General features: G+C 64.7%; 412 protein-coding genes, 3 tRNA genes, 10 pseudogenes and 2 riboswitches. Of the genes and pseudogenes, 234 read left to right on the top strand and 191 right to left on the bottom strand.

The features are described 5' to 3' along the window. Positions 1–337 precede the first annotated feature (337 nt). Positions 338–1,825: a lipopolysaccharide biosynthesis protein gene (locus JQK15_RS09445; RefSeq protein ID WP_010335727.1), complete on the top strand. Its 1,488-nt coding sequence runs from the start codon at positions 338–340 to the stop codon at positions 1,823–1,825. A 38-nt stretch (positions 1,826–1,863) separates the two neighbouring features. Here the strand turns inward: JQK15_RS09445 and JQK15_RS09440 are convergent, their stop codons facing one another. Then, positions 1,864–2,292, bottom strand: a complete 429-nt coding sequence (locus JQK15_RS09440) for a CBS domain-containing protein (RefSeq protein WP_004209125.1) — start codon at positions 2,290–2,292, stop codon at positions 1,864–1,866. Between the two features lie 85 nt (positions 2,293–2,377). Here JQK15_RS09440 and JQK15_RS09435 point away from each other — a divergent pair, with 85 nt between their 5' ends. Next, positions 2,378–2,677, top strand: coding sequence for a hypothetical protein (locus tag JQK15_RS09435; RefSeq protein ID WP_004209126.1), 300 nt, complete (start codon positions 2,378–2,380; stop codon positions 2,675–2,677). Next, positions 2,667–3,047, top strand: a complete 381-nt coding sequence (locus tag JQK15_RS09430) for an acyl-CoA thioesterase (protein WP_214865105.1) — start codon at positions 2,667–2,669, stop codon at positions 3,045–3,047. Before JQK15_RS09435 ends, JQK15_RS09430 begins: the two co-directional genes overlap by 11 nt. Positions 3,048–3,052: 5 nt before the next feature. Here the strand turns inward: JQK15_RS09430 and JQK15_RS09425 are convergent, their stop codons facing one another. The 6 genes from JQK15_RS09425 to hisS form a co-directional block, all read right to left on the bottom strand. Beyond that, positions 3,053–4,603: a DUF4139 domain-containing protein gene (locus JQK15_RS09425; protein WP_214865103.1), complete on the bottom strand. Its 1,551-nt coding sequence runs from the start codon at positions 4,601–4,603 to the stop codon at positions 3,053–3,055. Between the two features lie 13 nt (positions 4,604–4,616). After that, positions 4,617–6,020, bottom strand: coding sequence for a DUF4139 domain-containing protein (locus tag JQK15_RS09420; protein WP_214865101.1), 1,404 nt, complete (start codon positions 6,018–6,020; stop codon positions 4,617–4,619). 119 nt (positions 6,021–6,139) lie between these two features. Continuing rightward, entirely contained in the window at positions 6,140–6,898 is a 759-nt protein-coding gene (locus JQK15_RS09415; RefSeq protein ID WP_214865099.1) for a DUF4167 domain-containing protein, read from the bottom strand. A gap of 311 nt (positions 6,899–7,209) precedes the next feature. Then, a complete protein-coding gene (gene prmC, locus JQK15_RS09410) occupies positions 7,210–8,031 on the bottom strand; it encodes a peptide chain release factor N(5)-glutamine methyltransferase (protein ID WP_214865097.1) in 822 nt (273 codons plus the stop codon). Next, positions 8,028–9,119: a peptide chain release factor 1 gene (prfA, locus tag JQK15_RS09405; RefSeq protein WP_017499489.1), complete on the bottom strand. Its 1,092-nt coding sequence runs from the start codon at positions 9,117–9,119 to the stop codon at positions 8,028–8,030. Before prfA ends, prmC begins: the two co-directional genes overlap by 4 nt. Then, entirely contained in the window at positions 9,119–10,381 is a 1,263-nt protein-coding gene (gene hisS, locus JQK15_RS09400) for a histidine--tRNA ligase (RefSeq protein ID WP_136185891.1), read from the bottom strand. Before hisS ends, prfA begins: the two co-directional genes overlap by 1 nt. Positions 10,382–10,521: 140 nt before the next feature. Here hisS and JQK15_RS09395 point away from each other — a divergent pair, with 140 nt between their 5' ends. Continuing rightward, positions 10,522–12,453 (top strand): M61 family metallopeptidase, encoded by a 1,932-nt coding sequence (locus tag JQK15_RS09395; RefSeq protein ID WP_214865095.1) that lies wholly within the window; start codon positions 10,522–10,524, stop codon positions 12,451–12,453. Between the two features lie 37 nt (positions 12,454–12,490). Beyond that, positions 12,491–13,033 carry an inorganic diphosphatase gene (ppa, locus tag JQK15_RS09390; protein WP_169862178.1) on the top strand — a complete coding sequence of 181 codons (543 nt, stop codon included), beginning with the start codon at positions 12,491–12,493 and terminating at the stop codon, positions 13,031–13,033. A gap of 68 nt (positions 13,034–13,101) precedes the next feature. Here the strand turns inward: ppa and yczR are convergent, their stop codons facing one another. Continuing rightward, positions 13,102–14,565, bottom strand: coding sequence for a MocR-like transcription factor YczR (gene yczR, locus JQK15_RS09385; protein ID WP_214865093.1), 1,464 nt, complete (start codon positions 14,563–14,565; stop codon positions 13,102–13,104). 88 nt (positions 14,566–14,653) lie between these two features. Between yczR and yczE the strand changes: the two genes are divergently transcribed. The 3 genes from yczE to JQK15_RS09370 all read left to right on the top strand — a co-directional run bounded on the left by yczE (position 14,654) and on the right by JQK15_RS09370 (position 17,144). Beyond that, complete coding sequence (yczE, locus tag JQK15_RS09380) at positions 14,654–15,259, top strand: membrane protein YczE (protein ID WP_214865091.1); 606 nt, start codon at positions 14,654–14,656, stop codon at positions 15,257–15,259. Positions 15,260–15,412: 153 nt separating this feature from the next. Beyond that, positions 15,413–16,621 (top strand): NHL repeat-containing protein, encoded by a 1,209-nt coding sequence (locus JQK15_RS09375; protein WP_214865089.1) that lies wholly within the window; start codon positions 15,413–15,415, stop codon positions 16,619–16,621. A 16-nt stretch (positions 16,622–16,637) separates the two neighbouring features. Next, positions 16,638–17,144 (top strand): DUF1993 domain-containing protein, encoded by a 507-nt coding sequence (locus tag JQK15_RS09370; protein ID WP_214865087.1) that lies wholly within the window; start codon positions 16,638–16,640, stop codon positions 17,142–17,144. Here the strand turns inward: JQK15_RS09370 and JQK15_RS09365 are convergent, their stop codons facing one another. Beyond that, complete coding sequence (locus JQK15_RS09365; protein ID WP_048938048.1) at positions 17,145–17,624, bottom strand: hypothetical protein; 480 nt, start codon at positions 17,622–17,624, stop codon at positions 17,145–17,147. It lies immediately after the preceding gene. A gap of 85 nt (positions 17,625–17,709) precedes the next feature. Here JQK15_RS09365 and gyrB point away from each other — a divergent pair, with 85 nt between their 5' ends. The 4 genes from gyrB to JQK15_RS09345 all read left to right on the top strand — a co-directional run bounded on the left by gyrB (position 17,710) and on the right by JQK15_RS09345 (position 22,222). Then, entirely contained in the window at positions 17,710–20,217 is a 2,508-nt protein-coding gene (gene gyrB / locus JQK15_RS09360) for a DNA topoisomerase (ATP-hydrolyzing) subunit B (RefSeq protein ID WP_214865163.1), read from the top strand. Between the two features lie 130 nt (positions 20,218–20,347). Then, a complete protein-coding gene (locus JQK15_RS09355; protein ID WP_214865085.1) occupies positions 20,348–20,911 on the top strand; it encodes a DNA-3-methyladenine glycosylase I in 564 nt (187 codons plus the stop codon). Further along, positions 20,887–21,426, top strand: a complete 540-nt coding sequence (locus JQK15_RS09350; protein ID WP_214865083.1) for a COG3650 family protein — start codon at positions 20,887–20,889, stop codon at positions 21,424–21,426. Before JQK15_RS09355 ends, JQK15_RS09350 begins: the two co-directional genes overlap by 25 nt. Positions 21,427–21,478: 52 nt before the next feature. Further along, positions 21,479–22,222 (top strand): DJ-1/PfpI family protein, encoded by a 744-nt coding sequence (locus JQK15_RS09345; RefSeq protein ID WP_214865080.1) that lies wholly within the window; start codon positions 21,479–21,481, stop codon positions 22,220–22,222. A gap of 133 nt (positions 22,223–22,355) precedes the next feature. Here JQK15_RS09345 and JQK15_RS09340 read toward each other — a convergent pair whose 3' ends face one another. Then, positions 22,356–24,767 carry a ligase-associated DNA damage response DEXH box helicase gene (locus tag JQK15_RS09340; RefSeq protein WP_214865078.1) on the bottom strand — a complete coding sequence of 804 codons (2,412 nt, stop codon included), beginning with the start codon at positions 24,765–24,767 and terminating at the stop codon, positions 22,356–22,358. A gap of 178 nt (positions 24,768–24,945) precedes the next feature. Between JQK15_RS09340 and JQK15_RS09335 the strand changes: the two genes are divergently transcribed. The 4 genes from JQK15_RS09335 to JQK15_RS09320 all read left to right on the top strand — a co-directional run bounded on the left by JQK15_RS09335 (position 24,946) and on the right by JQK15_RS09320 (position 31,699). Next, complete coding sequence (locus JQK15_RS09335; RefSeq protein WP_214865076.1) at positions 24,946–27,303, top strand: arylsulfatase; 2,358 nt, start codon at positions 24,946–24,948, stop codon at positions 27,301–27,303. Between the two features lie 202 nt (positions 27,304–27,505). After that, positions 27,506–28,846, top strand: a complete 1,341-nt coding sequence (locus JQK15_RS09330) for a cystathionine gamma-synthase family protein (RefSeq protein ID WP_029547417.1) — start codon at positions 27,506–27,508, stop codon at positions 28,844–28,846. Then, on the top strand, positions 28,846–29,778 hold the full coding sequence (locus JQK15_RS09325) for a 2-hydroxyacid dehydrogenase (RefSeq protein ID WP_214865074.1): 933 nt from the start codon (positions 28,846–28,848) through the stop codon (positions 29,776–29,778). Before JQK15_RS09330 ends, JQK15_RS09325 begins: the two co-directional genes overlap by 1 nt. A gap of 67 nt (positions 29,779–29,845) precedes the next feature. After that, on the top strand, positions 29,846–31,699 hold the full coding sequence (locus JQK15_RS09320) for an AsmA family protein (protein ID WP_214865072.1): 1,854 nt from the start codon (positions 29,846–29,848) through the stop codon (positions 31,697–31,699). Between the two features lie 2 nt (positions 31,700–31,701). Here the strand turns inward: JQK15_RS09320 and JQK15_RS09315 are convergent, their stop codons facing one another. Next, positions 31,702–32,376 (bottom strand): HAD family hydrolase, encoded by a 675-nt coding sequence (locus JQK15_RS09315; RefSeq protein ID WP_048938038.1) that lies wholly within the window; start codon positions 32,374–32,376, stop codon positions 31,702–31,704. Between the two features lie 98 nt (positions 32,377–32,474). Between JQK15_RS09315 and JQK15_RS09310 the strand changes: the two genes are divergently transcribed. From JQK15_RS09310 to JQK15_RS09295, 4 genes are read left to right on the top strand one after another with little or no spacing between them, the layout of a single operon-like run. Continuing rightward, on the top strand, positions 32,475–33,587 hold the full coding sequence (locus JQK15_RS09310) for an MlaE family ABC transporter permease (RefSeq protein WP_010335752.1): 1,113 nt from the start codon (positions 32,475–32,477) through the stop codon (positions 33,585–33,587). Next, complete coding sequence (locus tag JQK15_RS09305) at positions 33,587–34,462, top strand: ABC transporter ATP-binding protein (RefSeq protein WP_004209157.1); 876 nt, start codon at positions 33,587–33,589, stop codon at positions 34,460–34,462. The genes JQK15_RS09310 and JQK15_RS09305 overlap by 1 nt, the downstream gene beginning before the upstream one ends. A gap of 3 nt (positions 34,463–34,465) precedes the next feature. Then, positions 34,466–35,428: an MlaD family protein gene (locus tag JQK15_RS09300; RefSeq protein ID WP_004209158.1), complete on the top strand. Its 963-nt coding sequence runs from the start codon at positions 34,466–34,468 to the stop codon at positions 35,426–35,428. Positions 35,429–35,439: 11 nt separating this feature from the next. Then, positions 35,440–36,054: an ABC-type transport auxiliary lipoprotein family protein gene (locus tag JQK15_RS09295; RefSeq protein WP_214865070.1), complete on the top strand. Its 615-nt coding sequence runs from the start codon at positions 35,440–35,442 to the stop codon at positions 36,052–36,054. A gap of 42 nt (positions 36,055–36,096) precedes the next feature. Here JQK15_RS09295 and pepN read toward each other — a convergent pair whose 3' ends face one another. From pepN to JQK15_RS09260, 7 genes are all read right to left on the bottom strand, one after another. Further along, entirely contained in the window at positions 36,097–38,700 is a 2,604-nt protein-coding gene (gene pepN / locus JQK15_RS09290; RefSeq protein ID WP_214865068.1) for an aminopeptidase N, read from the bottom strand. An 82-nt stretch (positions 38,701–38,782) separates the two neighbouring features. Beyond that, a complete protein-coding gene (locus tag JQK15_RS09285) occupies positions 38,783–39,712 on the bottom strand; it encodes a ParB/RepB/Spo0J family partition protein (protein WP_010335757.1) in 930 nt (309 codons plus the stop codon). Then, positions 39,709–40,491, bottom strand: coding sequence for a ParA family protein (locus JQK15_RS09280; protein WP_004209162.1), 783 nt, complete (start codon positions 40,489–40,491; stop codon positions 39,709–39,711). Before JQK15_RS09280 ends, JQK15_RS09285 begins: the two co-directional genes overlap by 4 nt. Next, positions 40,488–41,129 (bottom strand): 16S rRNA (guanine(527)-N(7))-methyltransferase RsmG, encoded by a 642-nt coding sequence (gene rsmG, locus JQK15_RS09275; protein WP_214865066.1) that lies wholly within the window; start codon positions 41,127–41,129, stop codon positions 40,488–40,490. Before rsmG ends, JQK15_RS09280 begins: the two co-directional genes overlap by 4 nt. Further along, positions 41,126–42,976 (bottom strand): tRNA uridine-5-carboxymethylaminomethyl(34) synthesis enzyme MnmG, encoded by a 1,851-nt coding sequence (gene mnmG, locus JQK15_RS09270; protein ID WP_214865064.1) that lies wholly within the window; start codon positions 42,974–42,976, stop codon positions 41,126–41,128. The genes rsmG and mnmG overlap by 4 nt, the downstream gene beginning before the upstream one ends. A gap of 59 nt (positions 42,977–43,035) precedes the next feature. Next, positions 43,036–44,322, bottom strand: a complete 1,287-nt coding sequence (gene mnmE / locus JQK15_RS09265; RefSeq protein WP_214865062.1) for a tRNA uridine-5-carboxymethylaminomethyl(34) synthesis GTPase MnmE — start codon at positions 44,320–44,322, stop codon at positions 43,036–43,038. Further along, positions 44,323–44,580: a DUF6489 family protein gene (locus JQK15_RS09260; protein WP_004209166.1), complete on the bottom strand. Its 258-nt coding sequence runs from the start codon at positions 44,578–44,580 to the stop codon at positions 44,323–44,325. 164 nt (positions 44,581–44,744) lie between these two features. Between JQK15_RS09260 and JQK15_RS09255 the strand changes: the two genes are divergently transcribed. From JQK15_RS09255 to JQK15_RS09245, 3 genes are all read left to right on the top strand, one after another. Further along, a complete protein-coding gene (locus tag JQK15_RS09255; RefSeq protein WP_214865060.1) occupies positions 44,745–45,446 on the top strand; it encodes a dienelactone hydrolase family protein in 702 nt (233 codons plus the stop codon). Continuing rightward, complete coding sequence (locus JQK15_RS09250) at positions 45,446–46,417, top strand: quinone oxidoreductase family protein (RefSeq protein WP_251007663.1); 972 nt, start codon at positions 45,446–45,448, stop codon at positions 46,415–46,417. Before JQK15_RS09255 ends, JQK15_RS09250 begins: the two co-directional genes overlap by 1 nt. Before the next feature lie 147 nt (positions 46,418–46,564). Next, positions 46,565–47,587 (top strand): phytanoyl-CoA dioxygenase family protein, encoded by a 1,023-nt coding sequence (locus tag JQK15_RS09245; RefSeq protein ID WP_214865058.1) that lies wholly within the window; start codon positions 46,565–46,567, stop codon positions 47,585–47,587. Positions 47,588–47,626: 39 nt separating this feature from the next. Here JQK15_RS09245 and JQK15_RS09240 read toward each other — a convergent pair whose 3' ends face one another. Together JQK15_RS09240 and rho are read right to left on the bottom strand one after the other, a co-directional pair. Further along, complete coding sequence (locus JQK15_RS09240; RefSeq protein ID WP_004209170.1) at positions 47,627–48,346, bottom strand: YjbE family putative metal transport protein; 720 nt, start codon at positions 48,344–48,346, stop codon at positions 47,627–47,629. A 116-nt stretch (positions 48,347–48,462) separates the two neighbouring features. Next, on the bottom strand, positions 48,463–49,719 hold the full coding sequence (gene rho / locus JQK15_RS09235) for a transcription termination factor Rho (RefSeq protein ID WP_004209171.1): 1,257 nt from the start codon (positions 49,717–49,719) through the stop codon (positions 48,463–48,465). A 278-nt stretch (positions 49,720–49,997) separates the two neighbouring features. On the opposite strand from rho, the gene JQK15_RS09230 reads away from it, so the two are divergent. Next, on the top strand, positions 49,998–50,963 hold the full coding sequence (locus JQK15_RS09230) for a retroviral-like aspartic protease family protein (RefSeq protein ID WP_214865056.1): 966 nt from the start codon (positions 49,998–50,000) through the stop codon (positions 50,961–50,963). Positions 50,964–50,972: 9 nt separating this feature from the next. Here JQK15_RS09230 and JQK15_RS09225 read toward each other — a convergent pair whose 3' ends face one another. The 6 genes from JQK15_RS09225 to JQK15_RS09200 all read right to left on the bottom strand — a co-directional run bounded on the left by JQK15_RS09225 (position 50,973) and on the right by JQK15_RS09200 (position 58,404). Further along, positions 50,973–53,066, bottom strand: coding sequence for a transglycosylase domain-containing protein (locus tag JQK15_RS09225; RefSeq protein ID WP_214865054.1), 2,094 nt, complete (start codon positions 53,064–53,066; stop codon positions 50,973–50,975). 191 nt (positions 53,067–53,257) lie between these two features. Then, positions 53,258–53,662, bottom strand: a complete 405-nt coding sequence (gene msrB, locus JQK15_RS09220) for a peptide-methionine (R)-S-oxide reductase MsrB (RefSeq protein ID WP_214865052.1) — start codon at positions 53,660–53,662, stop codon at positions 53,258–53,260. A gap of 43 nt (positions 53,663–53,705) precedes the next feature. Continuing rightward, on the bottom strand, positions 53,706–54,734 hold the full coding sequence (gene holA, locus JQK15_RS09215; RefSeq protein WP_004209175.1) for a DNA polymerase III subunit delta: 1,029 nt from the start codon (positions 54,732–54,734) through the stop codon (positions 53,706–53,708). After that, entirely contained in the window at positions 54,731–55,276 is a 546-nt protein-coding gene (lptE, locus tag JQK15_RS09210; RefSeq protein ID WP_099231167.1) for an LPS assembly lipoprotein LptE, read from the bottom strand. Before lptE ends, holA begins: the two co-directional genes overlap by 4 nt. 64 nt (positions 55,277–55,340) lie before the next feature. After that, on the bottom strand, positions 55,341–57,854 hold the full coding sequence (leuS, locus tag JQK15_RS09205; protein WP_214865050.1) for a leucine--tRNA ligase: 2,514 nt from the start codon (positions 57,852–57,854) through the stop codon (positions 55,341–55,343). Between the two features lie 103 nt (positions 57,855–57,957). Then, positions 57,958–58,404 (bottom strand): DUF3576 domain-containing protein, encoded by a 447-nt coding sequence (locus JQK15_RS09200; protein ID WP_004209178.1) that lies wholly within the window; start codon positions 58,402–58,404, stop codon positions 57,958–57,960. A gap of 234 nt (positions 58,405–58,638) precedes the next feature. Between JQK15_RS09200 and JQK15_RS09195 the strand changes: the two genes are divergently transcribed. Next, the gene (locus tag JQK15_RS09195; protein ID WP_004209179.1) at positions 58,639–59,367 is read left to right on the top strand and encodes a hypothetical protein; all 729 of its coding nucleotides are present in this window, start codon (positions 58,639–58,641) and stop codon (positions 59,365–59,367) included. Positions 59,368–59,428: 61 nt separating this feature from the next. Here the strand turns inward: JQK15_RS09195 and JQK15_RS09190 are convergent, their stop codons facing one another. The 3 genes from JQK15_RS09190 to JQK15_RS09180 all read right to left on the bottom strand — a co-directional run bounded on the left by JQK15_RS09190 (position 59,429) and on the right by JQK15_RS09180 (position 60,808). Further along, positions 59,429–59,848 carry a putative quinol monooxygenase gene (locus JQK15_RS09190; protein WP_235681931.1) on the bottom strand — a complete coding sequence of 140 codons (420 nt, stop codon included), beginning with the start codon at positions 59,846–59,848 and terminating at the stop codon, positions 59,429–59,431. Then, positions 59,835–60,158: a carboxymuconolactone decarboxylase family protein gene (locus JQK15_RS09185; RefSeq protein WP_010335771.1), complete on the bottom strand. Its 324-nt coding sequence runs from the start codon at positions 60,156–60,158 to the stop codon at positions 59,835–59,837. Before JQK15_RS09185 ends, JQK15_RS09190 begins: the two co-directional genes overlap by 14 nt. 95 nt (positions 60,159–60,253) lie before the next feature. Next, positions 60,254–60,808 (bottom strand): thiamine phosphate synthase, encoded by a 555-nt coding sequence (locus tag JQK15_RS09180; protein WP_214865048.1) that lies wholly within the window; start codon positions 60,806–60,808, stop codon positions 60,254–60,256. A gap of 23 nt (positions 60,809–60,831) precedes the next feature. On the opposite strand from JQK15_RS09180, the gene JQK15_RS09175 reads away from it, so the two are divergent. Next, a complete protein-coding gene (locus JQK15_RS09175) occupies positions 60,832–61,566 on the top strand; it encodes a YggS family pyridoxal phosphate-dependent enzyme (protein ID WP_214865046.1) in 735 nt (244 codons plus the stop codon). Here JQK15_RS09175 and JQK15_RS09170 read toward each other — a convergent pair. Together JQK15_RS09170 and pdeM are read right to left on the bottom strand one after the other, a co-directional pair. Further along, positions 61,544–64,339: a TonB-dependent receptor gene (locus JQK15_RS09170; RefSeq protein WP_214865158.1), complete on the bottom strand. Its 2,796-nt coding sequence runs from the start codon at positions 64,337–64,339 to the stop codon at positions 61,544–61,546. The genes JQK15_RS09175 and JQK15_RS09170 overlap by 23 nt on opposite strands. A 190-nt stretch (positions 64,340–64,529) precedes the next feature. Next, positions 64,530–65,189, bottom strand: coding sequence for a ligase-associated DNA damage response endonuclease PdeM (gene pdeM / locus JQK15_RS09165; protein WP_214865045.1), 660 nt, complete (start codon positions 65,187–65,189; stop codon positions 64,530–64,532). A 65-nt stretch (positions 65,190–65,254) separates the two neighbouring features. On the opposite strand from pdeM, the gene trhO reads away from it, so the two are divergent. Next, positions 65,255–66,079 (top strand): oxygen-dependent tRNA uridine(34) hydroxylase TrhO, encoded by an 825-nt coding sequence (trhO, locus tag JQK15_RS09160; RefSeq protein ID WP_214865043.1) that lies wholly within the window; start codon positions 65,255–65,257, stop codon positions 66,077–66,079. Here trhO and JQK15_RS09155 read toward each other — a convergent pair. The 4 genes from JQK15_RS09155 to JQK15_RS09140 are packed head-to-tail and all read right to left on the bottom strand — an operon-like array spanning position 66,076 to position 68,114. Then, positions 66,076–66,336: a hypothetical protein gene (locus JQK15_RS09155; RefSeq protein WP_214865041.1), complete on the bottom strand. Its 261-nt coding sequence runs from the start codon at positions 66,334–66,336 to the stop codon at positions 66,076–66,078. The two genes, trhO and JQK15_RS09155, sit on opposite strands and share 4 nt — an antisense overlap. 4 nt (positions 66,337–66,340) lie before the next feature. Then, positions 66,341–67,075, bottom strand: a complete 735-nt coding sequence (locus JQK15_RS09150; RefSeq protein ID WP_375178286.1) for a M48 family metallopeptidase — start codon at positions 67,073–67,075, stop codon at positions 66,341–66,343. After that, positions 67,032–67,457, bottom strand: coding sequence for a YcgN family cysteine cluster protein (locus JQK15_RS09145; protein ID WP_214865039.1), 426 nt, complete (start codon positions 67,455–67,457; stop codon positions 67,032–67,034). Before JQK15_RS09145 ends, JQK15_RS09150 begins: the two co-directional genes overlap by 44 nt. 3 nt (positions 67,458–67,460) lie before the next feature. Continuing rightward, positions 67,461–68,114, bottom strand: a complete 654-nt coding sequence (locus JQK15_RS09140) for an SCO family protein (protein ID WP_037508898.1) — start codon at positions 68,112–68,114, stop codon at positions 67,461–67,463. Positions 68,115–68,158: 44 nt separating this feature from the next. Here JQK15_RS09140 and JQK15_RS09135 point away from each other — a divergent pair, with 44 nt between their 5' ends. Next, complete coding sequence (locus tag JQK15_RS09135) at positions 68,159–68,797, top strand: ankyrin repeat domain-containing protein (RefSeq protein WP_214865037.1); 639 nt, start codon at positions 68,159–68,161, stop codon at positions 68,795–68,797. 39 nt (positions 68,798–68,836) lie between these two features. Here JQK15_RS09135 and JQK15_RS09130 read toward each other — a convergent pair whose 3' ends face one another. The 11 genes from JQK15_RS09130 to JQK15_RS09080 form a co-directional block, all read right to left on the bottom strand. Beyond that, a complete protein-coding gene (locus JQK15_RS09130) occupies positions 68,837–69,343 on the bottom strand; it encodes an MmcB family DNA repair protein (protein ID WP_214865035.1) in 507 nt (168 codons plus the stop codon). A 103-nt stretch (positions 69,344–69,446) separates the two neighbouring features. Then, positions 69,447–70,118 carry a cell wall hydrolase gene (locus JQK15_RS09125; RefSeq protein ID WP_214865033.1) on the bottom strand — a complete coding sequence of 224 codons (672 nt, stop codon included), beginning with the start codon at positions 70,116–70,118 and terminating at the stop codon, positions 69,447–69,449. A 175-nt stretch (positions 70,119–70,293) separates the two neighbouring features. After that, positions 70,294–70,644, bottom strand: a complete 351-nt coding sequence (locus JQK15_RS09120; RefSeq protein WP_004209195.1) for a DUF1491 family protein — start codon at positions 70,642–70,644, stop codon at positions 70,294–70,296. After that, a complete protein-coding gene (locus JQK15_RS09115) occupies positions 70,637–71,107 on the bottom strand; it encodes a PaaI family thioesterase (protein ID WP_017499440.1) in 471 nt (156 codons plus the stop codon). Before JQK15_RS09115 ends, JQK15_RS09120 begins: the two co-directional genes overlap by 8 nt. Continuing rightward, the gene (locus JQK15_RS09110) at positions 71,094–71,561 is read right to left on the bottom strand and encodes a PTS sugar transporter subunit IIA (RefSeq protein ID WP_010335784.1); all 468 of its coding nucleotides are present in this window, start codon (positions 71,559–71,561) and stop codon (positions 71,094–71,096) included. The genes JQK15_RS09115 and JQK15_RS09110 overlap by 14 nt, the downstream gene beginning before the upstream one ends. 130 nt (positions 71,562–71,691) lie before the next feature. Then, the gene (hpf, locus tag JQK15_RS09105) at positions 71,692–72,288 is read right to left on the bottom strand and encodes a ribosome hibernation-promoting factor, HPF/YfiA family (RefSeq protein WP_010335785.1); all 597 of its coding nucleotides are present in this window, start codon (positions 72,286–72,288) and stop codon (positions 71,692–71,694) included. A gap of 71 nt (positions 72,289–72,359) precedes the next feature. Continuing rightward, the gene (gene dnaQ / locus JQK15_RS09100) at positions 72,360–73,061 is read right to left on the bottom strand and encodes a DNA polymerase III subunit epsilon (RefSeq protein ID WP_004209199.1); all 702 of its coding nucleotides are present in this window, start codon (positions 73,059–73,061) and stop codon (positions 72,360–72,362) included. Positions 73,062–73,093: 32 nt separating this feature from the next. Next, entirely contained in the window at positions 73,094–73,687 is a 594-nt protein-coding gene (gene coaE / locus JQK15_RS09095) for a dephospho-CoA kinase (RefSeq protein WP_125998884.1), read from the bottom strand. An 11-nt stretch (positions 73,688–73,698) separates the two neighbouring features. Next, on the bottom strand, positions 73,699–74,523 hold the full coding sequence (gene aroE / locus JQK15_RS09090) for a shikimate dehydrogenase (RefSeq protein WP_214865031.1): 825 nt from the start codon (positions 74,521–74,523) through the stop codon (positions 73,699–73,701). Further along, a complete protein-coding gene (locus JQK15_RS09085; RefSeq protein WP_017499436.1) occupies positions 74,520–75,113 on the bottom strand; it encodes a Maf family protein in 594 nt (197 codons plus the stop codon). The genes aroE and JQK15_RS09085 overlap by 4 nt, the downstream gene beginning before the upstream one ends. Then, positions 75,110–75,937, bottom strand: coding sequence for a pyruvate, water dikinase regulatory protein (locus JQK15_RS09080; RefSeq protein ID WP_026108809.1), 828 nt, complete (start codon positions 75,935–75,937; stop codon positions 75,110–75,112). The genes JQK15_RS09085 and JQK15_RS09080 overlap by 4 nt, the downstream gene beginning before the upstream one ends. Positions 75,938–76,228: 291 nt before the next feature. Between JQK15_RS09080 and hemE the strand changes: the two genes are divergently transcribed. The 3 genes from hemE (at position 76,229) to JQK15_RS27265 (ending at position 77,981) form a co-directional block, all read left to right on the top strand. After that, complete coding sequence (hemE, locus tag JQK15_RS09075) at positions 76,229–77,290, top strand: uroporphyrinogen decarboxylase (protein WP_214865028.1); 1,062 nt, start codon at positions 76,229–76,231, stop codon at positions 77,288–77,290. Then, the gene (locus JQK15_RS09070) at positions 77,290–77,730 is read left to right on the top strand and encodes a CopD family protein (protein WP_010335790.1); all 441 of its coding nucleotides are present in this window, start codon (positions 77,290–77,292) and stop codon (positions 77,728–77,730) included. Before hemE ends, JQK15_RS09070 begins: the two co-directional genes overlap by 1 nt. A gap of 122 nt (positions 77,731–77,852) precedes the next feature. Beyond that, positions 77,853–77,981, top strand: a complete 129-nt coding sequence (locus JQK15_RS27265; protein ID WP_268746425.1) for a hypothetical protein — start codon at positions 77,853–77,855, stop codon at positions 77,979–77,981. Positions 77,982–77,996: 15 nt separating this feature from the next. Here the strand turns inward: JQK15_RS27265 and panC are convergent, their stop codons facing one another. Further along, entirely contained in the window at positions 77,997–78,842 is an 846-nt protein-coding gene (gene panC / locus JQK15_RS09065) for a pantoate--beta-alanine ligase (RefSeq protein ID WP_214865026.1), read from the bottom strand. A 108-nt stretch (positions 78,843–78,950) separates the two neighbouring features. Here panC and JQK15_RS09060 point away from each other — a divergent pair, with 108 nt between their 5' ends. The 13 genes from JQK15_RS09060 (at position 78,951) to JQK15_RS09000 (ending at position 92,482) form a co-directional block, all read left to right on the top strand. Next, positions 78,951–79,757, top strand: a complete 807-nt coding sequence (locus JQK15_RS09060) for a division plane positioning ATPase MipZ (RefSeq protein ID WP_004209209.1) — start codon at positions 78,951–78,953, stop codon at positions 79,755–79,757. Continuing rightward, positions 79,757–80,215 carry a J domain-containing protein gene (locus JQK15_RS09055; protein ID WP_004209210.1) on the top strand — a complete coding sequence of 153 codons (459 nt, stop codon included), beginning with the start codon at positions 79,757–79,759 and terminating at the stop codon, positions 80,213–80,215. The genes JQK15_RS09060 and JQK15_RS09055 overlap by 1 nt, the downstream gene beginning before the upstream one ends. A gap of 19 nt (positions 80,216–80,234) precedes the next feature. After that, positions 80,235–81,617 (top strand): phosphoglucomutase/phosphomannomutase PgmG, encoded by a 1,383-nt coding sequence (gene pgmG, locus JQK15_RS09050; protein WP_214865024.1) that lies wholly within the window; start codon positions 80,235–80,237, stop codon positions 81,615–81,617. A gap of 422 nt (positions 81,618–82,039) precedes the next feature. After that, complete coding sequence (locus JQK15_RS09045; RefSeq protein WP_214865022.1) at positions 82,040–83,341, top strand: OmpP1/FadL family transporter; 1,302 nt, start codon at positions 82,040–82,042, stop codon at positions 83,339–83,341. A gap of 51 nt (positions 83,342–83,392) precedes the next feature. Further along, on the top strand, positions 83,393–84,538 hold the full coding sequence (gene ispG, locus JQK15_RS09040) for a flavodoxin-dependent (E)-4-hydroxy-3-methylbut-2-enyl-diphosphate synthase (protein ID WP_004209214.1): 1,146 nt from the start codon (positions 83,393–83,395) through the stop codon (positions 84,536–84,538). Between the two features lie 5 nt (positions 84,539–84,543). After that, complete coding sequence (locus tag JQK15_RS27655) at positions 84,544–84,885, top strand: hypothetical protein (RefSeq protein ID WP_214865020.1); 342 nt, start codon at positions 84,544–84,546, stop codon at positions 84,883–84,885. Then, positions 84,860–85,789, top strand: a complete 930-nt coding sequence (locus tag JQK15_RS09030) for a DMT family transporter (protein ID WP_251007662.1) — start codon at positions 84,860–84,862, stop codon at positions 85,787–85,789. The genes JQK15_RS27655 and JQK15_RS09030 overlap by 26 nt, the downstream gene beginning before the upstream one ends. Then, on the top strand, positions 85,786–86,277 hold the full coding sequence (locus tag JQK15_RS09025; protein ID WP_214865018.1) for a GNAT family N-acetyltransferase: 492 nt from the start codon (positions 85,786–85,788) through the stop codon (positions 86,275–86,277). The genes JQK15_RS09030 and JQK15_RS09025 overlap by 4 nt, the downstream gene beginning before the upstream one ends. Positions 86,278–86,508: 231 nt before the next feature. Next, positions 86,509–88,833, top strand: coding sequence for an FtsK/SpoIIIE family DNA translocase (locus JQK15_RS09020; protein WP_037519264.1), 2,325 nt, complete (start codon positions 86,509–86,511; stop codon positions 88,831–88,833). Between the two features lie 407 nt (positions 88,834–89,240). Next, a complete protein-coding gene (locus tag JQK15_RS09015) occupies positions 89,241–89,879 on the top strand; it encodes a LolA family protein (RefSeq protein WP_004209221.1) in 639 nt (212 codons plus the stop codon). A gap of 247 nt (positions 89,880–90,126) precedes the next feature. After that, positions 90,127–90,924 (top strand): exodeoxyribonuclease III, encoded by a 798-nt coding sequence (xth, locus tag JQK15_RS09010; protein ID WP_097384944.1) that lies wholly within the window; start codon positions 90,127–90,129, stop codon positions 90,922–90,924. Beyond that, the gene (ribA, locus tag JQK15_RS09005) at positions 90,924–91,985 is read left to right on the top strand and encodes a GTP cyclohydrolase II (protein ID WP_214865016.1); all 1,062 of its coding nucleotides are present in this window, start codon (positions 90,924–90,926) and stop codon (positions 91,983–91,985) included. The genes xth and ribA overlap by 1 nt, the downstream gene beginning before the upstream one ends. Then, positions 91,982–92,482 carry a L,D-transpeptidase family protein gene (locus JQK15_RS09000; RefSeq protein ID WP_214865014.1) on the top strand — a complete coding sequence of 167 codons (501 nt, stop codon included), beginning with the start codon at positions 91,982–91,984 and terminating at the stop codon, positions 92,480–92,482. Before ribA ends, JQK15_RS09000 begins: the two co-directional genes overlap by 4 nt. 23 nt (positions 92,483–92,505) lie before the next feature. Here JQK15_RS09000 and JQK15_RS08995 read toward each other — a convergent pair whose 3' ends face one another. Both JQK15_RS08995 and mutS read right to left on the bottom strand, forming a co-directional pair. Continuing rightward, the gene (locus JQK15_RS08995; RefSeq protein WP_037490690.1) at positions 92,506–95,268 is read right to left on the bottom strand and encodes a [protein-PII] uridylyltransferase; all 2,763 of its coding nucleotides are present in this window, start codon (positions 95,266–95,268) and stop codon (positions 92,506–92,508) included. Between the two features lie 9 nt (positions 95,269–95,277). Then, positions 95,278–97,920 carry a DNA mismatch repair protein MutS gene (gene mutS / locus JQK15_RS08990; RefSeq protein ID WP_214865012.1) on the bottom strand — a complete coding sequence of 881 codons (2,643 nt, stop codon included), beginning with the start codon at positions 97,918–97,920 and terminating at the stop codon, positions 95,278–95,280. A 137-nt stretch (positions 97,921–98,057) separates the two neighbouring features. Here mutS and JQK15_RS08985 point away from each other — a divergent pair, with 137 nt between their 5' ends. The 4 genes from JQK15_RS08985 (at position 98,058) to JQK15_RS08970 (ending at position 103,261) form a co-directional block, all read left to right on the top strand. Further along, complete coding sequence (locus tag JQK15_RS08985; RefSeq protein WP_037509024.1) at positions 98,058–100,319, top strand: NADP-dependent malic enzyme; 2,262 nt, start codon at positions 98,058–98,060, stop codon at positions 100,317–100,319. A 101-nt stretch (positions 100,320–100,420) separates the two neighbouring features. Next, the gene (locus JQK15_RS08980; protein ID WP_037509026.1) at positions 100,421–100,918 is read left to right on the top strand and encodes a flavin reductase family protein; all 498 of its coding nucleotides are present in this window, start codon (positions 100,421–100,423) and stop codon (positions 100,916–100,918) included. Between the two features lie 157 nt (positions 100,919–101,075). Continuing rightward, entirely contained in the window at positions 101,076–102,056 is a 981-nt protein-coding gene (locus tag JQK15_RS08975; RefSeq protein WP_214865010.1) for a polysaccharide deacetylase family protein, read from the top strand. Then, positions 102,053–103,261 carry a carboxylate--amine ligase gene (locus tag JQK15_RS08970; protein WP_214865008.1) on the top strand — a complete coding sequence of 403 codons (1,209 nt, stop codon included), beginning with the start codon at positions 102,053–102,055 and terminating at the stop codon, positions 103,259–103,261. Before JQK15_RS08975 ends, JQK15_RS08970 begins: the two co-directional genes overlap by 4 nt. Here the strand turns inward: JQK15_RS08970 and JQK15_RS08965 are convergent. Further along, on the bottom strand, positions 103,230–103,781 hold the full coding sequence (locus tag JQK15_RS08965; protein WP_214865006.1) for an arsenate reductase/protein-tyrosine-phosphatase family protein: 552 nt from the start codon (positions 103,779–103,781) through the stop codon (positions 103,230–103,232). The genes JQK15_RS08970 and JQK15_RS08965 overlap by 32 nt on opposite strands. 91 nt (positions 103,782–103,872) lie before the next feature. Here JQK15_RS08965 and JQK15_RS08960 point away from each other — a divergent pair, with 91 nt between their 5' ends. Next, a complete protein-coding gene (locus tag JQK15_RS08960; RefSeq protein WP_010335809.1) occupies positions 103,873–104,907 on the top strand; it encodes a LacI family DNA-binding transcriptional regulator in 1,035 nt (344 codons plus the stop codon). Positions 104,908–104,911: 4 nt separating this feature from the next. Here JQK15_RS08960 and uxaC read toward each other — a convergent pair whose 3' ends face one another. Beyond that, positions 104,912–106,321, bottom strand: a complete 1,410-nt coding sequence (uxaC, locus tag JQK15_RS08955) for a glucuronate isomerase (protein ID WP_214865004.1) — start codon at positions 106,319–106,321, stop codon at positions 104,912–104,914. Positions 106,322–106,367: 46 nt separating this feature from the next. Here uxaC and JQK15_RS08950 point away from each other — a divergent pair, with 46 nt between their 5' ends. Next, positions 106,368–107,897: a UxaA family hydrolase gene (locus tag JQK15_RS08950; protein WP_081260936.1), complete on the top strand. Its 1,530-nt coding sequence runs from the start codon at positions 106,368–106,370 to the stop codon at positions 107,895–107,897. Positions 107,898–108,008: 111 nt separating this feature from the next. Here the strand turns inward: JQK15_RS08950 and JQK15_RS08945 are convergent, their stop codons facing one another. Continuing rightward, complete coding sequence (locus JQK15_RS08945; RefSeq protein ID WP_004209236.1) at positions 108,009–108,284, bottom strand: HU family DNA-binding protein; 276 nt, start codon at positions 108,282–108,284, stop codon at positions 108,009–108,011. 199 nt (positions 108,285–108,483) lie between these two features. After that, a tRNA-Ser gene (locus JQK15_RS08940) sits at positions 108,484–108,575 on the bottom strand. A 231-nt stretch (positions 108,576–108,806) separates the two neighbouring features. Here JQK15_RS08940 and JQK15_RS08935 point away from each other — a divergent pair. Then, positions 108,807–109,610: a DUF1134 domain-containing protein gene (locus JQK15_RS08935; protein WP_010335812.1), complete on the top strand. Its 804-nt coding sequence runs from the start codon at positions 108,807–108,809 to the stop codon at positions 109,608–109,610. A 3-nt stretch (positions 109,611–109,613) separates the two neighbouring features. Here the strand turns inward: JQK15_RS08935 and dinB are convergent, their stop codons facing one another. From dinB to JQK15_RS08920, 3 genes are read right to left on the bottom strand one after another with little or no spacing between them, the layout of a single operon-like run. Beyond that, entirely contained in the window at positions 109,614–110,711 is a 1,098-nt protein-coding gene (gene dinB, locus JQK15_RS08930; RefSeq protein WP_125998801.1) for a DNA polymerase IV, read from the bottom strand. A gap of 48 nt (positions 110,712–110,759) precedes the next feature. After that, complete coding sequence (locus JQK15_RS08925) at positions 110,760–111,305, bottom strand: YceD family protein (RefSeq protein ID WP_004209271.1); 546 nt, start codon at positions 111,303–111,305, stop codon at positions 110,760–110,762. Then, complete coding sequence (locus JQK15_RS08920) at positions 111,302–111,829, bottom strand: ubiquinol-cytochrome C chaperone family protein (protein WP_214865002.1); 528 nt, start codon at positions 111,827–111,829, stop codon at positions 111,302–111,304. The genes JQK15_RS08925 and JQK15_RS08920 overlap by 4 nt, the downstream gene beginning before the upstream one ends. A gap of 162 nt (positions 111,830–111,991) precedes the next feature. On the opposite strand from JQK15_RS08920, the gene JQK15_RS08915 reads away from it, so the two are divergent. Continuing rightward, positions 111,992–112,504: an outer membrane protein assembly factor BamE gene (locus tag JQK15_RS08915; RefSeq protein ID WP_004209273.1), complete on the top strand. Its 513-nt coding sequence runs from the start codon at positions 111,992–111,994 to the stop codon at positions 112,502–112,504. 648 nt (positions 112,505–113,152) lie between these two features. Continuing rightward, positions 113,153–113,808: pseudogene (locus JQK15_RS26835) on the top strand (IS5 family transposase); the annotation flags it as partial. A 33-nt stretch (positions 113,809–113,841) separates the two neighbouring features. On the opposite strand, the gene JQK15_RS08910 reads toward JQK15_RS26835, so the two are convergent. Then, on the bottom strand, positions 113,842–114,660 hold the full coding sequence (locus JQK15_RS08910; protein ID WP_214865155.1) for a class I mannose-6-phosphate isomerase: 819 nt from the start codon (positions 114,658–114,660) through the stop codon (positions 113,842–113,844). Positions 114,661–114,797: 137 nt separating this feature from the next. Beyond that, positions 114,798–115,031 (bottom strand): sugar phosphate nucleotidyltransferase, encoded by a 234-nt coding sequence (locus JQK15_RS26830; RefSeq protein WP_353047193.1) that lies wholly within the window; start codon positions 115,029–115,031, stop codon positions 114,798–114,800. A gap of 553 nt (positions 115,032–115,584) precedes the next feature. On the opposite strand from JQK15_RS26830, the gene JQK15_RS08900 reads away from it, so the two are divergent. The 5 genes from JQK15_RS08900 (at position 115,585) to JQK15_RS08880 (ending at position 120,730) form a co-directional block, all read left to right on the top strand. Continuing rightward, positions 115,585–116,667: a mannose-1-phosphate guanylyltransferase/mannose-6-phosphate isomerase gene (locus JQK15_RS08900; protein ID WP_214865000.1), complete on the top strand. Its 1,083-nt coding sequence runs from the start codon at positions 115,585–115,587 to the stop codon at positions 116,665–116,667. A 42-nt stretch (positions 116,668–116,709) separates the two neighbouring features. After that, positions 116,710–118,203: a phosphomannomutase gene (locus JQK15_RS08895; protein WP_214864998.1), complete on the top strand. Its 1,494-nt coding sequence runs from the start codon at positions 116,710–116,712 to the stop codon at positions 118,201–118,203. Between the two features lie 74 nt (positions 118,204–118,277). Then, the gene (locus JQK15_RS08890; RefSeq protein WP_214864996.1) at positions 118,278–119,279 is read left to right on the top strand and encodes a KpsF/GutQ family sugar-phosphate isomerase; all 1,002 of its coding nucleotides are present in this window, start codon (positions 118,278–118,280) and stop codon (positions 119,277–119,279) included. A gap of 12 nt (positions 119,280–119,291) precedes the next feature. Continuing rightward, positions 119,292–120,104, top strand: a complete 813-nt coding sequence (locus JQK15_RS08885) for a 3-deoxy-manno-octulosonate cytidylyltransferase (protein ID WP_214864994.1) — start codon at positions 119,292–119,294, stop codon at positions 120,102–120,104. Continuing rightward, a complete protein-coding gene (locus tag JQK15_RS08880) occupies positions 120,101–120,730 on the top strand; it encodes a histidine phosphatase family protein (RefSeq protein WP_214864992.1) in 630 nt (209 codons plus the stop codon). Before JQK15_RS08885 ends, JQK15_RS08880 begins: the two co-directional genes overlap by 4 nt. A 23-nt stretch (positions 120,731–120,753) precedes the next feature. Here JQK15_RS08880 and JQK15_RS08875 read toward each other — a convergent pair whose 3' ends face one another. Continuing rightward, complete coding sequence (locus JQK15_RS08875; RefSeq protein WP_214864990.1) at positions 120,754–121,758, bottom strand: right-handed parallel beta-helix repeat-containing protein; 1,005 nt, start codon at positions 121,756–121,758, stop codon at positions 120,754–120,756. 511 nt (positions 121,759–122,269) lie between these two features. Between JQK15_RS08875 and JQK15_RS08870 the strand changes: the two genes are divergently transcribed. The 5 genes from JQK15_RS08870 to JQK15_RS08850 all read left to right on the top strand — a co-directional run bounded on the left by JQK15_RS08870 (position 122,270) and on the right by JQK15_RS08850 (position 127,737). Then, complete coding sequence (locus tag JQK15_RS08870) at positions 122,270–123,130, top strand: sulfotransferase family 2 domain-containing protein (RefSeq protein ID WP_214864988.1); 861 nt, start codon at positions 122,270–122,272, stop codon at positions 123,128–123,130. 541 nt (positions 123,131–123,671) lie between these two features. Then, positions 123,672–124,517: a 3-deoxy-8-phosphooctulonate synthase gene (kdsA, locus tag JQK15_RS08865; protein WP_214865153.1), complete on the top strand. Its 846-nt coding sequence runs from the start codon at positions 123,672–123,674 to the stop codon at positions 124,515–124,517. Between the two features lie 21 nt (positions 124,518–124,538). After that, positions 124,539–125,471, top strand: a complete 933-nt coding sequence (locus JQK15_RS08860) for a hypothetical protein (protein WP_214864986.1) — start codon at positions 124,539–124,541, stop codon at positions 125,469–125,471. Continuing rightward, a complete protein-coding gene (locus tag JQK15_RS27420; RefSeq protein WP_214864984.1) occupies positions 125,468–126,619 on the top strand; it encodes a glycosyltransferase in 1,152 nt (383 codons plus the stop codon). The genes JQK15_RS08860 and JQK15_RS27420 overlap by 4 nt, the downstream gene beginning before the upstream one ends. Further along, the gene (locus JQK15_RS08850) at positions 126,616–127,737 is read left to right on the top strand and encodes a hypothetical protein (RefSeq protein ID WP_214864982.1); all 1,122 of its coding nucleotides are present in this window, start codon (positions 126,616–126,618) and stop codon (positions 127,735–127,737) included. Before JQK15_RS27420 ends, JQK15_RS08850 begins: the two co-directional genes overlap by 4 nt. 320 nt (positions 127,738–128,057) lie before the next feature. Here the strand turns inward: JQK15_RS08850 and JQK15_RS08845 are convergent. The 3 genes and pseudogenes from JQK15_RS08845 to JQK15_RS08835 all read right to left on the bottom strand — a co-directional run bounded on the left by JQK15_RS08845 (position 128,058) and on the right by JQK15_RS08835 (position 133,584). Beyond that, positions 128,058–129,153: pseudogene (locus JQK15_RS08845) on the bottom strand (IS5 family transposase). 133 nt (positions 129,154–129,286) lie between these two features. Then, the gene (locus JQK15_RS08840; RefSeq protein WP_214864980.1) at positions 129,287–132,316 is read right to left on the bottom strand and encodes a capsular polysaccharide export protein, LipB/KpsS family; all 3,030 of its coding nucleotides are present in this window, start codon (positions 132,314–132,316) and stop codon (positions 129,287–129,289) included. Positions 132,317–132,345: 29 nt separating this feature from the next. Continuing rightward, the gene (locus JQK15_RS08835) at positions 132,346–133,584 is read right to left on the bottom strand and encodes a polysaccharide pyruvyl transferase family protein (protein ID WP_214864979.1); all 1,239 of its coding nucleotides are present in this window, start codon (positions 133,582–133,584) and stop codon (positions 132,346–132,348) included. Positions 133,585–134,231: 647 nt separating this feature from the next. On the opposite strand from JQK15_RS08835, the gene JQK15_RS27415 reads away from it, so the two are divergent. Beyond that, positions 134,232–136,367: a glycosyltransferase gene (locus JQK15_RS27415; RefSeq protein WP_214864977.1), complete on the top strand. Its 2,136-nt coding sequence runs from the start codon at positions 134,232–134,234 to the stop codon at positions 136,365–136,367. Positions 136,368–136,374: 7 nt separating this feature from the next. On the opposite strand, the gene JQK15_RS08825 is transcribed toward JQK15_RS27415, so the two are convergent. Continuing rightward, complete coding sequence (locus JQK15_RS08825) at positions 136,375–137,286, bottom strand: FkbM family methyltransferase (RefSeq protein WP_214864975.1); 912 nt, start codon at positions 137,284–137,286, stop codon at positions 136,375–136,377. A 161-nt stretch (positions 137,287–137,447) separates the two neighbouring features. On the opposite strand from JQK15_RS08825, the gene JQK15_RS08820 reads away from it, so the two are divergent. Both JQK15_RS08820 and JQK15_RS08815 read left to right on the top strand, forming a co-directional pair. Next, on the top strand, positions 137,448–138,263 hold the full coding sequence (locus JQK15_RS08820) for an ABC transporter permease (protein WP_251007659.1): 816 nt from the start codon (positions 137,448–137,450) through the stop codon (positions 138,261–138,263). 217 nt (positions 138,264–138,480) lie between these two features. Next, positions 138,481–139,404, top strand: a complete 924-nt coding sequence (locus JQK15_RS08815) for a KpsE/RkpR family capsule polysaccharide export protein (RefSeq protein ID WP_214864973.1) — start codon at positions 138,481–138,483, stop codon at positions 139,402–139,404. Positions 139,405–139,448: 44 nt separating this feature from the next. Here the strand turns inward: JQK15_RS08815 and JQK15_RS08810 are convergent, their stop codons facing one another. The 4 genes from JQK15_RS08810 to JQK15_RS08795 all read right to left on the bottom strand — a co-directional run bounded on the left by JQK15_RS08810 (position 139,449) and on the right by JQK15_RS08795 (position 145,346). Next, positions 139,449–140,657 carry a polysaccharide biosynthesis/export family protein gene (locus JQK15_RS08810; protein WP_214864971.1) on the bottom strand — a complete coding sequence of 403 codons (1,209 nt, stop codon included), beginning with the start codon at positions 140,655–140,657 and terminating at the stop codon, positions 139,449–139,451. A 59-nt stretch (positions 140,658–140,716) separates the two neighbouring features. Beyond that, positions 140,717–142,027, bottom strand: coding sequence for a glycosyltransferase family 4 protein (locus JQK15_RS08805; RefSeq protein WP_251007658.1), 1,311 nt, complete (start codon positions 142,025–142,027; stop codon positions 140,717–140,719). Continuing rightward, entirely contained in the window at positions 142,024–142,974 is a 951-nt protein-coding gene (locus JQK15_RS08800; protein WP_214864969.1) for a glycosyltransferase family 4 protein, read from the bottom strand. The genes JQK15_RS08805 and JQK15_RS08800 overlap by 4 nt, the downstream gene beginning before the upstream one ends. Before the next feature lie 215 nt (positions 142,975–143,189). Continuing rightward, positions 143,190–145,346: a glycosyltransferase gene (locus JQK15_RS08795; RefSeq protein ID WP_214864967.1), complete on the bottom strand. Its 2,157-nt coding sequence runs from the start codon at positions 145,344–145,346 to the stop codon at positions 143,190–143,192. A gap of 460 nt (positions 145,347–145,806) precedes the next feature. On the opposite strand from JQK15_RS08795, the gene JQK15_RS08790 reads away from it, so the two are divergent. The 5 genes and pseudogenes from JQK15_RS08790 to istB all read left to right on the top strand — a co-directional run bounded on the left by JQK15_RS08790 (position 145,807) and on the right by istB (position 150,140). Further along, complete coding sequence (locus tag JQK15_RS08790; protein WP_214864965.1) at positions 145,807–146,658, top strand: right-handed parallel beta-helix repeat-containing protein; 852 nt, start codon at positions 145,807–145,809, stop codon at positions 146,656–146,658. Between the two features lie 82 nt (positions 146,659–146,740). After that, positions 146,741–148,069 (top strand): DUF6492 family protein, encoded by a 1,329-nt coding sequence (locus tag JQK15_RS08785; protein ID WP_214864963.1) that lies wholly within the window; start codon positions 146,741–146,743, stop codon positions 148,067–148,069. A 394-nt stretch (positions 148,070–148,463) separates the two neighbouring features. Beyond that, positions 148,464–148,874, top strand: a pseudogene (locus JQK15_RS08780) (transposase); the annotation flags it as partial. 61 nt (positions 148,875–148,935) lie between these two features. Beyond that, a pseudogene (locus JQK15_RS08775) lies at positions 148,936–149,280 on the top strand (IS21 family transposase); the annotation flags it as partial. Further along, on the top strand, positions 149,277–150,140 hold the full coding sequence (istB, locus tag JQK15_RS08770; RefSeq protein ID WP_214864961.1) for an IS21-like element helper ATPase IstB: 864 nt from the start codon (positions 149,277–149,279) through the stop codon (positions 150,138–150,140). The pseudogene JQK15_RS08775 and the gene istB, both read left to right, overlap by 4 nt. Positions 150,141–150,214: 74 nt before the next feature. Here the strand turns inward: istB and tnpA are convergent, their stop codons facing one another. The 3 genes from tnpA to JQK15_RS08755 form a co-directional block, all read right to left on the bottom strand. After that, on the bottom strand, positions 150,215–150,601 hold the full coding sequence (gene tnpA / locus JQK15_RS08765) for an IS66-like element accessory protein TnpA (protein WP_214864959.1): 387 nt from the start codon (positions 150,599–150,601) through the stop codon (positions 150,215–150,217). 144 nt (positions 150,602–150,745) lie between these two features. Then, the gene (locus JQK15_RS08760) at positions 150,746–152,023 is read right to left on the bottom strand and encodes a hypothetical protein (protein WP_214864957.1); all 1,278 of its coding nucleotides are present in this window, start codon (positions 152,021–152,023) and stop codon (positions 150,746–150,748) included. Between the two features lie 128 nt (positions 152,024–152,151). Beyond that, a complete protein-coding gene (locus JQK15_RS08755; protein ID WP_214864955.1) occupies positions 152,152–152,322 on the bottom strand; it encodes a hypothetical protein in 171 nt (56 codons plus the stop codon). A gap of 733 nt (positions 152,323–153,055) precedes the next feature. Here JQK15_RS08755 and JQK15_RS26810 point away from each other — a divergent pair. Next, positions 153,056–153,602, top strand: a pseudogene (locus JQK15_RS26810) (transposase); the annotation flags it as partial. Between the two features lie 32 nt (positions 153,603–153,634). Here the strand turns inward: JQK15_RS26810 and JQK15_RS08745 are convergent. The 3 genes from JQK15_RS08745 to gmd all read right to left on the bottom strand — a co-directional run bounded on the left by JQK15_RS08745 (position 153,635) and on the right by gmd (position 156,315). Further along, entirely contained in the window at positions 153,635–154,294 is a 660-nt protein-coding gene (locus JQK15_RS08745) for an ABC transporter ATP-binding protein (RefSeq protein ID WP_214864951.1), read from the bottom strand. A gap of 135 nt (positions 154,295–154,429) precedes the next feature. Beyond that, positions 154,430–155,278, bottom strand: a complete 849-nt coding sequence (locus JQK15_RS08740; RefSeq protein ID WP_214864949.1) for a GDP-mannose 4,6-dehydratase — start codon at positions 155,276–155,278, stop codon at positions 154,430–154,432. Then, on the bottom strand, positions 155,278–156,315 hold the full coding sequence (gene gmd, locus JQK15_RS08735; RefSeq protein WP_214864947.1) for a GDP-mannose 4,6-dehydratase: 1,038 nt from the start codon (positions 156,313–156,315) through the stop codon (positions 155,278–155,280). The genes JQK15_RS08740 and gmd overlap by 1 nt, the downstream gene beginning before the upstream one ends. A 117-nt stretch (positions 156,316–156,432) precedes the next feature. On the opposite strand from gmd, the pseudogene JQK15_RS08730 reads away from it, so the two are divergent. After that, positions 156,433–156,562: pseudogene (locus tag JQK15_RS08730) on the top strand (IS110 family transposase); the annotation flags it as partial. Continuing rightward, a pseudogene (locus JQK15_RS08725) lies at positions 156,541–156,729 on the top strand (UDP-glucose 6-dehydrogenase); the annotation flags it as partial. The pseudogenes JQK15_RS08730 and JQK15_RS08725, both read left to right, overlap by 22 nt. An 18-nt stretch (positions 156,730–156,747) precedes the next feature. Here the strand turns inward: JQK15_RS08725 and JQK15_RS08720 are convergent. The 13 genes and pseudogenes from JQK15_RS08720 to JQK15_RS27410 all read right to left on the bottom strand — a co-directional run. Next, entirely contained in the window at positions 156,748–157,563 is an 816-nt protein-coding gene (locus tag JQK15_RS08720) for an aminoglycoside phosphotransferase family protein (RefSeq protein WP_214864945.1), read from the bottom strand. A gap of 447 nt (positions 157,564–158,010) precedes the next feature. Continuing rightward, positions 158,011–160,029, bottom strand: a complete 2,019-nt coding sequence (rlxS, locus tag JQK15_RS08715) for a relaxase/mobilization nuclease RlxS (protein WP_214864943.1) — start codon at positions 160,027–160,029, stop codon at positions 158,011–158,013. 197 nt (positions 160,030–160,226) lie between these two features. Further along, positions 160,227–160,598: a hypothetical protein gene (locus JQK15_RS08710; protein WP_214864941.1), complete on the bottom strand. Its 372-nt coding sequence runs from the start codon at positions 160,596–160,598 to the stop codon at positions 160,227–160,229. Positions 160,599–160,830: 232 nt separating this feature from the next. Then, positions 160,831–161,478 carry a lytic transglycosylase domain-containing protein gene (locus JQK15_RS08705; RefSeq protein ID WP_214864939.1) on the bottom strand — a complete coding sequence of 216 codons (648 nt, stop codon included), beginning with the start codon at positions 161,476–161,478 and terminating at the stop codon, positions 160,831–160,833. Next, entirely contained in the window at positions 161,466–162,047 is a 582-nt protein-coding gene (locus tag JQK15_RS08700; protein WP_214864937.1) for a S26 family signal peptidase, read from the bottom strand. Before JQK15_RS08700 ends, JQK15_RS08705 begins: the two co-directional genes overlap by 13 nt. After that, positions 162,044–162,274 carry a DNA-binding protein gene (locus JQK15_RS08695; protein ID WP_214864935.1) on the bottom strand — a complete coding sequence of 77 codons (231 nt, stop codon included), beginning with the start codon at positions 162,272–162,274 and terminating at the stop codon, positions 162,044–162,046. Before JQK15_RS08695 ends, JQK15_RS08700 begins: the two co-directional genes overlap by 4 nt. A gap of 158 nt (positions 162,275–162,432) precedes the next feature. Next, positions 162,433–162,732, bottom strand: a complete 300-nt coding sequence (locus tag JQK15_RS08690) for a DUF736 domain-containing protein (protein ID WP_214864933.1) — start codon at positions 162,730–162,732, stop codon at positions 162,433–162,435. Between the two features lie 353 nt (positions 162,733–163,085). Further along, positions 163,086–163,514 (bottom strand): DUF5990 family protein, encoded by a 429-nt coding sequence (locus tag JQK15_RS08685; protein ID WP_214865147.1) that lies wholly within the window; start codon positions 163,512–163,514, stop codon positions 163,086–163,088. 189 nt (positions 163,515–163,703) lie between these two features. Next, positions 163,704–165,500 carry a ParB/RepB/Spo0J family partition protein gene (locus JQK15_RS08680; RefSeq protein WP_214864932.1) on the bottom strand — a complete coding sequence of 599 codons (1,797 nt, stop codon included), beginning with the start codon at positions 165,498–165,500 and terminating at the stop codon, positions 163,704–163,706. Positions 165,501–165,608: 108 nt separating this feature from the next. After that, entirely contained in the window at positions 165,609–166,037 is a 429-nt protein-coding gene (locus tag JQK15_RS08675) for a DUF2958 domain-containing protein (RefSeq protein ID WP_214864930.1), read from the bottom strand. Beyond that, entirely contained in the window at positions 166,034–167,011 is a 978-nt protein-coding gene (locus JQK15_RS08670; protein ID WP_214864928.1) for an ArdC family protein, read from the bottom strand. The genes JQK15_RS08675 and JQK15_RS08670 overlap by 4 nt, the downstream gene beginning before the upstream one ends. A 504-nt stretch (positions 167,012–167,515) precedes the next feature. Next, positions 167,516–168,049: a DNA -binding domain-containing protein gene (locus JQK15_RS08665; protein WP_017502566.1), complete on the bottom strand. Its 534-nt coding sequence runs from the start codon at positions 168,047–168,049 to the stop codon at positions 167,516–167,518. A gap of 37 nt (positions 168,050–168,086) precedes the next feature. Beyond that, positions 168,087–168,281: pseudogene (locus tag JQK15_RS27410) on the bottom strand (transcriptional regulator domain-containing protein); the annotation flags it as partial. 875 nt (positions 168,282–169,156) lie between these two features. On the opposite strand from JQK15_RS27410, the gene JQK15_RS08660 reads away from it, so the two are divergent. From JQK15_RS08660 to JQK15_RS08625, 8 genes are all read left to right on the top strand, one after another. Continuing rightward, on the top strand, positions 169,157–169,627 hold the full coding sequence (locus tag JQK15_RS08660) for a sigma factor-like helix-turn-helix DNA-binding protein (protein WP_214864926.1): 471 nt from the start codon (positions 169,157–169,159) through the stop codon (positions 169,625–169,627). A 148-nt stretch (positions 169,628–169,775) separates the two neighbouring features. After that, complete coding sequence (locus tag JQK15_RS08655) at positions 169,776–169,973, top strand: hypothetical protein (RefSeq protein ID WP_038293004.1); 198 nt, start codon at positions 169,776–169,778, stop codon at positions 169,971–169,973. Between the two features lie 34 nt (positions 169,974–170,007). Continuing rightward, positions 170,008–170,457, top strand: coding sequence for a hypothetical protein (locus JQK15_RS08650; RefSeq protein WP_214864924.1), 450 nt, complete (start codon positions 170,008–170,010; stop codon positions 170,455–170,457). A gap of 193 nt (positions 170,458–170,650) precedes the next feature. Then, positions 170,651–171,079: a helix-turn-helix domain-containing protein gene (locus JQK15_RS08645; protein ID WP_214864922.1), complete on the top strand. Its 429-nt coding sequence runs from the start codon at positions 170,651–170,653 to the stop codon at positions 171,077–171,079. A gap of 215 nt (positions 171,080–171,294) precedes the next feature. Further along, on the top strand, positions 171,295–171,912 hold the full coding sequence (locus JQK15_RS08640) for a GntR family transcriptional regulator (RefSeq protein ID WP_214864920.1): 618 nt from the start codon (positions 171,295–171,297) through the stop codon (positions 171,910–171,912). A gap of 162 nt (positions 171,913–172,074) precedes the next feature. Beyond that, positions 172,075–172,209, top strand: a complete 135-nt coding sequence (locus JQK15_RS08635) for a benenodin family lasso peptide (RefSeq protein ID WP_136185973.1) — start codon at positions 172,075–172,077, stop codon at positions 172,207–172,209. A 105-nt stretch (positions 172,210–172,314) separates the two neighbouring features. Continuing rightward, entirely contained in the window at positions 172,315–172,968 is a 654-nt protein-coding gene (locus JQK15_RS08630; protein WP_214864918.1) for a lasso peptide biosynthesis B2 protein, read from the top strand. Beyond that, positions 172,941–174,710 carry an asparagine synthase-related protein gene (locus JQK15_RS08625; RefSeq protein WP_353047192.1) on the top strand — a complete coding sequence of 590 codons (1,770 nt, stop codon included), beginning with the start codon at positions 172,941–172,943 and terminating at the stop codon, positions 174,708–174,710. Before JQK15_RS08630 ends, JQK15_RS08625 begins: the two co-directional genes overlap by 28 nt. Before the next feature lie 12 nt (positions 174,711–174,722). On the opposite strand, the gene JQK15_RS08620 is transcribed toward JQK15_RS08625, so the two are convergent. The 5 genes from JQK15_RS08620 to JQK15_RS08600 all read right to left on the bottom strand — a co-directional run bounded on the left by JQK15_RS08620 (position 174,723) and on the right by JQK15_RS08600 (position 182,298). After that, positions 174,723–176,861 carry an Atxe2 family lasso peptide isopeptidase gene (locus tag JQK15_RS08620; protein WP_251007657.1) on the bottom strand — a complete coding sequence of 713 codons (2,139 nt, stop codon included), beginning with the start codon at positions 176,859–176,861 and terminating at the stop codon, positions 174,723–174,725. Between the two features lie 3 nt (positions 176,862–176,864). After that, the gene (locus JQK15_RS08615; protein ID WP_214864916.1) at positions 176,865–179,417 is read right to left on the bottom strand and encodes a TonB-dependent receptor; all 2,553 of its coding nucleotides are present in this window, start codon (positions 179,415–179,417) and stop codon (positions 176,865–176,867) included. 59 nt (positions 179,418–179,476) lie between these two features. Further along, positions 179,477–180,508 (bottom strand): FecR family protein, encoded by a 1,032-nt coding sequence (locus tag JQK15_RS08610; RefSeq protein WP_251007656.1) that lies wholly within the window; start codon positions 180,506–180,508, stop codon positions 179,477–179,479. A 47-nt stretch (positions 180,509–180,555) separates the two neighbouring features. After that, entirely contained in the window at positions 180,556–181,152 is a 597-nt protein-coding gene (locus JQK15_RS08605) for an RNA polymerase sigma factor (protein ID WP_251007655.1), read from the bottom strand. Positions 181,153–181,371: 219 nt separating this feature from the next. Continuing rightward, entirely contained in the window at positions 181,372–182,298 is a 927-nt protein-coding gene (locus JQK15_RS08600) for a HEPN domain-containing protein (protein ID WP_214864914.1), read from the bottom strand. A gap of 626 nt (positions 182,299–182,924) precedes the next feature. Between JQK15_RS08600 and JQK15_RS08595 the strand changes: the two genes are divergently transcribed. The 15 genes and pseudogenes from JQK15_RS08595 (at position 182,925) to JQK15_RS08525 (ending at position 196,651) form a co-directional block, all read left to right on the top strand. Then, positions 182,925–183,176 (top strand): hypothetical protein, encoded by a 252-nt coding sequence (locus JQK15_RS08595; protein ID WP_214864912.1) that lies wholly within the window; start codon positions 182,925–182,927, stop codon positions 183,174–183,176. 243 nt (positions 183,177–183,419) lie between these two features. Then, positions 183,420–183,752 carry a hypothetical protein gene (locus JQK15_RS08590; RefSeq protein WP_214864910.1) on the top strand — a complete coding sequence of 111 codons (333 nt, stop codon included), beginning with the start codon at positions 183,420–183,422 and terminating at the stop codon, positions 183,750–183,752. Between the two features lie 849 nt (positions 183,753–184,601). Further along, positions 184,602–186,643 (top strand): annotated as a pseudogene (locus JQK15_RS08585) (conjugal transfer protein TraG). Positions 186,644–186,645: 2 nt separating this feature from the next. After that, a complete protein-coding gene (locus tag JQK15_RS08580) occupies positions 186,646–187,047 on the top strand; it encodes a CopG family transcriptional regulator (protein WP_214864908.1) in 402 nt (133 codons plus the stop codon). Beyond that, a complete protein-coding gene (gene trbB / locus JQK15_RS08575; protein ID WP_214864905.1) occupies positions 187,044–188,078 on the top strand; it encodes a P-type conjugative transfer ATPase TrbB in 1,035 nt (344 codons plus the stop codon). Before JQK15_RS08580 ends, trbB begins: the two co-directional genes overlap by 4 nt. 3 nt (positions 188,079–188,081) lie before the next feature. After that, positions 188,082–188,423, top strand: a complete 342-nt coding sequence (locus JQK15_RS08570; RefSeq protein ID WP_214864903.1) for a TrbC/VirB2 family type IV secretion system protein — start codon at positions 188,082–188,084, stop codon at positions 188,421–188,423. 8 nt (positions 188,424–188,431) lie between these two features. Further along, positions 188,432–188,704 (top strand): VirB3 family type IV secretion system protein, encoded by a 273-nt coding sequence (locus JQK15_RS08565; RefSeq protein WP_026109541.1) that lies wholly within the window; start codon positions 188,432–188,434, stop codon positions 188,702–188,704. A 10-nt stretch (positions 188,705–188,714) separates the two neighbouring features. Then, on the top strand, positions 188,715–191,171 hold the full coding sequence (trbE, locus tag JQK15_RS08560; protein WP_214864901.1) for a conjugal transfer protein TrbE: 2,457 nt from the start codon (positions 188,715–188,717) through the stop codon (positions 191,169–191,171). Beyond that, positions 191,171–191,926 (top strand): P-type conjugative transfer protein TrbJ, encoded by a 756-nt coding sequence (trbJ, locus tag JQK15_RS08555; RefSeq protein ID WP_214864899.1) that lies wholly within the window; start codon positions 191,171–191,173, stop codon positions 191,924–191,926. The genes trbE and trbJ overlap by 1 nt, the downstream gene beginning before the upstream one ends. A gap of 136 nt (positions 191,927–192,062) precedes the next feature. After that, complete coding sequence (gene trbL, locus JQK15_RS08550) at positions 192,063–193,361, top strand: P-type conjugative transfer protein TrbL (protein WP_214864897.1); 1,299 nt, start codon at positions 192,063–192,065, stop codon at positions 193,359–193,361. Positions 193,362–193,363: 2 nt separating this feature from the next. Continuing rightward, positions 193,364–194,185: a conjugal transfer protein TrbF gene (trbF, locus tag JQK15_RS08545; RefSeq protein ID WP_214864895.1), complete on the top strand. Its 822-nt coding sequence runs from the start codon at positions 193,364–193,366 to the stop codon at positions 194,183–194,185. After that, entirely contained in the window at positions 194,182–195,033 is an 852-nt protein-coding gene (gene trbG / locus JQK15_RS08540) for a P-type conjugative transfer protein TrbG (protein ID WP_214864878.1), read from the top strand. Before trbF ends, trbG begins: the two co-directional genes overlap by 4 nt. Next, entirely contained in the window at positions 195,030–196,214 is a 1,185-nt protein-coding gene (locus JQK15_RS08535) for a TraB/TrbI/VirB10 family type IV secretion system protein (protein ID WP_214864876.1), read from the top strand. The genes trbG and JQK15_RS08535 overlap by 4 nt, the downstream gene beginning before the upstream one ends. A gap of 3 nt (positions 196,215–196,217) precedes the next feature. Beyond that, complete coding sequence (locus JQK15_RS08530) at positions 196,218–196,448, top strand: DUF2274 domain-containing protein (RefSeq protein ID WP_017502865.1); 231 nt, start codon at positions 196,218–196,220, stop codon at positions 196,446–196,448. Next, a complete protein-coding gene (locus tag JQK15_RS08525; RefSeq protein ID WP_017502864.1) occupies positions 196,445–196,651 on the top strand; it encodes a helix-turn-helix domain-containing protein in 207 nt (68 codons plus the stop codon). The genes JQK15_RS08530 and JQK15_RS08525 overlap by 4 nt, the downstream gene beginning before the upstream one ends. 214 nt (positions 196,652–196,865) lie before the next feature. On the opposite strand, the gene JQK15_RS08520 is transcribed toward JQK15_RS08525, so the two are convergent. Together JQK15_RS08520 and JQK15_RS08515 are read right to left on the bottom strand one after the other, a co-directional pair. After that, complete coding sequence (locus JQK15_RS08520; protein ID WP_017502863.1) at positions 196,866–198,095, bottom strand: tyrosine-type recombinase/integrase; 1,230 nt, start codon at positions 198,093–198,095, stop codon at positions 196,866–196,868. Positions 198,096–198,271: 176 nt separating this feature from the next. Then, positions 198,272–198,358, bottom strand: a tRNA-Leu gene (locus JQK15_RS08515). A gap of 158 nt (positions 198,359–198,516) precedes the next feature. Between JQK15_RS08515 and JQK15_RS08510 the strand changes: the two genes are divergently transcribed. The 3 genes from JQK15_RS08510 (at position 198,517) to JQK15_RS08500 (ending at position 200,497) form a co-directional block, all read left to right on the top strand. After that, on the top strand, positions 198,517–199,269 hold the full coding sequence (locus JQK15_RS08510) for an alpha/beta fold hydrolase (RefSeq protein ID WP_214864874.1): 753 nt from the start codon (positions 198,517–198,519) through the stop codon (positions 199,267–199,269). Beyond that, positions 199,269–200,168: a tetratricopeptide repeat protein gene (locus JQK15_RS08505; RefSeq protein WP_214864872.1), complete on the top strand. Its 900-nt coding sequence runs from the start codon at positions 199,269–199,271 to the stop codon at positions 200,166–200,168. Before JQK15_RS08510 ends, JQK15_RS08505 begins: the two co-directional genes overlap by 1 nt. A gap of 86 nt (positions 200,169–200,254) precedes the next feature. Then, positions 200,255–200,497 (top strand): YMGG-like glycine zipper-containing protein, encoded by a 243-nt coding sequence (locus tag JQK15_RS08500; RefSeq protein WP_010337538.1) that lies wholly within the window; start codon positions 200,255–200,257, stop codon positions 200,495–200,497. A 2-nt stretch (positions 200,498–200,499) separates the two neighbouring features. Here the strand turns inward: JQK15_RS08500 and JQK15_RS08495 are convergent, their stop codons facing one another. Then, a complete protein-coding gene (locus JQK15_RS08495; RefSeq protein ID WP_004209277.1) occupies positions 200,500–201,207 on the bottom strand; it encodes an SIMPL domain-containing protein in 708 nt (235 codons plus the stop codon). A 102-nt stretch (positions 201,208–201,309) separates the two neighbouring features. Here JQK15_RS08495 and JQK15_RS08490 point away from each other — a divergent pair, with 102 nt between their 5' ends. From JQK15_RS08490 to JQK15_RS08480, 3 genes are all read left to right on the top strand, one after another. Further along, positions 201,310–201,744 (top strand): VOC family protein, encoded by a 435-nt coding sequence (locus tag JQK15_RS08490; RefSeq protein WP_125987900.1) that lies wholly within the window; start codon positions 201,310–201,312, stop codon positions 201,742–201,744. A gap of 4 nt (positions 201,745–201,748) precedes the next feature. Further along, a complete protein-coding gene (gene gloB / locus JQK15_RS08485; protein WP_214864870.1) occupies positions 201,749–202,471 on the top strand; it encodes a hydroxyacylglutathione hydrolase in 723 nt (240 codons plus the stop codon). A gap of 68 nt (positions 202,472–202,539) precedes the next feature. Further along, positions 202,540–202,941: a hypothetical protein gene (locus tag JQK15_RS08480; RefSeq protein WP_214864868.1), complete on the top strand. Its 402-nt coding sequence runs from the start codon at positions 202,540–202,542 to the stop codon at positions 202,939–202,941. Between the two features lie 16 nt (positions 202,942–202,957). Here JQK15_RS08480 and JQK15_RS08475 read toward each other — a convergent pair whose 3' ends face one another. The 3 genes from JQK15_RS08475 to ruvA form a co-directional block, all read right to left on the bottom strand. Further along, positions 202,958–204,736 carry an AMP-dependent synthetase/ligase gene (locus JQK15_RS08475; RefSeq protein WP_010337533.1) on the bottom strand — a complete coding sequence of 593 codons (1,779 nt, stop codon included), beginning with the start codon at positions 204,734–204,736 and terminating at the stop codon, positions 202,958–202,960. 177 nt (positions 204,737–204,913) lie between these two features. Continuing rightward, positions 204,914–205,936, bottom strand: a complete 1,023-nt coding sequence (ruvB, locus tag JQK15_RS08470) for a Holliday junction branch migration DNA helicase RuvB (RefSeq protein WP_037519314.1) — start codon at positions 205,934–205,936, stop codon at positions 204,914–204,916. Further along, a complete protein-coding gene (gene ruvA, locus JQK15_RS08465) occupies positions 205,933–206,538 on the bottom strand; it encodes a Holliday junction branch migration protein RuvA (RefSeq protein ID WP_214864866.1) in 606 nt (201 codons plus the stop codon). Before ruvA ends, ruvB begins: the two co-directional genes overlap by 4 nt. Before the next feature lie 141 nt (positions 206,539–206,679). Here ruvA and JQK15_RS08460 point away from each other — a divergent pair, with 141 nt between their 5' ends. The 3 genes from JQK15_RS08460 to JQK15_RS08450 are packed head-to-tail and all read left to right on the top strand — an operon-like array spanning position 206,680 to position 209,281. After that, complete coding sequence (locus JQK15_RS08460) at positions 206,680–207,255, top strand: hypothetical protein (protein ID WP_004209285.1); 576 nt, start codon at positions 206,680–206,682, stop codon at positions 207,253–207,255. A gap of 38 nt (positions 207,256–207,293) precedes the next feature. Further along, positions 207,294–207,929, top strand: a complete 636-nt coding sequence (locus tag JQK15_RS08455) for a DUF1345 domain-containing protein (protein WP_214864864.1) — start codon at positions 207,294–207,296, stop codon at positions 207,927–207,929. A 50-nt stretch (positions 207,930–207,979) separates the two neighbouring features. After that, the gene (locus JQK15_RS08450; RefSeq protein WP_214864862.1) at positions 207,980–209,281 is read left to right on the top strand and encodes a methyltransferase family protein; all 1,302 of its coding nucleotides are present in this window, start codon (positions 207,980–207,982) and stop codon (positions 209,279–209,281) included. A gap of 18 nt (positions 209,282–209,299) precedes the next feature. Here JQK15_RS08450 and JQK15_RS08445 read toward each other — a convergent pair whose 3' ends face one another. Next, on the bottom strand, positions 209,300–210,673 hold the full coding sequence (locus tag JQK15_RS08445) for a glutamate--cysteine ligase (RefSeq protein WP_214864860.1): 1,374 nt from the start codon (positions 210,671–210,673) through the stop codon (positions 209,300–209,302). Positions 210,674–210,774: 101 nt separating this feature from the next. Beyond that, the gene (locus JQK15_RS08440) at positions 210,775–211,521 is read right to left on the bottom strand and encodes a 16S rRNA (uracil(1498)-N(3))-methyltransferase (RefSeq protein ID WP_214864858.1); all 747 of its coding nucleotides are present in this window, start codon (positions 211,519–211,521) and stop codon (positions 210,775–210,777) included. Between the two features lie 95 nt (positions 211,522–211,616). Here JQK15_RS08440 and ubiA point away from each other — a divergent pair, with 95 nt between their 5' ends. Then, entirely contained in the window at positions 211,617–212,525 is a 909-nt protein-coding gene (ubiA, locus tag JQK15_RS08435; RefSeq protein WP_214864856.1) for a 4-hydroxybenzoate octaprenyltransferase, read from the top strand. After that, positions 212,522–213,988, top strand: coding sequence for a phospholipase D-like domain-containing protein (locus JQK15_RS08430; RefSeq protein WP_214864854.1), 1,467 nt, complete (start codon positions 212,522–212,524; stop codon positions 213,986–213,988). The genes ubiA and JQK15_RS08430 overlap by 4 nt, the downstream gene beginning before the upstream one ends. Here JQK15_RS08430 and JQK15_RS08425 read toward each other — a convergent pair. From JQK15_RS08425 to JQK15_RS08405, 5 genes are all read right to left on the bottom strand, one after another. After that, complete coding sequence (locus JQK15_RS08425) at positions 213,985–215,091, bottom strand: pyridoxal phosphate-dependent aminotransferase (RefSeq protein ID WP_214864852.1); 1,107 nt, start codon at positions 215,089–215,091, stop codon at positions 213,985–213,987. The genes JQK15_RS08430 and JQK15_RS08425 overlap by 4 nt on opposite strands. Before the next feature lie 76 nt (positions 215,092–215,167). Then, positions 215,168–218,611, bottom strand: coding sequence for a chromosome segregation protein SMC (gene smc, locus JQK15_RS08420; RefSeq protein ID WP_214864850.1), 3,444 nt, complete (start codon positions 218,609–218,611; stop codon positions 215,168–215,170). A 77-nt stretch (positions 218,612–218,688) separates the two neighbouring features. Continuing rightward, on the bottom strand, positions 218,689–219,423 hold the full coding sequence (locus tag JQK15_RS08415) for a thioredoxin domain-containing protein (RefSeq protein WP_017501742.1): 735 nt from the start codon (positions 219,421–219,423) through the stop codon (positions 218,689–218,691). A gap of 44 nt (positions 219,424–219,467) precedes the next feature. After that, entirely contained in the window at positions 219,468–220,136 is a 669-nt protein-coding gene (locus JQK15_RS08410; protein ID WP_214864848.1) for a DsbA family protein, read from the bottom strand. Between the two features lie 41 nt (positions 220,137–220,177). Next, complete coding sequence (locus JQK15_RS08405; protein WP_214864846.1) at positions 220,178–220,720, bottom strand: DUF721 domain-containing protein; 543 nt, start codon at positions 220,718–220,720, stop codon at positions 220,178–220,180. Positions 220,721–220,746: 26 nt separating this feature from the next. On the opposite strand from JQK15_RS08405, the gene JQK15_RS08400 reads away from it, so the two are divergent. The 4 genes from JQK15_RS08400 to JQK15_RS08385 are packed head-to-tail and all read left to right on the top strand — an operon-like array spanning position 220,747 to position 224,894. After that, positions 220,747–221,817, top strand: a complete 1,071-nt coding sequence (locus JQK15_RS08400) for an A/G-specific adenine glycosylase (protein WP_214864844.1) — start codon at positions 220,747–220,749, stop codon at positions 221,815–221,817. Further along, on the top strand, positions 221,804–222,724 hold the full coding sequence (gene nudC / locus JQK15_RS08395; RefSeq protein ID WP_214864842.1) for an NAD(+) diphosphatase: 921 nt from the start codon (positions 221,804–221,806) through the stop codon (positions 222,722–222,724). Before JQK15_RS08400 ends, nudC begins: the two co-directional genes overlap by 14 nt. Positions 222,725–222,763: 39 nt before the next feature. Then, the gene (locus tag JQK15_RS08390) at positions 222,764–224,110 is read left to right on the top strand and encodes a TldD/PmbA family protein (RefSeq protein WP_214864840.1); all 1,347 of its coding nucleotides are present in this window, start codon (positions 222,764–222,766) and stop codon (positions 224,108–224,110) included. Then, positions 224,097–224,894: a 3'(2'),5'-bisphosphate nucleotidase CysQ gene (locus JQK15_RS08385; RefSeq protein ID WP_026109305.1), complete on the top strand. Its 798-nt coding sequence runs from the start codon at positions 224,097–224,099 to the stop codon at positions 224,892–224,894. Before JQK15_RS08390 ends, JQK15_RS08385 begins: the two co-directional genes overlap by 14 nt. Here JQK15_RS08385 and JQK15_RS08380 read toward each other — a convergent pair whose 3' ends face one another. Continuing rightward, positions 224,895–225,536: a GDSL-type esterase/lipase family protein gene (locus JQK15_RS08380; RefSeq protein WP_353047191.1), complete on the bottom strand. Its 642-nt coding sequence runs from the start codon at positions 225,534–225,536 to the stop codon at positions 224,895–224,897. A 207-nt stretch (positions 225,537–225,743) separates the two neighbouring features. Here JQK15_RS08380 and JQK15_RS08375 point away from each other — a divergent pair, with 207 nt between their 5' ends. Next, a complete protein-coding gene (locus JQK15_RS08375; RefSeq protein ID WP_214864838.1) occupies positions 225,744–226,700 on the top strand; it encodes an acyltransferase family protein in 957 nt (318 codons plus the stop codon). Here JQK15_RS08375 and JQK15_RS08370 read toward each other — a convergent pair. Further along, positions 226,697–227,266: a helix-hairpin-helix domain-containing protein gene (locus JQK15_RS08370; RefSeq protein ID WP_214864836.1), complete on the bottom strand. Its 570-nt coding sequence runs from the start codon at positions 227,264–227,266 to the stop codon at positions 226,697–226,699. The genes JQK15_RS08375 and JQK15_RS08370 overlap by 4 nt on opposite strands. A 98-nt stretch (positions 227,267–227,364) precedes the next feature. Continuing rightward, positions 227,365–228,642, bottom strand: coding sequence for a phosphoribosylamine--glycine ligase (gene purD, locus JQK15_RS08365; protein ID WP_214864834.1), 1,278 nt, complete (start codon positions 228,640–228,642; stop codon positions 227,365–227,367). Between the two features lie 7 nt (positions 228,643–228,649). Here purD and xseA point away from each other — a divergent pair, with 7 nt between their 5' ends. From xseA to JQK15_RS08350, 3 genes are read left to right on the top strand one after another with little or no spacing between them, the layout of a single operon-like run. Then, a complete protein-coding gene (xseA, locus tag JQK15_RS08360) occupies positions 228,650–230,143 on the top strand; it encodes an exodeoxyribonuclease VII large subunit (protein ID WP_214864832.1) in 1,494 nt (497 codons plus the stop codon). 23 nt (positions 230,144–230,166) lie between these two features. Next, positions 230,167–230,379 carry a DUF2093 domain-containing protein gene (locus JQK15_RS08355; protein ID WP_007705759.1) on the top strand — a complete coding sequence of 71 codons (213 nt, stop codon included), beginning with the start codon at positions 230,167–230,169 and terminating at the stop codon, positions 230,377–230,379. Next, a complete protein-coding gene (locus tag JQK15_RS08350) occupies positions 230,376–231,230 on the top strand; it encodes a M23 family metallopeptidase (RefSeq protein ID WP_214864830.1) in 855 nt (284 codons plus the stop codon). The genes JQK15_RS08355 and JQK15_RS08350 overlap by 4 nt, the downstream gene beginning before the upstream one ends. 3 nt (positions 231,231–231,233) lie before the next feature. Here the strand turns inward: JQK15_RS08350 and JQK15_RS08345 are convergent, their stop codons facing one another. Further along, the gene (locus tag JQK15_RS08345; RefSeq protein WP_125998823.1) at positions 231,234–231,782 is read right to left on the bottom strand and encodes a hypothetical protein; all 549 of its coding nucleotides are present in this window, start codon (positions 231,780–231,782) and stop codon (positions 231,234–231,236) included. Positions 231,783–232,170: 388 nt separating this feature from the next. Here JQK15_RS08345 and JQK15_RS08340 point away from each other — a divergent pair, with 388 nt between their 5' ends. Beyond that, positions 232,171–235,128 carry a TonB-dependent receptor gene (locus JQK15_RS08340; protein WP_214864828.1) on the top strand — a complete coding sequence of 986 codons (2,958 nt, stop codon included), beginning with the start codon at positions 232,171–232,173 and terminating at the stop codon, positions 235,126–235,128. A 104-nt stretch (positions 235,129–235,232) separates the two neighbouring features. On the opposite strand, the gene JQK15_RS08335 is transcribed toward JQK15_RS08340, so the two are convergent. Continuing rightward, positions 235,233–236,264, bottom strand: coding sequence for a hypothetical protein (locus JQK15_RS08335; protein WP_251007653.1), 1,032 nt, complete (start codon positions 236,262–236,264; stop codon positions 235,233–235,235). Positions 236,265–236,367: 103 nt separating this feature from the next. On the opposite strand from JQK15_RS08335, the gene JQK15_RS08330 reads away from it, so the two are divergent. After that, positions 236,368–237,642: an aspartyl/asparaginyl beta-hydroxylase domain-containing protein gene (locus tag JQK15_RS08330; RefSeq protein ID WP_214865133.1), complete on the top strand. Its 1,275-nt coding sequence runs from the start codon at positions 236,368–236,370 to the stop codon at positions 237,640–237,642. A 98-nt stretch (positions 237,643–237,740) separates the two neighbouring features. Continuing rightward, on the top strand, positions 237,741–238,013 hold the full coding sequence (locus tag JQK15_RS08325) for a hypothetical protein (RefSeq protein WP_004209319.1): 273 nt from the start codon (positions 237,741–237,743) through the stop codon (positions 238,011–238,013). A gap of 97 nt (positions 238,014–238,110) precedes the next feature. On the opposite strand, the gene clpB is transcribed toward JQK15_RS08325, so the two are convergent. After that, a complete protein-coding gene (gene clpB, locus JQK15_RS08320; protein WP_214864824.1) occupies positions 238,111–240,690 on the bottom strand; it encodes an ATP-dependent chaperone ClpB in 2,580 nt (859 codons plus the stop codon). Positions 240,691–240,785: 95 nt separating this feature from the next. Next, on the bottom strand, positions 240,786–242,453 hold the full coding sequence (locus JQK15_RS08315) for a M28 family metallopeptidase (RefSeq protein ID WP_214864822.1): 1,668 nt from the start codon (positions 242,451–242,453) through the stop codon (positions 240,786–240,788). 186 nt (positions 242,454–242,639) lie between these two features. Here JQK15_RS08315 and JQK15_RS08310 point away from each other — a divergent pair, with 186 nt between their 5' ends. The 7 genes from JQK15_RS08310 to JQK15_RS08280 all read left to right on the top strand — a co-directional run bounded on the left by JQK15_RS08310 (position 242,640) and on the right by JQK15_RS08280 (position 251,056). Beyond that, positions 242,640–245,525, top strand: a complete 2,886-nt coding sequence (locus tag JQK15_RS08310; protein ID WP_214864820.1) for a M16 family metallopeptidase — start codon at positions 242,640–242,642, stop codon at positions 245,523–245,525. A gap of 23 nt (positions 245,526–245,548) precedes the next feature. Then, positions 245,549–245,851, top strand: a complete 303-nt coding sequence (locus JQK15_RS08305; RefSeq protein ID WP_125987930.1) for a hypothetical protein — start codon at positions 245,549–245,551, stop codon at positions 245,849–245,851. A gap of 104 nt (positions 245,852–245,955) precedes the next feature. Next, positions 245,956–246,405, top strand: a complete 450-nt coding sequence (locus tag JQK15_RS08300; RefSeq protein WP_004209326.1) for a MarR family winged helix-turn-helix transcriptional regulator — start codon at positions 245,956–245,958, stop codon at positions 246,403–246,405. After that, complete coding sequence (locus JQK15_RS08295) at positions 246,402–248,510, top strand: FUSC family protein (RefSeq protein WP_214864818.1); 2,109 nt, start codon at positions 246,402–246,404, stop codon at positions 248,508–248,510. Before JQK15_RS08300 ends, JQK15_RS08295 begins: the two co-directional genes overlap by 4 nt. Next, positions 248,507–248,722: a DUF1656 domain-containing protein gene (locus tag JQK15_RS08290; RefSeq protein ID WP_004209328.1), complete on the top strand. Its 216-nt coding sequence runs from the start codon at positions 248,507–248,509 to the stop codon at positions 248,720–248,722. The genes JQK15_RS08295 and JQK15_RS08290 overlap by 4 nt, the downstream gene beginning before the upstream one ends. Then, entirely contained in the window at positions 248,719–249,621 is a 903-nt protein-coding gene (locus tag JQK15_RS08285; protein ID WP_017501722.1) for an efflux RND transporter periplasmic adaptor subunit, read from the top strand. The genes JQK15_RS08290 and JQK15_RS08285 overlap by 4 nt, the downstream gene beginning before the upstream one ends. Continuing rightward, a complete protein-coding gene (locus JQK15_RS08280; protein WP_214864816.1) occupies positions 249,614–251,056 on the top strand; it encodes an efflux transporter outer membrane subunit in 1,443 nt (480 codons plus the stop codon). Before JQK15_RS08285 ends, JQK15_RS08280 begins: the two co-directional genes overlap by 8 nt. Here the strand turns inward: JQK15_RS08280 and JQK15_RS08275 are convergent. The 12 genes from JQK15_RS08275 to JQK15_RS08220 form a co-directional block, all read right to left on the bottom strand. Next, a complete protein-coding gene (locus tag JQK15_RS08275; RefSeq protein ID WP_214864814.1) occupies positions 251,012–251,953 on the bottom strand; it encodes a glycoside hydrolase family 43 protein in 942 nt (313 codons plus the stop codon). The genes JQK15_RS08280 and JQK15_RS08275 overlap by 45 nt on opposite strands. Beyond that, complete coding sequence (locus JQK15_RS08270; RefSeq protein WP_214864812.1) at positions 251,953–253,164, bottom strand: glycosyl hydrolase 53 family protein; 1,212 nt, start codon at positions 253,162–253,164, stop codon at positions 251,953–251,955. Before JQK15_RS08270 ends, JQK15_RS08275 begins: the two co-directional genes overlap by 1 nt. After that, entirely contained in the window at positions 253,161–255,557 is a 2,397-nt protein-coding gene (locus tag JQK15_RS08265) for a beta-galactosidase (RefSeq protein ID WP_214864810.1), read from the bottom strand. Before JQK15_RS08265 ends, JQK15_RS08270 begins: the two co-directional genes overlap by 4 nt. An 86-nt stretch (positions 255,558–255,643) precedes the next feature. Further along, positions 255,644–256,399: a 2-dehydro-3-deoxy-D-gluconate 5-dehydrogenase KduD gene (gene kduD / locus JQK15_RS08260; protein ID WP_214864808.1), complete on the bottom strand. Its 756-nt coding sequence runs from the start codon at positions 256,397–256,399 to the stop codon at positions 255,644–255,646. A gap of 87 nt (positions 256,400–256,486) precedes the next feature. Then, on the bottom strand, positions 256,487–257,326 hold the full coding sequence (kduI, locus tag JQK15_RS08255; protein WP_063976701.1) for a 5-dehydro-4-deoxy-D-glucuronate isomerase: 840 nt from the start codon (positions 257,324–257,326) through the stop codon (positions 256,487–256,489). A gap of 79 nt (positions 257,327–257,405) precedes the next feature. Continuing rightward, complete coding sequence (locus JQK15_RS08250; RefSeq protein WP_214864806.1) at positions 257,406–258,044, bottom strand: LutC/YkgG family protein; 639 nt, start codon at positions 258,042–258,044, stop codon at positions 257,406–257,408. Beyond that, positions 258,041–259,456 (bottom strand): lactate utilization protein B, encoded by a 1,416-nt coding sequence (locus JQK15_RS08245; RefSeq protein ID WP_214864805.1) that lies wholly within the window; start codon positions 259,454–259,456, stop codon positions 258,041–258,043. The genes JQK15_RS08250 and JQK15_RS08245 overlap by 4 nt, the downstream gene beginning before the upstream one ends. Beyond that, positions 259,453–260,211 (bottom strand): (Fe-S)-binding protein, encoded by a 759-nt coding sequence (locus JQK15_RS08240; RefSeq protein WP_214864803.1) that lies wholly within the window; start codon positions 260,209–260,211, stop codon positions 259,453–259,455. Before JQK15_RS08240 ends, JQK15_RS08245 begins: the two co-directional genes overlap by 4 nt. Beyond that, entirely contained in the window at positions 260,208–261,179 is a 972-nt protein-coding gene (locus tag JQK15_RS08235; RefSeq protein WP_214864801.1) for an alpha/beta hydrolase, read from the bottom strand. Before JQK15_RS08235 ends, JQK15_RS08240 begins: the two co-directional genes overlap by 4 nt. Next, positions 261,176–261,982 (bottom strand): rhamnogalacturonan acetylesterase, encoded by an 807-nt coding sequence (locus JQK15_RS08230; protein WP_169863393.1) that lies wholly within the window; start codon positions 261,980–261,982, stop codon positions 261,176–261,178. Before JQK15_RS08230 ends, JQK15_RS08235 begins: the two co-directional genes overlap by 4 nt. Before the next feature lie 65 nt (positions 261,983–262,047). Continuing rightward, positions 262,048–262,812: an L-rhamnose 1-dehydrogenase Lra1 gene (gene lra1, locus JQK15_RS08225; protein WP_004209342.1), complete on the bottom strand. Its 765-nt coding sequence runs from the start codon at positions 262,810–262,812 to the stop codon at positions 262,048–262,050. A 194-nt stretch (positions 262,813–263,006) separates the two neighbouring features. Next, a complete protein-coding gene (locus tag JQK15_RS08220) occupies positions 263,007–263,834 on the bottom strand; it encodes an IclR family transcriptional regulator (protein ID WP_004209343.1) in 828 nt (275 codons plus the stop codon). 134 nt (positions 263,835–263,968) lie between these two features. On the opposite strand from JQK15_RS08220, the gene rhmD reads away from it, so the two are divergent. The 7 genes from rhmD to JQK15_RS08185 all read left to right on the top strand — a co-directional run bounded on the left by rhmD (position 263,969) and on the right by JQK15_RS08185 (position 270,807). After that, positions 263,969–265,189 (top strand): L-rhamnonate dehydratase, encoded by a 1,221-nt coding sequence (gene rhmD, locus JQK15_RS08215; RefSeq protein WP_214864799.1) that lies wholly within the window; start codon positions 263,969–263,971, stop codon positions 265,187–265,189. 27 nt (positions 265,190–265,216) lie between these two features. Then, positions 265,217–266,074 (top strand): 2,4-didehydro-3-deoxy-L-rhamnonate hydrolase, encoded by an 858-nt coding sequence (locus tag JQK15_RS08210; protein WP_214864797.1) that lies wholly within the window; start codon positions 265,217–265,219, stop codon positions 266,072–266,074. Continuing rightward, complete coding sequence (locus tag JQK15_RS08205; protein WP_214864795.1) at positions 266,071–266,823, top strand: SDR family NAD(P)-dependent oxidoreductase; 753 nt, start codon at positions 266,071–266,073, stop codon at positions 266,821–266,823. Before JQK15_RS08210 ends, JQK15_RS08205 begins: the two co-directional genes overlap by 4 nt. Before the next feature lie 175 nt (positions 266,824–266,998). After that, positions 266,999–267,901, top strand: a complete 903-nt coding sequence (locus tag JQK15_RS08200; protein ID WP_214864793.1) for an amidohydrolase family protein — start codon at positions 266,999–267,001, stop codon at positions 267,899–267,901. Then, complete coding sequence (gene rhaT / locus JQK15_RS08195; RefSeq protein ID WP_010339259.1) at positions 267,898–268,962, top strand: L-rhamnose/proton symporter RhaT; 1,065 nt, start codon at positions 267,898–267,900, stop codon at positions 268,960–268,962. The genes JQK15_RS08200 and rhaT overlap by 4 nt, the downstream gene beginning before the upstream one ends. After that, complete coding sequence (locus tag JQK15_RS08190; protein WP_214864791.1) at positions 268,962–270,002, top strand: glycoside hydrolase family 43 protein; 1,041 nt, start codon at positions 268,962–268,964, stop codon at positions 270,000–270,002. Before rhaT ends, JQK15_RS08190 begins: the two co-directional genes overlap by 1 nt. After that, entirely contained in the window at positions 269,989–270,807 is an 819-nt protein-coding gene (locus JQK15_RS08185; RefSeq protein ID WP_214864789.1) for an alpha/beta hydrolase, read from the top strand. Before JQK15_RS08190 ends, JQK15_RS08185 begins: the two co-directional genes overlap by 14 nt. Before the next feature lie 25 nt (positions 270,808–270,832). On the opposite strand, the gene JQK15_RS08180 is transcribed toward JQK15_RS08185, so the two are convergent. From JQK15_RS08180 to JQK15_RS08130, 11 genes are all read right to left on the bottom strand, one after another. Continuing rightward, positions 270,833–271,882 carry a LacI family DNA-binding transcriptional regulator gene (locus tag JQK15_RS08180; RefSeq protein ID WP_004209352.1) on the bottom strand — a complete coding sequence of 350 codons (1,050 nt, stop codon included), beginning with the start codon at positions 271,880–271,882 and terminating at the stop codon, positions 270,833–270,835. A 46-nt stretch (positions 271,883–271,928) separates the two neighbouring features. Continuing rightward, the gene (locus tag JQK15_RS08175; RefSeq protein ID WP_214864786.1) at positions 271,929–272,894 is read right to left on the bottom strand and encodes a glycoside hydrolase family protein; all 966 of its coding nucleotides are present in this window, start codon (positions 272,892–272,894) and stop codon (positions 271,929–271,931) included. Next, a complete protein-coding gene (locus JQK15_RS08170; protein WP_214864784.1) occupies positions 272,891–274,081 on the bottom strand; it encodes an SGNH/GDSL hydrolase family protein in 1,191 nt (396 codons plus the stop codon). Before JQK15_RS08170 ends, JQK15_RS08175 begins: the two co-directional genes overlap by 4 nt. Before the next feature lie 29 nt (positions 274,082–274,110). After that, positions 274,111–275,625, bottom strand: coding sequence for an MFS transporter (locus JQK15_RS08165; RefSeq protein WP_004209355.1), 1,515 nt, complete (start codon positions 275,623–275,625; stop codon positions 274,111–274,113). A 108-nt stretch (positions 275,626–275,733) separates the two neighbouring features. Beyond that, entirely contained in the window at positions 275,734–278,166 is a 2,433-nt protein-coding gene (locus JQK15_RS08160; protein ID WP_214864782.1) for a glycosyl hydrolase 115 family protein, read from the bottom strand. Continuing rightward, on the bottom strand, positions 278,166–279,746 hold the full coding sequence (locus JQK15_RS08155) for a rhamnogalacturonidase (RefSeq protein WP_214864780.1): 1,581 nt from the start codon (positions 279,744–279,746) through the stop codon (positions 278,166–278,168). The genes JQK15_RS08160 and JQK15_RS08155 overlap by 1 nt, the downstream gene beginning before the upstream one ends. A 28-nt stretch (positions 279,747–279,774) precedes the next feature. Beyond that, entirely contained in the window at positions 279,775–280,890 is a 1,116-nt protein-coding gene (gene bglB, locus JQK15_RS08150) for a beta-galactosidase BglB (RefSeq protein WP_214864778.1), read from the bottom strand. After that, a complete protein-coding gene (locus JQK15_RS08145; protein WP_214864776.1) occupies positions 280,891–283,899 on the bottom strand; it encodes a glycoside hydrolase family 35 protein in 3,009 nt (1,002 codons plus the stop codon). A gap of 22 nt (positions 283,900–283,921) precedes the next feature. Continuing rightward, positions 283,922–284,236, bottom strand: coding sequence for an L-rhamnose mutarotase (locus tag JQK15_RS08140; RefSeq protein WP_037508075.1), 315 nt, complete (start codon positions 284,234–284,236; stop codon positions 283,922–283,924). A gap of 103 nt (positions 284,237–284,339) precedes the next feature. Then, entirely contained in the window at positions 284,340–285,875 is a 1,536-nt protein-coding gene (locus tag JQK15_RS08135; RefSeq protein ID WP_214865131.1) for a rhamnogalacturonidase, read from the bottom strand. Positions 285,876–285,887: 12 nt separating this feature from the next. Then, the gene (locus JQK15_RS08130) at positions 285,888–287,102 is read right to left on the bottom strand and encodes a rhamnogalacturonan acetylesterase (RefSeq protein WP_214864773.1); all 1,215 of its coding nucleotides are present in this window, start codon (positions 287,100–287,102) and stop codon (positions 285,888–285,890) included. Between the two features lie 338 nt (positions 287,103–287,440). On the opposite strand from JQK15_RS08130, the gene JQK15_RS08125 reads away from it, so the two are divergent. Then, positions 287,441–290,395, top strand: coding sequence for a TonB-dependent receptor (locus tag JQK15_RS08125; protein WP_214864771.1), 2,955 nt, complete (start codon positions 287,441–287,443; stop codon positions 290,393–290,395). A 153-nt stretch (positions 290,396–290,548) separates the two neighbouring features. Here the strand turns inward: JQK15_RS08125 and JQK15_RS08120 are convergent, their stop codons facing one another. The 7 genes from JQK15_RS08120 to JQK15_RS08090 form a co-directional block, all read right to left on the bottom strand. Then, entirely contained in the window at positions 290,549–291,325 is a 777-nt protein-coding gene (locus tag JQK15_RS08120) for an IclR family transcriptional regulator (RefSeq protein ID WP_125987977.1), read from the bottom strand. A gap of 162 nt (positions 291,326–291,487) precedes the next feature. Then, positions 291,488–292,000, bottom strand: a complete 513-nt coding sequence (pal, locus tag JQK15_RS08115; protein ID WP_214864769.1) for a peptidoglycan-associated lipoprotein Pal — start codon at positions 291,998–292,000, stop codon at positions 291,488–291,490. Positions 292,001–292,119: 119 nt separating this feature from the next. Continuing rightward, on the bottom strand, positions 292,120–293,454 hold the full coding sequence (gene tolB, locus JQK15_RS08110) for a Tol-Pal system beta propeller repeat protein TolB (RefSeq protein ID WP_214864767.1): 1,335 nt from the start codon (positions 293,452–293,454) through the stop codon (positions 292,120–292,122). Further along, positions 293,451–294,422: a cell envelope integrity protein TolA gene (gene tolA / locus JQK15_RS08105; protein WP_214864765.1), complete on the bottom strand. Its 972-nt coding sequence runs from the start codon at positions 294,420–294,422 to the stop codon at positions 293,451–293,453. Before tolA ends, tolB begins: the two co-directional genes overlap by 4 nt. Positions 294,423–294,440: 18 nt before the next feature. Continuing rightward, positions 294,441–294,911 carry a protein TolR gene (gene tolR, locus JQK15_RS08100; RefSeq protein WP_004209369.1) on the bottom strand — a complete coding sequence of 157 codons (471 nt, stop codon included), beginning with the start codon at positions 294,909–294,911 and terminating at the stop codon, positions 294,441–294,443. After that, complete coding sequence (gene tolQ, locus JQK15_RS08095) at positions 294,911–295,630, bottom strand: protein TolQ (RefSeq protein WP_214864763.1); 720 nt, start codon at positions 295,628–295,630, stop codon at positions 294,911–294,913. The genes tolR and tolQ overlap by 1 nt, the downstream gene beginning before the upstream one ends. After that, a complete protein-coding gene (locus JQK15_RS08090) occupies positions 295,627–296,097 on the bottom strand; it encodes a YbgC/FadM family acyl-CoA thioesterase (RefSeq protein ID WP_004209371.1) in 471 nt (156 codons plus the stop codon). Before JQK15_RS08090 ends, tolQ begins: the two co-directional genes overlap by 4 nt. 168 nt (positions 296,098–296,265) lie before the next feature. Here JQK15_RS08090 and JQK15_RS08085 point away from each other — a divergent pair, with 168 nt between their 5' ends. Further along, positions 296,266–297,144 (top strand): 3-hydroxybutyryl-CoA dehydrogenase, encoded by an 879-nt coding sequence (locus JQK15_RS08085; RefSeq protein WP_214864761.1) that lies wholly within the window; start codon positions 296,266–296,268, stop codon positions 297,142–297,144. Positions 297,145–297,177: 33 nt separating this feature from the next. On the opposite strand, the gene pspF is transcribed toward JQK15_RS08085, so the two are convergent. Further along, positions 297,178–298,209, bottom strand: a complete 1,032-nt coding sequence (gene pspF / locus JQK15_RS08080; RefSeq protein WP_214864759.1) for a phage shock protein operon transcriptional activator — start codon at positions 298,207–298,209, stop codon at positions 297,178–297,180. A gap of 187 nt (positions 298,210–298,396) precedes the next feature. Between pspF and JQK15_RS08075 the strand changes: the two genes are divergently transcribed. The 10 genes from JQK15_RS08075 (at position 298,397) to JQK15_RS08030 (ending at position 302,325) form a co-directional block, all read left to right on the top strand. Next, entirely contained in the window at positions 298,397–298,570 is a 174-nt protein-coding gene (locus JQK15_RS08075; protein ID WP_007708701.1) for a hypothetical protein, read from the top strand. Positions 298,571–298,654: 84 nt separating this feature from the next. Further along, positions 298,655–299,323: a phage shock protein PspA gene (gene pspA / locus JQK15_RS08070; RefSeq protein WP_004209375.1), complete on the top strand. Its 669-nt coding sequence runs from the start codon at positions 298,655–298,657 to the stop codon at positions 299,321–299,323. A 4-nt stretch (positions 299,324–299,327) separates the two neighbouring features. Next, on the top strand, positions 299,328–299,594 hold the full coding sequence (gene pspB, locus JQK15_RS08065) for an envelope stress response membrane protein PspB (protein ID WP_004209376.1): 267 nt from the start codon (positions 299,328–299,330) through the stop codon (positions 299,592–299,594). 1 nt (position 299,595) lies between these two features. After that, on the top strand, positions 299,596–299,976 hold the full coding sequence (gene pspC, locus JQK15_RS08060) for an envelope stress response membrane protein PspC (RefSeq protein ID WP_004209378.1): 381 nt from the start codon (positions 299,596–299,598) through the stop codon (positions 299,974–299,976). A 42-nt stretch (positions 299,977–300,018) separates the two neighbouring features. Beyond that, on the top strand, positions 300,019–300,309 hold the full coding sequence (locus JQK15_RS08055) for a hypothetical protein (RefSeq protein WP_004209379.1): 291 nt from the start codon (positions 300,019–300,021) through the stop codon (positions 300,307–300,309). A gap of 27 nt (positions 300,310–300,336) precedes the next feature. Beyond that, positions 300,337–300,681 carry a hypothetical protein gene (locus JQK15_RS08050; protein WP_004209381.1) on the top strand — a complete coding sequence of 115 codons (345 nt, stop codon included), beginning with the start codon at positions 300,337–300,339 and terminating at the stop codon, positions 300,679–300,681. Between the two features lie 29 nt (positions 300,682–300,710). Continuing rightward, entirely contained in the window at positions 300,711–300,962 is a 252-nt protein-coding gene (locus JQK15_RS08045; RefSeq protein WP_007708693.1) for a hypothetical protein, read from the top strand. A 28-nt stretch (positions 300,963–300,990) separates the two neighbouring features. After that, entirely contained in the window at positions 300,991–301,224 is a 234-nt protein-coding gene (locus tag JQK15_RS08040) for a hypothetical protein (RefSeq protein WP_010339237.1), read from the top strand. 117 nt (positions 301,225–301,341) lie between these two features. Beyond that, a complete protein-coding gene (locus JQK15_RS08035; RefSeq protein WP_037519416.1) occupies positions 301,342–301,776 on the top strand; it encodes a SufE family protein in 435 nt (144 codons plus the stop codon). Positions 301,777–301,827: 51 nt separating this feature from the next. Further along, positions 301,828–302,325 (top strand): hypothetical protein, encoded by a 498-nt coding sequence (locus tag JQK15_RS08030; RefSeq protein WP_214864758.1) that lies wholly within the window; start codon positions 301,828–301,830, stop codon positions 302,323–302,325. A 46-nt stretch (positions 302,326–302,371) separates the two neighbouring features. Here the strand turns inward: JQK15_RS08030 and ggt are convergent, their stop codons facing one another. Both ggt and JQK15_RS08020 read right to left on the bottom strand, forming a co-directional pair. Then, positions 302,372–304,081, bottom strand: coding sequence for a gamma-glutamyltransferase (gene ggt, locus JQK15_RS08025; RefSeq protein WP_214864755.1), 1,710 nt, complete (start codon positions 304,079–304,081; stop codon positions 302,372–302,374). A 70-nt stretch (positions 304,082–304,151) separates the two neighbouring features. After that, entirely contained in the window at positions 304,152–305,204 is a 1,053-nt protein-coding gene (locus JQK15_RS08020; protein ID WP_214864753.1) for a quinone-dependent dihydroorotate dehydrogenase, read from the bottom strand. 345 nt (positions 305,205–305,549) lie between these two features. Between JQK15_RS08020 and JQK15_RS08015 the strand changes: the two genes are divergently transcribed. The 11 genes from JQK15_RS08015 (at position 305,550) to JQK15_RS07965 (ending at position 314,009) form a co-directional block, all read left to right on the top strand. After that, a complete protein-coding gene (locus tag JQK15_RS08015) occupies positions 305,550–306,494 on the top strand; it encodes a helix-turn-helix domain-containing protein (RefSeq protein ID WP_214864751.1) in 945 nt (314 codons plus the stop codon). 269 nt (positions 306,495–306,763) lie between these two features. After that, complete coding sequence (locus tag JQK15_RS08010; RefSeq protein ID WP_004209390.1) at positions 306,764–307,174, top strand: RrF2 family transcriptional regulator; 411 nt, start codon at positions 306,764–306,766, stop codon at positions 307,172–307,174. Then, entirely contained in the window at positions 307,171–308,655 is a 1,485-nt protein-coding gene (gene sufB / locus JQK15_RS08005) for a Fe-S cluster assembly protein SufB (protein WP_214864749.1), read from the top strand. Before JQK15_RS08010 ends, sufB begins: the two co-directional genes overlap by 4 nt. Positions 308,656–308,787: 132 nt before the next feature. Next, positions 308,788–309,243 carry a hypothetical protein gene (locus JQK15_RS08000; protein ID WP_214864747.1) on the top strand — a complete coding sequence of 152 codons (456 nt, stop codon included), beginning with the start codon at positions 308,788–308,790 and terminating at the stop codon, positions 309,241–309,243. 171 nt (positions 309,244–309,414) lie between these two features. After that, positions 309,415–310,161: a Fe-S cluster assembly ATPase SufC gene (sufC, locus tag JQK15_RS07995; protein WP_037508099.1), complete on the top strand. Its 747-nt coding sequence runs from the start codon at positions 309,415–309,417 to the stop codon at positions 310,159–310,161. After that, a complete protein-coding gene (locus tag JQK15_RS07990) occupies positions 310,158–310,910 on the top strand; it encodes a SufD family Fe-S cluster assembly protein (RefSeq protein WP_214864745.1) in 753 nt (250 codons plus the stop codon). Before sufC ends, JQK15_RS07990 begins: the two co-directional genes overlap by 4 nt. After that, positions 310,907–312,112, top strand: coding sequence for an aminotransferase class V-fold PLP-dependent enzyme (locus JQK15_RS07985; RefSeq protein ID WP_214864743.1), 1,206 nt, complete (start codon positions 310,907–310,909; stop codon positions 312,110–312,112). Before JQK15_RS07990 ends, JQK15_RS07985 begins: the two co-directional genes overlap by 4 nt. After that, positions 312,109–312,570: an SUF system Fe-S cluster assembly protein gene (locus JQK15_RS07980; protein WP_010335502.1), complete on the top strand. Its 462-nt coding sequence runs from the start codon at positions 312,109–312,111 to the stop codon at positions 312,568–312,570. Before JQK15_RS07985 ends, JQK15_RS07980 begins: the two co-directional genes overlap by 4 nt. After that, on the top strand, positions 312,570–312,932 hold the full coding sequence (locus JQK15_RS07975; RefSeq protein WP_017503694.1) for a HesB/IscA family protein: 363 nt from the start codon (positions 312,570–312,572) through the stop codon (positions 312,930–312,932). Before JQK15_RS07980 ends, JQK15_RS07975 begins: the two co-directional genes overlap by 1 nt. 25 nt (positions 312,933–312,957) lie before the next feature. Further along, a complete protein-coding gene (locus tag JQK15_RS07970) occupies positions 312,958–313,773 on the top strand; it encodes a Rossmann-fold NAD(P)-binding domain-containing protein (RefSeq protein WP_214864741.1) in 816 nt (271 codons plus the stop codon). Between the two features lie 77 nt (positions 313,774–313,850). Further along, positions 313,851–314,009 carry a hypothetical protein gene (locus JQK15_RS07965; protein WP_004209402.1) on the top strand — a complete coding sequence of 53 codons (159 nt, stop codon included), beginning with the start codon at positions 313,851–313,853 and terminating at the stop codon, positions 314,007–314,009. 64 nt (positions 314,010–314,073) lie between these two features. Here the strand turns inward: JQK15_RS07965 and JQK15_RS07960 are convergent, their stop codons facing one another. Beyond that, positions 314,074–314,994 carry a DMT family transporter gene (locus tag JQK15_RS07960; RefSeq protein WP_251007651.1) on the bottom strand — a complete coding sequence of 307 codons (921 nt, stop codon included), beginning with the start codon at positions 314,992–314,994 and terminating at the stop codon, positions 314,074–314,076. After that, the gene (locus JQK15_RS07955) at positions 314,984–316,009 is read right to left on the bottom strand and encodes a threonine aldolase family protein (protein WP_214864739.1); all 1,026 of its coding nucleotides are present in this window, start codon (positions 316,007–316,009) and stop codon (positions 314,984–314,986) included. The genes JQK15_RS07960 and JQK15_RS07955 overlap by 11 nt, the downstream gene beginning before the upstream one ends. 154 nt (positions 316,010–316,163) lie before the next feature. Here JQK15_RS07955 and JQK15_RS07950 point away from each other — a divergent pair, with 154 nt between their 5' ends. After that, positions 316,164–317,255, top strand: coding sequence for a branched-chain amino acid aminotransferase (locus tag JQK15_RS07950; RefSeq protein ID WP_010335497.1), 1,092 nt, complete (start codon positions 316,164–316,166; stop codon positions 317,253–317,255). Between the two features lie 203 nt (positions 317,256–317,458). Continuing rightward, the gene (locus tag JQK15_RS07945) at positions 317,459–318,667 is read left to right on the top strand and encodes a UbiH/UbiF/VisC/COQ6 family ubiquinone biosynthesis hydroxylase (RefSeq protein ID WP_214865127.1); all 1,209 of its coding nucleotides are present in this window, start codon (positions 317,459–317,461) and stop codon (positions 318,665–318,667) included. Between the two features lie 141 nt (positions 318,668–318,808). Here the strand turns inward: JQK15_RS07945 and JQK15_RS07940 are convergent, their stop codons facing one another. Then, positions 318,809–319,321, bottom strand: coding sequence for a cytochrome b (locus JQK15_RS07940; RefSeq protein WP_214864737.1), 513 nt, complete (start codon positions 319,319–319,321; stop codon positions 318,809–318,811). Positions 319,322–319,439: 118 nt separating this feature from the next. Next, entirely contained in the window at positions 319,440–321,383 is a 1,944-nt protein-coding gene (gene acs / locus JQK15_RS07935) for an acetate--CoA ligase (RefSeq protein ID WP_214864735.1), read from the bottom strand. A gap of 152 nt (positions 321,384–321,535) precedes the next feature. On the opposite strand from acs, the gene JQK15_RS07930 reads away from it, so the two are divergent. Then, complete coding sequence (locus JQK15_RS07930; protein ID WP_004209410.1) at positions 321,536–322,207, top strand: glutathione S-transferase family protein; 672 nt, start codon at positions 321,536–321,538, stop codon at positions 322,205–322,207. Positions 322,208–322,228: 21 nt separating this feature from the next. Here the strand turns inward: JQK15_RS07930 and JQK15_RS07925 are convergent, their stop codons facing one another. Then, positions 322,229–323,386: a GGDEF domain-containing protein gene (locus JQK15_RS07925; protein ID WP_214864733.1), complete on the bottom strand. Its 1,158-nt coding sequence runs from the start codon at positions 323,384–323,386 to the stop codon at positions 322,229–322,231. A gap of 92 nt (positions 323,387–323,478) precedes the next feature. After that, positions 323,479–324,363 carry a LysR substrate-binding domain-containing protein gene (locus JQK15_RS07920; protein ID WP_004209412.1) on the bottom strand — a complete coding sequence of 295 codons (885 nt, stop codon included), beginning with the start codon at positions 324,361–324,363 and terminating at the stop codon, positions 323,479–323,481. Between the two features lie 337 nt (positions 324,364–324,700). Here JQK15_RS07920 and JQK15_RS07915 point away from each other — a divergent pair, with 337 nt between their 5' ends. The 4 genes from JQK15_RS07915 (at position 324,701) to JQK15_RS07900 (ending at position 330,491) form a co-directional block, all read left to right on the top strand. Beyond that, a complete protein-coding gene (locus JQK15_RS07915; protein WP_214865125.1) occupies positions 324,701–326,989 on the top strand; it encodes a CDC48 family AAA ATPase in 2,289 nt (762 codons plus the stop codon). 140 nt (positions 326,990–327,129) lie between these two features. Next, entirely contained in the window at positions 327,130–327,777 is a 648-nt protein-coding gene (locus JQK15_RS07910; protein WP_214864731.1) for a class I SAM-dependent methyltransferase, read from the top strand. 110 nt (positions 327,778–327,887) lie between these two features. Continuing rightward, positions 327,888–328,988, top strand: coding sequence for a helix-turn-helix transcriptional regulator (locus JQK15_RS07905; protein WP_214864729.1), 1,101 nt, complete (start codon positions 327,888–327,890; stop codon positions 328,986–328,988). A gap of 237 nt (positions 328,989–329,225) precedes the next feature. After that, complete coding sequence (locus JQK15_RS07900) at positions 329,226–330,491, top strand: glutamate-5-semialdehyde dehydrogenase (RefSeq protein ID WP_214864727.1); 1,266 nt, start codon at positions 329,226–329,228, stop codon at positions 330,489–330,491. Positions 330,492–330,517: 26 nt separating this feature from the next. Here JQK15_RS07900 and kdsA (JQK15_RS07895) read toward each other — a convergent pair whose 3' ends face one another. Both kdsA (JQK15_RS07895) and JQK15_RS07890 read right to left on the bottom strand, forming a co-directional pair. Continuing rightward, entirely contained in the window at positions 330,518–331,345 is an 828-nt protein-coding gene (gene kdsA, locus JQK15_RS07895) for a 3-deoxy-8-phosphooctulonate synthase (protein WP_214864725.1), read from the bottom strand. Positions 331,346–331,350: 5 nt separating this feature from the next. Continuing rightward, a complete protein-coding gene (locus tag JQK15_RS07890) occupies positions 331,351–331,644 on the bottom strand; it encodes a hypothetical protein (RefSeq protein ID WP_029547382.1) in 294 nt (97 codons plus the stop codon). A 21-nt stretch (positions 331,645–331,665) separates the two neighbouring features. Here JQK15_RS07890 and JQK15_RS07885 point away from each other — a divergent pair, with 21 nt between their 5' ends. Next, entirely contained in the window at positions 331,666–332,793 is a 1,128-nt protein-coding gene (locus tag JQK15_RS07885) for a hypothetical protein (protein WP_214864723.1), read from the top strand. Next, positions 332,790–334,160 (top strand): cytochrome P450, encoded by a 1,371-nt coding sequence (locus JQK15_RS07880; RefSeq protein ID WP_214864721.1) that lies wholly within the window; start codon positions 332,790–332,792, stop codon positions 334,158–334,160. The genes JQK15_RS07885 and JQK15_RS07880 overlap by 4 nt, the downstream gene beginning before the upstream one ends. Before the next feature lie 154 nt (positions 334,161–334,314). Here JQK15_RS07880 and JQK15_RS07875 read toward each other — a convergent pair whose 3' ends face one another. The 4 genes from JQK15_RS07875 to JQK15_RS07860 are packed head-to-tail and all read right to left on the bottom strand — an operon-like array spanning position 334,315 to position 341,224. Beyond that, complete coding sequence (locus JQK15_RS07875; RefSeq protein WP_125985443.1) at positions 334,315–334,494, bottom strand: hypothetical protein; 180 nt, start codon at positions 334,492–334,494, stop codon at positions 334,315–334,317. Continuing rightward, a complete protein-coding gene (locus JQK15_RS07870) occupies positions 334,491–335,396 on the bottom strand; it encodes a transglutaminase family protein (protein WP_214864719.1) in 906 nt (301 codons plus the stop codon). The genes JQK15_RS07875 and JQK15_RS07870 overlap by 4 nt, the downstream gene beginning before the upstream one ends. After that, positions 335,393–337,876 carry a circularly permuted type 2 ATP-grasp protein gene (locus JQK15_RS07865; RefSeq protein WP_214864717.1) on the bottom strand — a complete coding sequence of 828 codons (2,484 nt, stop codon included), beginning with the start codon at positions 337,874–337,876 and terminating at the stop codon, positions 335,393–335,395. The genes JQK15_RS07870 and JQK15_RS07865 overlap by 4 nt, the downstream gene beginning before the upstream one ends. A 3-nt stretch (positions 337,877–337,879) precedes the next feature. Further along, positions 337,880–341,224 carry a transglutaminase family protein gene (locus JQK15_RS07860; protein WP_214865123.1) on the bottom strand — a complete coding sequence of 1,115 codons (3,345 nt, stop codon included), beginning with the start codon at positions 341,222–341,224 and terminating at the stop codon, positions 337,880–337,882. 430 nt (positions 341,225–341,654) lie between these two features. On the opposite strand from JQK15_RS07860, the gene JQK15_RS07855 reads away from it, so the two are divergent. Next, on the top strand, positions 341,655–342,047 hold the full coding sequence (locus JQK15_RS07855) for a hypothetical protein (RefSeq protein ID WP_214864716.1): 393 nt from the start codon (positions 341,655–341,657) through the stop codon (positions 342,045–342,047). A 63-nt stretch (positions 342,048–342,110) separates the two neighbouring features. Here the strand turns inward: JQK15_RS07855 and JQK15_RS07850 are convergent, their stop codons facing one another. Continuing rightward, positions 342,111–344,207, bottom strand: coding sequence for a prolyl oligopeptidase family serine peptidase (locus tag JQK15_RS07850; protein ID WP_214864714.1), 2,097 nt, complete (start codon positions 344,205–344,207; stop codon positions 342,111–342,113). Between the two features lie 21 nt (positions 344,208–344,228). After that, positions 344,229–344,513 carry a hypothetical protein gene (locus JQK15_RS07845; protein ID WP_353047190.1) on the bottom strand — a complete coding sequence of 95 codons (285 nt, stop codon included), beginning with the start codon at positions 344,511–344,513 and terminating at the stop codon, positions 344,229–344,231. A 108-nt stretch (positions 344,514–344,621) separates the two neighbouring features. Then, positions 344,622–344,731, top strand: a riboswitch (TPP riboswitch). A 54-nt stretch (positions 344,732–344,785) separates the two neighbouring features. Between JQK15_RS07845 and thiC the strand changes: the two genes are divergently transcribed. From thiC to JQK15_RS07805, 8 genes are all read left to right on the top strand, one after another. After that, positions 344,786–346,681, top strand: a complete 1,896-nt coding sequence (thiC, locus tag JQK15_RS07840) for a phosphomethylpyrimidine synthase ThiC (protein ID WP_214864712.1) — start codon at positions 344,786–344,788, stop codon at positions 346,679–346,681. 94 nt (positions 346,682–346,775) lie between these two features. After that, entirely contained in the window at positions 346,776–347,009 is a 234-nt protein-coding gene (locus JQK15_RS07835) for a DUF4160 domain-containing protein (protein ID WP_097385050.1), read from the top strand. Further along, positions 346,993–347,268: a DUF2442 domain-containing protein gene (locus JQK15_RS07830; protein WP_214864710.1), complete on the top strand. Its 276-nt coding sequence runs from the start codon at positions 346,993–346,995 to the stop codon at positions 347,266–347,268. Before JQK15_RS07835 ends, JQK15_RS07830 begins: the two co-directional genes overlap by 17 nt. Next, positions 347,265–347,861, top strand: a complete 597-nt coding sequence (locus JQK15_RS07825) for a hypothetical protein (RefSeq protein ID WP_214864708.1) — start codon at positions 347,265–347,267, stop codon at positions 347,859–347,861. The genes JQK15_RS07830 and JQK15_RS07825 overlap by 4 nt, the downstream gene beginning before the upstream one ends. A gap of 156 nt (positions 347,862–348,017) precedes the next feature. Further along, positions 348,018–348,245: an AbrB/MazE/SpoVT family DNA-binding domain-containing protein gene (locus JQK15_RS07820; RefSeq protein ID WP_017500002.1), complete on the top strand. Its 228-nt coding sequence runs from the start codon at positions 348,018–348,020 to the stop codon at positions 348,243–348,245. Continuing rightward, positions 348,245–348,637: a type II toxin-antitoxin system death-on-curing family toxin gene (locus JQK15_RS07815; RefSeq protein WP_214864706.1), complete on the top strand. Its 393-nt coding sequence runs from the start codon at positions 348,245–348,247 to the stop codon at positions 348,635–348,637. Before JQK15_RS07820 ends, JQK15_RS07815 begins: the two co-directional genes overlap by 1 nt. Before the next feature lie 57 nt (positions 348,638–348,694). Continuing rightward, positions 348,695–348,991: a LysR family transcriptional regulator gene (locus tag JQK15_RS07810; RefSeq protein ID WP_214864704.1), complete on the top strand. Its 297-nt coding sequence runs from the start codon at positions 348,695–348,697 to the stop codon at positions 348,989–348,991. 268 nt (positions 348,992–349,259) lie between these two features. Then, complete coding sequence (locus JQK15_RS07805; RefSeq protein ID WP_214864702.1) at positions 349,260–349,661, top strand: hypothetical protein; 402 nt, start codon at positions 349,260–349,262, stop codon at positions 349,659–349,661. Between the two features lie 28 nt (positions 349,662–349,689). On the opposite strand, the gene JQK15_RS07800 is transcribed toward JQK15_RS07805, so the two are convergent. Beyond that, positions 349,690–350,349: a DUF6891 domain-containing protein gene (locus JQK15_RS07800; protein WP_214864700.1), complete on the bottom strand. Its 660-nt coding sequence runs from the start codon at positions 350,347–350,349 to the stop codon at positions 349,690–349,692. Positions 350,350–350,491: 142 nt separating this feature from the next. Further along, positions 350,492–350,935: a hypothetical protein gene (locus JQK15_RS07795; RefSeq protein ID WP_161733700.1), complete on the bottom strand. Its 444-nt coding sequence runs from the start codon at positions 350,933–350,935 to the stop codon at positions 350,492–350,494. A 146-nt stretch (positions 350,936–351,081) separates the two neighbouring features. On the opposite strand from JQK15_RS07795, the gene JQK15_RS07790 reads away from it, so the two are divergent. Then, a complete protein-coding gene (locus tag JQK15_RS07790) occupies positions 351,082–351,624 on the top strand; it encodes an Ivy family c-type lysozyme inhibitor (protein WP_214864698.1) in 543 nt (180 codons plus the stop codon). A 40-nt stretch (positions 351,625–351,664) separates the two neighbouring features. On the opposite strand, the gene JQK15_RS07785 is transcribed toward JQK15_RS07790, so the two are convergent. From JQK15_RS07785 to JQK15_RS07770, 4 genes are all read right to left on the bottom strand, one after another. Further along, on the bottom strand, positions 351,665–353,797 hold the full coding sequence (locus tag JQK15_RS07785) for a PKD domain-containing protein (protein ID WP_214864696.1): 2,133 nt from the start codon (positions 353,795–353,797) through the stop codon (positions 351,665–351,667). A 23-nt stretch (positions 353,798–353,820) separates the two neighbouring features. Further along, a complete protein-coding gene (locus JQK15_RS07780) occupies positions 353,821–354,801 on the bottom strand; it encodes an acyl-CoA dehydrogenase family protein (protein WP_214864694.1) in 981 nt (326 codons plus the stop codon). Next, a complete protein-coding gene (locus JQK15_RS07775; RefSeq protein ID WP_214864692.1) occupies positions 354,798–356,006 on the bottom strand; it encodes an acyl-CoA dehydrogenase family protein in 1,209 nt (402 codons plus the stop codon). The genes JQK15_RS07780 and JQK15_RS07775 overlap by 4 nt, the downstream gene beginning before the upstream one ends. Before the next feature lie 90 nt (positions 356,007–356,096). After that, entirely contained in the window at positions 356,097–356,411 is a 315-nt protein-coding gene (locus JQK15_RS07770) for a Rieske (2Fe-2S) protein (RefSeq protein WP_051886917.1), read from the bottom strand. Positions 356,412–356,551: 140 nt separating this feature from the next. Here JQK15_RS07770 and JQK15_RS07765 point away from each other — a divergent pair, with 140 nt between their 5' ends. Continuing rightward, positions 356,552–357,697 carry an acyl-CoA dehydrogenase family protein gene (locus JQK15_RS07765; protein WP_214864690.1) on the top strand — a complete coding sequence of 382 codons (1,146 nt, stop codon included), beginning with the start codon at positions 356,552–356,554 and terminating at the stop codon, positions 357,695–357,697. Continuing rightward, positions 357,697–358,611, top strand: coding sequence for an acyl-CoA dehydrogenase family protein (locus JQK15_RS07760; RefSeq protein ID WP_214864688.1), 915 nt, complete (start codon positions 357,697–357,699; stop codon positions 358,609–358,611). The genes JQK15_RS07765 and JQK15_RS07760 overlap by 1 nt, the downstream gene beginning before the upstream one ends. A gap of 70 nt (positions 358,612–358,681) precedes the next feature. On the opposite strand, the gene JQK15_RS07755 is transcribed toward JQK15_RS07760, so the two are convergent. The 3 genes from JQK15_RS07755 to JQK15_RS07745 form a co-directional block, all read right to left on the bottom strand. After that, on the bottom strand, positions 358,682–359,602 hold the full coding sequence (locus tag JQK15_RS07755; protein WP_214864686.1) for a TIGR03619 family F420-dependent LLM class oxidoreductase: 921 nt from the start codon (positions 359,600–359,602) through the stop codon (positions 358,682–358,684). A gap of 19 nt (positions 359,603–359,621) precedes the next feature. Next, on the bottom strand, positions 359,622–361,004 hold the full coding sequence (locus tag JQK15_RS07750) for an aromatic ring-hydroxylating oxygenase subunit alpha (RefSeq protein WP_214864684.1): 1,383 nt from the start codon (positions 361,002–361,004) through the stop codon (positions 359,622–359,624). A gap of 103 nt (positions 361,005–361,107) precedes the next feature. Continuing rightward, a complete protein-coding gene (locus JQK15_RS07745; RefSeq protein ID WP_214865121.1) occupies positions 361,108–362,271 on the bottom strand; it encodes a CaiB/BaiF CoA transferase family protein in 1,164 nt (387 codons plus the stop codon). A 164-nt stretch (positions 362,272–362,435) separates the two neighbouring features. On the opposite strand from JQK15_RS07745, the gene JQK15_RS07740 reads away from it, so the two are divergent. The 5 genes from JQK15_RS07740 (at position 362,436) to JQK15_RS07720 (ending at position 367,954) form a co-directional block, all read left to right on the top strand. Next, entirely contained in the window at positions 362,436–363,602 is a 1,167-nt protein-coding gene (locus JQK15_RS07740; RefSeq protein WP_214864682.1) for an acyl-CoA dehydrogenase family protein, read from the top strand. 11 nt (positions 363,603–363,613) lie between these two features. Continuing rightward, positions 363,614–364,495: an HpcH/HpaI aldolase/citrate lyase family protein gene (locus JQK15_RS07735; RefSeq protein WP_159367537.1), complete on the top strand. Its 882-nt coding sequence runs from the start codon at positions 363,614–363,616 to the stop codon at positions 364,493–364,495. After that, a complete protein-coding gene (locus JQK15_RS07730; RefSeq protein ID WP_214864679.1) occupies positions 364,492–365,739 on the top strand; it encodes an acetyl-CoA hydrolase/transferase family protein in 1,248 nt (415 codons plus the stop codon). The genes JQK15_RS07735 and JQK15_RS07730 overlap by 4 nt, the downstream gene beginning before the upstream one ends. After that, positions 365,739–366,518 (top strand): enoyl-CoA hydratase/isomerase family protein, encoded by a 780-nt coding sequence (locus JQK15_RS07725; protein ID WP_214864678.1) that lies wholly within the window; start codon positions 365,739–365,741, stop codon positions 366,516–366,518. Before JQK15_RS07730 ends, JQK15_RS07725 begins: the two co-directional genes overlap by 1 nt. A 74-nt stretch (positions 366,519–366,592) precedes the next feature. Beyond that, positions 366,593–367,954, top strand: coding sequence for an aromatic ring-hydroxylating oxygenase subunit alpha (locus JQK15_RS07720; RefSeq protein WP_214864676.1), 1,362 nt, complete (start codon positions 366,593–366,595; stop codon positions 367,952–367,954). Between the two features lie 166 nt (positions 367,955–368,120). Here the strand turns inward: JQK15_RS07720 and JQK15_RS07715 are convergent, their stop codons facing one another. The 3 genes from JQK15_RS07715 to JQK15_RS07705 form a co-directional block, all read right to left on the bottom strand. After that, positions 368,121–369,395, bottom strand: a complete 1,275-nt coding sequence (locus tag JQK15_RS07715) for an amidohydrolase family protein (protein WP_214864674.1) — start codon at positions 369,393–369,395, stop codon at positions 368,121–368,123. Further along, on the bottom strand, positions 369,388–370,254 hold the full coding sequence (locus tag JQK15_RS07710) for a helix-turn-helix domain-containing protein (RefSeq protein ID WP_004209457.1): 867 nt from the start codon (positions 370,252–370,254) through the stop codon (positions 369,388–369,390). The genes JQK15_RS07715 and JQK15_RS07710 overlap by 8 nt, the downstream gene beginning before the upstream one ends. Positions 370,255–370,331: 77 nt before the next feature. Beyond that, positions 370,332–371,903, bottom strand: a complete 1,572-nt coding sequence (locus tag JQK15_RS07705; RefSeq protein WP_214864672.1) for a class I adenylate-forming enzyme family protein — start codon at positions 371,901–371,903, stop codon at positions 370,332–370,334. Positions 371,904–371,976: 73 nt separating this feature from the next. On the opposite strand from JQK15_RS07705, the gene JQK15_RS07700 reads away from it, so the two are divergent. Further along, on the top strand, positions 371,977–372,924 hold the full coding sequence (locus JQK15_RS07700) for an enoyl-CoA hydratase/isomerase family protein (protein ID WP_214864670.1): 948 nt from the start codon (positions 371,977–371,979) through the stop codon (positions 372,922–372,924). Here the strand turns inward: JQK15_RS07700 and JQK15_RS07695 are convergent. The 5 genes from JQK15_RS07695 to JQK15_RS07675 are packed head-to-tail and all read right to left on the bottom strand — an operon-like array spanning position 372,886 to position 378,490. Further along, entirely contained in the window at positions 372,886–374,280 is a 1,395-nt protein-coding gene (locus tag JQK15_RS07695; protein ID WP_214864668.1) for an amidohydrolase family protein, read from the bottom strand. The genes JQK15_RS07700 and JQK15_RS07695 overlap by 39 nt on opposite strands. Then, a complete protein-coding gene (locus tag JQK15_RS07690) occupies positions 374,274–375,428 on the bottom strand; it encodes a CoA transferase (RefSeq protein WP_251007648.1) in 1,155 nt (384 codons plus the stop codon). The genes JQK15_RS07695 and JQK15_RS07690 overlap by 7 nt, the downstream gene beginning before the upstream one ends. A 1-nt stretch (position 375,429) precedes the next feature. Next, complete coding sequence (locus tag JQK15_RS07685; RefSeq protein WP_214864664.1) at positions 375,430–376,926, bottom strand: class I adenylate-forming enzyme family protein; 1,497 nt, start codon at positions 376,924–376,926, stop codon at positions 375,430–375,432. 10 nt (positions 376,927–376,936) lie between these two features. Next, a complete protein-coding gene (locus JQK15_RS07680; RefSeq protein WP_069335474.1) occupies positions 376,937–377,227 on the bottom strand; it encodes a hypothetical protein in 291 nt (96 codons plus the stop codon). 36 nt (positions 377,228–377,263) lie between these two features. Continuing rightward, entirely contained in the window at positions 377,264–378,490 is a 1,227-nt protein-coding gene (locus JQK15_RS07675; RefSeq protein WP_214865119.1) for a CaiB/BaiF CoA transferase family protein, read from the bottom strand. 219 nt (positions 378,491–378,709) lie between these two features. On the opposite strand from JQK15_RS07675, the gene JQK15_RS07670 reads away from it, so the two are divergent. Then, positions 378,710–379,501, top strand: coding sequence for an SDR family oxidoreductase (locus JQK15_RS07670; RefSeq protein ID WP_214864662.1), 792 nt, complete (start codon positions 378,710–378,712; stop codon positions 379,499–379,501). A gap of 199 nt (positions 379,502–379,700) precedes the next feature. Continuing rightward, on the top strand, positions 379,701–380,003 hold the full coding sequence (locus JQK15_RS07665; RefSeq protein ID WP_004209466.1) for a hypothetical protein: 303 nt from the start codon (positions 379,701–379,703) through the stop codon (positions 380,001–380,003). 114 nt (positions 380,004–380,117) lie between these two features. On the opposite strand, the gene JQK15_RS07660 is transcribed toward JQK15_RS07665, so the two are convergent. Continuing rightward, a complete protein-coding gene (locus tag JQK15_RS07660) occupies positions 380,118–380,582 on the bottom strand; it encodes a MarR family winged helix-turn-helix transcriptional regulator (protein WP_004209468.1) in 465 nt (154 codons plus the stop codon). A gap of 82 nt (positions 380,583–380,664) precedes the next feature. Further along, complete coding sequence (locus tag JQK15_RS07655) at positions 380,665–381,921, bottom strand: acetyl-CoA C-acetyltransferase (RefSeq protein WP_214864660.1); 1,257 nt, start codon at positions 381,919–381,921, stop codon at positions 380,665–380,667. A gap of 160 nt (positions 381,922–382,081) precedes the next feature. Here JQK15_RS07655 and JQK15_RS07650 point away from each other — a divergent pair, with 160 nt between their 5' ends. From JQK15_RS07650 to JQK15_RS07635, 4 genes are all read left to right on the top strand, one after another. Beyond that, complete coding sequence (locus JQK15_RS07650; protein ID WP_214864658.1) at positions 382,082–383,746, top strand: MFS transporter; 1,665 nt, start codon at positions 382,082–382,084, stop codon at positions 383,744–383,746. A 132-nt stretch (positions 383,747–383,878) separates the two neighbouring features. Continuing rightward, positions 383,879–386,068 (top strand): TonB-dependent receptor, encoded by a 2,190-nt coding sequence (locus tag JQK15_RS07645; RefSeq protein ID WP_214864656.1) that lies wholly within the window; start codon positions 383,879–383,881, stop codon positions 386,066–386,068. 26 nt (positions 386,069–386,094) lie between these two features. Beyond that, positions 386,095–387,132 (top strand): NAD(P)H-dependent amine dehydrogenase family protein, encoded by a 1,038-nt coding sequence (locus JQK15_RS07640; RefSeq protein ID WP_214864654.1) that lies wholly within the window; start codon positions 386,095–386,097, stop codon positions 387,130–387,132. Positions 387,133–387,134: 2 nt separating this feature from the next. Further along, positions 387,135–388,070 carry an SDR family NAD(P)-dependent oxidoreductase gene (locus tag JQK15_RS07635; protein WP_214864652.1) on the top strand — a complete coding sequence of 312 codons (936 nt, stop codon included), beginning with the start codon at positions 387,135–387,137 and terminating at the stop codon, positions 388,068–388,070. A 98-nt stretch (positions 388,071–388,168) separates the two neighbouring features. Here JQK15_RS07635 and JQK15_RS07630 read toward each other — a convergent pair whose 3' ends face one another. The 3 genes from JQK15_RS07630 to JQK15_RS07620 are packed head-to-tail and all read right to left on the bottom strand — an operon-like array spanning position 388,169 to position 390,961. Then, complete coding sequence (locus JQK15_RS07630; RefSeq protein WP_214864650.1) at positions 388,169–389,032, bottom strand: SDR family NAD(P)-dependent oxidoreductase; 864 nt, start codon at positions 389,030–389,032, stop codon at positions 388,169–388,171. Continuing rightward, positions 389,029–390,255: an MFS transporter gene (locus JQK15_RS07625; protein WP_214864648.1), complete on the bottom strand. Its 1,227-nt coding sequence runs from the start codon at positions 390,253–390,255 to the stop codon at positions 389,029–389,031. The genes JQK15_RS07630 and JQK15_RS07625 overlap by 4 nt, the downstream gene beginning before the upstream one ends. Positions 390,256–390,307: 52 nt before the next feature. After that, entirely contained in the window at positions 390,308–390,961 is a 654-nt protein-coding gene (locus JQK15_RS07620; protein WP_251007647.1) for a TetR/AcrR family transcriptional regulator, read from the bottom strand. Between the two features lie 69 nt (positions 390,962–391,030). Here JQK15_RS07620 and JQK15_RS07615 point away from each other — a divergent pair, with 69 nt between their 5' ends. The 7 genes from JQK15_RS07615 (at position 391,031) to JQK15_RS07585 (ending at position 397,789) form a co-directional block, all read left to right on the top strand. After that, positions 391,031–392,416 carry a hypothetical protein gene (locus tag JQK15_RS07615; RefSeq protein WP_251007646.1) on the top strand — a complete coding sequence of 462 codons (1,386 nt, stop codon included), beginning with the start codon at positions 391,031–391,033 and terminating at the stop codon, positions 392,414–392,416. Further along, positions 392,413–393,831 carry an acyl-CoA reductase gene (locus JQK15_RS07610; protein ID WP_214864644.1) on the top strand — a complete coding sequence of 473 codons (1,419 nt, stop codon included), beginning with the start codon at positions 392,413–392,415 and terminating at the stop codon, positions 393,829–393,831. The genes JQK15_RS07615 and JQK15_RS07610 overlap by 4 nt, the downstream gene beginning before the upstream one ends. 161 nt (positions 393,832–393,992) lie before the next feature. Then, positions 393,993–395,342 (top strand): MFS transporter, encoded by a 1,350-nt coding sequence (locus JQK15_RS07605; RefSeq protein WP_029547376.1) that lies wholly within the window; start codon positions 393,993–393,995, stop codon positions 395,340–395,342. Between the two features lie 17 nt (positions 395,343–395,359). Then, on the top strand, positions 395,360–395,662 hold the full coding sequence (locus JQK15_RS07600; protein WP_214864642.1) for a DUF1330 domain-containing protein: 303 nt from the start codon (positions 395,360–395,362) through the stop codon (positions 395,660–395,662). Between the two features lie 19 nt (positions 395,663–395,681). Next, complete coding sequence (locus tag JQK15_RS07595; RefSeq protein ID WP_214864640.1) at positions 395,682–396,335, top strand: carboxymuconolactone decarboxylase family protein; 654 nt, start codon at positions 395,682–395,684, stop codon at positions 396,333–396,335. 118 nt (positions 396,336–396,453) lie between these two features. Then, complete coding sequence (locus JQK15_RS07590) at positions 396,454–396,684, top strand: biotin/lipoyl-containing protein (RefSeq protein ID WP_004209482.1); 231 nt, start codon at positions 396,454–396,456, stop codon at positions 396,682–396,684. Position 396,685: 1 nt separating this feature from the next. Next, on the top strand, positions 396,686–397,789 hold the full coding sequence (locus JQK15_RS07585) for a Gfo/Idh/MocA family protein (protein WP_214864639.1): 1,104 nt from the start codon (positions 396,686–396,688) through the stop codon (positions 397,787–397,789). Positions 397,790–397,931: 142 nt separating this feature from the next. On the opposite strand, the gene JQK15_RS07580 is transcribed toward JQK15_RS07585, so the two are convergent. Then, positions 397,932–398,732: an enoyl-CoA hydratase/isomerase family protein gene (locus tag JQK15_RS07580; RefSeq protein ID WP_214864637.1), complete on the bottom strand. Its 801-nt coding sequence runs from the start codon at positions 398,730–398,732 to the stop codon at positions 397,932–397,934. A gap of 134 nt (positions 398,733–398,866) precedes the next feature. On the opposite strand from JQK15_RS07580, the gene JQK15_RS07575 reads away from it, so the two are divergent. After that, positions 398,867–400,558, top strand: coding sequence for an FAD-dependent oxidoreductase (locus JQK15_RS07575; protein ID WP_214864635.1), 1,692 nt, complete (start codon positions 398,867–398,869; stop codon positions 400,556–400,558). A gap of 375 nt (positions 400,559–400,933) precedes the next feature. Here JQK15_RS07575 and JQK15_RS07570 read toward each other — a convergent pair whose 3' ends face one another. Continuing rightward, complete coding sequence (locus tag JQK15_RS07570; protein WP_004209488.1) at positions 400,934–401,233, bottom strand: hypothetical protein; 300 nt, start codon at positions 401,231–401,233, stop codon at positions 400,934–400,936. Between the two features lie 16 nt (positions 401,234–401,249). After that, on the bottom strand, positions 401,250–402,257 hold the full coding sequence (locus JQK15_RS07565) for a zinc-dependent alcohol dehydrogenase family protein (protein ID WP_214864633.1): 1,008 nt from the start codon (positions 402,255–402,257) through the stop codon (positions 401,250–401,252). Between the two features lie 204 nt (positions 402,258–402,461). Between JQK15_RS07565 and JQK15_RS07560 the strand changes: the two genes are divergently transcribed. After that, positions 402,462–403,457 (top strand): thiamine pyrophosphate-dependent dehydrogenase E1 component subunit alpha, encoded by a 996-nt coding sequence (locus JQK15_RS07560; protein WP_214864631.1) that lies wholly within the window; start codon positions 402,462–402,464, stop codon positions 403,455–403,457. Beyond that, on the top strand, positions 403,454–404,440 hold the full coding sequence (locus JQK15_RS07555) for an alpha-ketoacid dehydrogenase subunit beta (protein ID WP_214864629.1): 987 nt from the start codon (positions 403,454–403,456) through the stop codon (positions 404,438–404,440). Before JQK15_RS07560 ends, JQK15_RS07555 begins: the two co-directional genes overlap by 4 nt. A 46-nt stretch (positions 404,441–404,486) precedes the next feature. Here JQK15_RS07555 and JQK15_RS07550 read toward each other — a convergent pair whose 3' ends face one another. Continuing rightward, positions 404,487–404,972, bottom strand: coding sequence for an Lrp/AsnC family transcriptional regulator (locus JQK15_RS07550; RefSeq protein WP_004209492.1), 486 nt, complete (start codon positions 404,970–404,972; stop codon positions 404,487–404,489). Positions 404,973–405,066: 94 nt separating this feature from the next. On the opposite strand from JQK15_RS07550, the gene phhA reads away from it, so the two are divergent. The 11 genes from phhA (at position 405,067) to bluB (ending at position 418,267) form a co-directional block, all read left to right on the top strand. Continuing rightward, positions 405,067–405,933 carry a phenylalanine 4-monooxygenase gene (gene phhA, locus JQK15_RS07545; RefSeq protein WP_214864627.1) on the top strand — a complete coding sequence of 289 codons (867 nt, stop codon included), beginning with the start codon at positions 405,067–405,069 and terminating at the stop codon, positions 405,931–405,933. Next, positions 405,930–407,141, top strand: a complete 1,212-nt coding sequence (locus JQK15_RS07540) for an amino acid aminotransferase (protein ID WP_285236544.1) — start codon at positions 405,930–405,932, stop codon at positions 407,139–407,141. Before phhA ends, JQK15_RS07540 begins: the two co-directional genes overlap by 4 nt. A gap of 10 nt (positions 407,142–407,151) precedes the next feature. After that, positions 407,152–408,192 carry a 4-hydroxyphenylpyruvate dioxygenase gene (gene hppD, locus JQK15_RS07535; RefSeq protein WP_214864625.1) on the top strand — a complete coding sequence of 347 codons (1,041 nt, stop codon included), beginning with the start codon at positions 407,152–407,154 and terminating at the stop codon, positions 408,190–408,192. Beyond that, a complete protein-coding gene (gene hmgA / locus JQK15_RS07530; RefSeq protein ID WP_214864623.1) occupies positions 408,185–409,501 on the top strand; it encodes a homogentisate 1,2-dioxygenase in 1,317 nt (438 codons plus the stop codon). Before hppD ends, hmgA begins: the two co-directional genes overlap by 8 nt. Further along, on the top strand, positions 409,498–410,790 hold the full coding sequence (gene fahA, locus JQK15_RS07525; protein WP_214864621.1) for a fumarylacetoacetase: 1,293 nt from the start codon (positions 409,498–409,500) through the stop codon (positions 410,788–410,790). The genes hmgA and fahA overlap by 4 nt, the downstream gene beginning before the upstream one ends. Beyond that, the gene (gene maiA / locus JQK15_RS07520; RefSeq protein WP_214864619.1) at positions 410,787–411,431 is read left to right on the top strand and encodes a maleylacetoacetate isomerase; all 645 of its coding nucleotides are present in this window, start codon (positions 410,787–410,789) and stop codon (positions 411,429–411,431) included. The genes fahA and maiA overlap by 4 nt, the downstream gene beginning before the upstream one ends. Further along, on the top strand, positions 411,428–411,805 hold the full coding sequence (locus tag JQK15_RS07515; RefSeq protein WP_214864617.1) for a Rieske (2Fe-2S) protein: 378 nt from the start codon (positions 411,428–411,430) through the stop codon (positions 411,803–411,805). Before maiA ends, JQK15_RS07515 begins: the two co-directional genes overlap by 4 nt. A gap of 30 nt (positions 411,806–411,835) precedes the next feature. Continuing rightward, positions 411,836–412,075, top strand: a riboswitch (cobalamin riboswitch). A gap of 177 nt (positions 412,076–412,252) precedes the next feature. Then, the gene (gene cobW, locus JQK15_RS07510; RefSeq protein WP_214864615.1) at positions 412,253–413,305 is read left to right on the top strand and encodes a cobalamin biosynthesis protein CobW; all 1,053 of its coding nucleotides are present in this window, start codon (positions 412,253–412,255) and stop codon (positions 413,303–413,305) included. Then, positions 413,305–417,024 carry a cobaltochelatase subunit CobN gene (cobN, locus tag JQK15_RS07505; RefSeq protein WP_214864613.1) on the top strand — a complete coding sequence of 1,240 codons (3,720 nt, stop codon included), beginning with the start codon at positions 413,305–413,307 and terminating at the stop codon, positions 417,022–417,024. The genes cobW and cobN overlap by 1 nt, the downstream gene beginning before the upstream one ends. A 2-nt stretch (positions 417,025–417,026) precedes the next feature. Continuing rightward, positions 417,027–417,632 (top strand): cob(I)yrinic acid a,c-diamide adenosyltransferase, encoded by a 606-nt coding sequence (cobO, locus tag JQK15_RS07500; RefSeq protein ID WP_214865113.1) that lies wholly within the window; start codon positions 417,027–417,029, stop codon positions 417,630–417,632. Next, positions 417,632–418,267 (top strand): 5,6-dimethylbenzimidazole synthase, encoded by a 636-nt coding sequence (bluB, locus tag JQK15_RS07495; protein ID WP_214864610.1) that lies wholly within the window; start codon positions 417,632–417,634, stop codon positions 418,265–418,267. Before cobO ends, bluB begins: the two co-directional genes overlap by 1 nt. Positions 418,268–418,271: 4 nt before the next feature. Here the strand turns inward: bluB and JQK15_RS07490 are convergent, their stop codons facing one another. Further along, positions 418,272–420,116 (bottom strand): ABCB family ABC transporter ATP-binding protein/permease, encoded by a 1,845-nt coding sequence (locus JQK15_RS07490; RefSeq protein ID WP_214864608.1) that lies wholly within the window; start codon positions 420,114–420,116, stop codon positions 418,272–418,274. A 271-nt stretch (positions 420,117–420,387) separates the two neighbouring features. On the opposite strand from JQK15_RS07490, the gene JQK15_RS07485 reads away from it, so the two are divergent. Then, a complete protein-coding gene (locus JQK15_RS07485; protein WP_004209508.1) occupies positions 420,388–420,723 on the top strand; it encodes a hypothetical protein in 336 nt (111 codons plus the stop codon). 670 nt (positions 420,724–421,393) lie between these two features. Here the strand turns inward: JQK15_RS07485 and JQK15_RS07480 are convergent. Then, positions 421,394–421,960: a pseudouridine synthase gene (locus JQK15_RS07480; protein WP_010336407.1), complete on the bottom strand. Its 567-nt coding sequence runs from the start codon at positions 421,958–421,960 to the stop codon at positions 421,394–421,396. Next, complete coding sequence (locus JQK15_RS07475; RefSeq protein WP_214864606.1) at positions 421,948–423,174, bottom strand: cupin domain-containing protein; 1,227 nt, start codon at positions 423,172–423,174, stop codon at positions 421,948–421,950. Before JQK15_RS07475 ends, JQK15_RS07480 begins: the two co-directional genes overlap by 13 nt. Before the next feature lie 71 nt (positions 423,175–423,245). Between JQK15_RS07475 and mobA the strand changes: the two genes are divergently transcribed. The 7 genes from mobA (at position 423,246) to JQK15_RS07440 (ending at position 433,184) form a co-directional block, all read left to right on the top strand. Then, positions 423,246–423,785, top strand: a complete 540-nt coding sequence (mobA, locus tag JQK15_RS07470) for a molybdenum cofactor guanylyltransferase (RefSeq protein WP_125985501.1) — start codon at positions 423,246–423,248, stop codon at positions 423,783–423,785. 125 nt (positions 423,786–423,910) lie between these two features. Next, complete coding sequence (locus JQK15_RS07465) at positions 423,911–425,212, top strand: cation:proton antiporter (protein WP_214864604.1); 1,302 nt, start codon at positions 423,911–423,913, stop codon at positions 425,210–425,212. 47 nt (positions 425,213–425,259) lie between these two features. Further along, positions 425,260–426,771 carry a tryptophan halogenase family protein gene (locus JQK15_RS07460; RefSeq protein WP_214864602.1) on the top strand — a complete coding sequence of 504 codons (1,512 nt, stop codon included), beginning with the start codon at positions 425,260–425,262 and terminating at the stop codon, positions 426,769–426,771. A gap of 278 nt (positions 426,772–427,049) precedes the next feature. Continuing rightward, positions 427,050–430,091 (top strand): TonB-dependent receptor, encoded by a 3,042-nt coding sequence (locus JQK15_RS07455; RefSeq protein ID WP_353047189.1) that lies wholly within the window; start codon positions 427,050–427,052, stop codon positions 430,089–430,091. Between the two features lie 149 nt (positions 430,092–430,240). Next, positions 430,241–430,951 (top strand): SapC family protein, encoded by a 711-nt coding sequence (locus JQK15_RS07450; RefSeq protein ID WP_214864600.1) that lies wholly within the window; start codon positions 430,241–430,243, stop codon positions 430,949–430,951. Next, a complete protein-coding gene (locus JQK15_RS07445) occupies positions 430,948–431,961 on the top strand; it encodes a cupin-like domain-containing protein (protein WP_214864598.1) in 1,014 nt (337 codons plus the stop codon). The genes JQK15_RS07450 and JQK15_RS07445 overlap by 4 nt, the downstream gene beginning before the upstream one ends. 77 nt (positions 431,962–432,038) lie before the next feature. Beyond that, on the top strand, positions 432,039–433,184 hold the full coding sequence (locus tag JQK15_RS07440) for a glycoside hydrolase family 43 protein (protein WP_214864596.1): 1,146 nt from the start codon (positions 432,039–432,041) through the stop codon (positions 433,182–433,184). Between the two features lie 45 nt (positions 433,185–433,229). On the opposite strand, the gene JQK15_RS07435 is transcribed toward JQK15_RS07440, so the two are convergent. Beyond that, on the bottom strand, positions 433,230–434,366 hold the full coding sequence (locus tag JQK15_RS07435; RefSeq protein ID WP_214864594.1) for a Gfo/Idh/MocA family protein: 1,137 nt from the start codon (positions 434,364–434,366) through the stop codon (positions 433,230–433,232). A 126-nt stretch (positions 434,367–434,492) separates the two neighbouring features. Here JQK15_RS07435 and JQK15_RS07430 point away from each other — a divergent pair, with 126 nt between their 5' ends. The 11 genes from JQK15_RS07430 (at position 434,493) to JQK15_RS07380 (ending at position 444,572) form a co-directional block, all read left to right on the top strand. Further along, positions 434,493–434,861 carry a c-type cytochrome gene (locus tag JQK15_RS07430; RefSeq protein WP_097385111.1) on the top strand — a complete coding sequence of 123 codons (369 nt, stop codon included), beginning with the start codon at positions 434,493–434,495 and terminating at the stop codon, positions 434,859–434,861. Continuing rightward, on the top strand, positions 434,858–435,922 hold the full coding sequence (locus tag JQK15_RS07425; RefSeq protein ID WP_214864592.1) for a sugar phosphate isomerase/epimerase family protein: 1,065 nt from the start codon (positions 434,858–434,860) through the stop codon (positions 435,920–435,922). Before JQK15_RS07430 ends, JQK15_RS07425 begins: the two co-directional genes overlap by 4 nt. Positions 435,923–435,990: 68 nt before the next feature. Next, complete coding sequence (locus JQK15_RS07420; RefSeq protein ID WP_214864590.1) at positions 435,991–437,283, top strand: MFS transporter; 1,293 nt, start codon at positions 435,991–435,993, stop codon at positions 437,281–437,283. Further along, a complete protein-coding gene (locus JQK15_RS07415; RefSeq protein WP_214864588.1) occupies positions 437,280–438,194 on the top strand; it encodes a hydroxypyruvate isomerase family protein in 915 nt (304 codons plus the stop codon). Before JQK15_RS07420 ends, JQK15_RS07415 begins: the two co-directional genes overlap by 4 nt. A gap of 18 nt (positions 438,195–438,212) precedes the next feature. Further along, a complete protein-coding gene (locus tag JQK15_RS07410; RefSeq protein WP_214864586.1) occupies positions 438,213–439,079 on the top strand; it encodes a 3-keto-disaccharide hydrolase in 867 nt (288 codons plus the stop codon). Further along, positions 439,076–439,639 (top strand): gluconate 2-dehydrogenase subunit 3 family protein, encoded by a 564-nt coding sequence (locus JQK15_RS07405; RefSeq protein ID WP_004209525.1) that lies wholly within the window; start codon positions 439,076–439,078, stop codon positions 439,637–439,639. The genes JQK15_RS07410 and JQK15_RS07405 overlap by 4 nt, the downstream gene beginning before the upstream one ends. Further along, entirely contained in the window at positions 439,636–440,484 is an 849-nt protein-coding gene (locus JQK15_RS07400) for a sugar phosphate isomerase/epimerase family protein (RefSeq protein WP_214864584.1), read from the top strand. Before JQK15_RS07405 ends, JQK15_RS07400 begins: the two co-directional genes overlap by 4 nt. Positions 440,485–440,527: 43 nt before the next feature. Continuing rightward, the gene (locus tag JQK15_RS07395; protein ID WP_214864582.1) at positions 440,528–442,210 is read left to right on the top strand and encodes a GMC oxidoreductase; all 1,683 of its coding nucleotides are present in this window, start codon (positions 440,528–440,530) and stop codon (positions 442,208–442,210) included. Between the two features lie 73 nt (positions 442,211–442,283). Beyond that, a complete protein-coding gene (locus JQK15_RS07390; RefSeq protein WP_214864580.1) occupies positions 442,284–443,318 on the top strand; it encodes a LacI family DNA-binding transcriptional regulator in 1,035 nt (344 codons plus the stop codon). Positions 443,319–443,373: 55 nt separating this feature from the next. Further along, on the top strand, positions 443,374–443,796 hold the full coding sequence (locus tag JQK15_RS07385; RefSeq protein WP_251007644.1) for a Dabb family protein: 423 nt from the start codon (positions 443,374–443,376) through the stop codon (positions 443,794–443,796). Positions 443,797–444,005: 209 nt separating this feature from the next. Continuing rightward, positions 444,006–444,572 (top strand): DUF1993 domain-containing protein, encoded by a 567-nt coding sequence (locus tag JQK15_RS07380; RefSeq protein ID WP_214864578.1) that lies wholly within the window; start codon positions 444,006–444,008, stop codon positions 444,570–444,572. 100 nt (positions 444,573–444,672) lie between these two features. On the opposite strand, the gene JQK15_RS07375 is transcribed toward JQK15_RS07380, so the two are convergent. Next, the gene (locus JQK15_RS07375) at positions 444,673–445,785 is read right to left on the bottom strand and encodes an ROK family transcriptional regulator (protein ID WP_004209531.1); all 1,113 of its coding nucleotides are present in this window, start codon (positions 445,783–445,785) and stop codon (positions 444,673–444,675) included. A 125-nt stretch (positions 445,786–445,910) separates the two neighbouring features. On the opposite strand from JQK15_RS07375, the gene JQK15_RS07370 reads away from it, so the two are divergent. The 3 genes from JQK15_RS07370 to JQK15_RS27405 are packed head-to-tail and all read left to right on the top strand — an operon-like array spanning position 445,911 to position 450,585. Continuing rightward, positions 445,911–448,406: a TonB-dependent receptor gene (locus JQK15_RS07370; RefSeq protein ID WP_214864576.1), complete on the top strand. Its 2,496-nt coding sequence runs from the start codon at positions 445,911–445,913 to the stop codon at positions 448,404–448,406. Next, entirely contained in the window at positions 448,406–449,584 is a 1,179-nt protein-coding gene (locus JQK15_RS07365) for a YdcF family protein (RefSeq protein WP_214864574.1), read from the top strand. The genes JQK15_RS07370 and JQK15_RS07365 overlap by 1 nt, the downstream gene beginning before the upstream one ends. Positions 449,585–449,595: 11 nt before the next feature. Further along, positions 449,596–450,585 (top strand): phospholipase C/P1 nuclease family protein, encoded by a 990-nt coding sequence (locus tag JQK15_RS27405; protein ID WP_353047188.1) that lies wholly within the window; start codon positions 449,596–449,598, stop codon positions 450,583–450,585. A gap of 68 nt (positions 450,586–450,653) precedes the next feature. On the opposite strand, the pseudogene JQK15_RS07360 reads toward JQK15_RS27405, so the two are convergent. Then, positions 450,654–451,901 (bottom strand): annotated as a pseudogene (locus JQK15_RS07360) (MFS transporter); the annotation flags it as partial. 280 nt (positions 451,902–452,181) lie between these two features. Further along, positions 452,182–452,256, bottom strand: a tRNA-Gly gene (locus JQK15_RS07355). A gap of 80 nt (positions 452,257–452,336) precedes the next feature. Here JQK15_RS07355 and JQK15_RS07350 point away from each other — a divergent pair. Continuing rightward, positions 452,337–452,570, top strand: a complete 234-nt coding sequence (locus JQK15_RS07350; RefSeq protein WP_214864572.1) for a hypothetical protein — start codon at positions 452,337–452,339, stop codon at positions 452,568–452,570. A gap of 36 nt (positions 452,571–452,606) precedes the next feature. Then, positions 452,607–453,237 (top strand): TonB-dependent receptor (locus JQK15_RS07345; RefSeq protein ID WP_214864570.1); only part of this gene is annotated, 631 nt, incomplete at its 3' end.

Below are 453,237 nucleotides of genomic sequence, written 5' to 3'. Positions count from 1 at the left end.
CCTAAATTTATCTGAATCCCTACGCCTGAAAGCCGTAAGAACCCAGGGCCGCCGCCCACATGTCCCTTCATCTAAATCACAATGTCAAAGAGCCGCACCGACATCAAAACCGGACAACCAGCGTTCCCTAAACTTTCGTTCAGAGGACCAGTGTCCGTCTATGTGGGCGACCGGGTCAGTCAAGCGCCTCAGCAGCGCCGCCCCGTCCGGTGAAAAGCCCTCTAGGCGGGGCAGCCGGAACCGTCAAACGCTTTTTGCAATTTTGTTTCACATTTTTTTGGCGGTTCCGGTCTAAACCCCGAAACACGGGCATTTCGCCACGGGATACAGGATGACTATGGGGTTACAGGAAGCCGATGCCGCCGACGCAGGGTTTGGCGCACGGGTGAAGAAAGCGATATTCTGGCGCTCGGGCAGCCAGATCATCTCGCAGATTCTGAGCTGGGTGGTGACGCTGGCGGTGATCCGCCTGCTCGACCCCAAAGATTATGGCCTGTTCGCCATGACCCAGGTGATCCTGAACTTCGCCACCTTCCTCAATGGCTATGGCCTGGTCGCCGCGCTGGTTCAGTCGGAGGATCTCGAATCCCACCGGCTGCGTCAGGCCTTCACCATCATGCTGCTGCTGAACGGCAGCCTGGCGCTGCTGCAACTGGCGATCGCGCCGCTGGCCGCCGACTATTATGACCAGCCGATGGTGGCGCAGCTGCTGCGGGTGCAGGCACTGCTCTATCTCTCCACCCCCTTCATCGCGATTCCCGAGGCGATCACCGCCCGTGCCCTGGATTTCCGGCGCCCCGCTTTCATCAACCTGATCGCCGCGATCGCGTCGGCCGCGATGGCGCTGGTCGGTGCCCTGTCGGGCTGGGGCGTGTGGACATTGGTGTTCGCGCCGATGACCGGATTCTGGGTGAAGGCACTGGGCTATATGCTGGTCACCGGCTTTCGCCCGATTCCCAGTTTCGATTTCTCCGGCACGCGGGCGATGATCCTCTATGGCGCGTCGCTGCTGGGCAGCCAGCTCTTCTGGATCATCCAGAGCCAGAGCGACATCTTCATCGGCGGCCGCGTGCTCACGCCGCATCAGCTGGGCCTTTATGCCGAAGCGCTGTTCCTGACCCAGATCTTCGTCAGCAAGTTCATCCCGCCGCTGAACGAGGTCGCCTTCCCGGCCTATGCCCGCATGCAGAAGGATGTGTCGCGGGTGGCCTGGTCCTTCTGCAAGGCGGTGCGGCTGCTGATGCTGATCTCCTGCCCCATCTATCTGGGCATGGCCGTCACCGCAGAACCGCTGGTCGAGACCTTGTTCGGCCAGAAATGGCTGGAGATGGCGCCGTTCGTAGCGATCCTGGCGCTCGCCATGCCGTTCATGACGCTGCAGGTGATGTTTGCGCCGGTCAGCAATGCATTGGGCCGCCCCGGCACCACCGCCCGGATCGCCGCGATCGGGGCGATATTGATGGCCACCGCCTTCCTGATCGGAATCCAGTGGGGGGCGATCGGCCTGGCCTGGGCATGGCTGGGCGCCTTCCCGATCCTGACCATCGTCACGGCGCGCCTGGCCGGCGGGCCGATGGGGCTGCGCGCGATCGACCTGATCCGTGCCGCCGCGCCGGGGCTGGGCTGTGCCATCCTGATGGCTGGCGTGGTGCTGGTGATCGACCGCCTGCTGCCGCCGCTCGCCGCGCCGATCCGGCTGGCCATCCTGGTGCCGGCTGGCGGCATCGCCTTCCTGGCGGCACTGATGCTGTGTGCGCGCGGCACGTTGATGGAGCTGGTGCGCCTGATCGTGCGCCGCGCGCCGCCGGTGCAGGCGCCCGCCTGACGGATCGGCGGGCGCCCACTATTGATAAAAGCGGTTCGTCAGGCGGTCTGGATATAGTCGCGCAGGGCGGCGGCTTCCGATTCGATATTGTCGATGCGGAACTTCACCAGATCGCCGATCGAGACCAGGCCGATCAGGTCGCTGCCCTTCACCACCGGCAGATGGCGGATGCGCCGCTTGGTCATCAGCGACAAAGCGTGGATCACCGGCATCTGGTCGTCGATGGTGATCGCGGGCCGGGTCATCACATCGGCGACCGTGTGGTTCAGGGCCTCTGCCCCTTGCTGGGCCAGACGATAGACGACATCGCGTTCGGAAAAGATGCCGACCACCTGGCCGCCATCGACCACGGGCACGCAGCCGATTCGCCGATCCGCCAGCAAGGTCACCACCGACAATACGCTGTCGGTCGACTGGACCTGGACGACGTCGCGCCCCTTGCCCTGCAAGATTGCCGCGATGGTCATGGCCGCTCTCCTTTTGTGGACTTACTGTCTCTGCGCTTGATGATCCCACTTTCGCGGCGCAAAGAAAAGGGAGGAGAGCAAGAGAATGACAGAGAAAAAGGGCCTGGACGATCCCCGGATCGCGGCAATCGCCTGGTCGCGATTCCGCCGGATCATGCTCTGGATGGCGCTGATCGGCGCATTATGCGTTGGCGCTGCCCTGCTGTTCCTGCGGCTATGGACCGGGCCGATGCCGGTTCACATGATCATCGCCACCATATTGGGCGTCTGGTTGACCTTCATGCTGGGAACGGGCTTGATGGCGCTCGTCTTCCTCTCCGCCGGGACGGGGCATGACGACCAGGTAATGGACCGGCTGAAGGACGAGGTGCCGCTTGACGATTGATCCCCATCGCGAAGTGATATTGCGGGTCGTACCGCGCCCGGCCGACATCAACAGCAATGGCCATATCTTCGGCGGCTGGGTGCTGAGCCAGATGGATATCGCCGGCGGCATCGTCGCGGGCCGAATCGCGCAGGGCGCGGTGGCCACGGTCGCGATCGAGAGCATGAAGTTCATCTCGCCGATCCTGATGGGCGACCTGGTGTCGGTCTATGCCCAGGAAGAGAAGCGCGGTCGCACGTCGGTGGCGATCCGAATCGACGTGGTGGCGACGCGCGGCGGCGGCGTGGAAACGGTCGCGCTGACCAGCGGGGTCTTCACCTTCGTCGCGCTGGACGAGACCCACCGCCCCCGCCCCATTCCCGGCAATTGAGGATTTCAGCGCAGCTTCTGGTCGTAGCTATAGCTGACCTGCCCATTGGCGGGGATGATGGCGCGCCAGACCCAGCTATTGCCGCGGCGCTCCATCTGCATCGGACGCGGCGCGATGTCGTGGGGAATGAGGATTTCCGCCGTCGCGTCGAACGGCCGTGCATTGGTGAGGGTCAGCGTCCAGCGCCGCGCCTTGGCCGACTGGCCGCCGATGACCGCCATGATGCGCACATCGGCGCTTTGGGCGATGTCATAATCGATCCGCTCGCCTTCCGCCTTGTCGCCAATGTCGGTTTCGCCCGCGAGCAGGCGCTGGCCATCGATCGTCTCGAACAGGGCGACCCGGCCCGAAGGCATGGCGAGCCCCAGACCGTCGGCCTTGCGATTCTGCAATCGCAACCGCAGCGTCATCGGGCGTGACCGGCCATTGCCGTCGCGATAGTCGATGGTCGCGGCATAGAGGCGCTCGACCAGCACGTCAGGCTGGCGCAGCAGGGCGACCTGTTTCTGGCCTTTCGCCGCGACATCCACCGTCACCGGGACGCGATAGAGTTTGAGGTCGCCGACATCCTCCGGTGGCGACGGGGGTGGCGGCGGCGGAGGGGGTGGCGGCGCGGCCATCATAGGCGCGGGAACGCGACGCGCGGTCAGCACGATCTCCTGCGCCGAATCCATCATCGCCTCGGCCTGCGGCATGTCGATCGGAAACAGTTCCCACTGCGGATGGGTACTGGTGATGTCCATCGGCCAGCAGCGCAGCGACAACGGACCGCCGGTCGGACGAGGTTGCATCTTGCGCACCTGTTTGTTGGGCTGTCCGGCGATGACGCTGAGCCGAGCGTCGGCAAAGCCGGTGACGCCGCCATTGGCCACGGTCAGCCAGGCCATGAGATCGAGATGGCGGCCATCATCCTGCATGTCGGCGACATAATTAGCGGCCCAGTCGAAGCCCTCGGCCAGATAGGTGAGTTGCAGCGTGACGCGGGCGGACCGGGCGCTGGTGGCGATCACCGATAGCGTCGGACGCGGCGACAGGTCGGTCGGCACGCGCGGATAGAGCATGCGTTCGGGCAGGCCGCTGCAACCCAGCGCCTCATAGCCCTGCGCCGTCTGGACGATGACGCCGCCCATCGGCCCGGCGCTGATGATCGCATCCTGCTCGCTGACCTTGCCGGTCTTGCGATCGGTGCGGCGCAGGGTGACGCTGCGCTTGAGATAGGCGTCGACCAGACCGGCGGGCGAGAGCAGCCGGGCATCGCGATTCTTTTCCCGCACCCCCTGCGGCATGCCGGAGAGGATCGCGGTTTCGGGCATCAGACCCTCTGCCACGCCCTCGAACCGCACCACCGAGTCGCCCTTCGGCAGGTCGATGATGCGAGTCTCATTGATCAGCGCATAGCCGCCGGGCCATTTGGGATCGATCGCGCCCTTGGCGCGCTCGGGCTGGCGATAGACGGTGACCGAGACCGAATCCGCCTTGGCCGAAACCACCGTCCCCGCCCGCGCCGGCGCGATGCCGAGGCAGAGCATAAGAAGAACAAGGACGCGCAGCAGCACGGCGCCGACCCGGTCAGTAGCGCGAATCGAAGGTGACGCTGAGATCGACCGAGCCATTGGCCGGCACCGGCACGCTCCATTCCATCCGGTCGGCGGAAACGCGCCTGCCTTCCAGGCTTTGTGCGGTAACGCGGGTGTCGCCCCACAGCCCCTGCTGGGCCAGGTCGACCGTCACCGCTTCGGGCCGGGCGTTGGTGAGCGTGTAGCGCATCCGCGTTTCCCAGCGCTGGCTGCCCTTTTTCGTGCGCTGCTCGACGGTCGGGCGCACCTTGACGTCGAACGCCTCGCCGGTGCGCAGCGCCATGGAGGAACCCATCGGCGTATGGTCGATGCTGTTCTCGCCGATGAACTGCGGATCGCCCCGCGCGTCGCGCATGTAGACGCGGATCGTGCCGGCCGGCAGCTGATCGCCAAGGCCGCCCTGTTTCGAGGTCGAGAATTTGAGCACGCTCGACGCGCTCATCGGCTCGGTCGAACTGCCCATCCAGCTATTGAGATATTCATAGGTGGCGCGCGCTGGCGCGCCCTTCACGTCGAGGAAGCTGACCTGCTTTTGCTGGGCATTGGCGATGGTCGTGCGATCGGCCAGCGGATAGAGGTAATAGTCGCCCAGCCGCTCGCGCGGGCCGCTTTCGGTGCCGGCCTGGTCGATCGTCCCACTCGACGACTGCCACCAGTTATGCCTTCCGCAGCCATTGGCCGGATTGCCGGCGACCAGGATCGTCTTCGCATTGATGAAGCTCGTGCCGGTATTGTTGGTGAGCGTCACCCAGCCCTGCATGTCCATCGCGCCCTTGGCCGCGTCGAACAGCGCGACATAATCGGCGGTCCAGCCCAGATTGGGGGTCAGATAGGACAGTCGGGCCGGCACGGTGCCGCCGCGCGCGGCCTCGATCGTCACCGACAGGGTCGGGCGGGCGCGCAGATTGGGCGGCACCCGGTCGAAGATCACCCGCACCGGCAGACCATCGTCGCGCAGCACCTCGATCCGCGAACCGATCTGCATGACGATGCCGCCATTGGCCGCCAATATCTTGGCGCGCTCGCGCGTCTCGGTGCCGGTCGCGGGATTGGTGCGGACCAGGGTCACTTCCTGCCCCACCGCCTTGTCCATCAGCTTGTCGGGCGAGAGCAGGTCGAAATCGAAATTCTGCTCGACGATCGAGAAGCCGGGGCCGGACAGGTTCACTGTTTCGGGCCGGATGCGAGCGGACACGTCGGGAAATTCGATGCGGTTGCGGCCGGCATTGACGCTCAATTGCCGGTCATCCTGCACCAGCGACGAACCGCCATTATAGATGGTGACGGCGACATCGCCCTGCGCGGTGGCACCGGTGGGATCGACAGCAGCGGTCTGGGCAAAGGCGGCGGCCGGCAGCATCAGGGCCAGACCGGTCAACAGGCGGACAGTCGTCATCAAGTCGCACTCCCCTTATGCAACGATCTTCTGCCCCAAGCGGCTATATTTGCAAACAAAAAGGGCGGCGCCGGGATGGCACCGCCCTTTTTGTTTTTGGGGTTGCTCGAAAGCCGCGCTTATTCGGCGGCTTCGGTCGCCGGACGGGCGCGACGGGTGCGCTTGCGGGGAGCTTCCTCGGTCACGTCGGTGTCGCTGTCATTATCGGCGCGGGCGATCGAGGGCGGCAGGATGCTGACATCCAGGCCTTCATTCGCGTCGGTCGGCGCGGCATCGGCCTTGCGCGGGCGACCGCGACGCGGCTTGGGCGCTTCGGCGGCCGGTTCGGCTGCGAGTTCTGCGGGCTGTTCGGCTGCCACCGGCTGCTGCTCGGTCGCGTCCTCGGCCACCGGGCGGTCACGGCGATTGCGATCGCGACGGTTGCGGTCGCCCCGATCGCCACGATCATTGCGGTCACCGCGATCCTGACGCTCGCCGCGCGGTTCGCGACGGTCATAATCGCGCTCGGGCTGTTCGGTGCGGCCCTCTTCGGCGCCGTCCTCATTGCCCTCGAACTCTTCGCTCTCATCGTCGAAATTCTCGTCATTCCGGCGGAAGCGCTGCTGCTGCTCCTCCTGGCGCGAACGATTGTCGGCCAGCACGCGGAAATAATGATCGGCGAACTGCAGATAATATTCGGCGTTCACACGGTCGCCGGCCATCTGAGCATCGCGCGCCATATTCTTGTATTTCTCAAGAAGCTGGGCCGCATTGCCGCGGGCGCGGTTGTCGATACGGTTACCGTTGTCGCCACCACCCCGGTTACCGCCATTGGGACGACCGTTGTTGTTATTATTCCGGCCGCGATTGCGGCGACCGGCCTGCCGGTTGTTGATCAAGACATGATCCTTGCGTTCGCTATGATAATATTCACTGAAAACACTGTTCAGCTGCTATCCCCAAGCACCGCCCCTTCCGTGGGGCCGGATGTGGCTCCGCCAGACATGATCCGAACCGGACCACGCCCTCAGCCACCAGAGGCGCTTGCGCAGCAGCGCCATCTTGACTTTCAGGAGCAGGAAAATGCCTTATCCATCAATGGCCTGATAAGGCCATGTCGCCGGAATGGCGGTTTTCCTGATCCCGATGTAATGGCATTCACGCGATAAACCAAGCAATTTTCGCTGTGGTGGCGTGAAATCCCGCCTTCTTATTCGCCCGGCGTGGCGACGAGGCAGCGATCATGCCCCGCAAGGTCACGGCGCAGCGACACGCCCAGCCCCTGTGCCCGCAGCAGCGCCGACACGCTTTGCCCCTGATCATAGCCGATCTCGATCGCGGCCATGCCGCCCGGCGCGATCAGCGCGGGCAGTTGCGGCACGATGCGGCGATAATCGTCCAGCCCGTCGACCCCGGCGAACAGGGCGCTGGCCGGATCATGCAGTACATCGCCGGCGAGCGGCGCGTCGGTCGCGATATAGGGCGGGTTGATCAGCAGCAGGTCGAACGGTCCGGTCACGCCGGCCGCCCAATCGCCAAGCTGGAAGCGCGCGCGCGTCCCCATGCCCAGCCGGTCGGCATTGCCCTGCGCCACCGCCAGCGCGGTGACCGAGGCGTCGATGCCCAGCCCCGTCGCATCGGGCCACTGGTCGAGCGCGGCGAGCAGCAGCGCACCCGATCCGGTGCCTAGGTCCAGCATAGTCGCGGGCGCGCGATCGCGGAAATGATCGACCGCCGCCTCGATCAGCGTCTCGCTGTCCGGGCGCGGGATCAATACGTCGGGGGTGACGGCCAGGCTGATCGTCCAGAAATCGCGGCTGCCCAGGATATGGGCGATCGGTGCGCCGGCCAGCCTCTGCTGCAGATGGACAGCGAAAGTGACAGGGACAGACAGATCGCGCTGACGCATCAACAGGTCGTTGCGGCCGATGCCCAATGCATGGGCCATCAGCAGTTCGGCGTCGAGCCGGGGGGTGTCGCTGATCGCGGCTAAGCTGACAGAGGCGTCGCGCAGCGCATCGGCGACGCTCACGCCACCCCGTCCAGTTGGGCGAGGCGCGCGGCCTCATCCTCGGCCACCAGCGCGTCGATCACTTCGGCAAGGCCCGGCCCTTCCAGAATTTCGGGCAGGCGGTGCAGGGTCAGGTTGATGCGGTGGTCGGTCACGCGGCCCTGCGGGAAATTATAGGTGCGAATGCGCTCCGACCGGTCGCCCGATCCGACCATCGCCTTGCGCGCGCCGGCCTGTTCGCTCTGGGTGCGCTCCCGCTCCGCTTCATAGATGCGGGCGCGCAGCACCTGCATCGCCTTGGCCTTGTTCTTGTGCTGCGAACGCTCATCCTGCTGCGTCACGACGATGCCGGTCGGCAAATGGGTGATGCGCACGGCGGAATCGGTGGTGTTGACGTGCTGGCCGCCGGCGCCCGACGCGCGATAGATGTCGATCTTCAGGTCGCTATCGGCGATCTGGACATCAACTTCTTCCGGCTCGGGCAGGATGGCGACAGTCGCCGCGGACGTGTGGATGCGGCCGCCGCTTTCGGTGACCGGCACGCGCTGGACGCGATGCACGCCGCTCTCGAACTTCAGCTTGGCGAAGACGCCGGTGCCGTTGATGCTGGCCACCACTTCCTTGAAACCGCCCTGTTCCGAGGCGTTGGCGGAGATCATCTCCATCTTCCACCCCTGGGTATCGGCATAGCGCTGATACATGCGGAACAGGTCGCCGGCGAACAAGGCCGCCTCATCCCCGCCGGTGCCGGCGCGGATTTCCAGCATCGCCGGGCGGGCATCGGCCGAATCCTTGGGCAGCAGCTGCAACGCCAGCGCGCGCTCGGCATCGGGCAACTGCCCCTTGAGCAGCTGCATTTCCTCCTGCGCCATTTCGCGCATCAGCGGATCGGCATCGCTGTCCTCGCCGCCGGCCATCTGTTCAAGCGCGCGCAGCTCCTGGCGCAGCCGGCGCACTTCATGCGCGGCCCGCGCCACCGGCTCGATCTCGGCATATTCCTTGGACAGTTTCACGAACGCATCGGGCGCAAGGTCGGCGCGCGTCATCGACGCCTGCACCTCGTCCCGGCGCGCCTCGATCTGCGCGATGCGTTCGGCGGAAATGTGCATCAGAGCGCCGTCACCGTGCCGATCAGCGCATCCAGTGCGACCGCCTGCTGCTCGCCCGTGCCCAGGTTGCGGACCGCCGCCTCGCCCCGTGTCAGTTCGTCGTCACCCAGGATGATCGCCCAAGAGGCACCCGATGCGTTGGCGCGCTGCATCCGCTTCTTCATATTGCCGCGATAGCCCATGTCGCAGGCGATGCCGGCGCGGCGCAGATCGGCGATGATGCCGGTCGCTTTCGCCTCGGCCGCCTCGCCCATCGGGATCAGCACGATCTGCGGCTTGTCGATCGCCGGCTGGTCGATCAGCATCGCCAACCGCTCGATCCCCGCTGCCCAGCCGACCGCCGGGGTCGACGGACCGCCCAGATTTTCGATCAGGCCGTCATAGCGGCCGCCGCCCAGCACCGTGCCCTGCGCGCCGAGGCGATCGGTGATGAACTCGAACGCGGTGTGGCGATAATAGTCCAGCCCGCGCACCAGCCGTGAATTGCGTTCCCAGGCGACACCGGCGGCGTCGAGGCCGCTGGTCACCTTGTCGAAGAAGCTGCGCGCTTCGTCGGTCAGATAGGCGTCGATGTCCGGCGCGCTGTCGGCAATCGGGCGATCGCGCGGATCCTTGCTGTCGAGGATGCGCAACGGATTCTTCGCCAGCCGGTCGATGCTTTCTTCCGACAGCTCGCCCCGATGCGCCTCGAAATGGGCGATCAGCGCGGCGCGCCAGGCTTCACGGCTTTCCGCGTCGCCCAGCGTGTTGAGGTTCAGGGTCACGCCTTCCGACACGCCCAGTTCGCGCAGCAGCTGATCGGCCAGCACCAGCAGCTCGACATCGGCCGCCGGCTCGCCCGCGCCCAGGATTTCGGCATCGAGCTGGTGGAACTGGCGGAAGCGGCCCTTCTGCGGGCGTTCATAGCGGAACAGCGGACCATGGGTCGCGACCTTGAGCGGCGCATATTGCTGCCAACCCTCGGTAATATAGGCGCGCGAAATGCCGGCGGTGAATTCGGGGCGCAGGGTGATGCTGTCACCACCGCGATCCTCGAACGTGTACATTTCCTTCGACACGACGTCGGTGCTTTCGCCCAGCGAACGGGCGAACACCGCGGTCGATTCAAAGACGGGCACTTCAACCCGCTGGAATCCATAGAGTTTGCGCACCCGGTCAAAGGTGGCGACGACATGGGCGAAGCGTTCCTGAAACGCCTCCGCCGTGCCGCCCAACATGTCCTGCGTTCCGCGCACCGGGCGCGGCGTTTCGATCTTCGCCATGGGGCAGCGCCTTTAACGATAATCGCGGCCCAAGGAAACGCGCTTTTTATGGCGGCATAGGGGGTGGACGCGGGCGATTCGCCCCGCCATGCTTGGGACAGACGGGCCGTCCGGCCCCCGTTCCTTTTCTGGAGACCGTCATGATCCGCAGCCTTGCTGCCGCCCTTTGCCTTTCGACCGCGATTGCCAGCCCGTTGCTGGCGCAGGATGTCATCCGTTCCAAGCCGACCGCCCTGCCCGTCGACAGCGCCAAGCCGATGCCCAAGGATGTCCCCTATCCGGGCGGCACGATCCGCCTTGACGTCGACGCCACCGACACGATGCAGCGCATCTTCCGCGTGAAGGAAACCATTCCCGTCGCGTCGAGCGGCCCGATGACCCTGTTGATGCCCGAATGGCTGCCCGGCAACCATGCTCCGCGCGGTCCGATCGAGAAGCTGACCGGCCTGACCTTCACCGCCGACGGCAAGCCGATCAGCTGGAAGCGCAATCCGCTCAACGTCTATGCGTTCGAGATCGACGTGCCGGCCGGCACCAAGCAGGTCGTGGCGCAGTTCCAGTTCCTGTCGGCGACCGCGACCAACCAGGGCCGCGTCGTCGTGACCCCCAAGATGCAGAATATCCAGTGGGAAGATGTCTCGCTCTACCCGGCCGGCTATTATACCCGCCAGATCCCGGTGCAGGCCAATGTCACCTATCCCGCCGGCTGGCAGGCGGCGACCGCGCTGCGCGGCAAGCGCACCGGCGACACCATCGCCTATGACGTGATCGACTATGAGGCGCTGCAGGACTCGCCGGTCTTTGCCGGCACCCATTTCAAGGCGGTGGACCTGGGCCATAACGTCACGCTGAACATCGTTGCCGACGATGCCGACGAACTGGTGTTCAACACCGACCAGATCGCCAAGCACAAGAAGCTGGTGGCCGAAGCCGGCGCCGCGTTCGGCACCTATCATTTCGACCATTATGATTTCCTGCTGTCGATCACCGACGAAATGGGCGGCATTGGCCTGGAACATCATCGCTCGTCCGAGAATCAGGTCGAGCCGGGCTATTTCAAGAAGTGGGATTCGGGCGAGGCGCTGCTCGACCGCAACCTGCTGCCGCATGAATTCACCCATAGCTGGGACGGCAAGTTCCGCCGCCCCGACCTGTTGTGGACGCCCAATTTCGACGTGCCGATGCAGGACAGCCTGCTGTGGGTCTATGAAGGCCAGACCCAGTTCTGGGGCTATGTGCTGGGCGCCCGTTCGGGCATGTTCTCCAAGCAGGAGACGCTGGACGCCTATGCCCAGATCGCAGCGAAGCTGGACACCACGCGCGGCCGCGAATGGCGCCCGATGGTGGACACGACCAATGATCCGATCATCTCCGCCCGCCGTCCCAAGGGCTGGGCCAACTGGCAGCGGTCGGAGGATTATTATAATGAAGGCCTGATGATCTGGCTGGAGGTCGACGGCATCCTGCGCCAGCAGACCAAAGGCGCCAAGGGCATCGACGATTTCGCCAAGGCCTTTTTCGGCATCAAGCCGGGCGACTGGGGCCAGGTCGTCTATAATCGCCAGGACGTGATCGACACGCTGAACGGCGTCGCCCCCTATGACTGGGCCGGCCTGTTCCACAAATATGTCGACAGCCCCACCACGGAAACGCCCAAGGGCGGCTTCACCCTGGGCGGCTACAAGCTGGTCTATACCGATACGCCCAATGCCATCACCAAGGCGGCCGAAGGCGCGCAGAAGACGGTCGACCAGAGCTTTGGCGTGGGCCTGACGGTCAAGAATGACGGCGATATCGCGGCGGTGATCTGGAACAGCGCAGCATTCAAGGCCGGTCTTGCGGTAGGATCGAAGATTATTGCGGTGAACGGCAATGAATATTCGAGCGACGCATTCAAGACGGCGCTGACCGAGGCTAAGGACGCGAAGAAGCCGATCCAGCTTATCCTAAAGCAGGACAAATATTATCGCACCCTGACCCTCGCTTATTCGGATGGCCTGCGCTATCCGCACCTCGAAAAGACCGGCACCGGCGAAGGCAGCCTCGACAAGCTGCTGCAGCCGCGCACCTGAAGATTTCCAAGCAACCGCATGTAAAAGGCGAAGATGCATGAATATTGACCTGATCCCCGTCGGCGAAGATCCGCCAAACAGCCTGAACGTCATCATCGAGGTGCCGGTTGGCGGCGAACCCGTGAAGTACGAGTTCGACAAGGCCTCGGGCGCGCTGTTCGTCGATCGCATCCTGCACACTCCGATGCGCTATCCGGCGAATTACGGCTTCGTGCCGCACACCCTGTCGCCCGATGGCGATCCGCTCGACGCGCTGGTCATCGCCCGCTCGCCGTTCGTGCCCGGCTCGGTCGTGCGCGCGCGCCCGATCGCCGTGCTGAACCTGGAAGACGAAGCCGGCGGCGACGAGAAGCTGGTCTGCGTGCCGGACAACAAGACCTTCCCCTATTATAACAATGTCGGCGAGAAGGACGATCTGCCCACCATCGTGATGGAGCAGATCGAGCATTTCTTCACCCACTATAAGGATCTGGAAAAGACCAAGTGGGTGCGCATCGGCACCTGGGGTGGCGCAGAAGATGCCCGCCAGATCACGCTGGAAGCGATCGAACGCTATCAGGCCGAGAAGAAGAAGGGCTGAGCCGTTCTCGGTATAGCCGATTGAAGAGGGCCGCGCGGAACATCTCCGCGCGGCCCTTTTTCTATGGGTCAGATCAATCGGTCGGCCTCCAGGGCGAGGGCCAGCGGATCGCGGCCGCGCGGGGTGCGGGCGTGGAGCCGTGCATCCGCCTCCACCAGCCGCGCGACGCCCATGTCGAGCTGGGCCTCCGGCAGGGTGAAGGGCAGGCGCAGGAACCGCTCGAACGCGCCATTGACGCCGAAGCGCGGGCCTGCCGCAATGCGCACGCCATGATTGCCGGCGAGCGCCGCGAGCGCGCTCGCCTCCGCGCGGGGCAGCTCCGCCCAGAGCGACAGGCCGCCGGCCGGCGATTCCACCCGCCAGTGCGGCAGATGCTGTTCCAGCTGCGCCAGCAGATGGTCGCGCCGGTCGCGCAGCATCGCCGCGCGCGGACCCAGCCCCTCGTCCGCGTCCATCAGCTGGGCGACGGCGAGTTGCTCGACCACAGGGCTGGCCATGTCCATCGTCGTGCGGATGCGGCCGAGCGCAGCCACGGTCTGCGGATCGGCACGGATCCAGCCGACGCGCAGCCCGCCCCAGAAAATCTTGCTGGCCGATCCCAGGGTGATGACATGGCGGCCGGACGGGTCATGGCAGGCGACCGGCGGCGGCGGCGATCCGTCCAGCCCCATCGCCACCATCGTCTCGTCGATCACCAGCGGCGTGTGGGTGCGCATCGCCACCGAAACCAGCGCGCGGCGGGTCGCTGGGTCCATGCTGCGTCCGGTGGGATTGTGGAAATCGGCGATGATATAGGCAAAGCGCGGCGCGGTCTGGCGGAAGGCCGCGTCCATGGCGTCGATGTCCCAGCCATGGACCGGCAGGCCGACCGGCACCGGCACGACATTGGCCCGCTGCAGCGCCTGGATCGCATTATGATAGGTGGGATGGTCGATCACCGCCCGATCACCCGGCCCCGCCAGCCATTGCAGCAGCAACGAAAAGCCCTGCTGCGCGCCATTGGTGATCATGATCTGGTCGGGATCGGTCGGGCAGCCGCGCCGCTCATAATGGGCGGCGATCGCCCGGCGTAGCACCGGCAGGCCGAGCGGATCATAGCCCAGATCGCCCAGATAGGCCGGCAGCGCCTCGACCGCATGGGAATAAGCCAGGCCCACGCCGGGCGCAGCCGGCAGCGCGGCATGGGTCCAGTTGAGCAGATTGTCGCCGGTGACCCCGTCGATATCGGGCGTCGGGGTCTCGACCCGGCCGGGCGGCAGGCGCGTGGCGCTGCCCGACCCCTGCCGGCTTTCCAGATAGCCCTCGTCGCGCAGCCGGTCGAAGGCGGCGGCGATGGTGGTGCGGCTGAGCCCCAGCGCGGCGGCCAGCTCGCGTTCGCCCGGCAACCGGACATTGAGGCCGATCCGTCCGTCCAGCACCAGCATCCGCAGCGCCTGCGCCAATTGGCGATAGGCCGGCTCGGCACTGTCCTGCGCGCGCCAGGCGCCCAGCAGCCGCAACAGCGAGGGAGGCCGAAGGAAGGAAGTGGACATGGCGATCAATCCAATCAGAGATATTTGAAGGCCACTTACGCGCCATTGGTCCTTTTGTAAAAGGCCAATTCGACTAGGCCTGATGCCCATGATGATGACCCGCCGCCTCTTCCAGCTCTTCTGGGGCCTTGTGCTCTACGGCTTTGCCATGGCGCTGATGCTGCGCGCCAATCTGGGGCTCGATCCCTGGGACGTGCTGCATCAGGGACTGGCGCCCAAGCTCGGCCTCAGCTTCGGCATGACGGTCAACCTGGTCGGCGCGATCGTGCTGCTGCTCTGGTGGCCATTGCGGCAGCGACCGGGGATCGGCACGGTCTGCAACATCCTGGTGATCGGCACGGCGGTGGACATCAGCCTCCATTATCTGCCGACGCCGGACGGCTATGCGATGCGCGCGGCCTGGCTGGGCGCGGGGATCGTGCTGAATGGCATTGCCGGTGGCGCCTATATCGGTGCCGGGCTTGGGCCGGGCCCGCGCGATGGATTGATGACCGGCCTGTGCCGCCGCAATGGCTGGCCGGTCAAATGGGTGCGCACCGGCATCGAGATCGCGGTGCTGGCGACCGGCTGGATGCTGGGCGGCACGGTCGGCATCGGCACCATTGTCTATGCGGCGACGATCGGCTGGATCGTCCACCATGCCTTGCCCTTCTTCACGATCACGCCGCCCGAACGGCCGGCGATCGCGACATAAGTTGCCCCCTGACCGGCCGACAGAAACCCGTCGGCCGGTCCTTTTCCCGTTGAAAATGCGACGCACCTTCCTTGACCGGACCGGCCTTGACCGGACCGGGCAGTCGGGCATGATCCCGCCTCCGCCATTCCCGACGATCAAGGAGTCCCCGCCATGCGCGCCTTCCTCGCCGCTGCCCTCACCTTGCCCTTTACCGCCCTGCCCTTCGCCGTTGCCGCATCCGCCGCGCCACCGGAACAGGCGCTCGCCCCCCTCGCCTTCGAACAGATCGCACCCGCCGGCACCAAGATGCCGCGCTTCAAGGTCGATGCCGCCTGGCCGGCCATGCCCGATGACCTGCTGCTGGGCCAGGTCAGCGGCGTCGCCGTCGGCCCGGACGATTCGGTCTGGGTCGTGCATCGGCCGCACAGCCTGACCGCGACCGACACCGGCCTTGCCGAATCGCCCGCCACCGCCGTCTGCTGCAAGCCGGCCCCGCCGGTGGTGCGCTTCGCCAAGGATGGCCGCTATCTGGGCGGCTGGGGCGGCGCCGACAGTGCCCCCACGGTCGACGGCGTCAACCAATGGCCCGCCAGCCTGCACGGCATCTTCGTCGACAAGGCCGGCAGCGTCTGGTTCGGCGGCAATGGCAAGGGCGACCATGTCGTCATGAACTATACGCCGGAGGGCAAATATATCCGCAGCTTCGGCCGGCGCGACAAGACCGGCGGCAATGATGCGACCGATCAGCTCGGCAACCCGTCCGACGTCAATCACAGCGATGGCATGGTGCTGATATCCGACGGCTATGTGAACCGCCGGGTGATCGGCTTCGACGACCGGAGCAACAGCTACAAGGGCCGCTGGGGCGCCTATGGCAAACCGCCGAGCGGACCGGTGCTGCAGGGCACGTTCGACCAGAGCCATGCCGTCGATCCCAGCCGGGTCGCCGATCCCAAGTCCCCCATCTTCAACAGCATCGTCCATTGCGTGGTGCCGACGAATGACGGCCACCTCTATGTCTGCGACCGCAACAACAATCGCGCGCAACTGTTCAAGCGCGAGAAGGATGGCGGCCTCACCTTCGTGCGCGACCTGGCGATCGCGCCGGAAACCGGCGGCACCCACACGGTCACCGACATCGCCTTCTCGCCCGATCCGGAACAGACCTATCTCTATGTCGCCGACATGATGAACGGCCGCATCTGGGTGCTGGAGCGCAAGACCCATACCGTCCTTGGCGCCTTTGGCCGGATCGGGCGGCAGGCCGGACAATTCACCTGGCTGCACAGCATTGATACCGACAGCGCCGGCAATATCTATGCGACCGAGGTGAACACCGGCCGCCGCGTGCAGAAGCTGGTCTTCACCGGCATCGAATGAAGGGAATCCTCGCAACGTGGCGACCGAACTCTACGACCTGACCGTCCCGGCCTTCCTGCGCGGCCTGCGCGTCCTCTCCACCCTGCTGGACAAGGGCGCCGCCTTTGCCGCCGAACAGGGGATCGATCCCGCCACGCTGACCGGCGCCCGCCTGATCGAGGATATGCGCCCGCTGACCGCGCAGGTGCAGCTCGCCACCGACAGCGCCAAGGGCGCGGTCATCCGCGTCGGCGAACTGGAGCCCTTCCCCCTGCCCGACACGGAGGAGACGTTCGCCGACCTGCAGGATCGCATCGCCCGCACCATCGCCTTCCTGGAATCGGTGCCGCGTGACAGGATCGACGGGCGCGAGGAGGCGACCGTCATCCTCAAGACCTCGCGCGGCGAATTTTCCTCCACCGGGCGCAGCCATGTGCTGACCTTCTCGCTGCCCAATTTCTATTTCCACCTGACGACCGCCTATGCCTTGCTGCGCCAGGCTGGCGTGCCGCTGGGCAAGCTGGACTATCTGGGCGGGCTGTAATCAGCCCGCCACCAGCCGGACATAGGCGCTGGAGACCCAGCCGCTGGTGCAGGGGCCGGCATAGGCCTGTTTGCGGTCGACCGGTTCGCGCACGCCGCAATCGGTCGGTGCCGCGCCTTCAGTCACTGGCGGCGGGATCACCACGCCCAGCCATTTCTGGTCGATGCTGCGGGTGCAGACATGCACCCGTGCGCCTTCGGCGAGCTGCGCCAGCGCCTTCGCCTCGGCAAAGGGGGCGGACCGGACGCTCAATCCCTGCGGCCCGACACGGGTCGCCTGCCCCATCGCACCGCAGGCATCGAGCCGGGGGCCATCCTCGCCGATCGTCACCGGCCGGGCCAGGGTCGCCTCGATCCGGGTTTCGGGCATCGCCTCGCGCGGGGCGCCGGCCAGCGAGCTGTTGGGCAATTCGTCGGCGACTTCGCTGCTGCGCGAGCAGGCGGAAAGCAGCATCAGGGCAAGGATCGGGACAACACGCATGAGCGCCTGATAAACCGCCCCAAAGCCGGGTGGAAGCCGCCATGTTTCGCTTTAGTTTCGAGGCGCCATTCCCTATATGCTGGGTATGAGCGACGAACAGCAGAACAGCCCCAACAGCAATGAATATGGCGCCGACAGCATCAAGGTGCTGAAAGGCCTCGACGCCGTGCGCAAGCGGCCCGGCATGTATATCGGCGACACCGACGACGGGTCGGGCCTGCACCATATGGTGTTCGAGGTCAGCGACAATGCGATCGACGAGGCGCTGGCCGGCCATTGCGACCGGATCGTCATCACGCTCAACCCCGACAACAGCGTCAGCGTCGAGGATAATGGCCGCGGCATCCCGACCGGCATCCACAAGGAAGAAGGCGTGTCGGCGGCCGAGGTCATCATGACCCAGCTGCACGCAGGCGGCAAGTTCGAGAACACGTCGGACGACAATGCCTATAAGGTATCGGGCGGCCTGCACGGCGTGGGCGTCTCGGTGGTGAATGCCCTGTCCGAATGGCTGGACCTCAACATCTGGCGCGACGGCAAGGAACATTGGATGCGCTTCGCCTATGGCGATGCTACCGCGCCGCTCAAGATCATCGGCGACGCGCCGGAGGGCAAGAAGGGCACGCGCGTGACCTTCCTCGCCTCGACCGAGAAGGTGCCGGGCGATGGCGGCACGTTCAAGAACCAGACCGAATATGATTTCGACAAGCTGGAGCATCGCTATCGCGAGCTGGCTTTCCTCAACAGCGGCGTGCGCCTGTTCCTGGTCGATGCGCGCCATGAGGAGAAGAAGGAAGTCGAGCTTTATTATGAGGGCGGCATCGCGGCCTTCGTCAAATATCTCGACCGCAACAAGAATGCGCTGATGCCCGATCCGATCGCGATCGCCGGCACCCGCGACGACGTGACCATCGACGTCGCGCTGGAGTGGAACGATTCCTATTATGAGAACGTCCTCTGCTTCACCAACAACATCCCGCAGCGCGACGGTGGCACCCACCTCGCCGCGTTCCGCGCGGCGCTGACCCGGACCCTCAACAGCTATGCCGAAAAGACCGGCCTGCTGAAGAAGGAGAAGGTGAGCCTCACCGGTGAGGATATGCGCGAAGGCCTGACCGCGATCGTCTCGGTCAAGCTGCCCGATCCCAAATTCTCGTCGCAGACCAAGGACAAGCTGGTCAGCTCCGAAGTGCGCCAGCCGCTCGAAAGCCTGATGGCCGACAAGATGGCCGAATGGCTGGAAGAAAATCCCGGCCATGGCAGGATGATCGTCCAGAAGGTGATCGACGCCGCCGCCGCCCGTGAGGCGGCCAAGCGTGCGCGTGAACTGACCCGCCGCAAGGGCGCGATGGACATCGCCTCGCTGCCCGGCAAGCTGGCCGACTGTCAGGAGCGCGACCCCGCCAAGTCCGAACTCTTCCTGGTCGAGGGTGACTCGGCCGGTGGTTCGGCCAAGCAGGGGCGCAACCGCCACAATCAGGCGATCCTGCCGCTCAAGGGCAAGATCCTGAACGTCGAGCGCGCGCGCTTCGACAAGATGCTCTCGTCCAAGGAAGTCGGCACGCTGATCCAGGCGATGGGCACGGGCATCCGCGACGATTTCAACCTGGACAAGCTGCGCTACCACAAGATCGTCATCATGACCGACGCCGACGTCGACGGCGCGCATATCCGCACGCTGCTGCTGACCTTCTTCTATCGCCAGATGCCGCAGATCATCGAGGCGGGCCATCTCTTCATCGCCCAGCCGCCGCTCTACAAGGCGAGCCGCGGCCGATCCGAAGTCTATCTGAAGGACGAAGCCGCGCTGGAGCAATATCTGGTCGACAATGGCGTCGACACGATGGCGCTGGAAACCACCGGCGGCGCCCGCACCGGCGACGATCTGCGCAGCCTGATCGACCATGCCCGCCGCATGCGCGCGGTGATGCGCTATGTGCCGCGTCGCTACGACCCGGCCATCATCGAGGCGCTGGGCCTGACCGGCGCGCTCGATCCCGAACTGTCCGAAGCACAGCTGGCCGAACGGCTGGCCATGGCGGTCGCCTGGATCGCCTCGCATGATCCCGAGGGCAAGTGGACCGGCCGCATCGCCGAGGGCGGCGGCTTCCATTTCGAACGGCTGTGGCGCGGCGTGACCGACCATCATGTCATCGAAAATGGCTTCCTGGGTTCGGCCGAGGCGCGCAAGCTGCACGGCACCGCCAGCGAAGAGGCGGAAAGCTATGCCAAAGGCAGCCGCCTGGTCTCGGCCAAGGCCGTCGCCGCGCAGGACGAACTGGGCGAGGACGAATTGCCGGCGGTTTCGGCCAAGGGCGTCAACATCTCGCGGCCCAGCGAATTGCTGGAAGCGATCCTGTCCGCCGGCCGCAAGGGCCTGTCGATCCAGCGCTACAAGGGTCTGGGCGAAATGAACGCGGAACAGCTGTGGGAAACCACGCTGGACCCGGACAATCGCTCGATGCTGCGCGTCGAGGTGGAACAGGCCGACGTCGCCGACGAAATCTTCACCAAGCTGATGGGCGACGTGGTCGAACCGCGCCGCGAATTCATCCAGGACAATGCGCTGAACGTCGCCAACCTGGACGTTTGATCTTTCTTTCTCCCTCGTCATCCCAGCGCAGGCTGGGATCTCTTTTCTTTTTGGGACGAAGGAAAAAAGGGATGATGAAGTGAGTCACGTGCCTCACTTCATCCTTCGCTGGCATGACGTTGGGTGAGAAATGAATAACATCGTATTGCCACGCTGCAGCTGGGTAGGGCCGGACCCGCTCTACCGGGATTATCACGACGCGGAATGGGGCGTGCCCCAGCATGATTCGCGCATGCTGTGGGAAATGCTGATGCTGGAGGGGTTCCAGGCGGGGCTCAGCTGGATCACCATATTGCGCAAGCGCGAGGGGTTTCGCGCCGCCTTTGCCGGCTTCGATCCGGACAAGGTCGCCGCCTTCGGCCCCGACGATGTCGAACGGCTGATGACCGATCCCGGCATCGTCCGCGCCCGCGCCAAGATCGAGGCGACGATCAAGGGCGCGCAGATCTATTGCGCGATGCGCGACGCCGGCGAGGATTTCGCCACCTATGTCTGGTCCTTTGCCCCCGACGGGCCGATCATCGGCGACGGCAAGAGCTTCCCGACCCAGACGCCGCTGTCAGAGGCGATCTCCAAGGATCTCAAGAAGCGCGGCTTCAAATTCGTCGGACCGACCATCGTCTATGCCTGGATGCAGGCGATCGGCATGGTTGACGATCATGCCGTCCATTGTTTCCGGCGGGCCGGCGCGTGAAAGTGACGGCGATGGTGACAGGGCTGCTGGCCCTCACCGCCTGCTCAGGCGATCCTGTGCCGCCGAACAGGGTCGACAATCGCGCCGACAATGTCATCGCCAACGCCGCCCCGGCGCTCAACCAGGCGATCGTCGCCAATGAAAGTGCCACGCCCGAACCGGCCCCTGCCCCGGCTGCGCAACCGGCGCCCGCCGCTGTTTCCCGTGAAACACCGCCTCCCCCTCCTCCCCCTGAGGAGTATCGCGCGATCGGCACCGAGCCTTTCTGGGCGGTGATCGTCACCGGATCGGTCGCGACCTTGCAGCGGCCCGATCATCGTCCGCTGCGCTATCCCGTCACCCGCACCGATGATCCCCGCGCCATCCGCTTCATGGGCGATGGCTTTGCTATGACCGTCACCGAAGGCCCGTGCAGCGACGGGATGAGCGACGCCATCTGGTCCGACCGGGTGCAGCTTTCCTTCGGCGAAGGCGTGCTGAAGGGCTGTGGCGGCATCAAGGACGGCGGCGAATAGGCGGGATCGCCGCCATCGCTCGTCTAACCCGGCAAATAGGGAGCATGTGACGATGAGCGACCAGCCCAAAGCCGATGTTGCGCGGCGCAACTTTCTCCTGACCGCCGGAATCGCGCTCGCCGCGACCGGCACGACGGTCTCCGCGCAACTTTCCGTGCAGCCGCCGGTGCCGCCAAGCGGGCCAAAGAAGAAGCTCGGCATGGTCCTGTTCGACGGGTTCGAACTGCTCGACGTGTTCGGCCCGCTGGAAATGTTCGGCATGCTGAAAGACCGGGTCGAGATTGTCATGATCGCCGACAAGGCCGGGCCGGTGCGCAGCGGTGCCGGACCGCAGACGATCGCCGATCATGGCTTTGCCGATGCGCCCAAGCTCGACATCGTGATGATCCCCGGCGGCCTTGGCACCCGGCGGGAAGTCAATAATCCCGATTTCCTCGCCGCAGTCCGCACGCTGGCACAGGATACGCCGCAGGTGGCAACCATCTGCACCGGATCGGGCCTGCTGGCGAAGACCGGGCTGATCGACGGGGTGAAGGCGACCAGCAACAAGATGGCCTGGGCCTGGGCGACGGCGCAGGGGGCCAAGGTCGCCTGGATTCCCCATGCGCGCTGGGTGGAGGATGGCAAATATATCTCCTCCTCCGGCATTTCGGCGGGGACGGACATGGCGTTGGGCCTGATCGCCAAACTCTATGGCAAGGACATGGCCCGCTGGGTCGCCAACCGGACCGAATATCGCTGGCAGGAAGATGCGAGCGACGATCCCTTTGCCAAGCTGAACGGGTTGCCGGGGTAAGCCCAAAACCTCCCCCATTCCGTCATGCCAGCGCAGGCTGGCATCTCTCTTTTTTGGCATCAGTGGAAGAAAGAAGCGGGATCCCAGCCTTCGCTGGGATGACGGTAGTGGAGAGTGGTGGTTCCTACCCCCCTCAATCCGTGCGCATGGCTTCGGCCACCAGCGCCTCGGCCTCGATCAGCAGCGCGTCCTCGGCATCGCGCTGCGCCACCTGTTCGCGGCCGATCAGGATCAGCAGCGGCACGGCAAGCGGGCTGACCCGGTCGAGCGGCACATGCAGCATGGTCGACGCCGCCCGGTCGATCAGGTCGCCCAGCCGCCCGACATCGGTCATCCGTGCCCGCGCATCCGCCCAGGCGGCCTTCAGCAGCAGATGGTCGGGCTGATATTTGCGCAGCACGTCATAGATGAGATCGGTGGAAAAGGTCACCTGTCGCCCGGTCTTGCGCTTGCCGGGATGCTGGCGCTCGATCAGGCCGGAGATCACGGCGACATCGCGGAAGGCGCGCTTCAATAGGCTCGACTGCTCGACCCATTCGACAAATTCATGGTCGAGGATATCGGCGGAAAACAGGCTCTGCGGATCGGTGACGGGCTTGAGGCCATAGACGGCCAGCGCATAATCGTTCGACACGAAGCCCAGCGGCATCAGTCCCTGTGCGTCCATCCGCCGGGTCAGCAACATGCCGAGCGACTGGTGCGCGTTCCAGCCCTCGAAACTGTAGCAGACCATATAATGGCGCCCCTCATGCGGGAAGGTCTCGACCAGCAGCTGCCCCGGTTGCGGCAGGGCGGAACGGGTCCGCTGCACCTCCAGCCATTCGCGCACATCGTCGGGGAAACGGTGCCAGGCGTCGGGTTCGGCCAGGAAATGGCGCACCCGGTCGGCCAGCCGCGTCGACATCGCCATGCGGGTGCCGCCCCAGCTGGGGATGCGCGCGCTCTTGCTCGTGGCGCGGACGACCAGGTCGCTGCTGTCCATCCGCACCACCTCCAGCGCCATTCCGGAGAAGAAGAAGCTGTCACCCGGCCGCAAGGTGGCGGCAAAGCCCTCCTCCACCGTGCCGAGCTTTCGCCCATTGGCGAAGCGCACCGCCAGCGCGGGCTGATCGACGATGATGCCGGCATTCATTCGGTGCTGCTGGATGAACTTGGGATGCGACACCCGCCATGTGCCGTCGCCCTCGCGCACCAGCCGCTTGAACCGGTCATAGGCGCGCAGCGCATAGCCGCCCCCCTCGATGAAATGCAGCACATGGGCAAAGCCCTCTTCGGTCAGCGCGCTATAGGGGGTGGCGGAGCGGACCTCCGCCAGCAATTCCTCCTCGCGGAACGGCCCGGCACAGGCGATCGCCATCACATGCTGGGCCAGTACGTCGAGCGCGCCGGGGCGGAAATCATCGGCGTCCCGTTCCCCCGCCTCGACCGCGTCCAGTGCCGCGCGCGCCTCCAGATATTCGAAGCGATTGCCGGGGATCAATATCGCCTCCGACGCCATGTCGAGCCGGTGATTGGCGCGGCCGATGCGCTGGAGCAGGCGCGAGCTGCCCTTGGGCGCGCCCATCTGGATCACGCAGTCGACATTGCCCCAGTCGACGCCGAGGTCCAGCGACGCGGTTGCTACCAGCGCGCGCAGCTTGCCCGCTGCCATCGCCGATTCGACCTTGCGCCGCGCCTCGATCGACAGGCTGCCATGATGGATGGCGATCGGCAGGTTCGCGTCATTGACCGACCACAGCTCCTGGAAGATCAGCTCAGCCAGGCCGCGCGTGTTGCAGAAGACGAGCGTGGTCTGCCGCGCGGCGATCTCCGCCATCACCTGGCGCGCGGCATATTTGCCCGAATGACCCGACCAGGGTACCCGCCCCTCCGGGATCAGGATGGTGACGTCGGGCTCCGCCCCCGCCTCCCCCAGCACCGGCGTCACCGCATCGATATCGCCATCGGGCGCCAGCCAGGCGCGATAGGCATCGACATCGGCCACCGTCGCCGACAGCGCCACCCGGCGCAGGTCCGGGTTGATCGCCTGCAACCGCGCCATCGACAGGTTGAGCAGGTCGCCGCGCTTCTGCGTGGCAAAGGCATGGACCTCATCGACGATGACGGTGCGCAGATGCTCGAACAGCAGCGCCGCGTCGGGATAGCTTAGCAGCAGCGACAGGGATTCGGGCGTGGTCAGCAGGATGTGCGGCGGCCGCACCCGCTGCCGCGCCTTGCGATCCGACGGCGTGTCGCCGGTGCGGGTCTCCACCCGGATCGATAGTCCCATCTCCTCGATCGGCGTCAGCAGGTTGCGCCGCACATCGACCGCCAGCGCCTTCAAGGGCGAGACATAGAGGGTGTGCAGCCCATCGGCGGGATTGGCGATCAGGTCGGCAAGCGTCGGCAGGAAGCCGGCCAGCGTCTTCCCCGCCCCGGTCGGCGCGACCAGCAGCGCATGCTCCCCCCGCTGCGCCGCCATGAGCATGTCACTTTGATGCCGCCGCACCCGCCAGCCGCGCGATGCGAACCAGTCGGTGAGGATGGGAGGAAGAACAGGCGGCATCGAGGAAGGATGTAGGGGCTGTGGCGGATGGGGGGAAGTGGTGCATGCGTTCACCCCGCGCACCGGGCATCGGGCATCGGGCATCGGGCATCGGGCATCGGGGGAAACCCCAATAGCCAATATGGCCGCCCCGACTAGGCTTCGTTCCGTCACGTCCATCGCGAACGAGGATAGCAGCATGTCGACCCGCAAGAGCCCGCCCGAACTCAATCGCTATGTCCTGCCGATCCCGGAGCGCGTGCCGCCGCACGACACGCCGATGAACGCCAAGGAGGCGCAGAGCCCGCCGGCCAAGGAGTTTCTGCGCCCGCCGGCCGGCGCCCCCAATGTGCTGATCGTGCTGATCGACGATATGGGTTTTGGCGCCAGCAGCGCCTTTGGCGGCCCCTGCCTCATGCCGACGGCCGAACGAGTCGGGAAGGAAGGGATCCGCTTCACCCGTTTCCATACGACCGCCCTCTGCTCGCCCTCGCGCCAGGCGCTGCTGTGCGGGCGCAATCATCATACGGTGAACATGGGCGGCGTCACCGAAGTGGCGACCGCCATGCCGGGCAATACCGGCCTGCGCCCGGATACCTGCGCGACCGTCGCCCAGATTCTCAAATATAATGGCTACAGCACCGGCGCCTTTGGCAAGATGCACCAGACGCCGACCTGGGAAACCAGCCCGTCCGGCCCGTTCGACCATTGGCCGATCGGCGACGGGTTCGAGAAATTCTATGGCTTCCTGGGCGGCGACACCAATCAATATGCCCCGCCACTGGTCGATGGCGTGACCCCGATCGAGCCGCCCAAGACCATCGAGGAGGGCTATCACCTGACCGAGGATCTGGTCGATCAGGTGCTCAACTGGACCGGATCGTTGCAGACCTTCACGCCCGACAAGCCCTGGTTCGCCTATCTCTCCTTCGGCGCCACCCATGCCCCGCACCATGTGCCCAAGGAATGGGTCGACAAGTATAAGGGCAAGTTCGACCATGGCTATAACAAGCAGCGCGAGATTACCTTCGCAAAGCAGAAGGAACTGGGCGTCATCCCCAAGGATGCGGAACTGACCGCGCCGACCGAATGGCTGCCCGAATGGGACGAACTGACCGACGATGATCGCAAGGTGTCCTGCCGCCTGGCCGAAACCTATGCGGCCTTCGCCACCCATACCGACCATCATGTCGGCCGCCTGCTCGACACGCTGGAGGCACGCGGCGTGCTGGAAGACACGCTGGTCATCTATATCCTGGGCGACAATGGCGCGTCCGCGGAGGCGGGGCCTTACGGCACCTTCAACGAACTGGCCTACCAGAACAGCATCGGCATGACGACGGCGGACATCCTGCCGCGGCTCGACGAGATTGGCGGGCCCAATTCCTTCAACCACATGCCCTCGGGCTGGGCCCATGCGATGAACGCCCCCTATCAGTGGAGCAAGATCGTCGCGTCCCACTGGGGCGGCACCCGCGTCGGCATGACGATGCGCTGGCCCGAGAAGATCAAGGCCAAGGGCGAATTGCGCCACCAGTTCCACCATCTGATCGACGTGGCGCCGACCATCCTCGAACTGGCCGGGGTGCCCGAACCCGATTTCGTCAACGGCATCCAGCAAAAGCCGCTGGAAGGCGTCAGCATGGCCTATCTGTTCGACGAGGCCGAGGCGGATGACCGGCACACGACCCAATATTTCGAGATCGGCTGCAACCGCGGCATCTATCATGACGGCTGGACCGCCATGACGATGCACCGCCTGCCCTGGCCCGACAAGCGCGAGACGGTGGGGGAGATCGAGGATGATACCTGGGAACTTTATGGCCCCGACGACTGGACCCAGGCGCATAATATCGCCGACCAGAATCCCGACATGCTGCGCAAGCTGCAGGACCGCTTCCTGATCGAGGCGGCCAAATATAATGTCCTGCCGCTCGACCCGCGCCAGCGCGAACGCTTCGACGCCCGCGTCGCCGGCCGGCCGGACCTGCTCAACGGCCGCACCTCCATGACCTTCCTGCCGGGGATGACCCGGATGAACGAGAATACGGTCCCGAACGTCAAGAACACCAATTTCACCGTCACCGCGAAGGTGGAGTTGGGCGCGGAGCCGACCAATGGCGCGATCATCGCCCAGGGCGGCAAGTTTGGCGGCTGGAGCTTCTACATGAAGGACGGCGTGCTCGCCTATGCCCATAACTGGGTGGGGCTGGAAACCTTCATCGTGCGCGCGGACGAACCCCTGGGCAAGGGCAGCCACGACCTGCTGCTCGACTTCGCCTATGATGGCGGCGGCGCCGGCAAGGGCGGCACGGTGACCTTCACCGCGAACGGCAAGGCGATCGGCACGGGGCACATCGAAAAAACCGTGCCGGCCATCTTCTCCTTCGACGACTTCATGGACATCGGCCACGACAATGGCGAGCCGGTGGTGGAAGATTATGGCCCGACCGGCGGCACCTTCACCGGCGCGATCGAAATGGTCCGGATCGACCTCAATGGCGAATCCCACCATGACCATGATCTGTCGCTGAAGGCGAAATACGCCAAGCAATAAGGGACGATGCCGGCGCACGGGGACATGCGGCCCCGTGCGCCGATGCCTTTGTCGACCGAGATTCCGTCAATCTCGTTCGAAACAATCATACCCCGACAAGAAAGATTATATCACTCTCCACTGGCCCCCTGCCCTGCTCCTGCGTTACACTCCCTCCATCCATGAGCGGCACAGCAGAGGCCGCCAGATGCAGGAGAATGACATGACCGGCGAAACCCCGCCCCCCGTCACCGAAGCCGACCTGACCGGCGTCGAGCCGCCCCATAATCGCCGCCGCCCCAAGGCCCCGATCCTGGAGATTGACGGCCGCAAGCTGAAGCCCGCCACCCTGATGATGGGCCATGGCTATGACCCGACCCTGTCGGAAGGGTCATTGAAACCCCCGATCTTCCTCACCTCCACCTTCGCCTTCGAAAGCGCGGCCGCGGGCAAGCGCCATTTCGAGGGGGTGACCGGCATCCGCCCCGGCGGCGCCGAGGGGCTGGTCTATTCGCGCTTCAACGGACCCAATCAGGAGATTGCCGAGGATCGGCTGTCGGTGTGGGAGGAGGCGGAGGACGCGCTGCTCTTTTCCAGCGGCATGTCGGCGATCGCCACCACCCTGCTCGCCTTGGTGCAGCCGGGCGACGTGATCGTCCATTCAGCCCCCCTCTATGCCGCGACCGAATCGCTGATCGGCCGCATCCTCGGCCGATTCGGAGTGCAATGGCTCGATTTCCCCGCCGGCGCGACCGAGGCGGAGATTGGCGCGGTGATCGAGAAGGCCAAGGGGCTGGGCCGGGTCGCCATGCTCTATCTGGAAAGCCCGGCCAATCCGACCAATGTGCTGGTCGATCTGGAGGCGGTGGTCGCGCGGCGCGATGCGCTGTTCGCCGGCGAGGATCATGTCCCGCCGATCGCGATCGACAACACCTTCCTGGGGCCGCTGTGGCACCGGCCGATCAACCATGGCGCCGACCTGGTCATCTACAGCCTGACCAAATATGCCGGCGGGCATAGCGATCTGGTCGCGGGCGGCGTGCTCGGCTCCAACGCGCTCATCAACAGCATCCGCCTGATGCGCAACACGATCGGCACGATCCTCGATCCGCACAGCGCCTGGATGCTGTTGCGCAGCCTGGAGACGCTGGAATTGCGGATGAGCCGTGCGGGCGAGAATGCGGAGAAGGTCTGCACCTGGCTGAAGGACCAGCCGCAGGTGGAGAAGGTCGTCTATCTCGGCTTTCCGGAGACCGAGCGGCAGGCCGACATCTATCGCCGCCATTGCACCGGCGCCGGCTCCACCTTCTCGCTCTATCTGAAGGGTGGCGAGGCGGAGGCCTTCGCCTTTCTTGACGCGCTCAAGATCGCCAAGCTGGCGGTGAGTCTCGGCGGCACCGAGACGCTGGCCAGCCATCCCGCCGCGATGACTCATTTGTCGGTGCCGGCCGAGCGCAAGAAGGCGCTGGCGATCGGCGACAATATGGTGCGCATCTCGATCGGCTGCGAGGATGCCGACGATCTGATCGCCGACTTCGCCCAGGCGTTGAAGGCGATAGGATAATGGAACGCCTGCGCCCGGTCATCCTGATCGCCCAGCCCCATCTGGCGCCGCTGCTGCCGATCCTGGCGATGCAATATGACGTCATGGGGCTATGGGAGGAGGCCGGGCGCGCCCGCCTTGCCGAGGCGGAGATACTCGTCACCGCTGGCGAGTTCCGGCTCGATTCTGCCATGCTGGCGGCGATGGACCGGCTGCGGCTGATTGCCTGCTTCACCGTCGGCTATGACGGGGTGGACCTCGACTGGGCGCGGGCGAACGGCATCGCCGTCAGCCATGCGGGCGACGCCAATGCGGAGGATGTCGCCGACCATGCGATCGGCCTGATTCTCGCCTATCGGCGCCAGATCGTCAGCGGCGACCGGGCGCTGCGCGCGGGCGAATGGCTGCCGGGCGGCAAGACCATCACCCGATCGGTGGCCGGCGCCCGGCTGGGCATCGTCGGCATGGGCAGCATCGGCATAGGCGTCGCCACCCGCGCCGACGCCATGCGCATGACGACCCGCTGGTGGGGGCCGCGCGCCAAGCCCGACCTCGCCTGGCCGCGCAGCGAGAGCCTGGCGGCACTGGCGGCCGAAAGCGACATGTTGGTCGTCGCCGCACGCGCGACCGACGACAATCGCGGCATGATCTCCGCCACCATCCTCGATGCGCTTGGCCCCAATGGCCTGCTGGTCAATGTCGCACGCGGGCAGCTGGTGGACGAGGACGCGCTGATCGATGCCCTGCGCGCCGGCCGGCTGGGCGGCGCCGCGCTCGACGTCTATGCGCAGGAACCAACCGATCCGGCGCGCTGGGCCGATGTGCCAAACTGCATCCTCACCCCCCACACCGGCGGCGCGACCGACGCGGCGGTGGCCCAGATGGCGCAGATGCTGCTCGCCAATATCCGCGCCTTCGTGGCGGAAGAACCGCTGCCCAATCGCGTGCTCTGAACCAAGCCGCAACGCCGCGCGTTGAGCGCCGACACGGCCGACCGGGCCGGACGGGAGAGCGACAGGGATGGCCAGCGGGGCAAAACGATGGGTGGCGCATGGGCTGGTCGGCCTGATCCTGCTTTGTGCGATCCTGCTGCTGGTCCTCGCCGCCTTTCCCTGGGGCTGGATGAAGGGGCCGATCGAGCGCCGCCTGTCCGACCGTATCGGCAAACCGGTGACGATCGGCGCGATGACGCGGGAGGACAGCCTGTCCTTCCACCCCGTCGTCACCCTGCGCGACCTGCGCGTGCCGCAACCCGGCTGGGTCAGGCCCGCTTTGCCCGACCTGGCCCGGATCGGCGAGATCCGCGCGGGCTTTTCGGTGTGGGGCCTGCTGACCGGGGGGCCGGTGCTGGAGCGGCTGGAAGCGCGGCGCGCCCGGCTCCATTTCTATCGCGACGCGCAGGGCCGCGAAAATTGGAGCGGCGAGCGCAGCAAGGGCAGCGACAGGCGCGGCGGCCGTCCGGCGCTGCGCAGCCTGATCGTTACCAACAGCCGCATCGCCTATCGCGATGACAAGCGCGGGCGATCGGTCGATGCCGCGCTGACCGTCGATCCGCGCGGCCTGCGCCTGTCGGGCAGCGGCGATGTGCGTGGCCATGCCGTGATCGTCACCGCGACCGGCGGCCCGATCCTCGACAGCCGGCCGGGCCAGCGCTGGCCGTTCGACGCGGCGATCAGTGGCGATGCGGTCGGCTTCACCCTGAAAGGCACGATGGATGGCCCGCTCGACATCGGCCATCTGCGCGGCGAGGCAACCGCCCATGGCACCGACCTCGCCTTGCTCGACGCCATCATCGAGGCCGGCCTGCCCGGCACCCAACCGGTCCGCCTGACCGCGCGGGTCACGCGCGACCGGCCGGACTGGATCGTCGAAGGGCTGAAAGGCACGATCGGCCGGTCCGACATTGCCGGCCATGCCACCATCCGCAAGCGTGACGGCCGCACCCGGATCGACGGCGCGCTCAGCGCCGACCGCTTCGATTTCGACGATCTGTCGAGCAATGCCGGCAAGGCGAAGGCGGCGGCCAAGCGCGCAAGGCTCGGGCCGCGCCTGATCCCCGATACGGCGATCGACCTCGCCACCGTCGATCGCACCGACGGCAAACTGGACCTCAACGTCCGGCAATTGCTGTGGCCCGGCCCCAGCCCGTTCCGCTCGCTCACTGGCACGATCAGCCTGGAGCGCAGCCGGCTGTCGGTCGAGCCGCTGACGCTGGGCCTCACACGCGGCACGCTGTCGGGCCGGATCGGCGTCGACCAGCGCGACGGCGGCCCCTTGCTCGACATCGCCATGGCGATGCGCGACGCACGGCTGCTCGATTTCTTCCCCGACGCCCGGATCGACGGCGCTCTGATCGGACGGGTCGCGATCAAGGGACGGGGCAGAACCATCCGTCAGGCGCTGGGCACATCGACCGGCACGATCGCGCTGGTCGCCCGCGACGGCCGCATCCCGGACCGCACCGCCGCGCTGATGGGGCAGGATGTCGGCCGCGGCCTGACCCTGTCGAAGCGCAAGGAGGCCGTCCTGCGCTGCATCATCACCCGACTGGATGTGCGCGACGGTATCGCCCGGCCGGGGCCGGTGCTGATCGACACCTCGCGCGCCCAGACCCATGCCACGGGCACGATACGCCTGTCGGACGAACGGCTGGCGCTGGCGCTGAGCGGCGTGCCCAAGCAGGACAGCCTGTTGCGGCTGAAGGGCAGCGTGCCGGTCGGCGGCACGATCAAGACGCCCGATATTCAGCTGCCCAGGGACGCCCGATCGGCCAAGGGCATCATCAGGATGATCGGCGATGCGATCGGCGGCGAGAAGCAGCCGACCGTGGGCGATGCCGATTGCGACGCGCTCGCCCGCACAGCGATGCGGTGAACCTAGCTCCAGTCCACCCGCGTCCAGCCGCGCTCGGCCGCCAGCCTGGCGAGCGGCGGGTGCGGGTTGGACGCGAAGGCCTCGTCAGCAAATTCCAGCATCGGCGCGTCCGACACATGGTCGGAATAGGCGCGGATATGCGCCTGGCTGCGGTCGATCGCTTCGGCCGCCATCCACGCCTTGATCATCCGCAGCTTGCCGGTGTCATAGCAATTCTCGCCGGAAATCTTGGCACGGACATAGGGCAGATCCTGCCCGACATGGTCGGTCGCGATCACCGTGTCAAAGCCCAGCCGCCGCGCGATCGCCTCGACATAGAGGCGGTAGGAGGCGGTGGCGAGCACCAGCCGATAGCCCGCCGCGCGGTCCTTGGCGATCTGCTCCAGCGCGCCGGCGCGCACATTCTTCGCCATCACCTTGTCGGCATAGCTTTCGATATGCGGCTGCAACTTCGCCCGGTCGGCGCGGCCGCCGATCATCAGCCACTGGTTGGTTTCCTTGAGCGTCTGGCGGCTGATCAGCTTCACCACATAGGCCAGCATGACGAAGGGAATGAGCGGCAGGAATATCAATCGCCAGGGCGCCATATGGGCGGCCACATGGATGAGGAAGCCGGTATAGGTGCCCGAAAAGGTCACCGTGCGGTCCATGTCGTAAATCGCCAGCCTGTATGTCATGCCGTGTCCGAAACTTTTGCCCTTGCCCGTCGTTCTGTCTGGCGGATGGGCCGTTTCGGCTTGCCGCGCAACCGATAATGGACCACTAATCCCTCCACATGAACAAAGCCGCTGATCTCGTTGAGGAAAGCCGCGACGACGGCGGCAAGGTCATACGCCTGTCCGGCACCTGGTCGATCGCCTGTTTGCACGACATGCCGAACCGGCTGGACGCCATTTCCGGCCCCATCGCCTGCATCGACGTCGCCGATATCGACCATATGGACACGATCGGCGCCTGGACCATCCATCGCACCGCCAAGCGGCTGGAGACAGAGGTCTGCGGCGGCAGCACGGACTGCAAGCGGCTGATCGGCGCGGTCGGCAAGATCGACGAGCCGGTCGATATCCGCCCGACCTATGTCTCTCCCTTGAATCGGGTTTTGGGCCAGATCGGCGAGGCGGTGATCAATTCCGTCAACACGCTGGTCGGCCTGCTCGGCTTCTTCGGCGGCGTGCTGGTCACGGTCTGGGGCCTGATCCGTCACCCCAGCCGCTTCCGCATCAACGCCGTGGTCCAGCGGTTCGAGGTAGTCGGCGTATCGGCGCTGGGCATCATCGGCCTGATGAGCTTCCTGATCGGCATCGTCATCGCCCAGCAGGGCGCGGTCCAGCTGCGCCAGTTCGGCATGGAGATGCTGACCATCAACCTGGTCGGCCGCCTCACCTTCCGCGAACTGGGCGTGCTGATGACCGCGATCATGGTCGCGGGTCGGTCCGGCTCCGCCTTCGCCGCCCAGCTCGGCACGATGAAGCTGACCGAGGAGGTCGACGCGATGCGCACCATCGGCGTGTCGCCGATGGAGGCGCTGGTGCTGCCACGCACGCTGGCGGTCGTCGTGATGATGCCGCTGCTCGGCTTCTATTCCTCGATCATTGCGATCATCGGCGGCGGCTTCCTGTGCGCCGTGTCGCTCGACATTCCGCCGATCACTTTCGTCCAGCGGCTGCGCGAGGTGGTGCCGATCCACGACCTATGGGTGGGCCTGATCAAGGCGCCCGTCTTCGGCCTGATCATCGGCATCAGCGGCTGTTTCCAGGGCATGCAGGTCAAGGCCAATGCCGAGGAAGTCGGCCTGCGCACCACGGCGGCCGTGGTCCAGGCGATCTTCCTGGTGATCGTGCTCGACGCCTTCTTCGCCGTCTTCTTCACCTGGGTGGGCTGGAACTGATGACCACCGATGAACGCCAGGCCAAGGAAGAGCGGATCGAACGCGCGGTCGCGTCCGACGACATCGCCATTTCGGTGCGCGGCCTGAAAAACAGCTTCGGCGACCAGACCGTCCACGAAAATCTCGACCTCGACGTGCGCAAGGGCGAGATATTGGGCGTGGTCGGCGGATCGGGCACCGGCAAGTCGGTGCTGATGCGGTCGATCATCGGCCTTCAGGTGCCCGACGAGGGCGAAGTCCATGTCTTTGGCGAGGATATGGTCGGCCGCCTCGACGATGACGAGGCGCTGGCGATCCGCAAGCGCTGGGGCGTGCTGTTCCAGGGTGGCGCCCTCTTCTCGACCCTGACCGTGGCCGAGAATGTCGAAGTGCCGATCCGCGAATATTATCCCAATATCGGCCCGGTGCTGCGCGACGAGATCGCCGCCTACAAGATCCGCATGACGGGTCTCCCGGCCGAAGCCGGCCCCAAATATCCGGCCGAACTGTCGGGCGGCATGAAGAAGCGCGCCGGCCTGGCCCGCGCGCTGGCGCTGGACCCGGACCTCCTGTTCCTCGACGAACCGACCGCCGGCCTCGACCCGATCGGCGCAGCCGCGTTCGACGACCAGACGCGCAAGTTGCAGGAGACGCTGGGCCTCACCGTCTTCCTCATCACCCATGATCTCGACACCCTCTATTCGATCTGCGACCGTGTCGCGGTGCTGGCCGACAAGAAGGTGATCGCGGTCGGGACGATCGACGAATTGCTGGCGCTCGATCACCCCTGGATCCAGGAATATTTCAACGGTCCGCGTGGCCGCGCCGCAACCGCGGCGGTCACGCGCGAACGCGGCAAGGCCGCTGCCGAAAAACAAGCGGACGGAAGGCAATAGGATATGGAAACCCGGTCCAATCATGTGCTGGTCGGCGCGGTCACGCTGCTGCTGCTGGCCGCCATCATGGCGGCGGCCTTCTGGTTCTCGCGCCTGTCGCAGGGCGACAACAAGGAATATGACATCTTCTTCAAGCAGTCGGTGAACGGCCTCGCCAAGGGATCGGGCGTCAATTATTCCGGCGTCCCTTCCGGCCAGGTCGAGAAGATCGAACTGTGGAAGCGCGACCCCAGCTTCGTGAAGGTGCGCATTTCGGTGAAGGACGGCACCCCGGTGCTGCAGGGTACGACCGCGACCATCGCCGGCGTCGGCTTCACCGGCGTCAGCGAGATCGTGCTGGACGGCGCGGTCAAGGGCGCGCCGCCGATCCTGTGCCCGGCCGAGAATATCACTTCAGCCTGCCCCGACGGCGTGCCGGTGATCCCGACCAAGCCGGGTGCGCTGGGCGAACTGCTCAACAATGCGCCGCAGCTGCTGGAGCGACTGTCGACCCTGACCGAGAAGCTGACCGAGCTGCTCAACGACAAGAATCAGCAGTCGATTGCCGGCATCCTCGCCAATCTCGACCGGGTGACCGGGTCGCTGGCCGATCGCAGCCCGGAAATCGCCGCTACCCTGGCCGAAGCGCGCATCGCCGTGCAGCGCACCGGCGTCGCCGCGCAGCAGATCGGCGAGCTGGCCGCGACCACCAATGGCCTGATCAATGACGAAGGCCGCCCGCTGATGGCCGACCTGCGCAAGAGCGTGGCCTCCGCCAGCCGCAGCATCGACACGCTCGACAAGACGATCGCTGAAGCGCAGCCGGGCGTGCATGCCTTCAGCAACCAGACCATGCCGGAAGTGAATCGCCTGGTTCGCGACCTGCGTGAAATGTCGCGCGCCTTCCGCGGCGTCGCCGAAAAACTCGACCAGCAGGGCGCGGGCTCGATCGTCGGATCGCCCCAGCTGCCCGACTATAAGCCATGAAAGGGAGCCGGATGATGGTCCACAAGAAACTGGGTGGCGCATCGCTGGCGCTGGCCGCTGCAATCGCCCTGTCCGGTTGCGTCTCGATCGGCAGCAAGCCGCCGCAGCAACTGCTGACGCTCGACGCCGCGCACAAGGTGCCGACCGGCGCGCAGAGCAATGCCGGCGGCGGCCGCAGCCTGATCATCGTCGATCCCGAAGCCGCGCGCGTCATCGACACGGTGCGCGTGCCGGTGCAGGTGACGTCGACCTCCGTCGCCTATGTCGCCAAGGTGCAGTGGGCCGAAACGCCCCGCCATCTGTTCCGCCGCCTGCTGGCTGAAACCGTATCGGCCACCACCGACCGGATCGTGCTTGATCCCGGCCAGTTTTCCGGTGACGGCGGCCAACGCCTGAGCGGCGAACTGATCAGCTTCACCATCGACCAGGCCAGCAACAATGCGATCGTCACCTTCGACGCGGCGCTGATGACGCCGGCCGGCGTCGCCATCGCGCGCCAGCGCTTCACCGCCAGCGCGCCGGTCGGCGGCAAGATCGACGCCGGCAGCGTCGGCGCGCCGCTCAACAGCGCCGCCAACAAGGTGGCTACTGATGTCGCCGCCTGGGTCGCGGCGCAAAAGGACTGATCGGCCGGCCGGGGTTTGAACGCCCCGGCCGCCGCCTTTCCCTTATCCCTCCAGGCTCTTGCTCGCCTGCTCGGTCACGTCCTTGGACAGGCCGGGCTCGTTCAGGATGCGCTGCAGTTCCGCCCGCATCAGTGCGGCGCGGCCTTCATCGAACCGCTTCCAGCGACCGAGCGGCGGCACCAGCCGGGCGGCGGTCTGCGGATTGAGCTTGTCGAGCGCGATGATGCAGTCGGCGACCAGCCGATAGCCCTTGCCCGACTTGTGGTGGAACGCCCACTGGTTGCCGGCAAAGGCGCCATAGAGCGACCGCACCCGGTTCGGATTATTGAGCGTGAACGCCTTGTGCTGGCCCAGCTGTGCGACCAGTTCCACCGTATCGGGATGGAAGGCGAAGGCCTGGGTCTGGAACCATTTGTCCAGGGTCAGCGCATCGTCGCTGTAGCGATTATAGAAAATGTCGAGCGCCGCCTCCCGTTCCGGGCTGGTGCCGCTTGCCAGCGTCGCCAGCGCCGACTGGCGCTCGGTCATGTTGTCGGCCTCGCTATACTGGGCATAGGCGATCGCCGGCCCGTCCTCCGCGCCCGAGGCGACCAGATAGAGCAGCGCGACATTGCGCAGCTTGCGCGCGCCCTTGGCGGCCGGAGAGACCGCGAAGGCGTTCGCCTTGGTTCTGGCATGAATATCGCGCCACAGCGGCTCCAGATCGGCGCCCAAACGCGTCTGGAGGGCATCGCGGGCGGCATGGATCGCATCCGGGTCGACCTGCTTCATCTGGTCGCCCAGATAGGCTTCGCTCGGCAGGCGCACCGCCTCCGCAACGAAGGCGGGGTCGAGCAGCGGATCGGTGATGGTATTGCGCACCGCGTCGACCACCGCCGTCACATCGACACTCTGGCCCGCCACCTGGCCGACCAGCACATTGACCATCAGCTGCTGCATCGCCTCATAACGGGCGAAGGGATCGTCATCATGCGCCGACAGGAAGGCGAGATCGGCCTGGCTGCGATTGGTCTCGACGATCACCGGCGCGGAAAAGCCGCGGTTGATCGACAGGATCGGCAGGCTGGCGAAATTGTCGAACGTGAAACGCTGCTGCGCCTCCGTCAGCATCAGCAGCTCATCACCATGATGACTGCCGGTCGCCGGATCATAGAGCGCGACGCGCAGCGGGATCGCCATCGGCCGCTTGTCGGGCTGGCCCGGCGTCGGCGGCACGCTCTGTTCCAGCATCAGTTCGGCGGTGCGGCTGACCTGATCATGGCTCAGCAGCGCGCGGACATGGGGCGTGCCCGCCTGTTCATACCAGCGGCGGAACTGGCCAAGGTCGATCTCGCCGCCCTCCTCCATCGCGCGGACGAAATCCTCGCAGGTCGCCGCCTCGCCATCATGCCGGTCGAAATAGAGGTCGGTGCCGGCGCGGAACCGCTCCGCCCCCAACATCAACGCCATCATGCGGATCAGCTCGGCGCCCTTGTTATAGATGGTCGCGGTGTAGAAGTTGCTGATTTCCATATAGGATTCAGGCCGCACCGGATGCGCCAAGGGCCCCGAATCCTCCTGGAACTGGGCCGCGCGCAGGATCCGCACATCCTCGATCCGCTTGACCGCATGGCTGCCCATGTCGGCCGAGAAATTCTGGTCGCGAAAGACGGTGAAGCCTTCCTTCAGCGACAACTGGAACCAGTCGCGACAGGTGACGCGATTGCCCGACCAGTTGTGAAAATATTCATGCGCCACCACACCCTCGACGCCATCATAATCGATGTCGGTCGCGGTCTCGGGATCGGCCAATATGTAGCGCGAATTGAAAATGTTGAGGCCTTTATTCTCCATCGCGCCGAAATTGAAGTCGGCCACGGCGACGATGTTGAACACGTCCAGATCATATTCGCGGCCATAGACGCGCTCGTCCCAGGCCATGCTGTTCTTGAGCGCCTGCATCGCATGATCGGTGCGCGGCAAATCGGCCTCGCACACCCAGATGCCCAGAGCCACTTCGCGCCCGCTCATCGTCACGAAACGGTCGGCATTGCAGGCTAGGTCGCCGGCGACCAGCGCGAAGAGATAGCAAGGCTTGGGGAAAGGATCATTCCACAGCGCCCAGTGGCGACCGCCCTCCAGATCGCCCTGCTCGACCGGATCGCCATTGGCGAGCAGGATCGGGTAGCGCGCCTTGTCGGCGGTCAGCTTCACGCTGTAGCGCGACAGGATATCCGGCCGGTCGGGGAAGAAGGTGATGCGGCGGAAGCCCTCCGCCTCGCACTGGGTGCAGAGCAGGCCGCCGCTGGCATAAAGGCCCATCAGCTTGCTGTTGCTCTCGGGCGCCAGTTCGACCAGCACCTCCACCTTGTGCGTCACACCGCCGAGCGGGACGACCAGCGCGCCGGCCTCCAGCGTCCATTCCGTTTCGTTGAGGGTGCGGCCGTCGACCTTCACCGCCAGCGGCACCAGCCCGTCGCCGTCGAGCCGCAGCGGCCGGTCATGGTCGCCATTGCGCGCCACCGACATGTCCGACCAGACCCGCGTCCGCGCGGCATCCAGGTCGAAGTCGAGGGCGATGTCGGGGATCAGCCAGTCGGGCACGCGATAATCGGCGCGGCGGATGATGGCGGGAGCGGCGGCTTGGGTGGATTGGATATCGGCCATGGCACCAGCCTAGTGCCTGATTCTGTGAGGGGGAAGCGCTTTGCACGTCCCCCTCATCCAGAACCCAACCGACGCGGCTCTTTTAGATCCGCTCGCCCGACAGGCGCTGACACAGCATGTCGAGCTGGTCGAGCGTCGAATAGCGCAGCGACAATGTGCCCGGCCCGTCACCGCTGTCGGCAATTTCGACCTTCAGGCCCAATATATCGGCGAGATGCTGTTCCAGCGCGGCGATATCGGCATCCTTGCCACCGGGAGTTGCGCCGCGCGACTTGGGCTCGGCATCCTCGCCCTTCTTGGTCTTGCGCACCAGTTGCTCGGTCTCGCGGACCGAAAGCCCCTTCTGCTCGACCATCAGCGCCATCGATTCGCAGCCCGGCACGCCGATCAGCGCGCGGGCATGACCCATGCTGATCCGCCCGTGCGATACCGCCTGCTGCACCGGATCGGGCAGGTCGAGCAGGCGCATCAGATTAGCGATATGGCTGCGCGACTTGCCGACGATGCGGCCCAGCGCTTCCTGGCTATGATGGAATTCGCCGATCAGCTTGCGATAGGCCTCGGCCTCTTCGATCGGGTTGAGATCCTCGCGCTGGATATTCTCGACCAGCGCGATTTCCAGCGTTTCCTGCTCGTCGAAGTCGCGCACGATCGCCGGAATGCGATGCAGCTGCGCCTTCTGCGCCGCGCGCCAGCGCCGCTCGCCCGCAACGATCTGGAAACCGCCGCCATGCGGACGCACGATGATCGGCTGGATCACACCGCGCTTGGCGATGCTGTCGGCCAGTTCCTGCAGCGCGTCCTGGTCGAAATGGCGGCGCGGCTGTTCCGGGTGCGGCTGGATCAGCGCCACCTCGATATTCTGCACCGCCTTGCTCGACGGCGCGGCGCTGTTGGCGCTCGCTGCCACCGGCTCTTCCCGGCTGACATCGCCCAGCAGCGCCGACAGGCCACGGCCCAGACCGTGCGGCCGCTTTACCGGCTTCTGCTTTTCCCCAATCTCGTCGCTCAAGCCGCTACCTCCTGTCGGGGAAGACGCGCGATCAGTTCGCGCGCCAGACGCATATAGGCTTCCGACCCCGAACAGCGGAAATCATAGATGAGCGCCGGCACGCCATGGCTCGGCGCCTCGGACAGGCGCACATTGCGCGGAATGACGGTGGTGAAGACGAGGTCGCCCAACACGGCGCGCACATCGTCGGCGACCTGATCGGTCAGCCGGTTGCGGCGATCATACATGGTCAGCGCCACGCCCAGGATCGACAGGCCGGTGTTGAACCGGCTGCGGATGCGCTCGACCGTCTGCAACAGCTGCGATAGCCCTTCCAGCGCGAAGAATTCGCACTGCAACGGCACCAGCAGCGATTGCGCCGCAACCATCGCATTGACCGTCAACAGGCCAAGCGAAGGCGGACAGTCGATCAGGCAGATGTCCCAGCGCCCGGCGGGCGCCTCGGCCAACACCCGTTCCAGCCGGTGGGTGCGCTGCTCATAATCGATCAGTTCGATCTCCGCCCCTGACAAATCCTGCGTCGCCGGGATCAGGTCCAGCTTGGGCACGCGGGTGGTGACGACCGCCTCGTCCAGTTCGCAATTGCCGACCAGCAGGTCATAGCTCGACCGTTCGCGATCGGCATGATTGACGCCCAGCCCGGTCGAGGCATTGCCCTGCGGATCGAGATCGACCAGCAGCACGCGCAGCCCCGTTGCGGCCAGGCCGGTCGCCAGATTGATAGCCGTGGTGGTCTTGCCGACTCCGCCCTTCTGATTGGCGATGGCGATACAAATCATCCTCGACCCTTCTTTTTGACAGGTTTGACGGATCGCGCGACGATGATGGCGCTGTCGGCGTCGGTCACGCTGCGTTCCACATGAAACGCACCTTGCCATGCCGGACGCGCGGTCTCCAGTTCATTCTGCGCATTTCGTCCCTTGGGCAGCACCCAAATCGTCTTTTCATCGGACAGATGCTGGGCCGACTGGAGCAATTTGGGCAGCGGCGCATAGGCACGGGCACTGATGACCGCAGACCGGGTCGCCGGCGCGACCTCGACCCGCCCGCCAAAGACGGAGGCGTTGGTCAGACCCAGCTCTGCGATCACATCATTGAGGAAATCGATCCGCTTGCGGCGCGATTCGACCATGATCAGCGGCCGGTCGGACATGCTGGCGACGACAATGCCGGGCAAGCCGGCGCCCGAGCCGAGGTCCATCCAAGGCCCCTCCCCAGCATCCCCGGCATGCAGAAGCAGCTGGGCCGAGTCGACGATATGCCGCGCCCAGACATGGGGCCGGGTCGATTCGGCGATCAGATTCTGCTCGTCCATGGCGGACAGCAAAAGCGACACATAGCACTCCAGCCGATCCCATGTTTCACGTGGAACATCAAAATGCGCGTCGAGCCAGGCCCGCGCTTCGTCTTCGGTCATGCTGCCTTCCGCCGCACATGGACAAGGATAGCGGCTAGCGCCGCCGGGGTGATGCCGCGGATACGGCCCGCAGCGGCCAGCGTGTCAGGACGGGCGCCGTCCAGCCGCTCGATCATTTCGGTCGACAGGCCGCCGACGCTGGCAAAGTCGAAGTCCGCCGGAATGGCCACGCGCTCGTCCCGACGCAAGGCGGCGATCTCCGCATCCTGTCGTTCGAGATAGGGCGCATAATGGGCGTCTTCCAAAATCTCGGCCCGCAGGTCCGCCGGCGCCTCTGCCAGGCTCGGCGCCAGCGTCACCAGCAGGCCGGCCTGCACCTCTGGGAAGCGTGCCCACTCGAACAGGCTGCGCCGCGCGCCATCCTGCCGCACACTCGCCCCTGCCCGCGCCATCTCCGTCGCGGTATAGGGTCGCGCCAGTTCCGCTTCGATCGCGGCGCGCGCAGTGGCCCGTGCGGCGAAGCGCGCCGCCCGATCCGGACCAATGATGCCATGGGCCAGGCCGATATCCCCCAGCCGCGTCTCGGCATTGTCCGCGCGCAGTCGCAGCCGATATTCCGCGCGCGCGGTCAGCATGCGATAGGGTTCGGTCACGCCCTGCAGCACCAGATCATCGATCATCACGCCGATATAGGAGCTGGCCCGGTCGAGGATCATCGGCGCCTCGCTTCGTGCTCGCGCCGCGGCATTGGTGCCGGCGACCAGCCCTTGGGCGGCCGCCTCCTCATAGCCGGTCGTGCCATTGATCTGCCCCGCGCAGAAGAGGCCGGGCAGCGCCCGCACTTCCAGGCTGGCATCCAGCGCGCGCGGATCGATATGGTCATATTCGACCGCATAGCCCGGCACGACGATCTCCGCCTGCTCCAGCCCGCGCATCGAGCGTATCATGGCCAGCTGCACATCGGCCGGCAGCGAGGTGCTGATGCCATTGGGATAGACCAGCGCATCGTCCAGCCCTTCGGGCTCCAGAAAGATCTGATGGCCGTCGCGATCGCCGAAGCGGATCACCTTGTCCTCGATCGACGGGCAATAGCGCGGCCCCCGCCCCTCGATCGCCCCGCTGAACAGGGGCGAGCGCCCCAGCCCTTCGCGGATGATCGCATGGGTCCGTTCGTTGGTGCGGGTGATGGCACAGGCCAGTTGCGGCAGCGGCCGATGATCGGACAGCGGCGACATGGTCCAGCCTTCGCCGTCCGACGCCTGCTCCTCCAGCACTGCCCAGTCGATGGTGCGACCGTCGATGCGCGGCGGCGTCCCGGTCTTCAACCGGCCGATCGGCAGGCCGATCTCGCGCAACTGCACGCCCAGCGCCGTTGCCGCCCGCTCGCCGGTGCGACCGCCGACATCCACATCCTCTCCCCGGAACAGCTTGCCGCCCAGGAAGGTGCCGGTCGCCAGCACGACCGAGGGCGCCTCCAGCGTCCGGCCATCGGCCAGCGCCAAACCCGCCACTGCGCCCTCGCGGACGATCAGGCCTACCGCCTCGCCCTCGACAATCTCCAGACCCGCCTGGGCGTCGAGCATCCGATGGATTGCCGCCTTGTAGCGCTTGCGGTCGGCCTGCACACGCGGCCCCTGCACGGCGGCGCCCTTGCTGCTGTTGAGCATACGATAATGGATCGCCCCGGCATCGGCGGCGCGACCGATCAAGCCGTCGAGCGCGTCGACTTCACGCACCAGATGGCCCTTGCCCAGACCGCCGATCGCCGGGTTGCAGGACATGGCGCCCACGGTCGCCCGTTCGAAAGTCAGCAGCGCCACCGCCGCCCCTTTGCGCGCTGCCGCAGCGGCCGCCTCGCAGCCGGCATGGCCGCCACCGACCACGATCACATCATAGCTTGTTCGCATGGCGGCCCCATATCAGATTCAGGGGCCTGCGGTCAAAAGCGTTCCACGTGGAACAGTCGCTACTTACCGATGCAGAATCCCGAGAAGAGACGGTCGAGCATATCCTCGGTCCCCGCCTGCCCAGTCAGCGTATCAATCGTCCGCCGTCCCAGACGCAGCTCCTCCGCGAGCACCAACAGATCGCGGGCCGTGCCTGCCGCGATTAAATGGTCATGCAAAGCCCGCACGCCGTCCCGCTGTCGCGCATGCAGCGCATAGTCCCCCTCACCCGGCAGCAGCGTTGCCGCCCGATCGAGCAGCATCGCCACCAGCGCGTCCATCCCCTCGCCCGTTCGCGCCGATAAGCGAAGACCCGGCCGCTCGGAACCGTACAGCGCGACATCGCTCTGCGCCGCGATCAGCAGCGCATCCTCGCGTGGTGCCTCGGCCGGGTCGCCCAGCCACAGGATGATATCCGCCGCTTCCAGCGCCGCCCGTGCGCGGTCGATGCCGATCGCCTCGATCGCGTCGCCGGTCTCCTCGCGCAGCCCGGCCGTGTCGGTGAACAGGAAGGCGGTGCCGCCAATCGCGGCGGGCACCTCGATCCGGTCGCGGGTGGTGCCGGCAATGTCGGACACGATCGCCGCCTCGCGTCCCACCAACCGGTTGAGCAAGGTCGACTTGCCGGCATTGGGCGGCCCGGCCAGCACGACGCGAATGCCGTCGCGCAGCCGCTCCGCCGAGGGCGCCGCCAGCAACGCACCGACATCGTCCGCGAGTGCCATCACCCCCTGCCCGATCCGCGCCTCGATATCGGCGTCGGGCACGTCATCCTCGTCCGAGAAGTCGAGCGCGGCCTCTGCCATCGCCGACAGGTCGAGCAGCCGCATCCGCCAGCCGTCAATCCGCTGCGAGAAATGGCCCTCCATCATCGCCAGCGCCGCACGCCGCTGCTGCTGCGTCTCGGCCGCCAGCAGGTCGGCCAATCCCTCAACCTCGTTCAGGTCCATGCGGCCATGGGCGAAGGCGCGGCGGGTGAACTCACCCGCAGTCGCGCGGCGCAACTCTGGCATCGCGCCCAGCGCCGCCTCGACCGCCGCAATCACCGCGCGGCCACCATGGCAATGCAACTCGGCCATATCCTCGCCCGTCACCGTGCGCGGCCCCGGCAACCACAAGAGCAGCGCCCGGTCGAGCGGCGTAGCGTCGCGCGGATCGCTCAACAGCGCCAGGCTCGCCATGCGGGGGGTGGGCAGTCGCCCGGCCAGCGCCTGCAACGCCGCGCCCGACATCGGGCCGCTGACGCGCACCACGCCAATCCCGGCCGGCGGCGCACCGCTCGACAGGGCGAAGATCGTCTCGCTCACTTAATCCTTCTTATCGCCATTCTTGCCCGCCATGCCGGACAGGCCGATATCCATCATCTGCTTGAACAGGCGCACGCCGGCATCGCCCATCGGCGAGAAGCTCTTGAACAGTGTTTCCATCTGCTCGACGCTGCCAATGCCGTCCATGCTGTCCAACATGGTCTTGATATATTTGTCATGGATGGGGCTGACGTCCGGTAGGCCCAGAAAGGCGCGCGCCTCGGCCGGGGTGCAATCCACGTCGACGGTCACTTTCATCTGCTGCCCTTCCCTGTCGCGGTCGTCCGCCTGTCGCTCCATCTCATGCCGCAAACAGGCCGGGGATGGCAAATTTTTTGGGCGCGACAGCGCGCTTGCACCCCTCGCCCAAGGCGCCAATATGCGCCTCGACCTAACAGACTCCCGAGGCGGAAGGATATCCCATGGCAGACTATATTCCGATCAAGACGCTGGAAGGCGACGGCCAGTTCGACGCCTATGTCGCCACGCCCGACAGCGCCCCTAAGGCGGCGATCATCGTCATCCAGGAGATTTTCGGCGTCAATGAAGGCATCCGCCGCAAATGCGACAGCTGGGCCCGCGCCGGTTATCTGGCGATCGCGCCCGACCTGTTCTGGCGCATCGATCCGCATATCGAGCTGGATGCCGACATCCCCGAACAGATGCAGCAGGCGCTCGCCTATATCCCCCGCTTCAACCAGGATCAGGGCGTCCGCGATATCGAGGCGACCATCCGCGCCGCGCGCGCCATGCTGGAAGGCCCGGCCAAGGTCGGCGTCGTCGGCTATTGCCTGGGCGGCCGCGTCGCCTTCATGACCGCCTGCCGCACCGATGGCGATGCCTTTGTCGGCTATTATGGCGTGGGCATCGACGGGCTGCTGGGCGAACAACATGCCATCGGCAAGCCGACCATGCTGCATATCCCGACCAACGACGGCTTCGTCCCCGCCGACGTTCAGGCCAAGATGCATGATGGGCTGAAGGACAACCGCCACGTCACCCTGCATGACTATGAAGGGCTGGATCATGGCTTCGCCGCCGAGATGGGCGATCGCCGGGTCGAGGAAGCCGCCCAGCTGGCCGACCGTCGCACCACCGACTTCTTCGCGCAGGCGCTCGCCTGATGTCGGGTGATGCATGGCGGATGATCGTCCGGGCCCATGGCGGCCCCGAGGCGATCGAGCGCGAGCGTTTCGATCCGGGCACGCCCGGTGAAGGCGAGGTGCTGATCGCGCAGGATGCGGTCGGCCTCAACTTCATCGACACCTATTATCGCACCGGCCTCTACCCCGCCCCCCTGCCCCTGACGCTGGGATCGGAAGGTGCGGGCCATGTCGTCGCGGTTGGTGCGGGCGTCAGCGGCATTACCGTGGGCGACAAGGTCGGCTGCACCGCGGGCCTGGGCGCCTATGCCACCCATCGCATCGTCCCGGCCGATCGGGTCGTGCGCATCCCCGATGCGGTCAGCACCCGCGATGCGGCCGCAATGATGCTCAAGGGCATGACCGCCTGTTATCTGGCCGAGGACATGATCGACCTGCTGCCCGGCGATGTGGCATTGGTCCATGCCGCCGCCGGCGGTGTCGGATCGGTGCTGGTGCCCTGGCTGCGCGACAAGGGCGTGGTCGTGATTGCCCATAGCGGATCGCTCGAAAAGGCGGCCAGGGTCGATGCCGACCACAGCCTGTCCGGCCCGCTCGACGATCTGGCGGCGCAGGTACGCGACCTCACCGGTGGCAAGGGTGTCGCCGTTGCCTATGACGGCGTCGGCAAGGATAGCTGGGCCGCCTCGCTCGCCAGCCTCCGCCGCCGTGGCCTGCTGGTCAGCTATGGCAATGCGTCGGGTGCCGTCCCGCCGATCAGCCTGCTCGATCTCAGCCGCAACGGCTCGCTCTATGTCAGCCGCCCGACCCTGTTCGACTATGTCGCGACGGCGGAAGATCTGGCCAACACAGCTGAACGCCTGTTCGACCGGATGGCACGCGGGATCGTGTCAGCGCAGATCGGCCAGAGCTTCGCTCTCGCCGACGCTGCGGACGCCCATCGTGCGCTGGAAGGGCGCCAGACGACCGGCAGCACCATCCTGATCCCCTAAGCCTCTGGCTCATTTACATAATCCTATCAGGGACGGCATTTGCACATGCCGTCCCTTTTTTTGTGCAGGCGGTCTGCCCGCCCTTCCCTATTGATCGCCATTTGCAGTATCCGACAGGAGATGCAGCCGTCCCGGAAGAACAAGAACATGCCCCGATTGGCCAAGCTGATCCTGCTGCCATGGTGGACCGTGCAGCTGGCGACCGGTGCCAAATCCTTTATCGATAATCCGCTGATCGGTTCGTCCCGGCTCAATGCGCTGGGCCTCCATGTCGGGCGCGTCAGGCTCGCCCAATGGATGACAGCCCGTCGTCGCTCGCGTCTCGCCGCAGATCTTTCCGCAGCCGATCGTCATGCCTTTGATCGCGACGGTTTCATCGAGATTCGCGACTTCCTGCCGCCGGAGCAGTTTGCCGCCCTGCGCGAGCAGATTGCGGCCTATCAGGCTGTTCCACGTGAAATGGTGCAGGGTCATACCATCACCCGCCGTTACGCACTGGACGGCGCTGCACGGCGCGCCATGCCCGCAATAGCCCGCTTTCTCGATCATCCCCGCTGGCGCGCGCTGGCGCGCTATGCCGCCGGCTTCAACGTCGAGCCGCTGATCTACATCCAGACCATTCTCACCCATCGACGGGACGGCGCGCCCGATCCGCAGACCCAACTGCACGCCGATACCTTCCATCCCGCGATGAAGGCCTGGCTGTTCCTGGAGGATGTCCCGGCCGAAGGCGGTCCCTTCACCTATGTGCCCGGATCGCATCGCTTGACCCCCGCGCGCGCGGCGTGGGAGAAACAGCGCAGCCTGACAGCACGAGATGGCGATTGCCGTCTGTCGGCGCGCGGCTCGCTGCGGATCGACGAAGCGGAACTGGCCGGTCTTGGCCTCCCGCCGCCGCGCCAGTTTCCGGTCCCTGCCAACACATTGGTCATCGCCGACACTTTCGGCTTCCATGCGCGGGGCGAAGCGGCGCAGCGTTCCACCCGCGTCGAACTCTGGGCCTATGGCCGGCGCAACCCCTTCCGCCCGCTGGTGGGGCTCGACATTTGGAGCCTGCCCGGCATCACCGAACGGCGCATCAACCTGCGCTGGGGCCTGCGCGATGCCGTGGCGCGCTGGATCGGCCATCCCTGGCGGCCCGCCGGCATGAAAAGGCCCGCCGACGACTGAGCGTGGGCGGGCCGATTGCGACAGCGTCGATCAGATCGATCAGAAGAGCGTCAATATGCCCACCGACCGGTCCATGATGCCATCATAGATCATCGAGCAGGCAACATAGACGATCACCGCCAGGCCCAGATAGGCCAGCCAGCGGAAGCGCTCGATATATTTGGCGATGATGTTCGCCGCGATGCCCATCATCGCCACCGACAGGATCAGGCCGATGATCAGGATACCGGGATGCTCCCGCGCGGCACCGGCCACGGCCAGCACATTGTCCAGGCTCATGCTCACATCGGCGATCGCCACCGACCAGGCGGCGGCGGCAAAGCTCTTGGCCGGGCGCACGCCCGACACATCATCGTCGCTCGGATCGTCGGGCGTATGCGCGCCGGCATTAGGCCGCAATTCGCGCCACATCTTCCAGCTGACCCACAGCAGCAGCAGGCCGCCGGCCAGGATCAGGCCGACAATCTGCATCAATTGGCTGACCACCAGCGCGAAGCCGATGCGCAGCACCAGCGCGGCGATGATGCCGATCAGGATGACCTGCTGGCGCTGCTTGGGCGGCAGGCCGGCGGCCAGAGCGCCGACGACGATCGCATTGTCGCCCGCCAGCAGGATATCGATCATCAGCACCTGGCCAAAGGCGGCCAGGGCGCTGGGCGTCCCGATATTGCTGAAGTCGTTGACGATATGCTGCCAGATATCCGCCGGGGAACCGAGCCCCTGGGCGGCCGAAGCGGCGGTGGCGATAAGGTCGAGCATGACGGCCTAACGTCCCTGTATGTGAAAATGAAGAAAGCCGGACCATATACATGGCCCGGCTCTCACCGCAAAATATATGGCAGGGTGGCCGCACATCCGCGCAGCCGCCGCCGCGCTTACTGGTTCATAGTCGCGAAGAAATCCTCGTTGGTCTTGGAATCCTTCATCTTGTCGAGCAGGAATTCCATCGCATCGACCGTGCCCATCTGCATGAGGATGCGGCGCAGCACCCACATCTTGCTGAGCGTCGGCTTCTCGACCAGCAGCTCTTCCTTGCGGGTGCCGGACTTGCCGACATCCAGCGCCGGGAAGATGCGCTTGTCCGCAACCTTGCGGTCCAGCACGATTTCCGAGTTGCCGGTGCCCTTGAACTCTTCGAAGATGACTTCGTCCATGCGGCTGCCGGTGTCGATCAGCGCGGTCGCGATGATCGAGAGCGAGCCGCCCTCCTCGATGTTGCGCGCGGCGCCGAAGAAGCGCTTCGGGCGCTGCAGCGCGTTGGCGTCGACGCCGCCGGTCAGCACCTTGCCCGACGAGGGGACGACGGTGTTGTAGGCGCGGCCGAGGCGGGTGATCGAGTCGAGCAGGATAACGACATCCTTCTTGTGCTCGACCAGGCGCTTGGCCTTTTCGATCACCATTTCGGCGACCTGGACGTGGCGGGTGGCGGGCTCGTCGAAGGTCGAGGAAACGACCTCGCCCTTCACGCTGCGCTGCATGTCGGTGACTTCTTCCGGACGCTCGTCGATCAGCAGGACGATCAGGAAGACTTCGGGATGATTGTCGGTGATGGCCTTGGCGATATTCTGCAGCATCACCGTCTTGCCGACGCGCGGCGGCGCGACGATCAGCGTGCGCTGGCCCTTGCCCTGCGGCGAGACGATGTCGATGACGCGGGCCGACTTGTCCTTGATGGTCGGGTCCAGCGTGTCGAGGCGCAGCTTCTGCTCGGGATAGAGCGGGGTCAGGTTGTCGAAATTGACGCGATGGCGGACAACGTCCGGATCATCGAAATTGACCGACAGCAGCTTGGTCAGCGCGAAATAGCGCTCGCCATCCTTGGGCGCGCGGATCTCGCCCTCGACCGTGTCGCCGGTCCGCAGGCCGAAGCGACGGACCTGGTTCGGCGAGACATAGATGTCGTCGGGACCGGCCAGGAAATTCGCCTCCGGGCTGCGCAGGAAGCCGAAGCCGTCCGGCAGCACCTCGATCGTGCCCTCACCCATGATCTGCGCGCCATTTTCGGCCTCGGCCTTCAGGATGGCGAACATCAGATCCTGCTTGCGCAGGGTCGATGCGCCCTCGACGCCCAGTTCTTCCGCCATGGTGACGAGGTCGGCGGGAACTGTCTTCTTGAGGTCCTTGAGATGCATTGCGAGTCGGTCCGATGGAGTGAGGGATAGAATAGCCGGGTAAGAAAGGAGATTTTGCCCGGTCAATGTCTCGGGAAAGCCTCGCGCCGGACGGGCGAGGGGAATAGTCGGCGTTTAGCGAGCGCCCGGCCCTCAAGTCAAGCGAGGACATTTCCCTATTCCGCCTGAAATCATGGGCGATCCGGGGATTTTCGACAGGTGGTGCCCCATCTGCGGCGATGGACGACATATCCTGCCCCATGATATGATGAGACATAAAATATCGGAAGGATGAGGAAATGCGTTATTTCCGTGCCCTGATGGCGATCGCCACGGGCGCGCTCACCGCGCTGCCACTCGCCGCGCAGGACAGCCCCCCGCTCGATCCCGACATACCACCCACCGTCGTCCGCACCGGCCCCTCGCTCGGCGAACGAGTCACCATTCCCATCAATATCGACGGCAAGGGGCCGTGGAACTTCGTGATCGACACCGGCTCCCAGCGTACGGTCATCGCCCGCGATCTGGCCGACCGGCTCGCCCTGCCCAATCGGCGGATCGTCACCATCCTCAGCATGACCGGCAAGGCGGAGGTGCCGACCGTCGCCGTGCCCCGGCTCGGTTTCGGCGCGACCACGGTGGACGATATAGAGGCGCCGGTGCTGAACGGCGAGCATCTGGGCGCCGCCGGGCTGCTCGGCCTCGACAGCCTGCATGCCAAGCGGGTGCTGCTCAATTTCCGCACCGGCCGGATGGAGATCAGCGAAAGCCGCCGCCTGCCCCCGCGCGATCCCGATGCGATCATCGTCGAGGCGCGCCGGCGCAAGGGACAGCTGATCCTGCTGGATTCCGACGTCAACGGGATGAAGGTGAACATCATCCTGGATACCGGCGCCAATTTCAGCGTCGGCAATCTGGCGCTGCGCGACAAGCTGGTCCGCAAGAAACGCGCACCCGAACTGCTGCAGGCCAGCCTGATCAGCGTGACCGGCGACACGCTGACCGGCGATGTCGGGCGGCTGGATTTCGTGCGCATGGGCCGGGTCAAGCTGACCGGCGTGCCGGTGCTGTTCGCCGAGGCCAGCCCCTTTGCCGAGCTGGGCCTGGCCGACAAGCCGGCGCTGATGCTGGGGATGAACGCGCTGCGGCTGTTCGACCGGGTGGCGATCGATTTCGGCCGGGGCAAGGTGGACTTCCTGCTGCCCGATACCGGCGCGCTCGATCCGGTCCGGCTGGCCACCTCAGCGCCCCGTCAGGGACGCTGAGGGACAATATCAGGGATTGTCGGGTCGCTGCTGCTGGGCCGGCTGGCGCTGGCGCGGCGTGCGGCCCAGCACATTGTCGATCCATTGCTGGTCCAGGCGCGGCGGCGCCGGGCGATCGGCCGGATCGGGCTGAGCCATATCCTCGCCATCCTCCGCCTCGCTGCCGGCCGGCCGGGCACGGTCGATCGGCAGGCCATTTTCATCGACCATCATGCCGCCTTCCATGCCGTTATCCGGCTGGCCGTAATAGGCTTCCTCGTCTGGCTCCAGCTGCCATTCGGGCAGGGTGACCTGGGTCTCGAACTGCTCCACCGGCCGCTTGGCGACGGCGACCTTCATATAATCGGCAAAGGCGTGGGCCGGCGCGCGACCGCCATAGAGCGAAGGCACCGCCTTGGCGTCATCCCGGCCGACCCAGACGCCGGTGGTGATGCCGCTGGAAAAGCCCAGGAACCAGCCATCCTTGCCGCTGTTGGTGGTGCCGGTCTTGCCCGCAACCGGGCGTCCGATCTGCGCCGCCCTGCCGGTACCGGTGCTGACCGCGGTCTGCATCAGGTCGGTCATGCCCGCCGCGACCCAGGGCGCCACCAGCACGCGGCTGGTATCGTCCTGATGCTGGTAGAGCATCCGCCCGTCGGCGGTCGTCACCTTGGTGATGCCATAGGGGGTCACCGCCACGCCCTTGCGCGCGATCGAGGCGAAGGCACGGGTCATGTCGATCAGCCGCACGTCCGACGTGCCCAGCACCATGGAGGGGTGGGTGTTGATCGGCGTGGTGATGCCGAAGCGGCGCGCCATGTCGGCGACGGTCGGGAAGCCGACCTCCACGCCCAGCTTCGCCGCGACCGTGTTGATCGAATAGGCAAAGGCGGTGCGGATATCGATCGCGCCGGCAAAGCGGCCATTGCTGTTGCGCGGGCTCCAGCCATTGATCGTCACCGGCTCGTCGGTAACGCCGGTATCGGGCGTATAGCCCGCCTCCAGCGCCGCCATGTAGACGAAGATCTTCCAGGCCGAGCCGGGCTGGCGCACGGCGGTCGTCGCGCGATTATAGTTGGACGTCACATAGTCGAGCCCGCCGACCATGGCGCGCACCGCGCCGTCGCGATCCAGGCTGACCAGCGCGCCCTGCATGCCGTTCGACACATTGGCCTTCACCGCGGCGGTCGCCGCATTCTGCATGCCAAGGTCAATGGTGGTATAGACTTCCAGCGGCTCATTGGGCTCGTCAATCAGCGTGTCGAGCTGCGGCAGCGCCCAGTCGGTGAAATAGCGCACGCTGTTCTGCGGCGGCTCGGGCGCCATGCGCACGCCGTCCAGATTGGCGTTGGCATGATCGGCAGCGCTGATCTTGCCATTTTCCTGCATCAGGTCGAGCACCACGCCGGCACGGCCGATCGCGGCCTCGGCATCGGCGGTGGGCGAATAGCTGGACGGCGCCTTCACCAGGCCGGCGATGATCGCCGCCTCGGGCAGGTCCAGGCTCTGTGCGGGATGGCCGAAAAATTTGCGGCTGGCGGCGTCGATGCCATAGGCGCCGCCGCCGAAATAGACCTTGTTGAGATAGAGTTCCAGGATCTGCTGCTTGGAGAATTTGCGCTCCAGCGCCATCGCCAGAACCATCTCGCGGACCTTGCGGCCCCAGCTATAGCTGTTGTTGAGGAAGATGTTGCGCCCGACCTGCTGGGTGATGGTCGAGGCACCCTGCCAGCGCCGGCCGCTGCCGCGCCGTTCCAGCGCGACCCAAGCCGCGCGTGCCATGCCGACCGGGTCGACGCCGGGGTGCATGTAGAAACGGCGATCCTCGGTCGACACCATCGCATCGACCATGACCGAGGGGATCTGGTCATAGCTCAGCCAGCGACCGAAGCTCGGCCCCAGGGAAACGATGACCGATCCGTCCGCCGCATGGACGCGGATCATCTGGCCATTGGGGGAGGATTTGAGGCTGTTATAGTCGGGCAGCGACTGCATCGCGATGAACACGGCGACGCCGATCGCGACCAGACCGGCAAAGGCGCCGACCAGACCGATCTTGAGCCCGCGCACCAGCCATTTCTTCGCCTTGCCCGGCGCCTTCTTGCTCTTGTCAGATCGTGCCATTTGCCGCCCCGGATACGCGCTATTACCGGCCCGGACCAGCGCAAATCAGGGCGCTCGTCCGGAAAACTCCCCGGTCTGTAAGGATGATGCGGCTTTACCCGCGATGAATATTATCTGGGGACGTTCCCAAAGCACCGGGCCGGGCAACACATCGCGCCCCGGCCCCGCACCAGTCCGTCCCTATGACGCTCTTATTCCGCGTCGTCGCGCGACTTGAAATCCAGCGACGCGCTGTTCATGCAGTAACGCAGGCCATTGACGCCGGGGCCGTCAGGGAAAACATGGCCCAGATGCCCCTCGCATGTGGCACAACGCACCTCGGTGCGGATCATGCCATGGCTGGCGTCGCGAATTTCCTCGACCGCGTCGATATCGACCGGCGCGGTGAAGCTGGGCCAGCCCGACCCGCTGTCATATTTTTCCTCGGCATCGAACAGCTCCGCCCCACAGCCGGCGCAATAATAGACGCCGTCCGCCTGGTTGCTGTTATATTTGCCGGTGAAGGCCCGTTCGGTGCCCGCTTCGCGCAGCACATGATATTGTTCGGGGGAAAGGCGCGCACGCCATTCGGCTTCGCTCAGGTCCAGCTTTTCCATGGCCGCAATATGGCGTCCGCCGAAGCCCTTATCAAGTCCGCGATCAGGCCCGCTCGCGCGCCGCCTGTCGGGCGATCGCCAGCAGCTCGTGCCGCACCAGCAGATCGCCCAGCCCCTTGCCGCCGCGGCTGGACCGTTCGGCCTGGGCCAGGCGCTGGATGACGCGGGCGATGCCGGTCGCGTCCCACAGCCGCACCTGGCGGGTGACCAGCCCCTTCTCCTTCCAGAAGACCGCCTTGCCGGCCGATTCCACCGCCGCCTCCAGCCGCCCGCTGCTGTCAAAATCCGCGCGGATATTGGCGATCAGCATGGCACGGGTCAGCAGCGGCCGGATCACCGACGCCATGGCCGCGCCGATCTCCGCCAGATTATTGAGTTCCTTGTGCATCGCCCGAAGGTCGCCGCCCAACACCGCATTGACCAGCGGCGCCGCGTCGGAATCGGGATTGTCGGCCGACAGCGCGTCCAGCGCCTCCGCCGTCGCCTCGCGCGGCTGTTCCGGCGCGGCGTCGAGATAGAGGACCAGCTTCTCGATCTCGATTCCCATCAGCGCCCGGTCGCCATTGGCCAGGTCGACGATGCGGCGCGCCAGTTCCTGCGGCAGGCGCAGGCCGTTCTCGCGCGCGGTCGCCATGGCGATCTGCTCGGCCTCGCGCGCATCGGGCTGATAGGAGATGAAGGCCATGCAGCCCTTGTGGTCGAGCGCCAGCTTGACCAGCTTCGACGTCGCCTTGAGCGCACCGGCAATCGCGATCACCGGATTGCCCGCCGCCTCCGCCTCCAGCAACGCCGTAACCGCCGGCAGCGATTCATCGCCCATGCCGTTGATCCGCACCCAGCGCTTGTCGCCGAACATCGAGAAGGACGCCGCCTCGTCCGCCAGCCGCGCCGGATCCTCGCGCAGCGTGGCCACGTCCAGGTCGACCCGCTCGGCCCCCGGCCCCATCGCCCGCTCCAGCCGCCTGGCGAGCGCCGTGCTGCCCGCCTCGTCAGGACCATAGAGCAGGAAGAAGCGGATATCCGACGGCGGCGCGTCGAGCGCCTTTTCTATCTGGCCGCGATTGGCTTTCACTGGCCGGTCGACGCCGCCGACGACGGGGCCGGCGATGGCGCCGCCTGGGCGCCTTCCTTGCGCGTCGCATACAGCGCCAGGCGGGTGACGATCTGGTCGGCCACGATCTCCGACAGCCGCTCCAGCGCCGTGTCTTCCGCCGCGATCGTCGCATATTCGCTCGACGTCGCGTTGATGCCGGCGTCCGACCCGGCGCTGTCGTCCAGCACCTGCGCACCGGTCGCTTCGTCGATCAGCTGATAGCGCGCCCGCAGCGTGCGCCGCTCACGGGTGATGGCCGCGTCGGACCGCAAACCGAAACCGCTGATCTGGTCGTCCAGCTTCACCACCAGCTTGTAGCTGGGGCCGGAACCATTGCTGATCGCGCCAAGCCGGTCGTTGAGCGCGTTGCGCATCAGCCAGCCGCCCTTGCCCGCAATATCCTGCACTTCGACATGACCCAGCCCCTGCGCCACCGCGCCATGGCTGCCGCCGCCATAGACCGGGCGCAGCCCGCAGGCGGTAAGGAGAGTCAGGGCGACGAGGGGAAGGATGCGCTTCATGGGCATGATCCTTATCCCGTCACCCCGCCCTTGTCGAACCAAAGGTCGGGGTGACGGGCACAGGTCAGATGACCAGATTGACCAGACGATCGGGCACCACGATCACCTTCTTGGGGGTGGCGCCATCCAGCGTGCGAACGACGTTCGGCGCGGCCAGCGCCAGCTTTTCCAGCTCGTCCTTCGGCGTGCCCTTGGGCACGGTGATGGTGTCGCGCAGCTTGCCCATCACCTGGCAGGCGATGGTCACTTCATCCTCGACCAGCAGTGCCGGATCGACCGCCGGCCAGGCGGCTTCGGCGATCAGGCCCGGCTGCGCCATCTCGGCCCAGCCCTCTTCGGCCAGGTGCGGGGTCATCGGCGCGACCAGAAGCGCCAGTGCGCGGATCGCCGCGGTGCGGCTGGCCGACGGCTTGGCCTTCTCGATCGCGTTCACCAACTCATAGATCTTGGCGACGGCCTTGTTGAAGCCCAGCGCCTCGATATCCTTGGCGACGCCGTCGATCGTCTGGTGCAGCTTGCGGTCGAGCGCCTTGTCCTGGCCTTCCGCCGCCGCATCGGCTTCGCCGAACAGGCGCCAGACGCGGTTGACGAAGCGCCAGCTGCCCTCGATGCCAGCCTCGGTCCAGGGCAGGTCGCGCTCGGGCGGGCTGTCCGACAGCATGAACCAGCGCACGGCGTCGGCACCATATTGTTCGATGATGTCATCGGGATCGACGACATTCTTCTTCGACTTGGACATCTTCTCGACGCGGCCGACCGTGACCGGCGCGCAGCTCTCGATATGGATATAGTCGTCGCCGGACTTCTTGATTTCCTGCGGCGACAGCCAGCTGCCATCGCCGGCCTTGTAGGTCTCGTGGGTCACCATGCCCTGCGTGAACAGGCCGGTGAAGGGCTCGGCAAAACCCAGCTGGCCCATATGCTGCAGCGCGCGGGTCCAGAAACGGGCGTAAAGAAGATGCAGGATCGCATGTTCCACGCCGCCAATATATTGGCCGACCGGCAGCCACTGCTCGACGGTCGCACGATCGAACGGCTTGTCCTCGGGCTGGCTGGCGAAACGGATGAAATACCAGCTCGAATCCGCGAAGGTGTCGAGCGTGTCGGTCTCGCGCCGCGCCGGCTTGCCGCAGGACGGGCAATCGACATGCTTCCAAGTCGGGTGGCGGTCCAGCGGATTGCCGGGAATGTCGAAGGTCACATCCTCGGGCAGCTTCACCGGCAGCTGATCCTTGGGCACGCCCACCACACCACAACCATCGCAATGGATGACCGGGATCGGGGTGCCCCAATAACGCTGGCGCGACACGCCCCAGTCGCGCAGGCGGAACACGGTCTTGCCCGCGCCCCAGCCTTCACCCTCGGCGCGCGCGATGACGGCGGCCTTGGCGGCTTCGACGGCCATGCCGTCCAGGAAGCGCGAATTCACCAGATTGCCGGGGCCGGTATAGGCCTCGTCATGGATCGGCTTGTCGGCTTCGCCGTCCAGCGCGACGACACGCTCGACCGGCAGCATATATTTGCGCGCGAAGTCGAGGTCGCGCTGGTCATGCGCGGGCACGCCCATGACGGCACCGGTGCCATAGTCCATCAGCACGAAATTGGCGATGAAGACGGGCAGGTGCCAATCAGGATCGAACGGATGCGCGACCGTCAGGCCGGTGTCGAAGCCCAGCTTCTCCGCCGTTTCCAGCTCGGCGGCGGTGGTGCCGCCTTCCTTGCACTTCTCGATGAAGGCAACCGCGTCGGGATTGTTCGCGGCGACGGCCTGCGCGACCGGATGGTCGGCGGCGATCGCGACGAAGCTGGCGCCGAAAATGGTGTCGGGACGGGTCGAATAGACCTCGATCGCGCTGTCGAACGGCGCGACCGGCTTGAAGCTGAACTGCAGGCCGACCGACTTGCCGATCCAGTTTTCCTGCATCAGCCGCACCTTGTCGGGCCACTGGTCGAGCGTCTTGAGGCCCTCCAGCAGATCGTCGGCAAACTGGGTGATCTTGAGGAACCACTGGTTGAGCTTGCGCTTCTCGACCAGCGCGCCCGAGCGCCAGCCGCGCCCGTCGATCACCTGCTCGTTCGCCAGCACGGTCATGTCGACCGGATCCCAGTTGACCTGGCTTTCCTTGCGATAGACCAGGCCCGATTCCAGCATGTCCAGGAACAGCGCCTGTTCATGGCCATAATAGTCCGGCTCACAGGTCGCGAGTTCGCGGCTCCAGTCGATCGCGAAACCCAGCTTCTTCAGCTGCGCGCGCATATTGGCGATGTTGGACCGGGTCCATTCGCCCGGATGCACCTTCTTTTCCATCGCCGCATTTTCGGCCGGCATGCCGAACGCGTCCCAGCCCATCGGATGCAGCACTTCATGGCCGGTCATCCGGCGGAAGCGGGCCAGCACGTCGCCCATCGAGTAGTTGCGGACATGACCGATATGGATGCGCCCCGACGGATAGGGGAACATCTCCAGCACGTAGCTGCGCGGCTTCGTCGAGGCATCATCCGCCTTGAAGCTCTGCTTCTCGTCCCAGACGGCCTGCCAGCGGGCGTCGGCCTCCAGCGGGTTGAAGCGCCTTTGCATGTCATGTCCTTACAAATGCAAGCGGGCTGGGCTCTGTAAAAGCCCAGCCCCGATGGTTTGAAAACAGGGCGTTACCGTATCAGTCGCGCCCGAAAGGGGTGGTTCAGCCGATCGCCATGCGACGCAGGTCGCGCGCCTTGGTCAGGATGATCTCTTCCAGCTTCTGCACCGTCGCGGCCTGCACCGGGGCATCGACCCACTGGCCATTCTGGTTGACCTGGCGGCTGGCGGCCACGCGCAGCGCGTCGGCGCGCAGATCCTGGTCCAGGATCGACACGGTGACCTTCATCCGTTCACTCGGCGTGTTGGGATTGGTATACCAGTCGGTGACGATGACGCCGCCGTTGGAATCGGTCTGCACCATCGGCATGAAGGACAGCGTGTCCAGGCTGGCGCGCCACAGATAGGCGTTGACGCCGATGGTGGTGACCTTCGACGCGGCCAGATCGGCCTTGGGCCGTTCCTTCGCGCCGCCCCCGCATGCGGCAAGCGGCAGGAGCGCAGCCAGCAGAAGACCGGAGGAAAGGGTAACGGGAAGGCGACGGACCATCAGGCATGTCCTAGCTTGAAAAAGACGAAAAACGCCCCGCTTCTATAGTCGACGCGCGCCATTGGGCAAGGGGGCGCGCGGGTCCGACACGCCACGGATCGTCGCAACCCGTCCTCGGAGTCTGTGTGCTCTGTGCAACAGCTCAGACAAAAAGCGGATAGCGCCTCTGGTCAATGGCGCTTTTTGGTGTCTAATGCGTCTTGAAAAATAACCGGTGGGGAAGAGATTCGAATCATGCGCGTGAAACGGGGACATTTGGCATTGGCAGGCTCGGCGATCGCCGTCGCTGGCTTCATGCTGTCGCCCGCTTTTGGCGCCGCAACCGATCTCGTCCGCATGCGTGAGGAAGCCCCGGTGTCGCTCGGCGCGCTGGGCAGCATTTCCTCCTTCACCCCCACGACCAAGGATTCGCGCCTGGCTGCGGCCTATGCGAAGATCGCCGCCTCGGCCGGTCGCCAGAATTTCCGTTTCACGCCGACCAGCGGTTCGCTCAGCGGCCAGCGCTCGATCACCGTCATGGTCCGCGCCAGCGACGTCGATCGCGTTGCCGCCAACCGCTCGGTGGTCCCGGTCAACATCGCACCCGTCAGCTTCAGCCTGAACGGCGAGCATGGCTGGCGCAAGTTCGCCCTGCCGGAAAATACCGGCCGCAAGGCGCTGGACCCGGTTCCGGTCGAAACCATGGTCGATGCGAAGAATTTCTCGCTGGATGACGGCAAGAAGGATCGCTTCAGCACCAAGGTGCTGCTGGAAAGCCGCCGCGAGCCGACGGCGACCGTCCGCAACCCGAGCGCGGACAAGGATTATTCGCTGGATCTGGCCAGCTCCTATTCGCTGACCCGCAACCTCAACGTGACGGCGGGCATCCGCTACAACAACAGCGTTGCCGGCCGCCTGACCCCGATGACCGACGAGCGCCAGGACAACCAGGCCGTCTATCTGGGCACCATCTTCAAATTCTGATCGCCTGAAAAGGCAGGGATACGCATGATCGGCATCGCCTGATGCCGATCGCTCCAACGCGTCAACAGTAACTGCCGCCACCCTTGGCGCAGAGCATGACCGGCTCCGTCTCGATCAGGCGCAATGACTGCACCATATCGGCAGTGCCCTGCTTATATTTCAGGAAATGCGGTGTCTTGAGGTGCGCCTGATAGGCCGCGTCGCTGGCATAGACTTCCAGCAGGCGGATGCTCGCCGGCTTTCCGGCGATCGCCACCGCCGACAGCGACAGCACGCCCGGCTCCTGCGCCACCGATGCGGCAATCTCCTCGCGCAGATAGGCCTTATAGTCCTCGATCTGCGCCGGATCGATCTCCAACTCCGCGATCCGCACGATCGGCTTTTCCGGCGCGGCCTGCGCCTTGGCCTGTCGCCCGGCCCCGACGCCCAGCATGAAGGCGGCCAGCGTCAATGCGCCCACCGCCGCCTTAGTCCTGCGCATCGTCGAACAGCTTGCGGGCGATGCCCAGTGCGGTCATCGCCGGCGGCCAGCCGGCATAGAAGGCCAGATGGGTGATGGTCGCGATGATCTCCGCGCGCGTCAGCCCATTGTCCAGTGCCCGCTGCAGGTGAAAGGGCAGCTCATTGCCGCGATAGAGCGAGATGAGGCTGGTGATGGTGATCAGGCTGCGGTCGCGCGGCGACAGTGCCGGATCGGCCCAGACTTCGCCGAACAGGGTCTTGTCGGTCATTTCCGCCAGATGAGGCGCCAGATCGCCAAAGGATCGGCGCGCGTCGGTGGGTTCGGTCATGTCGGGTCTCCGCAAAATGGACGGCGTCCCCCAGCCTAGCCGACTTATCCACAGGCTATTAGGCCCGCATCCGCGCTAGGCCCCATGACCCCAATTCATATATGGTCGGTCAATCCATCGATCGCCGCCCAGCCCGCCGCGCCGATCCCGCGCAGCATATGCCGGTGCTTTGCCCTGACCCCGCCCAGCGCGATCACCGGCGCCTTCGCCTGCCGCGCGAGCGTCGCAAAGCCGATCCGCCCCAGCGCCCCGGCACCAGGATGCGACCGGGTCGGGAACAGAGGAGACAGAAAGACCATATCCGCGCGCGCCGCCGCCTGAAGCTCCTGCCGGTCATGCGCCGCCTGGCTGTGGATAAGTCTGTGGAAATTTTTCGCCCCATCCCGCCCATGCCAGCCATCCGCGCGCCAGGCCGCCGCCGTTCGCGCGTCGCCCGCCAGCATCAGCACCAGCCGCCGCCGCCGCGCAATTGCCCGCAATGCCTCGAACAGCGCGCGCCGTTTCACCGCTTCGGTATGATAATGGCGAAAGACGATTCCCGCGCGCCCGCATGGCAAGCGCGCCGCCGCCGCCAGCAAGGACGCATCCTCCACCCGCTCATCGGTCATCAGCCATAGGCCGGGCAGCTTTTTGCGGTGGCGGGCGTGCATGGCCATCGCCTATAGCAGCCGCCATGACCACCGACATCCCCGAAGCTGCGGCCCGCCTCGCCACCCTGCGCGACCAGATCGACCGCGCCGCCCGCCTGACCCAGCGCAGCGCCGACGACATCAACCTGATCGCCGTGTCCAAGACCCAGCCGGCCGGAGCGATCCTTCCGCTGATCCACGCCGGCCAACGCGGCTTCGGCGAAAACCGCGTCCAGGAAAGCCAGGACAAATGGCCCGCCCTGCGCGAGCAATTCTCGGATCTGACCCTGCATCTGGTCGGCCAGTTGCAATCGAACAAGGCCGCCGATGCCGTCGCCCTGTTCGACGTCATCCATTCGCTCGATCGCCTCTCGCTGCTGACCGCGCTCGCCAAGGCAATGGACGCCGCGAGCAAGCGCCTGCCCTGCTTCATCCAGGTGAATATCGGTGCCGAGGAACAGAAGGGCGGCTGCCCGATCGCCGATGTGCCGGCGCTGATCGCCGCCGCGCGCGACGCCGACATCCCCTTGCTCGGCCTGATGTGCGTGCCCCCGGCCGATGTCGAACCGGCACCCTATTTCGCCCTGCTCGCAAAAATGGCGCGGGAAGAGGGCCTCCCGCGCCTGTCGATGGGCATGTCGGGCGATTTCGAAACCGCCCTGATGCTGGGCGCCACCGACATTCGCGTCGGCACCGCCCTGTTCGGGGAACGGGCCCCCGTCAGCCGCCCCGTCCCCCGGAGCGGCCTGGGGATGATCAGAAACGCCCCCGCAAGGTAATGCCATAGGTGCGGGGTTCGGCCAGATAGGCGGAGATGAGCTGGTTCGCCATCGGCGCGCCCTGCACGAACTGACCGGTGGTCGATGTCGCCGGGCTGCTCGACTGGAGCGGGCTGCTGAAGGCGACCTGGGTATAATCCTGGTTGAAGATATTCTGCCCCCAGAATTCGACCGCCCAGCGCTGGTCCTTGCCCCGCAGGCCGACGCGCGCATTGAACACCGCAAAACCGTCCTGCGCCTTTTCCGGGAACAGATCGGACCCGGTATTATAGTCGCCCATCATGCGGCCATCGATGTAGAAGAGCGCGGACAGGCCGTTCGACCCGATATCCGGCGTCCAGGCCATGCTCGCGGTCGTCACCAATTGCGGCGCATTGCTGTTGATCGATCCGGGCAGCAGGAACAGCGCCGGATCGAGCGGCACGCTGCCATCGCCGCTGCCGACCAGCCGCTTGGCGAATTTCGCCCGTGCATAGGTCAGGCCGCCGGTCAGGCGGAAATGGCGCACCGGTGAAGCGGTCAGTTCCAGCTCCACGCCCTGGCTGATCAGGCCCGGCCCGACATCCCCGGAATCGCAGGTCCGCGCCGCCGACAGGGCGCTGTCACAGCCATTGATATTCTGCACGACGAAGCTGGTGCCGTTGAAGGTGTTCAGCTGGAAATTCTTGAACTCCTGACGGAAGGCCGCGATGTTCGCGCTCCATTTCGGCTGAGTATATTTGAGCCCGATTTCAAAGGCATCGACCTTCTCCGCAGCGAAGCGCAGGCTCGTCACATCGGCATTGGTGCGCGGCGCATAGACCGCCGGCACCGTGTTCAGGCCGGTCGATCCCAGCTGGAAGCGGTCGAGGTTGAAGCCGCCCGCCTTATAGCCCTTGGAATAGCTGCCATAGACCAGCATCTCGTCGATCGGCTTCCACGACAGCACTGCCGTGCCGCTGAACTCGCCGTCACTGATCTTGTCGTTGAGGTCGAGCGCATTGAGCGTGGTCGAGCCATTGCCAAGGCAGCCGAGCGTCAGGATGCCGCCCGCCAGCGCCGCCGCACTGCCCAGAGACGCATTGGTCGCCAGCGTCGGCAGCGAAGAGGCCTGCAACGCCGCGCAGGTCGCGTTGTTGTTGTTGAAATCCGAAGAGAATTTCTTCGATTCATGGGTGTAGCGCAGGCCCAGGGTCAGATCGAGCCGCTTGGTGATGTGGATGATATTATGGGTAAAGAGCGCCCAATTCTCGCTCTTCTGGCGATAGATGGAGGCAACGTCGCCGGTGCCTTCCGGGATTGCCGCCAGCGCGCGCAGGCCATTGCCAAGACCGGTGGAGATCGCCCCCGCCTGTGCCGCCGCGACGCCGGCCGGCAATCCGGCATTGATCAGCGCGGCGGTCAGGCCGGCGTTGAGATTGGCCTGGGTGCCGCCGATCAGCGCCGACGTGGCAAGACCGCTGCCGCAGGCCGCCAGTTGCGCCGCAGTGAAGTTGCTGTTGACGCCCGCACCCGCCATCAGGCGACAGGCGGCAAAGCGGCCATAGTCCGCGCCAAAGCGGATATTATCTTCCAGCGTCAGCTTCTCATTGGCGTAATAGCCGCCCACCAGCCAGTCGAGCGCCTCGTTGAAGGCCGAACCCTGCGCCCGCAATTCCTGGGTGAAGGTCTTGAACTGGCGATAGGTGTTGGGATCGCGATAGAGAAGGTCGGCGCCCGAATAGTCATAATCGCCATAGTCGCGGGATTTATAGTCGCGATAGGCGGTGATGCTGGTCAGTTTCGCGCCGCCCAGACCATAGTTGATCTCGCCCGACACGCCCCAGTCCTTGAGCTTGCTGACATAGTCGCGCCCTTCGGTGATGGTCAGCTCGCGATCATAGGGATCGGCGGGGAAGACGCTGCCCTGCCCGGCCAGGATAGCGCCGATGCGGTTGAACGGCGCCGTGCTATAGCCGCCGCCGGTCGCCGGCCGTCGTTCGCGCGTCTCGACATAGGCCGCGCCGCAGCAGCTTTCGTCGCGATTGGTATAATCGCCGATCAGCCGGATCGACAGGGCATCATTGGGTTCGATCAGCGCCTGACCACGCAGGAAATAGCGGTCGCGATCATTGGTATCACCAACCTTGTTGCCGCTGGTATCGACCAGATCGTAGAAACCGTCACGCTTCGACCAGACGCCGTCCAGGCTCAACGCGATCCCCTTGGCGATCGGGCCGGTGATGCGCCCGGCCAGGCGCCAATAATCATAATTGCCATAGGTCGCCTCGGCCATGCCACCCAGGGTGAATTCCGGCGCCTTGCTGACGATGTTGATCAGGCCCGCCGACGCGTTGCGGCCGAACAGCGTGCCCTGCGGCCCGCGCAGCACCTCGACCCGCTCGATCTCGCCCAGATCATTGAGGCCCGCACCGGTGCGCGACCGATAGACGCCGTCGATGAACACCGCGACCGAGCTTTCCAGGCCAGGATTGTCGCCGACCGTGCCGATGCCGCGAATACGGGCCGAACCATTGGCCTCGGTCCCGGTCGAGGAAACCAGCAGGGACGGCGCCAGCTGATTGAGCGCGCGAATATCATTGGCACCGCTATTCTGCATCGCCTGCTGGCCGACCGCCGATACCGCGATCGGCACGTCGGACAGCGGGCTGGCGCGGCGGGTCGCGGTGACGATGATGTCGACGCTTTCGGTGTCCACTGCCGCCTGCGGCGCGGCATCCTGGGCATGGGCAAGCGGCATGGCGCCCACCAGCGCGACGGCACCGGCGGACAGCAGCCAAAGGCTCTTGTGCATCATGATGTGCATCCTCTCCTGGCCCGCCTGGCTTTTTGCCGGGTCGGGACTATGCGCGATTATGCTGCCACAGTCGGAATAACGCAATATATCGCGTGATTCCGGGCTTTTTCCGCAGTTGCGTGATGATGGCCGCATAGTCCTGTTGCCTAGCAGCAACAATTTAACGCCCGGTTTCCGTAGCGTTTGCTTACGTCAGCGGAAAGCGCAGCAATCGGTCGGAAACGGGTATCAACGCCATTGCACCCGGCCCGACCGCCTTTTGTATCTCGCCATGGCCTGCATCCAGCCCGCCGGTCAGCGCGCCCAGCGCCGGCAGGATCAGCTTGGTCGGCGATCCGACGAAGCAGCGGCGCGATACATGCCGGCCGCGCAGCGACAGGCGCAGCTTGGGGTGGAAATGGCCCGATATCTCGGGCCGGGGATCGGCCGGGTCGGCTTCATGTCGCAGCCAGACGCCGTCCACCTCCGCCTCCACCGCGCGGCGTCCGCCCGGCATCTGCGCCACGCCGACGTCATGATTGCCAGTTATCCACAGCCAGTCGAGCCGTTCGGTCAGCGCCTGCAATCGCGCCCGCGCCCGCGGGTCCAGCCGCGCCGCGCCATCGGCATCGTGGAAACTGTCGCCCAGCGACCAGATCGCCCGCGCGCCGGTGCGCGCCACCAGCGCCTCGATCATGTCCAGCGTCGCCGCGCTGTCATGGGGCGGCAGGAACTGGCCGAAGCGCGCATACCAGCTCGCCTTCTCGAAATGCAGGTCGGCCACCAGCAGCGCGCCCTGGGCCGGCCAGAACAAAGCCGCCTCCGGCAAAGCCAGGAAATCATGACCTGCGAACGAAAGGGGAACCATCGCCCGGCTATGCGCCCTCTTCGCCCGGCTTTCAAGTATGCGCGCCAGCGCCTATAGGGCTCCCCATGTTCACCGTCGCAGCCCTCTACCGTTTCGCCACCTTCGCCGACCCGCAGGCAACCGCCGCCGATCTGCGCGCACTGTGCGCCGATCTTGGCACCTGCGGCACGCTGATCCTGGCGCGTGAGGGCATCAATGGCACGGTCGCGGGCACGGCCGACGCGATCGAGCGGCTGGTCGCCCATATCCGCGCTCTGCCCGGCTGCGCCGATGTCGACGTCAAATATGCGACCGCCGACAGCGCGCCCTTCGGCAAGATGAAGGTCAAGGTGAAGGCGGAGATCGTGACCCTGGGCGCAGGCGACCTCGATCCCGCCCATCAGGCTGGCGTGCATCTCGATCCTACGGACTGGAATGCGCTGATCGCCGATCCCGACACCGTCATCATCGACACCCGCAACGCCTATGAAGTGGCAGTCGGCACGTTCGAGAATGCGATCGACCCGGCCACCCGCTCCTTCCGCGAATTTCCCGCCTGGTTCGACGATTTCGCCGCGAAGCTGCGCGACGAAGGCCGCAGCCCCAAGATCGCGATGTTCTGCACCGGCGGCATCCGCTGCGAAAAATCGACCGCGCTGGTCAAGGCGCGCGGCTTTGACGAAGTCTATCACCTCAAGGGCGGGATCCTGCGCTATCTGGAGGAAATGCCGGAGGCCCAGAGCCGCTGGCAGGGCGACTGCTATGTCTTCGACGAGCGGGTCGCTGTCGGCCATGGGCTGAAACAGGGCCATTATGCCACCTGCAGCGCCTGTGGCCTGCCCTATCCGCGCGATACCGACCATGACTGCCCCGGCGGCGACGCCGACGGCGCCTGGCCGCATCGGGGCTAATCCGCGCTTTCCACCAGTTCGACCATCTCGAACTGATAGGATGTCCAGCCCCGCATCCGCGCGCCATCGGGCGCGGCGGCGCGCTTCTTCTTCGCCTCGGCCAGCGAGCGGGTGTGGCCCCAGAACACTTCGGTCTTGCCATTTTCCAGTATGGCGACGATCCGCCAATAATGGGTGAAGGGGTCGGCGGTCGGCCCGATCTTCTGCACATAGCCGTCCGGCATGGTGGCGGTCAGATAGCGTTTCCGGCGCGCCATGGGTTCAGGCCTGATAGCGGTGCAGGCCCGCCCCATGCGCCTTCAGCCAGGCACGCGCAGGGCGCGGATCCTCGCCATAGATGCGGGCATGGGCAGCGTGGAAGGCGGGACTATGGTCCATGTGCAGCAGATGCGCCAGTTCATGCGCCACGGTCGACCGCCGCACCCAGGCCGGCGCCAGGATCAGCCGCCAGCTATAACGGATCGCCCCGGTCGACGTGCAACTGCCCCAGCGGCTGCGCGTGTCGCCAGTGCCGACCGAGGCGACGATCAGGCCATGATCCTGCGCCATCGCCAGCGTCTCCGCCTCCAGCACCGCCTTGGCCCGCGTCCTGAGCCAGCGCAGCACCCGCGCACCGACCGATTCCGCCGCCCCGCCCAGGATCAGCCGGTCGCCCTCCAGCCGGATCGTGCGGGTCGCCCCCGCGATCCAGCAGATGCGCACCTCGCGCCCTTCCAGCGGGAAGGTCGCGCCGTCGCCCAGCAGCGTCACCGCCGGCGTCACCGCCATCTGCGCCCGGACCCAATCCTCATGCCCCTGCGCCCAGCCCAGCGCGCGCTTGAGGTTCGCCCGCGCCGGCAGCGACAGCCGCAATTCGCCGCGCAACCCGTCGATCGTCAGCTTGTAGGCGCGCGCTCGCGCCGACCGGCGCACCCGCACCGGCATGGCGACGCCATCGATCAGTATTTCTGCCTCAGAGCTCTCGGTCGACAAGATGATGTTCCCAATCGCCGGCATCGGCCTCCGCCACGGTCCAGCCGCGTACGGATTCCTTGGCCCGATGCACCGCCTCGCGATCGCCGCAGACCAGATAATGCCATTCGGGCAGCGGCAGCCCCGCCTCGCGCAGCCGATAGGCACAGGTGCGCGGCAGCCAGCTGATCTGCTTCACCTTGGCCGGGGTCAGCCGCACGCAATCCGGCACGAACCGCCGCCGGTCGGGATAGTTGGTGCAATGGCCGCTATGCCGGTCGAGCAGGCGACAGGCGACATTGGTCGGATAGATGCGGCCCGTGTCCTCATCTTCCGCCTTGTGCAGGCAGCATTTGCCGCAACCGTCGCACAGCGCTTCCCATTCGGCGCGGTTCAGCTTGTCGAGGGGCTTGTCCCAGAAGTCCAAATGTCACTTGACCCATTTTTCGAGAAAGGCGCGCACGATATCGGGTGCGCCCTCGTCCACATCCGGCGTGCCTGGATCATCCACCGGCACCAGCGCGATCGGCTTGCCGTCCGGCCCGAACAGATAGGGCGTGCGGCTGTGGCTGACCAGATAGTCGCTCGCCCCTTCCGGCTTTTCCGCATTGTAGAGGACGACGAAGTCCTTGGCCACCTTCGCGATCTGCTCCGGCGTGCCGGTCAGGCCGACGAGGCGCGGGTGGAAAGCCGCGACATAGGGCTTCAGCACCGCCGGCGTGTCCCGCTTGGGATCGACGCTGATGAAGATCGGCTGCACCTTCGCGGCGCGGGCGGGCGCGGCCTTTTCGAAGGCACTGAACGCCTGCATGATCCGCTGCAGATCGACCGGGCAGACATCCGGGCAATAGGTGTAGCCGAAATAGACGATCCGATACTGGCCCTTATAATCGTCCCAATGCACGGTCTTGCCGTCCTGGTCGGTCAGGGTGAAGGGCGCGCCGATGCGCGCGCCGACCAGATTGCCCTGTTCGCTCTCGCCGCTTGATGCGTTGCCGCCAGCCCCCATATTGCATGCCGTCAGCAAGGCCAGAAGCGGCAGGGCGAGCGAGATCAGCGCTTTGTTCATGGTGTCGCCTGCCATGCCTTGCTATGGGCCGATTTGCAAATCGAACGGGGCGCGCGACGATGAAGATTGGGATGAAGAGCGGACTTTCCACCTGGCTGTTTCTGGCGCGGCCTGCCGCCATCACCCTGGCACTGATGGCCCCGGTTGCGGCCCAGGCCCAGTTTTCCAACAATTACAACTTCCTCAAGGCGGTGAAGGACGCTGACGGCGACAAGGCGACCGAAATGCTGCAGAAGCCGGGTTCGACCGTGATCAACAGCCGTGACGTCACCACCGGCGAAACCGCGCTGCACATCGTCATCGGCCGCCGCGACACGACATGGCTCAACTTCATGCTGTCGAAGGGCGCCAATCCGAACCTGGCCGACAATAATGGCACCACGCCGCTGCTGCTCGCCGTGCAGAACCGGTTTGAAGAAGGCGTGCGCCTGCTGCTCGCCCGCGGCGCCCAGGTCGACAAGACCAATGGCAGCGGCGAGACCGCATTGATCCGCGCGGTGCAGCTGCGCGACATCGGCCTGGTCCGCCTGCTGGTGGCGCAGGGCGCCAATGCGGACAAGCGCGACACCATCGCCGGCATGTCCGCCCGCGACTATGCCGAGCGCGACAGCCGCACGCCGGGTCTGGTCGAAGCGCTCGATTCCGCCAAGGCCAGCAATGCCACGCCCAAGGGCCCGGTCCAGGGTCCGGTCTTCTGATATGAAAAAGGGCGGCCAGGCCGCCCTTTTATTTAACCCTTACCAGCCCAGTTCCGCCGCATAATCCGGGTCGGCCAGCGCCGACAGGCGGCGGGCGGCGCGGCGGGCGAAGCGCAGCGTCTCTGCCTTGCGCCGGGCGGCGGCCAGCGGCTCGAACGGCGCGGCGCGCACCAGTTCGGCATCATATTGGTCCGCGACGATCAGGCCGGTGCGGGCCGGCCACAGCGCCTCGCTGTCGAACAGGCTGGTGTCGAAGCCCGATGGCACCGCCCAGAAATAGCGGTCGCAATAGTCGAAATAATCCGGCCATTTCATGTCGCCCAGCAGGTCCGCCCGGCTGCACTTGATCTCGACGATGGTCAGGCGCCCGGCGCTGTCGATCGCCATGATGTCGGCCCGCCGGCCATTGGGCAACGGCACTTCCAATATGCCGTTCATGTCATGGCGATGAAACAGGCGCAGCGTGCCGCGCGCAACCGCCAGCGCGGTCCCGTCGGTCAGCGGTGAACAGCGATCGAGGTCTTGGGAAGCGTCTTGGATGGTCATGGCACCAGATTAGAACAGGAAGGGAACAAAAGAAAAGACCGATTCGGACATGGGGTCCGAACCGGCCTTCAAAAGGGCGTCACTGTCGCGCGGTGAGCGCGGATCAGCGATAGAAGACGTGATTGTCGATCGACGCCAGCTTGGTCTTGCCCCAGCCCGGCGACACGCGGCGGGCATGGAAGAACAGCGCGCCTTCGGCCTGGCTGTCCCAGCTGTCGTCCAGGGCGATCTGCGCGATCGCAACGGCCTGGCGCCAGGAATCGCTGGTGATGTTGATCGGCGGCATGCCGTGACCACGCACGAAGCTGAACTGGCTCGGCTGATAGATGACACCGCACAGGCTGCTTGCGAAGCGGCCCGACTTGGCGCGGTTGATGATCACGCGGGCAACGGCCAGCTGGCCCTCCAGCGTTTCACCCTTGGATTCGAAATAGACTGCACCGGCTAGGCACTTCATGTCGCCTTCGACATCCTCGGGAGCGCCTTGCGCATCAACCAGGGCTGCCAGGGTCTCGGCCTTGGGCTCGATATCGGTCGAAAAATTGCTGCCAGCCTTGGAGCCGGAATCCAGCGACTGCGCGACTTCCTGCGGCGCAGCGAAAACGACGGCGGGCTTGGTGCCGGCCGTGGGTGCGCTAGTCAGCGCGGCGGTTTCCGGCAGGGAAACCGTGGACAGGGAGGCCTCGCTGGCACTCGACATGTCCGACGCCGTAACAGCCGCAGCGGCCGACAGCGTAAATGCCGCGATGATCGCGGCCTTCAGACGAAAACTCATTATTGCTCAAAATCGTGCGGTTATTGGCCAGAAACGTCGATTGTAACCGATATTCTGTGACGTTCGGCCGCCCCCCGTCTGCGTGTTTACCGGCCCGCCCCCCGTGGACGAATGCAGGCAACCTGCGCGTTCAGCGTTGGCCGCCATTGCCCGCGCGCGTGCAAGGAGTCAACGATCAGCAGATCGTTTCAGCGGCGAACCGTTCCGCATCCGCGATATCAAGCTCCACCAGCCACAGGTCGGGGTCCGATCTGCGCCGGCGTTCGGCATAGGCGGCGAACGCCTCAGGCCCCTCTTCCGCAGGGGGTCCACAGCGCATCAATGCATGGCCGCCGCGAAAGTTCGATACCCGTTCGAAAATTGCGGATTCCCGCCCCTTGTCCATCACCTGGACCAAGATGACGCCGCTCATTGCATCGCCCTTGGCCAGGATCATGGCAAATCCGCCGGCGGCATTCACCCGCTTCACCAGCGCGCCGACCAGCATCGCGCTGGTCAGCCGCGCGGCCGGACTGTCCTCAGCCATGATATCCCGGCAGCGATGACAGCGGAATCTGCGACCGCATGAAGGTGCCGGTGCCCCGGCCCACCTCTTCCCCGTCCGAATCGAGGATGCTCGCTTCGGCGACATAGACGCGGCGCTTGCCGCTGATCCAGCGCCCCTCGGCGCGCAGCTTTCCGGGGCCGATCGGCCGGGTGAACAGCAGGTTGAAGGCGGTGGTCAGCAGGAAACGATCACTGACCAGACTGTTGGCGGCATAGAAGGCCGCATCGTCCAGCATCTTGAAATAGACGGTGCCATGCACCGCGCCGGCGGCATGGAAATGCCGCTCGTCGACCTCGAAATCGATCACCGACCGACCGGGTTCCGGCACGCGCAGGGTCGACAGGAACAGGTCGTTGATCGGCGCGCTGTTGTAGAGATGCTCCAGCGCGCGAAAATGCGCCGCCTCGCCACTGGCGAGCGCAGCGGCCTCAGGCGGCGTCACGCGCCTCACCACCGGCCAGCAGCGCGTGCAGCGCCTCGGCCGACTTGGCACCGCGCAGGCGCGTCACCTGCGCCTCGTCACGCAGATAGCGGGATACACGCGCAAGCGTCTTCAAATGCTCGGCACCGCTGTCCTGCGGCGACAGCAGTGCGAACACGACATCGACCGGCGCATCATCGACCGCGTCGAACGGCGCCGGCGGATCGAGCAGCACGACCACGCCGCACATGCGGTCGAGGCCCGGCAGCTTGGCATGGGGAATGGCAACGCCGCCACCGAAGCCGGTGGAGCCCAGACGCTCGCGCTCCAGCAGCGCGTCGGCGGCCGCTTCGGCATCGACGCCATAGGATTGCGCCGCCAGAGCCGCGATCTTCTGGAACAGCATCTTCTTGCCGTTCACAGTCACCTCGGTGGCCAGCGCGTCCGGCGAGACAATATCGTTGAAATGCACCATTTTACTTCCGGGGGCAGCCGAGGCGCGCCCAGCCTGTCGAAAAAAATGCGCGTTGCTCGGAGAAACTAAAGCCCGGCCCCATAGGCCGCCTGCACCCGGAGGTCAACAGGCGGCCCGGCTTGGCAGGGGGTCAGCCGCGCGGCTCGACCCAGCCGATCGTGCCGTCCTGACGGCGATAGACCATATTATAGGCCGACGTGCCGGCATTAAGGAACAGCAGCGCATTGGTGTTGCGCAGGTCCAGCATCATCACCGCGTCGGACACGCTGGCCTCGGGAATGTCGACCCGCGTTTCGGCGACGATCAGGGGCGCATCGGCCGCTTCGGCCTCCTCGTCGGCGGCACCGGCGAAGATGGTATAGCCCGCGCCGTCGATATCATCGACGCTATAGCCATTGGCGCGCTGCGCCTCGGCCGCGGCGGCCTGGATGCTGCGGTCCTTCAGGCGGCGCATATAGCGGCGCAGCTGCTTCTCGATCCGGTCCGATGCCTGGTCGAAGGCGGGATGCGCCTCCTGCGCCTCGCCGGCGCCCTTCAGGATCAGGCCGGTCATCACATGGCAGACGATATCACAATGGAAGGCGCCATGCGGGGCCGGTCGGAAGGTCACCTGGGCGGAAATCGTGCGGGAGAAATATTTCTCGGCTATCGCTTCCAGCCGGTCGCTGACGTGCTGCTTGAGCGCCTCGCCCGTCTCGACCTGATGCCCGGAAACACGGATATCCATATGCCTTCTCCTTATTCTTGCCGGGACGCCGGATCAGCGGCCCGGTTGGCACGTGGCAAACGCCGGCAGGTTCAGGCCGGCGGCGCCTCCTCGAGCCAGAGCGGCTTATCCAGCTTCGCGACGAAAGCGGCATGCCTCTCCAGCTCCTCCGCGCTCGCCGTGAAGACGCGCGCGGGACGAACAGGGCGAACAACGGCGGTTTCCGTCAGTTCCACCCTGACGATCTCTTTCTCTTCCTCCTGTGCAAGACCCAGGCCGATCTGACGGCCGCCGGTCAATTCGACATAGAGCTGCGCCAGCAGTTCGGCGTCGAGCAGCGCGCCATGCTTGACGCGATGGCTGCGGTCGATGCCGTACCGGGTGCAGAGCGCGTCCAGGCTGTGCTTGGCGCCGGGATGCAGGGTGCGGGCAATCGCGACCGTGTCGATCATCCGGTCCATCGACACGGCGTCGCGCGCGCACAGCTTCAATTCGTGATTGAGGAATCCGAAGTCGAAGCGCGCATTGTGCGCGACCAGCGGGCTGTCCTCCAGGAAATCCATCAGCTCGGCCACGCCCTCGCGGAACAGCGGCTTGTCCGACAGGAACTGGCTCGACAGGCCATGCACCGCCTCGGCGGCGGAGGGCATGTCGCGCTGTGGATTATAATAGGCATGGAAGGTGCGGCCGGTCGGCACGCGATTGATAAGCTCTATGCACCCGATTTCGACCAGCCGATCGCCGGATGCCGGATCAAATCCCGTCGTTTCGGTGTCGAAAATGATCTCGCGCATCGCCCTTTTGAACCGACTCTCTATGACTCTACTTATCTGCCTGTCCGGGCGCCAAGGCAAGCGACCAGACGCCTGACCTGTGCTCGGGTTGCGGCAAATGTCGTACCCGTGTTGATGATATAGTCTGCCCTTAGCCGCTTTTCAGCATCGGGCAGCTGCAAGTGCAGGATTCTACGAAATTTTGCCACCGTCATGCCCGGTCGGGCCAGCACCCGCCGCCGCTGTTTCCAGGCGGGCGCACTGACGACGATGATCCCCTCCATGCGCCGGTAGCCACCCGTCTCGAACAGCAAGGGCACGTCCAGGATCACGAATTGGCGCGACCGATGGCGTTTGAGGAATCGCCGGCGCGACTCGCCCACGGCGGGATGGACGATCGCCTCCAGTGCCTTCAATTCGGCGGGATGACCGAACACCGCTGCGCCCAGCTTCGTCCGGTCAACGCCCTGCGGCCCGGTGGTGCCGGGAAAACGCGCCTCGATCGCCGGTATCAGCCGGCCGCCCGGCCCCTGCAGCCGATGCACCTCGGCATCGGCATCGAACACCGGCACGCCCTCGCGGCGAAACATCGCTGCAACCGCCGACTTGCCCATGCCGATCGAGCCGGTGAGGCCGTAAATCTTCACCCCGTCGCCGTTCAGTCCGCCGCCGTGAGCAGGGCGCGCAGTTCCGCGTCCAGCTCGCGCGGTGCCTCCGCATCGAAGAAGATGTCGAACGCCAGCGCCGCCTGGCCGATCAGCATTTCCAGCCCGTCGAGAGTCTTGAGGCCCCGGTCGCGCGCCGCCTTCAGCAAGCCCGTCTCCAGCGGCGCATAGACGATGTCATAGACGGTCGCGCTCGCCGGCAACGGCGAAAGGTCCAGATCCAGCGCCGGCTGGCCGACCATGCCCAGCGACGTGCTGTTGACCAGCAGGTCGGCGGCCGGCAGCGCATCGGTCATGCCGATCACCTTGCCCTTCACCCCGGCCCGGTCGAGCAGCGCCTGTCCCTTGGCGGGGTCGCGCGCCATGATCGTGATCTCCGGCACGCCCAGGCTGGTGAGCGCGAACAGGATCGCCCGCGCCGCGCCGCCCGCGCCGATCAGCACCGCATGGCGCCCCTTCCACTTGTCGCGCAGCAGCGGCTGCAGGAACCCGCCGGCATCGGTGTTGGTGCCGATCAGCGGCCCGGCGGTCTCGCTGGCGATGGTGTTCATCGCACCGATCCGGTCGCGCACCCCACCCGGATCATCGGTATAGTCCATCACCGCGATCTTGTGGGGAATGGTGACATTGCAGCCAAGCCAGTCGGGATCGGCCCGGCGCTGCAGGAAATAGGCGGCCAGCCCCTCGGGCGTCACATGAGTCTTCTTGTACTCCGCCTCGATATCCAGCGCCTGCAGCCAGAAATTGTGGATAAGGGGCGATTTGCTGTGGTCGATCGGATCGCCGATCACCTCTGCATAAGGGAGCTTGTCGGTCATGACGCCAGAACGCCCCTTATGCGCAGGAAGTCAAGAAGCGGCAGCAGCGGCAGGCCCTGGATGCCGAACTGGCTGCCTTCCACCCTGGCGAACAATTGCGCGCCCGGCCCCTCGATCCGGTAGCAGCCGACGCACCATTGGCATTCATCCCAGTCGCCCTCCAGATAGGAGTCGATGAATCCGTCGGACAGGGTCCGCACCGTCATCCTTACCCGTTCGACATGGCGCCAGATCGGCTCATTGTTGAGCACGATCACCGCTGCGCTGTGAAGATGATGGACCCGGCCCGACAGCAGGCGCAGGATGCGCGCGGCATCCGCCCTGTCCACCGCCTTGTCGATCATCGTCCCGTCGTCGAGAGTCAGGGTCTGGTCGCAGCCCAGCACCAGCGCGCCCGGCACCCGGCGCGATACCTTGAGCGCCTTCAGCTCCGCCAGCGCATCGGCCAGCGCGCGGCCGTCATGGCCATCGGCGCGCAATGCTTCCTTGGCGGCCTCTTCATCCACACCCGGTGACAGCGCCTCGAACGGCACGCCGGCCGCGCTCAGCATGGCGCGCCGGCTGGCGCTCTGCGAGGCTAGGACGATCATGCTTCATTTCCTTCCGCCAGTTCCCGGTCGTTGAACAGGTTGATGATGGCGGCGGCCGCTTCCTCGATCGACCGGCGGGTCATGTCGATCACCGGCCAGCCATTGTCGGCGAACATGCGCCGGGCAAAGGCCAGTTCCTCCTGCACCTTGTCGCTATCCACATAGGCGGTCTCGGGCGCCTGGTTGAGCGACAGCAGCCGGTTGCGCCGTATCTGGATCAACCGCTCGGGACTGATGGTCAGGCCCACCACCATCGGATGCTTCAGGCCATAAAGGCTGCGCGGCGGCGGCGATTCCGGCACCAGCGGGATATTGGCGGTCTTGTAGCCGCGATTGGCAAGATAGATGGAGGTCGGCGTCTTCGACGCGCGCGACACGCCCGCCAGGACGATATCGGCCTCCTCCCAATTCTCGTGCCCCACGCCATCATCATGGGCGATGGTGAACTGGATCGCCTCGATCCGCGCGAAATAGGCTTCGTCCAGGATATGCTTGCGGCCCGGCCGGGTCCGGGTTTCCTGTCCCAATATGTTGGACAGGGCATCGGCCACGCTGTCGAGCGCAGCGACATGGGGCAGACCGAGCGCGCGGCAGCGCGTTTCCAGCCGCCGCCGCAGCACATGGTTGGTAAGTGTGAACAGCACCAGGCCGGGATGGGCGGATATCTCCTCCATGATCCGGTCGAGATGCACTTCGGATCGGACCATCGGCCAGAAATGGCGGATCGCCTCGACATTTTCGAACAGGCCGATCGCCGCCTTGGCGATATTCTCCAGCGTCTCGCCGGTGGAGTCCGAAAGCAGGTGAAGATGGATACGTGACACAGGCATATCTCTGTGAGTCCCCTGTGGATAAAGCAAGGGATAGAGTTGTGGATAACTTTGCAGCCCCATTTCGTCCCCAGAAAGCGGAATCTTATCCACAGCCTCTCAACAGGGCCGGAATCTTATCCACAGCCTGTGGGTAATGGGGATGATTCAGATGACTCGCCGCGGAATCGCGTGACTCCAGGAGTCAAGCTGTTGGCAAAAGCGGGGACAGCGCATAAACCCCCGAACCAACAGCCCAACAACCTCAACATTCCTTTTTAAATATCTTTATAAAGTAGAGAGTTCATGACGGGTCCCGACGCTCACGCCGGCGCAGTCAGCGCCAAGCCGCTCCTTTCCGTATTGCGCGGCGCGGTGCCGCCCGTCCCGCCGATGTGGCTCATGCGCCAGGCCGGCCGCTATCTACCGGAATATCGCGCACTCCGGGCCGACAAGGGCGGCTTCCTCGAACTGGTCTATGACAGCGCCGCCGCGGCAGAGGTCACGCTCCAGCCGCTACGCCGCTTCGGCTTCGACGGCGCCATCCTCTTTTCCGACATATTGATCGTCCCCTATGCCATGGGACAGGATCTGTGGTTCGAGGCCGGCGAAGGCCCGCGTCTCGCCCCGATCCTGGCGGAGACCGACCTGTCGGCGCTGAAACCCGATTTCAGCCGCTATGAGGCTGTGTATGAAACGGTGCGGCAGGTGAAGGCCGCGCTGGACCCGTCGGTGACCTTCCTGGGCTTTGCAGGCAGTCCCTGGACGATCGCCACCTATATGGTCGCGGGACAGGGCAGCAAGGACCAGGGCGCCGCGCGTCGCATGGCGTATCAACAGCCCGATCGCTTCGCCGCGCTGATCGACGCCATCGTCGACGCAACCGTCATCTATCTCTCCGGCCAGATCGAAGCCGGCGTGGAAGCGGTGCAATTGTTCGACAGCTGGGCCGGCAGCCTCGCCCCGCTCCAGTTCGAACGCTCGGTGATAGAGCCCAATGCCGCGATCGTCCGCAAATTGAAGGCGCTCCATCCCGACATTCCGGTGATCGGCTTTCCCAAGGGGGCCGGCGCGAAACTGCCGGCCTATGCGATCGGCACCGGGGTCGATGCGGTGGGTGTGGATGAAACGGTCGACCCACATTGGGCCAACCAGGCGCTGCCCGCCGGGCTTCCGGTGCAGGGCAATCTCGATCCGCTGGCGCTGATTGCCGGCGGTCAGGCGGTGGAACAGGCTGTGGATAACTTGCGCGCCGCCTTTGCCGGCCGGCCCCATATCTTCAACCTGGGCCATGGCATATTGCCCGACACGCCGATCGCTCATGTCGAGGCGCTGATCGCCTATGCGCGCGGAACGGAGACACGCTGATGCCCTATCTCGGCGCTGCCTATCTGTGGGTGAAGGCCGCCCATGTCATCTTCGTCATCTTCCTGATGGCGGGGCTGTTCATGATGCCGCGCTTCTTCGTCTATCATCAGGAAACCGTGCCGGGCTCGGCGGAGGACCAGCGCTGGATCGAGCGTGAGACGCGCCTGCTCAAGATCATCCTCAACCCGTCGCTGATCCTCACCTGGGTCTTCGGCCTGATGCTGATGGTGGAAATCGGCGCCTGGCATTTCGGCTGGTTCCACCTGAAGCTGCTCTTCGTCCTGGCACTGTCGGGCTATCATGGCTGGATCGCCAGCTATGCGAAGAAGCTTGCGCGCGGTCAGCGCAGCCTGGCCGACAAGCAGTTGCGCATGCTGAACGAAGTGCCCGGCATCGCCGCGGCGGTGATCGTCATCATGGTGATCGTCCGCCCCTTCTGAGGCTTCTGTCCTACAGCGATCAGGGATTCTATAGTTGGGGTGCCACCCATGAATAGGATCGCGCCCGCGCAACATAATGTCAAAATGTGCGGGAAATGTGCGAAGTTAAGCGGAAGGCGCCCATGAATGACCCGCGCATCTGGTTCGGCCCCAAGCGTATCGGCTGGGGCTATGGTCCCCGCACCTGGGAGGGCTGGGCGGTGGTCGGCCTGTTCGTCCTCGGCTGTGTCCTGCTCAAGCGTCTGAGCTGAGGTCAGGCTGGGCCTTTAGACCAGATCGACCGCGATATTGTCGATCAGCCGGGTCTTGCCCAGCTTCGCCGCGCCCAGCAGCCGTGCCGGACGGTCGAGTGTCGCGATCGGCTCCAGGCTGTCTGCGTCGCACAGGGTCACATAGTCGATCGGCTCGAAACCATGGGTCGCCAGCGTGGCGATTGCCTTCGCCAGTGCCGCCTCGACCGGCTCGCCCTTCTCGATCTGCCGCTTCGCCTCACCCAGCGCGCGCGGCAGCGCCAGCGCATCCTTGCGCTCCTGTTCGCTGAGATAGGCGTTGCGCGACGACAGCGCCAGGCCATCCCCGGCCCGCTGGGTCGGCATGCCGATGATCTCGATGTCCAGATTGGTGTCGGCAACCATCCGGCGGATCACGGCGAGCTGCTGATAATCCTTCTCGCCAAAGATCGCGACATCGGGCGCGACCTGGTTGAACAGCTTGGTGACGACCGTGGCGACGCCGTCGAAATGGCCCGGCCGCGCCGCGCCATCCAGCCCTTCGCTCACCCCCGACACCCGGATATTGGTGGCATAGCCGGCCGGATACATGACTTCCACGCTTGGCGCCCACAGGATGTCGACGCCGGCGGCCTGCAACAGCTGCGCGTCCTTCGCCTCGCGGCGGGGATAGGCGTCCAGATCCTCGTTCGGGCCGAACTGGCGCGGATTGACGAAGATCGACACCACGACATGACGGCCATGGCGGCGCGCTTCCTCGACCAGCGCCATATGCCCGTCATGCAGCGCCCCCATGGTGGGGACCAGCGCCAGCGTCTTTCCGTCGGACTTCAGCGCGGCGACGGCGGCACGCAGGGCGGGAAGGTCACGGAGAATTTGCACGGGACGAGGGGCTCCGATAAGGGCAGGGACACAGGGGCGTCCTGCTAGGCTTCGCGCCACGGGACCGTCAAGAATCTAGAGCGACAAACACGGGGTTATCAAGGTCCGATGGCGAACGCGCAAACGCACCTCATCGTCTTCGCCAATGAAAAGGGCGGAACCGGCAAGTCGACGACCGCCGTCCACACGGCGATCGCGCTGACCGCGCTCGGCCATAGCGTCGGCCTGATCGATCTCGACCCGCGCCAGCGCACCGTCACCCGCTATATGGAAAACCGCGCCGAAACCGCGCGCCGCCGCGGCATCGATCTGTCGGCGCCGGACTTTGCGGTGTTTCAGGGCGACAATGTCGCCGCGCTAGACGAACAGGCGGCGGCGGTTGCCGAGGGCAAGGATTTCCTGATCGTCGACACGCCCGGCCGCGACGATGATTTCGCCCGGCACATGGCAGCCCGCGCCAATACGCTGGTCACGCCGATGAACGACAGTTTCGTCGATTTCGACCTGATCGGCCAGGTCGATGCCGAAACCTTCCGGGTGCGTCGCCTGTCCTTCTATTCCGAACTCATCTTCGAAGCGCGCAAGTCGCGCGCCAAGGCCGATGGCGTGTCGATCGACTGGGTGGTGCTGCGCAACCGCGTCCAGCATCATGACGCCCGCAACAAGAAGCGCGTCGGCGATGCGCTGATGGAATTGTCGCGCCGGGTCGGCTTCCGCGTCATTCCCGGACTGTCGGAACGCGTCATCTTCCGCGAACTCTTCCCCTCGGGCCTGACCCTGCTCGACAAGGGCCATCTGGGCGACCTGGGCATCAGCCACATCGCCGCGCGCCAGGAACTGCGCGAGATGGTGGCCGGATTGGCCTTGCCGACCGGCGATCATGCCGCGTCCGTGGACATGCTCGGCGCTGCCTGATGGGGCTGATCGCGCTGGTGCTGATCGGCCTGGCGGGCTGGCTCATCTGGACCGGGAGATTGCAGCGCATGTCGACCAAGGATGGCATGGCATTGGGGGCGGCACTGGTCGGCGCGGTGCTGGCGGCCAAGGGCAAGCCGGCGCTCGGCGCGCCGATCCTGCTGGGCGCGGCCCTCTTCTTCGCGTCGCAGGGCAAGGCGAAGAAGGGCGCTAACCGCGCCAGGCGCAAGGCTGCGCCGCCGGTGCAGACTGACAGGGCCGACGTGGAGGGCGCCCGCGCCCTGCTCGGCCTGTCGGCGGATGCCCGCGCGACCGACATCCGCGCCGCACATCGCCGCCTGATCGCCTCGGTCCATCCCGACAAGGGTGGAACCGAAGCGCTGGCTGCCCAGATCAATGCCGCGCGCGACCTGCTGCTCGCTGACCTTGCCGAGCGGGATCGTCCGTCCGCCGGCTGATTGCCCCAGAAAGGACTATATGGCCCATCGCTTCCACCCGACCCTGCTGCGCGAATATGACATGCGCGGCGTCGTCGGCCCGATGCTCGGGGAAGCGGACGGCTATGCGCTGGGGCGCAGTTTCGCGACCTGGGTGCGGCGCGCCGGCGGATCAGCGGTCGCGGTCGGCTATGACGGGCGGCTGAGTTCGCCCATGCTGGAGGGCGCGCTGGTGCGCGGCCTCACCGACAGCGGCGTCGATGTGCTGCGTGTCGGTCTCGGTCCCACGCCGATGGTCTATTATGCCGAGGCCGAACTGGACGTGGCGGGCGCCATCCAGGTGACCGGCAGCCATAATCCCGCAGATCAGAATGGTTTCAAGCTGGTCCTGGATCATGCGCCCTTTCATGGCGAGGCGATCCAGCAGATCGGCGCGATGGCGGCGGCCGGCGACTGGCTGGCGGGCGAAGGCCGGGTGCGCGATGTCGATATCATGCCGGCCTATGTCGAACGGCTGGTGCGCGATTTTGACGGCGCCGCCTGGCGGATCGGCTGGGACGCGGGAAACGGCGCCGCAGGACCGGTCGTGGAGAAGCTGGTGCAACTCCTGCCGGGTGAGCATCATCTGCTCTTCACCGATGTAGACGGCAATTTTCCCAACCATCATCCTGATCCTACCGAAGAAGCGAATCTGGCCGATCTTCGTTCCCTTGTCCTCTCCAGGAAGCTCGATTTCGGCGTGGCTTTCGATGGCGATGGCGACCGGATCGGCGTGGTCGACGGCCTAGGCCGGATCATCTGGGGTGACCAGCTGCTCGGCCTGTTCGCCCAGGTGGTGCTGAAGGATCGGCCCGGCGCCCCGATCGTCGCGGATGTGAAGGCCAGCCAGGCCCTGTTCGACGAGGTTGAGCGGCTGGGCGGTGAGCCGGTGCTGTGGAAGACCGGGCACAGCCATATCAAGTCCAAAATGAAGCAGATTGGCAGTCCGCTGGGCGGCGAGATGACCGGCCACATCATGTTTGCCGATGATTTTTACGGTTTTGATGATGGACTCTATGCCGCCGTTCGCCTGATCCGCGCGGCTGCCCGGTTGCGCCGCACCGTCACCGACCTGCGCGGCGATATGGCCGAAATGGTCAACACGCCGGAAATCCGCATCGCCGTGCCGGAAGACCGCAAGTTCGCGATCATCGAAGACCTGCGCGACCGCCTGATTGCATCCGGCGCAATCGTGGAATCGATCGATGGCGCTCGCGTCCGCACTGTCGATGGCTGGTGGCTGCTGCGCGCGTCCAACACCCAGAATGCGCTGACCGCGCGGGCGGAGGCGTCGGATGCTGCGGGATTGGTGCGTCTGCTGGCCCAAATCGAATCCCATTTGCGTGATTCGGGCGTCGATCAGCGATTGCAAGCGGCGAAATAGCCTGTCGCAGCGCGCAAAATTGATATCGCTATCATTATTTCATGCGGAATTTCCCTTAGGGAAACATGGCCTTGTGACACCGGTTGCATGAAACGCAATCGCGCCATCATGTTTCGCATTTGCGACGAACGCCGCCTGGCCGCAAAAGGAACTCGCCTTTCAGGCATCCTCTCCTAAAACTTCATAGCCGTCCCTCGGGGCGGCTTTTTTTTTGACCTGTGACGTTGGCGCAACAGGGCGGCACTTGCCGTAGCGTCCAGCCGGCCGAAATCCGGGCAATTGAGCGAAAAATCGCGGAAATCCGTCATTGGCGCCTGTAGAAATCGTCGGGATAGCTGTTATGCGCATGGTTCCATAAGTCGCATGAGGCGTTTAAGCGCCCGCACCAAATGGCCAAATGAGTTTTTAGCAGAGGAAACGCCATGTCCCTTCGCCGTCGCATTCTTCCCACCATCCTGCTGACCGGCGCGATCGTCGCACCGATGCCGGCGCTGGCTGGTGGCTTCTATCTTCAGGAACAGTCGCCGGTGGAAACCGGCCGCGCCATGGCTGGCGGCGCCGCTGCAGGCGACGATCCCTCGACCATCTATTTCAACCCTGCCGCCATGACCCAGCTGTCGGGCGTCCAGGTTTCGGCCGGCGTCAACGCCCTGATGGCTTCCGCCCACCAGACCAACCGTGGCAGCTATCGCTCGGTCCCCGGTTCGACCGCCCGCGTGCCGGTGACCGGCAATGACGGTGGCCAGCCGTTCGAAAGCGTCATTCCGGTCCCCAATTTCTACGCCTCGGCGCAGGTCACCGACCGGCTTTGGCTGGGCCTGGGCGTCAACGCGCCCTTCGGCCTGAAGCTGGAATATGATGACGGTTTCTTCGGTCGCTATGACTCGATCTACACCGACCTCAAGACCTACAACATCCAGCCTTCGGCCGCGTTCAAGCTGAACGACAATTTCTCGATCGGCGGTGGCGTCGACGTGCAATATGTGAAGGCGAACCTGACCAACGCGCTGCCGCAGGTGTCGCCGCTGGCCACCACCGACGGCTTCACCAAGCTGAAGGGCGACGACTGGACCGTCGGCTGGAACGCCGGCCTGTTCTACACCAACGGCACCACCAATGTCGGCGTCCACTATCGGTCGGGCATCAACCACAAGCTCAAGGGCACCCAGACCATTTCCGGCCTGGTGACGCCGCTCAGCGCCGCCAATGGCGAATTCGATGCCTCGGCACCGCTGGACCTGCCCGATATCGTCACCGTGTCCTTCATGCACAAGCTGACGCCGAACCTGCGCGCGATGATCACCGGCAAATGGTATGGCTGGTCCAGCTTCAAGGGGATCGAGGTCACCTCGGCCACCGGCACCACCAACAAGGAACTGGATTACAAGGACAGCTACAGCGTCAGCCTGGGCGGCGAATATGATTTCAGCCCCGCCTTCACGCTGCGCGCGGGCACCATGTTCGACCGTTCGCCGACCAATCCGCAGCATCTGACCACCCGCGTGCCCGATGGCGACCGCGTGTGGCTGACGGGCGGCGCAACCTGGAATATCTCGCCGGCCTTCGCGCTGAACGTCGCCTACGCCCATACCTGGGTGGAAAAGGCGAACATCATCCGCCCGGACAGCTATTTCCCGTCGCCGGCCACCGTCACCGCCACGACCCTGGCACAGACCAGCGGCAATGCGGACCAGGTTGCCGCATCGCTGACCGCGCGCTTCTAAAAAGCTGCGTTAATGCTTATAGGGGGCTCCAGCGATCTGGAGCCCCTTTTCATGTCCGAACATAATCCCGGCCTGCGCCCCTGGCGCGACATCGCCCGACGGCAGTCGCGGCAGATCATGGTCGGCAACGTCCCCGTGGGCGGCGGCGCGCCGGTCACGGTGCAGACCATGACCAACACGCTGACTCATGACGTCAAGGCGACGATCGACCAGATTCGTCGCTGCGAGGATGCCGGCGTCGACATCATCCGCGTGTCCTGCCCCGACGAGGAATCGACTGCGGCGCTGAAACAGATCGTCCGCGCCGCGCGCGTGCCGATCGTCGCGGACATCCATTTTCACTATAAGCGTGCGCTGGAAGCGGCCGATGCCGGTGCTGCCTGCTTGCGCATCAATCCGGGCAATATCGGTTCGGCCGCGCGGGTGAAGGAAGTGGTGGACGCCGCCAAGGCCAATAATTGCTCGATCCGCATCGGCGTCAACGCCGGCAGCCTGGAGCGCGACCTGCTCGAAAAATATGGCGAGCCCTGCCCAGAAGCGCTGGTCGAAAGCGCGCTCGACCATATCAAGCTGCTGCAGGACCAGGATTTCCACGAATATAAGGTCGCGGTGAAGGCGAGCGATGTGTTCCTGGCGGTCGCGGCCTATATGCAACTGGCCGACGCGGTCGATTGCCCGCTGCATCTGGGCATCACCGAAGCCGGCGGCCTGATCGGCGGCACGGTCAAGAGCGCGATCGGTATCGGTAACCTGCTCTGGGCCGGCATCGGCGATACGATCCGTGTCTCGCTCTCGGCCGAGCCGGAAGAGGAAGTGCGGGTCGGCTATGAGATGCTGAAGACGCTCGGCATCCGCACCCGCGGCGTCAAGGTCATCTCCTGCCCCAGCTGCGCGCGGCAGGGATTCGATGTGATCCGCACCGTCCAGGCGCTGGAGGAACGGCTGCAGCATATCAACACGCCGCTCTCGCTCTCGGTGCTGGGCTGCGTCGTCAACGGTCCGGGCGAAGCGCGCGAGACCGATATCGGCCTGACCGGCGGCGGCAATGGCAAGCATATGGTCTATTTGTCAGGCGTCACCGATCACACGATCCAGGATGCCGACATGGTCGACCATATCGTCAGGCTGGTCGAGGCCAAGGCGGCCGAGATCGAGGCAGCGGCGAGCGACGCGGGACAGGTCCAGGCGGCGGAATAAGCTGCATGCGTTTGGCTGTCCTGCTTCTGCTTACGCTTCTGCTGGCTTGCAGTGATGCGAAGGCAGAACAGGTTTTGCGTGTGCAATTGAGCGCAGGCAAACCGGAGGCTCAGTCCTGCACGGCGAGGATCGGCGATCAGTCCTTCGATATATCGGACCCTGCCTTGGAAACTACCCTCAAGCCTTTTGCAGAGCGGCATATGAATGTGCATCTCATTGGGGTGACCGATGTGCCTTATCGCTGTGTGGGTAGTCTCATCTACTTAATGCAGCGCATAGGCTTTCCCAAGATCGGCTTCATTTCTGAGGCTCCGCCGGCTGATGAAAATGCGGAATCCCGACATTAGCCAATCCGTTCCCCCAAAGGGTGTCGCCATCCCCTTCCTCATCTGCTGCCTTGGCGTCGCGCTCTTTTCGGTGATGGATGCGGCGATGAAGGGGCTCAGCCTCTCGATCGGCCTTTATAACGCGCTGCTCTGGCGTGCGATCACCGGCAGCCTGCTCGGGCTGGTCCTGATGCTCGCCACCCGCCAGCGCTGGCCCAACCGTTCTGTGCTGCGCCTGCATCTGCTGCGCGGCGTGGTGGTCGCGCTGATGGCCAGCTTCTTCTTCTGGGCGATCATGCGCCTGCCACTGGCCGAAGCCATTGCCCTCTCCTTCATCGCCCCGCTGATCGCGCTCTATCTTGCGGCGCTGCTGCTCAAGGAACGGATCGGGCGGCAGGCGATCGGTGCCTCGCTGCTTGGTCTGGTCGGGGTGGGCGTGATCCTGTCGGGGCGGATGCGCGGTGACTATGATGGCGACGCGCTGATGGGGGCGGGCGCGGTGCTGCTTTCGGCGATACTGTTCGCCTGGAACCTGATCCTCCAGCGCCAGCAGGCCCAGCTTGCCTCGCCGATAGAGGTCGCCTTCTTCCAGCATCTGGTCATGCTGGGCGTGTTCGCGATCGGTGCGCCGGCCTGGGCGATCGTGCCGACCGGAGCGGCGGTGCCGCTGGTGCTGCTGGCCGCCATGCTGGCCTTCACTTCTCTCGCGGCGCTCGCCTGGGCCTATGCGCGTGCGGAAGCCCAGCGGCTGATCCCGGTCGAATATACCGCCTTCGTCTGGGCCGCGATCTTCGGCTGGCTGGCCTTTGGCGAGCAACTGACGCTCACCACCCTTGCCGGTGCCTTGTTGATCGTCGCCGGCTGCCTTATCGCCGCGCGCACGAAACGGGCGGATATCGCCCATGTGGAAGCGGGAGCGGCATGAGCAAGGTCATCATCAGGGACGCGCAATCAACGGATATCGATACCATCGCGAATTTCATCCTGGCGCTCGCCGACTATGAGAAGCTGGCCCATGAAGTGAAGGCCGACCGCGAGACGCTGGCCCGATATCTGTTCGGACCCCGGCCGATGGCGGAGGTGCTGATCGCCGAGCATGATGGCGCGCCGATCGGCTTTGCCCTCTTCTTCCACAATTTCTCGACCTTCGAGGGGCGTCCGGGCCTCTATCTGGAGGATCTGTTTGTCCTGCCCGAAGCGCGGGGGCTCGGCGCCGGCAAGGCGTTGCTTGCGCGTCTCGCCCGATTGGCGATCGCGCGCGACTGCGCCCGGCTCGAATGGTCGGTGCTCGACTGGAATGCACCGGCCATCGCCTTCTACCGGGCGCTCGGCGCGCGGCCGATGGACGAATGGACCGTGCAGCGCGTCGATGGCGATGCGCTCAGCGCCCTCGCATCGCATCCTGCAGGCTGACGCCCAGCAGCACGATCGCAAAGCTGCTCAGGGCAATCACGACAAAGGCGGGATAGAAAGAGGCGAACATGACGACATCTCCTTTCGCCGCCCATTTTGCGCCTGCGCCCCAGGCGCGCGACATACGCAATGTTGCGGATGGGGCGGGACGAGCCGAGGGGCCGCAGGCTTGACGAGGACTCCTGGCTCGGCGCATTGTGCCGGAACGGAACATTTGGGGGACATTTGACCATGGCTGTCAGCCGCGGAGCCAAGCGCGCGCCGGAATGGCGCGAAATGCTCAAGCGCAGCATCGTGCGCAGCGGCGCGCTGATCGGGGCGATCTCGCTGTTTCTGGCGACCCTGTTCCTGGCGCTGGCGCTGCTGAGCTATCAGCCCAGCGACCCGTCGATGAACACGGTGGCGGGCGATCATGTCGCCAATATCATGCGCGCGCCCGGCGCCATGGTGGCCGACATGCTGCTGCTGCTGTTCGGCGTGCCGATCGCGCTGCTGCTGCCGCTGATGGGGATTACCGCCCGTCGCCTGTGGGGCGATCATGAGATGATCGGGTGGAAAGCGCAGTTCGGCAAATGCCTGGTCGGCATCATCCTGATCGGCATCGCGCTGGCCCTGTTCCAGCCCGATCCGCTGGTCGGCCTGCCTTCGGGCTGGGGCGGCATGATCGGCCTTGTCACCGCCAAGGGGGTGATGAGCCTGACCGCCCAGGCACCGGCCGCGCAGGGCTGGATTATCGGCATATTGGTGGTCGTGGCCATGCTGGCCGGCCTGTTCGTCTGGTATCGCAGCCTGGCGCTGGAAAAGCCGATCTTCACCATCCGCCGTCCGACCCTGCCCCGGCTCAGCCTGCCGCGCCCCTCGCTCGCCTTTGCGGGACAGGGAGGAGCGGTCGATCTGGACGAGGATGATGACGGTCCGGTCGAACGGGTGATCGCGCCGCGCAAGCAGGTGTCGAACGAGCCCAAGCCGCCGATTACCATCCAGGCGCCCAAGCCCGCCCCGGTGCAGCGCTCGACCGCGCCGGTGTCGCAGGATGATCTGTTCGGCCACAGCTCGCTGCCGTCGGCCGACCTGCTCAACCCCATCCCCGCCAATCAGGGCCAGAAGATCGACAAGGCGGCGCTGGAACGCAACGCCCGCCTGCTGGAGAGCGTTCTCGACGACTTCCATGTGAAGGGCAATATCGTCGAGGTTCGCCCCGGTCCCGTCGTCACCATGTATGAGCTGGAGCCGGCACCGGGCATCAAGGCGAGCCGCGTGATCGCGCTGGCCGACGATATCGCCCGCAACATGTCGGCGCTGTCGGCGCGCGTCGCCACCATTCCCGGCCGCACCGTCATCGGCATCGAGCTGCCCAACACCAATCGTGAGGGCGTGTCCTTCCGTGAACTGATCACCAGCGAACAGTTCGGTGCGGAAGCGACCCTGCCGATCATCCTGGGCAAGAATATTTCGGGTGAGCCGATCATCGCCGATCTGGCGCCGATGCCGCATTTGCTGATCGCGGGTACGACCGGTTCGGGTAAGTCGGTCGGGCTCAACGCCATGATCCTGTCGCTGCTCTACCGCATGACGCCGGACCAGCTGCGCCTGATCATGATCGATCCCAAGATGCTGGAACTGTCGACCTATGACGACATCCCGCATCTGCTCGCCCCGGTCGTGACCGAACCGAGCAAGGCGATCCGCGCGCTCAAATGGGCGGTCGAGCAGATGGAGGATCGCTATCGCATGATGGCGTCGATCTCTGTCCGCAACCTCGCCAATTACAACGAGAAGGTTCGCGCCGCGAAGGCCAAGGGCAAGCCGCTCGGCCGCCGTGTCCAGACCGGCTATGATCCCGAGAGCGGCAAGCCGATCTATGAGGAGGAGCAGCTCGATTTCCAGCCGCTGCCGCAGATCGTGGTGGTGGTCGACGAGCTGGCCGACCTGATGATGACGGCGGGCAAGGAAGTCGAATTCCTGATCCAGCGTCTGGCGCAGAAGGCGCGTGCTGCCGGCATCCACCTGATCCTCGCGACCCAGCGTCCCTCGGTCGACGTCATCACCGGCGTCATCAAGGCGAACCTGCCGACCCGCATCAGCTTCTTCGTGACCAGCAAGATCGACAGCCGCACCATCCTGGGCGAACAGGGTGCCGAACAGCTGCTGGGCAAGGGCGACATGCTCTACATGCATGGCGGCAAGGGCCTGATGCGCGTTCATGGTCCCTTCGTTTCGGACGATGAAGTGCGCGTGGTCGCCGACCATTGGCGCGCGCAGGGTTCGCCCGATTATATCCAGGCGGTCACGGAAGAGCCGGAGGAAGGCAGCTTCGCGCTCGACGGCGTGGACCTGGGCGATGACAGCCCGGACGCGCAGCTGTTCCGCAAGGCCTGCCAACTGGTGTTCGAGAATCAGAAGGCCTCGACCAGCTGGCTGCAGCGCCAGCTGCGAGTCGGCTACAACAGCGCCGCACGTCTGATCGAACGGATGGAGGAAGAAGGGCTGGTCGGTCCGCCCAACCATGTCGGCCGCCGCGAAGTGCTGCGTGACGAGAATGGTAATCCGCTCTGACGCTACGAAATGCCTGTTTTCCTTGAGCGATTGCGTTCCGTGCAACCATGCTTGCTGCCTTCGCATTTGTCGTGACAGGGGCTTTGGGACATTAGGAACAGGCCTTTCAGGCATCCTCTCCTAAAAACTTTTCAGGCTGATCTTCGGATCAGCCTTTTTTTTGTCCGCGAATCGGTCTAGGCAGGCGTCGCTGCTGCCGCGCCGATAAACATAATTGGAGCGGTGCCGCCGGTAAGACCGGCATGGCGAGGCGGGAGCACGGGGGATCGAGCCAGCCATTTCACGGCCGCTCTCCCCCGTCTGGTCTTTCCGATCGATCCTTTCCCTGCGATGGAACAGCAAGGTTCACAGCGGGTTCAAGCCCCACCCCCTATGCCCCCTTTTCCGAACAACCCGGAGATGATTGCATGAAGCGCATCCTCGCGCCTGTCGCCCTGTCCCTCGCCACCGCACTGGTTGCGGTGCCGGCGGGCTATGCCCTTGCCCAGCAGGCGGCACCGTCCGACCTCAATCAGGTCAATGCCTATATCCGCGCCGTCACTACCCTGACCGCCGATTTCAGCCAGACCGACCGCAATGGACAGGTGCTGACCGGCAAGCTGACCCTGAAACAGCCGGGCAAGATCCGTTTCCAATATGAAAAGGGCGTGCCGCTGCTGATCGTGGGCGATGGCAAGGCGCTGACCCTGATCGACTATGAAGTGCGCCAGGTGCAGCGCTGGCCGATCGGCAATTCGCCGCTGGCCGCGCTGATCGACCCGACCAAGGATCTGTCGAAATTCGGCACCGTCGTGCCCACCGGCGACCCGACCGTGCTGAGTGTGCAGGCGAAAGACCCCAAGCGGCCCGAATTCGGCACCATCACCATGATCTTCAAGCGCAAGCCTGCGTCGCCGGCCGGGCTGGAGCTGTATGGCTGGGTCGCGCTCGACGCACAGAACAACCGGACGGCGGTGCGCCTGTCGAACCAGCAATATGGCGTGCCGGTCGCCGATTCCGCCTTCCGCTGGACCGATCCGCGTCCGCGCGGCCGTCCCAACGGCTAGGGCGGGCCGCAGGAACGATGGGCTGAAAACTTTCTGCCATCGTTCATCTGTCGCTCATATCCGATCGCCTAGATAGAGATCACGGCGAGAGACGCAGACCGGGATTTCCCCCCTGTTACCCGGCACACCGCTCCCGTCGCAAAGCGCTTCAAGGGCGCGATCGAGACCCCCGTTCCACGCCCCCGGAGCGGGGGTCTTACTTTGTCCGGCGCTTGCGCACGGGCGCGCGGCACCCTAGGTGCTTTTCATGGCCGATACCCTTTCGATTGCATCCTGGAACATCAACAGCGTCCGCGCCCGGATCGACATCGTCGAACGCTTCCTGACCGAAGAAGCGCCCGACATTCTCTGCCTGCAGGAAACCAAGGTGGTGAACGAGATTTTCCCCACCGACATGTTCAGGCGGCTGGGCTATGTCCATCAGGTGCTGAACGGCCAGCGCATGCATCATGGCGTTGCGATCATGAGCAAGGTGCCGATCCATGAGGATGACCGGTTCGACTGGCAGGCCAATGGCGAAGCGCGCCATGTCGGCATCCGCCTCGACAATGGCGTGCGGATCGAGAATGTCTATGTCCCTGCCGGCGGCGATGTCGCCGACCGCACGGTCAATCCCAAATTCGGCCAGAAGCTCGACTTTATCGAGCGGATGATCGAGTGGTCCGGCGCGCTCGACAACAAGCCGACCATCCTGACCGGCGACTTCAACATCGCGCCGCTGGAATGTGACGTCTGGAGCCACAAGCAGCTACTCGACGTGGTCAGCCATACGCCGGTCGAATGCGAACTGCTAGGCCGGTTGCAGGCGTCGAACGACTGGGTCGATATCGGCCGCCATTTTCACCCTGCCCCGGCGCGTCTCTACACCTGGTGGAGCTATCGCGCGAAGGATTGGGCGGCGTCGGATCGCGGCCGTCGCCTCGACCATATGTGGATGACCAAGGATGTCGCCGACAAGGCGGTCGCCCACCGTGTCGTCGAACCCGCGCGCAGCTGGGAAAAGCCGTCCGACCATATCCCGATCATCACCGAGTTCGCCTTCTGATGAACGGGCGGGATGCTGCCCGCGCCATCGATGCGCTGCGTCGTGGCTGGGCGATCCGCCTGACCGCGCCCGACGGCGCGATCCGGCTGATGGCGATCGAGGGCGCGGATGCGGTGACGCTGGCCGATTTCGATCCGCAGGGGCAGGCCGATATCCTGATTTCCGCTGCCCGCGCCGAGACGCTGAAGCTCGCCAACCAGCTGGCGGCGGCCGATCCCGATCTGCCGGTACTGATCGAGCGGGCGCCGTGGATCGACGCGGATGTCGCGACGTCGATTTCCGATCCGGTGCTGGACCTCGCCTCGCCGCTCAAGGGGCCGTTCCGTGCGCGCGCGCTGCCGGCGCCACAGGCGGCCAAGGCCGCCCTGCGCCTGGCCCGGCTGGCCGGTATCCTGCCCGCCTATTTCCTCGCCGAAGGCGACGGCCTGGTCGAGGCGGAAGTCAGCGCCGATGATGTCGGCGATTATGACGATGCCATTCACCTCGCCATCGCCACCCGTGCCCGCCTGCCGGTATCGGCCAGCGAGAGCGCGGAGATCATCGCCTTCCGCAGCCCCGACGAGCCGCGCGAACATGTCGCGCTGGTGGTCGGCAAGCGCGATGCATCGCCGCCGGTCATCCGCATCCACAGCGAATGCCTGACCGGTGACGTGTTCGGCAGCCTGAAATGCGATTGCGGCCCGCAATTGCATCAGGCGCTGCACCAGATCGCCGACGCCCAATGGGGCGTGCTGCTCTATCTGCGTCAGGAAGGGCGCGGCATCGGTCTCGTCAACAAGCTGCGCGCCTATGCGTTGCAGGATCAGGGCTTCGATACGGTCGACGCCAATGTGCGGCTGGGCTTCGCGATCGACGCACGCGACTTCTCGGTCGCGGCGCGGATGCTCGATCTGCTCGGCATTGGCGGCGTGCGCTTGCTCACCAATAATCCGCAGAAGGTTGCCGGGTTGCAGGCGGCCGGGATCGAGGTGGTCGAGCGGTTGCCGATCATCCTGCCGGCCAATCCGCATAATGAACGCTATCTCGCCACCAAGCGCGACCGGACCGGCCACCAGCTATGAGCGTCATCCATGTCGATGTCGCCGCCGGGCGACTGCGCTTCGGCGATCTCGACATGGCCTGCACCATTGGCCGCAGCGGCGCCTGTGCGGCCGCCGACAAGCGCGAAGGCGATGGTTGCACCCCCTTGGGCAATTGGCCGATCCGTGCGGTGCTGCTGCGCCCCGGCAAGGTCTCCGCCACCGGCATCGCCCTGCCCTGGCGATGGACCCATGCGGGGGATGGCTGGTCGGACGATCCGGCCGATCCCGCCTATAACCGTCCCGTGCGCTTGCCCCGGCCCTTCTCGACCGAAAGCTTGCAGCGTAGCGACGACGCCTATGACGTGATCGTCATCCTGGGCCATAATGACGCGCCGCCAGTGCCGGGCATAGGCAGCGCCATCTTCTTCCATCTGTCCGAAGGACGCCCGACCGCCGGCTGTGTCGCTGTGGACCGCGACGACATGCTGCGCCTGTTACCGTTGCTGTCACCCGGTGACGTCATGACCATTGCCTGAGAATTTAGGCGCCTGAGTAGCGATCAGGCGCGCTCCAGTGCCTCGCCCACTTCGCCGCCGGCCGCCTCCAGCAGCCGCCGTTCCAGCGTCTGCAACCGGGCCTTGCTCTCGATCTTCCCGCCCAAGAGGTCGGTGACGTAGAAGGTGTCGACCGCGCGCTCACCATAGGTGGCGACATGGGCGCTGTGGACCGTCACTTTCGACTGGAACAGCGCATTGGCCAGGCTGAACAGCAGCGCCGGGCGGTCGCGGGCATTGACCTCGATCACGGTGAAGCGGTTCGACGCCTTGTTGTCGATCAGCACATTGGGCTCGATGCGGAAGGCTTCGGCGCGGGTGCGGGGTAGCGGGCGCGCTTCCAGCTTGGTGATCATGCGGTGGCGGTTCGACAGGGAGTCCTCGATCGCAGCCTTGATCCGCGCCAGCTGCTCGGGACTGTGGAAGGCGCCGCCCAGCGGATCCTGCACCAGGAAATTGTCGATCGCGACGCCATCGCGGGTCGTATGGATGCGCGCGTCGATGATGTTGCCGCCGGCCAGGTGGATGGCGCCGGCAATGCGGTAGAACAGGCCCGGATGGTCGGTCGCATAGACAGTGACCAGCGTGGCACCACGTTGTGGATAATATTGCGCGGCGATCGACAGCGAGGAGTCGCCCGCTTCCAATATGTGCCGCGCATTATGGACCAGGATATCGTCCGGTTCGGCGATCCAGTAGCTTTCGGGCATGCGGCCGCTGAAGGCGGCGAAGGTCGCCTCATCCATGCCCAGCGCCTGGCGCAGCGCCTCCTGCTTGGCGGCGACCCGCTCGCTGCGGCCCTTCTGCTTGTGGCCCAGGCGCAGCACTTCCTCGGCCGCGTCATACAGGTCGCCCAGCAACTGCCGCTTCCAGCTGTTCCAGACGCCCGGCCCCACCGCGCGGATATCGACCACGGTCAGGCATAGCAGCAGGCGCAGTCGCTCGGGGCTCTGCACCACTTCGACGAAATCGAGGATCGTCTTGTAGTCGGCTAGGTCGCGCTTGAAGGCGGTGGCCGACATCAGCAGGTGATAACGCACCAGCCAGGCGACGGTCTCGGTCTCGGCGGCGGTCAGGCCCAGGCGCGGGCAGAGATGCTCCGCCACTTCCGCGCCCAATATGCTGTGGTCGCCGCCGCGCCCCTTGGCGATGTCATGCAGCAGCACCGCGACATAGAGCACCCGGCGCGACAATATCTTGCCCATCAGCTCGGTCGCCAGCGGATGATCGGTCGCCAGTTCGCCCTTCTCGATCCGGGCCAGCAGGCCGACGGCGCGGATGGTATGCTCGTCCACCGTATAATGATGGTACATGTCGAACTGCATCTGCGCCACGACGCGGCGGAAATCGGGGATGAACCGGCCGAACACGGTGGACTCGTTCATCCAGCGCAGCACCGTTTCCGGGTCGCGCGGGCTAGTCAGCACATCCATGAAGGCGGCATTGGCGCGTGCGTCCTTGCGCACCTTGGCGGTGATCAGGCCGGCGTCGCGGCTGGCCGCGCGCATCGCGCTCGGATGAATCTGCAGCCCATGCCTGTCGGCCACGGCGAAAATCTCGACCAGGCGAACCGGATCGGCCTGGAAGAAATCGTCGCTCGGCAGCGCCAGCCGCCCGCGATCCAGCACGAAACCGTCCAGCTTCTTGGGCCGGCGAAAGATCGACGGAATATAGCGGCGTCCGCGCTCGGCCAGCTGGTCGTCCAGATGCGCCAGGAACACCGCGGTCAGGTCGCCGACCGCCTTTGCATTGAGGAAATAATAGCGCATGAAGCGCTCGACCCCGGATCGTCCGGCCCGCGCGGTGAAGTGCATGCGCGTCGCGGTTTCCAGCTGCAGGTCGAAGGTCAGCCTGTCCTCGGCCCGCCCCGTGATCATGTGCAGATGGCACCGCACCGCCCACAGGAAATCCTCGGCCTTCTGGAACTGGCGCAGCTCGCTCTGCGTCAACAGGCCGACATCGACCAGTTCGGCGACCGATTTCACCCGGTTCACATATTTGCCGATCCAGAACAGCGTGTGCAGGTCGCGCAGGCCGCCCTTGCCTTCCTTGACATTGGGCTCGACGACATAGCGGCTGTCGCCCATGCGGCGGTGGCGCTCGTCGCGTTCCTCCAGCTTCTCGGTGACGAAGGTGCGGGCGGTGCCCTGCATGATCTCGCTGTCGAAGCGGACAGCCACTTCCTCGTAAAGCGCCCGGTCGCCCCACACATAGCGCGCTTCCAGCAGGGCGGTGCGCACGGTGAGGTCGGCCTTGGCCATCCGCATCGTCTCATCGATCGAACGGCTGCTATGGCCGACCTTCAGCCCCAGATCCCACAGCGAATAGAGCATGGATTCGATGATCTGCTCGGTCCAGCCGGTCGGCTTCCAGGGAGTGATGAAGCCGATGTCGACATCGCTGTGCGGCGCCATCTCGCCCCGGCCATAGCCGCCCACGGCGATCAGCACGATCCGCTCGCCGGTGCTGCGGTTGCCGGCGGGATAAAGATGATGGGTGGTCGCGTCGTAGAGCAGCCGCAAGATCTGGTCGATCAGGAAGGCGAAGGCCGTCACCGCCTCGCGCCCGCGCGTCGGTTTCGCCTCCAGCCGGCGCGCGACATCCTCGCGGCCATGTTCCAGGGCGGCCTTGAGTTCCTTGACGATCAGCCCGCGCAGCTTGATCGGATCGCCCCGGTGCTCCTGCGCCAGGGCGTTGATGCTGTCGGAAATCGCGCGCCGGTCAATGATCGCGCGGCGCGACCCCAGGCTGGGGAACTGCATGACCATGGCTCTCGTCTACTCGTGGTGACTGGCGGCGGCCAGTTGTTTCAAACGATATATGTGATCGAGTGCCTCACGCGGGGACAGGGCGTCGGCATCGATGCCATCCAGTGCGTCGCGCAGCGGATCGACCACCTCTTCGACCTGCGTCGCGACGCTGGCGAACAGCGGCAGGTCGTCCAGCCCTGCGGCAATGCCGCCGGTCTTCGCCTTGCCTGCCTCCAGCCGGCCCAGCACATCCTTGGCGCGCTTGAGCACCAGGGGCGGCAAGCCGGCCAGCCGCGCCACCGCCAGGCCATAGCTGCGATCGGCCGGCCCTTCGGCCAGTTCGTGCAGCAGCACCAGGTCGCCCTTCCATTCGCGCGCCCGCACATGGTGCAGCGACAGCGCGTCGAGCGTTTCAGACAGGCGTGTCAGTTCATGATAATGGGTGGCGAACAGGCAGCGGCAACGGTTGACCTCATGCACCGCCTCGACCACCGCCCAGGCGAGCGCAAGGCCGTCATAGGTGGATGTGCCGCGCCCGACCTCGTCCAGGATGACGAAGCTATGCTCGGTCGCCTGCGCCAGGATCGCCGCGGTCTCGACCATCTCGACCATGAAGGTCGACCGGCCGCGCGCCAGATTGTCGGAGGCGCCGACGCGGCTGAACAGCCGGTCGACCAGGGTCAGCGTCGCCGATTCCGCCGGTACGAAGGCGCCGGCCTGGGCCAGGATGACGATCAGCGCATTCTGCCGCAGGAAGGTCGACTTACCGCCCATATTGGGGCCGGTGACCAGCCATAGCCGGTCGGTTGCGACCAGTCGGCAATCATTGGCGACAAAAGGCTGGCCCTGCGCACGCAGTGCATCCTCGACCACCGGATGGCGCCCGCCGACAATGTCGAGGCAGGGGCCGACCCCGTCCTCAACCACGAAATGGGGCCTTTGCCAGCCGCCTTCGGCCGCCCGTTCGGCCAGCGCGGCGGCGACGTCCAGCCGTGCGAGCGCATCGGCGGCACGGGCGATGTCGGCCTTGCGGTCCAGCACCGCCTCGATCAGCGTTTCGAGATGGGCGGCCTCCGCCACCAGCGCATGGGCGCCAGCCTGCGCCACCCGTCCGGCCTGTTCGTGCAGGTCGATCGAGTTGAAGCGCACCACCCCGGCCAGCGTCTGGCGATGGGTGAAGCCGCTTTCGGGCTGCATCAGCTGGTCGGCGGCGCGGGCCGGCACCTCGACATGATAGCCCAGCACGCCATTATGGCGGATCTTGAGCGCGCTGATCCCCGTCTGCTCGCGATATTGCGCCTCCAGCGCGGCGATCGCGCGGCGGCCGTCGCCAGCCAGGCGGCGCAGCTCATCCAACGCGGGATCGAAGCCGTCGGCGATATAGCCGCCATTATTGGTTTCGGTCGGCGGGCTGGGCACTAGCGCGCGCGCCAGCGCATCGACCAGCGCGCCATGCCCGTCGAGCGCCGGCAGCAATTGCGTCAGCAACAGCGGCTGATCGGCCAGCCGGCCCAGCCGCTCGCGCAGCAAGCGCGCCTCGCCCAGGCCGTCGCGCAATTGGCCCAGATCGCGCGGGCTGCCCCGCCCCACGGCGACACGGCCCAGCGCGCGGCCGATGTCGGGCAGTGCGCGCAGTGCTGCCCGCAACTGACTGCGCAGCGTCGCGTCATCATGGAACAGCTGGACTAGGCCCAGCCGGGCGTCGATCAGCGGCGCATCCATCAGCGGCGCCGACAGATCCTGTGCCAGCAGCCGGGCGCCGGCCCCGGTGACGGTCCGGTCGACCGCGCCCAGCAGGCTGCCCGCGCGGGTGCCGCCGGTGGTCGCGACGATTTCCAGGCTCTCGCGCGTCGCCGCGTCGATGGCGACATGGGCGCCGCTGGTCTTGCGGAGCGGCGGCGCCAGGAAGGGCATCGTGCCCTTCCCCGCATGGTCGAGATAGGAAATCAGCCCGCCCATCGCGGCCAGTTCGGCACGACTGAACTGGCCAAAGCCATCTAGCGTCGCGACCGCGAACAGGCGCTTGAGCGCCTCTTCGGCACGGGCGCTGGAAAAGGCCGCCTTGTCGAACGGATGGCTGTTGGCGACCTCCAGCGTCGAACCTTCGGCGATCACCACTTCGCTCGGCCGCAACCGGGCGAGTTCGGCGGGCAGGTCGCCCGCCCGCACCGTCATCGTCTCGAACCGGCCGGTCGAAATGTCGGCGGCGGCCAGCCCCAGCTCGCCTTCGCCGCCCGTCTGGGCGAGCGCCACCAGCATATTGTCGCGCCGGCTGTCGAGCAGGGTTTCCTCGGTCAGCGTGCCGGCGGTGACATAGCGGACGATGGCGCGTGCCACGAGCGCCTTGCCGCCCCGTGCCTTGGCCTCGGCCGGCGTCTCGGTCTGCTCGGCGATGGCGACGCGATGGCCGCCCTTGATCAGCCGGGCGAGATAGGATTCGGCGCTATGCACCGGCACGCCGCACATCGGGATCGGCTGCCCGGCATGTTCGCCACGGCTGGTGAGCGCGATGTCGAGCGTCGCGGCCGCCATCTTGGCGTCATCGAAGAAGAGTTCGAAGAAATCGCCCATGCGGTAGAAGAGCAGGCAATCCTGCGCCTCTGCCTTGAGGGTGAAATATTGTGCCATCATGGGGGTAGGCTGGGTGGTGGTGGAGGTCGAATTGGCCATGGGGCAAGCGGATAGCCTGATCGCTCCGCTGAAACCAGAGCTTCGCCAAAGGGCAGGAAAATTGCGCTTCTCGCACTTGCCCACAAGATAATCTTGCCGCTAGGGCGGCGCTATTGTTCCATTATGTGGGTATCGCGATGACCGAAAAGTCAAATGTGGAATTTTCCGAGCGCGAGGCGCTGTTCTTCCACGCGACCGGCCGCCCCGGCAAGATCGAGATCATTGCCTCCAAGCCGATGGCGACGCAGCGCGATCTCTCGCTCGCTTATTCGCCTGGCGTCGCGGTGCCGGTGCGCGCGATCGCCGAAGATCCGGCGACCGCCTATGATTACACCGCCAAGGGCAATCTGGTCGCGGTCATCTCCAACGGCACGGCCATCCTGGGCCTTGGCAATCTCGGCGCGCTGGCATCCAAGCCGGTGATGGAGGGCAAGGCCGTCCTCTTCAAGCGCTTCGCCGATGTCGATTCCATCGACATCGAGCTGAAGACCGAGGATGTCGATCGCTTCATCGACGCGGTCGAACTGATGGAGCCGAGCTTCGGCGGCATCAATTTGGAAGACATCAAGGCGCCCGAATGCTTCGTCATCGAAACGACGCTCAAGGAGCGGATGAACATTCCGGTCTTCCATGACGACCAGCATGGCACCGCGATCATCGCGGCGGCGGGCGTCATCAATGCCGCGCTGCTGACCGGTCGCGACATGAAGGACATGAAGGTGGTGGTGAACGGCGCGGGTGCCGCCTCCATTTCCTGCACCGAGCTGATCAAGGCGCTGGGCGTCCCCAATGAAAACGTCATCATGTGCGACAGCAAGGGCGTCATCTACCAGGGCCGCACCGAGGGCATGAACCAGTGGAAGTCGGCCCATGCGGTCAAGACCGACGCGCGCACCCTCACCGAAGCGGTCAAGGGTGCCGACGTGTTCCTCGGCCTTTCGGTCGCCGGCGCCATGTCGCAGGATATGGTGAAGTCGATGGCGGCCAATCCGATCATCTTCGCCATGGCCAATCCCGACCCGGAAATCCTGCCGCCCGACGCCCATGCCGTGCGTCCCGACGCGATCGTCGCCACCGGGCGCTCAGACTTCCCCAACCAGGTCAACAATGTCCTGGGCTTCCCCTTCATCTTCCGCGGCGCGCTCGACGTGCGGGCGACCGGCATCAATGAGGCGATGAAGCTGGCCGCCGCCAAGGCGATCGCCGACCTGGCGCGCGAACAGGTGCCCGAGGAAGTGGCCAAGGCCTATGGCCGTTCGCACAGCTTCGGCCCCGACTATATCATCCCCGCGCCGTTCGATCCGCGTCTGATGGAGGTGGTGCCGGCCGCCGTCGCCCAGGCGGCGATGGATACCGGCGTCGCACAGAAGCCGATCGCGGACATGGCCGCCTATCGCGACTCGCTCAAGGCGCGGCTCAATCCGACCACCTCTGTTCTCACCAGCGCCTATGAACTCGCCAAGGCCAATCCCAAGCGGGTTGTCTTTGCCGAGGCGGAAGAGGAAGTGGTGCTGCGCGCCGCGATCCAGTTCCGCGAACTGGGCTATGGCATTCCCGTTCTGGTCGGTCGCGATCATGTGCGCGACAAGCTCAAGGAACTGGGCGTCCAGGATCCCGACAGCTTCGAACTGCACAACAGCGTCAATTCGCCGCTGGTGCCCGAGATGGTCGACCTTCTCTACGCCCGGTTGCAGCGGCGCGGCTATCTGCGTCGCGACTGCGAGCGGATGGTCAATCGCGACCGCAACATCTTCGGATCGCTGCTGGTGAAGATGGGCGTGGCCGATGCGATGATCAGCGGCGTCACCCGGCCCTATGGCCAGACCCTGCGCGAGGTGAAGCGGGTGATGGATCCGGCGGCCGGCCGTACCCCCTTCGGCATCCATGTCATGGTGACCAAGGACAAGACCGTCTTCCTGGCCGACACCACCGTGCATGAACGGCCGTCTGCGTCCGAACTGGCCGACATTGCCGAGGGCACGGTCGCGGTCGCGCGGCGCATGGGCCATGATCCGCGCGTCGCCTTCCTCTCCTATTCCAATTTCGGCAATCCGCCCGGCGCCTTCCTCGACAATGTGCGCGATGCGGTGAAGCTGCTCGACCAGCGCGACGTCGATTTCGAATATGAAGGCGAAATGACACCGGATGCGGCGCTCAATCCGACCGTGATGAAGAATTATCCGTTCAGCCGCCTGTCCGGCCCAGCCAATGTGCTGGTCATGCCGGGGCTGCAGTCGGCCAACATCTCGGCCAAGCTGCTGCGCGAACTGGGCGGCACGTCGATGATCGGTCCGGTGCTGGTCGGCATGGAAAAGTCGGTGCAGATTGCGACCATGTCGTCCAACGCGTCCGAACTGCTGACGCTGGCCGTGCTGGCCGCGGGCGGCATCGCACTCTGATGATCGTGGCGGGGCACCAGCCCCGCCCCTATCCGCTACGACCGGTTGGTTTCTGACCGGTTTCGCTTGCCTTGCGCCATCGTCTGCTGGAAGACCATGGCATGAACAGCGCAACCATGATCGACAGTGCCACCTTCCGCCGCGTCCTGGGCCATTATCCGACCGGCGTGTGTGTCGTCACCGCGTCGGGCGAGGATGGCGCCCCGGTCGGCATGGTGGTCGGCTCCTTCACCTCGGTGTCGCTCGATCCGCCGCTGGTCGCCTTCTTCCCCGCCAAAAGCTCGGGCAGCTGGCCGCGCATCCAGCAGATCGGCCGCTTCTGCGTCAATGTCCTCGCCAGCGATCAGCAGCCGCTCTGCCGCCAGCTGGCTGCACCTGGCCCCGACAAGTTCGCCGGCGTGTCGCACCGCGTATCCGACAATGGATCGCCCATCATCGACAATGTCGTCGCCTGGATCGATTGCAGCCTGCATGCCGTGCATGAGGCCGGCGATCATTATATCGTGCTGGGTGAGGTGGTTGCGCTGGAAGTGGAACGGCCCGACCGGCCATTGCTGTTCTTCCAGGGCAATTATGGCGAATTTTCCCTGCTCGCATGAGGAACAGGCGGCGCGACACCGTCTGATTGGACAAGAGGGCAAGAAAAAAGGGGTAAAGCTCGTTAAAAGGCCGTAATGATCCATACATGGGTCAGAAACATCACGGCTCCTTAACGTCTGCCGTCTATCATCGTCCCCATTCCGGATCGGACTGATCATGACTGCGCTGCTCATCACCATCGACACCGAATTGTCCGCCGCGCTGCACCAGCGCGGCGTCGGTCTTGAGCAGAATCTGCGCCAGTCGATCTGGGGCGATACGGCGGCTGGTGCTTTCGGCATCGGCTGGCAGATGGACCTGATGGACCGCCATGGCCTCAAGGGCGTCTTCTTCCTCGATCCCCTGCCGGCGCTGATCCACGGTCCCGCCTTTCTCCAGCCCATCGTCGCGGCCATCGTCGGGCGTGGGCATGAAGTGCAACTCCATCTGCACAGCGAATGGCTGGCCTGGGTCAAAGATTCGCCAGTTGAAGGGCGACAGGGCCGCAATATCGGCGATTTCAGCCTGGCCGACCAGATCACCCTGCTTGGCCTTGGTCGCGACCTGCTGGAACAGGCGGGTGCCCCGCGGATCAGCGCGTTCCGGGCCGGCAATTTCGGCGCCAATGACGATACGCTGCGGGCGCTGGCGGCGATCGGCATCGGCTGGGACAGCAGCGTCAATCCGGCCTATCTCGGCCAGGGATGCGGCATCAGCATGGATGCCGGCCAGATCGGCGCGGTTCGCGCCCAAGGGCTGGTCGAACTGCCCGTGTCTGGGATTGCTGACCGCCCCGGCCATTTCCGCCCGGCACAGATCTGCGCCATGTCGGCCGCCGAAATGCGCGCCGGCATGCGTCACGCCGCGCAGGAAGGTCATGATGCCTTCGTCATCGTCACCCATAGTTTCGAAATGCTCTCGCGCGATCGGATGCGCCCGAACCGCACGGTGATGCGCCGCTTCGAGCAATTATGCCGGACTGTCGGCGCGACGCCGGGCATGCGTCCTGCTGGCTTCCATGATCTGTCGCCCGCGCTCGCCGATGCCCCCGCGCGCACGCTGACCCGCGTGCCGCCCAACCGGCTGCGCACCGGCCTGCGCATCGCGCAACAGGCCTGGGCGACATGGCGCTACGAACATCGGCTGGTGCCTGCGTGAGCCGCCTGCCCTGCGCGATCGTCATCGGCCTGGAAAATGCGATCAGCCTGACCATCGTCCGGGAACTCGGCCGCCATGGCGTGCCGGTCCATGGCGTCGGGCCGGCAACCGGCATCGCGGCGGCATCGCGCTATTGCACGGACAGCACCGATCGGCCGTCAGGCCCGGCGGCCGATTGGCTGCCCGGCCTGATCGCCCGGACAGGCGCGCGCGCCGTCTTCGCCATTTCGGAGACTGATCTGCTCGATCTGGCGCTGCTGCCGCCGATGATCGGCGATTGCCATATATTGGTCCCGCGCGCCGAAGCGCTCAACCAGGTTATCGACAAGCGCCGCACCCTGGCGGTCGCGTCGGTGCAGGGCCTGATGATACCGCAAACCTGGCAGCCGATGGCGGGCGACGACTTCCAGGCCCATGCCGCATCCATGCCCTATCCGCTGGTCGCCAAATGGGCCAATCCGCCAGCGGTTATGCCGCTGCTCGAGCGGGCGGGGCTGGAATGGATCAAGGCGGAATATGTGCGGACGCCGGATGCGTTGCAGGCGCTGCTTGCCCGCTATCGTCCGGTCGGTATCTGGCCGATGATCCAGCAATATTGCGGCGGTGTTGGCCTGGGGCAGATGCTGTTCATGGCCGATGCTGATGCGACGCTGCATTTCCAGCATCGCCGCCTGCACGAATGGCCGCCCGAAGGGGGCGTATCGACCCTGTGCCGTGCCGAACCGCGCGATCGCCATGGGCAACAGATGGCATTGTCCGAACAATTGCTGCGCGCGCTCGGCTGGCAGGGGCCGGCCATGGTCGAATATCGCTATGATGCAGCCAGCGGTCATTACTGGCTGATGGAGGTGAATGGTCGTTTCTGGGGCAGCCTGCCGCTGGCCGGCCATTGCCATGCCCATTTCGCCTGGGAAGCCTATCGCCGGGCGGTGCTGGGTGAAACGGATGCGGCGCCCCTGCCCCGTGATACCCTGCGCGCCCGCTACATGGTGCCGGAAACCAAGCGCCTGCTGCGATTGCTGATGGGCGGAAAGATCGCCGATCCCTTCTTCCGGGCCAGCCCATGGCGCGACCTTGCCACCTATCTGCTGGGCTTCCTCGACCCGCGCATGCGCTATTATGTCTTCAGCTTCAGCGATCCCCGGCCGCTGCTGCGCGATCTGGGGCAGATCGTCAGGAAGGCGTTGCGCCGGGATAAGTCCTGATCAGCGCCGTCACCGCCTGCTCGATCCGCTGCAGGCAATAGGCCATGTAGCGATCGTCCAGGCCATAGGGATCGTGCAGATGCGGCATCATCGGCTGTGTCCATGTGCCAAGCAACTGACGTGGTAGGTGCGACAGGCGCGGATCGGCAGCCAGCCGATGCAGTTGCCGCACTTCCATCGCCAGCAGCAGGTCGCCCGGCTGCGGCTGATAATCCGTCCTGTCGAGCGCCTTGTGGGCAGACAGGTCATGGCCCAGGGCCTGCGCCGCCGCGATTGCCGGATCATGGGCCGGTCGTCCGGTGGTGGTCGACAGGCCGAAGGAGGCCGTGCGGGCGCCGGCCTTGCCGGCCACCACATCGGCAAAAGCGCTGCGACAGATATTGCCCTGGCAGACGAAGACCAGCCGACGCACCTCGGCCGGGTCTGGACGCAGCGTGGCCGATTGCCCCAGCGCGAGCTGCGGATAGGACAGGGCCAGGCGCACCAGACCGCGAAATGTGCCGAACCGCGCGTTGATCATGCGACGGTGCCGATGGGGAGCAGGGAATCCATTGAAAGGGCCTTAGCCCAAACAGGTTGCGATTTCCCTCCCCCTGTGGCTAGCCGCAAAGATGCGATCAACAAAGGACAGTCCGCAGGGAAGCGATTCCACCATTGCCGATGTCGCCGCTGCGGTGGGCGTCTCGATCCGAACGGTATCACGGGTTCTCAACCAGTCGCCCAAGGTCAATGCGGAAACCCGCGAGCGCGTCCAGAAGGCGATTGCAGCGCTCAACTTCCGTCCTTCCATGCGCGCCCGCGCCTTCGCCATGGGCCGCTCCTTCCTGATCGGCATGGTCCATAATGACCGCAATGCGCTGGTGCTCGACGCCGTGCAGCGCGGCATAGTCGGCGAAGCGGGCCGGCGCGGCTATGAACTGGTGGTCCATCCCACGCCGATGGATGCCGCCGCCTCGGTCGAGGATGTGCTGCAATTCGTCCGTCGCTCGCGCACTGACGGTCTGGTGGTGCTGCCGCCGGTATCGGGCATTGCCGGCCTGCCCGAAGCGCTGGCGCGCGAGCATATCCCCGCCGTTGCCCTGTCGGCCCTGCCGATCACCGGCTATGCCGATGTGATCCTGTCGCCCGAGCGCGAGGCGGCCGCACAGGTGGCGCACTATCTGCTGGAACTTGGCCATCGCCGCATCGCGATGGTCGGCGGCCCGGCCAACGCCATTTCCGCGCAGGAGCGCCGGGCTGGCTTTGTCGAGGCGCTGGCCGCCGCCGGTGTCACTTTGCTGGACGAGGCGGAGGGCGATTATGGCTTCCAGTCGGGCCTTGCCGCCGCCGAGCGCTTCCTGTCGCTGCCGACCACGCCCACGGCGATCTTCGCGGCCAATGACGTCATGGCTGCCGGCGTCCTCAAATGCGCCGGAATCAAGGGCATTGCCGTTCCGCAGTCGCTGTCCGTCGTCGGCTTCGACGGCAGCCTGTTGTCGCATGTCGTGTCGCCGGCGCTCACCACCATCTGGCGCCCCTTTGGCGACATGGCGCGGATCGCGACCCAGCAGCTGATCGACCGGATCGAGGGGCAGGCCGTGACCGCCGAACTGCCCCCGCCGCTGCGCCTGGTGGAGGCGGAATCGAGCGGTCCCGCCCCCGCCTGACCGATCAGAGCCGATAAGCGCGGCGCACCAGGCCCACGGTCAGTTCCTGCGCCAGCTCGGCCGCTTCCCAGTCGGCCAGCCGATGTTCGGCGACCAGCCGCGCCAGGAAGGCGCAGTCGATGCGGCGGGCGACATCATGTCGCGCCGGAATCGACAGGAAGGCGCGGGTGTCGTCGTTGAACCCGACCGTATTGTAGAATCCGGCGGTCTCCGTCGTCATCTCGCGGAAGCGGCGCATCCCTTCCGGGCTGTCATGGAACCACCAGGCCGGGCCCAGCCGCAGGCACGGATAATGGCCGGCCAGCGGCGCCAGTTCGCGGGCATAGGTGGTCTCGTCCAGGGTGAAGAGGATGATGGTCAGGTTGGCGTCGTTGCCGACCACGTCCAGCATCGGCTTCAGGGCACCGACATAGTCGGTGCGCATCGGGATGTCGGCGCCCTTGTCGCGACCATGGCTGTGGAACAGCGCGGCATTATGGTTGCGGCAGGAACCGGGATGGATCTGCATCACCATGCCGTCCGCCTGGCTCATCTTGGCCATTTCTGTCAGCATCTGGGCGCGGAACAGTTCGGCATCGTCGGCATCAGCCGTGCCGCCGACGATCTTCGCGAACAGCGCCTCGCATTCTACGGTCGACAGGTTGGCGGTGCGCGGCGTCGCAAAGCCATGGTCGGTCGCGGTCGCACCCATGGCGCGGAAATCGGCGCGCCGCTTGGCGTGGGCCGCCAGATAGCCCTGCCAGCTTTCGACATCCTCGCCGGTCATGTTGCCGAAGCGGACCAGCGCGTCGCGAAATTCCTCATGCTCGGGGTCGATCACCGAATCCGGGCGATAGGTGGTGACCACCCGTCCCTGCCAACCGGATTCCCGGATCGCCTGATGATGGCGCAGATCGTCGTCCGCCCCTTCGGTCGTCGCCAGCAATTCGATGTTGAACCGCTCGAACAGCGCGCGCGGGCGGAAGGCGTCGGTGGCGAGCGCCGCGTTGATCGCATCATAGACCTGGTCGGCGCTCTGCGTGTCCAGCGCCATGTCCAGCCCGAACACTTCGGCAAAGACATGGTCCAGCCACATGCTCGACGGGGTGCCCCGGAACAGGTGATAATGGCTGGCGAACAGGCGCCATGCCGCGCGCGGATCGGTATCGGGCAGGCCGCCGCGATGCGGCACGCCCAGATCGTCCAGCGCGAAGCCCTGCGAATAGAGCATGCGGAACAGATAATGGTCGGGCGCCAGCAGCAGTTCGGTCGCGTTGGACCAGGGGGCATTGGTGGCGAACCAGGCCGGGTCGGTATGGCCATGCGGGCTGATGATCGGCAGGTTGGCGACCTCGGCATAGAGCGCGCGGGCGATCGAACGGGTCGTGGGATCGGCGGGGAACAGGCGGTCGGGCGACAGGGTAAGCGGATGCATGGCGATCTCCTTGTCCGCCGGTTACCGCCTTGTGCCAACGCTGGCAATGGCCTATTCCAAACCCATGTCGATCCTTGCCGAAACCGCCCCGCTGCTGGCCCTTCAGGTCGCACCCGAAGATGATGTCGCCGTTGCGCTGCACCCGCTGAAGGCTGGGCAGACGGTGCGGGTCGGCAAGGCCGATGTGCCGTTGCGCGATCCGGTTCCGGCCGGGCACAAGTTTGCGCTCCACGATATTGCGGCCGGGGCGCCGGTCCGCCGCTATCGCGCGCCGATCGGTTTGGCGACGCAGGCGATCCTGGCTGGCGAGCATGTCCACAGCCATAATCTCCACACCGCGCTTTCGGGCGAACTGGCCTATCGCTTCACCGGTGCGCAGCCGCAGCCGCTATCCCCGACGGACCGGCCCGTTCCGCATTTCCGCGGTTATGTCCGCGCCGACGGCAGCGTCGGCACCCGCAACGAGATCTGGATTCTTCCGACCGTCGGTTGTGTCGGCCGATTGGGTGAGCGGCTGGCGATGAAGGGGGCGGCGCTGGCGGAGGGGCGTATCGATGGCGTCCATGCCTTCAATCACCCCTTTGGTTGCTCGCAACTCGGCGCCGATCTGGACGGCACGGCCGCGATTCTTGCCTCTCTGGCGCTCAATCCCAATGCTGGTGGGGTGTTGCTGCTCGGGCTGGGCTGCGAGTCCAATCAACTCGACGCGCTGCTGTCGCGCATTCCGCCCGATCGGCGCGCCCGGCTGCGCACCGTCCGTGCGCAGAGCGAAAGCGACGAGTTCGAGGCCGGCATGACGGCGCTCGCCGAACTGATCGATCTGGCCAGCGCGGATCAGCGGCAGGATGTGCCGCTTTCGGCGCTGCGTTTGGGGGTCAAATGCGGTGGCTCCGATGCAATGAGCGGCCTCACCGCCAATCCCCTGATCGGTCGCATGGCCGATGCCGTGGCCCAGGCGCAAGGCAGCGCGATCCTGACCGAAATCCCGGAGATTTTCGGCGCGGAGACGCTGTTGATGCAGCGCGCCGAGAATGAGGCCGTGTTCGATCGGCTGACGCAGGTGGTCAATCGCTTCAAACGCTATTTCCTCGACCATGGCGAACCGGTGTCGGAAAATCCCAGCCCCGGCAATATTGCCGGCGGCATCACCACGCTGGAGGAAAAATCGCTGGGCGCGGTGCAGAAGGGCGGCATTGCCATCGTGACTGACGTCATCGACTATGGCGACCGGATCAGCCGCACCGGCCTCACCATATTGGAAGGCCCCGGCAATGATGCCGTGTCGACGACGGCGCTGGCGGCGGCTGGCGCAACCCTGACCTTGTTCTCGACCGGTCGTGGCACGCCACTTGGCAGCCCGGTACCGACGGTCAAGATCGCGTCGAACAGCGCGCTGGCCGATCGCAAGCCGGGCTGGATCGATTTCGACGCCGGACGCGTCCTGCAGGAAGGGATGGATGCCGCGGCCGATGCGCTGCTGGCACATATCGTCGCGATTGCCAGCGGGGCGCCGGCCCGGAACGAGGTGAATGACGAACGCGCCATCGGCATCTGGAAGCGCGGCGTAACCCTTTAGTTTTTCGCCCAAGGATCAATGGGCGTTGCGGCGATCCGTCCGTGCGGGACCGGAGGACGCCGGCAGAATAAGCCCGGCGCCGCGCCATCAGGCGGGCACCGGGCCAGTTCCTCAGCCGTTCAGCTTGTCCTTGACCGCCTTGGCGGGGGTGAAGCCGAGCTTCTTGGAGGCAGCGATCTGGATGGTCGCGCCGGTCGAAGGATTGCGGCCTTCACGGGCGGCCGACTCCTTGACCTTGAACTTGCCGAAGCCGTTGAGCGAGATTTCTTCGCCCTTGGCAGCAGCATCGGCGATCGCGGCAAACACGCCATCGACCAGCTTGCGGGCATCGGCCTTGGTGATGTTGTGGGCCGAAGCCAGGGTGTCGGCGAGGTCGCTGTTGTTCATGGAATAGGCTTTCCTTTGTTGTTGGCGCGCATTGCATAGCTGGCACGAAAGCCAAGGTCCATCGGTCCTGAGCGTCCGATTGCGCTTAAAAGTGCGGTTAATGCGGCGTTTCAGACGCTTTGCGCATGCGCGCATGCCAACCGGCCGGTCAAAGGCCGATATTGCGGCCTGAGCGGCCGGATCATCATCAATGGAAAGGTGGCGGAGACGGAGGGATTCGAACCCTCGGTAGCCCCTTAAGGCTACGACGGTTTAGCAAACCGCTGGTTTCAGCCACTCACCCACGTCTCCGCACGAATTTGCCTACCGGAAACCGGGAGGCAGTGGCTAGGCGACGGGCTATAGCGACGGCTTTGATCCATGGCAACGGTCCAAATGTGCGATTTTTCATGCGGATTTGCACAATCGGATTCAATCTGGCTTAGAATCGACTCCGGTGGGCGTTCGTTCATTGTCGTTTCAGCTTGGCGACGGATAATCTGACGGATGTTTTCAAGAGCGGGCTTCGGGGAGTATCGGGTAATGATCGGCAGCATGGGGCGCACGGGCGCCCGCTTCGCACGGGTGGGTGCCCTGATGGCGGCACTCGGCGGGCTCCTGCTGGCGCCGGTCGCCAGCGCGCAGATTCGCACGGTCGATCCCAACACGGCGATCGATTCCGATCTCGCGCCGCCGCCGGTCCAGAACAGCACGCCGACCGATCCGGGCGTCGACTCCAGCCTGCCGCCGCCAGCCACCTCGACTGATTCCGGCACCTATAATGCCGCTCCCGCTGCCGGCGGTGCCACCGCCACCGGCGCGCCGGTCACCTCCAATTCGCCGCCGGCCGCGATGGCGCCGGGCGAATCCTATCAGGAAGATGATCTGATCGGCGCGGCCGAAGGCGTGTTCGGCAAGGGCGCCGAGGGCCTGGCCGGCATCATCGAGAAGATCCTCAAGGATCAGGGCCAGCCCAATGCCTATATTTCCGGGCGCGAGGCGTCGGGCGCCTTCGTGGTCGGCCTGCGCTATGGTTCGGGCACGCTCAACCACAAGATTGAGGGCAAGCGCGAAGTCTATTGGACCGGTCCGTCTATCGGCTTCGACGTCGGCGGCAATGCCGCCAACACCTTCGTCCTGGTCTATAATCTCTATGACAGCCAGGATCTCTACCACCGTTTCCCGGCGGCCGAAGGCACCGCCTATCTGGTCGGTGGCTTCACTGCCAGCTATCTGCGTTGGGGCAGCGTGGTGCTGATCCCGATCCGCCTGGGCGTCGGTTATCGCCTCGGCGTCAATGCGGGCTATATGAAGTTCAGCGAAAAGCGGACCTGGCTGCCCTTCTGACGGTCATAGCAGGGAGAGCTGGGCGCCCGCGTCGCCGCTCTCCCCCGCTTCCCCCTCGCCTTCCAGATTATGCACGCCCAGGCCCAGCAGCCGGGCCCCCATGCGCAGCGGCAATTGCGCCTTCAGCAGCGTACAGCCAGCGTCCACCAATTGTTCGACCGATCGAACCGGCGCGGCAAAGCTGCGCGACCGGGTGATGATGCGGAAATCGGCGAACTTCACTTTCAGCACAACGGTCCGGCCATAGGCCTGCGCCTTCTCGATCCGGGCCCACAGGCTTTGCGCGATCCGCTCGATTTCGCGCAGCAGCGCCTCCTCGGCGACAAGATCCTCGAAGAAGGTGTCCTCGACGCTGACCGACTTGCGCTCCTGCCGTTCATGCACCGGCCGATCGTCCTCACCCCGCGCGGCACGATAATAGAAGAGCGCGCTGCTGCCGAAATGGGTCTGGAGGAAGGATAGATCGCGATCGCGCAGGTCGGCGCCGGTTTCGATTCCCAATTTGTGCATCCGTTCGGCGGTGACCGGGCCGATGCCGTGAATCCGCCGCACCGGCATGCGCGCCATGAAGTCGGCGCCTTCCGCCGGCCGCACCACGCACAGCCCGTCGGGCTTGTTCTGGTCCGACGCCAGCTTGGCGATCAGCTTGTTGTAGGACACGCCGGCCGATGCGGTGAGGCCCGTCTCCTCCTGGATCAGCCGCCGGATTTCCTGCGCCACCTGCGTCGCCGACGCGATGCCCGGCTTGTTCTGCGTCACGTCCAGATAGGCCTCGTCGAGCGAGAGCGGCTGGATCATGTCGGTGAAGCGCGCAAAGATCGCGCGGATCTGGGCAGATACGCTGCGATAGACTTCGAACCGCGGTTTCACGAACAGCAGATCGGGGCATAGCCGCCGCGCTCTTGCACCCGGCATCGCCGATCGCACGCCGAATTTCCGCGCTTCATAGCTGCAGGTGGCGACCACGCCGCGCGGACCGCCGCCACCCACGGCAATTGCCTTGCCGCGCAGGCTGGGATCGTCACGCTGTTCGACCGACGCATAAAAGGCGTCCATGTCGATATGGATGATCTTGCGCAGCGCGGGCGGCGGGGCGTCCATGGCCGGCCTTATGCCACCATGGGAACGAAAGGGAAACAGTCGGGCGTGTCAGCCCTTCTTCTTGCCCTTTTCGTCCTTGGCCATGGCCAGCAGCGCGGCAAAGGGGCTGGCCTGATCCTCGGTCAGCACCCCGGCCTCGCGCAGATAGCTGTCGGCCTCCGGCGCGCGCGGATAGGGCTCCATTGCCAGCGCCACCGTCTCGGCCACCGCTTCGCCCATGTCGATGACATTGCCGTCATAGCCGATCGTGTCGCAATCCTCCGCGTCCAGCTCCAGCTCCTCGCCCTCGGGCAGGTCGCCGCTCTCGGGCACGAAGCGCAGCAGGAAATCGGTATCGATGGTTTCGGGCACCGGCAGGCCGGTGGCGACGCAGGGCTGGGCCAGGGCGGCGCGGACCCGGCCGCGTGCCAGGATCGTGCTGCCCTCCGCGCTCAGCCGATAATCCGCCTCCAGCCGGTCGAGCGCCAGCAGCGCAAAACGGCGCATCAGCGCGGCGCGCTCGCCCTCATCGGCGCTGATGGTCACCAGGCTGTCACCCAGCTTGCCCAGCTGGTCGGCGCGCACGGGGCGCGAAAATTCGATCATGTCGCTCATCCAAGGTCTCCAGCCAGCAAGGCGTCGCGGGTCAGGCAGGCCAACCTTGTCCAGCGCGCGCGCAGCGCGCCCTCGACATGGGCCAGGGCATCTGCCGACGGGGCATCACCGCGATACAGGTTTCGGCGCAGCGCATCCTCCAGATCGCCCTCCGCCGTCAAGGCCGCACGATAGGCCGCCAGTCGTCCGCCCAGTGCGCTCATCATCCGGCCGATATGCTTGCCGACGACAACATCGCCAATCCCTTCCTGGCGCAGCTGGCCGTCCATATCATCGACGAACAGCTCGGTCAGCCACACGCTCTCCTGCGCCGCGCCCAGCGCCTCAAGTCGCATCAGCACCTGCGCCAATATCGCGACGATCATGTCGAACCGGCCGTCCAGCGTATCGGGCACACCGCCCTGCAGATACCAGTGCGGCTGCCGTCCCTCGGCCACCACCGCATGATAAAGCGGCATCAGGCCCGCCTTGGGATCATCGCGGCCTAGCAGGCGCTGGAGGAAGGAAGGACGGGATTGGGACATGGGTTGCCGTCTTTTCGTGATGGAATGTGGGCCAGCGGGCTTCGCGGGCGCGTGCGCCCCTTGCCGGGGCCTGCGCATTTCCATATTGATCGCTGGGCCGCCCGATGCAATGGCGGCTTTCTGTTTCTTGGGTTCGCGGGCCCGTCCCCGCAGGAGAAGACCATGCGCAAGTTTAGCCGCCAGTCCCGCCGCGGGCGTTTCCTGCTGGCTCTGGGCCTCGGCGCGATCGTGATCAGCGCATCGGGCTGTACCCGCATCCGCACGCATCAGGGCTATCAGGTCGACAAGCTGCTGGTGGACTCCGTCCAGCCCGGCATCGACAATCGTGCCTCGGTCGAAGGCACGCTGGGCCGTCCCAGCTTCGTCGCCCAGTTCGGCGAACAGGACTGGTATTATGTGTCGCGCGACATGCGCTCGCTCGCCTTCTCCAATCCCAAGCCGGTGTCGCAGACGGTTCTGCATGTCCGGTTCGACCCGGCCGGCAACGTCGTCGCCGTCGATCGCATGGGCCTGGAGCAGGTCGCGCACATCTCGCCGACCGGCGACAAGACCCCGACGCTGGGTCGCCATCGCAGCCTGTTCGACGAGATTTTCGGCAATATCGGTGCCGTGGGCGCCATGGGGGCCGGCTCGGCCGGCGGCGCCGGTCCGGGCGGCGGCCCGAACGGCAGCTGAGCCTGGCTGCACTGCGAAGATATAGGCGCCGTCCTGTCCATCATGGACCGGGCGGCGTTTTTGTTCGGACGGCATGACCTGGGCATCGGATCGACAGCGGTTCGAGCTGCGCCAGGCACAAAAAAACCGCCGTTTCCGGCGGTTTTTGCTTCCTTCCTCACCGAAGGAAAATGGTGCCAGAAGAGATTTTCAACCGAGCGCTTAAGCAACTGATTTCGCAGCCAAACAATAGACTTACGAAATCACCAGAGGCAGCTATAGCACACTCCGAACGCGTGGAAAAGGCTGGATGATGGCGGACACCGTAGCGATCTTCATGTTTGGCGGTTGGATTAGTGCATCGTCTTCACGGGTCATTTCTGTATCTCACGGTTATGGCGTACGATGCATTTACCATCGACACGAACATGGCGATTAAGTTGAATTCAATCTTGAGAGCGAACTGCTCGGTCATTGACTGACATCCCGATTTGGGGTGGCATGAAGTGATCAGGTCAGAGGGGCGTAGGGGGGATACGCCTCTTCGCGCGTCAGCACGACCCACGCGATCCGGGCCCACTTGTTGGCAAGCGTCACGGAGGCGAGTCGAACAGTCTTCTTTTCAGAGAGCTTCCTGATCCAGTCAGCCATAGGGCTAGGTTTGCCTGCCGGCGCTTTATCGGCACCTTGTTGTGGCTGGCCCGTACGGGCGGGCGCTAGCGTGACCTGCCCGAACGGTTCGGTCCCTATCAGACGGAGAAGCGACGCTATTATCGCTGGGTTGAGCAGAGCGTGATCGATCGGATATTCGAGGCGGCGCCGGATGATCCCGAATCGAATGGTTCGCGATTGATGCGACCGTGATACCTGCCCAGGCTCAAGCGGCCGCGACACAGGTAAAGGGGGGCGTTCAAGCCCAGGCTCTCGGCCGCTCTCGAGGTGATTTCGGCACTAATACCCACGCCGCAGTCGATGCAGCCGGCCTGCCGGTGCGATTCGTACTCGGCCGGACCAACAGAATGACATGGTGCCGGCCTTTGATCTGATCCGGGGCCTGCCTATCAGTCAACTGCTGGCCGACCGGCCCCATGACGCCGACAGCCTGTGCGACCTTGCGCGCGCAAGTTGACGAATCGGTCATTCCGCCACGCAGGCATTAGAAAATCCAGCGTGACTATGATCGCATGGCTTACAAACAGTGCTGGGGCATCCAAGGCTTCTTCGCCAAACTGAAGCAATGGCGCTTCAGCGCCACACGGCACGAGAAACTCTACGCTAACTTCCTATGCTTCGTCAAAATCGCCAGCATCGTGCTATGTTGTAGCCGCTATAGTCTAGACGCTGGCCCATTATGGCATCTAGCGTGGAATGGCGAGGAGGGCCGATACCGGTCCCCCCGTCAGGGTAAAGGCGCATTCGCCCTCCAGCAGCAGGCAGTCGCCCTTTTCCCATGACAGACCATTGACCTTGCCTGCGCTGGTCAGCGGCGTGAACCACAGCAGCTTGCCGTCTGGCACGCTGACACTCTGATTTTGGTTCCAATGGACTAGATCGAGCGAGAAGGGTGCTGCGCTATCAGCAATCAGCCGGGTTTCGCTACCCAGCGGCGCTTCGACCAGGACATGCTTGTAGGGGGTCAGGCGGCTGACCTCCACGCCCTCGTCCAGATGCAGTTCGCGCGGGCGGCCATAGTCGTAGAGGCGATAGGTTACGTCGGCATTCTGCTGGATTTCCACCAGCGTTATACCCGCTCCGATCGCGTGAACAGTGCCGGCCGGGATGAAATAGCAGTCGCCGGGCTTCACCGGTTTCCAGTCAATCCACTGCTCCAGCGACCCGTCCTGCGCGGCGGTGCGGAACTGGTCGGGGGCCATGGGGGCGGTGAGGCCGATGCCCAGCGTCGCGCTCGGCTCGCAGTCGAGGATGTACCAGATTTCCTCTTTCCCGCGCAGTAGTCCCTTGTTCACGGCTTGCGCGTCGTCGGGATGGACCTGAATCGAGAGGCGATCGCTGGTGAAGATATATTTGACCAACAGGGGTAGGTCGCGCCCGTCGGCGCTTTCGAACCAGACCTCCCCGACTTGACGGCCTGCACCAGCAGCGGCAAAGATCGACGGAAGGTCAGTACGGCCCCACGGCTTTTCAACATAATGAGGCTTAAGCTTTTGCATCGACAGGATATCCAATGACTAGACGGAGGGTTTCTCCTTAGTCAAAGCATCCCTGTCAACAGGAACCGGCGCAGATAGTGGTCGTAATCCGACTTCCCGAGCTTATCGCTCGCCTGTTCCAGTTGCGGGCCTTCGATGAAGCCCTAACGATAGGCAATTTCTTCGCGACTGGCGATCTTAGAACCATGACGGTTTTCGAGGACGCGGATGAAGTCGGCGGCGTCGAGCATACTGTCGAGCGCAGCAGTATCAAGCCAGGCATAGCCGTGACCAGTGATTTCGGCATGGAGTTCGCCCCGCTCGAAATAGACGCGGTTGACGTCGGTGATTTCCAGCTCGCCGCGTGGCGAGGGCTTGAGGTTCGCGACAATGTCCACGACTATTTGTCATAAGAATAGAGACCCGTCACTGCCCAGATGGACAGGGGTCTTCCGGGCTTGCCTTAATCGTGACGGCCCTCATTTTGTTATCGAATTTAATCAGGCCATAGCGTTCCGGATCAATTGACATGATAGGCGAAGGCGCTTGCACCGCTGCTGCGCGACGCGGCGCTAGCGATTAGCTCGGGTGGGCCGTGGCCAGGATAAATATCGTCGCCCAAGATCGGCGACGCAAATGATCATATGCGGTTGCGGGCATTAAGGCAGTCTCTAGGTGATGGACTTCTGCGACAAAGTTGGGGTCGATTATGTATTCGGCCTTCCAACGAACGCCGCGCTGCGCGCAGATACAGTCATCGTCACGGCCGCTGAAACCTGAAATTCCGTCTATCTACTTCGAAGAGCCCATTGATATTGCTGAGGTGAAAACGCCGACGGTGGCGCTTGCCCATATCACCTAGTCGTCCTAAGATCTCGATCGAACATACCAGACCCCGCGCCCTCCACCTCCGTGCGGGCTGAGCATTTCTTTCTTTGGCTTGAGCGAGTTATGATTAACAACTTTACAAAGATCGTCCCGGTCATCCTCTCTGGAGGATCGGGCACCCGGCTCTGGCCCGTCTCCACGCCTGAACGCCCCAAGCAGCTGCTACCCTTGACGGGGGACCAAACCATGCTGCAACTGACCGCAGAGCGGATCGAAGGCTTTGACGCCGCTCCAGTCGGTCGCACAATTCTAGTTTCCAACGCGGCACATGCTGAAATTATCGATGAACAGCTGCGCCAAATTGGGGTTGAAGACTATCGCGTCATCCTGGAGCCTGTCGGCCGCAATACTGCGCCGGCGATCGCCCTCGCCGCGTTGGAGGCGCAACCGGACGATGCTTTGTTAATCATGCCGAGCGATCATGTCATCGCTGACTTACCCGCATTCCACAAAGCCATTGCGCAGGCGATGCCGCTGGTCGAACAAGGGTGGCTCATCACTTTTGGTATCAGGCCTGAAGGCCCAGAAGTCGGCTACGGCTATATCCAGATGGGGCAATCCTGCAGCGATGCTGTTCATGAAGTCGTGCGCTTTGTGGAAAAGCCCGACCTTACCAATGCACAAAGAATGTTGGCGGAGGGCAACCATGCCTGGAACGCGGGCATCTTCCTGTTTCGTGCCGATACCTATTTGGCCGCACTCGAACGACACCGGCCCGATATGCTGGCGGCGGTCAGCGCATCGTTAGTGGAAGCCAGGCGGGAAGGCGCACATATCTTTCCCGATTCCATAGCGTTCCAAGGCTGTCCGTCGGATTCGATCGACTATGCGATTATGGAACGGGAAAGCAAAGTCGCCTGCGTACCCGTCAGCATGGGCTGGTCGGACGTCGGCAGCTGGGACTCCCTTCATGCGGTCAGCGCCCGCTGCGACAATGACAACGCCGTACGCGGTGATGCGCTGCTGCTGGGCGCGAACAATTGCCTGGTCCACAGCGACGGACCGCGCGTCACCTTGGTCGATGTCGACGATCTGATCGTGGTGGTGTCCCAAGGCAATGTCATGATCCTGAAACGCGGAGAGTCTCAGAAAGTGCGCAAAGTGACCGAGGCTCTGAAGGCCACGGCTGCTTCGATCGCTAACTGATCCCTTTTGGAACGCCGGAACCGGACGCAGCACGAGAGACTTATGATCCAATCCGTTTCTATCGCCGATCTAATGAGTCAGTCCGGCGTCGCCTTTGGTACCAGCGGTGCGCGAGGCTTGGTCAGTGCGATGACGGACCGGGTCTGCTTCGCCTATACCTGCGCTTTCCTCCAGCACCTTGCCGACATCGGCCAGTTCGGACCAGGACGGCATGTGGCAATCGCAGGCGATTTGCGGCCTTCCAGTCCCCGCATCATGGCGGCCTGCGCGGCGGCGGTACGCCATATGGGGGGAACTGTCGATAATTGCGGCTTCGTGCCTTCCCCGGCAGTCGCCGCCCATGGCTTCCGTCAAGCCATTCCATCACTGATGGTAACCGGCAGCCACATTCCCGACGACCGCAACGGCATTAAGTTTAACCGCACCGACGGTGAGGTGCTGAAGCCAGACGAGCTGTCTATTCGAGACCAAAGCGTGGTCCTGCCTGATCTGTTCGACGAGGAGGGGATGCTGAAGGACACGCAGCCTGTCGAACCCGATCTGGATGTCGTGACAGCATATGTCGCACGCTACTTCGATGTCTTCGGGCCCCGAGCTTTGGCAGGCATGAAACTTGGCATCTACGAACATTCAGCTGTTGGCCGTGACATACTGGGCGCATTGGTAAGCGCGCTGGGAGGGGAAGCTGTGTCACTGGGGCGGTCAGAGCGCTTTATCCCCGTCGATACTGAAGCCGTCCGTCCAGAAGATCAAAAGCTTGCGCGACAATGGGCTCGAGAATTAAAACTGGATGCAATCTTATCGACAGACGGAGACTCCGATCGCCCACTGCTAGCCGACGAAACCGGCGCCTGGATGCGCGGCGACATCCTAGGAATTTTGTGCGCACGGGCATTAGGTATTGATGCAATCGCGACACCTGTCAGCAGCAATAGCTCAGTTGAACTTTCCGGCCTCTTCAAAATCGTCCGACGGACCCGGATTGGCTCACCTTTCGTGATCGAAGCGATGAATGGCCTTGTCGATGAGGGGCCGACCGGCGTCTGCGGTTATGAGGCAAATGGCGGCTTTCTCCTGGCGACCCCTGTCAAGATTGGAAACCAAACGCTCGCAGCCCTACCAACGCGCGATGCCGTATTGCCCATCTTGGCCGTGCTGGTCGACGCCCAGCGTCGAGGCGTAACGCTATCGAAGCTACAGGCCCAGTTACCGTCCCGTCATACGTTCAGCGAAAGACTGCAAAATTATCCGACAGCGCACAGTCAAGCTCTAATCTCGCATTTGGAGCGCGGTAGCGAGGCTGAGATTTTGGAACGGCTGACAGCCATATTCGGCGATTTGGCCGGCGAGGCCGATGGAATCGACCGGACAGACGGTTTGCGTATCCACTTTGCGCGGGGCGACATCATCCATCTGCGCCCCAGCGGAAATGCGCCAGAGCTTCGTTGTTACACTGAAAGCGGCACTGCGGAACGGACCAAATTTCTTAACGAAAAAACATTGATATTAGTTAAAAATATGGCATTGCAAGTTTGATTTTATAAATAAAAAATATATCATATTAATTGAACTGTAATTTTATTTATCGGGGCAAGAAAAAGGGGAAAATTATGATTTCAGACCCTCGTTCGGTTGTCCAGTCGTTACCTGGCGGCGTGGTCAAATCCGCAGTTCGTGCTGTCGAGATTGAAGTGCGCGCACTCGAAGAGCTGGCCTCGGCAATAGCCAATACTTCTCTTGGCGAAGATCTTTCGGAAGCAGCTAAGCTCATCGCAGCCAAAGGCCGCCTTATTGTCACCGGTATGGGCAAGAGCGGGCATATCGGCCGCAAAATTGCCGCTACGCTGGCATCCACTGGAACGCCTTCCATGTTCATGCACCCGGCAGAGGCAAGCCATGGCGACTTGGGGATGGTTACTCCCAATAATGTGGTCCTGGCGCTCTCCTGGTCGGGCGAGACGAGCGAACTGAGCGATGTTATCGCCTATACGCGGCGTTTCTCGGTTCCGCTGCTTGCGATCACATCGCGTGCCGATAGTGCGCTGGGTCGTGCTGCAGATATTTGCTTCACTATGCCGCGTGTCCAAGAGGCATGCCCCAACCGATTAGCGCCAACCAGTTCTACCACGGTGCAGTTGGCATTTGGCGACGCTTTGGCGGTGGCATTGATAGAACAGCGCGGATTTTCCGCGACCGACTTCCGTACATTTCACCCGGGGGGCAAGCTGGGCGCACAGCTGATGTCAGTGGCAGACCTGATGGGCACTGGCAACGACGTACCGCAAGTGACGCCAAGCTCGTCGTTGCTCGACGCGACGTTGGAAATGACGCGCAAACGTTATGGTACAACGGCGGTGATTGACGATGACGGTCATCTGATCGGAGCATTCACCGATGGTGACCTTCGGCGAAGCATCACCACGGGAAACCTTAGCGATACGGTCCGCATGCACATGTCAGACGATCCCGTCATGGTCCACCCTAACGTCCTCGCATCTGAAGCGCTTAATATCATGAACAATCGCACGATTAGCGCGCTATTTGTGGTTGATGATCGAAGCTTGGTGGGCATTGTTCACTTACATGACCTTCTACGCGCTGGTGTAGCTTAACACGGAGCACCGATGGCCGATCTGATAGTTATCCCGGCGCGCTATGGATCGACGCGCCTGCCCGGCAAGCCACTACTGGAGATTGCTGGCCACTCGCTGTTGTCGCGGGTAATCCATGTTGCGCGCACCGCGCAACATTCGTTCGACAATGTCGAGATCATCGTCGCCACGGACGATGATCGCATCCGCGAGCATGCTGTATCGCTCGGCTGCGAAGCTGTAATGACCGACAGCTCGATCAGTTCGGGGTCAGGTCGCGCTCTTGCTGCAGCGAACAGCTGTGCGGTGCGGCCTGAAGTGGTCGTCAACCTACAGGGCGATGCCCCCTTCATTCCAGCATCTGTCGTTAAGCAAATGCTGGAAACCTCACGCGCGACAGAGGGGGTCGTGACCCCTGTATCGGTGTTAAGCTGGGACCAGCTCGACATACTCCGTGAGCACAAGAAGGCCGCGCCGTTCAGTGGAACGACATGCGTGCGAGCGCCTGATGGACGTGCCCATTGGTTCTCCAAATCAATCTTGCCAGCGATACGTGGTGAGGAGGCGTTGCGCGCCAGCGAGTCCATGTCTCCAGTACTACGGCATCTGGGCCTCTACGCCTATCGCCACGCTGCCTTGACAGCGTTCGAGGCAGCACCGCCATCGCTCTATGAGGAATTGGAGGGGCTTGAGCAGTTACGCTTCTTCGCATTGGGTATCCCGGTGACGACGGTGGAGATAGCTCCTCCGCGCATTTCAATGAGCGGGATCGACACGGTAGAGGATATTACGCTAGCGGAACAGATGATTGCGACATTCGGTGATCCAATGGATCAGACGACTTGAGCGGCCGCCTTTTCATCGTCCGCCACGGTAACACCTTCGCTTCGGGCGAACCCCCGCGCCGAGTAGGAGTAAAGACCGATATACCGCTGGTCGAAACGGGCGAATTGCAAGCCATAGCCTTGGGGCGGTGGTTTGCACGCGAGAAAATAACCTTCGATCGGGTCTATTGCAGCCCGTTATTGCGGACGCGCCAGACTGCCGCTGCAATCCTGGCTCATGTACCAGCCCCGTTGCCTGCAGTAGAACCGGCAAGCTTTCTAGCAGAGATCGATCATGGTCCAGATGAAAATTTGACAGACGATGCCATCGTTGTGCGCATTGGTCAAAATGCGCTAGCTGCATGGGATTTGCACGCCGAACCACCGCCGGGTTGGACAGTAGATCGTGAAATACGCATCGCGGCCTGGACGGAATTACTGACAAAGCCGATCAAGGGTAATGTGCTGCTTGTCACAAGCAACGGGGCGGCTCGCTTCGCATTATTGGCTTCAGACGACTTGGCCGCACAAGTGCGCGAACATCAAACGGATATGAAACTGCGGACAGGCGCTTGGGGGGAAATTGTGCAGACGGCAAACGGCCTCCATGTAGCGGCGTGGAATCAGCGCCCCCCGGCACGGATTTAGCCCGTCGGCCGATTGATCTATCATTACCCGGGATCAGGAGTGTGTTTCTTGACCATGCGGTTTTCGCGAATGTCATTGTCATGGCCGCCATCACGATCGTCACTACTGCTCCCGAAAGGATAGCCCTTATCAAGGTCACAATAGGGCGCTTTGCGATGTGACCTAGAATTTTCGACGATGCCCGGGCCATTAAGCTGGACCATATCAATCAGGAAGTTGTGCGACACCTGATTGAACGAAGGTGTCTGATGGCGGATGACGCCCCGCTCTCCGCAATTACGGTACAGCCGGATCGCGCCACCAGGTGACCGAATAGCCATCCTGTTTCCGCGTATAATGTTATGCGCTGATCCATCCACCGCAATCAGTTCTCGTCGGCCTTTCACGATAATATCGATATCGTTGTTTTCGATCCGGTTTTGCGCGCTTTCCTGGTCCAAATAGATGGCGAGCACTGCAGTGCCCCTGATTTTTGTGTTTGATAACGTGAAGCCTGTGGTTCCCGTTCCTAGATAAAGGGGGATGGCCCCTCCTGCATCAATCTCACTATCTACAACCTTGATCCTTGTGGGGGCTGAGCGTTGTGCAACCGCTGTCCAGTCAGGCCGACGTGACAACCGCGCCTCACGCTCATGATTGCTTCCAGGATCTACGCCTCGCGTGCGTATCGATCCCATAATGCGGCAATTGCGGATCGTGATATCGGTAGGCCGGCTCCAATGCACATCATCTACCGTAGCGACCTGCGCGGATTGGATTAAGATCCGCCCAGACGGCTTCGCGGCGTGTCCCTCGACGCCAATCGTTCCACCTTGACAGTCAATCACAACGCCAGAGGCATTCTGCCCCTTGAGCAGAATGCCCCGAGGGATGCTCTGCCCTTTCTGCAGGGTCACACTACATGTCAGCGGATAGCTTGCCGATCCCTTTCCCGCCGGCGCTGTCAGCCGCGCCAACACTTGCGCGTTGCAGGCCTCCTGGGCGCCAACCGGACCCGGCATAGCCGCTATGGCCATCAGCATCGTCATGCTAATCACTAGCTAACTCTCTTACAAAAGATCATGTCTGTGCCTCATCTGGCCGTTCAGGCTGTTGGCCCTCTGCTTCTCATGGCCACGATGGTGATCCATCTCTCCATTGAGTGCAAGTTCAGCGAATGCTTTCTTCAGAGCGTCGAGGAGGTTGCCCTAGCTGAGCGCCGCCATCGCGTCAGCGCCAGCCAGCAACTAGTCGAGAATCGAACGCACTTGCATCGTGACATATTGAATGTAATTTTTTGCCCATTCTAGCTCGCCGCACACAAAATTCCTGACAGTCCCTGTGCACCATCACGAAACCTCATCAGCAAGAGCAGCAAAGCGCCACCCGTGACCCGCGATGACGCTACTTACCATGTCCCAACGATGTCTCACAACCAGACAGCTGGTTCTGCGCTTTCCATGTCCTACTTTCCGTCTGAAAGGGCGTGCTTCATTGTCTTCCCGTCTCCTAGACGATACCGATAGAGCAAACCTGCGCGTCCCGCCCCAAGGAGCCCTCATGCCCCCAGGACTTTTCCCGCCGGCTTCGCTGACAAACCCGCCGCAGGTCGTGACGGAATTAATGAAGGCGGCGCCCGGCATATTTTCGGACGCTGCAGCTGCCAAGCGCTTCTTGCAACTAATTTACTTTCCAGCGTCACGGCACTGGCGCTATCAGCTGAACGGAAAATCGGGTAACACGTTCACACTTAACCTACTCTTTGAATTGGAATTTGGCGGACCATTTACCTGCCGACTCAATGATACCGACAATCAACATCCCGATTTTGCGCTATTCCAACTCCCCGCCGCTCGGCTGATGGAAAATGCCATAGGCGCTGAAGACACTATCGATGCTGTGCTGCACTTCCCCGGTCTGTCAATTGCTACCGTTCGAAACCCCTTTTCGCGTGCAGTTTCCGGCTTCCGCTATTTGTGTCGCAGTCACGAAATCGGCGACCGACGCTTTCTATCGGAACGGATCAGACTAAACGCCCTAGAAGGTTTTGACTGGGACAAGGACCCGCATAGCCCCCGCGGTTTCAACAAGTTCCTCGACTATCTTGGACGAATGGCGGAGACCGAAGGCCCTGACAAAATCGATCCCCACTGGTTATCTCAGCAACTGCATATCCGCCCAGACCTCTACAAACCAGATCTGATCGGACGAACTGAGAATCTTGCTCCTTTTGCCAAAGAACTCGCTGAACGTCTCGACCACCCTTTGCCAGACCTGTCCCGCCTGAAATCCAACCGAACAAAAAAGGTTAGCGGCAGTCTCTTCCTGTATGACGATCCCGCAGCGATCAGAAAGGTCCGAAGCCTCTATGCCGAGGATTTCATCATCTTTGGATACGATCCCGATCACCCAGCCTATTGAACTCTTTTGATCCTCATCTTGCAGGCGCCTTTTGGGGTCAATATGCCGCACCCCTCGCCTCATGGCTTGAAGACGGAGCGATATGCCGGACGGACTGGGTGATTTTGCAACCCGCGCCAATCTATTCTTTCAAAAAAAAATGAATATGGGCAAAATAACAAGGGCGCATTCTTCTTTTTAGCAAAGTCAATGGCTTAATAGCTCGTAAAACTGGCGGAAATAGCTTGCATCCGAGTATCTCGACATGGAATGGGAAAATTGGCGGCGGGGGTTTCATGCCGTCGATCCGTTCGAAGGCAGAATGATGACTCGATCGCCCGCAGACCAAATAGCCTGCACCACGGCTTCCCAAGCCCTAAGGGTTACTCGGCAGCCTGCAGTCAGCGCGCATTTTGAGTGCTGTAGTCTCATTCCAGCTCACCATACATCCTATGAAAAGCGTATCGCCGATGCGGCGCAGAGCTTCTACGCCACAATGGCAGCGCAGCACGCCCCCTTGCAGGTTCATCGCCCGCATCGAACCGATACTGGAGAAAGCCCAATGATCGAAACTCGTACCGTTAACGTTGGTGATATCAAAATTGGCGGCCGCGCGCCGTTTGCCCTGATCACCGGTCCGTGCCAACTGGAAAGTCTTGAACACGCACGCATGATGGCCGAGAAGATTTCTGAAGCTTGCGCTCCAACCGGCACCAAATTTATTTTCAAGGCCAGCTACGACAAGGCTAACCGCTCATCAATCAGCACCCAGCGGGGCTTGGGCATGGAAGAGGGGCTGAAAATCCTGAGCCATATCAAGCAGGAGTTCGGTGTCCCGGTGCTGACCGATGTGCATGATGCAGCACAGTGCGCCCCAGCGGCCGAAGTTTGTGACGTCCTGCAAATTCCGGCATTTCTCTGCCGTCAGACCGATTTGCTACTAGCTGCAGGCAAGACTGGCGCTGCGATCAACATCAAAAAAGGCCAGTTCCTGGCACCTTGGGACATGGGTAACGTTGCAGCGAAGATCGCCTCGACCGGTAACGAGCGCATCATGCTGTGTGATCGCGGTACGTCCTTCGGCTACAACACCTTGGTATCTGACTTCCGCGGTTTGCCGATCATGGCGCATACCGGATATCCGGTAGTCTTCGACGCCACCCACTCAGTGCAGCAGCCGGGGGGGCAAGGCACAACCTCTGGTGGCCAGCGTGAATTTGCTCCCGTGCTGGCGCGAGCGGCAGTAGCCATCGGCGTTTCTGCTTTGTTTATCGAAACCCATGAGGACCCTGACAACGCCCCTTCGGACGGCCCCAACATGATCCCGGTCGATAAAATGGCGGCTGTCATTAGCCAGCTGTGCGCCTTGGACAACCTGACCAAGTCGCAAGACCATATCTCGCTGTAAGTGCCCAAAAGGATAGATCAAATGATCGAAAAGAAGCAGGTACTCCAACCGGGCGCACGGAGCAAAAGCACCCAGGTGCTCGAGCAGGATCACTCATTGCAGCCAGAGGGCGCGCTGAATGCTGCTACTCTGGCGCTATTGGCGGAACGGGTCAGTGTGCTGCTGCAACTAGACCGCACTCGGCATAAGGTGCCGACCCAAGTTGACATGCAGGCACTTGCCAATGTTCCGGCCTACCTGTCCTCCGTGTTCCAGAAGGCAAATATGCTCGAAGGCGAACTGACTCCAGCGGAGGTCTACGAGGTAATCAACCGGCGCGTTTCGGACCTGCAGGCGCAGATCTATTTACTGCGCCTGGAAATGGACAGCCGGCTCGAACGTGATCCGGCGAAATTATATGAAGATCCGATGGTAGTTTCGGCCTATGGTGAGCGTCTATCGTTCATCACGCAAACCCCGCGCGATTTGAGTTTCGAGCCGCAGCTGATTGCCAGCGGCTGGCACAATTCGGAAAGTAGCGAATCTGGGCATTGGCGCTGGATGCGACCCGGGAACAGTTCAATCGTCTGCTTGCCACACCTTGGCAAGGTAGATCAACTCGTTGAAATTTGGGGAGAAGTGCTCGATCCAAACCAAATCAGCTCACTGAGGATTTTTGTGCAAGGCACTGAAGCCGCTATTGAAGTGCAGCCGGATCCATTGCATTTCGTCGCACGCATAAAGCTGTCTTTGGCCCAGGTACAATCGGCAAACTACCTTCCGATTGAGTTTCAGATGACGGATTTCCGCCAACCAAGCCCGACCGACACGCGCCTGTTGGGCGCACAGGTGGCTCGGTTCCGGTGCAGCGCCCTGGCAACATCGGAGCCCGCGGGGAAACCGGAATATGCGGACACGCCGCAGCTAATCGGGACATCTGAGGACACGAAAATGTCAGAGAGGGCCGCGCCGTGAAGGTTTCTGCCCTTTGCGATTTTGCTTTCTGGGAAGGTCGGGTTGGCACCGCAGTGCGCTTCAGCAGCTTATGCCACTCCCTGTCGAAAGTTTGCGATCTGACGGTGATCAGCACCGTGACCCTCGCAAACCGCTACAAGAGCTTTGCCGTAGGGAAACCATATGAATTCCTCGACAGGAGCGTACTTCAGAAGGTTCATGAGGCTCTGCCGCCTGGCATTATTCCTGGCGTAGCGAACGCGAACCAAGTCAGTGTTCGCGGAATTCGGGAACTCGTAATCTCGGGAGGCTTCGACGCGGTCCTGACGCCGTATTTCAATCGCAGATGGATGATCGAACACCTTCCTGCCGATATAGTCCGGATCATCGACACTCATGATTGCCAGTCTCAGCGCACTCGTTCCTTCGCTCGTCATGGGCTGATACCGACATTTCGTATGACGCCCGAGGAGGAAGGGGCAGAACTCGACAAATACGATATTGTATTAGCCATGTCGGACGAGGATTTTGACGAATTCTCCGCAATTTCGAGCAGCCCGGTGGTGACCACGCCTTTCCGTCTTCCTCTGCATGACTTGACAGGAGTGCGCAGTTTCTACGCCCCTGGGGGGGAGAATCGCGAACTTCTTTTCATTGCCGCGGACAGTCCAGTCAACCAAATGACCTTGGCATATCTGTTGCGTGATGTGTTGCCACTAGTGCCTGGGCATGTGGTGCTTAACGTGGTCGGCAATGTGTCAATGCCTAAGAATTTCACGGAAAACAGTAACTTCACGGTGGTTCGGCACGAGAATATCGATGATTTGGTACCGATCTATGCCCGCTGCGCACTAGCAGTGAACCCGACTTTCATGGGTGGCGGGGTCAAGACCAAGACGCTTGAGGCGCTGGCCTTTGGGGTTCCATCGCTCAATGCCGATGAGGGCGCGCGCGGAATGCGTCACCTGATCCCAGACGAACTCATTGCCAACGACAAGGAAACCTTTGCATGGCGTATCGGTGAATTGCTGTCCGACCCCGAGAAGCGCGCGACGCTAGCAAACGAGCAAACTGCCCGAGTGCGAACCGAAGACAGTGAAAGCTGGTTAACAATTTTTCGCGACCTCCTGCACGCAATTCGCAGTCACAAATTGGAGGCCTTCGCGTGACAATAGCGAAACGGATCATTGTCACTGGCGATTTTCTGCGCCCCTCCCCTCATAAGTTTCGTCCGACTCAGAACGAAAATATCCGCTGGCTGGCTCAGCTTCTGAACGTACCTGTCACGATGGCAACGGGGCTTCCGGTGCAAGAGGTGATCTGGGATGATAACTGGCTCAACCAGGCTACCTTTGATCAGGCTTCTGTCAGAGCCATCTACGAAGCCTTTTGGCTCAAGCCCAATATGCATAGTTGGGCGCAAATCTACAGCGCCGAAACGCTGCCTGTATCGGTCGAAAGCATCTTCGCCCATGTCTTTCGCGACAGCTTCGTCATCGGCTTCGAACTGCCGCCGGTGCTGGTGCATTTTTTACGCAGAAACGGCATTGGCTTTGTTGATGTGATACTCTCGCCAGTCCGTTTCATGGATGATTTGACCTTTTCCGTGAACGCCTCTTCACCTGCGGCGCTAAAGGCGATCCGTGCTCTCGCCTTGCCCGAAGCGGTACAACGACTGGCGGCGGGCGTCGTATCGGCCCACGTGGCCAAGCATTTTCCGACTCCCCCGCGTCCTGACACTCTTTTGGTCATCATGCAGACTAGCTTTGACCGGGCTGTCATCGAGGGAAAGCGGTTCGTAACGCTGATAGATTATATGAACGAATTGGAGGAGATCGCTAAAGATTACTCTTCAGTTCTAGTCAAACAACATCCCTTGGAACCTCAACCAGAAATCTGTGACATGTTGCTTCGCAACATGCCAGATGCTAGATTGACTGAAGAGAATTTTTATCGCCTTGTATCGCACCGGAACCTGAAGGGAGTAGCGGCACTCAGCTCCTCTTGCGTTTATGAAGCGGGTTTCTTTGGGAAACGTCAACACGCACTGATGCCAAGCGTGAATTTCAGTAAATCACCGGCAGGTCTAGACCTTTGTGAGGTAGGAGATATCCTCCTTGTGCCGGATTTCTGGCGTGATGCGCTCGGAGCGTCCGGACTGGCAGTCTCGGCGAAGGATGGCATTACGTTGCCTCCAAAACCCAATCGCTTCCGTCTGCAGCATCACACCTCCTGGGGTTATAGCGAGATCGACACTGATATTGCTGTGGCGTGGGCGAAGGATTAAATTTGGGGGCCAACGACACTAGAGCATCGCGCCTGAAATAGGAATCTGGGGATTCCCAGTGGGTTCAGAATGTGATTCACCTTCATTGGAGGTGGACCATGGGGAAATCCTATTCAGCCGATTTACGGGACCGGATCGCCGATCACATTGCATCGGGGCAATCACGTCGCTCGGCATCCCGTCATTTGGACACCTCGAAGAACCGTCTGATTTCGGCATGATGGCGGCTGGAAGGCTCAAGAGGGAAGTATGAGCCTCGGTTTTGGGGTCTGATCTGCTGATTTTCGTCGGTGCGGCGCCTTCACAGGCCGTCTTTGGCGTCACGCGGGCGCAATTCGCCCCTCGAGCCAGGCCAGGTGCTGGAAGTTATAGGCAAGGTTGGTCATGCCGATCTTGATACGGGCACGAGCAATGCCGATGGTGCGCACCACCAGACCCATGCGGTGCTTTTGCCCGGCAAAGACGTGCTCGACGGCGGAGCGGACCGCGGACCGCGGACCGCTTGGCATTGGCGCGTGCAATACGCTCAGGCATCGCTCGGCGGTGCGGCTTGCGCTGGTGGATGTGGCTGGTGAACATGCCTTTGGCGAGGAAGGCCTCGTTCTTCTTCGAGCGGTAGGCCGTATCGGCCCATACGCCCGAAGCCGTGTTGCCCCGGCTGATCAGCGTCGGCAATTGCGCGCCGTCAAGGGCATTGGCAGCGCTGGCATGCCAGGTGCGGATCAGGCCATGCGCCCGGTCGATGCCGATATGGTTCTTGTAGCCGAACATCGGGATGGCCAGATCGACCGGCTTAAAGGCCTTGGGGTCCGCGCCTTCCTTCACCTTGGTCTTGGTGTACTTCACGCTCCAGCGGGCATCGCGATCCTTTTGCCGGATCTTCGCAGGGTTATCCTGCCAGCGCTCGGGTATCCGGCCCTCCTTGATGGCCGCCTTCTCCTCCTCGGTGTTCCGCTGCTTCGGGGCGGGTACAACGGTGGCATCGATGATCTGCCCGCCCATGGCGAGGTAGCCCCGGTCCGTGAGGGCGGCATCGAAGCGGGCAAAGAGCCTGTCGATGGCCCTGGCCTTCACCAGACGCTCCCGGAACAGCCACACTGTCGTCGCATCGGGCACCGTGCCATCCAGGCCTAGCCCCAGAAAGCGCTGGAACGAGAGGCGGTCCTTGATCTGAAACTCGGTCGCTTCGTCAGAAAGCGAGTAGAGCGCCTGCAGCACGAGGGTCTTGAACATGAGGACCGGGTCGAACGGCGGGCGGCCACCCTTGCCGCGAGGATTACGGCGCAGCGCGGCTACCAGCGGTCCTCGGAAAACCTCGAAGTCCACGACGGCCGCCAGACGCTCCAGCGGATCGCCCGCAGCGCTCAATGCCTCATATCGGTCCGAAAGGTCGAAGAAACCCGGCTGCCCTGCCATCATCGCCTCCGCTATCGCGCAAAGGCAGTGAATCACTTCAGGCCCTCAGGCGCCACGGGTTTTTCGAGGTGTCCAGGTGGCAGCAGCTTACGCATGTGAATGCCTCGCGCACATGGAGGGATGTAGGAGATTATCAGCTGCTTTTATTCAGCGCCTGCTCCGAAAAGCGATAGCGGTCGAACAAGATCGAGTTCCAGCCACATACCGGTTTTGCCCGATCTGAGAAACGGTACAATTTGTCTCCGATACGCAACTGCTCATATCGGATGTCTGTCGTCGCGGTCATGTTTGAATTGTCCGGCATCTTTACTCTCTTGGTCACATGCTTGCCAAAAGAATAAAGATCATTGACCAGAAGATTGATGAACCGGACTATCTTTTCCCAGTCGGGCAGTTGCTCCTTCCTGAGCAGACCCAGGACGTCCTCAGGCGTTTCAACATAGTGGTTCACCCCTTCGGCAGCGTAGAAAGAGCCCCCGGAAAGGGCCACCGATCGCCGCCAAAGCATCGCCAAGATGCCTACGCCACTATTATAGGTCCATACTAGGTCGGCGGCTTCTAAAAGATCATAGATATTGGCATTGTCCATCATCAACGCGTTGCCCCATGAGCCACCAGCATCCTCCAGGGGATGCGTCTTGATCAGGACATGCACGTCAGGCGGCAGATTGGAGCACAGCGCGCGCACCTGCTCTACATAATCAGGATAGCTGACATTTCGGCCAAAGAAGCGGGTCACCGTGTCCCCCGGCCGCTGCAAGGCGACGAAGATTACCCTATGGTTCTCGGGGATACCGAGCTCGGCGCGCAGCGCCCGGCCACCTATACCTTCCGGCTGATCTTCAAGCGCCGGTCGCGTTGCCCTGATTTTGCTTACATAATCCTCGACCGCCTTGATTTGCTGAATGGTCAGCGGCTTGTCCCAACGCGCGGGATCATAGGTCGCGCTGTCAAACAGAAAGCCGTTCGGATCGAAGAAGGAGGAGTGCGGCAAGGCACCCCGTTCTGCCACGAAAAATTCCAGCCCCATTTCCCGCACCCAGCCATATATTTCCTCCATATTTGGCGTCTGGTAGGGGTTAAAGAAAATGACGCGCTTCACGTCAAACTTATCAACAACAGAATTCAGAATTTCGCGCGAATAGATGATTTCTTCATCTGGAATATAAAGAACGTCGCCCAATGCGGGCGCGACACAACGCTGATAAGTAAATGCATTTGATCGGAACATCAGGCTAACGCCCTGGCTCTTATTAGGCAGCGGCGGCGGTTCAACATTATATTTCGGGAACATCTGAATTTTCTTGATGAAAAGGTCTCTGTTAATCGATTCCTTTTCAGCATATTCCGACTTGTTTCCGGTGGGATGCCACGCATGGAAGAGGGCAATGCCTTTCATCATCAGCATGTCGCCGAAAAAGCGGTAGATTGCCTTGTATGTCGAGAATTCAGAGACAGAGTTGAAATTGAATTTTTCTTTGGCCCATTCGCGAGGAAGTGGGAAATATTGCAGATGACGGATCGCCCGGGTGTTGAATTCGAGATCTTCATAGCCCCAGCCCTCGAAGGCATCGTCATTACCGCCTCGTGAGAGATACCAATGGCGATTATAGACGTTCGCCGACGTCCCCGTCGAAAACTTCTCGACCATAGCACCATCTGCAGTGATCGCCGAGTGGATGAAGAACTGACGCCGCGCCTCCTCATCCATGCGGCGATAGAGTTCCGTCCCGTTCCGCGTCAGGAAAATGTAGGGGACCATCAGGAAATGCTTGGCGTCTTTGAGCATGCCCTGGATTTCGATTTCCCTTAGCAGATCATTGTAGAAGCCGTTATAGGGCATCAGATCGATGTCCTGCATCAGGATGAAGTCAGTGCCGGCATATTGGGCGCCGACATTCCGGCACCGACCGACTGAAAATACCTCCTCAGCAGTATCGACATAGGCATATGAATAGCCCATCTCGGCACAGAGCTTGCGCGTCCGTTCGGCCGCCGCCGGCTCAGAACCATCGTCTACTACAAGAATTTCGACGGTGTCTGGCTTGCGCGCATCCGCCTCAGCATAGCTAAGGCGCTCAAAGGCATCGGAGCGGTCGGGCGAAAAGCGGAAGGGCAGTATGCAGGTCAGCAGGCCGCCCCTGCTGCGATTGTCGAAGACGGTGACGCGCGAAAGCGGCGACAGCCAGTTGGCCACTTTCGCTGGCGAGCCGTCAGGTAAGCGCTTGCCAGTCCGGCTGGGAAGCGAGAATAGCTCGTTCAGATCCTGTAACGCCACTCGATCAATGGCGTCAGAGAATGTCATAGGTTCGTCTTCAGCGGGCTTTCTATAGACGCAGTTGGTAAGATATTCGGCTTCCAGCAGATGCTCCGCCGAAACAGTTCCGAAAGGCCGAGTCTCGAGCGTCCCGTCGCGCAGCAGTTCCACGTCTAGGCCGCGATAGTGACATTCCCGTGCCAAACGCAGATCGTCAGTAACGATGGGCGGGCGGCATGCTAGCCAGCCGAGCTCAAAGGGGGCAGGCGCAACTGTCGCCTGATATTCCGCCAACATCGCATCTTCATCTTCGGGCCGCGCCACGTCAGAGATGACTAGGCCAACGTCGCCATCTGGATGATGCGCCCGGAATTGCGCAAGAGCGTGGCGTACATAATCAGCCTGCTCTTCTATTGCACCCTGGCCGGAGAGGATTAGGAGCCGGCCTTGGCCGGCCACTAAATCCATGAGGAAAGCGGGTGCGACACGGGCGCTCGCATCGCCGGCTGCGACATAGCGAGACAATATGCTGGCGACGTCGATAGCCTCCTCATTGACTCCACCTAGCGTCCAGTCGTTCCAGCGCACTGGCTCCTTGCGCAGGCGAAAGCCGAAATTAGGGCGGGCATAGCCAGAGAGGCGATCCGCAAAGCCGTGCAAGTTTGAAGGTATGATTTCTACGGTCGCCAGCCCGACGTCGAAATCCCTGAAAAAGTCGTCATGATCCATCGCTCGCACCGTAGGCCAGTACGCCACCAGATGCGTGCCGTCGGTTTTGATCCGGTAGAGCTGTTCAGACAATTTATACCGAATCGACGTATATCTCACGTCAACAGAGGCAAGAGATTGCGCAAAAAAATCACGATAGGCATTGGGCATGCCCAAGACCCAGACCGTCTCGATCATTATTCCCCCCAATCAAATAAATATTAAAATTAGGCTTCCACTCGACTTAATACATCGTTAATCTCAGTAGATATAGCCAAATTTAGTCCATTCTTGACCCAGGTGGCGGAAAATTTTCTGAGAACCGCAACATAGCGCTTGCGAAACTCCGAGAATACTTCCTGGGTCAGATATTTTTTGATCGCCGCCTGTACACCGATTTGCGCGAACTCGTCCAGACTGCACCGCGGAATACCATGATAGCTCGTTAATTCCTGAACGCGATCGTCATGATAAATGACAAGCGCTGGAATACCAGCCTGCATGGCCGCGACCGCTCCGTGAATACGATCGCCGACGAAGACATCGTAACCGGCACATGCCTGGCGCCAGCTTCCCACGTCGTTAAAGGAGTAGAAGGTCGAGAAGGGCGATATCAGACCACCGGAAATCTTTTCTATCTCCGTTTGGATCGTCGGCGTGTCCAGCTTGCTCGTCGCTTCGTTGTAGGCAAAGCGATTTGCCTCTACGGCCGCATAGTTCCTAGCTTCCCCCTGAAAGACATAGGCCAGTTCCGGCTGACCAGTCATGCCGGTTTGGAATCCCTGGATCAGCTTGCGACCGCGACCGTTACCGCCCGGACGCAGATTGACGGCGCCCATATGCCCGGCAGACATGATACGGTCCATGCGCTGGGGCGGGCGCAGCGCGAAAATGTTACGCGGATAGACGAACATGGAAGGGCAGCCAATTGCCGTGGGCGCGTCGATACCCGCGTCGTTAAGCCAACGCTTGGTCTTTGGCCCTCGAACGCCAAATACCTTGGCTTTCTCGTTGAGGACAGAAAACAGCTTGGCAACCGTCGGTTGCAGATTCTTCAGATCCGGTTCGAAGGCGTTCTGGATGCCGACGCCTGCAGCATAGATCGGAATGGTGACATGTTCCAGAACGTCGGCCAGTTCCCCTTCATCTGCCGTCGGATTGACGATGTTTGAGAAGGTCAGCATCGCCGCGTCGAAATTGTCGTTCACATGACGGGCGGCTTCCTGCACCCCCAGCGAGCGTGCAAGCTTCAGCAGATTGAGCGAAGCGGAATGGTGCCTGTCAAATTCTAGCGTCTGTACCATCGCCATGCGATGGATCATGTTGCCGGGATTCCCGACCAGCCAGTGGGCGGCATTGAGCGTCTTCAAGCTAGAGGCTGAAGGAACCGGAACTCCGGTCTGAAAGGGAATGGCTGCTTCGGGAAGAAAATGAGTAGAACTGGGACGATAAAACATTAAGCGCATATTTCTTCCGTCCTTTTCAAAGCTCGCGCGCGCAGCGCAACTCGATCAACAGCGCTACTACCTTGGCTGTCGTTCACAAACATTGTTACAGTGTCGAGATTGGGCATTCCAGCTGATAATCGGCTTTTTGCACTGCAACTGTCAATATGAACATTCAAGAGCGATAACCTGACTCGCTCATGATGGTTGTCCGAAGTGATGGCAACATGCCTAGAGACATTCCCCTAGAATATTGCTTGGCCAACCCGGCGGGCTTCCCATGCAGTTTCGAGTTCGGCCTGATCTGATCATTCTTGCCGCCAGGCATCGAGCATGAAACTGGCGTGAACCAGCATCCCGGTGAACAGCTCTTTCACTGAACCTAACGCGCTTAATTCCGTCAGAGTACCTCGGAGGCAAATTTGTTAGTCGTCTTGCTCATATCCGCTCCATTCAGTGAGAAGTTTGAGCCCGGAAAACCCAGGACGCGTCACCTCGCCTATTGCGGGCGTGCTACGACTGGGGAGGCTCCGACCACGAGCGTGCTTCCAAAAAGCTTATCATCAGCGCCCATGATAACGCCGACCCTGACCGGAAAATGTTTGCTGCGAATGCCTTCCAAGCTTAAATCTTGCAGCATGCAACGAATTAAATTTTGGTTGGACCGCGTGTCCAAGAAATATGCGCTTCATCCCAGATCAAATGGCTTCCCGGTTCGTCGAAACACCGCTGCCCACATAAGGGCAGCGGACAGCGCCCGCGCGTTGCAGAATTGGAACAAGGCAGCCCTATATTACCGTGAGGCTCTGGCTCTTGAACCTCATTTATACCATCTCTGGATCCAGCTTGGGCATATGGAGAAGGAGGCCGGCGCCATTGAGCGGGCGACCGCGGCTTACGAGGAGGCGGCTCGTTTGAAGATCAACAATGTCGAGCCGCTGCTGCACTTGGGGCATATGGCAAAGGCTTGGTGGCAGCCCAATGATGCCGCGGCATATTTTATCAAAGCCTTGCTACGCGACCCGGGCAATTTGCAGGCTCTCTCGGAGCTGGCGCGATTGATGCCAGATCGTGGTGCTGATGCATCTCCGAGTTTTTGGGAGGACGCCTTTACCGTCTTCGACCTCGATCCGACTGCGGCAGAGAAATCCAATTTCAGCTTGGCGGCGCCACACGCTATCCTGTTTGATGTGACCGATTTATTTGCTTTTTTTGGACAGCGGCGCTTGCCTACGGGCATTCAACGGGTCCAGATTGAGATATCACTGGCTCTGGTTGATGAACCCACCGATATCCAACCGATATTCTGCCTTTATTCCGGCGCTCGGCGAGGATGGATTGCTCTGCCTCATGATGAATTTCAGGCGCTTTGCCATTTAGCCAAGCAAAGCGATGACGTGACAGATCCCGCCTGGGTAAGACAGTTGGAAGGCCTGTACCGCACCGTCGCGGTGTCTCCTACCATCCAACTGTCGACCTTGGCGGTTCTTATCAATCTGGGAACGTCATGGGCCGATAGAAACTACCTGCTCGACGTCCGCAATGCGCGTGATCGTAAGGCGATGATTTACATTCCGCTGGTGTTCGACCTAATCCCGCTGATTGGGCCAGACTGGTTTATGCAATCGCTGGTCCGAGATTATCGAACCTGGTTTGGATCCATGCTCCATTCGGTCGATGGTTGCCTGGCTATTTCACAAGCTACCCGCCAGGACCTGATTGAACAGTCCGCAATGTGGGATGCGCCCATAGCAGCAGATGCTGTTTCCGTCGTTTCGCTCAATGGCGATTTTAAACAAAGCTCCGCTGGCGTCGACGTCCTTCAGCAATATGGCCTGAAACCTGGCAATTATGTTTTGATGGTTTCGACGCTTGAGCCTCGCAAAAATCATATCGGAGCATTCAGCGCCTGGCTGAAACTCGTTGAAAGGCTAGGTGAAGCAGCAGTGCCGCATCTCGTGTGTGTGGGGGGGCGTGGGTGGCTGAATGATGGTTTGCACCAGATGTTGCGCGATAATCCGCAGTTGAACCAAATGGTGAAAATCCTGCACGGAGTGCCTGACGACAGACTTGCAACATTGTACGAGCACTGCCTGTTTTCACTCTATCCCAGTTTCTACGAAGGTTGGGGTCTGCCAGTTTCAGAAGCTCTGTCTTACGGCAAGGTGCCCGCAGTTTCGGCCGTCTCCTCTCTTCCGGAAGCCGGCGGCGCCTATGCGAGCTATTTCAACCCGCATGATGCTGACGACATCGCAGCAACGGTGCTTACCTTGCTCGACAGAAAGGTGCTCGCGACAACAGAGGCGGCGATAGAACATAGCTATGCGCCGCAGACATGGCTACAGATTGCACAAAATTTGGTTGCTAAGGCTCAACTGATCAAACCGCGCCGACAGGACGACCTGATGGGTATAGATGGTCCGGGAACTTGGCTCATGTCACTTCCCCGGGAGATCAACGATGGTATGCTGTTAGGCGAAGCGATGCGCCATGGCGATGGATGGCTTGTGCCCACCAATTCTGGGTGTCGGATCAACGGCAAGGGGGCTGCCTTATGGTTTTCCTGGTCAGGCTCGCCCGATGGGCAGGCGGAAATCCATGTCGCTTCCATGCCTAGTCCCGCTCACATTAAAGTAGAACTGAATGGCTTATCTCAGGAGACATTTTGGGAGCCCGATACCCCGATCGCCATCTCCCTACCCCTCCCCGATTCTGCCGGACCTGTTCATATTAATCTGATCCCAATCACCGGAGAGCTCATGGTAGAAAAAATCGTGGTTACACAAAATCCAATATCATGCTGAATTGGATTTAGCGTACCAGTAACAGCATCACATCCTCTGTCGGGGGAGCCGCAAGGATTGCCTCCCGACTGATAGGTTGAATGCCACCTTCCAACGAAATGACAGAAATAGTGAACCCGTCGGCTAGGATCTGATCGATAAATCCACCCGGATTATCATAACGAATCCGCGCAAATTCAAGGACGATGGTAAGGGAGCGCCTCCGCTCCAATATACCGGACATACCGTTCCAGATCGCCATTTCAGATGTGTCGGCATCGATCTTGATGATATCCGCATCATGCAGCTCTTCATAACTGTCAAGTCTGCGGGTTCGCATCAGGCGAGTTTCCGTTGCCTGGTCATTGGACACCGGATGATCCGCAGGCAGCAGGTGGGCATTTTTGGGTTCATCGGTCGGCACAACCAGCAATACGTCTGCTTCAACATCCGCCAACGCTTGCTCATGCACCTTGGCGATTGCATCGAACCCGTTAATCGCTAAGCTCTGCGTCATCCGGCGCGCCAGATCGGTATTAGGCTCAAAGGCGTGCACCTCACCTGCAGATCCGACCAAATCGGCCAGAAGCAGTGTAAAATAGCCTAGATTGGCCCCGACATCGACAACCTTCATGCCCGGCTTCACCACTGCCGCGAGCAATTCGGTGATCCACATTTCCCAATAACCGTCCAGAAGCAGGTGACTGGACAGTCCAACATCGGTGGTATCAACAACCATTTTGTAGCGTCCCAACACCCGGCATAAGGACCGATTTCCACCGAGATAGGCATTGGAGCACAGCTGGCGGATCACCGCTTCGTTACGTTGCCGGGGCTGAGTGAGAAGATGGTTGAGGTGAAATAGCCTGATACCCCCATCATTTGCAGATCCATGACGGAAGCGGGCAGCAACGTTCGAAAAATAGGGAATGTGCTTCATATGCTCGCCCATAAGGCAACGCGGGTGATAAAGCGACAATGTAAGAACGTTGGCATGAGTATTTTAAAGCGTATCAACCGCTGCGCCGCTGCCCCCACGGCGCGGCGCCACCATGCTAAATTTCTGTTCTATCGGTCTCCAAATCACGTTAGAAGCCCCTCATGAACATGATTTCAGACACTTCCGGATCCATGGGTGATCGCGGCTTCTGGCGCGGCCTGAAGGTCCAAGGAGATGTTATCGGCGCGCTGTTGATGCGCGAGTTGCATACTCGATATGGCCGCGAGAATATCGGCTATCTATGGGTGTTTCTGGAGCCTCTCAGCCTCGCAAGCGCCGTCGCCTTGCTGCATATGGGCCATGGTTTGCCTCATAGCGGTATTCACCCTGTTCCATTCGCCATTCTCGGTTACACACTCTTCATCATGTTTCGCGGCATGGTGACGCGTGCGGACGGTGCTTTGGAATCAAATATGCCGCTTCTTTACCATCGGCGTGTGACCATTTTCGACATGATGCTGGCACGCGGCCTACTCGAAGCCGTCGGCACATTAATGTCCTTTACAGCATTAATTGGACTGACAATAGCCTTCGGCATCGCTGATTTTCCAGCAAGATTATATTATCTTCTAATAGGCATAATATTATTATTCTGGTTTTCTTTTTCTATATCTCTTTTGATATGCGCGTCGACGCATGACAATAAGTTGGTCGCAAGATTTGTTCACCCAATAACGTATGTCTTGATGCCAATATCTGGTGCATTCTATCAGCTTTCATGGATTCCTCAGCCCTACAAAGAGTGGCTTACTTGGTTTCCACTTACAACCATATTTGAACTTTTAAGATATGGCCAGTTTCACACAGCGAAAGACACCTACGTCGATATACCTTATATCGCTGGTTGTTGCCTGTTGCTGACATATGGCGGGCTTGCATCTATCAAAGCGACCCGGCGTCGCATCCATCTTCAATAAGGTGTAAATTTTGGATCACTCATCCCCAACGGTTCAGTCTCGGCTGATCGGGTGGCTGCGCAAGCATCGCAACTGGTGTCTGATTGTGCTGCTTCCAACCGCTCTAGTAGCGATATATTATTATCTAATAGCGGCCAATCAGTATCAATCCGAGGCCCATTTCGTTGTCCGGACATCGGAAACAACCGCTCCGGCACCAAGCGGCTTGAGCCAAGCCTTGACGATGGTTGGCGGAGCTTCTTCTGAGCGTGACGCTATGTTGGTTGCAGATTATCTGGAATCGCATGATGCGGTAGACGCCCTGGAGTCTCGGATCGGTCTAAGCCAGCGCTTCCGTCGGCCCGAAGCCGATCTGATCTCGCGTCTTTGGTTCGCCAACCCCACTCCAGAGCAGCTTGAGAAATATTTCAAGGGCAAGGTCGACGTCGACGTAAGCACCGAAACCGGTGTTACGACCTTGAAGGTTCGGGGCTTCCGCCCTGATGATGCTTATCGCATCATCCAGGAATTGCTGAAGCTCAGCGAAGATCGGGTCAACACGCTCAATCAGCGCAATTATGCTAACGCAATCCTGATGTCTGAGCGGCGCGTCAAGGAAGCTGAAGCTAATCTGTCGCAAGTGCAGCAGCAGATTACCCAGTTCCGCCGGAACGAGAGAGATTTCAATCCTCAGATCACCGGCGCATCGCGAACGGATCTCGTGTCCGAGCTTCAGGGGCAACTTGCCGTCGCGCGCGCTCAAGAAGCGTCCGTGGCATCTGTGGTCAGTGCTAACAGCCCGCAACTCGTGGCGCTTCGCCACCGCGTTGCAGCCTTGTCCCGTCAGGTGGCCGCTGAAACGTCCAAACTCTCTAATGGACCCGGGAACGTCGCGTCGGGGTTAGGCGCCTATGAAGGTATCAAGGTCCGACAGGAAATGGCCGGCAAGCAACTGGAGCTGGCATCAGCGTCACTGCAGCGGGCGCAGGACGATGCCCGTCGACAGCAATTGTTTGTCGTTCCAGTAGTCGATGCAAACATGCCCGTGAAAGCACTATATCCAGAGCGCACTAAAACTGTGATCACAGCTTTCCTCGCTTTGGTGCTTGTATATGGTGTCGGTTGGCTGCTCGTCGCAGGTGTTAAAGAACACGCCGCATGAATAAAAAGGCCCGGCAACAAATCTGCCGGGCCTTTTTCTTTCTTCTATCGCGTCGCGTTTTGTACTGCGACCACTGGAGAGAATAGCTGCCCAAAAGCCTGGATGACCTTAAGAGGCTGATTCGCCGACGCATTGCCGATGTAAATCATGTCTTTGTCCCGCATCACGAAACGCTGTGCCAAAAAGTAATTCTGCGCCTGCATCATGTTGATCCGATAGGCGACCGGAGTCTGCGGGGCCTGCTGTCCTCCTTCAAGCCCGCCTGCTGGTACTAACCGGAAAACGAACACCGATTTCGGATCCGCACGTCCATCATTGGGGCCGCCAGCGCGCGCTAGTGCTTCGGCAAGAGTCAAAGTGCGGCTTTCAAACGGGATCTGAGATATCCGGTCAAGCGCTCCAAAGACGGTGAAGGTTCTAGGCTGACGGATCAATTCAATCCGGTCCCCCCCCAAAAGTACGAGATCGTCGGGCGAACCGGCTGCGATGCTGTCGAGCGATTGCTCGGCGACATGACCACGCCGGGTAAAGCGAACGACGACATCTTGAGCGCCAGTCCCGGTCGCTGTCGAAGAGCCTGTTTGCACGGTGCGGCTAATTCCGCCCTTTTCGGCAATCGCATCGAGCAAACGTTCTCGTACCAACGTCAATGGGAGGCGCCCCGGACTGGCGATATCCCCCATGATAACCACCGTATTAGCGCTGTTCCGGCGCAGAGACACTATAACCTGCGGACTTTGCGATTTATCTCGCAATCTCGCTACGATCCGATCCTGGACCTCCGTCGTCGTCAGCCCTGTTACTGGAATGGTACCAGCATAGGGCAGCGAGATATTCCCGTCTCGATCCACAATGACGCCACTGCCGCCGAGTGTCTCGTTCTGAGCAGAGATACCAGCATCGCCGTCGGAGGACACATTGGCAGTACCGATGGTCGCTCGGCCACCAAATAGCGTAACACCTACTTCATAAATTTCGATGGAAAGCACATCCCCTGGACCGATCTGATCGACCTCTCCACCTGCAGCAAGTGCAGCAAGCGACCCGGAGGAGTTAGACATCGCCGACAATGCGCCGATGTTGCTAGGATTGATATCGACGATCTGGAAGCCGATCGTGTTCTGCTTAGCGCTTCGCTCAATCTGGCTGCCGGTCGGCCCATTGCGAGGCAATGTTGCGCAGCCACTTAATGCCGTCGCAGCCAGCAGAATCAGGTGCGGGCGAATGAACAGCCCCCGGCACTTTACGTACATGACATTACTCCAATGCTGCGACAGGGCAGTTTCATTTCAGGTTGCTTCTTTCCATGCGCCTAGCGTCTGGCGATCCCATGGTAAAGTTGGCGAATTCGTCCGGCGTAGGTGGAAAGGGAAAACTTGTCTGCTTGGACTAGCCCCTCGGCCGCAAGCCGGATACGCAGGGCATCATCGATGTCCAAGCGTCTGATGCCATGCGCTATGGCGTCGATGTCATAAGGATCTACTGCTAAAGCCGCCTCGCCCGTCACCTCGGGCAGAGCCCCAGTTGTGCTAGACAGAAGCGGAACGCCGGCAGCCAGAGCTTCCAGGGCGGGCAAACCAAACCCTTCATACAGCGCCGGAAACAGACAGGCCTTCGCCCCGTGCACAAGATCCGTCAGCAGGGTTCGCGGCACATAGTCGATGCGGCGGATACGATCGACTCCGGGCAATTTGCGGCCATGGGCATTGCCCAGCAGCTTCAGTTCGCGATCGGCATGCCAGGCCTCGGCTCCTACGATCACGAACGGCGTATCGACATTCGATTCCAGATACGCCTGGATCACGCGCCCCAGATTCTTCTTGGGTTCGATCGCGCCAAAGAACAGGAAATATTCTTTCATCTCCAGGTCGAAAAGCTGGTGCAGGCGATTGGGCAACGATCCGGGATCGCGCAGCGCAGACATGTCGCTAGCCTGGTAACAGTTGGTGATCCTTTCAGGATCGGCCTGCATCAGATCAATGATGTCAGCGCGCGACTTTTCCGATACGGTAACAATATGGTCTGCCTGCGCGACACAAGCCCGCACCAGCCTGTCATAGTAGCGCTTGTCTTCAAGGCTGGCGCGCGGCAAACGCAGCGGAACCAGGTCATGCAGGGTGTAGATGTTGCGGGCGCCTGCCAACCGGATCGGCAGCGGATAGGTCCAGTGCATGATCGCGGGTGGATCGGGCATTCGGACCGTCATAAATTTGCTGTACCGGCGAAAGTGCCGAGCGCACACATCGTAGAGCTCTGCCCGGTTGAAGAGACGGTCAAATGGCGGCAGCCGGTGACCGCCTTCCGATGCCACTGTGCGGCCTGTGACAGGAATTTCGATCATATCATGAGCAAAGGGATGCACACGCCAGCGGCGCATCCGTCGGCGCATGCTAAGGCCATGGGGCGGATCGGCTCCCAATTGGCCGAAAAACAGAGATTCCCGCAGATCGTCATTCACCTTGCGGGGAATGTTAACTCCAAACAGCAAATCGACGGGATATCCCAGTTCCGCAATAGCCCCTGCCAAGTTACGCCCATAGGTTGCGACACCCGTTCCCTGCGGCAACGCCAGGTTATAGCCATCAACGCCAATGCGCATAGCCGCCGATACCGTATCAGTCATGCCATCCCATACAGTTTCAAAAGCCGCTGTGCATAGGGCTCCAATTCAAAATATCGGGATCTTTGAAGTCCGCGCGCAATAAGCTCATCACGCAATGAAAGATGACTATCGATAGCGATCAGTCCGTCGCGCAGCTGCGCGGGATCAAGCGGATCGACCTGCAGCGTCGCTCCCGCGCCAATTTCCGCCAGTGCCGGGACATTGGAAGAAAGAACAGGCGTGCCCAATGCCATTGCTTCGACGACGGGCACTCCAAAACCTTCGGCCAATGATACGAGGATCAGAGCTCTTGCATTTGCAATCAGCTGAAGAACCGTATCACGTGCCTGGAGGCCCAGTCGCATTGCGCCGGGAGTTGCCTGAATAAGGGCATCAATATACGTCGCATCCAAGCCGTCAGGCCCGGAAATTACGAGCGGTGTTCTCAACCCGCTGAAACGATAGGCTTCCAGAAGACCTGTCAGGTTTTTGCGAGCCTCGACGGCGCCGATATAGAGGAGATAGCCGCCAGACTTAAGGCCGGAAGGAAGCGTGCCTTGCTCCACTCCTGCGACATCGACACCCTGATGACAGGGTATCACTTCGTCCTTTGGCCAACCCATCGCGGCCGTAATCTGCGCATGTGCGGCTTCCGATACCGTCACAAAATCACCCCCATCAGCCCGCAGCATGTCCAATATGGTTCGCAATCGAAGACCGTTGACAGGGGTCGGCACGCCGGGATCAAGCGGCATCACGTCATGGACGGTATAGATGTTGCGCCAGCCACGTATCCGCATCGGCAGCGGATAGGTCCAGTGCATGACGCCAGGCTGGCCCGGTAAGTCAATGGGCATCGGCTTTTTGTAGAGGCTAAAAAACACATGCGCTTCGCGAAAGATATCGCGTGCCCAATATCCTTTCGCGTTCGCTACCGCTTTGCGGGGCCACGGACGCAGCGCTACCATGCGCTTGCTATGGTCTGACCGGCGAGCGTTCGATCCCCCGTCATCAAGGATCATCGGCGGCCTGCCCGCCAAGCGCAGGGCCGATACCAGGGTTCGGGCATATTGTGCCACCCCCGTACCGGCCCCTCCATCGTTCAACAACCGTCCATCGATGCAGACCGGTATATTCCGGTCCATTGTCACGCATCTACGCCTCGACCGGAGTCTTCGATGCGTCAGGATGCCAGATCCACCAAGCTCATGGCTTCGTAAAGCTCCTGGCGCGCCGCAAGATTTTCCGGTTTTGCATAGCCGACAGCGCGCAGACCTACGACAAAGTCACGTCGGTCATTCTCATATCTTGGATAGGATCCTTTTACATCCATCTTGAGCTGGATAGTCCCCTCGTCATCAACCTTGGCCATGAGCCTGATGACCTGACCATGGCTGACGTCCCACATCCTGATTGACTTCATTTCTTCACTTGCAACGGCATCGAACAAGGTCAGCGTACAATCGGCAGAGCCCGGTGCCGTGGAAAGTTGCAGATATACCAGCACGGATGAGCCCGGAGCCATATCGGTTGGTATGCTGAAGGATGGCTTTGGCCCCCGCAACCAGATGCCATGATCTTCCGGAGCGTAAAGAAATGAAGAATCTATCAATATTCGCTTGGGGAGATGAAAATATCTTCCGGTATCGACAGTGCTTCCGGCAATAACCTTGAAGGAAAGCGAGCTTCCTTCGGCAAGGTTCGACTTGAATGGCGTGATTTCAATATTCTGATATATTTTGACTTTTTCCATGAAGTCCGCGCCGACATCATGCCATGTCCTAGGCGCGAAATTATCCTGAATCATCTTTGTGCGGCCATCCCGATACGCCTTATCGGTGATCATCCGACGGAAAATGTCTATTCCCTGTGTGATGTTGAAAGGATCGACATAATCCACAAGGGCGCCACCCACTTCCGGGATAGACGAAGTATCCGACGCGATGCAGGGGCGGCCGTGGTATAGACTTTCGCCTACCGGCAATCCCCAGCCCTCGACGAAACTGGTGAAAACCGAAAACTCACAGTTCTCATAAACCGCATTCAGTTCGCCGTCCGACAAATTGTGTGCGATGTGCAGCCGACCATCAAGATTATGGGTAGCGTTGAGCACATCCGTCAACGCGCCGATCTTCCATCCATGCCGTCCGACGAAAACCAGATCGGGAACATCGATTCCTTCGGCCATCAGCCGCCGCCAGACATTGACCACATAAAGATGATTTTTGCGGCCTTCTATAGTCGAAACATAAGCGACGTAGCGCTTGCCCTTCACGCGTCGCAACTGCTCGGGCCATTCTACTTCATCGTCGGCCGTACGCGTGAGATGATGCGCTAACGGCACCGTCATCATCGGAATCTGGCGACCGCCATTCTTCGTGATAAATTCGCCCAGAGCTTGCCGCGAGGCATCGGAAATGGTCAGTATGAAATCGGCAACCGCGCATAGTTCGCAAATCGCCATCGAAAAATCAGTAACTAGCGCTTCATCGCAGAATTCCGGATGTGTTACCGGAATGATATCATATACGTAGGCACCAATCCGGACACCGTTTCGCTTGGAACGGATGAAATCTCCGACGCTGTTGCCAAGACCCCAGAAAGCTCCCAGCAGGATGATCGTACTTCCCTGCAGCGGCAGCACGCGTTCGGCCGCATCCTCGCACGTCATCACCAGCGCGCGCAGGGTATCGTGATCCACCTGTTTGCCCGATGCATATTTGATGATCCGTAGAACCTGCGCATTGTCGACCATCCAGAACTCGCCGGGCGGCAGTGTGCTTTCGACCGCATTGCCAAGGATGAAACGAACATCAACAGCCGCATCCTGAATGGCGTGCAGCGCGATGCCGGCTTGGACGCGCTGAATGCCGGACATAGTCACATGCGCCTTGAGATAGCCGAATAGATCCTGGATCGCGAAAAAGACCGTTCCTTCGCCGAGTTCCAGCGCGCTGGTCGCCTTGCTGTCCTGGCGCAGCAACCGGATATTGCGGATAGCTTCGGCATTGGGCGCGACGGCGTTCACCCGCTCATAGGCGGCAAGCGCCTCCCCACCCCGGTCCAAGCGGCGCAGAATGTCTGCGAGATGAATGTTCGCATCTGCGTCATCTATGTCCAGATTGACCGCGGTCTGATAAGCGTTGGCAGCTTCCTCCAGTTGTCCCTGCTCTTTCCAGGCATGGCCCAGTTGAACCCATATTTGCTGATCGGCGTTATTTTCGGCAAGATGTTTTGTGTAGGCATTGACCGCACCGGCCCAATCCCGTGCCGCACGACATTGATTACCTTTACGACGATAATTCACTTTCTGACCCGTACTCAATATTTTCGACAGCATGTCATGCTCCATGCAGAAACCAAAAGGTAACATCGTGCCTCATCGTCTCCTGCCCCAGCGCTCGCTATCCCGCAAGTCTGGAAAGTTGACTTATTGCCGTGTCCAATTGGCGATTATCGGAGCCGCACTGCTTCTGCCAGCGCTTCTTGCCTCTGGTAGCGCTCGGACTGCATCTACAGAACCTGCAGATCGCGGCCCGTGTGCCAGCATTCAAGCTTTTGCCGGTTCGCAAAAGGACGCAGGACCGGCCTTCAGGGCCTGCCTGGACCAAACGCCTGCGGTGGGAACCATTGCCCTGCCGCCGGGCCAGTATCTGATCGCGACACCGGTTCGGATCACGCGTCCCGTCATATTGCGAACCCAGGATTCAGGCGATGCCGCTCCACCCTGCTTTGCGGACGAGAAGCGATGTGCGGTTCTCCACTTCTCCATTCGCCCTGACGGTGGGGCTGGGGCGGTCATGCCATTCGACATCAACAGCAGCAACGTGCGGCTTGATCGACTGATATTCGAGGGGGCAAGGCTGAGCGATCCAGCCCTTACCGCCAGACGCTGTTCATCCGACAAGGAAAGAGCTTTGGCGGGTGGATTGAGGATCAACGGCAGTGAAAATTCGATCACTCGGTTCATTTTCCGCAACATGGGCTGCTATACCGCGCTGGAATATGGCGGCGGCCACGATGCCTTAATCAGCAACAACCTCTTCAGCAGCAACGGCACGCACAATATTCAGTCGAGATGGGCTGATGGCCTGACCATTCATTCCGGCAACGGGTTTCAGGTGACGGACAACCGCTTCCACGACAATACCGATGTCCAACTGATCTTCGGAGGCTGCATCAACTGCACCGTAAGCAACAACCGGTTCAGCCACAGCGCTAGGGCAGGTGGCGGATCCTTTGCCGAACTGATGTTGCAAGCTTGGCCCAAGGCGACGAGCGGCGACTACACCGGCACCCGTGTGACCGGCAATAGGATCGACTGCGGGCCGGAACGGCGATGCGGCTTCGGAATCATGATCGGGTCCGCGCCCTGGTACGATGCGCCGGCCTTTGGAGGCAGCGTCACAGGTAATGTCGTGCGCGGTGCGATGCTGGCGTTGAACGTGGACAAACTGACAGGGCCGATGGTTATAGAGCGCAACAATCTCAACAGTAGTTCAGGGACCTATCCCACCATGTGTGGGCCGCGCAGCCTGCAAGGGGTCATGGCCAACATATCCCCAGCTTCGCGTCCCTTCCTTTCCCGATATCCGTCAAAGGGCGTATCTTCGGCCCATTATTGCATCTTGAATTTCAAAATTGGGTCGTAGAGGTGCCTCGCGCTTTCTGTGGAGTTGGCAGAGCAGGAATGTCTGGTTGTAAATTCGTCATTTTTTCGGCATGGCAGCCAAAATGCGTGCTCCCAAGGGCGGGGCTTTTCTGGAGATGATAATGCCGGACCCAGCAGGGGACAGTTCTCCCGGTGACACCATTCACTTGACCGTAGATGACTACCAAAGCTTCATCCTGAACGGCCAACGAGGTCAGCAATCGATACAAACGACTGGCACATCCGGCTTTCTGGTTTGCGGCCCCTATCGTGCCATTAAAGCCGGCATCTACACCGTGGCCGTCCTGGGCGAGGTGGAGCAAGCGGGAGCGGGTGTGGTTGTGGACGTCGTCAGCAATGCCGGCCTGCACCAGTTTGTGAAAACTGACATAAAGACACAGGCTGGACATGGCCTCATCACGATTTTCTCTCTGCATATACCGCAGGACGTCAGTGACCTTGAGATCCGCCTGAAGGTTGCCGAAGATACGCGGCTGAGCTTCCAAGGGGTCCGGATCGCGGAACGGGACGCCGATCGAGACTATGCCCTCTTGAACAAGAGCTATGCCAATGACGCCCATTGGTCTGTCATATTATTTGGATCTTACCTTTCTTTTGTTAAGCCTTATGTCCCCTTCTACCTTGTTATACCAAGGCATGATCAGGAATTATTCGCAAAACTTTTTGATAGTGCTTATATCGTTGGATTTATCGAAAAACTCCCCATAATCCTGTATGAAGATTGGGTTTTGGAGAAAACTGGAAATATTCCACCTGCCCATTTTGACGGTTGGCATGTACAGCAGGTTGTCAAATTGGCTTTTTCCAAGTTGGGCTTGTCACGTCATTACTTGACGTGCGATTCTGCTCAGTTCTTCACGAAGCCGTTCGACTTTAGCGCGGCTATGTTTCGTGAGGGGATTTTGTGCACGACGGCGCGTCCATTGAATAGACAAGAAATAAATCAACACTTTATCGATACGGGCGAGCAATGCTGGTTAAATGGTAACCTTGTTTCAGCCGGTGTGGCATTTGATGCTATTGATGAACATTTCACATCGCAGCTTGACGAGCTTAAATATCATTATATCGGGTGCAATGGTATATTCGATTCGAATATTTGTCTGGCTCTCGAAAAACGTGCTGCAGATTTCGGCTACACCAATTTTTGTGGCCTGCTCGCTTTTAGCCCCTATGAATTCGCTTGGTATGGCGCTTTTGTGACCTATTGTTTGCCTGAGCTTTTCAAGCCCATCGAACCCTGCATACTTCTTCCGATCGTGGAACCAGACCAATTGTTGGATAGCACAGCGCCAACTGGAGAGGATGGATATTTCGGCTATCTCTTCCAGAAACCTGCCTGCGACACCCTGCAGCCAATGCAGACATATTTGGCATGCCTTGCGGCCTGATATCGAAGTTCAATGAGCCCGGCTCATCGAACTTTGGTTAGGCTGATGCGGTGATTGCACATTTCCAGGGCATGATGCGTCAGCATTTCACCGCTGCGGTATTAAGTTGGTGACGAATTAATCATTTGATCCATAGCATGATGCTGGCGAGTTTGACGAAGCCCACGGGAACCGAACTTTTCCGGCAGATCGCGCCAACCACGCAAGGCGTGGAGACGCAATCGCTCGTCACTATGAAGTTTGCGGTTACCCTCGCGATCGTCAGGCACAAACTCGCGCAGCCGTTCCCATTTGGTTGTCCCGCAAAACTTGTGAGGTGGTCCCGCTTTTCTGGACAGGCTGTTAAGCTAATCCCGACCTGATGGATTGGTACGGGAATGAAGACGACGATAAAACGATGGATGCAGGGTTCTGCGTCGCGGCGCTTGAGGAGGCGCTAGCTCGCTACGGCAAGCCCGAGATCTTCAACACCGACCAAGGCAGCCAGTTCACGTCGCAGGCCTTCACTACTGTGCTCCGCGAGGCCGAGGTTCGCATCAGCATGGACGGGCGGGGCCGGTGGATGGACAACGTCTTCATCGAACGCCTTTGGCGATCCCTGAAGTACGAATGCGGCTATCTCCACGCCTTCGAGACCGGATCGGAGTTGAAAGCTCGCCTTGGGCGCTGGATCACCTATTACAACACCCAGCGTCCGCACTCGGGCCTGGCTGGGAAAACCCCGATCGAGGCCTATCGGCGGATCGGGCAATCAGATCATGGGGGGCATGCCCCCCATGATCTGATGATCAAACAGGCGGCGTGAACGACAACCGGGATTAGCTTAACTTAGCCGCCAAACTGTCCAAGACGGCGGGACCACCTCAATCCATAGCCTCAGGCGCAAGCCGATGGCCCTGCTGCAGCTGACCTATCGCGACCAGTTGTTCCCACGCGAGGCGTACCGGTTCATGTTCGAACGGCTGCTCGAAACCATGTCCGAGCGTGACCCTTGCCGCCAGATGGTCGAGTTGCTGTCCATGGCCCATGAACGGGCCTGCGAGGCCGAGCTTGCCGATCTTCTCGCCCAGGACCTTGACGCAGGCCGGCTGCCTGACATCGCCGCGTTGCGAACGCGCTTCTCGCCTGATCCGGCCGCGCTGCCTGAGGTGGTGGTCGAGCTTGGCCCCCTGACCGACTACGATGCCCTGCTGCTGGGAGAGGCCGCATGACTAAGGCCCATAACGTCGATGCCCAGCGTCTGAGCTTCATCCTCAACGAACTGAGGCTTCCCGCCATCAAGGTGATATGGCCCGAGTTTACCGAACGTGCCGACAAGGAGGGCTGGCCCGCCACCCGACTGCTCGCTGCACTTACCGAGCATGAAATGGCCGAACGTGACCGGCGTCGGATCGAACGTCATCTGAGCGAGGCACGCCTGCCTCCGGGCAAAACGCTCGACAGCTTCGCCTTTGATGCCGTGCCGATGGTCTCGCGGGCGCAGGTCACGGCCATGACCTCGGGCGACGGATGGCTGGAGAAGGGCGCCAATCTCATCTTGTTCGGCCCGCCGGGCGGAGGGAAGAGCCACTTGGCGGCAGCCATCGGCCTGCAACTTGTCCAGAACGGTTGGCGCGTGCTGTTCACCCGCACGTCCGAGCTGGTTCAGAAGCTTCAGGTCGCGCGCCGCGAACTGGCGCTCGAATCCGCCATCGCCAAGCTCGACAAATACCACCTGCTCATCCTGGACGACCTCGCCTATGTCGCCAAGGATCAGGCTGAAACCTCCGTGCTCTTCGAGTTGATCAGCGCTCGCTATGAGCGCCGATCCATGCTTATCACGGTCAACCAGCCCTTCGGCGAATGGAACCGGGTCTTCCCGGATCCCGCCATGACGCTCGCGGCCGTCGACCGTCTCGTTCACCACGCCATCATCTTCGAGATGAATGTCGAGAGCTATCGTCGCAGGGCCGCCCTCCAGCGACAAACAGGGGCTGGAGGGACACCGAAATACGCGACAATCAAATCCATCGAGAAAATGTCGATCAGCGACAATCAGAGCGAAGAATCGCCCTTGCCAGCGACAATCTAACCCGGCACGATCAACACGCCGCGACAATCTGTTCTCATCCTGATAGTCGCTGACCTCTCACCCAGATCGTCGCGCTATACTGCCACGCCGTCGATCTCCAGCTTGACCGCGCTGTCCTTTGCACGCGCCTGCTTCCGCGGGCGCTTCGCCGGACCCGGTTCGATCGACGGTGGCTCCTCGATAACCGCGGGGACGAACGCTGGCGCCATCGTGGGGGCAACTGGCAGCGCAACGCCGCGGGCCTCCATCTGTTTGCGCAACTGCCGCCGCCAGGTGAACAACTGCGATGGGCTAAGGCCGTGCCGACGGGCAACGGCGCAGACAGTCTCCTGCTTGGAATAGCTCTCCGCGATGATCGCGGCCTTCACTTCAGGCGGCCAGTCCCGCCGCTGGCCTGCACAGGTAAAAACCTCGAACCGCTGAACGTTGCTGGTGCCAGCATCGTCACATGGCATCGTCATAGCACCAGTGTCCTCCATCCTGATCAGGAGGCGCAGACTCAAGGCTACACTTTACGTCTGCAAGGTGGGGTCGCCGCCCCGCTTACTGTCAATCGAACCGAAAGGTAAAAACCACAGGTTTCGCGGTGCCACTCCCAGACGGCGTCAAGAGCCATCCATGGGCGCCAACACCAATGCTGATTGACGCTTATTTGTCCGCCAATAAGCAGCCGGCGGAGCAGGATTGCGGTCAGCAAATCCATTACCAGGCGGGCGGATAAAGTGCCCCAGCAGCCATCGGCGGCCCTGGGGATCAACCACAGGCGTCGCATATTCCTGAGGGTTAGTGGGCAAGCCAAGATTGACATCTCCCCCGCCGCCGAACGCATTCCTGCCGAGCGGTGTGTTGCTCCGCTTTGCAGCGAGGCGATAGCAGCCGCGAACCTTCCCGAGAGGGTCATTGCAGCCTTTGCCACCTAGAGCGGCGAACGCGATGATGGAGTCTCCATCAACCCAAAAGCCCATGAGATTGGCGATCCGATTGCTCATCTCGTCCTGACCGAGCGTCCAGACCTCCGTTGACAAGGGATCAAACGGGCGGATGACGCCCGTGCTTCCTTTTATTTGCGCGATCCCTCCAGCGCCGGTCAGTTCAGCGCCGCGAACCGTTGACTTGGTTATGATGGCCCGTTCCACTGTTAGCGCTGACCAATACAGATACAGACGGCTTTTGAAGGCTAGCAGTCGCGGCACCGCCGCCACTTCACTGATGGTCCCGTTTTGGATGCCCGCTACGATCACTGTCGTTCGATTCATATCGAGTTTGCCAGTTTTCGGGTCGTAGACACTGATACAGGACGATGTTTGCTCAACATCAAACCTGCTGCCATTTTCTGCCGTGCATTCAAACGCGACATAGGTAGTGTTGCCGAGACGTGCGACGGTGGGATCATAGGCCGAACGAATGCGTAGGCCGCGCATGGGACCTCCCGTTACAAGCGCACGTGTCTGGCCGGTCCGGGGATCGATCGAGGTGTCGAGAAGCGCCGAAGTGCTGGTGAAACGGCGGGTGTTCCAGTCGAAGCGCTCAAGAACAAGGCTCCAGCGGTTAAATGGAAGGCCCTTAGCCTGGTTGGCCGGGTCGCCGCCGCTGCAGTCATTTGCGCCGGATACCCCTGCCAACTTGCCTTCAGTCGTAACCAGCCTCCGACCAATGAACAGATTGGGTTCGTTGGGCAGTTGGGCGAAGGATGTCGCGTTGCAGGCCGGTTCGACAATGGCGGCACTAGCATCAATCAAAAATTTGCGCTGCACGGTAGGTTGAGCCTTTGAAGAAGGTCGATCAGTACTTTGTCGGCTCGGGGTGTTTCTAGTTGAAGGAGCCATCGTCACCACCGCTGCGGTAGTGAGTGCGGCCGCTCCAGCTATTATCACTGCCTTCATGCTGTATCCGCCTTCCTTTGGTTGGCTATACGCTGGCACGTGGCTTGACGTTCCCTGCTGCTCCATTTCTACGCAGCTTCATGCATTTTGAGAGATAGCTTGGCGTGCTCGGTAAGGTGGGCCTAGCTCTAGATGCCATCCGCTACATCGTGTTGGGCGGCGGGGCTGTCGTCAACGCCGTCCGGTGAAAGCCCGTAAAGAAAAAGGAGGAAAGCGCCGGCGAGGACGGCGATCGCGCCGACCAGGCAGTCAATCGGGCGTAAGGGATCAGAATCCCAATCTCGCCATTCGCTGAACATTCGACCCTCCCAAGGTTGCCTCCGGCACTCCAGATTCCGTGGGTAAAAGTTGGGGGCGATCGCTGTTGTAATTGCCTGACGGCGTCGATCAATCAGTGCGAATGCCTATCTGGCGCTGGTTCCGGATAACGTCGGAGACAGCCACTCAACCTATGCACCACCGAGCCGCGCCGACTATCTCCATTGCGACACATGGTTTACCCCATCCGTGAAATGACTGCACTCATTTCACGGATGGGTGTCCCGCGACCGTGCAGTCTAATCCGAACGCGGAACGAGGATCGGTAGCGCATATCGGTCCTCGAACAAAGGGGGGCGATCCTGACCGATCAACCCACTGCAAACTCGGTCAGGATCGCGGGGCGCATATCACCGCCGCCGAAGTGGTCAAGCTGCTAATGCGACGGGCTGAAGCTTCGAAAGTCCGGCTCACATGGTGGTTGCGTCTCACGACAAGGCGCGCCTCGCTGGACGGATACGAATCCGGAGGGTTATATGAGGTCGCTCAGCGGAACGCTGGCGTCCATGCGTTGTACGCGACCTTATTGAAGCCGGATTGAGCGCGCCCACTGCCGGGGGCGCAGGGCTATGGATGTTGCGGCGTCCTGGAGGATCTGGGAGATGAGTGCGCATGGTGGCCCGCAGCGCTGCAACCGATCATTTTCCAGCGTAGATTAGGAGTTGGGAGGATTTCCTCTATGACACGAGGTAGATCTGAAATGCCGCGATATCCTTGAGGCCAAGCCGATCTGGCGAGCGTCCGCGGCCTTCATCCAGCGCCAGCGTAATCGACAGTCAGAGCGTAAAAGCCTCGAAAAGCGAGGGGGCGGCTCGCGATCATGTCGCAGGCAAGAAGTTCAACGGGCGCAAGCGCCACATCTTTTCCAATATCAAGGGGAATCGTCCAAGCCGTGATCCAAACCGCCGACATTCAGGACCGTGGCGGTGCGCCGCCGGTGCCGGTCGAAATCATCCGCCGCCTCCCCTGGCTTCGCCATGTCTTCGCTGATGGCGGCTATGCCGGAGAGAAGCTCAAGTGCGCTCTGCACCGCCTTGGCAAATGAACAAGCGAGATCGTCAAGAGGTTCGATACAGTAAAGGGGGTTGCGGTGTTGCCTCGGCGCAGGGGCGTCGAGCAAACGCTAGCGCGGCTGAAACGAAACCGGCGGCTCGCCAAGGATTTCGAACAGAACATCACATTGACAGCCGCGTGGCTCTTCATCGCCCCAATCCAGATTTTCGCCCGCCGTGTCGCAAGATTATCAAATCATGACAGATAATTTTAAATCAAACACTATAATGTCACCACCGCCTAATGCGCTGCTTGGTTGTGCATGTGAACATCGATGGCTTCATCAATCGAGCTGTAGAAAGTCAATTGACCCTGATGCAGCACCGCGCCGCGCTCGCAATAATTTCGCAATGTATGAGGATCGTGGCTTATCATCAACAACGTGCCGGTTTCGCGGCGATAATGCAAAGCTTCTTCGCATCGCTGCCGGAACCTGTCGTCACCGGCGGCGGTCACCTCATCGACTAAATAACAGTCGAATTCAATCGCCAGCGAAATGCCGAATGCCAGACGCGCCTGCATGCCTGCGGAGTAGCTGTAGATAGGCTGATGAAAATATGGCCCCAGCTGAGCGAAATCCTCAACATAGGCCAGAAGCTGATCGATGTCCTTCTCATATATTCGAGCGATAAACCGCGCATTGTCAGCGCCCGTCAGACTGGACTGGAAGCAGCTCGAATAGCCAATCGGCCAGGAACAGGAAACGCTCCGCTCGATCCGCCCTGAAGTGGGTGACTCGACCCCAGAAATCAGGCGCATCAAGGTTGATTTGCCCGCCCCGTTCGCGCCGCAGATGCCCAAACTGCTTCCGGTGGGAATGTCAAAGGTCAGATCATTAAGGACGTCTTTCCTAAACTTCCGAATATGATAGGTTTTTGAAACATTCCTGAAGCTTATCATTGATCGACCATCAATTTGCGGCGCCCATCATAGACGCTGGATATTCGTCGCATAGCGGCGCTGCCAAAACTCAAGACCCATGATTGAGCCAAGCTGTGTATATAGACCCGATCCGTCTCGATAGATATCCACCTTTCAACCGGCCGCCTCATAAAGCCATCGCAGGGTATCGTCGATCGAACGGGGACTCCAGCCAGGCAAGGTCATGCGCAGAAGCGTTGCGTCACCGCCCAGCACTTCCACATCGCCTTTGCGTACAAACGCCGGGTTCACTTCGACGTCGATGTGGTGACCGCTCAACGCGCTCAGCTTTTCAATGATATCGCTTATGGAAGAGACATGTCCAGTCGCGATGTTGACGGTCGCCGGTACGGTCGCCGCCATCACCAGACCGGCGTAGGCGTCGGCAACCGAACGCACATCACCAAAGTCGCGGCGCACCCATGTATTGCCAAGCTCAATGACCGGAGCACGGCGCTGAAAATGATCGACGATCTTGGGCACCAGATATTTTGTATCCTGCCCGACACCTGTATAATTGAACGGTCGCGTCACGACGATATCGAGCCGGTCGCCCCAAAGCCTCCCGCCCTGTTCCATCGCATATTTGCTGATCGCATAGTGGTTCGCGGGATTGGGCGCCGCGTCCTCGGCTATCAACCCTTGGGCGTTGGGGCCATAAATCTGGGCGCTCGATGCAATGATACAGCGAGCCGCCCCCTTGTTCCGCGAAACAGCATCGAGGAGATTGAACGTGCCGAGCTGATTGACGGCATAGAAAGCGGCCCAATCGGAAGTATGGACGAACGCATGCGCCGCCAGGTGAATTAGCCGGTCGAATTCGGTCTCCGCAACGACGCGATCAACGGCGTCCTTGTCCTGTAAGTCTGCTTTCAGCGCAACCGGGGTTGCCCCCATCTTTGTGAGGGCGGCGGCAACAAAACGACCGGTAAATCCGGTCGCCCCGGTCAGCGCCACACGCATCAGAAGGACCAACCCGCCGCGTTGCGCCGCATATCGGCTTCCACCATCAAGCGGGCGAGTTCTTCCAGCTGAACCGTAGGCGTCCATCCAAGATCCCGTTCCGCCTTCGAAGGATCGCCGATCAGCAAATCGACTTCCGCAGGCCGGTAGAAGGCCGGATTGATGCGGACACGGGTCTCTCCGCTTTGCGGATCGACGCCGACCTCATTTTCTTCCTTGCCTGACCATTCGAGTGAAATGCCTACCTGAGCAAAGGCGAGTTCGACGAAATGCCGAACCGTTTCGGTCCGGTTAGTGGCCAGCACGTACGTATCGGGCGTGTCATGCTGCAGCATGAGACGCATGCCCTCGACATAATCCTTGGCGTAGCCCCAGTCTCGCTTTGCATCGAGGTTGCCCAGTTCAAGCACTTTCGCCTTGCCCTGAGCAATCTTGGCCACGGTGTCGGTGATCTTGCGCGTCACAAACTCGCGGCCACGCAATGGCGACTCGTGATTGAACAGGATACCGCTAGTGGCAAAAATATCGAAGCTTTCGCGGTAATTGACCGTCAGCCAATGCGCGTAAAGTTTGGCCACACCATAGGGACTACGCGGATAGAAAGGCGTGTCTTCGGTCTGTGGAATCGCTTGGACTTTTCCGAACATTTCCGACGTCGATGCCTGATAGAAGCGTATATCCTTGTTTATCGTACGGATTGCTTCAAGCAGATAGGCCGCGCCCAAACCGGTAATATGGCCCGTCGTGATAGGCTGATCGAACGACACCCCGACAAAGCTTTGCGCGGCAAGATTGTAGATTTCTGTCGCTTCCGAGGTTTCAATCAGCCGAATGGCCGATCCCATATCGGTAAGATCATATTCGACAAGCTTGAGCTGCGGATGATTGGTGACCCCAAGTTCGTCGATCCGCCAGAAATTGACCGAACTGGTCCGGCGGTAGGTTCCATAAACTGTGTAGCCCCGGTTAAGGAGGTTTTCGGCCAAATAAGCGCCGTCCTGGCCGCTGATCCCGGTAACTATAGCTTTTTTCGACATATACTCGTCCCTGCTGGCTCGCTTCGGCCATAAGACTATTCGGCAGCTATGGCCAGAGGGCAAGTGAACCCGAGCCGTCTGTTTCTTTTGAGGAACAACCGGAGGATCTGCCCCTGCATTGCCAAGCGGCGGGGGATGGAAGGCCCGCGTCGCTGTCGCCCGCAAGCTCGCGGTGATTCTGCATCGCACGTGGAGCGATCAGAGCGAGTTTCGCCGAGGTAAGGTTCCAAGGGCATCGAAGTCGTGAGATACGAACCGGCGATGCAGGAAGAAGCATTTTTCGGTCCGCGCGTCGTGCGCGATCTGGCGGCGTTCAAGCAGGAATGTGACATCATCATCGCCAACCGCATGACGGACGATGTTGCGGATGTAGCGGACAAGGTCTTTACCCGCGATCTTTTTGAATCGAATTGATCCCGTTTCCTTTGCGGTTCAGGCGATACTGCCTATCCCGCTGCCACGCAGCGCCCTTTCCAGATAGCGCCTGAAAGCCCGCGTCCGACCGGTGGCATCGCGCGCCCGCAGCCAGGCCAGCGCTACGACAGGCCGCCACGCATCGATATCGCTGGCGGTGACGCCGGATGATGCCGTATGGCTTCTGCGCAACTTCCTCGCGGCCCAGTCGCGCCACAGGTTCGTCACCCAGTCGCACGGCCCGATGCCAAAGCGCATCAGCATTTCGGATCGTACCGCATCGGCCGCCGGATGCCCCGCTGCCGCCTTCGACCAGTCGATCACCATCATCCCCTGGGGCGTCATCATGACATTGCCCAAATGGAAATCGCCATGGGTAAGCGCGTCGCCATCTGGCAAGGTCTCCAGATAGGCGATGGCGGCGCTTTGCAGCGCGTTGGGCGCAGGCCCATAGGCAATATCAGTCGCCAGCACTTGCTTCAGCAACCGCAACGCCCCGCCTTTTGCCCGGTGCATAGCGGCATGAACTTCACCCATCTGGTTCAGCGCCCACCCTGCCCGCACCGGATTGCGGCGGATCCAGTCCATAACCGTTACGCCCTCAAGCCGCGGATAGACGATTCCCCGCCGTCCGTTATGATTATACTGCCCGATCGCCGCAGCCGTCGGCACGCCGCATGATGCGGCATGGACAGACGCATCGGCCTCGCGTGCGATCATCTCGTCCGACACGCTGCCTCGGAACAGCTTGAGCGCCTGCCCCCCGCCAATGTCGAACAATTCCGCGCTCGCGCCGCTAGCGATGAATGTATAGGGGACCGATGGCTCGTTCATCAGGGTCTTTTATCAGACCCTGGGGCCATGGTCATGCCGTGGATGGCAATCCTTCCAACGGATGATATCATCCTCTCCGATATGGAGCCCGGTCTGTACCCGGGTGGAGACCATTAGAATACGGTCCAATTTCTCGATCCGGTGCGTTGCGCCGACCGGATTTAGGTGGACAGGTTATCCGCCAGAGCCAAAATGGCGCAATTCAGCGTGACCCTGGCGGTGACTTTCACGATGATCCGATGTTCGGACCGATGACCCATAATGCTGACTTCGCCCATGGATGCCTTCTCTTCTGCTGTGACTTTCGGAAACATACATTGGCACATCCGATGCCGGCAGGAGGGGGGATCCACTCCATCACTTCTCAGTGGAAATCAACAGCCCGGCAGTGGGATTTTGACATGAGGGCTGTCGATAGGATCGGGAATGGGCAATGTACCAGCATCTTCATGAGATCACCGGCCCAGATCGGCCACGCCCAAACTGCCAGCTGATCCCATCTGACCGCATGATGCCGGATGCCGTCTTACCGATGTTGCGCTCAAGCACGTCGCGCCACGGCACCAACGTGAAGTCCCGCGATCGCTCGACAACAACGAAACTCCCACTTTCCAGGTCGACTCGACGTGCGATCTTTCCCTCGACCCGCTCGCCGATCCGCGCGGGTTCGAACCGTTTCCCGATTTCTTCGCCGAGCCGCTCGCCGGCGTGCTGCAATTCACGTCTCCGCAGTTTGACCAGCGCGCCGCCCCGGTAGCGAAACCCAGGCTGCTCTTCGTCCGCCAGTTGCTGCTCGACCAGCCACTGCCGCCGCGCCGCGAGCGCGGTCCGCACCTCCCGCCCATATCCCACGTCGCGCACGGCGCCATGACCACCCTCGGCAAGCGCCCTATCAAGCCAAGTCGGCGCTTCCTTAACTGCCAGTTCGTCGACCGGGGACCGCGACAGCAGTTCCAGCGTGACTGGCCGGTCGCGCTGCTGGGCTCTCGCATAGGCATCGGCGCGCGCAAGATGATCGACGGTTATCGTCCAGCTTCCATCAGCGAGGCGCTCGGGTCCGGCGCCCGCGCGCCGCATCGCCTCGAGCCGCCGGACATGGCTGGTTGCGAACGCCTCGCTGGCACCCGGATCGTGCGCCAGGTGCAGGTCGATCGAGTAGCGCCCGCCATTGGCGCGGGCGACCGCATCGACGGTGCGATCAGCCTGGGTCGCCTCGATCCGCGACGGCGCGACCCGTATCGTCGATCCTTCGGGAACCGATGGCGTGGCATCGCCCCGGCCTACATCGACATAATGGACCCGGCCATCGATCCCGTCGACCATCAGGTAATGCCGGTCGCGATGCTCATCGGAAAAGCCACGCTGGATCACCCGTCCGACGATCGGTTCTCGCAGGTCATTTGACACGACCTGCTCGACGCCGGCACGGTCAAACCTGCGGGCGGTCAGTTCTCGCTGCATGAGGCGGACGATGTCGCCCCGCTCACCCATCCGGCGAAGCGTTTCCTCCAGCCCCTCGGCCAGCCTGTAGCGTCCGCCACCTACATCGTCGGCCAGGCCCATCGCCTTGAGCTTGCGCAGCCGTCCCGCCGCGACCGACTGCTGGAAGGGATCGTTGTCGGCCGGCGACACCGTTCGGTCGACGTCCATGCGGCGGACCAGCCGGCGGTCGATCGACGTCAGCCGTTCCTGGTCGACATCGTGGCGCAGGCGCGCCTCGATCTCACGGTCGGTACGAGGGCCGAGATCGAGCGTCACAAGCTCTGAGGCGCGTTCGCGAAATCCGTGCGAAATATACTCCCGCGCGATAACCAGATTATCGCCCTGGTCATCCACTCCGCGCAGTACGATGTGGGTGTGCGGACGCTCGGTGTTGAAGTGGTCGACCGCGACCCAGTCCAGCTTCGCGCCGAGGTCCTGCTCGACCTGGGTCATCAGTCGCCGGACATAGGGCTTGAGGCCGGGATATTCGGCGCCATCTTCGGCGGAGACGATGAAGCGAAACTGATGGCGGTCGCCGGCGGTCCGCTTGAGGAAATCACCGCCATCTGCGCGGTCGGCCTCGGGACCGTAGAGTTCGCCCGGCAAGCCCTCGCGCGTCACCCCGTCGCGCTGGATATAGCGCATGTGCGCGCGGGCGGCCTGGCCGCCCTTGCCAGCCAAGCGAATCAGGCTCGCCTTCACCACGGCACGGCGCCCGCGAAAACCCGCCAGCCGGTCGCGGCTCGACAGTAATCGCCCCATGCTCGCGCCGCGCCCGATCCGACTGCCGTCGAACCGACGCGAGCGGACTCCGGTCTTCGTGCCCGCGAGGCGTGCAGCAGCGCGGATGCGTCCGCCATATTTGACGACCTTCTTGCCGTCTTTACCGCGCTGGCTGCCGAGCCTGGGGGTGAAATCATCGTCAGACATTACAACATACCCCAGTCTCGCGATTTCGGCGAGAAGATGGCTGATTTCCGCCATTCTTGCCCTGACTGTCTCGCGGTCGCGATTGCCTATCTCCAGAAAAAAGGATGTGCAGACAAAGGTTTGGCAGGGCTCGCGAGACACTGCCTTTATCTTGTTTCCCCTTTCTCCCTGCTCCCGTTTCCTTCCGCCTCAAAAATGGGGGAGAGACGACGCCGAACCGACGCCGCCTCTCCATCCGAACTGCCTGCCCATCAGTGCGCATGGACCATCCCATCGCGCGCCTCCGTTCGATCCCTGGCAACACGGCACCCGGTCATGCCGTGGGCATTCCCTTCGCCATCCACGAGCATGATGGCGGTGAACCACTGCCCGTCGAGGCGCCCACAGATGGCGACCCGGTCGAGTTCAAACCCGGCATCATCGGGGTCCTCATAGATGCCCAGCCAGCGCTCCTCGCTTCGTGCATCCCACCGGAAATCCACCTCCTCGGCCTCCAGGAAATGACGCGCCAGGCCTTCCGCCGCGCCCCGCCCGAACTCCCACTCCAGCCCTGCGACCAGCGCCGACACGACCCTGTCATTGCGTCCGGAAAACGCCGTTTCGATGTGCTGAACCATGCCCATGATGACCTCCTTCGCTGTCGTTCCCATCATCGAGAACGGCGTTTCGACGACGGCTGGCGCAGCGGCTGTCAGGGCCGATGAGCGAAGCGAAGGGTCGCGAAGCGGACGTGGGGGGAACCGATTTGCGCAGCAAATTGGAGGGTACCCGCGGGCCTTGATAGCCGCTGTGCCAGCCGCCACACTGGGCCCATCGAGACGAGCTTCCTCCCTCTCCTGGACACGCAACCTCACGTCATTGCCCCTGCGACAGGGCGACAAAGAGAGACCCTTGGGGCCGTGCATCGAGGCTATCGGAAGGCGGCGGTGCCGGTTTCTTTCGGACGGCGAAGAGCTCCTCCACCACCCGCGCCGTTGCCGAGGCCCGGTCGCTTTCCTGCGTGTCCGACGCGACGCTGGCGAGATAGCCGACGGTCTCGCGCGGAAGGCTGGCGCGACCTGCCAGATAGTCGGCATAGCGCGCCGGCCCCGCATTATAGGCCGCGAACAGCCCCGGATAGCCGAAGCGGTCGTACATCAGGCGAAGGTAGAAGGTACCTGCAAGGATGTTATCACGCGGGTCATCCGGATCGATGCCAAGGCCGAGCCGCGTGCGCATGTCCGACCAGGTCGCGGGCATGACCTGCATGAGCCCGATCGCGCCCGCCGACGACCGGATCGGACGCCCGCCCTGGGTCGTGCGGCCCCGGCTCTCGGCCTGCATCACGCGCTCGATCCAGGCGACCGGCACCCCGAAGCGTAGTGAGGCCTCTCGGATGTAGGGCCGCCATGTCGCGACCGTCGATGCAGGTTGCCCGGCCGATGACGCAGCAGTGGACTGGGCTGATATCGGCACCGGCGCGGCGAGCGCGAGGACCGCGGCCGTCCATTTCAGCGGCGCCATAGCAGCTGCGCCTTGCCGACGAGATCGGTACCCTCGCTCACCCCGACATAGCGCCCGTCGAACGAATCGGGACTGTCCATCAACAGGAAGAGTTGCTGCCGCCGCAGCATGCGACAGCCATGCCACCACGGCATGACCCGCCCCGTGGCATCGAATTTCTTGCGCCTTGCTACTGGCCGTCCATCGACGAAGACCTGGTCGCTGAGCGCGCAAACCTCGTCGCCGGCCTCGGCCGCGACACGCTTCACAAGCGGGACGTTGCGGGGGAGATAGCGCCGGACCGCCGCGAGCGCCCGGAAAGGTTCGGGCAAGCGCGCCACCACCATGTCGCCTGTCATGACGGGCGCATTTGGACTGACGAGGTAGAGCCCGATCGGGGCGCTCGCACTGGCATTCCAGAGCAGGCGCGGTGTGGGCGGAAGGACCGCCGAGCCGAGTACCAGACCCGCGCCCAGGCCGACGAGGAAGAAGCGCCAGCGGCGGCGGCGCTGCACTTCCTTGCGCAGGCGAAGCGCCTCGCCCCAGGCGAGCAGCGGCGCGTCCTTGAAGCGACTGTGACGGCCGCTCATTTGGAAATGCCCCGCGCACTCTGTTCGCGCGACCAGGCATCAAGATCGTCGATATGATATTGGATGTAGCGGCAATGGCGGCGGAACACTGGCCCAGTGCCAAGGCGTCGCATCCGCCGCAGCAGCAGCCCGGAAATCTTGAGATAGGCCGCCGCCTGCTCGGTATTGAGGAAGGGCGAGCCGCGCTTGGCGCGGGTCGCCCGGGCGATCTGGTCGTCGTCGTCCATGATGAGCCATCCTTTCGATAGAGCGACCCATGGCGATGGGTTCGCGATATCGAGGATGGCGGGCGGGATACCGGGCCGGGAGTGTCGAAACCGGCAACGGCGTTTTCGACACAGCATGAAAGGTCCCCGCGCCGGGTTCGGCGCGGGGGGCGTGGACTTCAGCGGGACCAGATGAGCTTGTGCTCGTCCTTGTCGCCCTGGGTCAGCGTCGCGTAGATCGGCGCGGGAAGCGATGGGTCGTCGAGCTTGAGGCTGAGATATTCGGCGCCGGTATCGCGGGCGGCCTTGGTCCAGCCGGCCCCGAACTCGACGCCGCCGGCACTCACGCGGTGGTCCGGGGCCTTGTCGTGGTCGCGCTCGACCGGCCGGATCGTGGCCTTGACGCGAAGCGTGAGGGTGCGGATTTCCCCGTTGTAGATGCCGTCCTCGTTGCGGGTGAAGCTGCCGATCTGTGCCATGATATGTCTCCTTCTATTGCCCGAGCGCCGCCCGATGCGGCCTCGATGGCGGTCGATCGGGCGCGTCGCGCCGCCGTGCACCGGGACGGCCGCAGCGTGAGCGAAGGACGGCGAAGCGCCTGTTTCTTGGTTGCGCGAGGAGCCCGCCAGGGCGGGGAAGAAACTGGCGCGAAGCCGTTGCTCGGACAAGGCGCGCACGCCGCCAGACCAGCCTTCAAGAGAGGCCAAGGGCGGCACGAGTCATCGGAAAAAGGAGACCCTTGCTAGCACGATCCAGGTCCGAACCACGTGCAGGATGAGGCCATCGGGGGAATTCGCCCTATCGCTTCGCCCGCTGCCAGCCTTTCCGCGTCCTAGCGCTCGACAAGTTCCCGGCGCAGCGTGGGGACCGTGGCGCAGGCGGGGCTACCATCCCTGGCGGTGCCGCAAATGGTGGTGACGATGATCCCGCCCCGCGCCGCGCACGCCAGCAGCGCCGGATCGATATCATGGATGTCGACCTTCATCCGGCGGGACCAGGGTGAGGCATGATCGCCCGCCGCCTGACCCACGCGCACATAGACGAAACGGCGCGAGGGACCTTCGCGGCGAACCTGGTCACCGAAGAATTTGGGACCGGGCCCGACCCGCACGGCGAAGTCGAAGGCGAGCGGTTCGCCATCGCCGGACCTTTGCGGATCAAGCGGGGCGCCGTCCCTGGACTGGAGGCTGTGCCACACGCCGGGCACGGGCCGGTCTATGATGATCCGCATCGCGATTTCCGCCGTGTCCGCGCGCTTCATCATCGCTCTCCCTGCTCGCGCCAGTTCGGCCCCCGAACGCTGCGCAGCCGTCATAATGCGCCATGCGAGCCTGTTCCAGCATGGATGGAGACGAAACAAAGCCGCGTGGCCGAGCCTATCGGGCGAGGCCGCGCGGCGCGATTTTCCCGCATGTGGCAGGCGGGCGCGATCGCTCCCGCCCGCCTTCGTTCATGCCGCCTGGGGCAAAGGCCTCTCCTCCTCTTCCTCCAATTCCGCGGGGCAATCCCCAGCGGCCATCCGGCGCGCGGTGGCGACCTTGGCATGGGCGTCAACCGTGCCAACGCCACCTCTCTGCGTGTAGGCAGAGGGCGGGAACTGCATCCAGCGCGGCACCCACCGCTCGACCTTGTCCCGGCCTTCCGCGCCGTCGAGATGATCGGCGATGATCCGCTTCAAGGTCTTCGCCTTCTCGCCCGCATTGGCGCTGGCGACCGTTTCCCCGGCCACCTCTGCCGTCATCCGGCCCAGCACCTCGCGGTCGCGCAGCAAGGAAAAGAGCGCTTCGTCGGCCTGCCACCAGTCGGCCATGGCGACCCCGACCTCCTCGCCGACTGCCTCCACCGCTGCCGAGCCCGCCATCAAGGTCTCGCCCATGACGACCGCAAGGACGCGCATCACCTGTTCGTCAGGCAGCGCGACAAGACGCAGGAACAGCCCGGCCACGCTATAGTCATCGCCGCTCCCGCCCGTCACGGTGGGTTCCTCGCTGCCGAAGCCGAGGCAATCCAGAACAATGCGCCGTTCCGTGTCGAAAACCGCCTCGCCCCGGCATTTCTCGACGCTCTCGCGTACCTCGTCGCTGCGCGTCGCCTGCGGTTCGGGACGTACGGTCCACAAGGGAGAGCCGACGATGGCGTGCGCCACCATCAGCCGCAGGGCAAGCGCGGGATGGCCGATCAGTGCGGCGCGCACGGCTGCATGGCGGTGCAGGTCGACATAGGTCCCGAGCGTGGACGTTAGCTCGGGCCGCTTGGCCCTGGGCGGCGCGGCGGCTTCGCCGCGCTCGATCCGGCGCGCCTCCGCGCGCGTGACATAGCCTTCGTGAAACAGGACCTCGCCGGTTCCGCGCACATCAACATAGACGCGCCCGCCCTTGCGCTTGGGGGCCTTTTCATATTCCCACGCATGGAAATGCTCGGCAGGCGGGATCACGACGACATCGGCCCAGCCCTGTGCGATATAGGCTGCGCGCGATGCCTCGATCGCTGCGTTCTGCGCCGTCCAGAAGGCGTCAGGATCGGCGAAATAGCGATCCTCGCCGAACAGGTCGGAGACGGTCGCGCCGCTGAAACCATCGATGTCGAAGAGCGCGAAGCGGGCTGGGATCGACTGGCCGCCAAAAAGCCATGCCTTTAGCTGGTGGCCTGTGGGGACATAGGCGTCGGCGTCCTCGAACAGGGCCAGCCATGCCTTTTGCTGGCTCTTGCTCGCCAGTGTCAGGTGCCTGACGGTGATCCGGTCGATCCGCTCCGCGCGATAGAGGTCGCGGATGCGCGGCAAAAGGTTGCCAAGCGCAAGGACGCGCCGGATGGAGAGTTCGGGCAGGCCGAAGGTCATGGCGATCTCCTCGACCCCGCGTCCCCCGCGCACCAGCCGGGTGAAGCTCTCCCACTGGCGCACTTCGTCGGCGTCAAGCCGGGCCATGTTCTCGATCATCGAGGCTTCGATGGCGGCGGCATCGTCGCCATCCTCCATGATCGCGCAGGGCAGGAGCAGCGCGTCGGGATCGATATCGCCCGCGTCCCGCCGTTCGTCGGCGACGATACGGCTTGCGTGGAAGCGGCGGCTTCCAGCGATGATGCCGAAGCGGCCTTCGGTATCGGGGGGACGGACGAGAAGCGACTGTATGACGCCGCGCGCGCGGATGGTCGGGAGGATGTCGGCGACGTCCGGCGCCTTTCGGCCAAAGCGCATGTTGGTCTTGTCGACATAGAGCCTGTCGAGCGGGATATGGTCGAGTTTCATGGGTCATTTGCCTTTCGTCAAAAGGTGCCGGTCGCGCTGTTTGCGATGCTCAGGACGTGACCGGCACTGAGGGTGGCGGCATGACGCGCCGCCTTGCGTCATCCGCCGTCAGGACGGTGGAAGATCAGGGTCCGCAGCCGTCTCGCCCGAAGCCGGGCCATGGCGGCGGAGCATCGCCTGCGCCCAGAGGATCGAGCCGGACCGGCGCGACCATGTCGCCCAGACGGAAAGCGGATGAGCCGTCTCGAAAGCGAGATCGCGCTCGATGGCCATGCCATAAGGCAGCGGGATGGCAGCGATTTCCGAGAGGCTGAACGTGCCGAGTTCCGGGCAACCGAAGCCAAGATCGGCAACGCCGAAAAGCGTATCGCCATCCTCGGCGAGTTCGCTCGCCAGCCATTTCGCCGCGCCCAGCGGGTTGAACAGCTTGAGAAGGGGCACGAAGTCCGGTTCGGCAAGGCCGCCGCGCAGAGCGATGTCGTGGCGAATGGCGTTCGCGCGCAGTGCCTTGCGCAGGTCATCGGGAAGCAGGATCATGCTGCGATCCTTTCCTCGGCGCGGGCGCTCTCGACCTCGCGATGGCGGGACAGCAACCAGTCGGCGGCCTTGGAGGCAGCGCTGGCGGCGCGAAAGATGGCGCGGTTGTCCTCGCGCAGGACATCGAGCCACGCGCCGAGATAATCGGCGTGACGAACGGTCGGGACGATGCCGAGCGCGGCGCACAGGAAGGCCGAGCCCATTTCCGCGATAAGTTCCTCGCGGGCATAGTCCTTGCTGCCGAAGGGATTGGTCATATCCCGGTTCAGCCGCTTCGCATGGCCGGTCGCGTGACATAATTCGTGAAAAGCCGTCCTGTGCCAGTTCACCGGATCGAAGAAGGCGGCCTGCGGCGGGACGGCGACGAAGTCGGCACCGGGCGCATAGAAGGCCTTGTCCCCGCCTATGCGGAACTCGACGCCCGAGGCAGCGATCACTTGCCGGGCGATCGGCTCGATCTCGCTCTCGTCCAATGGCACCGGATCGCCGCCAAGGTCTAAGGGGAGCCCATCACATTGGGCGACGTTGAAGAGGGTAAAGCGCTTGAGGAAGGGAACGGCGCGGGCCTCGTCACCATTTCGCGCCGCCCGCTCGGCCTCGCCCCTGGGGGTGAAGCGATCGGCATAGACCACGCTTACGCCGTGCTCGCCCTTACGGACGCATCCTCCCGCCTCGCGAGCCTGCCGAAAGGTCAGCCAGCCTTGCGATGGCCAGCCGCTTTCGATGACGGCGCACCACAGGATCAGGATGTTGACGCCAGAGTAAGGCCGGGCCGTCACGGCGTTGCGCGGCAGGCCGGTCGCGGCGTTGACGCCCAGCCCCCGGGCCTTTCCCCATGGCTGGACCCACGGGAAGCGCCCCGCCTCCAGTTCTGAGACGATGCGCGTGGTCACCTCGTCATAGAGGGTAGCGCGTTCGCCGTTCCCGCCCTTTCCGACTTCACGGGCAGCACTGCGGCTTGAAGAATTCGGCATGGCCTGTCCTTTCCGCCACCCTAAAAAAAGGCACAAAGCCTCCCCGCAAAGGCGGGGGTGGGCGGCGAAATGCGACCAAGAGGCCCGGCTCCAGCGGGTAAGGACACCGCAAGGGCGGAACGGATGTGGAGCACCCCGCAGGAGCGCAGCGGGCGGGGTTGTCCTTGGCCGCGACGGGCCTAGCCGGGAGCGCCGGCCACTCCCGCCACGCCGGGAGAGGCAAACAGAAAACGCCGCCGCGCGAACCGCGCGGCGACCATCATCCTGCGCAAGCGATCGTCACCGAAGGCCGAGACTCGCAAGGGGCTCGGGGGCGAGGGCAGCGAGCCCTGGAGCGCGGTCGTGGCCCCAACGCGATGCGCCCCTCGAACCTTCCACGGAAGCCTCCGCTGCCCCGTCATCCCTCCGGGCTGGAGATTTAGGACAGAAAGGCAATTCGCCAGCGCAGAACCAGATGCAGACATGCACGCCCGGCCCATCGAAGCAAAAGATCGACAACGCCGCTCAGCCATTCCCGTCAGGCCAGGATTGCAGGATTGCGGCAGGTCCCTTCTGGCATAGCAGGGTGCCTGCCGCCACGAGGCGGCGGACCAGCGACTTGCGGTGCTCGCCATCTCCGGGCCAGCTGCCTGGCCCCAGGACAAGCTCGGCGACGTCCCGCAGGTTCGCCCCTGCGGCGCGTGCATCTGCGGCGAGAAGCGACAGATGCTGGCGCCGCAGCCGATTCGCCTGCCCGCCCGCCCCGGCATGGAAGTAGATCCGCTGGAGCGCGGCCAACTGCGAGCCAAGCCGCTCGTCGGCGATGATTTCGAAGCTCAGCAGCACTGGTTCGGCGGGCAACCTCTCCCCGACAAGATCGATCCGCGCCACCTCCCCCAGGCAGTCGAAGGCGATATGCTCGCCTTCTGTCCCCGGGATGCTGCGCGCCCGGCGGGCCGGCGCATCGAAGCGACAGAACGCATTCGCCTCCCCAGATGCGATCCGGGCGCGCAGGACGCACGGATCGAGGACGGCAGACCAGACCGGCACCACCTGCATAGAATCCTCCCCTGGATCTTCGGCAAAAGTGCAACCCCCATTGGTGCGCCAGGGCAGCCTTGCGCGAGACCAACGGGCGGTCGTCTCGCCCGGATGGTAGATTGTCAGCGACGACCGCGCGCTCCCAGTCAGCACGATAGGCGGGGTCGCGCCGCGTCACCTCCCAGGCCAGACCGGCGCGCCCGCGACGCACCAGTGCCTCGATACGGCGAGCCAGCGGCCCGGCTATCATCGCCAGGCGGCAGGCGGCGGAGGCGCCAGCATGACGGGATGGGCCCGGCGCGGGCGCCGAGGAGATGCGGAAGGGATACGCACATTCGGGGAGCCGAAGCGGTGATCACCAGACCTATGCATATGCCCCCTTTCCGCAAGGGCAGTCGATCTCGATGCCCCAGGCGATGGCGGTGCCCGGGCCGGGCAACGACAGCGCATCCTTTGGTCATCGCGGCCTTCGCGCGAGGCGGTCACCCCCCGAAGATCGTGGCGGGGATTTCCAGCGGGCCGACCGGTCGAGCAATGAGAGGGCATCGCGTGCGTGGCGGCGCGGGGGCCAGGGGGAAGGAGATGAAAGAAATCCAGGGCTCGGGCCGCGGAGCAATCCCAAGCCATCCCTCGCCTCGAGGCCGCGCGGGTCTATAAGCCACTGCGAGCGCCAGGTTCAGGATCTCGTAGCCCGGGAACGCGCAGGAACGCTGCGGGCTGGCAGGCGAGCGGGTCCGACGTATTAACAAGCCGCACCGCAAAGATGCATGATTGCAAAGCGCCATTCATAGGGGGGGCACGCCGCGAATCACGCAATCTGTGCGCACGACCGAACCGATCAAACGGATCGGCCATCCGCCGCGGGCATATGTCTTCCCCGCGCGTCGGGGTGGCAAACCGGAGATTCGCGATCTACTATCCCTGCGGCCAGAATTGACCATAAACGGTATGGGATTGGATACGTTGGGAAAGGTGCTGCGGGCCGCTCGATCATGATGGAGCGGAGGGAGGTGCAACGCTGGTGCGAACGGCAATCAAGATGATCCTCGCGGCCCCCGCCGCGTCCATCGAGCGGGCGGCAGCCCGCCCTCTCCCCCTACTGGTCCTTGAAGGAGCGATGCAGTGATGGAGGAGGCTGAAGCCCTTGCCGACAGGCTTGCCCCCCGCCATCGCGAATGCCTGTGGCATGTCTTCCAGCTGCGGACGTCCAAGGAGATTGCGGGTGAGCTCGGCATCGGCGTCGGCACGGTGGACTCCTATATTTCAGAGGCGGTAGCAATCCTGGGCGCGCCCAACCGACGCCGGGCGGCCGAAATGCTGTTCGGCGGCAAGAATATGACGCCCCCCGGGAAATCGGGGGGCGAATTGGCGAGGGTAGCCATCGGCGCGAGCGATCCCCCAGTGCCGGGTCAAGGGTTGCAGGTCGGCGAATGGCAGGTGCTGCTTCCCTTTCGTCACAAGGGAGTAGATCGCAATGCACTCGGACTTATCCACCGCCTCTTCTGGTTCATCCTCCTCGTCCTTGCCGCCGCGGCAAGCTTCGGAATGCTGGCCGTCGGCCTCGAGGTCCTCTCCAGATTCTTCGCTGGCGAATAAATCTGGCCCGCATGCCTCGGGCCCGGGCATCGCCGCCCTCGCCAGCGATCTGCACGCCTATGAGAAGCTGCTCCAAGCCCTGTTTGCCAAAGGCGGCGAGCTTTCGACTTCCGCGATCCTGGCGCAAGTCGGCCGCAACCTGTCCCCCGTGGCCGGCCATCAGGTCCTGGCCGCCATCAGCAACGCGCAGTTGCTGACATCGAGCGCGCTCGGACAGGTCGCCGAGGCCCACCGCATGCTAGAAATGCTTGGTCGCAAGCTCGGGATCGACGTGCAAGCGTTCGGCGACGTCCTCAAGCCGCCGGCAAGCGCGATCGGCGTAGAGCCATCCGGAGCCGATGGATGAGCGGCGGCGATGATCCCGCACGTCCGCGACATCGATGACCCCGATCGCGGCCTTCCTCCTGCTGGTCACCGTCTTGGCGATCCACGCCGGCTGGCGCGGCGGCGCCCCCGAGCGTCTCGCGGCAGCGGCGATGCTGGTCGCCACGATTGCAACGAGCCTTACGAACATGCAGGGGGCCTTGGCTTTTCGCGATGTGCAGTGGTCGATCGTCTGGATCGATGCGGCGCTCCTCGCCGCTCTGCTCGCGATCGCGTTGAGGGCGAATCGCTTCTGGCCGCTCTGGGTTGCGGCGATCCAGTGCCTGGCGCTCGCTGCCCATGCCGCGCGTGCCGTCGACGCCGACATCCTGCCGCTGGCCTATTGGTGGGTCGTCGGCAAGCTGTCCTATCCGATGCTTCTCCTCCTCATCATCGGCACGGAGCGGCATCATCGACGCCGACGTCAGGGCCACCGCGATCCGGCGTGGAGCTGGATCGGCCAATGACGAGGCTCCTCGGCGGGGCACGAGGCAGTGGCGCGAACGTGACGCGGCGCAGGCAGGGTCCAACGGGCGATATCGCATGCCTCCGCGCCGCCCTGGCCCGGAACATGACCGCTCGGGATCGCGCCAGAGTGACATATCGGAGCGACGGGCGATTGCGCATTGTCCGGGAGGGACAGGATAGGGAGGCTGCCAGATGACAGGCTCGGACAAGGAGCTGCGCGCCCAGGCATGCCGGATTCTAGCCAGCATGCGCGAGGCGACGAGTGATTGCCTCGGCAGTGACTTCGCATTCACCCCGCGCCTCGACATGCTTACCCAGCTCTATCTCGCCGAGTGCGAGCATCGCGCGCTGCATGCCTGGAGCTTGTGCCTGACCTCGCAGGTGCCGGCGTCGACCGCGCATCGCAAGGTCGGCGAATTGGAGCGGGATGGCCTTGTCCTCTGCCGCCGCGGCGCGAGCCCGGAAAACGAAGCCCAGCGGAACCGGCGACAGCGCGATCACCGCTATGTACGCGTCAGTCTCACGCAGGAGGGCAGGGCAAAGATTGTCCGGCTACTTGACCGATTCGTCAACATCTGGGGTGGTGATTGCCCGAGCGACGGGGCCGACATGTCGGCATAGAGCGCAGCCCCAGCCGGCGCCGGCATGCCTCCGGGGAGGCGTCCGCGTCGACATGCGCCGATACAAGGGCAGCGCCCGCAGGATCGGCACGCGCGATCCCGCGGGCAGGTAGCCGGCGCGCCAAGCCGATACCAGTACGCGGAAGCGATACCGACAGGGCCTTAGCGAACCAGAGCGCGGGGCGCGGTGGTCCCAAGGCGTAGAATGGAGGTAGGATGGCGCCCGAGCCCATCACGGCAGACTATATATATCGTCGCATCCGGCATGAAATTGTCGAGGGCGCCTTCGCGCCCGGCACAATGCTCAAGCTCACCCGTCTCACCGATCAGTTCGGCGCGAGCGCTACACCCGTCCGTGATGCCCTGAACCGGCTGGTGGGCGAGCGTCTTGTCGTTCTGCTTCCGGGCGGCGGCTTTCGCGTCCGGCCGCTCGATGCCGACCGGCTCGCCGGGCTCTATCGTTGGCATGGCCATTTGATCGAAATCGCTCTCGAGCGTCCTTTGCCAGAGAGCGCAAGGAAAGGACTCGGCGCGCTCAAGCATGAGGCCCTGGAGCCCGGACAAGTGGCCGCAGCGTCCGAAAGGCTATTCGGCATCCTCGCATCCGTCCCGCAAAATGAGGAGCTGGAGCAAGCAGTGGCAGCAGCCTCAAGCGCATTGGCACGCGCGCGGGCCTTGGAGCATCGCCTCCTGCCTGATGTCGTCGGCGAATTCTCGCAGCTCCTCGCCTCGATCGACAGGCAGCCGATCGGCGCGGCGCGCCGAGCGATGGCCCGCTATCACCGAGCGCGCGCACAGTCGAGTTTCGTGATCAACAATATAATACAGCCATGAATATAGTCATCCAGAATATGAGGCATTCTCAATACTAATGATAATAGTCCGGCCTGCCCCGTCCCAAGGACTCTCATTCCGGCATAATATAAGTTCGCACGCGGAAAATCCGGGTCCTATTCTTCTCGTGCCGCAATCCAGCGGCTACAAGGAGTAGACGAAATGGAACGCAACAGCGAAGACCGCCGTGACGACGTCGTCGAACTCGGCGTGGTGAGCGTCGAAACCAAGGGCATCTCCGGTGGAACGGTCGATGCGCCTGCCGGCCAGGGCCTTGCCGGTATTCTCGACGACTGATCTACCCTGGCGCATTCCCGGCCGGGGATGCGCCAGGCTCCATAACCCCAAACCGCGAGGCAGGCTCTGCCTGCGACGCCCGCATGCAGGGAGCCGGAATGCATCATGGCCCGCGCGGACATATATTGGTGCGATGTCGGCGGGCGGATCGTCATCATCGACGTTGCGCGCGACATCTACCTCCAATTGCCTCAGCATCTGGTCGAGGCCCTCCACGCCCTGCGACACAGCGGCGCCCCGGCGGTTGATCCCGACGATCGGTTAGAGGCGCTTGCCCGGATAGGCCTTTGCGACGCGGATTTCGGACGCCCTGCGGAGCCGAGCCATATCACGGTACCTGCGCAGGATGGCCCGTCGCCCGCCACAGGCGACGTAGAGCGCCGACCCCTTGCGACAGGGGCGGCGATCGTGCGGATCATCGCGATGCGCCTTGCGGTGCGTCTCATTCCCCTGCGCCTTCTCATAAGGTGGGTCCGCCGCCTCCAGTCCCGCCCGTCGATGCCCATGAAGCCTGGCCGGGTAGCAGCCAGAACCGCGCTGTTCGTGCAGGCGCGGCAGCTCGTCCGGGCGCGCGACACCTGCCTCCCCGATTCGATGGCACTGCTGCATTTCCTGCGGTCGCGAAACATGTGCTGCCGCCTCGTGCTCGGCGTGCGCCTCGACCCGTTCGAGGCGCATTGCTGGGTCCAGGATCATGACATGATCCTGGGAGACACGCATGAGCGGGTCGCGTGCTTCACGCCGATCCTGCAGCTATGATGCTTGGCGCCTATCTCGGCGTGGTGACGCTGGAGCGCGACCGGCCGGCCCCGGCCCGAACCGCGGCCGATGCGGTTGCAGAGCGGCTGGGCCTGGCGCCCTGTGCCGTCTCGAGCGCTCACGCCTTGTTCGCGACAGGTCCAACCCAGAGCATCGGCGGCGTTCCTGCAGACATTCACATAGTGGGGCCGGCCTTTTCGCGCGTACCGGGCGAATCCCCGTTCATAGGGGTCGTCGATTCCAACGCCGCGCCCGCTGCCTTTCTCGAAGCGATCGAAGCGCGGTGGGGCGCTTTCGTGGCCTGGACCGGCATCGAGGGAGCGGATGCGGTGTGCATCTATCGTGATCCGTCCGCGCGCTGCCCCTGCTACTACAGGCGCTGGGGAAGCGAACTGGTGGTCGCGTCCCACTTGCCGTTCATCGAGGCGTTCACCGGTCGCGCCAATGCGATCGACTGGACTGTCGTCGAAGACGAACTGCTCTATCCAGACTTGGTCGGACGGGAGAGCGCCCTTGTCGGCATCAAGGAAATCCTGCCAGGCGAGATCCTGCATATCGGGCCCGAGGGCGTCTATCATCATGCGCTATGGAGCCCGGCCAAGTTCATCGACGCCGCAGCCCTCCCGTCTTTCGCACAGGCCCAGGACGAGGTCGCGCAGGCGGTGGACAGCGCCTGCCACCACTGGTCGCGGCAGGTCGGTCCGGTGGCCCTGACCTTGAGCGGTGGGCTTGATTCCTCGGTGCTCGCCGCGGCGCTCCCCGGCCTGCGCCATGCAATTACCTTGGTAAGCGGCACAGGGAGCGGCGATGAACGCGCATTTGCCAGCGAGGTATGCCGGCATCTCGACCTGCAGTCGCATCAACTGGACCTTTCCCCAACCGATGTCGCCCTGTCCGTGTCGAGCGCGGCGCAGCGCCCCCGGCCCTCCACGCGCGCCTTCACGCAAAGCCTCGTCAAGCATGGCAGCGCTGTCGCCCAAAAGGTCGGCGCAAGGGCGATCGCCTATGGCAGCGGCGGCGACAATGTCTTCTGCTTCCTGCGCTCGGCGACGCCGGCAAGCGACAGGATGGCAGCTCAGGGGATGGGGGCGGGATATTGGCGCACGGTGATGGAGGTCGCCGCGGTAACCGAATGCTCGCCCTTCCTGATCGCGCGGCGATCACTGCAGAAGCATCTGGGCCGCCGTCGGGGCTGGACGTGGCCTCGGGACGAGCGCCTGCTCGCTCCCGCGCTGCTCGACGCACGAACAGCGCATCCGCCGCATCCCTGGATCAACGAGTTCGCAGACCTTCCCGTCGGAAAGCGCGAGCATGTCGCGGCGATCATGCGCGGCCTTGCCCTCATCGACTATCTCGATGGCGCGGACGGCATGCCGGTTATCTATCCGCTCCTGTCGCAACCGGTGATGGAGGCCTGCCTGCGGCAGCCGACATGGCTCTGGTACGAGGATGGCATGAACCGGGCGATCGCGCGCCGCGCCTATGCCCCCAAGCTCCAGGCCAGGATCGTCCAGCGTGCCTCGAAGGGCGGTTTCACCAGCCTCGTGCGAAGCCTTTATCTCCGCAACCTCGCCGCTATCCGCGCGATGCTGCTGGAAGGCGAACTATGCGCGCGCGGGATCCTCGACCGGCGGGCACTGGAGGCCAGTCTTGCGACGGTGCCGGACGCGGGAGATCATCTCTATGTGCGGATCATGCGGTTCGTGGATGTCGAAGCCTGGCTCGCTGCCCGTCGCGGCTGACCCTACTCAGCCTCATGGCGCTGCACCCTCGTTCGGCTTGAACCAGCGCTGGAACCAGGCGAGGTTTCGCTCATAGACGGCGAGCCGATGGGCTGGCTGCAGCTTGACATGGCCCTCGCCCGAAAAGACATACATCTCGGTCGGCCAGCCGGCATTCTTGACTGCCGCGTAGGTCGGCAACGCGAAGCGGAACTCCTCCTCGCCCGCCTGGATGAGCAAGGGAACCGGCGGCAGCGCCCCGAGATTGGGCGCCAGCGACCCCTGTTTCCAGAAGTCGGGACGATCCTCGTTGAACCTTGGATATCCCGACTTCGCATACCAGTCCTCGAATCCAGGACCAAGACTGGCCATCATCGCCGGATCCTCGCAGCAGGTGCTGAGCGCGACGGCCTTGAACAGGCGCGAATGGATGAGCGCGAAGGACGCTGTGGAGGCACCGTCGCTTTGCCCGGTGATGCCGATGCGGGCGGGATCGGCGATGCCCCGCGCGATCAGGCGCTCGACGACGATTTCGAGGGAGGACTGGACGCTGCGCCGATCTAGCCAGTCCTTCTGGTTGGCCTGGAGGAAGGCGAAAAGATCAAGCGGCTTTCCCTGGAGGGCGTACCAGGGCGGCCGATTGAAGCTCAGGACGGCAAAGCCATGGGCCGCGAACAGCTGGATCGGGAATTCGTCAGCGGTACCGCCGCGCAGGAAGCCGCGCGAATCATATTGGACGACAATGAGCGGAACGGGATGTCCGGGCCGATAACCGGAAGGAAGGACGAGGTCGGCAAAGGTCTCGATGCCGAATGCATTGCGCCAGACCAGGCGCTCGGGGTGGCGAAGCCGGATTGCGGCAAATTCCGGATTGGGATCGTAGATGGTGCGGACCTTGCCCGTGCGCACGTCGACGCCGATCACATGGCGGGGCGCAGTTCCGCCCTCCGCCGTGCAGACCAGCTCCTGAGGCCCGAGCTGGCAGCCCAGCCAGGGTTCGTTGGTGACGAGCAGCCGCCGAGGTGCGCCTGCGCCGAGGTCCCAGCGCATCAGGGCCAGTTCGCTACGCGCCACGCCTTGTCGCTTGAGGAACAGGATCGTGCGATCATCGCGTTTCCACAGGGCGATCACGTCGCTGCAGGCCTGCTGCGGGCAAGGCAGTTCGCGGCCGTTCATGGAGATATGGAGAATATTGGGCTTGAACAAGGCATCGGGGTTGGCCGGTGCCAGCCATGCACGATCTGCGCCGCTGCCCAGCGGCAGGGCCTGGATCGCCCCGGTCGGCCAGCCCGGCGTGCCCGCCGGTTCCAGGACGAGGCGCTGCGCATCGCTTGCCGGGCGCACCGTTCGATCCGCCAGCGTGATCACGTCGGCCCGGCTGGGGATCGGGGATGGCGGGTGCGGCCGGCCACCGGCCAGGGGCCAGAAACGCAGGTCGTAGCGCCATCCGCCTGGCGCCTCGCTTTCGATCCGCCGCTCCGCGTCGACCAGGCCGGCGCGACTGGAATAGACGATCGCCTCGCCGCCTGACAGCCACCGGAAATCGTCGATCGAAACGTTCGAATGCGTCAGTTGCGTCTCATTCGTCCCATCGGGGCGAACGAGATATAGCTGCATGATACCGCCCGCCGCCTTGGTGAACGCCAGAAGCTTGCCATCGGGCGCCCAGCGCAGGACCGACGGCACCGGCGCGCCTGCCACAAGGCCGGAGAAGCCATATTTGTCGAAGGAGAGCCGGATGACCTCGCCGCCATCGGCGACGATCCGGGGCGGCGCGGCGCTCCCGGTCTCCTTCACCAGGATGCCGGTGCAGTAGCGGTTGGATGAAGGGTCACCTCGACGAAGCTGCAATGCCACATGCCGGCCGTCAGGCGACAGCGCCGCTGGGGGCCCCGGATAGCTATCGAACTGCATGCCCCCGAAATCGCGCAGGCGGACAAGGTCGAGAGCATTGATCTCTCGCCGGGCCTCGGCCGGCGCCGCGGCGGGCGGCAGCAGGTCGCAGGGCGGCTGGCTTGCCCGGGATGCAACCGGCACCAGCGCCATGCCAAGGGCAAGGCTGCCAAGGGCGATACGTCGCTTCCCTCCGCGTGCGCGGCCAACGAAGCGACGACCCCGCCGTCGCGCTGCCACTTGCGTCGATCCAGCTGCGGGAAGACCAGGACGGGTCATCACTCACCACTCCTTGGTTAGCGAGACGCTGATGAAGCGACCGATCGCGGACTGGTTGGTGGAATCGTAGCTGACATAATAGTCAGCCACCGCGCGCGCATAGGCAGGCTTGTCATTGAGAAGGTTGCGGACGGCCAGCGCGAAGCCGACGCCCGGGACCAGTCCTTCCTGCGATGGACGGTAGACAAGCGCGAGATCGAAGGTCGTCTGCGATCCCACTCGGACAGCGGGGCTATTGCGGGTGTCGTCCACCCCGCCGGTATAGTTGGCAAAGGCAGATGCGCTCAGGGGGCCGCGCGTCCATGTCGCTCCGGCCCGGCCCCGCCAGTGCGGCGGGTTGAAGATCGTCCCGGCAAGGTCGGTATAAGGCAGCGACGGGTCGAGCCTCTGGCGTGACTGCAGCCAGGACGCCGAGCCTGTCAGAGACAGTTTGTCGCCACTATCGAGTTCAGCATCATAACGGGCCATCAGGTCGACGCCGCGGATCTTCTGTCGCGCGACATTGAAGAATGTATTGTAGACGGCGGCGACGACTGCATCCGGGTCGTAGGCCTGCCCCGAATAGTTGAAGAGCGGGACGGGCGATGCGGCGATCAGCGCCGCTTGCTGCTCGGCATCAGGATAGGGATCGACAAAATCGTCGAGGGTCAGCCGGCCGAGCGCGTTGTAGAAGTCGGTGCCCTGGAACGGCTGCGCCACCCGGTCGCGATAGGCGATCTCGAAATAGCTCGCCTCCAGCCGGAGCCCGGAAACAGCGCGGGGATGGGCGGCGAGGGTCGCCGACCAGGAGGTCGCGCGTTCGGGCTTGAGCGCCCGGTTGCCGCCATTGGTAAACAGAGCGGTCGCGCCCGCCGGGTAGCCCGAACCACCCAGGGTCGTTGCGTCGTACAGAAAGGCATATTGGGGCTGGTACTGCTGGTAGAGCGTTGCCGCCTTGAAGGATTTGCCCCAGGATGCCTTGAGATCGAGGTCCGGGCTCGGCGCATAGATCAAGCCCAGCTTGGGTGTCAGCACGTCGTCGATACCGGGATATTTCTCGTAGCGCAGCGCGCCGGTGAGCGACAGGCGATGGATGGCCGCGACCGCCTGTCCTGGCGAGACCAGCGGGACGTAGATTTCGCCGAAGCCATAATAGCTGTCCTGGTGGACGTCGATCGGCTCGGGCAGGCTGGTGGAGCGGTTGAGATAGCCATTGTCGCGATAGCCGGCGCCGCCGGCGAACCTGACCGTGCCGGCAGGCAGGTCGAAGAGGTCACCCTGCGATGTCGCTTCGAGGGATCTGACCATATTGCAGTAGCAATAGGGATAGGCGCTGACCGCGCCGGCCGCAGTGGTGGTGAACTGCCTGGTGTCGGTCCGGTCCTCGCCATAGACGCCACTGATGGCAAAGGTGAGCGAGGGCGTTGCCTGGAACGACAGCGACGGCGCGATCGCGAAGGACTGGTTGGTCGGCTCGGTCGTGTAGCGCGACCCGCCAGGCACCTGCAGGACAGTGGGAGCACGCCGCCAATTATAGAGGCCATCGATGCTGAAGGTCAGGTCGGGAGAGAGCGCATGGTGCAGGCTCAGCACCGCGCTGTGCCGCTTCACCGCAGGCAGCAAGGTCGTATTGCCCGGCATATATTGGGTATAGCTGCGCTGCCGGGCGGTGATCGCGGTGTCGCGCTCGAAATCATAGGTCGCCATGAGGCCGCCGCCGTTCCAGGTCGTTCCCGCCACAAGGCTGTATTGCTGCTGCGTATTGCCGCCGTCAGTCGCGGAACCAAGCCGCGCGGTAGCGGAAGCGCCGTCATAGTCCTTGCGCAGGATGATATTGGCGACGCCGCCAACCGCATCCGAGCCATAGAGCGCCGAGGCACCGTCAGCGACGATCTCGATGCGCTCGACCGCGGCAAGCGGGATGGCATTGACGTCGATGGCCTGAGTGAAGGAGCCATAGGCGAGGCGATGGCCGTTGAGCAGCGTCAATGTCGCATCTGGCCCGAGGCCGCGCAGATTGATGCTCGAGCCCGAATTCTGGTTGTTGTTACTGCCCGGCGCACCGGGCGCAACGCCCGGGTTCTGGCCACCACCGAAGCTCTGCGGCAGCGTGCGCACTGCCTCGCCAAGGTCGGTCTGCCCTGACTGGGCGATCTCGCGACTGCTCAGGACGGTGACCGGTGAGGCCGGCGGTGCCCCGCGAATGCGCGACCCTGTCACCAGGATCGCGGCATCCTCGCTATGGGCTGCCGCCGGGGCTGGCGGCGCCTGCGATCGCCCCACGATAAGCACCGCCCCGTCGCGCTCGACCGTAGACAGGCCGCTGCCAGCCAGCAGCGTGTCGAGTGCTTCCTTGAACGTATAGCCGCCGTCGAGCGCAGCGGCGGACTTGCCGGCGACGGCCTCGGGGGTGAAGATGATCTCGCGCCGGGCGGCGCTGCCGAGCGCTCGCAGCGCATCGCCGAGCCCCTGGGCAGGCAGGTGCAACTCCTGGCGTGGTTCCTGCGCCCCTGCCGGAACGGCCAGCGCCCACAGGCTCGCCGCCAGGAAAAATGCACTCGATCTCTTGTTGCTCATGGTTACCCCCTTGTCCCGTTGCAGGCTGTCCAGGGGTATCCATGCCGGTCAGGCGAAATTTATGAGGGCGGGCACGAATTTTTTTCGTGCGCAGCGCAGCGTCGGCCAAGCGCGATGCCTGACGGGCTCTGGACGAGGGAGAGATCGAGCAGTTCTGCAAGGTTTGCGGCAAGGCGCGCGGGTTCGCGGACGCGGAAGATGCCCGAGACGCGCAGGTCGCCGAGCCCGGGCTCGGCCAGGAGCAAGGGCCTGTCGGCATAGCGGTTCGCCTCCGCCAGCAGATCGCGCAGCGGCACGTTCCTGAAATCGCGCAGGTCACTCGGCCAGTCGGCCTGGACCACCGGGATTGCCTGAAGCGCCACCCCCTTCCCCCCACCGATCGCGATGCCATGGCCGGCGGTGAGGCGCGTCACCTCGCCGCTTTCAAGCGAAGATCCTGCGGCCGTACCCGAGGCGGGCTGGCGGACATCGACCAAGCCTTCGATGAGCGCAACGGATGCACCATGGCCACGAAGCGTCACATCGAAGATGGTGCCGCGCGCGAGGACAGACCCCCCGCCGGCCGCGACGACGAAGGGCCGCGGCTCATGCGCGACGACAAAGCGCGCGCGCCCACGCAGCAGCGCCAGGTCGCGCCGCTCGGCCGAGAGCATGACGCGCACGCGGCTGTCGGCATCGAGGATCAGGCGGGAACCATCAGCGAGTCGGAATGCCCGCACTTCCCCGGGCGACGTGGTTAGGCTCGCCTCGGCGACCTGTGCCCTGCCCGTTTCGGCCGCCTGGATGAGCGGATGGCCGGGGCCAATCGCGCGCATCGCGAGCACGGTCAGGCCGAGCAGCATGGGAATGGACACGAGAAGGAGCAGCAGCATGAGGACCGGGCTGCCCATCATCCGGGCGAGCAGCATGGGCTGTCGCACAGGACGGCGTGCATCCGGGACCTCGACGGCGGGCTTCAGCCCTTTCCCGAGGCTGAACACCTCGCTGATATGGCTATAGGCCTGGCGATGCGCCGGATCTGCGGCAAGCCAGGTCTCGAATTCCGCGCGCTGCGTCTCGGCTTCGGGACCGCGCATGAGGGCGAACCACATGGCAGCGTCCTCGCGCAGCTCGGGCGTTCGCGATCCATCCATCTGTGTCATTCGGTTTTAAGAGCCGTGGAGATTTGTGCCAGTGCCCGCCCGACATGATATTGGACGGTGGGAATGGAGATGCCGAGCCGCTCGGCGATCTCGCGATAGGTCAGTTCGTCGAGGCGGTGAAGCAGGAATGCCTCGCGGGTCCGGTCGGGAAGGCCCTGCACGGCATCTTCGTAGCGCGCCATGAGTTCGGCATGTGCGAGGGCTTCCTCCTGGGCAGGCGGCACTGCAATGTCGGCTTCCTCGCCGATGGCGACATGGGCGGCGGCCATGCGGCGCGCGCGGCGGCGGCTCCGTTCGAACAGGAGATTGCGTGCGATTCGCTGGAGATAGGGTGCCGGGTTGGCCAGGCCCTCGCGCGCCATGAAGGCGGCGAGCCGCGCGAAGGCTTCCTGCACGAGATCGGGCGCTTCGTCCGCCTCGCCGATACGGCGGCGAAAGTAGCGGGTGAGGCGCGGCGCCTCCGCCCGGTAAAGCCCCTCGATCCTGCTGGCCTTGCCGCCAATCTCGTGCGCGCCTTCACTGGGGTCCGGGTCGGCGGGTTGCGCAGCGATGCGGCGCTCGCCAGCAAGCGCCTGGGCATGTCGCATTGGCATGGAAACGCACGACCTCGTCGGGCCAGCAGTCGTCGCGCCCCGGGGCGGTCCGGGGTTGGCGAGAGCTAGCGACGCGCGAGGTCTTTAGAAAAACCCCTGCCACCCGACCGCAGGGACGGATGTAGTGATGCCTGGCAGAACAGGAGGGAGGCGGGTGCCGGCGATCAACGCCTCCGCAGCCCATGATAGCCAAAGGTGCGAAGGGCGCAAGACGTCGGCTCAAGCCTGATCGGTAACGGCCCTGCGCAATTCGGCGATGCGCGACTGGCACAAGGCATGGACGCGCTGCCCAAGGACCTCGGCATGGCCGGCGAGCCATTCCAGGTCCTCGCGGCTAATCCTGTAATGGCGCGAATAGCGCCCCTTGCGATAGGCGTCCTTCAATTTCTGGTAGAGCGCGCGCTCCCGCCGCGTACCGCGCGGCCAGACGTCGAAGAGGCTGCGATCGATATCCTCGGCAAGGTCCCGCAGGAACAGAATATTGTGATCGTAAGGGGTATAGAAAGTGAAAGTCAGCAATAGGCCCTGGTAGAGATTTTCGACCGCCTGATGCAGAAGGAACGCTGCCAAATTGAAATGCTCACGGCGCATGGCGTCTTGGTAACCGCCAAAAAATTCTGCCGCGTCAGCCATATACTCCGCGAAATAATCCTCTGCAGCCGCCAAGGCCATGTCCGGCGTCTTGGGAACCGGCGTCTTCAGCGGCCGATCGTCGGATTCGTAGAGAAGGATGCCGTCGTTGAGGATATTCATGAAGAACAGTCGGCCATGCGCCAGTCCGTCATTCACCTCCTGCAGCGAGTGGACGATGAAATTGGCGGGCGTACCCAGGGTCTTCTCGAAATTATAGGCGGTGACGATCCGCTGGTCGGTCTCGTCCCAATAGGTTGCACGATCCGTCAGGTCCTTCTGGTTGACGATCACCAGCAAATCATAGTCGGACTTGTACCGGTTCGCATCGAGCGGGGCATCCACCCAGTCGCCGCGGGCATAGGATCCGAACAATATGATCTTGAGGATCCGGCCGGACTTGCGCCGCCCCGTCGCCCTGCCGGTGGCATCGCGAAGCCCCTGGAACAGCGTCTCCACAACAAGATCCAGCTCGCGCTGCTTGTGTAACGGCAGATGATCGAGATCGCTCCGCATGGCTCAGGCCTGGCGCGCTCTGCCAAGGAAGGGGACGGCGATGCGCAAAGCGTGCGAACTCCAAATGCATGGGCGGTACCGGTTGCAATGCAAGCCCAACGAGCAAAGCGGCACAAATATAGAACGGGACAGCGTGGAAACACAAGGTTGGAGGCGACCGTTACAAAAGCGGGTCAAGATCCGTCACTGATCGACAGCGACCAGCCGATTAGAGTTCAGGCACTGCGACGAGGTTGTCCTAGGGGCGTCACATAAAACGGGCAAAGATATACGCTAAAGGTTGCGGGTAACCGAGAACACCCGCTTGTCGCACATTGCTGCGAAGGACGCGCTTCGGGACATTGCCGTCATTCCCAGGCCGGCATCACAAAGGCAGGTTTAAGTCGGACACCGGACATTTAAAAAGACAGCATGCAGCGGCAGGAAGCGAGCAAGACTGGCCGTTTGCTGACTGGTAGGTTTCCGCTGGATAGTGGGCGATAACTGCCGGTCGTCTTTCGGGGCTGGCGATCGGTCGCGGATGGAAAAAGCGGTCGGTCGGCCGTCGACCAATTCTTGCTGTTAGCTTCTTCGCTCGCGCATCCCGAAACTTGCCATTAGGGTCGGATTTTGAAGGGGTGACACCAATGGTAAAAGCACGCAAACCCAAGATTTCCGAGGAAGAAGCATTGGTGTTGGCCCGTAACTATATTGCCCAGCAAGATTTGGCTGGCTGGCGGCTTGAGGTCGCGGAAGCCCAACGTCCCTCATACGATCCCAGCAATTGGGCTGTTGTCGTAGATAGGTTTTCTCCAGAGGGAGGGCTGGTGGACGGTCCGGAAATACTCATAGTCAACGGCGTTACAGGTGAAGTGAAGACGTTTGGCGACCATTATTGATCTTGTCGGCTTTTGAAGGAGGCACGCTAAAAGCCGCCATTCCGCTCACCACCCGTGCGGGCCGTCCAGGCGTCGGATTTGGTGCAAACATAAACCGAAACGACCGCACCGGCGCGACTCGTCGCTTCGTTCACTCCATCAAATCGTCGGGAAGGGGTGGATTCTAGACAGTCTGCTTTTCAGCGCCGCCATGTGGAAAGCTGCCATGAAATTCGATACGGCACATCCACCGGGGAGGGATTTATGAGTTCTGCTGCCTGTGTGGCTTTTTGTGGTCTGCGGTATGAAGTTACCGCCGCCGAGGTTGACCAACTTGAGCGCAATACCGATCCGCGCCAGATCCTTTCCAAACAAGTCGGCCTCAGTAGCTATTGGGGCAATTTCGGCGGTCAGGCTGACCGTTTTGTATTATTCGTTGGGAAGAAGCTAACGGTCCTTGGCCCAGAAAACGACATGGCTGCGGCTTTCACTGCAGAACGACTTTTGACCATAACATCAGATACCGCAAAGCGTTTGAAAGAGGCCGACTTGCGGGGAGAGATTGGTCTGTTTCTAGAGTGGCTGACAGACGCTTAGGCGGCAGAAATTGGTCGGTGGCCGAACGTCCGCTTTTCCGTTGTCAGATAGGCCACTTATTCGCGATTGAATGACCGGTTTCGGAAAATCCGAATGAGCCGGCGAACGGCGAGGATGGGCGCACAGAGCACCAGCCGGTATGCTAGACCCGATTGGCAGGTTGCGGGGTAAGCTGTCATATGGGTGACCAAGCCGGAACGGCAATATTTTGTTGGCAGCCGACCCGGCGTAACCGTCAGCTATAACCGCACGCAGGTTCCAAGAGCGACCCGGCCATCTTGGGCAGCCAAATTCACAAAAGCGGACCTACCGCTCCTGAGAGCGGAAAATCGGCACCCGTAAGTCTCATTTGGGTCGAATTCGATTGCTCGCTGGGATCGCCCAGCAGAGATGTCTCGCAGTCTTGGAAGAGGTCGACTAGCGCTACGACGCTTCCGGAGCAGCGACCATGATTATCGCCTAGTGACGCTTCCGTCCTGCCCGCGCGGGTTGGCGACGTCCACGAGATCGAACTTTTCCGCGATGCATGTGATCGGCGTTGGCCAGACGTGATCGTCGACTGCTCTCGCGTGAAATTACAGGCTCGCCGGATGGCATGACCCTGTTCCTGCGCATCGAAGGCCACACGGAATTTGGCCGTTGGCAGGCCGGGATGATGCCATCGACCGCCGGGAGGTAACTAATTGCGGGTGCGATTCGCCGCCCCGACATGGAGCCGGTCTGGGACCGGTCGCTGGGGACCGCGAGGAGATGCCTCGCGACACCAGCGGCGACCTGACGCCTAAGCCGTACTTCTGGGACCCTATGCCCTAGCCCGCGGTCAGTTCCCGGACCGGGGCGGAGGCCCGCATGACCCCGACAAAGCTACTCATAGGACAATCCTCATAGTGCTCGCGATCATCCTCGCGGGCATCTGGACCGCCACGCAATGGGCCGCGGCGCAGCTCGCTTATCAACCGGAGCTTGGCGCCCCCTGGTTCGTCTTGCTGGGCCAGCCGATCTATCATCCCTGGTCGATCTTTCCTTGGTGGTTTTCGTTCGACGCCTATGCACCCGTCGTGTTCGACAAGGCGGGTGCCATCGCAGCCGCTGGCGGCTTCGTCGGCTGCGGCGCGGCGATCTTCGGCTCGGTGTGGCGCGCGCGCCAGTCGAACAATCTGACGACCTATGGCTCGGCCCGCTGGGCGACGCACCGGGACATCAAGGGTGCCGGGCTCCTCGACCAGCGCGGCGTCGTGCTGGGCTGCATCGGCCACGATGACTTGCGCCATGATGGCCCCGAACATGTCATGGCATTCGCGCCCACCCGATCGGGCAAGGGAGTCGGCCTTGTCATTCCAACCCTGCTTTCCTGGACCGGCTCTTGCCTCGTACACGACATCAAGGGCGAGAACTGGCAACTGACCGCCGGCTGGCGCGCCCGCTTCTCGCACTGCCTGCTGTTCAATCCCACCGACGCTCGCTCGGCGCGCTACAATCCGCTGCTCGAGGTCCGGCGCGGGGTGAACGAAGTCCGCGACGTCCAGAATATCGCCGACATTCTGGTGGATCCCGAGGGTGCGCTGGAGCGTCGCAACCACTGGGAGAAGACCAGCCATTCGCTGCTGGTCGGCGCCATCCTCCATGTCCTCTATGCCGAGGAAGAGAAGACGCTTGCCAACGTCGCTTGCCTTCTGTCGGACCCGCAACGCAGCTTCGCCGCGACCCTGCGAAGGATGATGGCCACCAACCATCTCGGTACGCCGGATGCGCCGCTGGTCCATCCCGTGGTCGCCTCTGCGGCCCGTGAACTTCTCAACAAGAGCGAGAACGAACGCTCCGGCGTGCTGTCGACCGCCATGTCGTTTCTTGGCCTTTATCGAGACCCGACCGTCGCTGCAGTAACCGCCGCATCCGACTGGCGCATCGCCGATCTCGTCGGAGCGGCACATCCGATCTCGCTCTACCTTGTCGTGCCGCCGTCCGACATCAGCCGCACCAAGCCGCTTGTTCGCCTTATCCTCAACCAGATCGGCCGCCGGTTGACCGAGGAATTGCACGGCGTCGGCAAGGACGGTGAGACCCCACAGGGCCGACATCGGTTGCTGATGATGCTCGACGAGTTCCCGGCGCTGGGAAGGCTCGACTTCTTCGAGACGAGCCTCGCGTTCCTGGCGGGCTACGGGGTGCGCGCCTTCCTGATCGCGCAGAGCCTGAACCAGATCGAGAAGGCTTATGGCGAGCACAACGCCATTCTCGACAACTGCCATGTCCGCGTTGCCTTTGCGACCAACGACGAGCGAACCGCCAAGCGGATTTCGGACGCGCTTGGTACGGCGACCGAACAGCGCGCGATGCGCAACTATGCGGGGCACCGGCTCGCCCCCTGGCTCGCGCACGTCATGGTCAGCCGCCAGGAGACTGCGCGGGCTCTGCTGACGCCCGGCGAGGTGATGCAGCTTGCGCCCACCGATGGGCTGGTCCTGATCTCTGGACACCTCCCGATACGCGTGAAGAAGCTGCGCTATTACGAGGATCGCCGATTCACAGAGCGGCTCTCGCCCGCACCGATACTGGATGGCGCCGGCTATCGTGACCTTCCGGCAGCTCGCGCGGATGACTGGGCTGGACAAGTTCGCGGCGCTGACATTCGCCTCTCCGCCCACGATGATGCCGATGAAGGAGCCGACGCCGGCGGCCTCGAGCAGGCGCGTCACCCCGCGCACGACATCGAACCCGCGGTCGTCATCGAGCCAGAGGTCGCCGACCCCCTGGGCCTTGGCGAAGACGATGGCGATCAGGCTGCCGAGCGCCGCGCAATGGACCGGGTCCAGCAGCTCGGCACCGTGCGCACGGTCTACGGCCTCGATGCCGCCTCGGATCGCCCCGACGACCTCCAATTGGGATTTTGATCATGGAGAAGATCCGCCATCAGCTTTTCCTGCCCAAGCCCGTGTCCGATCGGCTGCAAGCGCTCGCCGCCAGGCCCGGCGCCAGCAAGTCGGCCATCCTGGTCGATGCGGTTACTGCCTGGCTCAATCGCCGGGGCGCATCGGAGCTGGAGGATCGGTTCGCGATCCGCCTCGACCGGCTCACGCAGGCGATCGGCCGGGTCGATCGCGACACCTATGTGATCCTCGAGACGCTCGCCCTCTTCATCCGGTTCGAACTCGCGATCCAGACGCCGCTCGCCGAAAACGACCAGGCGGGCCGCGCGCTCGGAGCCAAGAGGTTCGAAGCCTTCGTGACCCAGGTCGGACGGCAAGTCTCGACCGGGCGGCGCACCCTGGCCGGTTCTTCGGAGAATGGCGAATGAGCGGCCGCCCAGACACCGCAGGACCGGCAACCTCGGCTGAGCGCCGTCGCCGGATGCTGATCACTGCGCTAGGCGGCGAAATTGCTGCCGCAATGCGCGACAGCCAAGTCACCGAGATCATGGTGAACCCTGATGGGGCGCTGCGGCTTGATCGTCTTGGCGAAGGCCGTACCGATACCGAGGTCCGCATCGAACCCGACCAGGTCGAGCGGATCATCCGGCTGGTGGCGAGCCATGTCCGGGCCGAGGTCCATGCCGAACACCCGATCCTATCGGCCGAGCTGCCGCCGCATATCGAGGGCTGCGCCGGCGAGCGCTTCGAAGGCGTGCTGCCTCCGGTGTCGTCCGCACCCTGTTTCTCCATCCGCAAGCCTGCCACGAGGCTGCACACGCTCGACGACTATATCGCCGATGGGCTGATGTCGGAGGTCCAGGCAGACGCCCTGCGCGCCGCTGTCGCCCAGCGCTGCAACATCCTCGTCGCCGGAGGCACCAGCTCGGGCAAGACGACCCTCGCCAATGCGCTGCTCGCCGAGATGGCCCCACAACATTCGGGGCTCGATAGCCGCGTCATCCTCATCGAGGACACGCGCGAACTGCAATGCCCGCTGCCCGACACGGTGGCGCTACGTACCCGTCCACCGCATGTGTCGATGACCGAGCTGGTGCGCTCGACCATGCGCCTGCGCCCCGATCGCATCGTAGTCGGCGAGGTCCGCGGCCCCGAAGCGCTCGACATGCTCAAGGCATGGAATACCGGTCACCCCGGCGGGATCGCGACGGTCCACGCCAACAGCGCCCGGGCCGCACTCTACCGCATCGAACAGTTGGTACAGGAGGCGGTCGTCACCGTGCCGCGCCAACTGGTCGCCGAAGCGATCGACATCATCGTGTTCATCGCCGGGCGTGGCGTCGACCGCCGCGTCGCCACGATCGCGCGTGTCGCCGGGCTCGATCCCGACACCGGCGCCTATGCGCTCGCCGATCTTCCCAAGCTCAATCCCCCCAAGCCCAGCCCGAAGGAGACCTGACCCATGACCTTTGCCCGCAATCCCCGCCGCATCGCCAACCGCTCGTCGCTTGTCGGCGCCGCGATCGGCCTCGCGTTGGCGCTCGCCGCCCAGGTCCAGGCGGCCGGCTCCGGCATGCCGTGGGAAGAACCACTGCAGCAGGTGCTGGAATCCGTGCAGGGGCCGGTAGCCAAGATCGTCGCCGTGATCATCATTATCGTGACCGGCCTGACACTCGCTTTCGGCGAGAGCGCGGGCGGGTTCCGGCGGCTCATACAGATCGTCTTTGGTCTCTCCATCGCCTTTGCCGCCTCGAGCTTCTTCCTGTCCTTCTTCAGCTTCGGCGGCGGAGCATTGATCTCGTGACCGGCGCCATGTCCTCCGGATCAGAGCATATCGATGGCTACGAGGTGCCGATCCACAGCGCGCTGGGTTCGCCGCTTCTGCTCGGCGGCGCACCGCGGGGCCTAGCGATCGTCAACGGCACGCTGGCGGCAGCGGTCGGCCTCGGCCTCCAGCAGTGGCTGGCCGGGGTGCTGCTCTGGGCCGTCGGCCATAGCATCGCCGTGATGGCCGCCCGCCGTGATCCCGATTTCGCGCCGGTCCTCCTGCGCCACATCCGCCAGAAGGGATATTTCGCATGCTGAGGCACCTGAAATGATGTTCCTGGGCGAATATCGCGCGTCCGCCGAGCGCCTTGCCGATCACCTGCCTTGGGCCGCGCTGGTGGCGCCCGGCGTGGTGCTCAACAAGGACGGCAGCTTTCTGCGGGTGCTTGCCTTCCGTGGTCCAGACCTCGAGTCCGCGACCGAGGCCGAGTTGGTCGCCGCCTGCGCGCGGGCGAACAATGTGCTCAAGCGACTCGGCAGCGGCTGGGCGCTATTCTTCGACGCGGAGCGGCGCGAGGCGCAGGCCTATCCCGACAGTAGCTTTGCCGATGCGGCGAGCTGGCTCGTCGATGGCGAGCGCCGAGCGGCCTTCGAGGCGGCGGGGACGCATTTCGAAAGCCGCTATCACCTGTCCCTGACGTGGCTTCCGCCCGCAGATGCTACCGACCGTGCGGAGCGGAGCCTTGTGGAGCGGCCCGAGGGCGAAAATACACGCGACTGGCGCGGCGCACTGGAAGGCTTCGTTGCCGAGACCGACCGCGTGCTCGACCTGCTCTGCGGCTTCATGCCGCAGGTGCGCCCGCTCGACGATAGCGAGACGCTGACATTCCTGCATGGCGCGATCTCCGACCGTCATCATAGGGTCGCCGCGCCGGAAACGCCGATGTATCTCGACGGTTTGCTTGCAGATACGCCGCTGGTCGGCGGGCTTGAACCGCGCCTTGGCGACCTGCATGTCCGCACGCTGACCATCCTCGGCTTTCCGAGCCTCAGCCGTCCCGGCATCCTCGATGCGCTCAACCACCAGGACTTTGGCTATCGCTGGGTCACGCGCTTCATCGCGCTCGACAAGAGCCAAGCGACCAAGACGCTCACCTCGCTCCGGCGCCAATGGTTCAACAAGCGCAAATCTATCACCGCAATTCTCCGCGAGGTGCTCTATAATTCACCCGCGCAATTGCTCGACAGCGATGCCGACAACAAGGTGGCCGATGCCGACCAGGCGCTCCAGGTGCTTGGCGGCGACCATGTCGCATTCGGCTACCTGACCACGACGATCACGGTCAGGGACCGGAGCCGGGCGGCGGTGGAGGACAAGGTCCGCGCCGTCGAGAGGATCGTCAACGGGCTCGGCTTCACCTGCGTCCGCGAGACCGTCAACGCGGTCGAGGCCTGGCTCTCCTCGTTGCCGGGCCAGACTTACGCCAATGTCCGGCAACCGCTGGTGCATACGCTCAACCTCGCGCACCTGATGCCGCTTTCGTCGGTGTGGGCCGGGCCGGTGCGCAATGGGCACCTCGACGGACCGCCATTGCTGGTTGCGAAGACCGCCGGCTCGACGCCGTTCCGGGTTTCCACCCATGTCGGTGATGTGGGGCACATGATGGTCGTCGGGCCGACGGGCGCCGGCAAGTCGGTGCTGCTGAGCCTCATCGCGCTGCAATTCCGCAGATACCCGCGCGCGCAGGTCTATATTTTCGACAAGGGTAACAGCGCGCGGGCGGCCGTATTGGCGATGGGCGGCGCCCATCACGCGCTCGGTTCGGCCGAGGCCGACGGCGAGACGCTCGCATTCCAGCCGCTTGCGAACATTGAGGATGCGGGCGAACGAAGCTGGGCAGCAGATTGGATCGCGGCGCTGCTCGCGCACGAGGGCTTGATCGTAACGCCGGAAGTGAAGGACGCGATCTGGACCGCTCTCGGCAGCCTTGCTTCCGCGCCGCGCGAGGAGCGAACCCTGACCGGACTCGCGCTGCTGCTGCAGTCGAACGCGCTGCGCCTTGCGCTCCAGCCCTATACGCTCGAAGGCCCGCATGGCCGGCTGCTCGATGCCGCCGAACAGCATCTTGGCTTGGCCGACGTCCAGTGCTTCGAGACCGAGGCGCTGATGGGCCAGGCAGGCGCGGTCGCGCCCGTATTGACCTATCTGTTTCACAGGCTGGAAGAGCGGTTCGATGGCCGCCCGACCTTGCTGATCCTCGACGAGGCCTGGATCTTCCTCGACCATCCGCTTTTCGCAGCCCGCATCCGGGAGTGGCTGAAGGTGCTGCGCAAGAAGAATGTAGCTGTGCTGTTCGCGACGCAAAGCCTTGCAGACATTGCGGGCTCCGCGATCGCGCCGGCCATCATCGAAAGCTGCCCGCAGCGGATCCTGCTGCCCAACGATCGGGCGATCGAGCCACAGGGCCATGATATCTACGCGCGCTTCGGCCTGAACGACCGGCAGATCGAGTTGATCGCGCGGGCTACCCCCAAGCGCCACTATTATCTCCAGTCCGCAAGCGGCAACCGGCTGTTCGAACTGGGCTTGGGCCCGATCGCGCTGGCTTTGTGCGGCTCGTCGGATCCTGCAGCGCAGGCGCGGATCGATGCAATCCTCGCCGAGCATGGGTGCGGCCGTTTCGCCGAAGCCTTCCTGCGCGATGCCGGCCTCGACTGGGCGGCCGACCTCGCTGCCGATTTCCCCCCTCCCGACATTCACCCCCCCCACGAAGGAGAGACGTGATGCATAGTCCCCATCGAAAGCACATGATTGCTGCCTTGCTCGGCCTCGGCGCGTGCGGCGCGCTTGGCATGGGCGCGATGACGATGACGGCGAGCCCGGCACACGCCCAGTTCGGCGGCGTCGTGTTCGATCCGAGCAACTACGCGCAGAACATCCTGACCGCTGCACGCACGCTGCAGACCGTCAACCAGCAGATCCAGCAACTCCAGAACGAAGCGCAGATGCTGGTCAACATGGGCAAGAACCTGACGCGCATCGACTTTCCGCAGCTCGACGCCCTTAAGCGCAAGCTCACCGAAATCGACCGGCTGATGGGCCGCGCGCAGGCCATCGACTTTCGGGTCGACCAGCTCGACGACAAGTTCCAGTCGCTGTTTCCCCAGGACTTTAGCTCGGCACTGCGCACCGATGACCGCGTGCGCGACGCGAGGGGGCGCCTCGACGCCAGCATGGGCGCGTTCCGCCAGACGATGACCATGCAGGCCCAGGTGGTCGAGAACATCCAGTCGGACACCGAGGCGCTGGCTGACATCGTGGCGCGCAGCCAGGGTGCCGAGGGATCGCTCCAGGTCAGCCAAGCGACGAACCAGCTTCTCGCGCTCACGGCCAAGCAGCAGTTCCAGCTCCAGCACATGATGGCCGCGCAGTTCCGCAGCGAGGCCATCGAGCAGGCGCGCCGGGCAACGCAGGCGACGGAAGCCCGTGCAGCGACGAAGAAGTTCCTCGGTTCCGGATCGGCCTACACGCCTGAATAGGCCCCTCGGGCTCCAGGCTGATCCGGTCCGCGGTCGGCGGCGCCCCTCTCATGCCCTCGATCGCCGTTGCGGGGCGCGGTCCAGCTCCCCAGCCGCGCCCCGCGACACCTCTTCGCTCCATCATGAAGGCAGTCAATTGAACGACCTCAATGTCATCGATCGCTTCCTTCAGGCGTTCATCACCTACATCGACAGTGGGCTCGGAGTGCTTGGGCCTGATGTCGGGTTCCTGACCGCGACGCTGATCGGCATCGACATCACGCTTGCCGGACTGTTCTGGGCGATGGGCGGCGAGGACAATGTCATCGGCCGGTTCCTGCGCAAGATCCTGTACGTCGGTGCGTTCGCCTTCATCCTGAACAGCTTCTCCCGCCTTGCCGACATCATCTTCCGCTCGTTCACGCAGGCTGGCCTTACGGCCGGTGGCGGGACGCTCTCGCCCGATGACCTGCTCAAGCCCGGGCGGCTTGCGGGGACGGGCTTCTCGGCCGCATGGCCACTGCTCGAACAGGCCAGCGAGATGGTCGGGTTCACGACCTTCTTCGACAATTTCCTGACGATCATGGTCCTGCTGTTCGCCTGGGCGCTGGTGATCGTCGCCTTCTTCATCCTTGCGGTGCAGATGTTCGTCTGCATCCTCGAGTTCAAGCTGACCACGCTGGCCGGCTTCATCCTCGTGCCTTTCGCGCTCTGGAACCGAACGAGTTTCCTTGCCGAACGCGTGCTGGGCAACGTTGTCTCATCCGGCATCAAGGTGATGGTGCTCGCCGTCATCGTCGGCATCGGTTCCAATTTCTTCACCGAGTTCACTGACGCGCTGCAAGGCCAGGAACCGGACATCGGCCAGGCTATGAGCCTCGTGCTCGCGAGCCTTTCCCTGTTTGGCCTCGGCATATTCGGTCCGGCGATCGCCTCGGGCCTAGTGTCGGGCGCACCCCAGCTTGGTGCCGGTGCAGCCCTCGGCACTGCCGTTGGCGCTGCCGGCGTGACGATGCTGGCTGGCGGCGCCGCCGTGGGCGGAGCGCGCGTGGCGGCCGGTGCGGCCCTGGGCGCGGTCCGCTCGGGCACGGCAATGGGATCCGCTGCATCGACTGCCTACCGGCTTGGTCGCGAGACGGCCGCGAGCCCCTCGGTCGGCGCGGGCCTGGGCGGTGTTGCGCAGGCGGCCGGGAATGCCGCGCGGTCCCGCGTGGGCGGTACCCTCGGTCTTGGCGAGGCTGCGGCCGGCGGCCGTCAGGCTGCCTTGGATGCGCTCAACCAAAGCTCACCGCCATCCAATCCGATTGAATCGGCCGGCAGGACGCCCGCCTGGGCGCGCGCGATGCGCCAGCAGCAGACCAACCGCCATCGTCAGAGCCAGGCGATCCATGCGCTCCAGCAGGGTGATCGCGGCGGCGCATCCGCCACCCCCGACATCAAGGAAAGGAACGACTGACCATGTTCTTCAAGCGAAGTGCGCAGCGCTACGGGCGCACGCCACCTCCCGAGACGCCATATCAGCGCGCAGGACAATTGTGGGACGAGCGGATTGGCTCGGCACGGGTGCAGGCGCGTAACTGGCGACTGATGGCTTTTGGTTGCCTCGCGCTGACCGGCGGCACATCGGCGGGTCTCGTCTGGCAATCCTTGCAGAGCCGGGTGACACCCTATGTCGTCGAGGTGGATCGGCTGGGCGAGGCGCGCGCCGTGCAGGCAGCCGATGCCGAGTATCGGCCGACCGACGCGCAGGTCGCGTGGCACCTCTCGCACTTCATCACCAACGTCCGGTCTGTGTCGCTCGACCCGGTGCTGATGCGCCGCGACTGGCTCGAGGCCTATGACTTCGCGACCAAGCGGGGTGCGCAGTTCCTTGGTGAATATGCCCGCTCAGCGTCGCCGTTCGCCAATGTGGGGACACGTACGGTTTCGGTGCAGGTGACCAGCGTCGTCCGCGCGTCGGACAAGTCGTTCCAGGTCAAGTGGACGGAGACTGTGTTCGAGCGCGGATCGCAAGCGGGCGCGAGCCGCTGGACAGCCATCCTCACAACTGTCACGCGGCCGCCAGCATCGGCCGACGTCCTGCGCACGAACCCCCTGGGCATCTATATCGATGCGATCGACTGGAGCCGCGAACTCGACACGACACCCGCTTCCTCGCCCACGGCGCGACCCGCACCGCAACCTGCCACGACCTTGCCGATGGGATCGCCGCTCGATCCCGATCTCGGGGCGCAGACCGCGATACCGGCCTCCCCCAATCCCCAGGAGAAGAATCCATGAAGCTCATCCTTCTGCCGGCGATCGCCGGCATGGTCCTCGCATGCCCAGCGCTCGCGCAAGAGCACGCCACATCACCACTCAAGACGGTCCGGTCGGCAACGCGCAACGCCACCGTGGAACCGGTCGCCCTTGGCTTCATCGCCGGGGCTCAGATTTATCCTTTCAGCGAGGGCACGATCTTCACGGGCTATGCAGCGCCGGGGCTGGTGACTGACATCATCCTGCAGCCCGGGGAAAATCTCGTTGCGGTCGCCAGCGGCGACACCGCCCGCTGGGTAATCGGCGACACTACTTCCGGAGGGAGCGGCAGCGGCTCGGGGAAAGGCAAGCAGACGCATGTCCTTGTGAAACCATTCTCGGCGGGCCTGCTGACGAACCTTGTCATCACCACCGATCGCCGCGCGTACCATGTCCGCCTGGTAAGCACCTCGGCGACCGCCCTGTCATCAATGCGGTGGACTTATCCCCAGGATGAGTTGCTGGCGGTCGAACGCAAGGCGGAGGCCGCCCAGGTCGCAGCGCCGGTGGCCGCCGGCGTCGCCATCGATCAGTTGAACTTCAACTATGCGATCAGCGGCGACCGTCCTGGATGGCGTCCGCTCCGCGTATTCGACGATGGAGTGAAGACCTACGTCGAGTTCCCCGCGTCGCTCGGCGTCGGCGAGGCACCGCCGTTGTTCGTCCTTGGTGCCGATGGAAAAGCAGAGTTGGTTAACTATCGGCAGCGCGACCGCTTTTACGTCGTCGATCGGATCTTCGATGCCGCCGAGCTTCGCCTCGGCCTCAAGAAGAGCCAGGTCGTGCGCATCGACCGCGTATCGCATCCTGCCAAGCGGAGGGGCGCATGACTGACGCGCTCACCACCGAGCAGCCGACCATGCCGACGGCCAAGCTCGATCCCGAAACGCTGAGCATTCGCTCGCGACCGCCCCAGGCGATCCGCTTTCGCCGAGGCGCAATCATCGGCGCAGCCGCGCTCGGCTCGGCGAGCCTCATAGGCGTCGCATGGATGGCGTTGAAGCCGCAGGTATTCCGGCACGCCGTCCAGGACAGTGAACTGTCGCAGCCAATGGCGAAGTCGGCCTCGGACGCGCTGTCCGGAGTGCCAACCAGTTATGGCGATACGCCTAAACTCGGTCCGCCATTGCCTGGCGACCTGGGTCGACCGATCCTTCGTGCGCGGGAACGGGCGGAAGCCGCGGCCGCGCCCACACCGGTCGATACCGCCGCGGCGGCGCGCCAGCAGCGACTAGCGGATCTCAAGGCTGCAAGAGAATCCGGGCTCATGGCGCAGACCACCAGCAGCCGCGGCGCGGCGGGCCCGGCAGGCGCAAGCGCTGCGACGCTCGATACCCAACCGGCCAATCCGACCGCCACCGGAACCCGCAAGGAACAGTTCGCGTCGACACGTGACGCCAGTGGGGATGTCAATTCGGGAGTGGTGCTGGCGCCGATGTCCCCCAATAGCCTGCTTGCCGGCAGCGTGATCGCAGCGAGCCTCATCACCGGGCTCAACTCCGACTTGCCTGGCATGGTCACCGCGCAGGTCACGCAGAACGTATTCGATACGGTCACGGGCAACATCCTGCTCGTGCCGCAGGGTGCGCGTTTGATAGGCAAATATGACTCGGTCGTCGCCTTTGGACAGCGCCGGGCGCTGGTCATCTGGCAACGCCTGATCTTGCCGGACGGCAGTTCGGTGCGGCTCGACAACATGCCGGCGACTGACGCGGCGGGTTATGCCGGGCTTGTCGACAAGGTGGATTTCCACACATGGGCACTGCTCAAGGGCGTCGCCATCGCCACGATGGTTGGAGTCGGATCGGAGTTGTCGATCTCCGGCGAAAGCGATCTCGTGCGGGCGATGCGGGAGTCTGCACAGTCTAGTACCACGAGGGCAGGCGACCAGATCACACAGCGCAACCTCGACATCCAGCCGACGATCACGATCCGGCCCGGCGCGCCCGTCCGCGTGCTGGTGACCCGCGATATCATATTGGCGCCATGGCGCAAAAATGCAGGGAGCTGACACATGGTCGATATCAAACTTGCTAGATTGCCCGATCGTACGCCGGTCAAGCTCGCCATTACCATCACCCCGGATTTGCAGAGCGTTCTAAACGACTATGCTGCGATATACGCCCAGGCCTACGGGCGCGAGGAACCGGTGACCGAATTGATACCGGCGATGCTGACCGCGTTTCTTGAAAGCGACCGCAGCTTCGCACGGGCGCGCGAGGATGTGCGAAAGGGGCGGCCATGATCGAGCGTGCCTGGGAAAGGAAGATCGAACCTCTCACCGTGCGTATCTCGACTGCGGTCCGTATCACCGGGCTCAGCCGCTCGCGCATATACGAACTCATTCAGTCTGGCGATCTCGACACGGTGAAAGTCGGACGGGCGACGTTGGTACAGTATGCTAGTCTCAAGGCTCTAACGGCCAACTGCCCAAATCCCGATCTTTAGGTGGCGGGAACGAAGCCGCTGACCGCCAAAGCCAAGGAAAACATCGGTGAAGGATGAGCTGAACGAGCACGGCAAGCCATTCCCGCACATAGGTCGGAACGCCCAGTTTCGCCCGGATCGCGTCGTTCCGGTACGCCGTCATTGTCGTTTGCTTGGCCCCGCTGCGGAGGGCCTTGAGGGGATAAATAAAGCTTATCCCCTGCAGGTATTAGAGTTACCCCCTCAATCGCTTCGCTCCGAATTCCGGGCGCAGAACCTTGCCCCCGTCTCGAAGGTCATCGAGATAGTCCGACCACCGCTGCATCATCTGCACGCGCTCGTCCCAATATTCACCTCGGGCATAAGCCCGCCGCACTTGGTTGGTGTCGACATGCGCGAGTTGTCGTTCGATTGCGTCCGGGTTCCATTCGCCCATCTCGTTGAGGAGCGTAGCGGCCATCGCCCGGAAACCATGCGCGGTCATCTCGTTCGTGGTGTAGCCAAGACGGCGCAGGCCTTGATTCACCGCATTTTCCGACATCGCCTTGCGCGGTCGGCCGAGGGCTGGGAAGAGATATCGCCACCAATGGGTGTGCTCATGCAGTTCTTTCAACATCGCAATGACCTGACGGGACAGAGGTACCCGGTGCGGGCGGCGCATCTTCATCCGTTCGGCAGGGATGAACCAGATGGCCTCATCGAAATCTATGTCGGTCCATTCGGCCTGCCGCAGTTCCCCAGGACGGAGCAGGACATGCGGTGACAGCCGCATGGCCATGACCGTGACCTTGTGCCCCGTATATCCGTCGATGGCCCGAAGCAGCGCGCCGACTTCCGATGGCTTGGTGATGGCTGCGAAATGCTTGACCTTCGGCGCGGCGATTGCGCCGCGCAGGTCGGCGGCGACATCCTTGTCGCACCGCACGGTCGCGACACCATAGCGAAAGACGCGGCTCAGCACGCTTCGCATGCGCCGCGCGCTCTCATAGGCCCCGGTGGCCTCTACCTTCCGGAGGACTGCAAGGGCTTCGTGGGGCGTGATCTGCGCGATCGGTATGGTGCCGATCACGGGGTAGGCCTTGGCGAGAAGCCAGCGGATTTTGTCGACGGTCACCGGGGCGAGGCCGTCGCGCTCGCATTTGATGAGCCATTCCTCCGCGACCGCCTCGAAAGTGTTGGCTGCAGCGTATTTGGCGGCGATCCTCGCGCGCTTTTTTTCAAGCGCTGGATCAATCCCCTCGGCAATCTTCTTCTTGGCCTCGTCGCGCCGGGCGCGTGCTTCCGCGAGACTGATGGTCGGCCATCCTCCGAGATGGAGCTTCTTCTGCTTGTCGAGGAAGCGGTAGTTGAAGCGCCAGAGCTTCGAGCCGTTGGGCTGGATGACGAGGTAGAGGCTTTGAGAATCACTCAGGGTCCAAGCCTTTTCCCTGGGCTTGGCGGCATTGATCTGGATGTAGGTCAGCATGGTCGTTTTCCCAGCAAGGCCGGGTCGATCCGAGGGCAACAAAAAGAGCAACAATTGTTGCCGCTGCACATGCCCCTAGCCGGATGTCGCCGGACGGTGTCTGGCGATTTTCGGTCTAGAAATGCTGTGAAACCAGTCGCTTACCGGACGCCTCTGGACGAATCCAGAGGCGTCAGTGGTGCCCAGAAGAGGACTCGAACCTCCACGACCTTGCGATCGCCAGCACCTGAAGCTGGTGCGTCTACCAATTCCGCCATCTGGGCACGGGGTAGGAGTGCGCCTCTAACGGTGGCCTCCAGACCTGTCAACGCGGCAATGCGTTTTTTTTGAACTTTCACGGGAAAGGGCTATTTTTGCCGTCAAAACATGGCAATCCGGGGCCATGCCGTGCCCTGGTCCGCAGCGATGGAGCCTTTGAAACTTGAACGCGCCCGAATCTTCCCCCCAATTTCTTGCGCGTGCCGACGGGCTGCGCCTCGCCTATCGCCATCGTCCGGGGCAGGGGGCGACCCTCATCTTCCTGCCGGGCTACATGTCCGACATGGAAGGGAGCAAGGCGCTCGCGCTCGACGCCTGGGCGGGCGAACAGGGCAGGGCGATGCTGCGGCTCGACTATGCCGGTTGCGGCGCCAGCGAGGGCCGGTTCGAGGATGGTACGCTCGCCAGTTGGCGTGACGATGCGCTGGCCCTGATCGACGGGCTGACGCAGGGGCCGCTGCTGCTGGTCGGATCGTCGATGGGCGGCTGGCTGGCGCTGCTGATCGCGCTGGCGCGCCCGGAACGCATCATGGGACTGGTCGGCATCGCCGCCGCGCCCGACTTCACGGAGTGGGGTTTTACCGACGCCGACAAGGCGCTGCTGGCGACCGAGGGGCGGATCGAGGAACCCACGCCCTATGGCGACCATCCCTATGTGACGACGCTGGATTTCTGGCAGTCCGGTCAGGCGCATCGCCTGCTGGACGATGCAATCGCGATCGACTGCCCGGTCCGGCTACTCCAGGGCCAGTGCGATACGGATGTCCCCTGGGAGATCGCGTTGCGCGCCGCCGATCGGCTGCGTTCATCCGATGTGCAGACGCTGCTCATTAAGGATGGCGACCATCGCCTTTCCCGCGACGGCGACATCGCCCTGCTGATCCGCACCGTCGCCGCTCTTCTGGACAATCGCTGATGCTCGTCATCCTCCCCCTCCTGATGTTCATGCAGGCCTATGATCCCGAGATCGAGGCGGTGATGCGCAACAGCCGCAGGAAGAAGGAGGATGCCGCAGCGGCGGCCGCCTCCGCAGCGTCAGTACAGCAGGCCGCGGCCGCCCGTTCGGCGCCCGACGCCGACGGGCGCATCCCGGTCCCGGCCAAATTTGCCGGGCCGTTCCAGGCCTGTCTCGACCAGGCGCTGGAATCGCCGGACAAGGCAATCACTTTCGCCCAGAATTGGCGGATCGACGGCGGCAGCTTCTACGCCCGCCACTGCATGGGCTTTGCCCTGTCGCGGGCGGAGCGCTGGGGGCCGGCGATCGTCGCCTTCGAACAAGCGGCGGAGGAGGCCGAGCGCGGCGGCGAGATCGTGCAGAGCGCGCGCCTTTGGGGGCAGGCCGGCAATGCCGCCCTTGCCAGCGGCGACGCCAAGAAGGCGCGGGAGGATTTCGACGCGGCGCTGGCGCGCGGCCTGCCCGATGGCATGGAAAAGGGCGAACTGCATCTCGATCGCGCCCGCGCGCTGGTGGCGCTGGGCGATACGGATGGCGCGCGCGGTTCGCTCGACACCGCGCTGACCCAGGCGCCCAAGGATCCGCTCGCCTGGCTGCTGTCGGCTACGCTGGCGCGCCGCACCGGCGAATTGTCACTGGCCCAGGCGCATATCGCCCGCGCGGTGCAATTGTCGCCCGATGATGCCTCGGTCGCGCTGGAGGAGGGTAATATCGCCGTCCTCACAGATCATGCGGACATCGCCCGCTCGGCTTGGCAGCGGGCGGTGAAGCTGGCGCCGGACTCGCCTGCGGGCAAGGCGGCGGCGGAAAATCTGGGACGTCTGGAACCGGAGGCAACGGCGCCCAAGCCGGCGGGCTGATTGATCAGCAAGACTTTGTCACGGAACCCCTGTCCGATCCCGCCCGTTCGCCGACCGAGCGGGATAACGGAACGGATGGTGATGATATGACTGGCAAATTCTCCCGCATGATGGCGCTCGGCTTGTTGCTGGCTGGCGCGACTTCGCTCACGGCCTGCTCGCGCGGTGCAACCCGCGGTGGCCTGATCGGTGGCGCAGGCGGCGCGGTGATCGGCAGCGCGACCGGTCTTGGCACCACCGAAGGCGCTGTCATCGGTGGCACTGCGGGTGCGATCATCGGCGACAAGAGCGACTGTTCGAAGAAGGACCGCCGCCGGGGCCGCTGCTGACCCTATTTCAGGTAGAAATCCACGGTCGTGACGACGCGCACCTTCTTGTAGGGCGTGTCGCTCGATCCGTCGCCGCCCTCGCCATCGCGCGGATCGATCGAGAAATAGCCCTGGGTCGCGCTCTTGATGCCGCCCACGCCGGACCCTGAATCCTTGGCGAACTGCTCGGCCGCCGCGCGCGCATCCCGCGTCGCCGCCGCCACCATCGGTGGTTTGAGGTCGTTGAGCCTGGTGAAGCTGTAGCGCATCCCCGATCCTTCCTGCAGCGTCACGCCGCGCCGGACCAGGTCGAACTGCTGGGCGACGGCACGCTGGGCGCGGGCAATATCGGTCGTGCGCAGCAGCATCCGCTGGGTGATGGTGATATTGTTGATGCCATTGTTGAGATATTGGTTCACGCCCGCGCCGACCGGGGTCAGCGCATCGGGCTTGAACCCCAGGCTGGCGAAATAGGCCTTCAGTTCCTGGGTATTGGCGTCGATTTCCGCCCGTACCGTCGGCAGGTCGGTGCCGGTCGCCGAATAGCTGATCGACCAGGTGGCAAGGTCGGCGGTCACGTCCTTTTCGGCCAGGCCTCGCACCGTGACCGATCGGTCCGCCGCCCTCGCGCGCTTGAGGCCGTCACCCAGCAGGTAGCCGCCCGCGATCACGCCGACCGCCAATACCGCCGCCGAACCCAGCAGCACCTTGTCCCGCATTTCCAGAGCCATGATCGCTTTCCTCTTCCGCCGGGCCGGTCCTGGTCCTATCTAGGGAGCTATCTGCCAATCTACCGATGAACCGTTGCTTTATGGCGACGAACGGAGAAAGCCTTGCTCAAATATCTGCACACGATGATCCGCGTCACGGATCTCGACAAGACTATCGGCTTTTTCGAGCTGCTCGGCCTCAAGGAGGTCAAGCGGTTCGACAGCGAGGCGGGCCGCTTCACCCTCGTCTATCTCGCTGCGCCGGGCGACGAGGACGCGCAGGTGGAACTGACCTACAACTGGCCGCCGCAGGATGGCAGCCCGGCGGAAGTCTATGACGGCGGCCGCAATTTCGGCCATCTCGCCTATCAGGTCGACAATATCTACGAGACCTGCCAGCGGCTGATGGACGCCGGCATCACCATCAACCGGCCGCCGCGCGACGGCCATATGGCGTTCATCCGCACCCCCGACAATATCTCGGTCGAACTGCTGCAGGACGGCCGGCTCGACCCGGCCGAACCCTGGGTGTCGATGCCCAATATCGGGGCCTGGTAAGCCGATGCTGCAGGTCGTCCGGGTCCCCGTCCTCTCGGACAATTATGTCTGGCTGCTGCATGATGATGCCAGCGGCCAGACGGTCGCGGTCGACCCGTCGGTCGCCGACCCCGTGCTGGCGGCGGCTGCGGAACGCGGATGGACCATCGACCAGATCTGGAACACCCATTGGCACCCCGATCATGTCGGCGGCAATGCCGGCATCAAGGCCGCGACCGGCTGCATCATCACCGGCCCGGCGGCCGAAGCGGCGAAGATCGACACGCTCGACCGGCAGGTGGGGGAGGGGGACAGCGTCCGCATCGGCGATCATGTCGCCATGGTGATGGCGGTGCCCGCCCATACCGCCGGCCATATCGCCTATCATCTGGCCGATGACGCGATCCTCTTCGTCGGCGACACGCTCTTCGCCATGGGCTGCGGCCGCCTGTTCGAAGGGACGGCGGCGCAGATGTTCGCCAATATGCAGCGGTTCAAGGCGCTGCCGGGCGATACCATCGTCTATTGCGCCCATGAATATACGGAGAGCAATGGCCGCTTCGCGTTGACGGTGGAGCCGGACAATGCCGCGCTTCAGGCCCGCATGGCGGATGTCGTTGCTGCCCGTGCGCATGGCAAGCCGACGGTGCCCACGACGATCGCGCTGGAACGCGACACCAACATCTTCATGCGCGCGCAGGACGTCGCCCAACTGGCGGAGCGGCGCGCCGGCAAGGACGCATTTTAGGCGCGGTTCTCGACGGATTCCGCGCTATCATGACGTCCTGTTTGCAAGGACATGGATGGAGAGAGGCGATGCGCGCATGGATATGTCTGGCCCCGCTGGCGCTGGCGGCCTGCAGCGGCACTTATGAGCCCACGCCGCTGACCGAGAAGCAGGCAGCCAAGATGGACAAGGCGCTGGCCGGACTGGTGCCGGGCGACAAGGTGACCTGCGTCAACCGAGAGCCGCAGACCAATTTCACCGTCATCAGCGGCAATACGCTGCTGTACAAGGTCAGCCGCAAGCTCATCTACAAGAATGAACTGATCGGCAGCTGCAATGGCCTGGCGCGCGGCGACACGATGATCGTGCGCACCTTCGGCTCGCAATATTGCCGGGGCGACATCACGAGCAGCGCGGATCTGACGATCGGCATTCCGACCGGCAATTGCGCGCTGGGCGATTTCATTCCCTATCGTCCGCCGGCCCCGTAAGCCCGTTTGGACGCGCTTACCCCTTGTAGAGCGCGTCCAGCCGGTCCTGATAGCGTTTGCGGATGACATGGCGCCGGATCTTCATCGACGGCGTCAGCTCCTCATTTTCGATCGCGAACGGCTCATCCGCCAGGATGAAGCGGCGCACCCGCTCGATCACCGACAGATCGTCATTGACCCGATCGACGGCCGCGCGCAGCGCCGCCAGATAGGTCGGATCATCGGTGATGCCCTTGATCGGCCGGCCATTGGCGGCCGCCCATTCCATCGTCCATTCCGAATCCGGCACCAGCAGGCCGACCAGATGCGGGCGACGATCGCCATAGACCATCGCCTGGCCGATCTCCGGTTGCAGCGTCAGCATGCCCTCGACTTTCTGCGGCGACACATTGTCGCCCTTGTCGTTGACGATCAGATCCTTCTTGCGGTCGGTGATGCGGATGCGGCCGCGATCGTCGATCTCGCCAATGTCACCGGTATGCAGCCAGCCATCCTTGAGCACCTTCTCGGTCTCGGCCGGGTTGCGCCAATAGCCGTGCATCACCAGCTCGCCGCGCACCAATATCTCGCCATCCTCGGCGATCTTGACCTCAACCCCGTCCAGCGGCGGGCCGACCGTGTCCATCGCGATGCCGGCGGCGGGGCGGTTGCAGCTGATAACCGGCCCGGCCTCGGTCTGGCCATAGCCCTGCAGCAGCATCAGCCCCATTGCCTCGAAGAACAGGCCGACATCCGGGTTCAGCGGCGCCCCGCCCGACACCAGCGCCTTCATCCGCCCGCCGAAACGGGCGCGAATCTTGGGGATCAGGGTGCGCGACAGCAGCGCCTTCATCGGCAGGTCGACGATCGACGACTTGCCCTGCTGTTCCTTGGCGGCGATGCGCAGCGCCTGGTTGAGCAGATAGGTGGGGAATTTGCCCTGCTTCTCGATCGACTTGATGATGCGGGTGCGCAGCACCTCGAACAGGCGCGGCACCACGACCATGATGGTCGGCCGGGCTTCCTCGATATTGCTGGCCAGCTTCTCCAGCCCTTCGGCATAATAGATCTGTCCGCCCAGCAGCATCGGCAGGAACTGGCCGCCGCTATGCTCATAGGCATGGCTCAGGGGCAGGAAGGACAGGAAAACCTCGTCGCCCCAGCCGAAATCCTCCAGCACCACCTGTCCCGCGCCTTCGACATTGGCCAGGATCGCGCCATGATGCTGCATCACGCCGCGCGGGGCGCCGCCGGTGCCGCTGGTATAGATGATGCACGCCTGGTCGCTGCGCGCGGCGGTCTGGGCCAGCGCACAGGCATCGACATCGGCTGGATGGGCGGCGATCAGGTCGGACCACAGGCGGCAGGTATAATTGCCCTGCGCACCGCGGATCGGCTCCATCGGAATGACCAGGCTGACCTGCGATCGCAGCACCGCCGGCATCAGCGTCGTCGCCAGCTTGGCGGTCGACACGATCACCGCACGCGCGCCGCTGTCGGTCAGGATATGCTGATGGTCGCGCGTCGTATTGGTGGTGTAGGTCGGCACCGTGATGCAGCCGGCGGCCATGATCGCCAGATCGGCGATGCAGAATTCCGGGCGATTTTCGCTGACCAGCATCACCGGGTCGCCGGGCTTCAGCCCTTCCGCCTTCAGCCCGGCCGCCATCGCCGCCACCTGGCGCGCGACTTCGGCCCAGCTCAGCGACTGCCATGTCCCCTGCGTCTTGCGCCACAGGAAGGGCGCGTCGCCCTTTTCCTTGGCGCGGGCAAAGAACATGGTGACCAGATTGGGGAAACGTTCGATCGCCCTCACAGGCTCAACTCCTCTTACATCGGCGCGTCTGCCGCGCGCCTGCAGCGCCAGCTGGCTATAGCCCGGCCTTGCCGTAACGGCCATGCACAATAACGGGTTTCGGCGCATATCGCTGCGTCGAATCGGGAAAGCGCGCGCTCTAGAAAGGCTGGCCGGATGGCGCAAGCGCCAATGGGATCAGTCGAACAGCCCGTCCTGCGACCCGGCCGGGGGATTGAGGCCCAGATGCTTCCAGCCCGGCCCGTTGAGACAACGGCCCCGCGCGGTGCGGGCGATCAGCCCCAATTGGATCAGATAGGGTTCGACCACTTCCTCGATCGTGTCCCGCGCTTCGGACAGACCGGCCGCCAGCGTCTCGACCCCCACCGGCCCGCCACGATAGATGTCGGCGATCATGTGCAGATAGCGCCGGTCCATCAGGTCGAGGCCGAGATGATCGACCTCCAGCCGTTGCAGCGCCGCGTCCGCCACCTTGGCATCGACGGTCGGGGCGCCGGCGACATTTGCAAAGTCGCGCACCCGGCGCAGCAGCCGCCCGGCGATGCGCGGCGTCCCGCGCGACCGGCGGGCGATCTCGATCGCGCCATCCGACGTGATCGCCAAGTCCAGCAGCCGCGCCGCGCGCCGGACCACCAGTTCCAGCTCGTCAACGGTATAGAATTGCAGCCGCACCGGAATGCCGAACCGATCGCGCAGCGGCGTCGTCAGCAGCCCCTGGCGCGTGGTCGCGCCGACCAGGGTGAAGCGCGGCAGGTCGATCCGCACCGACCGGGCCGACGGCCCTTCGCCGATCATCAGGTCGAGCGCCCGGTCCTCCATCGCGGGATAGAGCACTTCCTCGACCGCCGGATTGAGCCGGTGAATCTCGTCGACGAACAGGACATCGCCTTCGTCCAGATTGGTGAGCAGGGCGGCCAGATCACCGGACTTGGCGATCACCGGGCCGGACGTGGCGCGGAAACCCACGCCCATTTCCTTGGCGACGATCTGCGCCAGCGTCGTCTTGCCAAGGCCCGGCGGGCCGAAGAACAGCACATGGTCCAGCGCCTCGCCACGGGTGCGCGCCGCCTGGATGAAGATACGCAGATTCTCGCGCGCCGCCTGCTGCCCGACAAATTCGTCGAGCGACTTGGGCCGCAGCGCCGCATCGACATCCTCGGCCCGGCGGGCGGGGGTGATCAGGCGATCGTCTTCGCTCACTTCGCCGCCTTCCGCAGCGCCAGGCGGACCAGCGCGTCAAGGCTGGCACCGTCGCCCAGTTCCTCTTCGGCGGCGGCCACAGCGCCGCTCGCCTCGGCCGGCTTGAAGCCCAGATTCTGCAGCGCCGACAGCGCATCGGCGGCAAAGCTGCCGGTCGGCAGCGCGACCACGCCTGGCATGCCGGGCGCCCCGGCCGGGGCGGCGTCGATCTTGTCCTTCAGCTCATTGACGATGCGCTGGGCCAGCTTGGGGCCGACGCCATTGGCGCGCGCGATCATCGCCTTGTCGCCCATCATGATCGCACGATGCAGCTCCAGCGGCTCCAGCGCCGACAATATCGCGAGCGCCACCCGCGATCCCACGCCCTGCACATGGGTCAGCAGCCGGTACCAGTCGCGCTCCTCGGCGCGGGCAAAGCCGACCAGCCGGATCGAATCCTCGGCCACCAGCATCTCGGTATGGATGGTCACCGCCTCGCCCACCGGGCCGAGCGCCGCCAGCGTCCGCGACGACGCGCCGACCAGATAGCCGACCCCGCCGACATCGATGATGGCATGGTCGATGCCCGTGCTGTCCAGCCGTCCTTTGAGTTTCGCGATCATTGCCATTGCCCCATGGTCATGATCTGTTCTTTACAGCCTCTTGCGCCCCGCGCCAGACAAAAGCGCATGGCCGCTCGGGCACCAAATGGCGGCCCGTGCGTAATGCCGGTCGATTGCCATCCGCCAGAGGACCAAGAGACGATGCTGATGACCGCGCCGATGCTGACCCCGAAGGATTTCGAATTTCCCGCGATCATGCTGTCGGGCGTGGTCGACCATGGTATGTATCTGCATTTCAAGAATTGCCTGTCCACCGCGCCGCAGCAGGGTCTGGTGGTGGTGGAAATCTCCACTTTGGGCGGCGATCCGGAGATCGCGCGGATGATGGGGGAGGATATCCGCTTCCATTCGGATCTCTATCCCGAACGGCGGCTGGTCTTCCTTGGCAAGACCGCCGTCTATTCCGCCGGCGCCACCTTCATGAGCTTCTTCGCCACCGAAAACCGCTATCTGACGCGCGGCACCCGGCTGATGATCCATGAGCGGCTCATCACCAAGAATATCCATCTCGAAGGGCCGCTCTCCACCTGCATCGCGACATTGAAGGCCTCGCTCCACGAGATCGAGGCATCGATCGCGATCCAGAATGAGGGCTTTGCCAATCTCATCCTGGGGTCGCAGGTGACGATGGAGGAGGTGCTGCAGCGCGCGCCGGAAAACTGGTATCTGGAAGCCAATGAGGCCGCCGCGCTCGGCCTGGTGGCGACCGTACTCTAAACGCTTGCACGGCGGCATTTTCGGGCCTTTGATGCGCCATGGCCAAGACGCAGAAGCGATCCACCCTCTTTCCCTGGCGCTATGGCATGTTCCTCATGCTGCTGTTGTCGATCGCGCCATTGATGCTGTGGCTGCCCTGGCATGAGGCGGTGATGGGCGGGTTCGACCTTGCCGCCATCGCCTTCTGCCTTGCCGCCGTGCCGCTCATCGATTCCGACCCGGCCCAGATGCGGCGCAAGGCCGTGCTCAATGACGCGAACCGGCAACTGATGCTGCTGCTGACCGGGGTGGTGTGCATCGTCATCCTGGTCGCGGTCGGCGTCGCCGCCAGCGCGCCGGGCCATCCCGATGCGGAAAGCATCATATTGCTGCTGGCGACGCTCGTCATCGCCTGGCTCTTTTCCAACCTCGTCTATGCGATGCACTATGCCCATGCTTTCTACCTCGCCGACGACAAGGGCAGGGATGCGGGCGGCCTGGATTTCCCGGACACGGACGAGCCGGTCTATTGGGACTTCCTCTATTTCGGCTTCACGCTGGGCATGACCTTCCAGACCTCCGACGTGTCGATCACCTCGACCGGCATGCGCCGCACGGTGACGCTCCACTGCCTCGCCGCCTTCGTCTTCAACCTCGGCATCCTTGCCTTCACCATCAACGTACTGGGCGGTTGAGCCATGGGCTTCATGGCTTGCTTACCAATATCGGCTATAAGCCCGGTCCCATGAGCAAGAGCGCCGATCCCTGCCCCAAATCCGCCGTCAGCCATGGTGTCGGCATTGCCGGCCTCGTCGGCCTCGGCCTGTGGACCCTGGTGGCGCGCCATTATGGCATGAACGGTCCCAATGCGGGTCTGGCCGCGGTGGTCGCCTGTGGCATACCGATGGTGCTCTGGTCGCTGCTGGTGGACAAGGTGCATCGCAACCCCAGCACCGGCATCGACTGGAACGCACCGGCCCGTTCGGTTCGCAGCATGCTCGACACCAGCCTGGTGAAGATTGCGGGCCTGTGGGCGACATGGCTGGCCATCGCCGTCTGCTACTGCATCGGTCGCTGGTATTGGACCGGCAGCTATCGCTTCGCCATGGACCTGCTGATGGCGGCGGCGCCCTGGCTGCTCTTGCTGTCCATCCCCTATGTCATCTGGCTCGACCGCCGGCTGGTCGAACCGCGCGATGCCTGTTTCGCCTTCGGCCAATGGGTCATTGGCGGCGCGGCCGGCAAGGCGGACATGGCGCAGGTCGCCAACCATGCCCGCGCCTGGGCGGTGAAGGGCTTTTTCACCGCCTTCATGATCAGCATCGTGCCGGGCAATTTCGCCAGTGTCATTGACTGGCGGCTCGACGACCTGCTGCACAAGCCGGTCGCGCTGACCGGTTTCCTGATCGGCATCATGTTCATGATCGACGTCTGCATGGCGACGGTCGGCTATCTGCTGACGATGAAGCCGCTGGATTCCCATATCCGCACCGCCAATCCCTATCTGGGCGGCTGGCTTGCGGCTTTGCTCTGCTATCCGCCCTTCGTCATGATGGGGGCGGGCGGCCCGTTCGACTATCATGGCGGCGGCGCCGAATGGGATGTCTGGACGCGGGGCATGCCGGCGCTGCAATGGGGGCTGGGCGCCTTGCTGGTGCTGCTGACCGCCATCTATGCCTGGGCGACGGTTGCGTTCGGCATCCGTTTCTCCAACCTCACCCATCGCGGCATATTGACCCATGGGCCTTATCGCTGGACCCGCCACCCGGCCTATCTGACCAAGAATCTCTTCTGGTGGTTCTCGTCGCTGCCCTTCCTCACCACCACGGGCAGCCTGACCGACATGGTGCGCAATTGCGCGCTGCTGGGGGTCACCAACGCTGTCTATTATTGGCGGGCCAAGACGGAGGAACAGCATCTGTCCGCCGATCCCGCCTATCAGGCCTATAGCGACTGGATGGCGCGCAATGCGCCGGTGCCGCGCTTCTTCGCCTGGGTCGTCGGCCGCAAGTCGGATGCACCGCGGGAAACCCAGCCCGCCGAATGACCGGCGGGCTGTATAAGATCAGAAGCTTTCCTCGGCATAGACGCGGCTGACATCGCCGCCCCATTCGCCATGATAGCGGTCGAGCAGCCGCTCGGCCGGGGTCTTGCCGGTGGCGATCACCTCATCGAGCGCCGACAGATAGCCGGTCTCATTGTCGCCCGCGGCGTTGAACCGCTGGCGCGCGGCCAGGCCTGAGCGGGCGATATCCAGCACCCGCGGCGCGATCTCACGCAGCGTACGCCCGCCCGACACCGGCGCGTCTAGGCCGAGCTTCGGCACGGAATCGCGCAGTATCTGCCGCTCCTCCATGCTCCAGTCCTTGACCAGATCCCAGGCCGCGTCGAGCGCACCCTGGTCATAGAGCAGGCCGACCCACAAAGCCGGCAGCGCGCAGATGCGATTCCACGGCCCGCCGTCGGACCCGCGCATTTCCAGGAAGCTCTTGAGGCGCACTTCGGGGAAGGCGGTGGAGAGATGATCCTCCCAATCCTTCTCGGTCGGCTTCTCGCCCGGCAGCACCGACAGCTTGCCGTCCAGGAAGTCGCGGAACGAAAGCCCCGCCGCATCGATATATTTGCCGTCGCGGTAGACGAAATACATCGGCACATCGAGCGCATAGTCGGCATAGCGCTCGTAACCGAAGCCATCCTCGAACACGAAGGGCAGCATGCCGGTGCGCTGCGGGTCGGTGTCCGACCAGATATGGCTGCGATAGGACAGGAAGCCGTTGGGCTTGCCCTCGGTGAAGGGCGAATTGGCGAACAGCGCGGTGCCGAGCGGCTGCAGCGCCAGCGAGACGCGGAACTTCTGCACCATGTCCGCCTCGCTGCCATAGTCGAGGTTGGTCTGGATGGTGCAGGTGCGCAGCATCATGTCCAGGCCCATCGATCCCACGCGCGGCATATGCCGCAGCATGATGTCGTAGCGGCCCTTGGGCATGATCGGCAGCTCGGCGCGGGTCTTGTCCGGCCACATGCCAAGGCCCAGGAAGCCCAGCCCCAGCATGTCGCCGACATATTTGACCTGTTCCAGATGGCGGCCGGTTTCGGCGCAGGTCTGGTGCAGATTGTCGAGCGGCGCACCGCTCAGTTCCAGCTGGCCCGCCGGTTCCAGGCTGATCGTGCCGTCGGCGCCGGACAGGGCGATGATATTCTCGCCCTCGAACACCGGGCTCCAGCCATAGCGGGTCAGGCCGATCAGCAGCGTGTGGATGCCGCCCTTTTCCTCATAGGCCGGGGCGTGATGGTCCTTCGTCGAATAGACGAATTTCTCGTGTTCGGTGCCGATCCGCCAGCGATCCTTGGGCTTGGCGCCCTTGGCAAAGGCCGCGATCAGCTGGTCGCGGCTTTCGATGACGGGATCATGTCCGCCCGAGTCTGTTCTGGTGCTCATGCCCCGCCCTTAGTCTTTCCCCTTTGCGCGTCAAATCGAGGCGCGAATGCGACAGATAAGGCAGGCCTATGTCCGCTTCAATTGGTTGCGGAAGAAAACCATTAGCCCCAGTCGCCATTCACCGTCATCCAGGCCGCCGTCGCGGCGATCGCGGCCGTCTCCGCGCGCAGGATTCGCGGGCCAAGCGACACCGGCACCGCCCCCGGCGTCTCCCGGATCGCCTCGCGCTCGGCGGGGTCGAATCCGCCCTCCGGCCCGACCAGGAAGGCCGCCGGGCCGGGATGGGCGCGCAATGTCTCGTCCAGCGATGCCCCACCGGTCTCGTCGGCGAAGAACAGATGCCGCTCCGCCGACCAGCCCTTCAGCAGCGCGTCGAGCTTCACCATTTCGGTCAGCTCCGGCAGGGCGGTGCGCCCGCACTGTTCGGCCGCCTCGACCAGATGGGCGTGCAGCCGGTCGAGATTGAGCTTGTCGACCACCGCCCGCCGGGTCAGCACCGGCTGCAATCGCGCGACGCCCAGCTCGCACGCCTTTTCCGCGATCAGGTCGATCCGCCCCTTCTTGATCGGCGCGCAGCACAGCCAGAAATCGGGAACCACCTCCGGCGGCTTGGTTTGCTGCACGCATTCCAGCACCAGGTCGCGCTTGCGGATATCCCGCGCCCGCGCCGCCCATTCGCCCGACTTGCCGTCGAACAGCAGCACGATATCGTCCGGCTTCACCCGCATCACGCTGATGAGGTAATGGGCGCCGTTGCCGTCGACCGGCACGGCGACCCCTTCGCCCAGCAGCGTTTCGACATGCAGGCGCGGGGCGCTCTGCGGCGGCCAGGCGGGGGTAGCGGTCATTTTGTCTCGTCCATTCCGGCCGCGCTTGTCGTCGGCCCGATCTTCCCTAAAGAGGAAAGCGCGTTCCCGACAAGCGCGGGACGAACGGAGTTGCAGTGAATCAGTCGATCGTCCCCGACAGCGAAGCGCGCGGCCTGCTTGCGCGCCTGCCGGAAACCCCGCGGATCCTGGCCTCGCTGGCCCGACTCGACCGGCCGATCGGCTGGTGGCTGCTGTTCTGGCCCGGCGCCTGGGCGGTGGCGCTGGCGGGCGGTGCCTTTGTCCGCTGGCCGCTGATCCTCTGGCTGCTGCTCGGCAGCATCGCGATGCGCGGCGCAGGCTGCGTCTTCAACGACATCGTCGATCGCGATCTCGATGCGCGGGTCGCGCGCACCGCCGCCCGCCCGCTCGCCAGCGGCGCGATGTCGGTCAAGACCGCCTGGGCCTGGCTGCTCGCGCTCTGCCTGATCGGCCTCATCGTCCTGTTGCAGCTCAGCCTCCATGCCCAGATCGTGGCGCTCGGCTCGCTGGCGCTGGTCGCCGCCTATCCCTTCATGAAGCGGATCACCGGCTGGCCGCAGGTCTGGCTCGGCATCGTCTTTTCCTGGGCGGCGCTGGTCGGCTGGAGCGAGATTGCCGGCGCGCTGACCCTGCCGGGACTGTGCCTCTATGCCGGCTGCATCTTCTGGGTGCTGGGCTATGACACCATCTATGCGCTGCAGGACCGGGAGGATGACGCGCTGATCGGCATCGGCTCCAGCGCCCTGTCGATGGGCCGTCATGTCCGGGGCGGGGTGACGCTCTGCTATCTCGTCGCGCTTGCGCTGTGGGCCAGCGCCATCTGGCAGGTCCGGCCGCAGCTTCTGGCGCTGGTCGCGCTGGCGCCGATGGCCGCCCATCTGTTCTGGCAGGTCGGCACGCTGAAGGAAGACGGCACCGATCCGCTCGTCAAATTCCGATCCAACCGTTTTGCAGGATTGCTGATGTTCCTTGCCTGTCTGGTCGTCGGGAGTGCCGGCGTATGAGCATGACCGGTCTGCCCACCCCCGGCGAGGATTGCTGGCGCATCGAACAGGCGGTGCGCGCCAGCGTGATCGTCGATGCCGACGCCTATTTCCGCCATGCCCGCGCCGCGATGCTGAAGGCGAAGAAGCGGATCATGCTGATCGGCTGGGATTTCGACGCCGCGATCAGCCTGATCCGCGAGGACCAGGCCGATGATGGCGCGCCGGTGGTGATCGGCGACTTCATCAGCTGGCTGGTGGAACGCACGCCGGACCTGGAAATCTATCTGCTGCGCTGGGACATGGGCGCGATGAAGTCGATGGTCCGGCCGACCAACCTCTTCACCACGCTCAAATGGATGGCCCATCCGCGCGTCACGGTGAAGCTGGACGGCCATCATCCTCCCGCCGCCTCGCATCATCAGAAGATCGTCGTGATCGACGATTGCTTCGCCTTTTGCGGCGGCATCGACATGACCGGCGACCGCTGGGACACGCGCCATCATCGCGATGAGGAACTGGGGCGCCGCCATCCCGACGGCTCGCCCTATGGCCCCTGGCATGATGCGACGACCGCCTTGCAGGGACCGGTGGCGATGGCGCTGGGCGACCATGCCCGCGCTCGCTGGGTCGGCGCCGGCGGTGATGAACTGGCCCCGGTTGAGGGCGAATATGATTGCTGGCCCGATGCCCTGCCGGTCCATTTCGAGCATGTCGACGTCGCCATCGCCCGCTCCGCGCCGAAGATGGACGATCAGGACGAACTGATCGAGATCGAGAAGCTCTATCTCCACCAGATCGCGGCCGCCCGGCACTGCATCTATGCCGAAAGCCAATATTTCGCCTCGCGCCGCATTGCCGAGGCGATCGCCAAGCGGCTCGGCGATCCCGACGGGCCGGACATCGTCATCATCAACCCGCTCCAGGCCGATGGCTGGCTGGAACAGCAGGCGATGGATACCGCCCGCGCCCGCCTGTTCGAGGCGCTCAAGGAGCGCGACCCGCATGGCAAGCTGCGCATCTATCACCCCTTCACCACGCGCGGCGCCCCCATCTATGTCCATGCCAAGATATTGATCGTCGACGATCGGTTGATCCGCGTCGGCTCGTCCAACATGAACAACCGCTCGATGCGGCTCGATACCGAATGCGACGTGGTGATCGACACCGCGCTGCCCGGCAATGACGGCCGGCAGGAAACCATTCTCGCCATTCGCGACGACCTGATCGCCGAGCATCTCGATTTGCCGCGCGAGCGTGTGTCGGCGGTAATCGCCCAGCGTGGCCTGATCGCCGCGATCGAGGAATTGCGCACCAAGCCGGGTCGCACCCTGCGCCCCTATGAGGTGCCGGACCTCGCCGATGTCCAGGCCTGGCTCGCCGACAATGAGGTGCTCGATCCCGAAGGCCCGGACGAGATGTTCGAAGCGGTCAGCGAGCGCGGCCTGTTCCGCCGGATGAAGGGCTGGTTCGGCCGGAGCTAAACTATGGTGAGGGCAGTCGCGATCCGCTCCGCCGCGATCGCAAAGCCTTCGGCCTGCTGCGCGAAGCCCAGCCGCATATGATCCGGCTGACCGAAACAATCGCCCGGCGCCAGCAGCACGCCCTGCGCCGCCAGCGCCTCGCACAGCGGCCGGCTGTCGCGCCCGTCGCCCAGCCAGGGAAAGGCGGTGGTGCCGCCCTGCGGCCGCACCCATTGCAGCTTGCCCTCGGCCCCGGCGATCAGTTGGTCGAGGACAGCGATGTTGACAGTCGCAACGGCCTTCAACCGATCGGTAATGGCTGGGCTGTGCCGTAGCGCATGGGTCGCCAGCCGCTCCAGCAGCGGCGAACTGCTGATCGTGAAATAACTGCGCGCGTCGATGATCCGGGCGCGCTGCGCGTCGTCGGGCGCGATGATCCAGCCCATCCGCAATCCCGGCAGCGACAGCGCCTTGGACATGTCGCTGGTGACATAGGCGTTGGGGATGCCGGCGGCCGATTGCTGCGGCGCACCGAAATAGAGCGGATGATAGACCTCATCGACCAGCAGCGGCACGCCGCGCTCGGCCAGCGCCGCCGCCAGCCGTGCGATCTCCGCGCGCGGCATCACCGATCCGCTGGGATTGTGCGGCGTGTTGACCACGACCCCGGCGGTGTCGCCATCGACCAGCGCCAGGATCGCATCCACATCCTGCGCAAAGCCGGTCTCTCGCGTCAGCGCATAGTGCCGCGTCCCCAGTCCCCAGGCCTGCGCCACCGCCGCATAGGCCGGATAGCCGGGATTCGGCATCAGCATATGCGCGCCCGGTCGCGCCGCGAGGCAGAAGAAGATCGACAGCGCCTCCGACGATCCGGTGGTCGCCACCACCCTGTCAGCTTCGCTGTCATGAAAGGCGGCGATCGCCGCGCGCAAGGCCGCGCTTCCCTCGGGCGGGGCATAGCTCAGCACGGTGTCGTCGATCGCCAGCGGCGCGTCGCCCAGCGCGCAGATTTCCGCCACGCTCCAGCGCGGCCCGGTGCTCGACGCCAGATTATAGGCGATCGGCGGCGTCGCGAAATCATAGGCCGACAGCCAATGGTCGAGGGCAAAGGGCGGCAGGTCCATGGCACAACTCCGTGATCAGGCCGCCAGCTTCGCCAGTCGCCGCGTGGCGGCAAGGACCGGTTGCGCGGCGCTGGCCCTATTGCGCCGCCAGCAGCGCCTCGGCGCCGTGCAGGTTGACCGACACCAGCCGGCTGACGCCGCGCTCCACCATGGTGACGCCGAACAGTCGGTGCATGCGCGCCATCGACACCGCATTATGGGTGACGATCAGATAGCGGGTGCGGGTCTGGGCGACCATCGCGTCGAGCAGGTCGCAGAAACGCTCGACATTGGCATCGTCCAGCGGCGCGTCGACTTCGTCCAGCACGCAGATCGGCGCCGGATTGGTGAGGAATAGGCCGAAGATCAGCGCCACCGCAGTCAGCGCCTGCTCGCCGCCCGACAACAGGGTCAGCGCCGCCAGCTTCTTGCCCGGCGGCTGGGCCATGATCTCCAGCCCCGCCTCCAGCGGATCGTCGCTGTCGATCAGTTCCAGATGCGCCTGACCGCCATTGAACAGCGTCGTGAAGAGCCGGCGGAAATGCCCGTCCACTGCCTCGAACGCGGCCAGCAGCCGCTGCCGCCCCTCGCGGTTGAGGCTGCCGATCGATCCGCGCAACTGGTTGATCGCCTGGGTCAGTTCCGCGCTTTCGGCCCGGCTGGTCGCCTGGATCGTCTCCAGTTCCTCCAGCTCCTGCGCCGCGACCAGATTGACCGGACCGATGCGCTCGCGTTCGGCCGACAGTCGGTCATGCTCGGCCTGCTCGCTCTGGGCGATGCGGATGTCGGCGCTGGGAAAGCCCAGTTTCTCCGGCAGCACCGGCGGCGGGCATTCGAACCGCTCGCCCGAGAGGCGATTGGTCTCGATGCGCCGCTCGTCCGCCGCCTCTGCCCGCGCCACCGCCGTCGCCCGCGCCTCACGCGCGCCGGCCAGCGCCTCGCCGGCATCGGCGGCACGCTTCTCGGCCGCCTTCAGCGTCGCCTCGGCCTCGATCTCGGCGCGGCGGGCCTGTTCGGCGCGTTCGACCTGCGCCTCGCGCTCCTCGGTCAGCGTGGCGATCGTGGCGCCCAGTGCCTCGGGCTGGCCCTCGATCGCGGCGCGCTCCTGCACCACCGTCTCGCCGCGCGTCGCCATGGCGGCGATGCGCTTGGCGGCCTCGCCGGCGCGGGTGTTCCATCCCTTGGCCTCGGCATCGGCCGCCGCCATGCGCTCGCGGTCGCTGGACAGTGCCCGGTCGGCCAGCGCTTGGTCGGCCTGCAATTGGCTGACGGCCATGCGCGCCTTCTCGCTCGCCTGCGACAGCGCCGCCACCTGCGCCCGCGTTTCGGCGCCATCGGGCAGGGCGGCCCGCGCGGCCGACGCCTTGTCATGTTCGGCCTGCGCCGCCGCCTGGTCGCGCCGCGCCTCGGCCAGCCGTTCCTCGATCGCCTCGCGCTTGCCGCTCAGCCGCTCCAGCGCGCCCGCCGCCTCGTCCGCCGCGCGCAGCGCAGTGCGCAGCCGCTGGTCGGCATCGCCCAGCTTGGTGCGCCCGGCCGCGAGCGCATCCACCGCCGCCTTCTCGCGCGCACCAGCCTCGGCCTGCTCCGCCTGTGCCGTCTCGACCGCCTGCGCCGCTGCCGGACGCGCAGCATCGATCGCCTCCAGCCGGTTGATGCGGATCAGCCGTTCGGCGGCCGCCGCGCCGCCCTCGACCGCGACATAGCCGTCCCAGCGCCGCAATTGCCCATCCAGCGTCACCAGCCGCTGGCCGACCTGCAGCGCCTGGCCGATGTCGCGCTCCACTACCGCTACCTGCGCCAGCCGCCGCGCCAGCGCTGCGGGCGCGGTCACATGCGCGGCCAGCGGGCTGGCGCCGTCGGGCAAGCGGGGATCATCCTTCAACGCGTCAGCGCCCGCCCAACGACGCGGCCCTTCCGCCCCGATCGGTGCTTCCAGATCATCGCCCAGCGCTGCCGCCAGCGCCCGCTCATAGCCCGGCGCCGCCTTCAACTGGTCGAGCGCCCGCGCCCGGCCGCTGCCGCCGGCATCGATCGCCTTGCGCAGTGCCGTCGCCTCGCTGTCCAGCGCCGCCAGCGCGGCCCGCGCCGATGCCAGCGCCGCCTCCGCTGCCGACCGCGCCTCGCTCGCCACCTGCCGCTCCGTCTCGGCCGCTGCGATCGCCGCCTCCGCCGCCTCGCGATCGGCATTGGCGCGGACCTGCGCCGTCGCTGCCTCGTCGCGCTTCGCTTCCAGCGGCGCGGCATCGGGCAAGGCCGCCGCCTCCCCCTCCAGCCGCCGCATTGCCTGCTCCGCCCGGCCCAGCCGGTCGCGCGCCGCCGCCAGTGCCGCCTCCGCGACGCGCAACTCGGCCTGCTCGCCCGCCTGCTTGGCCATCGCCTTGGCGAGGTCCAGCTCGGCATCGCGCGCGCCATCCTCGGCGCGGGCGATACGCGCGGCGAAATCGGGGCGCATCGCCTCGGTCTCGGCAATCCGGCCCTTCAGGCTCGCGACCTCGGCCGTCAGCCGCGCAATCGCCTCGGCGGCGTCATTGGCCAGCGTGCCCTCGCGCTCGCGATCCTCGTCCAGCCGCGCCGCCTGCTGCGCCAGGTCATGCAGCCGGCGCACCACCCCGTCGCGCTCTGCCTTCAGCGTGTTGAGCTGGTGGCCGGATTCGCTGGCGGCATCGCGCGTCGCCAATGCCTCCGCCCGCCGCTCGGCCAGCGCGGTTACGGCCGCGCCGCTATGGACATTGGCCGCCGTCAGCGCCTCTTGCGCCGCGCCCACCGTCGCCTCGGCCAGCTTCGCCTCGGCCCGCGCCGCCTCGGCACTGGCATTGGCTTCGCGCCAGCGGGCGAAGATCACCCGGCCCTCGGCTATGCGGATCTGTTCGGACAGGCGGATATAGCGCTCCGCCGCGCGCGCCTGACGCCGCAAATTGCCGGCGCGACTGTCCATGTCGGCCAATATCTCGTCCAGCCGGGCCAGATTGCCCTCGGCGGCGCGCAATTTCTGCTCGGCATCCTTGCGCCGGACATGCAGGCCGGCGATCCCTGCGGCCTCTTCCAGCATGGCGCGCCGTTCCTGTGGCCGGGCGGCGATGACGGCGGCGATCCGCCCCTGGCTGACCAGTGCCGGGCTGTGCGCGCCGGTGGCGGCATCGGCGAAGATCAGCGCCACATCTTTGGCGCGCACATCCTTGCCATTGGCACGATAGGCGCTGCCCGCGCCGCGTTCGATCCGACGCGTGACTTCCAGTTCGCCATCCGCGCCGACATCGACCGCGTTGAACAGTTCGCCCTGTTCCTGGATGGTCAGCAGCGACACTTCGGCAAAGTCGCGCTGCGGCCGGCTGGTGGTGCCGGCAAAGATCACATCCTCCATGCCGCCGCCGCGCATGGACTTGGCGCTGGATTCGCCCATCACCCAGCGGATCGCTTCCAAGAGGTTGGATTTGCCGCAGCCATTGGGGCCGACAATGCCGGTCAGACCCGGCTCGATGCGCAATTCGGTCGCATCGACGAAGCTCTTGAAGCCCGAAAGCTTGAGCCGCTTTATCTGCATGGGGAAACGCCGGGGCAGGGTGCCGCCCCGGTCTCCTTGGGCCTCAGGCCTTCAGATGTCGCCCCCCCTTGCGCCAATCAGATACCCGCTTCCTTGAGCTTGTTCTTCAGCACCGGCCAGGACGAGGCATTCTCGACCACCACGCCGTTCATCAGGAAGGTCGGCGTGCCGGAGATGTTGTATTGGGCATTGGCCGCCTCGACGCCCTTGGCCAGCTTCTCGGCAGTTGCCGTGTCGGCCAGGCACTGCTTGGCCTGATCCTCGGCGATGCCGCGCTGCTTGGCATAGTCAATGAGGCCCAGCGCGTTGGCCAACTGGCCGAAACGCTGCGCCGGCGGCGCCGACACCATCGCCTGATAGGGGGCGTCGCCCAGGCCCTGCGCCTTTTCGAACATCGCGCTCTGGTTGGCGAAGAACTGTTCCGACAGCGGATAATAGATGTCCTTGCCGCCGCAACGGGCCAGCAGCGCCGTCGTGATGTCGATCGGGTCGCGGACATAGACGCGGAATTCGTAGCTGATCTTACCGCTATCGACCATCGCCTTCAGTTCTTCCGACGATTCATGGGCGAAGTCGCGGCAGTGGCTGCAGGTGAAGGAGCCATATTCGACCAGCTTCAGCTTGGCGGCGGGATTGCCCATCACGAAATTGCCCTCGGGCGTTTCGGCGACGGTTTCCGACCAGCTGGTGCCGGCGGGCGCGGCCACGGCGGCGATCGGCGCGGCGGAGGTTGCATTGCCCTCATCCTTCTTGCCGCAACCGGCAAGCGTCAGGGACAGGGCGATAAGGGCAAGGCCGGACAGGACTTTCACGACGGGCGACGCTCCGAATTATGGATAGTTGGGGACGGTTTAGATCAGCGGGCGGCTGCGGGCAATGCGGCCTTGAGCAACTCCCAGGTCGATCCCTGGACCAGCGTGCCGTTGACGACAAAGCCGGGTGTGCCGGTGATCTTGACCTTGTTCCACGCCTCGTCGGTCATCGCCAGGATCGCCTTTTCCGATGCCGGGTCGGCGATGCAGGCGTCGAGCTGCGCATTGCTGAAGCCGCGCTTGTTCATCAGCGTATAAAGGCCGGTCTTCTGGCCGATGTCGCGCAGCGCTGCCTTCTGCTCGGTCGGCTTGGCCGCACCCTTGTCATAGGCCATGATCTGCTCCATCCAGGCATCCTGGTTGGCGAACAGCGCCTCATGATTGCCCATGAAGCGCTTGGCGCCGCCGCAACGGGCGAGCAGCGCGGCGGTCAGGTCATATTTGTCGCGCACGGCGTTGCGCACTTCGGCGCTGACCTTGCCACCCTTCACATAATCGGCTTTCAGCGATGCACTCGCGTCATTCACGAAATGGGCGCAGTGGCTGCAGGTATAGCTCACATATTCGACCAGCTTGGTCGGCGCGGCGGGGTTGCCCATGACATGGCCGCCGATCGGCGAACGCACCACCTGCGCGACCCAGTTGGGCGCGGCGGCGACGGCGATGGCGGGAACGGCGATCAGGGCAAGCAGGGAAAGGCGGAACTTGGTCATGGGGCAGTCCTAAGGCATCGCCCCGGACGGGGCGGGTTGCATCAACCGATCTTGGGCAGGCCATTCGAATTCGCAAGCCCCTGTGCCAGCGATTCGAGGACTTTGCGCAATTCCGGATCACCGATGTCGCGCAGGGAATCCCCCAGCTCGACCGGAATGGGTTTGAGGTTGCGGGGCGGCGGGCGCCGCTCGACCGGCGCTGGGCCGACCATGCCCTGCTTCATCGCCACCTTGGCGACGGCGGCATAGCCGAAGAAACGGTTCACCCGCTCGATGATGTCGGGCAGCGCATGCTGGATCATCGGCGCATGGCCGCTCATCACCGTCAGTTGCAGCGTGCCGCCCGATTTCTGGCCAACCGGGAAGCGGATCGATTCGGGCGCGGTGATCGCGGCATAGTCTGCGCCGACGATATCGTTCCAGCGGGTGACGATGCTCGACTGGACGAAACCGAACTTGCGGAATGCGGTACGGCCGATCTCCGGCATCAGGTCGGCGATCGCGCGCGGCGCACCCACGCGGGGGCGCTCGGCCGGCGGCGCGACGCGGCTCGTCTTTTTCGCGGTCGGGGGGCGTTCCGTCATGGCGCGCTACATGGCATAGGGCCGCCATGCGCGTCGAGATGTCGGGTTCAAAAATCGCATGGGATCTGCTGGCCCATTATGACGTCCATGCCCGGCGCCTGCCCTGGCGCGCGCCACCGGGCGCCAATGCGGCCGATCCCTATCATGTCTGGCTGTCCGAAGTGATGCTGCAACAAACCACGGTCGCGGCGGTCGGCCCCTATTTCGAGAAATTCACGGTCCGCTGGCCGACGGTGGAGGATCTGGCTGCCAGTGCCGACGCCGACCTGATGGCCGCCTGGGCGGGGCTGGGCTATTATGCCCGCGCCCGCAATCTGCTCGCCTGCGCCCGCGCCGTGGTGGCCGATCATGGCGGCCGCTTCCCCGACACCGAAGACGCATTGCGTGCCCTGCCGGGCCTGGGCGCCTATACCGCTGCCGCTGTCGCCGCCATCGCCTTCGGTCGCCGTGCCGTGGTGGTGGACGCCAATGTCGAACGGGTGGTCGCCCGCCTGTTCGCCATAGCGACGCCGCTGCCCGCCGCTCGGCCGGACATCCGCGCGGCGGCCGACAGCATCACGCCGGATCTGCGCGCCGGCGATTTTGCCCAGGCGATGATGGACCTGGGCGCCACCATCTGCACGGCGCGCAACCCCGCCTGCGGCATCTGTCCGCTGCGTCAGGATTGCGCGGCGGTGCGCACCGCCGATCCCGCCGCCTTCCCGGTCAAGGCGCCGAAAAAGGCCAAGCCCCATCGTCTCGGCCATGCCTGGTGGATTGAACGCAGCGATGGCCAGGTCTGGCTGGTGCGTCGTCCGGACAAGGGATTGCTGGGCGGCATGCGCGCGCTCCCCAGTTCCGACTGGAATGCGGCGCCCGACGCCACGCCGCCCTTCGCCGCGCAGTGGCAGACGATCGATCCGCCGGTCGCCCATGTCTTCACCCATTTCTCGCTGGCGCTCAGCGTCCACACTACCCATGTGGGGATGGGCCATGTGCCTGACGGTGCAGGGGAATGGTGGCCGCACGACCGGATCGGCGAGGCAGGGCTGCCCACCCTGTTCGCGCGGGCGGCCGATGCGGCGATGAAGGAGATGACGGACGATGCACGGAACTGACCCCCAAGCGCACGGCCTGCCCGGTTTCGTCGGCGGCACGCTCGATCGGGTCGATCATATCCGCAGCAATCCCGCGCTCCATGCGCAGGCCTTTGCCTCGCCTGACGCCCGGCTGCTGATCCTCGAAGGGCTGGAGCCGGTGACCGACGATCATGGCCTGGCCCTCGCCCCGCTTGGCCCCGACGCGCGGATCGAGGAACATGTGCTGCTCGGTGTCGATCTGCAGGATCGCCCGATCTTCGCCCACCTGGTCGAGACGCTGGAACAGGGGCCCAATGCGACGCCGCGATCGCGTGGCCTCGCCGATCTCGTCTCCGCGTCCGACGTTGCGCTCTACGGCACCGCGCGCAGCCTCGTCTTCTGGCATGCCCGGCATCGCTTCTGCTCGGTCTGCGGTGGGCCGACCCATGCGCACAAGGCTGGCTGGGCGCGCCGCTGCGGAACCTGCGGCTCCGAACATTTCCCGCGCGTCGATCCGGTCTCGATCATGCTCGCCGAGCATGAGGGCCGTGTCCTGCTCGGTCGCCAGCATAGCTGGCCGCCCGGCCGCTATTCCGCGCTCGCCGGCTTCATCGAACCGGGCGAGACGGTCGAGGAAGCGGTCGCGCGCGAACTGAAGGAGGAAGCCGGCATTATCGTCCATTCGGTCCGCTATGTGATGAGCCAGCCCTGGCCCTTCCCCTCCTCGCTGATGATCGCCTGCGTCGCCCAGTGCGACGATCCCGCGCTGACCCTGGACGAGACCGAGATCGAACATGCCTTCTGGTGCGATGCCGATGGCGTCGCCGCCGCGCTGGCGGGCGATCCCGACGCGCCCTTCCTCGCGCCGCCGCGCATGGCGGTCGCCTGGCACCTGCTCGACCATTGGCTGCGCGGCGCGGTTGCCCCGTCCGACGCAAGGGCGTAAGGCCCGGCTTCGTCTTCACTACAGGATCGACCTTCCTTTATGCTCAGCCTCGAAGAAGCCCAGTCGCGCGCGCAGGATCTGGTCACGGCGGCGCGCAAGGCGGGGGCGGACGCGGCCGACGCCATCTATGCCTGCAACGCCTCGACCACGGTGGCGGTGCGGCTTGGCGCGCTGGAGGATGTCGAGCGGTCCGAGGGGGAGGAGATCGGCCTGCGCGTCTTCATCGGCCAGCGCTCGGCCAGCATTTCCGCGTCGGACATGAACCCCGCGACGCTCGCGACCCTGATCGACCGCAGCATCGCCATGGCGCGCGAGGCACCGGAAGACCCCTATGCCGGCCTGGCGCCGGAGGATCGGCTGCTCAGGAAGCGCGCGCCCTCGCTCGACCTGGTGGACGAGGAGGAGCCCGAACCCGCCGCGCTGCGCGAACGCGCGCTGATCGCGGAAGAAGCGGCGCGCAGCATTCCCGGCATCACCAACAGCGAAGGCGGCGGCGCTGCCAGCGGCCGCAGCCAGGTCGCGCTTGCCACCAGCCATGGCTTTGCGGGCGCCTATGCCGCGACCAATCATTCGACCTGGGCCAGCGTGCTCGCGGGCAGCGGCGCCGACATGCAGCGCGACCATGCCAGCCATGCCAGCCGCCATCTCAAGGATCTGGACGATGCCGAAGCGGTCGGCATACGCGCCGGCCAGCGCGCCGTGGCGCGGCTCAATCCGGGCAAGGTCGACAGCGGCGTCATGCCGGTCATCTTCGATCCGCGCATCGGCTCCAGCCTGGTCGGTCATCTGATCGGCGGCATGGTCGGCCCGGCGATCGCACGCCGCTCCAGCTTCCTGCTGGACTCGCTGGGTGCCCTGTTGTTCGACAGCAAGATCACGATCATCGACGATCCGCTGCTGCTGCGCGGCCTGCGCTCGCGCCCGTTCGACGGCGAAGGGCTGCCGGTCGAGCGCCGCGCACTGATCGAGGATGGCGTGTTGACCGGCTGGCTGATGGACAGCGCCTCGGCCCGCCAGCTTGGCCTGGAACCCACCGGCCATGCCAGCCGCGGCGGCGCTGGTGCGCCGGGCGCGGGCATCACCAATGTCCATATGGAAGCGGGCAGCCTGTCGGTCGGCGAACTGATGGCCGATGTGAAGCGCGGCATCTATGTCACCGAACTGATCGGCATGGGCGTCAATGGCGTCACCGGCGACTATAGCCGCGGCGCCGCCGGCTTTCTGATCGAAAATGGCGCGGTCGGCCCGGCCGTGTCGGAAATCACTATCGCCGGCAATTTGAAGGACATGTTCCGCACCCTGGTGCCGGCCAATGACCTGATGTTCCGCTATGCCATGAACGTGCCGACCCTGCGCGTCGACGGGATGACCGTTGCCGGCGGCTGAGCCTCTGTTGCCGGCCGTCGTCGCGGCGGTCACCGATGCGGCCGATCGCGCGCTGGCGCTATGGGCCGATGGCGAAACGCGCGTGCGCCAGTGGGAAAAGGTGCCCGGCCATCCGGTCTGCGAGGCGGACCTGGAAATCGACGTCATGCTGCGCGAACGGCTGGCGGCGATCGATCCGCAGGCCGGCTGGCTGTCGGAGGAGACGGCCGATACCGTGCATCGCCTGGGCGTATCGCGCGTCTGGGTGGTCGATCCGATCGATGGCACCCGCGACTATCTGCGCGGCCGGCCCGGCTGGGCGGTCTCGGTCGCCCTGGTCGAGGATGGCGCGGTCAGGCTCGGCATTCTGGCGGCACCCGCGCGCAAGGAATTATGGATTGCGCAGGCCGGGCAGGGCGCGACCCGCAATGGCGTGCCGCTCCATGCCGGCAATCGCACCATGCTGCCCGGCGCCCGCGTCCCCGCCGACCAACTGCCGCGCGCCGACCGCGATCTCGTCACCGTGGACAAGCCCAACAGCATCGCGCTGCGCATGGCGATGGTCGCCGCCGATGAGGCCGATCTGGTCGCCACCGTGCGCTGGGGCAATGAATGGGACGTCGCCGCCTCCGCCCTGATCGCGCAGGAGGCCGGCGCCATCGTCACCGATGCGCTGGGCGATCCGCTCGCCTTCAACCGGCCCCAGCCGGTCGCCTTCGGCCTGCTCTGTGCGGCGCCGGGCATCCATGCCGCCGCCGCCGCCCGCCTCGCGCCGCGTGCGAAGGAGATATTGGGCAAGGCCTGATCAGCCGGCGCAGGCTTTCACCGTCTGGGCGGGCAGCACCTCTTTCAGTCTAGCTCGCACCACATCGGCCCAGATGCGATAGCCCGCGGCGTTCATATGCACCTTGTCGGGCTGATAATTGTCGCCCAGCTTGCCGTCCTTCAACAGAGGCGTGGTGATGTCGGCATAATGGACATTCTGCATGTGCGGGATCAGCCGCCGGGTCGCATCATTATAGATTTGCTGCTGCGGAAAGATCGCCCAGCGCCCCGGACTGGGCTTCATCGATAATATGATGACCGGCACGTCGCCCAGCAACTGCGTCCGCATCTCCAGGAAGCGTGCCATATCGTGGAAGATCGGCCGCAGCTGTCGCCCGCCCGCCAGGTCATTCTCGCCGGCATAGAGGATGATCGCCGCCGGTTTTGGCGTGCCCTGCTCGATATTGGCGAAACGCGGCAATATCTCGTTGAATGTGGCGCTGTTGATGCCGCGATTATGCGCGACCCAGGGCGCCATATCCTGCTCCAGGCTGGTCCAGCGCTTGATCGATGAACTGCCCACGAACCACAGGGCGCACGGCCCCTCGCGTCCCTGCCCGTCCGGCAGGGTCTGGCTGGCGTCGCGATAATGGGTGAAGGCGAACCAGCCCCCGATTATCACGCAAAAAATCGACAGGGCCAGCAACCGCTTGCCCAATGGGGAATCCAGTCTCTGCAAGATGATGGCGACCCTCCTGCTAATAGCCCAAGTCTAAACGATATTTTCCTTAAGAAAAGATGGCTGCGACGGAATGATGCCATTGCGGATTTTAAGAGCTTGGCAATATTGTGACGCTATCGTTTCGATGGCAAAATTTGCGAGCATATCGTGACCAAGAACCCGTCGATCGACCTGCTGAAAGGCTTGCTGATCCTGCTCGTCATGGGCGGGCACGCGATGGAATTGACGCATCAGCAGCATGTCCTGCTGTGGATCGGCTCGGGTTTCCGCATGCCGCTGATGATCGGCATTTCCGGTTATCTGCTCAACGTCACACGCACCCGCTCCATGCCGACCGGTGAGATGTTCAGCCGCTATGGCCGACGCATGCTGCTACCCTGGGCGGTGGCGATGCTCGTCTATTGGCTGGCCAGCGGCGGCCTGCTTTCCTGGCAGACGCCGCTCGACCTGCTGCTGCGTCCGCCCTTCCATCTCTGGTATGTGCCGGCGCTGTTCCTGTTGATCCTGGTGACCCGGTTGCTGCCGCTTTCGCCGCTCTTGCTGCTGGCGATCGGCGCGCCCGTCAGCCTGGCCACCATGTATAGTTTCGGCCTCGACCATGGCGCGGTCGGCGGCAGCCTGTTGTCGCCCGACAGCCGCTTCCTGCGCTATCCGGTCTATTTCTTCTTCGGCATGCTGATGGCCGAACGCGGCATGCCCAAACGCTATTTGTGGCCCGTGCTGATGGTCGGGGCGCTGGGTCTGTTCTGGTGGTCGGATCTCTATGGCACCGGCAATGCGCTCGCCTTCGTGCCCGCCCGCCTGCTGATGTGTCTGGCGCTGATCGCGCTGCTACCCAGTATGTCGGCGGTGCGCCTCCATTTCGGCCCGATCAACCGGATCGGGCGCGAAAGCCTGTTCTTCTATCTCTGGCATCCGCTGGTAATGGGGCTGGTGGCGATGCTTGACCCGCATGGTGCCGTCATCCTCGCTGGTGCAGTGCTGCTGCTCTACATCGCCAGCGCACTTGCGGGGCAGGGGCGATTGCCGCCCCTATTGTTGGGCGCGGTGCCGCAACGCAGGCCGGCCCCGGTTGCCATGCAACCGGAACCGGTCACGGTTTAAATCTTGCCATATTTCGCTTCGAAACCGGCAATGTCGCCGGCGGCGAGATATTTGGCCTGGTCGATCCACTGGTCGCGGACCGGCCGCCCCTTGAAATTGCCCAGCTTCGCGTCGATCGCGGCGATGTCGCTGTCGCTCCAGCCGGCGATCTGGGCATAACGCGTCACGCCCAGCTCGGTCAGCAGCGCGCCCAGCTTGGGACCAACGCCCTTCAGCTTCAGCAGGTCGTCGGCGCCATCGCTCGGTGCCGCGACGGCAGGCGATGCCGGGATCGGCGCAGGCGTCGGTTCGACGACAGGCGCGGGCGCAGGCGCTTCCTCGATCACCGGCTCGACCACGACCGGCTCGGCGATCACGGGTTCGGCAACCGGCACCGGATCGGGCGTCGCCACCAGCGGCGCGACGACCGGCTCGACAATCGGCTCGGCGGCCACGGGCGGTGCCACCGGCGCGGGGTCTTCCGCCACGGCCGACTTGCCCTTGCCCGACAGCAGGAACACCAGGCCGATCACGACCAGCAGCGCGATCAGCAGCCACAGGCCATAGTCCATGAAGAATTCCTGCATCGCCCTTTGCCTCCCGGAATGGATATGTCGCCCTATTTAAGGACGCTTGGCGGCGCGGGACAAGGGGGACATGTCCCGATCCCGCGCCGGTTTGGCCCTTATTGCGCCTCGCGGGCGACCTCGCGCCAGCCAATGTCGCGGCGGCAGAAGCCGGTCCGGAAGTCGATCGCGTCGACCGCGGCATAGGCGGCGGCCTGCGCCGCGCCCACGGTATCGCCGGTCGCGGTGACGTTCAGCACGCGGCCGCCATTGGCGACGATCATGCCATCCTTCTCCGCCGTGCCGGCATGGAAGACGCGGGCACCCTGTGCTTCGGCTGCGTCGATCCCCTTGATCGCGCCGCCCTTTTCCGGCGTGCCGGGATAGCCATTGGCGGCCATCACGATGGTCAGCGCGGTGCGGTCGGCCAGCGTTACCGGCCCTTGCTCGGCCAGCTTGCCTTCGGCCACCGCCAGCAGCAGCTCGACCAGATCGCCGTCGAAGCGCATCATCAGCACCTGGCATTCGGGGTCGCCGAACCGGGCATTATATTCGATCAGCTTGGGGCCTTCCTCGGTCAGCATCAGCCCGGCATAGAGCACGCCCGAATAGGGCATGCCCTCGGCCGCCAGCGTCTCGACCGTCGGCTTGATGATCCGCTCGATCACCTGCGCTTCCAGTTCGGGAGTCAGCACGCGGGCCGGGCTGTAGGCACCCATGCCGCCGGTGTTTGGGCCGGTGTCGCCGTCGCCGACGCGCTTGTGATCCTGGGCCGAACCGAAGGGCAGGATTGCACTGCCGTCGGTCAGGGCAAAGAAGCTGGCTTCCTCGCCTGTCATGAACTCTTCCAGCACCACTTCCTCGCCAGCCTTGCCGAACGCGCCGGAGAACATGGTGTCGAGCGCGTCGAGCGATTCCTGCCGCGTTTCGGCGATGATCACGCCCTTGCCCGCGGCCAGGCCATCGGCCTTGATCACCACCGGCAGGGTGAAATCGTCGAGCGCGGCGATCGCGCCATCCTTGCTGGTGACACGGATGTAGCCGGCGGTCGGGATGTTGGCGCGCTGGCACAGATCCTTGGTGAAGCCCTTGGAGCCTTCCAACTGCGCCGGCTTCTTGTCGGGGCCGAACACGGCGACGCCCATGGTGCGCAGATTGTCGGCCAGGCCATCGACCAGCGGCGCTTCCGGCCCGATCACCACCAGCGCGATCGAATGACGGGTGCAGAAATCCAGCACCGCGCGATGATCCGTCGCGTCGAGGTCGACCAGCGTGGCATGCTGGGCTATGCCGGGGTTGCCAGGCGCCGCATAGAGCGTCGAGAGGCGTGGCGATTGTGCCAGCTTCCACGCCAGCGCATGTTCGCGGCCGCCGCCGCCAAGCAGAAGGATGTTCATCTCGGCCATGTCCCCGGAATTTGATGCCTATGACAGTTCGGGCCGCCTGTTAGCCGAGGAAAGGGCGGGGGACAACGCGCCGCCGCTCAGTGTCAGCGAATTGTCGGGCCTGCTCAAGCGCACGGTCGAGGATCGCTTCGGCCATGTCCGCCTGCGCGGCGAGATTTCCGGCTTCAAGCGCGCGGCCTCGGGCCATCTCTATCTGGCGCTCAAGGACGACAATGCCGTGCTCGACGGGGTGATGTGGAAGGGCGGGGCGCAGCGGCTCGCCTTCCAACCGCAGGACGGGGTGGAGGTGATCGCCACCGGCAAGCTCACCACCTATCCCGGCCGGTCCAAATATCAGATCGTGATCGACCGGATGGAGCTGGCGGGCGAGGGCGCGCTGATGGCGCTGCTCGAAAAGCTCAAGGCCAAGCTCGCGGCCGAAGGGCTGTTCAACCGCGATCGCAAGCGCCGCCTGCCCTTCCTGCCGCGCACCATCGGCGTCGTCACCTCGCCCACCGGCGCGGTGATCCGCGACATTCTCCACCGCCTGGCCGATCGCTGCCCGACCCAGGTGCTGCTCTGGCCGGTGCTGGTCCAGGGGCAGGGTGCGGCCGAACAGATTGCCCGCGCCGTGCGCGGCTTTTCCGCCATGGACGGCAGCGGCCCGCTGCCCCGGCCCGATCTCGTCATCGTCGCGCGCGGTGGTGGCTCGATCGAGGATCTATGGAGCTTCAACGAGGAAATCGTCGTACGAGCGGTCGCCGAATGCTCGATCCCGACCATTTCGGCGGTCGGGCATGAAACCGATACGACCTTGTGCGACTATGCCGCCGACATGCGTGCGCCGACGCCCACGGCCGCCGCCGAAATGGCGGTGCCGGTCCGCGCCGAACTGCTGGCGATGCTGGGTGAAATGGGCCTGCGCTCGGGCCGGGCAGTGCGACGCGGGGCGACGCAGGCGCGCGAACGGCTGGAGATGCAGGCGCGGCTGATGCCGACGCCCGACACCCTGCTCGCGCCGCAGCGGCAGCGGCTCGATCTGCTGTCCGACGGGCTCAACAGCGGCCTGCGCCACCGGCTGGCCGACGCCCGTGCCCATCTGGGCCAGGTCAGTGGCGCGCTGCGCCCGGCCTTGCTGCGCCAATATGTCAGCCGCGCGGCGGAGCGGGTCGACCGGTTGCGGTTGCGCCCCGACTATCTGACCCGCGTCTATCGCGACCGCGCGACCGCCTTCGATCGCCTCTCGCGCCTCTTCACCTCGGTCAATCCCGATCTGCCGTTGCAGCGCGGCTTTGCTCGGGTGATGGTGGGCGATCGGCTGGTCCGCTCGGTCACCGATGCACAGGCCGCAGGCCAGGTCAGCCTGCACTTCGCCGATGGCGCCGTGGCCGCCGCGGTCGACACCGCCGCGCCCCTTGAGGCCGCGCCCGCGCCCGCTATATCCGCCCCATCCCGTCCCGCGCGCAAGCCGCGCGACACCGTCGAAGGCGGCCAGCAGGATCTCTTCTCCTGATGCGCCGCAGAAAGGCCTGATTCATGTTGATGTCCAACCGCGACCGCCCGGCCCGGCTGCATTATATGCCTTACAGCTTTCGCGTGCTGCAGGCCGGCGACCATGTGCTGTGCGCCGTGTCCGGCCAGCGCATCCCGCTGGAGGATCTGCGCTACTGGTCGATCGCCCGGCAGGAACCCTATGCCAGCGCCGCTTTGTCGGTCGAGGCGGAACTGAAGGCGCGCGCCGCCGGATGATCCGCCGGTTCGCCGCTTTGCTGGCCCTTGCCGCGCTGCCGCTTGCTCCGGCGATGCTGCGCGCGGCGCCGGCTGTGGTGGCTGGACCCGATTTCATCCTGTCCGGCCCGGCGATCCAGGGCGGCACTTTGCTCGGCACCGCGCCGGCCGGCACGGTCGCGCTGCATTTCGGCGACCAACTGGTTCCGGTCGATGCCGATGGCCGCTTTCTGATCGCCTTCGATCGCGACGCGCCGCCGCCGGCGAAGCTCAGCGCGCGCCTGTCGGATGACCGGGTTATCGACCGAACCCTTACCGTCGCACCGCGCGAATGGCGGCTGGAACGGATCAATGCGCCGCTGCGCCCGACGAAAAGCAGCGAGGCCTTCCTCGCCCTGCGCAAGCCCGAACTGGAGCAGATCGCTGCCGCCCGTGACAAGGTGACGGACGCGCAGGGCTGGCGTCAGACTTTCATCTGGCCGCGCCTCGGCCGGATTTCCGGCCTGTTCGGGTCGCAGCGAATCTATCAGGGCCAGCCCGGCGCCTATCATGGCGGCGTCGATGTTGCTGGCGCGACCGGTGAGCCGGTGGTGGCGCCGGCGGACGGGGTGGTGATCCTGGCCGCCGATCACCCCTTCACGCTGGAGGGCAATCTGCTGATGATCGACCATGGCCATGGCCTCAACAGCGCCTTCCTGCATCTGTCGCGGATCGACGTGAAGCCCGGCGACCATGTGGCACAGGGGCAACGCATCGGCGCGATCGGCGCCACAGGCCGCGCCACCGGCCCCCATCTTCACTGGGGCATGAAATGGAACGACGCGCGCATCGACCCGCTGCTGCTCGCCGGGCCGATGCCGCAGGCGCGATAGGGATCAGCCGACGCGCTTCACCCGCACGGCGCGTCCGCCCTCGACCTTGCCCAGGAAGCTGCCGATGGCGCCGCGCTTGATCTCGATCATGTTGCCCGGTTTTGGATCACGGCCGGTAACGGCTTCGGTGGTCATCCACTGCGCGCCATCCTCCAGGGTGATCAGCCACTTGCCATAGCCCATGCTCTTCACCGCTGAAATCTTCGCTTCGATCTGCGACAGACCTTCGGCTTCGGGCGTGTCCGCCTTGTCATCATCGTCGCCCAGGAACGGCAATTTGGGGAAGGAGAAGCCGAACAGGGTCCGCCGGGTCTTGGTGAGCTCGCTCTTGTCGAGCACGACCACTTCGTCACGCTGCGCCGCGCCATCCATGGCGGCAACCTGTCGATCGAAACAGGCCAGGCGGACCTTGTCGTCCGGGATTTCACGACATTGCAAAAGGTCCGTGAAAATTTCGGGCTTGGGCTGCTGGCGGGATGCCGCGATGCTTTGGGTTGTCGCCAGGCAAAGGGAAAGGGTCAGAAATAGGCTTGAAATGGCCTTGATGCGCATGATTCTTTCTCGCTCGCCGGATGAGGGCCGCAGCATGCACCGGCCTGAAAGAAGGTCAAGGGCGGCCGGGCTGGCGCAGCGCAGATGGGTGCAAGGTCATATTATGATCGCTGATTTGCTCGCAAATGCAGCATTGCTGCAATCATTTCAATCGCCGTGAAATTATCTTGCTTAGCAGGTGTAAAATTACGGTTGTTACGCCTTGTTGCATTTTTGATACAGCCCTGTCCAAAAGCGGCAAACTACGATTTCCCGCGCTTTACAGCAGCTTTCCCACCGCGCAGGTTCCGCCAATCCGTACGGGGGGATCGCTGTCGGGCACCTTATCCCCTTGTAGGTACACATGAAGGCAGGTGACTGCCCAACTCCAGAGCAAGGGACTGGAAACGTGAAGACATTTTCGAAGAGGGCACTGCTGCGTGCCAGCGCCGCTCCGGCGATCCTCGGTGCGTCGCTGATCGCGACGGCCGCGTTCGCGCAGGATGCGCCGCAGGCTGCCGATGCGGAAGCCGCCGACACCATCATCGTCACCGGCTCGCTGATCAAGAATCCGAACCTGGCCCAGTCGACCCCGGTCCTGGCCACCACGTCGGACGAAATCGACCTGCGCCAGAGCAACAACGCGGAACAGCTGCTCCGTGAAATTCCGGGCGTCGTTCCCAGCATCGGTTCGGCCGTGAACAACGGCAACGGCGGTGCATCGACCCTCGATCTTCGTGGTCTGGGTTCGAACCGCAACCTGGTTCTGGTCGATGGCCGTCGCATGGTGCCTTATGGCCTGGGCGGCGTTTTCGATCTTAACAACATTCCGCTGGCTCTGGTCGAGCGCGTCGACGTGCTGACCGGTGGTGCATCGACCACCTATGGCGCCGACGCCATCGCCGGTGTGGCCAACTTCATCCTGAAGAAGGACTTCTCGGGCTTCGAAGGGACCGTTTCGGAACAGCTGACCGAACAGGGCGACGGCAACACCTTCCGCGCCGACGTCACCATGGGCGCGAACTTCGATGACGGCCGCGGTAACGCCGTGTTCAGCATCGGTTATCAGGAAGTCGACCCCGTCTATCAGGGCGACCGTTCCTTCTCGAGCACCTATCTGGAATCCTATCTGGCCGAATGTATCTCGTGCCAGGGTTCGGGCACTGCCACGCCTTCGCGCATGACCGTGCCGGGCGCCGGCACGCTGCAGGTCTCGCCGGACGGTAGCTCGCTGGTTCCGACCTACTCGCGCTACAACTTCAACCCGTACAACATCTTCCAGACGCCGTTTAAGCGTTTCAACATGTTCGGACAGGCCAATTACGAGATCAGCGACTCGGTCAAGGCCTATACCCGTGGCATCTTCTCGAAGAACACGGTCAACACCATCATTGCACCGTCGGGTGCCTTCGGCCTGACCGTTGAGGTTCCCTACAGCAACCCCTATCTGACCGATGGCATCCGCAACCAGTTCTGTAACGGCAATGGTCTGACCGCCGCGCAGTGCTCGGCTGCTGCCGCTGCCACGGATCCGAACGATCCGAACTATCAGACCTTCAGCACCACGCTGTCGCGTCGTGCGGTCGAAGCCGGTCCGCGTATCTCGGAATTCAAGACCACCTTCTTTGACTATGCACTGGGCTTCCAGGGCGACATCGGCTCGCACCTGAGCTGGGATGTTGGCGGTTCCTATGGCGAATCGGAGCAGGTTCAGACGCAGAAGGGCTACACGCTCAACTCGCGCGTTCGTAACGCGCTGCTGGCGACCAACACCACGACCTGCCTTGATGGCTCGGAAGACTGCGTCCCGCTGAATATCTTCGGCCCGACCGGCTCGATCACCCAGGACATGGTCGACTATCTGAGCGCCAACAGCCAGATCACCACCAAGACCACCCTGGCCCAGGCGCACGCCACCCTGAGCGGCGACTTCGGCGTGACCTCGCCGCTGGCGTCGAACCCGATCGGCTTCGCCGTCGGTGGCGAATATCGCAAGTACACCGCATCGATCGAATCCGACCTGCTGTCGCAGGCGAACGATCTGGGCGGTGCCGGCGGTGCCCAGCCCAACGTCGACGGTGGCTTCGACGTCTATGAAGCCTATGGCGAACTGATCGCCCCGCTGATCGAGGACCGTCCCTTCGCGAAGCTGCTGTCGGTCGGCGCTGGCGTTCGTTATTCCAGCTATTCGGTCGATGCGGCGAATAGCCCGAGCTACGACACCTGGACCTACAAGTTCGAAGGCAGCTGGGCTCCGGTCGCTGACCTGAAGTTCCGTGGCAACTATTCGCGCGCCGTCCGTGCGCCGAACGTGTCGGAACTGTTCACCCCGCAGACCATCGGCCTGACCAACCTGGCCTTCGACCCCTGCGCAGGCGACAATCCGGTTGGTGATGCCAACCTGACGGCCGTTTGTATCGCTCAGGGCGCGCCGGCCGCCACCATTGGTCTGATTGAGGCCCCTTCGGCTTCGCAGGTTAATAACCTCAGTGGTGGTAACCTGAACATCAAGCCCGAAACCTCTGACAGCTGGGGCGTCGGCGCGACCTTCACGCCGACCTTCCTGCCGGGCTTCAATGCCAGCATCGACTATTATAACATCAAGGTGAAGAACGCGATCACCACCCCCACGCCGGATGACGTGATGGGTGCCTGCTTCGACAACATCACCGCCTCCAGCGCCACCAGCGACGCCTGCTTGGCGATCGGTCGTGGTGAAGATGGCAGCATGAACGGCCTGGAAGCAACCGGTCTGTACATGCCGCTGTCGAACCTGGGCCGCCTTAAGACCGACGGTATCGACCTGTCGCTGAACTATAAGCATGAGTTCAACTTCGCGACGCTGAACCTGTCGTTCAACGGTAACTGGACCAACAGCCAGACCTTCCAGGCAAGCCCGTCCTCGGACGCCCGTGACTGCGTTGGCTATTATTCGGTCAACTGCGCCTCGATCCAGCCGAAGTTCTCCTGGTCGCAGCGCACCACCTTCACCTTCGGTGATGTCGACCTGTCGCTCCTGTGGCGCCACATCGACAGCGTGAAGTTCGAGCCGTCGCAGTTGGCAGCCGATATTGCTTCCGGTCTCGCGTCGGGTTGCGAAGACCCGGCCGGTGCGGATCCGGATGGCTGCGTCGTTGACGAGCAGTTCCGCAAGATCAAGGCTTACGACTATTTCGACCTGACGGCCCGCGCCGCCGTGTCGGATAACGTGACCCTGACCTTCACCGTCATGAACATGTTCGACAAGAAGCCCCCGATCGTCGGTGGTTCGGTTGGTTCGACCGCCTACAACAGCGGTAACACCTATCCGTCGACCTATGACGCTCTGGGCCGTCGCTTCGCCGTCAGCGCGAAGATGAAGTTCTGATCCTGATCGGAACCATCTGAACAAAAAGAGAGGCGGATCGCAGGATCCGCCTCTTTTTTATTGTCCAGTCGATATTGCGTCGGCGCTGGGCCTATGGGGCCGTCTTATCCGGCCAGGCCATGGTCCAGTTGCATGGGCACGTCGAAACGCTTCGCCAGTTCCTCGGCCCAGTGCAGCACCATCGCGATCTCCTCGCCATGGGCGGCGATCGCCTGCCTCTTGTCATCGTTGCGCCGCTCGGCGCCAAAGGCGTTGCCGGTCTTGCTGTCGGTGGTGAAGGCGGGGCCGGCCAATATCGCATCGATCCCGCCATCGTCGATCGACAGGCGGAAATGGCGGATCAGTTCCGCCATGCTGCCGGCCGGGTCAGCCATCAGCCGGTCGCTGTCCAGGGATCGCACGCGATCGGGGCCCAGCGATTGCAGCAGCGCGGCAAATTGCGCCTTCTGGGCCAGCCATCCCACTGCTGCCGCCTGCAGGTCGGTCAGTTCCAGATAGTCGCTCTGGTCAAAGCCGAAGGGAATGGCGCCGTCGCGTATCTGCTTGATCAGCAATTCCCGCGCCCAGCGACGGCTCCACAATCCCTTGCGGGCGATGGAGGAGAGATATTGTTCCAGCGGCGCGTAAAGCAACAGCGCCTTCGCATCCGGCTTCATCGCCATCATCGCCGGGATCAGTCCGTTGACGATATTGGACGGCTTGATGATCATGGCTTCGCCCACCGCGAACGGACGGGCAAGCAGGCCCAGTCCCTGGTCCATCACCATCGCGATTTGCCGCCCTGTGCCGCCCCGATGGCGCCAGCCGACCATGTCGTTCAGCAGCACCGGTTCCTTCAGCGTTGAAGCCATGCCCGGCCGATCCAGCGCGCGCGCCAGCAGCGTCGAGCAGCAATAGGCCGAATGAAAGATGAAGTGGATGGGCGCCGGCGCGGGCGCCTCGGCCAGCATCGCGCTGCGGCTGACCACCAATGGCGGATCGGGCTTCAGATATTCGTCGGTCAGGAACGTCGCCGACGCGCGCTGTTCGCGGTCCACATGGATCAGGTGAATCTGGTCCTGTCGTTCATCATAACGATGCGCCAGCCAGGCCGGATTGCGGGCGATCGCGCCCATGTCGGTGACCTTGTCGTTCATTGCCGGAGCCATCGCATGCTCCCCTTGGAACGACAAGCGTCGGCCCGCCGATTTCGGGTTGCCGGATGGCCGGCCCTTGGGCAGTTTCGGTGCAGGGGGAATGATGATGACGATAATGGTGGAAGATTATTTGCGCGCGGCAGATGGTGCGCGCAGCCGGGGGGATCGCGCCGAGGAAGCGCGCCAGTTGGACGCCGCATTGCGGCAGGCGGACAATTCGCCGCAACTGCTCAACCGGCGCGGCATGCTGGCGCTGACGATGGGGCAGGCGAAAGAAGCCTTTGGCTTTTTCGAGCAGGCGGCGCACCTTGATCCGAAGGAGCCGGCGCTGTGGATGAATCTTGCGACGGCGGCCCGCGGTGCGGGGAACAGCGATGGCGAACGCCGGGCGCTGGAACAGGTGGTCACGCTCGACCAGACTCACTTCATGGCCCAGCTGAGGCTCGCGGAATGGGAGGAGCGGGCAGGAGAATTGGCCGCTGCGACCCAGCGCTGGGGCAACGTCCTGGCACTGGCGTCGGGATATGAGGATCTTCCACCCGCGCTCACTGATCGGCTGGCCGAGGCGCGGGCCTTCGTTGCCCAGCGCATGTCGGGCTTCGCGCAGGAAATGGATGCCGCGCTTCAGCCGGCGATGGAGGGGCTTGATCCTGGCGAGACGCGGCGGTTCCAGGCCGGCATGGACCGGCTGCTGGGGCGGCGGCGCATCTACCATAATGAATGTTCGGGTCTTCATTTTCCGTTTCTGCCAGCCGATGAATTTTTCGACCGCTCTCACTTCCCATGGATGGCGCAGCTTGAGGCGAAAACCGATGCGATCCGCGCCGAACTGCTCAACCTGCTTGAAAATGGCGATGACCTGCTTCGCCCTTATGTCCGGCTGGAGGACGGGACACCGACGAACAAATGGACGGCACTGGACCAGTCGCTTGACTGGGGTGCCTGTTTCCTGTGGGAATATGGTCGTCGCAATGATGCGGTCTGCGATCTATGCCCGGAAACGGCCGCCATCCTGGAGTCGCTGCCGCGCAGCGACATCGATGGACGTGCCCCTTCGGCCTTTTTCTCGCTGCTGCGGCCGCATGCTCATATTCCGGCGCATACCGGCGTCACCAATATCCGCACGATCATCCATCTGCCGCTGATCGTGCCGCCCGGTTGCCGCTTCCGTGTCGGTGGTGAAACCCGCGCCTGGGTCGAGGGCGAAGCTTTCGCCTTTGACGATACGATCGAGCATGAAGCGTGGAATGACAGTGACGCCTTGCGGGCTGTCCTGATATTTGACGTTTGGAATCCGCATCTTACGCCGCTGGAGCAGCAATTGTTGGCTCGCTATTATGCGGCTGCAGATCAGAGTTCGCATCGGCCGCCAGAATAAGGACGCGCAACGCAGTTGTGACTTGCTGTGATGCGGCATTTATATCAGGATTATTGCATGGATTTCGGTTCGACCGAACCGATGGCTGGAGTTTCATCATGAAGGTGTTTTTGGTTCAACTGACCCTGGGGCTGACGCTGCTCGGCAGCAGCGTCGTCGTGGATGCGCAGGCCCCTGCGGCGGACGCGAAGCTGGATCGGAATGATCCCAATGCCGTGCGTTGCCGCCGTCTGGAGGTCACGGGTTCGCTCGTGCGCAAGGAGCGTGTCTGCAAGACCAATGCCGAATGGCGGGCGATCAGCGAGCAGCAAAATCGTGATGCCGATGACATGATCACCCGTAGCCGGGCGGGCATGAACCCGAACGGCTGAGCCGGCCTGCGGGCATGCTATTCTGCCTGCGTTCGCATGACCGGCCCGATGTCTACGCATGCGCAGGCCGATGGCATCGCCATCGGCCTGCCTTGTATTAGCCGACGCTGAGCTTCAGTGCGCCGTCGCCATCTTCCACCGTCACGGTCGATCCGTCCGGCACCTCGCCGCGCAGGATCAGGTCGGCCAGCGGATCCTGCAGGTAACGCTGCACCGCCCGCTTTAATGGCCTTGCGCCATAGACCGGATCATAGCCGACCCGGCCCAGCCAGGCGCGCGCGCCGTCGGTCAGGTTCAGCACCACCTTGCGGTCCTTCAGCAGCTTCTGCACCCGCGCCACCTGGATATCGACGATCGGCGCCATATGGCCGGCCCCCAAACGGTGGAACAGGATGATCTCGTCCAGCCGGTTGAGGAATTCGGGGCGGAAATGGCTGCGCACCATTTCCATCACCTGGTCCTCGACCTTCTCGACCGGCTCGTCGTCGGGCTGGGCGGCGATATATTGGCTGCCCAGGTTCGACGTCAGCACGATGATCGTGTTGGTGAAGTCGACCGTGCGGCCCTGGCCATCGGTCAGGCGGCCATCGTCCAGCACCTGCAGCAGTATGTTGAACACGTCGCCATGCGCCTTCTCGACCTCGTCGAACAGCACGACCTGATAGGGCCGGCGCCGCACCGCCTCGGTCAGCACGCCGCCTTCCTCATAGCCGACATAGCCCGGAGGCGCGCCGATCAGCCGGGCGACGCTGTGCTTCTCCATGAACTCGCTCATGTCGATGCGCACCATCGCGCTTTCGTCGTCGAACAGGAAACCGGCCAGCGCCTTGGTCAGCTCGGTCTTGCCGACGCCCGTGGGGCCCAGGAACAGGAAGCTGCCCAGCGGCCGGTTCGGATCCTGCAGGCCCGCCCGGCTGCGGCGCACGGCGGTCGCCACCGCGCGCACGGCGTCGGCCTGGCCGATCACCCGCTTGCCCAGTTCCGCTTCCATCGCCAGCAGCTTCTCGCGCTCGCCTTCCATCATCCGGTCGACCGGAATGCCGGTCCAGCGCGACACGACGCTGGCAATATCCTCGGCCGTCACTTCCTCGCGCAGCATCGCGCCCTTGGACGCGCCCTGGGCCTCGGCCAGCTGCTTTTCCAGCTGCGGGATGGTGCCATATTGCAGCTCGCCGGCCTTGCCATAGTCGCCGCCGCGCTGCGCCTGCTCCAGCTGGAGGCGCGCCGCGTCGAGCTGCTCCTTCAGCTTGGCTTCGCTGGCGATCTTGTCCTTCTCCGCCTGCCAGCGCGTCGTCAGCTCCGCCGACTGCTGCTCCAGATTGGCGAGGTCGGTTTCCAGATTGGCCAGCCGGTCCTTCGACGCCTGGTCGCTTTCCTTCTTCAGCGCCTCGCGCTCGATCTGCAGCTGCATGATCCGGCGGTCGAGATTCTCGATTTCCTCGGGCTTGCTCTCCACCTCCATGCGGATGCGCGAGGCGGCCTCGTCCATCAGGTCGATCGCCTTGTCGGGCAGGAAACGGTCGGTGATATAGCGGTTGGACAGGGTCGCCGCCGCCACGATCGCGCCGTCGGCGATGCGCACGCCATGATGCGCCTCATATTTGTCCTTGATGCCGCGCAGGATCGAGATCGTGTCCTCGACCGTCGGCTCGCCGACGAACACCGGCTGGAACCGCCGCTGGAGCGCCGGATCCTTCTCGACATATTTGCGATATTCGTCGAGCGTGGTCGCGCCGATGCAGTGCAGCTCGCCGCGCGCCAGCGCCGGCTTGAGCAGATTGCCGGCATCCATCGCGCCTTCGGATTTGCCCGCGCCGATCAGCGTGTGCATCTCGTCGATGAACAGGATGATCTGCCCGTCCGCGCCCTTCACCTCGTCGAGCACGCCCTTCAGCCGCTCTTCGAACTCGCCACGATATTTGGCGCCGGCGATCAGGCTGCCCATGTCGAGCGCCATCAGCGTGCGGTCCTTCAGCGTATCGGGCACGTCGCCATGGGCGATGCGCAGCGCCAGCCCTTCCGCGATCGCGGTCTTGCCGACGCCCGGCTCGCCGATCAGCACCGGGTTGTTCTTGGTCCGGCGCGCCAGAATCTGGATGGTGCGGCGAATTTCCTCGTCGCGGCCGATCACCGGGTCCAGCTTGCCGGCCTTGGCCGCCTCGGTCAGGTCGCGCGCGAATTTCTTCAGCGCATCATAACGGTCTTCCGCGCCCGCGGTGTCGGCGGTCCGGCCGCCGCGCAGCTGGTTGATCGCGCCGTTCAGCGCCTCGGCGCGCACGCCGGCGGTCGCCAGCGCCTTGCCCGCCGCCGTGGTCGTCGCCAGCGTCAGCGCCAGCAGCAGCCGTTCGACGGTGACGAAGCTGTCGCCTGCCTTCTGCGCCACCTGCTCGGCGCTATCGAGCACGCGCACCGCATCATTGTCCAGGCCCGGCGTCTGCTGCGCGCCGCTGCCCGATACGGCCGGCACCCTGGCCAGCGCGGCATCGGTCTCGCGCAGCGCAGTCGCGGCATCGCCGCCCGCTGCCTTGATCAGGCCGGACGCCATGCCCTGCTCATCTTCCAGCAGCGCCTTCAACAGATGTTCGGGGCTGATCCGCTGATGGTTCATGCGGATCGCAACGGTCTGCGCCGACTGGAGGAAACCCTTGGCGCGGTCGGTGAATTTTTCGAGGTTCATTAGCATCCCCTTCAAGGCATTGCTGGCGATGTAATGTTGCAAAAATGACACACAAGGGGCGCGGGCAAAAAATCCGCGCGCCACTCATATTTTACTTACTGCTTGGGCGCCTTGGCCGCCTCCGGTGCGAACAGGTCGCCGAAGAAGTCCGCCTTGTACCATTGCGGCGGGGTGTCGCTATCGGTCATAACCCGCGCAATGCGATAATTGGCCTCGGCAAAGCGGGCGCCCGCATCCCAGTCGATCTTCTGCGTCATGTCGTCGCCGGGATGGTGATAGGCGCCGCTCAGAAATTCGCCCCAGGCCTTCTCGCCGCCATTGGCATAGCCGGTCGCTAGGAAGACCGCGGGCACGCCCTGCTTCACGAACATATAATGGTCCGACCGCACGAAGATGGTTTCCTGCGGCATCGGGTCGGCGGCCAGCTTGATCCCCATCGGCGCAACCGCCTTGGCGACGATCGGCCCCAGCGTCGAATGGTCGGCGCCGAACGCGATCACGTCGGTGAAGGGGTAGAGCAGCAGCGGCATGTCGAGGTCGACATTGCCGACGATCTGCTTGCCCGGAACGGTGGGGTGGCGGGCATAATAGTCCGCGCCCAGCAGGCCCTTCTCCTCGCCGGTGGAGGCCAGGAAGACGATCGAGCGACGCGGCTTGTTGGGCGACTGGGCCATGGCACGCGCCACTTCCAGCATGGTCGCGATGCCGGCGCCATTGTCCAGCGCGCCATTGTTGATGCGGTCGGTATCCGGCTTGTCGCCGGGCTTTGCCGGGCTGATGCCGATATGGTCGAGATGCGCCGACAGGACGATATATTCGTCTTTCAGCTTGGGGTCGCTGCCAGGCAGGATGGCGACGACATTGGGGCTGGTCACCCGCTCGCTCACGCTTTCGACCTGGATCTGGGCAGTCGACTTGAGCGCAAAGCCCTTGGGCTTGCCGCCGGCCTTGTCGGCTTGCTTGCGGATCGCGGCGATGCTGGTCGGTGCGCCGGCGAACACCGCCTGCGCCGCGGCATCGTCCAGGCTGGCGCCGACCCGGATGCCGGGGGCGGCGTCGAACGGCACGCCCTCGGGCGAGACCCAGGTGAAGTCGGGCTCATCGGCGAACTGGACCATGCGGTTCCAGGGGCGGGCCTTCATCGACTGGAGGGTGCCGATCGAGAGCATGCCGATCGCGCCATGCGCCTCGGCGATCTTGCCCTTGGTGGCGGACAGGTGCGCGCCTTCCTCGCTCGGCAGCCCCTTGGGATAGCCGCGCAGGGTGACGACAATCTTCCCCTTCACGTCCAGCCCGGCATAGTCGTTGAGGCCGAGCCGCGCATTTTCCAGGCCATAGCCCACGAACACCAGCGGCGCCGACACGTCCAGCTTGGGCTCGGCCGCGTTCATGCCGATCAGCACGTCGCCAGCATGGGTGAAGCTTTTGGCGCCGGCCGGACCGGTGACGGTCAGCGTGCCCGGCGTCCTGGCGCGCTCGGTCTTCTGGAAGCCGATGCGCTGCAGCCAGCTTCCATTGTCGCCGGCGGGCTTCAGGCCGAGGCCATCGAACTGGCTGGCGACATAGCGGGCGGCGATTTCATGGCCTTCGCTGCCGGTGTCGCGCCCTTTCAGCAGGTCGTCGGCCAGAAATTCGACATGGGCGCGCACCGCTGCGGCCGAAAAGGTCGGCGCATCGGCTGCGGTCGGCGTTGCTGTTTGAGCGGGCAGGGTGGCGGGCAGCACAAGGGCGGCGGTGGCGGCCAGCAGGGCCAGGCGTTTCATGGGATCGGGGACTTTCCGTCTCTATGGATGATGGCGTGCAGACTTGCCGCTGCGCCCTGTCGCTGTCCAGCCTCCGCTTGTCGATATCATGCGTATTGCGCCGCTATCACGCCCCGCTATGCTGCGCGCCATCGCGGCGGGGTCCGTCCCGGCCGTATCGACTGCCCTCCTGTCCTAGAGGTCTTCATGATCCTTACCCGCATGTCCCGCCGGCTTCCCCTGATGCTCGGCCTGTCCGCGCTTGCGTTCGCGCCGCTTGGCTCCGCCGCGCAGGCCGCCCCGGCCGCTGCCGCCGCCGCGCCCGCGCCGCTCTCCAGCCTCGTTTCGGCGGTGGACATCCCCTATCAGGAATTTCGCCTGGCGAACGGTCTGCGGGTCATCGTCCATACCGATCGCAAGGCGCCGATCGTCGCCGTGTCGGTCTGGTATCATGTCGGCTCGCGCTTCGAGCCCGCTGGCAAGACCGGCTTTGCCCATCTGTTCGAACATCTGATGTTCTATGGCTCGGAAAATGCCGACGGTCCCTTCTTCGGCCGTCTGGAAGATATCGGCGCCACCGACTGGAACGGCACGACCTGGTTCGACCGCACCAATTATTTCGAAACGGTGCCGACTGGCGCGCTTGATCGCGCGCTGTTCCTGGAATCCGACCGCATGGGCCATCTGCTTGGCGCCGTGACCCAGACCAAGCTCGATGCCCAGCGCGGCGTCGTCCAGAATGAAAAGCGCATGGGCGAGAATGAGCCCTATGGCCTGGTCGAATATGCCCAGCTTGCCGGGATGCTGCCCGAAGGCCATCCCTATCGCCACTCCACCATCGGCTCGATGGCGGATCTGAACGCGGCCAGCCTGGCCGACGTCCAGAGCTGGTTCAAGACGCACTACGGCCCGAACAACGCCACGCTGGTGCTGGCCGGCGACATCGACGTGCCGACCGCCAAGGCGAAGGTCGAAAAATGGTTCGGCAACATCGCCTCCGGCCCGGCGCCGCAGGATGTCGACGCGACCGTGCCGACGCTCGACAAGGATGTGGAAAAGGTGATGCACGACAATGTCGCTGCCACCCGCCTCTACCGCAACTGGATCGTCCCCGGCGTCAATTCGCCCGACCTGCAGCAGCTTGACCTCGCCCTCTCGGTGTTCGGTGGCCTCGGCTCCTCGCGCCTCGACAATATTCTGGTGCGCGACGAGAAGGTGGCGGTCGCGGTCAAGGCCAGCATCCAGCCGTTCGAGAAGCTGTCGATGGTCGAGATCACCGTCGACGTGAAGCCGGGCCAGGATCCGGTCGCCGTGGGCAAGCGGCTCGATGCGCTGCTCGCCGACTATCTCGCCAAGGGGCCGAGTGCGGACGAGGTGCTGCGCGCCGCGACCCAGCAGCTCTCCGGCACGATCGGCGGCCTCGAAAAGGTCGGCGGCTTCTCCGGCAAGGCGGTGACCCTGGCGGAGGGCGCCGTCTATTCCAATGATCCCGGCAAATATAAGAAGGATCTCGCCATCTATGCCGCCGCGACGCCGGCCAGCGTCTCGGCCGCCGCGCGCAAATGGCTGGGCCGTCCGGTCTTCCGCCTGACCGTGTCGCCGGGCGAACGCTCGGCCGAGGATAATGCGCTCGCCGGCAATGCGCCGACGGGCAGCGCCACCATGCATCCCGCCCATTTCCGCGATCCCAATGGCCCCGCGCCCAAGGCCGGCACGCCGCCGCCGCCGACCAAGGTGGCCGAGCCGCCGATCGAGCCGGTCAAGGATCTGGTCTTCCCGCCGGTCGAACGCGCGAAGCTTTCTAACGGCATGTCGGTCGTCTTCTCGCGCCGCGCCACCGTGCCGGTGGTGAAGGTTTCGGTCGCCTTCGATGCGGGCAATGCCGCCGACAACCGGCAGAAACTCGGCACCGCCGCGCTCACCACCGCCCTGCTCGACGAAGGCACCACCAGCCGCAACTCGGTGCAGATTTCCGAGGAGCAGGAACGTCTGGGCGCCGGCATCAGCGCGGCCAACAGCATGGATGCCACCAATGTCGGCCTCTATGCGCTCAAGCCCAATCTCGACGCCTCGCTCGGCCTGCTCGCCGACATCATCCGCAACCCCGCCTTCGATCCCAAGGAAGTGGAGCGGTTGCGCAGCCAGATGCTGACCCGCATCGCCGCGGAAAAGACCCAGCCCATGGCCATCGCCCAGCGCATGCTGCCGCCGATGCTCTATGGCCAGGCCCATCCCTATGGCATTCCCTTCACTGGTTCGGGCACCGAAAGCGGCGTCAAGGCGGTGACGCGCGCCGATCTGGTCGCCTTCCATGACACATGGATGCGCCCGGACAATGCGACCATCTTCGCCACCGGCGACACGACGCTGGCTGAATTGCTGCCGCTGCTCGAAAAGCGCTTCGGCGACTGGAAGGCGCCGGCCCTTGCCAAGGGCGCCAAGCTGTTCCGCATGGACCGCATGATGCGTCCGTCGCGCATCGTCCTCATCGACAAGCCGCAAAGCCCGCAGTCGATGATCCTCGCTGGCCAGCTCACCAACAAGTCGGGCACTGACAATCCGGTCACGCTCATCACCGCGAACGAGGTGCTGGGCGGCAGCACCACCTCGCGCCTGACCATGGACCTGCGTGAGGCGAAGGGCTGGGCCTATGGCGCGGGCACCGGCATGCCCGGCGTCAAGGAAACCATCCCGCTGCTGGTCTATGCCCCGGTCCAGACCGACAAGACCGGCGAATCGATCATCGCCGCGCGCCAGGACATCAAGGATTTCCTGACCAGCAAGGGCACGACCCAGGCGGAGCGCGACCAGACGATCAACGGCCAGATCCTGTCGCTGCCCGGCAGCTTCGAAACCTCGTCCGACCTGCTCTCGGCGATGATGCGCAACAATCTGCTCGGCCGGCCTGACGACTATTACGCCACCCTGCCGGCGACCTATCGCGCCATCACCGCGGCGCAGATGGACCAGGCCGCGCGCGAGGCGATCAACCCTGATCGGCTGATCTGGGTCGTGGTCGGCGATGCGAAATTGGTGAAGCCCCAGCTTGACGCGGTCGGCCTGCCGGTGGAAATGGGCACATTGGCTGATTGACGCTAACGTAAAGGAGAAGTGAGATGGCTGCAGTGGATGGTGCCTATGATTGCGTGGCTAAGACCCCGCTGGGCGAACAGACCGGCGTGTTCACCGTGATCAGCACGGGCGATCGCTTCAACGGCACCTTTGCCGGCATGATGGGCTCGCTCGACGTCAAGGATGGCGTGGTCGCTGGCAACAAGCTGAGCTGGAAGATGGAAATGACCATCCCCATGCCGATGACGCTGGAATGCGAAGCCGAAATCACCGGCGAAAGCCTGACCGGCACGATGCAGCTCGGCGCCTTCGGTGCCGCGCCCTTCACCGGCACGCGTCGCGCATAATCCCGATCGGCTGCGGCCCGGTTCATGCCGGGCCGCAGCCGACATTACCAAAAATTCATGGCCGACCCGTTGCACTATAAAATTAGTTAGCTATCTAAGCGTTCGTGAATCGGACCGAACTTCAGCGCGCGCTGGCGCATAATATGCCGCAGATTGCGCGCCTCTGGCGCCAGCTTGCCGATTCCACCCTGGCCGAATTCGGCGTCTCCAATTCCGCCGGCTGGTGCCTTCTCTATCTCGACCGGCTGGGCGCCGACGTGCGCCAGATCGAACTGGCCGATGTGCTGGGCATCACCCAGCCTTCGCTGGTCCGCACCCTCGACCATCTACAGGCCGCTGCCCTGATCGAGCGCACCCCCAATCCGGAGGATCGCCGGTCCAACTGCCTGTCGCTCACCACCTCCGGTCGCGACCTTGTCGGCCGCATCGAAACGCGGCTCAGCAACATGCGCAACGACCTGCTCGATGGTGTGCCAGAGGCGGATATCGAGACGGCGGTCAATCTGTTAGAACTGCTGCGACGCCGTATCGGGGAGCGCCGGGGCCAGTCATGAAAAAGGCCGCTTTGTCAGCCTGGAGCGAGCGCCTCGGCGTTCCCGCCGCGCTATTCTCCGTCAAATGTTTCCTGGCGGCGATGCTGGCCCTTTATGTGGCGCTCAGCATTGGCCTGGAACGCCCCTATTGGGCCTTCCTCACCTCCTATATCGTGGCCCAGCCGCTCGCCGGCGCGGTAATTTCCAAGGCGATCTTCCGCGCCATCGGCACCATCGTCGGCGCCGCCTTCTCGGTCGCGATCGTCCCGCCGCTGGTGAATTCGCCCGAACTCCTGACCCTTGCCATGGCCGCCTGGCTGGCGCTCTGCGTCTTCGTCTCGCTGCTCGATCGCACGCCGCGCTCCTACATGTTCGTGCTGGCCGGCTACAGCGCCTGCCTGATCGTCTTCCCCGACGTCGACTCGCCCCAGACCATCTTCACCGTCGCCACCCTGCGCGTGCAGGAAATCTGGATCGGCATCGCCTGCGGCAGCATCGTCCATGGCGTCGTTCTGCCCGGCTCGATCACCGGCAACCTCTTCGCCCGCGTCGAAGCCATGCTGCGCGATGCCGAACGCTGGTCGCGCGACGCGATCGCGACTGATCCGGTGCCTGGCCTCGATGCCGAACGCCGCCGCCTGGCGCAGGACGTCACCGAACTGCACCAGATGTCGATCCATCTGCCCTTCGACATCAGCCGCCTTGCGCCCCGCGTCCGCACAGTGCGCGCGATGCAGGACCAGCTCTCGCTGCTGCTGCCGCTCGGCGCCGCGGTCGAGGATCGGCTGGCGATGCTGAAACAGGCCAATGGCGGCATCGTCCCGGCCCAGGTCGAACAGCTGATCGCCGATGCGCGCGACTGGCTCGATCATCCCGGCACCGACAGTGCGACCCGCGCCGCCGGCGCCCAGGCGCTGATCGACCGCTGCGCCGCGCTGGAACCGGCGGCCGACAGCGATATGGACTGGGCCGGCATGATGCGGCTCAGCCTCTATTCCCGCCTCGGCACGCTGATCGCGGTTCATCGCGACTGCCGCGACCTGTTCGACCAGATGCTGACCCACAGCCGCAGCCCGGTGACGCCGCGCGTGGCCGAACTGCTGGAGGGGCGTCGCAACCGCGAACTGCATCGCGATTATGCCGGCGCCGCGCGCGGCGCCTTTGCCGCCTTCATGACGGTGACGATCGGCTGTGCCTTGTGGATCGGCAGCGGCTGGCATGACGGCGGCAGCGCGGTGATGCTGGCCGGCGTCTTCCTTGCGCTCTTCTCGGCGTCGGACAATCCGCTCGCCCCGCTCAAGGGCTTCATGATCGGCACGATCATCGCCACATTCCTCGGCGCCCTCTACGGCTATGCCATCATGCCCAGGCTCGACGGTTTCGCCATGCTCGCCTTGGCCTATGCGCCGCCGCTGCTGGTGCTGGGCGCAATGATGGCCTCGCCGCGCTGGATGGGCATTGCGCTGCCGACGCTGCTCGGCCTGGGCAGTCCGGTGCTGCTCTCCAGTGCCTATGTCAGCGCCTTCGCCTCCTATGTGAACGGCTCGGTGGCACAGCTTGTCGGCATCTGGTTCGCGATCATCATGGCCGGCCTGCTGCAATCGGCCGGGGTGGAGCGCGCCGTGCGCCGCACCGTGCGCGCCGGCTGGGCGGATATCGCCACTCGCGCCAACCTCATGACCCAGCCCGATGTGCGCGGCTGGATCAACCGCATGCTCGATCGCATCGCGCTGCTTGCCCCACGCCTCGCCGCCATCCGCACCGACAGCGGCAAGCCGCTCTATGACGCACTGCGCGACCTGCGCACCGGCGTCGCCATCGGCGAATTGCGCCAGCTCCGCGTCGATCTTCCCTTTGACGAAGGCGCCCCGCTCGGCCGGGTGCTGGGCGGCGTGGCCGACCATTATCGCCGGCTCGATCCCGATGCGCCGGCATCGGCCGATCCCGCCCTGCTCGATGACATCGACAGCGCCATCGGCGACCTTGCCGCCAATCCGGCGCCCTCGGTCCGCCGCGATGCGATCCTGGCGCTGGTCAGCCTGCGCCGTAATCTCTTTGCCGACAGCGCCGGCTATCGCATGCCCCCCCTGACCCCAAAGCCCCCCCTGACCGGAGTTCCCGCATGACCGGCGAATTGTCCATCGACGGGGTCTTCTTCCCCACGCTGCTGGCGCTGGCGCTGGCCGCGCTCATCCTCACCTATGGCCTCACCCGCCTGATTGCGGCGTTCGGCCTCTACCGCTTTCTTGCCTATCGGGCCCTCGTCGACCTCAGCCTGTTCGTGCTGACGCTCGGGGGCCTGTCCATTCTCGTTCCGATGCTGGGAATCCGCCTATGAACCGCCTGACCGGGACGCTGATCCGCAGCGCCGCCACCATCATCATCGTCATTCTCGCCGTCATCGTCGCGGTGTGGATGTGGAACCATTATGAGCGCAGCCCCTGGACCCGCGACGGCCGCGTCCGCGCCGACGTGGTGCGCGTGACCCCCGATATTGGCGGCCTCGTCACCTCGGTCGCGGTGCGCGACAATCAGCAGGTGAAGGCGGGCGACCTGCTCTTCGTCATCGACACGCCGCGCTATGCGCTGGCGCTGGAACAGGCGGAGGCGCAGATCGCCAGCGCCCAGGCGACGCTCGGCCAGGCCCGGCGAGAGGCGACCCGCGATCTGGCGCTGGGCGATCTCGTCGCCAAGGAAAGCCATGAACAGAATGTCGCCCGCGTCGCCACCGCGCAGGCCGCGCTGGCCGAGGCGCGCAGTTCGCGCGACGCCGCCGCCTTGAACCTCAAGCGCACCCAGGTCCGCGCCTCGGTCAATGGCGTCGTCACCAATCTCGATCTTCACCCCGGCGACTATCTGGGCGCCGGCACCCAAGCGATGGCGTTGATCGACAGCGACAGCCTGCGGGTGGAGGGCTATTTCGAGGAAACCAAGTTGCCCCTGGTCTGCATCGGCGCGCCGGTCACCGTCCGCCTGATGGGCGAGAAGCAGGATCTGCACGGCAAGGTCGAAAGCATCGCCTATGGCATCAATGACTCGACCCGCAGCGACTCCGGCAATCTCCTGCCCACGGTCGAGCCGACCTTCTCCTGGGTCCGCCTCGCCCAGCGCATCCCGGTCCGGGTGAAGCTCACCAATGTACCGGCCAATATCACGCTGATCTCGGGCCGCACCGCCACGGTGACGGTCGAACCGGCGAAGAAGGATGCCAAGCCGGGAAGCTGCCGCCATGCGTAAGGGCTTTGCTGCATCCTTGATGGCCCTGGCGCTCAGCGCCTGCGCCACCGCCGGGCCGGACTATCATCCGCCCGAGCATTCGGCCGCGACCGCGCCGGGCGCGCAGGGTAATTTCCAGTCGGCGCAGGGTGCGGGCTTCAGCAATGCCGACCTGCCCGACCATTGGTGGAAACTCTATAATGATCCCCGGCTCGACGCGCTGATTGCCGAGGCGCTGACCGCCAATACCGACCTGCGCGTCGCCGATGCCAATCTGACCGCGGCGCAGGCCGTGCTGCGCGAGACGGAAGCGGGGCGCCAGATCAGCACCACGATCAGCGGTGGCGAAACGCTGGCGCGTCCCTCGGGCGTGACCCAGCATCTGCCCGGCTCGGTCAGCTATGATTTCGGCCTCAGCGCCTCCTATCCGCTCGACCTCAACGGTCGCATCCGCCGCGCGATCGAATCGAGCGGCGCCAATGTCGAGGCGGTGACCGCCGCGCGCGACTATGTCCGCGTCAGCGTCGCCGCCGCCACGGCCAAGGCCTATGCCCAGGTCTGCGCCGCCAATTATGCGCTCGGCGTCAATCGCCGGGTCGTCTCGCTCCAGCGCGATACGCTGAACGCCACCCAGCGCCTGTTCAAGGGCGGTCGCGGCACCGCCTTCGACGTCAGCCGCGCCCAGGCGGCAGTGGACCAGAGCGAGGCGACACTGCCGGTCTATGAAGCACAGCGCCAGAGCGGCCTCTATCTGCTCGCCACCCTGCTCGGCCGTCCGCCGGCCGATTATCCCATGGATGTGGAAAGCTGCGCCACTCTGCCGTCGCTTGGCGCGCCGCTGCCGGTGGGCGATGGCACGGCGCTGATCCGTCGCCGCCCCGACATCCGCCAGGCCGAACGCATGATCGCCTCCGACACCGCGACTTTGGGCGTCGCCATGGCCGATCTCTATCCGCAGGTCAGCATCGGTGGCTCGGTCGGCCTGTCCGGCCCGCTCAAGGATTTCGGCTCCGGCTCCGCCTTCGGCTTCAGCCTCGGCCCGCTCATCAGCTGGACTTTCCCCAACCGCCCGGTGGTCCGCGCCCGGATCGCCCAGGCTGATGCCCAGGTGCAGGCCGATCTCGCCAGCTTCGACGGCAGCGTGCTGGAAGCGCTGCGCCAGACCGAAACCGCGCTAGAAACCTATCGCCGCGACGCCGAAAAGGCCGCCGCGCTCGATCGCGCCCGCGACAGCGCCAATGTCTCGGCGGGGCAGGCGAACAAGCTGTTCCGCTTCGGCCGCAGCGATTTCCTCGACCTGCTCGATACCCAGCGCAGCCTCGCCAGCGCCGAATCCTCGGCCGCGGCCGCCCGCGTCCAGCTGGTGCAGGACCAGATCGCCATCTTCCTGGCGCTGGGCGGCGGCTGGACCTCAGACGATAGCGGCGACCAGGGCGCGGGGAACGCGCAGCAATGATCCGTGGCGCGCGCCGGCCGGCATGGTCAGGCGCGCGCTGACGTCGGTCCAGTTGATCATGTCGCGCGTCATCGCCGCGCCCCAGCGCCCCTCCTTGTAGACGTCATAATAGCAGAGCAGCGCATCACCGACCTGCGCGCTCATCGGCCCTTCGACCCAGCCGGGGGAGAAGGGCGGCGACAGGGGGCCGAACGGTCCGGTCGGGCTGTCCGCCTTCGCCACCTGCAGCCATTTGTGCGGCGGCTGCACCGTCTCATCCTTGACGATCAGATAGAGGCCGCCGCCCGGAGCCTGCGCGAATGTCCCGTCGATCACGCTGAAGCCGGGATCATAAAGCGGCGCGGGGGCGCTGAACGTCTCGAAATCACTCGTACTGACCGACCAGAGACGGTGGTTGTAGCCCGATTCCGATGTCCCCGCCGTCTCGGTGAAGCGGCCATCCACCGTGCTCGACCAGAACAGGATATGGCGCCCGGTCGCCGGATCGCGCACCGCCTCGGGCGCCCAGCAATTGCGGGTGCCCGGCACGTCCTGCATGACCGGGATGGCGCGCTGCGGCGACCAATGGACCAGATCGCGGCTGGTCGCATGGCCGATCGTCACCCCTTCCCAGGCGGTGGTCCACAGCAGATGATAGACGCCCTTGTCCGCGAGCAGATAGGGGTCGCGCATCAGCTTCTTCTCGCCCACCTGCGGCACCAGCAGGCTGCGTCCGCCCGCCAGCGTGCGAAAGGCAAAGCCATCCTCGCTCACCGCCAGTTTGAGGCCGTCGGCCTCGCCCTTGCCGGTGGTGAAATAGGCGAAGACCAGCAGGTCATCGGCGCGCGCCGCCGATCGGGTGGCGCACCCTGCCAACGCCAATGCGCCCAGTCCCAATGTGAAGTCGCGCCGTCTCATCAACGATAATCCTTGGCCATTTGCGGGTAGAGGTCGAGCAGCTTGTTGGCGACATAGTCGCCGCCATGGCCCATCGGCCCGGTCGGTTCGGGTTTCGGCACGGCCGGCTGCTGCGATGCCAGCCCGCCCGGCGCCTCCGCCCCGTTCAGCCCCTGGCTGATCAGGTCGGGCTTGGCGCCTTCGCCGGCATTATGCCCGTCCTGGTCGAAAATCGCCTCCTGATGCCGGATCGGCTCCCAGATGAACGTGCCCCAGCCATGCTTGCCGGGCAGGGCATGGACCAGATCGTTGATATAGCGCTTGCGGCTCGAATATTCGGCGACCAGCAGCCCCTTGTCGGGATAGCGCTTCACATATTCGCTGAAGGTCGTGGCCCAGTCGCCCTGCGCCCGCTGCTGGTAGCAGGAAAAGCCGACCACATCGAAATCCACCTGCCGTGCGATCAGCGCATCGGTCCATTCACGCACGATCGGCCAGTGCCGGCCCAGATGATTATGCACCTGGATCGCGACCCCCGGCTCGGCCCGGCGCGCACCGGCAATCCCCGCGCGCAGCAGCGCGGCAAAGCCGCCGAACCCGCCAACCTCGCCGACCCTGGCATGATTGGCGTCGGTCACCGGATTGCCGGTCGACGTCGACAGCTTCACCCGGCCATGGGGCCACAACATGCCGAAGGTCGTTTCATTGCCGATCACCGCCATATCGACCGGCGCGCCGCCCGCGCGCATCGCCACCAGCGTGTCATGGGTATGCGCCTCGACCGCCTTGGCCAGCGCCGGCAGGTCATAACCGGCCCAGGCCGCCGGCACGCCCTGATGCTCCGGGTCGGCCCAGGTGTCGCTATAATGAAAACTCAGCACCAGCCCCATGCCGGCATCGCGCACCCGCTTGCCCAGCTTCACCGTCTGGGTCAGGCCGGCCCAGCCCTTGTCCGGCTCCCGCCTGGAATAGCCCTTGGCCGGATCGACGAAGATGCGCAGCCGGATCGCGTTGAACCCGGCATCGCGCAGGATCAGGATCGGGTCTTTCTGCTCGCCCCCGACGAAATAGCGCGCACCGGCCGCTTCATCTTCGGGCACCCAGCTGATATCGGCGCCGATCAGATAGGGGCCGGGCCGCGCGCCATTTTTGCTCACCTTGGCCAGCGCCGGCCGGGCCAGCAGGGGCAGGGTGGCAAGGCCGAATGTGCCGCGACGCGTGAACCGGGTCATGCCTTCACCTCCATGCGATATTCCGGAACGATGCGCAGCACCTCCAGCGTCGCGACCTGTTCCCCCGCCGGCAGCTTCGCCCGCGCTGCATCATCCAGATAGATGGGTGCATCGGCGCGCAGCGGCATCACCGTCAGCGTCCAGGGCCGGCCCAGCCGCGCGGCAAAGCGCTTGAGGCCGATCCGCCAGACCCGCCCGTCCCAATAGGCATCGTCCAGCATGTCGGGGCCATCGAACAGCCGGCCGATATCGCCGCGCCAGTCGATCTCCAGAAAGGCGTCGCCGCCCTTCGCCAACACATCCTTCGGAATGGTGAAGCTAAAGGCCGCCGCCGCCTTGTGCGCCTCGGGCAGCGGCTGCATCGCCGCCTTGGCCGGCCCGCCAATCTCGATCGGCGGCGCCGTGCCGGCCTCGCGCGTCTGGGTGAAGGGCAGGGGCGTGATGCCTGTCGCTTTCGCCGTCATCATCGCTGCCTTGCCGGGCAATATCTGCCAGGCGAAACGCGCCTCGCCACGCTGGCGCAGTTCCAGCCCGTCCGGCCCGAACAGCGCATCCGCCGCGCTCAGCACCACGCGCCGCTCGCCACCGATCTCGCCGACCCAGATGCGCTTTGCCGCCTCCCGCTCGATCAGCAGCAGCCGCACCGATCGCCCGTCTGCGCCGGTCACCCGCACCGGGCGCGTCGCGGATGGCGGCACCTGCACGATCACCCGTCCGCTTTCGCTGCGCGCTGGCGCATCGACCTTCGTGCCCGCCGGGAAAGCCAGCTCCACCGGGCCGGGCAGGCAGGCCGCCATCACATGGATCGGCCCGTCGCTGTCGGCGATGCGCGTCACCGGCTGCGCCGTCGCCCAGTCGAGCCGCACCCCGTCCAGGTCCATGCCGATCGGCCAGAAGAAATTGTCGCCCGGCGCGATCGTCACCGGCCGGCTCGGCAGGCGAACCGTGCCGCCGGCCAATGTCACATTGAACTGCGTGCCGGGATGCGCCGCCGTGCCATATTGGCGGACATGGTTGTTGACGAACAGGAAGCCGCTGTCCCCCTTCGCCCGCACCGCCCAGCGCAGCGTCTTCAGGTCATCCTTGTCGGCCGGCAGCACGGCCGGCGCATGGACCGTCATCGGCGCCAGCGTCTCGCCATATTCGGCCAGGAAATAATGGAGCGGGCGCAGCGCCGCGCTGACCGGATTGACCTCGCCATATTGGCCGATCGGCGCCTGGAAATCATAGGCGATCGCCGGGCAGTCATTATAGCCGCCCGACCGCTGCGTCTCCTCCAGCATGCGCCCGTTCGCCATCGGGTTGGCGCCGCCATGGAACATATAATAGCCCAGCAGATTGACGCCCGATCCCACCTGCGTCGTCACCGCCGCCGCCACGTCGGCCGGCTGCAACAGCGGCCGCCGCCGATACATGACCGGCACGCCGCCGCCATATTCCGCGCCCAGGAAGGGCGTATCTGCCATGTCGCTATCGGCGTCGCCGCGCCGCCCGCCGCGCGTCTGCGCGCCCAGGTCGCCGCTCACCCGGCTGTCGAAGCGGAACAGGTAATTTTCCTTGGGCGGCAGCTTGACCGTCTTCGCCGACCAGGGCTCGTCGGGATAGCCGCCATGCACCGGCACCACTTCGCCCTTGGGATAGACGGTCTGGTCCCATCCGGTCACGGTATAGAGCGGCACGTCGAAGCCGATCCGCAGCGCCAGCGCCTTCAGCGCCGCGATATGTTCCCGGCCCTGTCCGGGGCCACCCAGATTATATTCATTCTCGACCTGCATACCGACGATCGGCCCGCCATCCTTCCACATCAGCCCGGTGAGCTGATCGTGCAGCCCGCGCCAGAAACGCTCGACCTGCGCCATATAGGCGGGGTCGTTGCTGCGCGTGCGGGTGCTGCCGGCGATCCAGTCGGGAATGCCGCCAAAGCGCGCCTCGGCATGGCCCCAGGGGCCGGGCCGCAGGAAGAAGAGCAGGCCATGTTTCTGGCAGAGCCGCACGAAACGCCCGATATCGTGATCCCCGGTCCAGTCGATCCTGCCGGGCGCCAGTTCGACATGGTTCCACAGCACATAGGATGCGACGATGCCGACGCCGGCCGCCTTCATCTTCAGCAATTCCTCTTCCCAATATTCGCTCGGGAAGCGGGTGAAGTGAAATTCGCCCATCACCGGCAGCCAGGGCCGGTCGTCGCGGGTCAGGTAGAGATTGGTGATGCCGATCCGCCCCTGCGGCCCGGCGCCGGTGCCCATGTGGAGATGCCCGGACTTGAGCGGCAGGCCCGGCTTGCGTGCGTCCAGGCTGTTGGCCGTCTGGCCCAGGGCGTCAGCGGGAAGGGCGAGGCCCAGGCCGGCAAGGCCCGTGGCAGTGAGCGCCGTGCGCCGGTCGATATCGGGCATCCGTCCTCCTGTGATGAAACGGGAGGCTGAGCCTCCTCTAGCTTGCCCTCCGTTCGCGTCGGAATCGCGAACGGAGGTCAGTCAGTTCAGCGGGCCAGCCAGCCGCCATCGACGGCGAGGACATGGCCATGGATATAATTGGCCGCCGGCGAGGCCAGGAACACGGCCGCGCCGCCAATGTCGCTGGGGTCGCCCCAGCGGCCGGCCGGGATACGCTCCTGGATCTGGCGGTTGCGGGTCTCGTCGGCCTGCAGCGCGGCGGTGTTGTTGGTGGCGATATAGCCCGGCGCGATCGCGTTGACGTTAACGCCTTTGGCCGCCCATTCGTTCGCCAGCAGCTTGGTGAGGCCAGCGACGCCGCTCTTGGACGCAGTATAGCTCGGCACCCGGATGCCGCCCTGGAACGACAGCAGCGAGGCGATGTTGACGATCTTGCCCGAGCCTTGTGCCAGCATATGCCGCCCGGCCGCCTGGGCCAGGAAGAAGGTGGACTTCAAATTGGTATCGATCACCGTGTCCCAGTCTTCCTCGGTGAAGTCGACGCTGTCGGCGCGGCGGATGATGCCGGCATTGTTGATCAGGATGTCGAGGCCGCCCAGTTTCGCGATCGTCTCGTCGACGACACGCTGCACCGGCTCGATGCTGGAAAGATCGGCCGAGACGATCTCCGCCTTGCGGCCGAGCGCGCGAACCTTCTCGACGGTTTCCTCCGCCGGGGTGCGGCCCACCGCCGCGATGTCGGCGCCGGCCGCCGCGAGCGACAGCGCGATCGCCTGGCCGATGCCGGTATTGGCGCCGGTGACGATGGCGACCTTGCCGGTCAGATCGAAGATAGTGCTCATATAAGCTCCAAATCCCCCTCCCTTCAGGGAGGGGTTAGGGGAGGGCATGTGAGGGAAGAGGGCGTGACAGCCTCTCCCCCTTCTGGCTTAGGCCAGCTGGCAGATATCCAGCACGTTCATGTCGGTATAGTCCTGGTTCTCGCCGGCCATCGCCCAGATGAAGGCATAGGCTTTGGTGCCCGATCCCATATGGACCGACCAGGGCGGCGAGATCACGGCTTCCTCGTTCGCCATGACGATGTGACGCATCGCATCGCCCTCGCCCATATAGTGGAAGACGCGGTCGGCATCGCCATCCAGCTCGAAATAGAAATAAATCTCGCTGCGGCGCTCATGGATGTGCGGCGGCATGGTGTTCCACACCGAACCGGGCTTCAGGACCGTGAGGCCCATCACCAGCTGTGCGCTGTCGCAGATGCCGGGGATGACGAGCTGGAAGATGGTGCGCTCGTTGGATTCCTCAAGGCTGCCACGTTCCAGCGCATTGGCGTCGGCGATGCCGAGCTTGCGGGTGGTGAACGCCTTGTGGGCCGGGCAGGAGGCGAGATAGAAACGCGCGCCGGCGCCGGCGAACTCCACGTCCTTCGCGCCCATCGTCACATAGAGGCAATCCTTGTTGCCCAGCGTGAAGACTTCGCCGTCGACGGTCACGGTGCCTTCCACGCCCGAGACATTGACGATCGCCAGCTCGCGCCGCTCCAGAAAGGGATGGCCCGCCGCCGAGGCCGGCTCGGTCTGCGCCGGCAGCTTCACCGGGGCATCGGCCACCGCCACGCCGCCGATCACGAAGCGTTCGGCATGGGTATAGTTGAGCACGCATTCGCCGTCACGGAACAGCCCGCCGATCAGATAGCGATCCCGCAGCTCCTCGTTCGACACGCACTCCATCATGTCGGGGTGGGTCGCATAATAGGTCTTGTCGAACATCGGGAATCTCCATCTAAACTTTGGCGAAGCTTATAACGGCGCAGGCGGCGAATGTAAGCCTGTTTTCCCGGAATGTGGACTATTGTTCCGAAATATGAGGAAAATCGCCGCGCAGCAGGATGACATGCAGGAAGCGGGGGCCATGGGCGCCGCGCACATAGGTGCCCTCGATATCGGTCGTGCCCGACACGCCGGTGATCCAGTAATGGGCACGCGGCTGCGGCCCGGCCAGCGGCGCTTCCTCCAGCCAGGGGGCGATGTCGGCCACGCGCAGCAGCACCAGATGGTGCAGCGTCAGGAAATTGGGCAGCATCGGCGCCTGCGGGCTCGTCTCGAACACCAGCGACCCGGTCTCGGCAATCCCCTTGCGCGCAATCGCCAGCGTCGCCGCCTCATCGGGTGCGGCATCCTGATGCAGCGCGAAACCGCTCCAGTCGCAGCCCGACAGGCGCGGGGCGGGCGGCAGGCACAGCGCGCGCGCCTCGCCCTGCGCGTCCAGATAGCGCGCGACCGCCGCGGGCAGGTCGGATATCGTTTCGATAACGTCATGACTGGCGCTGACGCTGGGCAGCGCCAGCCGCGCCAGAAACTCCGCCTCGACCTGGGCGACATCGACCGCCGGCCGTTCCGGCGTGCCGAGCAGCGCCGCAGCCTCCGCCGCTATGTCAACTTCGCTGTCATCTTTCAGCCGACCAAGGATGGCCTCGCGCGCATTCATCGGCCGTTTTCCTTGCGATATTGGTCCATGAAGGTTTGCGCCGCGGGCTTGGGCATGTCGCGATAGCGGGTCCAGCCGCCGGCCAGCGGCAGTGAACGGATCCAGCCCTTGCCGCCCAGCAGCCGCATCGCTCGCACCGCCATGCTGGTGCCCATCCGATAGAGGCGTGGCCGGGTCGCGACCCAGGCCCATAGGCCCAGCCCGGCACGCAGCGATTGCGGCTCCAGCCCCTCGCGCCAGCTCTTCTCCCGCCAGCCGCGCAGCAGCGTCGGCAGCGGAATGCGCACCGGGCACACTTCCTGGCACTTGCCGTTCATGGTGCAGGCATTGGGCAGGTCGCGGCTCTGCTTCAGCCCATCCAGCACCGGGGTCAGCACCGCGCCCATCGGCCCCGGATAGGTGCCGCCATAGGCATGGCCGCCAATCTGCCGAAACACCACGCAATGATTCATGCAGGCGCCGCAGCGGATGCAGCGCAGCATCTCGGCCAGCCCCTCCTCGCGCATCCGGGTGCGGCCATTGTCGACCAGCACGATATGCATCTCTTCCGGCCCGTCCCGGTCGCCGGGGCGCTTGGGGCCGGTATAGAAGGTCGTATATTGGGTCAGCGCCGCGCCGGTCGCCGACCGCGCCAGCATCCGCAGCATATGCACGGCATGGGGCATGCTCGGCACGATCTTCTCGATCCCGGCGGTCACGATATGGACGCGCGGCGGGACGAGCGACAGCTCGGCATTGCCCTCATTGGTGACGGTGCAGATCGCGCCCGTGTCGGCGATCAGGAAATTGGCGCCGGAAATGCCGACATCCGCGCCCAGCATCTGGGTGCGCAGCTCGCGCCGCGCGCTTTCCGCCATGGCGGCGATCGTCTCTTCCTCATGCGGCGTGCGATGCTTGGCCTTGAACAGGGCGGACACCTGCTCGCGGGTCTTGTGCATCGCCGGCCAGATGATGTGCGAGGGCCGCTCGTCGGCCAGCTGGATGATATGTTCGGCAAGGTCGGTCTCGACCCGGTCGATGCCCGCTTCGGCCAGCGCATGGGGCAGGCCGATTTCCTCGCCCAGCATCGATTTGGACCGGGCGACGCTCTTGGCCTTCGCTGCCTTGCACAGGGCGATGACGATGTCGCAGGCCTCGTCGGCGGTGCGCGCCCAATGGACCTTCGCCCCGGCCGCGGTGGCATTCGCCTCGAACTGCTCCAGATAATGGCCCAGATGGGCGACGACATGGTCCTTGATCGCCGCCGCGCGGGTGCGCGCTGCCTGGAAATCGGGAAAGGCGTCGACCGCGACCGCGCGCTTGGCCTCGGCCGTGCCCGCCGTCCGCTCGACCGCAACCTTCAGGATACGGTCGGCCAGCGCCGCATCGGCGCGATCCTTGAAACTGGTCGCCTCGGCCGGTGCGCCGCTCATGCCTCTTCCCCGATCGCCGGGCCATCGCCCATGCCCGCGATCAGCTCGATCGCGTGGAAGGCGCGGACCTTGCTGCCCTGGCGGTTGAGCTTGCCGGCCATGTTCATCAGGCAGCCCAGGTCGCCGGCCAGCAGCAGGTCGGCGCCGGTCGCCTCGATCGCGTCCGCCTTCTCGCCGACGATCGCGTTGGAAATGGCGGGATATTTGACGCAGAAAGTGCCGCCAAAGCCGCAACAGGTTTCCTCGCCCGCCAGCGGCGTCAGCTCCAGCCCGGCGATGGGTTTCAGCAACCGGCGCGGCTGCGCCTTGACGCCCAGCTCGCGCAGCCCCGAGCAGCTGTCATGATAGGTCGCCTTGGCATCCATCTGCACGCCCTCGGGCTTCCACCCGCATATCTCGTCCAGATAGGCCATGATCTCCCATGTCTTCGCCGCCACCGCCTGCGCGCGCGGCAGCCATTCCGGGTCATGCTCGAACAGCTCGGGATAATGGCAACGGATCGTGCCGCCGCACGATCCTGACGGCACCACCACCGCCTCATAGGGTTCCAGCGCGACGATCGTCTGTTTCGCCAGTGCGATCGCATGATCGGTATCGCCGCTGTTGAGCGCCGGCTGGCCGCAACAGGTCTGGCCCTCGGGCACGACCACGTCGCAGCCCGCCGCCTCCAGCGCGCGGATCGCGGCAAAGCCGATGCGCGGGCGCATCATGTCGACCAGGCAGGTGACGAACAGGGCAACCTTGCGCTGGGTCACACGCCATGCCTTTTGGCAAAGGCCAGGAACAGGTCGGGCCAGGGTGCGGCCGACTGGGCCTGCGCCGTATTGCCGAAGCCATGGCCGCCATTTTCGAACAAATGGCATTCGGTCGGGATCTTCTGCGCCCGCAGCGCCGCCAGCATGGCGATGCTGTTGTCGACCGGCACTGCCGGATCGTCGATCGCATGGGCCAGGAACACCGGCGGCGTCTGCGCGCTCACATCCTGGTCCAGCGAATAGGTGCGCATTCGTTCGGGCGAAGGATTCTCGCCCAGCAATTGCGTGCGCGACCCCTTGTGGACGAACGGTCCCTCCATCTGGATCACCGGATACATGTAAGCCGCGACGGCGGCCTTGATCGGCTCGCGATCGGCGGCGTCGACCGGCTTGTAGCTTTCCACCGGCGCCCGGCTGGTCAGCCAGGCGGCCAGGTGCCCGCCAGCGGAAAAGCCGATCACGCCGACCCGGTTGGCGTCGAACTTCTCCTTCGCGGCCAGGCTACGGACCAGCCGCAGCGCGCGCTGCGCATCCTGCAGCGGCGCTTCGGCCCCGGCGGCCCAGCCATCGGCGGGCAGGCGATAGAGCAGCACGAAGCAGACATAGCCCGCCTCGGCAAAGCGGCGCGCGATCGAATAGCCCTCATGGCCGATCGCCACCCGGCTGTATCCGCCGCCGGGGATCAGCATGATCGCCGCGCCATTGGGCTTTGCCGGCCGCAACAGGGTCAGGGTCGGGGTGACGATATGGGCGAACACGCCATCGTCCGGCCCGCTGTCGGGCCGGCGCAGCGTCTCCACCTCCTTCACCGTCACATGCTCGCTGCCCGGCGCCTTGCCCGGCCAGATCGGAAAGCGGACGAACCCCTGGGGCAGCGGAAAGCTCTGCGCCAGCGCGTCGCCCATCGGCGCAAGCGCGGCAGCAACGGCAGCGCCGGTCAACAGGCCGCGGCGGTCAAGCATGGTCATTGGCATTCGGTCCTTCCCAGCGGCGTGGTCCGATTGAGTGCCGGCCGGCTCGCCAGCACCTTGGCCGAAATCGGCAGGTTCAGCGCCTTGAGGCCGCCGGCGACCAGATCGGCGACATTGCGCGCGCCCAGTTCGCTGAAATGGGTATCGTCGTCGATCCCCTTGGGGAAGCCGGGCATCTTGTCCTCCGCCTTGTAGTGGAGGAAATAGGTCTTTGCCTTGTCCGGCCCGGCCCGGTCGACCCAGGCACGCGACAGCGCTTCCAGATCGATGATCGGCACATGCGCGCTCGCCGCCAGTTCGCGCATCACCGCGGAATATTCGGCGAAGTCGGCCTTGGCCTTGCCGTCGGCGCCAAAGCTGCGCCGCGTCACCGGCGTCACCAGCACCGGCGTGCCGCCCGCGCCACGCACGTCCCAGATGAAGCGCAGCAGATTGTTGCGATAATCGGTCTGCGCCGGCGCCCAGCGCTGCGGCTTGGCGCGATAGGCGTCATTATGGCCGAACTGGATCAGCACCGTGTCGCCCGGCATCAGCTCGCTCATCAATTTGGTCCAGCGCCCTTCCTCGATGAAGGTGCGGGTCGACCGCCCGCCCATCGCATGGTTGGACACCCGCACCTCGGGCGACAGGCCGCAACCCAGCATCATGCCCCAGCCGGTCTGGGGATAATTGCCCTTCTTGTAATTGGCCGCGGTCGAATCGCTGGCGATCAGGATCGTGTCGCCCGGCTGCGTCGCCAGCGCCGGCAGGGGCGTGGCCAGCAGGGCGAGGGCGGCGGCGGCTTTGGTGACGATCCTCATCGGCGATGTCCTGTTTCCTGAATACCGTCATCCCCGCTTTCGCGGGAATGACGGCGCTCAATATCTTATTGCAGGTTCACATACATGCCGCCGTCGACCAGCAGCGCCGCGCCGGTGACATAGGCGGCCATGTCCGACGCCAGGAAGACGATCGGCCCGGCCAGGTCTTCGGGCGCGCCCAGGCGGCCGAGCGGCGTGCGCTTTTCCATATATTCGCGCTTCTCGACATCGGCCAGATCATCCTTGTTGATCTCGGTCAGGATGGTGCCGGGCAGCACGCTGTTGCAGCGGATGCCATATTTGCCGAGCGCAATCGCCGTCGACTGCATCAGCGAATGCACGCCCGCCTTGGTCGGGGTGTAGTGGGTCTGAAATTCGCCGCCGACCAGCGCGGAGATGGAGGAGACCGCGACGATCGACCCGCCATGGCCCTGCTTCACCATCTGCTGGGCGGCCGCCTGCACCATGAAATAGGCGCCGTGCAGATTGACCTTGAAGGTGCGTTCCACCACGTCGACCGGCATGTCGAGGAAGCCGTGGAACGGGCAGATGCCGGCATTGCTGACCATCACGTCGACCTTGCCGAACGCCTCGACCGCCTTGGCGACGAAGTCCTGCGCGGTCTGCGGATCGGCGACATCGCCCTTCACCGCGATCGCGCGCTGGCCCAGCGCCTCGATCTCGGCGACGCAGCTCGCGGCCGGGCCGTCGCTATGGGCGTAATTGATGACGACGTCGGCGCCATGCTGGGCGGCGCCGATGGCGGCCGCCCGGCCGATGCCGGTCGATGCGCCGGTGACGAGGACGGTCTTGCCTTCAAGCAGCTTCATGGGATTGGTCTTCCTTGCTTCAAAGATTTCGGGTCGCAGGCAAATGACAATCCTCCCCTGGAAGGGGAGGTGGCGGGCGCGAAGCGTCCGACGGAGGGGTGTCCCGCTCTCGACGGGGCGACACCCCTCCACCACTTCGTGGTCCCCCTCCCCTTGCAGGGGAGGAATATTGCCGTGCTCGCCACCGCTACAAACTAGCGCCGCACCGGGCGGCGGGGGGATTTGACGCCGGGGGTCCAGCCCAGGTCGGCGCTGACCTTCTGCGCGGCGGCGCGGACCTCGTCGCTCAGCGATGCCATGCGCTCATCGTCCATATATTGGGCGGCGCTCGACAGGCTGATGGCGGCGACGATCGCGCCCGACGCATCGCGGATCGGCGCGGCGACGCAGCGTATCTGGTCCTCATTCTCTTCCAGGTCGAACGCGCGCCCGGCCGCGACATAGCCGCGCATCCGCTCCAGCCATGTGGCCGGGTCGGCATCATGGGTGCCGTTCTCCCGCTCGCTTTCCAGCAGCCGGGTCCAGCCCGCCTCGGGATCGTCCAGCATCAGCGCCTTGCCAAGGCCGGTCGAGGTCAGCGGATGGCGGTCGCCGATGCGGCTCGAAATCTCGACCCGGCGGCGGCCGGGAATCTTGTCCAGATAGAGCGCCTGGTCGCCGTCCAGCCGGCCCAGATGCACCACATCCTCGCTCGCGGCGGCCAGCGCTTCCAGATGGGGGCGGGCAATCTGCACCACGTCGGCCTGGCTCTGCGCCAGGAAGCCCAGCTGCAGCAGCTTGGGACCAAGCTGATAGCCCTCGCGCGGCAGGAAGGTCAGGAAACCGCGCTCGACCAGCGCATTGGCCAGGCGATGGGTGGTGGAGCGCGTCAGGCCCATGCGCTCGGACAGGTCGGCGAGCTTCACCGGCCCGTCGATCACCTGGTCGAGCAGGTCCAGCCCGCGCTGAAGGGTCTGCGACCCCTGCGTCTTCGACTTTTCCTCTCGCGGACCCGATTCCGGGTTTGACGTATTTTGTCTCATCTACTAACACTCTATCCCACAAAATGAGAAAAACAAGGGTGTAGGAGAGGCTGGACGCGATTCTTCCCCTCAATTGCCCCACGTTGTGCGCATTTTGTCCATATGGTGGAAGTGTTATTGCCCATCCCCTTGCGATGGGTCTGGCCCAAGGGAGTTTCAGCGTGCCCATCGTGACGTTGCCGAAGATCAAGCATGTCCGCGCCTTCACCGTGCGCGGCGGCGGTGCCGATTATCATGACCAGGGCGAAGGCCACTGGATCGACGATCACATCGCGACGCCGATGTCGAAATATCCCGAATATCGCCAGTCGCGGCAGAGCTTCGGCATCAATGTGCTGGGCACGTTGGTCGTGGAGATCGAAGCGGAAGACGGCACCGTCGGTTTCGCCGTGACGACCGGTGGCGAGCCTGCCGCCTATATCGTCGAAAAGCACCTCGCCCGTTTCCTCGAAGGCCGGTCGCCGACCGACTATGAGAAGATCTGGGACCAGATGTATTTCTCGACCCAATATTATGGCCGCAAGGGCCTGGTCATCAACGCCATCTCCGGCGTCGACCTCGCGCTCTGGGATCTGCTCGGCAAGCTGCGCCAGGAACCGGTCTATCATCTGCTGGGCGGCGCGGTCCGCGACGAACTGCAATTCTACGCCACCGGCGCGCGCCCGGACAAGGCGAAGGAATTCGGCTTCATCGGCGGCAAGATGGCGCTGCACCATGGCCCGGCCGAAGGCATTGAGGGCCTCAAGAAGAATATCGCCGAACTGGCCGACATGCGCTCGAAGGTCGGCGATGATTTCTGGCTGATGTGGGACTGCTGGATGGCGCTCGACGTTGACTATGCCACCCGCCTCGCCATCGCCGCGCATGAGCTGGGCCTCAAATGGATCGAGGAAGCGATCAGCCCGGACGATTATTGGGGCTACCAGCAGCTCAAGCGCAACGTGCCCAAGGGCATGCTGGTCACCACCGGCGAGCATGAAGCGACCCGCTGGGGCTTCCGCATGCTGATGGAAATGGATTGCTGCGACATCATCCAGCCCGATGTCGGCTGGTGCGGTGGCGTGACCGAACTGCTCAAGATCAGCGCGCTGGCCGACGCCCATGGCAAGATGGTCGTGCCGCATGGCTCGTCGGTCTACAGCTATCATTTCGTCATCACCCGCCACAACTCGCCCTTCGCCGAGTTCCTGATGATGCATCCGGGGCCGACGGAAGTGGTGCCGATGTTCGCGCCGCAGCTGCTGGGCGAACCGATGCCGGAAAATGGCCGCATGAAGGTGAGCGCGCTCGACAAGCCGGGCTTCGGCGTCGACCTGAACCCCGACATCGCGATGCACCGTCCCTATACCCACTGATCGCCTGAACAGAGAAAGACTGATCCCATGAAATTTGTTCGTTTCGGCCAGCGTGGCCAGGAAAAGCCCGGCGTGATCGATGCCGAAGGCAAGATTCGCGACCTCGCCGGCGTCGTCGCCGACCTGACGATCGAGAGCCTCGCCGCCGCCAAGGGCGTCGACGTGGACTCGCTCCCCGTCGTCGATGGCGACCCGCGCTATGGCGTGCCGGTCAAGGGCATCGGCAAGATCGTCGCCATCGGCCTCAACTATGAGGACCATGCGATCGAATCCAACCTGCCGATCCCGACCGAGCCGATGATGTTCATGAAGGCGCTGTCTTCGCTCAATGGCCCCAATGACGAAGTGATGCTGCCCAAGGGCGCGACCCATGGCGACTGGGAAGTCGAACTGGGCGTCGTTATCGGCGAAACCTGCCGCTTCGTGTCGGAAGAAGATGCGCTGTCGAAGGTCGCGGGCTATGTCCTCGTCAACGACGTGTCGGAACGCTTCAACCAGAAGCAGCGCGGCACCCAGTGGAGCAAGGGCAAGGGCCATGACACCTTCTGCCCGGTCGGCCCCTGGCTGGTGACCGCTGACGAAATCGGCAATCCGCAGGATCTCGACATGTATCTCGACGTCAATGGGACACGGATGCAGACCGGCAATACGAAGACGATGATCTTCAACGTCGCCCAGCTCATCTCCTATGTCAGCGAATATATCACCCTCTACCCCGGTGACCTGATGATCACCGGCACCCCTCCGGGCGTGGGTGAGGGCAAGAAGCCTGAGGCCGTCTACCTCAAGGCCGGCGACGTCATGGAACTGGGCATCGCCAAGCTCGGCAGCCAGAAGCAGAATGTCGTGGAATGGCGCCACCTTGGCGACGAGGTGCTCGGATGAGCGTCTGGTCGGGACGATTTGAAGGCCGCACTGCGGTCATCACCGGCGGCGCTTCCGGGCTTGGACGTCAGGTTGCCAAGCGGATCGTTGCGGAGGGCGGCGAAGTGGTCCTTTGGGATCTCAACGCCGATGCTCTCGCAGAAGCCAAGGTTGAAGTCGCAGCAACCCACACCATTGCTCTCGACATTTCCGATCAAGCGGCCGTCGAGAAAGCGGCAGAGGAAAGCTTTCACGCGCTTGGCGTTCGCATCGATGTGCTGGTCTGCTCGGCCGGCATCACCGGCGCGACCGCCACGGTGTGGGACTATCCGGTCGACAGCTGGCAGCGGGTGATCGACATCAACTTGAATGGCCTCTTCTACTGCAACCGGGCCATCGTGCCCTTCATGCTCGAAAATGGCTATGGCCGGATCGTCAACCTTGCCTCGGTCGCAGGCAAGGAAGGCAATCCCAACGCCAGCGCCTATTCGGCCAGCAAGGCCGGCGTCATCGGCTTTACCAAGAGCCTGGGCAAGGAACTGGCGGGCAAGGGCGTGATCGCCAATGCGCTGACCCCGGCGACCTTCGAAAGCCCGATCCTGGAACAGCTGCCGCAGAGCCAGGTCGACTATATGCGCTCGAAGATCCCGATGGGCCGGCTTGGCCTGGTAGAGGAATCGGCCGCCATGGTCTGCTTCATGGCCAGCGAGGAATGCAGCTTCACCACGGCGTCGACCTTCGACACCTCGGGCGGCCGCACCACCTTCTGACCCAAGCCTCTACGCGGCGCGACCGGCCATCCAAGAGCCCGGCGCGCCGCGATTTACGCCAGTCTCCCCCGTTCGCCCTGAGCCTGTCGAAGGGCAGGCTGAGCGAAGTCGAAGCCTTCGCCACGCTCGGCCCGAACGGAAAAGAGGCTGCTGAACTGTTCATGGGAGAGGACGCATGATCCCCTTTGTCGATGCCCATATCCATCTGTGGGATCTCAATCATATCCGCTACGATTGGCTGAGCCCGCCCTTTTCGGACGATGGCCCCAATGGCAGCGTCGAGCCGATCGCCCATGACTATGGCGTCGCCCAATATCGCGAAGACCTCGCCCGCTGGAACGTCGTCGGCGCCGTCCATGTCGATGCCGGCGCCGCCGCGGAAAGCGCGCTGCGCGAGACCCAGTGGCTCGACACGCTCGCCGCCGTCGATGGTCTCCCCACCGGCTTCGTCGCCTTCGCCGCCCTCAACGCCCCGGATGTCGATGCGCTGCTGGCCGCGCAGGCCGCCCATCCCCGCGTCAGGGGCATCCGCCATATCGTCAACTGGCATGCCGATCCTCAGCGCACCTATGGCCCGGTCGACCTCACCGTCGATCCGCTATGGCAGGCGGGCTATGGCCTGCTGGCAAAGCATGGCCTCTCCTTCGACCTGCAATGCTATCCGGGGCAGATGCCCGGCCTCGTCCCGCTGATCGAGCGCCACCCGGACATACCGGTCATCATCAACCATATGGGCATGCCGGTGCTGACCGACCCGGATGGCCTCAACGACTGGCGCCGGGGCATGAAGGCGCTCGCCGCGCTGCCCCATGTCGCGGTCAAGCTGTCGGGCATGGGCTTCATCCGCCGCGACTGGACCATGGCTGGCATCGCGCCGCTGGTGCATGAGGCGATCGACATGTTCGGGGTCGATCGTTGCGCCTTCGCCAGCGACACGCCGACCGACAAGCTGTTCGGCCCGATCGACCGTTACATGGAATCCTATCACGCTATCGTGTCGGATTTCCCCGAAGCCGATCGCCGCGCCATGTTCGCCGGCAACGCCAATCGCCTCTATCGTCTGGGACTTGCCCTATGACCCCCAATCCCCTGCTCGGCGTCCTCTTCCACTGGCTCGGCGGCTTCGCCTCGGCCAGCTTCTATGTCCCCTTCCGCGGCGTGAAGCGCTGGAACTGGGAGATTTTCTGGCTGACCGGCGGCATCTTCTCCTGGGTGATTGCGCCCTGGTTCTTCGCCTCGGTCCAGACCAACGACCTGATGGGCGTGATGGCACAGGTGCCCTCGTCCGTGGTTGGCTGGTGCATCTTCTTCGGCTTTCTCTGGGGCTTTGGCGGCCTCACCTATGGCCTCACCATGCGCTATCTCGGCCTCTCGCTCGGCATGGCGGTGGTGCTGGGCCTCTGCACCGTCTTCGGCACGCTGATCCCGCCGATCTTCGACGGCACTTTCATGACGGAGATTGCCGGCACCTTGCATGGCCAGATCGTCCTGCTGGGCCTGGCCGTCACCGTGCTCGGCATCGTCGTCGTCGCCCGCGCCGGCGCCCGCAAGGATGCGGCGCTTTCGGCCGATCAGAAGGCAGCGGCCGTCGCCGAGTTCGATTTCAAGAAGGGCATCGCCGTCGCCATCTTTTCCGGCATCATGTCGAGCTGTTTCGCCTTCGGCCTTGCCGCCGGCGAACCGGTCAAGGCGCTCTCGGCCGCCGCCGGCACCGGTCCGCTCTGGACCGGCCTGCCCACCCTCTGCCTCGTCATGTTCGGCGGCCTCATCACCAACGCGCTCTGGTGCGGCTGGCTGATCGCCAGGAACAAGTCGGCGGGCCAGTGGGCCGGCGCGCCCGACGCCAGCGGCCAGCGCCCCAAGCTGCTGCCCAATTTCCTGCTCTGCGCGGTCGCGGGTACGGCCTGGTATTTCCAGTTCTTCTTCTACACCATGGGTGAAAGCCAGATGGGCCGCTTCGGCTTCTCCAGCTGGACGCTGCACATGGCCTCGATCATCATCTTCGGCACCTGCTGGGGCTTTGCCTTCCGCGAGTGGAAGGATGCTGCGCCGGCGGTCCGCCGCATGGTGTGGAGCGGCGTCGGCCTGCTGATCCTCGCCACCCTCATCATCGGCTATGGCAACAGGCTGGCCAGTTGATGCGTCGCTGGCTCGCCGCTCTGTTGCTGACGCTCGCCGCCCCGGTGGCGGCGGCCGATGCGCCGCTGCTGACATCGCATCTGCGCATCCACGACCCCTTCGTCGTGGCGGAGCAGGGAAGCAAGACCTACTGGCTCTTCTCGAAGAATGACCCGGCCGTCACCGGCGATCCGCGCATCGGCATCATGGCCTATGCCAGCACCGACCTCGCCCATTGGCAGACACCCAAACTGGTCTTCGCCCTGCCGAAGGACGTTTGGGCCGATGACGGCGGCTGGGCGCCGGAGGTGCATCGCTGGAAGGGGCGCTATTATCTCTTCGCCACCTTCCACAATGACAAGGCGACAATCCCGGCCAGCGGCAAGCGCCCCAATTATCGCCGCGCCACCTTGCTGGCGGTGGCCGACCGGGTCGATGGCCCCTATCAGCTTATCCACAAGGGCGAGCCGGTCACTGGGCCTGAAGCCATGACGCTCGACGGCAGCCTCTATGTCGACCCGGCCGGCAAACCCTGGATGGTCTATGCCCATGAATGGCTGCAGATGGGCGTCGGCACGATGGAGGCGCTGCCGCTCAAGGACGATCTCTTGCCCGCCGGCAAGCCGCAATTGCTGTTTCGCGCCAATGACGCCGACTGGGTGATCGGCCAGAAACAGCCCGAAGGGGACATGGGCTATGTCACCGACGGCCCCGAACTCTATCGCACCAAAAACGGCACCCTGCTGATGCTCTGGTCGAGCTGGGGGAAGGGCGGCTATGTCCAGGCGCAGGCCCGCTCCACATCCGGCACGCTCGCCGGCCCGTGGGAACAGCTTGGACCTCTGATCGAACAGGACAGCGGCCATGGCATGCTGTTCCATGCCTTTGATGGCCGGCTGATGCTGGTCCTCCACCGCCCGTTCAAGCGGGCGATCGCCAAATTCTACGAAATGCGCGACGCCGGCGATCGGCTGGAGGTCGTGCGCGAGGCCGTGGAACTGGATGGCGAAGCCTATCCCACCCATGGCTGCCCGATGGGAGTATCCTATGCTCGCTGCTGATCTGGTCTGGCCGCTGCGCGACGCGCCAAGCGGCGCCTTCGCCCTGGAAGACGCCAATGCCGCGCCCGAACAGGCGGTCGTCACCGCCGTCGATCGCCCGGTGCTGCTCGGCTATGCGCCCGACAAGCCCAATGGCCGCGCCATGCTCATCCTGGGCGGCGGCGGCTATGTCGCGCTGATGGCCGGACGCGAAGGGGTGCAGGTCGCGCAATGGCTGACCTCGCTCGGCTATCATGCCTTCGTCCTCGTCCACCGCTTGCCCCATGCCGGCACCGGCCCGTCCGCGCCGCTCGACGATGCGCTCGCCGCGATGCGGATGATCCGCGCGTCCGATCTGGCGCCTGATGGCGTCGGCGTCGTCGGCCTCTCCTCGGGCGGCCATCTCGCCGCCTGCCTCGCCGCGCATTATCCGGCGGACTGGGGCGATGTCGCGCCGCAGCGGCCCGATATCATGGTGATCGGCTATGCGCCCATTTCCACCAATGCCAAAGGCCGCACCATCGTCGCCGACAAGCCGCCGCTGCCGCCGGTGGAAAAGCAGGCGCTCTACGACGCGCTCCAGCCCGACGCGCAATTGTTGCCCGGCCCGCCGCCGGCCTTCATCGTCTATGCCGGAAATGATCCGGTAGTGCCGGTCGAAAACGCCCATCGCCTCAGCCGCGCCTGGCAGGATGCGGGCGGCAGTGCGGAACTGCACATCTTCGCCGACGCCCCCCATGGCTTCGCGCTCGACACGCCGGATCAGCCCGTCTCGCTCTGGCCGCGCCTGTGCGAAGCCTGGCTCAGACAGGTCGGCTTCCTGTAAACTTCGCTGTCACCTTCCGGCAATTTTAATGCCGTGAAGGCACGGCATCCGACTGGCGCCGGATCAGCTGATAATCCAGCTTCACCCGGCCTAATGCCTCTTCGCCGGCGCCATCGTCCTGGCTGCTGAAATGGGCGCCCAGCAGGCCGATCGCCTCGCGCGCCATGTCGCGGATCGGCTGGCGGATCGTCGTCAGCGCCGGCCAGATCGCGCTCGCCAGCGGGGTGTCGTCGAAACCGCAGATGGTGATGTCGCCCGGCACGTTGATCCGCCGCTGATGCGCCACCGTGATCGCGGCCGCTGCCATATCGTCATTGCAGGCAAAGATGGCGCTGGGCGGCGTGTCGAGGCTCAGCAACTGCTCGGCCGCGTCCAGCCCCGATCGATAGGAAAAGTCGCCCGGCACGATCCAGCGCTCGTCCAGCCTTATCCCCCGGTCGGCCAGGCAGTCGCGAAAGCCCTGCAGGCGCCGGGCGCTGGCGCGGTGGCGGATATTGCCGGAGATGAAGCCGATCTGCCGATGGCCCAGGTCGATGAGGTGCCGGGTCAGATCATAGGCGGCATGGCGGTCGTCGGTCCCCACCGCCAGCATGCCGGGCACATCGCCATCGGGCGCGATGCCGACCACGGCGATGTCACGCGCCTGCAACGCCTCGACCAGTTCGGCCCAGTCGCACAGCGGCGGCGGCAGGATGACGCCAGCGACATGCGCCTTCGACACCTGGTCGACGATTTCCTTGGCAAAGGCGCCGGGCGCGCATTGCTCGACCACCAGATGCAGATGGCGCTGCGGCGCCTCGCCCAGCGCGCCGAGCAGCAGCTCGCCCAGATAGGCCGACGTCGTCGAATTGCTGTGCAGCAACGCCACCCGCCGGTCGGCGCTGCCCACCAGCGCGCGCGCCGACGCATTGGGCACATAGCCCAGATCCTTGACCGCCTGCTCGACCGCCTGTTGCGACTTGGCGCTGACCAGCGCCTTGCCGTTGATCGCGCGCGATGCGGTCATCATCGACACGCCGGCGCGGGCGGCGACCTCGCGGATCGTGGGCGGCTTCTTCTTCGCGGCTTTCTGCATCGCCTGACGTCCTAGCCGGTTTTCCCGACAAGGAAAATCGCGGCGATCAGGGCTTTAGTCGTATATGCGCCGGCGCATCGCGATCGACGCTGACGATCCCGTCCTTCTCGATCAGTTCGGCGATCTGCAGCACCGACCGCCGTTTCCAGTCGGGATTGGCCTTGGCCTCATCCTCGCCCTCCTGATGGACGAAATAGATGATATAGGCCCGGTCGCCCGACACGATGATGTCGGGGTGCTGGCCCTTGGCCCGGTCGGTCGGTGCCTTGCCCGGCGTCGCCAATATATAGTCCGGCTGGCGCGTCCAGTGCGTCCCGTCGTCGGAGCGCATCACCAGCAGCCCCTTCCACGCGTCGGAGATCAGCCAATATTTGCCCTTCCAGCGAAACGCCTTGGGCCCTTCGCCCGGCGTGTCGGTCAGCCGGTCCTTGACGCTCCAGTGGATGAGGTCGCTGCTGTCGGCGGTGCGGATCGCCTTGTTCATCCGCTCGTCGTTGAAGAACAGCCGATAGCCGCCGCCCGGCAACGCCAAAACACTGGCGTCGATCACCCGGTCGGAGCCGAGATCGAGCCGCTCGCCACAGGTCCAGCTCTTGAGGTCCGGGCTGGTCAGATGGACGATGAAGCGCGGCGCATTCCAGTCGCGATAGACGCCCGGCACCACCGTCAGCCACATATGCCACTGGCCTTCCAGCCATTGCACCTCGGGCGCCCATAGCGTCTCGCCGGTGCAACGGGTCGGGATCGTCGCGGTGCCGCTATAGCGCCACCTGGCGCCATCCTTCGACCGCGCCGTGCCGATCGCCGTGCCATGGACCCAGCGGACATCCTTGGCGTCTTCCATGGGCAGGTCGGCGCGGCGATTGGTGTAGAACATCACCCATTCGCCGCTCTTGCGATCATAGACGGTCGACGCATCGGCCGCGCCATCATGCACCGGATCGCGCAGCAGCGGCTTGGGCGCCACCGGCCCGCTCGCGGCGGCGGCCATCAACAGCAGCGACGCGATCATTTGAACAGCCTCAGGTCGAACGCATCGGCCATGACGCGGAAGCCTTCGTCATTGGGGTGCAGCGCGTCGCCGACATCATAGGGCTTGGCCATGCGCGACGGATCGGCCGGATCGGCCACCGCCTTGGCCAGGTCGACAAAGCCGTCGGCCTCCTTGGTCGTGCGGATCCAGTCATTGACGGCGATGCGCACCGCATCGCCCTCCGCGCTCCAATAGCCCGCGCCCTTGTATGGCAGGATGGTTGCCAAAATGACCTTGATATTGCGGTCATGCGCCCGCGCGATCATCTGGCGATAGGCGCCGATCACGGTCTGCGGCGTCAGCATCGGACGCTTGTCGCGCGCCGCGCCGCCCAGATCATTCACCCCTTCCAGGATGACGACATGGGTGACGCCCGGCACCGCCAGCACGTCGCTGTCGAACCGCGCCAGCGCATTATAGCCGTCCGCCTCGCTCAGCAGCCGGTTGGCGCTGATCCCGGCATTGGCAACGCCGACGCTCTTGCGGCCCGCCTTCTGCAGCCGCTCGGCCAGCAGATCGGGCCAGCGCCGGTTGCTGTCGGGGGTGGCGCGCACGCCGTCGGTGATGGAATCGCCCAGCGTCACGATCGCCGTGCCGCGCTTCGCATTGTCGACTTCGACCGCGGAAATCACCACGCGCGGCCCGATGACGGTCGGGCTGGTCAGCGTCTGCGCACCGGTCTGGTCGCCCGGCGCGGTCCAGGTCGTCGCCGCCGAGTAGCTGTGGACGGTCGCATCCGCCGCGCCCTGCGGCAGATGGATGGAAATGCTGATCCGGGTCAGCGGCTTGACCGCCAGGTCGATCGGATCGCTCAGCAATGGCGCGCGTGCGGGAATGGTCGCACCCTGCGCCTGGTTGAAGGTCACGACATGGTCGCTGCCCGGCACGATCGCGCCATTCTCGCCGGCTAGCGCGACATGCACGCTGCCCACCAGCAGCGGATTGACCGACATCTCGTTCGACAGGCGGATGCGGATGCGCTGCCCGCCGCTCGACAGGCGCACGACCTGGCGGACGGTGCGGTCGTTGAGATCGGGATGCTTCTCGGGCGGGGCGCGGTTGACCAAGGGCGCCGCCATCCAGCTGCGCGACCAATATTGGGCCTGTGCCGGCGTCGCGGCGACCATCGCCAGCAGCGCCGCACCCAACAGCATCCTCTTGCCCATGTCCCTCTCCCTTATTGTCTGACCGGCCCTTATTGCGCGACCGGATTGCGGCCCCACAGCTGGTCATAGCGCCAGCCCGACAGATCCTCGACCACCTCGGCCGCGACCGGCGATGTCGGCGTGCGCGCGCCGCTGCGCAGATGCTCGATCTCGCGCATCAATATGTCGTGCGTCGCCGGGCTCAGGCGGAATTTGGTCGACACCCAGATGCCCAGCCCCAGGCAGCCGACCGTGCCGACGCCCAGCAGCAGCGCCATGGTCAGGATCGCGCCATGGCTCTGTTCCGCCGCGCCCGACACGAAGCCGCCAGCCTGCATGATGAAGCCCACGCCGGCGACGGCCGCCGCCTGCGTCGCCTTGCGGACGAAGGTCATGACCCCGGCGAAGCTGCCTTCGCGGCGCTGGCCGGTCACGATCTCGTCGACATCGGCCATATAATTATAGGTCGCCCAGGGAATATAGTTGAGCGCGCCGCGGCCCAGGCCGCACAGGATGATCGGTAGCCAGATCCACGGGCTGGTCGCCGGCACGCCGGCAAACCACAGGCCGATCAGCGTCAGGCAGCCGACGGCGAAGTCGGCGGCGGCGACCTGATAGGCCTTGGCCGGCGACGCCCGCAGCGCCAGGTTGATGGCGATGATCACCGCCACGAACTGGACGATATACATGGTGCCCAGCAGGCCCGATGCGATCGCCGTCGATCCGGCCAGCGCGAAGATCACGAAGAAGGTGAAGGCCGCGTTGAAGATGTCCTGGCTGATATAGCCGCCCAGATACATGCCCAGATGCAGGCGGAAGGCGCGGATGCGCATGGTGGAAAACAGGTTGCGGTAGAGCGCCTTCAGCGCCTGTCCCGGCCCGCCCGCGCCGACCGGATTCTGGCCGATCGCCTCGGCCGATCCGGGCAGATGCCGTTCCCAGCTGAACAGGTAGAGCAGCCCCGCCGTGACCATGAACAGGGCGGCAAAGATGATGCCCATGTAGAAGAAGGTGTCGGCGCTGTCGCGGCCCAGCGCGTTGATCAGCCACAGCGGCAGGAAGCCGGCCAGGATTGCCGATGCCTGGCCGAACAATATGCGCGACCCGGCGAACTTCGCCTTGGTGCGATAGTCGGTCGACATTTCCGCGGCCAGCGTCTCGAACGGAATGATCTCCATCGCATAGACCAGCTCGAACAGCACATAGCTGACCAGATAATACCAGAAGCCCTGACCCGGCAGCCACATCAATGCAAAGCTTGGCAGCAGCGGAATCGCGGCCAGGATGAAGAAGCGGCGGCGGCCGAACTTGCGGCCCAGCCAGGTGCCGCCGAAATGGTCGGAAATATAGCCGATCATCGGCGAGGCGAAGGCGTCCAGGATGCGCGCGACGGCAAAGATGGTCGCCGCCTGCCCGGCGCTAAGGCCACAGAATTGCGTGTAGAAGATCAGCACCCAGCCGGAAATGACCGCCATCGATCCCGCGCCCAGCACGTCGTTGGAGCCATAGGCGAGGTAATTTTGCAGGCGGACGGGACGCGCGGTGGATGGGGCAGTCTCGGGCAATTCAGGTCCTCCGCCTAGGGCAATGATCGGCGCTTGGGCTCTTGTTCTGACGCGCGCGGGCATATGAAATATATGCCACATAGTGAACGGCTATCACACGATATGAGACTAATGCAAGCCGCCATCCGCCTTTTCTGCGGTCGCTGGCACGAAGCGGATTGCCTCGATCAGCACGCCGGGATCGGCACGCTCCAGCGTCACGACATGCCGCCCGCCGCTCATTCGTTGCGTTAACGTCATGGTCGTCCGATTGTCCAGCACCCCCATCGCCCAGTCGCGACTGCCGGTCTCGCGCCGACTCTCCAGCGCCTGCGTCACGCCATCGATGCCGATGGTCAAATGCAGCGCATCGCCATCCCGGTCGGCATAGGTCGGCAGGATATCCACAAGCGCGGTCCATTCGCCCGGCGGCAGGTCGATCGTCGCGCGGCCTGCCTCGGCCTTGGTGCCGGGCGCCAGCATCGCGCCATGGCGGCCCAGCCCCTCCACGCGTGCCCAGCCGGCGAATCGGTCCGGCGTCAACAGCGGCAGGGCAGGGGCGGCTGGCTGCGCCTTCGCCGGTCCGGCTGACGGCGCCAGCGCATCGACCGGTGGCAGGATCACCGGGGTCTGACGATAGCTGCGCCATTGCCCGTCCGCCGGCTCCACCGCCATGATTCCGCGCCATTTTCCGCCCGCTAGCGTGCGGTTATAATAGGCCGTCAGCCTGTCAATTTCGCTGTCCGCTTCATGCGCGATCCTGCCGCGCCGCGTCGCCTCGGCAAGGTCGCTGTCGCGCAGCCGGTCATGCGCCTCGGCGGAAAAGAAACGCCGGTTGGCCGCCGCCGATGCCCGCACCGGATAGGCCAGCAATTCATAGAAGGCGTCGCGTCGCTCGGCCGGGATATCCGGCTCGACTTTCGCCAGCGCCGCTTCCATCTCCGCAAACGCCGCCAGCCGTTCATCCGCCTCGCCGATTGTCAGCGGGCTTTGCCGATACTTATCCACAGGCAGATTCCACTGCAGATGCTCGGGCCGCCGGGCGAAATTCAGCTGGTGATAATCGCGCAAAATCCCCGCAATGGCGGGCACCTGCGCGGCATCGACATTCTCCGCCGCCCAGTCTTCCACAAACTTATCCACAGGCTTTGCCCGCACCTTATCCACAGCCCAGGCAAGGCTCAGGAAATAGTCGGTGGCCAGCTCCGCCGGCTTGATATCGCCGACATTCACCACCCAGACCTGCCGCGCGCCGGCATCCCAGGCGCGGCCCATTTCCTCCCGGATCAGCGCCGGCGGAGTTGTGGATAACCATAGGTAGGAGAGCGGCGCGCCCAGATAGGAGAGGTGATAATAGACGCCCGATCCGCCCTTGCGCGCCCGCTCGGCGGCATCCGGGAAGTGGCGGATATAGCCGAAATTATCGTCCGGCCACATCAGCGTCACATCGTCGGGCACCTTGAGGCCCGCGCGATAGACGTCCAGCACTTCCTTATAGGGCGTGAAGACCTGCGGGGCGTCCGCCGCACCGGCCCTGGCCAGCATCGCCCGCTGGTCGGCAAAGATGCGCTCCAGCGTGGCGCGCCGCTCTTCGACCGTCCTGGGGCCCACCATGCCACTGTCATGGATGCCGCGCATCCCCAGTGTCCAGATGCTCTCATAGCGGGCGTTGCTGCGCACCCGCGCATCCCAATAGCGCCGCACCCCGTCGGGGTTTTTGAGATAATCGAAATCCTCGGCCGGGGCGGTCCATTCGCCGACATTGTTGCGCAGCATCGGCTCGGCATGGCTCGACCCCATGATGATGGCATAGCGATCGACCAGCGCCGCATTGGCCGGGTCGGCATTGAAGGGTGTCGTCACCTTGTGCATCGCCGGCCACAGCAGATTGGCCTTCAGCCGCAGCAGCAGCTCGAAAACCTGTGCATAAGTCTTCGGCCCCAACGGTTTCTCGCCGGGCGCGTGGGTGCCCGCCGCCCAGGGCACCAGCCCCCAATCCTCGTCATTCAGGAAAATGCCGCGATATTTGACCGAAGGCGGCCCGAACCGCCGGGCATCCTTCGCCACATAGAGCGCATCGCGATGCAGCGGCGTCACATCCGCCCACCAGTGCCAGGGCGACACGCCGATCGCGCGCGACAGTTCATAGGCGCCATAGGCGGTGCCACGCCGGTCGCTGCCAATGATCAGCAGCGCGCGCGCCACGCCGGGTGCCGGCCGCTCGACCGGCAGGATCAGGAAACTCTCCCACGCGCCTTTCAGCTTCGCGACATCGATCCGCTTGTCCGCCACCAGCCGGTCGATCGCTTCACTGTGGCCCAGCGTGCCAATCCAGACCTGTGCCGCGCCGCCCTCGGCCGCGCCAGTGACCCGGCCAATATCCTGCTTCAGGTCATCGGCGGCGATCCGCACCACGGCGTCGTCGGCCGGATCGGTGACGATCCGTGCCGCCTGTCCCTGCGCCACCAGCGGGAAATCCCCCCGCTGCGCCACCGACCGCACCCAGTGCGCCGCCTGCACCGGCGTCGCACCGAGCAGCAGCAGCGCCAGCCACCAGCGCATCAGAAATGCACCATGTTGGTCGTGTCGATCCGCCGGTCCGGCAAATCGCGGATCGCGCTGCTGCGAAAGCCGGTCACATTCTCCAGGCGGAAGGCATCCGCGCCGCCCGGCATTTTCAGATAGGATCCGTCAAACCCCTCGACATGCTTCAGCCAGAAGGCCGGCCGCGCGTCCGTCGCCCGTGTCCGCACCTCGACATGGCTCAGGTCCAGATTGCGCGCATGCCGGATGAAGAAACCGCTCGCCGGCAAGGGGCCGAACCGGTCGGGATCGGGATAATCCTCTTCCTTCGCCGGTGGATCGATCCCGGCCATCGCCGCGTCGCCGCCGCCCGGCTGGTCGATGAAGAGATTGCTGATCTGGATGTCCTCGACCGGATGACCGGCCACCCCCGCGATGATCGACGGCAGCATCGACCCGCTCTGGCAGGTCACATTGTCGATCAGCACCCGCCGCATCGATCCCACCGCCGCACCGGCCGGCCCGCGCATCCGCCGGCCGAGCCGAAGGAACAGGGCCGGGCTGTGACAGCCGCGCATGGCGATGTTGCTGATCGTCACATCCTCCATCACCGCGCCGTCCACCGTTTCCAGCGCCAGCCCCCAGCATTGGTCGAACACGCAATTGCTGATCGTGATATTCTTGAACCCGCCATTGCTTTCGGTGCCGCACTTGATCCGGCCCAGCAGCCAGGTGTTGCGATTGCGCGCCAATGGTTGGAACGTCCCGTCCAGCAGCGTGCCGACGACATAGGATCCGCTGACATGGCAGTTGGTGATGGTCACATTCTCGGTCGCGCGCGGATAGCCCAGCGCATAGCTGGACTTGGGCACGATCGCGTCGTCATAGGGGGTGTTGAGCGTGCAGTTGCTGACCCGCACATTGCGGCAGCAGTCGATGTCGAACCCGTCGCGGTTGGTATCGACGGTGAGGTTGTCGATCAGCAGATTGTCGACCCCGGTGGCCAGCAGGGCGAAATGCCCGCCCTCCAGAATCGAAAAGTCCCGCAGCGCGACATTGCGGCAGTTCTTGAGCGCGATCGCCTTGTTGCCGACGCCGGGCAGTTCGGCGGCCGGCCGATCCGTGTCAGGATGGCCCCGGCTCAGCCCCTTGCCCCAGATCAGCCCGTCGCCGCAGATCGCGATGTCATGCAGCCCCTCGCCATGGATCAGGCTGTTGCGCCAGTGATTATGGCCATAATCCTGATAGGGGGCGATTGCCGGATCCTGCGGCTCGGCCGCATCATAACCGCCATTGGGAAGGCCCGTCAGCGGCACCGACGCGGCCAGCAGGGTGGCGCCCCGGTCGAGCCACAGGGTGACGTTGCTCTTCAGGTGAATGGTATAGCTGGCATAGCGGCCGGGCGGGACATAGACGGTCCCGCCGCCGCGCTCCGCGGCAAAGGCGATCGCCCGGTCGATCGCCGGGCTGTCGATATGGCTACCATCGCCCTCCGCGCCGAAATGGCGGACATTCACTATGCCTTGCGGTAGGGCGCGGCCAAAAGCGGGCAGTGCCGCCAGCATGGATATGCCGGCGGCACCTTTCAGCAGGAAACGGCGATCGAACGGTCCTTCCATTTACCCCTCGATCCCCGTTTCCCGTGACTCAGATATAGGTGCGCAGGAACTCGCCGAGTGCGCACATGGCCAGGCTCTGGCCATAGGGCATGGAGGTGAGCGCGATGTCCTTGTAGAATTGCATCGTGTCGCCCATCGCCGTGCCGAAGCTCACCTGCTGCAGCTCGCCGGTCTCGTCGATATTCGCCAGCACGCCGCGCACCGCCTTGATGCCGACTTCCTCATAATGGCGGGGCAGATAGCCCTTCCGCACGGCTTTCAGGATGCCATAGGCAAAGCCGGCGGTGGCCGATGCTTCCAGATAGCTGGTCGGATCGACGATCAGCGTGTGCCACAGGCCGGTTTCGGCGTCCTGCGTCTGCGCCAACGTCTTCACCTGGGCGGCCAGCGTGTCGATCAGGAAGGTGCGGAAGAAATCGCCTTCCTTCAGGTCGAGGATCTCGATGATCTCTGGGATGGCGATCGTCACCCAGCAATTGCCGCGCGCCCACAGCGCTTCGGCGAAATTGTGGCGACCGTTGAAGTCCCAGCCGTGGAACCACAGGCCGGTCTTCTTGTCGAACAGATATTTGATATGGACCAGGAACTGGCGCTTGGCTTCCTCGACATAGGCCGGGCGGTCCAGCAGCAGGCCGATCTTGGCCAGCGGCAGCACCGACATCATCAGCGTGTCGTCCCACATCTCGCCAGGATTCTCGTCATTATAGACGATGTGCTGGAACCCGCCTTCTTCGGTCTTGGGCAGGCCATCGGCCGCCATCAGCCATTCGGCCCAGACGTCCAGATAGGGGATGTAGCGCGGGTCGGGCTCATATTCATACAGATAGGCCAGCGTGATGAACGGGGCCATCGTGTTGATATTCTTGGTCGGCGTGCCTTCGGCAAAGCGATCCTCGAACCACTGCTTGATGATGCCCAGCGCCTTCTGGTCGCCGGTCTGCTCGAAATAGCGCCACATGCCGAACAGGCCGACGCCGTGGGTCCATTCCCACCCGGCCCAGCCCTTGGTGTCGATGATGCGGCCATCTTCCAGATGGAGCAGGAATTCGCCTGTCTCGTCCTTGATATTGACGAGATTGTCCATCAGCCGGTCGATGGATTCGACGACCTGCTGGCGCGGTACATCATGGGTGAGAGCGGCCACTTACTTGGTCTCCTTGAGGTCTGAAGGTGCGTTTGGCGCGGTCACCATCTGCACCGGCAGACCGCCTTTCACATTGCGTAGGGTGACGAGGCGCACGGATTCGAGCGCATCGCCCGGCTGACCGTCGGACGTGACGGCCAGCGCGACATGGTTCTGGCCCCTGTGATTCAGGATGCCTTCGGGAATGGGGAAGGTCCGCTGCGGCCCGACATGGGCGATGAACTGCCCCATGTTCCAGCCATTGACGAACACCAGCACACGGTAACGGACCGGGGAGCGCGGCTTGCTGGCGTCGCCGAAGCTGAGGCCAATGGTCGCGTCCTGCCCCTTGGGGACGTTCAGGGCAAAGCTGGTGCGATACCAGCTCGTCCCGGCCGCCGCCTGGGTCGCGGGCACGCTGGCCTTGGCCCAGCCGGCATCGTTGAAGCCGGGCAGGTGCCAGCCCATCCGCTCGCCATAAAGGCCGCCACTGTTCGCGGGGCCACGGGCGACATCGGGCAGATCCTCGCCGCCCTGCTTGCCCTGGATCTTCCAGTTGATCGGCACGACGAAGCTGCGCCCGCTCGGGCCGCCCTCCAGCGATGCGGACACCAGGCCGCGCGCCTCCTTGTGGAAGTCGTCGCTGTCCAGATCCCAATTATGGCCATTGTTGCGGACCATGACGGAGAGGACATGCTCGCCCGCTGCCTGCGCCTCCGCCGGCAGCGCAAAGCGCGCCGTGCCGGTGGTGATCGGCCGGGGCAGGCCGCCGGGGGTCTCGCCTTCACCCAGGAACTTGCCGTCGACCCAGGCCTGCACCAGGCCCGAACCGCCCGCGCCATAATAAAGCGACAGCGCCTTGGCATCGGGTGAACCGGTGAAGCGGCCGCGATACCAGACATCGCCATCATGGAAGCCATAGGCGTCCATCAGCATATTGGGCTGGCCGTCCGGCTTGGCGGTGGTGCTGGCATAGGACCGGTTGTCGATCGCCTGCCAGCCGCTGTCGTCGAAACCGGGCTGCGCCTCGGGCGAACCCTGTGCCATGCGCCAGTCGTTGAGCGCCGGCAGCGCGACATCGGCCGGGCCGGCGAGCGGCTGGACCGCGGCGATGCTGCCGATGGCTGTCGCCTTCGTCGTCACCTTCGCGCCGTTCCAGCTGACCGAGCGGACCGCCTTGGGCGCCCAGATTTCGAGCGGGCTGGCCGAAGCTATATCGCCGGTCAACACCAGCGAACCGCCCTTGGCAACGGCGCTGCGCACCAGCGCCGGCCCGCGCACCAGCATATCCTTCTCGCGCCAGTAGCGCGCGCCCTCGGCCTCGTCGGCCAGGATCAGGGTCAGCGGCGGACGTCCGCCCCCCTCGATCCGCACCACGGCGCGGCCCTGATGGCTGTAATCCAGCTTCAGGTCGCCCTTGGCGGCATCGAACGCGCTGCGTGCCTGGCCTTCGAGCACCGTCACCTTGGGTGCGGATGCATAGCGCAGCACCGTCTCGCCCGGCTCGCCGGCGCGGCCATAGAGCAGGATCAGGTCGTTGCCGTCGATCTGCTGCGCCGACTGGAGTTCGGAACTGGAATAGACCAGCCGCTGCCCGCCCAGCGTCACGCCCGCGACCAGCCATTTGGCATCAAAGCCATTAAGTTGCATCGGCACGCTATAGCGGCCATCGGGCAGGTCGGCGGTGAAGCTGAAGCTATCGCTGGTCTGCCCGTTGGACGGCTTGTGCGTCACCATCAGGAAGCGCGCGTCCGTCTCCGGGCTCTTGTTGTGATAGACCTGGATATTGGGCGAGCTGATCTCCGGCGTGCCGGCCGGGATCATGCCGGCCATGTCGGGGACGGAGGCGATCAGGCCGCCCAGCTGCTTCATCTCCAGCGCCTTTTCGCGCACCTCGCGCGGCTCGGAAATGGCGGAGCCATAATCATAGCTGCTGAACACCACAGGCGCGGGTAGCCAGCCCCAGCTGGTGCCGCCATAGCCCATGTAGAAGCTCTGGATGCCGATGCCATTGGCCAGGTTGGTACCATAGAAGACGCGCTGGAACCGCTTGCCACGCTGGATCGCGTTGCACTCATAGCCGCCGTTGGATCCCCAATAGTCGAACCAGCCGCCACCGAATTCGGCCAGGAAACCGGGCGTGTCGGGGGAGGCCGATGCGCCGCCCTTGGCCCCGCCCGGACCATAATAGCCCCAGTCGGGCGCGGCCGACCCGCGCGTCGGCTTGCCGTCCACGGTACAGGTGCCGCCGGGATAGCCGTCGAACGCATACATGTCGTTGGGGCCGTGGACGACCTTGTCCACCTTGCTGCTTTCCGGCGCCCAGTAACCGTTGCGGCCCTGGTCATTGTGGAACAGCGGCACGGTGATGCCGTCGGCCCGTGCCTTGGCATAGAGATGGTCCATGTAGCGGCGCTGGGCGGGCGTGGTCATCGCCAGCTCATTCTCGATCTGGTGCAGGATCACGCCATATTTGCGGCTGGGATCATTGTTGATCTGGTGCTTGGCGATGATCGCATTGACCTTTGTCAGCCATTCGTCGGCCGCCGCCATATAATCGGGGTCATCGGTGCGGGCGCGGGCGCGCTGGTTGACCAGCCAGCCGGGAAAGCCGCCGCGCGACAGTTCCGCATTCACATAGGGACCGGCGCGGGTGATGACGTAGAGGCCTTCCTCCTCCGCCATCGTCAGCAGTCGATCGATGTCGCGGATACCACTAAAGTCGTACACGCCCTTTTTCGGGCTGTGGAATCCCCAGTCGAAATAGACGGCGACGCTGTTGAAGCCGCTCGCCTTCATCTTCTGCAGGATGTCGCGCCACAGATCGGGCGAGGGCAGGCGGAAATGGTGGAATTCCGACGACCAGATCACCATCCGCTTGCCGTCGATCATCAGCGATCGCGCATCATAGGAGACGCGGCCGAAGGTCTTGACCGGGGCGGAGAGATTGGCGGTCGGCTTGGCCTGCTGCGCGAGCGCAGGCGTGGCCAGCATGGTGCCAAGGGCGAGGGCGGCGATGAAGCTACGCATGGATGTCAGCCTGTCCCTGCACTCAATCCATGTGGAACAGCAGCGACAGCGGCCATTCCTTGGGCTGGTTGCTCGGCTGCACCTCCATCAGTGGCGCCATATAATCCCACCAGCGCTTCATGATCGGATGGTCGGGCAGGCTGTCGCGGCTGTTGTCCTCGCGCAGCTTCAGCACCGCGAACAGGCTCAGCGTCTCTTCGTCCAGGAAGATCGAATAATCATGGATGCCCGATTCGGTCAGCAGTGCCGACAATTCGGGCCAGATCTCGTCATGGCGCTTGCGATATTCCGCGACCACGCCGGGCTTGAGCTGCATCTTGAAGGCGTGGACGGACATCGGCTCTCCCCTATGAACCATATTATGGAACTCGAAACCGATATTTGGGTAACATCGTCCCACATGTTCGTCAAATGCTAAGAATGGGTGGGACGATGCTGGTTCAGCGCGCCAGGATCGGGCTGTTGCGGATCGTCAGCCCCGCGACATCGTCGAACAGCGCCGGTGGCCGCGCGTCGGGCGTCGCCGTCTCGGCGGTAAAGCGCTCGATCGTCAGCCGCTCGGCATGGCGCGCCCATAGCGCCCAGCTGGGCAGCACGCCGAACATGCTGGGTTCGGGATAGGCATCGGCCAGTTCCTCCGGCCTGCGCGCCGCATCCTGCGCGGTGCCGCCACCCTGATAGGCCAGATGCACGTCGCGCAGCGTCACGTCGCGCACCGGATGGCCCGGCAGGCCGGCAATGCTTGTGGCAAATCTGTGATCGATCCCGCGCGCATCCACCTCGCTGATCTCCACGCCGGCGATCGCGCCGATGCCAGTGCCATCCGGCCCGCGTCGCCGGTCGCCGATGCGCAGGAAGATCGGCGCGGTCGTCACCTCGCGCATGGTCAGCCGCCGCGCGACGATATTCTCCATCACCCCGCCGTCGACGGTTTCCAGTGCCAGCCCACGGCAGCGGGTGAAGCGGCAATCCTCGATCCGGATATTGCGATATCCGCCATTGCTCTCGGTGCCGAGCTTGATGCGGCCGGTGACCCGGTCCTGGTCGGGTGCGATCTGCTGCGTGCTGCGTTTCGTGCCGTCCAGCATCGATCCCATGTCATAACCGGACACGTCGCAGTCGCGGATCAGGATATTCTCCGATGCGATCGCCCGCCCCAGCGCATAGCTGCTCTTGACGACGATGCCGTCATCATTGGGCGAATTGACCCGGCAGCGTTCCACCACCACGTCGCGCACGCAATCGAGGTCGATGCCGTCGCGCTCGGTATCGATCGCCAGATTGTCGATGCGCAATTGCTGGGTGCCGGTCGCGATGATCGCGAAATGCCCGCCTTTCAGGATCGAAAAGCCGCTCAAATGAATGTTGCGGCCGTTCTTCAGCGCAATCGCCTTGTTGCCAAGGCCGTTCATCTTGGCGGCATCGGGCTCCAGCTCGGCAATCTGTGCGTCGCTCATCCCGCGCATCGACAGCGGCCGTTCGCCGGCCTGCTTCTTCCAGCGCGCGCCCGGCCCGTCGCGGGTCAGGCCCAGGCCGTGGATCATGCCGGGGCCAAGAATGGCGACCTCGACCAGATCCTCGCCCCAGATCAGGCTGTTGTGCCAATGGCTATGGCCGAAATCCTGGTAAAGCTGCTCGATCCCCGCTTCGGGCAGGTCATAACGGCCGGCATGGCGCGCCGGATCAGCCGCCTCGATCACCGCGCCGTCGCCGATGACCAGAGTGACATGGCTCTTCAGCCGGATCGAGAAACTCAGATAGCGGCCGCGCGGCAGCAGCACCGTGCCACCCCCCGCCTGCGACGCGGCCAGGATCGCGGCATTGATCGCATCGCTGTCGATCGCGACACCGTCGCCCCGCGCGCCATGGTCGCGCACGTCGAACCGCCGCGTCGCATGACCGGCAAAGGGGAAGGCGGTGCCGGGCGCCAGCAGCGCGCCGGCGGCCAGGCCCAGGCTCATCTCGCGCCGGCTCATCTTCAGCATGCCTCAGTTGCCCGCCGGACGCACATCGCTATGTGCCCGGCTCGGCACGATCGCCACCTGCGCCGCGCTCGGCGGTTGGGTCGGCACAAAGGGTGCGGCGACGATATGCGGCGCCAGTTCGGGAATCTGCGCCCTGATCCGTTCGGCCACCGCACTCGCCATCAGCCAGGCGCCATAATTATTATGATGGGTTCGATCATTCCCACCAGCGTTGAAGGCGGTGGGGGCGACTTCCGGCCCTAGTGCTTCATAAATGGCGCGGCTGTCGGCATTGAGGTCGATCAGCGGCACGCGCTCCTCGGCCGCCAATTTGCGCACTGCATCGGCATAAAGGCCCAATGTGTCCTTGATCTTGCCATGCGTGTCGAAATTGCCCCGTTCCGGCGATGTCACCAGCACTGCATGGGCGCCGCGCCGCCGCGCCTCGGCGATATAGGCGCGAAGATAGGCGGGGTAGGTGTTCGCCGCATCGACATAGGTCTGCGGCCATTCCTGCTTCTGGTCATTATGGCCGAACTGGATGAACAGCCAGTCGCCCGGCTTGACCGCCGACAGCAGCTTGTCGAAGCGCAGGTCGGTGAGGAAGGATTTCAGCGTCGCACCTGAACGCGCATGATTGGCCACGGCAACCGTGCCGTCCAGCATCGCCGGCAGCATCTGACCCCAGCTTGCCGCGGGTTCGGCTGCTTGATCGGTAACCGTCGAATCGCCGGCGAGGAAAATCGTGGGCGCCGTCACCGGCTCGATCTTCACGGAGCTGAGTTTCGGCTGGCCAAGAAATTCCAGGGTGAGGCGATCATCCCAGCTATATTCCCGGATATCGACGCTGGGCAGGCGGACGGCATTGCCGCCAGGGGCATTGGCGGGCGGTGGCGGCAGCGCGGGGCTGCGGACATTGACCAGAAATTGGCGCTGGACGAACTCACCCTTTTTCGTAGCGACGTTACGCAGCATCAACCGGCGGGCTTCAGCCTTGACCGTGGTTTCGCCGGCCATCTTGCGATCGCCCAGCGTCAGCGTCACCCGATAGGTGCCATCGGGCACCGCCACCGAAAACAGAAAGTCGCTATCCGTGCTCCCCGGTTCCATGCCGTGGCCGCCCGCACGGTACGGTGTTTGCCGTTCAACGCTACCTGGCGACAGATCGAAGGTCAGGACGGAGGGCTGGGACGGTGCCCCGGCCATCAGAAACAGGGCAAGAGCAGAGCTAAGGGGCATGGCGCAGTGTATCCCGAACTGGGCTGGCGAGACAAATAGGGGAGCGCGCCAAGACGCGCTCCCCCAAGAAAACCGCCCGTGCAGAGGCGGAAGCAGGAATCCGGTCGCGATCACGATGGGATCGGTCTCATAAATTGATAGCATGATCCATATATAGGGAAAAAATTCCGGTCAATCCCTCCCTGCATCCAATGCGATCAGCGTCATGGTGATCCACAGTGTGGAACTTGCGATCATATTATGATTTTTATGGAAATGTCGTGAAATATAATATAGTGTGACACAAAATTTCACATAGTGGGAATGCTGGCGAGGGCCGGCACATTGGGGAGGAAGTCATGATCGAGCATTACAGCCGTATTGCGTCCGCGCGCCGTTCGTCGGTGATCGCGCTGGCCGTCGCCATGATGGCGGGCGCGCCGGCCTTTGCGCAGGACCAGGCGCCGCAGGCACAGCCTGACCAGGAAAATGCCGACATCGTCGTCACCGGCTTCCGCGCCTCGCTCAACAGTGCGCTCAGCATGAAGCGGCAGGAAGCCGCTGCGATCGATTCGATCGTCGCCGAAGATATCGGCAAGTTCCCCGACTCCAACCTTGCCGAATCGATGCAGCGCGTGCCGGGCATCGCGCTCCAGCGCGGCGACGGCGGCGAAGGCCGCAACATCTCGGTCCGCGGCCTTGGCCCGGCCTTCACCCGCACCCGCATCAACGGCATGGAAGGCACGTCGCAGACCGGTTCGTCGGACATTTACGGCGCCGGCAACAATGGCCGCAGCTTCGACTTCAACGTCTTCCCGACCGAAATCTTCTCGGCCCTGTCGGTGCGCAAGACGCCCTCGGCCGATGTCGAGGAAGGCTCGCTCGGCGCGACGGTCGATCTGAGTGCGCCCAAGCCGATGGACCAGAAGGAGGATTTCGTCCTCTCGATGACCGCGCGCGGCGTCTATAACGAACTGTCCAAGGAGGTCGATCCGCGTGCCTCGCTGCTGATATCGAAGAAGTTCGGCGACAGCGGCTTCGGCATCCTCGGTTCGGTCGCCTATCAGAAGCGGCACATCCGCGAAGTCGGCTATTCGGCGGTCGACATCCTGTCGGCAAACGCCAATGGCGGCTTCTGTTCGCCGCTTGGCGCGCCGATCAACACCGCCGGCCAGACGGCTGCGCAACTGGCGGCGCGCGGCGTGACCGCCACCGATTGCAGCACGGGCAATCCGCGGACCAGCGATGCCGGCGCCTATCAGACGATCCAGGATCTGCGGCGTGACGACCTGGCCAGCACGCCCGGCAGCGGCGCCTTCCTGCCGCGCCTGCCGCGTTACCTCAACAGTGAACAGAATCAGGAGCGTATCGGCGGGTCGCTGTCGTTCCAGTTCAACCCGGATGATGATACCGACATCTCGCTCGACCTGCTCTATTCGCGGTTCGAGGTCACCCGGCGCGACAATTATATCGCGGCAGTGTCCTTCGCCCGCAACGCCTCGAATCTTGGCCAGCCCATGACATCGGTGCGTGACGTGGAGTTCGACGAAAATGGTTCGTTGCTCTACGGTCTGTTCGATGGTGTCGATGTCCGTTCCGAAGGACTGGTCGATCATTTCGTTTCGACCTTCAAGCAGGCAAACCTGAATTATAAGCGCCAGCTCAACGACAGTCTGGAAATCAGCGGCGTCGTCGGGTTCAACCAGTCGATCTGGGACGGCAAGAAGCGTCTCCAGACTTTCATCGACGCGGTCGATACCGATGGTTTCTCGATCGACTTCCGCGACGGCGGTAGCACACCCAAGCTGGGCTTCGGTGTCGACGTCAATGATCCGGCCAGCTTCGCCTATGCGCCGAGCCTGGCGAACGGCACGGTCTATGGTGGCTTCAGCTTCCAGGGCAAACCGTCGAAGAACACCACCGACAACATGACCGCTGAAACCAACCTGAAATGGACGGTCAGCGATGCCTTCTCGATCAAGGCGGGCGCGCAATATCGGCGCAGCAATTTCCTGTCGACCTTCCTGAACACCTACAATGCTGACCGTATCGTGCAGGCCCTCCCGGCCGGCACGACGCTGGCCGATATCACCACCACCATCACCGGCGTCGACAAGCTGTGGGGCAATGGTGCGCCGTCCAGCTGGGTGGCGATCGATCCCGACAAATGGGCCAGCACCTTCAACTTCGATGCGGTCCGCTATTGCGGCGTGGAGTGCGGCGGTGGACGCAGCCGGGTGCGCGAAGAAGTCATGAGCAGCTATCTCATGGCCAATTTCGACCTGAGCGACGCAATCGGGTTCGGTGTGCGCGGTGACGTCGGCGTGCGCTACGTCAAGACCGACATGTTCTCCTCCGGCTATATCACCGTGGCGAATGCCGCGTCGCCTACCGGTGTGGCCGGCCAGTTCAAGTCGGCGAGCAACAACTATGACGATTGGTTGCCCTCGGCCAACATCGTCGTTGAACCGATCGACAATCTGCTCGTCCGCTTCTCTGGTGCTAAGGTCTTGTCACGGCCTGAACTGGGTCTGCTGACGCCGACCGTGACGATCAATCCGACGACCCGCGTCGGCACCATCAGCAATCCCTTCCTCGATCCGATCCGCGCCAATACGTTCGACGTCGCGGTGGAATGGTATTTCCGTCCGGGTTCGCTGCTCTCGGCTGCCTTCTTCTACAAGGACATCAAGAGCTTCATCCAGAATGTGAACAGCCAGATCGCGTTCAACCAGCTGGGTCTGCCCGATGCCTTGCTGATCGGCGGTAACGCCGTACCGACCGACGACTTCACCATTTCGCAGCCGTTCAACACGCCGGGCGGCAAGCTCAAGGGTATCGAGCTCAATGCCCAGATCCCCTTCACCTTCCTCGACGGCTTCTTCAGCAATTTCGGCGTGCTGGCCAATTACACCCACGTCACGTCGAAGATCGATTATATCCTGGCCAGCGCGAACGGCGTGCCGACCGTGACGACCACGGCGGACCTGGTCGGCCTGTCGCCCAACACCGCGTCGGGCACGCTCTATTATGAGGATGACAAATTCTCGATCCGCACCACCGGCAACTTCCGCGACAAGTTTATCCGCGGCATTCCGGCCTCGCCGGGCAGCGATCTTCAGGGCAATGCCAAGACCTTCTACATGGATGCGTCGGCCAGCTATAATGTCACCGATCGCCTGAAGATCATCGTCGAGGCGCAGAACCTGACCGACGAACAGAACCGCCTCTATATCGACAGCCAGCGTCAGGACACGCTGTTCGAAACCCGCATCGGTCGCACCTTCACCTTCGGCGTGACCTACCGGATGTAATTTCCCAGTCTTCCCCAAACTTGGAGCCTGATCGTCTGAGGTGGAAGCGCTTCGCGCTTTCACCGAAGGCGTGAATCAGGCTCCATTTTTATGTGGCAGGCGCGGCTACCTACGGTGACCGCGCCCATTTTCTTGTTTGGGACGAAAGGAAATTCAGCGCTGGCCGCTGAAGCCCACCGCGGCGCTGATCTGTTCGGCCGACTTCATCACCTGCTCGGCCAGCGCCGGGCGGACATCGTCGGTCAGATAATGGGCCGCGCTCGCGATCGAGATGGCGACGCAGATCTGCCCCTTGGCATCGCGCACCGGCACCGCGATCGACCGCACGCCATCGCCCAGTTCGCTGTCATGCAGCACTTCGCCGCGCGCCTTGTGGATGCGCATTTCTGCAATATAGGCGTCGATCTGCTTGCGGCTGGCCTCGCCGCCCTTGGCCTCGACATAGAGCCGTTCCCAGGTCGCCTCATCCTCGTCCAGCAGCAGCGCCTTGCCCAGGCCCGTTTCGGCCACCGGGCGGCGATCGCCCGGTGCGGTTGCGACGCGCAGCCGCTGGTTGCCGGTCACCCGGTCCAGATGGCGCGACCAGTCGCCCTCGCGCTTGCCCACGAACACGCAGAAGCCGGTCTTTTCCGACAGTAATTCCATGAACGGGCGGGCGACGCGGACATAGTCGATCTGCTCGGTGGCCAGCACGCCCAGCTGCAACAGCTTGGGGCCGAGCGCGAAGCCGTTGCGCGTCACCGCCAGATAGTCGCGCGATTTCAGCGCCTGCACCAGCCGGTGTGCCGTGGTCTTGCTCATGCCCAGCTTGCGGGCCAGATCGGCGGCACGGATCGGCCCGTCGATCACCTCGTCCATGATATCGAGCGCGCGCATCAGCGTCTGCGTGCCCTTAACGCCCTGTTCCTGCTTCTCTTCGCCATCTTGCATATGTTTTTTCGCTTCCTGTTTTCGTCCCATATATAGGGTCGTCCCACATATCGGAAACGAATTTCGCAAAGACGGAACGAAGATCGCGGCTGGCCCAAAAACATAAGGGCCCGCCGATCGAAATCGGCGGGCCCATAGCCGTCAGTCGCGACCCGACGGGGATCAATATTGGACGGTAACGGTCACTGCGCGGCGGTTCTGCGCCCAGCTTGCCTCGTCCGAACCCAGAGACGCCGGCCGTTCCTTGCCATAGCTCACGGTGTTGATGCGGCTGGGCGAAATGCCCAGCGATGCGAGATAATTTTTGGCAGCATTGGCGCGACGGTCGCCCAGCGCGATATTGTAATCGCGGGTGCCGCGTTCGTCGGCATGGCCTTCGATGGTGATGCGGACATTGGGGTTCTGCTGCAGCCAGGCGGCCTGGCTCTGCAGCGTCGCCTGATCCTCGGCATCGACATCATATTGGTCGAGGCCAAAGAAGATGCGGTCGGACGACACCGACGCGACGAAATCTTCCTGGCTGCCCTTGACCGGGCCGGTCTGGCCAACCGGACCGCCCGTCTGGGTCGTGTCGCTGCCACCCGGCGCCGGCGGCAGTTCGGCCGGCGGCTTCTTCGAGCAGGCGGCGAGGGCCAGGACGGCGGTTGCCATGAGCAGGGGCCGGGTGATCTTCATCGGGGTCTCCTAAGGATATCGCCATTCTGCCACCCGGACGGGCAACAGCATGGTTGGTAAAAATCGTTACGCTGTCAAGACGATAGGGTTCCCTATCGCGTCGAAAAGCTGTGGAAAACTTATGGCAGCAATGGACCCCAGGCCGGGTCGGAGCCACTGAGCGGTGTCGGGATGCGCCGTTCGTTCACGCCGGTCAGGTCGACCTGCCACACCTGGCTGCTGCCCTGGCGGCCCGGCGTGGTGCGGAAGAATTGCAGCACGCGGCCATTGGGCGACCAGGTCGGCTGCTCGTCCTGCCAGCCATTGGTCAGGACGCGCTCATTGTCGCCGCTCGGCGTCATCACCGCGATCTTGAAATCGCCCGACAGCTTGGTGAAGGCAATGAGGTCGCCGCGCGGGCTCCATTCGGGCGTCGCATAGCGGCCGCCGCCATGGCTGATGCGGCGCTGGTTCGACCCGTCGGCATTCATCACATAGATTTGCTGTCCGCCCGACCGGTCGCTTTCGAACACGATCTGGCGGCCGTCGGGCGAATAGGAACCGCCGACATCGATGCCCGGCGAATTGGTCAGCCGCACCGGCGCGCCGCCCTGGGCGGACACGCGATAGATGTCGGTATTGCCCGACACCGCCATCGAGAACAGGATGTTGCGGCCATCGGGCGACCAGCGCGGCGCGAAGGTCGTGTTGTTGCTTTCGGTCACCAGCCGCTGCTGCCCGGTGCCGATGTCATAGACATAGATGCGCACCCGGCTGCCCAGATAGCTCACATAGACGATCGACTTGTAATCGGGCGAGAAGCGCGGGGTCAGGGCGATCGACTGGCCATTGGTGATGAAGCGGTGGTTGGCGCCATCGGAATCCATGATGGCGAGGCGCTTGACGCGGTTATCCTTCGAGCCGCTCTCGGCGATATAGGCGATGCGGCTGTCGAAGAAGGGGCTCTCGCCCGACAGGCGGGCATAGATGGCGTCGGCGCATTTATGCGCGGCGCGGCGCCAGTCGCGCGGGGCGACGACATAGCCCTGGCGCGTCAGTTCCTGCTTCAGCGCCACGTCATAAAGGTAACAGCCCACGGTAATGTCCGCCTCGCCGCCGGTGGTGCGGACAAAGCCCTGCACCAGCGCCTGATAGGCACCCCATTTGTCATAGACCGGGTTGGTCACTTCCGGGAAAGCGAGCGCGGGCGTGCCGGCCGGGCCGGACGGATCGAACAGGCCCGATCCCTTGAGGTCGGTGGCGATCACTTCGGCGATCTTGCGGCCCAGTTCATTGGCGGTGCCGGCCGGGGTCGCCACATCCTGCTGCGCCGGCAGGGCGGGCACCGCGATCTTGAGGTTGCTGTCGATATCGCCGGTCACGTCGACCGACAGCTGAGCCAGCGCGGGCATGGCGGTGAAGGCGAGCAGGGCGGCGGTCGCCGCGGCCAGGCGGCGGAGCAGGGTCGTCGTCATCGGGTCAGCCTCGCGTCAAAGCGGAGTGGCCGCAGCCATTTCCATTGTTCATAATATTCGGGCGGCAAATTGCGGAAGGGCGATGCCAGTTTGACCGCCTGGATCGCGCGTTCCGCATGCAGCTTGGCCTGGGGCCGGTTGCTGGCGGTGACGCCCAACTGGTCGATCACTTCGGGCGTGCCGATCACCGCGCCATTCTTGTCCAGCCGCACTTCCAGCAGGGTCACCAACTGATCGGCATCCGCGCCTGACGGCGGGCGCCAGTTGGGCTTGAGCTGCCGGCGGATTTCGGCATCCAGCGCCGCCTTCTGCTGCGGCCCCATGGCGGCGGCCTGCGGTGCGGCGGCGGGTTTGCGCGGCGCGTCGGCGCTGGTGTCGATCCCTTTCAGGAAATCATTGCCCAGCAGCGATCCCTTGGGTTTGGCCGCGGCCTTGCCCGATCCCGATGCTGCGGCCGGCTTGGCGGCCTTGGGTGCAGGCTTGGCGCTGGCCTTGGCCGGCGCGGCGGCCGCTGCCTTGGGCTTCTCCGGCGCCGGCTTCGCCCTGGGCTTTTCCGCCGGCTTTTCGGGTGCCGGCTTGGGCTTGGGCGCCACCTTGGGCGTTTCCTTCTTCGGCGGCGTTGGCTTCGGCTTGGGCGGCGCGGGCTTCGCGACTTCCTTGGGCGGGACCGGCTTTGGTTTGGCCGGCGCCGGGGTCGGCTCGGGCACGGGGGCCGGCTCGGGCTGGGCAGCGGGCGCGGCATCCTCGGTCGGGCCCTTTTCAGGCGCGACGCTGGGCGGTGGCGGCTCGGTCGAGATGCGCGGCGCGGTCGATTGCAGCGCCACCTCGTCCACCAGGCTGACATCCATCGGCGGGCTGTTCAGCTTCAGCGGATTGGGCGTCGCCAGGAACCCGGCCGACAGCAGGCCGAACAGCAGGACATGTCCTGCCGTCGCAACGCCAAGGCCGATTTTTTCCGCGCGTTCCATCGGTTTGACCTATGGCCCCTATTCTGAACCTGCGCTGACATCGTCGGCGCCGTCCTGCCCGCCGGTGCTGACCAGCGCCACCTTGTTGAGGCCGGCCCGGTTGAGCTCGCCCATCACCCGCATCACCCGGCCATAATCCAGCGCCGTGTCCGCCCGCAGGAAGATCTGCGGCGCGTCAGGCTTGCCGGCATTGGCCGATACGATCTCGGCCAGCCGGTCGGGCAGGTCGGCGTCGCTGACCACATCCTCGTCGACATAGATGGCGCCGTCGCGATCGATCGACACCACGGTCGGCTTGGCATCCTGGTCCAGCCCCTTGGCGCGCGTCTCGGGCAGGTTCACCGGCACGCCGGTCACCAGCAGCGGCGCGGTCACCATGAAGATGATCAGCAGCACCAGCATGACGTCGACCAGCGGCGTCACGTTGATATCCGCCATCGGCGCGCGATTGCGCCCGCGCCGACCGGATGGAGGACCGGACATCGCCATCAGCGTTGGGCCTCAAGCTCGCGGCTCAGCGTCGCGTAGAAGCCATCGGCAAAGCGGTTGAGGCGCGATTCCATCCGGTTGATGCCATGGCTGAACCGGTTGTAGGCGATCACCGCCGGGATGGCGGCGAACAGGCCGATCGCGGTCGCGAACAGGGCCTCGGCAATGCCCGGCGCGACGACGGCGAGCGAGCTGTTCTGCGCCGCGGCGATTGAGGTGAAGGCGCGCATGATGCCCCAGACGGTGCCGAACAGGCCGACGAACGGCGCCACCGAACCGACCGTCGCCAGGATGTTCAGCCGGTCCGACAGCCGGTCGACCTCGGCCGCGATCGTGCTCGACATGCTGGTCGCCAGCCGGTCGCGCGTGCCGTCGCGGTCGATCACCTTCTGCGCGGTGGAGCGGCGCCATTCGGTGACGCCGGCGGCCATCACCTTGGCGGCCGGGAATTCGGCCTTGCCGCGGGCTTCATAGAAACGGTCGATATCGTCCGCCTTCCAGAAATCCGCCTCGAACGTGCGGCTCTGCTTGCTCGCCTTGCGCAGGGTGAAGCTGAAGCCGATGATGATCGCCCAGGTCCAGATGCTGGCCAGCAACAGGCCCAGCATCACCCCCTTCACGACGATGTCGGCCTGCAGGAACAGGGCGAGCGGCGAAATGGTGGCGGCGTCGGCTGCGGCGCCCATGGCGGTGCCGACGTCAGGCATGGACAGGTTCATGGGTGGATGTCTTCCCCTCGCATCAAACGGCTGAAAATCTCGATCCAGGGGCGCGGCTGGCGCTGCGGTCGTCCCTGGGGTGTCAGATAGGCGACGGTGATGACGCCGTCGGTCAATATGTCCTCGCCGCGCATGACTCTTTGCTGAATGACGCAGCTGGCGGCCCGCACCTCCATCACCTGGCTGACGACCATCAGGTCATCGTCCAGCCGGGCGGGGCGGCGATAGGCGAGTTTCAGGTCGGTGACGGCATAGACGCCTTCGCCGCCTTCATGATTGGCGCGCTGGTCGATGCCGGCGATGCGCAGCATGTCGGACCGGGCGCGCTCCATATAGCGCAGATAATTGGCGTGATAGACTAGCCCCGACAGGTCCGTATCCTCGAAATAGATGCGCAGCGGGAAATGATGCACGGCGGCGATGAACCGTCCGGATGCGGGCGCTGGCAGGGGATCGGCAAGGGGCATGGGCGGCTATTAAGCATGGCGTGCGGTTCGCGCAAAGGCGGAAAATCGCGTGGGCGAACCATCCATCCGTCGCGATGGCCCGTTCGCCGCCCGCGAAGGGGCTTGGCGCGCGGCCTTACTTGTCGGTAGGGGGGGGCTGGAACGAACATTTGGTGAGGAGAATGGGACATGACCGACATAAAGACCGTGGGCGTGATCGGCGCCGGCCAGATGGGGGCGGGCATTGCCCAGGTCGCCGCCCAGGCCGGCTATGACGTGATCCTGTCCGACATCGATCTGCCCCGCGCCGAAAAGGGCAAGGCCGGCATCGCCAAGCTGCTGGCCCGCGCGGTCGAAAAGGAAAAGATCAGCCAGGCCGACGCCGATGCCGCACTTGCCCGCATCACCCCGGTCGGCGAGATCGCGCCGCTCGCCGGCGCCCAACTGGTGATCGAGGCCGCGACCGAGCGCGAAGAGGTCAAGCGCACCATCTTCACAAATGTCGGCAAGATCCTGGCGCCCGACGCCATCCTCGCCACCAACACCTCGTCCATCCCGATCACCCGCCTCGCCCAGGCCGCGCCCGATGCCAGCCGCTTCGTCGGCGTCCATTTCTTCAATCCGGTGCCGGTGATGGTGCTGGTCGAGGTCATTCGCGGCCTCGCCACCTCGCCGGAGACTGTCGCCGCGGTCGAGGGTTTCGCCGCGAAGATCGGCAAGACCACGGTCCATGCCTTCGACGCGCCCGGCTTCGTCGTGAACCGCATCCTGCTGCCGATGCTGAACGAGGCGGTGTTCGTGCTGGGTGAGGGCGTCGGCAGCGTCACCGACATCGATCAGGGCTGCAAGCTTGGCCTCAACCATCCGATGGGGCCGCTGACCCTGCTCGATTTCGTCGGCCTCGACACCGCCCTCGAAATCCTCAACGTCTTCCTCACCACCACCGGCGATCCCAAATATCGCCCGGCGCCGCTGCTGGTCAAATATGTCGAGGCCGGCTGGTATGGCCGCAAGACCGGCAAGGGCTTCTATGATTATTCGGGCCCGGAACCCGTCCCAACCCGTTAAAAAAACTATCCGGTGGGGCGGCCTCGTGCCGCCCTATCCCGCGCTCAGCCCATGTTTCTTCATGCAATGGCGCAACTGGTCATAGGTCAGGCCCAGCCCCTTGGCGGTCGCCCGCTGATTATAGCGGAACCGCTCCAGCGCCGCCCGCACGATCGCCGCCTCATGCGCGTCGACCGCCGATTTGAGATCGGTGACATCGCCATGGCCGTTCGTCACCGATGCGGTCACCGGTGCCGGTGCCGCATTTTCCGCTGATGGCGCCGCAGTCCCCGGCATCATCGGGCGCGGTTTCCAGGGCGAGGCGAAGGGATCGAACACAATGGACGAGATCGGCCGCCCCGGCTCGGGCCAGCGATAGACCGCCCGCTCCACCACATTGCGCAGTTCGCGCACATTGCCCGGCCAGCCATAGCCTTCCAGTTCGGCCGCGCAGGCGGCGGAGAAACCCGGCCATTGCGGCCAGTTGAGTTCCGCTGCCATGCGCCGGCCGAAATGGTCGGCCAATACCGTTATGTCGCCTTCGCGCGCGCGCAGCGGCGGCAGGGTGATGACCTCGAAGCTCAATCGGTCGAGCAGATCGGGGCGGAAGCGCCCGGCATCGGCGGCGGCGGGCAAATCTTCGTTGGTCGCCGCGACGATGCGGACGTCGACCATCACCGGTCGCGACGATCCGATCCGCGTCACCTCGCCATATTCGATCACGCGCAGCAGCCGCTCCTGTGCCGCCATCGACAGCGTGCCCAGCTCGTCCAGGAACAATGTGCCGCCGTCGGCTTCCTCGAACCGGCCCGGCCGCGCCTTGGTCGCGCCGGTGAAGGCGCCCTGTTCATGGCCGAACAGTTCCGCCTCGATCAGCGTCTCGGGCAGGGCGGCACAGTTCATCACGATCAGCGGCTCGCCCCAGCGCGGCGACAGGTGATGTAGGCGCTCGGCGATCAGTTCCTTGCCGGTGCCGCGTTCGCCGATCACCAGCACCGGGCGATTAAGTTCGGCGGCCCGCCCGGCCAGCTCGACGGCGTCGAGAAAGGCCAGCGACTGGCCGACAAACTGGGTATTTTTCTCCATGTGCCAAAATATGGGGAAATTTCCCAACTTTCAGCAAGCAAAATCTTTGCGCAGCCGTGCCAAATCCTGAAAAAATGGCTGTTTTCTGCGCTTTTCGAAAATTGGCACGGCCTCTGCAATGTTGGGAACGAAGCCGCTGCACAGACAGGCGGCACCATTAGAAGGCCAGGTTCAAGGAGTGTTGAAGATGGAAAAGAACAGCAACAGCGTTCGCGAAATCGGTCAGCTGATGTCGGTCGCCATTGCCGCCGTCCTGTTCGGATCGACCATGATCCTTTCGGCGGTCGGCCCGGCCCGCGCCAGCGAAGCCCCGGTCCTCGCGACCCAGGATACCCCCGCGACCCTGCGCTATCTGGCGTAAGGCCGCACGACCCAGGCCGGGGCGGAAATGCCCCCTCTCGTCCGCCCCGGCCCCCTTGAAGAGAAGACCAGGAGCACCGTTAAAATGGGTATTTTCTCCCGCACCCGAGACATCATCGCCGCCAATGTCACCGACCTGCTCGACAAGGCCGAAGACCCGGCGAAGATGATCCGCATGATCATCCTCGAAATGGAGGAGACGCTGGTCGAGGTGCGCGCGTCCGCCGCTCGCACGATCGCCGACCAGAAGGAAATGCGTCGCCACATCGGCAAGCTGCAGGCTTTGCAGGACGGCTGGACCGAAAAGGCACAGCTCGCCCTCAGCAAGGACCGTGAGGATCTTGCCAAGGCTGCTTTGGTCGAACGCCAGAAGGCCGCCGACATGGCCGAGCATCTCTCCCACGAGATCGAGGTGCTGGACGAGGCGCTGAAGGCGTCGGAAGAGGATATCGCCAAGCTGCAGGGCAAGCTGCGCGAGGCGCGTGCCCGCCAGAACAGCCTGGTCAGCCGCATGGAAAGCGCGCAGAACCGCCTGCGGGTGCGCGAAGCCTATGCCGGCGAGAAGGTCAACGAAGCCTTTGCCCGCTTCGACATGCTCGAACGCCGCGTCGATATGGCCGAAGGCCGCGCCGATGCCATGGGTCTGGGCGCGCAGCCCAAGACGCTGGAAGAGGAAATCGCGGAGTTGAAGTCGGCCGACAAGGTCGATGCCGATCTCGCCGCGCTCAAGGCCTCGATGAACAAGGGAGCCTGATTCCATGGAAGACGTCTTCTTGCCTATCATGGTCTGCGGCATGCTGTTCATCGGCATGCCCTGGCTGATCTTCCACTATGTCACCAAGTGGAAGCAGGCGCCCAAGATCACCGACGAGGATGAGCGGCTGCTGGACGAACTCCACCTGCTCGCCCGCCGTCTCGAAGACAGGCTGCAGACGGTCGAACGGATCGTCGCAGCCGACAATCCCGACTTCCGCCCGCAACGTCCGGCACAGGACGATAATTACGATTTCGACCGGAGGAACTGACATGAGCGCCCGCCGCACCAAATTCTATCTCGACAAGCAGAATGGCAAGTGGATGGGCGTGTGCTCCGGCATCGCCGACTATACCGGGATCGACGTGGTCTGGGTCCGGGTCGGCGCCGTGCTGGTGACCCTCATGGGCGCCTTCCCCTGGACGCTGATCGCCTATTTCGCCGCCGCCTATTTCGCCGATGCCAAGCCCCAGGGCCTTTATTCGGATCGGGACGACGAGAAATTCTGGCAGGGCGTGCGCACCAACCCGGCGCGCTCCACCCGCGACGTCCGCTCCAAGTTCCGCGACATCGACCGCCGCCTCGCCGACATCGAGGTCTATTATACCAGCCGCAACACGCGCCTCGCCGACGAGATCGACAGCCTGCGCTGAAGCATAGCCAGGACAGGGCAGCAATAACGGGGAGTTAAGGCCATGAATTTCGCAGGACCGACCTTCGTTCTGGCCATCATCGCCATGTCGACGCTGGGCTGGATGTTCACCACCTGGGTCCGTGCCCGCCATGGTTATCCGGTTGAAAATGAATGGACGGGCACCGTTCATCGAACAGATCCCGACGCCGGTCGAAAAATCGACCTTCTTTCAAGTGAAAACGAAAAGCTGACTGGCCGCATCAGCCGCCTCGAAGAACGCATCGCAGTCCTCGAACGGATCGCCACCGATCCCGCCGCCCGGACCGCGCGCGATATCGACGCGCTGCGCTGACGCTGGCCGGCAAGGGGAGTAAAGGACATGAACAAGACCGACATGGTAGACGCCTTCGTCATGCCCAACCTGCCGTGGATCATCGGCGGCGGGCTTCTGATCGGGGCGATGGCGATCGGCGGGTGGATCTTCACCACCTGGCTCCGCGTCCGCAACGGTTACCCGCTGGAAAATAGCTGGGGCAAGGCGGTCTATCCGCAGAAGAACGAAGAACTGGTCGAGCGCATCAAACTGATCAGCCAGGAAAATGCCCAGCTGCGCGCCGAAATCGGCTCGATGAAGGACCGGCTCGCCGTGGTCGAGCGGATCGTCACCGACGAAAGCCATCAGCTCAATCGCGAAATCGAGCGGCTGCGCGGCCCGGCGAACTGATCGCCCCGCGCGCCCAAGGGAGGAATGACATGAATCCGTTCGAAATGGTCGTCGCCATCGTCGCGATCACCGCCATCGCCAGCGTCGTTCGCGCCAAATATGGCGTCGTGCGCCGCCACAAGGGCGAGGATTTCATCCAGCGCGGTCCCGATCCGGAGGCCGAACGCCTCCGCGCCGAAGTGAAGGCGCTCAAGGACCGCGTTGCCGTGCTGGAGCGGCTCGCCACCGACAGTTCGACCGCGCTGGAGCGCGAATTCGAGAAGCTCAAGGACCGCGACTGATCGCGGCAAAGGACACAGGGAGGACATCATGCAGGATCCCCTCTTCTACCTCACCATGGCCACCGCCGGCCTCGCCGGCCTCACCATCGTCGCCTTCGCGTCGCTGCGCGGCTGGAACGGCTGGCTCGACCTCAAGCGGGCGGAACTGAGCCGCCGCAGCGAGGAAGCCGCCCCACCATCGGCCGCCGCCCGGATCGAGGTCGCCGACCTCAAGGAACGCATCCGCAAGCTCGAAGCCATCGCCGCCGGCGTCGACCTGTAACGGCTCTTCTCCGTTCGCCCTGAGCGAAGTCGAAGGGCCAGGCTGAGCCAGGGGCGAAGCCGCGTCCCTCCGCTTGGGGGCCGGTTTCGGGCTTTCCCGCACCGCTTTTCCCCCTATATGGGCGGCATGACCGATCAACCCGCCCCGATGCCCGTTCTGGCCGACCTCCAGGAAGAATATGAATTTCTCGACGCCGATGATCGCTATCGCCTGTTGATCGATCTCGGCCGGGGGCTGGAGGATATGCCCGACGCGCTCAAGACCGATACGACGCTGGTGCGGGGCTGCTCGGCGGCGGTCTGGGTCTATCCCACGGTGCTCGACGATGGCCGGCTCCATTTCCTCGCCGACAGCAATGCCGCCATCACCAAGGGGATCATCGCGCTGGTGCTGCTGACCGTGCAGGATCGCGCCCCGGCACAGATCGGCGCGACCGATATAGAGGGCGCGCTCGCCCCCTTCGACCTCAAGAACCAGCTCAGCTCCAACCGCACCCAGGGCATTCCCAACATGATCGCCCTGATCCGCGAGACCGCTGCCCGCTACGCCTGACGGAAACTCCCGCGCATCCCCGCGTTCTTGCCTGACAAGGAGAATGCGACAATGCGCCATATCATGCCCCTCGCCATGCTCGGCATGCTGGCCGCCTGTTCGGGCGGGGACAAGAAGGAACCGACCCAGCGCGACCAGATCGGCCAGGTCTGGAAATATGAAACCGCCGGCGCCAGCCAGAAGGTCGCCTATATCGGCAGCGCCAACAGCGTGCAGACCATGACCGCCGCCGACACCTTCTCGGTGCTGATGGTCCAGCCCATGTCCAATGGCGAAAAGACGGTGACGGTGAAGCTGGTCGGCGCGCCCTTCCAGTGCGACCTGTCCGACTGCGCGGTCGATGCGAAGACCGATGATGGCAAGGCCCATCGCTGGAAGGGCCGCATGACCGAAGCGAAGGACGGGATCGAGATCATGCCCTCGCAAAATGCCTATGAGGCGATCGCCAAGGCGAAAAGCGTGAAGGTAAACCTCGCCGTCGGCCCGAAGGACCAGCGCTTCCCGTTCGAATTCAACGTCGCCGGGCTCGACCTCAAGAAGGGCGCCTGAAGCGCGACTGGCGAGCGCGACGCTGCGCTCGCCATGATCGCCTGCCTTATTCCTGCAGCGACACGCCGGGGCTGCGCGGGTCGGCGGCGCCGATCCAGTGGCCGTCGGCGGTCCGCTCGGCGGCATTGGCCTTGAGGCCCAGGCGCGAGATGATGACGCGGTGGCCCAGTTTTTCCAGTGGCGCCTTCATCGCTTCCAGCGACGTGCCCTGTTCCAGCACCAGCCCGTCACCATTGAAGAATTCCAGGCCCAGCGCGATCGAATCCTGCGCCGACAGGCCCCAGTCGAAATGGGCGATCAGCGCCTTGGCGACCTGCATGATGATGGTCTTGCCGCCGGCCGCGCCGACGGTGAAGATCGGCATGCCCTTGTCGTCATAGACGATGGTCGGCGACATGGACGACAGCGGCCGCTTGCCCGGCTCCACCCGGTTGGCGACCGGCGCGCCATTCTTCTCGGGCGTGAAGCTGAAATCGGTCAGCTCATTGTTCAGCACCACGCCATTGGCGACCAGCTGGCTGCCGAAGAAGCTCTCGATCGTCGATGTCCAGGCCGCGATGTCGCCATTGCGGTCCACCGCGACGAAATGGCTGGTGCCGCTTTCCGGCTGGGGCAGGGCGCTGGTGCGCGGCTGCGCCCCGGCGGGCAGGCCGGGCTTATAGGCACCCAGCGCCTTGTTCAGCCGGATCTCGCCCGACCGCTGCTTCAAATAAGCGGGATCGATCAGCCCGGCGATCGGCACATGGACGAACTCGGGGTCGCCCAGCCAGGTGTCGCGATCCGCATAGGCGAGCTGCATCGCTTCGCCGATGACGTGCCAGGAGCGCGGATCATCCTTGCCCCACTGCGCCAGCGGGAAGCGCTCGACCATGCCCAGCACCTGCAGCACGGTGATGCCGCCGGCCGACGCCGGCCCCATGCCGCACACCGTATAGACGCGATAATGGCCACATACCGGCTTGCGGTCCTTGACCTGGTAATTGGCCAGATCGTCGGTCGTCATCGGCACCGGGTTCCGCGGCGCAGTGGTGACCGCCTTGGCGATCGCCTGCGCATTCTCGCCCAGATAGAAGGCGTCCGGACCTTCCGCCGCGATCCGCTTGAACAGGGCGGCGAGCGGCGGATTCTTCAGCGTCGTGCCGACCGCCGGCAACTGTCCGTCGATCCAGTAATAGCTGCGGATTTCCGGGAAATCGGCCCAGATATTCTGCAAGGCCTTCAGCGCCGTGGCGGTGCGCTCGCCCAACTGGAAGCCGTCGTCGGCCAGCCGGATCGCCGGCTGGAACAGGTCGGCCCAGGGCAGCTTGCCCCATTTCTTGTGGGCTTCCCACGCCATGCGCAGATTGCCCGGCACGCCGACCGAATAGCCGCCCGGCCAGGCCTGGACGAAGGGCAGCGGCTTGCCGTCCGCGCCCATGAAACGGTCGGGCCGGGCGGCGGCCGGCGCGGTCTCGCGCCCGTCGATCGATTCCAGCACGCCGCTCGCGCCGTCATGATGCATCAGGAAGCCGCCGCCGCCGATGCCGCTATTATGCGGCTCGACCACGTTCAGCGCCAGCATCATCGCGATCGCCGCGTCGGTGGCGCTGCCGCCCTTGCGCAATATTTCTTGCCCCGCTGCCGCCGCGCGCGGATCGGCGGCGGACACGGTGGCATTCAACGCCACCGGCTCGCGCGCCAGGGCGGTTACGGGCGCCAGGGCAAGGGGGGCAATCAGGGCGAAGGGGGCCAGCAGGCCGGTCAGGCGGGAGGTCATGGCCGGCACCCTAAAGCTCGCATTTCGTTTCGCAACCCGTCTTGTTTCGATCATGTCCGGGAAGGACGGATCAGGCGTCGATCCCCACCACCTCGCCAATATGTCGCACGCCATCGCGCGCCATCAGCGCCTTCAGGCCATCATTGATCCGCTTGGCAAGATAGGGGCCTTCATAGACCAGCGCGCTATAGACCTGCACCAGCGAGGCGCCGGCACGGATGCGGGCATAGGCCTGCTCCGCATTGGCGATGCCACCCACGCCGATCAGCGGCAGCCGGTCGCCCAGCAGCCGCCGGAAATCGCGGATCTTGCCCAGCGACAGATCGGTCAGCGGCGCGCCCGACAGGCCGCCGGTCTCGCTCGCATGGGGCGATTGCAGCGCCGGGCGGGTGATGGTGGTGTTCGACACGATCAGCGCGTCGATCCGATGGTCGATGCAGGCGGCGGCAATATCCTCGATATCGGCCGGCTCCAGGTCGGGTGCCACCTTCAGGAAGATCGGCGGGCCGCCGACGGGTCGTGCCGCCATCACCGCACCCAGCAGGTCGTCCAACGCCGCCCGGCCCTGCAACGCCCGCAGCCCCGGCGTGTTGGGCGAGGAGATATTGACGGTCAGATAATCGGCCAGCGGCGCCATGCAGGTAACGCCGGTGGCATAATCGGCATTGGCGCGCCCGGCCGCCGTCGCTTCCTTGTTCGCGCCAATATTGATGCCGATCACCGGCCCGTCACCCACCGGCCGGCGATAGCGGGCGATGCGGTCGGCGGCGGCGCCCTGGCCGCCATTGTTGAAGCCGAAGCGATTGATCACTGCCCTGTCCTCGACCAGCCGGAACAGGCGCGGCTGGGGATTGCCCGGCTGTGCCAGCGGGGTCAGCGTGCCCAGTTCGGCAAAGCCGAAGCCCAGTCCATGCATCTTGTGCGCGACCTGGCCATCCTTGTCATAGCCTGCCGCCAGACCGACCGGATTGGGAAAGGCGATGCCCGCCACCGTTTGTGCCAGCATCGGGTCGGCCTTCAGCGGGGCCGGGGTCGGCATCATCCGCAGCAGCGCGATCGACAGATTATGGGCGCGCTCGGCATCGAGCGCGAAGAAGAGCGGACGGATCAGGCGATAGGACATGGCCGCGCTATGCCAGCGGTGCCTGCGCAGGTCGAGTCGTGTTGCGTTATTGCAACAACATATTCCCTTGCGTCATTTCATGACAGAAAACGTCATGAATGCGATCCTTTTCGGTCGTCAGATGTCCGATCTGTCCAATAATCTTCCACCGATTCGGGCTTAAAGCCGTCTTGCGACCCGAAGGCTCTAGGCCATTTTGGCTGATGAGACCTTTTCCTGACCCGGCAGTGAAAGCTGCCGGGTCATTTTTTTGTTGCAACGCTGTGGCGAAAAATCGTCATGGTGACGTCATGGCTCTTGCACGGTCGTTGGCCGCGCTCATAATGCCGCCACTGGGGTGAAACTATGGGGCCGCAACATTGGGATCTGCCGCTGAGTGCGGCGCGGGGGGTGGTGCCGGATAATCGCGGGCCATTGTCCTATTCGGTGGATGCCGAACAGGGCCCGGTCCGCTTGCGCTATTTCACCCCGCCGGAAAAGGTCCGACCCTATTTCGGCTCGCTCTACATATTTTCCGTGGCCGCCGACCATTATGCCGACGTCACCCGCGCCGATGTCGCGCAGTTGCGGCTGATGCTGCGGGGCGATGGTCGCTATCATTTTCAGGATGGATCGGTGCAGCGGCCCCCCGCGGTCGGCCTGATCGGCCCCACGCAGGGCGCGACCCGCTTCGAACTGGATGCGCCGACCCGGCTGCTGGGCGTGTCGCTGCTGCCGGCCGGCTGGCTGGCGCTGCATGGCGGCGACGCTGACAAGCTGGCTGATGGCCTGTGTGATCTGGCGGCGGAACGGGACGACGGCTTTCTCGACCTGCTCGCCCAGTTGCAGCGCATGGAGGATGGCGACGCCATGGCCGCGCTCACCTGGTCCTTCCTCGGCGAACGGATCAAGCCGCTGCCCGAAGCGACCTGGGCGATCCTGCGGGCGATCGACAGCTGGCTGATCGGCGAAGGATCGCCGCGGATCGAGGTGCTGAGCGAGATGACCGAATTGTCGCCGCGCCAGCTCGCCCGCATCACCAACAAACTCTATGGCGCCCCGCCCAAGCTGCTCGCCCGCAAATATCGCGCCCTGCGCTGTAGCGCGCGGATCGCGCTCGACCATGAAAGCTGGCAGGCGCTGTGCGACGATGGCAGCTTCTACGACCAGTCGCATTTCATCCGCGAGATCAAGCATTTCATCGGCATGACCCCGCACCAGCTCCAGACCGAACCGACCGCCGTGGTCCAACTCACCCTGCTCCGCCGCACGCTGGGCGGCGATGTCGCGGTGCTCAACCGGCTGAGCTGATCGCCGTTTGGAATGCGCCTTTGGCGTATCCGTACCGGCCTTCAAACGAGGCACGCGACTCGTTTGAACCCCACCCGGCCGCCCATCAGGGTATCATGTCTGGGAGGCCGGGTGGGGGTGTGGGCTGGTGCGGCTCTGAAAATGCGCTCTTTCGCGCATTTTCCAAACAGACTCCCAAGGTAGGAAAAATGCCTTGATTCCGGGGGCGAGTGGGACCACATGCCCAATCGGATTGATTCGATCCGATTTGAGAATGGTTCGCAACACGCATGAAATTATCGAGCTTTGCCGATTATGCCGTCGTGCTGATGTCTGCCGCCGCCCGCCACTGCGGTGCGGCCAAGATGAACGCGACCACGCTCAGCGCCGAAACCGGCATCCCGCTGCCCACCGCGCAGAAGCTGGTGAGCCGGCTGTCGGCGGCGGGTCTGCTCGAATCGAGCCGGGGCACCGGTGGCGGCGTGCGCCTGTCGCGCCCGCCCGCCACGATCACCCTGGCGGACGTGGTGGAGGCGGTCGAAGGCCCCATCGCCATGACCGCCTGCAGCGAACAGGGGGCGCATGACTGCAATCTGGAACAGGATTGCCGCATTCGTCCGCACATGAATCTGGCGAACAACGCGATCCGCGAAGCGCTCGCGAACGTGACCATCGCCAGCCTGACACGAGAAATGGCATGACTGAAGAAGCTACCACCGTCCGTAATCAGGAAGCGCTGGAGGCCGCCGAGCGCGCCTCCACCTATGAGCATGGCTGGTCGTCGGCGATCGAGCAGGATTTCGCGCCCAAGGGCCTGAACGAGGATACGGTCCGCTTCATCTCGGCCAAGAAGAACGAGCCGCAATGGCTGCTCGACTGGCGCCTGAAGGCCTTCGCCATGTGGCAGAAGATGGAAGCGCCGGACTGGGCCAAGCTCAACGTTCCGCCGATCGATTACCAGGACGCCTATTATTACGCCGAGCCCAAGAAGAAGGTGGAGCTGGATTCGCTGGATCAGGTCGATCCCGAGATTCTCGCCACCTATCAGAAGCTGGGCATCCCCATCGCCGAGCAGGAAATGCTCGCCGGCGTGAAGGGCAGCCGCAAGATCGCGGTCGACGCCGTGTTCGACTCGGTCTCGGTCGCCACCACCTTCCGCAAGGAGCTGGAGGAAGCGGGCGTCATCTTCCGCTCGATCAGCGAGGCGGTGCGCGAATTTCCGGACCTCGTAAAGAAGTGGCTGGGCAAGGTCGTGCCGATGCACGACAACTACTTCGCCACCTTGAACTGCGCGGTCTTCTCCGACGGCACCTTCGTCTACATTCCCAAGGGCGTTCGCTGCCCGATGGAATTGTCGACCTATTTCCGCATCAATGCGGAAAATACCGGCCAGTTCGAACGCACGCTGATCGTCGCGGATGATGGCGCCTATGTCTCCTATCTCGAAGGCTGCACCGCGCCGATGCGCGATGAAAATCAGCTCCACGCCGCCGTGGTGGAACTGGTCGCGCTCGACGATGCGGAGATCAAATATTCGACCGTCCAGAACTGGTATCCGGGCGACGAGAACGGCAAGGGCGGCATCTATAATTTCGTGACCAAGCGCGCGCTCTGCCAGGGCCGCAACTCCAAGGTCAGTTGGACGCAGGTGGAAACCGGCAGCGCGATTACGTGGAAATATCCGTCCTGCGTGCTGAACGGCGAGAATAGCGTCGGCGAATTCTACTCGGTCGCGCTCACCAACAATCTGCAGCAGGCCGACACCGGCACCAAGATGATCCACAATGGCAAGGGCAGCCGCTCGACCATCGTGTCGAAGGGCATCTCGGCCGGCCGCTCCAACAACACCTATCGCGGCCTCGTCCGCGTCGCGCCGGGCGCGGAAGGCGTGCGCAACTTCACCCAGTGCGACAGCCTGCTGCTGGGCGACCAGTGCGGCGCCCACACCGTGCCCTATATCGAGGTGCGCAATCCGAGCGCCCAGATCGAGCATGAGGCGACCACCAGCAAGATCAGCGACGACCAGCTTTTCTACGCGATGCAGCGCGGCCTGGACCAGGAAAGCGCGGTCAGCCTGATCGTCAACGGCTTCGCCAAGGAAGTGCTGCAGCAACTGCCGATGGAATTCGCGGTGGAAGCGCAGAAGCTGCTCGGAATCAGCCTGGAAGGCAGTGTGGGCTAAATTTGTCCTGCATCTTCTCGTCATGCCGGACTTGATCCGGCATCCCGCTTTTCTTGGGCGGGGCGTGAAGGCAGCAGGGCCTCGGAGCAAGTCCGGGGTGGCGATAGAACAGAGATTTTGAAGGACGGAAAATTGAGCGACGAAGACGATATCCAGGATGCCCTCGCCGATTTCGCGGAGGATGTCGGCAATGGCCAGGCATGGACCGCTGCGATCCGCATCCTGACCGAGGATTATGAGCTGGAAGAGGGCGAGCTTGCCGCCCGCGCCGTCAAGGATTTCGGCGACCTCGACGCCTATCAGGCCGAATGCCGCGATGCGCTGGAAAAGGGCGACATCGCCATGACCGAGAAGCTGCGGAGCGACAAGGCCTTCCACAAGGCGAAGGCACCCAACCTTGCCCGCATGGGCCCGGTCAGCGAATTCGTCGTCGCGCTGCTGGAAAAGGGCGCGCCGGAACCGGACGCCGACTGGTGGCCCTATATGCCGATCAAGCGCCATATCGACACGCTCTTCCCCGCGCCGGGCGACGTGCGCGACATGGCCTTCTGGACCGCGCGGACGCTCGAGCGCGCGCACAAGGACTAAGGGCGATGGGTGTTCTTCTCATCCTCCCCTGCAAGGGGAGGGGGACCGGCGAAGCCGGTGGAGGGGTGTTGCCCCTCTCGATAGCGGGACACCCCTCCGTCAGGCCTTTGGCCTGCCACCTCCCCTTCCAGGGGAGGATTGAAATCCAAGCCGCTTTGCCGGGACAAAATCATGCTTAATATCGACAATCTCACCAACGAAATCGACGGCAAGGCGATCCTCAAGGGCCTGTCGCTGCAGATCAATGCGGGCGAAATCCACGCGATCATGGGGCCGAACGGCGCCGGCAAGTCGACGCTCGCCTATACGCTGGGCGGCCGCCCCAACTATGACGTGACTGGCGGCACCGCGACCTTCGAGGGCGAAGACCTGTTCGCCATGGACCCGCATGAGCGCGCCGCTGCTGGCCTGTTCCTGGGTTTCCAATATCCGGTCGAAATCCCCGGCGTCTCCAACCTGCAGTTCCTGCGCGAAAGCCTCAATTCGCAGCGCCGCGCGCGCGGCGAGAAGGAACTAAACGGCGGCGAGTTCATCAAGCTGGCCAAGGAAAAGGCCGGCCTGCTCGGCCTCGACATGGAGATGCTCAAGCGTCCGGTGAATGTCGGCTTTTCCGGTGGTGAGAAGAAGCGCGCCGAAATGGTGCAGATGGGCATCCTCGATCCCAAGCTTGCCATCCTCGACGAAACCGACTCGGGCCTCGACATCGACGCGCTCAAGACCGTCGGCGCGGGCATCAACGCGATCATGCGCAAGCCTGACAAGGCCGTGCTGCTGATCACCCATTATCAGCGCCTGCTCGACTATGTGAAGCCGGACTTCGTCCACGTTCTGGCCGCCGGCCGGATCGTCAAGTCGGGCGGCCCCGAACTGGCGCTGCAGCTCGAAAGCGAAGGCTATTCCGAGGTGATCGCGGCGTGACCCTCCTCGCTCTCCCCACGCGCAAGGATGAAGCCTGGCGTTACAGCGATCTTGACGCACTTGCCGCCGTCTGGCCGGTGCCGGCCGCGACCCGGATCACGGTGGCGGAGGGCGAAAGCGCGCATGACCATCTGCTGCAGGATGCGGCCGATGGCGCGACCGCTGTGCATGACTATGTCATTGATATCGCTGACGGTGCCCGGTTCGATTTCCATCTGCTCAACATTGGCGGCAAGCTGGGACGTGTCACCTTCGCTGTCACGCTCGGCAAGGGCAGTCATTTCGAGCTGAACGGCGCGATCATCGGCGGTGGCGAGCAGACGCTGGAGATCATCACCAGCGTCACCCATGCCCAGCCCGACGCGACCAGCGGCCAGACCGTCCGCTCGATCCTGGGCAGCCATGCCACCGGCAATTATCTCGGCAGCATCAATGTCGCCCGCGATGCCCAGCGCACCGACGCTTTCCAGTCGATCAAGGCGATGCTGCTCGACCGCACCGCCACGGCCAACGCCAAGCCGGAACTGGAAATCTATGCCGACGACGTGAAATGCGCCCATGGCGCGACCGTCGGCGAACTGGACAAGCAGGCGCTCTTCTACATGGCCTCGCGCGGCATGGACCCGGCAACCGCCAAGACCTTGCTGCTGAAAGCCTTCGTCGCCGGCGTGTTCGACGATGTCGCGCAGGATGATCTGCGCGAACGATTCGAGGCAGCGGCGCTCGTCAAGCTGGGGACGCTGGTATGACCGATCTCGCCCAAGGCCTGCGCCTGCGGGACGATTTCCCCGGTGTCGGCGACTGGCATTATCTCGACAGCGCCGCCACCGCGCAGAAGCCGACCGCCGTGATCGACGCGATCGCCCGTGCCTATGGCCCGGACTATGCCACCGTGCATCGCGGCGTCTATGAACGCTCGGCCAATATGACGCTCGCCTATGAGGCTGCCCGGCGCAAGGTTGCCGGCTTCATCGGCGCCGCGTCGGACAGCGAGATCGTCTATGTCCGCGGCGCGACCGAGGGTATCAATCTGGTCGCCCAATGCTGGGCCGGCACGCAGCTCAAGGCGGGTGACCGCATCCTGCTGTCCACGCTGGAACATCACAGCAATATCGTCCCCTGGCAGATCGTCGCCGAAAAGGTCGGTGCGCATATCGACGTGGTGCCGCTGACGGATGATGGCCGGATCGATCTCGACGCGATGCGCGCGATGATCACGCCGCAGCACCGCATGGTCGCGCTCGCCCATGTGTCGAACGTGCTCGGCAGCGTGCTCGATTGCCGCCGCGCCGCCGACATCGCCCATATGGTCGGCGCGAAAATCCTGATCGACGGTTGTCAGGCGGTTCCCCGCCTGGCCGTCGATGTGCAGGCGCTGGACTGCGATTTCTACGTCTTCTCCGCGCACAAGCTTTACGGCCCGACCGGCATCGGCGTGCTGTGGGGGCGTAAGGAACTGCTCGACGCCATGCCGCCCTATCAGGGCGGCGGATCGATGATCGACAAGGTGACGTTCGAAAAGACCACCTATGCCCCCGCGCCGACCCGGTTCGAGGCAGGCACGCCGCATATCGTTGGCGTCGTCGGCCTGTCGGCGGCGATCGACTATGTGCAGGGCATCGGCCTCGACGCGATCCACGCCCATGAATGCGCCATGGTGGCCAAGGCCCGCACCGCGATCGGCCAGATCAACAGCGTGCGCGTCTTTGGCCCCGAAGATTCGGCCGGCATCCTTTCTTTCGAGGTGGAGGGGGTGCATCCGCACGATGTCGGCACCATATTGGACGAAACGGGTGTCGCGATCCGCGCCGGCCATCATTGCGCTCAGCCGCTGATGCGGCATCTGGGCGTCGAGGCGACCGCACGGGCCAGTTTCGGCATCTATAGCGACGACAGCGACGTGGATGCGCTGGTCAAGGGCATCGAACGGGTAAGGAAGATCTTCGGATGACCGAGGAAAAGAAGTTCATGGTGGAAGAAGTCGACGCGGTGGAAACCCCGCCCAAGGCGCGCGTGGAAGAGGCGGAGGCCGCTCCGCGCCAGCGCGACTATCTTGACGGTTTCCTGGCGCAGAAGCCCAGCGAAGTCGCGGCCGGCGAGCCGGGCGGCGATCTCTATGACGGCATCATCGATGCGCTGAAGGAAATCTTCGACCCGGAAATCCCGGTCAACATCTATGATCTCGGCCTCATCTACGGCGTCGACGTCACCAGCGACGGTCATGCCGTCGTCACCATGACGCTGACCACGCCGCACTGCCCGGTCGCCGAGTCCATGCCCGGCGAAGTCGAGCTGCGCGTCGGCGCGGTGCCCGGCGTCGGCGATGTCGAGGTGAACCTCGTCTGGGATCCGCCATGGGATCCGGGCAAGATGTCGGACGAAGCCAAGCTCGAACTGGGAATGCTCTGATGACCGAGACGACCACCAAGACTCGTGCCCGCCCCGCCGCCGTCATGCTGACGCCCAGCGCCGAAGGCCGCATCGCCGAGCTGATGGCGCAGGCACCGGAAGGCGCGATCGGGGTCAAGCTCTCGACACCCAAGCGCGGCTGCTCGGGCCTTGCCTATTCGGTCGACTATGTGACGGAAGAGGCCAAGTTCGACGAGAAGATCGAGACCCCCGGTGGCGTCCTTTACATCGACGGTGCCTCGGTCCTCTATCTCATCGGCTCGACCATGAACTGGGTCGAGGATGATTTCACCGCAGGCTTCGTCTTCGCCAATCCCAATGCCAAGGGCAGCTGCGGCTGCGGCGAGAGCTTCACGGTCTGATACTGGCCTCAAGGGGAGGGCGCCGATGCTGCACATGCTGATCCTCGGCATGGGCTATAGCGCCTCCCGCCTGGCCGCCCGACTGCGGGCCGAGGGCTGGCGGGTGACGGGCGTCCGCCGCAGCGCCGATGCCCAGGCGATCGCCTTCGACGATGAACCCGCCGTCCGCGCCGCCATCGCCGGCGCCACCCATATCCTCTCCTCCGTCCCGCCCGAGGGCGAAGACGACCCCGTCCTCACCCGTTATGGCGCCACGATCGCCGCCGCGCCGGCGCTGTGGGTCGGCTATCTCTCCTCGACCGGCGTCTATGGCGATGCGGCCGGCGCCTGGGTCGATGAGGCGAGCCCTGTGGGGCAGGGGCGCCGCACCGCCCGCGCCCGCGCCGATCTCGCCTGGGGCGCCTTGCGGCCCGATGTCCGTCGCTTCCGCCTGCCCGGCATCTATGGTCCTGGCCGCTCCGCGCTCGATCGCGTCCGGGCCGGCAAGGCGCACCGCATCGCCCTGCCCGGACAGATATTCAGCCGCGTCCATGTCGACGATATCGTCGGCGGCATCATCGCCGCCTTTGACGGCCCGCCCGGCGCCTATAATCTGGCCGACGACCGGCCCTGCGCCCAGAATGATGTGATCGCGACGGCCTGCGAACTGCTGGGCCAGCCGCTGCCGCCGCTGCTGTCGCTGGAACAGGCGGACCTCTCGCCCCAGGCGCTGGCCTTCTATGCCGAAAACCGCCGCGTCGCCAATGGCCGGGCACGACGGCTGCTCAGCTGGAAACCTCTTTACCCCACCCATGCCGAAGGTCTAAGGGCCTGTCTTGTGGAAGAAAATCAGCCTTGCTGATCGGTTCGTCGCATGGCTTACGCCCCGTTAACCAGCGTGCGCCGAAAGCGGGATTACCGCATCAACAAGGGTGTGTCATGACCAGCATCGACAAGACTGTTTCCACGCTCGGTGACCGCATCAACGCCATGTCCGTGCCTGATCGCGCGGCCCCCGCACCGGAATCGCTCAGCAGCCTGATCGCCCGCCTCAACATGGCCAAGCTGCGCTACCAGCCCGGCGGCGTCAGGCTCTAGAATCATAGAATAGAGCCTGATTCACGCCATCGGTGAAAGCGCGAAGCGCTTCCACCTCAGGCGATCAGGCTCTAGTTTTCGCCCGCAGCGCGATCACCATCCCGGCGATCGCCAGCAGCGCGCCCGGCACGGCCAGCCCGCTCCAGCGATAGCCCTCCACCACCGTGGAGATCAGCATCGCGATTACCGGGATCAGTACGCTGGTATAGGCGGCCCGACCCGCGCCCATGCGCTGGATCAGCCCGAAATAGAGCGGGAAGGTGACGACCGATCCCGCCAGCGCCAGCCAGCCTATGCCCAGCAGATAGCCGATCCGCGGCTCGATCACCGGCGGCCCGGTGGTGATCCAGGCAAAGGCGGCGTCGATCCCGGCGCCGATCAGCATCGCCCAGGCCAGCACCGCGATCATCGGCAGGCGGCGGGCGATGTCCATGCCCTGCATCACGTTGGCGGTCGATGCGCTCATCAGACCGGCACAGGCAAAGGCCGCGCCCAGCACCACCTTGTCCGGGTCGATCCCGGCAAAGCGATATTCATGCACCAGCATCATCACGATGCCCGCCGTCGCGATCACCGACCCGCCGATGAAGGCCCGGCTGACCGGCTGGCGATGGAAGATCCAGGCCAGGATGCTGTTGGGGATCAGCAGCATCGCATAGACCACCGCCACCACGCCCGACGTCAGATAGACTTCGGCGCGATAGACGAAGTTGAAATTGAGCACGAACTGCGCCGTGCCCAGCAGCGCGGCAAAGACCAGCCCGCCCCGCCCGATATTGAGCGACACGCCGCGCATCCGCGCGAACGCGGCCATTGCAAGCCCCGCCAGCAGGAAGCGATAGCAGACCGACCAGCTTGCGGGCACGCTGCCCAACTGGTCGCGGATCACGATCCAGGTCGAACTCCAGATCAGGGTGACGAGTATGAAGGGCAGGGCGATGCCGCCGCGCTCCATCCCGCGCTGCGCCCTGTCGTCAGGCGTCATGATGCCCCAAGGCCCGGATCGCGGCGGCCAGTGGTGCAACGCTCTGCGCATCCTGCGACCAGTTGGTCACCAGCCGCGCCGCACCCTCGCCCCAATCATAAAAGTCGAAGCCCTGCGCGCGCAGCGTCGCCGCTTCCGCCGGGGTCAGCCAGACGAACAGCTCATTGGCCTCCACCGGATGCATCAGCCGTCCGGCCGCTGCCTGCGCCAGCGCCTGCGCCGCGCCATTGGCGGCGCGGGCATTGTCCAGCCACAGTCCATCCTCGACCATCGCCAATATCTGCGCGGCCAGATAGCGCCCCTTGGAAAAGAGATGGCCCGCCCGCTTGCGCCAGCGCGCCGCTTCCGCTGCCCGCGCCTCGCGTTCGGGGCCGAAGAACAGAAGCGCCTCGCCCACCATGCCGCCATTCTTGACGCAGCCGAAGGAAAGGATGTCGATCCCCGCCCGCCAGGTGACATCGGCCGGCGCGCAGCCCAGATGCGCCACCGCATTGGCAAAGCGCGCGCCGTCCATGTGGAAGCCCAGCCCATGGGCCTTGGCGATCTCGCCCAGCGCCGCGACTTCGTCCGGTCTATAGACCATGCCATATTCGGTCGCATTGGTGATGCTGATCGCCCGTGCCGGCACCTGATGCACGTCGGGGCGGATCGCCTTCAGCCGCGCCTTCACGACATCGGGCAACAGCTTGGCGCCGACGCCCGGCAGCGCCATCAGGCTGGCGCCATGGGTGTAGAAGCCCGGCGCGCCGCATTCGTCGACGACGATATGCGCTTCCTCATGACAGATCACCCCGCCATAGGGCGGGCACAGGCAGGCGAGCGCGATGCTGTTGGCCGCCGTGCCGGTGGCGATCCATTGTGCCTTCACCGGTGTTTCGAACAGGTCGGAAAAGGCGCCGTCCAGTCGCGCGCTCCACGCGTCGCCGTCATAGCCATGGTCGGCATGGTCCGCGCCGGCGATGGCGGCCATCACCTGGGGGCAGATCGGGGTGGCATTGTCCGAAAAGAAGTGCATGGCGCATGCGATACAGGGCGCGCGCTGGGACGGGAAGAGGCCAGCGACAGCGCCTTGGCTCTTTATTCCAAAATTGGTCAGTATATATGACCAATTGTTTCGCGGGGCCGGATGTGACATAGGCGCCCCCGTCCAACGCATAAGGAGACTCACCATGGACGTCGAACAGAAGTCGCGCTTTACCGTTACCCCCAGCAGCAAGGCTGTGGCGGCGGACGCGCGCGCGGTACTTCTGGAGGATCCGGGCTTCGGCCGGCTCTTCACCGACCATATGGTCACCATCCGCTATACGGAGGGGCAGGGCTGGCACAGCCACGCCGTCGGTCCGCGCGAGCCGTTCCAGCTCGATCCCGCCTGCGCCGTGCTCCATTATGCCCAGGAAATCTTCGAAGGCATGAAGGCCTACCGCCTGGCCGACGGCAGCGTCGCCATGTTCCGGCCGGAGGAAAATGCCCGCCGCTTCGCCGAGTCCGCCGAACGCATGGCGATGCCGGCGATCCCGGAAGATATGTTCCTCGAAGCGGTCGAGCAGCTGGTGAAGATTGACGCGGACTGGATCCCGTCGGGAGAGGGCAGCCTCTATCTGCGCCCCTTCCTGTTCGCCAGCGAAGCCTTCCTGGGTGTGCGCCCGTCGAACGAATATATTTTCTGCGTCATCGCATCGCCCGCCGGCGCCTATTTCAAGGGCGGCAAGAAGGCCGTGACCCTGTGGGTGTCGGAACATTATACCCGCGCCGCGCGCGGCGGCACCGGTGCGGCCAAGTGCGGCGGCAATTATGCCGCGTCGCTGGTCGCGCAGAAGGAAGCGATCAAGCATGGTTGCGACCAGGTCGTCTTCCTCGACGCCGCCGAGAATAAGTGGGTCGAGGAACTGGGCGGCATGAACGTCTTCTTCGTCATGGATGACGGTTCGATCGTCACCCCGCCGCTGACCGGCACCATCCTGCCCGGCATCACCCGCAACTCGATCATCAGCCTTGCCCGCGCCAAGGGGCATGAGGTCCGCGAGGAGCCCTACAGCTTCGCCCAGTGGCGCGCCGACGCCGCCAGCGGCAAGCTGCGCGAGGCGTTCGCCTGCGGCACCGCTGCCGTCGTCACGGCGATCGGCACGGTCAAGAGCACCGACGGCGATTTCACCGTCGGCAATGGCGATGGCGGCCTGGTCACAGAAAGCCTGCGCGCCGAACTGACCGGCATCCAGCGCGGCAGCGTGGCCGATCCGGCCGGCTGGGTCCGTACGCTCTGATTTAGAGCTGCACCGGCCCGCACCCCCACCCGGCCTCCCATCAGGATACCATGTTTGGGTGGCCGGGTGGGGGTGTGGGCCGGTGCCGATGCGCCGTAGGCGCATTTCCAAAAAGACTCTGAGACAATTTGTCGCCCCCGCTTTCACCCCGAAAGCGGGGGCGATGCTTTTCAAAGCGCTCTCAAGCGCCTAGACAGATGCCCATGCAACGCTTCGACGTCGTCATTCTTGGCGGGGGCCTGGTTGGCCTCACCCTGGGCATCGCTCTTTCGCGCCATGGCGTGCAATGCGCCGTGATCGATCCGGCCGACCCCGTGCAGGCCACGGCCGCCGGCTTCGACGGCCGTGTCTCGGCGATCAGCTCGACCAGCCATGCTATGCTTCAGGCGATCGGCGTCGGCGCGCATCTGGAGGGCAAGGGCTGCCCGATCGACCGCATCTGGGTCAGCGACGGGCTGGAGCCGGGGGCGCTCGATTTCGTGCCGGACGCGGACGATGGCGTGATGGGGACGATGTTCCCCAATCGCGACCTGCGCGTCGCACTGGCACAGACCGCGGCCGAGGTCGAAAACCTCACCATTTTCCAGCCCGATCGTGCCGTCCATGTCGATCGCAATGCCGATGGCGTCACCCTGACGCTGCAGAACGGCGCGACGATCCACGGCGCATTGCTGGTCGCGGCGGAAGGGCGCAACAGCCCCACGCGCGAGGCGGCGGGCATCAACACCACCCGATGGCAATATAAGCACACCGCCATGGTCACCGCGATCGACCATGAGGTGCCGCACGCCAACACTGCCTATGAAATCTTCTATGTCGGCGGCCCGCTCGCGCTGCTGCCGATGCTGCCGGGCACCCGATCCGCCGTGGTGTGGACCGTGCCCACCGATCAGGCGCCGGCGATGCTCAAGCTGTCGGAACGCGCCTGGCTCGCCGAAATGCAGAAGCGCATCGGCGGCTTCCTGGGCGAGATCAGCCTGGCCGGCCCGCGCTCCTCCTATCCGCTCGGCTTCCACCATGCCGCGCGCATCACCGACACCCGCCTCGCGCTGGTCGGCGACAGCGCCCATGCCATCCACCCGATCGCCGGACAGGGCCTCAATCTCGGTTTCCGCGACGTGGCGGCTTTGGTCGAGGTGCTGGTGGAAGGAATGCGCCTCGGCCTCGATCCGGGCGATGCGCAGCTGCTCGCCCGCTATCAGCGCTGGCGCGGGCTCGACACGATGATGACCAGCGTCGCGATGGACGGCCTGGTCCGCCTGTTCGACATTCCCGGCAAGCTGCCCTCGCTGGTCCGCCGCGCCGGCCTTGCCGCCGTGCAGCGCACCAGCCTGCTCAAGAACCGCTTCATGGCCGAAGCCCGCGGCCAGTCCGGCGCCCTCCCGCGCCTGCTCGCCGGCGAGATGGTGTAATATTCCTCCCCGTGCCGGGGAGGTGGCAGGCGCGTAGCGTCTGACGGAGGGGCAGGTGCCTCTAGCTGCCGTGCTATTGGGCCTGTGCCCCTCCACCGGCTTCGCCGGTCCCCCTCCCCGTGCCGGGGAGGAATGGGTCAATCACAGCATCCGCCGCAGCACCCCGTCCTTCAGCATGAAATGATGGCGCAGCGCCGCCAATATGTGGACGATGATGAGCGCGCTCCACAGCCACGGGATCAGCTCATGCGCCTCGTGTGAGATGCCGACGATCGCATCGCCCTTGGCCACGCCGAATTTCGGCACGTCGAACAGGAAGAACCAGTTCAAGGGCCGTTCGCCCGCCGACGACATGATCCAGCCGGACAGCGGTACGATCAGCATGAAGGCGTAGAAGGCGATATGGGTGAGGTGGGCGGCCAGCTTCTCCCAGCCCGGCATCGCGGCCGGCAGCGCCGGCGGCTTGTGCCCCAGCCGCCAGACGATGCGCAGGATCGTCAGCGCCAGCACAGTGAGGCCGATCGACTTGTGGACCGGCATCACCTTCCATTCTTTGGGCAGGCTGTCATGGGCAAAGCCCAGCCACAGATTGACCAGAATCAGGATCGCGATGATCCAGTGCAACAGGCGGGCGACGGACGTGTAACGGGCCATGGGCTGCTCCTTTTACGGAAGTCTCGCCTGGGCCCTGCGCGCGCTACCCCGCCCGCACGGCCCAGCTATGTCGAAAGGATACGCACGGGCACGATAAGTTCCTTATCCGGCGTGTCTTTTATCCCTGACGATTGGCGACCAGATTATCCACAACCGACGGATCGGCAAGTGTACTAACGTCCCCCAGCGCCTGCGCGGACACTTCGCCCTCGGCGATCTTGCGCAGGATGCGGCGCATGATCTTGCCCGAACGCGTCTTGGGCAGGCCGGGCGCGAACTGGATCGCGTCGGGCGTGGCGATCGGGCCGATCTCGGTCCGCACCCATTTCACCAGATCCTTGCGCAGATCGTCGCTCGGCTCCTCGTTCGCGTTCAGCGTCACATAGGCATAGATGCCCTGGCCCTTGATGTCGTGCGGGAAGCCGACCACCGCCGCCTCGGCGACGCTTTCATGCAGCACCAGCGCGCTCTCGACCTCGGCCGTGCCCATGCGATGGCCCGACACGTTGATGACATCGTCGACCCGGCCGGTGATCCAGTAATAGCCGTCGGCATCGCGCCGCGCGCCGTCGCCGGTGGTATATTTGCCGGGGAAGGTGGTGAAATAGGTCTGGAAGAAGCGGTCATGGTCGCCCCACACCGTGCGCATCTGGCCCGGCCAGCTGCCCGCGATCACCAGATTGCCCTCGGTCGCGCCCTCCTGCACCGCACCGTCGCCATCCAATATCTGGGGAATGACGCCGGGCATCGGCAGGGTCGCGCTGCCGGGCTTCAGGTCGGTGGCGCCAGGCATCGGCGCGATCATCGCGCCGCCGGTCTCGGTCTGCCACCAGGTGTCGATGATCGGACAACGGCCTTCGCCGATCACGCCATGATACCAGCGCCAGGCTTCCGGATTGATCGGCTCGCCGACCGTGCCCAGCACGCGCAGCGAGGCGCGGCTGGTCGAATGCACATAATCGTCGCCCTCCTTCATCAGCGCGCGCAGCGCCGTGGGCGCGGTGAAGATGGTGTGGACCTGATGCTTGTCGACCACTTCCCAGATGCGCGCCGGGGTCGGCCAGTTGGGCACGCCCTCATACATCAGGGTCGTCGCGCCGTTCGCCAGCGGGCCGTAGACGATATAGCTGTGGCCCGTGACCCAGCCGATGTCGGCGGCGCACCACCAGATGTCGCCGGGCCGATAGTCGAAGCAGAGTTCATGCGTCAGGCTGGCCCACAGCAGATAGCCGCCGCTCGTATGCAGCACGCCCTTGGGCTTGCCGGTCGAGCCGGAGGTATAGAGGATGAACAGCGGGTCTTCCGCATTCATCGGTTCGGGCGGGCAGTCGGCCGATACCTGCGCCGCGGCTTCATGCAGCCAGATGTCGCGCCCCTCCCGCATCTGCACCGCGCCACCGGTCGCCTGCACGACGATCACCTTGTTGACGCAGGGCGCCTCGGCCAGCGCAGCATCGACATTGGCCTTGAGCGGCACGGTCTTGCCCGCGCGGCGCCCTTCGTCGGCGGTGATGACGATGGTCGAATCGCAATCGACCAGACGCCCTGCCAGCGCCTCGGGCGAAAAGCCGCCGAACACGACGCTGTGGATCGCGCCGATCCGCGCGCAGGCGAGAAGGGCAAAGGCCGCCTCGGGGATCATCGGCATATAGACGGTGATCCGGTCGCCCTTTCGCGCGCCCGCATCCTTCAGCACATTGGCAAGGCGGCAGACTTCCTCATGCACCTGCTTGTAGGTGTAGCGGCGCACATCGGCGTCCGGGCTGTCGGGTTCCCAGATGATCGCGACCTGGTCGCCACGCTCGGCCAGATGCCGGTCGATGCAGTTGGCGCTGACGTTCAGTTCACCGTCGGCGAACCATTTGACGCCGAAATCCGCCTCGTGGAAGCTGCTTTCGTCGGCCTTGGTCGGCGGCGTTATCCAGTCCAGCCGCTGCGCCCGCTCCAGCCAATAGGCGTCGGCGTCCTCGATCGAGCGTGCATAATCGGCCGCGCGGCCTTCCCGGTCCAACAGGGCCTGGGCGGCCCATTGGGAGGGAACCGGGAAGAAATCGTCAGACATCCAGCTATCCTTTCCTGTGCGCTAAATTCCATGCGCTTGCAGCAGGTTGTAGGAGGCGCGCAGCACGACTTAAAGGGGCGATGCGCGTTTCGCCGCGTTTCTGTGTTTTTGCGCCTTTCCCGGCGCGCGGCCCCGGCCTAACAGAAGATCATATGTGGCAACTTTTCCAATTCCCGCTCTGTCCCTTCTCCCGCAAGGTCCGTCTGCTGCTTGGCGAGAAAGGCATCGGCTATGATCTGGTGCGCGAATCTCCCTGGGAAATGCGCGACGAGTTTCTGGATCTCAATCCGGCCGGCACCACCCCGGTGGTCGTCGACCAGGAAAAGGGCGTCACGCTGATCGACAGCCAGGCGATCTGCGAATATTTCGAGGAAACGGTCGAAAAATTCCCGCTCATTTCCGGCACGGCGGCGGGCCGGGCGGAAGTGCGGCGCCTGACCGCCTTTTTCGACCAGAATTTCTACGGCGATGTCGTTGGCCCGCTGCTGCATGAGCGGATGAAGAAGCGGCTGATCGAGCGCGTCTCGCCCGACGCCCGCGTCCTGCGCGAAGCGATGCGCCGGGCCAACGTCCATATGGACTATATGGACTATCTGCTCGACCATCGCAGCTGGATGGCCGGCGGCACGCTCAGCCTTGCCGATATCGCGGCGGCGGCGCATCTGTCGGTGGCGGATTATCTGGGCGGCATCGACTGGGCCGGGCATGAGCCGGTCAAGCGCTGGTATGCCGGCTTCAAGTCACGCCCTTCCTTCCGCCCGCTCTTGTCCGAACGGATGGAAGTCATCACCCCGCCAACCCATTATGAAAAGCCGGATTTCTAAAGGGCACGGGCACGAAGCGGCTTAGTCCGCCTCGGCCGCCAGATAGACCCGGTTGCGGCCATGTTCCTTGGCCAGGTAGAGCGCCCGGTCGGCCGCCTTCAGCGCCGCGCGCGGGTCGTCATAGGCCAGGACATTGGCGACGCCGGCGGAAAAGCTCACCCGCTCCATCCGCTCGCCATTGGTGCGGTTGACCAGGCTGCGATTGGCCAGATCCTCGCGCACTGCGTCGACCGCCTCGCAGGTTTCGGCCGCCGTCTTGCCGCGAAACAGCATGACGAACTCCTCGCCGCCATGGCGGGCGACATGGCAGCGGTCATCGGACGCCTTGGCCAGCAGCCCCGCGACGAATTTCAGCACCCGATCGCCGGTCTCATGGCCATGGGTATCGTTGACCAGCTTGAAATGGTCGATGTCGCAGAAGGCGACCGATAATTGCTCGTCGCCTTCCTTCGCCAGCTTCAGCTCCTCGCGCAGCACGCCTTCGAAGGCACGGCGATTGGGCAGGCCGGTCAGATGGTCATGCTCGGCGGCGCGACGCGCGGTCTCCAGGCTCGATTTCAGCGCCTGGGTCTGCTTCTGGTTCTCGCGCAGCTGGGTTTCGACCTGGCGGGTCTTTTCCACCATCGACCGGGTCAGGCTGACCAGCCGGGCCAGGATCGGCTCATTGTCGGCGCCGGCGGCCAGGCCCTTGGCCTGTTCCTGCAATGCCGCGCCATAATCCTTGGCCGAATTGCGGGATTCGGTCATCAGCCCGGTAAATTCGTCCAGATTTTCCTCGACCTTGTCGAGCATGGAAGCAAGCGCGTCAGGCGTCACCTCGTCCGTGCGCTGGCTGGCGGCAAGCGATTCCATCCAGGCGTTGCTGATCTTGCCGCGCTCCATCAGCACTGCCTGCACCGCCTTTTCCACGCCGATGCTGGCGCCGGTCAGATAGTCGAGCGCGACGCCGAAATTGAGCGGCGTCAGGTCCAGATCATGGGCGAACAGAAATTCGCCGATTTCCTCATAGAGGCGACGACGGCGATTGATCTCGCGGCTGGCCGCACTGCCGGCGCGCGCGCGTGGCTCACTTTCCACCTGCGGTTCGTCCGGCTTGCCGGACAGGCCACGGGCCCAGCGGGAAAGGCGGTCGGTCAGCCCATGGTGCGAGCCGGCGGTGGATGTGGATGCCCCAGTCATGCCGCTTATAACGGAGGCGCCCGATCAAGGTTAAGGGGGCGCTCGGCAAAAGTGGCAGGGATTTCAATCCATGCCGCTTTTTCTACGCAGATTCAGATATTTGCCGCCACCAGCCAGTCGCGGAAGATGCGCACAGACCGGGTCTGCAACGCGCGCGGGCGACAGACGAAATAATAGCGATAGGGGCTGTCGCAGCGTATATTGGGGAACAGCCGGATCAGCCGGGGGTCGCCCGACTGTTCGAAATGGCTGGCATGCATCACCGCCACGCCCAGTCCCTGGGCGGCGGCTTCCAGCATCAACTGGCCGGAATCATAATTGTCGATCGCCAGCGGTTGCAGATCGGGAATGCCGGCCACATCCTTCCACGCGTCGAAGGAAAGGGCCATGTCGCGATGCAGCAGGATCGTCTGTTGCGCCAGTTCGCTGGGCGACGCCAGCGCATTGGGGCCTTCCACCATTTCGCGCCGACCGATCAGATAGACCTGCTCATGGTCCAGTTCATAGGCATAGAGCGCCGGGTCGATATCCTTGCTGGCCAGCACGATCGCTGCGTCCAGCCCTTCGCCCAGCCGCGCCACGGCATGGGGCGTCGTTTCGATGTCGATATGCAGCTGCGGGTGCTGCTGGCGCAGCCGGCCCAGATGCGGGAACAGCCGCTGCGTCGCGAACAGCGGCATCACCGCCAGGCGCAGGCGCAACTGGTTGCCGCCGCTCTGGATATTCTCCAGCGCCTGGCTGAGCGAATCCAGCGCCGGGGCGATGTCGTCGAGCAGCCGCTGGCCTTCCGAATTGATCTCCAGCGCCTGATGCTTGCGGTCGAACAGCGGGCGTCCGATGAACCGCTCCAGCGCCTGGACGCGGCGGCTGAGTGCCGGCGTCGACAGGGCGAGTTCTTCGGCAGCCGCCTTGACCGAGCCAAGGCGGGCAACCTGAACAAAGGCCTCCAGGGCCGTAAGAGGCGGCAATCTGCGCATAATCGTCAAATTCTATAAGCCGGTCCGCTGCGTCGCATCATCTGTCATTATCGAACGGCGCGCTTCCCCGGTTCAAGCATCCTGACCTGCAATGAGCAGGAAAACGCGGCAAATGGCAAGATGCAAAAATTGCAACCGGCCGATTCTTTTCGCACTTGCAAAATTACCTGCTGCAGCGCACATAGGAAAGGCCTTTCAGGCATCCTCTCCTATAAACTTTCCGGGCTGGCGCTTGCGCCGGCCCTTTTTTTGTTCCGGGCATAACTAAGCACGGCCCCTTTCCCTCACCCCCGGCGTTACCTATCTTCGTTTCGCAACCAAAAGGACGGGGATGACCATGGCCGATCAGGACAGCAGCGGACGCAGGATTCAGGTCGCCAATGCGCGGCCGGAGGATGCCGGGCGCGGTTTGGCGCGGCTTCCGCTGACGGTAATGGCCGAATTGCAACTGGCCGAAGGCGATGTTGTCGAGATTGTCGGCAAGCGATCGACTCCGGCACGGGTGGTGCGCCCCTATAAGGAAGATGAAGGTCTGGACGTCCTGCGCCTGGATGGTTTGCAGCGCGCTAATGCCGGCGTCGGCTCGGGCGACTTCGTCCAGCTGCGCAGGATCGATCCGCGTCCGGCCCAGCGCGTGGTGTTCGCGCCTGCACAAAATAATCTCCGTCTCCAGGGCAATCCCGATGCGCTGAAGCGGGTTTTCTTTCAACGCCCCCTCGTCGCGGGCGATGTCGTCGCCACCGCCGGCCAGCAACAGGTGCCGCCCGGCGACATGCCACCCCATCTGCGCCAGATGCTGGCGGCGCCGGCTTATGCGCTCCAGGAAATCCGCCTGATCGTGGTGTCGACCGTGCCCAAGGGCATCGTTCATATCGATGCCGAGACCGAGGTGGAGCTGCGCGCGGAATATGAGGAGCCGCGCGAATCCCGCCGTGCCGACGTCACCTATGACGATGTCGGCGGCATGGCGGAAACGATCGACCAGCTGCGCGAGATGGTCGAACTGCCGCTGCGCTATCCCGAATTGTTCGAGCGGTTGGGCGTCGATCCGCCCAAGGGAGTGATGCTCCATGGCCCGCCGGGCACCGGCAAGACCCGGCTGGCCCGCGCCGTCGCCAATGAATCGGAAGCCGAATTCTTCCTCATCAACGGGCCCGAGATCATGGGTTCGGCCTATGGCGAGTCGGAAAAGAAGCTGCGCGACATTTTCGAGGAAGCGGCCAAGGCGGCACCCTCCATCCTCTTCATCGATGAGATCGACTCGATCGCGCCCAAGCGCGGCCAGGTCACCGGCGAGACGGAAAAGCGCCTCGTCGCCCAGCTTCTCACCCTGATGGACGGGCTGGAGCCACGCACCAATCTGGTCGTCATCGCCGCCACCAACCGGCCCGAGGCGATCGATGAGGCGCTGCGCCGGCCCGGCCGGTTCGACCGCGAAATCGTCGTCGGCGTTCCCGACGAACGCGGCCGGCGCGAAATATTGGGCATCCATACCCGCGGCATGCCGCTGGGCGACCGGGTCGACCTCGCCGAACTGGCGCGCATGACCTATGGCTTTGTCGGCGCCGATCTCGCTGCGCTGACCCGCGAGGCCGCGATCGAGACGGTGCGCCGGCTAATGCCGCGCCTCAATCTGGAGGAAGGCACGATCCCGCCCGACGTGCTGGAGGATCTGTCCGTCACGCGGGAGGATTTCCTCTCGGCGATCAAGCGGGTCCAGCCCTCGGCCATGCGCGAGGTGATGGTGCAGGCGCCCAATATCGGCTGGGCCGACATTGGCGGCCTGGACGATGCGCAGATGCGCCTGAAGGAAGGGGTCGAACTGCCGCTCAAGGATCCCGACGCCTTCCGGCGCCTGGGCATCCGCCCGGCCAAGGGCTTCCTCCTCTATGGTCCGCCGGGCACCGGCAAGACCTTGCTGGCCAAGGCGGTCGCGCGTGAGGCGCAGGCCAATTTCATCGCCACCAAATCGAGCGACCTCCTGTCCAAATGGTATGGCGAGAGCGAGCAGCAGATCGCCCGCCTGTTCGCCCGCGCGCGTCAGGTGGCGCCGACCGTCATCTTCATCGACGAACTGGACAGCCTTGTCCCCGCCCGTGGCGGTGGCCTTGGCGAGCCCGCGGTAACGGAGCGGGTGGTCAACACCATCCTCGCCGAAATGGACGGGCTGGAGGAATTGCAGTCGGTGGTCGTCATCGGCGCCACCAACCGGCCGACCCTGGTTGATCCGGCGCTGCTGCGCCCCGGCCGCTTCGACGAGCTCATTTATGTGCCGGTGCCCGACCAGGCCGGGCGCAAGCGCATCCTGGCGATCCATACCAAGAAGATGCCGCTGGCGTCCGACGTCGATCTGGATCAGCTGGCGGCTCGGACGGAGCGGTTCACCGGCGCGGATCTGGAGGATCTGTCCCGCCGTGCCGGCCTGATCGCGCTGCGCCAGTCGCTGCGGGTCGAAGCTGTCACCATGGCTCATTTCGAGGCGGCGCTGGAGGAAACCCGCGCCTCGGTCACGCCGGAAATGGAACGGGAATATGAGCAGATCCAGGCGACCTTGAAGCAGAGCGCGATGCAGGTCGATCCGATCGGTTTCATCGCGCCCGGCATGCTGCGCGCCCGCGAACGCTGACGGATTGGGGATAAGCGCGTGGCCGGCGGTGGGTGAACCCATCGCCTGGCCGCGCGTTCTATCCCGTGGCGCGCAAAGCCGCTTGCCAGCGGACATCAATTTTGCGAGGCCGATTCTGTTAGTCAGTCAGGCGGATTTTGATGGCCTCCCTACCGTTCAAAGACAAGAAGACCAGGATTTCGAGGCGCGGTGGCAGCCGCTCCTTCCGCAGCCAGTGGGCCATGTTCTTCCGCCAGTTCATGAAGCATCCCGGCATGATCGGTTCGGTCATCCCCTCCTCGTCGCAACTGGTCGCGCGCTCGCTGGACGGCGTCGACTGGGCACGGACCCGCCTGTTCGTCGAATATGGTCCGGGTGTCGGCACCTTCACCCAGGCCATTCTCGATCGCATGCATCCCGACGCGATCCTGCTGGCGATCGACCTCAATCTCGATTTCGTCGCCTATCTGGAGGATGCGATCGACGATCCGCGCCTGCGCGTCGTCCATGGCTCGGCCGCCGACGTGCGCCGCTTCGTCAAGGAAGCGGGCTATCAGAAGGCGGATTACGTCCTTTCGGGCCTGCCCTTTTCCACCCTGCCGGCGGGCGTGGGCGAAACCATCTGCGAAGAGACGCGCGCCGTTCTGCGGCCGGGCGGCAGCTTCATCATCTACCAATATTCGCGCTATGTCCGCCGCCTGATCGACCCGCTGTTCGGTCAGGTCAGCGACGAACTGGAATGGCGCAACATTCCCCCCTGTCGCCTGTTCCGCGCGGCCAAGGACGAGGCGCTGGCCCAGGCGGCCTGATCTTTCCTGATCTGTATCAATATCTGGCAGAAATTACGTAATTCGGCCTGCTGCGCGTTTGACTCCGCGCTGGACTTGAGCAACCAATTGCTTGGGGACAAGGGGGTTATATGGCGTCATACGCCGAAGGCAGCGATCCGTGGGCCGACCTCTTCCTGTCGGCTGCGCTGGAGCCGCATCTGTGGGATCAGGCGATCCGTGCGATGGCGCAGGCGACGGGGTCGCGCCATGGTCAGTTGATCGGCTTTGGCCATGGAGCTGCCGGCTTCAACTGGATCAGTGATGTAGAGCCGGATATTGTCGACAAGTCGGCAACCATCGATGGGGCCGCGCCCGATCTCAATTTCCGCGTCGCGGCCGATCAATTGTCCGGGCGCCCGGACATCGTCCACGAAGCCCATTATGACATCGCCCGGCAGAGCCTGCGTTCTGCCGACTATCTCGATCTGTGCAGCGATTATGATATTTTCGACGGCTGCCAGACCCGGCTTTTCGCTGGTCCCGACATGATGATCGGCCTGGCGCTCTTGCGTGGTCGCAAGGATGGCCGGACCGATCAGGACCAGCGCGACCTGTTCGCCCATGTCGCTGGCCATGCCCGCAACGCCGTGCGGTTGCAGCGCGCGATTGAGCATCAGGGATTCGCGCTGCTGGCCGGCACGTTCGAAACCATGGACCGCGCCTGCTGGCTGCTCGACGCGACGGGGCGGGTAGGGGGCATGACGCCGCGCGCCGAAGCTCTGCTCTCCACCAGCCGGCTGCGGGTCGGTGATGGCTGGTTGCAGAGCGAACGGAGCGATGAGACGCGCGCCATACTGCGTTCGGTCCGGGCCGTGGTCGACGCGCCCGCGCGGGAGGCCGATCCGGTGGCGCTGGCCGACGCGGATGGGGGCGTGGGTATCATGCTGGAATTTTTCCCGCTGCCGTCCCGGCCCTGGTCGCTACCCTTCGCGCCGCATGCGATCATCGTCGCCCGCGTGGGCGCGCCGACCGAACGCCATGTCCGCCTGCTGATGCGGACCTTCCGCCTGACTCCGGCTGAAGCGGATATCGCCATTCATCTGGCCGCGGGCATGAGTCGTGCCGATATTGCCGCGCGGCGCGGCGTCTCGGCCGAGACGCTCAAGGCCCAGTTGCGCTCCATCTATGACAAGACGGGCTGCAACCGGGAATCGCAACTGGTCCGCATCGTCGGGATGATGAGCAGCTGAGTTACGGATTTTATTGCGAAAATTACGCAATTTACCCCCAATGGGGTATGCGTCAGCCGCGCAAAAAGGCTAGGCGAATCGATAAGGCAGGACCATCTTGCCGGCCGACGGCCGATCCATATGCGACCCATGGGTCGGCCGCCGGCAATCGCTCCCTGCCATCTTCCCGCTTCGTCAGGGTTCCGTCCCGCGACATTTTCGTGCTAAGCCGCTGCCGGATTTGAAGCGAGATTACCGATGAACGACCTGACGCAGACCCCCGAAATGCTGATCGCGCAGATGGGCGCGCGTGCGCGCCGCGCCGCCGCCCTGCTCGCGCCAGCCGGGGACGCGCAGAAGGTCGACGCGCTGCGCCGCGCCGCCCAGACCCTGCGCGACCAGGCGCCCGCCATCCTCGCCGCCAATGCGCGCGACATGGACAATGGCATCGACAATGGCCTGTCCGCCGCGATGCTCGACCGGCTGCGGCTGGACGAGGATCGGATTGCCACCATGGCCGCCGGCGTGGATCAGGTGGCGATCCTCGACAATCCGCTCGGCAGCGTGATCGACTCTTCCGTGCGTCCCAATGGTCTGGAATTGAGCCGCGTCCGCGTGCCGCTGGGCGTCATCGGCATCATCTATGAAAGCCGGCCCAACGTCACCGCCGATGCAGCCGCTCTCTGCCTGCGCGCCGGCAATGCCGTGATCCTGCGCGGTGGCAGCGAGGCGAAGGAAAGCAACCGCGCGATCCACGCTGCCATGGCAGAGGGGATCGCCGCCGCCGGCCTGCCCGCCGAAGCGGTGCAGCTCATTCCCACCACCGATCGCGCGGTGGTCGGCGCGTTGCTGCGCGCATCGGATTTCGTCGACCTCATCGTGCCGCGCGGCGGCAAGAGCCTGGTGGCGCGCGTGCAGGAAGAGGCGCGGGTGCCGGTGCTCGCCCATCTCGACGGCATCAATCACAGCTATGTCGATGGTGCGGCCGATCCGGCCATGGCGGAAAGCCTGGTCTTGAATGCCAAGCTGCGTCGCACCGGCGTCTGCGGTTCGACCGAAACGGTGCTGATCGACCGCGCCTATGGCCATGCCCCCGCGCTGGTGAAGGCGCTGCTCGACGCCAAGTGCGAAGTGCGTGGCGATGACGCGGTGCAGGCGATGGACGAACGCGTGGTCGCCGCATCGGACGAGGATTGGGACACCGAATATCTCGACGCCATCGTCTCGATCCGGCTGGTCGATGGCGTGGAAGAGGCGATCGCCCATATCGCCGCCCATGCCAGCCATCATACCGACGCCATCATCACCGAGGATGCGGCGGTCGCCGAACGCTTTCTCAATGCCGTCGACAGCGCGATCGTGATGTGGAACGCCTCGACCCAGTTCGCCGATGGCGGCGAGTTCGGCCTCGGCGCGGAAATCGGTATCTCGACCGGCCGGCTCCACGCGCGCGGCCCGGTCGCGCTCGAAGGGCTCACCACCTATAAATGGATCGTGCGCGGTCGCGGCCAGGCCCGACCGTAAGGCGTTTTCGGGGTGAAGGGGGAAACTTACCCCTTCACCACCCTATCGATCGCCTTCAACTGCTTCAGCATCGGCCCGACCCAGTCGAGCTTCAGCATCACCGGCCCGTCCGACGGCGCATTGTCCGGGTCTTCATGCGCCTCCGCGAAGATCGCCGCCACGCCGGCCGCTACCGCGCTGCGCGCCAGCAGGGGCGCATAGTCGCGCTGGCCACCGGAGGCCGATCCCAGCCCGCCGGGCTGCTGCACCGAATGGGTGGCATCGAATACGACGGGATAACCGGTTTCCGCCATCACCGGCAGCGCGCGCATGTCGCTGACCAGCGTGTTATAGCCGAAACTCGCGCCGCGCTCGGTCAGCAATATGCGCTCATTGCCGGTCGACGCGACCTTCTGCGCCACCGCCGCCATGTCCCACGGGGCCAGGAACTGCCCCTTCTTGACGTTGATCACCGCGCCGGTCTTCCCCGCCGCGATCAGCAGGTCGGTCTGGCGACAGAGAAAGGCCGGGATCTGCAGGATATCCACCGCCTGCGCCGCCGCCTCCACCTGCTCGGGGCCATGAATGTCGGTCAGCACCGGGCAACCCAGCACCGCCTTCACCTCGGCCAGGATCGCCAGCCCCGCGTCGATGCCGACGCCGCGCTTGCCCGATACCGACGTGCGGTTCGCCTTGTCGAAGCTGCTCTTGAAGATGAAGGGCACGCCCGCATCCGCCGCCGCCTTGGCCAGCGCATCGGCCATGAACAGCGCATGGTCGCGGCTTTCGATCTGGCAGGGGCCGGAAATCAGGACGAAGGGCAGGTCGTTGCCGAAGGTGACCGGGCCGACCTTCACATGCTTGGGATCGCTCATGCCGCTCACTTGGGCGCCTTTGCGAAGCGGCGCAACAATTGTCCGCGCCACAGCCCCTTGCCGGGATGATAATTCCAGCAGAACCAGCCAAAGGTCAGGCAGGCGAGCAGCGAGGGCAACGCCATCGGATCGCCATTGGCCTTCATATGGCGATAGAAGATCATGTCGGCGCGCCAGCGGTCGCGCTCGCTGCCGCCGCCATTGATGCCGTACATATTGTCATGCTTCCTACAGCCGACATTCCGGTTGTATTTGCGATGGTCTATGAAATAGCAGTAGTCGCGTTCGGGCGTGGTCATGTCCCGATTAGGACCGGGGCAGTGCAGAAATTCAAGCGTAAAGTCTTTTACCTAGGTGGTTTTGATCCGCGCGGCGTCCGTTTCTATCACCAGCTCTATCGCGATCAGGCGGCTCGCTACACCGCGCTGACCGGCGAAGCGGTGGAGGTCAGCGCGCGGCGCGCTGGCCCCGCCAACAGCGCGATCTGGACCGTCACCAACGCCAGCGCCGGGGTCGAGACCGACTATGAATATCTCCGCTGGGAAGACCTGATCGGCAAGGTCTGGATCCGCCATCCCTTCACCCTCGCCTGGCGCGCTGCCCGTGCCTATGCCGGCCATGCCCGGCTGATGCAGTTCGGGCGGATGCGCAAATTGCGCCGCGGCCCGGTCATCACCATCCTCTATCCGCCGATCCTGGCGATACTGATCCCGCTGCTGCTGGCGCTGGTACCCGCGCTGCTGCTGTCGCTGCTGCTGCCCTTCTGGGCGGCCGCGCTTGTCGGCATCGGCCTCAGCGCCTTCTTCTCCGGCCGCATCCTTAACAAGCTGGTCGTGCCCTGGCTGCTGCGCTTCATGACCTATCATGGCGCGCTCGCCGCCGACGGGCCGGGCGACGAGCTCAATGCCCGGCTCGACCAGTTCGCCGCCCGCATCGCGGCGGAGCTGGACGGCGACTGGGACGAGATCCAGCTCGTCACCCACAGCGCCGGCACGATCCTGGGCATGAGCCTGCTGCGCCGTATCCTCGCGCTGCGCGGGCACGCGCCGCTGCCCGACCATTTCGTCATGGTCGGCATGGGGCAGGTGGTGCCGGTCATCGGCCTGCGCCGCGATGCGCGCTGGTATCATGCCGACCTCAAGGCGCTGTCCGACCAGCCTTTCCGCTATGTCGACATCAGCTCGCCGCCCGACGGCGCAGCCTATTACAACGTCAATCCGCTGCGCCTTGTCGCCGATCAATTTGCCGCGCGGGTGGACATGCTATCGCCACGTTTCCATCTCTTCTACTTGGCCGAAAATTATCACGGGGGCTGGTCCAACAAATATGAGGCGCATTTCGATTATCTCAGGGTCGGCGACCGCCTGTCGCCGCTGGATTTCGTGAGCCTGACCGCCGGCCGCCGCACCGTGGACGAAGCGGTCGCCGCCTTCCGGACCATCCCGTGAGCGCGCCCTTCACGCCCCCTTATCCTGAGCCGCCCAAGTCGAAGCGCGGCCTCGTCAAACGCTTCCTGCGCGGCTGGCACAGCTGGATCCATGTGCTGTTCGACAAAAGCTATACGATGAAGATGGGCGAGATCCGCATGCCGGGTCAGACCATGTATATCGCCAACGAACTGCCGTTGGTGGACAAGATCCTCAAGGGCGGCACCGCCTTCCCCAAGCATAGCGAACTGGTCCGCAATCTCGATCCGCTGATCGGCAATTCGGTCTTTTCTGCCAATGGCGAGGATTGGGAGAGTCAGCGGGCGATGGTCAATCCCGCCTTCGCCCATACTGCGCTCAATCGCTCCATGCCGCTGATGGTCGCCGCCGCCGACGATCTGCTCGCCCGGCTCGACGCCGCCGATCGGACAAAGCCGGTCGATATCGACCCGATGATGACCCATGTCGCGGCCGACATCATCTTCCGCACCCTCTTCTCGCAGACGCTGGACGAGGAACGCTCCAACATCATCCACACCGCCTTTGGCCGGTTCCAGCGGCTCGCCCATTCGGCCTCGATGCTGCGCCTTTACGGCATTCCGGCGGGCTGGTTCGAAAAGCGCTCGAAAGGGCCGGCCCGCGCCATCCATGACGTGTTCCGCCCGATCGTGGAAGCTCGTTACGAAGGCTATCATGACCGGGGCGAGGCGCCCCATCGCGACATTCTCCAGTCGCTGATCGAGGTGCAGGACGCGCAGACCGGCGCCCATTTCACCTGCGAACAGGTGATGGAACAGGTCTCGACCATCTTCCTCGCCGGCCATGAAACCTCGGCCAGCACCATGACTTGGGCGCTCTACATGCTCGCCGAATGCGCCCATATCCAGGATCGGGTCCGCGCCGAAGTGGCCGGCATCGCCGGGGACGCAGTGCTGACCGCGCCGATGCTCAAGGATATGGGTCATGTCCGCAACATCTTCCGCGAAACGCTGCGCCTCTATCCGCCGGTCGCCTTCTTCCCGCGCGAAGTCACCTGTCCGATGGAGATGCGCGACAAGCAACTGGAAGAAGGATCGATGCTGGTCGTCGCGCCCTGGCTGACCCAGCGCAACAAGGACAACTGGGCCTGCCCGCACGCCTTCGATCCCGACCGGTTCGATGATCCCGCCAATGCCGACATGGTGAAACAGGCCTGGTTTCCCTTCGGCCGCGGCCCCCGCGTCTGCGTCGGCGCCGGCTTCGCCCAGCAGGAGGTGATGACCGTGATCGCCTCGGTCATCCGCCGCTACCGCCTCACCATGCCCGCCGGCTTCAAACCCGAACCCATCAGCCGCCTCACCATCCGCCCCAGGACCGGCATGAAACTGCTGTTCGAGCGGGTGTGGTAACCCGACACTCGCAGATCCTCCCCTGCAAGGGGAGGGGGACCATTTGCATCGCAAATGGTGGAGGGGTGTCACGCTCTCGATAGGGGGATACCCCTCCGTCAGCGCTGCGCGCTGCCACCTCCCCTTGCAGGGGAGGATGGATTTGAGCTGTGCCCTATCGGCCCTGCGCTGCCGGCAGTTCCACCTGCACCTGCGTCGGGATCGGTGCCGCCATGATCGCGATTCCCGCGACGATGCCCAGTACGCCCCACACCCAGCGTTTCGCGCGCAGGTCCATGACGCCGCGCGCCAGGCAGTAAAGGCCGGCCAGGACCAGGATGATGGCGGCGATCATGCGACTTCCTCTTTTGCGGTCTCGTCCTCGGGCACGACATCAACGGCGACGCTGATGCTCTGGCCCGATCCGCCGACGAACAGCCCGTCCATCGGCGCGACATCGGCATAGTCGCGGCCCATGGCGATGAACAGATGATCCTCGCCGGTGATGACGCCATTGGTGGGGTCGAAGCCGATCCAGCCGCGCGTCGGCCCGCACCACAGCATCACCCAGGCATGCATGGCGTCGGCGCCGACCAGCCGGGGCATGCCCGGCGGCGGATAGGTGCGGAGGTATCCGCTGACATAGGCGGCGGGCAGGCCAGCGAGGCGCAGCGCCACCACCATCACATGGGCGAAATCCTGGCACACGCCATGGCGCGCGGCAAAGGCGTCGGCCACCGGCGTGCCGGCATCGGTGGCGCTGGGGTCATAGGCGAAGTCCGCCTTGATCCGCTGCGCAAGCTCCAGTGCAGCCGCGACGATCGGCCGGTCGGGCGCCAGCATCGCGCCCGCCCAACTGCCGATCGCGTCCAGCATCGGCGCGCGGGGCGAGGCATAGAGGAATTGCGCGGGGGCAGAGGCGCTGATGTCGCGATCGGCCAGCGCCGCGCGCGCCACCATGGCGATGCTGGGGTCGTCCGCCTGCGGCAGGATCGGCGCGCCGCCGGCCACCCCGGCGCGGAACCGGCTCTCGATCGTCAGTTGCCGCAATGGCTGGTCGATCACCAGCCGCTCGACATGCACCGGCCAGGCGCCCGGCCGCGCCTCGATCGACAGCGGCGCGGGATCGACGCTCAGGCTATAGTCGGCGGTCCATTGCCCGGCCCAGGCCATCGGCCGCAACCGCAGATTGAAGCGGGCGACCCGCACCGGCGCGCCATAGCGCAATATGCTTCTGTGACGGACATGGTAGATCATGACAGCAGCTCTGCGCCCTCGACCTTTTCCGTCTTGCGGACTTGCAGGAAATAGCGCTGCCCGATCGCGTCGGACAAGGCGAGCAGCCGGCTTTCGATATCGGTCAGCGCCGCCATGGTCAGCATGTCGCCGGTCAGCGGCGCCAGCGTCGCCGCCAGCGCGCCGGCCAGCCGCTGGGGTTCCTCCGGCATCCCATCGCCGCGCAGCGTGGGCAAGGCGGCGACATGCTCGGCAATGCACAGTGCCTGATAGGCGATCGATCGGGGGTTCTGCGGCTCCAGCGCCACCAGATCGCGCACCGGCGGCAGCGACGGGCCGGTCAGATAGCGGTTGCGATAGCTGATCTGGCTGTCATGCAGGTCGAGCAGCACGGTCAGGTCGTCGGCCGACGCCCAGTCGCTGCCCAGCAGCAGCGTCAGCCGGCATCCGGTGATCGCCCGCTCGATCCGTCGCCCCATGTCTTGGAAGCGCCAGCCCTCGGTGCGCGCCATATTCTCCGCCGCCAGCCCCGACAGCGCCGAAATCCGCTCGATCATGCGCGATGCCGCATCCAGCAGCGTCTCGGTCACCGCCCCGTCGAACGCCGGCAGCGGCAGGCGCACCAGCCGCCAGAAATCGGTCGCCAGCCGATCGCGCAGCCCCTCGCCGATATTGGCGACCACGGCCATCAACGCGCGCACGCTGCCCGGCTGGCGCGCATCGCCCAGCGCCTGCGCGCACAGCGCACCGACCGGCTGCGCCGCGTTTCCGGTGGCGCCCCACAGCGCCAGCTGCCCCGCCAGCCGCGCCATGGTCGGCGAATCCGACGACGGCCCCATATCGACCTCGATCGATTCGCCGATCACCGCGCGGATCACCCGCAGCGTCATTTCGGTCCGCTCGATATAGCGGCCCAGCCAATAGAGATTGTCCGCCGCCTTGGTCGGCAACAGCCCGCCGATCCGCCGGATCGCCGGCGCGCCGCCATCGCCCAGCAGCGTGTCGGGCGGCACCGGCTGGCTGTCGATCACGCACATGTCGGCCGACATGTCGCCTTCGCCCATCAAGGCGGCGCGGATATCGCCATGGGCGGCCAGCCGGGCGAAGGCGCCCGGCATGATCCGCCATTGCCCCAGCCCGTCGCGCGCCACGAACACACGCAGGGTGAAGGGCAGGGGCGTCAGCCGCCCGCCGACGATCGCCGGGGTGGTGGACAGCTTCACCACTTCCTGCCCGACATAGTCCATCGGCCGCCGCGCCATCGCCTCCAGCAATGCCCTGCGCTGGTCCGCGTCCAGTGTCGATCCCTGCACCGATCGCGCCGGACCAAGCCCCGCCGCGTCCCGGTCGAAGGCCGAAGCGACCAGCAATTCGTCCAGATGGCCGGTCACATGGCCGCGCTCGCGCTCCTGCCCGCACCACCATGTGGCGATATTGGGCAGCAGCAATTCGGTGCCCAGCAATGCTTTGGCCAGTTGCGGCAGGAAGGCGGCGAAGGCGCGCGCCTCGATCACGCCCGCGCCCGGCCAGTTGCTGACCATCAGCCCGCCGCGCGCGCAGGCATCATAGAGGTCGGGCACGCCGATCCGCGATTCCCCGTCGAACGCCAGCGGGTCGAGGAAGCGGCTGTCCATCCAGCGCCACAGCCCGTCGATCCGCTTCAGCCCCTCGATCGTGCGCACGAACAGGCGCCCGTCGCTGACGATCAGGTCATCACCCTCGACCAGCATCAGGCCCAGATAGCGGGCCAGATGCGCCTGCTCGGCATAGCTCTGGTTGAACCGGCCCGGCGTCAGCAGGCCGATGCGCGGATCGGCGCGCTGGCAATCGACCGCCAGGCCCCGGCGCAGGTCGGCGAAGAAGGGCGCCAGCCGCCGCGTGTTCATTGCACCCAGCAGGTCGCCGGTCGCGCGCGACAGCGCCAGCCGGTTCTCCAGCGCATAGCCGACACCCACGGGCGTGCGCACCCGGTCGGCCAGCACCCGCCATTCGCCGTCCGGCCCGCGTCCCAGATCGGCGGCATAGAAATGGAGATAATGGCCACGCGGCGGCGCCGCCCCGGTCATCACCCGCCAATAATGCGGGCTGCCGGTCACGACGGCGGCTGGCAGCTTGCCCTCGCGCACCAGGCTCTGGCCGCTATAGATGTCGCTGATCACCCGCTCCAGCAGCTCGGCCCGCTGCATCAGCCCCTGTTCGATCCGGGTCCATTCGCCCGCGCCGATCAGCATCGGGATCGGGCTCAGCGGCCAGGGCCGCTCCTGCTCGTCGCCGGTCAGGCGGAACGCCAGGCCCAGATCCTGCGCCTGCCGCTCGACATTACCGGCCAGCGTCGCGGGATCGCCCTGTCCCTGTTCCGACAATCGATCCAGCATCGCCCGCCAGCGTGGCGCCATCTCCGCCGGCGCCCCGGCGAACAGATCGCCGCCCGACGCGCGCGCCAGATAGTCGCCGGCCCAGCCGGACGCTTCGAGACCCGGCAGGACAGGCGAGTCGGTCATCCTCTAATATTCGGGATGCCTGAACCGAAGGTCCAGCGTCATCGGAAATTCGCTCGGGGGTTCGGCCGGCGGCATGTCGACCGGGCCGGGCGTATGGCCATGATCCTGGAACCGCGCCTTGCGCCGCGCCTCCGCCTCATAGCTGTTGATCGGCACATCGTCATAATTGCGCCCGCCCGGATGGGCGACATGATAGACGCAGCCGCCCAGCGACCGCCCGCTCCAGCTATCGAAGATATCGAAGGTCAGCGGCGCATTGGCGGGCAGGTTGGGGTGCAGGCAATTGGCCGGCGCCCACGCCTTGTAGCGGACGCCGCCCACCGCCTCGCCCGGCACGCCGGTCGGCGTCATCGGCACACGTCGGCCGTTGCAGCTCACGATATGGCGCCCGGCGACTAGGCCGGACACGCGCACCTGCAACCGCTCGGTCGAACTGTCGACATAGCGTACCGTGCCGCCGATCGCGCCGGTTTCGCCCAGCACGTTCCACGGTTCCAGCGCATGGCTGATCTCCAGCCCGACGCCGCCGGCCTCCACGCTGCCATGCACCGGGAAGCGGAACTGGCGCTGCGCCTCGAACCAGTTGGGATCGAAGTCATAGCCCGCCTGGCGCAGATCGTTCAGCACCTCCAGGAAATCGGCCCAGACGAAATGGCCCAGGAAGAAACGATCGTGCAGCGCCGTGCCCCAGCGCACCAGATTGCCCTGCTGCGGCTCGCGCCAGAACCAGGCGGTCAGCGCGCGCAGCAGCAATTGCTGGGCCAGGCTCATCTGCGGGTCTGGCGGCATCTCGAACCCGCGAAACTCGACGAGGCCCAGGCGCCCGGTCGGCCCATCGGGCGAGAACAGCTTGTCGATGCAGATTTCGGTGCGATGGGTGTTGCCGGTCACGTCGACCAGCAGGTTACGGAACAGCCGGTCGACCAGCCAGGGCGGCGGCAGCTTGTCCGCGCCGTCGCGCACCGGATTGGGCACCTGCGCCAGCGCGATCTCCAGCTCATAGAGGCTGTCGTGCCGCGCCTCGTCGATGCGCGGTGCCTGGCTGGTCGGGCCGATGAACAGGCCGGAAAACAGATAGGAGAGGGAGGGGTGCCGCTGCCAGTAGAGGACGAAGCTCTTCAAGAGGTCCGGCCGGCGGATGAACGGGCTGTCGTTCACGCTCGCCCCGCCCAGCACCAGATGATTGCCGCCGCCGGTGCCGACCGACCGGCCATCGACCATGAACTTGTCGGCAGTCATCTTCACTTCGCGCGCGTCCTCATAGACGCCCTGGGTAATCGCCACCGTCTCGGCCCAGCTTTTGGCCGGCTGGATATTCACCTCGACCACGCCGGGGTCGGGCGTCACCTTCAGCACGTTGACGCGCGGGTCGGACGGCGGCGCATAGCCCTCGATCCGCACCGGGATGCGGGTCGCCTCGGCCACCTTCTCGACCTGCGCAATCAACTCCAGATAATCGTCCAGCGTCTTCACCGGCGGGATGAAGACGGACAGGAAATTGCCGCGCGGCTCGACCGTGACGGCGGTGCGCACCGCGCCTTCGATGAAGACCTGTTCCTGCCGGTCCTGATGCTCGGCGGTGGCGACTTCGGACCGCTCGAACCGTTCCGCCGGTGCGCTGGTTTCGGCTTCCGCCTCGGCACGATAATCGGCCAGCGGTTCGCGCGGCTCGCTCGTATCCTGCGGGTGGATATAGGGGAAATCGGACGGCGGCACATAGGGTAGGGTGCCCAGCGGCAGGCGGTATCCCAGTGCCGAATCCCCCGGCACCGCGAACAGCGCCTTGCGCCGCACCTTCCACACCTCGCTCTGCCAGCGCGGCGCGCTCGCCTGCGTCTGCCAGCGCTGGATCGGCAGCACATAGCCGACCGTCTTGGAAAGGCCGCCCTCGAACGCGCGCACCATCCGGCTGCGTTCCTCGGGATTGTCGAACTTGGGGTCGCCCGGCTCGGTATTGGCGGGCAGTTCCGCCTCCTTCACCGACCAGGCCAGCGCATCTTCGAACACCGGCTGGACGAAATCGGTCTCGACCCCCAGCCCTTCCGCCATGGCGGTGAGGAAGCGGCCGGCATCCTCGGCGGTAATGGTCGTATCGCCCGCCTCCGGTTCGCCCGCGATCAGCCCGGCATCGCGCCAGATCGGCACGCCATCCGCCCGCCAGTAGATCGAATAGCCCCAGCGCGGCAGGCTTTCGCCCGGATACCATTTGCCCTGGCCATGGTGCAGCAGCGCGCCGGGCGCGAACCGATCGCGCAGCCGCCGGATCAGCCGGTCGGCATAGCCTGCCTTGGTCGGCCCGACCGCATCGCCATTCCATTCGCCCGCCTGTGGATCGTCGACCGCGACGAAGGTCGGCTCGCCGCCGGTGGTCAGCCGCACATCCTGCGCGATCAGGTCCGCGTCCACCTGCTCGCCCAGCGCCATCAGCGACGCCCAGCGCCCCTCGGTAAAGGGCTTGGTGATCCGCACCGCCTCGGCAATGCGGCTGACATTCATCGCGAAATTGAAATCGACCTCGGCCGGCTCGGCCATGCCGCTGATCGGGGCGGCGGACCGATAATGGGGCGTGGCGCAGAGCGGGATATGCCCTTCGCCCGCAAACATGCCGCTGGTCGCATCAAGCGCGATCCAGCCGGCGCCGGGCACATAGGCTTCGGCCCAGGCATGCAGGTCGACCACATCCTGGGTGACGCCCTTGGGCCCTTCGATCGGCTCGACGTCCGCAACCAGTTGGATCGAATAGCCCGACACGAAACGCGCGGCAAAGCCCAGCCGACGCAGCAACTGCACCAGCAGCCAGGCGGAATCGCGGCACGATCCGGTGCCGATGTCCAGCGTCTCCTCGGGCGACTGCACCCCGGTTTCCATGCGAATGACATAGCCGATGCGCTGCTGCAGCTTGCTGTTCACATCGACCAGGAAGTCGATCGTCCGCCCCTCGAACGCGGCATGCTGCGCGACCAGTTCCTCGAACAGCGGTCCCTGCGCCTCGACGTCATAATAGGCCGCCAGATCGGTCTCCAGCTGCTCGTCATAGCTGAAGGGGTAATTTTCGGCATAGGGTTCGACGAAGAAGTCGAACGGGTTGATGATATCCAGATCGGCCAGCAGGTCGACTTCGATACTGAAATGATCGACCGGATCGGGAAAGACGATCCGCGCCAGCCAGTTGCCGTGCGGGTCCTGCTGCCAGTTGAGGAAATGGTTCGCCGGCTCGATCTTCAGCGCATAATTGGGAATCCTGGTGCGACTATGCGGCGCGGGCCGCAATCTTATCACTTGCGGACCCAGACGGATCGGGCGGCTATAGCGATAGGCGGTCAGGTGGTGCAGCGCGGCCTTGAGCATGATGCGATCAGAAACCACGCTTTGCTGCAATGCAATGCGAAACTGTCGCTTCGCCAAAGATTCTCGCAATTTCCGTTCGCGTCAGCCCCGGCCATCCCCTCATTGAACCGACGTCATCCCGGCCCCTTCGACAGGCTCAGGGCATGCTTGATCCGGGATCCATTCGGCGCTTCCTTTCTGGCGGAACGCAGAATGGATCCTGACTTCCGTCAGAATGACGCAGGTCGTGATTGGCAGGAAGCGACCATAAGCGGCTGCAAATTCCTCCCCTGGAAGGGGAGGGGAACCACGAAGTGGTGGAGGGGTATCTCCCTATCGAGAGAGTGACACCCCTCCGTCTGGCCTTCGGCCATCCACCTCCCCTGGCAGGGGAGGATGGTCTGAAAGCGACCACTATCGGACGCTCGCTTGTTCCCATATAGAAAGTCAGATGGGTCTATTTCGCCGGAAGAAAAATACTCCACATCCGCTTGCGGATTTGGATGTATGGATAGTGCCGCTTCACGTGAAAGCCGGTGCAGAAGCGCTCCCCGATCGCTTCATCGGAGCATTTGTTAGCGTGATTTGTCGAGCGGAAAACCCGAATCTTGCCGCTTGGTCAGCTATTCAAGCCATTGAAGCTATGGGTTATTCAGTACCAGAAAGTCCAACAAAAGTGGATCATATGAAAGCATCGGATTTCGCAAATCTGGTTGCAGACAATTGGGCTGGTCTTGCACATGAGCTGCCCAGCCAGACTGAGTTTTATGCTCGAATGGCCGAACACAGAGCGGTGCTTGGTCCATTTGCCGCCTACGAGGCCTCGCAACAATCAGAAAGCTGACGGTCGCAACCCACCCATCCCGGCCATTCGGCGCGTGCTGAATTTGTCTACGCGGCCGAACCCCTATTTCCCCTCCAGCCTTTGGCTGAAATAGACCATCTGCATCGCCTGCAACCGCGCGCCCTGTTCGATATCGGCGTCGCCCGAATGGCCGCCGGCGGTATCCTCGTAGAAGAGATAGGGCAGGCCAAACTCCTTCAGCCGCGCGGCGAACTTGCGCGCATGCTGCGGCCCGACCCGGTCGTCCTTGGTCGTGGTCCAGATATAGGGCGTGGGATAGGTCGCCCCCTTGCGGATATTGGCATAGGGCGAGATTTTCTCGAGGAACGCCTTCTCCTCCGGCACCGACACGCTGCCATATTCGTCGACCCAGGACGCGCCGGCCGCGATCTGCTCGTATCGGATCATGTCGAGCAGCGGCACCTGGATCACCACCCCGTTCCAGAGGTCAGGATGTTGGTTGAACGCCACCCCCATCAGCAGCCCGCCATTGGACCCGCCATAGATGCCGAATTTCTGCGGGCTCGACAGTTTGCGTGCAAAGATATCCTGCGCCACCGCCGCGAAATCATCATAGATGATCTGGCGCTTGGTCTTGAGGCCCGCCTCATGCCAGGCCGGGCCGAACTCGCCGCCGCCCCTGATATTGGCCAGCACGAAGCTGTTGCCCCGCTCCAGCCACAGCTTGCCGGTGATCGCGGCATAGCTGGGCGTCATCGGCACCTCGAAGCCGCCATAGGCAGTCATGATCGTCGGCGTACTGCCGTCGGGCGTCATCCCCTTCTTGTGGACGATGAAATAGGGAATCTTGGTCCCGTCGCTCGACACCGCCTCGAACTGTTCGACGACAAGACCTGCCGCATCGAAGCGCGCCGGCATCGCCTTTACCTGCACCGGTTTCGGATCAGCCGCGTCCATCGCCCATAATGTCGTCGGCGCCAGGAAGCCGGCCACCGCCAGATAGGCCTGGTCGCTCTTGTCGGATGCGGCGACCGCGCTGATCGTCGCATTGTCGGGCAGGTCGACCGGCTGCGCGCTCCAGCCCTTGGCCCCGCGCGCATAGACCCGCACCCGCCCGCGCACATTGTCGTTGAGGCTCAGCACGACCCGGTTCTTAGTCGCCACCACCCCGTCGATCGACTGGCGCGGCGTCGGTGCGAACAATATCTCGGGCGTCAGTACCCCGCCATCCTGCAAGGCTTTCGCCGCCACACTTGCCAGCGCGCCCGCCGGCACGGTCACGCCGCCGCTGGTCCAGGCTTCGCTGGTCTGGATCAGTACCTGCCCGTCGACCATGCCCTGCAACTGGCTCTTGGCCGGCAGCGCCAGTCGCTTCGTCCCCTGCGGCGTCAGCAGCCAGGTCTCGTTGCCGAAGAAGGTGACGCCGCGAAACAGGAAGGCGGCCCTGTTGCCCTGTGCGTCGCTCAGCAGGATCGGCATCGACATGAGCTGGTCGCTCGCCGCGCCACGAAACACTTCCTGCGCGTCTTCCAGCTTCTGCCCGCGCTTCAGCGTCTTGATGACGAAGGGATAGCCCGACTTGGTCATCGTGCCTTCCCCCCAGTCGCGCGCCAGCAGCAGCCTATCCTTGTCCAGCCATTCGGCATTCTGCTTGGCGTTGGGAATATCGAACCCGCCCGGCACGAAACGGCCATCGACCAGGTCGAACTCGCGCAGCCGCACCGCATCCTCGCCGCCGTCCGACAGCGCCAGCAGTGCGATCCGCTCCTCGGGGTCGAGGATGGTCGCGCCCTTCCACACCCACTTCTTCCCTTCCGCCTTGGACAGCGCATCCAGGTCCAGCACGGTCGTCCAGCTCGGCGACGCCGCCGCATAATCGGCCTCGGACGTATAGCGCCACACGCCCTGCGGATGGTCGGCATCGCGCCAGAAATTATAGATGCGGCCATGGATCAGCATCGGCATCGCGATCCGGTCCTTGGCCGATGCGATCGCCAGCGCTTGCCTGTAATAGTCGGCATAGCGCGGATCGCCCTGCAGCGTGGCGACGGTCGCCTTGTTCTCCGTCTCCACCCACTGCATCGCGCGCGGCCCGGTCCAGTCCTCCAGCCAGACGAACGGATCGTCCGCCGGAGCGGGGGCGGGCGCGCCAGCGCCGGTCAGCAAGGCAGCAGAAACCATCGTCAAAAACCTCTTCATTGCGCCCCCCCTTTGTTGTCCTCAATCCCGCGCGAGCTGTCCCCGCAGGTAACGCCGTCGCAACACCGCGCCCGCCACCAGCAAGGGCAGCGACGCGGCACAGGCGACCAGCCCCAGCAGCATCGGCGACCAGCCCATCAGGCTGTGAACGCCAAAGGCCGACGGCAGGATCAGCAGCAGCGCGCCGAGCGTCAGCAGCCACAGCCCCCAGCGCCGCGGCCGCACCGCCACCATCCGCATCTCGTGCCGCAACGCTTTGCGCCGGGCCTTCTCGGAATCGGGATGGGGTGGGGCGCTGTTCTGCACGATCGGCCTCTTGCTGGATCTTCTTCCAATTATGGTCTCCATCGCCCCGGCGCAAGGCGATCGGCTCGCGAAGGGCTTCCCCTGCCGCCGCGCTTGCGCTATCCAATGCCCATATCCCCGGGGGACCGTCCGCAGACGGTTGAGAGGCGGCTTTGTGGCCGCGACCCGCTGAACCTGATCCAGTTGACACTGGCGTAGGGAGGGAAGCGCGTCGTGCCACTCGTCCCGTGACACCGCCCGCACTCTCTTTCCGCCTGAAGGAGAGAGAAGTTATGGCAGACGTCCCCGCCCGCACCGAAATGCGCGTTACCACCGGGCCCATTCGCGGCTCGAAGAAGATCCAGGTCGGCCCGCGCAAGGTCGCCATGCGCGAAATTCATCTGGAACCGGGCAGCGGCGAGCCGCCGGTCCGCGTCTATGATACCTCCGGCCCCTATACCGATCCGGACGCGCATATCGATATCATGGCGGGCCTCCAGCAACTGCGCCGCGACTGGATCCGCGAGCGCGGCGATGTCGAGGAATATGACGCACGCGAGATCAAGCCGGAGGATAATGGCCTGAAAGGGCCGGACCGCAGCGGCGGCGTCCAGCCCTTCCCGAACGTGGTGAAGCGCCCCCTGCGCGCCAAGCCCGGCGCCAACGTCTCCCAGATGCATTATGCCCGTCGCGGCATCATCACCCCGGAAATGGAATATGTCGCCGAGCGCGAAAATCTGGGCCGTGCCCGCCTCGCCGAATATGTCCGCGACGGCGAAAGCTGGGGCGCGTCGATCCCCGATTATGTGACGCCGGAATTCGTGCGCGATGAAGTCGCCCGTGGCCGCGCCATCATCCCGTCCAACATCAACCACCCGGAATCCGAGCCGATGGCGATCGGCCGCAATTTCCTGGTGAAGATCAACGCCAATATCGGCAACTCGGCGGTCGCCTCCGACGTCGCCTCCGAAGTCGACAAGCTGGTCTGGTCGATCCGCTGGGGCGCCGACACGGTGATGGACCTGTCGACCGGCCGCAACATCCACGACACGCGCGAATGGATCATCCGCAACTCGCCCGTGCCGATCGGCACCGTCCCCATCTATCAGGCGCTCGAAAAGGTCGGCGGCATCGCCGAGGATCTGACCTGGGATATCTTCCGCGATACCCTGATCGAACAGGCCGAACAGGGCGTCGACTATTTCACCATCCATGCCGGCGTGCGCCTGGCCTATATCCCGATGGCGGCCAGGCGCGTCACCGGCATCGTCTCGCGCGGCGGATCGATCATGGCGAAATGGTGCCTCGCGCACCACAAGGAGAGCTTCCTCTACGATCATTTCGACGAGATCACGGAGATCATGAAGGCCTATGACATCGCCTATTCGCTCGGCGACGGCCTGCGCCCCGGCTCGATTGCCGACGCCAATGACGAAGCGCAATTCTCCGAACTCTACACGCTGGGCGAACTGACCCACCGCGCCTGGAAGCAGGATGTGCAGGTGATGATCGAAGGGCCGGGCCATGTGCCCATGCACAAGATCAAGGAGAATATGGAAAAGCAGCTCCAGGTCTGCGGCGAAGCGCCCTTCTACACCTTGGGGCCGCTCACCACTGACATCGCGCCGGGCTATGACCATATCACGTCAGGCATCGGCGCGGCACAGATCGGCTGGTATGGCACGGCGATGCTCTGCTACGTCACCCCCAAGGAGCATCTGGGCCTGCCCGACCGCGACGATGTGAAGGTCGGCGTCGTCACCTACAAGCTCGCCGCCCACGCCGCCGACCTGGCAAAGGGCCACCCGGCCGCCAAGGTCCGCGATGACGCGCTCAGCCGCGCCCGCTTCGAATTCCGCTGGCGCGACCAGTTCAACCTGTCCCTGGACCCCGATACGGCCGAACAATATCATGACCAGACCCTGCCGGCCGAAGGCGCCAAGAGCGCCCATTTCTGCTCCATGTGCGGCCCCAAATTCTGCTCGATGAAGATCACGCAGGAAGTGAGGGATTTCGCCGCCAAGAAGAACCAGCCCGCCGACGGCTTCCTGGCGGCTGGCCTGACCGGCGCGGAAGTGGCGGAAGCCAGCAAGGCCGCGGCCTTGAAAGGCATGGAAGAGATGAGCAAGCTCTTCAAGGAAACCGGCAGCGAACTCTATATGGGCGCCGGTGGCAGGGAGCATGATTGAGGCTTTGGCACCCGGTAACTTTCTCGATTTTACCGGGTGATCCGCTCACCGCTTCATTATAGATGGTTCGGCATCCTATGGGGAACCGTGACCGATGCCGACCATCTTGCGCCTCGATGGCTATCGCTTCTATTTCTACAGCCACGAACCCAATGAACCGCCCCATGTTCATGTCGACAGGGGCGGCGCATCCATGAAGGTCTGGCTGGACCCGGTAGCCATGGCGAAGACCAGCGGCTTCCGTCGCTCCGAGATCAATGGCATACTCGCTTTAGTGGCGACCCATCGGGATCGCCTGCTGGAGGCATGGCATGAATATTTCGGCTAGGATCACCGATGAGCGCGTCGCCGATGTTCGTTGTGACGACGACAGTCTGATCGTCGACCTGATGGACGGGCGCACCATCTCCGTTCCCCTCGCTTGGTATCCTCGCCTTGCCAGCGCGACACCCTCCGAACGCGCGCTGTGGGAAGTCGCGGGGGCGGGTTACGGTATCCACTGGCCAGCCATTGATGAGGATTTGAGCACGGAAGGGTTACTTAGGGGCGCGCCTGCTCCTTTTGCAGGATTGTCGCGTTCTTCATGAACAACGGCATGCCGACTGGCGTGAAAGGGAATGGCCATCCCATCTTGCCGCATCGCGATGCCGATCCGATTATGAGGTTGCGTTCGCACTATTTCGATCCGGCCGATTTTATGTTCGAGCGATTTCAGAAGCTTGATAAACGAGCAAAATCCACAACCGGCCTGAATCGATCGGCGATCTTTGAACGCCGATATTCGATGACATATTGGCTCAGTGGCCTTTACGTGACGATAGAAGGCATGGAAAATTTGCCGCTACTTGATGAGTTGGCTCGGCGCCCGTCCGACATCCCAGAGTTGATTCCATATTGCCTTGAAATTTTGGCGGACGTGCATGATCACCGGGATTCTCTGCGACTGTTACGCAATGCCAGCTTTCATTTTCAAAGAACGCCGGAAAAATATATCCAGTTTTTTGAGGATGGCTTTCGTCTTCATTGGGCTGCGCATATCCATAAAGGAATAGGGCGCATTTTTTCAGAATATCGGCTGAAGTGCGCGATCGTATGCGCCTTGTCTGATAGGACTGATGAAATTGATATCATGGGAAAATCGGCTCTTCGATTTAGAAATATGTCTTATTTTAATCCATGATGATGGGCCCATGATGGGCTGTGAGCTCATTCTTCAACAATGATGCCGGCACTGCGCCACTTCCAGTGCCCGCACATGGCCCTTACTGCTGACCCGGCAGGCCAACCGCTACCGCAGGAGTTTGTTGCCGCCCCAACAGCATGTTATAACTCCCGTATGAATGCTCCCCTCAAGATCACGAAGATCGGCAACAGCGCCGGCGTGATCCTGCCCAAGGAATTGCTGGCGCATCTCCAGGCGGCGGCGGGCGACAGTCTTTCGGTTGTCCTCACGCCGCGCGGCATCGAATTGTCTGCGGCCGAGCCGGATTTCGAGGCGCAGATGGCCGCCGCGCGCGAAGTCATGGCGCGGCGCAAGCGGGCGCTGCGCGAACTGGCGAAATAATGGCCCGGCCGGATTGGGTGTGGATCACACCCGCCGTGGCGGAAGCCGCTCATGCCGAGCAGATTGCCGAACATGGCGGGGGCGGCAATGCGTTGCGCGATCGCGGCCTGTTCGAAAGCGCGATGGCGCGGCCCCAGCAACTTGCCCATTATGGTGAACCGGATGCCGCTGCCCTGGCGGCTGCGTACGCCTATGGGCTGGCGCGTAACCATCCCTTTGTCGACGGTAACACGCGGATTGCGGCGGTGGTCAGCGAAACCTTCCTGCTGCTGAACGGCCATGGCCTGACCGCGACCGACGCCGAACTGGTCGTGGCGTTCATGGAACTGGCCGCCGGCACCCTGTCGGAAGAAGAACTGGCCGACTGGTTTCGCCACCATCTCGCCCCCTGACACCCCGGCACCAATATCCCCTGTCCTACACGGCGATCCTCTGATCTACCCTGGGGAATGACACAGCACATCCCCGCTCGCCCGCCCGCGCAGCCCGCGCCGGCGCTCTTCACCCCCGCCCGCTGGACCCCGGCCCGGCAGCGGACCTTCCTGACCGCCCTCTACCAGAACGGCAGTGTGGCGCAGGCCGCGCGCATGGTCGGGATGTCGCCCTCCAGCGCGCATCGCCTGCGCCGTCGCCTCGCCGGCACCGCCTTCGACCGGGACTGGAGCAACGCGCTGGCGCTCCATGCCCAGGCGATGGCCGCCCCGATCGCCACCCAGCTTCGCCCACAGGCGTCGACGCGGCGCTGAGGCATATCGGTGCAGAACAGGTGCAAAGCTGTCGCGTCACCGGGGCGTCATGGGCGCATTATGCGTCGCCCCGGTTGCGCGTTCTGATGCAGAGCAGGCGCGTGGGTGACGCGCGGCCGGTGCAAAAGCGGTGCAAAAGTCCCGAAAAGGTCGATAACGCTGTGAACTTCGGGCGTGACCCTGCGCCCTTCGTCCGTGCCGCCTTGCAGGATCGCCGAAAATATGAGAACAAATAACGAACATGATTCGTCCTCAGGGGAGGAAGTCCATGGTTCTTCGTCTTACGTCGCTCTTGCCGCTGCTGCTCGCCGCGATCGTCGTCGGCGTATCGGGCACGGCATCCGCCAAACCCGATTTTGCCCATGTCACCACGCGCGAACAGGCGGAGGCGCTGGTGGCGTCCGGGGGGTTGGTGCGCATCTATCTCTTCCCGATCCGTCTGGGCGGGCCGAGGCGCAAGGCGAATATCAGCTATGTCCCACCCGAAGCGGGCGCCGCGCTCGACCAGATTACCGGCACGCTACAGCGCTTCACCCGTGAGGGGCTGGTCGACCGGCTGGAGATCATACCCGAATATCGCGGCACCAGCTTCGTGCCGACGCGCATCAACATACATGCCACCCATAGCGGGCAGGAGGGCGGCTTCCATCCGAGCATCGCGATATGGTGACGGTCGGCGCGCAGCAGGCGCTGCCGGTTCAGGCTTCCAGCATGCGCAGGGTGCGGCGCTTCTTCCAGTCGAGGACCACCTGGATGCGCATGCTCCAGCTGCCGTCCCAATCGACCGCCAGATCATGGGCGTCGAGCTGGGCCGCGATCCGCCGGCCGATGTCGAGCGCCGCCGCCTCGCCCGCCGCGCAGGCACCGTAATTGAGGTAGAGCGCCTCGCCCTCCACCGCCGCCTCGGTGTCCTGCATGTGGAAAAAGGCATAGCCCTCGGCCGGGCGCCCTTCGCCGATCGCTTCCTCGATCTCGTCCCAGATCTCGATCGCCCCGCAACTGCCGCAGCAGGTGAAATTCTGCCGCGCGATCACGCCCTCGGCCTCCAGCGCGGCAAAGGCCGCGTCCAGCCGGTCGCAATCGGTCATGTCGGGCCAGGCCTTTTCGGCGGCATTATGCTCGGCCAGCGCCTGACGCAGCGCGGCCGATGCCTCGCGGCGCAGGGTCGGGCCGGGCAGTTCCTCGACAAACGTGTCGTGGGCGGCGGTCAGGATCGCGTCATCATCATGAAATCCCCCGGCGACATCGCGCCACACCTGGTCGCGCAGCGCCGCGAGCGGATCATAGGGGGGAGGGGCTGCTTCTTGCTCGGGGGCGTTGGTCTTGCCGAAGATTCGTTTCCACAATGCGCCGAACATGCGTTTGCCTGCCTCCCGCGATGCACTTTACTCGGCTCCAACATGGCGTGGCTTCGGGCAAAGGAAAAGGGGGCATTTGACCCATGAATCGCGACAGCTTCACGGTCCGCCGCAGCGATGCCCCCAAATGGCCTGCCGATCCTTATGGCGCGGGTTCCAGCACCACGTCCCAATGATCTTCCGTCACCGCCATGCGCTTGGCCTCCTCGGCATCGAACGCCGCCTTGTCGGGGAACATCCGCGCCTTGGCCGCCGCCATCGCCGCCTTATATGCTTCGCCCGCGCCCACGCCGTCGGCGCCATGCTTGTAGACGATGGTGGTGCGCACGTCCCACCGCGTGCTGCCGCCCATATGGGTGAAGGGCATCTCGACCGTGACTTCGCTGATATAGCCCTGCCGCATCATCTCGCGCAGCAAGGCCTCATGCTGCTTGTGATAGGCGGTCAGGAACTGGCCCATCCCGCCCCATTTGACGCGGTAGTAATTTTCCACCTTCAACGGGCCGTCGGCGGGGGCCGCGGTCTGGGCGGTGGCGGGTGCGGCGGCCAGGCTGGCGAGCAGGATCAGGGCAGGGGGGAAACGCATCGGGCAGGGGGCCTTTCGCAATCGAAGATCATCCGCCCCTACAGACGGATCAGCCGCCAATTTCCGCGCCCGTGGCGCAATCGCGCTTGCTCGCTGCCGCGTCCCGCCCCACCATGGGGGCATTCTCCTCGCGCAAAGGACCGCCGATGACCCGCCACCGCCTCTGGACCGTCCTGACCCTGCCCGTCCTAGTGTCTGCCGCGCTGACCGCCTGCAGCGGCGAGAAGAGCAGTCCGGCGGAAAATGCCGCCGACAACGCGGTCAACGCGGTCGAAAACGCCATGGCCAGCGCCGCCAACGCGACCAATGCCGCCGCTTCCAAAGGGGACGCCTTCAGCCCCTATGTCGGCAAATATCCCTTCGACAAGGTCGGCGCCCATAGCTGGAACGACGATCCCGCGGTGGTCGCGGCGGTGAAGGCGGCGGTCGCGGACAAGGTGGTGCGCAAATGGGTGCTGGAGGATGGCGGCCCTTCCTCGCCAATCGCGACCGTTGACGGCAAGGTCGCGGCCTGGTCGTGCGAGACCCATAATTGCGGCCCGCACCAATGGCTGACCCTGGTTGATCCGGCCAGCGGCACGGCCGAGGTCTGCTATTATGACGAGGCCGTCGATGCCCAATCGACCCGCTGGTTCAAGGCCGGCAAGGAAGAAAAGCGTCCGGGCCAATGCCCTGACGTGTCGAACTGACGGGACAGGGGCGCCACATGATGCGGCGCCACCTCTGCTGCTATTGGACGACGACCCGCACCCGACCCAGATTCTGGATGCGGGCATAGGGGGTGGTGGCGTCGCCCCTGCGTTCCGACGCGGTGCGCAGCGCGGGGAAATAGGTGCCGGGCGCGGCGAAGCTGTGGCGTGTGGTCAGGGTCAGGCTGTTGCCCGAACCGCCGGGCAGCTTCGCCTTTTCGGCAAAGGCGCCGCTGCCGTCGAAATCCCATTCCGCCGACACGATCCGGCCGGTGCCCGGCGGCACACTGATGGTCGCGCGGAAGGTCACGGCCGTGCCCGGCTTCACCACCGCCTTGGCCGCGCCATTGGCGGTGACGCTGGCGACCGGCTGGATCCCGCCGCGCACCGCCGCATCGGCCGGCACGATCACCTGGCCATTATCGATGCGATAGGCAGTGTTGGCGGGCGGGGCGACGCCCTTTTCCACCCAGGCGGACAGGTCGCGCAGCGCCTGTTCCAGCATGCCCAGATAGCTGACCGTGCGGGTCGGGTCTTCCTGATGGCTGCTGTCGCCGTGCAGCGCATGATCGGTGAACCAGATGCGGAAATTCTGGTCGGCGCCCGCGCCCTGCGCAGCGATCACCCGCTGGCGATACCAGTCGCCTTGCCAGGGCATGGCTTCGCGATCCCACAGATTTTCGACCAGAATCATCTTGCCCTGGAACTGCCCGGTCATCGGCGGCTGGCCCATCGGCTTGCCAGTGGTCGCCGCAGTGAAAAGCGGGCCGAGCAGGAAGGGACGCTGCGGATAGAGCGGCTTGCCGTCGGCCCCGCGAAACTGGTCCCAGATCGGATAACCGGCGTCGGCCGGCGGCACCTGATGCCAATGATAGGTTTCGGCAGCGAGGAAATTGCTGTTGTCGACCCGCACCTTGTCGCCGGCCTTCAGCAGGTCGACCACGGCATCGTCCACCACGCCCAGGATCACGACATCGCCAGCGATGCGGTTGATCGTCAGCCGCTTGCCCTGCGCCGCGCCGGACCCGACGATCAGGTCGCCGCCGACGAAATAGGTCTTGGGCGGCGGGCTCGACAGGCGGAAGGCGACGATGCGCTGCGCCGCCCGGCCCTGCAGCGCGGCAAAGGCATTGTCGACATTGGCCGCGCCATCGGTGATGCGGGTATCGAGCTTCAGTTCGGCTGCCTGCGCCGCGCTGATCGGCGCGGCGATGGTCGCGTCATGCTGCAGCCGATAGCCCTCGAAGCTCTTGGGATCATCATGGCCAAGATAGCCCGGCTTGGTCCAGAAATCGGTGAAATAGCCGGCATCGGCCATCACCATCCCGCCATAGAGGGCGGCAAAGCCATGGATGCCCATCGTCTTCCAGCCGAACCAGCTGGGCGTCGGGAACCCCATCGCCGTCACCTCGCGCAGCACCGACGCCTGCTGCGGCGTCAGCCCGACATAGGGATCACCCGATCCGCCCGGCTCCACCGCGTCCAATATCTGCGGGAACTTGTCATTGAGTACCCGCATCGCCCGCATCCGCACGGAGAACATGTTGGGCGGCGCCATTGGCGATCCCAGCACATAAGGGACGACGCCGTCCCACACGCCGGTGGTATTCTCGATCGACCCGACCGTGCGGAAGCCGCCGCCGCTGCCGCCAAAGGCATAGCCATAGGGGCGCTTGCCGCCGTACATCTGCTGCGCGACGACCCGCGAATAGCGGGCCGAGGCGGCATTGGCGCGATAGGCGGCGATGGTGAAGTCGTTGGGCTTGCCCGGCATGCCCACCTGGTCGCGGCCGCCGCCATTGGTCTCGACATAATAGCCGCCCGACGCGATCGAGAAGCCGATATAATTTTCCTCGCCATCGGTCAGCTTCTGCGCCAGATTCTCGTCATCCGGGACCGGCGTGATATGCTGGAAGAAGCGGCCCTGATAGTGCGCCTTGTCGGGGAAATAGAAGGAGAAGCGGGTCTCCGTGCCCTTGAACCCGCCATGGACATAGCGGTGTCGCACCGGCGCATCGCGCCATTCGTCGATGTCGATATAGGGCTGGGTGAAGAGCGGGTCTTCGGCGGCGCTTGCCGGCGCGCTACCCTGCTGTGCCCCGGCCATGCTGCCCATGCCGGCCATCAGCACCGCTGACAGGGCTGTCATGCCCATTGCAATCGATCGACGCATCGCTTCCTCTCCCTTTTGCCGGTTCAGGCTGCGGCCTCCAGCGCCGCCCTGCCGGTCCGTTCGTCCCAATGATCCGCATCGCCGCCGAGCGCGCAATTGAGCATCGCGCGCTTCAGGAACAGGTGACAGGGATGTTCCATGGTGAGGCCGATGCCGCCGTGGAGCTGGATCGCCTCTTCCGCGACCAGCCGATAGACGGTGCAGGCCAGCGCCTTGAGCGCGCCCAGGGCGATGATATCGATCTCGACCTGCTGTGCCCGGCTCCAGAACAAGGCGTCGGCGGCGGTCAATTGGGTCCGCATGTCGGCGACGCGATGCTTGAGCGCCTGGAACAGTGCCAGCGGCCGATCGAACTGCTGCCGCGTTTCGAGATAGGCGACGGTCATCGCCAGCGCCGCCTCTGCGCCGCCCAGGCTGTCGCCCGCCAGACAGAAGAGGCGCAGCGCCTCGATCCGATCCGCCAGCGCGCGGGCGGCATCGCCCTGCGCCAGCGTGAGGCCGGGGCCTTCAAGGACGACATCGAACAGGCGACGGCTCTTGTCCCATCCGGCGCGATAGGTGACGGCAACCTGCTCGGCCGGCACCAGTGCCACCCGATCGTCGGTGACGTGCAAAATATGGCTGGCGGTATCGGCATCGGGCACGCAGGTCAGCCGGTCGGCGCCATCCAGCCCGCCCGCCAGCGATGCGGTCATCACCTCGCCGGCCATGGCGTCGGCGATCAGCGCGTCGCGCTCGGGCAGGTCATCGGCCGCCGTCAGCGCCTCGATCGTCAGCATCTGCGCCAGCACGGAGCCGGGCACCAGCGCCTTGCCCACGCCCTGATGGATGACGCCCGCCGCCTCGCGGCCGAGGCCCAGGCCGCCCAGATCCTCCGGCACGCCCATCATCAGCCAGCCCATCTCGGCGATCAGCGCCCAGCTCTGCGCCGCATCCGGGGCCAGATCGCTCTGGCCGAACGCCTTGTCGGCCGCGTCCTGCACTTCCGCGCGGGTCATGGTCATGCCGCGCCCTCCTTCAAGGTCCAGCTCTTGGGTTCGCGCGGCATCCCGACCAGCCGTTCCGCGATGATGTTGCGTTGCACCTCGTCGCTGCCGCCGGCGATGGTCCAGGCATAGCTGTTCATGAAATCGGCCATCCAGTTGCCGGTCTCCATGCCGCCGCCAAAGGTGATCGGGCTGTGATATTGCGCCTCTATGCCGCCCAGCCGAATCCCGAGCGATGTGAACTCTCGCAGCGTGCGCGAATAGGACAGCTTGACGATCGACGCGTCGCCGACCCGCTCGATCCCGGCGATGCGGTTGGCGAGGAACTGGTCGGCGACGGCACAGGTCGCATCCACCTTGGCGCTCAACCGGCCGAAGTCGCGGACTATGCCGCTATCGTCCTGCCGGCCCAGCGCCCGGATCAGGTCGCCTAGCCGCCACAAGGCGCCACGCAGCCGGGCGCTCAGTTCCAGCAGGGTCAGGCCGCGTTCGGAGGAAAGGGTGGATTGCGCCACGGCCCAGCCCTGCCCCTCTTCGCCCAACCGGTCGCTGACGGGAATCTCGACATTGTCGAGGAACAGCTCGGCAAATTCCTCGTCGCCGTGAATCTGGTGGATCGGCCGCGCGGTGACGCCCGGCGCCTTGAGGTCGAGCAGCAGATAGGTGAGGCCGGCTTGCTTCGGTCCGTCATTACTGGTGCGCACCAGCAACAGGCATTTGTCGGCGAACTGGCCCATGGTCGACCAGAGCTTCTGCCCGTTGACGACATAATGGTCGCCGACCCGCTCGGCGCGGGTGCGGACATTGGCAAGGTCCGATCCGGCATTGGGTTCGGAAAAGCCCTGGCACCAGGTTTCGCCGGCCAGGATGCGCGGGATCAGCAAAGCCTGCTGCTCCTCGCTCGCCCATTCGAACAGGGTGCAGGCGGCATGATAGGTCGACATGAAGGACAGCAGCAGCCGCGGCGTGTCGGCGCGGGCCAGTTCCTCGTAGAGGATCTTCTGTTCGGCAAGCGAGCGGCCGCCGCCGGGCCATTGGGCGGGCCAGTGCGGCACGGCATAGCCGCCCTCGACCAGCTTGGCGAACCAGTCGCGCTGGATTTGCAGGAAGGCGGCCTCGCTGCTGCTGCGGTCGCGCCAGCCGTGCGGCGCATTGTCGGCCAGCCACTGGCGCACCTCCAGCCGCAGCCCGTCGAGCGCATCGGTCAAAGCCTGCCCCTCCATCCCGTTCCGGTTCCTCTCATCCCCGACGCTAGGCCCAATTGCGCCGCCCCCCGCAAGATGGCGGCAGGCGATATCCCCAAGGCGATGGCACTAGATCGCCACCTCGATCATGCCGTCGACGATGCGGACGGGATAGGTGGCGATCGGTTCGCTCGCCGGGCCGGTCAGCGGCGCGCCGGTCTCCAGGTCGAACCGGGCACCATGCGCCGGGCAGGCGATCCAGCCCAGGCGAATACGACCGCAGGCGAGCGGTTCGTCGGCATGGGAACAGAGCGCGGCGATGGCATGAATTTGCCCGTCGCTGTTGCACAACAGGATGGTCTGGCCGTCGATGGTCACGCTTTTGGTCTTGCCCAGCGGCACCTCATCCAGGGAGGCTGCCATTTTGAAATCGCGCTCGCTCATGCCCGAAAGCTGCCCAAGCCGGTGGAGCGCGGCAAGGGCCGGCCCACGCCCATCACCGGGGCGTTCTCTTGCCCGCCGCCCTGTCGCGCCGCGCCGCTCTTCAGTATCGCATCCCTGTTCGGCAGGGGATGCGTGGACCGATGGATTTTGAATGGACGCAGGATGAAAAGGCCTTTCGCCAGCGGTTGCGCGACTTTCTCGCCGCGACGCTGCCGCAGGATTGGGAGCGTTTTTCGCAACATGGCCCGGCTTCCCCGGCACTGACCGACTATGCCCGCACTTTCTGCGGGCGCCTGGCCGATGAAGGCCTGCTGACCCCGCATTGGAGCAAGGAGATTGGCGGCCAGGGCCTCGACCCCTGGCACCAGACCATATTGGCCGAGGAAATGTGGATCGCGGGCGAACCGCGCGGCGGCCAATATATGAACGTCAACTGGGTCGGACCGACGCTGATCCGCTACGGATCGGAGGCGCAGAAAGCCCAGTATTTGCCCGCCATCACCGGCGGCCGCGCGCTGTGGTGTCAGGGCTTTTCCGAACCCGGCTCCGGCTCCGACCTTGCCTCGCTGCGCACCCGCGCGACCCGCGACGGCGATGTCTATCGCGTGTCGGGGCAGAAAATCTGGACCAGCTATGCGGGGCTTGCCGACACCTGTTTCCTGGTCTGCCGGACCAGCGACGATCGCAAGAAGGGCATTTCCATCCTGCTGGTGCCGATGGACACGCCCGGCATCACCGTGCGGCAAATCCCCTCGCTGATCGGCGAGGGCGACATTCATGAGGTCTTCTTCGACGATGTCGTCGTGCCGGTTGAGGCGCGGCTGGGTGCGGAGGGTCAGGCCTGGGAGATTATCGGCTATTCTCTCACCAATGAGCGGCTCGGCATTCCCCGCTATGCCCTCGCCCGCGCGGCGCTCGACCGGGCGGTGGCGCTGCTCCAGGCACAAGGCGAATTTGCCGGCGAGGCGGTGCGGATCGAGGCGGCCCATGCCGCTGCCCTATGCGAAGCGGCGCGGATGGCCAGCTATGCGATCGTCGACCGCCGCTGCCGGGGCGAGGCGATCGGCGCCGAATCCAGCTCCGCCCGTTTCGCCACGGTGATGGCCGAGCGGCGGGTATGCGAATTCATCGTCGAATATCTGCCGCAGGCACTGGCCGACGCCCACCCCTATCTCAAAATGCATCATCAGCGCGGGATCGTCGCGGGCATCGCCGCCGGCGCGGCGGAAATCCAGCTCAACATCATCGCGACCGATGTGCTCAAACTGCCGCGGGAGCCGCGCTGATGGACCTGTCCCTGACCGACGACCAGATCGCGATTCTCGACGCGATCGACACGCTGACCCGGCCCTATGCCGGCGCGACGCTGCATGAGGCCGGCTTTGCCCTGGCCAGCGACGCGCTCGACCGTGACCTCGCCGAAGGCGGCTTCCTCGATATCGGTTTCGATCCCGACCTCGGCGCGATCAGCGCCGCCCTGGTGGTCGAGCGGCTGGCGCGCCTGCCCCAGGCGGTGGAGGCGGCGGCCAGCGCCCTCATCCGTCCGCTGCTGGGCGACGCGACGTCGCGCCCGCTCTGCCTGATGGAGGAGGGGAAGGCGCATCGTCCGGTCCGCTTCCTCGCCCCCGGCGCGACGGTGCTGCTGGTCGGACCGGACCGGGTGCGCAGCTTCATCGCCGGCCCCGACCATGTCCGGGCCGAACCCGAAGCCCTCTACGCCTATCCGATGGGCAGCCTGATCGCCCAGCCCGACGATCTTACCGATCACGCCGTGTCGGCCGACGATGTCCGCACCCGCTGGCGCGTGGCGCTGGCGACGGAGGCGACAGGCCTGCTCGCCGCCGCGCTCGACAGCACCGCGACCTATGTCACCGATCGCCAGCAGTTTGGCCGCCCGCTCGCCACCTTCCAGGCGCTGCGCCATCGCCTGGCCGAGGCGCAGGTCCGCGCCAACGGACTCTACTGGCTGGCGATGAAGGCGGCGGCCACGCTCGATGCCGGGGACGCAGCGCTGGCGGCACTGCACGCGCAGGAATCGGCGCGCAGCTGCGTCTATGATTTCCACCAGTTCCTCGGCGCCATGGGCATGACGCTGGAGCATCCGCTGCACCTGTGGACCTATCGGCTCAAGGCACTGATCGGTGATCTGGGTGGACGCGGCGGCCAAGCGCTGGCGGCGGCCGCTGCCCTCTGGGGTTAGACTCCTTGAGAGAGCCTGATTCACGCCATCGGTGAAAGCGCGGCGCGCTTTCACCTCAGACGATCAGGCTCTAGGCCAGTTTGGGCTTGATCTCCTCAATCACCCAGCGGGCATAATCCTCATATTCGCTGATGCTGCGCACCGCCGGGATCGGCACCGAACTCATGGTGACGCCCAGCGTCCCGAACCAGCCGAGCCGGTCGATGATCTCCGGCGCGGTCATGCCCGGCCGGGCGCGCGGGTCGTCGACCACGGCATGCCCCTCACCCACCCGACTGGTAGAAAAGCCGTACATCACGTCGAACGGGCGGCCGTCATAGCCGGGCTGCGACTTGATGAAGTCGATCTTCGCCGGGATATCCTCGGGTTTCGTTAGATAAGGCCACCAGCCGCTGGCATGGCGCGCGGCGCGCCTGAGCACGGCGTCGGCCTCGCCACCCATCCAGATCGGCAGATGCGGCTGCTGCACCGGGCGGGGCGCAAAGGCGACATCGCGGAAGGACACGAACTCGCCCTCGAATTGCGGATCATCGCTGGTCCACAGCTCGACGATCGCGGCCAGATATTCGTCGCACATCCGCCCGCGCTGGTGGAAGGGGACGCCGAGCAGGTCGAACTCCTGCTCCAGCCAGCCCGCGCCAAAGGTCACCATCGCCCGGCCGCCCGACAGCCAGTCGATCGTCGACAGCGCCTTGGCGGTGATCGCGGGATGCTGCAGCGGCAGGATCGCGATCGAGCTGTTGATGCGGATGCGGCTGGTCGCGCCGGCATAATAGCCCATCGCCGCATAGGCATGGAAATGATGCGGCCCCGACAGGTCGACATGGGCGCGCGGAATCAGGAAATGTTCCGGCACGCTGATCATGTCGTAACCCAGATCATCGGCCAGCCTGGCCAGCCGCGTCTGATCCGCGCCCGTGACCGACAATTCCCAGGGCTGCATCGTCGCCTTCAGCTCGATCAGCCGGGGCATGCCGAAGGCGAATTTCATGACCCCGCCTCCCGCCGGCTCAGAAGCCCAGGTCGAGCACCGGCCCGTCGAAATTGCCGGCCAGCTTCTGCGTCGCCGCGCTCAGCTTATCCATGGGTTCATGCCGGATATAGCCGTCGATGATCCGCTGATAATTGCTGATCAGCCCTTCGATCACCTTGGACAGGCGCATGAAGTCGAAGCCCTCGGCATGCAGCCCCTTCTGCTGCAGCGGGATGTTGGAATAATCCTGGCGCGGGATCATCGGGAACTGATCGCTGTCATAGGGCAGCATCACCGGTTCCATCACCACCGGCGGCTCCTGCCCTTCGGGGAAATGGGTCAGCGACCATAGCTCGAACATGCAGCTTTCCGGGCCGAGCGGGCGGATGCGATAGGCCGCCATGCTGGAAAGGAAGGGCAGCAGGAAATAGTTGGGGAAGATGAATTCCACCGACTTGACCGGGGTTTCCACCGCCAGTCTGTTGAGATCGGGCGTGGGTTCGCCGCGCGCCTGCCCGGCCTGGGTCACGCAATGATTGACCATGCCGAACCAGTGCATGATCGCCTGTTGCGGGTCTTCGGGCAGTTCGACGTCGATCAGCGTGCGGGCGACGGCGACATCCTTGGCATGGCACATGCCGGCCATGCCCTCGCTCAGCAGCTGCATATGGTCGACCTGGTCGACGATATTCTCCTTCATCGACCGGTTGGGATTGATCGGCACGCCGATCCCGCCGGTGTCCATGCCGTACATCATGTTATAGAGGATCGGCACCTTCTGCTGCAGCTGCGGATGGGTGCGCATGACATGATAGCCTTCCATGAAGGCTTCCATCGCGACCTTCCAATTGGCCGGCAGCACCGTGCCGAAACACCATTCGGCGCGCATCTTGTCGGCATTATAGGCGTCGAGCCCGACCGCGAGCGGCCCAAGCTGTTCGCGCAGCGACGGCGCCTCATCGTCGAAATTGATGAAGACGCAGCCCATCTCGATCTCGGTGCGACAGGGACGCAGGGCCAAATCCTGTTCGTCCAGCTGATGCTCGGAGAACATATGCCGGCCATAGACGAAGGTGTTCTTGCCCTCGATATTCCAGCGCCAGCCATGGAAGGGACAGATGAAGCCCTTGCCCTTGCAATTGCCATGACTGCCCTCGGTCAGCGGCACGCCGCGATGGCGGCAGGCATTATGATAGGCGCTGATCCCGTCCTTGGTCCGCACGATGATGACGGACTTGCCCAGATTGCTATATTCGATCCAGTCGCCGACCTCGGGCACCTGCTCCACGCGGCAGGCCATCTGCCAGACATGGGGCCACAGTTCCTCGCATTCGCGGCGATAGAAATCCGCGTCATAATAGCGTGCCGTGGGAATGCGCTCGGGATCGCTGATTTCCAGCGGGAAGCCCGCACGCGTCATTTCAGCAGCCTCAACCATGCCATGCCTCACCCAGATTTCTTGCTTGGATGAAGTGGTAAAGGCTGGGTCGGGGAGCGCCAAGGCAGCGCCCCAACCCATCGCCCTACCGATGGACGGCCACGCCCAGTTCGTCCAGCACCTCCCGGCTGTGCGCGCCCAGTTCCGGCGCGCCGCCCGCGACCCGGCCCGGCGTCTGCGAGAACCAGGTCGGCACGCCGGGGAAGCGCACCGGCCCCTGCGGCGTCTCGACCGTCTCGAAAAAGCCGATCGCGTTCAGATGCGCATTGTCGAACAGTTCGTCCGTGGTGCGCAGCGGCGCGGCGGGGATATGCAGCGCCTCCAGCAGCTCCAGCCATTCCTGCGTCGTCCGCTCGGCAAAGGTGCCGCCCAGCAGGCCATAGACCCGGTCGATCTGCTTCGCGCGCTTGGCCAGCGTGTCGAACTCCTCGGTCGCCCAAGGCGGGTTCACCGCCGCGACGAAGGCGTTCCAATGCTTGTCATTATAGACCAGCGCGGCGACATGGCCGTCCTTGGTCGCATAGGGCTTGCGATTGCGGGCGACGACGCGGTGATAATGGGCCGGCCCCAGCGGCGGCTCGAACAGCATGCCGCTGGCATGTTCGGTCAGCATGAAGGACGCCATGGTCTCGAACATGGAGACTTCCACCTCCTGCCCCTCGCCGGTGCGCTCGCGGTGGAACAGCGCCATCATCGTCGCATAGAGGCCGGTGAGGCCCGCCACCTTGTCGGCGATGATCGTCGCCATGAAATCGGGCTTGCCGGTCATCAGCTGCTGCAGGTGCGGGATGCCGCATTCCGCCTGGATCGTGTCGTCATAGGCGGGCTTGTCGCCGTCCGGCCCGCGCCGGCTATAGCCATAGCAATTGGTGTAGATGATGTCGGGCCTGATCGCCTTCACCGCCTGATAGTCGAAGCCCAGCTTGGCGATCGCCTTGCCGCGCATCGAATGGATGAAGACGTCGGCGGTGGCGATCAGCGCGCGCAGCGTCGCCTTGTCCTCCTCCTGCCGCAGGTCCAGCACCAGGCTGCGCTTGCCGCGATTGACGTTGGTGAAGACGCCGCCCAGCGCGGGCGTCGGCCCGGCATTGATATAGCGCGTCGCATCGCCCGCCGGCGGCTCGATCTTGATCACGTCGGCGCCCATGTCGGCCATGATCTGGGTCGCATAGGGGCCAAACACCATCGCCGTCAGGTCCACCACGCGGATCCCGGCCAGCGGCCCTTTCGGCATGTGCGTCGCGTCCATCATCCTCTCCCCATAACTGCCTTCGGGCTAGGCCAAGGGCGCGGCGAAATCCACGCGCAACCCCTTCGCCCCACCGATATGTGGGGCCGCCCGATTGTGCGCGCGGGAGGCCGGATGATACCCGCAGGCGATCATCCAGACGCCAGCAGAAGGCCCCCAGAGACGTGGATTTTGCCCTGACCGAAGACCAGAGGAACATCCGCGACGCGGTGTTCCAGCTCTGTGCCCAGTTCCCCGACGATTATTGGCTGGAACGGGACAAGGACGCCGTCTTCCCGTTCGATTTCCACCGGGCGATGGCGGACGCCGGCTGGCTGGGCATCGCCATGCCCGAAGCCACCGGCGGCGCGGGCCTGGGCATTACCGAAGCGGCGATCATGGTGCAGGCGGTGGCGGAGGCCGGCGGCGGCATGACGGCGGCGTCCAGCATCCACGGCCCGGTCTTCAGCCTGGAGCCGATCGCCCTGTTCGGCACGGACGAACAGCAGCAGCGGATGATCCCGCCGATCATCTCGGGCGCGGAGAAGATGTGCTTTGCCGTCACCGAACCCAATACCGGGCTCGACACAACCAAGCTCAAGACCCGCGCCGATCGGGTCGAGGGCGGCTATCGCGTCAATGGCGAGAAGATCTGGATCACCAACGCCCATGTCGCCGACCGGATGATGCTGCTCGCCCGCACCACCCCGCTCGACCAAGTGAAGAACAAGACGCAGGGCCTGTCGCTCTTCTTCACCAAGCTGGATCGCGACAAGATCGAGCATCAGCTGATCCCCAAGATGGGCCGCCACGCGGTCGGCTCCAACATGCTGTTCATCAACGACCTCTTCATCCCCGAGGAGGATCGGATCGGCGAGGAAGGTCAGGGCTTCAGGATCATCCTCAAGGGGCTGAACCCGGAGCGCATATTGCTCGGCGCCGAAGCGATCGGCATCGGCCGCAACGCGATCCAGCGCGCCGCCCGCTATGCCCGCGAACGCATCGTCTTCGACCGGCCGATCGGCATGAATCAGGGGATCCAGCATCCGCTCGCCAAATGCTGGATGCAGCTGGAGGCGGCCAACCTGATGGTGATGCAGGCCGCCACCCTGTTCGACAAGGGCGAGGAATGCGGCGTGGAGGCGAACAGCGGCAAATATCTCGCCGCCGAATCCGCGTTCGAGGCCTGCCATACCGCGATGCTGACCCTGGGCGGCATGGGCTATGCCCAGGAATATCATGTCGAACGGCTGCTGCGCGAAGTGCTGATCCCGCGCACGGCCCCGGTCAGCCCCCACATGATCCTCAATTTCATCGCCGAAAAGGTGCTGGAATTGCCCAAATCCTATTGAGGCGAAAGACGATGACGCTGCCGATCAAGATGCGCTCCTGGCTGTTCGCGCCGGGCGACAGCGAGAAGAAGATGGCCAAGGCAGCGGACAGCGCCGCCGACATCGCGCTGTTCGACCTGGAGGATGCAGTCGCGACCGAGAACAAGGCGATCGCCCGCCAGATGGTGCATGATTTTCTCGCCGCCCGCAGCAAAGGGCGCGAGCGGCTGTGGGTCCGGGTCAATCCGCTCGACGGCCCCTATACGCTCGACGATCTCGCCGCGATCATGCCGGCGCGGCCGGGCGGCATCATGCTGCCCAAAGTCTATGGCCGGCAGGATGTCGAACGGCTCGACCATTATCTGACCGCGTTCGAGGCGGCGCATGGCATCGAACGGGGATCGACCCCGCTGATCGTGCTGGTCACCGAAACGGCCGAGGCGATGTTCCACACCGGCGATTACAAGGGCGCGCCGCGCGTGGTGGCGCTGACCTGGGGCGCGGAGGATCTGGCCGACTCGATCGGCGCCAGTTCCAACCGCAATGCCGACGGCAGCTATGGCTTCACCTATGAACTGGCGCGCTCCATGTGCCTGCTGGGCGCCGCCACCGCCGGCGTCACCGCGATCGAGACGATCCAGGGCGACTTTCGCGATCTCGAAGGATTGAAGGCGCGCGCCAAAAAGGTGCGGCGCGACGGCTATCGCGGCATGCTGGCGATCCACCCGGCGCAGGTCGATGTCATCAACGCGGCCTTCACCCCGACCGAAGACGAGATCGCCGAGGCGCAGGCGATCGTCGACATCTTCGCCGCCAATCCCGGCGTCGGCGCGATCGGCTACAAGGGGGGCATGCTCGACCGGCCCTATCTCAGCCGCGCCGAGCAGTTGCTGCGCCAGGTCGGAGCCTTGTGATCGACCTCACCCCCTATCTGCGGCGCGGCGACCGCATCGTCTTTGGCCAGGCCTGCGGCGAGCCGGTCAGCCTGGTCAGCGCGCTGATCGAGCAGGGCGCCGGGATCGGTGACCTGTCCGCCTTCATCGCCACCAGCTTCTCAGGGCTGTTCACGCCCGAAAGCGCCGACAGTTTCCGCCTTTCCTCCATGGGGGCGATCGGCGCGCTGCGATCGATGACCAAGGCCGGCAAGCTGCAGGTCATCCCCGTCCATGTCAGCCAGGTCGCGCCGATGATCACGGCCGGCATCCTCGGCTGCGACGTGGCGATGATCCAGCTCAGCCCCGCCGATGCCGACGGCAATCATAGCTGCGGCCTGATCGGCGACTATGTCCGCGCCGCCGTGGACAAGGCGCGGGTGGTGATTGCGGAGATCAACGAAGCCGTGCCCTATGTGCCGGGCGAGCTGATCCCGGCGTCGGCCATCGACGTCGCCATCCCCGTGTCGCGCCCGCCGGTCGAGGTGGCGCCCGCGAAGATCAGCACCACCGACGAGGCGATCGCCCGCAACTGCGCCGCCTATATCGGCGACGGATCGGTGATCCAGACCGGGGTCGGCGCGGTGCCCGACGCGATATTGCGTCTGCTGGGCGACCGACGCGACCTGGGCGTGCATTCGGGCATGCTGGGCGACGGGCTGGTCGAACTGGCGCAGGCCGGCGTGCTGACCAACGCCCGCAAGGAAATCGACACCGGCGTCTCGATCAACGGGGCGCTGATCGGCACCCGCCGCCTCTATGACTGGGCGCACAACAACCCGGCCATCCGCATGTGCGCGACCAGCTACACCCATGACGCCGCGGTCCTCGGGCGGCTCTCGCGCCTCGTCACCATCAACAGCGCGCTGGAGGTGGACCTGACCGGTCAGGTCAATGCCGAACAGTCTGGGGCGGCCTATCTGGGCGGCACCGGTGGCCAGGTCGATTTCGTCCGCGCCGGCGCCCGCTCGCCCGGCGGCTGCTCGATCATCGCGCTCTCCGCCTCGGCCAAGGGCGGCAGTTTGAGCAAGATCGTGCCCTGCCTGTCCGGCCCCGTCACCACCGCGCGCAGCGATGTCGACATCATCGTCACCGAATATGGCGCGGCGGAACTGAAGGGGCAGACGCTGACCGAACGCACCCGCCGCCTGATCGCCATTGCCGATCCCGTCTTCCGCGAGGAACTGGAGCGGTCGGCCCATATCATCCAGCAGAGGGGGTATTGATGCCCGACGCTTCAACCGACGCGGTTCTGTTCGAGGCGCGGCCCGACGGCATCGCCATCCTCACCATCAACCGCCCCGACCAGCGCAATTGCCTCAGCCGCGACGTGCGCGAAGGGCTAAGCGCCGCCTGGCAACGGTTCGAACATGATCCGGCCCTGCGCGTCGCCATCCTGACCGGCGCAGGCGACAAGGCCTTCTGCGCGGGCGGCGATCTCAAGGAAATGGTCGACACCGGCATGACCGTCCCGCCGCGCGCCATGTTCCCGCTGCCCTATGACAGTATCGAACTCAGCAAGCCGACGATCGCGGCGGTGAACGGCATCGCCTTTGCCGGCGGCTGGATGATCGCCCAGGCCTGCGACCTGTGCGTTGCCAGCACGGCCGCGCGCTTCGCCATTACCGAGGTGAAGGTCGGGCGCAGCTCGCCCTGGGCCGCGCCGCTCATTCACATGATCCCGCAGCGGATCATGATGGAGATCATCCTCACCGGCAAACCGATCACCGCGAGCCGAGCCTACGAAATCGGCCTGGTCAATCGCCTGGCCGAGCCGGGTGCGCTGATGCAGGCCGCGCTCGATCTGGCGGCGGAGATTTTGGAGGGTGCGCCTTTGTCGGTGAAGGCCGGGCGCGACACGGTGATGCTGGCGACCGAGATGGGCCGCGCCGCCGCGCTGCAGGCCGCCCGCGCCGCCTCCGAACATACCTATAACAGCAAGGACGCGCAGGAAGGACCGCGCGCCTTTGCCGAAAAACGCACGCCGCAATGGACCGGGCGCTGAGCCCGACTGTCTGAAATCGTCAAGTCCGGGTGACGCGGGCGTGGCAAAAGGGTGGAATGGAGAAGGAATAGGCCATGAACGAGATCAGCAGCATCGGCACGCCCGGCGAGGATCTGATCGAGCCGGTCGTCGTCCCGGTCGAAGCCTATGTGTCCAAGGATTATGCTCGCGCCGAGCAGGACCGGCTGTGGCGCAAGGTCTGGCTGCAGGCGGCCCGGCTGGAGGATATTCCCGAGGTTGGCGATTTCGTGACCTATGACATTCTCGAAGACTCGGTCATCATCATGCGCACCGGGCCGGATGAGCTGAGCGCCTATCATAATGTCTGCCCGCATCGCGGCCGCCGCCTGATCGATACGCCCGCAGGCCAGCGCAACGCGCGGGGCAACCGCAAGTCGATCATCTGTGGCTTCCATGGCTGGACCTTCGACCGCCAGGGCCAATGCACCTTCGCCAACCATGCCGACGACTGGCAGGGCAAGCTGACGGCACAGCGTACCGCGCTCGGCAAGGTCAGCGTCGACACATGGGGCGGCTGGGCCTGGATCAATCTCGATCCCGATTGCGGCCCGCTCGCCGATTATCTCGGCGTCGTGCCCGACATGCTCGATCCCTTCGGCCTCCAGAATATGCACTATCGCTGGCGCAAATGGATCATCTTCGACTGCAATTGGAAGGTCGCGATGGAGGCGTTCAGCGAGACCTATCATGTCCAGACAACCCATCCCGAATTCAACGCCTTCGGCGAATTTCGCGGCTGGGCGCGCAAACATGGGCTGCACACCAATATCGGCTATGAAGCGCCCAAGAATATGGACGAGAACCAGGCCAAACTGCGCATCGGTTCAGGCGAGGATCCGCGCCTGTCGACCGCGGAAATGCAGCTTTTCACCTGGGAAAATGCCAATACCAACACGACCATGACTTTGGTCGCCGCCGCCCAGCGGCTGAAGGACGAACTGCCCGAGGGCACCCCCGCGCCGCAGGTGCTGCAGCACTGGCTCGCCACCGCCCGCGCCGACGATGAACGGCGCGGCGTCTTCTGGCCGGTGGTCGAACCCGCCCATACCGCCAAGAGCGGCACCGCCTGGCAGATCTTCCCCAATTTCCAGATCGGCCACGCCGTCAACAATATGCTCTGCTATTCCGCCCGCCCCTATGGCGCGGACCCGGACAAGTGCATTTTCGAGGCGGCGGTCTATGAGCTTTTCCCGGACGCGGAAACGCCCGCCACCGAATGGGAATATACCAGCGCGGAACAATGGCCGCCGGTGCTGCAACAGGATTTCACCAATATGCAGGCGGTGCAGCAGGGCATGAAGAATGTCGGCTTCCGCGGCACCCAGCCCAACCCCTATATGGAGCGGGCGGTGGCCAGCCTCCATTACAACCTGTCCCGCTACATGGGGACTGGCGCACCAAAGCCGCTGGACTGACCGACATTGCCGCGATCATGGCCCTTCGCCGCCGATCATCTGTCTGGCGGCGGAGCGCTTTCGCGTCTCCATTTTCACCAATGACTGTCTTCGACGACCGCCCTCCAATGGAAAGGGGCGCTCCCGGCAGGAGCGCCCCTTTCCGTTTCCATCCTGATTGGACCCCTCAGAAAGGCAGCTTGTAGAGGTTCACTGCATTGTCCTGCAGCACCTTCTTCTTCACCGCGAAGTCGTAGCCGCCCAGCACATCGGTCAGATGCGCCTGCACGCCCGGATAGAGCGAGGTCGGGTGCGGGAAGTCGGTTTCGAACATGACCTTGTCGACGCCGATCGTTTCCAGCAGCAGCTTGGGCGCGACCTTCTCGAACCAGAAGGTGACCCAGAAATGGTCGCGGAAATATTCCCACGGTCGCTTGTTGAGCAGGCCGACCTTGCTGGGCAGCATTTCGTCGAACTGATGTTCCAGCGCCTCGATCGCGAAGGGCACCCAGCCCGCGCCGCTTTCGATCAGGCCGATCTTCAGCTTGGGATGACGGTCGAGCCGGCCCGACACCATCCAGTTGCCCAGCGTCGCGGCATTGCCGATCGAGAACATGGTGGCGACCACCGACAGCGTCTGTTCAAAGCCGAAGCCGTCCCAGGTGAGCGTATTGGGATCGATCGCCGCATTGAGATGGAAATTGAGCGGCAGGCCTTCGGCCTCGCACATTTCCAGGAAGGGCGTCCAATAATCATGCAGGAAGCTGGGCACGCCGACGCGCTCGGGCGTATCGGGCAGCACGAAGCCGCGCAGGCCCATGTCGACGCAGCGCCGCGCTTCGGCCTCCATCGCCTTCTGGTCCCAGAAGGGCAGATGGGCCATGTTGAAGATGCGTTCGCCCGACACCTGCTGATATTCGGCCGATGCGTCATTATACATCTGGATGATCGCGACCGCGAGGTCGGGGTCGCCCAGCGACATCAGCGACCCGGCCTGGGTCACGCCCGAATTCTGGAAGCCGATCTGGGCATAGATGCCCATATCGTCCATCGCCTGCAGCCGTTCCTTGATCAGATGGCCACCCGGATGCGCCTGCGCCAGCTTGGGGAAGGCCAGGCGGCCGAGCAGCTTGTTATTGTCGGCGCGGATGACGTTGCCGCCCATCGATCCGAAATTGCGGTCGCCCACATACCAGCGTTCGACGCCGTCGGCGTCCTGCTTCACATAGGGCACCTTGGCCTTGTACTTGGCCGGCGCGCGCGAGGTGAAGAGGTCCGGCGCCTCGGTGATATGGGTGTCGGTGTCGACAATCTGGATGCCGGCCAGCGACGGGTCGAGCCCGCCCGACTGGGTGCTGTAATCGACCTCGCGGATGACGCCGCCTTCGGTATAGCCTTCGGCCGACCAATATTTGCGGGCGGCCTGGGCGTCGGCGACGTCCTTGTCCTTCACATCAGCCATGCTTCACCTCCAGCGCGCCCTGCCAGCTAGCGGATTCGAAGATCGGCTGGACAGAGGCGGCCGGCGACTGTTCCTCGACCGAGCGGCGGACCGCTTCGCTGAGCGTGCGCTGCAGGCCGGCGGCGTCGATCTGGTCGGAGGGTTCATAGACGAAGCCGATCGCCAGCGGCTGGCCGTCGGGCATGTGGGGCAGCAGCATGGCGGTGACGTCGGCGATCGAGCCAAAGCCGGCAAAACCGCTGATATGCCCTTCGTCACGGCAGCGCTGCACCTGGCCGGCGACGTCGGCGAAGACAAACTTGCGCTCCTGCGGCGCTTCGGCATTGAGGCGACGGATCAGGCCGTCGCGGCGCGGCTGCTGCACGGTCGACAGCATCAGCAGACCGGCGGCGGAGTCGGTCAGCCGTTCCTGGCGGCCACCGGCCAGCCCGTTATTGGCCGAGGTGCGCAGCGCCTTCTTGCCGGCGCGCCAGTGAACGATCTGGATGTTGAGGCCGACCATGCCGAACACGGCAATGCCAAGGCCGGTCTGGGCCGACAGGCGATCGATCAGGCCGTTGAGGACGCCATCGCGCACCATGCGCGGCTGGATCGCGGCACCCAGCATCGCGGCGCGCGGGGTCGGCGAATAGGCGCGCGAACCCGGATCTTTATGGAGCAGGCCCAGGTCGACCAGGCTCGACAGCAATTCGGACGTGCTCGACTGCGGGCGGTCGAAGCGACGGACAATGTCCATCACCGTCGCCTGCGGATGATCCTCGTCGAAAAATTCCAGTACCTCGACCACGCGCTTGGCGATCTTCGCCTTGTTGGACTCGGTCTTGGCTACCCTCGGCTTATGGGACTCGATCAGAGCCATGGTTCCTCTCCTTCGTTATTGAACATGGTTGTTCACTAACGCCGGGAGGCTGTCAACAGAAAATGAGATGCCCTCGTTTATGTGATATTCTCTGTCTCATTCTGCGTTTCCGGCGACATATTCGCAAACAGCGCCTGAAGCGCGCGGCGATCGGTCTTGAGCGACGGGGTGCGCGGCAAGTCCCTGACGAACAGCCATTTTACCGGAACATGGGTGGCAGGAAGATGCTGGCGCACATGCGTTTCCAATGCTGCGATCGCAGGTGCAGCAAAATCGGCGTGAAGCCGGATCGCGGCCGCCGGCACTTGCCCCAGCCGGTGATCCGCCATGCCTGTCACTGCCGCTTCGGCGACGGCGGGGTGCAGCATCAGCGCGCGTTCGATCGACTCGGGCAGCAATTTGAAGCCGCCGCGGATGATTGCCCCGTCCGCCCGGCCGCGCAGGAACAGGAAAGCATCGGCATCGATCAGCGCGATGTCGGACGTGCGGATCCATTCCAGGCCGATTCGCGGCGAGATGACTTCCAGCAGACCTTCACTGTTGGGCGGCAACGGGATGCCGCTGTCTGGATCGACGATGCGCAACTGTGCGCCCGGCATGGCGCGGCCGACCGACCCGATCTTGCGAGATCCCCATTCGGCATGAAGCGCGGCGGTCATCGACGCCACTGGCCCGGCGAACTCGGTGGCGCCATAGGAGAGCAGGATGGGAATGCCGTAGCGCGCCTCGAACGCCTGCTGTACGCCGGGATCGAGCGGCGCCGCGCCGCAGCCGATCGCGCGCAGGGAAGCGAGGTCTTCGACCGGTAGGTCGGCATCCAGAACCGCCTGCACGCTGGCCGGGGGCAGGCCGCCATGGCTGGGCCGCCAGCGCCGCACATGGGCATGCCAGGCGCTGAGCGAGAAGCGCTCCAGCAGTTCCACCCGCTGCCCGCGCAGCAGCATCGGCAGTGTCGAATAGAGGCCGGTGATGTTGCCGAGCGGAAAATAGAGGAGGAAGGGGGCCGCGGCCTGGGGATCATCCGCCTGCTGCCGGGTGAACGGAGTCGAGAGGAAATGCCGTTCCAGCAGCGCATAGGGCACGGCGAAGCTTTTCGGCGGTCCGGTGGTGCCGCTGGTCAATATCTCGATCTGCGGCGCGGCAGAGCCATGGCGCTGCTGAACTTCTGGCGAGGCATGTTCATGACCCGGTAGGGCGGCGGCAGCCATGCCGTCGATTGCGACCGCGACCATGCCTTCGGCGGTCAGCACTGCCCGGATATCCGGCCCGATATCCTCGACAAAGGCGACCAGCGCGGCGGGCGCCATGCGCGCCAGATCCCGCGCGATGGCGGCGTCCGACTGAAAGGCATAGATCATGCGGATCGTTCGCCCCTGCGCGATCAGGCCCAGCAGCGCGGCGAGCGCCGCCGGCCGATTGCGCGCGACGAAGGCGACCGGGGCATCTGCCGCAATGCCGCTCGCATCCAGAGCCGCATCGATCTCTTCGGCTACCGCGCACAGCGTTCCCCAAGCGATCCATTCGCCCTCATAAAGGATCGCTGCCTGATCGGCGGGCCGTTGCAGGGCGTCGGCGGCGAGCGCGCGCAGACTGGGGTGATCCGTCTCCATGGCATGATATTGCGGCAGGGCGCGGCGCTGGTCAGCCATTGTCCGCAACGCCCTGGCGATCAGTGCTGCGTCCGCCTTTGCCGCGCTTCGGCCCGGTCCTACCCTACCACCCATGTCCGGCCCTGCCGCCCTGATCGACCCCGATGGCCTGACCCTTCCCTGGACCGGGGATGCGCAGCCCTATGGGCTGGTCGATCTCGACCGCGCGCCGCGCAGCGATGCGCCGTTGCACCTGCCACCCTTTCCGCTGCTGGGGATCGGCGATCCGATGCACCCGCTCGCGCCCCGGCTTGATGCGCTGATCGAACTGCCGGTCTCGCTCGCCGCGATCGTGCAGCAGATCGTGGCCCAGCCGGAAGCGGCGCGGGTGCTGGTGCAATTGCTGCGGCTGATCGACGGGCTGGATCCGGCCCAGGCGCTCGTCGCGGAATCGCTCGCTTATGGCCTGCTTCAGGGCAGCGCCGGCCATGCCCGCTGGCTGGCCGCGCAAGTCCCCGCGCCTGCGCAGGCACCCGGCGCCATCAAGGTCGATCGGGATGGCGACCGGCTGTCGATCCTGATCGATCGGCCCGATGCCCATAATGCCATCGACCGCGATCTGCGCGACGGGCTGCGCGCGGCGTTCGACATTGCCGCGTTCGATCCCGATATCAGCCATGTCAGCCTGCGTGGCGCGGGGCGCAGCTTCTGCACCGGCGCGGACCTCAGCGAATTTGGCACCACGCGCGATCCTGCCACCGCCCATGATATCAGGATGCAGACGCTGCCCGCCCATGCGCTGCTGCGCTGCGCGGATCGGCTGTCGGTCCATGTCCAGGGCGGCTGCGTCGGCTCTGGCCTCGAAATGGCGGCCTTTGCCAGGAGCATCTCAGCCAGCGCCGACGCCTGGTTCCATCTGCCCGAACTGGCGATGGGGATCATTCCGGGCGCGGGGGGCTGCGTCTCGCTCAGCCGGCGGATCGGGCGTCAGCGCGCGGCGCTGATGATCCTGTCGGGCAAGCGGATCAATGCCCGCACGGCGCTAGGCTGGGGCCTGGTCGATGCCATCGTGGACGATTGATCCACCGATCCACGTCATCGCGACATCGTCGGCCCGCAGGCGGTCCCGTGCCTGCGCCCAGGGACGATCCAGCAGGCACAGGTCGGCCAGCGCCCCGACCGCGACTGCACGCTGCCGGCGCAGATCCAGCGGATCGGCGAGATAGAGGGCGAGCGCCGCCTCGGGCGTCAGCGCCTCGTCCTGCCCGATGACCGCGCCACTTTCCGTCCTGCGCGATACCGCCGCGCGCATCGCCGCCCAGGGATCGGCAACGCCATAGGGCGCGTCGCTGCCCGCCGCCAGCACCAGCCCGGCGCGGGCAAAGGCGCCCAGGCGATAGAGCAAGGGCCGTTCGCGCGGTTCGACATCGCGCAGATACTGATCGCCGCGCTCGGCGATGAAATGCGGCTGGCTCACCACCTGCACGCCCAATTCGATCATCTGCTCCAGTAGCGCATCGGGGGTGATGCCGGCATGTTCGATCCGGTCGCCCGGCCGCGCGCCGGCCTGTGCCAGCGCGGCGAGGGTGAAGACCAGTTCGGTCTCGGTCGTGCAATGGCTGGCGATCGCTCGCCCCTGGTCGTGCGCGGCGCGCAGGAAGGCGACGCACTGGTCGAAGTCGGGCAGGGCATTTTCATGCAGATGCAGCTTGGCCGGGCCGACCGCGATGCCGGGCGGGGGCGCCGAGTCCCCCAATGCGAGCGTGCCGGCGGCAACCAGATGCTGCGGCAGGTGCCCGGTTGCGCGCTCGGCGGCGAACCAGGCAAGGCTCGCGCCGTCATTGCCGGGCGACATGTCGGTAACGCCGGTGACGCCATGGCGGGCCAGTTCGCGCCCCACCGTGTCGAGGGCCGGCGGCGTGCCGCCCAGAACCCGGCGCAGCCAGCCATCCTCGTCGAACAAGTGTCCGGTCCAGCGCCCGTCGATCCGCTCCAGCCCCGGCGGCGGGGCGTCCAGCGCCAGCAGCAGGTCCAATGCCCGGCTGTTGAGCAGCCACATGCGCCCCGACCGATGCTGGATGCGCACCGGTCGCTCGGCCTGCCAACGGTCGATCGCCATCGCATCGGGCAGGCCGGCGATGCTTTCATGATAGCCGATGCCGCGCAGCCAGCCCTCGCCCGGCTGCGCCAGCGCGGCGGCCAGATCGGCTTCGCTGGTCACGGCCGGTGGTCCGCAGGGCAGCGAGGCGCGGGCGACCGCATGGGCGGCGAGATGGATATGATGGTCGTGCAGGCCGGGCAGCAGGGCGCCGCCGCGTGCGTCGATCACAGACTCGCCGGGCACGGGAGCAAGCGCGCCGATCGCCGCGATCTGTCCGTTGGCGATGCGCAGGTCGGCACGGCCCACGCCCCATAGTTCGGCGTCGCGGATCAGCATAGCCAGGCCCCATTATCCTGTCCCAGCGCCGCGACCGGTCCCACGGTTCGCGACGCAACGGCGGGGAAGGGGGCGCCCTCGGCCGCTGCCCAGCGCTGCAGCGTCGCGGTAAAGCTTTCCGCGTCACGCGCCCGTTCCCAGTCGATCGCCTCGGCCACCACGGTGCTCATCGACAGCATCAGATGCGCGCCCGTGCCTTCATGCCACTGTGTCAGCGCGCGGTGCGCGGCATGAAGCCCGGTCAGCGGGTCGGCGCTGGCATCGCCGCCAAAGCTGATCCGCCCGCTCGCCTGCCGCAATGCGGCGCTCAGCCCGCCGGCGACGCTGCAATCATCGCCAAAGCCGATCCAGTGGGCGGCGTCGCCCTCCGCGCCATGGCCGGTGATCGTCACCCAGACCAGCCCCGGCACGTCGCGCACCAGCGCATCGGCATCGATCCCCAGTTGCGCCAGCGCGCGCGGCCGCGCGGCGGCGATCACCATGTCGGCACGGCGGATCAGCGCGATCAGCGCCGCCCGATCCTCCGCGTTGCGCAGGTCGATCGCGACATTGGCCTTATGCTGGTTCAGCCGCGCGAACAGCAGCGGATCGCCCGCGCGCATCCGGTCGGGCCGGTTGCGGCTCTCCACCTTGATGACTTGCGCGCCCGCCAGCCCGAGCAGATGCCCGGCCAGCGGCCCGGCCCAGAGCGCCGACAGGTCGATCACCAGCGGCGGCCCGTCGCGCATCGGCCGCTCACCCCCTGTCACCATCAGGCGGCAGGCGGGGCTGGCGGGCACCTCGTCGATCGCCGCGATCGCAAGGCCCAGTTGCCGTCCCTGTGTCATGATCGAGGACGCCTGCGTCGACGCAAAGGCTGTGACAATATCGCTGTCACTTTCGATGCCGACATCGCCGAACAGCGCCGGCATCAAGTCCCGGTCATCGGCCCGCGCCAGGGTCAGCGCGACCTGTCCGTCGATCGTGTCGTAGAGCCGGCATCCCCCACCGGCCGAGCGCCGCCCCGGTATGGCAAAGCCGTTCAGCGTCGCCCGTTCGCCCAGCAGTTGCGCGCCGCTCAAACCACCCAGCACCGGCGTTCCCGCCAGCGCCCGGATCGCCTGCAATTGCGCCTCGGCCCAGCCGGCAAGCGGCAGGGCGAGAGCCATGTCAGGCTGCGAACAGCTTCTTGATTTCCCGGCGGAGGAGCTTGCCCATTTCATTATAGGGCAGGCTCTTAGCAAAGAGCACGCGCTCGGGCACTCGCGAAGAACGCAGCCGGGCGCGGATGACCTGCTTCAGCTCCTCGTCGGCCGGCGCCGCATGGCCGTCGCGCACGACCACGATCAGGCCGACCGCCTCGCCCCATTCGGCGGACGGAATGGCGACCGCCGCCGCCTCGGCGATGGCGGGCAGGGCCAGCATCACATCCTCGATCTCGCCGGGCGAGATATTCTCACCGCCGCGCACGATCACATCGTCGGCGCGGCCCGACAGGAAGAGATAGCCTTCGGCATCGATATAGCCGGCGTCGCGGGTGGGAAACCAGCCATCGGCGTCGAGCGCGCTGCGCTCGCGATATTCGCCTGACACCTGGTCGCCGCGAACATAGATTTCGCCCGGCTCGCCGGCGGGCAGGCAACGGCCATCCTCGTCGCGAATCTCGATCTCGACCGTCGGCAGCGGCCGGCCGACTGACGCCAGCCGGGCGCGGGCGGCGGGATCGGTCGCGACATGGGCGGCGCGATGTTCGTCCGGTCCCAGCAGGGCGACGGTCGAGCTGGTCTCGGTCAGGCCATAGGCGTTGGTGAAGCCGGTGTCGGGAAACAGGTCGAGCGCGCGCTGGATCAGCTCCAGCGGCATCTTGCCGCCGCCATAGGCGACCGCCCGCAGATTGCTGAGATCAGGTTGGACACCCTTGTCGACCGTCTCGATGATGCGCGAGAGCATGGTGGGCACGACAAAGGCATTGCTCGCCCGCTCGCTTGCCGCCAGGTCCAGCCAGGCGGCCGGATCGAAGGCGGGGAGCAGCAATATGCGGCGCAGCGCATAGATGGAGCTGAGCAGGGCAGCGATGCCGGCGATATGATAGGGCGGCACGCTGACCAGCGCGGCATCTTCTTCCGGCGCGGCGCCGAACTCGATCGTACCCAATATATAGGAGACCAGATTGGCGTGGCGCAGGATCGCCGCCTTGGGTGCGGCGGTCGTGCCGCTGGTGAAGAGCTGGATGGCGACGCCATCGCCTTCGTCCGCCTCGATCGGCGCATCGGCCGCAGCGTCCAGCGCGGCGGTCACGAAATCGGCGCGCGCCAGCACCTTGTTGTCGGCCGAGGGGCAGAGCCGTTCGACCCGCGCGACATCGCCGACGATCAGCGCCGGCGTGATCCGTGCCAGCAGCGCGGCCAGGTCGGCGTCGGCCAGCCGATAGTTGAGCGGCACATAGGGCACGCCAGCGATCGCCGCGCCGAACAGCGCCATCGCCGCCGCCTCGCTGCTCTCGTCCAGCAGCGCGACATGGCTGCAGCCACTGTCCCGGATCAGCACGGCGGCGCCGCGCGCGCCCGCCAGCAGCCGGGCATAGCTCCAGCGCTGGCCGTCACAGACCAGGCCGATGCGGTCGGGCGCGGCATCGGCCGCCATTTCAAGGAACAGGGCGATGTTCATGGGATGGGCGTCAGTCCGAAGCGGGCAGGGGCTTGGCGTCCTTGGGGCTCAGCGCCACGCCGTCGACCGACAGCGAACCCTTGCCCGGCTTGACGCACAGCAATTCGAAATTGCCGGCCGGATCGACATAGCGCTTGCCCATCAGTGTGCCCGTGCTGAAATCGGCGGCGGGCGTGCCGACCGCTTCCGGCCTGGTTTCGCCCATGGCGCTGCCGCCGCATTCGATCGTGCCGGTGCCGCTGCGGATCACCATCACTTCGGTGTCGCACACCGCGCTTTTCAGTTTCGTACCCGGTTTCATATCATTCCTGCCTTCCAGCCCCCCGACGTCGCCCCTTCAGGCGATAGCGCCGCTGGCCTTCCATTGTTCAATCTGGTCCCACTCGACGCCCAGTTCCATCAGCACCAGTTCGGTATGTTCCGATGCCTGGGGCGACCGCGTGGTCTGCACCGGCTGGCCGTCAAACTGCACCGGGCCGCGCACCAGCCGCAGCGGTGCGCCGCCATCGGCGCCCTCGACCTCGATGATCATGTCGTTGGCGATCGCCTGCTCGTCGGTCAGCAGATCCTTGAAGCTCTGGATCGGTGCCCATTGGCCCTTCATCGTCTTCAAATGCTCGCGCCAATAGGCGAAGGGCTTCGCCCCGAAAGCCTTGACCAATATGTCGCTCGCCGCGCCGGCATTCTCGATCAGCGCCAGCACATCCTTGAAACGCGGATCGTCCGCCGCCTCGGGCACGCCGACATGGGTGAAGGTGTCGGCGATCAGGCCGGTTGGGCTGACCATGCACAAGTTGATCGTGCCGCCGTCCGAGGTGCGGAAATTGCCCATGAAGGGGTTGCGCAGCGACCCGCCGGAACTCGGCATGCCGTTGCGGGTGAGGATGTCGGTCTCCATCACCTGCGCGATCAGCGCGCCCGATGCCCACCAGGCGCTCGACAGCAGCGAAACGTCCAGCTCGACCGCCTCGCCGGTCTTTTCGCGGTGGAACAGCGCGCCGGAAATGCCGCCGGCAATGAACATGCCGCCGATGGAATCGCCAAAGGCGGGAATGCCCTGGGTCAGCGGGCCGGGCAGTTCCTCGGGCGTCATCGCATGGGCGACGCCGCTGCGCGACCAGAAGCAGGTGCCGTCAAAGCCGCCCACCTCGCGCTCGGGGCCCTTGTTGCCCAGCGCGCTGCCACGGGCATAGATGATGTTCGGATTGACCGCGCGGATATGCTCGACGTCGAACTTGTTCTTCTGCCGCACCTGGGGAAGATAGTTGGTCAGGAATACGTCGGCGCTCTTGGCCAGCTCATAGAGTACGGCCTGGCCTTCCTCCGTCGACAGGTCGATGCCGACGCTGCGCTTGCCGCGATTGGGATGCTCGAACAGGGTGTGGCGCAACGGATCGAGCTGCACCCCGCCCATGTTCAGGAAACCGCGCTGCGTGTCGCCGCGCACGGGATGCTCGATCTTGATGACGTCCGCGCCCCAGTCGGCCAGGATCGCGCCGGCAGCCGGCACATAGGTGAACTGCGCCACTTCCAGAACGCGCACCCCCTTCATCACCTGGGTCATAAAATCAGCCATCCCCTCATTCGCCGCATGATGCGACCTGTTGGGGAAAGGGTAGAAGCTGCGCTGGTCGCCGCAAGTCCGGCGGGCCTGCTATCGCTATCGCGATGCGCCCCGGCCCCCTAGCGCCGCAGCGATATTGCTGGCGTCGGCGGGGTCATGGGTTGAGCCGCCTTGTTGCTGTGCCATAGCCGGTCCGAAAACAGATGTGGGAGACATGCCATGAAACTCGACTCTTCCCTGTCCGCCGTGGTGACCGGCGGCGCGTCGGGCCTGGGGCTGGCGACGGTGCGGGCGCTGCGCGACGCCGGCGTGAAGGTCGCGATCTTCGATATCAACGAGGATAGCGGCCAGGCGATCGCGGCGGAGGTCGGCGCGACTTTCCGCAAGGTCGACATCATGTCGGAAGACAGCGTGCTCGCGGGTTTCGACGCGGCACGGGCGGCGCAGGGGCAGGAACGCATCCTGGTCCATTGCGCGGTCGTGTCGAAGGGCGGCAAGACCGTGTCGAAGGACAAGGAGACCGGCGGCTTCAAGCGCATGTCGACGCAGGATTATGCGATTTCGGCCGAAGGCGTGCTGGTCGCCAGCTATCGCATCGCCTCGATCGCGGCGCTCGGCATGGCGGCGCTCGACCCGCTGGAGGATGGCGAGCGGGGCAGCATCCTGTTGACCTCCAGTGCTGCGGCGCAGGATGGGCAGGTCGGCCAGGTCGCCTATGGCTCGCTGAAAGCCGGGGTCAACGGCATGGTGCTGCCGATGGCGCGCGACCTGATGGAGCTGGGGATTCGCGTCAATGCGATCATGCCGGGCATCTTTGCGACGCCGCCGATGCTGCGCTTCAAGGACATGAACCCGGCCATGTACGAGAGCCTCAACAACAGCGTGCCCTTCCCCAAGCGCCTTGGAAAGCCCGAGGAATTTGCCGGCCTGGCGTTGGAGATCACGCGCAACAGCTACATCAACGCCCAGCTGTTCCGGATCGACGGCGCGATTCGCTTTCCGCCGCGCTGAACCTCCGGGGCTGCGTCCATGGGACGAAGAGGCCGCGTTCCATATGGACGCGGCCTTTTGTCTGCCCGCTCAAGCCGCTGTTCGCACATGCAAAAATAAATACTAAGCTAGCTTGACATTATCACCGGCAATAGCTAACCTAGCTTAGTGTTAAGGGGATATAGTTCCTCGACCCGTTTTTAGTTGAAGAGGTTGTGCCATGACTCGTTTCGCCAAGATCGCCCTGTCGCTCTCTCTCGCCGCTGCCGCCCTGCCGCAGGTTGCTGCCGCTGGCGAAGCCGTCCAGATCAGCGCGGCCACCGCCGCTGCCGACTACAAGGGCAAGATGCTCTACACCGCCAGCGGCGATCGTCTGGCCGCCATCTATCGCGTCGCCGCCGATGGCAACGCCCAGATCATCCTCAACGGCAAGATGGTGAATGTCCCGGCGTCCAGCCTGACCGCCGCCGATGGCAAGCTGACCACCAGCCTGTCGAAGAAGGATCTGCTGACCGCGCACTAAGAGATCGCCGGGCGCGGCCTCCCCTGCGCCGGCTGATAGCGAATGGGTCGCCCCATCACAGGGCGGCCCTTTTTTATGTCCGGGAAGGGAGGGGCGCCGGGATGGCGCCAGCCTTCAAGGCTTGACGATATTCTCCGAAATCGTGTCGAGCAGGCTGTTGAGGCGCTTCAGATCCTCGGCCGAGAAGCCAGCAAAGGCGACCTCCTCATTCTCTTGCGCGATGCCCGACAACTGCATGGTGATCGCCTGGCCGCGCTCGGTCAGGAATACGGCATGGGCGCGCCGGTCGTCATCCTTCTGCCGCCGTTCCAGCAGGCCGTCGGCGCAGAGCCGGTCGATCAGCCTTCCGGCCGATGCCTCGGCCATTTCCAGCAGATTGGCGATATGGCGCTGGGTCGTGCCCGGATAGCGCGCGACCGCTGCGATCACCGTCCATTGCGAGCGGGTGACGCCCAGCCGCACCACGCTCTGGTCGAAATGCGCGCGCAACTGACGCGCGATGATCGTCAGCTTCATCGTCGCGTTGCGCATCAGCGCCGGCGGGTTGTCGGCGAGTGTCTTGTCCTGCAGGCTTTCCATTGTGCGCGCAGCATAGCGCCATCGCGGCGAAACGAAAGCAGCCTCCTCCTGTTCGGCGCAGCGTGGCGGCTGGACGATCCGATCAGACACGTTCGATGATGATCGCGGGCGCCATGCCCCCGGCCGCGCACATGGTGATCAGAGCATAGCGGCCGCCGCTGCGCTCCAGTTCGTCGAGCGCGGTGCCGATCAGCACCGCCCCGGTCGCGCCGATCGGGTGGCCGAGCGCGATCGCGCCGCCATTGGGATTGAGCTTGGCGCGGTCGACGCCCAGATCGCGGATGAACTTTTCCGTGACCACGGCGAAGGCTTCATTGACCTCGAACACATCGATGTCGGCCACGGTCAGGCCGGCCTTGGCCAGCACCTTGCGCGCGGCCGGAACCGGGGCGTTCAGCATCAGCGTCGGATCGTCGCCGACATTGGCGGTCGCGACGATGCGGGCGCGGGGCTTGAGCCCATGGGCGTCGGCATAGGCTTTCGAGGCCAGCAGGATCGCGGCCGCGCCATCGACCACGCCGGACGAGGTGCCGGCATGATGCAGCGGCTCGATCGCCAGATCGGGATATTTCTGGTTGATGAGCTGGCGGAAGGTCGGCCCATCCTGGCGCGAGGGCATGTCCATGAACGCGGCGAAGGCGGGTTTCAGCCCGGCAAGCTGCTCGGCGGTGGTGTCGGGGCGGGGATATTCCTCATGGTCCAGCACCACGCTGCCATCCTCGTCATGCACCGGCACGGTCGACTTGGCGAAGCGGCCTTCCTTGAGCGCGATGCCGGCGCGGCGCTGGCTTTCGGCGCCGAAGGCATCCAGCTCTTCGCGCGTGATCCCTTCCATCGCGGCGATCGCGTCGGCGGCGACACCCTGGTTCGACTGGGGATGCTTGTCCTGCAAGCGCATATTGCCGGTGCCAAGGCCGCCAGCGGCCTTCACGCCCGCTTCGCGCAACGACTGGCCGTACCAGGTGACATAGGACATCATCTCGGTGCCGCCGGCGATCACCAGATCCTCCATGCCCGACATGATCTGCGCCGCGGCCAGGTTGGTGGCGGTCAGGCCGCTGCCGCAGAAGCGATCCAGCGTCACGCCCGAAGCCTTGACGTCATAGCCCGCATCGAGCGCGGCCATCCGGCCAAGGTCGCCGCCCTGCAGCCCCATCTGCGCGCTGGTGCCCCAGATGATGTCGTCGACATCGGCGGTGTTTAGATTGTTGCGATCCTTCAGCGCCTTCAGCACCGCCACCGCAATATGCTGCGGGTGCATGTGCGACAGCGCGCCCTTGCCCATCTTGCCGATGCTGCGCGGGGTGCGGACGGCATCAATGATATAGGCGTCGGTCAAGCATCTTCTCCCGGTCTCTTTTGCCGCAGGCGCGGCTCTCGCATCCTATCGCATGGAAGCGGGACGGCCCCCAATCGCACCGGCGATTGATCGCGCGCCGATTGGCCTGCGTCGCCCGGCTGGTGCAGGCTGGGCGAGCAGATGATGAGGAGGGAGACGGATGGCGCAAGGCGAAGTCGCGCAGGCGACGGGCGGCAGCTTCGCGCCGCTGCGCGAACCGGTGTTCCGCCGCATCTGGACCGCCAGCCTTCTCTCCAATTTCGGCCAACTGATCCTGGGTGTCGGCGCGGCATGGGAAATGACGCGGATGAGCGCGTCGCCCAGCATGGTCGCGCTGGTCCAGACCGCGCTGATGCTGCCGCTGATGCTGGTGACATTGCCCGCTGGCGCCTTCGCCGACATGTTCGACCGCCGACGGATCGCGATGAGCGGCCTCGCTTTCTCCATGGCCTGTGCCGCGCTGCTGACCTTCCTGGCCTGGACCGGCCACAGTTCGCCCTGGATGCTGCTCGTCTTCTGTTCGCTGATCGGTGCGGGCGTGGCGCTCTATTCGCCGGCCTGGCAGGCGTCGATCAGCGAACAGGTCGGGCCGCGCCTGCTGCCCGCCGCCGTGGCGCTGGGCACGATCAGCTATAATGTCGCGCGCAGCTTCGGTCCGGCGCTGGGCGGCATCATCGTGCTGGCCGCCGGCGCCCATGCCGCCTTCGCGATCAACGCCATCTGCTATCTGCCGCTGTTTCTCGCCTTCTTCGCCTGGCAGCGGCGTCATGTCCCTGCGCGCCTGCCACCCGAACAATTCCACCGGGCGATGGTGTCGGGCATGCGCTACGCGCTGCATGCCGGGGCGATCCGCACGGTGCTGCTGCGCGCCTTCCTGTTCGGACTGGCGGGGGCGTCGGCGTCGGCGCTGGCGCCATTGGTGGCAAAGGATCTGCTGGGCGGCGATGCCAGCGTCTATGGCCTGTTGCTGGGCGCCAGCGGGGTTGGCGCCGTGCTGGGGGCGCTGCTGGTCGGGCCATGCCGCGACCGGTTCGGAACGCAGCGGACGACCGCCGTGCTGGCGCTGGTCAGCGGGATCGCGCTGGCGCTGGTCGGGGTCAGCCGCCATGTGCCGCTGACTTGCCTTGCACTGCTGGTCGCGGGGGGCGCCAATATCCTGACCATCGCCCTGTTGAACGTCGCGGTGCAGCTGTCGGCGCCGCGCTGGGTGACGGCGCGGGCCTTGTCGCTCTTCTCCTCCGCACTGACCGGCGGCATCGCGATCGGCGCGCTGCTCTGGGGGCTGGTGGCGCAACATTGGTCGGTCGATGTCGCCCTCTATGGATCGGGGCTGGCGCTGGCCATATTGCCGCTCGTGGGCTGGCTGCTGCCTTTGCCCGAAACCAGCGAGGCGGATGTCGAGCCCTTCATCATTGCGGGCGAACCGGAAGTCGGGATGGCGCTCACCCGTCGTTCCGGCCCGGTCATCATCGAGATCGACTATGATGTCGATCCCGACCAGGCGCGCGATTTCTATGCGGCGATGGTGGAGGTGCAGCGCACCCGGATGCGCAATGGCGGCTTCAACTGGTCGATCGCGCGCGACATCGCCGATCCCGCGCTGTGGACCGAGCGCTATCAATGTCCGACCTGGGGCGATTATCTCCATATGCGCGATCGTTTCACCCAGGCCGACAAGCTGGCGCAGCAGGTGGCGCGCGCCTTTGACCGCAAGGCGGGCGAGGTGCGGGTGCGGCGGCGGCTGGAGCGGCCCTTCGGATCGGTCCGCTGGCGCGCGGACTCGCCCGATCCGCGACAGGATACGATCGGATATCTTGGCCCCTGAACGGCGCGCGGCAACGCCGAGGCGATGAGTCAGCCGCCGGCCGCTTATCTGCGCGCGAGACCGCGGTTCTCGGCCTTATCATGCCGCCCATAGGGAAGGCCGGACCACCGGCACCGATCATGGGAGGCAAGGATGATCCATCGGAAGACGCTTATTCGTTCGTCGGGCATTGGCGCGGCCATGCTGCTGGCCACCGTGTCGCACCTGGCCGTCGCGCAGGAGGCGGCGCCGCCGCCGGCCCAGAATGACCAGGATCTGATCATCGTCACCGCCCAGCGCCGTGCCGAATTGTCGCGCGACGTGCCGATCAGCATCACCACCGTCACCCAGGATCAGCTGACCAGCGCCGGCGCCAGCCAGCTCACCGACATCGCCACCGTCACCCCGGCGCTGCGCTTCGACAGCGCGGCCGCCTTCGTCCAGCCGACCATTCGCGGCGTCGGCACGGCGGTCGCCAGCTCGGGCGGCGGCGCCAATGTCGGCATCTATGTCGACGGCTTCTATTCGCCCAACCCGCTGGCGGCCGATTTCCAGCTGATGAGCCTGAAAAGCGTGCAGGTGCTGAAAGGACCGCAGGGCACTTTGTTCGGTCGCAACACCACCGGCGGCGCGATTCTGCTGACCACGGCCGATCCCAGCAGCGACGGCGCGGGCGAGTTCAAGGTCAGCTATGGCCGCTTCAACAGTCTGGCGGTGCAGGGCTATGCCACCTTTGGCGTGGTTCAGGATGTGGCGATGGATGTCGAGGCGCTGTTCCGGCGCGGCAACGGCTTCGTCCACAATATCACCACCGGCAGCGACCGGGACGGGCGCTACAGCAACTGGTCGGTGCGCACCGGGATCAAGGCGGACCTGAGCGATTCCGTGTCGCTGCTGCTGCGCTATACCCATAGCGACACCGATGATCCGACCCTGCTCAACACCAATATCTATGTCGGCGACGATATTGGCGGCGCGGGCACCAACCTGCCGCCCAGCCTCTACGCCACCAAACATGATGAAGTGGCGACCGGCGGCCCGACCGAATTCCTGTCGAACAATGATGTGATCCAGGGGACGCTGAAGGCGGACCTGGGCTTTGCCGACCTCACCTCCTACACCCAGTATCGCGACGAAAATTCGCTGATCGTCGAGGATCTGGACAGCACGGCGGCGAACATCTTCCTGCTGCACATTCCGGTGCGCAGCCAGACCGTCTCGCAGGAATTGCTGCTGACCTCGAAGCCGGGCGGGCCGCTGCAATGGACCGCCGGCCTCTTCTACTTCAACAACAAGGACCGATGGGGCACGCGGGTCGGCACGCCGACCACCGGCGATCCGCTCGCCAGCATTGCGCTGGGCGGCTCGGGCACCAACAGCAAATCCTATGCGGCCTTTGCCGACCTTACCTATGCTTTCACGCCCGACCTGTTCCTGACGGTGGGTGGGCGCTACAGCCACGACAGGATCGGCGACGCCTATTATATCATCCCCTTCTCCGGCGTGCGCACCTATGTGCCCGACCTCAAGGGCAACAAGTTCACGCCGCGCGCGGTGCTGCGCTACAAGCCCAGCGAGGAGTCGAGCGTCTACGCCTCCTATAGCAAGGGCTATAAGTCGGGCATTCTCGACGTCGGCGGCAATACCGGCAACAAGGTCGCGCCGGAGGATATCGACGCCTTTGAAGCGGGCTTCAAATATGATGACCGGCGCCTGTCGGTCGATCTGTCGGCCTATTATTATGATTACAAGAATCTGCAGGTGTCGCTCTATCGCGGCAACCCGCCCTCGGCCCAGATCATCAACGCCGCCTCGTCGGAAATCTATGGTCTGGAAGGCCAGCTCTCCTACCGGCTGACCGACCGGTTCCAGTTCAATGTCGGCGCCGCCTATACCCATGCGCGCTACACCAATTTCGAGGATGCGCCGATCTATACGCGCTGCACGCTCGCCAGTTGCGCGGCGCAGGGGATCAGCTTCGTCGTCGTGCCGACCCAGCTCAACGACGTGCATATGCAGCGCACGCCCGATTTCACCGGCAATGTTGGGGCGCGCTACACGCTGGACCTGGCAGGCGGTTCGCTCGCCCTGTCGGGCAATCTCTATTACACCTCGAAATTCTATTTCGGCCCGTCCGGCACCCAGTTCGCGCAGAAGGGCTATGAGGTGCTGGCGCTGCGCGCGGAATGGACCGATGCCAGCGACCGTTTCTCGCTGGCCGTCTTCGGCGACAATGTCACCGACAGCCGCTACCGCACCCAGGTGCTCAGCAATAATTTCGGCATCGGCAATGTCTGGAGCGCGCCCGCGACCTGGGGCGTCCAGGCCGGCGTCAAATTCTGATCCGGACGGCAAGGGAGAGGATGGCGATGGGCAAACACTATCGGGTGATCCAGTGGGCCACCGGCAATATCGGCGGCCGCGCATTGCGTGCGGTGATCGAGCATCCGGGGCTGGAGCTGGCCGGCCTGTGGGTCAGTTCGGCGGCGAAAGCGGGGCAGGATGCCGGCACGCTTGCCGGCACCGCGCCGCAGGGCATCACCGCCACCAGCGATGTCGACGCACTGGTCGCGACGCCGGCCGACTGTGTCCTCTATATGCGACAGGGGACCGATATCGATGAACTGTGCTGGCTGCTGGCGTCGGGCAAGAATGTCGTCACCACGCGCGGCGATTTCCATCATCCCGCCTCGATGGACCCTGATGTCCGCGCCCGGATCGAGGCCGCCTGCCAGGCCGGCAACAGCTCGATCTACAGCACCGGCTCCAGCCCCGGTTTCGTGACCGAGGCGCTGACCATTCCCTTGCTCTCGCTCTCGCGCCGGCATGATTGCCTGACGATCGACGAGTTTGCCGACATGGAAAGCCGGGATTCACCCGACCTGCTGTTCAACATCATGGGCTATGGCGTCGCGCCGACCGCTTTCGACCAGCGCAAGGTCGACTATGTGAAGCATGATTTCGCCGGCTCACTCGCCCAGTTGGCCGACGCCGCCGGCATCGCGGTCGACCGGTGGGAGGCGTTCGGCGAAATGGCCGCGGCGACCCGTGACGTGACGATCGCGGCCGGCACCATCGCTGCCGGCACGGTCGGTGCCCAGCGCATCACCATATCGGGGATGCAGGGCGACAAGGCCGTGCTGCGCTTCCGCGCCAACTGGTATTGCACCCGCGACATCGACCGGCCCGACTGGGAATTGCGCGAATCCGGCTGGCGTATCCGGGTGGAGGGCGACACGCCGCTCGACGTCCATATCAGCTTCCCGGTCGCGCCGGAGGATTATGCCGCCTTCACGCCGGGCCTGACCGCCCATCGCGCGGTGAATGCGATCCCGGCGGTGTGCGAAGCGCCGCCGGGCATCCGTACCACCGCCGACCTGCCGCAGATCATCGCGCAACTGGGGTGAGCATGGACAGGATCGACTTTACCGGCCGCACCATCCTCATCACCGGGGCGGGCGGGGGGCTGGGCCGCGCCTATGCGCGCGACATCGCCGCGCGCGGCGGCGCGGTCATCGTCAATGATCTGGGCGGATCGGTGACGGGGGAGGGGGCGTCCTCGACCATGGCCGACGCCGTTGCGGCAGAGATTGTCGCGGCGGGCGGCATCGCGATCGCCAATGGCGATGATGTGTCGTCGCCCGACGGCGCACGGGCGATGATCGAGCTCGCCATCGCCCGTTTCGGCCGGATCGACGCGGTGATCGCCAATGCCGGCAATATGCGCTTTGCGCCCGTAGAGGATCTGACGGCGGCCGATCTCGACGCGCTGCTCGCCGTCCATGTGCGCGGCTCCTTCAATGTCGCGCGCGCCGCCTGGCAGCCTATGCGCGCGCAGGGCGGCGGCCGGCTGGTGCTGACCACATCGGGCGGCGGGATGCTGGGGATGGGGCAATTGTCCGCCTATGGCGCGGCGAAGGGCGGCGTCATGGGGCTGATGCATAATCTGGCGGAGGAAGGGCGCCCGCATGGCATCCTCTGCAACGCGGTAATGCCCAATGCCGCCAGCCGCATGTCGGCGGGCATGAGCGAGGGGACGCTCGGCCATAATCCCTGGGGCCGGGCGCTCGGCCCCAGCTTCGATCCACGCTTCACCGCCGGCCTCGTCGCCTGGTTGGCGCATGAGCGCTGCACGTCGACCCACAGCATCTATTCCGCGCTCGGCGGCCGGATCGCACGGGTGTTCGTCGGCGCGACCACGGGATGGGACCATGGGCTGGACGCGCCGCCGACCGCCGAGGATGTCGCCGCCCATATCGACAGGATCCGTGACGATGGCGCCGGCTATGCCATCCCGACCGATATCTTCGACGAGTTCCGCATCGTGGCCGAGGGGCGGGGCTAGAGCATTCTGAAGTCGGCTGGAACAGCCGACGACTCGCAGAATGCGGCAAACAAAAGGAAATTAGAGTATCCTCCGATTCAACCTAATCGGAGGATGCTCTAGAAACCCGCCACCATCGCTTCGCTCAGCTGCCACAGTTTCAGCGCCTGCGCATCATCCTGCGCGGCCACCGATGGGGTGAGTTCCGCGCGCTGATGGAAATAGCCGCCGCTGCTGCGTCCCGGTTCCTCCGCGCTGGCGAGCCAGACCAATGTGTCGGCGGCCTGCGCCGGCGTGACCGATCGGTCGAGGATCGATTCCATATAGGCCTGCATCGGCGCGTCGCAGTGGCTGGCGAAATTGCTGGCGACGACGCCGGGATGCATGGCGTGGGCGACGATACCGTCATTGGCGACACGGCGGGCCAGTTCGCGGGTGAACAGGATATTGGCGAGCTTCGCATGGCAATAGGCCGCGCCACCGACGAAATTCTCGGCGAAGCTGAGGTCGTCCCACTGGATGCCCGGACTCTGTTCATGCCCGGTCGAGGACACGGCGATCACGCGCACTGCGCCCGGCCCCCGCCTAGCGGCGGCAGCACGCAGATTGGGCAGCAATTTCTGCGTCAGCAGGAAGGGCGCAAGATGGTTGGAGGCAAAGGTTGCCTCGAACCCTTCGGGCGTGATCGTCCGCTCCGCTACCACGCCGCCGGCATTGTTGAGCAGCGCATCGATCTCCGGCGCAAGCGTCGCGATCTCCCGCGCGACCCGTGCGGTATCGGCCATGGCGGAAAGATCGGCGCGCAGCATCGTGAAATCGCCGCCGGCATCGGCCCTCAGATCGGCCTCTGCCGCGGCACAGCGTGCGGCATCACGCCCCACGCCGATCACCCGCCAGCCCTGTTGCAGCAGGGCGCGGGCGGCTTCCTTGCCGACGCCGGCGCTGGCGCCGGTGACGATCGCGGTGCGTTGGGTGTCGCTCATGCGTAGACGGGCTCCATATTGGGGGGACGGCGCCCCAGGGTCAGGAACAGGGCAGCGCCGGCCAGGGTGACGCAGGCGCTCAGCGCCAGGAACGGCGCGTAGCTGCCCCAGATGCTCAGGGTCAGGCTGAGCGTCAGCGATCCCAGCGCTGCCCCGCCCGCGATCGCCGCGCCGACAAAGCCCATGACCAGGCTGAACACGCCCAGGCCAAAACGGCGCGAGACCAGATAGGCGGCGATGTCGCCCTCCGCCCCCTGTGCCAGCCCCATCATCGCGACGGAGAGGGCGAGGACGATGGTGGCATCCAGTGGCGAGGCCATCAGCGCCATGCCGATCGCCGGCATCGCCAGCGCCAGCGCGGCGACATGGTGCGGCGGCATCCGGTCGAGCGACAGGCCGCAGGCGAAGCGACCGAGCAGCACGCCGATCGCATAGATGGAAATCAGCCAGGTCGCGGTCTGCGACGCGGCGCCGCTGTCCATCAGCACCAGCTTCATCTGGGCCGAAGCGAGCCCCTGCGGGAAATTGACCAGCACCATGCCGACGATCAGCACCCAGAAAGCAGGATTGCGGAAGATGACGCGGCTGCCGACCGGCGCGGGCGTCCCTGCTTCATCGGCCTCCTCATGGGGATGCACGCCGATATGGGCGGGCGTCAGCAGCACCGCGATCAGGCCGAAGACCAGGGTGACGCCGCCCATCAGCAGATAGCCGTTGCGCCAGCCCTGGCTTTCGATGAAGCCGCCGAGCAGCGGGGCGATCACCGCGCCGACCAGCGGCGGACCGGTCATCACGATCGAGAAGGCAAGGCCGCGTGCCCGCTCGAACCGTTCGGCGACGATGCGGGTATAGACCGGCGATGTGGTGAGCGTGCCGAGGATGATCTGCAGCACGGCGACGGCGAAGAAGGCGCGGATGCTGCCCGGCTGGAAGGCGAAGCCCAGATAGGCGAGTGGCCCGGCCAGCACGCCGACGGCGGAGACGGCGCGCACGCCGAACCGGTCGGTCAGCCGCCCGGTGATCGGCTGCATGATCAGCATCAGCAGGCCGAAACTGCCGAGCAGCGCGAATTGCGATTTTTCCCAGCCGAACTCGCCGATCATCTTCGGCGCGAACAGGCTCATCGTATAGGCCGACAGGCCAATGCCGAAGCCCAGTCCCATCGTCGCGGCGAGCAGGGGGCGCCAATGCGTCCGCAATTCGCCCCAATAGGCCGATCCCATATCCCTCTCCTCATCCGGTTCCGGCGGCCTCTTGCGGGCCGTCCGGGGGTTGCTAGTCCGATCTGGTCCTTATGCCGTTCAGGAACAGGCGCACGGCGGCCCGCACCCAGTCATCCACCTCGGCGGCGCTCATCGGCTGGGGTGATCCCACCAGCCGGATCGGCCCACCCAGCACCATCGTCATGAACAGGCTGGCTGCCATGTCCGGCCGGTCCACGCAAATCGCCCCGGCGCTATCATGCTGGCGCAGCAGGTCGGCCAGATGGTCGTGCACCGGCTGGGCGCCCTGGCTGTAGGACAGCATCAGCAGGTCGGGGAAGCGATAGGATTCGGTGGTGATGATCCGCCGCAGCCGAACGCCCTCGGGTGTCGACAGGTCGGCGATGCGCAGCCGGGCGATCGCGACCAGCGTGGTTTCCAGATCATCCCCGGTGATCGCCTCCAGCGCGGCGCGCGGCGTGGCGGTGCGCGCGATCGCCCGGCCGACCGCCGCCATGAACAGGGCCGCCTTGTCGGGATAGCGGGCATAGATGGTGCGCTTGGTCATGCCGACGGCGGCGGCCACCGCCTCCATCGTCGTCAGCTCGAACCCCTTGTCGAGGAACATGTCGAGCGCGGCGTCGAGCATTTCGGCCTGGCGCGCCTGCGCCTGCGCGCGGGTCGGGCGCCCGGCGGCGGGGCGCGGGTCTGAAATCGGTGTGTCCATGACCAGCATCATTATGGCCCTTGCCGCCTTTTGCGAATCATGCATAATGAAACGCATCAGGTGCTATTAATGCACCGGAGCCACAAGGGCAAGGAGCAGGATATGGGCGCGCAGGCCGATCGCCTCACCGGACTGGTCAGTTCGGATTATCGATTCAACATTCCCCACGCCGAATTGCGCGACGCGCAGATCGCGGCGCTGAACGAACGGTTCCAGGAAAAGAAGGACGGCATCCGTCTGCTCGGCCACCGCGCGCGGGAGGCGGGGATCAGCGAGGTGACCTCGCTCGACGACGCGGTGAAGCTGCTGTTCCCGCACACGGCGTACAAGAGCTATCCCGAAAACTGGCTGATGCAGCAGCGCTGGGACAAGCTGACCCAGTGGCTCAACACCATTTCCGCCCATCCCGTGACCGACATCGATCTGGACGGCATCACCGATGTCGATGACTGGATCGCCCGGCTGCAGGCGGCCGGCCATTATGTATCCTGCTCCAGCGGCACCACCGGCAAGTCGGCGATGCTGATCGCGTCGCAGGCGGACATGGACTGGTCGAAGGTCGATACCGTCAATGTCTTCGCATGGGGATCGGGCGTGCAGCCGGCGCAGGATCGCCGCATCATGGGCCTGGCCCCGGTCGCCAAGGTGCCCAAGAACGAGATTATCGGCGAAGCCCAACGCGATGCCTTTGGCGATCCCGCCAAGGAAATGTTCCAATATCCGGTGCCGCCGATTACCGTCGGCTCGCTGACCCGCATGGTCGTGCTGCGCAAGGCGATGGCGGACGGCAGCGCGCTGCCCGGCGACATTGCTGAGTTCGAGGAAACGTCCCGTTTCCGGCAGGAGGCGATGGACGCCGCCGTCCATATCGCCGCCGATGCGATGATCGAACATCGCGCCGAAAAGCTCTATATCGCGGGCATGTGGAACGCGCTCTATCATGTCGCCAAGGCGGTGCGGGAGCGCGGCTATAGCGCCAAGGATTTCAACCCGGACAACTGCATCTATATCGGCGGCGGCCTCAAGCGCGCGCAACTGCCGGACGATTATCAGCAGTTCGTGCATGAGACCTTCAACATTCCCGAAGGCCGGCATTTCCAGAATTATTCGATGCAGGAACTCAATAGCGGCATGCCCAAATGCCGCGAGGGCGGGCGTTATCATGTGCCGCCCTGGATCGTGCCGATGATTCTGGACAAGGATGGCGATGCGCTGATCGCCCATGATCATGATGGCGAGGTCGAGGGGCGGGCCGCCTTCTTCGACCTGTCGCTCGACGGGCGCTGGGGCGGGGTCATTACCGGCGACCGGATATCGGTCGACTACAGCCCCTGTGCCTGCGGCAACAGCGGGCCATCCATTCGCGACACTATCGCCCGCTATGCCGATCTGGACGGCGACGACAAGATCGGCTGCGCGGGCACCGTCGATGCCTATGTGCGAGGTGTGGCATGAGCGTGCTTGAACAGACGTCCCCGGTCGAAACGGCCGCCGAACCGATCCGCGTCGATCATTTCGTGCGCGGCAGGCTGGTCGAGGGCGGGGCGGTGCGCCATCGCTCGCGCGACCTGGGCGTCGATTTCGCGACGCCGCAAATCGACCTCAATGCGCTGGTCGCGCCGCGATCCGAACTGCCGCCGCTGCTCGACGTGCCGGTCAGCGAGATCATCGATTTCCTGGTTGAGGCCGGGCAGCGGATGGATTTCGAGACCAATCCCTATCTGCAGGCGGCGCTGGAACATACTGTCAAGGTCAATCCGTTGCCGCGCCGGGTGGTGGAAAATCTGTTCCGCCGGGCCAAGCATTTCCTGACGCCCGAGGGGCTGCGCTGCAGCATCGAATCGAGCTTCCTCAATCCCGCCGCGCTCGACCGCTGGGTGGAGCGCACCGACATGCACGGCAATCGCGGCGCGCTGCGCGCCTTCCCGCCGCGCATGGTGCATATGCTGGCCGGCAATTCGCCCACCGGCTGCATCTCCTCGATTGCGCAGGGCGCGCTGGTGAAGGCGGTCAACGTCTTCAAGATGCCGTCGAGCGACCCCTTCACCTGCGTCGCGATGCTGCGCACCATGGCCGATGTCGATCCCGATCATCCGGTCGTCCGGTCGATGTCGGCGGTCTATTGGCGCGGCGGTGACGAGCGGATCGAAGGGACGCTCTATCGCCCGCAATATTTCGACAAGATCGTCGCTTGGGGCGGCGGCGACGCGATCAAGAATGTCATCAAATATCTAGGGCCGGGCATCCAGATGGTGTCGTTCGATCCCAAGACGTCGATCTCGATGATCGGGCCGGAAGGGTTCGACCCCGCCGTCATCGACGATGTCGCCGATGCCGCCGCCACCGACGTCGCGACGATGAATCAGGAGGCCTGCCTCGCCAGCCGCTTCATCTTCGTCGAGGGCGACCGGGCAGGAGTGGAATCCTTCTGCGCCAGGTTGCAGCAGAAGCTCGGCCTGGATCGCGAAACGGCCTCGGCGGTCGCGCATCCGCTGCCGGTCGAGGTGCGCGACGAGATCGAGATGTTGACCCTGATGGGCGACGACACCAAAGTCTGGGGCAAGCCCGATGGCCGTGGCCTCGTCATCCTGACCGACGAGCCGGTCGATTTCCACCCCAGCAACAAGACCGCCAATGTCGTCCATGTCGCGTCGCTCGATGCGGCGGTGCGCTATGTGAATGTCGCGACCCAGACGATCGGCATCTATCCGCCCGAGCGGAAACTCGCGCTGCGCGATCGCCTCGCCAGCGCCGGGGCGCAGCGCGTCGTGCGGCTGGGCGGCGCGGCCAAGCATGTGATGGGCGGCGCCCATGACGGCATGCTGCCGCTGCAGCGTTTCGTCCACTGGATGAGCGACGAGGACGCCTGATCCCCTCTGACCGGACGGGGAGGGGCCATCGCGCAAGCGATCCTTTCCCGCCCGCATTGCCTCCCGCGTCGAACCGGTTTCAAATCCTGCCCGGACAAGACGGCTCCAGCCGCATGATCGTCGCGCGCCACGACCGCGCCGCAACAGGTGAGGACAAGCGCATGGCAGACAGCGACCCGCATTTCGACACGGCTTCCGCCGTCACGCCGCCCGAAGCGCTGCCCTCCATGGCCTATCGCGCCTATTTCCTGCTGCTGATGGTGCTGGTGTCGGCCTCGGTCCAGGGCGAACGCTATCTGATGGTGGTGATGGTGGAGCCGATCCGCCACGAACTGGGCCTGTCCGACGCGGCGATCGGCATGGCCAAGGACATGATCATCGCGATTGTCTATATCCTGGCCATCATCCCGCTGGCGCGGCTGGCCGATGGCTGGTCGAAGCGCAAGATCGTCGCCATCGCCGCCACCGTGTGGAGCGCCGCCGTCATCGTCTGCGGTCTGGCGAAGAGCTTCTGGATATTGCTGATCGGTCGGGCCGGCATAGGCCTTGGCGAAGGCGGCTTTACCCCGCCGTCCCAGGCCTGGATCGCCGATCTTTTCCCGATCCGCCAGCGCGCGACCGCGCTGTCCATCTTCCTGCTCGGCGCCTCGCTCGGCACCTTCCTTGGCCCGGCCGTCGGCGGCTGGGCGGTGCAGGCCTATGGCTGGCGCGAGACGCTGATTTTTGCCTCCATCCCCGGCTTCATCCTGGCGCCGATCGTCTGGTTCACCCTGCGCGACAGCCGATCGGGCCTGGCCGATGGCGCCTCGGCCGAACAGGCGCGGCCCGTGCCCTTCCTTCAGACCGCGCGCGAATTGCTGGCGATCCGCACCCTGCCGCCGCTGATCGCCGCCGCCTCGCTCAACGCGCTGCTGACCATGGGCTTCATCAGCTGGGCGCCGGCCTTCATGGAACGGACCCATGGCATGCCCGCCAGCCAGGCCGGGTTGCAGATGGGCGGCGCGCTCTTCTTCGGTTCGGCGATCGGTCATACGCTGGGCGGACCGCTGGCCGACTATCTCGGCCGCCGCGACATGCGCTGGTATGTCTGGATATTGATGCTGTCGGGCGCCTGCGCCACCGCCATCGGCTGGATGATCCTGACCGGGCCGGGCGAGCGGGTCTTTCCGCTCTATGGTCTCAACATGCTGCTGGGTGGCCTGTCTGCGGCGCCGCTGATGGCGGTGGTGGCGGGGCTGGTGCCGTCGCGCTCGCGCGCCACCGCGATCGCGGTGCTGATGGTGTCGATCCAGGTCGTCGGCCTGGGTGGCGGACCGGTGCTGGTGGGCGCGCTCAGCGATGCGCTGCGCCCGGTCTATGGCGAGGATTCGCTCGGCATGGCGATGCGCTGGGCGCTGCTGGTCGGCATTCCCAGCACCATCCTCGCCTGGTTCGCCAGCCGCAGTTGCCGCAAGGATTTCGCCGCGGCCGGCGGCTGGGACCGCAGCACCATGCCCGCCGCCATCCACTGACGCGAGGAGCGCCGCCGATGCCCGCCTACATAATCGTCACCCGCGAAGGCCCGATCGCCGATCAGGAAGCGATGGACGCCTATAGCGCGATGAACCGCGCCAATGCCGCGACCTTCGTTGCCCATTACGGCATCCGTCCGCTCGCCGTTTATGGTGCGCAGCAATTGCTGGAGGGCGAAGGCGCGGACGGCGCGATCATCCTGGAATTTCCCGACGCCGCCAAGGCCCGCGCCTGGTATGACAGCCCTGAATATCAGGCGGCCTTGCCCTATCGGATGAAGGCAGCGCCCTATCGCGTGCTGCTGGTCGAGGGACTTTGAACCCAACCGAGGACGCATCATGACCGACATCACCCCCCGCATCTCTCATCTGCCGCGCGACCAGTGGACCGACGACGCGCGCGAGGTTTTCGCCTTTTGGGGCGAACCCAATGCCTGGGAGGAAGGGTCCAAGACCAATGTCATGATGGTGATGGCCAACCATCCGCCGCTGGGGAAGGTCTATAATATCTGGGGCAAGCATCTGCTGATGGCGAACAGCCTCTCGACGCGTGCGCTCGAACTGCTGATCCTGCGCGTCGCCTGGCGGGTGAACTCGGCCTATGAGTGGCATAATCATGTCGGCTATGCGCTCAACGCCGGCATCACCCTGGAAGAGATCGGCGCGATCCGCGATTTTCCCGAAGGCGGCGACTGGGCGGAGCAAGACGCACTGGTGCTGCGCTCGGTCGACGAACTGATCGAGGATGGCAAGATCAGCGACGCCACCTGGGACGGGCTGGGCGCCCATTATGACACGCGGCAGAAGATGGATCTGGTCTTCTCGATCGGCCATTATGTCATGACCAGCTGGGCGCTCTCCTCCTTCGGCGTCGGTATCGAGGGCGGCGCCGATCCGATCGGCTTCGACCTCAAAACCGGATCGGGCAGGACGCCGGGCAAGACCTTCAAGCCGGGCGAAACTGACAATTGGACCGACACGCGCGGCTACTGATCCCCGCCCTTCTATCGCGCCGGTGATATGGCGGCGGCGGGCCGCTTTTGCGCATTGTCCGCCGCCAAAGGCGCGATAGCAGGGGAACAGATATTCGCTGTTTCAAAGGGGACTGAACATGGCCACCGACATCCTGCTGCCCAAGATCGGCTTTTCCATGACCGAGGCGCAGATTGCCGAATGGCTGGCCGAAGACGGCGCGACCGTTACCGAGGGCCAGCCGCTCTATCTGCTGGAAGCCGACAAGTCGGCGAACGAGGTCGAGGCCCCGGCCAGCGGCACGCTGCGCATCATCGCCCAGCCGGGCGAAACCTATGAGGTCGGCACCGTTCTGGGAACGATCGAATAAGATGGTGCTGCGCGTCGGCATCGTAAGCGCCGCCTGGGGCGCCTTCGCGCACCTGCCTGCCTGGCGCGCCATTCCCGGCGTCGAGGTGACGGCGATCTGCACCTCGCGCGAGGAGACGGCCCGCGCCGCGCAGCAGCGGCTCGGCTTGCCGCGCGCCTTCTGGAATGCGGAGGAGATGTGCGCGGATCCCGACATCGACATTGTCGACCTCGGCACCCGGCCCAGCGTCCGCCTGCCGATGGTGCTGGCCGCGCTCGCCCATGGCAAACATGTCTATAATGCCAGCCCCCACGCGCCCGACTGGGCCGGGGCCAAGGCGATCGATACCGCCTGGAGGGGCGGCGCCAGCATCGGCGTGGTCGACGCCTTCTCGCAATATCTGCCCGCCCTGCGCCAGATGAAGGCGATGCTGGACGACGGCCATATCGGCGCGCCGCTCGGCGGAACCTGCCATTTCAACATTTCGCTGTTCAACCAGCCCAACAAGCTTTTCCCATACAACTGGTTCGCGCAGGCCGGGCAGGGTGTGTCGGCGGTGCGCAACAATGGCAGCCACGCGCTCTATCTGTTGCTCCACCTGCTCGGGCCGATCGCCGAACTGGTCGCCGACGACAGCCAGATACTCAAGCGCTGGGTCTTTCCCGACGGCGACACCATCACGCCCGAAACCACCGATCTCGCCAATGTCATCCTGCGCTTCGAAAGCGGGCTGGTGCTGCAGATGCAGATCAGCTGGAGCATGGCGCTGCATGACGGTTTCCTGCTCGACCTGTTCGGTGAGAAGGGGCGGATGGTCTCCACTTCGCCCACTTTCCCGACCGCACGCGACTGCACGCTGCGCGCCGGGCAACTGGGCGGCACGCTGGAGGATGTCGCGCTGCCTGACGCGTTCAAGACGACGTTCGGCATCGCCCTCGACTGGCAGAGCGAACCCCAGCCCAGCTACCCGATGGCGCTGTCGATGCAGGCCATGGTGGATGCGATCCATGAACGCGGCACCGCAGCCCCTGACTTCGCCCGCGCGCTGGAGGTCGAACGCATCCAGGAAGCGATCCGCATCTCCAGTGCCGAACGCCGCTGGGTGCGCATGGCGGATATTATCTGACGCGCCACCACCGTTCGTCATGCCAGCGAAGGCTGGCATCTCTCTTCTTTTGGCGATGGGCTTGAAAGAAAAGAGAGATCCCAGCCTTCGCTGGGATGACGGTATGAAGAAGGCTGTCGCCTACGCATCTATCAGTGGCCTTCTATCGCCCTGTAAACTTCGGCGTCCGCTTTTCCTTGAGCGCGGCGATGCCCTCGCGGTGATCGGCGGTGCGGACGCTGAGCGATTCATAGGCGATGCCGGCTTCCATCACCGCGCCGGCGATCCGCTTCAATTCCATGTTGGTCAGGATCTTGGTCCAGCGGATCGCATTGGGCGCGCCGGCCAGCAATTTCGCGCAGAAGGCATCGACCGCCCCATCCAGCTGATCGGCCGGCAGGCAATGGTTGATGAGGCCAATCTCCGCCGCCTTGGCCGCGCTCAGCAATTCGCCGGTCAGCAGATATTCCTTCGCCTTGGCAAGGCCGATCCGCTGCGCCCAGATGACCGCGCCGCCATCGCCGGCGACCAGGCCGATGCCGACATGCGGGTCGCCGATCTTCGCCCCCTCGGCGGCAAAGATGATGTCGCACAGCAAGGCGATCGACGCGCCCAGCCCAACCGCATGGCCGTTCATCCGGCACACCACCGGCTTTTCGATGTCGAGCAGGGCGGACACGATCCGCTTCGCCTGCCGCGCCTCATGATCGAACAGATGCGGGTTGGCGGCATTATGCTCCATATGGGCGATGTCGCCGCCAGCCGAAAAGGCGCGGCCCGCGCCGGTCAGCAGCACCACGTCCGACCCATGGTCGCGCCCGGCAAAGGCCAGCGCCTCGGGTAATTCATCATGCAGGTCGAGATTGACCGCGTTCAGCGCCTCGGGCCGGTTGAGCGTCATCACCAACAGCCGCCCCCGCCGCTCCAGCAGGATGGTGCGATAATCGGGCAGGTCATGGCTCATGCGTCTCTCCTTGCGGCCTGCTCTAGCATGGCACCGCGCCGCTCCAACGTCGCCGTGGCGATGAGCGTGGCTCCACCCTCCCCATCATCGCCCCGGCACGATAGCCCGGACGCACAGAAAAGGGAGAGCGGCGCATGGACGGGTTCGACGAGATATTCGACTGGGTGGTCGTGGGCAGCGGCGCCGGTTCGATGAGTTCGGCGCTGGTCATGCGCCAGGCCGGCAAGTCGGTCGTCATCCTGGAAAAGACCGACAAGATCGGCGGCACCACCGCCAAGTCGGGCGGCGTCATGTGGATTCCCGCCAACCGCTTCATGCTGGCCGATGGCGAGGCGGACAGTGCCGAGGCGGCGATGACCTATCTCGACGCGCTGCAGGCGCTCGATGGCCACCCGGCGCCGGGCACCTCGCGCGAGAAGCGCCTCGCCTATGTGACGCAGGCGCCGCGCGCGGTCGATTTCCTGGTGGATCAGGGGGTGGCGCTGCAACGCGGTTCGACCTTCTGGCCGGATTATTATGATGAGCAGCCCGGCGGCTGCAAGACGTCGCGCACCGTGGTGGCCAGGCCCTTCAACCGCAAGGAACTGGGCGACTGGGCCGACCGGTTGCGCCAGGGCTTTGCCGAATTCAACGTCACGCTGGTCGAGGGGATGGAGGCGCAAGGCCATCGTCGCACCAACAAGGCATCGGGCAAGCTGATGGCCAAGATCGCGCTGCGCACCATTCGCGACAAGCTGCTGGGCCGCAAATATACGACGGCGGGCGCCGCGCTGCAGGGACGGATGCTGAAAGCCGTGCTGGCCGCCGGCGCCGATGTCCGCACCGACACGCCGGTAAGCGAGATCGTCGTGCAGGAAGGGATCGCCACCGGCGTCGTCACGATGAAGGACGGCAAGCCCTGGCGGATCGGCGCGCGGCTGGGCGTGCTGGTCAATGCCGGCGGCTTTGCCCGCAATCAGGCGATGCGCGACCGCTACATGCCCGGCACCCGCGCCGAATGGTCGCAGACGCCCGAGGGCGACACCGGCGAGATGCAGCAGGAACTGGAGCGGATCGGCGGCCGGCTGGCACAGATGGACCAGATGGTCGGCTATCAGCTGACCCCCGCGCCCGGCTGGGACAAGGGCTATGTCGCGCCCGGCGCCCAGTCGATGACCGGCAAGCCGCACGCCATATTGGTCGATCAAGGCGGTACCCGCTTCATGAATGAAGGGGGCAGCTACGAGCTTTATTGCGAGACGATGGTCCGGCGGAACGCGGTGGTGCCGGCGGTGCCGAGCTGGGCGATCCTGGACCGTCAATATGTGGAACTCTACGCCGTCGCCGGCCGCTTCATCGACAAGGCGATTCCCGAAGGCTGGGTGGAAAGCGGCTATCTGCACAGCGCCGACACGATCGAGGGGCTGGCGGCCAGCATCGGCGCCGATCCCGCCACCCTGGCCGCGACGGTGGCACGCTGGAACGGCTTCGCCGCCGCCGGCAAGGATGGGGACTTTGATCGCGGCGCGCGCGCCTATGACAATTGCGGCTTCGTGGGCGATCCCTTTTCCGCGGAACGCTCCATGGGATCGATCGAAAAGGGGCCTTTCTACGCCGTGCCGGTCGTGCCGGGCGATGTCAGCACCTATGGCGGCATCGTCACCGATGAACGCGGGCGGGTGGTCGATGGCGCGGGCGCGCCGATCCCCGGCCTCTATGCCACCGGCGTCACCACCGCATCGGTGATGGGCAATGTCTATGTCGCGGCGGGCGCCAGCATCGGGCCGTCGATGGTGTTCGGCTATATCGCGGCACGCCATGCGGCCGGGCTGGAAAATCAGCCCTAGCGCGGATTCGATATTTCGTCAGTCGACGGTTCAGGTTGGGAACGAGCACGCTTTGCCGATCGCCGCACCCACAGCCCCAGAAGCACGATTGGGAGGGTCGATACCGGGATGGATGCCCAGATCGGGAGAATGGCCGAGGCGAACTTTATCCAAAGGAAGAGCCCGAGGCTAAAAGCGATGCTCCAAACGACGTTCCACATGCCTTCAGTCTATATCTGCTGCAATCCACTATCAAGAAACTGCCGGCACATAGTGGAATAGCCCCGGAAAACCATTGCCCCCGACGCGGGGGGAGTGCGCCGGGGGCCTGGTAAGATGTCACGGCCTGAGGGGGCTGGCCGGGACTATTCACAGATAGGAAGCCGCCCGCCGCTTTCAACCCGCGTCGGGCGGAGAATTTTCATCCTGCGCATCGAACCGGGCCGGACGCGAGAGCAGGAAGGGCAGGCTGGGCGAGGCGATCTTGGTCTGGCCGCCATCGGCGTGGATCAGGGTCACCCGGCCGACCCCCGGCGAGGCCACGACCGCGACCACCGTGTCGACCCATTGGTGCAGCACTGCGCGCGAATGGGCGAGTTCGTCGCCGCCGGTCCGGGCGTCGCCCTCCGCTTCCAGCTCGGCCTCCAGTTGCAGCACGCGCTCGGCCGCCTCGCGCGCCTTTTCATTCTTGTCCATGCGTCCGTTCCAGAATTTAGAGTAGGTTTATCCCGATCTTGCCGAAGAATTGGCCGCTTTCCAGATGGCGGCAGGCATCGGCCAGGCGGGTGAGATCATAGACCGCATCGACCACCGGCCTGATGCGATGTTGCGCGCAAAAGGCCAGCATCGCCGCATGCTCGGCGCGGTTGCCGACCGAGATGCGGGCGACCGGATGGCCGCCAACATCGGCCAGGTGCCAGCTGAACTCGGACCCCAGCATGCCGATCGCGGCGATCACCCCGCCGGGGTTGAGCAGCGATGCGGCGGTTTCCACCTGGCTGGCGCCGACCACATCGACGACGATGTCGACACCGCGCCCGCCCAGCGCCTGGCGGATCGCCGCCGGCCAGTCGGGATCGGTGCGATAATTGACGCTGATGTCGGCGCCCAGCGCGCGGGCGCGCGCCAGCTTCGCGTCGGAGGAGGAGGTGATGGCGACATGGGCCCCGGCCGCCTTGGCGAATTGCAGCGCCGCGATCGAGACGCCGCCCGTGCCCTGGCATAATATCCATTCGCCCCGCTGGATCGGGCGGGGCAGGAACAGCGCGTTCCAGGCAGTGAGGCCGGCGCAGGTCAAAGTCGCCGCCTCCAGATCGCCGAGCGCATCCGGCACGATGCACAGGCTGTCCGCCGGAAAGACCGCATATTGGCGCGCGACGCCGTCGGCGCTGCCGCCCAGCATCGCCATGCTTGGCTGTCGCCCCTCCAGCCAGCCCAGCGCGAAGATCGGGTTGACCCGGTCGCCCGGCTTCACGCGCGATACGCCCTCGCCGACCGCGACCACCTCGCCGGTGGCGCAGGACAGGGGGACATAGTCGGGTTCCTTGGCGAGCCCCGCCATCATGCCGCGGGCGATGATCAGGTCGCGGAAATTGAGCGTCGCCGCCTTGAGCCGCACCAGCGCCTCGCCCGGCCCCGCAACCGGGATCGGCACGCTGTGGATCGCGATCCCCTCAATCCCTTCGCCGCCCCTGGCGACGGCGGTCAGCATGTTCGTCATCGCGCGCTCTCCCTGCTGCCAGCTTGGGCCGATCGGACCGCATTGCAAGCATCGCCGGCCGCATATCGGTGGAGCGAAATCGCGCGGAAAACTGGTGCATTTCGGCGCCTTTTCGCGCGCTGGGCCACATATCGCCGGGGCGAGTTGACCCCCGATGCCCGACGGCCAATGCAGGGGGCACATTCCACAGCCATCGAGGAACCCATGGCAGAGTTGAGCAACGCCCCGGCGCCGAGCCAGGAAGCGCTGGTGGACATCTACCGCCGCATGATCCGGATCGAGCGCAACGACGACGCGATCCGCAAGACCATCCGCCTGGGGCGGCTGGTCATGCCCTATTATTCGGCGCGCGGGCAGGAAGTGATCCCGGCGACCATCTCGTCGCTGCTGACCGATGACGACACGATCTGCACCATCTATCGCGGCATCCACGACATGGTGGCCAAGGACATGCCGCTGCGCCCGCTCTGGGCGGAGATTGCCGGCCGGGTCGATGGCACCTGCAAGGGCAAGGGTGGACCGATGCACCTCACCCATCCCGAAACCGGCGTGATGGTGACGACCGGCATCGTCGGCTCCTCCATGCCGATCGCCAATGGCCTCGCCTGGGCGGCGAAGCTCGACGGTTCGAAGCGGGTGACGATCGCCTATTTCGGCGACGGCGCATCCAACATCGGCGCCTTCCACGAGGCGCTGAACCTGGCGTCGGTGTGGAAGCTGCCGGTGATCTTCGTGTGCCAGAATAACGGCTTTGCCGAACATACGCGCTACGAAAATGGCACCTCGGTCGACTTCATCGCCAAGCGCGCGATCGGCTACGGCATGCCCGGCCATACGGTCGACGGCAATGATCCGCTCGCCATGTACGCCGCTGCGCATGAAGCGATCACCCGCGCCCGCGAGGGCGAGGGGCCGACCCTGCTGGAATGCAAGACCTTCCGCTTCCTGGGCCACGTCCTGGGCGACGACGACAAATATATGACCAAGGAAGAAAAGGCCGCGGCGATCGCCAAGGATCCGCTGCCCGCCTTCAAGGCATGGCTGGTGGCACAGGGCCACGCGACCGAAGATCAGCTGGCCGAGATGCAGGCGAAGATCGAGGCCGAGGTCGAGGATGCCCAGGAATTCGGGCTGGCGAGCCCGCTGCCGTCGGTCGACGAACTGCGCCGCGATGTGTTTGCCCAGGAGATGCCCGCATGACGGCCAAGAAGATGAACTCGCTCCAGGCCGTCAATTCGGCGCTCGCCCAGGCGATGGCGGAGGATGACAAGGTGCTGGTGCTGGGCGAGGATGTCGCCGACCGCGAGGGCGGCGGCGTCACCGGCGCGACCGCTGGCCTCTCGACCCGCTTCGGCGACGATCGCGTCAAATCGACGCCGATCTCGGAACAGGCGATCATCGGCGCGGCGATCGGCGCGGCGCTGGCCGGCTACAAGCCGGTGGCGGAGATCATGCTGATGAACTTCACCACTGTCGCCATGGACATGATCTTCAACCATGCGGCCAAGCTGCGCTTCATGTCGGGCGGGCAGAGTACGGTGCCGATCACCATCCGTACCCTGACCGGCGCGGGCTGGCAGACCGCCGGCCAGCATGCCGACCATCTGGAAGGCTGGTTCGCCCACACCGCCGGCATCAAGGTGGTCGCGCCCTCGACCCCGGCCGATTACAAGGGGTTGCTGCTCTCCTGCATCCAGGATCCCGACCCCTGCATCTTCATCGAATCCGCCGGCAGCCTGTTCATTCCGGGCGAGGTGGACGAGGTCGCGACCCCGATCCCGCTGGGCAAGGCGCGGATCGTACAGGAAGGCAGCGACATCACCATCGTCTCCTGGTCGTCGCAGCTGCTGCGCTGCCAGGCCGCGCTGCCGGCGCTGGCGGAGGCCGGCATTTCGGTCGAGCTGGTCGACCTGCGCACCGTATCGCCCTGGGATCGCGAAGCGGTGCTGGCTTCGGTCGCCAAGACCGGCCGGGCGCTGGTGGTGCATGAAGCCGTGCGTGACTTCGGTCCGGGTGGCGAAATCGCCTCGACCATTGCCGAGGAACTGTTCGGTCAGCTCAAGGCCCCGGTCCGGCGCCTGGGCGCCCCCAAGTCGCCGGTGCCCTTCGCCAAGGTGCTGGAGGACGCCTATATCGTCTCGCCCGAGCGCGTGGCCGACGCGGTCAAGGCGCTGATGGCCTGAAGATCGGAAGGCGGCCGGGGCAGCAATTGCTCCGGCCGTTTTCTTCCTACCGTCCCGCTTCCCCCACCGGCAGCACGGTGGTGAATTTCGTCACCGACAAAGCGAAGTGGGAGGAGGCGCCGCCGACCGAGGGGTGTTTGAGCAGGTTGCGCATCAGGAAATGCTCATAATCGGCGACGTCGGAGGCCACGACCCGCATCAGATAATCCCATTCGCCCGACATCAGATAGCATTCCATGATCTGCGGATGCGCCTCGACAAAGGCGTGGAAGGCGTCGACGCTTTCGCTGGTGTGGCTCTTCATCCGCACGCTGCACAAGATGTTGACGGCATGGCCCAGCTTCTCCGCATCGGCGAGCCGCACCGCGCCCTTGAGCACGCCCATCTCCTCCAGCGCCCTGATCCGCCGCCAGCAGGAGGGGGCGGTGCTGCCGACCCGTTCGGCGAGGTCGGCATTGCTGAGCGAGGCGTCGCGCTGAAGCTCTGCGACGATGCGGCGGTCGAGCGCATCGAGATTGACGGATTTGTTCATGATATCGCCGATCGGTGAATTGATTACCCAAAATCCCTTGTAAATCCTGCCCGATTGAAAGGCAATTACGCCCACTCTGTGAGAGATTGGCGTGATGGTAGAGGAGCTTGAACCGCCCGCAGGCGCTGGGGCCGACTTGACGATCCCGCAGGCGTGGGACCGCTACAGCCCGGCCGAGCATGCGATGTGGGACAGGCTGTTCGCGCGTCAGTCCGCCATGTTGCCTGATCGGGTGGTGCCCGAGTTCATGGCCGGGCTTGATATATTGCGCATCAACCGCCCCGGCATCCCCAATTTCGAGGAATTGTCCGATCGGCTGATGCGGGCGACCGGCTGGCAGGTGGTCGCCGTGCCCGGCCTCGTCCCCGACCGGGTCTTCTTCGAGCATCTGGCCAATCGCCGCTTCGTCGCCGGCCGCTTCATCCGCACGCCCGAGCAGATCGATTATCTGCAGGAGCCGGACATTTTCCACGATGTCTTCGGCCATGTGCCGCTGCTCGCAAACCCGATCTTCGCCGACTATATGCAGGCCTATGGTGAGGGCGGCCTGCGCGCTGCCGACCTGGGCGCGATCGAACGGCTGGCCCGGCTCTACTGGTATACGGTCGAGTTCGGCCTGATCCGCCGGCCCGAGGGGCTGCGCCTCTATGGTGCGGGCATCGTCTCCTCCTATGGCGAATCCGTCTTCGCGCTCGACGATCCCTCGCCCAATCGGCTCGGCTTCGATCTCAAGCGGCTGATGCGCACCCGCTATCGGATCGACGATTATCAGCAGAGCTATTTCGTCATCGACAGTTTCGAGGATCTGCTGCGCCAGACGGTCGAGACCGACTTCGCCCCACTTTATGCGCAATTGGCGGGGCAGCCCGATTTCGCGACCGACGCGATCACCGACACTGACATCATCTACACCCGTGGCACCCAGGCCTATGCCCGTGCCCGCGCAACTGAGGTTCTATGACAGACACGACCCTTCTTGCCCCGGCACCCGGCCGGTCCCTGTTCGGTGCGCTCGATCGCCAGGCGCCCGACGCGCTGCTGGGGCTGATCGGGCAGTATCGCGCCGATCCGCGCGCCGACAAGATTGACCTCGGCGTCGGCGTCTATCGCGACGAGGCGGGCGCGACCCCGGTGATGCGCGCGGTGAAGGCCGCCGAAGCGCTGCTGCTGGCTGAGCAGGGCAGCAAATCCTATCTCGGGCCGGAGGGTGACACGGGCTTTGTCGACCTGCTCGCCGCCATCGTCTTTGGCCCGCTTGCCGGGTCCGACCGAATCGCCGGGGTGCAGACGCCGGGCGGCACCGGCGCGCTGCGGCTGGGCGCCGACCTGATCGCCCGCGCCCGCCCCGGTGCCACCGTGTGGATCGGCGATCCGACCTGGCCCAATCATGCGCCGATCTTTCGCGAGGCCGGGCTGACGCTGGCCTCGCACCGTTTCCTGGATGGTGCCGGCGCGGTCGATTTCGACGCGATGCTTGCCGATCTGGCCGCTGCGCAGGCCGGCGACGTGCTGCTGCTCCATGGCTGCTGCCATAATCCGACCGGCGTCGATTTCAGCGCCGATCAATGGGCGGCGATCGCCGATCTGTGCGCGGCGCGGGGCCTGATCCCGTTCATCGACCTCGCCTATCAGGGTCTGGGCGACGGGCTGGAGCCGGATGCTGCCGCCACGCGGCAGATGCTGGCCGCCGTGCCCGATGCGCTGGTCGCCTATAGCTGCGACAAGAATTTCGGCCTCTATCGCGAGCGGGTGGGCGTGCTGTGGGTGCAGGGGGCGAATGCTGCGCTGACCACGCTCGCCTTTTCCAACATCGTCGCGCTGGCGCGCGGCATCTGGTCTATGCCGCCCGATCATGGCGCGGCGATCGTGCGCACCATCCTGGAACGGCCGGCGATGCGCGCCGAATGGACGGACGAGCTGGACCAGATGCGCACCCGCATCAATGCGCTGCGCGCTGCGCTGGCGGCGGCCCATTGGCAGCTCGCCGCCATTGCCGGCCAGCGCGGCATGTTCGCGATGCTGCCGGTCAGCGCCGCCGCCGTCGCCGCGATGCGCGCCGACCATGGCATCTACATGGCCGGCAATGGCCGCATCAACATCGCCGGGCTGCGGCTCGACACCATCCCTGCCTTTGTCGCCGGCCTTTCGTCGCACCTGCCTTCTGCCTGAGGAACCCGTCATGACCATCGATCCCGCCAACCCGCTGGGCCTCAACGGCTTCGAATTCGTCGAATTCACCTCGCCCGAGCCCGAGAAGATGGCCGCCCAGTTCGAGCAGCTGGGCTTCACCGCGACCCACCGGCACCCGACCAAGAATATCACCCGCTACAAGCAGGGACGCATAAACCTGATGCTCAATCGCGACGATGCCGGGCGGGTCGCGGCGTTCCGTGGCGAACATGGCCCCTCGGCCAGCGCCATGGCCTTTCGCGTCGCCGATCCCGATGCCGCGCTGCGCTGGGCGCTTGAGCATGGCGGCAAGCCGACGGACGAGAATGACACGGTGATCCAGGGGATTGGCGGATCCTATCTCTATTTCATGCCCGATGGCGGCGATCCCTATGCCGACTGGGCGGAATATCCCGGCTGGCGGGAAGCGGAGGCGCGCAACAATGTCGGCCTCGACCTGCTCGACCATCTGACCCACAATGTGAAGCGTGGCCAGATGCGGGTGTGGAGCGAATTCTACCGCACCCTCTTCGGCTTCGAGGAGCAGAAATATTTCGATATCAAGGGCAAGGCGACCGGCCTGTTCAGCCAGGCGATGATCGCGCCGGACAAGGCGATCCGCATCCCCCTGAACGAGAGCCAGGACGACAAGAGCCAGATCGAGGAGTTCATCCGCGACTATAATGGCGAGGGCATCCAGCATATCGCGCTGACCACCGCCAATATCTATGACACGGTCGAGCGGCTGCGCGCGCGCGGGGTGCGGCTGCAGGACACGATCGAGACCTATTATGAACTGGTCGACCAGCGCGTGCCGGGCCATGGCGAGGATCTGAAACGACTGAAGCGCAACCGCATTCTGATCGACGGCAATGTCGGCGAGGAGGGCATCTTGCTGCAGATCTTTACCGAGACGATGTTCGGCCCGATCTTCTTCGAGATCATCCAGCGCAAGGGCAATGAAGGCTTTGGCAATGGCAATTTCCAGGCCCTTTATGAATCGATCGAGCTGGACCAGATCCGTCGCGGCGTGATCACCGTCGATGAGTGACGCGCCGCCCCGGATGATGAGCGGCTTCGGCAATCATTTTTCGACCGAGGCGGTGGCCGGCGCGCTTCCGGTGGGGCGCAATTCACCCCAGCGCGTGCCCTATGGCCTCTATGCCGAGCAATTGTCGGGCACCGCCTTCACCGCGCCGCGAGCGGAGAACCGGCGCAGCTGGCTCTATCGCATGCGGCCGGCGGCATCGCATCCGCCCTTCGCGCCCTATGATGCTGCAGCCTTGCTGCGCAGCGCGCCGTTCGACGAGGTGCCGCCATCACCCAACCGGCTGCGCTGGAACCCGCTTCCGCTGCCTGCGGATGATGTCGATTTCATCGACGGCCTCACCAGCTATGCCGGCAATGGCGATGTCGCGGCGGGACAGGGCTGCGCCGTGCATCTCTATGCCGCGACCGCCTCGATGGTCGACCGCGCCTTCGTCTGCGCCGATGGCGAGATGCTGATCGTGCCGCAGCAGGGCGCGCTGCGCATCGTCACCGAGCTGGGCGTCATCGACGTCGCACCGTTGCAGATTGCGCTGATCCCGCGTGGCGTCCGCTTCCGGGTCGAACTGACCGAGGGCGCGGCGCGCGGCTATGTTTGCGAAAATTACGGCGCGCCCTTTCGCCTGCCCGATCTGGGACCGATCGGCGCCAATGGCCTCGCCAACCCGCGCGATTTCGAGGCGCCGGTTGCGGCCTATGAGGATGTCGAGCGGCCATTCGCCCTGATACAGAAGTTCATGGGCCGCCTGTGGATAACTATGCTGGACCACAGCCCGTTCGACGTCGTCGCCTGGCACGGCAATCTGACGCCGCTGCGCTATGACCTTACCCGCTTCAACACGATCAACACGGTCAGTTTCGACCATCCCGACCCGTCGATCTTCACGGTGCTGACATCGCCCAGCGAGACGCCGGGCACCGCCAATATCGATTTCGTCATCTTCCCGCCGCGCTGGATGGTGGCGGAAGACACATTCCGGCCGCCCTGGTTCCATCGCAATGTAATGAGCGAGCTGATGGGCCTGATCCATGGCGAATATGATGCCAAGGCGGGCGGCTTCGCGCCCGGCGGCGCGTCGCTGCACAATGGCATGGCCGGCCATGGCCCCGACCGCGCCAGCTATGACAAGGCGATCGCCGCCGACCTCCAGCCGCAGCGCATCGCCGATACCATGGCCTTCATGTTCGAAAGCCGGATGGTGCTGCGCCCGACGCGCTGGGCGATGGAAAGCCCGCTACTGCAACCCGATTATGATGAATGCTGGTCCGGCTTTCGCAAGGCCCAGCTTCCCCTGATGAACGAGACCCCATGAGCTATTGGCAAACCGACGAAACCCATGATCCCGCCCGCACCAGCTGGGTTGCGAGCGCGCAGGATCATGGCGACTTCCCGATCCAGAATCTGCCCTATGGCCTGTTCTCGCCCGCCGGCGGACCGCCGCGCGCGGGTGTCGCGATCGGCGATGCGATATTGGACCTGGCCGCCTGTGTCGGCGCCGGGCTGATCGATTGCGCACCGCTGCTGGAAGACCAGCTCAATGGCCTGATGGCGCTGCCGGTGGCGGAGCGGGTCGCCCTGCGCCGCCGGATCAGCGCGCTGTTGTCGGACCCCGCCCATCGCCCGGCGGTCGAGCCGCTGCTGCACCGGGCGGCGGACTGCATGCTGCATCTGCCGGCGCGGATCGGCGACTATAGCGACTTCTATGTCGGCATCCATCACGCCAACAATATCGGCCGCCAGTTCCGGCCCGACAATCCGCTGCTGCCCAATTATAAATATGTGCCGATCGGCTATCATGGCCGGGCATCCTCGATCCGCCCGTCGGGCGCGCCGCTGGTCCGCCCGCGCGGCCAGCGCAAGCCGCCCGAGGTCGATGTGCCGGTGGTCGGCCCGACCGCCCGGCTCGACTATGAGCTGGAACTGGGCGTGTGGATCGGCGCCGGCAATGATCTGGGAAGCCCGATCCCCATCAGCGAGGCGGCCGATCATGTCGCCGGCTTCTGCCTGCTCAACGACTGGTCGGCGCGCGACTTCCAGGCGTGGGAATATCAGCCGCTGGGGCCTTTCCTCGCCAAGAATTTCCATTCGACCATTTCACCCTGGGTGGTGACGCCCGAGGCGCTGGCGCCGTTCCGCATCGCCCAGCCGCCCCGGCCGCAGGGCGATCCCGCGCCGCTGCCTTACCTCAGTGATGCCGACGACCAGGCCCATGGCGCGCTGGCGCTGACGCTGGAAGTCTATCTCTCCACCCAGGCGATGCGCGACGCGGGCCAGCCACCGATGCGGCTGAGCCAGGGGCCGGCGAGCAACATGTACTGGACCGTCAGCCAGATCGTCACCCATCATGCGTCCAATGGCTGCAACCTGATGCCCGGCGACTTGCTGGGCAGCGGCACCATTTCCGCTCCGACGCGCGACGGCTATGGCAGCCTGATGGAGATCAGCAGTGGCGGCCGCGAGCCGATCAGCCTGCCATCGGGCGAGACGCGCTGCTTCCTGGAGGATGGCGACGAGGTGACATTACGCGCCACCGCGTCCGCCCCCGGCCATGTGTCGATCGGCTTTGGCGAATGCCGCGCGATGATCGTGCCGGCGCGATGAGCGACCTCACCCTTCATGGCTATTGGCGGTCGAGCGCGAGCTATCGCGTGCGGATCGCGCTGGCCCTGAAGGGTGTCGACTATGCGCAGGTCGCCCATGACCTGCGCAGCGGTGCGCAGCGGGCACCCGACTATCAGGCGCTGGCGCCGCAGGGGCTGGTGCCCGCACTGGTCGATGGCGACAGCGTGCTGACGCAGAGCGGCGCGATCCTGGAATGGATCGAGGCGCGCTGGCCGCAGCCGCCTTTGCTGCCCGCCGACCCCGGCGATGCCGCGATCGTCCGTGCCATGGCCGGCATCATCGCCTGCGATATCCATCCGCTCGGCAATCTGCGCGTGTTGCAGGCGCTGCGGCAGGATTTTGGTGCCAGCGAGAATCAGGTCCGCGCCTGGATCGGCCGCTGGACTGGCGAAGGGCTGGCCGCGCTCGAAACACTGGTCGCCCGTCACGGCGGCACCCATGCCTTTGGCGACAGCCCGAGTTTCGCCGACTGCCATATCGTGCCCCAGCTCTACAATGCCCGGCGCTTCGGCGTCGACCTGACGCCCTTTCCGCGGCTGTGCGCCGTGGACGCGGCGGCATGCGCGCTCCCCGCCTTTGCCGCCGCGCACCCCGATCGCCAGCCCGACGCCGACGCATGAGCGACGCCGACACGCGCCTGTTCGCGACGCCGGCGGGCGTGCGCCTTTGCCCGATCGAGCAGTTCGCCGACGGCAAGGCGCGCAATTTCGTGCTGCAGATGCGGGCCGGCCGCTTCCATGGCTTTGCCGTGCGCACCGGCGATCATGTCGCCGGCTTTGTCGACCAATGCCCCCATGCCGGCCTGCCGCTGGCGCAGCAGCTGGACGATTATCTGACCCCGGATGGCAGCCATATCCGCTGTAGCTGGCACGGCGCCATTTTCCGCCGCGACGATGGTGTCTGCGTCGGCGGGCCGTGCGTCGGTCAGCGCCTTACGCCCTGGCCACTCGCCATCGCCGCTGGCTGGATTGTCACCGCTGCCCAAAGCGACTAGGAACCGGCCCAGGGACGGCGCTTCGCATCGTCCCGACATGATCGCGCCGGTGCCCCCACGGGGGCTTAAAATGGGAAGGCGGTGCGGATGCCATGGCGTCCAAATCCGCAGCTGTCCCTGCAACTGTGAGCGGCGAGCGTGATGAACAGCGCCCTCCCCAGCCGGGAGGGCAGCCACTGGGCCGGACGCTAAATCCTGCGAGGCCTGGGAAGGCCGTTCCTCCCGCTATGACCCGCAAGCCAGGAGACCTGCCGGCGTTTAGGTCGCTCTTGCTTTGGTCCAGGGGATGGCCGGGGCACGGTGTTCCGTCTGAGCGACAGGTTGGCGGCTGGAGCCGCGCGGTCACGCATCTGCGGGCGAACAAGCGCCCGTCCGCGATGCCGGCCGGCCGTGCGTGCGCGCCCGGTTCGCTCCCGCCCCGGTTGCTCCGGCGCGCGAGTATTTGTCATGGCCAACACTGCATCTGCCAAGATTCCGACCACCGTCATCACCGGCTTCCTGGGCGCGGGCAAGACCACGCTGATCCGCCATCTGCTGGAAAATGCGAAGGGGCGCCGGCTCGCCCTCATCATCAACGAATTTGGCGATGTCGGCGTCGACGGCGAACTGGTGAAGGGCTGCAACGACGCCGCCTGCCCGGAAGAGGATATTGTCGAGCTGGCCAATGGCTGCATCTGTTGCACCGTGGCCGACGATTTCCTGCCGACCATGACCGCGCTGCTCGACCGGCCGAGCCCGCCCGACCATATCATCATCGAGACGTCGGGGCTGGCCCTGCCCAAGCCGCTGGTCAAGGCCTTCCAGTGGCCCGACATCCGCACCCGCGCCACGGTGGACGGGGTGGTCGCGCTGATCGACGCCGATGCGGTCGCTGCCGGTCGCTTTGCCACCGACGAGGCGGCGCTGGCCGCCGCGCGTGCCGCCGATCCCAATCTGGACCATGACAGCCCGCTGGAGGAATTGTTCGAGGATCAGCTCGCCTGTGCCGATATGGTGGTGCTGAACAAGAGCGACCTGGTCGATGCCGACACGCTGGCCGCGGTCGAGGCGCAGGTCGATGCCGAGACGCGGCCCGGCGTAAAGATCGTCCGCGCCGCCCATGGTGCGGTCGATATCGGCGCGCTGCTGGGCATCGTCGCGGCGGCGGAGGATGATCTCGACGCCCGGCCCTCGCACCATGAGGCGGAGGGCGAGGATCATGACCATGATGATTTCGACAGCTTCGTCGTCAGTGGCGATGCGGTTGCCGATCCCGACACGCTGGTGCAGGCGCTGTCCGCGCTGATCGCCACCCACGACGTGCTGCGCGTCAAGGGCATGGTCGCGGTCGCGGGCAAACCGATGCGCCTCGTCGTGCAGGCGGTCGGCCCGCGCATCCAGCATTTCTTCGACCGCCCCTGGCAGGCGGGGGAGGCGCGCCGCACCCAGCTGGTGGTGATCGGCCAGAAGGGGCTGGACCGCGCCGCTATCGAGGCCGACATCCAGGCCGTGCTCGGCTGATGCATCTCCTGTCCGCCACGCCGGGAACGATCAGCGACGGCGAGGAGGCGATCGACCTAGACCAGCCGCCCGGCGACATCGTCATCCTGACCGTGGCGGACAGCGATCTGGCCTGTTTCGCCGCCGCCGCCGCGCGCCTGCCCGATGATGCGCCGAGCGTGCGGCTGGCTAATCTGCTGCAGCTCAAACATCCCTATTCGGTCGATCTCTATGTCGAGAAGGTGATCGCCAAGGCGCGGTTCGTCTGCGTCATCCTGCTCGGCGGCAAGAGCTATTGGCCCTATGGCGTGGACGAGATTGCACAGGTCGCGCGCGAAAGGGGCATCGCCTTCGCCGCGATCGCCGACGGGCGCGAGGGCGATCCCGCGCTGGATCTGGCTTCCACCGTGCCGGCGGCGATGCGCGAGCAGCTGCGCGACTATCTGCGCCAGGGCGGCACCGCCAATGCGCTGTCCTTCCTGCGCTGCGCCGCCCGGCTGACCGGCGCGGATGCGGGCGAGCCAGACCATCCGCTGCCGATTGCCGACGCGGGCCTCTATCTGCCCGGCCATGACCGGCCCGGCGTGGCGGAACTGCGCGCGACCTGGGTCGAGGGGCGGCCGGTGGCGCTGCTGATCTTCTATCGCGCGCTGGTGGTCGCCGGCACGCTGAGCGCGGTCGATGCGATGGTCGCGGCCCTTGGCGCGCGCGGCTTCAATGTCGCCGCCGTGCATGTCCGCGCGCTGCGCGAGCCGTTCGTGCGCGACTGGCTCGGCGGGCTGCTGGCCGACATCACGCCCGACATCATCGTCAATGCGACCAGCTTCGCCGCCTCCTCTTCGTCCGAACCGCGCGTGCCCGGCATCTTGGAACAGGCCGACTGTCCGATCCTGCAGACCGCCTTTGCCGGGGTCGAGGAAGGCAGCTGGCGCGGGTCCGCCCGTGGCCTTGGCCCGCGCGACCTGGCGATGAATGTCGCCCTGCCCGAAGTGGACGGCCGCCTCTTCACCCGCGCCGTCGCCTTCAAGGCCGCCGAGCGGTTCGATGAACGCACCCAGTGCGGCATCGTCGTGCCGCGCGTGGCACCCGACCGGGTCGCCTTCGTCGCCGATCTGGCGCGCAACTGGGCGGCGCTGCGCCGCGCCGCGCCGGCGCAGCGCCGGGTCGCGCTGGTGCTGGCCAATTATCCCAATCGCGATGGGCGGATCGGCAATGGCGTGGGTCTCGACACGCCGGCCAGCGCCGCCGCGATCCTGTGCCGGCTGGGTGAGGCCGGCTATGCGATCGGGGACGCCCCGCGCGATGGCGCGGCGCTGATGCGGCTGATGACCGGCGGCGTCACCAATGACCGGGCGTCGCTGGATCGGCCGGGCGAGGCCAGCCTGTCGCTCGATATCTATCGCGCTGCCTTGGCCGCTCTGCCGGCCAGCGCGCGGGACGCCATGGTCGATCGCTGGGGGACGCCCGAGGCCGACCCCTTCGTGCGCGACGGCGCCTTTCGACTTGCGGTCCATCGTTTCGGCCATGTCGCGATCGCGGTGCAGCCGGCGCGCGGTTACAATATCGATCCCAAGAGCAGCTATCATGACCCGGCGCTGCCGCCGCCGCACGCCTATTTCGCCTTCCATGTCTGGCTGGCGCAGGATTTCGGCGCGCAGGCGCTGGTCCATGTCGGCAAGCATGGCAATCTGGAATGGCTGCCGGGCAAGGCGGTGTCGCTCTCGGCCGATTGCTTCCCCGAAATCTGCGCCGGGCCGGTGCCGCAGCTTTATCCCTTCATCGTCAATGATCCGGGCGAGGGGACGCAGGCCAAGCGCCGCATCGGCGCCGTGATCCTCGACCATCTGACCCCGCCGCTGACGCGGGCGGAAAGCTATGGGCCGCTCAAGCAGCTCGAGGCCCTGGTGGACGAATATTATCTTGCCGCCGGCATGGACCCGCGCCGGCTCGACCGGCTGCGCCGCGATATCATCGACCTCGCCCGCAGCCAGGGGCTGGACAAGGATGCGGGCGCCGCCGGCGACGATGACGACGCGCTCGCCGCGATCGACAATTATCTGTGCGAGCTGAAGGAATTGCAGATCCGCGACGGGCTGCATGTCTTCACCGCCTCGCCGCAGGGGCGGCTGCGCCGCGACCTGCTGGTCGCGCTGGCGCGCACGCCGCGCGGGCTCGATCATCCGGGGCAGGCGTCCTTGCTGCGCGCGCTGGCCGATGATCTGAGGCTCGGCTTCGATCCGCTCGATTGCGTGCTGGGCGCGCCATGGCATGGGCCGCGTCCAGCGGCGCTGGCGGACTTATCCACAGACCCTTGGCGCACCCATGGCGACATGGTCGAGCGGCTGGAACTGCTGGCGGCGGCGCTGGTCGACGGCGCGGCGCCGGTCGGCCCGGCCAGCACCGCCGTGCTGGCGGCGATCGCCGATGATCTGGCGCCGCGCGTCGACGCCTGTGGTCCGCGCGAGGCGGCGGCCCTGCTGGCCGGGCTCGACGGACGGTTCGTGCTGCCCGGACCATCGGGCGCGCCGACGCGCGGCCGGCCCGACGTGCTGCCGACCGGGCGTAATTTCTTCTCGGTCGATACCCGCGCCGTGCCGACCGCTGTGGCCTGGGATCTGGGCCAGCGATCGGCGCAATTGCTGGTCGACGATTATCTCCAGCGCGAGGGCGACTATCCCCGCGCCATCGCCCTGTCCGCCTGGGGTACGGCGAACATGCGCACCGGCGGCGATGATATTGCGCAGGCGCTGGCGCTGATGGGGGTGCGACCGCGCTGGGAATGGAGTTCGGGGCGGGTCGTCGGCTTCGAGATGATGACCCTGGCCGAGCTGGGCCGGCCGCGCGTCGACGTGACATTGCGCGTCTCCGGCTTCTTCCGCGACGCTTTCCCCGAACAGATCGACCTTATCGACAGCGCCGCCCGCGCGGTGATGGCGCTCGACGAGCCGGACGAGGATAATCCCGCCGCCGCCCGGCATCGCGCCGAGCAGGCCGCGCTGGTGGCGGATGGTGCCGATGCCGCCGACGCCGCGCGCCGCGCCGGTGCCCGCGTGTTCGGATCGAAGCCCGGCGCCTATGGCGCGGGGCTCCAGGCGATGATCGACGAAAAAATCTGGCACAGCCGCGCCGACCTGGCGGACGTCTATCTCGACTGGGGCGGCTATGCCTATGGCGCGGGGGTGGAGGGCGACAGCGAACGCAGCCTGTTCGCCACCCGTCTGGCCCAGGCCGATGCGGTCGTCCAGAACCAGGATAATCGCGAGCATGACCTGCTCGACAGCGACGATTATTATCAGTTCGAAGGGGGCATCGCCGCCGCCATCGAGCATCTTAAAGGTGCCAAGCCGCTCAGCTATCATAATGACCATAGCCGCCCGGAGCGGCCGGTGATCCGCACGCTGGAGGATGAGATCGGCCGCATCGTCCGCGCCCGCGTCACCAACCCCAAATGGATCGCCGGCGTCATGCGTCATGGCTATAAGGGTGCGTTCGAGATCGCCGCCTCGGTCGACTATCTCTTCGCCTTCGCCGCCACCACCCATGCGGTGCGCGACCATCATTTCGACGCCGTCCATGCTGCCTTCATCGAGGATGAGGCCGTGCGCGCCTTCATGGCCGACGCCAATCCCGCCGCCCTGCGCGAGACCGCCGCCCGGCTGGCCGAGGCGCTAGAACGCGGCCTGTGGAAACCCAGATCGAACAGCGCGGGCATGCTGCTCGCCCAGCTTGCAGGAGAGTGATGATGGTCGAACGCACCGACGAACAGCATGCGGAAAAGATGAAGAAGAAGCAGGCCGCCCATGACAAGATCATGGCGACCAAGACCCAGGAAAAGGGCCTGCTGATCGTCCATACCGGCAAGGGCAAGGGCAAGACCACGGCGGCGCTGGGCATGGTCGTGCGCATGATCGGTCATGGCCGCAAGGTCGGCGTGGTTCAGTTCGTCAAGGGCGCGATGACCACCGGCGAGAAGGCGGTGTTCGATGCCTTTCCCGAACAGGTCGAGTTCAAGCCGATGGGCGAGGGCTTCACCTGGAACACCCAGGATCGCAACCGCGACATCGCGCTCGCCCGTGAGGCGTGGGACGAGGTGAAGCGCATGGTCGCCGACCCCGACTATGCCCTGGTGTTGGCCGATGAACTCAACATCGTGCTACGCTACGACTATCTGCCGCTGGACGAGGTGCTGGCGGTGTTGACCGGCAAGGACGCGATGAAACATGTCGTCGTCACCGGCCGCAACGCGCCCGAGGCGCTGATCGAGGCGGCCGACCTGGTCACCGAGATGACCATGATCAAGCATCCCTTCCGCAGCGGGGTGAAGGCGCAGGCCGGCATCGAATATTGATGCAGGCCTTTAATCCCGATTTCTGCGCGACGCTGACGGAGTTGCTCACCTGGCGCCGCGATGTGCGCCATTTCCGCACCGATCCGCTGGACGAGGCGATGGTGCTGGAACTGCTGACGCTGGCGCAACTGGCGCCCTCGGTCGGCAACAGCCAGCCTTGGCGCTTCGTCCGGGTAAGGACGCCGGCGCTGCGCGCGACACTGGCCGATCATGTCGATGCCGAGCGGGAGCGGGCCACCAGCCAGATCGCCGACGCGACCCGACATGATGCCTATCGCGCGCTGAAGCTGCACGGGCTGGGCGAGGCGCCGGAGATCATCGCCGTCTTCTGCGATGATGCGACATCGGCCGGCGCGGGGCTGGGCGCTGCGACCATGCCGCAGACCCGGCTCCATTCGGTGGTGCTGGCGATCCACACGCTGTGGCTGGCCGCGCGGGCGCGTGGGCTGGCGCTCGGCTGGGTATCGATCCTCGATCCCGCCTTTGTCACGCGGACGCTGGCAGTGCCCGACGACTGGACCTTCGCCGCCCTGCTGTGCTTGGGCCATCCCGAGACGGTCGCCGACACGCCCGAACTGGACCGGCTGGGCTGGCAGGCCCGGCTCGATCCGCTGGCGCAGATCAGCGAGCGCTGACCATTTATTGCGGGGCGACCTCGAACATGTCCTCGATCCCCGGCTCCTCGGGCATGTCGTCGCGTTCGGTCGCCTGGCGCGCCCACATGGTGGCGTAGAGACCGTCGGCGCGGACCAGATCGGCATGGCGGCCCCGCTCGACGATGCGGCCGGCGTCCAGCACGATGATCTCGTCGGCATCGACCACGGTCGACAGGCGATGGGCCACCACCAATGTCGTGCGCTTGCGGCTGATGTCGCGCAGCACGGTCTGGATCTCGGTCTCGGTGCGACTGTCGAGCGCGCTGGTGGCCTCGTCCAGCACCAGTAGCGGCGGGTCTTTCAGCAGGGTGCGGGCGATGGCGACGCGCTGTTTCTCGCCGCCCGACAGCTTGAGGCCACGCTCGCCGACGCGGGTGTCATAGCCCTGGGGCAGGCTCATGATGAAATCATGGATCGATGCCGCCTTGGCCGCCGCCTCGATCTCCGCCTGGTTTGCGCCTTCGCGGCCATAGCCGATATTATAGCCGACCGTGTCGTTGAACAACACCATGTCCTGCGGCACGATGCCGATCGCGGCGCGCAGCGATGCCTGCGTCACGGCGGATATGTCCTGCCCGTCGATCGACACAGTGCCGCCCTGGATATCGTAGAAGCGGAACAGGATGCGGGCGATGGTCGACTTGCCCGCGCCCGAGGGACCGACGATGGCCAGCGTCTTGCCCGCCGGCACCGCAAAGCTGACGCCATGGAGGATCTCGCGTTCGGGATCATAGCCGAAGCGGACATTGTCGAAGCGGACGGCGCCGCCCGCCACCTGCAGCGCCGGGGCGCCGGGGGCGTCCGCCACCTCCGTCTCGGTATCGATCAGCTTGTACATCGCCTCCATGTCGATCAGGCCCTGGCGGATGGTGCGATAGACCATGCCGAGCAGGTCGAGCGGGCGGAACAGCTGTGACAGGAGCGTGTTCACCAGCACCACGTCACCGGTCGAGAATTGCCCCCGGCTCCAGCCCCAGACGGTATAGGCCATCGCCCCGCCCATCATCAGGTTGGTGATCAGCGACTGGCCGATATTGAGCCAGGCGAGGCTGTTTTCCGACTTCACCGCCGCCTTGGCATAGCGGCGCATGGCGGTGCCGTAGCGCCGCGCCTCGCGCTCCTCCGCGCCGAAATATTTGACCGTCTCGAAATTCAGCAGGCTGTCGACGGCATGGGCGACGGCGCTGGTGTCCATGTCCACCATGTCGCGGCGCAGCTGGTTGCGCCATTCGGTGACCAGCCGCGTGAACCAGATATAGAGGGCGACCATGACCAGCGTCGCGGCGACCAGGCCGGGGCCGAACTTCACCAGGAAGATGGCGCAGACGGCGAGCAGTTCGAGCACCGTCGGCGCGATGTTGAACAGCAGGAAATAGAGCATCGTGTCGATACTCTTGGTGCCGCGCTCGACGATCTTGGTGACGGCGCCGGTGCGCCGGTCGAGATGGAAGCGCAACGACAGGCGGTGGAGATGGACGAAGACATCGTCGGCCAGGCGCCGGCCGGCTTCCTGTCCGACCTTCTCGAAAATGGCATTGCGCAGATTGTCGAACAACACGCCGCCAAAGCGCGCGCCGGCATAGGCGACGACCAGCGCCATGGCGAGACCAGCGGCCGGCTCCAGCCCCGGTGCCATCCGGTCGATCGCGCCCTTATAGGCGAAGGGCATGGCGAGGGTGACGACCTTGGCCAGCGCGACCAGCCCCAGCGCCACCGCGACACGGCGGCGCAGCGCCGGCGCATCGGCCGGCCAGAGATAGGGAATGAAGCGCCGCAGCGTGGCCCAGGCGGGCGGAAGGGGCGTGGAATCGGGCGTGGCTGGGGGCATTTGTCGCTATTTAGGGCATGATGGGCGGCAATCCAGTGGCGCGGCCATCCGGCCGACCACGCAAAAGCGTCCCTTGTTGGAGATCATCCGCTTAACTTCGCACATTTCCCGCACATTCTGACATTTTCTTGCGCCCCGCCGATCCTATCGAAAAGTCGGGAACCGGGTGGCAAGAATAGCAAAGCGGGCTGCTGTAGGACAGCATCTTGCCCCGATGCGGCGGGCATGGCAGGCTTCGCCTCCGTCATCCTTCCCCGACAAGGAGCACGGCATGGAACCCTTCAGCGCAGCCCCCTTCAGCATGGCTTTGGCCCCCGAACGACTGTGGCAGGCGATCAATCCCTTGACCTGGACGCAGAGCGGTGGTCAGGTCGGCCTCATCAATATCGCGCTCGGTCAGACGGCACGGCCCGACATAGAGCGCACGGTGCTGAACGAGGTCGGCAGCTATGGCCGGCAGATCGGCCGGATCGGCGATGCGCTGGAAGTGCTGATCCGCCATTTCGAGACCAGGGATCTGCCACAGGCGGAACGCGACGCGCTGACGATCCTGATGGGCCAACTGGCCGAGGTCCGCAAGGTCAAGGCGCGCGAACGGGAGGGGTGAAGGGTGGGAACAAGGCATAGCCCCTCCCTTCCAGGGAGGGGTTGGGGTGGGTTGCGAGCGTAGCGAGCTTCTGCCCTATCGATCGTAGACCGCCGCTGCGCGGCGCACCCACCCCCGGCCCCTCCCTGGAAGGGAGGGGAGTAGGGAACAGCCGCTTCTTCTCGAAGCCTGCCAATCCCACAGGCGTCATCCTGACGACAGTCAGGATCCATTCTGCACTGCGCCAGATAGGGCTTGCTGAATGGATTCCGGATCAAGTCCGGGATGACGGCGAGGGAGAGGGCAGTATTGGGTCGTCAGCCATCAATGACGGGAGATAGTCGCTTCCGCTCATCCCCAGCAATGTTGCGCCGGACGCGATCCGATCGCGCGCGCGGCCGTCATCGCCCACCGCTTTCCTATTCACCCTGGCTCTGCTCTACCCTTGGCGATGCGACAGCGCGTTCCTTCGTCACCCCGTCTTCTCCATCCGGCGCTTGCCCGGCGCGCAACCGGTGCGTGGGTGTCGCTTCGGCGGCACGCGGGGGGGGCGATCCGGGCGCGGTGCGCGGACCCGCCCCCTGTTGGAGGTGACGCGTCATGGATGCGCGACCGGCGCGTCGCAGAGGCAAAACCGGCGCAAAAGGCCCCGAAAGCCCGTTTACACTGTGAACTTCGGGAGAGGCGTCTTCTATCGGCCCTGGCGCAGGATCGCCGGCGCTTCCCGCCAGGTGCCCGGCGCGATGTCGTCGATCGTCCAGTCGCCGATGCGCCAGCGGACCAGGCGCAGGGTCGGCAGGCCGACCGCCGCGGTCATGCGGCGGACCTGCCGATTGCGCCCTTCGCGGATGGTGAGGCGCAGCCAGCAATCGGGCACGCTCTTGCGGAAGCGCACCGGCGGGTCGCGCGGCCACAGCGCGGGATCGTCGATCCGCTCGACCTCCGCCGGCAGGGTCATGCCGTCCTTCAGTTGCACGCCGCGCCGCAGCGCCGCCAGCGGCGCATCGTCGGGGTCGCCCTCTACCTGGACCAGATAAGTTTTGGGCATCTTGAAGCGCGGGTCGGCGATGCGCGCCTGCAGCCGGCCATCATCGGTCAGCAGCAGCAGCCCTTCGCTGTCGAGGTCGAGCCGACCGGCGGGATAGACACCGGGCTGGTCGACATAGTCGGCCAGGGTCGGGCGCGGCGGGCCGGTGCGCTCGTCGCTGAACTGGCACAGCACGCCATAGGGCTTGTTGAGGAGGATCAGTCGTCCCATGCGTCGTCCTCCTCATCGTCCTCGCCCATATCCTCAAACGCGATGCTGCCCTGATTGTGGAGCAGCACCAGCAGCGCGATCGCGGCATCATCGCCCGCCAGCGCCGGATCAAGCTCCAGCGCGTCATCCGCGCACAATTGCTGCGCCAGCGCCGCGCTGGCGCCGGTGCAGTCATGCGACGCGCCATCGACGAACAGCATGATGGCGTTTTCCGCCCGGACGAAGGCGAAGCGGCTGGCCGGATTGCGGCGCAGGGGTGCGCCTTCCGCCACCAGCGCCTGCATGGATGCCGGGTCGATCGCTTCCTCGGGTGCCCAGTCAATCTCGGGATATTTGCGGGTGCTGCTATATTCGCCGAACCAGCGGGCAAAGCCGGCGGGATCGCCCAATTGCTCCAGCACCATCGCCTGCAACCGGGCCAATGCGGCCGGGGCGATCTCGCCGGGATTGGCCTGGCGCGCCAAAGCGGGGTCGGCATAGCGGTCATCCTCCCCCAGCCCTTCGAGCAGGCGATCGGTCCAGCCCTCGATCAGTTCGCTGCGCGCCGGCGCGCGGAAGCCGACCGAATAGGTCATGCAGTCGGCGCCCACCGCGACGCCATCATGGGCGATGCCGGGCGGGACATAGAGGATGTCGCCGGGTTCCAGCACCCATTCGTCGGTCGCGTCGAATTCGGCCAGCAGGCGCAGGTCGGCATGGGGGCGCAGCGGGCTGCTATCGTCGCACATCTGGCCGATGCGCCAGCGGCGGCGGCCCGCGCCCTGGATCAGGAAGACGTCATATTGATCGAAATGCGGGCCGACGCCGCCGCCGTCGCTGGCATAGCTGACCATGACATCGTCGATCCGCCAGTCCGGGATGAAGCGGAACGGGGCGATCAGCGCCGCGACATCGGGCACCTGATGATCGACCGCCTGCACCAGCAGGGTCCAGGGGCTGGCGCCGAGCGCGGCGAAGCGATCCTCCGCCAGCGGCCCCTGTTCCATTTTCCAGTCGCCGTCCGCCTGCACCACCAGCCGCGACTCGACGCCCTCCTCGCAGGCCAGGCCCGCCAGTTCCTCGGGCGCCAGCGGGTTGCTCCATTGCGCCCAGGGATTGCGGATCAGCAGCGGCTTTTGTTGCCAATAGTCGCGCAGGAACAGGTCGATATCGAAATCATGCAGATGCATCGGGGTCTCGCCGGGAAGGGGCGGCGCGCGGGGCGCGCCTGCCATCGGCCCGAACCCTTGCCCCTGTGCCCTGCCAATGTCAAAGCGGATGGACCGGATCGGCAGGAGGGGCGGGCATGGCCAGGCTGTTGGGGGCGATAATGGCGGGTGGACGCGCGACCCGCTTCGGCAGCGACAAGGCGGCGGCGCTGCTCGACGGGCGGCGGCTGATCGACCATGCGATCGACGCGCTCTCTCCCCATGTCGCCGCGATCGCGATCTGTGGCCGGACCGAGGAAGCCTATCTCAGCCTGCCCGACCGGCCGGGGCCGGACATGGGGCCGCTGGGCGGCCTCAACGCCGCGCTGCATCATGCCCAGGCCCACGGCTTTGACGGCGTGCTGACCAGCGGCTGCGACATGCCCTTCTATCCGGCCGACCTGCCCGCGTTGCTGATCGGCGAGCGGGCGGCGATCCTCGACGGGCAGCAGCTGCTCGGCTGGTGGCCGGCCGCGCTGGCGCCCGAACTGGACGCGCATCTGGCGGAGGACAATAACCGATCGATCCGCGGCTGGCTGGCGCGGATTGGTGCGCGCACCGTGACGCTGCCGGGGCTGGTCCTGCCCAATATCAACCGGCCCGATGATCTGGCCGCGATCCGGCGCGATCGGGGGTAGCGCTCCCATTTTTTGCGGCGGGGTGCGAAAAACACTTGTCCCCCCGCGCCATCCTGCCATTGTCCGGCGCGTCGGATGCGGGGAACGGGGATTCCCATGCACCGGACAGGGGCAAGGAGGGGTGCATGGATCTGGTCCATGTCGGCGCGGCGTTGGCGGTGCAGATGGTCGTCATTCTTGGCGCCTGTCGCCTGTCCGGCTGGTTGGTCGGCCGGTTCCTGCGCCAGCCACGGGTGATCGGCGACATGATCGCGGGCATCCTGCTTGGTCCCTCGCTGCTTGGCTGGCTGGCGCCGCAGGCCCAGGCGCTGCTCTTCCCGATCGAGACCCGGCCGCTGCTGCATTTCGTCGCGCAGGCCGGCATCGGCCTCTACATGTTCCTGGTCGGCCTCGGCTTTCGCCGCGCGCATTTCCATCTTCAGGCGGGCAGCGCCGTTGCGGTTTCGCTGTGCGGCATCATCGTGCCCTTCCTGGGCGCGGTGGCGCTGACGCCCTGGCTGTCGGCCATGGGGCTGTTCGGGCCGACGGTCACGCCGTTCGAGGCGACCCTGTTCATCGGCGTCGCCATTTCCATCACCGCCTTTCCCGTGCTGGCGCGGATCATCCGCGAACGGGGGCTGGGCGGCACGCCGCTCGCCGCGCTGGCGCTGTCGGCCGGGGCGATCGACGATGCGATCGCCTGGTCGATTCTGGCGATCCTGCTCGCCTGCATCGGCGCGGACGGGATGATCGCGGTCCGGGCGCTGGGCGGCGGCGGGCTGTTCGCGATTGTCATGCTGTTCCTGGGCAGCCGGCTGCTGGCGCCGCTCGCTCGCTGGGCAGAGCGGGAAGGACGGGTTACGCCGGCCATGCTGCTGGTCGTGCTGCTGCTGTTCGGCGGGTGCGCCTGGGCGATGGACATGGCCGGGCTTCATGCGGTGTTCGGCGGCTTCCTGCTGGGGGTGGCGATGCCGCGCGGCATCCTGTCGCAGGGGCTGGCCCGCAGGCTGGAGCCGACGACCATCGGCCTGCTCGTGCCGATCTTCTTCACCGTCTCCGGCCTCAATACGCAGGTGACGATGGTCAGCAGCCTGTCGCTGGCGCTGGTTGCGCTGGCGATCCTGGCGGCATCGATCCTGGCCAAGGGGGGCGCCTGCTGGGCGGCGGCGCGGCTGACCGGGCAGGACAATGTCACCGCGCTCGCCGTCGGCGCACTGATGAATGCGCGCGGACTGATGGAATTGCTGGTCATCAATATCGGCCTGCAGCGCGGCATCATCGGGCCGGAACTGTTCGCGATGCTGGCGTTGATGACGATCGTGACGACGATGATGACGGTTCCCGCGATCGACCGGCTGGCGCGCCGGAAGGGGCTGGGCGGCCCGATTGCCGACGGGCCGGACGATGACCCCACCGCGCGCGCCGTCGCCACGCCCGGTGCTGCTTGACCGATGCGACGCCCCATCCTGTTTCCCCTTCCGCTGGAATGACCGACATGCATGCAGATTTTCCGACGTCCGACCGGGTGGTGAAGCGGGTTGTCGTCGCCGGCGGCGGCACGGCCGGCTGGGTGACGGCGACCGCGCTGGTCCGCCATCTGGGGCCGCTGATCGACATCACGCTCGTCGAATCCGACGCGATCGGCACGATCGGCGTAGGCGAATCCACCGTGCCGACCTTCCGCGGCTTCCACCAACTGATGAAGATTCGCGAAGACCGCTTCATGGCCGAGGCGCAGGCGACGGTGAAGCTGGGGATCGAGTTCAAAAATTGGGGGCAGGTCGGCGACCGCTATATCCACCCGTTTGGCACGATCGGGCTGCAATGGAGCTGGATGGCCGATTTCCACCATTTCTGGCTGCATGCCAGAGCGCAGGGTTTTGGCGGTGAGCTGGGCGAATATTGCCTGGAATGGGCGGCGGGCGAGGCCAATCGCATGTCGCTCAGCAGCTCGGTCGCGCCCAGCTATGCCTATCATATCGACGCCGCACGCTATGCCCGCTTCCTGCGCAGCCTGGCCGAGCCGGCGGGGGTGAAGCGGGTCGAAGGCAAGATCCGCAATGTCGAACTCGCGCCCGAGAGCGGTCATATCGCGGCATTGGTGCTGGAATCGGGCACGCGGATCGAGGGTGACCTGTTCATCGACTGCACCGGCTTTCGATCGCTGTTGCTGGGCGAGGCGCTGGGTGTCGGCTTCGAGGATTGGGGCCAGTGGATCCGCACCGACCGCGCGGTCGCGGTCCAGTCCACCTCCGACGGTCCGGGCCAGCCCTATACTTCGGCGATCGCGCATGAGGCGGGCTGGCGCTGGCGCATCCCGCTGCAGCATCGCGACGGCAACGGCTTCGTCTTTGCCAGCGATTTCATGTCCGACGACGAGGCGCATGCCCGGCTGCTGGCGGAGATTGAGGGGGAACCGATCGTCGACCCGTGGCTGGTGCGGTTCAAGACCGGCACCCGGACCAGGGCCTGGCACAAGAACTGCGTTGGCCTGGGACTGGCCGGCGGCTTCATCGAGCCGCTCGAATCGACCAGCATCCACCTGATGATGGCGGCGGTGACGCGATTGATCGAGGATTTCCCCTTCCACGGGTTCGACGACGCGCTGCTCGACCATTTCAACCGCAAGTCACGGCTGGAATTCGAGAATATCCGCGACTTCATCATCCTTCACTATCATGTGACCCAGCGTGACGATTCCCCCTTCTGGGATCATTGCCGGACGATGGAGATACCCGACAGCCTGAAGGAAAGGCTGGCGCTGTGGCAGGAAAATGGCCGCGCCTATCAATTGGGGCATGAGCTGTTCCGCGTCGACAGCTGGTCGTCGGTGCTGCTGGGGCAGGGCATGCATCCGCGCGGCTATCATCATGTCGCGGCGATGATGCCCGAACCGCAGTTGCGCGAAGAGCTGGCGCGGATGCGCAAGGACATTGCCGGGGTCGTGGCGGAGATGCCCAGCCATCGCGAATTCCTGCGCCGCTATTGTCCCGCAGAATTGGTCTAGTCAAAAATGCGCATCGGTAGAATATTTTTTGCAATGCACAATAAAACATAAAAAACCATTATTTTCAGTCAAATATAAATCTGTAAATCAAACCCTTAGAGACTTTAACCGATCACAGCATCATAATTGACAACGCTGGCCATTAGGCTAGCATGAACGTCCAATAAGGCTCGATGTGGGCGAGCTGTTAAAAAAGGGAGGATTCTGAAATGGGTTTACCATATTCCAGATTCATGCGTTGCGCGTCTCTGATAGCGCTAACGTATAGCGTTACACCAGTGATAGCGCAGGCGCAGGACGCCGCCGTCCAGAATGCCGAAGCCGACATCATCGTCACCGGCGTGCGCGCCAGCCTTGATCGCGCGATCGACATCAAGCGCAATTCCAGCGGTGTGGTCGATGCCATTTCGGCCGAAGATATTGGCAAATTCCCCGACACCAATCTGGCGGAATCGCTGCAGCGTATCACCGGCGTGTCGATCGACCGCGTCAATGGCGAAGGGTCGCAGGTCACGGTCCGCGGCTTTGGCGGCGGCTTCAACCTGGTGACGCTGAACGGGCGCGCGCTGCCGTCGGCCAATGTCACCACCGTCGGCGGCGACTCCAATGCCGATTATTCTTCGGGCACCAGCCGCTCCTTCGACTTCGGCAATCTGGCATCGGAAGGCGTCAGCACGCTGGAAGTCTACAAGACCGGTCGCGCCGCGATCCCGTCGGGCGGCATCGGCGCGTCGATCAACGTCATCACCCGCAAACCGCTCGACGCGCGCGAGGCGGGCTTCAGCGGCACGATCGGCGTCAAGGCGCTCTATGACACCAGCGTCGAAAAGAGCCTGAGCGACCCGGCCAAGATTACGCCCGAAGCATCGGGCCTGCTAAGCTGGCGCGATGAGAATGAAGTGTTCGGCGTGTCGATCTTCGGCAGCTACCAGAAGCGTAATTTCTCGAGCCGCGGCGCGACGGTCAATGGCTGGAACATCCGCCGCTACAGCCAGTTTGCCGATCCGGCCAACGGCTTCGTTAACGCCAATACCCAGATCAAGAACGCGCCGACCGACCCCAACACCCTGGTGTCGGTGCCCAATGACAGCAGCTATTTTTATTCGCAGGGTTCGCGCGAGCGCATCAACGGATCGGCGGTCGTGCAATTCCGCCCGACCGAGACGCTGACTTTCACCGCCGATGCCTTGTTTGCGCAGAATAAGCAGAGCGAACAACGTGCGAGCCAGGGCAACTGGTTCAACCGCCCGTTCGCGCAGGTGGAGTTCGACGGCAATCCCGTCATTGCAACCACCACATTTCTGCAGGAAAATATTGCGGGCGTTAAGGACGCGGCCTTCGAACAGGCATATCGCGGGGTACGCAATCGGCTCCAGGATTATGGCCTGAACGCGAAGTGGGAAATCAACGACCGCGTCACCCTGTCGATCGACGGCCATACCGGCCTGGCGCAAAGCTCGCCGAACAATCCCAATGGCGTCAGTTCGACGCTGGTCGGCCTGGGTGCACCTGTCGTTGCGTCGCAGTCTGCTGATTTCAGCGGTGTCATTCCCGTCCAGTCGATTGTCATCAATGATGCGGTGCCGGGCCGTGGCCCCAATGGGAACGGCCTACTCGATCTTGGCGACCTCGGATCGCAGATGGGGCGCACGGTCTCTTCTTCACAACGCCAGCGGCTCAACGAAATCCGGGCCGATCTCGGCTGGGAACTGGATGATCTGGGCAGCCGGTTCGACGTCGGCGGCAATTATCGCACGTCCAAGATGCGACAGGCCCGCACCCAGACGCAGCAGACTCTGGGTGACTGGGGCATCGGTAATGTCGGCGACATTGAAAGCCAGGCGCCCGGCGTCCTGCAGACCTATTGTCTCGTTTGCAAATTCGACAATTTCGATGCCAAGGGGCAGGGGGCGACACTGGTCGCGTTCCAAGGCAATGCTGTCGATCTGTATAATGCGCTGTCGCCCTACTATGCGGCGCGCGGGAACGCGGTGGGCATCACCAACCGGGAAGATAATCGCGTCAAAGAAGACATCTGGTCTGCTTATGGCCAGTTGACCTGGAAGGGCGAACTGGCCGGCCGCAACGCTACACTGGTTGTGGGGGCTCGCTATGAGCGCACGAAGGTCAAGTCGACGTCGCTGATCGCCATACCCAACGGTATCACCTGGACGGCAGACAATGACTTCGTCGTGTCCGTCTCTGACCAGGTGGAGCCCATCTCCGACAGCGGCAACTACAACAATTTCCTGCCCGCGATGGATTTCCAGATCGAGCTGGCGAAGAATTTCATCGGTCGCTTCTCGTTCAGCAAGACCATCGCCCGGCCCGATTATGGCAATCTGTTCGTCGCCACGTCGGTCGGCACGCCGCCGCGTCCGATCGCGCTCGGCGGCGTCGCCAGTGGGTCGACTGGCAACGCCCGTCTGGCGCCGCTGATTTCCGACAATCTCGATCTGTCGTTCGAATGGTATTACAAGCCGTCGAGCTACATCTCGGCGGGCGTGTTCGAAAAGCGGGTGCAGAATTTCGTCGGCACCGGTCAGACGACCCGCAACCTGTTCGGGCTGCGCGACGTCAGTTCGGGTGCGGCGGGATCGCGTTCCGGCACCGCCTTGGCGGAGTTGCAGCGGCTTCGCTACGATCCGACCGACGTCAATCTGTTCACCATGACGGCATTGTTGCAGGAGGCCGGCGGCAATATCCAGGCGGCGTCGCAACAGTTCCAGGCGAATGTCGTCAATGGTGCGCTGGACCAGGATTTTGCAGATCAGGTCTTGCGCCGAGTGGATTTGGTCGCCGACGCCAATGACCCGCTCTACGATTTCGAGGTCACGCAGCCGATCAACAATCGGCAGGGCAAGATCTGGGGCTTCGAACTCGCCGCCCAGCATTTCTTCGGCAATACCGGTTTCGGTGTGTCGGCGGCCTATACGCTGGTCCGGGGTGACGTGGGCATCGATGTCGGCGCCGATCCGAGCGAGGACCAGTTCGCGCTGGTCGGCCTGTCGGATACCGCCAACGCCACGCTGATCTATGACAAGAACGGCCTGTCGGCGCGTCTCGCCTATAATTGGCGCGACAAGTTCCTGCAGTCGGCCAACCGTGGCGGCGGCGATCGCAACCCGGTGTTCGTGCGCCCGTTCGGCCAGCTCGATCTCAACATCAGCTGGGATGTGTCGGAACAGTTTGCCGTCTCGTTCGAGGCGATCAACCTGACCGAGAGCGACATCCGCACCTATGGCCGCGACAAGAGCAACCTGTGGTATGCGCAGGAACTGGATCGCCGCTTCCTGCTGGGTGGTCGCTTCCGCTTCTAAGGGGGTGAGCCGGGGCCGTCCTGCCGGGCGGCCCCGACTTTCATAATTGCGTCGGGCGGACAGCATCGGGGCGGGCTACGCAAAGGGCTTTTCCTGCGCCGCCGACGCCCTACTATGGCCGCCCGTTCATGCGGCACGCCGGATATTCCATGACCAGCACGATGATACTCGATCCCATCACCCATGCCGCGCTTCGGGTCGCACCGGGCAATGGCGCTGCCTTCGGCGATGCCGTCAACCAGACCCTGATCTTCCCGACCGAGATCGACGCGATCCAGCGGGAATATCCGATCCTGATCCAGCGCGATGGCCAGGGCGCCTGGCAGCTCACGGCGCTGCTGGGGTTCGATCGCGACGAAAATCTGTTTCTCGACGCCGGGGGCTGGACCGCACGCTATGTGCCCGCCGTCCATCGGCGCGGCCCTTTCCTGATCGGCATGCAGCAGCGCGACGGCGAAGACCATCCGGTGATCCATGTCGACCTCGACGATCCGCGCGTCGGCGCGGCGGGCGAAGCGCTGTTCCTGCCCCATGGCGGCAATGCGCCCTATCTGGATCATGTCGCCGATGCGCTGCGCACCATTCACGAAGGCCATGGCCTGAGCGCGCCGATGTTCGCCGCGTTCGAACAGGCCGGGCTGCTGGCGCCGATCGCGCTGGACATCGCGATCGACGACGCGCAGCGCTATGACATTGCCGGTCGCTTCACCATCGATGCCGATCGGCTGGAGGCGCTGGATGGTCCGACGCTGCAGGCGCTGCATCAGGCGGGCCTGTTGCAACTGGCCTATGCGATCCGCTCCTCGCTCGCCAATATCGAGGATCTGATCGTGCGCAAGCGGACGCGGCAGGCGGCGTGACGCTGCGCCAGACCCGGCGGATTGCCGCCAGCGACCTGACGCCTGGCTGGCTCGACGATCTGATGGCGGCGCAGAGGCCGGTCGTGATCGTCGGACTGGTCGATGGCTGGCCGCTGGTCGCTGCCGGGCGGCGATCGGCGCAGGCGGCGATGGACCGACTGCTCGCCAATTATGGCGGCGCGCCGGTCACCGGCTATGTCGGGGCGCAGGAGGCCGGGGGCCGCTTCTTCTACAATGATGAACTGACCGGCTTCAATTTCGATCGCGGACAGGCGCCGCTGCCCGATTATCTCGATAGGATCCGGGCGGATGCCAGTGGCGAGGGGCCGGCCATCTACATCGGATCGACCGATGTCGACCGCTATTTCCCCGGCCTACGCACCGACCATGACCTGCCCGGCCTGTTCGGTGCGGCGGTGCCGACCGTCAGCCTGTGGATCGGCAACCGCACGGTCGCCGCGACCCATTATGACAGCTCGCACAACCTGGCCTGTTGCCTGGTCGGGCGGCGCCGCTTCACCCTGTTTCCGCCCGACCAGGTCGGCAATCTCTATCCCGGTCCGCTGTCGCCGACGCCCGGCGGCCAGGTGGTCAGCATGGTCGATCCGGCCGCGCCCGACCTGGCCCGTTATCCGCGCTTTGCGCAGGCATTGGCGGCCGGCGAGGTGGCCGAACTGGAGCCGGGCGACGCGCTCTTCTACCCGGCGCTGTGGTGGCATCAGGTCGAAGCGCGCGACGGCTTCAACATCATGATGAACTATTGGTGGGACGCCGTCCCCGACTTCATCGACACGCCGATGGCGACGCTGCTGCACGGGCTGCTCAGCATCCGCGAGCGGCCGGAGCTCGAGCGCATGGCCTGGCGCGCGCTGTTCGACCATTATCTGTTCGGACCGGCGCAGGATGCGCGCGACCATCTGCCCGATCACGCCCAGGGACCGTTGGCGCCGCTGACGCCGCTGGAGGCACGACGCCTGCGGGCGATGGTGATGCAGCGCCTCAACCGCTGAAAGGGCGGCGCCAATCGAGCGTTGCACGCGATTTATGATAACGCTATCAATTGCGCAAATCGCAAGGAGAGGATGATATGACGATCAAGCGCGGAATGTGCCTATACGCATGGCCGCTGGCCCTGGGACTGGCGCTCGCCGCCTGCCAGCAGGCGCCGGAACAGAAGGCCGACCAGAAGGCCGGGCAGCCGGCCGACAATGCCGCGAGCGGCAAGCGCGATGCGTCCGAATATCTGTCCCAACCGCTGGTCAGCGACATCTACACCGCCGATCCGTCCGCCCATGTGTGGAACGGCAAGGTCTATGTCTATCCCAGCCATGACATTGACGGGCCGACGCCCGAGGATGATCTGGGCAGCCATTTCGAGATGCGCGACTATCATGTCCTGTCGATGGACAAGATCGGCGGGCCGGTGACGGTCGGGCCGGTGGCGCTGGACGTGAAGGATGTGCCCTGGGCCGACAAGCAGATGTGGGCGCCTGACGCGGCCTACAAGAATGGCACCTATTATCTCTACTTCCCGGCCAAGGACAAGGAAGGCGCCTTCCGCATCGGTGTGGCGACCTCGAAGGATCCGATGGGGCCGTTCAAGGCGCAGCCACAGCCGATCAAGGGCAGCTATTCGATCGATCCGGCCGTCTTCACCGACGCCGACGGGCAGAGCTATATCTATTTCGGCGGCATCTGGGGCGGCCAGTTGCAGCGCAATATCGGCGGAAAATATGATCCGGACGGGTCGAAGACCGACCTGAAGCAGGATGACAAGCCGGCGATCGCGCCGCGCGTCGCCAGGCTGAACGGCGACATGCTGGAATTTGCCGAGACCCCGCGCGAGATCCAGATCCTGGACGACAAGGGCAAGCCGCTGCTGGGCGGCGACCATGATCGCCGCTTCTTCGAGGCGTCATGGATGCACAAGCATGATGGCAAATATTATTTCAGCTATTCGACCGGCGACACCCATTATCTGGTCTATGCCGTGGGCGATTCCCCTTATGGCCCCTTCACCTACAAGGGCCGCATCCTGGAGCCGGTCGAAGGCTGGACCACCCATCATTCGATCGTCGAATGGGGCGGCAAGTCCTGGCTCTTCTACGCCGACAGCCAGTTGTCGGGGCAGACCCGTCTGCGCAACGTCAAGGTGACGGAACTGCGCTACAATGCCGACGGCAGCATCCAGACGATCAATCCGCTGCTGCCCAAGAAGGGCGCGGCGCACTGAGGGCGAGGGGAAGCGCGGCGATCATGTCGCGCTTCCCCTTTCATGTCATGCGCCGGGCAGCATGGTCCATTTTTCATCGCCCGCCGCATTGGCGATGACGGTTTCGACGAAGCCCATGGTTTGCAGGCCGTCGCTGACCGACGGGAACCAGGCTTCGCCGCCCCGGATCCGCGTGGCGAAGGCGCGATAGAGATTGGCGAACGCCTCGATATAGCCTTCGGGATGGCCGCTGGGCGTGCGCAGCAGCGGCAGGGTCGAGGGCAGCAGGCCGGGGCCTGCCGCGCGCAGCACTTCGGCCGGCCGATCCAGCCAGCGCAGCGTCAGCGTATTGGGCTCCATCTGCGCCCATTCCAGCCCGCCATGTTCGCCATGGATGCGCAGCTTCAGGCCATTTTCGTCGCCGGCCGCAACTTGAGTTGCCTTGAGGATGCCGCGCGCGCCATTGTCGAGGCGCAGCAGCACATTGACGTCGTCGTCGAGCCGGCGCCCCTCGACATGGATGCTGAGATCGGCGCAGATTTCACTGACGCGCAGGCCCGACACATGTTCGGCCAGGTGAAAGGCATGGGTGCCGATGTCACCCAGACAGCCGCCCAGGCCCGCACGCGCCGGATCGGTGCGCCATTCGGCCTGCTTGTTGCCGTCGCGGTCGATCGCCTGGCTGAGCCAGCCTTGCGAATATTCGACCTGCACCAGCCTGATCCTGCCGAAGTCACCGCGCGCGACACGCGCCCGCGCCTCTTCCACCAGCGGATAGCCGCTATAGGTGAAGGCGAGGCCGAAATGCCGGCCGGAGCGTTCGGCGGCGGCGGCGATCTGGCGCGCCTCGGCCAGATCGAGCGCCATCGGCTTTTCGCAGAAGACATGAAAACCCGCGTCCAGCGCGGCGATCGCCATCGGCGCATGGAGATGATTGGGCGTCACGATCGACAGGGCGTCGATCCGCTCGTCCGCCGGCAGCGCCTGTTCGCCCGCCAGCAGCGCGTCGAGCGAATCATAGGTGCGCGCCGGGTCGATTCCCAGCGCCTCGCCCGAGCGCTGGTTGCGATCCGTGTCGCCGCTGAAGGCGCCGGCCACCAGTCGCCAATCACCATCCAGTGCCGCGGCAGCGCGGTGGATCGCCCCGATAAAGGCGCCTTCGCCACCGCCGACCATGCCCAGACGCAACGCTTTTCCCGCCATCCTCTTCTCCTTCGTAATTAGTCGACAGACCGTTCATTCTGCCTCTTGATCTTCCGATCATATTGGAACAGTTTACCGGTAAATAAAAGCCACAGACAAGACGGAGAGTCGAGGGTGCAAAGGGTAATGGGCTTCGGCCTGGTAGCGCTCGCAACGGGCGCAGTGATGATCCCCGCCATATCGAGCCAGGCGCAGACCGCACCAGCGGCGCCGCCGGCCTTCAACGCCTGCCGCGCCTGCCACAGCGTGCAGCCCGGCGGCAAGAGCGGCCTTGGCCCCAATCTGGTCGGCGTCGTCGGCCGCACCGCCGGCACCCTGGCCGGCTTCAACTATTCCCCCGCGCTCAAGGCGTCGAAGCTGAAATGGGACGAGAAGGCGCTGGACGAATATCTCGCCGCGCCGACCAAGAAGGTGCCTGGCAGCCGCATGCCCATTTCCACGCCCGATCCGGCCAAGCGCGCCGCGATCATCACCTATCTCAAGAGCGTGAAATGACGGCGGCGAAGGGCGCGATGCGCGGCCCGGCCATCTTCCTGGCGCAGTTCATGGGCGATGCCGCCCCATTCGACAATCTGGACAATGCCGCGCGCTGGATGGCGCAGGCGGGCTACAAGGGCATTCAGGTGCCCAGCAATGATCCGCGCTGCATGGACCTCAAGCTGGCGGCGGAAAGCCAGGATTATTGTGACGATCTGATCGGTCGCTGCCGCGAGGCCGGGGTCGAGATTTCGGAACTGTCGACCCATTTGCAGGGCCAGTTGGTCGCGGTCCACCCCGCCTATGATGCCGCCTTCGACGCGTTCGCGCCGGCCGAACTGCGCGGCAAGCCGGCCGAGCGGCAGGCCTGGGCGGTCGAGCAGCTGAAGCTGGCGGCGGTGGCCAGCCGGCGACTGGGGCTGAAGGCGCATGCGACCTTCTCCGGCGCGCTGGCCTGGCCCTTCGTCTATCCCTGGCCGCAGCGGCCGGCGGGGCTGGTGGAAGAGGCGTTCGCCGAACTGGGGAAGCGCTGGCGCCCGATCCTGGACGCGTTCGAGGAACAGGGGATCGACCTCTGCTACGAACTGCATCCGGGCGAGGATCTGCACGATGGCCTGACCTTCGAGCGCTTCCTGGATGCGGTCGGCGGCCACAAGCGTGCCAAAATCCTCTATGATCCCAGCCATTTCGTGCTGCAGGCGATGGACTATCTGCAGTTCATCGACATCTATCATGACCGCATCAGGATGTTCCACGTCAAGGATGCGGAGTTCAACCCGACCGGTCGCGCGGGCGTCTATGGCGGCTATGCCGACTGGATCGACCGGCCCGGCCGCTTCCGCTCGCTGGGCGACGGCCAGGTCGACTTCACCGGCATATTCTCGCGCCTGACCCAATATGGCTATGACGGCTGGGCCGTGCTGGAATGGGAATGCTGCCTGAAGCATCCCGAGGATGGCGCACGCGAAGGCGCCCCCTTCATCGAGGCGCACATGATCCGCCGGCCCGAACGGGCCTTCGACGATTTCGCAGGGGGCGGTGATCCCGCCAACAACCGGCGTTGGCTGGGGCTCAGCTGACGCCGCAACCGACGATCGACACATGTCCTGACCGGAAGGCCGGCGGGACCAAAGGGAGAGGAGCCGATATGACGGCGATTAACCGGCACAGACTTTTCTGGCTGAGCGTCCTGGCGCTGTTCACCGCCTCGATGAGCGCATCGCTCCGCGCGGCGGTCGCGAGCAGCCTGAAAGCGGAATGGATTGACCCGATCGCCCCGATCGCGGCCGGCGAGATGATCGGCGCGGCGCTGGGATCGGCCTTCCTGGGCTTTTCCATCACCGTCTTCGTCGTCAGCGCCTTTCTCGACACGATCGGCATCCGCCGCGTGCTGATCGGCTGCGGCATCGCCTTCCTGATCGGCACGACGCTGATCGTGGGTGCGGGCAGCATGGCGACCGGCATGACCGTCTATCACCTCGTATGGCTGGGCATGCTGCTGTCGGGCATCGGCTGGGGCTTTGCCGAAGCGTCGATCAATCCGCTGACCGCCCGCCTCTATCCCGAGGATACGACCCATCGCCTCAACGTGCTGCACGCCTGGTATCCCGGCGGGCTGATCGTCGGCGGCCTTGCCGGCGTGTTCCTCGCCTCCGCGCTGCCCTGGCAGGCGATCATGGCGCTGGCCTATATCCCCGCCATCGGCGTCGTATTGATCGCGTCCACCACCCGCTTCCCCGCGCCGCCTGCCACCGCCGGCAGCCGGGCGATGAAGGACATGATGCTGGAAGTGGTCCGCCGTCCCAGCTTCTTCATCTGGTTCGGCGCGATGTTCCTGACCGCCTCGTCCGAACTGGCGCCGGGCCAGTGGCTCGACGTCGCGCTCAGCAATCGGGTCGGCATGCGCGGCATTTTGCTGCTGGTCTATGTCAGCGCGCTGATGTTCGTGTTCCGCCATTTTGCCGGGCGGATCGCCGACCGCCTGTCCAACCCCGGCCTGCTCTGGGTGTCGAGCCTGCTCGCCGCGATCGGCCTGTTCATGCTGTCGCAGGCGCAGTCGCCCGCCTCCGCCATCCTCGCCTCCACCGTCTGGGGCCTGGGCGTATGCGCAATGTGGCCGACGATGCTGGCGTCGGTGGCCGAACGTTATCCGCGCGGTGACGCCTGGGCGCTGGGGCTGGTCGGCTCGGCCGGCGCGCTTGCCAGCTTCTTCGTGCTGCCACGGCTGGGCGAGATGTTCGACCAGGCCAAGGTGGAACTGGCTGGCGGGCCGGAAGCCTTCACCCGCCTGACCGGACCGGCGCTGCGGGCGGTGGAGGATGCGGCCGCGTCGCAATCCTTCGCCCGCCTCGCCTTCGTGCCGCTGATCCTGCTGGTCGTGTTCGGGCTGATCTGGCTGTCCGACCGGCGCGCCGGTCGTCGGGCGGAGGCCGTGGCATGAAGCTGTCGCGCAGAAACCTGATCGCCGCCGGCGTCGCCGCAGCCGCCAGCCCCGCCATCGCCGCTGCGGCCGGCAGGGGATCCTCCAATGCCGCCCGCTTCTCGCTCGGCTATGCCCCGCATGAAGGCAGCTTCGCCAGCCGGGGCGGATTGCTGGAGCAGATCGCCTATGCCGCCGACCAGGGTTTTCGCGCCTGGGAGGATAATGAAGCGCGCAAGCGTCCGGTCGAACAGCAGGAAGCCATGGCCAAGGCGCTGGCGCAGCGCGGCATGACCATGGGCGTGTTCGTCGCCAGCATGCCCAAATGGGCGGAGTTCCGTCCGCTGCTGGGCAGCAATGACGATGCCGAACGCGAAGCCTTTCTGGCCGATGTCCGCACATCGGTGGAGGTCGCCAAGCGGCTGAACGCGAAACATGCGACCGTCGTCACCGGCTTCATGGACCGCAAGGTGCCGGTCGATATCCAGACCGGCCGGATCATCGATTGCATGCGCCGCGCCGGCGACATCGTCGCGCCGCACGGCCTGACGCTGGTGATGGAGCCGCTCAATACGCGGACCAACCATCCCGGCGTCTATATGCAGTCGATCGCCCAGGGCTATGCGGTGGCGCGCGGCGCCAACAGTCCGGGCGTCAAGATATTGGCGGATCTCTATCATGAGCAGATCCAGTCCGGGAACCTGATCCCGACGCTGGAGGCCTGCTGGGCGGAGGTCGGCTATATCCAGTTCGGCGACAATCCCGGTCGCAAGGAACCGGGCACCGGCGAGATCAACTACGCCAATATCGTCCGCTGGCTGCGGGGCCGCAATTATGGCGGCGTGATCGGCATGGAACATGGCAATTCGCTGGCCGGACGCGCGGGCGAGGATCGGCTGGTCGCCGCCTATCGCGCCATCGACCAAATATAGGATGAGAGGAGGACGAGGATGAAAATCATCCCGACTGGCTTTGCAGGGACGGGTATCGCGCTGGCCACGGCTCTGCTGGTGGGCACAGCGGCGCAGGCGCAAGACAAGCCTGGCAAGCTGGGTTTTAAGGACACGCCGATCCTGCCCGGCGGCAACTGGCACGTCCATGATCCCGACCGCCCCGCTCCCACCGTCGTCACCCCGGCGGCACAGGCCGGCGGTGCACAGGCCGGCGGCGCACCGTCCGACGCAACCATCCTGTTCGACGGCAAGTCGCTCGACGCATGGCGCGGTGAGCGCGGCCCCTGGACGCTGGAAAAGGGGATTATGACCATCCCGCCGCGCAGCCAGAGCGGCGGCGAGAACAACCTGATATCGAAGCAGGAATTTGGCGACGTCCAGCTGCATCTGGAATTTCGTTCGCCCAATCCGCCGACCAAAAGCTCGCAGGATCGCGGCAATAGCGGCATCTGGTTCATGCAGCGCTACGAAGTGCAGATCCTGGATGGTTATCAGAACCCGACCTATGCCGACGGCACGGTCGGTTCGGTCTATGCCTGGAAGCCGCCGCTGGTGAACCCGTCGCGCCAGCCGGGCGAATGGCAGAGCTATGACATCATCTTCGAACGGCCGCGTTTCGCCGCCGATGGCAGTCTGGTCCGCCCGGCCTATGTCACCGCGCTGCTGAACGGCGTGCTGGTGCAGAATCATCAGGCGATGCTGGGCACCACCAAATGGCGGTCGATCGCCCAATATCAGGCCCATGGGGACAAGGCGCCGATCCAGTTGCAGGATCATGACAGCCCCGTGTCGTTCCGCAACATCTGGGTCCGGCCGCTGCCGGACGAGGCCATCGCACAGGATCTGAAGGGAGCAGGACAATGATGGACCGCAGACATGCGCTGGCAGGCATGGTCGCCATGTTCGGCGCCGGGCTGTTCGCGCCGCTGGCGCGCGCCGCCGGGGTGATGCCCGCCGCCGGCGTGATCGACCAGGGCGCGCCCAGCCTGCAACTGTTCACGCCCGATCAGCGGGCGCTGATGACCGCGCTGTGCGAACGCATCCTGCCGGCGACCGACACGCCCGGCGCGATCGAGGCCGGCGTCCCCGCCTATATCGAGAAATTGCTGGCCGACTGGTCGGTGGCGGAGGATCGCGACCCGATCATCGCCGGCCTCGCCGAAATCGATGCGCGCAGCTGGCAGGATTACAAGATCCCCGCGACCAAGGCATCGGCCGCGCAGCATGACGCGCTGTTGACCCTGGCGATGAACGACCAGATCCCCAAGGGCGAGGAGTTTTTCGAGGCGTTCCGGCAGATGGTGATCGTGGGCTATTACACGTCCGAGATCGGGATCACCCAGGAACGCGAATATCTGCCGGTGCCGGGCGAATATAACGGCGCCTTCCCCTATTCCCAGGTCAACAAGGTCTATTCCGCATGAACCTCAACCGTCGTTCCATGATGCTGGGCGCCGGCGGCCTGGCCGCCCTCGCCGCCTCTCCCTTCGCCGCGCAGGCCGCCAAGGCCTCCGGCAAGATCGCCAGCGTAGGCCTGCAGCTCTACACCGTGCGCGAATTGTTCGCCGCCGATCCGGTCGCCACCTTGGAGAAGGTTGCCAAGGTCGGCTATCGCGAGGTCGAATTTGGCGGTGGCGGCTATGACGCCATGGACCACAAGCTGCTGCGCAGCACGATGGACCGGCTGGGCCTCACCTGCCCGTCGCTGCACATCGGCTATGACGCGCTGCTCGACAAGTTCGACGCCAGCGTGGCCATGGCAAAAACGCTGGGCGCGGGCACCGTCGTCCTGCCCTATATGGTCGACAAATATCGCAATGCGGAGGCGTGGAAGGCTGCGCTGGTCAACATCAACCGCTTCGGCGCGCAGCTCAAGGCCGCGGGCCTGGGCTTTGCCTATCATAATCATGATTTCGAATTCACCACCAAGCCGGACGGCGTCAGCCTGTTCGACCAGCTGGTGAAGGCGTGCGACCCAGACCTCGTGAAGATCGAACTGGATCTCTACTGGGCGATCTATGCCGGGCAGAATCCGCAGGCGCTGATCCGCAGCCTGGCCGGCCGCATCTATTCCTATCATGTGAAGGATATGCGCGCGGACCGCAGCATGACCTCGGTCGGCAGCGGCACGGTCGATTTCGCCGCGATCTTCAAGCTCAATGCCATCGCCGGCGTCCAGCATTTCTATGTCGAGAATGACCAGGCGCCCGCGCCCTATATTCCCGACATCACAAAGAGCTTCCAGACGCTGCGCGCGCTGCGCTTCTGACCACCAACCTGCCTCAAGACAGAAAACTCCAGGAGAGGACATCATGGCTTCGACAGACAGGTACGATGCGATCGTCATCGGTTCGGGCATCAGCGGCGGTTGGGCCGCCAAGGAATTGACGGAAAAGGGGCTGCGGGTGCTGATGCTCGACCGCGGCCATATGGTCGAACATGGCGAGGATTATACCTATGACGGCAAGCCCGCCTATGAGGTGCCCGCCCGCAACATCATGCCCGATCCGCTCAAGCAGAGCGATTATTTCATCGCCCAGCATGGCTATGTCGCGCCCAGCAACCAGGCCTTCTACAATAATGACCGCCTGAACCCCTATGATTATGGCGCTGGCAGCAAATTCTACTGGATCCGCCCCGCGGCGGTCGGCGGCAAGTCGTTGATCTGGGGCCGCTGGAGCTTCCGCTGGAGCCCGGCCGATTTCGAGGCGAACAAGCGCGAGGGCATCGGCGGCGACTGGCCGATCCGCTATGAGGATCTGGTCCCCTGGTACAGCTATGTCGAAAAATATATCGGCGTATCGGGATCGCGCGAGAATCTGGCCTATCTGCCCGACAGCGAGTTCCAGCCGCCGATGCCGATGAACATCGCGGAAAAATGGATGAAGCAGCGGCTGGAAACGCAATTCCCCGGCCGCAAGATGATCAATGCGCGCCTCTCCAACATGACCGAGGACAAGCCCGAGCAGAACCGCACCAAATGCCAGCTGCGCAACCAGTGCGGCAATGGCTGCTCCTTCGGCGCCTATTTCTCGACCCAGGCGGTCACCCTGCCGGCTGCGCGGGCGACCGGGCGGCTGACCTTGCGGTCCGACGCGGTCGTCACCAACCTCGATTATGATCCGCCGACCAAGAAGGTCAGCGGCGTGCGCTTCGTCGATGCCAAGACCGGGCAGGCCGAAACCGTGACCGCGCGGCTTGTGTTCCTGTGCGCGTCAGCGCTGGCCTCGACCCAGATCCTGATGAACTCGCGCCCGGCGGGCAGCGGCAAAAGCCATTTCGACAGCAGCGGGACGCTGGGCCGCTATGTCATGGACCATATCTTCCGCGTCGGCGTGAAGGGCGACATCCCCGGCATGGAGGAGTTCATCGAATATGGCCGCCGCCCCGGCGCCATCTATGTCCCGCGCTTCCGCAACAATGGCGACAGCGAGGATGTCGGCTTCAAGCGCGGCTATGGCTATCAGGGCGGCGCCTATCGCGAGCCGTCCAAGCCGATCGGTTTCGGCGCATCGATGAAGCAGGGCATGCGCAAATATGGCGGCTGGAAATTCCAGATGGGCGCCTTTGGCGAATGCCTGCCCTATGAGGATAATTATGTCGCGCTGAGCCCCGACAAGACCGACCGGTTCGGCATGCCGCTGATGCAGTTCAACGTCACCTTCCGCGACAATGAGATGCGGATGATGGCGGACGCGCGCGAACAGGGCGAAAAGATGCTGCGTGCGGCGGGCCTGACCAACGTCACCAGTTCGGTCCGCGAACATGTGCCGGGCGACGCCATCCACGAAATGGGCGGCGCACGCATGGGTGCCGATCCGCGCGCATCGGTGCTCAACCAGTGGAGCCAGGCGCATGATGCCAGCAATCTGTTCGTGACCGACGGCGCGCAGATGGCCTCCATCTCCTGCGTCAATCCGTCGCTGACCTTCATGGCGCTGACCGCCCGCGCGGTCGACCATGCGGTCAAGGAAATGAAGGCAGGCCGGGTCTGACAGCGTCGGCCCACTCCCGACGCTGTGCTGCGCCGCAAAACCGGCTATCAGGGGCCATGAGGATGAGCTTCTGATGGCCCGGCGGCGGGAAAATGGCGTGACGATCCGCGCCGTGGCGGAACGGGCCGGCGTGTCGGCGATGACGGTATCCAACGTCATCAACGGCGCCGGCCGCGCCAGCGCGACCACGATCGCGACGGTGCAGGCGGCGATCGCGGAACTGGGCTATGTGCCCAATCTGGCCGCCCGTCGCCTGGCCAAGGCGCGGGCGACGACGGTGGGCCTCATCTACAGCAATCGGCGCACGCCCTTTCTCGATGCCGTTCTGGTCGGATCGCTGCGCGCGACCAATGCCAATGGGCTGCAACTGATCCTGCGCGACGGCGATGGCGTGACGCTGGACGAGGCCGAGCGCATTGCCCAGGAACTGGTGCGCAGCGGCGCCGACGCACTGCTGCTGATCCCGCCCTTTGCCGAGCAGTTGAGCGGATCGGCGATATTGCCGGCGCTCGGCGTGCCTTTCGCCGCGATCGCCACCGGCACGCCGCTATCGGGCATATCGACGGTGCGGATCGACAATCAGGCGGCGATGGACGCGCTGACCCGGCGCGTCATTGCCGATGGCCATCGCCGCATCGCCTATGTCGCCGGCCCCGATCATTACAGCGTGGTCGCGGCCCGGCTCGACGGCTTCTACGCCGCCCTCCAGGACGCTGGCTTGCGCGTGGACGACAGTTTGATCGTCGAGCATAGCGCGTTCGACCATGCGTCCGGCATGGCGGCGGCGCAGGCGCTGCTCGCCCGGCCCGACCGGCCGACCGCGATCCTGTGCAGCAGCGACGATCTGGCGGCGGGCGTCATCGCCCAGGCCGGACAGATGGGGCTGACCCTGCCCCATGATCTGAGCGTCACCGGGTTCGACGATACCATCCTCGCCTCGCGCGTCTGGCCGCCGCTGACCGTGATCCGCCAGCCGGTCGAGGACATGGCCTTTCGCGCCACCCAATGCCTGATCGGCGCACTCGGCAAGGGCGGGATGCGCGTCAGCGACGAGATATTCGACCATCAACTGGTGCAGCGCGCATCGATCGCGCCGGCCAGCGTATAGGGCTTCACCGGGTGGCGCGGATCGCCGCCCTTTCAGCGACAGGGGACAAAGCATCATGGAAACGAGCAGAAGGGAATTGGCGGCGATGATGGCATTGGGCGGCGCGGGCATGGCCCTGACCTCGACACAGGCCTCGGCACAGGCCGCAACCCCGGTTCAGGCGAAGCTGGTCCATCATGTCTTCTTCTGGCTGAAACGGCCGGGCAACCCCGCCGATCGCGACCAGTTGATCGCCGGCCTGCGCACGCTGCGCGCGATCCCCGTGATCCGCGATCTGCAGATCGGCGTGCCCGCCAGCACCGAAAAGCGCGATGTGGTCGATTCTTCCTTCGACGTGTCCGAACTGATGGTCTTCGACAATGCGGTCGACCAGAAAGTCTATCAGGACCACGAAATCCATCAGGCCTTCGTCAAATCCTGCGAGCATCTGTGGGCGAAGGTCGTGGTCTATGACATGCAGGTCGTGCCGGATCCCTGAGCCAGCCATCGCAAGGCGGCCCGATCCGCGCTAGGGTCAATCGACATTCAGCCCTGACGGCCTGCAAATGGCGGCCTTCCGCGCTTCCGGTGCTCACGTACTTTAAGTACGCTGCGCTCCGGATCACGGAAAACCACCATTTTCGTCACGTCATCATCTGAATGTCGATCGCCCCTAGGGTCGCTCATCAGCCTGAACGAGAGAAGATCATGATTCTGCCGGATATTCTTGCCCCCACCTATGTCCAGATGCTGGGCGCTTTGTCGGCCTGGCTGGCCAAGGCCGAGGCCGGGACGCAGGATGGCATGGCGCAAACATTGCCGGGCGCGCGGCTGGCGCCGGACATGTTCCCGCTGTCGACCCAGATCCGCTTCGCCTGCGTCCAGGCGCAGGAAGGCATGTACCGGTTGCGCGGCGAAGCCTTCCCTCCGCTGGTCGGGCAATTGCTCGATGAAGGCCGCAACGCGGGCGAGCATCCCGGATCGATCGCCGATGCGCAGGCGAGAATAGCCGAGACGATTGCGATCGTGGAAAGCCTTGCCGCGGATGCGCCGCCCATCGATCCGGCTACGCCGATCGCCCATGCACTGCCGCAGGGCATGATCTTCGACCTCGCCGCCGGTCAATTTGTCCGCGACTGGGCGCTGCCGCAATTCTACTTCCACATCATGACCGCCTACGCGATCCTGCGGGCACAGGGCGTGGACTTGGGCAAGGTTGATTATGTGGCCCACATGTTCCCCTATTTGCGGCCCGGCACCCTGCCTGCGCAATGAGGTGAAATAGCGGCGGCGGCGCATGCTGTGGTTCATGGCCATGGAGCCGCGTCGTGGCCCGTTTTCGGCATTGCCGTTCATCACCGGCCCGGCGCCGATCCTATGTCTCGGCCGACAGGGCATGGATCGGCAGCAGGGCCGCGCCGAAGGTGATCGGCGATCCATGCAGGTTCGATATTCTGACCGGCGGGCGGCGATGATGGACCGTGGTGACGAGGTCCGCCTGATGCAGGCGATCGGCCAGCCCCTGCAGGATGGTCGATGGCAAGGTGCCGGCCAGCACGATCGCCCCTGGATCGAGCCAGGCGAAGGCCGTGTTGCTGACCATCTGCAATTGCTCGGCCGCCCGGTCCAGCCAGATGTCGATCGTCGGTGCCTGGTCGGCAGCATGGAAATCAATGTCCGCGACCGAGGATAGGTCGCAACCATTGCTGCGGAGCATCGCCAGCAGATCCAGCGGGCTGGGACGCGGCAGATGGCCGGGAAACAGGCAGCCAATCTCGCCCGCGACGCCATATTGACCGCGCATCAGGCGCCCGTCGACAATGACGCCGGCGCCAATGCCGAAGCCCAGCAGCAGCACGACGATCGTGCCGAAATCGCGCAGCAGGCCACCCAGATAATATTCGGCGATCGCTGCGGCATTGGCGTCATTCTCGATCCACAGCGGCCAGCCCATTTCGGCGGACAATATGTCGCGCAGGGGCGCGTCCCTCCAGTTGGGCAGGACGTCGACGACGCTCCACCGATCGCCGGCCGGCGACAGGGATGGTCCCGGCACCGCGACGCCCAGGCCCAGCATGCGGCGTCCCAGCAGGCCGTGCCGGTCCACCAGTTCATGCGTCATGCGCCGCACCTTGCGGGCAAAACCCTGGGGATCGATCGGTGCGACGGCCTCATGATGGGTGGCGATGGTGGCGCCGGTGAAATCGACCAGGGCGATGTCGATGAAGCCCTTGTGCGCCGTCGCGCCGACCGCATAGCCGCCATGGCCGGCCAGCCGCAGAGGAATGGCCGGGCGCCCGCGGCCCTGTGCTTCCGCGCCAGGCACTTCCTCTACCAGATTGAGCCCGATCAGGTCGCGCGACAGGCGGGTGAGGGCGGTCCCGCTGATTTCCAGCGCGGATGCCAGCGCGGAACGGGACAGTGGCCCGGACTTGCGCAGCATCTGCAGGATGCGCCGCTGGTCCTTGTCCAGGGTTGGAAATAGCATGATCGATCCCGCTATCGGTGAAAAGCGACGACCGGTTATGGCGATTTATTTATTTTCACAACAATAATTAAAAATGTCATATCGCACGGCCAGAGGCGCCCCGACCAATTCAGAGGGGACGCATCATGCTCAAGACTTTCCTTGCCTCCGGCACGGCGCTTGCCGCGCTTTGCACCATCACCACGCCCGCCCTGGCGCAGGCCGCCGCCGACGCCGCGCCCGCCACCGAAGCGGCCGCCGATGCCGGCAACGGCCCCAACGACATCATCGTCACCGGATCGACCCGCGCCCAGCGCCGTTTCGACGTATCCTATGCGATCAACACCATCTCGGCCGAGGATGTGGAGAAGATCGCGCCTGTCAATTTCGCCGACCTGATCGGCCAGCTGCCCGGTTTCCAGACCGAAGTCACCGGCGGCGAGGTGCAGAATATCTACCGCATCCGCGGTCTGCCGAACGACGGCGGCTTCGTCAGCTTCCAGCAGGACGGCCTGCCGCTGTTCCATGAAAATGACGGCGTCTTCTTCCGCGGCGATGCGATCCTGAAACAGGATCTGATGACCGACCATGTGGAGGTCGTGCGCGGCGGCCCGGCCCCGGTCTATGCCAGCTATTCGGGCGCGATCATCAACGCGATCACCGTCACCGGCAGCGACGAAGCGCGCGGCAAGGCCCAGGTCACGCTCGGCGACACCGGCCTCTATCGCCTCGACGCCTATCAGGCCGGCCCGCTCGGCAACGACACCTATTATGCGATCGGCGGCTTCATCCGCTATCATGACGGCTATCGCGACAATGGCTTCGCCAATGACAAGGGCGGCCAGCTGCGCGCCAATATCAAGCATGATTTCGACAATGGCTCGATCAAGCTGAACCTCAACTATGTGAACGACCACAACGTCTTCTATCTGCCGATCCCGATCTCCGACCCGCGCGATCCCAGCGTCTCGCTCGACAAATATATCGACTATTTCGACGGCACGATGAATTCGCCGGCGCTGCGCCACGTGAACCTCAAATATCGCGACGGCACCGGCCAGATCCAGAGCCGCACCGGCGACCTGTCGGATGGCCGCCATATGCAGATGGTCAATTTCGGCGCCCAATATGATGGCGATTTCGACGGCTGGCTGGTCTCGGCCAAGGCCGGCTATACCCAGGGCAAGCTCGATTTCAGCGCCTTCTACTCGACCACCAACCCGGCCGATGGCAACGCCTTTGCCGCAGGCTATCTCGCCCGTGCCACGACGGCTTTCGGTGCGGTCGACCATTTCGGCTATACGCTGGCCGGCACCAACACCGTCTATGATCCCTATGCGGCGTCGGGCCTGGTGATGCAGGGCCAGTATCGCGACATCCACTCGAAATTCTATTCGGCCCAGGCCAATCTGTCGGTCGCCAAGAAGTTCGAGACCGGCTTTGGCACCCATGACCTCAAGCTCGGCCTCTATGGCAGCTTCTATGGCGAGGACAGCCGCACCCTCTATCAGAATTACCTGATCGAGGTGGCGGGCAAGCCGCGCACGCTGGACCTGGTCGCCTATAATGCCGCCGGCGCGGAAATCGGCCGTGTCACCGACAATGGCGTGCTCAACTATGCCGCCACCCTCAATCAGGGCGACAGCGACGCCAAGATGTTCGCCGTGTTCGCCAACGACACCTGGGAAATCGTGCCGGGCCTGCGCATCGACGCCGGCATCCGTCACGAACGCTACAGCTACAAGGGCTGGGCCGCGCTGACCGAGGCGGCCAATCTGGGCGACGCCAGCACCCTGGCGGACGACAGCACCCGCGCCTTCACTGGCGTGATCCTCAACCAGAAATTGAAGCCCAATGTCACCAACTGGACGGTCGGCGCCAATTACGACTTCTCCAGCCATGTCGGCATCTATGGCCGCGCCTCGCACCTCGAAACGCCGCCCAACGTCCAAACGGTGATGAGCATCAACCCGACCATCATCACGACCAAGGCCGACCAGTTCGAGGCCGGGCTGAAGCTCGCCTTCGGCCGCTCCTATCTCTACGTCACCGGTTTCTACACCAATTTCGATCCCTTGAACGCCAGCTTCCTGGCCTATGATCCGACCACGGGCCGCAACGATGTCAACGTGCCCTTCATCGGCGAGGCGCAGGTGAAGGGCGTCGAATTTGACGGCAAGCTGGCGCTGACCAACTGGTTCTCGCTCAATGGCGCGCTCACCATCAGCGATCCCAAATACAAGAATTTCGAAAGCTCGACCGGCGCCGATCCGGAACAGGCCGAAGGCAACCAGATCGTCCGCCAGCCCAAGGTCTACGGCAATATCCGCCCCAGCTTCGATTTCCAGACGGGCGACACCGACGTGTCGGTCTATGGGCGCTACACCTATATGGGCAAGCGCTATGTCGACCTCTACAACAACACCGCACTGCCGGCCTATGGCACGATCGGCGCGGGCATCACGGCGCGCCATGGCAGCTGGCAGGCACAGATTGTGGGCGACAATCTGTTCAACGCCCATGGCCTTACCGAAGGCAATACCCGCACCGACTCGCTGAGCGGGCAGGGCAGTGCCGAGGCGATCTATGGTCGCCCGATCTTCGGCCGCAACTTCCGCCTCGTCATCAGCAAGTCCTGGTGATGGCCCGCCGCCTCGGCCGCGTTGCGGCGTCGTTGATGACGATGGCGGTGGTGGCGATCACGCCCGTCCCGGCTCTGGCCGGGGCGGCGCGCGACGCCGTGACGGAGGCGCTGTCCCGGCGCCTCTTTCCCGTGCTGGACGCCCTTGGACACGATCCGGCCGCCCTTGCCGCCTTCCGCGCCCGGCCGGACATGGATGCGCTGCTCCATGCCCGCAACGATCGCCGCACGGCATGTGCAGGCGATGTCGATTGCGTGGCACAGGCCCATATCTGGACCCCGACCGAAATCGCCCTGATGGTGCAGGCTGCGCTATCGCTGCGTGATGTGCCAGTCGCGGACGATGGTGCCGGTGCGCAGATCCGCCGCGAGGTGGAGGGGATCAACGCCATCCTGCGCAGCTATGCGCTGGGGCAGGTGCCCGCCTATCCCGATATCGACGGCGCCGGTACGATCGACCCGCGCGAGCGCCAGGCCCGGCTGCGCGCCGCCGCCTGGATCGCGCAGACGCCGCGCAAGGGATCGGCCCAGGCGCTGGATTCCAGCATCGACTATGCCCTTGCGCTGCTCGACGTCAGCGACCGCACCGACGCGATCGGCTTCGAACCGCTGACCGGCGGCCTCAACACCCCCGCCATGGCGCGGGCCAAAAATATCGACTGGAAACGCTATCGCTACAGCGCACTGATCGTCACCGGCGTCGGCCCGGAAGTCGACGGCATGCCGCTGAGCCCGTTTGGGAAATATCATCTGCGTCTTGCCGCCAACCGCTTTGCCGATGGCGATGCACCCTTCCTCATCCTGACCGGCGGCCGCGCTCATCCGCGCGCGACCCGCTTTGTCGAGGCGCAGGAGATGCGCCAGGCGCTGATCGAGCGCTATGGCGTGCCGGCCGATGCCATCATCATCGAGCCCTATGCCCGGCACACCACCACCAATTTGCGCAACGCCACCCGCCTGCTGATGGCGATGGCGGCGCCGCTGGACAAGGATACGCTGATCGTCTGCAATCCGGGGCAGAGCGCGATGATCGAAAATCCCCTGTTCGTGCAGCGCAACGACAAGGAACTGGGCTATCAGCCCGGTGCCATCGGCGCGCGCCTGACCTCCACCGAATTGCTGTTTCGCCCGTCGCGCCTGTCCGCGCGGGTCGATCCGCGCGATCCGCTCGACCCCTGAAGGGAGGCATGATGACACGTAAACTGACCTTGGCCCTGGCGCTCGGTGCGCTGGCGTTCAGCCCCGGCGCCGCCATGGCCTGGGGCGGCACCGCCCATGAAGTGATCGATCGCGCCGCGCTCGATGCCATCCCGCAGGACGGTCCCGTCTTCCTTAAGGCCTATACCGACTATATCGCCGCCTCCGCCTCGCTGCCCGACAGCTGGCGCGGGGATTCGGAGAATTTCTCCAAGATGGAGGAAGACCCCAATCATGGCTGGTTCCGCGAGCAGTTCCGCTTCGTGAAGCCGATCCCGCGCTCGCGCTACGAATTCATCCTGGCGCTCTACAAACGCTATGAGACGATCAAGGACAGCGATCCGGCGACCGCCGCGCGCACCAATGTCCGCTGGACCGGCACTTTGCCCTATGCCGCGGTCGAGGCCTATGACCGGCTCGTCGTCTGCATGCGCCATGTCCGCAAGGCGCAGGCCGAAGGGGGCGACATATCCGTCCCGGCCCAGCATTGCGCCTTCCAAACGATCCGCCTTGGCCATTATGTCGGCGACGGCGCCCAGCCCCTGCATGACTCAGTCAATTCGGATGGCTGGCGCGGCGACAATCCCCGGGGCTACACCCGTGATCGCAGCATCCATGGCCGCTTCGAAAGCCAGTTCGTCGATGGCATGAAGCTGACCGTGGCCGACATCGCGCCGCGCATCGGCGCGCCTGGCCATCGCGACGGCGACATGTTCGACGCGATCCTCGCCTTCCTGGATCAGGCCGGCGATCGGATGGAATATGTCTATCAGCTGGAAAAGCGGGACGGCTTTGCCGATTTCACCGACAAGGACGTGCGCGCCCTCGTCTATGAACGGACCGCTGCCGGCGCTGCCATGCTGCGCGACATGCTCTGCCGCGCCTGGGCGGAAAGCGCCAGCCCGCCGGTCAGGGTCGTGCCGGCGCCGCTCGATTTCTCCAATCCGCGCTTCAACCCGGAAACCGGATCGGCGCCCGACTGATCGCGTTCCTCCCGCCATGCCAGCGCTGCGAGCAGCCGGGCATGGCGGGCATGGCCAAGGTCGAAGCGCCGCATCAGCAGGATCGCGCAAAGGCTGCCAAGGACAGGAATGCCCAGTCCCAGGCCGAGCATGCCGGCCTGGACTGCCGCAGTCTGTGCCTGCCCCGGCACATAGCCCAGTAGGCCAAGTGTCCAGCCGGTCAGACTTGAGAAGGCCGCACCGCTTGCCTTGACCACGACGAGATAGAAGGCGAACAGGCCCGTCTCGAAGCGCCTGCCATGGCGCCATTCCACCACATCGACGGCATCGGCCAGCAGCCCCCATGGCAGCATGAACATGCTGGCGAGGCCGACGCCGATCACCGCCGCACAGATGGCCAGGGCAGGTGGCCAGGACAGGCAGGCGGCAAAACCCGCCAGCCCGATGATGCTGACCCCATGTCCCATGGCGAGCAGGGCGCTCTTGCTGAATCGTCTGGTCATCGCGGTCCACAGGATCACGCCGGCGAATTGGCCGATCGTCACGGCCAGCAGCAAGGTCGCGACAAGATCGGGGCGGCGGACGACATAGCTGCCGATATAGAGCAGGGAGCGTCCGAATGCCGGTGCGGCAAATCCGGTGAGCAGGGCCAGAAGAGCCAGTGCCACGACCATCGGGTCGCGAAACGGGATGTCGATGCCGTCCTGCCTTGCGCTTTGGCGGGCGGTGCGGGCGGCACCACCGCTTGTATCGCCGCCGCAGGTCCATGCGCACAGGATCATCGTCAGGGCAAAGACGGCGCCCGTCGCCGCGCCGGTGAGCGCCAGCCGATCGAAGGACCGGGTATTGCCCGCATCTTGCACCAGCGGCGTCAACAAGGTCGCGACAATCAGCGCGCTTGCCGTACTGAACAGCAGTCGATAGCCCGAAACACGGCCGCGTGCGCTGCTGTCGCTGGTCACCTGCGCCATCAGCGCATTGTGCGGCACGTCGATGATGGCATAGGCGCCCCGGAATATCAGCAAGGCCATGGCCAGCATCCATAGCTGCCGGGCGCCAAGCAAGGGCATGGCATAGAGCAGGGCGAAGGCGATCGCGCAGGGCGTTGCTGCCACCGCCACCATCCAGCGATAGCCCTTGCCGACATGCCGCAGGCGGATCGTCAGCCGCGCCGCCAGCAGATCGAAGATCAGGTCGCCGCACAGCGCGGCGAGCATCAGCCATCCCGCCGTCGTCGCGCCAAGGTTCAGCACGTCGCTCAGCAGGAACAATATCGTCAGATCCGCGCCGCTGAAAACCAGTGCCTTGCCGAAATTGCCGGAGGCATAGGCCAGCATGCGGCCATCGTCGCGTGTCCAGATCACCTCGATCGCCCCTGATGGTCGTGACCGCACGGGGAATTGCGGAATGCGTCGCGCCTAGAAGCGCATTCTTTCATTTGTGCGACAAAGGCGTTGGGAATGGGACTGGTGGCTTATCGCCATTGGCAGCCCTGGACCACGCGACAGCACGGGTCACAGGCGGATCAGGGCCGCGTGGCCGCAGAAGGAAAGCGCATGTGACAACGCGGCCTTGCTGCCCCCGAAGGGTGATTATCGCATCGATTTCTAGGAAAACTGGAGCGGGCGAAGGGATTCGAACCCTCGACCCCAACCTTGGCAAGGTTGTGCTCTACCCCTGAGCTACGCCCGCTCTTGGCGGCCGGGAGAGTGTGTCCCTCTCGGCGGGTGGCGGCGAACTAGCAGTGGTTTCCAAAGTCGGCAAGGGCTGAATTGCAGAAAAATGAAAAACTTTTTGAAAAAGGAAAAAATCCCCCGTTTTCCGGGGGTTTTGGTGGTGTGATTAAATTGGCGGGTGGCGCCGGGGCGAACGCGGCTGTGGATCGGCCCATGGCGAATCGTCGAATCATGCCGCCTTTGGCCATGGTGTGCATGTATCTGCGCGATATTGGTGATGGCAGCGCTGCCGGTGGTCGCGGCTTGACAGTGGCGGGCACGACTTCCTAGTCCCCGATGCAAAATCGGACCAAGGGGACGCGCTTCATGAAAATCCTGCCGCTGCCGTTGATGCTGTGCGCGCTGCCCGGCGTCGCCGCTGCCCAGGCGCCCGATGTGACGGCGGATGAGGCCGCGTCGATCGTGGTGACGGGCACGGGGCTGTCCTTGCCACCGGGGACGCCGGCCTATGGCTCTGTGGTGATCGACCGGGATCGGCTGGAGGATGCGGCGTCGGGTCGGATCGAGAGCGTGCTGGCCGATGTCGCGGGTTTCCAGCAGTTCCGCCGCTCTGACAGTCGCGCGTCCAATCCCTCGAACCAGGGCGCCACCCTGCGCGCGCTGGGCGGCAATGCGTCGAGCCGGACCCTGGTGCTGCTCGACGGCGTGCCGGTGGCCGATCCCTTTTTCGGCTATATTCCCTTCTCCGCGCTAGTGCCCGACCGGCTGGCGCTGGTGCGGGTGACGCGCGGCGGCGGCAGCGGTGCCTTTGGTGCGGGCGCGGTTGCCGGGACGATCGAACTGGCCAGCGCCACCCGCGACCAGATGCCGCACGTCGGCGCCAGCGCCTTCTATGGTAGCAGGGACGCGACCGAGCTGTCCGCCAGCATCGCGCCGGATCTGGGCAGCGGTTACGTGTCGCTGTCCGGTCGCTGGGATCGGGGTGACGGTTTCCAGA

Source organism: Sphingobium sp. BHU LFT2 (assembly GCF_018604485.1).
GTDB classification, from domain to species: Bacteria; Pseudomonadota; Alphaproteobacteria; order Sphingomonadales; family Sphingomonadaceae; genus Sphingobium; species Sphingobium yanoikuyae_A.
The sequence above is the reverse complement of the archived record's forward strand: the minus strand, read 5'-3'. Positions and strand labels throughout refer to the sequence as shown.

What these genes read in the sequence shown, in the direction of transcription:
- uxaC (WP_214865004.1), bottom strand. Translation starts at nt 106,321, where the DNA reads ATGCATCCGCTTACCCTGTCGCCCGACCGCCTGTTCCCCGCCGATCCC.
- JQK15_RS08085 (WP_214864761.1), top strand. Translation starts at nt 296,266, where the DNA reads ATGACCGACATAAAGACCGTGGGCGTGATCGGCGCCGGCCAGATGGGG.
- JQK15_RS08120 (WP_125987977.1), bottom strand. Translation starts at nt 291,325, where the DNA reads ATGCAAGATGGCGAAGAGAAGCAGGAACAGGGCGTTAAGGGCACGCAG.
- tolB (WP_214864767.1), bottom strand. Translation starts at nt 293,454, where the DNA reads ATGACGACGACCCTGCTCCGCCGCCTGGCCGCGGCGACCGCCGCCCTG.
- JQK15_RS08235 (WP_214864801.1), bottom strand. Translation starts at nt 261,179, where the DNA reads ATGACCATGCTTGACCGCCGCGGCCTGTTGACCGGCGCTGCCGTTGCT.
- JQK15_RS07610 (WP_214864644.1), top strand. Translation starts at nt 392,413, where the DNA reads ATGAGCGTGCTTGAACAGACGTCCCCGGTCGAAACGGCCGCCGAACCG.
- JQK15_RS08810 (WP_214864971.1), bottom strand. Translation starts at nt 140,657, where the DNA reads ATGTACGTAAAGTGCCGGGGGCTGTTCATTCGCCCGCACCTGATTCTG.
- JQK15_RS07645 (WP_214864656.1), top strand. Translation starts at nt 383,879, where the DNA reads ATGATCCATCGGAAGACGCTTATTCGTTCGTCGGGCATTGGCGCGGCC.
- JQK15_RS07635 (WP_214864652.1), top strand. Translation starts at nt 387,135, where the DNA reads ATGGACAGGATCGACTTTACCGGCCGCACCATCCTCATCACCGGGGCG.
- JQK15_RS07365 (WP_214864574.1), top strand. Translation starts at nt 448,406, where the DNA reads ATGGCCCGCCGCCTCGGCCGCGTTGCGGCGTCGTTGATGACGATGGCG.
- JQK15_RS07690 (WP_251007648.1), bottom strand. Translation starts at nt 375,428, where the DNA reads ATGGCTCTCGCCCTGCCGCTTGCCGGCTGGGCCGAGGCGCAATTGCAG.
- JQK15_RS07565 (WP_214864633.1), bottom strand. Translation starts at nt 402,257, where the DNA reads ATGACGAACATGCTGACCGCCGTCGCCAGGGGCGGCGAAGGGATTGAG.
- ribA (WP_214865016.1), top strand. Translation starts at nt 90,924, where the DNA reads ATGAACGGGCGGGATGCTGCCCGCGCCATCGATGCGCTGCGTCGTGGC.
- JQK15_RS08160 (WP_214864782.1), bottom strand. Translation starts at nt 278,166, where the DNA reads ATGCGCTGGTGGCTGGCGCTGCTGCTGCTCGGTGCGACGCCGGTGCAG.
- thiC (WP_214864712.1), top strand. Translation starts at nt 344,786, where the DNA reads ATGGCAGACGTCCCCGCCCGCACCGAAATGCGCGTTACCACCGGGCCC.
- prfA (WP_017499489.1), bottom strand. Translation starts at nt 9,119, where the DNA reads ATGCACATTTCCGCCGAACGCATCGCGCAGATCGAGGCGCGCCGGGAC.
- JQK15_RS07925 (WP_214864733.1), bottom strand. Translation starts at nt 323,386, where the DNA reads ATGACTGGGGCATCCACATCCACCGCCGGCTCGCACCATGGGCTGACC.
- JQK15_RS09445 (WP_010335727.1), top strand. Translation starts at nt 338, where the DNA reads ATGGGGTTACAGGAAGCCGATGCCGCCGACGCAGGGTTTGGCGCACGG.
- trhO (WP_214865043.1), top strand. Translation starts at nt 65,255, where the DNA reads ATGTTCACCGTCGCAGCCCTCTACCGTTTCGCCACCTTCGCCGACCCG.
- rho (WP_004209171.1), bottom strand. Translation starts at nt 49,719, where the DNA reads ATGCATCTCAAGGACCTCAAGAAGACAGTTCCCGCCGACCTCGTCACC.
- JQK15_RS07660 (WP_004209468.1), bottom strand. Translation starts at nt 380,582, where the DNA reads ATGGAAAGCCTGCAGGACAAGACACTCGCCGACAACCCGCCGGCGCTG.
- trbB (WP_214864905.1), top strand. Translation starts at nt 187,044, where the DNA reads ATGAGCGGCCGCCCAGACACCGCAGGACCGGCAACCTCGGCTGAGCGC.
- JQK15_RS07805 (WP_214864702.1), top strand. Translation starts at nt 349,260, where the DNA reads ATGGTTCTTCGTCTTACGTCGCTCTTGCCGCTGCTGCTCGCCGCGATC.
- JQK15_RS08570 (WP_214864903.1), top strand. Translation starts at nt 188,082, where the DNA reads ATGACCTTTGCCCGCAATCCCCGCCGCATCGCCAACCGCTCGTCGCTT.
- JQK15_RS08755 (WP_214864955.1), bottom strand. Translation starts at nt 152,322, where the DNA reads ATGTTCAGCGAATGGCGAGATTGGGATTCTGATCCCTTACGCCCGATT.
- JQK15_RS07975 (WP_017503694.1), top strand. Translation starts at nt 312,570, where the DNA reads ATGACCGAGACGACCACCAAGACTCGTGCCCGCCCCGCCGCCGTCATG.
- JQK15_RS07555 (WP_214864629.1), top strand. Translation starts at nt 403,454, where the DNA reads ATGACGGCCAAGAAGATGAACTCGCTCCAGGCCGTCAATTCGGCGCTC.
- lra1 (WP_004209342.1), bottom strand. Translation starts at nt 262,812, where the DNA reads ATGAAGCTGCTTGAAGGCAAGACCGTCCTCGTCACCGGCGCATCGACC.
- JQK15_RS08440 (WP_214864858.1), bottom strand. Translation starts at nt 211,521, where the DNA reads ATGACCGCTACCCCCGCCTGGCCGCCGCAGAGCGCCCCGCGCCTGCAT.
- JQK15_RS08050 (WP_004209381.1), top strand. Translation starts at nt 300,337, where the DNA reads ATGAACAAGACCGACATGGTAGACGCCTTCGTCATGCCCAACCTGCCG.
- JQK15_RS08455 (WP_214864864.1), top strand. Translation starts at nt 207,294, where the DNA reads ATGGCCAAGACGCAGAAGCGATCCACCCTCTTTCCCTGGCGCTATGGC.
- JQK15_RS08840 (WP_214864980.1), bottom strand. Translation starts at nt 132,316, where the DNA reads ATGATCGAGACGGTCTGGGTCTTGGGCATGCCCAATGCCTATCGTGAT.
- JQK15_RS08995 (WP_037490690.1), bottom strand. Translation starts at nt 95,268, where the DNA reads ATGGTCATGCAGTTCCCCAGCCTGGGGTCGCGCCGCGCGATCATTGAC.
- mobA (WP_125985501.1), top strand. Translation starts at nt 423,246, where the DNA reads ATGGCCAGGCTGTTGGGGGCGATAATGGCGGGTGGACGCGCGACCCGC.
- JQK15_RS08170 (WP_214864784.1), bottom strand. Translation starts at nt 274,081, where the DNA reads ATGGGCAAGAGGATGCTGTTGGGTGCGGCGCTGCTGGCGATGGTCGCC.
- pdeM (WP_214865045.1), bottom strand. Translation starts at nt 65,189, where the DNA reads ATGGTTCCCCTTTCGTTCGCAGGTCATGATTTCCTGGCTTTGCCGGAG.
- sufC (WP_037508099.1), top strand. Translation starts at nt 309,415, where the DNA reads ATGCTTAATATCGACAATCTCACCAACGAAATCGACGGCAAGGCGATC.
- JQK15_RS09355 (WP_214865085.1), top strand. Translation starts at nt 20,348, where the DNA reads ATGAATAACATCGTATTGCCACGCTGCAGCTGGGTAGGGCCGGACCCG.
- JQK15_RS08045 (WP_007708693.1), top strand. Translation starts at nt 300,711, where the DNA reads ATGAATCCGTTCGAAATGGTCGTCGCCATCGTCGCGATCACCGCCATC.
- JQK15_RS08820 (WP_251007659.1), top strand. Translation starts at nt 137,448, where the DNA reads ATGAACATGATTTCAGACACTTCCGGATCCATGGGTGATCGCGGCTTC.
- mutS (WP_214865012.1), bottom strand. Translation starts at nt 97,920, where the DNA reads ATGGCCAATTCGACCTCCACCACCACCCAGCCTACCCCCATGATGGCA.
- JQK15_RS07625 (WP_214864648.1), bottom strand. Translation starts at nt 390,255, where the DNA reads ATGGGATCGGCCTATTGGGGCGAATTGCGGACGCATTGGCGCCCCCTG.
- JQK15_RS08950 (WP_081260936.1), top strand. Translation starts at nt 106,368, where the DNA reads ATGGCCTATTCCAAACCCATGTCGATCCTTGCCGAAACCGCCCCGCTG.
- JQK15_RS09140 (WP_037508898.1), bottom strand. Translation starts at nt 68,114, where the DNA reads ATGGCAGGCGACACCATGAACAAAGCGCTGATCTCGCTCGCCCTGCCG.
- JQK15_RS07435 (WP_214864594.1), bottom strand. Translation starts at nt 434,366, where the DNA reads ATGGCGGGAAAAGCGTTGCGTCTGGGCATGGTCGGCGGTGGCGAAGGC.
- JQK15_RS07605 (WP_029547376.1), top strand. Translation starts at nt 393,993, where the DNA reads ATGGCAGACAGCGACCCGCATTTCGACACGGCTTCCGCCGTCACGCCG.
- JQK15_RS08495 (WP_004209277.1), bottom strand. Translation starts at nt 201,207, where the DNA reads ATGGCTCTGGAAATGCGGGACAAGGTGCTGCTGGGTTCGGCGGCGGTA.
- JQK15_RS08425 (WP_214864852.1), bottom strand. Translation starts at nt 215,091, where the DNA reads ATGGACCTGCCGCCCTTTGCCCTCGACCATTGGCTGTCGGCCTATGAT.
- JQK15_RS09130 (WP_214865035.1), bottom strand. Translation starts at nt 69,343, where the DNA reads ATGACCATCCAAGACGCTTCCCAAGACCTCGATCGCTGTTCACCGCTG.
- JQK15_RS07575 (WP_214864635.1), top strand. Translation starts at nt 398,867, where the DNA reads ATGGACGGGTTCGACGAGATATTCGACTGGGTGGTCGTGGGCAGCGGC.
- JQK15_RS08785 (WP_214864963.1), top strand. Translation starts at nt 146,741, where the DNA reads ATGCGTGCTCCCAAGGGCGGGGCTTTTCTGGAGATGATAATGCCGGAC.
- JQK15_RS07410 (WP_214864586.1), top strand. Translation starts at nt 438,213, where the DNA reads ATGAAAATCATCCCGACTGGCTTTGCAGGGACGGGTATCGCGCTGGCC.
- JQK15_RS08035 (WP_037519416.1), top strand. Translation starts at nt 301,342, where the DNA reads ATGGGCGGCATGACCGATCAACCCGCCCCGATGCCCGTTCTGGCCGAC.
- JQK15_RS08205 (WP_214864795.1), top strand. Translation starts at nt 266,071, where the DNA reads ATGAGCGTCTGGTCGGGACGATTTGAAGGCCGCACTGCGGTCATCACC.
- JQK15_RS07450 (WP_214864600.1), top strand. Translation starts at nt 430,241, where the DNA reads ATGACCAGCACGATGATACTCGATCCCATCACCCATGCCGCGCTTCGG.
- JQK15_RS07720 (WP_214864676.1), top strand. Translation starts at nt 366,593, where the DNA reads ATGAACGAGATCAGCAGCATCGGCACGCCCGGCGAGGATCTGATCGAG.
- JQK15_RS07700 (WP_214864670.1), top strand. Translation starts at nt 371,977, where the DNA reads ATGTCCGGCCCTGCCGCCCTGATCGACCCCGATGGCCTGACCCTTCCC.
- JQK15_RS08935 (WP_010335812.1), top strand. Translation starts at nt 108,807, where the DNA reads ATGATCGGCAGCATGGGGCGCACGGGCGCCCGCTTCGCACGGGTGGGT.
- JQK15_RS08265 (WP_214864810.1), bottom strand. Translation starts at nt 255,557, where the DNA reads ATGCCCGATATCGACCGGCGCACGGCGCTCACTGCCACGGGCCTTGCC.
- tnpA (WP_214864959.1), bottom strand. Translation starts at nt 150,601, where the DNA reads ATGACGATGCCATGTGACGATGCTGGCACCAGCAACGTTCAGCGGTTC.
- JQK15_RS08885 (WP_214864994.1), top strand. Translation starts at nt 119,292, where the DNA reads ATGGCCGATCTGATAGTTATCCCGGCGCGCTATGGATCGACGCGCCTG.
- JQK15_RS07900 (WP_214864727.1), top strand. Translation starts at nt 329,226, where the DNA reads ATGAACGACCTGACGCAGACCCCCGAAATGCTGATCGCGCAGATGGGC.
- JQK15_RS08345 (WP_125998823.1), bottom strand. Translation starts at nt 231,782, where the DNA reads ATGCGCATCAAGGCCATTTCAAGCCTATTTCTGACCCTTTCCCTTTGC.
- JQK15_RS07670 (WP_214864662.1), top strand. Translation starts at nt 378,710, where the DNA reads ATGAAACTCGACTCTTCCCTGTCCGCCGTGGTGACCGGCGGCGCGTCG.
- JQK15_RS07750 (WP_214864684.1), bottom strand. Translation starts at nt 361,004, where the DNA reads ATGACGCGTGCGGGCTTCCCGCTGGAAATCAGCGATCCCGAGCGCATT.
- JQK15_RS07385 (WP_251007644.1), top strand. Translation starts at nt 443,374, where the DNA reads ATGGAAACGAGCAGAAGGGAATTGGCGGCGATGATGGCATTGGGCGGC.
- JQK15_RS07590 (WP_004209482.1), top strand. Translation starts at nt 396,454, where the DNA reads ATGGCCACCGACATCCTGCTGCCCAAGATCGGCTTTTCCATGACCGAG.
- JQK15_RS07775 (WP_214864692.1), bottom strand. Translation starts at nt 356,006, where the DNA reads ATGGAGGGGCAGGCTTTGACCGATGCGCTCGACGGGCTGCGGCTGGAG.
- JQK15_RS08330 (WP_214865133.1), top strand. Translation starts at nt 236,368, where the DNA reads ATGATGACGATAATGGTGGAAGATTATTTGCGCGCGGCAGATGGTGCG.
- yczE (WP_214865091.1), top strand. Translation starts at nt 14,654, where the DNA reads ATGATGATGACCCGCCGCCTCTTCCAGCTCTTCTGGGGCCTTGTGCTC.
- JQK15_RS09125 (WP_214865033.1), bottom strand. Translation starts at nt 70,118, where the DNA reads ATGAGTTTTCGTCTGAAGGCCGCGATCATCGCGGCATTTACGCTGTCG.
- JQK15_RS07540 (WP_285236544.1), top strand. Translation starts at nt 405,930, where the DNA reads ATGACAGACACGACCCTTCTTGCCCCGGCACCCGGCCGGTCCCTGTTC.
- JQK15_RS07870 (WP_214864719.1), bottom strand. Translation starts at nt 335,396, where the DNA reads ATGATCTACCATGTCCGTCACAGAAGCATATTGCGCTATGGCGCGCCG.
- JQK15_RS07675 (WP_214865119.1), bottom strand. Translation starts at nt 378,490, where the DNA reads ATGACCCAGGTGATGAAGGGGGTGCGCGTTCTGGAAGTGGCGCAGTTC.
- JQK15_RS08270 (WP_214864812.1), bottom strand. Translation starts at nt 253,164, where the DNA reads ATGACCCGGTTCACGCGTCGCGGCACATTCGGCCTTGCCACCCTGCCC.
- pspF (WP_214864759.1), bottom strand. Translation starts at nt 298,209, where the DNA reads ATGGAGAAAAATACCCAGTTTGTCGGCCAGTCGCTGGCCTTTCTCGAC.
- trbJ (WP_214864899.1), top strand. Translation starts at nt 191,171, where the DNA reads ATGCATAGTCCCCATCGAAAGCACATGATTGCTGCCTTGCTCGGCCTC.
- msrB (WP_214865052.1), bottom strand. Translation starts at nt 53,662, where the DNA reads ATGGAAAAGCTGGACCTGAGCGAAGCCGAATGGCGTGCGCGCCTTTCC.
- JQK15_RS08580 (WP_214864908.1), top strand. Translation starts at nt 186,646, where the DNA reads ATGGAGAAGATCCGCCATCAGCTTTTCCTGCCCAAGCCCGTGTCCGAT.
- JQK15_RS07465 (WP_214864604.1), top strand. Translation starts at nt 423,911, where the DNA reads ATGGATCTGGTCCATGTCGGCGCGGCGTTGGCGGTGCAGATGGTCGTC.
- tolQ (WP_214864763.1), bottom strand. Translation starts at nt 295,630, where the DNA reads ATGAACCTGTCCATGCCTGACGTCGGCACCGCCATGGGCGCCGCAGCC.
- dinB (WP_125998801.1), bottom strand. Translation starts at nt 110,711, where the DNA reads ATGGACGCCCCGCCGCCCGCGCTGCGCAAGATCATCCATATCGACATG.
- JQK15_RS07945 (WP_214865127.1), top strand. Translation starts at nt 317,459, where the DNA reads ATGCAACGCTTCGACGTCGTCATTCTTGGCGGGGGCCTGGTTGGCCTC.
- JQK15_RS08720 (WP_214864945.1), bottom strand. Translation starts at nt 157,563, where the DNA reads ATGAACGAGCCATCGGTCCCCTATACATTCATCGCTAGCGGCGCGAGC.
- JQK15_RS08610 (WP_251007656.1), bottom strand. Translation starts at nt 180,508, where the DNA reads ATGTGGTTCGCCCTCATGCGCGGTCCCGAAGCCGAGACGCAGCGCGCG.
- JQK15_RS08790 (WP_214864965.1), top strand. Translation starts at nt 145,807, where the DNA reads ATGCCATTCGACATCAACAGCAGCAACGTGCGGCTTGATCGACTGATA.
- ppa (WP_169862178.1), top strand. Translation starts at nt 12,491, where the DNA reads ATGAATATTGACCTGATCCCCGTCGGCGAAGATCCGCCAAACAGCCTG.
- JQK15_RS08965 (WP_214865006.1), bottom strand. Translation starts at nt 103,781, where the DNA reads ATGATCAACGCGCGGTTCGGCACATTTCGCGGTCTGGTGCGCCTGGCC.
- JQK15_RS08860 (WP_214864986.1), top strand. Translation starts at nt 124,539, where the DNA reads ATGATCGAAAAGAAGCAGGTACTCCAACCGGGCGCACGGAGCAAAAGC.
- fahA (WP_214864621.1), top strand. Translation starts at nt 409,498, where the DNA reads ATGAGCTATTGGCAAACCGACGAAACCCATGATCCCGCCCGCACCAGC.
- JQK15_RS08650 (WP_214864924.1), top strand. Translation starts at nt 170,008, where the DNA reads ATGACCCCGATCGCGGCCTTCCTCCTGCTGGTCACCGTCTTGGCGATC.
- JQK15_RS08135 (WP_214865131.1), bottom strand. Translation starts at nt 285,875, where the DNA reads ATGAGCCGGCGCGAGATGAGCCTGGGCCTGGCCGCCGGCGCGCTGCTG.
- JQK15_RS09225 (WP_214865054.1), bottom strand. Translation starts at nt 53,066, where the DNA reads ATGGCACGATCTGACAAGAGCAAGAAGGCGCCGGGCAAGGCGAAGAAA.
- JQK15_RS08740 (WP_214864949.1), bottom strand. Translation starts at nt 155,278, where the DNA reads ATGCGTGTGGCGCTGACCGGGGCGACCGGATTTACCGGTCGTTTTGTT.
- JQK15_RS09420 (WP_214865101.1), bottom strand. Translation starts at nt 6,020, where the DNA reads ATGACGACTGTCCGCCTGTTGACCGGTCTGGCCCTGATGCTGCCGGCC.
- bluB (WP_214864610.1), top strand. Translation starts at nt 417,632, where the DNA reads ATGCAGGCCTTTAATCCCGATTTCTGCGCGACGCTGACGGAGTTGCTC.
- JQK15_RS09195 (WP_004209179.1), top strand. Translation starts at nt 58,639, where the DNA reads ATGCGCGTGAAACGGGGACATTTGGCATTGGCAGGCTCGGCGATCGCC.
- JQK15_RS08760 (WP_214864957.1), bottom strand. Translation starts at nt 152,023, where the DNA reads ATGAAGGCAGTGATAATAGCTGGAGCGGCCGCACTCACTACCGCAGCG.
- JQK15_RS08210 (WP_214864797.1), top strand. Translation starts at nt 265,217, where the DNA reads ATGAAATTTGTTCGTTTCGGCCAGCGTGGCCAGGAAAAGCCCGGCGTG.
- JQK15_RS09260 (WP_004209166.1), bottom strand. Translation starts at nt 44,580, where the DNA reads ATGAAAGTGACCGTCGACGTGGATTGCACCCCGGCCGAGGCGCGCGCC.
- JQK15_RS08390 (WP_214864840.1), top strand. Translation starts at nt 222,764, where the DNA reads ATGCTCAGCCTCGAAGAAGCCCAGTCGCGCGCGCAGGATCTGGTCACG.
- JQK15_RS08895 (WP_214864998.1), top strand. Translation starts at nt 116,710, where the DNA reads ATGATCCAATCCGTTTCTATCGCCGATCTAATGAGTCAGTCCGGCGTC.
- rlxS (WP_214864943.1), bottom strand. Translation starts at nt 160,029, where the DNA reads ATGGCGGAAATCAGCCATCTTCTCGCCGAAATCGCGAGACTGGGGTAT.
- JQK15_RS07960 (WP_251007651.1), bottom strand. Translation starts at nt 314,994, where the DNA reads ATGACGCCTGACGACAGGGCGCAGCGCGGGATGGAGCGCGGCGGCATC.
- gyrB (WP_214865163.1), top strand. Translation starts at nt 17,710, where the DNA reads ATGAGCGACGAACAGCAGAACAGCCCCAACAGCAATGAATATGGCGCC.
- JQK15_RS07595 (WP_214864640.1), top strand. Translation starts at nt 395,682, where the DNA reads ATGACCGACATCACCCCCCGCATCTCTCATCTGCCGCGCGACCAGTGG.
- JQK15_RS07855 (WP_214864716.1), top strand. Translation starts at nt 341,655, where the DNA reads ATGGGTCTATTTCGCCGGAAGAAAAATACTCCACATCCGCTTGCGGAT.
- JQK15_RS07835 (WP_097385050.1), top strand. Translation starts at nt 346,776, where the DNA reads ATGCCGACCATCTTGCGCCTCGATGGCTATCGCTTCTATTTCTACAGC.
- JQK15_RS07695 (WP_214864668.1), bottom strand. Translation starts at nt 374,280, where the DNA reads ATGCTGATCCGCGACGCCGAACTATGGGGCGTGGGCCGTGCCGACCTG.
- pspB (WP_004209376.1), top strand. Translation starts at nt 299,328, where the DNA reads ATGGAAGACGTCTTCTTGCCTATCATGGTCTGCGGCATGCTGTTCATC.
- JQK15_RS08175 (WP_214864786.1), bottom strand. Translation starts at nt 272,894, where the DNA reads ATGATCGCGTCGCTGCTGTTGATGGCCGCCGCCGCGAGCGGGCCGGTG.
- JQK15_RS08705 (WP_214864939.1), bottom strand. Translation starts at nt 161,478, where the DNA reads ATGGCGCCGCTGAAATGGACGGCCGCGGTCCTCGCGCTCGCCGCGCCG.
- JQK15_RS07400 (WP_214864584.1), top strand. Translation starts at nt 439,636, where the DNA reads ATGAACCTCAACCGTCGTTCCATGATGCTGGGCGCCGGCGGCCTGGCC.
- JQK15_RS07485 (WP_004209508.1), top strand. Translation starts at nt 420,388, where the DNA reads ATGGAACCCTTCAGCGCAGCCCCCTTCAGCATGGCTTTGGCCCCCGAA.
- JQK15_RS08745 (WP_214864951.1), bottom strand. Translation starts at nt 154,294, where the DNA reads ATGATAAGCTTCAGGAATGTTTCAAAAACCTATCATATTCGGAAGTTT.
- JQK15_RS09150 (WP_375178286.1), bottom strand. Translation starts at nt 67,075, where the DNA reads ATGCCGGCGATTGGGAACATCATCTTGTCGACCGAGAGCTCTGAGGCA.
- rhmD (WP_214864799.1), top strand. Translation starts at nt 263,969, where the DNA reads ATGGGTCTGGCCCAAGGGAGTTTCAGCGTGCCCATCGTGACGTTGCCG.
- JQK15_RS07860 (WP_214865123.1), bottom strand. Translation starts at nt 341,224, where the DNA reads ATGCTCAAGGCCGCGCTGCACCACCTGACCGCCTATCGCTATAGCCGC.
- JQK15_RS07985 (WP_214864743.1), top strand. Translation starts at nt 310,907, where the DNA reads ATGACCGATCTCGCCCAAGGCCTGCGCCTGCGGGACGATTTCCCCGGT.
- JQK15_RS09340 (WP_214865078.1), bottom strand. Translation starts at nt 24,767, where the DNA reads ATGCCGCCTGTTCTTCCTCCCATCCTCACCGACTGGTTCGCATCGCGC.
- JQK15_RS08945 (WP_004209236.1), bottom strand. Translation starts at nt 108,284, where the DNA reads ATGAACAACAGCGACCTCGCCGACACCCTGGCTTCGGCCCACAACATC.
- JQK15_RS09395 (WP_214865095.1), top strand. Translation starts at nt 10,522, where the DNA reads ATGATCCGCAGCCTTGCTGCCGCCCTTTGCCTTTCGACCGCGATTGCC.
- yczR (WP_214865093.1), bottom strand. Translation starts at nt 14,565, where the DNA reads ATGTCCACTTCCTTCCTTCGGCCTCCCTCGCTGTTGCGGCTGCTGGGC.
- JQK15_RS09435 (WP_004209126.1), top strand. Translation starts at nt 2,378, where the DNA reads ATGACAGAGAAAAAGGGCCTGGACGATCCCCGGATCGCGGCAATCGCC.
- phhA (WP_214864627.1), top strand. Translation starts at nt 405,067, where the DNA reads ATGGTAGAGGAGCTTGAACCGCCCGCAGGCGCTGGGGCCGACTTGACG.
- JQK15_RS07550 (WP_004209492.1), bottom strand. Translation starts at nt 404,972, where the DNA reads ATGAACAAATCCGTCAATCTCGATGCGCTCGACCGCCGCATCGTCGCA.
- JQK15_RS07955 (WP_214864739.1), bottom strand. Translation starts at nt 316,009, where the DNA reads ATGCACTTCTTTTCGGACAATGCCACCCCGATCTGCCCCCAGGTGATG.
- cobO (WP_214865113.1), top strand. Translation starts at nt 417,027, where the DNA reads ATGGTCGAACGCACCGACGAACAGCATGCGGAAAAGATGAAGAAGAAG.
- JQK15_RS08480 (WP_214864868.1), top strand. Translation starts at nt 202,540, where the DNA reads ATGCGCGCATGGATATGTCTGGCCCCGCTGGCGCTGGCGGCCTGCAGC.
- JQK15_RS07890 (WP_029547382.1), bottom strand. Translation starts at nt 331,644, where the DNA reads ATGACCACGCCCGAACGCGACTACTGCTATTTCATAGACCATCGCAAA.
- JQK15_RS09170 (WP_214865158.1), bottom strand. Translation starts at nt 64,339, where the DNA reads ATGCACAAGAGCCTTTGGCTGCTGTCCGCCGGTGCCGTCGCGCTGGTG.
- JQK15_RS08075 (WP_007708701.1), top strand. Translation starts at nt 298,397, where the DNA reads ATGGAAAAGAACAGCAACAGCGTTCGCGAAATCGGTCAGCTGATGTCG.
- JQK15_RS08685 (WP_214865147.1), bottom strand. Translation starts at nt 163,514, where the DNA reads ATGAAGCGCGCGGACACGGCGGAAATCGCGATGCGGATCATCATAGAC.
- JQK15_RS08645 (WP_214864922.1), top strand. Translation starts at nt 170,651, where the DNA reads ATGACAGGCTCGGACAAGGAGCTGCGCGCCCAGGCATGCCGGATTCTA.
- JQK15_RS08350 (WP_214864830.1), top strand. Translation starts at nt 230,376, where the DNA reads ATGATCCGCCGGTTCGCCGCTTTGCTGGCCCTTGCCGCGCTGCCGCTT.
- JQK15_RS08370 (WP_214864836.1), bottom strand. Translation starts at nt 227,266, where the DNA reads ATGCAGGAATTCTTCATGGACTATGGCCTGTGGCTGCTGATCGCGCTG.
- JQK15_RS08675 (WP_214864930.1), bottom strand. Translation starts at nt 166,037, where the DNA reads ATGATCCTGCTTCCCGATGACCTGCGCAAGGCACTGCGCGCGAACGCC.
- JQK15_RS07600 (WP_214864642.1), top strand. Translation starts at nt 395,360, where the DNA reads ATGCCCGCCTACATAATCGTCACCCGCGAAGGCCCGATCGCCGATCAG.
- JQK15_RS09135 (WP_214865037.1), top strand. Translation starts at nt 68,159, where the DNA reads ATGAAGATTGGGATGAAGAGCGGACTTTCCACCTGGCTGTTTCTGGCG.
- JQK15_RS08010 (WP_004209390.1), top strand. Translation starts at nt 306,764, where the DNA reads ATGAAATTATCGAGCTTTGCCGATTATGCCGTCGTGCTGATGTCTGCC.
- JQK15_RS09300 (WP_004209158.1), top strand. Translation starts at nt 34,466, where the DNA reads ATGGAAACCCGGTCCAATCATGTGCTGGTCGGCGCGGTCACGCTGCTG.
- JQK15_RS09280 (WP_004209162.1), bottom strand. Translation starts at nt 40,491, where the DNA reads ATGATTTGTATCGCCATCGCCAATCAGAAGGGCGGAGTCGGCAAGACC.
- JQK15_RS09245 (WP_214865058.1), top strand. Translation starts at nt 46,565, where the DNA reads ATGCCCCGATTGGCCAAGCTGATCCTGCTGCCATGGTGGACCGTGCAG.
- JQK15_RS07735 (WP_159367537.1), top strand. Translation starts at nt 363,614, where the DNA reads ATGACGCTGCCGATCAAGATGCGCTCCTGGCTGTTCGCGCCGGGCGAC.
- JQK15_RS08615 (WP_214864916.1), bottom strand. Translation starts at nt 179,417, where the DNA reads ATGAGCAACAAGAGATCGAGTGCATTTTTCCTGGCGGCGAGCCTGTGG.
- JQK15_RS08285 (WP_017501722.1), top strand. Translation starts at nt 248,719, where the DNA reads ATGAACCGCCTGACCGGGACGCTGATCCGCAGCGCCGCCACCATCATC.
- JQK15_RS08030 (WP_214864758.1), top strand. Translation starts at nt 301,828, where the DNA reads ATGCGCCATATCATGCCCCTCGCCATGCTCGGCATGCTGGCCGCCTGT.
- ggt (WP_214864755.1), bottom strand. Translation starts at nt 304,081, where the DNA reads ATGACCTCCCGCCTGACCGGCCTGCTGGCCCCCTTCGCCCTGATTGCC.
- JQK15_RS07940 (WP_214864737.1), bottom strand. Translation starts at nt 319,321, where the DNA reads ATGGCCCGTTACACGTCCGTCGCCCGCCTGTTGCACTGGATCATCGCG.
- JQK15_RS07815 (WP_214864706.1), top strand. Translation starts at nt 348,245, where the DNA reads ATGGCCCGGCCGGATTGGGTGTGGATCACACCCGCCGTGGCGGAAGCC.
- JQK15_RS07490 (WP_214864608.1), bottom strand. Translation starts at nt 420,116, where the DNA reads ATGCCCCCAGCCACGCCCGATTCCACGCCCCTTCCGCCCGCCTGGGCC.
- pgmG (WP_214865024.1), top strand. Translation starts at nt 80,235, where the DNA reads ATGGCCCATCGCTTCCACCCGACCCTGCTGCGCGAATATGACATGCGC.
- JQK15_RS09335 (WP_214865076.1), top strand. Translation starts at nt 24,946, where the DNA reads ATGTCGACCCGCAAGAGCCCGCCCGAACTCAATCGCTATGTCCTGCCG.
- JQK15_RS07475 (WP_214864606.1), bottom strand. Translation starts at nt 423,174, where the DNA reads ATGGCAGGCGCGCCCCGCGCGCCGCCCCTTCCCGGCGAGACCCCGATG.
- JQK15_RS07615 (WP_251007646.1), top strand. Translation starts at nt 391,031, where the DNA reads ATGCACCGGAGCCACAAGGGCAAGGAGCAGGATATGGGCGCGCAGGCC.
- maiA (WP_214864619.1), top strand. Translation starts at nt 410,787, where the DNA reads ATGAGCGACCTCACCCTTCATGGCTATTGGCGGTCGAGCGCGAGCTAT.
- JQK15_RS08890 (WP_214864996.1), top strand. Translation starts at nt 118,278, where the DNA reads ATGATTTCAGACCCTCGTTCGGTTGTCCAGTCGTTACCTGGCGGCGTG.
- JQK15_RS07795 (WP_161733700.1), bottom strand. Translation starts at nt 350,935, where the DNA reads ATGCGTTTCCCCCCTGCCCTGATCCTGCTCGCCAGCCTGGCCGCCGCA.
- JQK15_RS07515 (WP_214864617.1), top strand. Translation starts at nt 411,428, where the DNA reads ATGAGCGACGCCGACACGCGCCTGTTCGCGACGCCGGCGGGCGTGCGC.
- JQK15_RS09155 (WP_214865041.1), bottom strand. Translation starts at nt 66,336, where the DNA reads ATGGCGCGCCGGAAACGCTATCTGACCGCCACCATGCCGGACGGCTAT.
- istB (WP_214864961.1), top strand. Translation starts at nt 149,277, where the DNA reads ATGACTAAGGCCCATAACGTCGATGCCCAGCGTCTGAGCTTCATCCTC.
- JQK15_RS07395 (WP_214864582.1), top strand. Translation starts at nt 440,528, where the DNA reads ATGGCTTCGACAGACAGGTACGATGCGATCGTCATCGGTTCGGGCATC.
- JQK15_RS08805 (WP_251007658.1), bottom strand. Translation starts at nt 142,027, where the DNA reads ATGACTGATACGGTATCGGCGGCTATGCGCATTGGCGTTGATGGCTAT.
- ispG (WP_004209214.1), top strand. Translation starts at nt 83,393, where the DNA reads ATGTCCGAACATAATCCCGGCCTGCGCCCCTGGCGCGACATCGCCCGA.
- JQK15_RS09070 (WP_010335790.1), top strand. Translation starts at nt 77,290, where the DNA reads ATGCCCTATCTCGGCGCTGCCTATCTGTGGGTGAAGGCCGCCCATGTC.
- kduI (WP_063976701.1), bottom strand. Translation starts at nt 257,326, where the DNA reads ATGTTCGACAAGACCTATTATGCGACCCACCCCGACATGATGGAGTGC.
- JQK15_RS08185 (WP_214864789.1), top strand. Translation starts at nt 269,989, where the DNA reads ATGCTCGCTGCTGATCTGGTCTGGCCGCTGCGCGACGCGCCAAGCGGC.
- JQK15_RS08280 (WP_214864816.1), top strand. Translation starts at nt 249,614, where the DNA reads ATGCGTAAGGGCTTTGCTGCATCCTTGATGGCCCTGGCGCTCAGCGCC.
- JQK15_RS08600 (WP_214864914.1), bottom strand. Translation starts at nt 182,298, where the DNA reads ATGCGGAGCGATCTCGATCATCTGCCGTTACACAAGCAGCGCGAGCTG.
- JQK15_RS07620 (WP_251007647.1), bottom strand. Translation starts at nt 390,961, where the DNA reads ATGGACACACCGATTTCAGACCCGCGCCCCGCCGCCGGGCGCCCGACC.
- JQK15_RS07420 (WP_214864590.1), top strand. Translation starts at nt 435,991, where the DNA reads ATGACGGCGATTAACCGGCACAGACTTTTCTGGCTGAGCGTCCTGGCG.
- pspC (WP_004209378.1), top strand. Translation starts at nt 299,596, where the DNA reads ATGAGCGCCCGCCGCACCAAATTCTATCTCGACAAGCAGAATGGCAAG.
- hppD (WP_214864625.1), top strand. Translation starts at nt 407,152, where the DNA reads ATGACCATCGATCCCGCCAACCCGCTGGGCCTCAACGGCTTCGAATTC.
- JQK15_RS08695 (WP_214864935.1), bottom strand. Translation starts at nt 162,274, where the DNA reads ATGGACGACGACGACCAGATCGCCCGGGCGACCCGCGCCAAGCGCGGC.
- JQK15_RS09240 (WP_004209170.1), bottom strand. Translation starts at nt 48,346, where the DNA reads ATGCTCGACCTTATCGCCACCGCCGCTTCGGCCGCCCAGGGGCTCGGT.
- JQK15_RS27265 (WP_268746425.1), top strand. Translation starts at nt 77,853, where the DNA reads ATGAATGACCCGCGCATCTGGTTCGGCCCCAAGCGTATCGGCTGGGGC.
- xseA (WP_214864832.1), top strand. Translation starts at nt 228,650, where the DNA reads ATGTCCCCGGAATTTGATGCCTATGACAGTTCGGGCCGCCTGTTAGCC.
- JQK15_RS09025 (WP_214865018.1), top strand. Translation starts at nt 85,786, where the DNA reads ATGAGCAAGGTCATCATCAGGGACGCGCAATCAACGGATATCGATACC.
- gloB (WP_214864870.1), top strand. Translation starts at nt 201,749, where the DNA reads ATGCTGCAGGTCGTCCGGGTCCCCGTCCTCTCGGACAATTATGTCTGG.
- JQK15_RS07970 (WP_214864741.1), top strand. Translation starts at nt 312,958, where the DNA reads ATGCTGCACATGCTGATCCTCGGCATGGGCTATAGCGCCTCCCGCCTG.
- hisS (WP_136185891.1), bottom strand. Translation starts at nt 10,381, where the DNA reads ATGGCGAAGATCGAAACGCCGCGCCCGGTGCGCGGAACGCAGGACATG.
- acs (WP_214864735.1), bottom strand. Translation starts at nt 321,383, where the DNA reads ATGTCTGACGATTTCTTCCCGGTTCCCTCCCAATGGGCCGCCCAGGCC.
- JQK15_RS09200 (WP_004209178.1), bottom strand. Translation starts at nt 58,404, where the DNA reads ATGGTCCGTCGCCTTCCCGTTACCCTTTCCTCCGGTCTTCTGCTGGCT.
- JQK15_RS07585 (WP_214864639.1), top strand. Translation starts at nt 396,686, where the DNA reads ATGGTGCTGCGCGTCGGCATCGTAAGCGCCGCCTGGGGCGCCTTCGCG.
- pal (WP_214864769.1), bottom strand. Translation starts at nt 292,000, where the DNA reads ATGAAGATCACCCGGCCCCTGCTCATGGCAACCGCCGTCCTGGCCCTC.
- purD (WP_214864834.1), bottom strand. Translation starts at nt 228,642, where the DNA reads ATGAACATCCTTCTGCTTGGCGGCGGCGGCCGCGAACATGCGCTGGCG.
- JQK15_RS08875 (WP_214864990.1), bottom strand. Translation starts at nt 121,758, where the DNA reads ATGACGATGCTGATGGCCATAGCGGCTATGCCGGGTCCGGTTGGCGCC.
- JQK15_RS08870 (WP_214864988.1), top strand. Translation starts at nt 122,270, where the DNA reads ATGCCCCCAGGACTTTTCCCGCCGGCTTCGCTGACAAACCCGCCGCAG.
- JQK15_RS08530 (WP_017502865.1), top strand. Translation starts at nt 196,218, where the DNA reads ATGGTCGATATCAAACTTGCTAGATTGCCCGATCGTACGCCGGTCAAG.
- clpB (WP_214864824.1), bottom strand. Translation starts at nt 240,690, where the DNA reads ATGAACCTCGAAAAATTCACCGACCGCGCCAAGGGTTTCCTCCAGTCG.
- xth (WP_097384944.1), top strand. Translation starts at nt 90,127, where the DNA reads ATGGCCGATACCCTTTCGATTGCATCCTGGAACATCAACAGCGTCCGC.
- JQK15_RS08535 (WP_214864876.1), top strand. Translation starts at nt 195,030, where the DNA reads ATGACTGACGCGCTCACCACCGAGCAGCCGACCATGCCGACGGCCAAG.
- JQK15_RS08445 (WP_214864860.1), bottom strand. Translation starts at nt 210,673, where the DNA reads ATGAGCACCAGAACAGACTCGGGCGGACATGATCCCGTCATCGAAAGC.
- JQK15_RS09320 (WP_214865072.1), top strand. Translation starts at nt 29,846, where the DNA reads ATGGCCAGCGGGGCAAAACGATGGGTGGCGCATGGGCTGGTCGGCCTG.
- JQK15_RS08690 (WP_214864933.1), bottom strand. Translation starts at nt 162,732, where the DNA reads ATGGCACAGATCGGCAGCTTCACCCGCAACGAGGACGGCATCTACAAC.
- JQK15_RS07665 (WP_004209466.1), top strand. Translation starts at nt 379,701, where the DNA reads ATGACTCGTTTCGCCAAGATCGCCCTGTCGCTCTCTCTCGCCGCTGCC.
- JQK15_RS07725 (WP_214864678.1), top strand. Translation starts at nt 365,739, where the DNA reads ATGCCCGACGCTTCAACCGACGCGGTTCTGTTCGAGGCGCGGCCCGAC.
- JQK15_RS27405 (WP_353047188.1), top strand. Translation starts at nt 449,596, where the DNA reads ATGACACGTAAACTGACCTTGGCCCTGGCGCTCGGTGCGCTGGCGTTC.
- leuS (WP_214865050.1), bottom strand. Translation starts at nt 57,854, where the DNA reads ATGCAAAGGCGCTTCAACCCGCTGGAGGCCGACGCCCGCTGGCAGGCC.
- JQK15_RS07800 (WP_214864700.1), bottom strand. Translation starts at nt 350,349, where the DNA reads ATGTTCGGCGCATTGTGGAAACGAATCTTCGGCAAGACCAACGCCCCC.
- JQK15_RS07965 (WP_004209402.1), top strand. Translation starts at nt 313,851, where the DNA reads ATGACCAGCATCGACAAGACTGTTTCCACGCTCGGTGACCGCATCAAC.
- JQK15_RS08180 (WP_004209352.1), bottom strand. Translation starts at nt 271,882, where the DNA reads ATGCAGAAAGCCGCGAAGAAGAAGCCGCCCACGATCCGCGAGGTCGCC.
- pspA (WP_004209375.1), top strand. Translation starts at nt 298,655, where the DNA reads ATGGGTATTTTCTCCCGCACCCGAGACATCATCGCCGCCAATGTCACC.
- JQK15_RS08250 (WP_214864806.1), bottom strand. Translation starts at nt 258,044, where the DNA reads ATGAATGCGCGCGAGGCCATCCTTGGTCGGCTGAAAGATGACAGCGAA.
- JQK15_RS08700 (WP_214864937.1), bottom strand. Translation starts at nt 162,047, where the DNA reads ATGAGCGGCCGTCACAGTCGCTTCAAGGACGCGCCGCTGCTCGCCTGG.
- JQK15_RS07380 (WP_214864578.1), top strand. Translation starts at nt 444,006, where the DNA reads ATGATTCTGCCGGATATTCTTGCCCCCACCTATGTCCAGATGCTGGGC.
- JQK15_RS09020 (WP_037519264.1), top strand. Translation starts at nt 86,509, where the DNA reads ATGGCTGTCAGCCGCGGAGCCAAGCGCGCGCCGGAATGGCGCGAAATG.
- JQK15_RS08325 (WP_004209319.1), top strand. Translation starts at nt 237,741, where the DNA reads ATGAAGGTGTTTTTGGTTCAACTGACCCTGGGGCTGACGCTGCTCGGC.
- JQK15_RS08155 (WP_214864780.1), bottom strand. Translation starts at nt 279,746, where the DNA reads ATGGAAGGACCGTTCGATCGCCGTTTCCTGCTGAAAGGTGCCGCCGGC.
- JQK15_RS07480 (WP_010336407.1), bottom strand. Translation starts at nt 421,960, where the DNA reads ATGGGACGACTGATCCTCCTCAACAAGCCCTATGGCGTGCTGTGCCAG.
- JQK15_RS07640 (WP_214864654.1), top strand. Translation starts at nt 386,095, where the DNA reads ATGGGCAAACACTATCGGGTGATCCAGTGGGCCACCGGCAATATCGGC.
- JQK15_RS08290 (WP_004209328.1), top strand. Translation starts at nt 248,507, where the DNA reads ATGACCGGCGAATTGTCCATCGACGGGGTCTTCTTCCCCACGCTGCTG.
- JQK15_RS09365 (WP_048938048.1), bottom strand. Translation starts at nt 17,624, where the DNA reads ATGCGTGTTGTCCCGATCCTTGCCCTGATGCTGCTTTCCGCCTGCTCG.
- JQK15_RS07440 (WP_214864596.1), top strand. Translation starts at nt 432,039, where the DNA reads ATGACGATCAAGCGCGGAATGTGCCTATACGCATGGCCGCTGGCCCTG.
- JQK15_RS08020 (WP_214864753.1), bottom strand. Translation starts at nt 305,204, where the DNA reads ATGTCCTATCGCCTGATCCGTCCGCTCTTCTTCGCGCTCGATGCCGAG.
- JQK15_RS08400 (WP_214864844.1), top strand. Translation starts at nt 220,747, where the DNA reads ATGCGCGTCGAGATGTCGGGTTCAAAAATCGCATGGGATCTGCTGGCC.
- JQK15_RS07980 (WP_010335502.1), top strand. Translation starts at nt 312,109, where the DNA reads ATGACCGAGGAAAAGAAGTTCATGGTGGAAGAAGTCGACGCGGTGGAA.
- JQK15_RS08460 (WP_004209285.1), top strand. Translation starts at nt 206,680, where the DNA reads ATGCTGATGACCGCGCCGATGCTGACCCCGAAGGATTTCGAATTTCCC.
- JQK15_RS08605 (WP_251007655.1), bottom strand. Translation starts at nt 181,152, where the DNA reads ATGCCAATGCGACATGCCCAGGCGCTTGCTGGCGAGCGCCGCATCGCT.
- JQK15_RS08055 (WP_004209379.1), top strand. Translation starts at nt 300,019, where the DNA reads ATGAATTTCGCAGGACCGACCTTCGTTCTGGCCATCATCGCCATGTCG.
- aroE (WP_214865031.1), bottom strand. Translation starts at nt 74,523, where the DNA reads ATGACCGACAAGCTCCCTTATGCAGAGGTGATCGGCGATCCGATCGAC.
- gmd (WP_214864947.1), bottom strand. Translation starts at nt 156,315, where the DNA reads ATGTCGAAAAAAGCTATAGTTACCGGGATCAGCGGCCAGGACGGCGCT.
- JQK15_RS07570 (WP_004209488.1), bottom strand. Translation starts at nt 401,233, where the DNA reads ATGGACAAGAATGAAAAGGCGCGCGAGGCGGCCGAGCGCGTGCTGCAA.
- JQK15_RS07930 (WP_004209410.1), top strand. Translation starts at nt 321,536, where the DNA reads ATGTGGCAACTTTTCCAATTCCCGCTCTGTCCCTTCTCCCGCAAGGTC.
- JQK15_RS08680 (WP_214864932.1), bottom strand. Translation starts at nt 165,500, where the DNA reads ATGAAACTCGACCATATCCCGCTCGACAGGCTCTATGTCGACAAGACC.
- JQK15_RS08190 (WP_214864791.1), top strand. Translation starts at nt 268,962, where the DNA reads ATGCGTCGCTGGCTCGCCGCTCTGTTGCTGACGCTCGCCGCCCCGGTG.
- JQK15_RS08620 (WP_251007657.1), bottom strand. Translation starts at nt 176,861, where the DNA reads ATGACCCGTCCTGGTCTTCCCGCAGCTGGATCGACGCAAGTGGCAGCG.
- JQK15_RS07780 (WP_214864694.1), bottom strand. Translation starts at nt 354,801, where the DNA reads ATGACCATGACCCGCGCGGAAGTGCAGGACGCGGCCGACAAGGCGTTC.
- JQK15_RS09085 (WP_017499436.1), bottom strand. Translation starts at nt 75,113, where the DNA reads ATGATCGTCCTAGCCTCGCAGAGCGCCAGCCGGCGCGCCATGCTGAGC.
- JQK15_RS09440 (WP_004209125.1), bottom strand. Translation starts at nt 2,292, where the DNA reads ATGACCATCGCGGCAATCTTGCAGGGCAAGGGGCGCGACGTCGTCCAG.
- JQK15_RS08800 (WP_214864969.1), bottom strand. Translation starts at nt 142,974, where the DNA reads ATGGTAGCGCTGCGTCCGTGGCCCCGCAAAGCGGTAGCGAACGCGAAA.
- JQK15_RS08310 (WP_214864820.1), top strand. Translation starts at nt 242,640, where the DNA reads ATGATCCTTACCCGCATGTCCCGCCGGCTTCCCCTGATGCTCGGCCTG.
- JQK15_RS07680 (WP_069335474.1), bottom strand. Translation starts at nt 377,227, where the DNA reads ATGAAACCGGGTACGAAACTGAAAAGCGCGGTGTGCGACACCGAAGTG.
- JQK15_RS08590 (WP_214864910.1), top strand. Translation starts at nt 183,420, where the DNA reads ATGAGTTCTGCTGCCTGTGTGGCTTTTTGTGGTCTGCGGTATGAAGTT.
- JQK15_RS07405 (WP_004209525.1), top strand. Translation starts at nt 439,076, where the DNA reads ATGATGGACCGCAGACATGCGCTGGCAGGCATGGTCGCCATGTTCGGC.
- hemE (WP_214865028.1), top strand. Translation starts at nt 76,229, where the DNA reads ATGACGGGTCCCGACGCTCACGCCGGCGCAGTCAGCGCCAAGCCGCTC.
- trbG (WP_214864878.1), top strand. Translation starts at nt 194,182, where the DNA reads ATGAAGCTCATCCTTCTGCCGGCGATCGCCGGCATGGTCCTCGCATGC.
- JQK15_RS08960 (WP_010335809.1), top strand. Translation starts at nt 103,873, where the DNA reads ATGCGATCAACAAAGGACAGTCCGCAGGGAAGCGATTCCACCATTGCC.
- dnaQ (WP_004209199.1), bottom strand. Translation starts at nt 73,061, where the DNA reads ATGCGCGAGATCATTTTCGACACCGAAACGACGGGATTTGATCCGGCA.
- JQK15_RS08825 (WP_214864975.1), bottom strand. Translation starts at nt 137,286, where the DNA reads ATGAAGCACATTCCCTATTTTTCGAACGTTGCTGCCCGCTTCCGTCAT.
- JQK15_RS09120 (WP_004209195.1), bottom strand. Translation starts at nt 70,644, where the DNA reads ATGGCTGAGGACAGTCCGGCCGCGCGGCTGACCAGCGCGATGCTGGTC.
- rhaT (WP_010339259.1), top strand. Translation starts at nt 267,898, where the DNA reads ATGACCCCCAATCCCCTGCTCGGCGTCCTCTTCCACTGGCTCGGCGGC.
- JQK15_RS08220 (WP_004209343.1), bottom strand. Translation starts at nt 263,834, where the DNA reads ATGAGACAAAATACGTCAAACCCGGAATCGGGTCCGCGAGAGGAAAAG.
- JQK15_RS07770 (WP_051886917.1), bottom strand. Translation starts at nt 356,411, where the DNA reads ATGAGCGAGCGCGATTTCAAAATGGCAGCCTCCCTGGATGAGGTGCCG.
- JQK15_RS08665 (WP_017502566.1), bottom strand. Translation starts at nt 168,049, where the DNA reads ATGCAGGTGGTGCCGGTCTGGTCTGCCGTCCTCGATCCGTGCGTCCTG.
- JQK15_RS07850 (WP_214864714.1), bottom strand. Translation starts at nt 344,207, where the DNA reads ATGAAGAGGTTTTTGACGATGGTTTCTGCTGCCTTGCTGACCGGCGCT.
- JQK15_RS08125 (WP_214864771.1), top strand. Translation starts at nt 287,441, where the DNA reads ATGATCGAGCATTACAGCCGTATTGCGTCCGCGCGCCGTTCGTCGGTG.
- JQK15_RS08295 (WP_214864818.1), top strand. Translation starts at nt 246,402, where the DNA reads ATGAAAAAGGCCGCTTTGTCAGCCTGGAGCGAGCGCCTCGGCGTTCCC.
- JQK15_RS07745 (WP_214865121.1), bottom strand. Translation starts at nt 362,271, where the DNA reads ATGGACGCGACGCACATGCCGAAAGGGCCGCTGGCCGGGATCCGCGTG.
- JQK15_RS07705 (WP_214864672.1), bottom strand. Translation starts at nt 371,903, where the DNA reads ATGGCTGACCAGCGCCGCGCCCTGCCGCAATATCATGCCATGGAGACG.
- rsmG (WP_214865066.1), bottom strand. Translation starts at nt 41,129, where the DNA reads ATGACCGAAGACGAAGCGCGGGCCTGGCTCGACGCGCATTTTGATGTT.
- JQK15_RS07560 (WP_214864631.1), top strand. Translation starts at nt 402,462, where the DNA reads ATGGCAGAGTTGAGCAACGCCCCGGCGCCGAGCCAGGAAGCGCTGGTG.
- JQK15_RS08200 (WP_214864793.1), top strand. Translation starts at nt 266,999, where the DNA reads ATGATCCCCTTTGTCGATGCCCATATCCATCTGTGGGATCTCAATCAT.
- JQK15_RS09185 (WP_010335771.1), bottom strand. Translation starts at nt 60,158, where the DNA reads ATGACCGAACCCACCGACGCGCGCCGATCCTTTGGCGATCTGGCGCCT.
- smc (WP_214864850.1), bottom strand. Translation starts at nt 218,611, where the DNA reads ATGCAGATAAAGCGGCTCAAGCTTTCGGGCTTCAAGAGCTTCGTCGAT.
- JQK15_RS07370 (WP_214864576.1), top strand. Translation starts at nt 445,911, where the DNA reads ATGCTCAAGACTTTCCTTGCCTCCGGCACGGCGCTTGCCGCGCTTTGC.
- trbE (WP_214864901.1), top strand. Translation starts at nt 188,715, where the DNA reads ATGATGTTCCTGGGCGAATATCGCGCGTCCGCCGAGCGCCTTGCCGAT.
- JQK15_RS08565 (WP_026109541.1), top strand. Translation starts at nt 188,432, where the DNA reads ATGTCCTCCGGATCAGAGCATATCGATGGCTACGAGGTGCCGATCCAC.
- JQK15_RS09330 (WP_029547417.1), top strand. Translation starts at nt 27,506, where the DNA reads ATGACCGGCGAAACCCCGCCCCCCGTCACCGAAGCCGACCTGACCGGC.
- JQK15_RS09255 (WP_214865060.1), top strand. Translation starts at nt 44,745, where the DNA reads ATGGCAGACTATATTCCGATCAAGACGCTGGAAGGCGACGGCCAGTTC.
- JQK15_RS08130 (WP_214864773.1), bottom strand. Translation starts at nt 287,102, where the DNA reads ATGCCCCTTAGCTCTGCTCTTGCCCTGTTTCTGATGGCCGGGGCACCG.
- JQK15_RS08410 (WP_214864848.1), bottom strand. Translation starts at nt 220,136, where the DNA reads ATGACCAAGTTCCGCCTTTCCCTGCTTGCCCTGATCGCCGTTCCCGCC.
- kduD (WP_214864808.1), bottom strand. Translation starts at nt 256,399, where the DNA reads ATGAGCACTATCTTCGATCTGACCGGCAAGGTCGCCATCGTCACCGGC.
- hpf (WP_010335785.1), bottom strand. Translation starts at nt 72,288, where the DNA reads ATGGATATCCGTGTTTCCGGGCATCAGGTCGAGACGGGCGAGGCGCTC.
- JQK15_RS07710 (WP_004209457.1), bottom strand. Translation starts at nt 370,254, where the DNA reads ATGGCTCTGATCGAGTCCCATAAGCCGAGGGTAGCCAAGACCGAGTCC.
- JQK15_RS08925 (WP_004209271.1), bottom strand. Translation starts at nt 111,305, where the DNA reads ATGAGCGACATGATCGAATTTTCGCGCCCCGTGCGCGCCGACCAGCTG.
- JQK15_RS09375 (WP_214865089.1), top strand. Translation starts at nt 15,413, where the DNA reads ATGCGCGCCTTCCTCGCCGCTGCCCTCACCTTGCCCTTTACCGCCCTG.
- JQK15_RS07905 (WP_214864729.1), top strand. Translation starts at nt 327,888, where the DNA reads ATGGCGTCATACGCCGAAGGCAGCGATCCGTGGGCCGACCTCTTCCTG.
- cobN (WP_214864613.1), top strand. Translation starts at nt 413,305, where the DNA reads ATGCATCTCCTGTCCGCCACGCCGGGAACGATCAGCGACGGCGAGGAG.
- hmgA (WP_214864623.1), top strand. Translation starts at nt 408,185, where the DNA reads ATGAGTGACGCGCCGCCCCGGATGATGAGCGGCTTCGGCAATCATTTT.
- JQK15_RS07950 (WP_010335497.1), top strand. Translation starts at nt 316,164, where the DNA reads ATGGACGTCGAACAGAAGTCGCGCTTTACCGTTACCCCCAGCAGCAAG.
- JQK15_RS08275 (WP_214864814.1), bottom strand. Translation starts at nt 251,953, where the DNA reads ATGAGACGGCGCGACTTCACATTGGGACTGGGCGCATTGGCGTTGGCA.
- JQK15_RS08985 (WP_037509024.1), top strand. Translation starts at nt 98,058, where the DNA reads ATGACCGAAAAGTCAAATGTGGAATTTTCCGAGCGCGAGGCGCTGTTC.
- sufB (WP_214864749.1), top strand. Translation starts at nt 307,171, where the DNA reads ATGACTGAAGAAGCTACCACCGTCCGTAATCAGGAAGCGCTGGAGGCC.
- JQK15_RS08450 (WP_214864862.1), top strand. Translation starts at nt 207,980, where the DNA reads ATGAGCAAGAGCGCCGATCCCTGCCCCAAATCCGCCGTCAGCCATGGT.
- JQK15_RS09250 (WP_251007663.1), top strand. Translation starts at nt 45,446, where the DNA reads ATGTCGGGTGATGCATGGCGGATGATCGTCCGGGCCCATGGCGGCCCC.
- JQK15_RS07760 (WP_214864688.1), top strand. Translation starts at nt 357,697, where the DNA reads ATGGACCTGTCCCTGACCGACGACCAGATCGCGATTCTCGACGCGATC.
- JQK15_RS09030 (WP_251007662.1), top strand. Translation starts at nt 84,860, where the DNA reads ATGAAAATGCGGAATCCCGACATTAGCCAATCCGTTCCCCCAAAGGGT.
- JQK15_RS08500 (WP_010337538.1), top strand. Translation starts at nt 200,255, where the DNA reads ATGACTGGCAAATTCTCCCGCATGATGGCGCTCGGCTTGTTGCTGGCT.
- JQK15_RS08835 (WP_214864979.1), bottom strand. Translation starts at nt 133,584, where the DNA reads ATGCGCTTAATGTTTTATCGTCCCAGTTCTACTCATTTTCTTCCCGAA.
- JQK15_RS07630 (WP_214864650.1), bottom strand. Translation starts at nt 389,032, where the DNA reads ATGAGCGACACCCAACGCACCGCGATCGTCACCGGCGCCAGCGCCGGC.
- JQK15_RS08335 (WP_251007653.1), bottom strand. Translation starts at nt 236,264, where the DNA reads ATGAACGACAAGGTCACCGACATGGGCGCGATCGCCCGCAATCCGGCC.
- JQK15_RS07430 (WP_097385111.1), top strand. Translation starts at nt 434,493, where the DNA reads ATGGGCTTCGGCCTGGTAGCGCTCGCAACGGGCGCAGTGATGATCCCC.
- mnmG (WP_214865064.1), bottom strand. Translation starts at nt 42,976, where the DNA reads ATGCGAACAAGCTATGATGTGATCGTGGTCGGTGGCGGCCATGCCGGC.
- kdsA (WP_214864725.1), bottom strand. Translation starts at nt 331,345, where the DNA reads ATGAGCGATCCCAAGCATGTGAAGGTCGGCCCGGTCACCTTCGGCAAC.
- JQK15_RS07875 (WP_125985443.1), bottom strand. Translation starts at nt 334,494, where the DNA reads ATGATCGCCGCCATCATCCTGGTCCTGGCCGGCCTTTACTGCCTGGCG.
- JQK15_RS07390 (WP_214864580.1), top strand. Translation starts at nt 442,284, where the DNA reads ATGGCCCGGCGGCGGGAAAATGGCGTGACGATCCGCGCCGTGGCGGAA.
- JQK15_RS09110 (WP_010335784.1), bottom strand. Translation starts at nt 71,561, where the DNA reads ATGGTGCATTTCAACGATATTGTCTCGCCGGACGCGCTGGCCACCGAG.
- JQK15_RS07790 (WP_214864698.1), top strand. Translation starts at nt 351,082, where the DNA reads ATGACCCGCCACCGCCTCTGGACCGTCCTGACCCTGCCCGTCCTAGTG.
- JQK15_RS07820 (WP_017500002.1), top strand. Translation starts at nt 348,018, where the DNA reads ATGAATGCTCCCCTCAAGATCACGAAGATCGGCAACAGCGCCGGCGTG.
- JQK15_RS09045 (WP_214865022.1), top strand. Translation starts at nt 82,040, where the DNA reads ATGTCCCTTCGCCGTCGCATTCTTCCCACCATCCTGCTGACCGGCGCG.
- JQK15_RS07825 (WP_214864708.1), top strand. Translation starts at nt 347,265, where the DNA reads ATGAACAACGGCATGCCGACTGGCGTGAAAGGGAATGGCCATCCCATC.
- lptE (WP_099231167.1), bottom strand. Translation starts at nt 55,276, where the DNA reads ATGAAGCGCATCCTTCCCCTCGTCGCCCTGACTCTCCTTACCGCCTGC.
- JQK15_RS08900 (WP_214865000.1), top strand. Translation starts at nt 115,585, where the DNA reads ATGATTAACAACTTTACAAAGATCGTCCCGGTCATCCTCTCTGGAGGA.
- JQK15_RS07650 (WP_214864658.1), top strand. Translation starts at nt 382,082, where the DNA reads ATGGCGCAAGGCGAAGTCGCGCAGGCGACGGGCGGCAGCTTCGCGCCG.
- JQK15_RS09180 (WP_214865048.1), bottom strand. Translation starts at nt 60,808, where the DNA reads ATGCACGCCCGCCACCGCAAAAAGCTGCCCGGCCTATGGCTGATGACC.
- JQK15_RS08230 (WP_169863393.1), bottom strand. Translation starts at nt 261,982, where the DNA reads ATGAGGATCGTCACCAAAGCCGCCGCCGCCCTCGCCCTGCTGGCCACG.
- JQK15_RS08520 (WP_017502863.1), bottom strand. Translation starts at nt 198,095, where the DNA reads ATGCTGACCTACATCCAGATCAATGCCGCCAAGCCCAGGGAAAAGGCT.
- JQK15_RS08975 (WP_214865010.1), top strand. Translation starts at nt 101,076, where the DNA reads ATGACTGCGCTGCTCATCACCATCGACACCGAATTGTCCGCCGCGCTG.
- JQK15_RS07460 (WP_214864602.1), top strand. Translation starts at nt 425,260, where the DNA reads ATGCATGCAGATTTTCCGACGTCCGACCGGGTGGTGAAGCGGGTTGTC.
- JQK15_RS07415 (WP_214864588.1), top strand. Translation starts at nt 437,280, where the DNA reads ATGAAGCTGTCGCGCAGAAACCTGATCGCCGCCGGCGTCGCCGCAGCC.
- JQK15_RS09175 (WP_214865046.1), top strand. Translation starts at nt 60,832, where the DNA reads ATGACCACCGACATCCCCGAAGCTGCGGCCCGCCTCGCCACCCTGCGC.
- nudC (WP_214864842.1), top strand. Translation starts at nt 221,804, where the DNA reads ATGCACGGAACTGACCCCCAAGCGCACGGCCTGCCCGGTTTCGTCGGC.
- trbF (WP_214864895.1), top strand. Translation starts at nt 193,364, where the DNA reads ATGTTCTTCAAGCGAAGTGCGCAGCGCTACGGGCGCACGCCACCTCCC.
- kdsA (WP_214865153.1), top strand. Translation starts at nt 123,672, where the DNA reads ATGATCGAAACTCGTACCGTTAACGTTGGTGATATCAAAATTGGCGGC.
- JQK15_RS08595 (WP_214864912.1), top strand. Translation starts at nt 182,925, where the DNA reads ATGGTAAAAGCACGCAAACCCAAGATTTCCGAGGAAGAAGCATTGGTG.
- JQK15_RS08315 (WP_214864822.1), bottom strand. Translation starts at nt 242,453, where the DNA reads ATGAAACGCCTGGCCCTGCTGGCCGCCACCGCCGCCCTTGTGCTGCCC.
- JQK15_RS08915 (WP_004209273.1), top strand. Translation starts at nt 111,992, where the DNA reads ATGCGCAAGTTTAGCCGCCAGTCCCGCCGCGGGCGTTTCCTGCTGGCT.
- JQK15_RS08090 (WP_004209371.1), bottom strand. Translation starts at nt 296,097, where the DNA reads ATGCCCCTTGCCGATCCCCTGCCAGCGCCCGCATCCGGACGGTTCATC.
- cobW (WP_214864615.1), top strand. Translation starts at nt 412,253, where the DNA reads ATGGCCAACACTGCATCTGCCAAGATTCCGACCACCGTCATCACCGGC.
- JQK15_RS08505 (WP_214864872.1), top strand. Translation starts at nt 199,269, where the DNA reads ATGCTCGTCATCCTCCCCCTCCTGATGTTCATGCAGGCCTATGATCCC.
- JQK15_RS07755 (WP_214864686.1), bottom strand. Translation starts at nt 359,602, where the DNA reads ATGAAATTCGCCTTCGGCATGCCCCGGCTGATCGAGCTGAAGGCGACG.
- JQK15_RS08710 (WP_214864941.1), bottom strand. Translation starts at nt 160,598, where the DNA reads ATGGGCATGGTTCAGCACATCGAAACGGCGTTTTCCGGACGCAATGAC.
- JQK15_RS09055 (WP_004209210.1), top strand. Translation starts at nt 79,757, where the DNA reads ATGGGGCTGATCGCGCTGGTGCTGATCGGCCTGGCGGGCTGGCTCATC.
- JQK15_RS09000 (WP_214865014.1), top strand. Translation starts at nt 91,982, where the DNA reads ATGAGCGTCATCCATGTCGATGTCGCCGCCGGGCGACTGCGCTTCGGC.
- ruvA (WP_214864866.1), bottom strand. Translation starts at nt 206,538, where the DNA reads ATGATCGCGAAACTCAAAGGACGGCTGGACAGCACGGGCATCGACCAT.
- JQK15_RS08635 (WP_136185973.1), top strand. Translation starts at nt 172,075, where the DNA reads ATGGAACGCAACAGCGAAGACCGCCGTGACGACGTCGTCGAACTCGGC.
- JQK15_RS07920 (WP_004209412.1), bottom strand. Translation starts at nt 324,363, where the DNA reads ATGCGCAGATTGCCGCCTCTTACGGCCCTGGAGGCCTTTGTTCAGGTT.
- JQK15_RS08355 (WP_007705759.1), top strand. Translation starts at nt 230,167, where the DNA reads ATGTTGATGTCCAACCGCGACCGCCCGGCCCGGCTGCATTATATGCCT.
- JQK15_RS09230 (WP_214865056.1), top strand. Translation starts at nt 49,998, where the DNA reads ATGCGTTATTTCCGTGCCCTGATGGCGATCGCCACGGGCGCGCTCACC.
- JQK15_RS09060 (WP_004209209.1), top strand. Translation starts at nt 78,951, where the DNA reads ATGGCGAACGCGCAAACGCACCTCATCGTCTTCGCCAATGAAAAGGGC.
- JQK15_RS08405 (WP_214864846.1), bottom strand. Translation starts at nt 220,720, where the DNA reads ATGACGGAACGCCCCCCGACCGCGAAAAAGACGAGCCGCGTCGCGCCG.
- JQK15_RS07865 (WP_214864717.1), bottom strand. Translation starts at nt 337,876, where the DNA reads ATGACCGACTCGCCTGTCCTGCCGGGTCTCGAAGCGTCCGGCTGGGCC.
- JQK15_RS07915 (WP_214865125.1), top strand. Translation starts at nt 324,701, where the DNA reads ATGGCCGATCAGGACAGCAGCGGACGCAGGATTCAGGTCGCCAATGCG.
- tolR (WP_004209369.1), bottom strand. Translation starts at nt 294,911, where the DNA reads ATGGCGATGTCCGGTCCTCCATCCGGTCGGCGCGGGCGCAATCGCGCG.
- JQK15_RS09015 (WP_004209221.1), top strand. Translation starts at nt 89,241, where the DNA reads ATGAAGCGCATCCTCGCGCCTGTCGCCCTGTCCCTCGCCACCGCACTG.
- JQK15_RS08640 (WP_214864920.1), top strand. Translation starts at nt 171,295, where the DNA reads ATGGCGCCCGAGCCCATCACGGCAGACTATATATATCGTCGCATCCGG.
- JQK15_RS08140 (WP_037508075.1), bottom strand. Translation starts at nt 284,236, where the DNA reads ATGTCCGTCCACGCCTTCAAGATGCAGCTCAAGCCCGGCGTGGTCGCG.
- JQK15_RS08920 (WP_214865002.1), bottom strand. Translation starts at nt 111,829, where the DNA reads ATGTCCCAATCCCGTCCTTCCTTCCTCCAGCGCCTGCTAGGCCGCGAT.
- JQK15_RS08245 (WP_214864805.1), bottom strand. Translation starts at nt 259,456, where the DNA reads ATGAGCGGCGCACCGGCCGAGGCGACCAGTTTCAAGGATCGCGCCGAT.
- JQK15_RS08795 (WP_214864967.1), bottom strand. Translation starts at nt 145,346, where the DNA reads ATGCTGTCGAAAATATTGAGTACGGGTCAGAAAGTGAATTATCGTCGT.
- JQK15_RS09315 (WP_048938038.1), bottom strand. Translation starts at nt 32,376, where the DNA reads ATGACATACAGGCTGGCGATTTACGACATGGACCGCACGGTGACCTTT.
- JQK15_RS08630 (WP_214864918.1), top strand. Translation starts at nt 172,315, where the DNA reads ATGGCCCGCGCGGACATATATTGGTGCGATGTCGGCGGGCGGATCGTC.
- pepN (WP_214865068.1), bottom strand. Translation starts at nt 38,700, where the DNA reads ATGGCCGATATCCAATCCACCCAAGCCGCCGCTCCCGCCATCATCCGC.
- JQK15_RS08980 (WP_037509026.1), top strand. Translation starts at nt 100,421, where the DNA reads ATGAACAGCGCAACCATGATCGACAGTGCCACCTTCCGCCGCGTCCTG.
- JQK15_RS07425 (WP_214864592.1), top strand. Translation starts at nt 434,858, where the DNA reads ATGACGGCGGCGAAGGGCGCGATGCGCGGCCCGGCCATCTTCCTGGCG.
- JQK15_RS07810 (WP_214864704.1), top strand. Translation starts at nt 348,695, where the DNA reads ATGACACAGCACATCCCCGCTCGCCCGCCCGCGCAGCCCGCGCCGGCG.
- JQK15_RS08015 (WP_214864751.1), top strand. Translation starts at nt 305,550, where the DNA reads ATGGGGCCGCAACATTGGGATCTGCCGCTGAGTGCGGCGCGGGGGGTG.
- JQK15_RS09325 (WP_214865074.1), top strand. Translation starts at nt 28,846, where the DNA reads ATGGAACGCCTGCGCCCGGTCATCCTGATCGCCCAGCCCCATCTGGCG.
- JQK15_RS07765 (WP_214864690.1), top strand. Translation starts at nt 356,552, where the DNA reads ATGGATTTTGAATGGACGCAGGATGAAAAGGCCTTTCGCCAGCGGTTG.
- JQK15_RS08660 (WP_214864926.1), top strand. Translation starts at nt 169,157, where the DNA reads ATGGAGGAGGCTGAAGCCCTTGCCGACAGGCTTGCCCCCCGCCATCGC.
- JQK15_RS07375 (WP_004209531.1), bottom strand. Translation starts at nt 445,785, where the DNA reads ATGCTATTTCCAACCCTGGACAAGGACCAGCGGCGCATCCTGCAGATG.
- JQK15_RS07830 (WP_214864710.1), top strand. Translation starts at nt 346,993, where the DNA reads ATGAATATTTCGGCTAGGATCACCGATGAGCGCGTCGCCGATGTTCGT.
- JQK15_RS08145 (WP_214864776.1), bottom strand. Translation starts at nt 283,899, where the DNA reads ATGCGTAGCTTCATCGCCGCCCTCGCCCTTGGCACCATGCTGGCCACG.
- JQK15_RS08670 (WP_214864928.1), bottom strand. Translation starts at nt 167,011, where the DNA reads ATGCCGAATTCTTCAAGCCGCAGTGCTGCCCGTGAAGTCGGAAAGGGC.
- JQK15_RS08305 (WP_125987930.1), top strand. Translation starts at nt 245,549, where the DNA reads ATGGCTGCAGTGGATGGTGCCTATGATTGCGTGGCTAAGACCCCGCTG.
- JQK15_RS09345 (WP_214865080.1), top strand. Translation starts at nt 21,479, where the DNA reads ATGAGCGACCAGCCCAAAGCCGATGTTGCGCGGCGCAACTTTCTCCTG.
- JQK15_RS07785 (WP_214864696.1), bottom strand. Translation starts at nt 353,797, where the DNA reads ATGCGTCGATCGATTGCAATGGGCATGACAGCCCTGTCAGCGGTGCTG.
- JQK15_RS27655 (WP_214865020.1), top strand. Translation starts at nt 84,544, where the DNA reads ATGCGTTTGGCTGTCCTGCTTCTGCTTACGCTTCTGCTGGCTTGCAGT.
- JQK15_RS09305 (WP_004209157.1), top strand. Translation starts at nt 33,587, where the DNA reads ATGACCACCGATGAACGCCAGGCCAAGGAAGAGCGGATCGAACGCGCG.
- tolA (WP_214864765.1), bottom strand. Translation starts at nt 294,422, where the DNA reads ATGGAACGCGCGGAAAAAATCGGCCTTGGCGTTGCGACGGCAGGACAT.
- JQK15_RS09295 (WP_214865070.1), top strand. Translation starts at nt 35,440, where the DNA reads ATGATGGTCCACAAGAAACTGGGTGGCGCATCGCTGGCGCTGGCCGCT.
- JQK15_RS08525 (WP_017502864.1), top strand. Translation starts at nt 196,445, where the DNA reads ATGATCGAGCGTGCCTGGGAAAGGAAGATCGAACCTCTCACCGTGCGT.
- JQK15_RS07685 (WP_214864664.1), bottom strand. Translation starts at nt 376,926, where the DNA reads ATGAACATCGCCCTGTTCCTTGAAATGGCGGCCGATGCCGCGCCCGAC.
- JQK15_RS07715 (WP_214864674.1), bottom strand. Translation starts at nt 369,395, where the DNA reads ATGGCTGATGTGAAGGACAAGGACGTCGCCGACGCCCAGGCCGCCCGC.
- JQK15_RS09190 (WP_235681931.1), bottom strand. Translation starts at nt 59,848, where the DNA reads ATGCGCAGGACTAAGGCGGCGGTGGGCGCATTGACGCTGGCCGCCTTC.
- JQK15_RS08040 (WP_010339237.1), top strand. Translation starts at nt 300,991, where the DNA reads ATGCAGGATCCCCTCTTCTACCTCACCATGGCCACCGCCGGCCTCGCC.
- JQK15_RS07580 (WP_214864637.1), bottom strand. Translation starts at nt 398,732, where the DNA reads ATGAGCCATGACCTGCCCGATTATCGCACCATCCTGCTGGAGCGGCGG.
- JQK15_RS07910 (WP_214864731.1), top strand. Translation starts at nt 327,130, where the DNA reads ATGGCCTCCCTACCGTTCAAAGACAAGAAGACCAGGATTTCGAGGCGC.
- JQK15_RS09310 (WP_010335752.1), top strand. Translation starts at nt 32,475, where the DNA reads ATGAACAAAGCCGCTGATCTCGTTGAGGAAAGCCGCGACGACGGCGGC.
- JQK15_RS08430 (WP_214864854.1), top strand. Translation starts at nt 212,522, where the DNA reads ATGAGCATGACCGGTCTGCCCACCCCCGGCGAGGATTGCTGGCGCATC.